Raw genomic sequence first — 461,373 nt, forward strand, 5'->3', positions numbered from 1 at the left:
ACACAATGATCAAAAGCCGTCTCATCCGAGACGGCTTTTTACATTCAGAACAATAAAAAAAGCTGCACAAAATACTTCATGCAGCTGCGCACTACCACACCCCGCGAAACTCTACTTCGGCATGTTCACTTTCTCAAACGTGTGAAGACTGCTGACACCAACCATCCCGAACATCAACTCCCACAACATCTCGTCAAGACCAGGAAGATTTGGCGACACGTTGAAGCCAATCAAAAACGGACGCACCAAGTATTGATAGGCAATCGAGGCCGCAAGAATCCAGCCAATCGCAGGGCGCCAACCCGATACAAACAAACTACCAGATCCAGCCTCAACACGATTTACACTCTGCTGTTGCGTGATCTCTTCAAGCTGACCGCTCAGCTGCAGCTCCATCAGCTTCAGCTTCGCCTCATCGGCCTTGTCCTTGTCGGGGATGATTTTATCCAGCAACCCCCCGATCAACGGAAACAGTGTGCCCCACATGGCTTGCTCCTCATCATAAAAGCGCACGCGCCCGGAACACCAATCGCTCCGGTACTCTTATTTTGTGTAGGCTATACCGCAACAAAGACGATAACTCAATGACAGAATTCGCCTGGAACAGCCGGGAGGCAAAGGAAATAAAGTGCATCAAAATGACCGATACTGGACGTATAAATCTGCACATCACTTCAGAAAAAGCGATGCACGGGATGATGTATATTTATACTAATTTGATATCCTGTTTATGCACTCTGCGCGGTCCCGTGCCTTATCCTCTTCTTTTTTTCCGTAGATGCACTGCTTGTAGTCTTCTATATACTTCTCGAAGATGATCTTTCCTTGCTCAAGAGGTTTGGAAGCCAAGGTTCTTACAAAATTAACAGTCCCGACTTCAAAATGTTGTATATCCATTGGGCTATCCCAATACCCTCCCCAATGAATAAACCCATGCTGGGCAAATAAATCGATAACCTGTTCTGCCATGCCGGGGCGAGCAGCTTTTCCAGGTCTTGCATCCAGACGGTTTATATAGGTTCCTGTTGCCGCAAGAGGCTTGACAATAATCGTGCCATTCTTGCCCGGGTATAGGACAGGATTTTGTAGGGGATTTAGGTCAATTGCTACGCCATAGGCATGCTTTGACCAACTTGTAGAGCCTGCAATTCTTCGACCGTTAAAAGCGGAAGTATTATTGGCTTCCATAGCGTGATCATCATTGCCGTCAAAGTGCTCCATGGGCATTGCCTGAGCGATGGGAAAGCGCATGGCGTATAACTGATCAAATATAGACTGTGTGCTTTCGGCAATAACATCAAGAACAACAAGTATTCCTGTGTGTGTATTTCCTTTGAAATCGATATGCTGGAAGTGGACATTGCGTAACCGGTTACATCCAACGGGAGGTTTTTCACTATCTGGTGTGTCAGAATTTGTATCAGGCATTGTGCCGTGATCTTTCATATTCTGACATTGGGCATCGTCAATAGGAGTAATGCTTGCTGCAGCCATCCTTCCTGATGTCATCAAAAGAGATGCGCAGACAGAAAAAAGCGCCATCCGTATTATAGTATTCATGTATGTGGAACTCCTTTGTTTTGCGCGCGAAATTTTTGTTGAGAAATGTTTCTATATTCCTGCTCGGGAAGGTCATTTACTGCCCCTTTTTTTTCAATGAAACGATGACCGCCTTATTCACGCGTATGTTCCCACGAGAAGCGCAAGAATACTCTGTCACTATAGTGCCTGGATAGCAGACATAAGCCTGATATTTTGTTGGCTTTCATAGGGTAAGTGACGTGCCCTTTTCAGGGCAGCTTCAGCCAGGATGAGTCGTGGCGTGCATATGATTATGTCTTCAGGGTCACACGTACTTTTTCGAGTCTGCTAGCGTATCTGCCTGCTTCGGAACGAGCGCCCGAATTTTGCTGAATTATGCAGACTGTCCCTGTTTTTGCCAAAATGGTTGTGAAGTGTTAGCGTTTTCCGTCGTTCCCCCAAGCAGGAGCAGAACAATGTCATTTCGTCCCCTTGCGGCCGCCGTGATGGTGGCCTCTGCTTTCTTTACGATCTCGGCGGTGGCGTCTCCGCTTCAGCTTGACGTTTATAATCCGGGTGAGAAGAGCATTTTTCCTGTTACATCAACGATTGTTATGGGAAAGCATGAAGCCATTCTGGTTGATGCCCAGTTCCAGCGTAATGACGCACAGGCCCTTGTGCACAAGATCAAGGCCAGTGGTAGAAAGCTGAAGACAATTTATATCAGCCATAATGACCCGGACTATTACTTCGGTCTTGATGTCTTGCATGCAGCATTTCCTGATGCAGACATTGTTGCTACGCCCCAGACGGTGGCTGCCATCAAGGCCAATAAAGACGGGAAGATGGCCTATTGGGGTCCGATCCTGAAGCAGAATGCCCCGAAAGAGGTCATTGTTCCACGTCCGCTGTCGGGCAACACCCTGACCCTGGAAGGCGAAACCATCAAAATTATTGGGCTGGATGGTCCAAGTCCTGACCGCACGGTTTTGTGGATACCGTCCATGCAGACGATTCTGGGTGGGGTTCCGATTGTTGCCAACCTCCATGTCTGGGTTGCTGATACACAGACATTCCAGTCACGCCAAGACTGGTTGAAGATGTTGGAGCATTTTAAGGAAATGCATCCGAAAAAGGTTATTCCGGGTCATTTCCTGCCTGATGCCCATGGCAAGATGCCCTTTGATGTTGGTGCTATAAACTTTACACGCATCTACCTTAGAGCGTTTGAGGTTGAAGCCGCCTTGGCATCAAATTCCGGTGAATTGATTGCGGCCATGCGCAAGCGGTATCCAAAGCTTGCGCATGCAGATTCCCTGGAATTAAGTGCAAAGGTGATCAAGGGCGAAATGAAATGGCCTGCCCATTAAGTCTTTAATACATGCTGTATTCTTCTTTGGAGGGGCGCATTGCCCCTCCATTCTTTATGCCGTTGAAAAGAGTGGAACTTCCATGTGGTCCGTCTAATATCGCGTTCCTTTGACGGGTTGCCATGCGGGAGATCATATGATGCAGGTTGTTGTGCACAGTCGTCGCTCTTTTCTCAAAACGATGTCCTTGTTTTCTGTTGTTGCATTGTCTCCGGTTTATGGAATGGCTGCACAGCACTCATCTTCTGATGCTGTGCAGCGTCTGTCAGATTTGGAAAGAACGTTCGACGGGCGCTTGGGTGTTTTTGCTTTTGACATGGGCAGTGGGGCTTCCCTCGCATGGCGATCCGAAGAGCGTTTCCCGGTTTGCAGCACATTCAAGGCGTTTCTGGCCGCAGCAATTCTGCACCGCAGTACATCGGATGCGGGGCTTCTGGACAGGGTGATATCTTACCCTCTGGAAGAGCTTGTCTTTCATTCACCGGTGGCCCAGCAGCATGTGCATTCCGGGATGAGCGTGCGGGATATGTGCGCCGCAGCCATCCAGTACAGCGACAACACGGCGGCCAATCTTCTGATGCGGATTCTGGGCGGGCCTGATGCCGTTACTGCCTTTATGCGTCAGACAGGGGACATGGGTTTTCGTCTGGATCGCTGGGAGACGGATCTGAATACGGCTATTCCCGGTGATCCTCGTGATACCTCGACACCGGTAGCTATGTCCCGAAGCCTGGATCGCCTTTTGTTTGGTGATGTGTTGTCAGATACGCATCGTGCCGTATTGCAGGACTGGTTGAAAGGCAACACAACGGGAGCATCCCGCATACGGGCCGGTGTTCCTGAAGGTTGGATGGTCGGGGACAAAACAGGTAGTGGGTCTTATGGAACGGCCAATGCGATTGGTGTGCTGTGGCCTCCCGGCAGGAAGCCTGTGATCGTGTCTATCTATACGACCCAGCATTATCGTGGGGCTGTCTGGCGTGATGACATCGTGGCACAAGCTACCCGCATCATTGTGGGCGGGTTGGCATAGCGCAAGACAGGGCGGGTCCGGAGCCTCGAGGCCCCGGACCACCGTTGTTCAGTGTACAGTCGAGGATAGGTTCGCGGGTTGCTCTGTCGCAACTGTGTGGTCATTCAGCATTAGATGACCGTCGCTGATGGTTACAGCCACGGTGTCTCCATCGCGGATTCTGCCTTCGAGCAACAGAGTGGCCAGTGGGTTTTCCAGTTGCTTCTGAATCACGCGCTTCAAGGGACGGGCCCCATAAACAGGATCGTAGCCATGTTCGGCCAACCATGTCATGGCCTCTGCATTGACATGCAAGTCCATCTGACGATCGACCAGACGTTTGCGCAGTCGGTCAATCTGGATGGATACAATACCGGTCATATGACCCCGGCCCAGGCGATGGAACAACAGGACCTCGTCCAGCCGGTTCAGGAACTCCGGACGGAACGCGGCCCGTACCACATCCATGACCTGCGGGCGTACGGCTTCTGAATCCTGACCATCCGGTTGGGCGGCCAGAATATCGGCGCCCAGGTTGGAGGTCAGGATGATCAGCGTATTGCGGAAGTCAACCGTATGGCCTTGTCCGTCGGTCAAGCGTCCGTCATCCAGGACTTGCAGCAGGACGTTGAAAACATCGGGGTGAGCTTTTTCCACCTCGTCGAACAAGATAACCTGATAGGGGCGTCGTCGCACGGCTTCGGACAGTACGCCACCTTCCTCGTATCCAACATAACCCGGCGGTGCACCGATCAAGCGGGATACTGCGTGCTTTTCCATAAATTCGCTCATGTCGATACGAACCATGGCGTTGTCATCATCAAACAGGAAGCTGGCCAGGGCCTTTGTCAGTTCTGTTTTTCCGACCCCGGTTGGCCCCAGGAACAGGAAAGAACCCATCGGGCGGTTCGGATCTCCCAGTCCGGCCCTGGCCCGGCGAATGGCACTGGATACGGCGACCAGTGCTTCGTGTTGTCCGATGACACGCTGTCCCAGCATGGACTCCATGCGCAGCAGCTTTTCGCGTTCACCTTCCAGCATTTTATCGACAGGGATGCCTGTCCAGCGCGATACGACGCCGGCAATATGCTGGGTGGTGACGGTTTCATTGACCATGCTGTTTTTACCGTCTTCGCGGTGCTCCGCTTCCCGTAGCCGGGCTTGCAGGGCAGGAATAACCGCATACTGTAGTTCCCCGGCCCGTTCATAGCGGCTGTCGCGCAAGGCCTGTTCCAGCTCCATCCGGGCTTGGTCCAGTTGTTCTTTCAGGCGTGTTGCCCCGGCCAGTGTGTCTTTTTCAGCTTTCCAGCGTGCGGTCAGCTCCGCTGATTTTTCTTCCAGATCGGCCAGTTCCCGTTCCAGCTTCACCAGACGGTCGCGGGATGCATTGTCTGTTTCCCGCTTCAAGGCTTCCCGCTCTATTTTCAGCTGTACGATACGGCGATCCAGCTCATCCAGATCTTCCGGTTTTGAATCGACTTCCATCCGCAACCGGCTTGCGGCTTCATCCACAAGATCAATAGCCTTGTCGGGAAGGAAACGGTCGGTGATATAACGGTGTGACAACGTGGCGGCAGAGACCAGGGCCGAGTCTGAAATGCGGACACCGTGGTGCAGTTCATATTTCTCGCGGATACCCCGCAAGATCGACACGGTGTCCTCTACGTTTGGTTCATCGACAAAAACAGGCTGGAAACGGCGCGCGAGCGCGGCATCCTTTTCAACGTGCTTGCGGTATTCATCCAGGGTTGTTGCCCCGATACAGTGCAGTTCCCCCCGTGCAAGGGCGGGCTTGATCAGGTTGGCAGCATCCATGGCGCCGTCTGTTTTGCCTGCCCCGACCAGGGTATGCATTTCGTCAATGAACAGGATGATGCCGCCTTCTGCTGCTGTGACCTCGTTCAGTACGGCTTTCAGCCGTTCCTCGAACTCGCCCCGGAACTTGGCCCCGGCAATCAGTGATCCCATATCCAGGGACATCAGGCTTTTTCCAGCCAGGGATTCCGGGATATCCCCGTTGATAATCCGCAGAGCCAGCCCTTCAACAACCGCTGTTTTTCCAACACCGGGTTCGCCAATCAGCACCGGGTTGTTTTTTGTGCGTCGTGATAAAACCTGAATGGCGCGCCGAATTTCCTCATCGCGTCCGATAACAGGATCGAGCTTTCCGTTCCGTGCGGCTTCGGTCAGATCACGGGCATACTTTTTCAGGGCGTCGTATTGCTGTTCTGCCGATGCGGAGTCTGCAACCCGCCCTTTGCGAAGCTCCCGTATGGCCGCCACCAGCTTTTCGCTGGTCAGGCCGGCCTGGGTCAGAATGTCACACACGGTGGTGCCGGTGCGTGCAACCATGGCCAGAAGAAGATATTCTGCGGTGACAAAGCTGTCTCCCGCCTTTTCAGCCAGTTCTTGCGCGGTGACCAAGATGCGTGAGAGATCCTGGGCATAAAACATCTGCGAGGCCCCCTGTACGCGGGGCAGCTTTGCGACAGCATTGTCAACCCCGGCCCGAGTCTTTGCAGCATCGGCACCAGCCTTGTTTATCAGGTTTGAGGCCAGCCCTTCGCGGTCGTCAAGAAGAGCTTTCAGCACATGCTCCGGGACAACCTGCTGGTGATTTTCCCGGAGAGCTATGGTTTGTGCGGCCTGTATGAATCCCTTTGATCGATCGGTAAAGTGTTCAAAATCCATGTCTTTGTCCTCGTGATGAGCGACGGTAACGGTTCAGCCAATATGAATGCTCAGCCGAACAATGATGTGTGCCCCGACGTGCGGCGACACAGGAAAAACATAGGGAGTAAAAACAGTTGTCCGCAAGGGGGATTAGAAGACAACAGCCTATAATTGTGAATAATTGACAATTCGCGCAAATAAAAGGAGAATTGTCATATGAAGGCGACTGTAGCGCACATATGCCGGTATCCGGTCAAGGGATTAAGCGCGGATCCGTTGCGGCGGGTTCTGCTGCGGCCAGGCGAGGGAATACTCGGCGATCGTCGTTATGCCATTGTCCGTGGCGGGACACTGGCTGTTTCCCTGCCGGGCGTACGTCTGACCGAGAATCAGTTTGTAACCTTGGCCAATACACCGCGTCTAGCTCTTCTCACAACGCGTTGGATTGACGGAGCTTCGACGCTGACGATTGAACGTGATGGCCGGCAGGTGGCTTGGGCTGATGTGTCGACCGTTGTTGGTCGCGCCAGAATATCGGACTTTTTCTCTGCCTTTCTTCATGACCCCGGTCAACCGGATGCTGGCCTTATCGATCTGAGTGATGAGCTGTCTGGTTTGGCTGGTGGGACACTGCTGACAGTTGTCTCGGAAAGCAGCCTTATGGATCTGGAGCGTGTAGCCGGCCATTCCCTTGATGCCCGCCGTTTTCGTCCCAATCTGATACTGGCAGGATTGCCGGCTTGGGTTGAGCTATCCATGATTGGACGTGAAATCATTGTGGGGAAAGGGCTGCGCCTGCGTTTCGTTCAGCCTGCGGAATGTCGGCCATCGGCCAACGTAGATCCTGCACAGGGCCTTGTGGATCTAAATTTGGTGCGGTCCCTGCAGCGCGGGTTCGGGCACAGTTATTTCGGCGTTTTGGCCCAGGTTGTGACGGGTGGGGTTCTGGAAGTCGGCAGCAAGGTTTCAGCGCCGGTGTCTTCTGTCACCTGAGGCGGAGGGCTGTATTGCGGTCTGTCTATCCACCGCTCCAGCCGTTGGGCCGGGGATGGCGGCTGTAGAAGTCTTCAATCGCTTTCCATCCTTCTTCTGCCGTTTCGACGAAGCGAAAGATGTCCAGATCTTCGGGTGATATTGTGCCTTCCTCGACCATGGCCTCGAAATTCACCACCCGTCGCCACCAGGCTTCTCCGAAAAGAAGAACAGGAATCTTCTGGATTTTGTGGGTCTGGATCAGGGTCAGTCCCTCGAACAGCTCGTCCATGGTTCCGAATCCACCAGGGAAGCAGGCAAGTGCCTCGGCCCGGATCAGGAAGTGCATTTTGCGGATGGCAAAATAGTGGAAGTTGAAAGAAAGCTTGGGTGTGATGTAGCTGTTCGGTGCCTGTTCGTGCGGCAGGACAATAGATAAGCCAACGCTGTCAGCGCCAATATCATCAGCACCCCGGTTGGCGGCTTCCATGATGCCGGGTCCCCCACCTGTGCATACAACATAGCGGCGACGGCCGGGTTGACTCCCTGCTTCTGACACCAGACGGGCAAACTTACGTGCAATATCGTAGTATCGACTGGTTTCGGCCAAGCGTTTTGCAATGGCCAGATTGCGTTTGGCCGTTGCATCGTCGGGATTGGCTGCGGCTGCCTTTTCAGCCTCCTGCAAGGCGGATTGTGCGACCTTGGGCTCATGGATCCGTGCGCTGCCGAAAACAACCACGGTTGAAACAATGCCTTCTTCCTGAAGCAACACTTCGGGCTTGAGCAGCTCCAGCTGCAGCCGAACGGGGCGCAGGTCGCGCGTGGTCAGGAAGTCCAGGTCCGTAAAAGCCAGGCGATAACTGGGGGAACTGTTTTGCGGCGTACAGTCTCTGGCGATTTCCTCATCGATTGTGCGCCGATCTTCAGCCGAACTGGCAAACGGGGAGTATGGGCGGTCGTGTGAATCAGATGACAAGGAACAATCTCCACAACAAGCATGCAGGAGCGTTTTCGGTTCATCAGATAATTGAACGCTGCAGACTGCAACCGTTTTCGGCGCACTTAGCCACCAAGCCAAGAATAGTGTCGCGCATACCGATCCGATTCACATCCCCGTTGTCAAGGTATGCTGTCTCTGTGGGGTAATCTCGGCGCTGGCAGGTGGCAATGCGGGCGGTGACGGAGCTGGCGTATCTTCGGAAACAAGCTCCGGAGGCAGTTTCTTTGATGCTTTTCCACCCAGCTCGTAGACACGCTGGGCTTGCCGTAGCAGGTTCCCGTGTCCGGATGAAAGTTTGTTCATGGCGGCATCATAGCTTTTGTGGGTTTGGTTCAGACGTGTACCGATCATCTGCATGTCTTCGACAAAGCCGGTGAGCTTGTCGTACATTTTACCGGCCAAGGCTGCGATTTCCTCTGCATTGCTGTTGCGTCGCTCTACTTTCCATACAGCAGCAATGGTACGTAGGGCAATCATCAGGGTTGTTGGTGTTGCAATGGCAATGTTGGCTTCGGCAGCGCAGGCCGTTAGTTCCGGGTCTTCCTGCAGCGCCAGGGCCAGCGCCCCCTCTATAGGAACAAACAAGATGACGTAATCCAGCTGGATGCCGGGCAAGTTCTGATAGGTTTTGCCGGAAAGGTCGCGAATGTGATTGCGCAGGGATGTCACGTGAGCCTTGGCCTGGGTTGTCCGTTCGGCATCGGTTTCCGCATTGATACAGGCTTCAAAAGCGGTCAGGGATACCTTGCTGTCGACAATGACCTTTTGTCCGCCTGGCAGGTAGACAACAACATCTGGCCGCAACCGTTTGCCATCCTCGGTCGTGAATGTTTCCTGACTTTGGTACTCTTCGCCTTCTCTCAAGCCGGATCGTTCCAGGATAGAGGTCAAGACCATTTCCCCCCATGCGCCCTGGGTTTTGCTTTTGCCCTTCAACGCCTGTGTCAGATTATGGGTTTCATTACTCATTCGTGCCCCGGTTTCTGTCAGGGTACGAATTTGCTCGGCCAGTGCTGCGCGGTCCTTGCTGCTTTCAACGTGGGCACTTTGCAGTCCCTGCTGGAATTCTGAAAGCTTCTGGCGCATGGGGGCCAGGATGGCTTCTATCTGTTCCCGGTTCTGGCGGGTAAAGGTGGTGCTGTGCTGGGTTATAACGCCTTCGGCCAGAACCCTGAACTCCTTGCCCATTTGGTCGCGGGCATCCTTGAGCAAGGCCAGTCTTTCGTTGGCCTGCCGACGTTCCTGTTCCAGTGTTTCGGTGGCAACGGCCAGTCTGGACTGCAGGTCGGCACGTTCGCGTTCCAGATGCTCCAGCTTCGTTGTCATCTGTGCGCTCATGCGTTCCGCCACGCCAAGACGGTCCTTCTGTTCCTGGTTAACCGTTTCAAGCCGCCCTGCTGTTTCACGGAGTGAGCCAAGTTCCTGCTCCAGATGTCTTCGCAGGGCATGTTGCTGCCTGAGTTCGTCTTCCAGATCGACAAGGTGCGATATGCGTTCCTGCAGCACGGCACGGGTGCACTCGGACTCATGCCAGGCCACGGACAGGCGTTCGCGTTCGTTTTCGGTGACAGACAGGGTTTCCCGTATCCTGGCGCCGTTGCGCCACAGGATGCCGGCCAGTGCAGCACAGCCAAGGCTCCAGGTAACAAGAAAGACATCCAGTAACAGGGAAGGCATATCCGAAGATTCCAAGAGAGGAGAAGGGCACCGTGCTCGCCTACAGTGGAATATCAGGACAAAGGAATCAAGGTGATAAAGAGAACAAAAAGTGAATAATCAGGAAGTGGGCCATACACACCGGCATGGCCCACCGTGGTATTTCAGGCTGCACGCCCCTTGTTGGCGGCAGACCAGCCCTTGGGATCATCAAGAAAGTTCTGGACCTCCACAGCATCGTTGTGGGTGATGCTGTTGGTCTTCAGGGCTGTTTGCAGTACATCGTGCCATGTACACAGATAATGTAGCTCCAGATCTTCCCGCGACAAGTGGTCCAAGGCCCCGGGGAAAATGCCATAAAAAAAGATAACCAGTGCATGGCGGCACTGTGCACCCGCCTCGCGCAGGGCTTGGGCAAAGTGAATCTTTGATCCACCATCTGTCGCCAGATCTTCCACCAGAAGAACCTGCTGTCCCTCTTTCAGGTCTCCTTCAATCCGGGCCATGCGTCCAAAGCCTTTCGGTTTTTTCCGGATGTACTGCATGGGCAGATTCAGGCGGTCAGCCAGCCAGGCAGCATAAGGAATACCCGCTGTTTCTCCCCCGGCAACGGTGTCCAGCTTGTCGAAGCCGACCCTGTGTTCCACATGCTCTACTGCCAGACTGATGATTTTTTGTCTGGCCCGCGGAAAGGCAATGATCTTGCGGCAGTCAATATAGACCGGGCTTGCCCAGCCTGATGTCAGGGTATAAGGCTCGCGTGGGCGGAAGTGAACGGCCCCGATATCCAGTAAAATCCGGGAAACAGTTGTGGCTGTGGACAGGCTGTCCGGGGTGCGGATGGCATCCATGGCTGTTCCTTGCGCTTGAAGACTGAAAGGCACGGATGTTGTAAAGCTTTTGGTAGTACCGAACAATTCAAAACCTTCTGCTTACGCGATCTGGTCTTTGTTCCGGTACGGGCAGGAATCATCCGTCTATCCGTCTCGGTACCATGGCGGATGTGTCGTGAACCTGAACTTCGTGTCAGGACAGACGTTATATGCAGCAAGAGGCTGGTTACGGAGTATTCTTTTTGTACACTTTGTGTCATATAGTTTCGTAACGTGTGCCGTGTTTCGTGTGATGGTATGTTTGTGCCATTCTTTCAGGGCTGGGCAAAATGAAAGTTCCGCCGCAAAAATCGCGGGGAAGTGCATCGGGGTCATCACGAGGTTCCCATACAGGGGGGCGTGTGTCTTCCGGTCGCGCGGGCAGGGCGCCTTTTGCGGCGGCTCCGTCGTTTCCTCATGAACAGGGGGCAAGGCTGGTGGATCCTGTGGATCCTGTCGTCTGGGTGTTGACCGATGACCGGGCTGGGAATGTCAGCCAGGCAACTGGTGTTGCCGAAGCTCTTGGCTGGCCCTTTGAGGTTCGCCCGATACACTATACAGCCCTTGGTCACATGCCCAATTTGTTGCGTGGGGCATCGTTGCTTGGCATCAGCAATGAAAGCCGTGTTCTATTGGAGACAACGCTGACACCGGATCAGGCGCCTGATCTGGTTATTGCTGCCGGACGTCGTACGGCGCCTGTTGCGCGCTGGATCAAGCGGCGTGCGGGAAAGCCGTGCTTCCTCTGCCAGATTATGTGGCCTAGTGTGCCCGGTATTTCCGACTTTGATCTGGTCGCCGTGCCGACACACGATAATCTTTTTGGCCAGTATGCCAATGTGATGCGGATTACCGGTGCCCCCCACCGGGTGACCGAAGGGCGACTTGCGGTCGAGGGGGCGCGCTGGCGTGATCGCCTGCGGCATTTGCGGGGGCCGGTCGTGGCTCTGATTGTCGGGGGAGCAACCCGCCGCAAGGCCTTTACACCAAAGATGGCGACCGATCTTGGCAAGCATGTTTCATCCATGGTTGCCAGTGCGGGTGGGTCGCTTGTTGTGACTACGTCCCGAAGAACTGGGCGCGATGCGACGGATGCGCTTTTTGCGGCCCTTCCGGCACCCGGTCATTCGTTTCGCTGGGGCAGTCGGGATGAGAATCCCTATTTTGGCTATCTTGCTCTGGCCGATGCCATTGTTGTAACCGGAGATTCGGTCAGCATGGTCTCGGAAGCCTGTGCCAGCCCGGCACCTGTTTTTATTTATGCCCCCACTGGTCTGGTATCGCGCAAGCATGCCCGACTGCACCGGAACCTTTATGCACTTGGTATTGCTGAACCGATGAAAGATACGTTTTCTACTTGGGGCCATCCGCCCCTGAATGCTGCCGTTGATATTGCGCGCATGGTTCGTCTTGCTCTCCTCGGTGAGGAGGGTGACAGTCAGTGACCTTGCCTTTGTTTGACCTGACGGGTCGGGTTGCCCTTGTCACGGGGGCATCCCGTGGTCTGGGCCTTGAGATTGCTGTTGGACTTGCGTCTGTTGGTGCTGTTGTCTGGATGGGGGGACGTGACCGAGAGGCTTTGCAGGTTGCGTGTGACCGTGTCCCGGGAAGTCGGCCGCTTGTGTTTGCGGTTGAAGACAAGGGCGAGCGTGATAGGGCTGTTCAGTCCGTATTCCGGGAAAGCGGCCAGCTTGATATCCTTGTCAATGCCGTCGGGATGCGTGACCGTCGCCCGGTAGAGGCTTTTACCGACCAAGATGTTGAGGCCATGTTGGCAGCAAATCTGATTGCCCCCTTTTCCTTGGCACGTTTGGTCGCTCCGGGGATGGCAGAGCGCGGGTTTGGTCGCATCATCAACGTCACGTCTGTTGCAGCCCATGTTGCCAGACGCGGTGATGCGGTTTACACGGCTTCCAAGGCGGCCTTGACTGGGATGACCCGGGCCCTTGCGATGGAGTGGGGGCATCAGGGCATTACTGTTAACGCTTTGGCACCCGGCTTTTTTGCCACAGAAACGAACCGGGAAATGTCTTCGGATCCGGATGTTGCCGCGTGGCTTGCCGGTCGTACGGCTGTGGGTCGGTGGGGCCGTCCGGATGAAGTAACCGGTGCGGCTGTTTTTCTGTCTTCTCCGTCATCAAGCTACGTGACAGGTCATGTGCTTTTTGTCGACGGAGGTCTTGTTTCCTGTTTTTGAGGGATGAACGGTGCAGTGGACAGTTCTTTCTGCTGCACCTTCCGATCTTCCATGCATACCGCAATAAGGCCCCGCCGTTCTTTTTCGTCGCCCTCGTCTGCGCTGAACGGCGTGAGAGAGCAGGCCATGAGGATGTAGGAACCGTCTACATTGCGAAGCCTGAAGCGTATGGATGAGGGTTCGTGTTTCTCGAAGGCGATCTGAAGCAGTGACCGTGTTGTGCGGCGGTCTTCCGGGTGTATAGCTGCCATCCATTCATCCGGGTTAAGCGGATCCGGGCGCATGCCCGTCAGCACTGTCCAAGCATGGTTGAAGTGTTTCCGCCCTTTCTCATGGCTGCTCCACCATACTGGTACAGGTAGATTTTCCAGAATTTCGCGGAAACGGTGTGCCGTTGCCCGTGCTTTCTCTTCAGAAGAACGGATCCAGGTGATGTCTTGGATGATGCCGGTTCCGTTGACCGGTTTGCCTTGCTCATCAAAGGCAAGGTCCGCCTTGATATGAAGCCACAGTTCCTTGGATCCATTGTGAGACTGATACACAAGATCCAGGGGGGCGCCACGGCCTGCCGCAGAGATAGCCTCGGCCAGAACTTCTGTTTCTGTACCATGAGATCCCACGGCCATTTCCAGGGGGCCTGTGCTCCCCTCCCTGTAGCCAAGAATACGGCAGGCCGTATCGGACCATTTGATTTTGCCGTCCTCCATGGCTGTCCAGCTCCCCAGATCCCCTATCCCTTCTGCCTTGAGAAAGACTTGTATGTTCTGTCCCATCTCTTTGTTCTGCTGTCTCCATGCCAGGGACCGCCTGAGGATAATAATAACCAGAACGGTGAGCATGATCCCAACAGTAGAAAACAGGAAAGACAGGCCGAAGGCCTTCAGGCGCCATGATGCCAGACCGTCGCTTTCAGACATTTCAACCAGAACGGTCAGGTCGAGTACGGATGTCTTGTGGGCTGCTATCATCAATGAGTCTTGGCCCCCGGAGTTTCCCGTGCTTTCCAGAAGAGTTTCAAGCTGGTCTGATGCTGCAAACTGTGCGAGCTGGATAAAGTCAGCCTTGGACGATCCGACAGCATCGGCATCCCGGTCTGGTAGCTGGGCCAGGATCGTCAGGCCGGAGTCAAGAAGAGTCAGTTTGCCGCTGGGATGGTCAGGGCGCAGCGGAGCCAGCAAGGTTGTGAAGGCATGGGTTGGAAGCGTCAGGATAACCATGCCACGAATGGAGCGATCCGGCGTGTGCAGGGCATGTACATACATGGCAACCATGCGGCCCAGTGAACTCCGTACAGGACCAACAAGGACAGCCCGCCTGGAGCGGTCACTGCGCAGTTCATCCATGGCCATTTCACTGTATTCAAACTGTGTGCCGACCATCTGGGGCAAGGAGGCGTGGTGAATAAGGCCCGCCCTGTCGCTGACAACAACGCTGACAAGAGAGGCCTCCCGCTTCATGATCCGTTGCAGAAGAGGGCTGTATTCGGTGCCAGGTGGGGCTGTGCCCGGGGCGGGTGTTCCGTATTCTACCGCAACCGCAGCTCGTTCCAGATGACCCACAAATCGGGTCAGGGCCAGCTCTGCTTCACGGGCACTGTTCTCAAGGCTTTGTCCGGTTACGAAACGGCTTTCCTGACGTGTGTCAGAAAGATAAACCGTCAGGAGCGTTGCCATGGTGACAAGAAAGCTCAGGCCAAGGGTAGCCACATACCCTGTTATGCTGCCAAGCTCCGTGTCTTGTGCTGGCTCCCGGGGGGGCAGCACAAGCTCTTGCATGGAGGCATACAGATCCTCCTGCGCAGGGCTGGTCTTGTCAATCTGACCTTCATCCACCAAGCCGGAGATCTCCTGTTCGTGGGAGCAGTGCAGATTCGCTGCGCATGTCCTGCTGCGAGGATACCGGCGAATCCAGCCTTCTGTCCAGAAGACCAAGGGGATGATGTGCCTGATCCGCCCAATCCTGACTGTAGGGATTTATATGGCCTTGGAGTGCTTGAGTTCGCCTTGTTTCAGATATTGGTCAAAACGTGCTGCGGCAACCCGGACCAGCGGTCTTCCCTCTTCTGTCATGCGCAGCATGTGTCCGTGCCGGATAACCAGGTTGTCTTTCTCCAATTCCTGCATCTCATTCAGTTCAGGGGTGAAATAGTCATGTCCGCGCCCGAAAGATGAGGCTATCTCACCAAGGTCAACCTCCAGATCGCACATCAGTCGTTCAATAACCATACGCCGCATGCGGTCTTCATCGGATATGGCAATGCCGCGACGAATTGGCAGGATGCCACCGGAGATCATGCGTCTCCAGGCGTGTACCTCCCCCTCGTTGGCCACGTATCCTTGGGGCAGGGACCCAATACCCGATGCGCCCATGCCCAGAAGAACGGGGGCGGTATCTGTTGTGTACCCCTGAAAATTCCGGTTCAGCCGCTTCTCGGTCTGGGCAATGGCCATCGTATCGTTGGCAAGGGCAAAATGGTCCAGTCCGATGCTGACGTAGCCGTACTGATGCAGGCGCTCTGTGGCAGCTTCGTACTGCTCCCATCGGTCCCGGAATCCGGGCAGGCAGTCTTCGGGCAACAAGGTCTGGTGCTTGCGCATCCAGGGAACATGGGCATAGCCGAACAGTGAAATACGCTGTGGCCCCAGACTGACAGCCCGGTCCACCGTATCCAGAATGCTGGTAGTGGTCTGGTAAGGCAGGCCATACATCAGGTCCATGTTGATCCGGTCAATGCCGTGCCGGCGCAGCCACTTGAATACCGAGGCAACCAGTTCGAAAGGCTGAATCCGGTTAACGGTTTCCTGTACCTTGTGATTGAAGTCCTGCACACCAACAGATGCCCGGTTTACACCAGCGGCGGCCATGGCTTGGATGTAGGCTTCATCGGCTGTACGGGGATCCAGCTCGACGGCTGTTTCTGCATCAGGGGAAAATGAGAAACAGTTTTTGAGGCGTTGCATCAGCCGCGTGAAGTCGGGTGCCGACAGGATGGTGGGACTCCCCCCCCCAAAGTGGATATGCTTGGCCGTGAAACGTGCCGGAAGGGCATTGGCCACAAGGTCAATTTCTTGCAGCAGGGTTTCCAAGTATTCTGCAATGGGTGTGTACCGTTTGGTGATTTTGGTATGACACCCGCAGAACCAGCACATTTCAGCACAGTAAACAACGTGCAGATACAGGGATACCGGTGTTTCGGGGTCCAGTGTTTCCAGCCATGTCCGGTAGAGATCCGGAGTTACAGCTGCCGAGAAATGCGGGGCCGTTGGATAGCTGGTGTAACGCGGAAGCCGCAGATTGTATTTGTTCAGCAGATCGTGGTTCATCAGCTTTCCTCATCTGTACAACGGCCCCGTTCCTGTCGGGGAAGTCTTGCCGCCTGTTAAAACGTGCTTCCCCCCTTGCCTGCAAGCGCATAGTGTAGCGCCGTTTGTTCCGGAGGTTCCATGCCACGTTTTGCTGCCAATCTTTCTGTTCTTTTTACAGAGCAGCCTTTTCTCGACCGTTTTTCCGCTGCGGCCCAGGCAGGGTTCAAGGGGTGTGAATTCGCGTTTCCCTATCTCTACCCCGCCGAGGAGGTGGCCGACAAGGCCGTTGCTGCGGGGATGAAGATTGTTGCGTTCAATGCCCCCCCGGGTGACTGGTCTGCCGGAGAGCGTGGCCTTGCTGCCGTGCCCGGCCGTCAGGATGACTTCCGGTCGGATCTGGAGCTTTCTGCCCACTATGCCCAGCGCCTTGGATGCTCCTGTGTTCATGTTATGGCCGGCGTTGTTCCGGAAGAAGACTGGGAGGAATCGCTGGATGTCTATATGGCCAATATCGACTATGCGGCCAGTCAGCTGGAAGCCGAGGGGCTGCGGTGTCTGATTGAACCAATCTCCCGGCAGACTGTGCCCGGCTACTTCCTGTCGCGTCCGGATGATGCCGCGGTGGTTCTGGAGCAAACGGGGCATCGTAATCTTTACATGCTGTACGATGTTTACCATGCCCAGATGACGCAGGGAGCCCTGACCGATTTTATTGAGGGCAACATGAGCCGGATTGCGCATATTCAGGTTGCTGGGGTTCCAGGGCGGAATGAGCCGGATATGCTGGGAGAGATCAACTTTCGCTACATGTTCGACCTTCTGGATGGGGCCGGATATGACGGATGGATCGGGTGTGAGTACAAGCCCAGGGGCACAACGCTGGACGGTCTGCGCTGGGCTTCAGATTGGTTGCAGCCCCAGAAAGTGTGAACAGGATAAAAAAAAAGCGGGGCACCGGATGATCCGGGCCCCGTTGAGTTGGGTGCGCAAAAAGTGAGTGCTACAACAATAACAGGAGAGGCACAGGAGGTATAATGCTCGTGCGTCCATGAACTGTATCTGAACGGATTGTGGCAAAAGAGCGGTTTTATGAGGGCGTCATGCCCCTTATATGTCCAGTTCACGGGCAAAACGGGCGTGGGCCTGAATGAACTGGAACCGCAGCTCGGGTTTGCGCCCCATCAGCTGTTCCACCAAGCTGGCTGTTGCCCGGCTGTCTTCCAGCTCTTCCTCGGTTTTCTTGCCGGGCAAGACAACCTGAAGCAAGGTCCGGGTTGCCGGGTTCATCGTGGTTTCCTTCAGCTGGGCGGGGGGCATTTCACCCAGGCCCTTGAACCGGCTGATGTCTACTTTCCCCTTGCCCTTGAAGTGCTTGGCCATGATCTGGTCCCGGTGTGCATCATCCCGCGCATAGATGCTTTTCCCGCCTTGGGTCAGGCGATACAGGGGCGGCATGGCCAGATACAGCCTGCCATCCTCGATCAAGCCCGGCATTTCACGGTAAAAGAATGTCATAAGGAGGCTTGCGATATGGGCCCCGTCCACGTCTGCGTCTGTCATGATGATGACCTTGCCGTAGCGCAGCTTTTCTAGATCATACCGGTTGCCGGGGCCGCAGCCCAAAGCTTCCACCAGGTCCTGCAGTTCTTGGTTGGCGCGCAGTTTCTCGGCGCTGGCCGAGGCGACGTTCAGGATCTTGCCACGCAGCGGCAAAATGGCCTGCGTTTCCCGGTTGCGGGCCTGCTTGGCTGAACCGCCGGCAGAATCCCCTTCGACGATGAAGAGTTCGGTACCTTCTGCGACAGAACGTGAGCAATCGGCAAGTTTGCCGGGCAAGCGTAATTTCTTGGTGGCGGATTTGCGTGACATTTCACGACTTTGCTTCCGCCGCAGGCGTTCTTCCTGACGGTTCAGGACGTGTTCAAGAAGAACATTGGCCGCAGCCGGTGCCCCGGCCAGCCAGTGGTCGAACAGGTCACGGACAGCCTGTTCAACCAGGCGGGTTGCCTCGCTCGACGACAGCTTTTCCTTGGTTTGTCCCTGAAACTGGGGCTCCCGGATAAACACAGACAGCATGACACAGCTTCCGCCCAGCACGTCTTCTGCCGTTAGCGTGGCACCTTTACGGTTCCCGGTCAGGTCAGCATAGGCCTTCAGTCCCTTGGTGACGGCATTGCGCAGCCCCTGTTCGTGTGTGCCGCCTTCGGGGGTTGGAACGGTGTTGACATAGGAAGAAAAGAAGCCTTCCTGATCTTCCGGCCAGCACAGGGCCCACTCCACACTGCCCATATCATCAGCCAGAGAGGCACTGCCGGCATACAGGCCCGATATGGTGGCCCGCCCCCGCAGGGTTGTGGCGAGAAAATCCTCCAGCCCGTTGGGGAAGTGCAGTTCCTCTGATGCCGGGACAGAGTCCGATCCGTCCAGGAGCACCGGATCACAGGACCAGCGAATTTTGACACCCCGGAACAAATAAGCCTTGGAGCGGGCCATTCGGTACAGGGTTGCCGGCCTGAACCGGGCACGGATACCAAAAATATCCGGGTCTGGGCGGAACCGGACCAAGGTACCACGACGGTTTGATACTGTGCCGGCCAGTTCCAGCGGGCCTTGGGGGGTGCCGCGTACATAGCTTTGCCGCCACAGTTTCTTATCCCGGGCAACCTCGACAATCATCAGTTCGGACAGGGCATTGACGACAGAGCTTCCCACCCCGTGCAGCCCGCCCGAGACCTTGTAGGCATCGCCCCCGAATTTTCCACCGGAGTGCAGCGTGGTCAGAATGACTTCCAGCGCCGACTTGTCCCGATACTTCGGATGGGGATCCACGGGGATGCCGCGGCCATTGTCGCGGATTGTCACAAAACCATCGGCTGACAGTTCCAGGTCGATGAAGGTGGCGTGTCCTGCCACGGCTTCGTCCATGGCATTGTCCAGGACCTCTGCCGCCAAGTGATGCATGGCTTTCTCATCGGTACCACCGATATACATGCCCGGGCGTTTGCGTACGGGTTCCAGACCTTCCAGGACTTCAATGTCCTTGGCGGTATATTCCTGTGACTTCGGGGCAAGAAACTGAAACAGGTCTGACATGGCACTCGCGCGGTTTGCTGTGATGTACGGTGGCATACATCTCCGGTACGGGGCTGCACCGGAGATGGCGGGCGGCCGAAGAGCCGTGTCCGCCCAAGGGGACAGGGTTACTATATCCTGTCACAGACGGAAATAGCTGATTGCCTTCAGGAGTTCCGAAAGTCACAATCCGGGTGCTTGCCATTGCGTCAGAGGACAGGCGGACCATGAGAAAAGCCAGCGAAGCAAACCCCCATTCCGATGGCTCCCTGTATCTGCGTACGATCGCCATGCCTGCGGACACGAATCCTGATGGTGACATCTTTGGCGGCTGGCTGATGTCGCAGATGGATCTGGCCGGCGCATCTTATGCCCGTCTGGTTGCCGGAGGGCGTGTTGTTACAATTGCTGTGGATGGGTTTGTCTTCCATAAGCCCATGATGGTGGGTGACGAACTCAACTGTTACTGCTGGGAGATAAAAAGGGGGCGCACCTCGGTTGGGGTGCGGGTGGAGGCATGGGTCCGGCGCCGTTATACGGGAGTTGAGGAAAAGGTCACAGAGGGAACCTTTACGTTTGTTGCCCTGGGTGATGATCGCAAGGCCCGGCCTCTTGATCAAGGATAGGGCGGGTTTGTCGCGTCCGGATACGGTGTGTAAAAAGGATGGAGGGGCTTGTCTGTTTGTGGTGCAGAGGTCGCCACAAACTATGCTACACGGCGGTACAGAAAAGATTGTTCTGGCACAGGGCTCTGGATTCTGTGTAATTCCAGAAGTCAGAGGAGCGTGTCGCTGGTCTTGCCCCGGGGAAGGGGCGGGATACCGCGGAAAGTAGAGCCGTTGGAGAGATTGGTATGAAGACCGTTTACAAGCTGGGAGCAGCCGTCGGGCTTGCCCTTGTTGCCGTCGTCGGGGCGAAAGTGTTCGGTGGGTTGGTCTATTCGGCTGCCGCACCGGATGAAGCACCCCGCGTTGCCGGGGCCATGACGTTCCGCAAGGCCGCAACCCAGTCAGGATCGGCTTCTGCTGAGCTGCGGCCCGGGGATGCGGCTCTGGGCAAGAAGGCGGTGAAAGTGTGCGTGGCCTGCCATACGTTTGATCAGGGAGGGGCCAACAAGGTCGGTCCCAACCTGTTTGGAATTGTCGGGGCCAAAATTGCTCATGCCGAAGGTTTCAAGTATTCGGATGCTGTCGCCGGTCATGGTGGGAAGTGGGATGCCGGGAATCTGGATAAGTGGCTGACAAATCCCAAGGACTTCATACCTGGCAACAAGATGTCCTATGCCGGGGTCAAGAGCGAGCAGCAGCGTCGCGATATTATCGCCTATCTTGAGACCCTGCGCTGATATCCGGGTGCCCCCCGTCGTGTGTGCGGGGGCCTTTGGTTGGTATCTGACACGCTGGATACCGGTATTTCCACATGCAAACAAGGCCCCGCAGGCATGACCTGGGAGCCTTGATGGTGGGCGATGCAAGGATCGAACTTGCGACCCCACCCGTGTGAAGGGTGTGCTCTACCGCTGAGCTAATCGCCCGGTACTTTTCCCTTACATCGCTGCCCTTTAAAAGGGCAGCGCATTCGGGAGGCCGGCTTTATAAGCTGTGTGCCCCCATTCGTCAAGGCTGTATTCCCGAAAGGTGACTTGGCTCAGCAAGATGGCAGGCTGTATCTATAATACAGTGTAACATTCTTTGATTTTGGATAGCGGTATCTGGTATGGCAGGGTGCCTTGTCTCAAGGTGTTGGGCTTTTTCCGGCCTTTGCCGTTGTTCTTTTCCTTCCGGTTTCAGGGGGACCCTGTATGACTGTTACCCAAGACGTCCCTGATTCTGTCGCCATTATCTTGGCCGCAGGCCTCGGCACCCGTATGAAATCAACCCGTCCAAAGGTGTTGCACCCCGTGCTGGGGCGCCCGATGGTTGCTCATGTCGCCGATGCAGCGCGCTGTGCCGGCATTGAACAGTTGGTGGCGGTAATTGGGCCAGAGGGTGGGGCCGTTTCTGATGTGCTTGGCCCCGTCCCGACAGCGATACAAAGGGATCGTCTGGGAACGGCCCATGCTGTTCTGCAGGCGCGTTCCGTAATGTCTGTGACTGGCCATATGCCGGATACGGTTGTTGTGCTTTATGGCGACACGCCGCTTCTGCAGGCTGATACAATCCGTCGCCTTGTCCAGGCCCGTCGGGACAGCCACGCCGGTGTCGCCGTGCTTGGTTTCCAGGCTGCTGATCCCGGTGCTTATGGTCGTTTGGTTATGGGGCCGTCCGGTCTTGAGCGGATTGTGGAAGCCAAAGATGCCGACGAGGCACAGCAACGTCTGCGCCTGTGTAACTCGGGTGTGATGGCGATTGATGGTGCCTGTCTTTGGCGCTGGCTGGAACAGGTGGGAAATGAAAATGCCAAGGGTGAGTACTATCTGACTGATATCGTTGCCCTGGCCCACGCGGATGACCGTGCCTGTGTTGTTGTGGAAGGCCCTGAGGAAGAGTTTCTTGGCGTCAATTCCCGGGTAGAGCTGTCTGCCTGTGAGGCTATTGCCCAAAGGCGCATGCGGCAGCGCATGATGGAATCCGGCGTGACCCTGATTGACCCGGATACCGTTACATTCAGCTGGGATACTCGGTTGGGGCAGGATGTGGTTGTATGGCCCTTTACTATCTTTGGTCCGGGTGTCTCGGTGGCTGACAACGTCGAGATAAAGGGTTTCTGCCACCTTGAGGGATGTCGTGTTGCCGAGGGTGCCGTTCTTGGGCCGTATGCCCGGCTGCGTCCTGGTGCAGACATTGGTGCCGAAGCGCATGTCGGTAACTTTGTGGAAATCAAGAATGCGGTGCTTGCTGATGGTGTCAAGGTCAACCACCTGTCCTACATCGGCGACGCTTCTGTCGGAACCCGGTCGAATATCGGGGCGGGGACCATTACCTGTAATTACGACGGGTACAAGAAGCACCGTACGGACATTGGTGCTGGGGTTCTGATTGGATCCAATACGTCCCTGGTTGCTCCGGTCACGGTTGGTGACGGGGCTGTGACCGGTGCCGGATCGGTGTTAACCCGCGATGTTCCCTCTGGAGCACTGGCCCTGGGGCGGGCCGAGCAGAAGAATGTAGAGCGATGGGGGATCCATTTTCATAAAAGCAAAAAAGAAGAAGCAACACGCGGCTGACAGGAAGCAAGAGCATGTGCGGGATTATTGGTGTCATTGGTGAACAGGATGCAGCTCCCCTTCTGGTGGGAGGACTGAAGCGTCTTGAGTATCGCGGCTATGACAGTGCCGGTATCGCAACGCTGGTTGGCAGCGAAATTGCCCGTTGCCGTGCTGAAGGGAAGCTGGTCAACCTTGAAGCCCGGCTTGCCTTGGCCCCCCTGTCCGGAAGCGTTGGTATCGGGCATACCCGCTGGGCCACGCATGGTGTGCCGGTTGAGCGCAATGCCCACCCGCATTCCGATGGTCGGGTGGCGGTGGTGCATAATGGCATTATCGAGAATTACAGTGCTCTGCGGGCCGAGCTGGAGGCGGCAGGCTGTGTGTTCCGCAGTGATACGGATACAGAAACCATTGTTCATCTGATCAGCTCGTATTGGCAGCCGGGTGCTGACCCTGTTGAGGCAACGCACAAGGCTCTCCTGCGTCTGGAGGGAGCATTTGCCCTGGCTGTTATCTTTGCCGGACAGACGGATCTGATGATAGCGGCCCGGCGTGGCAGCCCGCTTGCCGTTGGGTATGGGCAGGGGGAAATGTTTGTTGGATCGGATGCCCTGGCCCTTGTGCACGTGACCAACCGTCTCAGCTATCTGGAGGAGGGGGACTGGGCCATCCTCAGCCGCAGCGGGGTCGAGATCCGCACTACAGAAGGCTTGAAGGTCGAGCGGCCGGTTCATGTCAGCGCCCTGTCCAGTGCAGCGGTTGGCAAGGGGGGGCACCGCCATTATATGGCCAAGGAGATTTTCGAGCAGCCCCAGGTGATCGGTGACAGTCTGCGGGCCTTGGTCAATCCGTTGACCCGTACGGTTACCTTGCCTGATCTTCCCTTTGATCTGGCTTCGGTCAACCGCATTACGATTGTGGCGTGTGGAACGTCATTTTATGCGGGACTGGTTGCCCGATACTGGCTTGAGCAAATTGCCCGTATTCCGGTTGACATTGACGTTGCCAGCGAGTTTCGGTACCGGAATCCGGTGTTGCAGCCCGCCGGGCTGGCCCTTTTCATTTCGCAGTCCGGTGAAACCGCTGATACCTTGGCAGCCTTGCGGTACTGCAAGGCTCATGGTCAGAAAATTGTGTCCTTGGTCAATGTGACCGAAAGCACAATGGCCCGGGAGAGTGATGCCATCCTGCACACATTGGCCGGGCCTGAGATCGGGGTTGCATCGACCAAGGCCTTTACAACGCAGTTGACGGTTCTTGCCTGCCTTGTTCTGGCGCTGGCCCGCGCCCGTGGCGCTGTAACGGCCGAAAGAGAAATGCAGTTGGCCCATGCCTTGGGTGAGGTGCCGGCGCGTGTGGCGGAAATTCTTAATCATGACGAGCATATTCGCCGTATTGCCGAAGATGTCATGCAAGCCCGTGACGTCTTGTATCTTGGGCGTGGATCCAGCTATCCCATTGCTCTGGAAGGGGCCCTGAAGCTGAAGGAGATCAGTTACATTCACGCCGAGGGGTATGCTGCGGGAGAAATGAAGCACGGCCCGATTGCCCTGATTGATGACAAGGTGCCTGTTGTGGTTATCGCTCCTGGTGATGAGCTGCTGGACAAGACCATATCCAATGTTCAGGAGACAGTTGCACGAGGTGGGCGTGTTATTGTGTTCTCGGATGCCCGTGGTGTTGCCCGTATGCGGGACAGTGCTGTTCATGCTGTCATTCTGCCCGAGGTTGATCCCTTTGTAGCCCCCATCCTGTACGCACTGCCTGTTCAGCTGTTAGCCTATCATGTGGCTGTTCTGAAGGGTACGGATGTTGATCAGCCGCGCAATCTGGCCAAAAGCGTAACGGTGGAATAGTATTCTTTCCGTTAGTGCTGGGGGCTCGGGATTGTTCGCATGGTGGGCGTGGAAAAAAGTGCGCGTGTCGCCTTGAGCAAACGGTGGGCTGGGGCTGGTGTTGAAACGGGAGATGTCGTCCTAGTTCATAGCAGCATTAAACGCACACTTGCAGAATTCAGGCATGCTGGCGTTGCTGTTGATGCAGGTGATATTCTTCAAAGCTTTCTCGATGTCGTTGGGGCAAGGGGGACTCTTCTGCTGCCGTTGTTCAATTTTGATTTTACGTCAGGGGTTCCCTTTGACATCAGGCGCACCCCGTCAAGAATGGGCGCGTTGGCGGAAGCTGGGCGCGTGCATGCCGAAGCTGTCAGGACCGGGCATCCCATTTATTCGTTTGCAGTGATTGGATATCGCTCAAATGAATTCGAGAATATCGATAATGAAAGCGGTTATTCAGAGGAATCGCCTTTTGGTCTTCTGAAGAGGATGGATGGAAAAATAGCTGCCCTTGATCGGGATGACCAAGGTTGCATGACGTTCTATCATCATGTTGAAGAAGTCAAAAAAGTTGATTACCGTCTTTTCAAGACCTTCGCAGCTCCATACACAGATTGGAATGGCGTCACGGAAAGCAAGTCCTACAAGCTGTATGTCCGGGATCTGGAACGCGGTGTGCAAACGCACGTCAATCCTGCCGGTGAATTATTGTGGGAAAAAGGCTTGTACAAGGGCGACAGACCTTTGGTCGGGTCAGGTCTTCGCGTTGTAAGAAGCAAGGCCATGTTTGATCTTGTAGGGCAGATTATTGATCAGGGGAAAGCATTGGGAATGCTATACTCTTTGGAGAAATTACCTTGACAGGTCAGCATATTCATCAGCTTGCACGGCGGCTTTGGGGTATTAATCGCAGCCTCACAGGGGAAGGTGTCAGGGAAACACTGCGAATAATCAAGGGCATTCTTCCGGAGCTCCAGATCCATGAGGTTCCAAGCGGGACGCAGGTTTTTGACTGGACGGTTCCAAAAGAGTGGAGGGTCCGAGAGGCATACATTATCGATCCGAGTGGCAAGAAAATTTGTGACTTCAGGTCAAACAATTTACACCTTGTCGGATACAGTGTCCCAGTAAAGCAGAAGATCAGCCTTGAGGACTTGCAGAAGCACCTCTATTCCCTTCCAGACCAGCCAGCAGCAATACCTTATATTACCTCGTACTACAAAGAACGCTGGGGCTTTTGTTTGCCGCAGATCCTGCGTGACAACCTTATTGATGGTGAGTACGAGGTGTTCATTGACAGCGAGCTTTTCGATGGATCCCTGACATACGGAGAAGTGTTCTTGAGAGGGCGTTCCAGGGAAGAAGTGTTCCTGTCAACGTATGTTTGTCATCCTTCAATGGCAAATAACGAACTCTCTGGTCCAACGGTGACGACGTACATTGCAAAATGGCTGAAAGAGAGGGGGGATAATAGATTCAGCTACCGTATTGTTTTCATACCGGAAACAATAGGATCCATTTGTTATGTCAGCCGGAATCTCGACAGTTTGAAGTCCAGGGTTTTTGCTGGTTTCAATGTGACATGCATTGGAGATGACCGCACCTATTCCTATCTTCCGTCACGCCATGGGGCAACCATCAGCGATCATGTTGCGAAGCATGTCCTGAAGCATATCTGCCCTGAATACAAAGCTTATACATGGGGCGACAGGGGGAGTGACGAGAGGCAGTATTGTGCCCCTGGTGTAGATTTGCCTATGGCCTCGATTATGAGGACAAAATACGCCGAGTATGACGAGTACCATACGTCCTTGGATGATCTGGATCATGTCGTCACCCCCGAGGGACTTGAGGGCGGGTACAATGCCCTTTTGCGGGCTATTGAGGTGATCGAGCGGAATGGTTATCCCAAGGTCAAGGTACTCTGTGAGCCGCAGTTGGGAAAGAGGGGACTCTATCCAACATTGTCAACAAAATCGAGTGGCCTGGAGATTCGATTGATGATGGACCTGATTACCTGGTCCGATGGCACACGATCTCTGCTTGAAATCGCAGAGCTGTGCAGGGTGCCAGTATGGGATCTTTATCCGCTTGTTGACAAGCTGTCCGGTCATGATCTTCTTGATGTTATGGACGGCCCGCTACCCTTGCAGGCTTGAGTCCTTACTCTATCTTCTGATGCATGGATCCAGTCTGCTCCTGTTTCCTCACGCCATGTCATTTTGCCCTTGTCGTCGGGGCATGGGTTGACTTTGCAGGGCAGGCGGGTGATTCCTTGCAAGGTAAGACAGGGAGTATGCGGTGTGGCTGGGTCTGATGGAACTGTTATTCGGGAAGCAACCCTGATCGATGCAGACGCATTGGGCCTTATACACAGGATTGGTTTGCAGGCTGCTGTTCCTTGGGGAATGCCGCCAACGGCCTTGGTTCTGTCGGCCGGTGACCGCGCGGCAGAATGGCGTGAATGGCTGAAGGCCCGCGCAACAACGCGCAATGGTGGCCAGGCTATGGTCGCGGATTCCATGCATGGTCCTGTCGGCTTTATCTGCGTTGCTCCCGGCCATCCCCCCGGTGTGCCCGAGCACTGGTTGATCAGCCATTTCACAGTACTGGGTGCGCATCAGAAGCAGGGTCTCGGGCGTCAGCTGTTGAAGGCGGCCTTGGAAAAGGTGGCGCGTGGGCGTGGTGTGAGGGCGGATCTGTTCGTTCCCTCTGGTGCTCCTTGGGCTGCGGTGGTCGAGCATATGGGGGGACTGCCCGGTGGTGCAGAGCCTTTGGTACGGGCAGGAATGTCATTTATGGCAGAGCGGTACAGCTTCTCTGTGCTCTCTGCGTGAGTCAGGTAGGTTTTAATGCACGGGGACAGTGCGCCAGGCATGCCGGCGCCCGGGTAACAATCAGGAAGGCATGATGGCAGCTTTTGAGTACGATCTTGTAACGCTTGGTGCCGGATCCGGCGGTGTTCGGGCATCCCGTCTTGCCAGTGGGTATGGAGCCCGTGTTGCCGTGATCGAGGAAAGCCGGGTTGGCGGAACCTGTGTCGTTCGTGGCTGTGTTCCCAAGAAACTGTTGATCTATGGGGCAGAGTTTGCCCGTTCCTTTCAGGATGCGTGTGGGTATGGCTGGGCTGTCGGTGATGTCCATCTTGACTGGCCGGCGCTTGTGGCGAGCAAGAACCGAGAGCTGGATCGTCTGGAGGCAGTCTACCGCAATACGCTGAAGTCAAATCATGTCGAGCTGGTAGAGGGGCGTGGCAGGCTTGTTGATCCGCATACGGTTGAGGTCAATGGTCGCCGTATGACGGCACAGAGAATACTGGTCGCTGTTGGTGGGTGGCCTGTCCTGCCGGATATCCCGGGTGTCGAGCATGCCATAACATCCAACGAGGCGCTGGATTTGCCCCGCTTGCCGGACAGCATTGTGATTGTCGGTGGGGGATTCATTGCGGTGGAATTCGCCGGCCTCTTCCGTGCCTTGGGATGCGCGGTGACCTTGGTTATCCGTGCCGACAATATCCTGCGCGGTTTCGATCAGGATATCCGCGAGCACCTGGTTGCTGAACTTGAGCATCAGGGCATTGCGATCTGTCGCAAAAGTCAGGTGCAGTCCATCCGTTGCGAGAAGGATGGTCGCCGGATGGTAACGCTGCAGGATGGCCGGATCCTGGCCTGTGAGCAGGTCATGTACGCAACAGGTCGGGCCCCCAACACGGCGGGTCTTGGGTTGGAAGAAGCTGGGGTTGCGCTGGATCCCCGAACCGGTGCAGTGCAGGTTGATGCTTGGTCCCGGACTAATGTCAGCAGCATCTGGGCCGTGGGTGATGTGACAAACCGTATCAACCTGACCCCGGTTGCAATCCGGGAGGGCGCCTGTTTTGCTGAAACTGAATTCAACAACAACCCGATGACCCCGGATCATGCAAACGTGGCTTCAGCTGTTTTCAGCCAGCCTGCCGTCGGTATGGTTGGTCTGACCGAAGAGCAAGCGCGCGCCCGGGGCCCGGTTGATGTGTATGTGACCCGCTTTCGTCCGATGAAAAATACCCTTTCAGGGCGCGAGGAACGCACGATGATGAAGCTTCTGGTCGATCGGGCAACCCAGGTTGTGATCGGGGCCCATATGGTTGGTCCTGATGCGCCGGAGATCATCCAGGGGCTCGCTATCGCCGTCAAGGCCAGCCTGACCAAGAAGGACTTTGATGCGACGGTTGGTATTCATCCCACAGCAGCAGAAGAATTTGTAACCCTGCGTACACCACGGCCTGACCCAGTATCCGTGTGATTTGTTATAAGTACACGTCTTGATGCAAAGGGAATCCTGTTTCAGTGGTGTATTCTTTGCCCCAATGCGTTGCTCTGCAGACCGTTGCTTCGGGTCCATAAAGGGGGTGGCGAGGTAACGGGCTGACTTTTTTGCCTGCTTTTGGTCTGTTGGCTTGCGTCTGTATGCGGATGGAGCCTATATCTCGGACTCCCTGTTGTTTTTGTCAGAGTCTTTTTCTCTGTCTGCTTTAAGAAGGATGATGGTGTTATGTCTGGAAAATGGACCCCCGAAAGCTGGAGGAGCATTGTGCACTCGGCAGTAGAGGCGGGGTGGCCATTTGAGACATTCCAGATGCCGACCTATCCCGATCCGCAGAAGCTGCAAGCCGTGGAGGATTCCTTGCGGGGCTTGCCGCCTCTGGTTTTTGCCGGGGAGGCCCGTCGCCTGCGCAGTGCCTTGGCCGAGGTCGCTGAAGGGCGCGCCTTTATGCTCCAGGGTGGTGATTGCGCAGAAAGCTTCTCGGAGTTCCGGGCCGATTCGATCCGCGATACCTTCCGTGTTATTCTGCAAATGGCGATTGTCCTGACTTTCGGTGCGTCGTGCCCGGTTGTGAAGGTTGGGCGCATGGCCGGCCAGTTTGCCAAGCCCCGGTCTGCTGCAACGGAAATGCAGGATGGCCAGGAGCTGCCCAGTTACCGGGGTGACATGATCAATGGTCCGGATTTTACGCTGCAGGACCGTACGCCGGACCCGCAGCGTATGATGCAGGTTTACAACCAGTCTGCAGCGACCCTGAACCTGTTGCGTGCCTTTGCAGAAGGTGGTTACGCCGATCTGCACAAGGTTCACCAGTGGACGCTTGGCTTTGTCAATGGCTCTGATCAGGCGGCCCGTTACCAGGAAATGGCAGACCGTATCCAGGAAGCCCTGTGCTTCATGGATGCATGCGGCCTGACGGGGGAGCGCGTACCCCAGTTGCGCAAGACGGACTTCTACACATCACACGAGGCGCTTCTGCTGCCCTACGAGCAGGCCCTGACCCGTGTGGACTCCACAACGGGGGACTGGTACTGCTGTTCCGCCCATCTGCTGTGGATTGGCGAGCGTACCCGCGACCCCGAAGGGCCGCATGTGGAGTTTCTGCGCGGCGTCCAGAATCCGGTGGCTGTCAAGGTTGGTCCGGGGACAACGCCGGATGTGCTCCTGCGGCTGTGTGATATTCTCAATCCCGCTAACGAGGCGGGACGCCTGACCCTGATTACTCGTATGGGGGCAGAGGCTCTGGGGGCGCGTCTGCCTGCCCTGATCCGTGCTGTGCAACGCGAGGGGCGCAAGGTTGTGTGGTCTTGCGATCCGATGCATGCCAATACCCACAAGGCTGCCAATGGCTACAAGACCCGTTGTTTCGACCGCATCCTGGCCGAGGTGCGGACATTCTTCGCCGTTCATCGGGCTGAAGGCAGTCATGCCGGGGCTTTGCACCTGGAACTGACCGGGCGTGATGTGACGGAGTGTATCGGCGGATCCCAGGCTATTACCGAAGCCAGGCTGGGGGATGCCTATCATACCTTTTGTGATCCCCGCCTGAATGCGGCCCAGTCTTTGGACCTTGCCTTCCTGGTTGCCCAGGCCCTGAAGGAGGAGCGACGGGGGCAGCCATTGTCCGGGTTCGCCGTGGGAGCCTGATCGGTCGCATTTTTTCTTCTGCTTTGGTCTGGGGCGCAAAGGATATCATCTTGGAAGGATTGCTGGACAGGTTTCCCCCTTCGCCTGATTCTGTTCGGGCGTGGACCGACGCGTATTTTGCCCGTACCCGAAACATTATTGAGCGGTTTGGTGATATTGATGTCACCTATGCTGTTTTCTTGCGCCGCCCGGTTCTGGCTGCAACGCGCATGGCGCGTGAGTGGTTGGAGGCCGTTGTCCCCAAAGACGGACCGGGTGTGTGTGTTGAGGAACCCTTTGCGGAAGGGGACCGTGTTGGTGCGGGGGAACCGCTTCTTTTTGTGACCGGTCGTTTCTCTGTTCTGGTCGAGCTGGAAACACTGTTGTTACAGAAACTGGGCGCTGCCTGCGTTGCCGCCTGGCAGGCCGAAGCCATGTGCAGCGAGCTGCCTCATGTTGATTTTCTGGCCATGGATGCACGGCATTGTGCCGGAACAGAGATGGCTGCCTTGATGGCCTATGCGGCCTCTGTTGGCTCTTCTGCTGCCCGCAAGAGGGCTGGTGCGCGTGGTTTTACGGGCAATGCCACAGATGCGACAGCGCACTGGTTTGGCCGTAGTGAGGGTATGGGGACCATGCCACATGCCTTGATTGGTTATGCCGGGTCAACGGTGCAGGCCGCCAGGATGTATCATGAAACGTTCCCTGATGATCCTCTAATAGTCCTAGTGGATTACTTCGGGCAGGAAGTGGATGACGCTCTTGAGGTATGCCGTACTTTCCCGGATCTGGCCGTGGCGGGGCGCCTTGCCGTGCGTCTGGATACGCATGGCGGGCGTTTTCTGCAAGGGCTTGATCCTCAATCCAGTTATGCTGTTCTGGATCAACATGCTCCTCAGGCCATTCGGGGGTACCGTACGGATCGGGAACTGAAGCATCTTATTGGAACGGGCGTATCGGCGGCAGCTATATGGCACGTGCGTGATTGCCTGGACAAGGCAGGTTTCCCCGGTGTGCGGATTGTGGCCTCATCGGGTTTTACTCCGGAGAAGTGCCGTGTTATCGGGTATGCTCGGGCGCCGGTGGATGTGATTGGAACGGGCAGTTTCCTACCGGATTCCTGGCAGGAGACCTATGCAACGGCTGATATTATTGCCTATGGAGGGGAACCCAGGGTGAAGGTTGGCCGTGAATTTCTGCTGCGCCGTTCACGTTAACAGTATGCGGCTTGGTAATCGTTCCTTTCATATCTTTTTATCGGCGGACTTGTGTGTTCTGTCGTCTTGCGCGTTGACAGGGGTCTGTCTCCATCCTAGCTTGCCGGACTTCGCTGGTTTTGATATCGCAGAATGATCATGGTGATGGCTGATACCCTGAAGCTGGCGCTGGCGCAGCTCAATCCGACTGTTGGTGCCATCCGGGCCAATGCGGCACTGGTTCGGGATGCCAGAGACAAAGCTGCGGCAGAAGGAGCCAACCTTCTGATAACGGGTGAGCTGGTCCTGTGCGGATACCCGCCCGAGGATTTGGTATATCGCCCGGCCTTCCTGGATATGATAGAGAGTGAGCTTCAGGCTCTTGCCGCTCTCACAGCGGATGGTGGACCCGCCCTTCTGGTCGGCGCTCCTTGGCGGCAGAGCGGTGCACTTTACAACGCGGCCTTGGTTCTGGATGGGGGGGTGATTCAGGATGTTATTCTGAAGCATCACCTGCCGAACTATGGCGTTTTTGACGAGGTACGGGTTTTTTCTGCAGGCCCCCTGCCGCAGCCAGTCACGGTGCGTGGTGTTCGCATGGGGGTGATGGTTTGTGAGGATATGTGGTTCCCGGATGTGTCACGCTCTCTTGCCTGTAATGGGGCAGAACTGCTGGTGGTGCTCAACGGTTCTCCGTGGGAACTGGACAAAATTGCCGAAAGGCAGCAGCACGCCGCGGCCCGCGTGGGCGAAACCGGTTTGGCTTTGGTTTATGTCAACCAGGTAGGTGGTCAGGATGAATTGGTGTTTGATGGATCTTCCTTCGTTCTCGGGTGCGATGCTGCCGTGTGCCATGCCGCGCCGCCGTGGGATGAAGGCGTCACATTTTGCACGTGGTCGCGCCGAGATGCGCGATGGTGGCCGGACGGGGGCGCGTCGTCCTCTGCCGCGTATCCGCGGCGGGAAGAGTACATCTACCGGGCTTTGGTTCTTGGCTTGCGCGACTACGTAAGCAAGAATGGGTTTCCCGGCGTGTTGCTGGGGCTTTCGGGTGGTATTGACAGCGCCCTGTCGGCCGCCATTGCAGTGGATGCGCTGGGCGCCGACCGTGTCTGGTGTGTGATGATGCCGTCGGTCTATACGTCGCGCGACAGTCTGGACGATGCTGCCGAGGTTGCGCGTCTGTTGGGGTGCCGTCTTGATACCATTCCTATTGCTCCGGCTGTTGAGGCGTGGGATCGGATGCTGGCTCCTCTCTTTTCCGGTCATCCGCCTGATATTACCGAAGAGAACTTGCAGTCCCGCACGCGGGGTGTGATCCTGATGGGGCTTTCCAACAAATTTGGCCCGATGGTTCTGTCAACGGGTAACAAATCTGAGATGAGCACCGGGTATGCAACCCTGTACGGTGATATGTGCGGCGGGTATTCTGTCTTGAAGGATATCTACAAGACCACGGTCTTTGCTGTATCGGAATGGCGCAATAGCTGTTGCCCGCAGGGGCTTCTTGGGCCGGCTGGACCTGTGATGCCGCGGCGGGTCATTGACAAGCCCCCCACAGCGGAACTGCGCCACGACCAGAAAGATGAAGACAGTCTGCCCCCATATCCAGTGCTGGATTCTATCCTGGAGAAACTGATTGAGGAGCGCAAAAGCGTTTCAGCTGTTGCGGCAGAAACGGGCTACCCTCATGCCGAGGTTGAAAGGGTATGGGCGCTGTTGAATCGTGCGGAATACAAGCGTCGCCAAGCCCCGCCCGGTGTCAAGATCACCCGTTGTGCATTCGGGCGCGAGCGCCGCTATCCGTTGACCAATGCTTTTGTAAAACTGGCCTGAGGTTATCCGGGCTTTCTGGAAAACATACTGAATGTCTGTTCGTGTTCGCTTTGCTCCTTCCCCCACCGGTGCCCTTCATATGGGCAATATCCGTCTGGCTGTTATTAATTTCTTGCTTGCAGGCGGTGATCCGGGGCGCTTTGTGCTGCGCTATGATGATACAGACCAAGAGCGTTCCAAGCCTGAATTCATCGAAGGCATAGCCCGTGACCTGCGCTGGTTGGGCATTGAATGGAAGCAGGAGTTTTTCCAGTCGCGTCGGCTTGATCTGTATATGCAGGCGCGGGATCGCCTGATTGCTGATGGTCGCCTGTATCCTTGTTACGAGACACCCGAAGAACTGGAATATATGCGCAACCGTCAGCGTGCACGGGGCTTGCCTCCTGTTTATGACCGCTCGGCATTGGCGCTGACATCGGAGCAGAAGGAAACCCTTGAGCAACAGGGACGGCGCCCGCACTGGAGATTCCGGCTCGATCCCGGAGAGATACGCTGGACGGACTTGGTTCGTGGTGAGTGTGTTTATAATGCAGCTCACTTGGCAGATCCGGTTGTGATTCGGGAGGATGGCAGCTTTTTGTATTTGTTGCCGTCGGTTGTTGACGATGTTGCAATGGGCATAACCCATGTTGTGCGGGGTGAGGATCACGTAACCAATACGGCGGTCCAGATCCAGATGTTCCATGCCTTGGGGGGAAAGCTGCCGGCGTTTGCGCATCTTCCCCTGTTGGTTGGAGCGGATGGACACAAGCTGTCCAAGCGCAGCGGAAGTTTGTCTGTGGCGGAGTTGCGTGACAAGGGGGTTGAGCCACTGGCTGTCCATGCCCTTCTGGCGCGCCTTGGCTCTTCAGAGGCGGTGGAGCCGGTTCAGGATGTGCAGGTTCTGATCCAGGGTTTTGATCTCGGGCGTTTTGGGCGTGGTACCCCGCGGCTGGATGAAGCCGATTTGATGCGTCTGACAGAAAAACTGGTCCATGGCATGGGCTGGGATCAGGTTGCCCAACGCCTTCGGTCCCTGGGTTGTGATCTGGCCGACGAGTCCTTTTGGTTGGCTGTTCGTCCTAACGTGCAGACGGTTGCCGATACCCTGCCGTGGTACCGTATTTTGCATGGCCCAATGGTTCCTGTTTGCGAAGATGCAGCTTTCTTGGTTAAAGCTGCTTCCTTGCTTCCGCCAGAGCCATGGGACGAGAAGACCTGGAAGCAGTGGACAGGGGTTGTGTCCGCACAAACCGGGCGGAAGGGCAAGGCATTGTTCATGCCACTGCGCCTGGCTCTGACCGGTTTGGGCCATGGTCCGGAGCTCAAGGTTCTTCTGCCTTTGCTCGGGCGTGGTCGCGTTCTGCAGCGGCTGGGGTGTGCTGCCTAACTCTGGAGGTTCCAGAGCATGCGCAGGCTTGTCACGAAAAGAAACAGGGCAAAGACTTGGCGCAGTCTATGTGGTTTGACCGTATGTGAAACCCGTGCCCCCCATGGGGCAAAGCAGGCACTGAGTGGTGCAAGAACCAGTGCGCCGGGCAGGCTTATGTAGCCCAGCGACCAGGGGGGGTGCCCGGGGGTATCCATTCCGGCCATGGCGAACCCGACCGCGCCGGGAATCCCTATCGCCAGACCAAGGGCGCTGGCCGTTGCAACAGCGCGGTGTATGGGGACAGAGAAAGCTGTCATGGCCGGCACGCTTAATGTTGCTCCGCCAATGCCCATCAATGTGGCAAGCGTGCCGATCAAGGTGCCCAGGCAGAGTTGCCCCAAAGTTCCCGGCATCCGGATGGTGAAAGAGGGTCCTGATGGGCCAAAGGCCATATGGAGGGCGACCAGAAGAGCTGTAACCGAGAACACAGCGGTCAGGACATATCCCTTGACTGATGCTGCGATGATACCTGCCAGAACAGAGCCCGCGACAATGCCGGGTGCCCATGTCTTCAGCAGGTCTGTATCGATGGCATGACGGCGGTAGTGCGACCATGACGATGACAGGGCCGTCGGGACAATGACGGCCAAGGATGTTCCAACGGCCATGTGCATCCGTATACTGTCATCAATGCCCGGGGTTGCCAGCAGGTGGAACAGGGCAGGGACCATGATAATCCCACCGCCAACTCCCAGAAGTCCGGCCAGAAATCCGGCAGCAATGCCGGTTCCGACAAAACCGGCAGCAAGGATGAGAATGCTGAGTGTTGTATCAGTGCTCACCGTATTGGTCCATGCCATGTGCAGGGCCAGCCAGGATGAGCCACATTCATGGGGCTGTCAAAGTGATGGGTTCCCTTCGGGCAAGAGATTATGTCTTGATAACACCAAGGCGGTTCTGCTTTACGAGTTGGGAACCAGCCTGTTGTCATGAGGGGTCCTTGCTTCGTGCCTGTTGGCATTGCCTGCCGTTGTAACGTGTGTGCTTCCCGTAATGCCGGAGCATTCCAGGATACGATGGCCCGTGCGGGTTTCAAAGTCATGGAACATGCGGTCCGGCAGGGGGTCTGTGTCAGACAGGAACAGGCGGATGTTCTGGGTGGACACACGACCCAGCCCGGGTTTCTGCAACAGCTGCTCGTAGGAAGATGGGGTTCCCGTGAAAATGGTGCAGCGGGGCAAGCTGGCCAGAACACTGTCTACGTTGAAGGAGGGAAGCCATATCATGCTTGCTCCTGCAAGCAAGGCGCAATGGCAGCCGATAGACAGGCCATAAGCCTGAAACATGGGTACGGTATGCAGAACGATATCCTGATCTGTGATATGCCACGCCTGTATGAGGTTCTGCGCTACGGACAGCAGATTACCATGGGACAGCAGGGAGCTACTCTGCCGTCCTTTGGTGTCAGGGCTATACAGCACGACTGCTGGATCATCGGGGTGACATTCCACGATCGGGAACTGATCTGATCCTTTGCTGCCATGAATGGCAAAAGTTCCGTTGTGATGTGTCCCCAAAGTCAGCACATGATGAATACCGAAGCGCTGTGCCAAGGCATGACAGTGGTCTTCCCGTTCCGGTTCCACGATCAGGACCTGTGGTCTGGCGTCATGCAGAATATGGTCCAGGGTATGCCCCTCATGATCCGGGTTGATGGGGATAAAGACCACGCCCGCCCTCAGACAGGCCAGATGAAGCAACAGAAGCTCGGGAGATTTCTGTACCCGTACGGCGATGCGGTCACCTTTTTGCAGGCCAAGCCGGTAAAGGCTGTCTGCATAGCGGGCCGACCATTCCGCCGCCATGGTCCAGGTGATGGTCCGGCCACCGGGTGTATCCAGCAGAATACGATTCCCGTTGGCAGGTGATCGCGCGTATATGCTGGCGTAAAAAGAGCCTGTCATGATGCTGCCTTTCCCCATGTGATGTCTGTTCTTTGTGCCCCCCGGCATCACATCCTATTTTACCTGGTTTCCTGGATCTGTCAGGTTTTTGGTATTATCGATTATCTCTGCCTGGTCGTGGTGCCATGTGTGTAGCGGGATTTTCATGCTACGGTGACCAGAAAGGAAATCACGGGGCTGAAGTCCGTATTCATCCGGATTTAGGCTGTGCATGGGGATGGGAGATCGCATGCGTGTTCTGGTTCTTGGCGCCGGTGTGATCGGTGTCACAACAGCGTGGTACTTGTCTCGTGCCGGTCACGAGGTAGAGGTTCTTGACCGCCAGAAGGGGAGCGCCCTGGAGGCCAGTTATGCCAATGCAGGGGAAATATCACCGGGCTATGCCTCTCCGTGGGCGGCACCGGGCATTCCTCTCAAGGCCCTGTCATGGCTGTTCTCACGGCATGCGCCCCTGGTTCTCCACCCCGCTGTTGATCCGGACACTGTTGTTTGGATGGCGCGTGCCTTGGCCAACTGCAATCCTTCCTCTTATGATACCAACAAGGCCCGTATGGTGCGTATCGCTGAATACTCGCGGGATCTTCTGAAGGTGCTGCGGGCAGAAACCGGGATTACGTATGACGAGCGTATGCTTGGAACCTTGCAGATTTTCCGTACGCAGGCTCAATTGGATGAGGCTTCCCGCGATTGTCGTGTTCTTGAACGCCATGGTGTGCGCCATGACATTCTGGATCAGGCCGGTTGTATCGCGGTTGAACCCGGGTTGGCACCCGTTCAGCACAAGATTATTGGTGGTTTGCGCTTGCCGGGAGACGAGACTGGTGACTGTCTGAAGTTTACCCGGTCTCTTGCCACCATGGCATCCGATGCGGGCGTTGTTTTTCGTCATGGTGTGACGGTCAAGGCCTTGCAGGTGGATGCGACGCGGGTTACGGGTGTCCTGACATCTGAAGGCTTGATTATGGCTGATGCCTTTGTGCTGGCTTTGGGGAGTTCATCGCCTCTTGTCGCCCGCGAGATTGGTATTTATCTGCCGATAGCCCCTGTAAAAGGGTATTCCATCACCTTGCCCGTGCTCAACGAGAATGTTGCGCCGCGTTCCACCATTATGGATGAGACATACAAGGTGGCGGTGACCCGTTTGGGGGATCGTATCCGTGCTGCGGGAACGGCAGAACTGGCTGGGTATGATTTGACGCTTTCTCCGCGTCGTGTTCGTACGATCCGGCATGTGGTGCGGGATTTGTTCCCTGATGCCGGCATGGTGGACTATGCAGATGCTTGGTGCGGCCTGCGTCCGATGACACCCGACGGAACCCCTGTTCTGGGTGGGTGCCGGTATGGCAACATGTGGATCAACACCGGACACGGAACCTTGGGCTGGACCATGGCCTGTGGCTCGGCGCGGATTACGGCAGACCTTGTCAGTGGACGTTCTCCGGATATTGACATGGACGGTCTCAGCATTGCCCGTTACGGAGAACCGGACCGTCCGATCTGATCAGGTGGCTGTATCGAGAGCCTTCAAGGCTGCAAGGGCACGGTCGCGCGCATGCCCATGGTTGACAATGGGAGGTGGGTAGGCACTGCGCGCAAACAGGTCATCGGGGTCAACAGGGTGCTGGACAGACCGTGCGTTCCGGGTTCGTAACTCGGGAATCCAGCGGCGCACATACGTACCGGCAGGATCGAATTTTTCACCCTGTAGGACCGGATTGAAAATACGGAAGAACGGAGCCGCATCGGCGCCACAGCCGGCTACCCACTGCCAGTTGCCCGGATTATTGGCAGGGCAGGCATCAACCAGTGTATCCCAGAACCAGTCTTCCCCTTTTTGCCACGGCACCAGCAGATCTTTCACCAGAAAGGAGCCAACGACCATGCGTACGCGGTTGTGCATCCAGCCTGTGTGCCATAGCTCCCGCATGCCGGCATCTACAATGGGGTAGCCGGTCTGGCCACGACACCAGAGCCGGAATGCTTTTGGGTCATCCTGCCAGGGGAATCTGCAGAATTCCGGTCGCAGCGGTTCTGTATGCAGGGACGGGTGCTGGAACAGTATGTGATGATTGAATTCCCGCCATCCGACTTCTGAAAGGAACTTCAGGCCTTTCTCGCCCACAGCTCCCAACGTTGCATCCCATATCCGGCGGACAGAAATTTCCCCGAACCGCAAATGGGCCGACAGGCGCGATGTTGCCGCCCGGTCCGGAAAGTCACGGCCCGTGGCATAGTCATCGATGACACCGTCCAGAAAATGCCCGAGGCGTTGGAAGGCACCGTCTTCTCCCGGTTCCCAGGTGTCCCGCAGCCCCTGTGTCCAGTCCGGTCCTGATGTGGGGAGAAGACCGAAATCCTGCAGGTTTGAACCGCTTGTACGGGAGACGTGTGCAGGCCGTATCTGCGATGGTACGTCCAGCGGTTTGTGTGGTGGATGGAGTGTTGACAGTGTCTTCCAGAATGGTGTGAAGACACGGAATCGTCCCCCGGCCTTGTTACGTACAGCACCGGGATCGGCGATCAAGCCGGAGCGCGTCATGACGCCCTGTATGGAACGGGACTTCAGGGCGTCTTGTACTGCGTTGTCCTGTGCCGTCATCCACGGTGTGTGGCCTTCATTCCAGAAAACAGCGCCGGCATTCAACGCCTTGGCAACAGACAGGATTTCTGTCGCACTTCTGCCCTGACGCAAGATCAGAGTCACGCCATGGCGGGCAAGCTGGTCTGTCAGGCTTTTCAGGCTGTGATGCAGCCACCAGCGTGATGCAGCCCCAAGCGGGCGGCCGTCACTGTCCGGATCCAGAACAAAGACTCCTGCGACAGGGGATCCACTTTCGATGGCGGCAACAAGGGCGGGATGATCATCCAGGCGCAGGTCATAGCGAAACCAGACCAGGGCAGGGGAATGCGTGTTCATGGAGAGATCCATCGTGACGGGAACATGCGGCTGGCAATGATATATAGCTATTATCCGGCTGTTTGTGGCGGGGTCATATTACCGCGAAGCATACGGATTGTATGAGAGAGGCTGGCTTGATCATAAGGTTCGGGGCGGACAACACCCCATACAGGATCGGGCCATGCCGGGTCATCGTGAAAACGGGCAATCACATGCACGTGCAGCTGGGGCACCTGGTTTCCCAAGGCGGCCACATTAATCTTGTCCGCCTTGGTTGCGTCTTCCAGCAGACGTGCTGCCAGCGCCATTTCATGGACCAGGCGAGTACGATCCTCCGGTGACAGATGGTGCAGCTCACGGACATCTTCCCGTTGGGGGACCAAGATCAGCCAAGGGTACGTACGATTATTCATCAGCAGAACCCGGCTCAGGGGCCAGACCGCAATCTCAACGGTATCGGCTTCAAGGCGGGGGTGCAGCCTGAACATTGTGTGCTCTTTCATGGTGCTGTGACGCTTGCAGTCCATGCTGCCCTAATGAGGTTGTTTTGTCACGGGAAAGCCTGCAAAACAATTCTGTATGCCCATGGTCCTGGATGCTGGAATGAGGAACCCCCGCCATTCCTGAAGACCCTGGGGGAGATATGGGTCTCAGGCTTGGCGGGGGTGGGCAGAAGGTTTTACCCCTCTGCCGGTATTTCAGTGCACCGCTGGTCCGGGTGCGTATGTCTCTATCATCCTGACCTGGCTATCCAGTCCGACCAGGGACAGCAGGCCCCTTGGCTGACCGGGTGGGCACAGCAGTGTCAGTGCCCGACCACTGGAAACCAGGCGTTGGTTCAGCGCGATGATCAACCCGATTGCGGCGGCGTCTATGACCGCTACGCTGCTCAGATCAAGGGTTACGTCCTGTTTTGCGTCTTGGCTGATGCCTATAAGCACCGGCAGAACGCTGTCCAGGGTCGAGAGGGTCAGGTCACCTATTACAACAGCAATAATGTCTTGGTGGCTGTTGAGCAGGGTAACGGACATCTCTCTGTACTCCTTCATCGGCTTGCCCATATCAGAGCAAGCCCGATGCCAGGCTTTGGAAGCCTTTTATATCAAGGTATTATTGGTTCTATGTGTACTGAGGCCCCCGCTGCATTCGCAGGTTGCGACGCGCTTCGGGGCCTGTTTTGCGGGATATGGGATCATTCAGGCAAAAAGCCCTATGACGGCGGTGCCGCCAAAAAGAATAAGCCCTGAGAAAACCATAAGAGCGATTAATGACAGAGACCATGCAATCAAAAGGACTATCCCGTCACGCTCAAAAAGCCCGAGCCCCAGCAGGCAGAGGATGATTCCCAAGGGGATATTGGTAAAGGGAACTGGAAGGAGAAGAAGGGCAGATACAATAACCATCATAATGCCTGTCAATCTTTCTCCTGCAGTTGATGAGAGCCACGGCAAACGATAGCGCAGGATTTTTTCAACTTTTCTCATCCTGGGTAGAATGACGGCAAGTGACTTTTTCCATGTCTCCAGATCAATCGATTGACGGCTGAGAACGGCTGGAAGCCATGGTCTTTTCTGCCCGGCTGCCAGTTGTAAACTTATAACCAGCAGGGGGGCCCCGAACACAAGGCCAAAACCCGGTATCGGCATAGGAATAAGGCAGGGAAATGCCAAGGCCAGAACGATGACACCCCATGCCCGGTCATCAAGGACCCGTGTAATATCACCGATACAGATTCGTGAAGAGCCAGCTGGTGGTGAAAGGGCTTCCAGGGCTTGGGAGGCTGGAATGTGGCGGTGGGAGCGCGGTTGATCAAAGGACATGCAGAAACCTGGGTTATCGCAGTTCAGGTACGTTGTAGTGTGCTGCGTGATGGGAGACGGGAGAAAACAGAGCACGTTTTTACGGTATTCTTCAAGCCTGTGCACCTTATGAATACAATCTGTACAGTTTCTGTGGAACAAATCATCTTAACATGCAGAAAATTTGCCTTCATGCATTTTATGAACATATTCTTACTGGTCTGATCAGTGAAATTGTTTCTCAGTAATAATACTGATGTGGAGTATTTAATGTATTTGTGATTGTATTCATGGCTCTGTGCTGTTCCTTTCTCGGGGAGAGGCAGATTGTGCTTCAAAAGTGTTTCTGGTGTGTTTGATGTCTTTGCATCATGGGAGGGGATATGGGCACGGATCATGACACAACTCTGCATGCTGCTGTCAGCGCTGGACGCTCTTTGTCAGATGGTGATGCGGATGGTAACGCTCCCGGTATGTCCTATATTCCTTATCCTGCCGACTCTGTCTGGGAATGGCGCATTCCACACATGCAAGGTGCGGGAAATACAGCCGTCTATGGCGTTCAGGCTGATCGTCTTTCTTTTACCATCGATGGGCATAGCTATCATATTACACGTGGCTCGGGTCCCAAGTTCTGGGACATTAATCGTCTCGCCGAAGATATGGAGACTGCGCTCAGCGGAAGCATGCATGAGGCGGCAAAGATCAAGGTTGCCCCGGATGGCCATTCTCTTCGGTTTATGAATATGGGGAATGTCCGTATTGGCAAAATCCTAGCTCACCGCGATGATACTGGAAATACAACAGAATTTCGTTTTAAGCCTGGTGAATTCAGGGTCATGCTGGGCGATAATCCACCACCTGAAGGGCCTGGCCGTGTCCCGCCACCTGTGCAGCATGCGCATGCATCTTTTCCGGGGCCTGATAGCGGGGCTGTATCCACGATGACATTCAGGTTGCCTCCGTTATCCGATGGCCTCTCCCCAAAAGGCATGCAGTTCAAGATTGGTGGCCATGATGTCAATATTACCTTTGCCGGTGAGCAGGATGTTTTGGGGCTATTCGCCAAGGCCCGTTTCGAGATTGCTGCCGACAGCAATGGTGTCCTTACTATAAAAACAACGACCAAGGCTCCCATGGGGTCCGGAGAGGTCATTCTGGCCAGGCCACCTGTTGCATTACAGATCCGGGACGGTGAACCTGGCGGCCTTGCGCTGGATCCTGTTCCATCTTCGATAACGCTTTCTGAGCTTTGGCCATCAAGTGTATGGAATGGTAGTGGGGAGGAACCTCTCAACCTCCATATTGTTTTACGTAAGGGAGATATACTGAGGGAATCTGTTCACATTGCGGTCAACTGTCGTGAAAGCCTCAGCTCTGACCAGCTGGTTGAGATCCTTAATCAGGCATTTGCGCGGGACCCTCATGAACTTGTTGCCTCACTGGACAGTCATAACAGGCTCGTTATCAGTAGTCCGGAGGGATTTATCTTTGAGCGTGTGACGCTTGTCATACCTGATGGGCGTGGTCAAGGTGATACAATTGGTGCCCAGACTGAATCCGGCGAGCCCGGTATCGTCCCCCCGCAGGATACATCGTATCGTCATTTGAACGAGCCTGCCTTGCAGAGAACCCTGCGTCTTGACCGGCAGTATCACGAGAGCGACGAGGGTTATGATCCTGACGCAACTCCTGATCTGAATCAGGATGCACCGTCCTTGCCCGGCGCATCCCGTATACTGCAGCACGATGGCGCGATGGCATATGCACAGCCATCTCTTGCACGGTTTGACCTTTCAGGTAACAGTATGACGATGTCGGGGGCTGGCAATTCTGCGCTGGACACAAGGCCGGATTTGCTGATCGTGAACCTGCAGTTTCAGATCGGTGATGAGTCCGTTACGGTTCGGGATACGTTTGCGACGCTTAAAGAAATCCAGCAAGCAGTCAACGATGCGATTCGGAGCAGGCCCGGGTTGGAGAATACCCTGGCAAAAATCAGTGATGGTGCCTTGGTTATCGAGAATGCCGCGGCACAACCTTTTACGGCGGCTCATTGGTCTGTAACGCCGGCAATCGTATGGTCACCCGATATTCTGGACCGTGTGGATGGGCGTATGGCTTCAGATGCTGTGCCGTCTACAGCCTTCCTTGATATTGGCGCGTATTCTGGGCATGCCTTGTCACTGCCGTTTGAGTTTATCCACCCTGTTCTCAGTTCACCAGGTGTTCTGCATATTCAGGCACAGTCATGGCGTACGCCAACTGAACTGGCTAATGTGATAACGCAGGCCGGCTCTGTACATGGCATCACGGCATCTTTCCTCGTTGAGAACAATATTGGGAAGATTGTTTTACAAGATCAGCATGGGCGTGATTTCCGGGCTGAGCGGATGACGGTTTCTGTCGAAATGCCTGATGAAAAGCACGCAGGTTTTGCTGGTGTCTGCATGCCTTCTCCTCATGGATATGCTCCGGGCCCTATTACCTCGGATACTTCCAGGGACTGGATTGACCTTGATGCCATGGCATGCAGGACAGAAGAGCTGCCAACAATTGCTTCTGGCCTTGTAAAATCAGAGTTTGTCCAGGATGCCTTCGAGCTTTTACCTGATGGTATGAAAGCAGCCGTAGCCTTTTTTGTACCAGAGTTTGTAGAGCTGCTTTGACATTCCTTATACAGCAGCAGTGTTGATCCTGAGCGGTTTTTCCCCCGCTCAGGATCAAGATACGCGGTTAGACCGATGATGCCGCCCGGGCAACTTGGTCATAGAACCCCGAAAGATCTCTTAATGCCGTTGCAAGATGGTGAAAGCCATTCCCGCTATCATTCTGTCGTTCAGCGGCGTCGCGTAGACACTTGGTTCGAATGGCAAGATAAGATCTACAGACGGCTTCACCTTGTGTTGTTGTTCTGTAAAATCGCTCTTTACCGCGGCGCTCTCCCTCGACCAATCCCGACTTGAGCATCTTCTTCAGGGAGTAGTTGACTGTATGTTGGTCTTCCACATTCAGGACAAAGCAAATGTCTGCCAGTCGTTTTGCCCGTCTGCGGTGATTAACACTGTGAAGAACCAGAATATCAAGTGGGCTGAAGTCTGGGTATCCAACGGCAGCCATGCACCGTGTAATCCAGCGATTGAACGCATTATGGGCAACGATCAAGCTGTATTCATGATCGCTTAACTGCCATTCGTGACACAGGCTCTGTTCGTCATGTCCACAAACAGAGACCGGTATGTTGATATCAAACCGGTGTGTGATGGCTTCATCCGGCCGTGTTTGTTCCCTTGCTTCTCGCACGAGACGTCCTCCTCTCTATACTGATTGTTTTTTATTTTCGTGCATTAGTTACACTTAATAGAGCCATCAATGACGATGTCTGCAAGGTAAAATCATAGGACATCACAAGTTTGCGGCGCGAATGTCGTGTTTGCTGGGCAACCGTGAGATTTTTTCCGGGAATAAGACAGTGGCGTCTTGCTGCAGGGGGAATCAGTTCAGCACTATGACCAACGGCATCTCATTCCGATTCGCAATTCGTGCTGGTTAATTGCAGGTTGGCATATGTGTTTTTTGTCGGTGCTTTATTTGTGATGCTATAGATCTATCACCATCTCACAAGGCCCGGATTTATACCGGGCCTTGTGAGAGTGTCATGTAAGAATGCCTGCTGCCCGGACGACCACGGAAATGGCGGCTTGTTCCGTTCTTTTGATCATGTCAGATGAGGGCATTTCTTGTTCGGTTCGGTTCACGATTGCACCGGCCACCATACCGGCCTTTAGCCCCATAGCAGAGCACATGGTAAAGAGGGTCGCTGATTCCATCTCGTAATTCATAACATGCAGGGCCTGCCATTCCGAGAGTGACCCAGCCCATTGGCGGCGGACATGCCCAGAGTAGGTATCATAGCGCTCTTGCCCTTGGTAAAAGGTATCCGAAGACGCCGTAATGCCAACGTGCAGGTTTACGTTTTCCTCTTTGGCAGCCCGGACCAAGGCTGTTGTACAGTCAAAGTCAGCCACAGCAGGGTAGCTGGCTGGTGCGAAGTGGTGACTTGCCCCATCCAGACGTACGGCACCAGTTGTCACCAGAATATCACCGACAGCAATATGCTTCTGTATGGCTCCTGTTGTGCCCACGCGCAGGAAGGTGCGGATGCCAAGCTGGGCCAGTTCCTCGACCGCGATCGACGTAGACGGGCCGCCAATCCCCGTCGAGCAGACAACAATTGGTACCCCCTCAATCTCGCCCAGCCATGATGTGAATTCGCGGTGACTGGCTAGTGGGCGTGCATTTTCCATACGTTCGGCAATAAGGGGGCTGCGTCCCGGATCTCCCGGCAGAATAGCGACGGTTGCGCCTGCAAGCATGGACCGATTCAGGCCAAGATGAAAAACTTCGGGCTGGGTGCTGACATTGGACATGAGAACGGCACTTCCACTTCAGGATTGTGTTGTTTCAGGATCAAGATAGAACGCACGTGGCAGCAAAGCCGATGCCGTGGTTGTTTCTATATCACCTTTCAGGTTGGTCAAGACAACCTCTAGGGTAGGTGATCCAAGCTCTATAATAACTTGGCGGCAGGCCCCGCAGGGTGCGATCGGGCCATCTGTATCGCCAACAACGGCAAGGCATGTGAATTCACCGGGTTTATATCCCTCCGAGACAGCCTTGAACAAAGCCGTTCGTTCCGCGCAGTTGCACAAGCCGTATGATGCGTTTTCGACATTGCAGCCGTGGAAGATATGGCCGTCACGTGTTTGCAGGGCCGCACCAACCTTGAAACGGGAGTACGGTGCATAGGCTTTCTCGCGGGCCTTTATCGCTTCCTGCCTGAGCTGTTGATGATGGTTCATAAAACAATTCCGGTTCTGACAAGGTGTAACACGATGGTGTGATCAAGGCGAAAGCGCACGCGCCCACGGCATGACGGTTCCATCCGGGAAAGGTGACAGGCTGAACATGTGTGCCAAGCTTTGCCCCACATCGGCAAAGGTCTCGCGGATGCCTTCGTTGCCTGGGGGGATCCGGGGGCCGAACGCAAGAACGGGAACGTGTTCCCGTGTATGGTCGCTACCTTGCCAAGTGGGGTCGCAACCATGGTCTGCAGACACCAGCAACACGTCATTTTTGTCTAGGCAAGCCATCAGTTCGGGCAATCTGTTGTCAAAGTGCTCCAGCCCGGCGGCATAACCAGCCACATCACGGCGGTGCCCCCAAGTTTGATCAAAATCGACAAAGTTGGTCATGATGATGCTGTTCGGCCCGGTATCCTTCATGGCCTGCAGGGTAGCATCCCATAGTGAATCGTGGCCGCTGGCCTTGATGCTGCGGGTAATGCCGACGTGGGCATAGATATCGGGGATCTTCCCGATGCCGACAACGGTTCCACCGGCATCGGACAACTTCTCGAGAACGGTTGGGGCAGGGGGTTTGACAGCAAGGTCGCGCCGGTTTCCTGTTCGCTTGAAGGTATCTGCTGTTGTTCCGATAAAGGGCCGGGCAATCACACGGCATATATTGTAAGGCCTTACTTCCTCGAAGGCGATTTCACATAAATCGTACAGCCGTTGCAGGCCAAAGCTTTCCTCGTGGCAGGCAATCTGGAAAACAGAATCCGAGGATGTATAGAAAATGGGTTTGCCCGTTCGTAGGTGTTCTTCGCCCATCTCGGCGATAATGGTCGTCCCGGAGGCATGGCAGTTGCCAAGCCAGCCCGGCAGATCAAACCTGCGAACAAGGTTCTCCAGCAGCGTGGGTGGGAACGTATTGTCCTTTTTCTCGAAGTAACCCCAGTCAAATCTTATGGGAACACCAGCCAGTTCCCAGTGACCGGATGGGGTGTCCTTGCCGCTGGATATTTCACGGGCGGCAGCCCATGCGCCGATGATATCCGGTTGAGGGTTAAACCCGGCTGGTAGTTCCCCTGTTGCAAGACGTGCGGCCAAGCCAATCCCCAGGCGTTCAAGATTGGGAATCCGCAGTGGTCCTGAGCGTTCCGGGCTATCGGCCCGTCCATCACGACACCATTGGGCTATATGGCCAATGGTGCTGGCTCCTTGGTCTCCGAAACGCTCTGCATCAGGCGTAGCGCCGATGCCAAAGGAGTCCATGATCAAGATAATGGCGCGCATGCCGGTATTCTCCTGCCTCGTCGCCTTAGTACCTATGCCCTGCCGGGGGGGCGCCTTTGTGGCCAAGGGTGGCCAGAATATCTGCCAAAAGCCCGGATGCACCAAAGCGGAATGTTTCGGGGCCTATCCAGTCAGGCCCCATGATCTGTTCTGCCAGATCAAGATAAAGCTTGGCATCGGCAACGGTCCGGATACCACCCGATGCCTTGAATCCTACCTTCCTGCCACAGTCCCGAATGGTTTCAAGCATGATGCGGGCGGCGTCAGGCGTTGCATTGACATCAACCTTCCCGGTCGACGTTTTCAGGAAATCAGCACCGGCTGCGATACTGATTTCTCCGGCCTGGCGGATCAGGGCAGGATCACGCAGCATGCCCGTCTCAAGAATGACCTTGAGCACCTTGGAGCCAGCGGCTTGGCGGCTTTGTGTAACCACAGACAGACCAGCTGCTGCATTTCCATCCAGCAGCGCAGACCAAGGGAAAACGACGTCGATCTCGTCGGCCCCTTGTTCAATGGCAGCTTCAGCCTCCCGTGCTGCTGCTGCGGCATTTTCCCCGCCGTGTGGGAAGTTGGTAACCGTAGCCAGCCTTATGTGCTTCAAATTCTGCTTCACAAGCGCTGCTCTAGCTGCGGGTAGAAGGTGTGGCCAGATGCATAGGGCGGCCGGAGACCCGAAAGGTGTATCGGCCCTTTCAGCCATTGCAGAGACAGTTGCAGTATTATCCGCTGCATCCAGTGATGTCAGATCCATCAGGGACAGGGCCCGTTTGGCTGTCGTGGTCTGTTGCTGCAGGGTACCTGTATCAGTCATGCATCATTGTCCACAAAGTCAGGTGAAGCTGTGAAAGCCCCGCAGGTCTACCCTGTCAGGTAGCCTGCGGGACAGCTGAAATTAGAGCGACAAGAATATACCAGCAATTGTGGCGCTCATAAGGTTGGACAATGTACCGGCTGTTACAACCCGAAGGCCATACTGTGTGACCTCTGAACGGCGTTCGGGTGCCACAGCCGCAAAGCCACCGGCGAGGATCGCAATGGAAGCGAAGTTGGCAAAGCCGCACAGGGCAAAGGAAACAATGGCAATGGTCCTTGGGTCCAGAGCCTGGAGGCCGCTGGCTGCAACCGTTCCGGCATCTTTGAGATAGGCGGACAGCTGGCTGTAGGCCACAAATTCATTGATGATCATTTTCTGGCCGATAAAGTTACCGGCAATCTGTGCATCTTGCCATGGTACGCCAATCATCCATGCCAAGGGAGAGAAGGCCGCCCCCATCAGGAATTCCAGATTCCATTCCGGATGACCGAAAAGGCCGAAAAAACCACCTACGGCACCATTGCACAGGGCAATAAGGGCAATGAAAGCGATCAGCATGGCACCAACATTCAGCGCAATCTGCAAGCCGACCAATACGCCAGAGGCTGCGGCTTCAATAATGTTGGTCGGACGTTTCTCGTCAAAGTGAATTTCGTTGAATTCAACCTGGCTGGGTTCGGTATCCGGATGAATAAGTTTTGCGAACAAAAGCCCACCGGGAATAGCCATGAACGAAGCCGCCAGAAGGTATTCCATCTTGACGCCCATGCCGGCGTATCCCGCCAGTACAGAGCCGGCAACAGCGGCCATGCCGCTCGACATGACCGTAAACAGTTCCGCCCCGTTCATGCGGTTGATGAAGGGTTTGACGACGGCCGGCATTTCGCTTTGGCCAACAAAAATAGTGGTGACAGCCGAGAAGGATTCCAGTCTGGATACGCCAATCACCTTGTGGAACAGGGTGCCCAGTATGATCACAAACCACTTCATCAGCCCAATATAGTAGAGCACTGAAACAAGTGCGGTTACAAAAATGATGGCACTGAGGACGCGGAAGGCAAAGACAAAGCCACTGTCGCCGAATAGCACAAACATTTTGCTGTCAACAAGGCCGCCGAACAGAAAAGCAGCGCCTTCGTGACCATAATCCAGAACATGGTTTACGCCATTTGCTGCAGCAGCCAGGATATCCTTGCCCAATGGCACAAACAGAACCAGTGCCCCGATGGCAATTTGGCAAAGCAAGGCTGCAACAACAACCCTGGGCCTGATCGCACGGCGGTTATTGGAAATGGCCAAGCCGATCAACAGGAGTACGGCCATTCCAAGGAGGCTGCGCCAAATATCCATAAGTGTCACCTAAATCGTTGACTCAATCATTCGCTTTGTGTGCCACAACCTGGAAAGACAGGCGCCATGTTTCCATGGGTCTAGGCGGCGGAATTCTGCCATGTTCAGAATTGGTCACCGTCATGTGTCTAGCCGTCTCCGGCAGGGCACCAGAACCATAGCAATTCATTCTGTGAAAGCGAGACTTTTATGATGCAGGTCTGAAAAAGCTCGATCATGGACATCATCTTGATTAAGAAAGTGTTTTATGAATGCGCTTTGTTTGCATGTTTCTGATTTTTTCTGACCATTTGAGAAAGTTGCCGAGAGCCACAAGCTTTTCCCATAGCCTCTGATTGCAACCAATTAAATGGTTCGCCTTTTGGTAAATTCCTGCGGAAAAAATGTTATCCTCTGAAAAATAAGGCTTGATTGTTTCGGTGCGGACGGCTACAAACCCGCCGTGCCCACGACGTCCCCATCGTCTAGAGGCCTAGGACACCGCCCTTTCACGGCGGCGACCGGGGTTCGAATCCCCGTGGGGACGCCAAGCGCAAAAGCGGGAGAGGCTCCTTTTCAGGTGAAAAGGTGCCTTTTTTATTACTTTTTTTGGCCTGTTCCGTGATCAGAAGTGTTGCCGTGTTTCTTGATCCCGACGGGTGCTTTGTGTTTGCAGGATGGAACAGTCATGACACCCGATGAAGCCAGACAGCGTGTTCTTTATCAGGATCGACTTGTTCTGATTCTTGATAAACCCGCTGGAATGCCGGTTCATGCTGGACCAGGGGGTGGGGATACGGTCGAGGATTATTTCCGCTATTTGTGTTTTGAACACCCGCGCCCACCATCTTTGGCTCATCGCCTGGATCGGGATACATCGGGATGCCTGGTCCTTGGTCGTCATCACAAGGGGCTGCGGCGGATGGGCAAGCTATTTCAGCAAGGGGCTGTTGGTAAGGTCTACTGGGCTGTGACAAAAGGTATTCCAGACGTTGGTACAGGTATTGTAGACCAGCCCTTGAGCAAGCTGACACCTGCTGGCGGATGGAAGATGGTTGTGGATCCAGCCGGAGGGCAGCCTTCTGTGACCGAATATCGGGTTCTTGGGCGTTCCTCGCAGGGGCTGGCGTGGATTGAATGCCGCCCCAGAACAGGGCGTACCCACCAGATTCGGGTGCACATGGCGCACATTGGTGCCCCGTTGTTAGGGGACCGGGTCTATGGTGATGCGGGTCAGCGGGTCCGCATGCATCTTCATGCCCGTTCGGTCCGTATTCCCCTGTATGCTGAAAAGCCACCGATTTTTGTAGAGGCCCCCCCGCCAGAGCATATGCGGGATGCCTTGAAGGCATGTGGGTGGGACGACGTTCCCTAGGCTTGGGAGTCCGCCCAGTCCTCTGGCCAGCTGGGACCAAGTGGAACCTTGCCCAAGGCGCCGGGACGATCCAAGATATAGTGTGGCAGGGCGATGCCCGTCAGGCGTCCGCGCAAGGCTTTCAACAGGGCGCGCCCCTCCTCTATTTCCAGCCGGAAGTGGCTGGTTCCCTTGGCCATGTCAGGGTGGTGAAGGTAGTAGGGTTTGATCCTGTTGCGCAGGCAGGCCCGGAACAGGGCCTCCAATGCGTCCACGTTGTTGTTGACGTCTTTCAGAAGCACAGTCTGTGAAACAAGTGGAATTCCCGCTTTGCTCAGGTTTCCAACAGCACGGCAGACTTCGGGGGCAAATTCATCGGCGTGGTTGACGTGAATGGCAACCCAGACGGTGGCCCGATCCGGGGATGTCAATGCGGTAACAAGGTCTGGTGTAATGCGCTTGGGGTCATGGATGGGCAGGCGCGTATGGAAGCGAACCAGTTCGATATGATCCATGCTGTCCAATGTGCCAAGGATGTAATGCAGGCGCCGGGGTGACAGCAGAAGGGGGTCCCCGCCTGTCAGGATGACCTCGCGTAGTTCCGTGTGGTTTGCAATATAGGACAAGGCGTTCTCAAGCTCTTCATCGTTCAGGCTTTCAGAGCCTGGCCCGACAACCTCGCGGCGGAAACAGAAGCGGCAGTAGGCTGCGCAGACGTGTACTGGTTTGAGAAGAACCCGGTCCGGGTAACGATGTACGATCCCCGCGACAGGGCTCTTCAGGTTGTCGCCGATCGGGTCAGCCAGTTCATCGGGGGTTGTAACCAGTTCCTTGACAGAGGGGCGGAATTGTCGTGCCAAAGGGCTGTCGTCTGGCATATCAGCCAGTTGACGTTCAAGGAAAAGGGTCGTGCGCACGGCATAACGGTGCGCAACATCCTCAAGCTGGTCCTGCGTTTCTGTCATCGGGTTTGTCATCATGATCGGCAGCGGTATACCCGGTATGGCCCGGAAAGCAAGACGTTTGCATAACAGCTTGTCTGTACAACAGGATTTCTTAACCAGATCCATGGACACTGTTCTTCAAAAGCGGTGAACAGGGAGGCAATGCGGTGCATCATAGTGTTATCAAGGTGGATGTCATGCAGCCTATCCCGTATACGAACCAGAATTTTTATGAAATCGTGTGGGCTGCGCGGCTGGAAGTTTTTCGTCAGGCCCTGGAGGGAGGAGCCAAGACGCCGTTTGATGTTATGGCCAATCTCTGTTGTCTGGAGCAGCAGTTCATGCTTGCTGCAGAGTCGCTACCTTCCACGACAGGCGATGGCACCTCGTACCTTAACGGTGTTGTAAGGCTGGTGCCAAATCCTGACAGCAATCAGCAAAGCCCATCCACACCACTATATAGCTTCAATCAGCCCCTCACTGTGGTCGTGCAGCATTGTGATGATAAGGTTAAGTCTATTGTAGAGCTTGGTGCCGGTTATGGTCGCAACCTGATTGAGCTGCGCCATCACTTTCAGCGGCCTGATCTTGCCCTTATCGGTGCCGAGTATACCCAGTCCGGACGGGACGCCATGGAGTTCTTCAATGCCAGTTTTCCGGATTTGACCCCGATTCAAACAGCTTTTACCGATCACCGTCTGGCATCCTTTCCTTTTATTCCCGGTAAGGACAAGGTGCTGGTTTTTAGCTGTCACTCTCTTGAGCAGGTTGAGAAACTACCATTGGATTTCTTTGTCAATCTCGCAGCTTCCGCGGAAGACATCACCGGTGTTCATATCGAACCATTCGGTTTCCAGGCAGTCCCCAGAAGGGCGTGGAATCATTCTCATTATGATCATAATGCTTTTATCCGCTCCAAGGATTATAACCTGAACATGTGGACGTGCCTGGAACATGCTGTGCGTGAACAGGCTATTACGATAACCGGTGTGGCTCTCAATGCATCCTTTGCCCAGCCGGAGAATCCATCGTCTGTCGTTGTCTGGAAAAAGTGTACCGCTTGATCAGGTCTTGCGTTCCAAGGCAACAACTTCAACATCATTCCAGCTTTCAACCCAATGTGGAAGCGGGGGACGCAATCCTGAATCGGCACCAAGCATTGTGGCAATGTGACTGGGGTCTACAACGCCGGTAGCATCGACAAAGCAGGTTTTTACCATGGCAATACAGGCCACAACGCCCTTGCGGGTCACGAACTTCTGCTCGATCCACAGCCAGCGATCATCCCAGCACACAAGCCGTGTTTCAAGCTGGAACGGCTGAAAAGGCCGCAACCCCTTGCGATAGCGCAGCATCTGGGCCCCGACCATTGCCTGCAGCCTGTTTTTCAGGATCAGCTTCCACATGCCACAGCGCACCATCAGGTCGATCCGGCCAAGATCCATGACCGCAGCATAGTGCGCGTTGTTCATGTGGATATTCAGATCAACATCAGACAGCCATACCCGGCCCTTCAGGACCGAAGTATCGGTAAAGCCCAGCCTTGGCCGGAACCAGACGCATAGCATAAGCCACAGGAAACGCAGCCAGAGAGTCATCGTGGGCGGCCTGCCTGAAAAAAAGAGCCCGCCCTCCCCCGGATTACGGAACAGAAGGCGGGCCAGAGGGAGACATCCTAGAAGGCGTCGTCGGGGAAGTCCATCATGCTTGAAGCACCACTCATCAGCCCGGAAAACAGGGCGCCCGTCTGTGGCAGGACCCGCTGCATGAAGAAACGGGCTGTGGCAATCTTGGCCTCGTAGAATGCGGCATCCCCGTTGGTGCCTGTAGCCAGTTTGTCGCGCGCTACATCAACGCTGCGGCACCACAGATAGGCAATTGCCGTCAGGCCGAAAAGACGCAGGAAATCAGACGATGCCGCGCCGGCTTCATCACGGTTGGCCATGGCCTTTTGTGCGATAAAACCTGTGGCTTGTTGCAGGCGCGTGAACGCCTTGGCCAGCGGGGCAACAAATTCTTCCATAGCCTCATCTTCGCCTTTGGCGGCGATGTAGTTGGATACCGGGTGAAAGAAACGCCGCAGGTAACGTCCGGCAAAAGCGGGCATTTTGCGGCCGACCAGATCCAGGGCCTGGATGCCGTTGGTACCTTCGTAAATCTGGGCAATGCGTGCATCGCGGACGTATTGTTCCATGCCCCATTCACGAATATAGCCATGTCCGCCGTAGACCTGAACGCCCAGGTTGGTTGCCTCCGACCCCAGGTCGGTGATCAGGGCTTTGACGATAGGGGTCATCAGGGCCACCAGATCATCCGCTTCCTGGCGCACATCTGGGTCCGGATGTGCGGTTGCCAGATCCAGCGCGTGTGAGACCCAGGCCACCAAGGCGCGCGACCCTTCCATCGTGGCACGCTGGGTCAGCAGCATCTTGCGGACATCAGGGTGAACCAGAATCGGATCGGCCTTGGCATCGGGGTTTTTGGTGCCACTCAGGGCCCGCCCCTGAATCCGATCGCGGGCATAGGCCACCGCTCCTTGGTACGACGCTTCGCCCAGTCCAAGCCCCTGGACACCAACAGCCAGCCGTTCGGTGTTCATCATCGTGAACATGGCGCGCATGCCTTTATGTGGTTCTCCTACCAGCCAACCGGTGGCATCATCAAAGTTCATGACGCAGGTTGACGATGCCTTGATCCCCATCTTGTGTTCAATGGACCCGCACATGACGCCGTTGCGCTGGCCCGGGTTTCCGGCCGGGTCCGGCAGGAATTTCGGTACCACAAACAGGGAAATGCCCCTGGCTCCCTCAGGCGCTCCGGGCAGTTTGGCCAGAACCAGGTGAATAATGTTTTCGCTCAGGTCATGTTCCCCGGCCGAGATAAAAATCTTTGTACCCGTAATGCGATAGCTGCCGTCCGGATTGGGGTCGGCCTTGGTGCGGATCATACCCAGGTCTGTTCCGCAATGCGGCTCGGTCAGGCACATGGTTCCTGACCATTCACCGGAGACCAGTTTCGGCAGGTAGGTGTTCTTTTGTTCTTCCGTGCCGTAGGCCGACAGCGAGACATAGGCGCCATGGGTCAGGCCGGGGTACATGCCAAAGCTGAGGTTTGACGAGCAGATCATCTCTTCCACCAGGCTGTTGACCAGCTTGGGCATGCCCTGGCCCCCATAGTCTGGAGAGCAGGCAATGGCCGCCCATCCAGCCTCGCAGAATGCCCGGTAGGCATCACGGAAGCCCGAGGGTGTTCGTACCACCCCGTTTTCATAGGTGCAGCCTTCCTCGTCACCGGAGCGGTTGAGAGGGTACAGAACCTGCTCGCAGAACTTTGCAGCTTCTTCCAGCACGGCGTCCAGGACATCCGGTGTCATGTCTTCATAGCCGGGCAGGGTATGCAGCGCGCCACCGTCAAAAAGCTCGTGCAGGACAAAGCGCATCTCACGCAGGGGGGCCTTGTAAGGAGCGGCCATGGCGTTCTTCCTTCAGCTTGTCAGTTACGCAGGGGCTTGCCGGTCAGCAGCATGTGCTCGACCCGGTCCAGTGTGCCTTTCTGGCGTACCAGCCGCATGAAAGAGGACCGTTCCAGCGCAAGAATATTGTCTTCTGTCAGGGTTTCGGTGTGATCTGTTTCTCCGCCGGACAGGATGTTTGCCAATTCCAGGGAAACCACTTCGTCGTACGGTGTTGCCTTGCCCATGCGGCGGAACTGGCCCAGCGCCATTTCCATGGCAACCTTCCCGGTTTCACCCGGCAGTTTGAGTTCGATGGGCTCTGCCGGTTTATAACCCTGAACCATGGCCAGGGCTTTTGCCTTGGCATCGGCCAGCAGGCGGTAACGGTTCATGGTAATGCCGTCACTGTCCCGCAGGAAGCCACGTTCCTTGGCATCCATGGCGGACTTGGCCACGGTTGCGGTGGAAATGGTCTCAAAGGCTTTTGCAACCGGCGGCATTGGCCCCTTGGGCAGGGCCGGATGGATACTCAAACGGTGCAGCATTTCCTTGCAGCCACCCCAGCCAGGAATCAGGCCAACCCCGACTTCAACCAGGCCCATATAGGTTTCTGCATGGGCTTGTACGGCATCACAATGCAGAAGGATTTCACACCCACCTCCCAGTGCCATGCCCGACGGCGCTCCGACAACCGGGAACGGGGCACGTTTCAGGGCCATATAGGCTTTCTGACCGTTTTCCACCATCTCTTCGATCATGGGCCAGGCTGCGATATTGGCTGCAAAAATAGCCAGACCAAGATTGGCACCAACTGAGAAATTGGAGCCTTCGTTGTAGACCAGAAGAGCCTTGAAGCCGTTTTTGGGAATGAAGCGAACCGTCTGACTGATCATTTTCAGGATTTCAGGATCCAGGGAATTCATTTTGGATGTGAATTCCAGACAGGCAACGCCGTCACCGATATCCCACAGCGAGGCCGAGCCATTCTTCAGCAGTGGTTTTGCCGTACGCTTGATATCCTCCAGAAGGATGACGCCATCCGGACGGGTCAGTTCTTTCCATGATCCGTCCGGAGACAGGGCCATCCGCCGCCCGTTCTCAATCCGGTAAAAGCTTTTGCCCGCTGCTGTCTCCAGGAAGGCGGGTACAGGCATGCCTTCCTGCTTGAGGATGGCAATCAGCGCATCGGGGCCGATCTGGTCAGCCAGCTGGAACGGGCCGAATTTCCAGTTATAGCCAAGGCGCATGGCTTCATCGATGTCATCAACCGATGCGGTAACGTCCGGTATCAGGGATGCGGCATAGGACAGCGTGCGGGCCATAACGCGCCGTGCATACCGTCCCCCTTTGTCCGGATGGGACAGAAGAACCTGACCGGCCTTCTTTCCGGCTTCTTTTGCGGCATCAAGCGAAGCCAGCTGAGGCTTGACGGAAACCCGGTACTGCCCGGTTTTCAGGTCGATGCCTTCCTTGATCTTTTCCGTACCGGTCCGGTTGATTCGGTAAAAGCCCCCCTTGCCTTTGCGGCCGGTATAGCCATCGGCAATCATGGTTCGGATCATGGCCAGATCGCGGTTGATAACGTGAAAGGCATCGGTTTTGGGCAGCAGGGACAGCATGGACTGAAGGATGTGCGGCATCAGGTCCAGGCCGACCAGATCCATCAACCCGAAAACCCCGGTTTTGGGAATGCCAAATGGGCGTCCGAGAATGGCATCGGCTTCTTCGATACTGATATCGTTGTCCATTGCTTCGACAACGGCAGCCAGTATCCAGAGAATGCCAAGGCGGTTGCCGATAAAGCCCGGTCGGTCCTGGCAGTGAACAATCGATTTGCCCAGTTTCAGGTCGCAGAACGCGGATACGGCATCAATCGCCTCCGCTCTTGTTTGTGGGCCGCGCACCACTTCCAGCAGCCGCATGTACCGTGGCGGATTGAAAAAGTGCGTGATGCAGAAATCACGGGCAAAGGCATCAGAAAGTCCCTTGGTCAGGCTTTCCAGCGGAATGGTTGACGTGTTGGAAGAGACAATGCAGCCCTTCTTGCGTACGCCATCCAGTTTCCGGTACAGGTCCTGCTTGATATCCAGCCGTTCGACAACGGCTTCGATAATCCAGTCACAGTCGGCCAGCCGCGGCAGGTCATCTTCCAGATTGCCGGTCTGGATGTTTCTGGCGCATCCTTTGGTCATGAAGGGTGCCGGGTCTGCCTTCAACATTTTCTGGACAGCAGTTTCGGCGATGACGTTCCGGTTTTCCGCATCGGCTGGAACGATGTCCAGCAACACAACGGGAATACCGGCATTGGCAATATGAGCCGCAATGCCGGCCCCCATGACGCCGGCTCCGATGACCGCTACCTTGTTGATCGGGGTTGCCATCTGGTGTTTCTCCCCGTGGTGTCAGGATATGGCTTCAAGGATGGTGGCAATGCCCTGGCCGCCGCCGATGCACTGTGTTGCCAGGGCGTACTTGCCGCCTTCGCGTTTCAGGACGCTGGCGGCCTTTCCGACAATGCGGGCACCGGTTGCTCCCAAGGGGTGCCCCAAGGCAATGGCCCCGCCATCAAGGTTGATTGATTTCGGGTTTAGTCCCAAATCGCGGATACAGGCGAGGGACTGGCTTGCAAACGCCTCATTCAGTTCGACAACATCGATATCCTTGACGGCCAGTCCCGCGCGGGACAAGGCCTTGCGGGTTGCCTCCACCGGACCGATTCCCATGATTTCCGGTGCACATCCAGAAACCGCAATGCTCTTCAGCCGGGCAACCGGGGTCAGGCCATGCTTCATGGCATAGTCTTCGGAACAGACCAGAACCGCCGCTGCCCCGTCGGTTAGGGGGGAGGACGTGCCCGCTGTTACGGTTCCCTCTGCATTGAACGCCGGTTTCAGGCTGGACAGGGTTTCCAGCGAGGTATCCGCACGGATGCAGCCGTCGCTGTCGATAACGTCGCCCTTTGGCCCGGTTATGCTGACGATCTCATCCTTGAAAAGCCCAGCCTTGCGTGCCTTTTCCGCTTTTGCATGCGAGGTGACGGCAAACTCTTCCTGTTCCTTGCGTGTAATCTGGTATTTCTTGGCAACATTTTCGGCGGTATCCCCCATGCTGGCAAAAACCTGGGGCATTTTGCGGTAAAGCTCCGGGTGGGGCATCGGGTTAAAGCCCATGATCGGAACGCGGGTCATGCTTTCAACCCCGGCACACAGAAAGACTTCCCCGGCGCCCAGCTGTATGGCACCGGCTGCCTGATGGATGGCCTGCATGGATGAACCGCAGAAGCGGTTGACGGTTACAGCGCCGATCCCCTGTGGCAGTTCAGCAAGGAATCCGATAATCCGTGCGATGTTGAAGCCCTGTTCACCTTCGGGAAAGGCATTGCCGACAATCAGATCTTCCAGGTCTTCCGGTTTGACGCCGCTGCGCTTTACCAAAGCCTTGACAACCTGTGCTGCCAAATCTTCCGGGCGTACCTTTGTCAGTCCGCCTTTGCCGGCAAGGTGAAAGGGAGACCGGGCATATCCGGCGATGACAACATGTCTGATACCCATATTTATGTTTCCTCCACGGAGCATGTCTGCTTCTTGGGCTGATACCAGCCTGAAGTCAGGATGTAGCGATGCCTGTCTGCGTGTGTTCCAAGGCCGTCTGTATGATGTGTAATTGAGACCTTGCGAGAAGCTTGAAGCCGTTACAGGGGGGGATGTTCCTGACCGGACTTGGCAGCTTCTTCGGCAACCAGCTCTTTCTTGGACAGTTTGCCAACAGGGGTCTTGGGCAGTTCATCCCGGATTTCTATACTTTTTGGCATTTCTATTTTTGACACCTTGTCACTCAGGAAATCTTTCAATTGTTCCGGCGTGATGTTGCCTGCATTGTCACGCAGCCGTACGAAGCATTTCGGGGCCTGCCCGCGATAAGGATCGCTAACGGCAATGCAAACGGCCTCGGCAACATCCGGGTGCAGGTACAGGGCTTCCTCGATGACACGTGGGTATATGTTATACCCTCCGGCCAGAATTACATCCTTGATCCGGTCCACCAGATAGACGTACCCATCCCGGTCAATGGTTCCGACATCGCCGGTGTGGAGGCGCCCGTCCCGAATGGATCGGGCGGTTTCTTCGGGACGGTTGTAATACCCTTTCATGACCTGTGGCCCGATGACACATACCTCGCCTTTTTCCCCTCGTGGCATCAGGGTGTCATTGCCATCCAGAGAGCGGATTTCGATCCGCGTGCCGGGCATGGGGATCCCTATGGACCCTGGTTTGTTGATCCCGACCATCGGATTGCAGGTGGCGATAGGAGAGCTTTCGGACAGGCCATATCCTTCCACCGCAATACAGCCGGTCAGTTTCTCGAACTGCAGCTTGACCTCAACCGGCAGCGGTGCCCCGCCGGATATGCAGGCCCGCAGGGACGACAGGTCATAGCGCGACAGGTCCGGAGCGTTCAGGATGGCGGTGAACAGGGTGGGTACTGCGACCATCAGGGTTGGCTTGCTCTGGTTGATGGTCTTCAAAAATCCCTTCAGTTCGAACCGGGGGAGCAGAACCAGTTCGGCCCCGATAGCGGTTCCCAGGTTTTGCAGGGCTGTCATGGCCAGAACGTGAAAGAACGGAATCACGCACAGCATCTTTTCCTGCCCCATGCATACGCCCGGAAACCAGCGTATGGCCTGTTGGCAGTTTACCGACAGGTTGGCATGGGTCAGCATGGCTCCCTTCGGGATTCCGGTGGTGCCACCCGTGTACTGCAGGACCGCGACGTCCTCTACCGGGTTGATAGGGATGCGCCGGAAGTCCCCGGCATTGTTGGTCAGATGATCAAACCAGATTGTCTTGTCGTCATGATCAACCGGCGCTACCTCGGCCCGTTTCAAGGCCGCAAACAGGAAACCTTTCAGGGGCGGCAAAATACGGCGCATCGGGCAAACAATAATGCGGTTGAGCGGAGTGTCCTTCTGTTCCAGCACGTGTCGTACCTTGGGGTACAGCTGAATCAGGTCCAGCGTTACCATGATCTGTACGCCGGCATCGCGTACCTGATTGGCAATTTCGCGTTCCACATAAAGCGGATTGAAATTCACCACCGTGCCGCCGGCTTTCAGGATGGCAAAGTATACGATGGTATAATAAGGGCAATTGGGCAGGAACAGGCCCACATTTGTGCCTTGGCCTACGCCCAGATCCTGCAGGCCGCGGGCCGTGCGGTCAACCAGGATTGCGGCATCCCGGTAGGTCCAGGTTCGTCCCATGAAGTGAAGATAGGGACGGTCGCCATAGTTTTGTACGGAACGGTCCAGCGCAGCATACAGGGGCTCCGGGGTAAACGGGCTGTCCCAGTCCACATCCGGCGTATGGTGGCGAACATCGGCCGCAGACAGGGAAGACAGGGCGGCTGTCGTCTGGACGTCAGGTGTCATCGCAGAATCCCTTGGCATCGACGAGGAGCGGTGAAGCAGCGACAGGCGTATGCGTACGGTGCGGTACAATGCCTGTCGCTGAAGAAAGAGAAATCACCCCCGGCCCATGCCGGGACAGGGGTGATCCTTCTGGTCAGAACCGGGCGGTCAGGCCAAGAGTGACAATATCAACCGATGTATCGAATTTGCCCCGCAATACATCAGTGGTGATGCTGCTCTTGCTGATCGGTGCTTTGCCAGTCCAGATATGGGTGTAGGCGCCGGTCAGGTTGATGCTGTCGGTGATGGCATAACCTGCCCCGAGCGAGGCCCAGACCCGGTTGGAATCCGGAATGCGCGGGGTGCGGTAACCATCCGGTACCGGGGCTTCATCAAAGGCAACACCAAAGCTGAGATCCAGCTTGTCGGTAGCTTGATAGTTGGTACCAACAGCAAAGAACCAGGTGTCTTCCCAGTTTTCCGGATTGACCGTATCGGCGCTGCCATTGGCTTTCTTGACGCGGGTTTCGTCAAACAGGGACCAGTTGGTCCATGCCGCCTCCCCCATGACTGCCCATGCCGGTGTAATGTTATAGGTGATCCCAAGGCTGAGCATGTCGGGGGTGGTCAGCTTCACGCTTCCCTTGGTGTTGGCAAAGCGCGAGTCTGCGGCAAGTCCTCCCACACCGGCAAAGCGGACATCACCTTCCAGTGTGTGCTCAATCCGTGACTTGTAGGCTATGCCAAGGCGTGTGTTGGAAAAGGGCTGTATGGTTGCCCCCATTGTGTACCCGACAGCCCAGTCATCACCACTGAGTTCGCTATACCCCTCGCCAGTTACCGTCCCAGAGCTAGCGGCAAAGTTATTTATTGCAGTGGTCAATGTGGCATCGGCTTTCTGGATGTTGATGCCACCACCAACAGACACCCAGTTGCTGATACGATAGGCAACCGTGGGCTGGACGTTGATTGTTTTCAGCTCGCTCTTCAGGGCATGGAAGCGCCCTTGCCACCCGCTCTTGTAGTCTGTTTTCAGGCCATAGGGTGCATTGATCCCCAAGCCGAATTTCAGGTCATTGCTGTGGGAGTACAGTGCGTACAGCGACGGTACCAGTGCCAGCCCCCCGGCATCACCGCCGTCATTGCTGCCCAGTACGGCAGTGCCCGCCAGCGTCGAGCCATTGTTCTTGAACTTGGCGGATGGGATGACAAACGACATGTTGGCCTGCGCGGCATGCCCCGACAGATGGGTCAGCCCGGCTGGATTGAAATAGATTGTGGACAGGTCCCGTGCGCTGGAAGTGGCGCCGGCAAATGAACTACCTTGCCCTGCTGAACCCTGTTCCCGCAGCTGGAAACCTGATGCCGCCGCGTTCCCTGCTGCAAGAGACAGGGCCAGTGCCGGCGCAAGGGACAGGCAAGCACATGATGTACGATAACGTGATTTCAAGGTAACGGACATATAACTTCCCCCCTGGATGCTATACGATCTGTCTGAGACCCCCCCCCCGTGGTGCATGGCCCCGTAACAGCTTCGCCTCTGGCTCACGGTATCTATGCGGGTAGTTCCGTCAAGTGTTTTCGTACTATGCGTGTTTTCTTTGCATGCCGTGCAGGATCATGATGCTTGTGTTTGTGCTGGACAAGATGACGTGCGCAATGGATGTTTGCCGACATGATCGACCCTGAACTTCTTGACCTTTACTCGGCACGCATGAAAGTGCTGGCGGCCTCGGTGACTGATGCTGTTGTTGTGGATGCTGCACATGCGGTTGTGCAACGCCGCAGCCCACTGTGTGGCAGTCAGGTGACGTTTTCTGTTGTGCTTGATTCGGCCGGGCAGCTTTCTGCCCTTGGCTATGATGTCCAAGCCTGTGCCTTGGCCGCGGCAGCATCGGCTATTGTCGTGTTTGCTGCTCCCGGACTTTCTTTACCTGATCTTTGTGCTGTTCGTGATCAGGTCAGAGCCATGCTGCGGGGGCAGGATGTTGTCTTTCCCGGTGGGCGCTGGGCGGATCTTGATATCCTGCGTCCGGCAGAGGTTGTGCCGTCCCGGCATGGGTCGGTGATGTTGCCGTTCGATACTCTTGTTGATGCGTTTTCACAGGCCCTGGACGCACACTCTTCCGACAATCCATAATACTGCCTCTTGCAGGCAAGGTGTGTGTACCCTACACATAGGGTCCGGCCTTTGCTTTCAGACCCTTGCCAACGGAATCCCCACCGATGAGTCGTCTTGTCCTTGTTCTCCGTCATCCTTGTCTGAAAGACCTGTACCAGTTCTGGTTACGTTTGTGCGATGACGAGACACTTCCCATGGCTGATAACCTAGACCCGTCTGCCATGCGTCCTTGGCTTGATGATCTGGCTGTTGTTGATGTTGCACGCAACGAAGACGGGCAGTTGTCCTACAGCTATTGTGGACGTGGTTTGCTGTCTGTCTTCGGGTCTGATCCGACCGGTTGCCCTGTTGATGACGAGGCGACATGCGAGGAGCCGGCTCAGGCACTGTGCGATGATTACGATCAGGTTGTGCACGAGCATATTCCCTTGGCCCGCGTCTGCGGCGGGGTGTCCGAAGACAGCGACCATACTTGGGAACGGCTTGTTCTTCCGCTGTTCAGTGCAGAGGGGCAGGTGGAGAAATTGCTTTTGTCTGTTTATCGTCTTTCCCCGCCCGCCGGAGCCGTGGTTTCCTGAAGCCATTTTCCCCTGACCCATATTTCAGAGCTAGCTGCATGACCATAGACCAGTTTCCTGCTGACCAGGCAACAAGCCGGGAAGATATTGTTATTGTGCGTGACGCCATGACGGCCGCAGAGTTCAATCTTTGGTGCGCGCTTCAGTCCCGGCCCTATCGCCTGGTGCAGAATGTATGGCCCGATGGTGCGCTGGAGTGGGATGTTGAATACAAGCCAGGACGCCCCGAGGCTGCCATTGTCTATGGGACGGGCCAGGAAGAGGAAGCCTTGGCTGTGATTGCTGCCTTTGCCTTTCTGGCTGGCGTAGAGTGTCACGACCCTGTCGCTGATGTGGAGGATATCGCTTCCGTCGATAGTCTGGAGACAGCTGAGCCTGCTTTGCCGTCTGCGGATTGTGAGGCTGTCGACGCTGGTGTGTGTGACATAGAGGATCCGGAAACGGAAGGTGATGCAGAGGAATACAGCATCCCGGATGATCCTGTTTCTGTTGCGTGTGCGCATGAAGTTGACAGCGATGATGGTTATCATGCTCCTGCCTTTGATGTCCTGCAGTCTCCTCCCGTACGCGATGGAGAGGAAGCCGACGAAACTGTTCTGGCCGAGCATGCGCGGACCCTGGAGACGGTTCTGAAGAATTTCAAGGTTCGCGGCGAGATCATGGAGGTCAAGGCCGGGCCAGTAGTAACGCTGTATGAGTTTGAGCCTGTGCCGGGGACCAAGTCCTCGACGGTGATCAATCTGTCTGATGACATCGCCCGTTCGATGAGTGCGGTAACAGCTCGTGTTGCTGTTGTCCCCGGGCGCTCGGCCATAGGGATTGAGTTGCCCAACGAGGAGCGGGAAACTGTCTGGTTGCGCGAGATGCTTGAGTCCCCCGCTTTCGGGGCTCATGGCGGGCGGTTGCCGTTGGCCTTGGGTAAAGATATTGGTGGGGATCCGGTGGTCGTTGATCTGGCCCGGATGCCCCATCTCCTGATTGCCGGGACGACGGGATCCGGTAAATCAGTTGGCATCAATACCATGATTCTGTCGCTGCTGTACCGTTTGTCGCCGGAACGGTGCCGTTTGATCATGGTGGATCCCAAGATGCTGGAACTGTCTGTTTACGACGGTATACCACATCTCTTGACCCCGGTTGTTACCGATCCAAGGAAAGCCGTTGTGGCCTTGAAGTGGGCGGTGCGGGAGATGGAGACGCGCTATCGCAACATGGCTGCCGTCGGGGTGCGGAATATCGAAGGTTACAACGAGAGGGTTCGTGATCTGGCCGCACGGGGGGAGCAGGTCACCCGCAAGGTTCAGGTTGGTTTTGATCGTGAGACAGGTGAGCCGGAATTTGAGGATCAGATTGTTGACCTCTCACAGTTGCCCTATATTGTGATTGTGGTCGACGAAATGGCCGACCTGATGCTGGTTGCCGGAAAGGAAATTGAGGCCACGATCCAGCGCCTTGCACAGATGGCCAGAGCGGCAGGGATCCATCTGATCATGGCTACTCAGCGCCCCAGCGTCGATGTGATCACCGGTACCATCAAGGCCAACTTCCCGACCCGTGTTTCGTTCCAGGTCACCAGCAAAATCGACAGCCGTACCATCTTGGGCGAGCAGGGCGCTGAACAGCTTCTGGGGCAGGGTGATATGCTGTATATGGCAGCAGGTGGACGTATCACCCGTGTGCATGGGCCCTTTGTATCGGATGCCGAGGTGGAGCGTGTCGTGCGCCACATCAAGGACTTCTGTGGTGAGCCTGACTACCTGCACGCCATTACCGAGGAGGGAGATGATCCGGATGGAGATTCCTCTGACGGAGCGGGGTCTGTTTTCGACAACACGGCGTTGGGTGAGGGGGGCTATGACGATCCCTATGACCAAGCGGTTGCGCTGGTAATGCGCGAGCAGAAAGTGTCGGTCAGCTTTATCCAGCGCCACCTGCAAATCGGCTATAACCGTGCTGCCCGCATTGTCGAGAAAATGGAAACAGAGGGGATTGTCAGCGCTGCCAACCATGTCGGGAAGCGTGATATCCTTGTTTCGGCCAGCCGTTATCTGGCTGGCCGTGACGATGGCTCCAGCACGCTGTAGCCAGAGTGTTGGGGGCTTATCCCTGTTGCAGGAACTCCAGCACGTGACCGATAAATGTTCCCGGGGCTTCAGCATGTGGCCAGTGCCCGCACCCGTCCATACGGACCAGGGCATGATACGGGAATAGGGCCTGAATGCGTGCTTCGCCCCTTGAGGTCACATAGCCTGATTGTCCACCGGCAAGAAACAGGGCCGGGTTTCTGTACGGTGTTGTTTCAATTGTCGCGGGGAATGCGCGGATGGCGTCCATGCTGTCATCTAGGGTTCGCAGATTGATCTGCCACTTCAGGTGTCCCCTGCTTTCATCTGTGACCAGGTTTTGGGTCAGGAACTTGCGCAGGGATTCCTCCGGGATGGCATGGGCCAGTTGAGCCTCGACTTCGGCGCGGCGCGTAACGCCGACAAGGTTTACTGCTTCCATGGCCTGAATATAGGTGCGATGTTCGGCGCTGCCGTAATCGACGGGTGCAATATCGATGACCAGAAGACGCTCCACGCGCTCTGGATGGTGAAGGGCCATGGTCATGGCGATCTTCCCCCCCATGGAGTGGCCGAGCACAATGGTTTTGTGCAGCCCCTGCCTGTCCATCCATTCCATGACGGTGTTTGTCATGGATACGTAGTCAACCGGGCTATCAGTCCATGGGCTGCTTCCGTGATTGGGCAGATCAAGGCAAAAGACGTGGTATCCGTGACCGGACAGGGTCCGGGCAATGGATCCCCAGTTGCGGCCAGATCCGAATAAGCCGTGCAGGATAATCAGCGGCGTTCCAGCGTGGCCATGGTCTGTGTGGGCAAGTAACATGGAAAAGCTCCGGGGTCGTTCAGGGTTGGGGGCGGGAAAAGACCCACGTCGTGGTGTCCGAGCGATCCGGAACAAAGCTGTAGCCACCATCATTGAAACGTTTCAGGTCGTCGGCCTGTTCCAAGCGATTGATTATCATATAACGGGCCATCATGCCTCGGGCCCGTTTGGCCATCAGCCCGATGACACGGCTTTTGCCGTTTTTTTCCTCGTGAAAGGTTGGCGTGATGACCCGGGATTTCAGCTCGGCTCCGGCGGCCTTGAAATATTCGGCGGAAGCCAGATTGATGAGAACTGGTTGCGGCTGGGCTTGTACGTCCCGGTCCAAGTGTGGCGCGATGCGGCCTTTCCAGAAGGCATATAAATCCTGCCCCCGTTCGTTGTCCAGACGGGTTCCCATTTCCAGGCGATAGGGTTCAATGGCATCCAGCGGCCGAAGGACCCCATAAAGGCCGGACAGGATACGCAGCCTGTCTTGTGCCCATTCCAGATCAGACTGGCTCATGGTGCTGGCTTGCAGACCAATGTATGTATCACCGGCAAAGGCAAGAACAGCGTGTTTGGCCTGCTCCGTGCTCTCTGTCTGGCCCATATGCTGGAAGCGGGCGTAGTTCAGGTCTGCCAGCCGATCGGAAAGTTTCATAAGCCGGCGCAGATCATCCGGGGTCAGGCGTTGTGCCCGTTTGGCCAGTATGGCTGTATCCTCGGCCAGAACAGGCCGGGTTCGGGGTAAATGGGGTGGAGGAGCTGAGAAGTCCAGATTTTTGGCTGGAGAAAGAACGGCAAGCATAAGCACCAGCATCTGTGGATTGGAAAAGCAACATGTATATTTGACCGTGAAAGACGCCGGGGGCAAGCCCCGGTCATGATCACGGTGCGTGTTCTATCAAGCGGGCCGTATGGCGGGCGATCATCAGTTCTTCGTCGGTAGGAATAGCCCAGACAGCAATAGGACTGTCATCGGTACTGATGCGCAGGGCATGGGTTGTATTCGCCGCAGGGTCCAGCTTGATTCCCATCCACGATACCAAGGCGCAGATCCTCTTGCGGATTTCGGCCGAGCGCTCGCCAATGCCGGCTGTGAAAACCAGGACATCAAGCCCACCAATGGTTATCGCAAGGGCCCCGATTTCCTTGGCGGCCCTGTATACGAACAGATCAATGGCTTCCTGTGCTGCCGGAGAATCACTGTCCAAGAGTATTCTCATGTCATTTGACAGGCCACCGGAAACGCCGAGCAGTCCGGACTCCCGGTACAGCAGTTTCTCCAGTGCCGGTACATCCAGTTTCTCTTGCTGCAAAAGGTGCAGGATAATCCCCGGGTCCAGGGAGCCGGGGCGCGTGCCCATCATCAGCCCATCCACGGCTGTAAAGCCCATGGAGGAATCAATGGCAACCCCGTCTTTCATGGCGCACATGCTGGCACCACTGCCAAGGTGTGCAGCAATAACCCGTCCCTTGGCCCGTGTCGGGTCCAGCTCAGCAAGACGGCCTGCGATGTATTCGTAAGAAAGCCCGTGAAAGCCGTAGCGTTTGATTCCGGCATCCAGATAGCGTCGGGGCAGGCCAACCAGTGATGCTTCCGGGCGTTTATGGCGGTGGAAGGCGGTATCAAAACAGGCAATCTGTGGAAGCGCGGGATACAGCTTTGCCAAGGTTTCAATGGGGGCGAGGTTGTGGGGTTGATGTAGCGGGGCTAAGGGAACAAATACCCGCAGTTGCTCCAGAATAGCGGGCGTTACCCGTACCGGGGCATCATGGAGCATACCCCCGTGTACAACCCTGTGCCCTGCGGCCCGCAGCTGCAGCTGGTTTCCTTCTGTCGCGTGAATCCAGTCGATCAGGCGTTGCAGAATGTCCTGGTGTGTTCCGGAAGGCCATGGCTCGTTGGCAACCGGTTCACCAGAACGGTTTCGGGCAATAAGGCGGGGTGTAATACCGGTTCCTATCCCTTCAACCTGTCCGTGGAGTTTTGGTGCAAGGGAACGGCCAGCCAACGCAAAGACCGTGAACTTGACCGAAGATGAACCCGCGTTGAGAACCAGGATACCTTCTTCAGTCATGACCTAGCCAACCCCCGTCACGAGTTTTTGTTTTCCTGTGCGCCGGGCCTGGGCATAGCGTGCCGCGACCACACAGGACGCCAGACGTGCCTTGGCGCTGTCGGCCCTGCTGGTCAGGATAATGGGGACCCTTGCCCCCAGAACAACGCCGGCGGCTTCAGCCTCAGCCAGATAGCACAGCTGTTTGGCCAGCATGTTGCCGGCCTCCAGATCTGGTACCAGAAGGATATCGGCATTGCCGGCAACCGGGCTGCTGATGTTCTTGATGCGGGCGGCCTCGCTGGAAATAGCGTTGTCAAACGCCAGGGGTCCATCCAGGATTCCGCCACGAATCTGACCACGGTCTGCCATCTTGCACAGCGCGGCAGCTTCGATGGTTGACGTGATTTTTGGGTATACCGTTTCGACAGCCGACAGGATGGCCACCAAAGGCTGCTCCACTCCCATGATGCGCACAAGGTCGATGGCATTCTGGCAGATATCGGCCTTGTCTTGCAGCGACGGATAGATATTGATAGCAGCATCCGTAATAAACAGGGGCTTGGGATAGGCTGGCGTATCAATAATATAAACGTGACTGATCCGTCGTCCGGTGCGTAGGCCCGTATCACCTTTGGCCACTTCGTGCATCAGTTCATCTGTGTGGAGGCTTCCCTTCATCAGCGCTTCGCATTCCCCTGTGCGACACAGGCCGACAGCCGTAGATGCGGATGCATGGGAGTGTTCTGTATCGATGATCCGGCAGCCATCAATATTGATGCCAAACTCCCGTGCAATAGACCGGATCCGTTTTGATGGCCCGACCAGCACAGGGGTGATCACGCCGTGCCTTGCCGCATCCATAGCCCCGGTCAGGGACACCTCGTCACAGGGATGACATACTGCAACCTTGACAGGTTCGGTTGCTTGCGTGGTTTCCAGGAGCCGGCTGAACACATGGCTGCGCCGCCGCACCGTTATTTCAGGAAGTGGGTCTGCCGAAACGGTTACTTTCTCGATCGGGGCTTCTACAGTTGCGTAGCCTTCCACAACCATTTCATGGCGCTGGTTTACGCCTTGGCAATGAAAAACGATGATATGCTCGTCTTCCCTCTTTTCCGTTGCCGTCAGTGTCAAGGTCAGAGTGTCGCCTAATTCCACCGCCCTGAGGAAGCGCAGTGTTTGCTCCCGGTACACAGTTCCAGGGCCGGGAAGTTCATTGCCAAGCAGGGAGGAAAACAGGGAGCCTGCCCACATGCTGTGCCCGCTGACCTTGCCGTTCTTCAGAAGCTTTGCAGCCCATGCATCATCAAGATGTGTGGGGTTATGATCAGAAGACATAATTGCGAAGACTTCAGCATCTTCCCGGGTCAGGGTACGGGTCAGCGACGCTGTGTCACCAATACAAATTTCGCTGAACGTACGGTTTTGCAGCGTGATGCGCATGGAATATTTCCAGTTTTCCCGACGATTCCTGATCGTCTACAATGGAACGGGCAACAGGCAACGTGCAAGCGCGAAATGGTTACAGACTGTCACGAATCCAGGTACCAGAACTTGAGAAGACAAGGTGGGATGGGCACAATACCCGCCTTGGCACAGTGTTCTGGATTATACCCTGCATGATGGATCTTGATGATGCGATCGACTTTCTGCCCGAGCCAGCCGGTACCGGCGTTGCTGCGGATGGATTGATACCGCTTCCGGCAGAAACAGATCCTTCCATGCAGGATGCATGGAAGGTCTTGGTTGTTGATGATGACGTCGAGGTTCATCATATCACACGTATTATTTTCAGCGATTTCAGTTTCCGTAGTCGTCCTGTCCGGATGCTGTCAGCGTACTCGGCCCGTCAGGCTGTCTCTCTCCTCGAGCAGAACCGCGATGTTGCGCTGATGCTTCTTGATGTTGTCATGGAAACCGAGAATTCGGGCCTGGAACTTGTCTCGCATGTTCGTGACATCATGAAGCTGGATGCCATGCGTATTGTGCTGCGGACCGGACAGCCCGGGCAGGCCCCGGAGCGGGATGTCGTGATGCGTTACGACATCAATGACTACAAGTCGAAGACAGAGCTGACGGCCCAGAAATTATTGACCCTGACCATTTCGGCATTGCGTGCCTATGAGGCTATCGAGGCACTGGAAGACAGCCGTCGTGTTCTGGCTGACAGCAATGTGGCGCTGGAGCAGATGGTGGAGGAGAGAACGCGGGCCTTGTCGGCAAGCGAGGCTCATTACCGTGCGGTTCTTGATGCTGTTCCGGAAGGCGTTCTGGTCACGGATGACCAAGGTGCCATTCTTTCAGCAAGTCCTGCTGCCGCAGCTATTTTTCGTTCATCTTCCTTGGTTCACAATGGCCTTTCGCTGAAGGATCTGGTTGCTCCTCCGCATAGTACGGATGTTCTGCGTACCTTCGCCGAGTGCCGTGCCGGTCGTGTTATGCCGCAGCAATGGACAGAAGCCAGTGAGGTGACTGGGCAGCGTCTGGATGGGTCTGTCTTCCCGATGGATCTGTCCATCAGCCGTATGGAGCATCAGGGCATTCTGGAATTCGTTGCAACCGTGCGTGACGTGACCCAGCGCCACCAGTATCAGGAAACCCTGCGTCAGGCCCGCTTGGATGCCGAGCAGGCAGCGCGGGCAAAATCGGATTTTCTGGCTGTCATGAGCCATGAAATCCGGACTCCCCTGAACGGCATTCTTGGTATGGCCCAGATTTTGCGCGACGATCTGGATGACGAACACTTGAAGGAACTGTCCGACCTGATTTTGCGATCCGGTGAATCCCTGCTGAAAGTTCTGAATGACATTCTGGATTTTTCCAAGCTGGAGTCGGGACACTTTGATCTGGAAACAGTACGTTTCGTGCCCCGTGACATGATCCGCGATGTAATGGCGTTGATGGCAGGCGCTGCTGCCGAGAGGGATATCAGTCTGTCATGGGATGCCGAAGGGCCTGTTGATCTTCCGGTCTTTGGCGATCCATCCCGGCTGCGGCAGGTGTTGCTCAATCTTTTGTCAAATGCCCTCAAGTTTACAGAAAAGGGATATGTGTGTCTGCATGCGGAAGCCGCTGTTGTTCCTGCAGAGGGGGAGCATGCTGATGATGATTATGGATCCATGTTGCTGGATCTCCGTGTTGTGGACAGCGGCATTGGCATTCCGGATGAACAGCTCGATCGTTTGTTCGAACACTTCTCGCAAGCAGACAGTTCCATTTCCCGGCGTTTCGGGGGTACGGGTCTGGGGCTGGCCATTTGCCGAAAGATAGTTGGTGCGATGAATGGCCGTATTACTGTGCACAGCCAGGAAGGGCAGGGATCATCCTTTACAGTTCGGGTCATGCTGCCGTGTGCTCCGACAGTGGATAGCAACCTTGATCGCGTAGAGGGGGCAGATGGTCGCTCCCATACCTTGGACTATACGATCCTTGATCACCTTGATCGTGCTCTTGGTTCCGAGCAGGTGGACGTGTTGCTGGGTATTTTCCTGGATGATGTCCGGGCCCTGTGTGGTGGTGCAGACGCCAAGAATGGCACGTTGTCTGTTGCCGATCTTCAGCTGACAGCCCGTCGTATGGGGTGTCAGAAACTGGCAGAACTTCTGGTTGCTGGTGGTTCGGATGGAGCTGTGTTGAGGCAGGCTCTTGATGAAACGCTGGCCGCGTTGGCCCTGCGTGGCAAGCAGCGATCCGATCTTTCTCCGCTCACACATATGTGATCAGTGTGATCCCCTGATTTTGCTAGACTGTTGCGTCCGCGGGGAGTGCGGGTAATTTTGAGCAGGGGTGTTTCATCATGAGAAATATGGCCAGAACCATGACTGTTTCGGCGGCCGCCTTTGTGATGGCGGTTGGTGCTGTTTCGCCGGCTGTTTTTGCGCAGGCTGAAATGGAAAAGTGCTACGGTATTGCTGCGGCTGGGAAGAATGACTGTGCAACAGCTACATCATCGTGTGCCGGAACATCCAAGGTAGACCGCCAGGGTGATGCTTTCATTGCTGTTCCCAAGGGAACCTGCACCAAGATTTCCGGTGGTTCCCTTGAGCCGAAAACGTAACAGCGCGGTTCTGTCCTGTGGGTATGTGGATCCCGGATGCAGGTATGGCTCCTTCTTCCATGGTTGGAATTGGGTTCAGGCCGCAGCATCATGCCGATCTTGTCAGGCTGCATCCGGGTAAAGAATTCCAGCCGGGCTGGTTGGAAATTCACCCCGAAAATTATTTGATGGAGGGTGGAGGGCTGCTGGCTGCGTTGTGTCAAGTTGCAGAACGGTGGCCCCTGTCATTTCATTCTGTAGGATTATCGCCTGGTTCATCCTGTGGCGATGACCGTGCGTTTCTCACGCGTATGCTGGCGCTATATCGCCGCTTCAATCCATGCCTGTTTTCTGTTCATCTGGCGTGGAGCACGCATGATTCCTCCTATTTTAATGATCTTCTTCCCATGCCGCTGACGTACGAAACCCTGGACGTTGTGGTACGTAATGTCGATGTACTCCAACAGGCGCTGGGGCGGCCTATCCTGATTGAAAATCCGTCCAGTTACCTTTGGTTCCGCCACTCTGTTATCCCGGAGCCCGAGTTTCTTGCAGCCCTGGTGCATCGGACGGGGTGTAGATTGCTGCTTGATCTCAATAATGTCGTGGTCAGCTGCCATAACATGGGCTTGGATTACCAGCCGTGGATGCGGTCGTTCCCTCTCGATTTAGTGGAAGAAATTCACGTAGCCGGCCATCATCAGACTATTCTGGATGATGGCCGGACCCTGAAGATCGATGATCACGGGAGCCGTGTGTCATCTTCGGTGTGGGATCTTTTGCGACAGGTTGTTGCGATACGTGGTGTGCTTCCAGTTCTGGTGGAGTGGGACACTAACATTCCCCCCTTGGCCACGCTTTTGGATGAAGCCGCTGTAGTACAGGATATCCTGCTTCAGGAGGACGCCCGTGCCTGTCTTTCCTGATCGCCTGGCCCCGTCCTGGGCGGATTTGCAGTCGTACTTTGCCAAGGTTCTTCTTGGGCAGAACGACACCTTGCATCACCTTGATGAATGGCTGGAAGGGCCGGGGCTGTCTGTTCACCGGAATACGATTCTGTTCGGTCAACTTGATGCCATGGCTGCTGTTTTTCCAGCTGTGCGCCGCTTGGTTGGCGCAGATTGCTTCCAAGGCTTGGTTCGGGCCTTTTTCAGGGCCCATCCCGTTCATGTTCCGTGCCTGGTTGATGCTGGAGAGGGGTTTCCTGCATTCCTGGGCGGGCAGGAAAGTCTGTCTGCCATGCCCTGGCTGGTCGATGTGGCTGCCCTTGAATGGGAATGTCATCGTGTCAGCCGGCATGCGGAAAGCCCGAATCTTGACCCTGCCAGTCTGTCTGGTCTTAATCCTGCGTTTATTGACGATCTTGTCTTTGTCCCTCGTGCGGCTTCGTGCCTGTTCTCATCTTTGTGGCCGGTCAATACCATTCGGCTGGCCAACATGGTGCCGTGCGCAGATCAGGATGTTGCCACTGTTTCCCTTGGCGATGGGCCCGAATTTTTGTTGCTGGTGCGGCCTGGCAGTAAGGTTCTGGTGGAACATATTGGCCAGCCTGGGTCTGTATTCCTGCAGCGGTGCTTTTCCGGTGAGCGTTTCGGACAGGCTGCATCGGGTACCTTGGCATTGCATCCAGACTTTGACCTGCAGGCTTTCCTGATCAGGGCGCTGGGCGGGCAATGGTTCGCCGGAGTCCGGTCTTCGGGAGAGTGAAAGATGGTTGTTTTTGCAGATCACCTTATACGCGCATGGTATGGTGGCTTGGGTCTTGTTGCGCGGTGTCCTGAATGGGTTCCGGTTCTGTGCGCCCGTGTTGGGATAGCTGGAATATTCTGGCGATCCGGAAGGACAAAGGTTGATGGATGGTCTGTGACAGACCAAACTATCTTTTTGTTCCGGGAAGAATACAGATTACCGCTGTTGTCCGCTGAGATGGCGGCTTATATGGCTGCTTGGGCCGAGCATATTTTGCCGGTTCTGCTTGTTCTGGGTCTTGCGACCCGCGTGGGGGCTTTGGGTTTGTTGGGTATGACCTTGATCATCCAAGTTTTTGTCTACCCGAATTTATGGCCTGATCATGCGACATGGGCAGCAGCCCTGTTGCTGATTATCATGCGCGGACCCGGCCCTGTTTCAATTGATCACGGTCTTTCTTGTTATTTTTTCCGGCGTATACATGATGAACCCTGATCAAGGGTATGCGGACCAACTCTTTTCCAGCAAAAGAATTCTCTTTCGTCTTTAATATGTATTTTTGTTACCGTTAGATGATGTTGTAGGCGTATCTGTGTCCGCTTGGCTGTGGGAAAGGCCGTTCCCGTGCGCCAGAACAGGTCTGTGATTGTTATCATGCTTTCTGCCTTGGGCCTTCTTGTCCTGTGGACAATCTGGTTCGAGTGGCAGAGCCATGGCCGTGCGCTGGAATCATCGCGCCGGGAGGCCGTGGCGATGGTTGGGGCGTCTGCGGCGGCTCTTTCGTCTTCCCTGCGGGCGGTCGATGTGGCCCTGATCTCGGCGCTGTCTGTTCTGGAGGCAGGCAGTTTTGACGTTCAGTCACGCTATGCCAGCATTGTATCCCAGTTACGCCGCCATGCCATGTCTACTCCTGCAATTGATGATATCCTGGTCTTTGACCAGAATGGTGATGTTGTTTTTCACAGTGGTTACGACATTCTTCCCCGTCTCAATGTTGCAGACCGGCAGTATTTTCGTTTCTTTGCTGATGGGTTGAACGAAGGCAATGACGTCCTGTTTGTCGGCGACCCCGTAACCGGCCGTATCAGCGGCGAATGGTTTATTGCCATGGCGCGCCGTTTGTCCAGTCCTGACGGGGCGTTTTCCGGGGTAATCCTTGCAACAGTCGGGACGGTCCCTCTTGCATCGCATGTTCGCTATCTTGCCTCACGAACCGGGGCGTCTGTTGTCCTTGTGACAGGAACGGGTGCGGTGGTTGAGGCCGAAGTACCTCCCCAGCGCAACAACTGGACAGGGCGCAAGGTGTATAGCCTCCCTCTGGGCCCATTGCCGGTAGAAGAGTCCCTGCTGGTCGATACTGTTCTTGAGGATGAACAGTGGATGACGGTCATCCGCCGGGTCGAGGATTTGCCGTTGGCCCTGATTTTGTCCCGGCCATGGTCGGTTGCCTTGGCAGAGTGGTACAGCACCCTTGTACGGGAACTGTTTCTTCTTTTCGGAGCATTGGTCGCCCTGTCCCTGCTGTGGTGGCCACTTTCCCGGGCCATTGCAGATCGTAACCGTCTGTTCGAGCTGTCTCCGGATCCGGTGTGCATTCTGGATCCAGAGGGTGCTTTTGTGTCGGTCAATCCTGCGTGGGGATATGTGCTGGGGGTAGAACCGGGCAGTCTGCTCCGCAGGTTGTTATCGGATTTTGTTGTTTCCGATGACCGCAAGGCATTTCATGATGTTGTCGCCCGTTTGATCGAGGGGGCAAGGGTTGAGGAATTTGTTGTTCATGTGACGGGGGCAGGGGGTAGCAAGACGCCCCTGTCCTTTACGGCGGTTAGTGACAGTGCCGGTATTTTCGCGATAGCCCGTAACATCAGCCGCCGCCTTTCGGCTGAAAGTGCCTTGCGGCAAAGCGAGCAAAGGTTCCGGGATGTTGCTGAAGCATCAGGGGAATTTGTTTGGGAAGTTGATGCGGCCGGTTGTATCGTCTTTGTGACGGAGCGCGTGCAGGGTGTTCTTGGTTATCGACCGCCCGATATGAAGGGCTGTCTGTTTGTCTCTTTCATGCGTGGAGAGACCCGGAGGTTTCTTGAGTCCTCCCTGGGTCGTTTGACAGGATTCCGGATGGAAGCGGATGCTTCACGAGCCGATGGAACATCTGTTCGCTTACGTTTGTCCGGACTTCCCATTCTGGCAGAGGATGGCCATCTGAATGGATTCCGGGGAACAGCCCTGGACATTACGGAAAGCTACTTGGCCCGGCAGGCGCTGCAGGACAGTGAGGAGCGGTTTCGTACCATTGTTAATACCGTTGTTGATGGGATTATAACAATCAACGAGCGAGGCATGGTTCTGTCTGTCAACCCTGCGGCAGAAAGAATGTTTGGTTATACGGCGGCCGATATGATGGGCCACGATGTATCCATGCTGATGCCAGAGTCTTATGCAGCTCATCATGGGCAGTATATTGCCGATTATCTGGAGCACGGTGTTCCCAAGGCTATCGGGATGGTGCGCGAGCTGGAGGCTCTGCGAAAGGACGGAGAGCTTTTTCCCATTGAACTGGCGGTCAGTGAAGTCTGGATTGGTGGTGTTCGTCTCTTTATTGGTGTAGTGCGTGATATTTCTGAGCGCAAGCGTGTGGAGAGAATGAAAAGTGAGTTTGTGTCTACAGTCAGTCACGAATTAAGAACGCCCTTGACGTCAATCCGTGGATCACTGGGGCTGGTTGGTGCCGGTGCGGCCGGTGTTCTTCCAGAGAAGGCGAGTGAGCTGATCCATATTGCCCATTCAAACTGTGAGCGTCTTATCCGCTTGGTCAATGACATTCTGGATATCCAGAAGATAGAAGCAGGGCGCATGGTCTTTGACATGCAGATTATTGATTTATCTGATGTTATAAGGCGATCCATTACGGATAACGAGGCTTTTGCCAACCAGTACAAGGTCAAGGTTATTGCGGCGGCTTTACCAGACCATGTCATGGTACATGGGGACAGGGACCGGCTTTTCCAGGTTGTGACAAACCTTCTGTCGAATGCGGTCAAGTTTTCTCCATCTGGCGGCGCTGTCAACGTTGGCGTCCAGTTGTCGGGATCGATGGTGCATCTGACGGTAGAGGATTTTGGGCCCGGTATTCCTGAAAGTTTTCATGACGATATTTTTCAGAAGTTTTCACAGGCCGACTCCACGGATCGCCGCGCCAAGGGGGGGACCGGGCTTGGCTTGTCTATTGCCAAGGCGATCGTCGAGCATCACGGTGGACACATTGGATTTCATTCAGTTGAAGGGCAGGGAACAACATTTTATGTTGATATTCCGGCTGTTGGTGATTCCGGGCGTGCGCAACCGACAGGACATGGCAAGGAGGGTTCATGGTGACCCTGCAGCGGGTGCTTTACGTGGAAGATGACCCTGATATTCAAGCCATTGCCACCTTGGCCCTGGTCGATGTTGGAGGATTGAAGGTAACGGCCTGTTCATCGGGAGACGAGGCGTTGTCGGCTTTTCCCTCGGCAGATCCCCAGATTGTTCTTCTGGACGTTATGATGCCGGGCATGGATGGCCCGGGTACCCTGCAAGCCTTGCGGAAGCTTCCGGGCGGTGATCGTGTTCCTGTTGCTTTCATGACAGCCAAGGTCCAGTCGCACGAAGTGGCCCGCTACATTGATATGGGAGCGGCCGGCGTTATCAGCAAGCCGTTTGACCCCATGACATTGGCTGAGCAAGTCCGGACAATCTGGCAGCGCGCGGAGGGTATATGACCGAAGGCAAGCTGCGTGATTTGATTATACGGTATGTTCACTCCCTCGATGCACGGCGTGTATCGATGCAGGAAGCCGTTGATCATTTTGTGTCGCTTGCCGAGACGGGTAAGGATATCCGTCTTGATCGTTGCTTTGCTGATTTCCGGCGTGATTCCCATCAGTTGGCTGGATCTGCCGGCAGTATGGGGTTTGCGGCGCTCGGGCGTGCGGCCATGGCGCTGGAAGTGATGATCAATGCACTGGTCGAGCGTCAGTCTCCACCTTCTGTACGTGATGTTCGGCAAATGCGCGCTTTGTTCGAGCGCGTTGTTCTGCGTATGGAAGCAACCAATGCGGAAGACAGCACCCTTTTTTCCCTGTCTCATGATGCTACAGAGGATGCACCATCGGGACAGCCCCGTACTATTGCCCTCGTGTCCTCTGCGCTTGGGGAGTTCACTCGGTTAGCCCAGGAGCTCCACCCCTTTGGTCTGGAGCTATCCCTGTGCAGTAATCGGGATTGTTTTATGAAATTGCTACAGGACAATCAGCTACGCGCTGTGTTGTTTGACAGGCATGCCACGGTATCCGGTCTTTCTGCTGATCAGGTTCGTGCCCTGTGTCCACCTTCCGTGTCCTTGGTTATTTTATCAGACAAGATAGATCTGCGGTGCCGTGTTGATGCGTGGCATAACGGTGCGGGTTCTGTCATCGATATCAGCAGCGGCGGCGCCGAGGTTGTTGATGCCATAGAGCATGCCGCCGGCCCCATTGGTTATGCCGTACCGCGTGTTCTTATCGTTGATGATGACGAAGCCATTCTGGCCGTCTGCGAGCACGTGCTGTCCGAGGTTGGTATTTCGTGCGAAACATTGCCGCATGCCGAAAATATTCTGGATGTGATCAGCGTGTTCCGGCCAGACTTGCTGGTCATTGACCGGCATATGCCTGACTTCAGTGGTCTTGAGGTTGCGGCCGCTATACGCCAGCAGCCCGCTTATACAAATTTGCCACTGATTTTCCTGACACGGGATGACAATCTGGAATCACGCATTGATGCCATTCGGGCTGGTGGAGATGGCTATGTCACCAAGCCGGTTGACATGGAGTATCTGATTGCCTTGGTGCGGCAGCGTATTTTGAGATCCCGGCAGTTGCAGGGTATGATCAGTCGTGATGGCTTGACCGGTCTGCTCAATCACGCCGCTTTCTACAAACGCTTGGAGGTCGAGATTGCGCAGGCTCATCGTAGCGGTAATCCACTGTCTGTCATGCTTCTCGATCTTGATTATTTCAAGAAAGTTAATGATACGTGGGGGCATCCGGCTGGTGATGCCGTATTGCAATCCTTGGCCCGTCTTTTGCGCCAGCGGCTACGGTCCGGTGACCTGTGTGGTCGTCTTGGTGGGGAAGAGTTTGCCATTCTACTGACCGGTACCAAGGGGTCCGATGCCTTGCGGGTGGGGGGAGAGCTTCTGGATGCCTTCCGTGATATTACCCATCACAGTGGTTCGGAAACATTCACCCTTACATTCAGTGCCGGTGTGGCGGAACTGACAGCAGGTATTGCTGCAGATCAGCTGCTTGCTTCTGCAGATCGTGCTCTTTATGCGGCCAAGCGTGGTGGCCGTGCACAAGTATACCGTGACGTGGATATCTCCTCTGACTGACATCCTGTCCTTGCTTGTCTGGTGGTATCTGTGCTTCCTTTACGCCTTGGGGTGTGTATGGGTGGGCGAGGCACTGTGTTCTGGTTCGTTGATGTGGGGGAGGGTTCATTTCCGTCGGGTACGTCCTGTCAGTTGCGGGAGCATTTGCTCCGGAGGTACTTGTCTGGCTCCATAGCTGCTCGCGTTCTGGCCAATATAGCTGCCTCCCTGGCGGTTATTGCCCTCTTGTTCGCTGTTCCTGTTGATATGGTTGGCGGGATCCTTTGGGGGGGCAGTGTTCTTGCATGTGGATTGTTTGCTGTTGTTTGGAGAATATTCTGGCGTGCCCGCCTTGCCACTATCTCATCGGCACTCCTGACTTGTGAAGTCGGCCTTTCTGTTCTGGCTGTCTTGCAAGGCCTGGCCTGGGGAAGCGGTATTGTAACGTTCGGGGGTGCTTTGCCCGGACCTGAAGGCTTTTTGTACCTGCTGGTTCTGGTTGCTGTTGCTGCGATTACGGTTCTGAATTACGCGCCGTTGCCTGCGGGTATGTTTGGTTTTGCAAGTGGGGCCTTGTTCTTTCCTGCGGCTGTTCTTGCCGGCGATGATGGGCCTATTTTACCGCTGATCGGGCTTGCCGGTATCGGTTACGGGATTTTTCTCCTTGCCGGTGGGTGGGCACGTTATCGCGAACTTGTCCATCAGTACTGTATCAATGCCAGCCACCGTGATGTGTCAGAGCGGCTTGCCGAGCACGAGGTTCGCCATCGTTCGGTTCTGGAGTATCTGCCCGAGTTGGTGGTGGTTCTGGATGCGGATCTGCGTATTACCTTTCATAGCGCCGCCTCGGGGGATCTTTTTGGCTATCCTCCGGGTACCATGCAAGGGATGGATCTTCTCGCTGTTATTGCTCCGGCAGACCGGAGCCGCCTTCACTGTGCCCTGCACGGTCTTTTCCTGGATCCGGAGCAGACCTTTGCGGAGTTGATCGGCGGGCTTGCCCGTGACGGGCGTTCTGTCCCCCTGTCGCTGCGTGGGCGGGCTATACCGGGTGTTTCGCCGGAGCGTCGGCCACAGGAGCTGGTGATTACCCTTCGTGATGCAACCAGGCGCCTTCATGTTGAGGAGACATTACGACGGGCAAAACATGAGGCCGAAGCAGCGGGGAAAGCGCGGTCAGATTTTCTGGCCATGATCAGTCATGAAATTCGTACCCCGATGAGCGGGATTCTGGGCCTGGTTGATCTTTTGTCGGTCAGTGACCTGACGGAAGCGCAGAGAGAGCATGTGAGTGTCTTGCAGCGTGCCTGTGATCATCTGTTGGATCTTCTGACAAGTGTCCTTGATTTTTCGCGTATCGAAGCCCGTGGTATACGGATTGAGACTGAACCATTTGACCTGCGGCGTGTTGTGGGGGCTGTTACGGACATGTTCCGTGGCGAAGCAAAAGCCAAGGGAATACAAATGCGTGCGGTTGTCGCCCCGGAATTGCCGGCAACATGGGTGGGGGACTCCCGTTGTCTGCGTCAGATTTTGGCCAATCTTGTTGGCAATGCTGTGAAGTTTACACAGGTTGGTCATGTCGAGGTCCGTGTGCGGGGCTCTTCATCCGGAGATCATGGGGTCCTCTGCTTTGATGTTGAGGATACCGGTGTCGGTATTGCACAAGGGGCCTGTGATTCCATCTTTGACCCCTTTGTCCAGGTCAATCGTGAATTGATAGGGAAGTCTGTTGGCTCCGGTCTTGGTTTGGCTATCTCCAGGCGTCTGGTTACCTTGCTTGGTGGCAAGATTTCTGTATCCAGTGCTGTTGGGCAGGGATCGGTTTTCAGTTTTACAATTCCTCTCTCTGTTGGGCCGGAACGTGTCAATCTTGTAAAAGATGTTCTGCCAGTCCGTATGCCGCGGGTTTGGGAGAGGGCGCCCGAGGCTATAAAAGTTCTGGTGGTTGATGACTCCGATCTTAATCGACTGGTGATTTGTGAAATGTTGAGCCGCCTTGGGTTTTGTGTTGTCGAGGCGCAGAACGGTGCAGAAGCCATCGATTGCCTTCAATCCGGGCCAGGGGGGTATCACCTTGTCTTCATGGATATCCAGATGCCCGAGGTTAACGGGATAGAAGCTGTACGGCGTATTCGCTTTGCTGAGCAATGCGCTGGCCGTCAGCCTGTTCCTGTTGTTGCTGTTTCGGCCAGTTCCCGGGATGAGGATCGTGAAGCGGCTCTGGAGGCGGGTTGCTGCGCCTATGTTATCAAACCACTGCGACGCGAACAGTTACTTGAGATTCTTGATCGTTTCCTTTCGGGGAACAACATTACGGCCTGTGTTAATTCATCCATGCGTGGAACTGTCTCGCGTCTTTCTTCCGGTCAGCCGGTTTCTGTTTCTCCATCTCTTGTGACGTTGTTGCCTGGTTTTCTGGAGGCGATGCAGGCCCATATTACAGAGTTACGTCAGATGGTTATTCAGGGCAGAAGCACAGATGTTGTGCGCATTTCACATGCCGCGAAAGGGAATGCCATGCTGTTTGGTTGCCCCCGTCTGGTAGAGGCATTGAGACGTCTGGAGGATCAGGGACGGATCTGGGAGAGCAAGTCGGGAGAAGGTTATGACGAGGTAGAGCAAAGCTTCATGCAGGCCCTTGTCGAGGCTGTCGAGCGTGAAGTGCTGTCTCTGGAGCACGAATCCGGTGACCAGTTGTCTGAGGCTATTGCCTAGACGGGCACCCTCAATCTCCTTGATAAAAGGCGTCCTACCGGCTGGCGTACGTGAAGCCGCCCTCTCCAAAAGCCAGGAAGGAGTCGACGTCCAAGACGATCAGCAATTCTCCTTCCAGCCGCACAACGCCGGCCGAGATGCCACGCCAGCGTGGATCAAGCGTGGATGGATTCTGCTCTACACCACGCGTTGGCAGTGTCAGAACATTCCCCACACTGTCGACCCTGAGGCTATACAGTTCTTGGCCCAGCTCCACCGTGACGCACATGACGTGTCCCTGTGTTTCGGATTCAGCTTGTTTGGGAAGGCCTAGGCGGGTGCGCACATCTATAACGGTTACAATGCGGCCACGCAGGTTGATGGAGCCCGCGACTTCGGGAGGTGCGAGCGGGATGCGGGCAATCTTTTCGGGGACCAGAATGTCCTGGACGCGTTCTACCGGGATCCCAAACAGCTGGCGTTCGACGTAGACAGTTACAAAAACCTGCTCGTCACGACCAGCGGCGGTACGCCCTCCTGTTGAAGGTACGATATGCCCTTGGCTGGGGGTCAAGTCACCCATGTTTTCACACTCTCCAGTGATCCCCTGTTGTGCACGATAATGAACGCAATGAACTGCTTGTGCCAGCTCTTTTCCCAGACTGATGTTGGCCTGTGACGGGATGGACACGAACAGGAAGGACCAAAAGCGAGCAGGCAAAAAAACCTTGGTATGCAAGGTGGAATTTGGCTGTCTCGGCAGTTGTTGTCTGCATCGCTATTTGACTGTGCAGACAAGTTTACACCTTGGTCTCGGTGGGTGGATAGTTTTCTTATGGTTTGTACAATATCGGCATATCAACCCATGGGTTTTATCTCTTTCTCTGCGTGGTACCGCGCATACCGGGAATTTGCTGCAATTGCACGCAAGCAGCACCACGCTACCGTGATGATCCGGGGTGGTAGATCAAGCAAGTGGCCGTGGGTAATTTAGTTACGCATGTCGGGTTGTTTTTGCATGACATCTTCAGCTGCGCTGATAGCTGAATGGATAGAGCTGGCAAGTTCCGGGCTCAGGGCTTCAGCCTCGTGAAGCAAGTATGTCAGACAGGCGTGAATGCCGCGAATGGCAATCACACGACCCGCTGGGGAGCAGGGATCCGGATCCAAGCCTTCTGTGCATGTATCATGGTACGTTCCATAAATATCAAACGGCATGGCAAAGATTACCCGAAGCAGTTACTACCGTTCCCGTATTTTACCTTTTATTGCTCAGTATTCAATTCTATTTATATGTGCAAAAGAGGACATACAATCCAGGCTTTATTCTGGTTTTATAGCGGTATTTTTTCGTTCATTTTCTTTCATTCTTACAGCTTGTGTGGTGTGAGAAGTATTATGGTCTCTGTGATCTCCACACCTTTCAGCTTTCTAATGTATGACAGGGCATTGTCCAGCTCTGACAAGGATTGCGCCTGCATTTCCATAACGATGTCCCAACGTCCATTGGACGTGTAGATGGTTTTTGCTTCGGGGATTTCACGCAGGGCCCGCAGGGTGTTCTCGCTGGTGCGCGCTTGTTCGTGGATCAGCGTAATGGCGCGCACCCCTTCGGTAGGTCCAGTTACCTCAGAGCGGGTTCGCACTGTGAAACCAAGAATTTCCCCGTCTGTTTGAAGGCGATCAAGGCGGTTCTGGACAGTGCCGCGTGACACGCCAAGAATGCCCGCCAAGGATGCAACTGGTAGCCGCGCGTTATCGCGTAGCAGTGCCAGAAGGCGTCGATCCAGATCATCAAGAGCCATAGTCCACCAAGAAACCTATCGTTCAGTTTTGTCCCCATGATGCACGCCCGGCCCATTTGAGCAAGCGCCATGATCTGGTCATACTCGGGTTCATGGCGGGTGAATGGGCCTTGGCTTTCAGGTTTTGACACTGCTATGGTCCGCGCCTGATCAGGCTGGAAAGACGTAATGTGTACATCTGTGAAGACCGTGAACGTGGCTATCATCGGGGCAGGGCCGGCTGGCTTGATTGCCGCACAGAAGATTTCATCTGTTTTTCCGGATGTGCATGTCTTTGATGCCACGCCTTCCCCCGGGCGCAAGTTTTTGTTGGCAGGTCGAGGGGGGCTTAACCTGACGCATTCCGAGCCTGAGGATCTTTTCTTGGGTCGTTATGGTGAGCAAAGGTCTTGGCTGGAACCTATGATCAGGACTTTTGGTCCAGAAGACGTTCAGCGTTGGGCTGCCGATCTCGGGATTGCGACATTTGTGGGTACATCGGGGCGTGTCTTTCCTGTTGACTTCAAGGCGGCCCCTTTAATGCGTTCCTGGCTCAGGCAGCTTCGCAGCCAAGGCGTCGTCATTCACACCCGTTGTCGTTGGGTCGGACGTGCTTCGTCCGGAGACTGGGTGTTTGAAAGTCCGGAAGGGGGCGTATCTGTCCGTGCGCGTGCTGTGTTATTGGCGATGGGCGGTGCCAGTTGGCCGCGGCTTGGGTCTGACGGGGCCTGGGTTGATATTCTGGCCTCTGCAGGTCTTTCCATTGCCCCGCTGCGTCCTGCCAATTGCGGTTTTGAGAGGGCTTGGTCCGATCATTTTATGGCCCGCTGGGAAGGGGAACCTCTCAAGGCTGTAGCGTTGTCTTTTGAAGGCGTTACCCGGAAGGGCGAAATGATTGTCAGCCGCAGCGGGGTAGAGGGTGGCCTTGTCTATGCCTTTGCAGCCGCTTTGCGGAATGCGCTGGAAAGAGATGGCTACGCTGTGCCCTGTCTGGATTTGTTGCCTGACCGGGGCTATGAGCAGGTGGTGCGAAGTCTCTCATCACCCCGCGGTCGTCAGTCCTGGTCAACATTTCTTAAAAAGGCTGTTGGGCTGGGGGGCGTCAAGGCCGCGTTGCTCCGCGAGTGTGTCGATCCTTCTACATTGTCCCGTCCTGATGATCTGGCCCGGTTCCTCAAGGCGTTGCCTGTGTCGCTGTCAGCCCCCCGCCCCATAGCCGAGGCTATCAGTTCGGCGGGGGGTGTGGTGCGGGCAGAACTGGACTCCTCGCTGATGCTGTCATCCTGGCCGGGCGTTTTTTGCGCCGGAGAGATGCTGGACTGGGAAGCACCTACCGGAGGATATTTGCTGACAGCCTGCCTGGCAACAGGTGCTCACGCGGCTTCCGGTCTTGTATCATGGTTGCAGGAGCAGGGTCGCTGTAAGGATTAGTCTTGCAGGACACTGATCCGGGTCATGGCATTTGCGGTGCAGAAGACCTTGACGCCCCCTTGGGTACAGACCTGGGAAAGGCGAGGGGAGTTCACCTCATCTGTGAACAAGGCCGAAACCTGACTTATATGGGCGATCCGTACAGGTGCCGATCGCGATAACTTTGTGCGGTCTGCGACCAGAAACACCTGACGTGCATTCTCAATAATAGCCTGGGCGACACGCACTTCCCGATAGTCGTAATCCAGAAGAGCGCCATCCTCGTCCATGGCCGATGCCCCGATAACAGCGTAGTCAACCTTGAACTTCTTGACGAACTCGGCTGTGGCTTCCCCGACCAGGCCACCGTCAGAGCGGCGAAGCAGGCCACCGGCGACAATGATCTCGCATGATGGGTTCTGGGTCAGTGTATTCGCAACATTCAGGTTATTGGTAATGACAAGCAGATTCCGGTGGCCCAGCAGGGCACGAGCAACAGCTTCTGTCGTTGTGCCAATGTTCATGAACAAGGATGCGTTGTGCGGTATTTCCGATGCACACAGCCGCCCGATTTCGTTCTTTTCGTCGGCAGCGATGACACGGCGTGTTTCGTAGCCGACATTCTCGATCCCAGAAGCCAGCACCGCACCGCCATGGACCCGGGCCAGCATGCCACGTTCACACAGCTCGTTCAGATCCCTGCGGATAGTTTGCGGTGTGACCTGGAAGCGGGACGCAAGGTCATCAACCAGGACCCTTCCGGATTCACGAGCCGCATCCATGATTTCCTGCTGCCGGAAAGACAGGATCATCGTGTGTCCTTTTCATGCAAGATATGAGCAAGGAAGCATAAGGATCATCTTTTCCCGGTCAAGGTGTAAAAGTATGACTAAGATGCCTCATTTCTACTCCTTGTTTTCGGCTTGTTATTTTAAAAGTTAAGAGGGAATTGTCGGTATATAGATCTATGGTAGATGTGCTGATGCAGTTCTGTAAATGTCTTGAACCTCTTTATCTTTATATGAAAATTAATCATCCTTAAGGATATGGGTGTAGAGAATTTGTTCAGTATTTTCTGTTCAACAGGACCGGGAACAACGTAAGGGGTATGCAATGGCAGCGTATAACGCACCCTATGATCTTGCCGTTATTGGTGGCGGCATTAATGGGTGTGGTATTGCGCGGGATGCTGCCGGACGTGGCTTGTCGACGTATTTGTGCGAGCGTGATGACCTCGCGTCAGCAACCTCATCGGCCAGTACCAAATTGATTCATGGTGGCTTGCGTTATCTTGAACATATGCAGTTTCGCCTGGTTCGGGAGTCTCTGGCTGAAAGGGATGTTTTGTTGCGGTCCGCTCCGCACCTTGTTCGCCCCCTGTCCTTTATCCTTCCTTGGGCACCGGGTTTGCGCCCGTACTGGCTCCTGCGTTTTGGTCTTTTCCTGTACGATTTTTTGGGGCAACGGCAGCTTTTGCCTGCATCCCGTGCCCTGGATTTACGAGCTGATCCGTCCGGTGTGCCCCTGTTGCCGGCTTTTCAGAAGGGGTTTGAGTATGCCGACTGTTGGGTGGATGATGCACGGCTGGTAATCCTTAATGCGCGCGATGCGGCCGGGCGCGGTGCTGTTATTGACAGTGGTACACGGTGTATCAGGGCCCGCCGTGATGCAGGAGGGTGGCACCTGACTGTCGTGTCACGTGATTCATCCCGTGAACGTGATGTATGGGCAAAAGTTCTGGTCAATGCATCCGGACCATGGGTGAATGATGTTATGGCCAACGTGATTGATGGTGCATCGTCTCATGCAGGCCCGAGAGAGAAGGTGCGCTTGGTCCGTGGAAGTCACATTGTGGTTCCCAAGCTGTTCAGCCATGAAAAAGCCTACGTCCTTCAGCACACCGATCGCCGTGTTATTTTTGCCCTGCCTTTTGAAGATGATTTTACCCTGATTGGCACAACAGATCTGGATTACAGTGGTGACCCATCGGATGCCTGCTGTTCGGGGGAGGAGACGGCGTATCTATGCGCGGCGGTTTCACGTTATTTTCGCTATTCAGTTTGTCCTTCGGATGTTGTCTGGACATATTCCGGCGTTCGGCCTTTGTATGACGATGGTGCCTCGGCGTCTCATGCCGTGACGCGTGATTATGTCCTGCGTGTTGACAGGTCTCCTGATTTAGCCCCTGTTCTTCACGTCTTTGGTGGCAAGATAACGACGTACCGCAAGCTGGCCGAATCAGCCCTTGAACGTCTGCGTGAGTTCTTTCCCGATCTTGGCCCATCATGGACAGAGGTTTCCTGTCTGCCGGGTGGTGATTTTGATCCCGTTGACTTTGACAGGCACGTTGCAGATCTGTTGAGGGCTTATCCTTTTCTGAACGCGCGTCAGGCGCACCGTCTTTTCAGTGCATATGGTACGTGTGTGAACGATCTTTTGGCTGACGCGTCGTGCTGGTCCGATCTTGGTGAGGCTTTCGGTGCAGGCCTGACCGCCCGGGAGCTGCAGTGGATGATCCAGCATGAATGGGCCCGCAGCGCAGACGATGTGCTGTGGCGACGGTCCCGTTTGGGATTGCACGTGACCCGCAAGGAGGCTGGGGATATGGATGCCTGGATCCGTAGTCAACTCTCCTGAGTTCCCCAAGTAAGACAGCATCAGTTTTTTTTACTGTCGGGTTGGATTACCGAAATCCGGCAAGTCAACCGGCTGGGGAAGGGGTGGTGTCTGATCTGTGGCCTTGGTTTCAGCCTGTTCTTGTCGGGCCTGTAACAGCTCCATCATGTGTGCTGCTCTGGCTCCGGCTTCCCTGGAGTCCTGGCCGGGTCTTCGTGTCGTGTCACGCTGTACTTTGCGTGGTGCCTGTTGCCGTGCTGTATTCTTGTAAGCGCGCGATATATCATCCTCAATCTGTGCAAGGCGCGACGCAATGATGCTCATATGCTCACGTACGGCAGCTTCGTGTTTGCGTATGCTTTCTTCTGTTGTGGCGCGCAGGTCGTGTTCCATGCGATCAACGCGTACCGCGCTGTCCTGTTCCAGCGACCGGCGGATCCTGCTGACATCCTTGACAAGCTCTGTGCGCACCAGGCGCGACTGTTTTCCAAGCTCATCCCGAATATGGCGCAGGTTTTTCTCCATGTCAGAGCGGAGTTCCACCTTTATCTGATAGGCTGATTTGACAAGGGATGACAGATACGAAAGCAGGAAGAACAGGCCGATAACCAAGGCGGCAACGGATACCGTCAGCCCCGTCAGAACGGCATAATCCATGGCTTGGTCCTCCTCCCCCCGGAAGTCCCGGACGCCGTATATGGATCACGGCACGGGCATCCGCTCATTCTACGTCCGCCCGTTTCGCGTGTACATACGGCTGTTTTCGTCTGTTGTCATGGTTGTCTCTGCGGGGGATGTCGGGCTATCATCTGCCAGTGTATGACTTTACAGACGAGGCGTTGCATGTCTGAGACCGAAGCCGCGCCGAGCGGCGCCCCGGCCTCTTCTCCTTCCTCTACCGATGGTGGAGGGCCCCTGACAACAGAAGATCTGGTCCGGTGGATCACAGAGCGAGGCATGACCGAAGTGGAATGCCTTGTTCCCGATCTGGCTGGCGTGCCAAGGGGTAAAATATTACCTGCCCACAAATTTATTGCTGGTCTGAAAGACCGTGGGCTGCGTTTGCCTGAAAGTTTGTTTATTCAGACAATCACGGGGGATTACCCCGAAGAGGATGTGATGGAGGATGTGGATCAGGACATGTATTTGCGTCCTGATCCATCCACAGTTCGAGTCGTTCCATGGTACGACGAGCCAACCTGCCAGGTTATCAACGATTGCTATTACAGGGATGGCAGTGCGGTTGATATTGCGCCCCGCCACGTTCTTCGCCGGGTGTTGCGCCTGTATGAGGAAAAGGGATGGGCCCCTGTCATTGCCCCCGAGCTTGAGTTTTATCTGGTCAAGGTCAACACGGACCCTGACTATCCTCTGGAGCCCCCCATCGGGCGTTCAGGCCGGGCTGAAATCGGGCGTCAGGCTTTCGGGATCGATGCGGTCAACGAATTCGATCCTCTGTTCGAGGACGTGTATGACTATGCAGAAGCCCAAGGGCTTGATGTCGATACGCTCCATCACGAGTCCGGGCCTGCGCAGATGGAGATCAATTTCGAGCATGGAGACCCCCTGGATCTGGCGGACCAGGTTTTCCTGTTCAAGCGTACGGTGCATCAGACAGCGCTGCGTCACAATGTGTACGCGACCTTTATGGCCAAACCCTTGGAGGGACAGCCGGGCAGTGCCATGCACCTGCATCAGTCTGTGGTTGAACGTGACAGCAGGCTCAGCCTGTTTGTTGACCGGGATGGCAGGGAAAGTGATCTCTTCCGTTGGCATATTGGCGGTTTGCAAACCTACCTGCCCCAGGCCATGTTGCTTCTGGCGCCGCACGTCAACAGTTACAGGCGGCTGGTGAAGAACTTCTCGGCCCCGATCAACATGCACTGGGGGCGTGACAACCGGACGGTTGGTTTGCGTGTGCCCAACTCAGAAGCCGGCGACACCCGCATCGAGAACCGCTTGTCCGGAGCAGATGCCAATCCCTATCTTGCAATTGCGGCATCGCTGCTGTGTGGCTATCTGGGCATGGTGGAGCGTCTGGAGCCATCAAACCCGATAACGGGATCAGGCTATACCAAGGCTCATGATCTGCCGAAGCATCTGCCTGATGCCATTGAGAAGTTCCAGAAGGCACAGCGTCTGCACGAGCACCTGGGGGATTTGTTCGGCGCCGCTTTCACGGCGGTGAAGTGGGCGGAGTGGGATGCCTATCAGGATGTCATCAGCTCTTGGGAGCGTGAGTTCCTTCTGCTGAACGTGTGATATGGTGTGAATGGATGTCTGGTTCCCGCGTCTGATCAGGGTGACATGACGCGGGGATATTCCTGTTTCGGGCAGCGGTTCATGATGACGGACAGGCCCGCGGCTTCGGCCGTGGACGCAGCGTGGTCGTTCCGTACGCCGATCTGCATCCATATGATCTTTATATGGCGCTGTTGCGCCAGGCGGATGGCCTCGTCCACAATGCCGGGTACGGCATCGCTTTTCCGGAAAATATCCACCATGTCAAAGTCATGGGGGATATCGCCCAGGGATGCAAAGACCTGCTCCCCCAACAGGGTTTGACCGGCCAGTGATGGATTGACCGGGATGACCCGGTACCCTTTCTTTTGCAGAAAGGACATCACGCCGTAGCTTGGGCGTTCCGGCCTGTCAGAAGCCCCCACCATGGCAATAACGCGCACGGTTTCAAGAATGCTGCGCAGAACGGAATCCGGATAGGCAATCAGGGCGTGGGGATCCTGTGGAAGTCGGTCTGGTGTGTGACGGAAGTGCATGGGGCTTTTGTCCATCGCCATGATCTCCATTGCCGGCTGCTGCGCTTACTCGTGCGTATGTATATGCACCCGCAGCCATCGGGGCAGGTATCGCAGAATTTTGTCCCACAGGTCAGAGCGTGTCGGGTCAAGGCGAATGCCGACAGAGATGATCTCGTCACCTTCCGTTTGCACAACAACAAGCTCTACCGGGCCTGCTGATACCGCATCTCCGACCGATGGAGTGTCAGCCAAGTGCTCCCTCAGCCATTCTGCAATCGTGACGCCTTCGACAGGCCCATCGACGGGTATTTCGTATGCCAAAGAGACGGGGCCCAGTGCGGTCGCTCCGGGGATAACAAAGTCCCCGAGGGCTGTATTACTTTTCTTCCGGCTATTGGACAGGAATTGTCGATCAAGGGTCAGGCTATGTTCCGGTGGTGCCAGGAACAGCACAAAGTCACCGGTTTTCAGGGTATGCAGCATGCGTTCGGGCACGACAAGGCCAGATCGCAGGACAGCCAGAATACGCGTTCGCTGGGGGAGGCTGAGTTCTGAGACAGGCCTACCGGCCATGGGGCAGCTTTCCCCGACGGTGTAACCAACAATATCCCGGTCCAGGTTTGACGGGATATCGACCTCAAGGCGTCCCTCCTGTGCCGGGGCCGGGGGGATCTCAATTTTCAGCAGCCTCGCTGCCAGGCCAATGGTCCACCCCTGCAGGGTCAGGGAGACAAGGACGACCGTAAAGGTAATGTTGAAAATGCGCTGGGCTTCCGGAATTCCGGCCAGAACAGGGATGATGGCGAGATAAATCGGAACCCCGCCCCGCAGGCCAACCCAGGCAATAAAGGCCCTCTCCCGCAGTGCAAAGCGGCTGCCAGCAAGGCACAGGGCCACCGCCACCGGTCGGGCAATGAAAACCATGGTCAGTGCGATAGCCAAGGCCGGTACTAGATCGGGCAGGAGCTGGTGCGGAGTGACCAGAAGCCCCAGTCCAACCAGAAGGACAAGCTGGCTGACCCAGGCAATGCCATCGTGGAAACGGAGAATGACGCTTTGTGCCCGTAGCCGCTGGTTGCCCGCAACGATGCCGGCCAGATAGACGGTCAGGAAACCAGAGCCACCCATAACGTGGCTGATTCCATAAAGTGACAGGGCGCCCGCAATCAGCATGACAGGGTATAGGCCTGGGGCCAGCAGAGTGCGATTGACCAGAAAGGCCAGGGCGGCCCCCCCGCCAATGCCGATTGCCGTGCCCACGCTGAAGGCTTGAAGGAGTGACAGACCTGCGGTGACAAGGGAGTCAGTGGTTGACCCATTGGTCAGGATCATGCCTACCAGCGTAACGGTCAGGAGGACAGCCATGGGATCGTTGGCCCCTGACTCCAGTTCAAGTGTCGAGGACACTCGCTCCCGGACGGCCGATCCTTGTTGGTGTAGCAGGAGAAAGACCGCAGCCGCATCTGTTGAGGCAACGACCGTACCGGTCAGAAGGGCTACAAGAACGCCGCTGTCAAAGGCAATCCAGGCGGTTATGCCGGTTATGATGGCCGTGACCACAACGCCCACCGTTGCCAGTGCGGCGGCCCGCCCCCACGATCGCCGTACAGACCTGAATGATGTCCGCAATCCTCCATCGAACAGGATAATGGCAACGGCAACCGAGGCCGCTGTGTAAATGGCCTCGAAGTTAGAAAAGCGGATGCCCCCGGGGCCATCTTCGCCCGCCAGCATGCCAAATCCCAGAAAGACCAGAAGCAAAGGGGCGCCGATGCGCGTTGACAAGGCGCCAGTAAGAATTGCAACCAGCAGGAGGCTGCCACCAATCAGGATAAGGTGGTGTGCCGTTTCCACGGACGGAATTCCCTTTTCTTTCAGGACGGCAGGCTTTTTCCAGTATAGGGCGCGTACCCCGTTACAGATACTGCTTTCGGGGCGTTGTCATGTTTGGGTGATTGCAATGTGTTGTGCACATAATCCCTGGAATGCCTTGCTTTATGCGGTCCTCGGGAAGGGTATTATAAAACCTCACTATTAGAGCTTTGATATAAAAGGATTAATTTTGGTTGACGTCTTCTTTCTTCGTGGCATACTCCGCGCTCCTGGTTTCACCGGGGTGCTGGCTTGTGGTGCCTGCACCCGGCGATAAATGAAGTGAGAGCCATGAAAACCTATTCCGCTAAGCCGACGGATGTGTCCCGCAAGTGGTATGTGATCGATGCCGAAGGCGTCGTTCTGGGCCGTCTTGCTGCCACCGTCGCCAATATACTGCGGGGCAAGCACAAGCCGATCTATACCCCGCATATCGACACCGGTGACCATGTGGTCATCATCAATGCCGAGAAGGTCGCCCTGACCGGTCGCAAGCTGTCCCAGAAGCGCTTCTATTGGCACACCGGGTATCCGGGTGGCATCAAGGACCGCACCATGGAGCAGATTCTGACAGGTCCTTTCCCGGCCCGTGTTATTGAAAAAGCCGTGGAGCGTATGGTGCCCCGTGGTCCGCTTGGCCGTGCCCAGCTGAAGAAGCTTCGGGTCTATGCCGGCGCCGAGCATCCGCACGAGAGCCAGCAGCCTGAAGTGCTGGACTTGGCTGCCCGTAATCCAAAGAACAAGAGGAGCGCGTAATCCATGTCCCTCGCGGATTTGAAGGGCTCCGTCATGGAGATGCCGAAAGTCGAGCCGAAGCGTGATGCACAGGGTCGTTCCTATGCGACCGGTCGGCGCAAGGATGCTGTTGCCCGTGTGTGGGTGAAGCCCGGTTCCGGCAAGATTGTTGTGAATGGCCGGTCCTTGGAGCAGTACCTTGTGCGTCCTGTTCTGAGAATGCTGGTCAACCGTCCATTTTCGGTTGCCAATGTGTCCGGCCAGTTTGATGTGATGTGCACCGTTAACGGTGGTGGTTTGTCCGGTCAGGCCGGGGCAATTCGTCATGGCATCAGCCGTGCCCTGTCCCTGTTTGATCCGGCGCTGCGTCCTTCCCTGAAGGCTGCCGGGTTCCTGACCCGTGACCCCCGCGTGGTCGAGCGCAAGAAGTACGGCAAGCCCAAGGCCCGTCGTTCGTTCCAGTTCTCGAAGCGCTGATTGCAGCGTTCTTTGTGGCTGTTCACTGGGGGCTGGCATGTGTCAGCCCCTTTTGTGTATCAGGAGGGGTCTTTTTACCCTGTTTCGAGCTGATATGTCCGGAATATGTCTTCGGATCTTTCCCCTTTCTCTTGTTTTTCTGGCCTGTTTCTCCCTATAGCTTTATAAAGTTTATTCCTGCGCTTTTATGAGTGCATAAGTACGGCATTCCGGAACACAAAAACCGTTTGCATTGTCTGTCGTCCGGAGCTACAGAGACATTGTCCGTATTCGCACGTGCCCGTCGTCGCCCGACAGCCATAGTTCCTGATTTTCCGGGGCTTTGGAGGCGACCTAAAGCAACGACGTAACGCGGCTTTTTTGGTCTCCGCCAGCCTTCCACCGTTGGCGTTACTGAAGAGGCACTTTACATCATTGCCAAGCGTGCGGGTTGGTTCTCCCCAATCCGAAAACTGGCCCCACGACCCAACAGTCGGCAACCCCCGGCTGCCTGGTGTGCCAGCCACGAACAGCAAGCACTGCCATTCGCCTGCAGGTGCCGGAGGCCTGCGGGATATCCGGAAAAGCATGGGGGTGCTGTCCGGGTGGTTTTCCGGTTTCGTGAAACCTGACAGCCGAAAGCTCGCTGCCATGACTGAAAGAATTCATCACTTCCTTGAAACACGCCGTCCCGAAGGACCTTGCTTGGTTGTAGACCTTGATGTGGTCCGCGCCAATTACCAGGCATTTGCCACGTGTTTGCCCGATGCGCGTGTTTTCTATGCCATCAAAGCCAATCCGGCTCCGGAGATCCTGTCGCTTCTGGCAGGTCTCGGGTCGTGTTTCGATGCAGCGTCGGTCCCCGAGATCGAAATGGCGCTGGCGGCAGGGGCAACGCCGGATCGTATTTCCTATGGAAACACGATCAAGAAAGAGGCCGATATTGCCCGAGCCTATCAGATGGGCATAACGCTTTTTGCGTTTGATGCCCATGAGGAGCTGGAGAAAATTGCCCGTGTTGCCCCGGGAGCGCGGGTGTTTTGCCGTATTTTGTTTGATTGTGAAGGGGCCGAGTGGCCCTTGTCCCGCAAATTTGGCTGCGAGCCCGAGATGGCTGTTGAGCTTATGGTCTGTGCCCATGCGCTTGGCTTGCGTGCCTACGGGATTTCCTTCCATGTTGGATCGCAGCAGAGTGATGTTGGATCTTATGATCGCGCTTTGGAGCATGTGGCGGAAATTTTCCAGGCCTTGTCGGAAAAAGGCATCGACCTCTCCATGGTCAATATGGGAGGGGGGTTTCCGGCTCGTTACCTGCGCGATATCCCTGACGTTGACAGCTACGCTCGTGCAATCAGCGATGCCCTGCACCGGCATTTCCGGAACCGTATGCCGGAAACAATCATTGAGCCTGGCCGTGGCATGGTCGGCAACGCAGGTATTTTGCAGGCCGAAGTCGTTTTGATCTCAAGAAAGTCGTCCCGCCTGGATGAATTGCGTTGGGTGTATCTGGATATCGGAAAGTTTGGCGGGCTTGCGGAAACAATGGGGGAGGCCATTCGCTATCCCATTCGTACGCCGCGTGATGGCACAGAGCTGGCACCATGTGTCTTGGCGGGTCCTACGTGTGATTCTGCTGATGTGCTTTATGAACATACACCCTATCCTTTGCCTGTTTCCCTGGAAATTGGAGACAAGGTGCTGATCGGCTCGGCCGGTGCTTATACAACGACATATTCGGCCGTTGCTTTCAACGGCTTCCCCCCTCTGAAAGCGTTCTATATCTGAACACGGTGTTATTCTTTGATTCAACTGCCCCGAGCCATAGTCCGGGGCAGTTTTTTTACGTCACTTTTGTGCTTCCTGTGGTCGTAGATATCCATGTATAGATGACTCAATATACCTATGGTAGGTGCATGGGGTGTTGTATTCCAGTATGGGGTTGGCCTCGGGCTGCTTCAGTTTTTTCAGGGGTTGGGCATTCTATGGGGTATGTACCTGGACGGACGGTTTTTAACGGTCCTGTTGTCATTATTGGCTTTGGTGGTATCGGTCAGGGCTTCTTGCCGCTTCTGTTCAGGCACATCGATCTGCCGGGCAAGGACGTTACTGTTGTCAGTGCAGATGACAGGGGGCGCGGTATCGCCGAAGAAATGGGCGTACGCTTTATCCAGCAGGCACTGGATGCCGACAACTTGCGGCAGACCTTGGCGCATCTGTTGCAGGGGCGGAGTGGTTTTATCGTGAACCTGTCGGTGAATGTCAGCTCGGTTGCCCTGGTTTCCTTGGCCCGGGAATGGGGTGCCCTTTATATTGATACCTGTATAGAGCCTTGGGCCGGTGGATATACGGACCCGGCAGTTTCTCCGCCTCAGAGGAGCAATTATGCCCTCCGGGAAGAGGCCATTCTGCTGGCAGGCCAGTATGGGAAAGGGCCGACGGCCCTGCTGGCCCATGGTGCCAATCCCGGATTGGTGAGCCATTTTGTCAAGCGTGCCTTGTTGCACATCGCGCGTGACACCGGCGTTGCCATTACGGCCCCGAAAGAGCGTACGGGGTGGGCCTTGTTGGCGCACAAGCTGGGTGTAAAAGGCATTCATATTGCAGAGCGGGATACCCAGCGATCGGCGCGTCCGAAAGAGCGGATGACGTTTGTCAATACCTGGTCTGTTGATGGCTTTATTGCGGAAGGTCTGCAACCTGCAGAGCTGGGATGGGGAACGCATGAGAAGTCTTTGCCACAGGGTGGGCATTGTCATGACTTTGGCTGCAAGGCCGCCATCTGGCTGGATCGCCCCGGAGCCGCTGTTCGGGTGCGCACGTGGACGCCGTGCGAGGGACCGTTTGTTGGGTTCCTGATTACCCATAATGAATCTATTTCATTGGCGGATTATCTGACGGTCCATAATGGTGACCGTGTTGTGTATCGCCCTACATGTCACTACGCCTATCACCCTTGCGATGCCGCTGTTCTCAGCCTGCATGAGCTTGCAGGAAAAGGCTGGTATGCCCCGCAAACACCGGTACAGATTGTTGATGACATTCAGGATGGGCATGATGAGTTGGGTGTCTTGTTATTCGGACATCAGAAGAATGCCTACTGGTATGGATCCCGGCTTGATATCGCAACGGCGCGTGGTTTGGCCCCTTTCCAGAATGCAACAGGGCTACAAGTTACGGCAGCTGTACTGGCCGGCGTTGTATGGGCTATCGAGAACCCGGATGCCGGTATCCTTGAAGCAGAAGATTTACCGTATGAAGATATATTATCTCTTGCAGAGCCCTATCTTGGTGTTGTGGAGGGGGCATATACGTCATGGACACCTTTGAACGGACGTAGTCGTTTCTTTGATGAATGCCTGGACCGTGATGATCCGTGGCAATTCCGGAATGTTATTGTTTCCTGATCGGGCCGCACCGTGGTGGTGTGGAATCCTCTGTGTGACATCCTTGTTCGCGTCTGCAAGCCTTCATGAGGGGATGCTATGCGGAACGCCTGTATATGGCAGATATTTTTTATGGGATTTGTGGACATAGCCTCTTGAAAAGAGAAGGGGTGACAATGATACTGCGTTATCGTTGATCGTGATCGGCGGCCCGTATTCGTGTTACGGTTCTGGTGCCGCTGGTCATTGAACGATGGGGAGAGAGCATCTGCCGGTGGGGAAAGCAGGCAGGTGTTTGGCAGAAAAAAGTGGGGCCGGGGGGCTTCTATGCACAGAACATGCGTCGGTTTTGTACCGGTATTGTCGTTTATGGCGGTTTATTGTCTTTCAGCCGTTCAAGCTCTGGCTGCTGACGGTGGACAGCCGCAGCCATGGCAGATGGGATACCAAAAGGCCGCAACCCCGGTCATGGAGCACATCACGTCGCTGCATGACTTTATTACCTGGATTATGGCCGGGGTCGTTATTCTGGTTCTTGGTTTACTTGGCTATGTGGCCGTGCGTTTCAACGCAAACCGGAACCCGGTGCCGGCAACGTTCAGCCATAATGTGACGGTAGAGGTTCTGTGGACGCTTGTACCTGTTCTTATTCTGATCAGTATTGCGGTTCCCTCTTTTCGTCTCCTCTATATGATGGACAAGGCACAGGATGCCGAGATGACCCTGAAAGTAACAGGGCATCAGTGGTACTGGTCTTATGAATATCCTGATCACGGCGGCTTGTCTTTTGACAGCTTCATGAAGGATGGGGCGTCGCTTCAGTCGGGCGAGCCACGCCTTCTTGCTGTTGATCGTGAAGCCGTTGTGCCGGTTGGTACAACAATCCGCGTTCTTCTGACTTCGGAAGATGTTCTGCATTCCTGGGCTGTTCCGTCTCTTGGTGTGAAAACGGATACAATGCCCGGGCGTTTGAACGAGACATGGATCCGTATTGAAAAGCCGGGCACCTATTATGGGCAGTGTTCGGAACTGTGCGGTGTTCAGCATGGCTTTATGCCGATTGCTGTCCGTGCTGTTGCAAAAAAAGATTTTGATCGTTGGGTTGCTGCTGAAACAGCCGCGTCAGGGCGTGGTGGAGAGAATGCGGTCGCCTTGAACGCGCATTAGCAACAGTTGTACGCCGAGACAACAAACCCGATACAAGAAACGCAAGGGGAAAAGCGTTATGGAAAGTCATACGGTAGCTACGCATTCCGGGGGGCACGGACATGCGTCCCCGACAGGGTGGAAGCGATGGGTTTATTCGACCAACCACAAGGACATTGGCACCATGTATTTGGTGTTCGCCGTCGTGGCTGGATTGATTGGGTCTGCTATGTCATTGGCCATACGGGCCGAGCTGCATGCCCCGGGTATGCAGGTCTTTGGTGATAATTACCAAAGCTATAATGTATTCCTGACATCTCATGGTCTTATCATGATTTTCTTCATGGTTATGCCTGGTCTGATCGGCGGATTTGGCAACTGGTTTGTGCCGTTGATGATCGGTGCGCCGGATATGGCTTTTCCGCGTATGAACAACATCAGCTTCTGGCTGTTGCCGCCATCCTTCCTTCTGCTGGTTATTGCTGGTCTCAGTGGTCTTGGTCCTGGTACAGGCTGGACTTTGTATCCTCCGCTGTCGACCCTGGGGCATATGGGGGAGCGTGCGGTTGATCTTTCCATTCTGGCTCTGCACATCGCGGGTGTTAGTTCCATCCTTGGGGCTATCAATTTCCTTGTGACAATCATCAACATGCGGGCGCCGGGCATGACCATGCACCGTATGCCCTTGTTTGTGTGGTCTATGCTGGTTACAGCGTTCTTGCTTGTCTTCAGTTTGCCTGTTCTGGCCGGTGCCCTGACCATGCTGCTGACAGACCGGAATTTTGGTACGGCATTCTTTGATCCGGCGGGTGGTGGTGACCCGATGCTTTACCAGCACCTGTTCTGGTTCTTTGGGCACCCTGAAGTCTACATCATGATTCTGCCGGCGTTTGGCATTATCAGCCATATTGTTTCAACATTCTCCAAGAAACCTGTGTTCGGTTATCTGGGAATGGCGTACGCAATGGTTTCTATCGGCCTTGTTGGCTTTCTGGTCTGGGCACATCATATGTACTCAACCGGATTAGCCGTGAATACCCGTGCCTATTTTACGGCTGCTACCATGGCCATTGCTGTTCCCACCGGTATCAAGGTGTTTTCCTGGATTGCCACAATGTGGGGAGGTTCCATTCGCTTTACTGCCTCCATGCTGTATGCCATCGGCTTTATTTTTCTGTTTACGATTGGTGGGGTGACAGGGGTTGTTCTGGCCAATGCCGGCGTCGATATTTCCCTGCATGATACTTACTATGTTGTGGCCCATTTCCATTATGTTTTGTCTCTGGGTGCCTTGTTTGCCATGTTTGCAGCCTTTTACTACTGGATTGGCAAGATGAGCGGGCGCCAGTATCCGGAACGCCTTGGTCAGGTCCAGTTCTGGGTTATGTTCATCGGGGTCAACTTGACCTTCTTCCCTCAGCACTTTCTTGGTATTTCGGGCATGCCGCGGCGTATCCCTGATTACCCGGATGCCTATGCAGGATGGAATATGGTGTCTTCTATAGGATCCTATATTTCTGGCTTGGGCGCGCTTTTGTTCTTGGCGGTTATCTGGCGTACCTTTGCTGCCGGTGCCCGTGCGGAAGCCAACCCATGGGGAGAAGGGGCAACAACCTTGGAGTGGACTCTGTCCAGCCCCCCGCCGGAACATTGCTTTGAAACCCCGCCGCAGATTACTCCGGCTGGCGGTCACTGACCATGCGCGGGGGGGATGCGCGGATACTTGGCTATCCTGCTGCGCGGGATCGCAGGCGGGCCAATATCCGTGCTGCCCTCCTGTTTGCTGGCTTGGCCGTTGTTATGATCGGTGTTGCATTTGCAGCAGTGCCGGCTTATCGGATGATCTGTGCCTTGACTGGACTGGAAGGAACTCCCCGTATTGGTCAAGCCTCTGGCGAGATTGGTGCGCATTTGGTCAAGGTGCGGTTTGACGCCAATATCAACCGCGATATGCCATGGCGGTTTGTTCCCTTGGATCGCGAGGTCACTGTCCGTGTAGGGGAACCCGTTCTGGTACACTACCGTGCGACCAATACATCCGCCGCAGCGGTTTCGGGTACGGCCACGTTCAATGTAACACCAATGAAGGCGGCCCAGTATTTTGTGAAGCAGGAATGCTTCTGTTTTGTGGAGCAGCGGCTGGAGCCAGGTCAATCCATGGACATGCCCGTTCTGTTCAGTATTGACCCCGCCATGGTTTGGGACCAACACGTCAATGATGTTGGAACCATGACCCTGTCCTACACGTTTTTCCGGCTTCCCGAGGGAGAGGGCGATTCTGCAGCATCTTCCCCTGTGGATCAGCCGGATGGAATGCCTGTCCCCACGTCATCAGGAGTCTTGTGATGAGTCATGCCGCGTCAGCCCGCAGCCATCCGTTTCACATCATAGATCCCAGCCCGTGGCCTGCCCTTGGTTCCTTGGGGGCCCTTGTCATGGCATGGGGTGGCGTTGACTATATGCACGGTGAGCCCCCTTTCATACTGCTGTGTGGTTTGGGCCTGGTTCTGTTGACTATGGTTCTGTGGTGGCGGGATGTGATTCGGGAAAGCCGTATTGACAGGGCCCATACCCCACCGGTGGTAAATGGTCTCCAAATGGGCATGGCTTTGTTTATCGGTTCGGAAGTTATGTTCTTTGTGGCGTTCTTCTGGGCCTATTTTCATAATGCCCTGCATTTCAGTCCCGTTATTGGCGGTGTCTGGCCTCCTGCTGGTATTGAAACAGCGCATGCCTTCGGGCTTCCACTGGCGAATACCCTGATTCTGATAACATCTGGTCTGACCCTGATGTGGGGTAAGGGCGGCATTGCCCTGCGGCAGCGGTGGCGCCTTGTGGCGGGTTTGGCTGCCAGTATCGCCCTCGGTCTGGTTTTCCTGGGGCTTCAGGCGTGGGAGTACGGTCTTCTGACATATGGTTTCCGCGAGGGTATTTTTCCTTCCACATTTTATATGGCCACAGGTTTTCACGGTTTTCATGTGTTCATCGGGGTTTGCATGCTGAGCGTCATGCTGGCGCGGGCCTTGCTGGGCCATTTTGATGGGCCCAAGCATCTGGGGTTCCAGTTCGCCGAGTGGTACTGGCACTTTGTTGATGTTGTCTGGATTTTCCTGTTTGTTTTTCTTTATTGGTGGGTCGGGCTCTGATTGCAGGCTCATTCCTGAAAAATATGTATCATGCAGGCCGGGGAAGACACCCGGCCTGTTTCGTGGCAGGGTGCGGCCGTTGCAGGCAACGGAGTTCCTATGCGCGATACCCTGGGTGATCCCCGTCTGGTTTGGCGGGATGACGAGACGCCGGTTTCCGGTGTTTTTGATGATGTTTATTTTTCGGTGGATGGCGGAGATGCTGAAAGCCGTCACGTGTTCCTGGACGGGTGTGATCTTCCCCGATCCTGGCAAGGGCGGGCGCACTATACCATTGCCGAAACCGGGTTTGGTACAGGCCTGAACTTTCTGCTGACATGGAAGGCGTGGCTGGATGACCCTGCCCGCAGCCACTTTCTGGACTATGTTTCTGTCGAAGGTTTTCCCTTGCCCAGGGATGCCTTGTGCCGTGCCTTGTCAGCCTTTCCTGCCCTTGCATCCTTGGCAGAGCAACTGGTTGCTGTTTGGCCCCGGGCTTTCCAGGGTGCCCATGTGTTGACCTTTGCAGAGGGCAGGGTGCGCCTTCACCTGCGGTTCGGGGAGGTTGGTACGGCTTTGGCCAGATTGTCAGCCCGTGTTGATGCCTGGTTTCTGGATGGTTTTGCGCCATCCCGCAATCCAGATATGTGGCGTGTCGAGGTGTTGCAATCTGTTGCATCCTTGTCTGTGCTCGGGGCACGTCTTGCCAGCTTTACGGCTGCGGGGCCGGTACGGCGTACGCTGGAGTCCTTGGGATTCCGTGTCGAGAAACGTCGAGGCTATGGGCGCAAGCGTGAATGTATCGCTGCTGTCTTGCAGCAGTCATTACCGTCTTGTCCGCATCCTTGGTTCAGGCGCCCGGCTCCTTTGCGTGCCGGAGCAAGCATTGCCATTATCGGTGCGGGAATAGGGGGGTGTAGTGCCGCTGCCGCCCTGAAACGCCGTGGCTTTGATCCGGTCCTGGTTGATCGTGCCGGACAGGTGGGGCAGGGTGCCTCGGGAAACCCGTGTGGTTTGCTGAAGCCACGCCTGACCTTGGATCAGGGTATACACGGCCGCTTTTATGGCCTTGCTTTTCTGCATACCCTGCGCGTTATGGCCGAGCTGGAAAAGATGTGTCCGGATCTGGATCTGGTGGTTGGCCGGGGTATTTTATCGGTGGCCCGCAGTGCTGATGAATACGGGAAAATGGCGGCTCTTGCTCCTACCCTGCCGCCGGGGGTCGCTGTTTCGGTTGATTCTGTAGAGGCGCATGCCCTTGCCGGTATCGGTGTGTCTTCGTCGCCCGGTGGCTTGTGGTTTCCCGATGCCTTGTCTATCCGCCCCTTGTCTGTGTGTCAGGCCCTGAGTGCAGATATTCCCTTGGTGCAGGGTGAGGTTACGGCCTTGGACAGAACGGCCTCCGGATGGCATCTGAAAGGAACAGGTGTCGAAGCCGATGCCGTTATACTGGCGGCAGGTCCTTATATTCCGCGTCTTTGTCCGGAGGTTGACCTGCCTGTCCGGGCGAACCGTGGGCATATTGCCTTTATGCCGGAAGTTCCGGGTTTACCCGATGTTGCCTTGTCTTTTGGCGGATATCTGTCCCCGGCTGTATCCAGTACCGGTGATGCGGGCCGTATGCGGGTACTGGGGGCAACCTATGACCGATGGGCTGATATCGGCGATAACAGCTGGGCAATGGAACGGGCTGATGATGCGTGCCGGTCTCTTGATCTACTTGGCAATCATCTGCCGACCGTGGCAGATCGTTTGCAGGGCAGGGAGCCGTGTGGTGGGCGAATTGCGCTGAGGGCGACCATTGCCGACCATATGCCGATGGTTGGGCCCTTGTTCCGGGTAAAGGACTGGCAGGAAGCATACCGTGACCTGCATCATGGCCGCCCCGGGACCTCATACCCCCAAGCTCCCTTGATTGATGGCCTGTATGTTCTGGGTGCCCTTGGATCCCGGGGCTTTCAGACCGCTTTCCTTTTGGCAGAGGTATTGGGGGCCCTGTGTGATGGTTCCCCCTTGCCCCTTGATACCGATTTGTATGAGGCGTTGCACCCCGGTCGTTTTGCAATACGCGCACTTCGCCGCCGACCACGGTGATCAACGCAGTTCATACGTAATGTCCGATCCGCGTGATTTCAGCGCGGTTCGGACCAGTTGCCCCTTGCTGTTGTACCAGAAGGTCCGCTCCAGATCCCCGCTCATGGTGTAGCGGCGGGTATCGAAGCTTTTGCCGTTGATCTCGATGGTTTCGTTGGTCGGTCCCGCAAAGGATACGTTCAGCACTTTGCCATCAAACGGGGACAGCAGGGTCTTGCGGGTCAGGTTATCCAGATTCCACTGATTATGGAGAAGGGTATCCGCCGGGACCTGCTTCTCGGTGCCGTCTGCGGTAACGTTCAGGGCGTTCTTGGCCACTGTAACCGAGACACTGTGATGTGTGCCATCATCATTGGTTTTTGATACCAGGCTTGCCAGCTTCTTTCCTTTCCACGTTTCCGTTGACTCATGCTCATAGCGGAATGCCGTGATAAAGGCGATCTGAACGGCCAGCTCTGTCTTGATCTGGACAGTAGTTGTTTCCCCCTGACGATTGAATGCAATGCTGTGCGTCCCGATGGGATTGCTATCCCTGAGGACAGAGTAGACCCAGGTTTCATTGGCCGGGGACTGGGCCTGTCCTGCAAGCGGAGTCATCCATATAAGGACAGTAAAGACAAAGCCAATAATCTTCAGTACGGAGTATGTAAGTCTGCGATCAAGCATTGCGGATACCCTTCCGGCTCTCTGGTCATGAAGACATCAAGCTGGATACCACGCTTTGTGCGTGTTTCCTTTTACATTCTTCACGACATCGATTCATGGCTGCAACAAAGACAAATTTAAAGAATTTTTGTGGTTGCTGTAAATGCGTTATATGATCTGATCATTTATGATTTTATTCTGTCTTATCTGTTTACTTTTATTTTCCACAGGGGAATGTATGTGGTGAACCAGTTACAGGCAGAGCTGAATTCATTACCTGGTTTCTTGGCCGCTTTCCCTGCAAACTATGAGGAGGCACGGCGTAATTTCTGCTTGGCTGCAGAGGGGGAGCGCTTGCCTGTTGACAGCCATCGTCATGCCTTGACAGGACCCTTTGGTGAATTGTTGGCTTGTGACGTGGTATGGGCTGGTCCGCGTGCGGCAAGACGTGTTCTGGTGTTGATATCGGCGACCCATGGTGTTGACGGGTTTTGCGGATCGGCCATCCAGACAGATTGGTTGGCCGGTGGTGGTCCCGGCCATTTGCCCGACAGTTGTGCCGTGATGTTGATACACGCCATAAATCCATGGGGATTTGCTTGGTTACGGCAGGTGACCGAGGATGGCATAAACCTGAATCGCAACTTTATTGATTTCTCTTCGGCTCTTCCCGATGACACGGCTTACAGTACCGTGGCGGATGATGTGGTGCCGGCATCACTGGATGCAAAAATTCTTGCTCAGGCAGATGATCATCTGAAAGCCTTTATCGAAAGCAAAACGGAAGGTGTCGCAGAGCATCTTCTCGCATCAGGCCAGTACAGCCACCCCGAAGGCTTGTTCTATGGTGGTTCTGGCCCATCCTGGTCGCGCATTGTTCTGGAATCCTTGGTCCGGGATTATGATCTTGCGGGGCGTGCCAGTCTGTGTGTTGTCGACGTCCGCAGCGGTTCCGGTCCCTTTGGCTATGGTGGGTTGTCCTCTGCGTACTCTCCGGAGTCACGGGCGGCTCGTATGGCTCGCTTGTGGTTCGGGGCCAGTGTTTCTGAGATGCTGTCTGTATCTACACCCCATCCTGCCCGCTATGGTCTGTCTGATTATTTCTGGCATCCCGTTGTTGGGGAACGTGGTTGTATGCTTGGTCTGGAATTCGGGACTTGGCCGTGGGCAGAGGTCTTTGCGGCCCTGCGTGCAGATCACGGGCTGTATCGCACCAGCCGGACTCTGTCCTGGCATGATCCGGGAACACGGGTGGTCAAGGCTGCTGTGCGGCGTGCCTTTTATCCGGATACGCCCGATTGGCAGGAGATGGTCATGACGCGTGGTCGTCAAGTGATCCGCCAAGCCTTGGTCGGGCTTTCTGAAATGGGGATCTAGGCTTTTTTCCTTGGTGCTAAGGGTATTGGACTGTATGTCTGTGTTCCTTGGTTCCCCCCTGACATGTCAAGCTTATGAATTATCGCCACGCCTATCACGCCGGAAACTTTGCCGACGTCTTCAAGCACGCTTTTCTGCTGATAGCCTTGGAGCATTTGAAGCAGAAAGAAAAACCGTTCTTTGTTCTGGATACCCATGCAGGGACCGGGCTTTATGATTTGCAGGGTGCGCAGGCCGGCAAGACCGGGGAGTGGACCGAGGGAATAGGGCGTCTTCTGGATGTTGCGGCTGTTCCGGATCCTCTGGTTTCCTATTGTAAGCTTGTGCGCCGTATTGGTGGTGATACCGACCGTTTTTACCCAGGGTCCCCGTATATCGTTCGCGAAACCATGCGGCAGAATGATCGTTTGGCCCTGTGCGAGCTGCACCCTGATGATGTGGCTTTGCTGTCGGCCAATATGGGTCGTGATCCGCGCGTACGGGTTCAGGCTTGCGATGGCTATGCGGCGATCAAGGCGATGTTGCCACCGCCCGAACGCAGGGGGTTGGTGTTGATTGATCCACCGTTCGAGCGTCGTGACGAATTCCAGCTTATGGAGCGTGCCGTGCAGGATGGCCTGAAGCGCTGGGCCAGCGGGACCTATGCTCTTTGGTACCCTGTCAAGGACCCGGACAGTCACAGGGCATTCAGGGCAGCGCTTTCCAGTTTGACAGGAACCAGGGTTTGGTTCGTCGAGCTTTGTGTTTATCCTGATCTTTTCCCGTCCCGTCTGAATGGATGCGGTCTTGTTTTTGTCAATCCGCCCTGGTCTATAATCAAGGCTGCCGATGACATGATGCCGTTTCTGTGTGACGTCCTGAGACAGCAGGAAGGCGCGTTCTGGGAAGCCGGGTGGTGTGCCGGGGATCCCTAGGGTTGCATCCCTCTCTTTCGGGGTTTTATTTTTTGGTGCTGTGCCCTATATCCCTGCACCAGTACATTTGGCCGATACACGTGCAGGACCCAGAAGATGAGCCGCATATTTTCCGAGACCCTTCACCGCGGTTATGCCCAGACAATGGCCATAGACGGTGACATGCTGGCTGATGAAAGGTCGTCTTTCCAGCATATCCAGATTTTTGACACGCCCAGTGTCGGGCGCGTCATGGTGCTGGACGGGAATGTCCAGATTACCGAAAGGGATGAAGCCAGTTATTCCGAGATGCTGACCCATCTGCCAATTCTGGAGACGGGGAGCGTAAAGCGTGTGCTGATCATTGGCGGTGGCGATGGCGCGGTGGCCGAGGAGGCCCTGAAGCACCCTGATCTTCATGTTGACATGTGCGAGATCGATGAGCGTGTTGTTGCCTTGTGCAAGATGCACCTTGCCTCTGTCCATAAGGGGGCCTTTGATCATCCACGCTTTACTCTGCACGTGCGGGACGCCTTTGATTTTATGCGGGAAGGTGAGAACAGGGGGGCTTTTGATCTGATCATTGCCGATCGTCCTGATCCAATTGGTCCTGCCGAGGTGCTGTTCCGGACAGAGTTTTATGAATTGCTGCGGGAATCCTTAACCGACACCGGCGTGGTTGTATTCCAGAATGGTGTTCCCTTCTTCCAGCCCGAAGAACTCTCTGGAACCTTGGCCCAGTTGCGTAAGGTATTTTCGCACTCGGGTTGTTACCTGACCGTAACGCCAACGTATGTCGGCGGCTTTATGGCCCTGACTTGGGGATCACGCGGAACGGCCTTGGGGTCGGCCCCACGGCACGTGGTGGAGGAGAGATTCCGCCACAGTACGATACAGACTGATTATTACAATGCCGATATACATGCGGCCGCTTTCATGCTGCCGGAATGGATCCGTCGCCTGACGCATCGTTGAGTATTTACCAATTTCATATCGTTACTCTGGCTCTGTGTAGAAAATTTTAGCTGTGTGTAACGATTCTTCTTTACGGCGTCTTTCGTGGTCGGCATACAGGGGCCTCGAAAGATTGCCCTAAGCACGGCTGCTCTACCGAACATTGTTCTCCGAGTACGCACGGCGACCGGCTCTTCGATCGAATTTGCGCCATCGGGTTTTGTGCCCGTCCGGTCCGGTTTGGTTGGGAGTAGGTGCCATGAGCCACCTTTATGCTTCCGCACAGGAAGCAGTGGGGACACTTCGTCCACGCGATCCACTTATGTTGATCCGCCCTCGCGTTATTGCGGCCAGGGCGGCCAGCCTTGTCGAGGCTTTTCCCGGTCATGTGATGTATGCTGTAAAGTGTAATCACACGCCGTCTGTGTTGGATGCCCTGTATGCGGGCGGGATTCGTCATTTTGACGTTGCCTCTCTTACGGAACTTCGCACAGTAAGATCCCGTTTCCCCGGAGTTGAATGTCACTACATGCATCCGGTCAAAAGCTATGATGCTGTATGTGAAGCTTATTTTGAGCACGGCGTCCGTATGTTTGCGCTCGATCATGTTGATGAGCTGGAGAAAATTCTGGCTGCGACGGATAATGCTCTGGATATGACGCTGGTTGTCCGTCTTGATATGCCCCATGGGCAGGCCATGATGTGCCTCAGCGGGAAATTTGGTGCCTCGGTTACGGACAGCGTCCTGTTGCTCCAGCGTATCCAGGCCACGGGGAATTGTGCCGGTCTGACTTTCCACGTTGGCTCGCAGTGTGTTGATACGTCTCCTTTTGTTGAGGCGGTTTGGCTGTGTGGGCAGGTTGTTCAGGCTGCGGGCGTTCCTCTCTCCGTGTTGGATATTGGCGGTGGATTTCCCGGGATCTATACAGGAGAAGAGCCTGAATTCGAGGTATTCTGCCATGCCATTGCCCCCGAAGTACAGGCGCTGGATCTTCCTGACGGTTGCCGTTTGTACTGTGAGCCTGGCCGTGCCTTGGTTGCAGATGGGGCATCGGTCATTACCCGCGTGGAATTGCGTCGTGACACCAAGCTTTATCTGAACGAAGGAACGTATGGTTCCCTTGCCGAGTTGAAGTATCTTGGCAATTGTTTCCCGATGCGGCTTCTCAGAAGCACCTGTCGTGATTTCTCGACAGCATCCATGCAGGGGTTTGATCTGTACGGTCCGACCTGTGACAGTGTGGATACCATGCCGGGGCCATTCTGGTTACCGTCAGATGTTCAGGTCGGTGACTGGATCGAGATTGGTCGGCTTGGTGCCTATTCTGCGGCCTTGATGACCCGGTTCAATGGGTGTGCATCGGTAACCCCAGTTCTGGTTGATGATGCCGAGGTTCTGCCTGTCTGTTCGGTGGTTTCGCTGAAGGATTTGCGAAGGCGCGCGGCCTGATGTGTCCTGCTGGGTCAGGCAATGAAGGCTGCAAGCAATTCCTCTGCGGCTTTTGACGGGTCAAGGACTCCCCGGCTGATATCGGCCTCGATACCGGGGAGCCGTCGCCTGACGTCTGGGTGCTCGCGGAACAGGGTATCCAGACGGTCCTGTACCAGAGACCACATCCAGGCATGCTTTTGCTGCTGTCTTCTGGCTTCCAGTGTGCCGCTGCTTTTTTGCAGGGTGTGATACGCCTGTATTGTGTCCCACAGTGTTTCCAAGCCCTGATTACGAAGGGCCGAGATTGGCAATACAGGCGTTTTCCAGCCAGATGGTGTTGTACGCCCCACAATATTCAGGGCACATCGATAATCTTGGCATGTTTGCCGGGCAGCGGGATCATCCTGATTGTCTACTTTATTGACGGCGACAATATCAGCCAGTTCCAAGATGCCTCTCTTGATGCCCTGTAATTCATCGCCGGCATTGGGCAATATCAGCAGCAGGAAGACATCTACCATATCGGCGACGCAGGTTTCCGACTGTCCAGTTCCCACGGTTTCAATCAAGACAACATCATACCCCGCAGCTTCGCAGACGATAACGGATTCCCGCGTTGTGCGGGCAACACCGCCTAGGTGACCGGATGTGGGAGAAGGGCGGATAAAGGACAGGGGATCCGCTGCCAGCTTCTCCATTCTGGTTTTGTCGCCAAGAATAGACCCGCCGGATCGACTGGAGGTTGGATCAATCGCCAGGACGGCGACCTTCAGTCCACGTCCGGTCAAAAGCGTTCCGAATGTTTCTATAAGTGTTGATTTTCCGACGCCCGGTATACCCGATATTCCCATGCGCAGGGCTGTCCCGGAAAAGGGAAGCAGGGCTGATATCAATGCGTCGGTTTCCCTGCGGTGATGCGGGGCGCGACTTTCGATCAGGGTTATGGCGCGTCCCATGATTCCCCTGTCCCCGGATCGTATGCCGGCAATATAGTCATCTGTGGTCAGGTGACCCGATGGGTTCAAGGTACAGCTCCTGTTGTATGGTGAGCTTGGGGCGCCATCTCAGGGTTCCCCGTTGTATCCCCGTTGCGTGTTGAGCGCGTCCAGAACAGTGGATGCGGCCTTGCTGATCTGTGTTCCGGGGGGGAAGATGGCGGCTGCTCCGGCCTTGTACAGGGCGTCAAAGTCTTGTGGCGGTATAACGCCGCCGACAAGGATCAGGATATCGCCGCGGCCGAGCTTTTCCAGTTCATGCTTCAGGGCGGGTACAAGTGTCAGGTGGCCAGCGGCAAGCGATGAGACGCCAATCATGTGGACATCGTTTTCCACGGCTTGCCGGGCGGTTTCTGAAGGCATCTGGAACAAGGGGCCAATATCGACATCAAACCCAAGGTCGGCAAAGGCCGTGGCAATAACCTTCTGACCACGGTCGTGACCATCCTGCCCCATTTTGGCAATCAGAATACGCGGTCGGCGGCCATCAAGGGCTGCAAAGTGTTCGACCTGTTGCCGGACCTGCTCAAAGACTGTGTCCATCCCGCTGATCTCCCGGGAATAGATGCCGGAAACAACGCGTGCGCTGCCTTGGTACCGACCGTACACTTTTTCCAGAGCTGCCGATATCTCGCCCACGGTGGCTTTGGCGCGGACAGCCTGGATTGACAAGGCCAGAAGATTGCCGTTTTTGTCTTCTGCTGCCCTGGTCAGGGCTTGCAGCTTTTGCTCTACTTCAGTGGTATTACGCTCACGCTTCAAGACAGACAGGCGTTCCATCTGACAGGCCCGTACGGCGGCGTTGTCAATTTTCAGAACCTCGGTTGTTTCGTCATCAAGAGGACGGAAGCGGTTGATGCCGATAACGGGCTGTATGCCAGAGTCAATGCGGGCCTGGGTCCGGGCTGCAGCTTCTTCGATACGCATTTTGGGCAGGCCCGTTGCAATGGCTTTTGCCATGCCACCTTCGCGTTCAATTTCCTCTATGTGTTCCTGTGCACGCCGGGCTAGTTCGTGTGTCAGGCGTTCCAGGTAGAAGCTGCCTCCCCATGGGTCGATGGTTCGGGTTATTCCAGTTTCCTGTTGCAGGAACAGCTGAGTGTTGCGTGCAATGCGAGCCGAGTTTTCTGTTGGCAAGGCCAGGGCTTCGTCAAAGGCATTTGTGTGCAGGGATTGTATTTGTCCGTGTGTTGCGGCCAGGGCCTCTATGCACGTGCGCACGATATTATTGCTGACATCACGAGCCGTCAGTGACCAGCCGGACGTCTGACAGTGCGCGCGCAGGATGCGTGACCGGTCCAGACGGGGATTGAACGGTTCCAGCAAGGAAGACCATAGCATGCGCGCCGCCCGCATTTTGGCTATTTCCATGGCAAAGTTCATGCCTGTTGCCCAGAAGAAGGACAGGCGCGGGGCAAATTGATCAATATCCAGCCCTGCTGCCAGCCCTGCGCGGACATATTCGATGCCATTGGCCAGTGTGTAGGCCAGCTCCAGGTCTGCTGTCGCCCCGGCCTCGTGCATATGGTAGCCCGACACAGAGATTGCGTTGAACTTCGGCATATGCTCCGCGGTATAGGCCAAGATATCGGAGACAATCCGCATCGATGGCTCGGGTGGGTAAATATAGGTGTTACGGACCAGGAACTCTTTCAGGATGTCGTTCTGGATAGTTCCGGACAAGTGCCGGGGTTGTACGCCCTGTTCCTCTGCGGCAACGATGTACAGTGCCATAATCGGCAGGACCGCACCATTCATGGTCATGGAGACACTGACCTTGTCCAGCGGGATCCCGGAGAACAGGATGCGCATATCCAGCACACTGTCGATCGCGACGCCGGCCATCCCGACATCCCCGCCCGCGCGTGGGTGATCACTGTCATATCCGCGGTGTGTCGGCAGGTCAAAGGCTACGGAAAGCCCCCTTTGACCTGCAGCCAGATTGCGGCGGTAGAAAGCGTTTGATTCTTCTGCTGTCGAGAATCCTGCGTACTGACGGATTGTCCAAGGTTGCTGGACATACATGGTCAGATAGGGGCCGCGTATAAAAGGTGGCAAGCCTGGAAGGCTGTCGAGGCACGGCAGCCCTTCTGTATCGTGGGCTGTGTACAGAGGTTTTACGGGTATGCCTTCTGCCGTCTTCCATACCGCTTGATCAGGGCAGCAGTCCGCCTCGCGCGCAAAGTGTTTGGCCCATGTTTCGGTATTGCCGCTTTGTGCATGTTCGGGTAGGGACTCGTTGTCATAAAGGGGAAGGGTGCTGAAATCAGGAATGGATGACATGGGGCCATGCTCCCGCGCGTTGGAGGCAGGCCCGCAGGAAGCCCGGAGTGTCGCTTGTCCGGGACAGAACGGTATCTGCACCAGGCCAGTCCATGTGAGTGTCTGTCACGGCGGTGATGTGCCTGATTCCGGTTCGGCGTAGGCGTTCAGACAAGGATGGCCATAGATCTGGGCTTGTACACAGGCATACATCAAGCTTGGGATGTGCGCCAAGACGGCTTGTTATGGCATCAACTGACTCAGGAATCCCGGATTCCACAACATCCAGGCCACCCGATAACAAGACATGTCGGGCAAAGGTCATGGTACCTGAATATCCTTCTGTGCAGGCCAGAAAAATGGAGGGTCTTTGACCGGTGCGGGCTGCGTGCTCAGACGCATCCTGCAGACTTTCAAACTCTTCTGCTACGCGACGGCATGGTAGCGGGGCAAGGCTTGTTGGTTGGTGATCGCCGGCAAGCCACGCTGTCAGCCCCGACAGACGTGCTGTCTCTGCGGCGTGGAAAAATGCATCCAGACTGTTGGCCTGTACCGTTTCCGGTACAGTGCGTAGGCGTGCGGCTGCACCCTTGCGCAGGGCATAATGATTAATGCTTTGCTCGGGCATGGACAGCCTGTCAGGAGAAGGAAACCGGTTGACGCCAGTGATCAGGTCAGCATGACAGCCAACAGCCTTGGTCCGTGATTCCCATGCGGCATCCAGCATCTGTTGCAGAGAGCCATCAAGGAGGCTTGGCAGAATACCCCCGTGTCTTTCCAGCTCCTGGAAGTGCGTCCACGCTGTTTCTGCTACCTGTTGTGTCAGTGTTTCCAGAAACCAGGATCCACCGGCAGGATCAAGAACACGTCCGATGCCGCTTTCATCGCGCAGTATATGCTGGATGTTGCGCGCAATCCGCCGTGCATCACGGGATGGAAATTGGTTTGCAGCGTCAGGGGGCAGTGTTGTGATACTACCGGCCCCCCCCATGACGGCAGCCATCCCGGCAAGGGTTGCGCGCAAGATATTGTTCCACGGATCACGGTGGCACAAAATGCGGCTTGCTGTTATGGCCCGAAGGCGCATGCTTGTTGCCGGCTCGGAAGCACCGCAGGCTGATGCGACACGGGCCCAAGCCATGCGTGCTGCCCTCAGCTTGGCAATGCCTGCAAACAGGTCTGCTCCGGTTGTCAGAACAAAGCAAATACGTGAGCATGCCTCTTCTACGTCAAGCCCGGCAGCCATCATGGCGCGTAAATAAAGAAGTGCCGTAGATAAGGTGCAGGCGATTTCCTGGCAATCGGTTGCACCGGCGTCAGACCAAATGGTCCCATCCGCTGCAGCAACCCCGACATAGGGAAAATGCTGCACGGTTCTGCGCGTGAAGACGCCCAAGTCTTTCAGAGCCTGTTCATGCCCCTGTATCAGAAGACCGGTTCTGGCCAGTGTTCCTACCGGGTCTATATTAAAGGAGCCGCTGCATTCATGTGCAGCCAAACCTCGCTTGCGCCAGACGGCCTGCAGAAAGGCAGCCCCCGCCCATGCACCATTCCCCATTTGCAGGGTGACAGGAACAGCCTCTAGAAGAATACCGGCCAGAGCTGTATCCAGATCGTCTGCAGTGAACATCAAAACCCCGTCACAGGGTGCTGTGTCGTCAGTGGATACGTGCTGCGTGTCTGTTCCGCGCTGGGCGGTAGAATCACATTTCAGCAAGACGGATGTGACGCCATTCTCCAGATCTTCAAGAAGCTCCTGGTTTGTAGCCTGAAGGTCAGGATGCTTGAATTCCTGCTGGATATCCCAGCCATGAACAACAGCCCCGGAGGCAGCCCCTCCGCGTACGAAGGGAGCAAGGCCCGGGGGGGCAATATCGGCAACATCTGTATTGTGCCTGCCATAAAGCGGCTTGACGGTAAAGCCGTCGTGGAGGCGGGAGGAGAGAGCGTTTTCCGCATCTTTTTGAGCCAAGGCACGGGCTACCATCTGATACCACAGTGCGGAATCCAGGGTAACAGGGCCAGACCCAGCGTCTGTTATGGCTTCTGCATCCATGGTTCTTTCCGTCTCTTTCTTGGTGCTGTTTTGCAGGTTCCCGACTCTATATTCATAATACGATACCGTTGCGTCAAAACGATATATTCTGTTAACCCATCGCCTGTTTATCGAATCAAGGTTAGATCCGGATCATATTGATTGTTTGTAAGAAGCAGATTTTGCCATGTGATACAGTCGTCCCGGCTTTGTAGGGCGGATATGAAATCCTTTGATCTTGTTGCCTTGATTCTTTTTTGTTCTCTCTTTTCTGTTTCTGCCCTTGGTCTACCCATTGATAGTCGACCCGTCAGGATTGGTTTTGTTTACCCCGGGCAGGTTGGTATGTTTGGGTGGTCATTCCAGCATGATCAGGGGCGGCGTGCCGTTGAAGAGCATTTTGGTGACCGGGTTATAACATCTTATGTTGAAAGCGTTCCTCCCGGTACAGATGCAGAGCATGCCCTGTCCCTGTTTGCCCATCAGGGATACGATCTGGTCTTTGCCGCATCCTTTGACTTTATGGACCCTACACTTACTGTGGCAGCACGCTTCCCGCATACCCGGTTCGAGAATGCGATGGGGTGCTTCTCGGCACCCAATGTTGCTGTTTACGGTATCCGTTTTCATGAAGGACGGGCCATTTTGGGGACGATTGCCGCTCATGTGACACGTTCAAACGTTATTGGTTATGTTGCAGCATTACCGGTGCCGGAGGTTATACGCGGTATCAATGCGTTCACGCTTGCCCTGCGCAGGATTAATCCTGATGCGGTCGTCAAGGTTATTTTTGTCAACGCATGGTACGACCCTGGCAAGGAGCGTGCCGTGGCCGAACGTCTTGTCGAAATGGGGGCCGATGTTCTGGTTCAGCACACAGACAGTGCCGTTGTCGTGCAACTTGCCGAAGAGCGGGGCATCATGGTGTTCGGGAAGTCCTCTGACATGAGCCGGTTTGGACCCAACAGCCATCTGACTGCCACGGTGGATAATTGGGGTGATTACTATATACATCGCGTTCAGGCCGTTCTGGATGGAACGTGGGAGCCTGGTATTTTTCTTGGTGGCGTTCTGTCTAATATGATCCGGATTGCACCGTTCAGTGCAGCAGTTGGTCCTGCGGCTCGCAGAGATGCATATGCAATACAGGATGGCCTTCAGCGCGGAACATTTTTTCCGTTTTGTGGCCCTGTCCGGAATCAAGCCGGCGCCTTGGTTGTCAAGAAGGGGGAGTGTCTGACAGAAGCCCGCGTCAGGATCATGAACTGGTTTGTTGAGGGGGTGCAAGGCGATCTGGGGCCTTAGATGACTGTTTGGTGGTGCTGGGTCAACAGTGTCGTGTTTGATTCTGGTGAAGGGTGGGGTTGCCGTAGCCTGCTGTGACTGATAAGTCACTTTGCACCACCCATTGTATCCCCCCCCGCTTGCAGGAGAAGAGGTTTTATGCCGCGTCGTACCGCCGTATTGAGGACAGATGCCGCCCGCCCGTCACTCAAACGTGATACCTTGGTAGAAGTCGCCGAGAGACTCTTCGATCGCTATGGTTTTCACGGCACCGGCGTTGACAGGCTGGTTCAGGAGTCCGGGGTTGCAAGAATGACCTTCTACAAACATTTTCCGACCAAGAATGCCTTGGTCCGTGCTGTTTTGGAGCGCCGCGACGAGCGATTCCGCAGCTTTCTGGAGAGACATGTTGTCGAACGTTCTGATCCGGGTCAGCCTGAAGTTCTGGCAATCTTCGATGCCCTGGCGGACTGGCTCGATGATGAAGGAGCGCAGGGGAACCTTTTGTTGCGCGCGGTTGGGGAGTTTTCCGGGCATGACGTCAGTATAGCCGGTGATGCTGTGTTCCGTTGCCGCTGGGCGGGCCCATGGTTTGCAGAACGGTTGGGTGAGCAGGGGGTTGGTCAGGCAGATGCGCGGGGGTGGGATCTTGCCCTTCTTCTGGAGGGGGCGGTGGCCCTTGCGCCGGTTGTTGGGGGGCGGGATGCCGCGGGGCAGGCCAGGCATGCAGCAGCGGCCCTGCTGTTGTCCTGGAGCACAAGTGTGGAGATATAAGGGGTGGAGTACGGATGTATGTCTGCCTGTAAGGAAAGGGTAGCCTCGCATGGTTGACGTACTGGATAAAATACCGGCCGCTGAAGCGTTTGCGCGTGTCTTCGAGGGGTTGCCGCGGCAGGGGCCGGGGCTGGACTGTTTTGCCCAATCATTGGCACTTCGTCTGGGGAAAAGTTTGCCTCACTGTCCCAGAATTGCGGATATGGGATGTGGGAATGGACGTAGTTCTCTTGTCCTGGCCAAGGCATTGGGTGCCCGTGTCGTTGCTGTTGACCTGCACCGTCCTTTCCTCGAAGAGCTGGAACGATCCGCTGCTGTGGCGGGATTATCAGAACATATTGATGTTCAGGCCGTTGATATGGTGGGGTCTGGTCTGGAAGAGCAGTCTCTGGATGTTGTCTGGTCCGAAGGGGCCGCCTATGTGATTGGTCTTGAGAATGCCCTGGATTCCTGGTGGTCGCTGTTGAAGCCCGGTGGTTTTCTGGTGTTGTCAGACTGGATGTGGTTAACCGCCCGTCCACCGCATGATGCCGAACAGTTCTGGAAGGCAGCCTATCCCGATATGCAAACCGTCTCGTCTGCAATGGTTCTGGGAATGGGAGCCGGGTATTCGTTTGTCCATGCCGAGATTCTGCCCGAAGAGGGGTGGTGGCTGGACTATTACGGTCCTTTGGAAAGGCGGGTGGAGGATCTGGAGGCTGACGCCTGTACGGATCAAACCCTGTCTGCTGTTATTGCGGGTGTTCGTGATGAGATTGCAATCCGGCGACGCTTTGCCGAGAGCTATGGATGCGTCTACATGATCCTTCGTCGTCCTGTTACGGGTTCCTGATCATTCCTGTTTTTTATGATGCAATTGCGGTTCGGCATCGAAAGTAAAAAGGTTGCTTGACGCGGGCTGTAAGACGGACTACAAAGCCGTCCTCCAACAATGGCGGGTGTAGCTCAGTTGGTTAGAGCACCTGGTTGTGGTCCAGGGGGTCGCCGGTTCGAGTCCGGTCACTCGCCCCATTGAAAAAGCCTCTTCATGACGAAGAGGCTTTTTTGTTTTACCAGAATAGGTGTTGCTGTATCGGATACAGACGGTGGGCTGATCAGGCCTGTGGTTGCCCACCTGTATTTCCTTCCCCGCTCCCAGAAGGTTGGGGCTCTTCCGTCGTTCCTTGGCTATAGGAGACCTCGAACAGCTCAACAGGATCCTGAACACCCTTGAGCTCCTGCGCCCCGCGAGAGCTGATCATAAGATCAGCGCTATCGGGAATGAGGGCTTTGGTTGACTCTCCCAGCCATATCTGACCGACACCCGCGCAGGCACACACCCTAGCAGCAATTTGCACCGTTGCGCCAAAGTAGTCATTCTCTTCGACAATCGGATCACCACTGTTCATCCCGATGCGTAGATTGAGAGCAAGACGTGGCCATCTCGCAGTGTGTTCAGCCGCTTTTTCCTGGATGTTGATCGCGGCTTGAACAGCATCCAGCGCACCATCAAACGTGGCCATAATGCCGTCACCGGTATGCTTGACCTCTTTGCCCCTGTGCATGAGCAACGCATTGCGCACAATGGTATTGTGTGCACGGATGATGTCCTGCGCTGCCGCATCACCCAGTTCTTGGGTCATGCTTGTTGAATTGGCCATGTCAGTAAACAGGATGGTAACGCCAGAGGTGCTGAGCTGTTGAGTCTGCGGTGTATTCCATTGCTTCATCACACCACCCAGTGCATGCAGGGGGTTTGAGTCACCAGATAAATGGGCACGCATGGCGCTGATTCCTGCGGCAATCATGGTGCGGTACCGCGTTTCCTGTCGGTAGGTATCAAGGCGTTGGATCATCTGCCGGGCTTGTTCCGGTTTAGTTCCTATAATCTCCAGAGCCTGCTTGCTCAGTTCTTCCTGCTCTTTCTTGCTCAGGGACTGGGATTGGGCCAAGTGCTCGCACGCGCCGCATAGGTAAAGATTAAGGCCAAAGCGGTTGTAGGCATCCAGATTGGGGTAAGATGTTTTGATGGACTCAATAATAGAGCCCAGGAACTTCATGGATTCCAAGCGTGCTTTGTCAAAAGTGGGGGAGGGGGACTGTGTTTCTCCCGCTGTATCAGCTTTTGCAGGTGGCCGTTCCGGGGATGCTGTATCTGTTTTCCCGGTCTGTGTAGCCTGCTTGTCCTCTGCTTTCTTCTTTTTCTTTTTCTGGGGGGTCTTTTTGGGGTCGCTTGCCTTCAGGGCTGGCCATTCTGCCTCGTCCTCTGGCAGGAGAGCCTCCAGTATATCGCCCTTGTTCGTGCCGGACCCTTGTATTTTCTCGGGACGTGAGTCGGGTGCCCTGTCAACGCGTTCAGCCAAGGCTTCTGTTGCACTGCGTGATGAGCCGCGTGGAGCGGCTTTGCGGGTGGGTGCAATCTTCTTGTCTCCGCCGCTGTCACCACCAAGAGCATCCAGTGGCACGTAGGTCATAATCAGCGGAACCGCGCCCAGCAGGAAGACGCCAACAAAGACCCCGAACAAAACAATGGATTGTGTACCATGTTCGACGGGAAGACCGCTTTGGGCGATTTGTTTCATGACCAAAGAGGTGATGCCCGTTGCAACGATGGCAATCAGGCCGGATAGAAGCAGCACCATCGACAGGCGAAAAATGAAATCCCCCGTTTTGTTGGCGGGTTTCCCAAATTGTGGGCTGCTGCCCCGTGTACTGGTAGAGGGTGCTGACTGACCACCATGGGAATGACGGACTGGCGCAATGCCGGACTTCATCATGGATCCCGATGTTTCCGGTCTTGGTTTGACGCGGCCGGAATATATGATGTTCTCTTCCGTGGTGTTGTTCTCAGGGTAGTAGACTTCCTTGACAACCCGGACCGGAATATTCCGCAGTCGTTCAACTTCCTTTGCCTCTTCCATGGCGTCTTCGCGGTCACGGCCGGGATAGCGGGCGTGCAAAGTCCAATTGCCTCGTCCGTCCTGCGTGTAAATCTCATAGTTTGTTACAGCGGCCATCTATCGCGTCTACTTGTCTGTTTTGGCAAGATATTGAGGGGGTAGCTAGCTGAATTCTACCTGATCACAAGAGGAGAGCCAAACCGGAACTCCACAAGAACTTGTGCCCAATGAGGAGCAGCTGTCTGCCGAATTACGGCAACATGCCGAATATATGCCTCTTGGGAAAAGGAAAAACGCCCGCAAAAGCGGACGTTTCCCAAGCTACTAATAAAAAAGGCAGTTTGCCTTTTAGCTCTTGAGGCCGAAGCCGGCGAAGCGCTTGTTAAACTTCGCAATCTGCCCGCCGCTGTCAACAAGACGATGTACGCCGGTCCAAGCGGGGTGAGACTTCGGGTCGATGTCAAGACGAAGGGAATCAGCCTTCAGGGTCGAACGTGTCTTGAACTCGGAACCATCCGTCATGATGACGGTGATCTCTTTATATTCAGGATGGATGTCCTTTTTCATGACCCTTGCTCTCCAAAAAACGAGGCGACTATATACCGCCATTGTTCTGGGCATGCAAGCCTATAATCCACAGAATATCTCACCGGCAGATCAATATGTTCTATCTTTGGTCAAGTTTTATTTCTATGCGCCGGTTCCGTGCACGTGCCTGTGGCGTTTGCCCTGCATCCAAGGGTTGATATTCTCCAAAGCCGGCAGCTGCAAGGCGATGGGGATCAATGCCTTGGGATATAAGAAAATTGACCACGGATATGGCCCGGGCTGATGACAATTCCCAGTTCGAGCGGAATTGGGCTGTGTTGATCGGAACACTGTCTGTATGGCCGTCAATACGCAGGATCCAGTTGATTTCCGGTGGGATTGTCCGGGCAATATCGATCAGTGTTGTGGCCAAGCGCTGCAACTTGTCCTGACCGCTATTCTCCAGATCAGCCGATGCCGAGGCAAACAGGACTTCTGACTGGAAGACAAAGCGATCTCCCTCTATCCGAACGTCAGAGCGGTCTCCCAGTACCTCACGCAGGCGACCGAAGAATTCAGAGCGGTATTTTTGCAGCTCTTGAACACGTGTTGCCAGTGCCCTGTTCAATTGGCGGCCGAGATCCGAGATCTGAACCTGCTGCTCGCGATTGATCTTTTCTGTGGCTTCCAAGGCTTCTGACAGTTTGGCCATTTCAGCGTTCAATGTATCAAGCTGCTGTTGCAGCAGAGCTGCCTGTGTTCGGGCCTGTTCCGCCAGACGTGTTTGTTCGGTTAACTGGCCGCTGTTGTTTGCCAGCTGCCTGTCCTTTTCTGCGATTTCCTGCTCCAGCTTTTTATGAAGAGCCTCCAGTGCTTCTATGTCGGCTGTCAGCTGTGCTGTGAGCGAGCTATGCCCCTGGTTGCGATCCTCCAGTTCACGGGCACGGCTTGAAACAGTTCCCAGCTCGGCGGTTAGTGTTGCTATACGGGCCCGCATTTGCGCGCCAGCCTGTTGTTCCAGCTTCAAGGCCTCGGCCAGATTGGAAATCTGGGCTGTCAGGATGTTTACTTCTTCTTCCTTGCCTGACAGGCTGCGTCCCAAGAAGAATTGGGCGAGAACAAAAACCAGCAGGACAAACATCAGGATAATGACAAGATTGCCCAAGGCATCAACAAAGCCGGGCCAGATATCAATGGTGCGCTGGCGGGATCGACGTGTCATCAGCAGGCTGTCCAGTCAAGGGGGCTATGGGCGGGCTTCATCGGTAAGATTGGCAATTGTCCTTGCCAACAATTTGATCTCATTCCTTATTTCCCGCACAGCCTCTTCCCGTCCTCGCGCGCCTTCATCGGCGATACGGCCCAGCGTTATATCAATATTGCGCAGGTAGGTGCGCCCATGGTCATCTTGGTTTCCGGGCGTTTTTTCCATGGTTTCTGCCAGGGACCGTATCAGTCCCTTCATATCCACTTGGCTTTCAGCCATTTTCAGCAGGACCTGTTGTTCAGCCCGCATCTGGTCTGTCAGCGTCAGAAGGCGCTCGACCAGTTCCCGCTGGAAAGTCAGGGCGGATGTCCGGCCTTCCTCGCCCCGGGCAATCGTTCTTTGTAGCTCGTCTATACTCTCGGCGGTCTGTTCAAGCAGGGCCTGGATATAAGCTGGAACCGATTGCTCGCCTTCGCTTCCAATAACGCCGGAGGTCAGGCGGGTTATCTGCGACAGCCATTCTTCCAGATCATTATAAAAAGCATTCTGGGCTTGCCCGGCCTGCAGGTCCATAAACCCCAGAATCAGTGAGCCGGCCAGTCCGAACAGGGATGATGAGAATGCGGTTCCCATGCCTTGCAGGGGTTGTTCCAAGCCTGATTTCAAGGCCGAAAACACAATACTTGTATCGCTCTGGCTTGCGATTTCCAGCGATCCGATTACATCAGAGATTGCGCCGACCGTTTGCAGCAGGCCCCAGAATGTGCCTAGAAGTCCAAGGAAGATGCATAACCCGATAAAGTAGCGGGACAGGTCGCGGGCTTCATCCATGCGCGATGCTATGCCATCAAGCAGAGACCGCATTGCCGGTGCCGAAAGGGTGAAGCGGCCGCGTCCCTTATGTTCGTGGAGCATGGTTGCCATGGGGGAAAGCAGACGCGGTCCCCGTGATACAGCTTCACTGGATACGGCAGTTTCATCGCGCCGGAACCGTTCGATCCACTCCAGTTCTGGTCCCAGCGTTGTGACTTCACGCAGGTTCATGATAATACCCGCGAAAATAACCCCGATAATCAGGCCGTTCAGAACAGGGCTGGCCATAAAGAACGGGAGCACGGCAGGGGTCAGAACAGCCCCAACGCCGGCTACAACAGCAAGAAAGACACTCATGCGGACCAAGAAACGGCGGGGACGGGTCATGCGCATGCCAGGGAGCCTCATATTCAGCAACAGTCCAACACTTGTATGCATGATACCTATGATCCGGCCAGAAGTATATCAACCCTGTCTTCTCTTCCGTCCGGTGCTTGCCCGCCAAGGGCACGGACGCCAATCCGGTTTGACGGAATGCCTTTTTCCAGCAGATACGAGCGTATGGCCAAGGCTCTTGCCAGCGATGCCCGGCGTGCGCGCGATGGGTTGTGCGGGTCTTTTCTGGCATAGGCCATCAGCCGTGCACTGGTTTTCTTTTTTTTCCGCATGTCACGAGCCAACGTATCCAGATGTGCCTTTGCTGCCTCGGGCAGGGTAATCTCATCGGGTTCAAAGGCAAGGGACAAGGCTGCAGGCGCAAAGGCAAGTGGATCCGTTCCCGGTTCTGTAACCTTCACAGACGGTTCTTTGCTGGCTTTAAGAGATACAGGTGATACATCCCGTTTTTCTGTGCGAGCCGGGGGTGTGACCGCCTGTAATGATGCGGGCAGGGATGGTGTTGCCGTGTGGTGACTCTTTTTTGTTGCCGGGACTGTCTCTGCTCCCGCTTTTCTTTCTGCCAAGGGCTGTTCTGGCTGCTTGGGCAGTTTGTTATCATGAACAGGAGGAGGGACGTGAAGCCTGCTCGGCAGGCTGCGGCGTAATTTTCTTGCCGGCTCTGTAGCAAGTGATGATGTATCGTAAATGGTATGCGGTGGGCCAAGGGCATCAAGAGCCTTGAGATCTACAAAAACAGCGGGTCGGGAAGATGCCTCCGTGGCCCCTGCATGAGCTGATAACGACAGCAGCACGGGCAGGCTTGCGGCCAGGGATAGTCTGAGCAAGGGCAGGGGTGAGAAGGTGATTGCACGCTTCACGAGGCAGTCTCCCGGCTGTTGCCAAAGAAGAAACGGCAAGCTGACAGCAGGATTGTCAGGCAGCTTGTCGCTTCTTTCCCAGAGACTATATCACCTGTTCCGTGTGCCGCAATCAGGTTGCAACCTAGGCAGGTTTCGTGAACGTGGCGGAATTACGATTTGTCTGATCCGTTGGAGCCAGGTTCCCTCAGCAGAGCGAGGAGACCATGGTGCAGAGGTTCGTTTGATGCCAGAAGGTTACCCGATGCAACCGGGTCGGCCGTGGTGTCCAGCGAGCTGACGTACCCGCCGGCTTCCCGTATCATCAGAACGCCTGCGGCGACATCCCAGGGAGATAGGTGCGATTCCCAGAATCCATCAAAGCGTCCGGCCGCAACCCATGCGAGATCCAGGGATGCGGATCCCATGCGCCGCACCCCGGCCACCGTATTCATGATCCGCTGTAGTTGCCGCACAAAAACGGGGTGTTCCCCGCGACCCTTGTGGGGAATTCCGGTTCCAATGACCGCTTCATCCGCTTTCCGGCGACCGGAGACGCGCAGGCGTCTGTCGTTGAAAAACGCGCCACTACCTTTTTCGGCGGTGAAGAGTTCATTGGTGATGGGGTTGTAGGTTACGCCTGCCACAATTTCCCCCGCACGCTCCAGGGCAATGGAAACGGCAAAATGCGGGATACCGTGCAGGAAGTTGGTTGTTCCATCCAGTGGGTCGATGATCCAGCGGTGTTCGGTGTCACTACCTTCGACAACGCCGCCTTCTTCCAACAGAAAGCCGAAGCCGGGCCGGGCCTTGGACAGTTCTGCACGCAAAATCTTCTCGGCCTTGAGATCTGCGGCTGATACGAAGTCGCCCACGCCCTTGATCGAGACCTGAAGCTGCTCAAGTTCGCCAAAGTCGCGCACCAGCTTTCGTCCGGCTTTTTCAGCCGCCATAACCATGACATTGAGTACAGGAGAGCGAAGAGCCATTGCCTGAAAGGTTCCCTCAAAAAAGTCAGGCGGGCATGCTGCACAGCAACAAAAACCCGCCACAAAGCCTTGCTGCCCCGGAACGCTGCGTACCGTAACCGGCCCGGGGTTTTCTGGAACTTATCCCTTGTAGCGTTCTACGTAGGAGCATTCCTCGGTGTTGACAACCACCTTGGTGCCCGCCTCGATATGCGGTGGGATCATGATCCGCATTCCATTTTCCAGCATGCCCGGCTTGTAGGATGAAGAGGCTGTCTGTCCCTTGACGACGGGCTCACACTCCACAACGGCCAGGACGACCGAGTTGGGAAGCTTAACGGATACGGGCTTGCCCTCGATCAGGTCAATAACCACATCCATGCCATCCTGCAGAAAACCGCCCTTTTCACCGACCAAGTCGGATTGAAGCGGAAACTGGTCGAATGTTTCCTTGTCCATGAAGTTATAGCCGGATTCATCCTGGAACAGGTATGTACAGTCAATCTGACGGACATCCAGCTTTTCCACGGTATCAGCCGTGCGCCAGCGTGCGTTGGACTTGTTTCCGGTATCAACATCCCGGATTTCCACGGTGATGAAGGCGCCGCCCTTTCCTGGCTGCACAATCTGGGTCTTCAGGACGCTCCAGCTGCGGCCTTCGTGTTCGATGACCATGCCGGGGCGAATCAGGTTGGCGTTAATCTTCATGTGTAAACTTCTGAAAGCTGTTTCAAGGAGAATTGGTCACAGATCGCAGCGGGCTTCCTATCAGATCGTGGCGCCGCTGGCAACAGAGCTGGCATTGTTTCTTCAATTGCTATATCAGGTGCGCTTATGACGCAGGATAAGAACAGATCATCGCCTCCATGCTGGTGGGATGCCGATTCGTTGGCGCGCCGGCTTCCTTTTCTGCGGGCCCGCCAGAATGTTATGGCCAATATCCGCACCTTTTTTGCGGCCCGGGACTTTCTGGAGGTGGAAACGCCGGCCCTGCAGTGTTCGCCGGGTCTGGAACCGCATTTGAAGGCCTTTCGTACGGTTCTTGAGGATCCGGATGGTGGGAAGCGGACATTCTATCTGCATACAAGCCCCGAATTTGCCATGAAAAAGCTTCTGGCAGGGGGCCTTCCGCGTCTGTTCCAGATTGCCCGTGTTTTCCGTAATGGTGAGCGGTCTGATACTCATCATCCAGAATTTACAATGCTAGAATGGTACCGGGCGCAGGCCAGCTACACGGATTTGATGGTTGATGTCGGGGAGCTTTTTACGGCCGTCGGCATCAGTCAACCGGTTTCCCGGCTGACGGTCCAGGACGCTTTCTTCCGTTATGCCGGTATCGATCTGCTGTCGACAGTATCAGATCCGTCAGACCCCGCTCCGCCACCGGATTGTTTGCGCGCAGAAGCATCCCGCATTGGGGTGTATACCGGGGCTGGTGATCGCTGGGATGATGTGTTCTTTCACATCTTTCTGGACCGTATAGAGCCTTCTCTGGGCTGTGATGGCCCCGTCATCCTGTATGATTGGCCGGCATCGATGGCGGCATTGTCGCGGCGTTCAGTCGCGGATCCCAGGGTGTGTGAGCGTTTCGAGGTTTATCTGAACGGGGTAGAGCTGGCCAATGCATTCGGCGAATTAACCGATGCTGCGGAGCAGCGCCGCCGTTTCGAGCATGATATGGAGCTGAAACAGCGATTGTATGGCGTGCGCTACCCGATTGATGAAGCCTTTATGGATGCGGTGTCCTGTTTGCCGGAATGTGCGGGTATTGCCCTGGGGGTAGACCGTCTGGTGATGGCGGTGGCCGGGGCCAGCCGCATCACCGATGTGCTATGGGCCGAGGTTGACTGATCTACCCTTTCAGGGGATCATAGCTTGGTTCAGCTTCCTGATCGCGTCCGCAGGTCCCTCCGGCCAGTCCCATACGCCACTGCATACGGCCAGAAAATCAGCGCCGGCTTCAACCAGTGGACGGGCATTGTCCGGTGTTATGCCCCCAATGGCCACGCAGGGCGGGGTCATGGTTTCTTGCCACCAGCGCAGTAAGGAGACGTCAGCCATGGCTGGTGGTTCTTTGGTCTGCGTCGGATAGAAAGCTCCGAAGGCGATATAATCAGCTCCATCTTCAGCCGCCAGCATGGCCAGGTGACGACTGTCGTGGCAGGTGACGCCGACGATCCGGTCAGAACCCATAATCCGGCGTGCCTCTGTGCATTTGCTGTCATCCTGTCCGACGTGGACACCGTCACACCCGCCCTGGTTAGCCAGATCCGGTCGGTCGTTGAGGATAAAGGCAACATCGTGCTGCTGTGCAACAGGCATGAGCTGCTCGATCGCTCGTAAAACGGTCGCATCATCCGCTGTTTTCATGCGCAGTTGCAGCGCCGCAACATCGCCGGCGCCCAGGGCTGATTTGAGTTGCTCGGCAAAGCGCGGCACATCGTGCAGGTTTGGTGGCGTGACAAGGTAAAGGCGGCATTCGTGTGAAAAGGCGACCATTAGGGTTCCTGCAGGAGGTTGAGGGGCCGGCGCGGGCCGGTGCAAAGTGCCCCCTTGATAGCGTCACGATCTCCCCGGAGCAATGCTTTGCATGCATAATCTACATCTGTACACAGTCCCAGATCCAGGCGTTCTGGATAATCCAGTGTCAATCGCTGCCCCAATTGCCTAGCTACGGCTTCAAGGGTTCCGGTTGCTTTTGCGTGCAGGCTGTGGACGGCTATGACAGGGATTCCGTCGCGCAGGGCTGTAAGTGCCATCCCGGCTGCATCACCACAGTCCAGCACCAATGTCCACCGATCCGGGGGGGTCCCGGTTGTTTCGGTCAGGCAGAGAAGCCAGAGCCACCGGGGGCCTTGCCACCGGACGGCATCGGGTGGACTCCAGAATTCCAGGGGGCTTGTATTTCCAGCGCTGCGATACGCATGCAGGACCGTGCGGATGTGGTCGCGCCCGTGGACGATCATGCGCAAGGGGACGGGGGGTGACAGCGGGGTATCTCCGGACAAGCTGGACACGGTAGCAGGCAAGAATGTTGACCGGTGCCCGGGTGGTGCCTATTCTGTGCCGCCGTATGCACAGCGGCTGTGCAGTGTATTGAAACCCAATGAGGATGTCTATGTCGAGCCGGATTGAACAGGCCCTCGGCCGTCTTGATGATGCGGTGGCCGCCCTTGAGCAGGCCGGCCTGAAGGCTGCCGGAGCGTGCGACAGCAGTGAGGTTGCGCGCCTGAGTGCCGACCTGGAGGCTGTGCGTGCCGATTATGCGGCGTTACAGTTGACCAGCCAGCAGGCATCCGGGCGCATAGACGCCGCGATCAGCCGCTTGCGCGCTGTACTGGAGGTATAGGCCCATGGCCAAGGTTACGCTGACGATCAACAGCCGTCATTACACCGTTGGGTGCGAAGACGGGCAGGAGGCAGAGGTCGATTTGCTTGGCCGTGATATTGATCGTCGTGCCCGGGCACTGGCCAATGAGGCCGGTGCGGTTTCCGACGAGCTGGTTATGGTTCTGGTATCCCTGCTGTTGGCTGATGAAGCCCGCGAAGCCACCAAGGCGCGGGATGCTCTTGTCCGAAGTCTTGAGGAGGCTGTTGAAGCCCGTGACAAGGCGCAGGAGATGTCCGAGCATATCGCGCTGGAGGCGGATCAGGAAATCCGGCGCGTTGCGGATGTCCGTGATCGTCTGGAGGCTGACCGTGACGCCGCTTTGTCGGCGCATAAAGCCTTGGAGGCCAGCTTTTGCGCGATGCAGCAAGAGAGAGACGCCTTGCGTGCACAGCTTGAGGAAGCGCGTCAGGCCTTGGAGTCAGCCCGTCTTCACCTTGAGCAAAGGCGCGATGAGCAGTCTACCCTGCGTTTGAGCGAGGAGAATTTTGTCAGTGCGATCGAGCACATGGCAAAACGTGTGGAAACAGTTGCGCAAACGCTTCTGGCCTCCTAGACTGAGGATGTGCGAAGCTGCCCGGTTCGTCAGGTTGCACTACTCCCGGGGGCTATAATCTTAGAAAGGGACCTGTCCCTGCTGTGGCTGTGGCTGCAGTATCATGGGTCCCACTTTGTGCTCGCGGCCTTAGTGGAGGTTGCGCTTTGCCAACGGCCCAAGGTGGCTTCGCCTCTTGATTGCGTTTTATTCGGGCCCGTGCGTCTGTGCGGGTCCATCTTTATATGTACGATGTTTCTGATCGTGCCTTTCTGGCCTCCAGCGTGGATTATGGGTGCGTGAGCCATTGTTCCGAGGACAAGAGCCTGTTGCGTCGCACTCTGTTACAGCGGCGTGATGATTTTGTGGCGTCCGGAGCAGCCTTGGCTGCTGGATCGGCCCTGACGGGTTTTGTTGCGCGCCTTCTCCTTGAGTACCCTGCCGACCGTATTGTTGCGGCCTATGTCCCCATGAGGGGCGAGCCAGACCCCATTGCCGGTGTTGCTGCTGCGGGTCGGGCCTTGGCGCTGCCGGTTGTGTGTGGTCGTGACCAGCCTCTTGTGTTCCGGCGATGGCAACTTGGTGATCCTCTGGAAGAAGGCATCTGGGGAACCCGTCATCCCCCGTCATCCTGCCCGTTTGTTGTTCCGGACCTGGTTCTGGTTCCGGCTGTCGGGTTTACAGGATCCGGTACGCGTCTTGGGTATGGTGGTGGGTTCTATGACCGGACGCTGCCTGCGCTGCCTGCCCCCGGTTCCCGGGTGCCTGCTTTTGCTGTGGCGTGGGAGTGTCAAAGGGTTGACGTTCTGCCAACTGAGCCACACGACATTCCCCTGGATGGTTGGGTAACAGAGGCAGGCTTTTGCCAGCTCACCACGTCCGGGACAACCAGACAATCATGAACAGAAGAAACGAGAGAGGTTCCAGCGTATGCGGTTGATGTATCTGGGGGATGTTGTCGGGCGGGCCGGGCGCGAAAAGGCTTGTCAGGTCATTCCGGACTTACGCAGGAGCCTCGGGCTGGATTTTGTCGCTGTGTGTGCTGAGAATGCCGCTCACGGCTTTGGTCTGACAGCGAGTATTGCACAGGACTTTTTTGCCAGTGGTGTTGATGCCCTGACCTTGGGCAACCATGCCTGGGACCAGCGGGAGATGATCGCCTATATTGATCGGGAACCCAGGATCCTGCGCCCGATCAATTATCCTGTCGGGACCCCGGGGCGTGGGGCCATGCTTTATACAACGGCGGCGGGGCGAAGGGTTCTGGTTGTCCAGTGCATGGGGCGCCTGTTTATGGATCCGCTGGATGACCCTTTTGCGGCTGTCAATGCAGAGCTGGAGCGGTTCCGTCTGGGTGGCGGTGTTGATGCCGTGATTGTGGACATTCACGCCGAGGCAACCAGTGAAAAGATGGCCCTTGGGCATTTCTGTGACGGACGTGCTTCCCTGGTTGCGGGGACGCATTCTCATATCCCGACCGCCGACGTCCAGATTTTCCCATCTGGTACAGCCTACATTACGGACCTGGGCATGTGTGGGGATTATGACTCTGTCATCGGTATGAAAAAAGACGTAGCCGTATCCCGCTTTGTGCGCAAGATGCCGACAGACAAGCTCTCCCCCGCGACAGGGGACGCAACCGTGTGTGGCGTTGTTGTTCAGACAGATGACCGTACGGGCTTGGCTATGTCTGTGCATCCAATTCGGATCGGTGGCCGACTGCAGTCGGCCATGCCTGTTTTTGACAACGAGACACCCTGAAATCTGCCTCAGAACTGTGTTCTGGCCCTTGTCTTTCAGGGGGTAGTCCTGCCATAGTGCGCCGTTCGTGCCAAGAGGCAGCATGACAGCTGTCCGGGCAGAGCCGGGGTTTTGGCGGGGTCGCCGTACAGACCCCGAGTTTCTGTTTCAGTTCCAGGATATCAAGATACCATGGCCGGTCATTCCAAATTCAAGAACATCATGCATCGCAAGGGTGCGCAGGACGCCAAGCGCGCCAAGCTGTTTACCAAGCTGGCCAAGGAAATTTATGTGGCCGCCAGAACCGGTGGGCCGGAGCCGGAAGGCAACCCGCGCCTTCGCGCTGCGATTATGGATGCCCGCAAGAACTCCCTGCCCAAGGACAACATAGAACGTGCTCTGAAAAAGGCCCAGTCCGGTGCGGACGGGGAGGATTATGAAGAGGTACGCTATGAAGGTATGGGGCCGGGCAATGTTGCTGTTATCGTTGAGGCATTGACAGATAACCGGAACCGTACCGCTTCTGATGTGCGGGCTGTTTTCTCCAAGCATGGCGGGACATTGACCCCGGTACAGTTCAACTTTGAGCGTGTTGGCTACATTGTCTATGTATCGTCCGTGGGGTCGCCGGATGATGTGTTGGAAGCTGCCGTTGAGGCGGGTGCCGATGATGTGGTTTCGTCTGAAGAGGAGCATGAGATCTTTTGTGCCCCTGATAGTTTGGGGGCGGTTCGCGCTGCCCTTGAGCAGGTTCTGGGAGAGCCGGAAGCCGCCCGACTGGATTGGAAAGCCCTCAATACGGTCTCGTTGGATGAAGACGGTGCACGCAGCTTGCTGAAGTTTCTGGATATTCTGGAAGATAATGATGATGTGCAGCGGGTCTTCTCCAACGAAGAGATTCCCGATGCGGTTATGGCATGTCTTGATTGATACCATGTGGTGCCCGGGGGTGGTGTGATGACAATCCGGATATTGGGCCTTGATCCCGGGCTGCGTCACACCGGTTGGGGTGTGATCGAAGTTGCTGGAAACCGCATGCGTGTACTTGCTGATGGTACAGTTCATACCGATGCCTCCCGGTCACTTGCCGAGCGCTTGGCTTGCCTGTTTGAAGGGCTGTCGGACGTTGTCGATCAGTGGACCCCGGATGAGGCTGCTGTGGAAGAGACCTTTGTTAACCGGAATCCTCATTCAACTCTGAAACTGGGGCAAGCGCGCGGGGTGTCCCTTCTGGTTCCGGCGCGTCGGGGTATTCCCGTGGCGGAGTACCAGCCGTCCCAGGTCAAGAAGGCTGTTGTGGGGACAGGCGCTGCCGGAAAGGAACAGGTGCAGATGATGGTGCGGACGCTGTTGCCCGGTTGTACCATCAGTACAGCAGATGCGGCTGATGCGCTGGCTGTTGCTGTGTGTCATGCTCACTTCCGGTCCTCGTCGATGGCACTGGCGGCGCTGGCAGGAGGGAAACGCTGATGATTGCAAAGCTGCGGGGTGTGGTTGACAGCACAGGTGATGACTGGGTTGTTATTGATGTGGGTGGGGTTGGCTATCTTGTCTTTGCTTCCACCCGTACTTTGTCACGTGTTTCAGTGGGGGAAGCCGCGGTCCTGATCGTGGAAACCCATGTCCGGGAAGATCATATCCATCTGTATGGCTTCTCAGCCGAAGCGGAGCGCGCCTTCTTTCGCCTTCTTCTAACGGTCCAGGGGGTTGGAGCCAAGGTTGCCCTGGCGATCCTGTCCGTTGGATCACCTGATGATATCGCGAGGGCAATTGCGGCGGCAGATCGGGGGATGTTAACCCGTGCCACGGGGGTGGGGCCCAAGCTGGCCGGCCGTATTGTTGCAGAACTGAAGGACAAGGTTGTGGCCTTTCCCGTCCATGCTGGGGGGGCTGGTGCGGAGGGCGTGTCCCGGATTGGTCCTGTGTCTGTGGCTCCTGTTGCCGGCGCTTGTGACGTGTCTGGCGATGCGGTATCGGCTCTGGTCAATCTGGGTTATGGCCGTGCCGATGCGTTTGCTGCCGTTGCTGTCAGCGCCCGTGATCTGGGTGAGAACGCGACCGTACAGGGTCTGTTGTCGGCCTCGCTGCGTTATCTGGGCAGGGGGCTTCAGGCATGAAAGGCAATGCGGAGGATCCGCGCCTGATTTCCGGGGCCTTGCAGGAGGGGGATGGAGAGCTTCACATCCGTCCCCAGACCTTGGGTGAGTTTATCGGTCAGCGCTTGGCGTGCGAAAATCTCTCGGTCTTTGTCAAAGCAGCCCGCGCGCGCGGCGATGCCTTGGATCATGTGTTGCTGCATGGCCCGCCAGGGCTGGGTAAGACAACGCTGGCCCAGATTGTATCCCGCGAACTGGGGGTTGGTTTCCGGGCCACGTCTGGTCCGATGATTGCCCGTGCCGGTGATCTTGCAGCCTTGCTGACCAATCTTGAAAAGAATGATGTTCTTTTTATCGATGAAATTCACCGCCTCAATCCGGCCATAGAAGAAGTTCTGTATTCTGCTATGGAGGATTTTCAGCTTGACCTGATTATTGGCGAGGGGCCTTCAGCGCGCAGTGTGCGGATTGATCTTCAGCCGTTTACCCTTGTCGGGGCAACGACCCGTTCCGGTCTTCTGACGACGCCTCTCAGGGATCGTTTCGGGATACCTGTCCGCCTGAACTTTTATGAACCGGAGGAACTGGTGGCGATTGTGCGCCGTGGTGCCGGCATTCTGGGGCTGGATCTGACAGAGGATGGTGCGATGGAGGTTGCATGCCGTTCACGTGGCACCCCGCGTGTGGCCGGACGCCTGCTGCGTCGCGTCCGGGATTTTGCCATGGTGTCGGGGCGGACGCCTGTTGATGCCTTTGTTGCCGATGCTGCTTTGGCCCGTCTGGAGGTTGACAAGAAGGGGCTTGATGCCATGGACCTGCGCTATCTGACCTGTGTTGCCCGTAATTATGGGGGCGGTCCTGTCGGGGTGGAAACCCTTGCTGCAGCGATGTCGGAAGAACGGGATACCCTGGAAGAGGTAATTGAGCCATTTCTTCTGCAGCAAGGCCTGATCCAGCGTACGCCACGGGGTCGTATTCTTTCGGAAGCCGGGTATGCCCACTTGGGCCTGCCTGCCCCTGTGCGGGACTATCAGCAGCTGGATCTTCTGGCCAGTTCATTCCCCGGAGGTGGCGAGGGATGAGTGAGTCTGCTTCCCATGTTCTGCCGGTGCGTGTCTATTATGAAGACACAGATGTCGGTGGTGTTGTCTATTACGCAAATTATTTGAAATTTGCCGAGCGCGCCCGCACGGAGATGATCCGTACGCTGGGTATCGAACAGGAAAAATTGCGGCAGCAGCAGGATATCATGTTTGTTGTTCGGTCGTGCTCGGTTGAGTTCATGCGCTCGGCCCGGTTGGATGACCTGTTGCATGTAGAAACCCGGATACGCCGTATATCCGGCGCACGCGTTGATATGGAGCAGGCTATCCGCCGCGTACCGGATCCGTCCGGATTGACGGATGATGCGCTTCTCGTCACCCTTTCTGTGCGCCTTGCGTGTTTGAACGGATCGGGTCGCCCGGTTCGTTTGCCTGCACGTGTGCATGGAGCCTTTGTTGGCGGCATGGATTCGTCTGTGTCTGCCTTTCCTTAGACACTTTACTTGGTTCGGAACGATCATGGACCCCACTGTCCTGCCTCAAGCCGCTGTGGCCGCTGCCGATCTCTCTCCTCTTGGCCTGTTCTGGCAAGCTGACCTTGTCGTCAAGACGGTCATGCTGGGGCTTGTCCTGGCTTCGATCTGGAGCTGGGCCATCATTTTCGACAAAGCCCTGAAGCTGCGTTATCTCAACGCCAAGGTGGACAAATTCGAGGAAAAGTTCTGGTCAGGTGGATCGCTGGAAGAGCTATACGAGCGCCTTAGCAACCGTCCTGCCGACCCCATGTCCGCTGTTTTCGTTGCGGCGATGAGGGAGTGGCGTCGTTCATCGGGGCGCCCGGGAACCGGGGATACAGGCATTCGTGCTCACTTTGCCCAAAGGGTGGAGCGTGTGATGCACATAACCGTTGCCCGTGAGATGGAAGGGCTGGAGAAGCGGATTGGTTTCCTGGCTTCGACCGGGTCGGTGGCGCCCTTTGTTGGCTTGTTTGGAACGGTGTGGGGTATCATGCACTCATTCCATTCCATCGGTGTCAGCAAGGATACCAGCCTGGCAACCGTTGCACCTGGTATTGCGGAGGCTCTTTTCGCTACAGCGATCGGGCTGGTAGCGGCTATTCCGGCCTTGGTTGCCTATAACAAGATTTCGTCGGATCTTGATCGTTTTGCCCAGCGGCTGGACAATTTTTCCGGTGAATTCGGGGCGATTTTATCCCGTCAGCTTGATGAGCGCGGCTGATAGCAGGAGTACGATCTTATGGGCATGACGGTGCAATCTTCAGGTGCTCGTGGAGGCGGGTTTCGTCGCCGCCGCCGTCCTGTTGCTGAAATCAACATGACGCCAATGATTGATGTGATGCTGGTCCTGCTTGTTATCTTTATGGTGACGGCGCCGTTGTTGACAACCGGTGTCAGCGTTGATCTGCCCCGGGCCAAGGCTCCCCAGATTTCCGAACCGGACAACAAGGCCCTGACCGTTTCTGTCGCAGCAGATGGTCAGGTGTATCTGAACCAGACACCGATTTCCTTGGAGCTGTTGCCGGCTAGGGTTCGGGCTATTGCCGGTGTTAATCCGGATGTACGGATCTATGTTCGTGCCGATGGGCAACTTCAGTATGGCGTTGTGATGCATATTCTGGGCAGTCTGCATGCTGCTGGTTTTTCCAAGGCTGCCCTGGTTACGCAGACGCCCGCTGCCTCTGCGGTTAAACGTTAGTTTGGATGGCGCAGTGTGCACATGAAACGTCGCGGTATGTGCAACGGGTTGGTTGTTTCTGTCACGCTGCATGCTGTGGTGCTGTTGCTGGCTGTGTTTGGCTTTCCTTCCCTGTTCGATGAGCCGGAGCCAATTGAGACGGCCATGATTGTGGATCTCGTCGAGATTGCCGAGCGTACGGCCGCTCCTCCCCCTGTCAAGAAGGTCGAGGAGCCAAAGGAAGAGCCGAAGCCGGAACCAAAGCAAGATGATCAGCCCAAGCCGCAGATGCGTGCCGATGCTGCTGTCCCTCAGCCAAAACAGGCACCGGAGCCAGAGCCGAAGAAAGCAGAGCCAAAACCGGTTGAGCCCCCGAAGCCTGATCCTGAAAAAGTAGAGCCCAAAAAACCGGAACCCAAGAAGCCGGAGCCAAAGAAACCCGAACCAAAAAAACAGGACACACAGAAGGCCAAGCCCAAGGATGATGATCCGTTCAAGGATCTGATGAAGAATGTTGAGAAATTTCGCGAGAAGTCAGAGCCTGCCACACCGGAAAAGAAGTCAACCCCACAGCAACCTTCCAATCAGCCAAGAGTTCTGAATGCCCCTCTTGCCGATCGGGCCACGATGACGGAGCTGGATGCCATAAGGGCGCAGATTGAACGGAACTGGGCTGTTGATACCGGTGCCAGGGGGGTGGAAAGTATGGTGATCCCTCTTAAGGTTCGCATTACACCGGAAGGCATGGTGACCAGTGTCGATGTTCTTGATACACAGCGTTATGGCAGCGATTCATCGTATCGGGCTGTTGCGGAATCAGCGCGTCGGGCTGTGTACCGGTCGCAGCCAATCCGCTATCCTTTGCAGAAGTATGAGACGTTCAAGTCCATGGAGCTTGTCTTCAGCCCTCAGTCCCGGATGTAACCGGAGCAGCGGGTGTGATCTTTCCGGAAGGAACCAAGAAGCGATGATAAAGTGTGGTCGTTCTGTCACTGCGGGCGCTTTGAAGTGTGGTGTTCTTGTCTTTGTGATCGCGCTTGGCCTTGGCATCGGTAATTCGGCACAGGCAGAGGTGCGCATTGACATTACCCGTGGCCGGGTTGAGCCAACGCCTGTTGCCGTTCCTGATTTTGTGGCCTCGGACTCAAACCGTTCGGTTGGTACAGATGTTGCGTCGGTGGTTTCAGCCGACCTGGAGCGTTCGGGGCTTTTCCTGCCGTTGGATCGGTCCGCATTCATTCAGCAGTTTTCAGGTCTGGACGAACCACCGCACTTTGCCGACTGGCGCACGATCAATGCCCAGGTTCTGGTGCAGGGAGCTGTAGAGTCACACGGACCAGGCACGGTTCGGATTGCCTTCCGTCTCTGGGATATCTTCACCGGGCAGCAGGTTCTGGGTAAATCGTTTACAGCGGCCCCGGATAACTGGCGCCGTGTTGCACATATGATTTCTGACGAGATTTACAAGCGTTTGACCGGTGAAGACGGTTATTTTGATACCCGTATTGTCTATGTTGCAGAAAGCGGGCCGGTAACACGCAGGGTCAAACGCCTGGCGATCATGGATCAGGACGGTGCCAATCACCAGTATCTGACTGATGGCTCCTCTATGGTGCTGACTCCGCGCTTTTCGCCGACTGCGCAGGAAATTACCTATATGAGTTTTTATGGCGACAGCCCCAGGGTCTATTTGTACAACATCGACTCTGGCAGGCAGGAGCTTCTGGGTGATTTTCCAGGCATGACATTCGCACCGCGTTTTTCACCTGATGGAAACAAGGTTGTCCTGTCTATGGCGAAAGATGGTAATACCGATATCTTCGAAATGGATTTACGAACCCGGCGCCGTATTCAACTGACGAATGCGTCTGCGATTGATACGTCGCCCTCTTATTCGCCTGATGGTCACCGTATTGTTTTTAACTCGGATCGTGGTGGTACCCAGCAGCTTTACGTGATGGACTCCGATGGAAGTGGTGTTCGCCGCATCAGCTTTGGCGAGGGACGTTATGCCACTCCGGTCTGGTCCCCGCGGGGAGATCTGGTTGCTTTTACAAAGATGAAGGGCGGTGAATTTTACATTGGTGTCATGAAGCCGGATGGAAGTGGTGAACGCATGCTGTCATCAGGTTTCCTGATGGAAAGCCCGACATGGGCGCCAAATGGTCGTGTCCTGATGTATTACAGAAGCGAGAAGAGCGGAAATCCCCAACTTTATTCGATTGATCTCACAGGTTACAACGAGCGGCGTGTTATCACACCTCAGGCTGCGTCAGATCCGGCGTGGTCACCACTTTTGCCGTAATCGTGACATGGCATTGCATCAAACGGACTGTACGGAGTTGAGAAAAACCAGTATAAGGCCGTCTTGGGGTCCGTTTTCGGGCCTGCCTGCTCTGTGCGCAATATCCTCGTGGTCTTGCGTCCCGGAGCTTCCTTAACCCCATTACGTGAGCTGAGGGGAAAAACAATGAAGTTCCGCCTGTTGCCCGTTCTCGCCGCCGTAGCCCTTTTGTCCGCATGCGGTACCGCCTCTGATGAGTCGGCCAGCGGTTCCATGGGCAAAGCCGCTCCTGCTCCCGGTTCGGTTGAAGAGTTCATGACCGTTGTGGGCGATCGTGTCCACTTTGGTTTTGACAAGTACACCCTGACCCCGGAAGCACAGGCTACCCTGCGTAACCAGGCCGCCTGGCTGAAGCGCTACTCCAGCACGACCCTGATGATTGAAGGGCATGCTGATGAGCGCGGTACGCGTGAGTACAACCTTGGTCTGGGTGAGCGTCGTGCGAACTCTGTCAAGAAGTTCCTGATGGCCCAGGGTGTAAGTGCCAGCCGCCTGAAAGTGACTTCCTACGGTAAGGAGCGTCCGGAATGCGGTGATGCAACTGAAGCCTGCTACACCAAAAATCGTCGCGGTGTTTCTGTTCTGCACTGATCAGCTGCATTAGACTCCGCTGCGCTTGTGTGGCGTGCGGTGTCGATACGGCAACACGTGTGTTAGAAAGTACCCGTCAGCTGTTGGCTGCTTGTGCAGCCGGTAGCTGCGGGTGCTTTTTATTTTTCAGGCTATATAGGTTGCCGTTTTTTGTTGGCTTTCTGTAGGCGTGTAGGATGTTATCGTGTGTCTTGGACACGGTGTTCTGGTCTACAGAAATTCGGGAATGTTGTATGACTGACGGGGCTGCTCTTTTCTCTTTATCTGTGCTGTTGCGTTTTTCATGTGCTGGCTGTGCCGCGATGGTGTGTCTTCTGGTGTCTGCTCCGGCTGTGGCCCGTGATGGCTTTGCCTCCTCGGGTATTCGTGTGGCCCAGGCCGATAGCGCCGGCCTTGTTTCCGAACTTCTGGTCAAGGTCGGTGAACTGGAGCGTCTGAACCAAGAATTGACAGGGCGTCTGGAAGAAGTCCAGCACGAGAACCAGCAACTGTCCGAGCGTTTTGATGCTTATGTCAAAGATGCGGAATTTCGTTTCCAGGAACTGGAAAAAAGAGGCGGTGGGGCGTCTCCTGCTTCCGGTTCTTCTTCTGAGCCTGCGTCTGGTGCTCGGGCCTCTGCTCCTTCCGAGCCTATGGATCCCGGCCAGAAATATACACGTGCCTTCAACTTATTGCGCACAAACGATTACCCGGCAGCGCAGGTGGCTTTCCAGGATTTCATCAAAGAAAATCCCGGTCATGATCTGGCGGGGAATGCCCAGTACTGGCTTGGTGAAACGTTCTATGTGCGCGGCAATTACAAGCAGGCGGCTGTCTCTTTCCTGGATGGGTACAAGAAATATCCCAAGAGCACGAAGGCGCCGGATAACTTGCTGAAGCTTGGGTTGACCATGGGCAAGCTGGGTCAGAACAAGGAGGCCTGTGCTGCTTTGGGCAAGCTTAAGGCCGAGTATCCTGCGGCACCGGATGCGATAAAGCGTCGTTTGGGGAGCGAGAAAGAACGTCTGAAATGTTCATTCTGACCCAGTCGGTTGTGTATGTCTGCCTTTGATCCAGACGTGCTCTATGCGGCCTTCAGTGAGGCGATGGAAGGTCTTGGGCCTTTCGGGTGCCCGCCGGTTGTCGCTGTTGCTGTTTCCGGCGGTGCAGACAGCCTTGCTCTTGCCTTGTTGGTCCGGCGATGGGCTGTTGATCGTGGCGGTTGTCTTTATGCTTTGACGGTTGATCACCGCCTGCGTTCTGAATCAGCAGCGGAAGCGTGTCAGGTTGCAGACTGGATGAGCGCCCATGGTATCAAGCACCATATCCTCGTTCCTGACAGCGCCCCTCCACCCGGGGCAGGGCAGGAGTGGGCACGGCGATGTCGTTACACGCTTCTGGACCAGTGGTGCCGGGAACAGGGGATAGTCCATTTGCTGCTTGGTCACCATCGGCGTGACCAGGACGAGACGCGGGTTCTGCGTCGGAATGCCGGCAGTGGACCTCTTGGTCTGGCAGGAATGGCTCCCCTTGTGATCCGTGAGAATGTATGCTTGTTGCGCCCTTTGCTTGATGTTGATCCTGATGCTCTCAGGGCCTTTCTGGTGCACAGCGGCCAGCCCTGGATTGAGGATCCATCCAACAAGAATCTGCGCTATGAGCGCATCAAGATTCGTCAGCGTCTTTTGTCGGGTGATGAGCAGGGCCACCCGGGAACGCGTGCTGCCGAGCGTTTCTGTTTTGAGCGACGTGTTGATGAAGTATTGGCTGCTGCCGTCCGGATTGATGCGTCTGGTTTTGCAATCTGTGATTATCAGGCGCTGCGGGCTGTCTCGCCAGATGAAGCAATGCATGCCTTGCGGCGCGTTCTGATGTGTGTTGGCGGTTTGGAATACCCGCCACGTCAGGAGCGTTTGTCAAGACTGATGGATAAACTGTCTGCGAGGGCAACGTTGGGGGGATGCATTCTTGTTCCTCAGGAATCCGGATTGCTTGTTGCACGGGAAACGCGGGGTCTGCCAGATCGGATTCCTGTGGCTTTGTGGCCAAGTGCCCAACGATGGGACGGTCGCTTTCTGATTGGACATGAGGGAGATGTTCCGGAGCATCTGTCTCTTGCGCCTTTGGGGCGTGAAGGGACCGCCTTTCTTAAGGCATTGGAGGGGTGTATAACGCCTTTGCAGGGGGTTCCCCTGATCGCGTTGGCGACGCTTCCCGCTTTTTGGCTTAACGGGGTACTGGTATCTGTGCCGCAAGTAGGCTATTTCTCAGTAAAAACCGGGGTGGATCGGGCTTTTTCTGTGTTTGCCCGCTTTTCCCCTTGTCATCCGTTGGGATCGTGTAGTTTTCGCCTTGCGAGCGGCCCATCCGGGCCTATGTAGATTAGATATTAAGTGACTGTACGCTGCAGAGTGGAGCCGGTTGGCACCGGCAGCGGGTTTGATGGAAGGGCAGTGCTTTGAATTTCAGCAAGAACTTGCTTCTGTGGGTTATAATAGCCGTCCTTCTGGTGGCGCTGTTCAACCTGTTCCAGACGTCTTCGCCTCGTAATTCAGGAAGTGCCATTGCATTCTCTGACTTCCTTGAGCGAGTTGACAGGAACGAAGTGGTTGCTGTGACCATCCAGGGTGGTCGTGTTTCCGGCTCCTTGCAGAACGGTCAAGCTTTTTCCACCTTTATGCCTGACGGGTCCAATGTGGTGCAGCAGTTGCGTGACCATAATGTCCGTATTGCAGCGCTGCCACGGGAAGACGATGTCCCCACGATTTGGGGAGTCCTGATTTCGTGGTTCCCGATGCTGTTGTTGATTGGCGTGTGGATTTTCTTCATGCGGCAGATGCAGGGCGGATCACGCGGGGCAATGGGGTTTGGAAAGTCCAAGGCGCGTCTTTTGACCGAGAAGGCGGGGCGTGTGACCTTTGATGACGTTGCCGGTATCGACGAAGCCAAGCAGGAACTAGAGGAAGTGGTCGAGTTTCTGCGCGATCCTCAGAAGTTCCAGCGTCTGGGCGGCAAGATTCCCAAGGGTGTCCTTCTGGTTGGGCCCCCAGGGACCGGGAAAACGCTTCTTGCGCGTGCGATTGCTGGTGAGGCTAACGTTCCATTTTTCACGATTTCAGGGTCTGATTTCGTTGAAATGTTTGTTGGTGTCGGTGCCAGCCGTGTCCGTGACATGTTCGAGCAAGGCAAGAAGAATGCGCCCTGTATCATTTTCATCGACGAAATTGATGCGGTGGGCCGTCATCGCGGTGCAGGCCTTGGTGGCGGCAATGACGAACGTGAGCAAACCCTGAACCAGCTTCTGGTTGAGATGGATGGTTTCGAAGCCAACGAGGGCGTTATCCTAATTGCGGCGACCAACCGGCCCGATGTTCTGGATCCTGCTCTTTTGCGTCCGGGCCGCTTTGACCGTCAGGTGGTTGTACCGAACCCGGATGTTTTGGGGCGCGAGAAGATTTTGCGTGTGCATACCCGCAAAAGTCCGCTGGGCCCGGATGTTGACATCAAGGTTATTGCGCGCGGGACGCCGGGTTTTTCCGGTGCTGACTTGTCCAACCTGGTGAACGAGGCTGCCCTGCTTGCTGCCCGCAAGGGAAAGAAGGTTCTGACCCACTCTGATTTTGAGGAGGCAAAAGACAAGGTTCTGATGGGTGCGGAGCGTCGTTCCATGGTCATGACCGAGGATGAGAAGCGGATGACCGCTTATCACGAGGGGGGGCATGCCCTGGTGACTTTGCACTGTCCGGCCTATGACCCCATCCATAAAGCTACGATCATTCCTCGTGGTCGTGCCTTGGGGTTGGTACAAAGTTTGCCGGAGCGGGATCGCTACTCCGTCAGCCGCGAATATCTTGAATCCTTCCTGGCGATTGCCATGGCCGGTCGTATAGCGGAGGAGCTGATTTTTGGTCCCGAGAAGGTTACGACCGGGGCGGCGCAGGATATCAAGATGGCCACAGACCGTGCCCGAAGAATGGTGACGGAGTGGGGGATGTCAGAGAGTCTGGGGCCATTGGCCTATGCCGCGCCAGAGGGGGAAGTGTTTCTGGGGCATACGGTGACAACCCAGAAGAACATTTCTGAACAGACAGCGCGTGAAGTGGACATGGAGGTCCGCACACTGGTTGATCGTGGCTACAAGCGTGCACTGAAGATCCTGACCGAGAACCGTGACCAGCTGGAGCGTATCGCCCAAGCTTTGCTTGAGTATGAGACACTGACCGGTGCTGAACTTCGTGGCCTTCTGGATGGACAGCCTATCGTCCGTGATGATGATGACTCGCTGCCATCTGCTACGGGATCTGGCGTTGCGTCTGGTCCTGTGCGGAAATCCTCTGTGCCTTCCAGCGGGAAACCTGATACAGGCTTGTCAAACCGGCCCGGGCCGGAACCTCAGCCGGAAAGTTGAAAGTTCTGGTTATGGGCAGCTTGTTGCTTGCAGACAAAAGTCCCGCCTTGCCGCGGGCCTTTTGTCTGGTTCCTTCCGCTGTTTCAGGCTCTTTCCCCCTGTATGTTATTCCGTTGGGTATGATTCCGGGTGGGGCGCATGACAGCCCCGCTTGGCTGGTTATCTGGCGTGATGAGACGGGTATTGCCAGCCATACCGTTGTTTCACGCGAAGCCTTGGTTCAATGGGCCTGTCAGGGTGGAGATGAGATTCTGGCCCATACAACGCGGCGTATGCGTTTCTGTGAAGGGAAGGGGCCACCCTCTTTTCTGGAGACAATATTGCCGGGTGGTCCTGTCGTTATGGGGATCATTAATGTAACGCCAGACAGCTTCTCCGATGGTGGAGACTGCCCGGATGTCGATGCTGCCTTTGCACGTGGTATCGCCATGCTGGAAGCAGGTGCCGGTATTCTTGATGTCGGGGGGGAGTCAACGCGGCCTGGAGCTGTACCGGTTTGTCATGACGAGGAAATCCGGCGTGTTGTTCCTGTCATCCGGGCTTTGGCCAACGCTGGTGCGGTTGTGTCTGTTGATACTCGCCATGCGCCGGTCATGGAGGCGGCCGTTGCGGCCGGGGCTTCTATCATCAATGATGTTTCAGCCCTGAGTGGTCCGGGTAGTCTGGATATGGCTGCTCGTTTGGGGAAGCCGGTCATTTTGATGCATATGCAGGGTGAACCGGGGACGATGCAGCAGGCCCCTTCCTATATGTGTTCTGCCCTGGATGTTTTTGATGCGTTGGAAGAACGCATTCAGGCCTGCCGCAGGGTCGGTATTGACCAACGGAATATTTGCGTGGACCCTGGTATAGGCTTTGGCAAGCTGGCATCCCACAATGCAGATATCTTGGGGCATCTTGGCCTGTATCGCGGGTTGGGCTGCCCTGTTGCCCTGGGTGTGTCACGCAAGAGTTTCATAGGTCAGGTTGCGGATGTTGCTGATCCTCTTCAGCGGCTCCCCGGTTCATTGGCTCTTGCGACCCTTGGGTGGGAGCAGGGTATTAATATTGTGCGTGTGCACGATGTGGCTGCAACAGCGCAAGCGCGTAATGTATGGCAAGCTGTGCGCTTTGCCGCACAATAGAGAGACCGAGGCCGTTTATGGGAACAAGAAAGTACTTCGGTACAGACGGTATACGTGGGACAGCCAATGTAGAACCCATGACGGCTGAAACCGCGTTGCGGGTTGGAATGGCTGCCGGGCGTATTTTTACCCGTGGTCCTCATCGGCATGCTGTTGTTATTGGCAAGGATACCCGGTTGTCGGGCTATATGCTGGAACCTGCCCTGACCGCTGGTTTTATCTCTGTCGGGATGGATGTCCTGTTGGTGGGACCAATGCCAACGCCGGCGGTTGCCATGTTAACCCGGTCGCTGCGCGCTGATCTGGGCGTGATGATTTCTGCGTCCCATAACCCTTACCAAGATAATGGTATCAAGCTGTTCGGGCCCGATGGTTATAAACTGTCTGACGAGGTCGAGGCTTCGATCGAGACCCTGATGCAGGAGCTGGATGCACCGGAGCATCAGGCCGTAACCTTGTCCTCGCCAACGGGCCTAGGTCGGGCCAGGCGTTTGGATGATGCGGGTGGCCGGTATATTGAATCCGTCAAGCAGACATTCCCCCGGGGGCTCCGTCTTGACGGGTTGAAGGTTGTTGTGGACTGTGCCAATGGAGCAGCCTATCGCACAGCGCCCTCTGTTCTGTGGGAACTGGGGGCAGAGGTGATTCCCTTGGGCGTTGACCCGAACGGGGTCAATATCAATGATCAATGCGGTTCTCAGCATCCGGATTCCATGCAGGCTGCTGTTATCAGTCACGGGGCTGATATCGGTATTGCTCTTGATGGTGATGCCGATCGCCTGGTTTTGTGCGATGAGCACGGACACTTGGTTGATGGCGACCAGATTCTGGGCCTGATTGCCCGCGCTCTTCGGAACAGGGATGAATTGCCGGGTGACACCGTTGTTGCGACCGTGATGTCTAACCTGGGGCTGGAGGCTTTTCTGCGCTCAGAACGCATCCAGTTGCTTCGGACCGCTGTTGGGGATCGCTATGTGATGGAACAGATGCGTGCCAGCGGTCTTGCGCTTGGCGGTGAGCAGTCTGGTCACATCATTCTGGGAGACCATGCAACAACGGGTGATGGGCTTGTTGCGGCTCTGCAGGTTTTGGCAGAGCTTGTGCAGTCCGGTCGTAGTGCGAGTGAGCTGCTGCGTGTTTTCCACCCGTATCCCCAAGTGTTGCGGAATGTGCGTGTCGCTGGCCGCCGTCAGGCAGATCATGCTTTGGCTTCGGATACGGTAAAAGGCTGTGTTGGTCATTGGGAAAAACGACTGGGCGTGACCGGGCGCGTTCTTTTACGGAAATCCGGTACAGAGCCTTTGATCCGCGTTATGGTGGAGGCAGAGGATGCCGGCTTGGTCGAAGATGTCGCGCTGGATTTATGCCGGGCTATTGAGTCCAGTGCGGATGGAGGCGTGTCATGATGGTCTCTTTATCCCGTGGGCGTGTGTTGATTATTGCCGGCTCTGATTCTGGTGGTGGTGCCGGTATTCAGGCTGATATCAAGACAGTGACATGTCTGGGTGGTTTTGCCGCAACGGCGGTTACGGCCTTGACGGCCCAGAATACAAAGGGTGTGTTTGGTATACACCCTGTTCCAGAATCTTTTGTGCGCGACCAGATTGCAGTGGTCATGGAAGATATTGGGGCTGACTGTATCAAGATCGGGATGTTGGCAACAACCGGCATCATTCGTGCTGTCTCGCAGGCGCTTGATGATTTTGCAGCGGATGTGCCGGTTGTTCTTGACCCGGTCATGTACGCGAAAGGGGGGCATGCCTTGCTTGAACCTGATGCGGTTCAGGCCATGAAAGAGATGCTCATCCCGAAATCATTCTTGATCACGCCCAATCTTCCTGAGGCGGGAGCCTTGGTTGGTCAGGATATTCTTGATGAATCTTCCATGGTTCATGCGATAGATGCCCTCCGTGCACTTGGTTCTTCGGCTGTTCTGTTGAAGGGTGGGCATCTGGATGGTGATCTGTTGGTCGACTTGCTGATTCATGCCGATGGCGTGGATCGCTTTCAGGGCGAGAGAATGTTGACCCGTCACACGCATGGGACAGGGTGTACGCTGGCTTCCGCTGTTGCCACTGGTCTTGCTCAGGGGCTCTCGCCTCTGGCTTCTGTGACGCGTGCCCGTGATTATGTGCGTGTTGCCATTGAAACGGCACCTGGATTTGGGCACGGGCACGGGCCTCTCAATCATAATCATACGCTTCAGGTTCATCGGGCAGCACACTAAGGCCGATGTTTTTCTGAGCGAGGCCTGTGTCCAGGAGCTCAGGGCGTGATCCCTCTGGGGAATATTGTTATTCCACAGAGGGCTTGCATGGTTGGTGAGTCCCCCATTAGTTTCTTTTATTGATATAAACCACCTGCGCTTGAATATTAGAGGCAGGCAAGCTACCCTTCGCGCGCTTTTGCTTCCAGCAACTCGTGTAGGGGGTGGTCAATGACTCGCAGGGTGGAACAAGACAGTTTCCTAGGAAACAGCGCTGTCTTCCGTGTTTCCGAGTGTTTCTTTCCAACAAAGCGCCTTGTTGCCGGTGATAATACGCATGCGCTTCCTTCTGAAGCCCCGACACCCCGTATTGGAAGCTCCGGAGATGACACGATCCGTGCCGAACCTGGACCAGAATTGATTGATGGCCTGGATGGAACAGATCTTGTTGATTATTCAGAGCATGAATCGTCCGAACTGGTTCAGCTTCCCTCAGTTGTCCCCACAACAGAGACAGATGTGCAGATCCCTGATCAAGAAGAGTCTTTGGTCGCTGATCGTTCTGGCAACAGCGAGGCCAACCTTTTTATAGATGCGCCTGCACATGAAGTGATTGATGGGCATGGCGGAGTCGATGTTGTCGATTATTCCAGATCATCTGCGGGGATACGCGTTACGCTTGCCGGAGAAAATGATGCATACGTTTATGCGGATGGGATCTGCCAAGATGTTCTGCGCAATATCGAGGGTGTTGTTGGTACGTCCTTGGCCGATGAATTGCGTGGTGATGACGGTGTCAATGTCTTGATCGGAAATGGTGGTGACGATCTTATTGAAGGTGCAGGCCAGGGTGATTTGCTAATGGGGGGAGGCGGGGCCGATATCTTTGTTTATCGTCACCTCTCTGATTCCAGTCCGCAGTATCAGGATTTTATCGCAGACCTGAACAGCCTGTCGGGAGACCGGATTGACCTTTCGGACTTTGATGGGAACGTGATGCGTGAGGGCTTCCAGCCTCTTGCGTTCTCGGGGGATGTCCCGCGTGTTCATTCTATCTGGTATCAGGATGATATGGATGCGGGGTGGGGAGCAGGAAAAGTTGTTGCAGATGTCAATGGGGATCTGCAACCGGATATTACGATTGGAGTGTGGGAAATGTCAGCCCGGCAAGGAAAAATTAATGTGGTGTTAAGGCATGAAATTCTTGGCACGGATGGTGATGATATGCTTGCGGCAACGCCGGGGCGTGACCTTGTTGATGGTCTCGCCGGGTTTGATGTGCTTGATCTTTCTGAGAGCAAAAAGTCTCTGTACATAGCGCTATCCGGATCACAGGATAGTACAGTTTTTGCAGATGGCCTCTTGGATGATCTTGTTCGTAATATTGAGGGAATCAAGTCAGGCTCCGGGAATGACGTCATAAAGGGGGATTCCCTTAACAATGTCATCGTTGGTGGGGCTGGTGACGATATTCTTTTTGGTGGAGAGGGTCAGGATATCCTGACCGGAGGATCCGGTTCTGATCGTTTCGTTTATAATGCTTCGCTTGATGGTGGGGATACAATCCTTGACTTCAGTATCGCTGAAGGCGATGCCTTGGATTTTGGTCTGACGCTAGCAGCGTCTCTTCTCCATTTTTCTACAGATGGTCCGGAAGCACATGCTGTGTGGTGTGTGCCGGGTAGTCCGGGGAACCCGGCTCTTGTTCTTGCGGATATCAATGGGGACGCTGCCCCTGATTTTACGGTTACGCTCTTGGGGTTGTTCTCTGAAGAAGCGCCCAAGGTTTTGCTCCCGGGGTCTTCTGATGCTACTGCTGCTCTTACTCCACCTGCGCACAAGCCCCATGGGTCTGGTAACGTGAACTCTGTTGAGGAGTCAGAGGTGCCTGTCAGTACCAAGGATCCCGTTACAGAGCCGGCTCCAGTGGAAGACTTTATAACTGGTTCTGCTCCATTAAGTGTTGTTGGAGTGAGTCCTTCCGGGGGGCATATCAGCTCTGATGTGGAGCTCTTTTCCTAATGCTTTTCGGCTGTGTAGAGCATCGCTTGGAGGAGAAGATGCGCTACGCTGCAGTGCAATGATAGTCATGAGAAAATTGCCCTCATGTTAATGCGTGGGGACGATATAATACTATATATCGAATATGGTGATAATTTTATGCTACTATTGATGTGAAATATGAAATGAATAAAGTAGGAGGCCTTGATCATGAAGCCATACGACATGGACCCAAAGCAGTCGATCATCGGGACAGATCAGAATGATCTTTTCATAGGAAACAATGAAAGTAACATTTTTCGTGGAATGGGTGGTCGCGATATCATAGATGGCTCTGGTTGTCAGGATACGGCAGATTATTCTGACAAGGTTGATCCCGTTGTTGTTACCTTGAAACGATCATTGCCCGTGAATGTTTTTGTCGGCGGTGTAACCGAAGATGTTCTCATCAATATTGAAAATGTTATCGGTGGTTCGGGTGATGACAGGCTGGTTGGTGATGATAGCATGAATGTATTCCGGGGAGGGCCGGGGCAAGACTATATTGATGGTGGAGACAGTCTGGACTTTGCCGATTATTCTGACAAAAACCTGCCTGTTCATGTTGCCCTGAGGGGAAAAGATGAGGTTAGGGTCTACGTTGGCGGGAAGCCAGAAGACACGATACGTAATATCGAGCAGATCGTTGGTGGTTCCGGTGATGACCGTTTAATCGGAGACGACGAGGGTAACACTTTCCGTGGGGGTGACGGGCGCGATTACATTGATGGTGGGGCTGGTATGGATGCGGTCGATTTTCTTGACAAGACGACGTCTGTACACCTCACCTTAGCAGAAGATGGTGCAGAAAGCGTAGCCTTTGTTGAGGGCATTCCCGAAGATACGATCAAGAATATAGAAGTTATTATGGGGGGATCCGGCGATGATTGTTTGATCGGGAACAGCACCCCCAATTGGATTGCCGGTGGAGACGGGAATGACACCCTGCAGGGGAATGGTGGTAACGATCTTCTGATTGGCGACAAAGGTGCGGATACATTTGTCTATGTTTCCTTTGAGGATTCGCTGGTAGATACGCCCGACTACATTATTGACTTCAACAGTGCAGAGGGGGACCGCGTTGACCTTTCCGCCATTGATGGAGACCGTTTAACAGATGGGTTCCAATCGTTGCATTTTGGGGGAACGCTTCCTCGTCCCAATGGGGTTTGGTACGAAGAGTGTGGAAATATCAATGAGTTTGGGGGGCTGATTGCAGGGCGCAATATCACGATTCATGTTGATGTTGATGGCGATGCCTTGGCGGATATGATGATAAACCTTTGCGAAGGAGCACCCGAGGGCGCGCCCAATTTTGTATTGTCCGATCCACTTTACCTGTTGTCCTAGTAAGTCCTTGAACCGGAGGCAGGGGGCCGTTGTCCCTGCCTCCTTTCTTTATTAGGTCATAGCAGGAACCGTGTTCGTATTGTGCCGGGAATTGTTTCCAGCGCCGTCCGGATGACGTCCATGTCTCCTTCCCGGGTGTCGACGTCAACAACAACATAGCCAATATTGGATGATGTTTGTAGATATTGGCCTGTAATATTGACTGTGTGTGCCGAGAGAACCTCGTTGATTTTGGCCAGAACCCCCGGGATATTCTTATGTATATGCATAAAGCGTGATCCACCCTGATGCATGGGGAGCTGCACTTCGGGGAAGTTGACAGCGCCTAAAGTTGAACCGTTATCAGAGTACTTGACCAGCTTTTCTGCAACTTCGGTGCCGATGTTGGCCTGTGCTTCCAGGGTGGAACCTCCGATGTGGGGAGTCAGGATAACATTGTGCAGACCGCGAAGGGGACTGATGAATTCTTCCTTTGAGTCAGCAGGTTCCTGTGGAAACACATCAATGGCCGCGCCGGAAAGATGTTTTTTTCTTAGGGCCTTGGCCAAGGCATCAATGTCTACAACCTGACCCCGGGCCGCATTGATCAGTGCTGCGCCGGGCTTCATCAAGGCCAGCTGTTCCGTGCCAATCATGTTTTTGGTTTCGGGGGTTGATGGAACATGCAGGCTGACAAAATCGGATGCGGCCAGCAATTCATCCAGGCTGATGCACGAGCAGGCATTGCCAAGCGCCAGCTTTTCAACAATGTCATAGAACAGGACCCGCAACCCAATGTTCTCAGCTAGGATAGACAGCTGGGTGCCGATATGGCCATAACCGATGATGCCCAAGGTCTTTCCCCTGACTTCACAGGCCCCGTCTGTGCTTTTTAGCCAGCTTCCGCCGTGGGTGTTCCAGTTCTTTTCCGGGATACGCCGTGCCAGCATGATGATTTCCCCCAGAACCAGCTCGGCAACGGAGCGTGTATTGGAGTAGGGCGCGTTGAAGACCGGTATCCCCATGCTCCGCGCTGCATCCAGATTGACCTGATTGGTTCCGATGCAGAAGCACCCGACGGCAATAAGTTTGTTGGCTGCAGCCAGAACATCAGATGTCAGTTTTGTACGTGAGCGAATGCCGACGATGTGGGCATCGGCGATGGCGTGTTGAAGCTCGGCTCCATCTAGGGCGCCCCCATGACATTCCACCGTTGTATAGCCCTGGGCGGTAAGATGGGTGATGGCACTGCTGTGGATATTCTCCAGAAGCACAATTTTTATTTTGTCTTTCGGAAGAGAGAGCTTGCTCACAGATATCCCCTTGAATCTGGATAGGAACAACAGGCGTGGCGCCGGTTCCCTTTTGGATTGCCGAATACGTGGCCAGGGTTTATCACACACGCACGTCTTTGGGCATCCCCGTATTGTGTGTAGAACGGGAATTTATCGGTAATAATCTTCCTTGGGTGATGTTTGTTCTGTTGCAAGAATTCAGGAGCATGTGTGATGCAAAATGGTCGTATTGATGCGTGTCTGGAGAAGCTTGGGCTTGTTCTGCCCCCCGCTGTGGCCCCCGTTGCCAATTATGTGCCGTGGGTTTTTCTTGGGACGCAGGTCGTGATTTCCGGACAGCTTCCCATGCGTGATGGAAACCTGATGACAACCGGTCTTCTGGGGCGCGAGGTCAGTGTGGAAGATGGTGCCGCTGCAGCACGTCAGTGTGCGCTTAATCTGCTGACGCAGTTGAAGGCAGCGTGTGGTGGTAATCTTGACCGGGTTCAGCGTGTGGTTCGCCTGGGTGGTTTTGTTGCGTGCACACCTGACTTTATCGACCATCCCAAGGTGATCAACGGGGCTTCTGATTTGATGGTCCAAGTATTCGGTGACGCGGGACGTCATGCCCGGGCTGCCGTTGGGTGTCCGTCCCTGCCGCTGGGTGCTGCTGTGGAAGTTGACGGGGTCTTTGAAATCGCCCCCTGATATCCCTCAGGGACTGGTCTAGAACCGGGCGACGGGCATTTCGGTGTTGCTGTTGTTCCGTCGCCCGGCTCCATAATGAGCAAAGAACAGATCCCGGAATCCCCCGTGTTCCTCGTCAAGGAGAGGTTCCCGGCGTGGTGCGAGAAAGAACGATTTGACCTGCTCCATCGCCAAGGGGCTGAGTGAGTCGGGCCGCACAAAAGTGGACATGCGGGGTGCCAGGCATTCGGCGACCTGCTGGCATCCGGCCATTTGTGGTGACAGTGGCAGATGGGTGCGTGAGAGAGCTTCCATCGCCTGTATCAGACTTTCTTCAGTCGATGGGGATGCTTTTCCGTAGGTGCTCTGGTCCATTTCGTTGATGTGATGAACAACTTGCTCCAGAAACTCCGTCATTGTTCTGGCTATGCTTCCACAGCTTGCGGCGGAGGTTTTCAGCGGTGAAAAGACCTTGTTGTCCCACCATTGCGTCAGGGCCGTATGGGCGCGGCAGTGCTGACGCACAACGGATGGATCGGCTATGCCCTTCATCAGGGCTCCGGCCATGTCTTCCTCTTCCATCAGGCAGTGAACAAGCCAATAGATGGTGATGGTATCAACGAAGTAGTGCGTCAGTTTTTCGTTTTCATGGCTGGCTGCATGGGCCCCGCGGGTCAGCAGGATCAGGAACATGCCGTGATGGATGTCACAGTACCAGTGCCCTGTTCTTAAATGGTCCGGCAGAAGAGGAGACTGGACCACGGGAGCAAGGTCTGATTCCTGGAAAATGGTTTGGTCCTGTGCGGTAGCCAGCTGCATGACAGTGTTTCCGTAAGAGAATCGCTCGTATATCGTCATGCCGTTGCCCTGCAGCGTCAATCGCGCGGCGGGGCATTGTGACCAAGTCTATATGTACAAAAATTACCTTCAGTTTGTTTCATGGTCGGAAACCAGGAACGGCAGGTTTGCCGTGTCGGCTTTCCCGTATGGATCCCGTACCGTAATGAAAAGGCGATAAGCCCCCGATGGTGGACTTATAAACGTTAATTGCTTTACGCTATTGTGCCGGACATGCACGGGTATCTGTTCCGGAATCGATTCAATATCTCCACCTTTTTTCAGATCCGTTGATTCCTTTCTTACAATCCATTCCGTGGTAAGTGCATGTCCTTCCGGGTCAATGGCATCAACGTGGGCAATGATATCGTCACCGGAATGGTGTTTATCGGCATTGATACGGGCATGGCGTATTTCCGGGGCCTTGTTCACCACGGCCTGTCCCCAGGACTCAAGCAGGGCGTCGGTCATGGGGGTCAGGCTGCCGTCTTTGAGCAGAAGGCTGTGCCATGTTTCGGTTTGTTCCTGTTTAGTTCCCCACACGAAGGCAAATCCACCGACAAGTTGCGGGCTTTCCTTTATGAAAGCCATTGCATCTTTGAAAAATTTGGCTTTCTGGCTCCCTGTCAGCTCCAGCGGAGCGCCCCACGCCTTCTTGGCTGCGTCCCACTGTCCCAAGGGTCCAAATTCGGTAATGGCAACGGGCTTGTGGATGCCTGCTTTTTGCAAGCGATCCGGAAGTCCGTACAGTCCGTCGCCATAGGTGTTGATGCCAATAATGTCGGCATGTTGGCTATGATCAGCCAAGATTTTCAGATGCTCATCCCCCATGTTGGCTACAATCATGATGGTGGGGTGTTCCGGGTCTATGGCCTTGACCATGGCTGCCGTGTTGTTCACAAGCCGCCATGCGGGTCTGGGATCGCTTTGAAGAAGCTCGACCTCATTGCCAATGCCCCATGCCAGAAGGGCTGGGTGGTTGCGGTATTGGGTTACAAAGTCGCGGATCCGGGCGTTTTGCTCTTCCACAGCTTTTGGGTCGTCAAGATTGAATCCCCGGCGTGGATGCTCAAGCCATACCCCCATCACCACTTTCAGCCCCAGTTTGGCGGCTTCATCCAGAACCCACACATCTTCCTCACCATAAAGGCGAATGATTTTCCCGCCATTCTTGGCAAAGGCTTCCAGATTGCTTTTGTTGCCTGAAAACGCAGCACCAAGCCACGGAGTTCCTTCAAGGGATTGAGCGCAATGAGCTTGAGGGGTCATTGCTGACAGTAGAATAGCTGCAGTCAGAAGTACAATTTTAACGCGCTCCATGGTGCATCATGCCCAACTTATATACGTGTAGCCTTGACCCTATAGGTCTTTTTCTTGTGTCGGCAAGGTAAACTTGCTCTTGAAACAGGACCTTTTTAGTCTTATTAAAGAAGGACCGAAAGGGTACTGTATCTATGGCTGATGGTAGGCAAATGTCAGGGGTGTTTGTATGCTTCGCATTAACAAGTTGACCGACTATGCCGTTGTTTTGTTGGTATACATGGTAAAGGCTGGTGGGCGGCACTCTGCTCAACAGGTTGCCGGCGAGACCGGCATTCCCATGCCGACAGTCGCCAAGATTTTAAAGACCCTGACACGGGAAGGGCTGGTTGTCTCGACCCGGGGTGTGTCTGGTGGCTATGGTCTGGGGCGTGGAGCCGAGCAGATCACGGTTGCCGATATCGTGCAGGCTGTCGAGGGCCCTATCGCCCTGACATCATGTGTAGATGAATCGCCGGATGGATGCGGGATCGGGAACCTGTGTCCGATGAACGGCCATTGGAATCGGGTGAATGGCGCTGTATACCGTGCGCTTTCAGACGTGACCCTAGCCGATATGGCATCAGATCCGCTGCCGTTTGTGCCCCGGACCGTGACCGTGGCCTGAGCAGCGCAAAGTTTCAAAGGGAGCAGGACGGAGCATGGCGGCAACAGACAGCACAGCCAGAACCGTAAAGGAACTGGAACATTACCGATACGGTTTTGAAACCGATATCGAAAGCGATCGGGCTCCCAAAGGCTTGAACGAGGATATCGTCCGGTTCATTTCCGCAAAGAAGGGGGAGCCTGAATGGCTTCTGGAATGGCGCCTGAAGGCCTACCGCTTGTGGCTGACAATGGAGGAGCCGGACTGGGCAAACCTGAATTATCCAACCCCGGATTTCCAGGATGCCTATTATTATGCAGCGCCCCGTCAGAAAGCGGGTCCAGCCAGTCTGGATGAAGTGGACCCAGAGCTTCTGAAGACCTACGAAAAGCTTGGCATTCCCCTGAAAGAGCAGGAAGTCTTGGCCGGTGTTGCCGTTGATGCCGTATTTGACTCGGTATCCGTTGCAACAACCTATAAAAAGCGCCTGGAGGACATGGGTGTTATTTTCTGCTCCATTTCCGAGGCAGTCCAACGGTTCCCGGACTTGGTGCGGCAGTACCTTGGATCTGTTGTGCCGGTGGCTGACAACTTCTATGCCTGCCTGAACTCGGCGGTCTTTACGGATGGCTCTTTTGTGTACATCCCAAAAGGGCTGCGGTGCCCGATGGAGCTGTCGACCTATTTCCGTATTAACGAAAAGAATACCGGGCAGTTTGAGCGGACCCTGATTATCGCTGATGAGGGGGCGTACGTTTCCTATCTGGAGGGCTGTACGGCCCCGCAGCGTGACGAGAACCAGCTGCACGCTGCGGTGGTTGAGCTTGTTATCCTGGATGATGCCGAGATCAAGTATTCCACGGTCCAGAACTGGTACCCCGGTGATGCCGAAGGACGGGGCGGGATCTACAATTTTGTGACCAAGCGTGCAGCCTGTCGCGGGCGGAATGCCAAGGTCATGTGGACCCAGGTTGAAACCGGGTCGGCTGTAACGTGGAAGTACCCCTCCTGCATTCTCCAGGGCGATAATTCGTCAGGGGAGTTTTATTCGGTTGCCATCACCAACAATTTTCAGCAGGCGGATACGGGCACAAAGATGATCCATATTGGCCGTAACACGACGTCCAAGATCATTGCCAAGGGTATTGCTGCAGGCAAGTCGGACCAGACTTATCGTGGACTGGTGCGCATTATGCCCGGTGCAGAAGGGGCGCGGAATTTTACGCAGTGCGACAGTCTTCTGATCGGCGATCAGTGCGGTGCGCATACCATTCCCTATATCGAGAACCGCAATCCATCGGCCCGGACCGAACATGAAGCAACGGCAAGCCGTATCTCCGAGGAGCAAATGTTTTACTGTCTGCAGCGCGGGCTTAATCCGGAAGAAGCGGTTGGTTTGATCGTCAATGGGTTCTGCAAGGAAGTTTTGCAGACCCTGCCGATGGAGTTTGCCGTCGAGGCCCAGAAGCTGGTCTCCATTTCGCTTGAAGGCAGTGTTGGTTGAGCCTGCGACAGAAGGAATAACAAGATGTCACTGATTGAAATTCGTAATCTTCATGCCTCTGTTGACGGGCGAGAAATTCTGAAGGGTGTTGATCTGGTCATTGAGCCGGGCACGGTTCATGCCCTGATGGGGCCCAATGGAACCGGCAAGTCCACCCTGTCCAACATTATTGCCGGGCGTGATGGATACGATGTCACGCAAGGCGAGGTGTTGTTCGATGGTCAGAACATTCTGGAACTTTCGGCAGACGAGCGTGCCCGTGCCGGGGTGTTCCTGTCATTCCAGTATCCGGTGGAAATTCCGGGTGTGGCCATGTCAACCTTTCTCAAGGCTGCGCTGAATGCCTGTCGTAAGGCACGCGGGGAGGCCGAGATTGATCCTGTGGCGTTCCTCAAGCTGGTCAAGGGCAAGGCGCACGAACTGGGTGTCAGCGATGACATGCTCAAGCGCCCTGTCAACGTCGGTTTCTCTGGTGGTGAGAAAAAGCGGGCCGAGATCCTGCAAATGTCGGTGCTTGATCCCCGGTTTGCTATTCTGGATGAAACAGATTCCGGATTGGATATCGATGCACTGAAGATCGTGTCCGAAGGGATCAATGCCCTGCGGGGGAACCAGCGTTCCTTCCTGGTGATCACTCACTATCAACGGCTCCTGCGCTATATCGTGCCTGATGTGGTTCATGTCTTTGTCGGCGGGAAAATCGTTCGTACCGGTGGTCCGGAGCTGGCGGAGGATCTGGAGGCAAATGGCTATGCCGGATATCGTGATGTTGCGGCCTGAACGGAAGGTTCTGTCATGATGAAGAATGCCGCACTGCCTTTGTTCGGGTGTGACCATGACGCGGATGTGCCGGGTCAGGCTGCTTGGCTGTCCGACTTGCGTCGTCTTGGTATGGAGGCTTATGAGAAACAGGGGCTTCCCGGGCGCCGGAGTGAGCGGTGGAAGTACACGCAGGTTCGTGACCTGACCCGTCTTGACTGGGCCTTGATACGGGGCGGGGCTGTTGAGGGCGTGGATTCTGTTATCGCGAATCATGCCCTGGCTCTTGAACAAACCTGGACCGTTGTTCTGGTGAATGGCTGCTACGATGAAGCGCTGACCCGCTCTGTCAATCTTTCGTCAGCATGTGAGCGCCCTGATGGGCTTGACCTGCGTCCCCTGGGGCAGGTTATGGTACAGGAACCGGCCACTCTGGAGGGTCTTCTGGGGCATCTTCTGCCCTATCACGAGCATCCCTTTGCGGCGCTAAATACCAGTGTGCTTGCTGATGGCCTGTTCGTCAGGGTGCCGGACAACGTCGTTATTGATGTGCCTGTTCATGTGGTAGCCATTTACACCGGTGAAGGACAGGCACGCAGCGTGCAGCCCCGTCTTGTGCTGGATCTTGGCCGGAATGCCCGCCTTGTTATAGCAGAGAGCCATGTTTCTGCGGATGAACACCCTGTCTTTGCCAACTGGGTTCGTGAAACACGGATGGCCGAAGGCTCTTCTCTGGATCATGTGGTGCTCCAGAATATGAATGGTGCCAGCACATGGTTTATGGCCGGACAGTCTACCTTGGCTGACTCAGCCTCCCTTGACAGCTTCTCTGTTCTGACTGGAGCACGTCTGTCACGCTCCGATTTGTGTGTTGAGCTTGCAGGCCAAGGTGCCAGTGCCTTGGTCAACGGTGTTTATGCTGTGGGGCATGAGCAGCACGTTGATACAACAACTTTCATGGATCACGCGGTGGCCGGCTGTACCTCGAACCAGGTCTGGAAGGGTGTCCTAGACAGCAATGGGCGTGGTGTCTTTCAAGGGCGTGTCCTTGTTCGCCGTGATGCACAGCAGACCGATGGCCAGCAGTTGCACAAGGCCTTGATGTTGTCGCGTGGCGCCGAAGTGGATACCAAGCCGGAACTGATGATTTACGCTGATGATGTGAAATGCAGCCATGGTGCGGCAGCAGGTGCCCTAGACGAAGAAGCGCTTTTTTATCTGCGTGCCCGGGGTATTCCGGACGATGTGGCGCGTTCACTTCTGATCGAGGGCTTCTTGGACGAAGCCGCTGTAATGGTCCGTAATCCCGCACTGCAGGCAGCCGTTCTGAAGCATATTCATGCGTGGTTGGGGGCACGAGGCCAATGACTGTGGCTGTAACCTCAACAAGTGCAATTGTACGGCCTTTTGATGTCGAGGCCGTCAGGGCTGATTTTCCCATTTTGTCCCGTACCGTACACGGCAAGCCCCTTGCCTATCTGGATACGGGGGCTTCTGCCCAGAAGCCTGCCGTGGTTCTCGATGTCATGCGGCGGGCTTATGAGGAAGAGTATGCCAATGTCCATCGTGGCGCCTATTGGCTGTCCGAACGTTCTACGCTGGCTTATGAAGCCGCGCGGCGCAAGGTTCAGGGGTTTCTGAATGCGGCCTCAGAGCGAGAGATTATCCTGACCCGTGGTGCGACAGAAGCGATCAACTTGGTTGCCAACAGCTATGGTCGTGCCTTTCTAAAGTCCGGAGACGAGATTGTTCTGACCGAGCTGGAACACCACTCCAATATTGTACCGTGGCAGATGCTGCGTGATCAGCTGGGGCTGGTTCTCAAGGTAGCCCCTGTTCGTGACGATGGTTCCTTGGATCTTGATGCCTTTTCGGATCTTCTGACCCCTCGTACCCGTTTGGTTGCTGTTGCCCATGTATCCAATGTGCTGGGGACGGTCCTGCCTGTCCGCGACATATGCAGCCGGGCCCATGCGGTTGGTGCCGTTGTGCTGGTCGATGGATGCCAGGGTGTGGTGCATCAGGGTGTCGACGTTCAGGAGCTTGGCTGCGATTTCTACGTCTTCTCTGCGCATAAGCTATACGGGCCGACCGGTGTCGGGGTTTTGTGGGGGCGGGAGACGCTTCTTGACAGAATGCCGCCATGGATGGGCGGGGGAGACATGATTTCCTCGGTGACGTTCGAGAAAAGTGAGTGGGCATCCCTGCCTGCCAAGTTTGAGGCTGGAACACCGCCCATTGTTCAGGCCATTGGTCTTGGTGCCGCGATTGATTATGTCGCAGGAATAGACAGAGGGGCTGTCCTTGATCACGAAACGGATCTTCTGTCCTTTACGATGGAAGCCCTGTCTGATCTGGGGGGGCTGACTGTCCATGGCACCACGGCAGGAAAAGCCGGTCTTGTGGCTTTTTCGACCACATGGGCTCATCCCCATGATCTGGCAACCGTTCTGGATCGGCAGGGCGTATGCGTGCGGGCAGGGCATCACTGTGCCCAGCCCTTGATGGCGCGCCTTGGTGTTTCATCCACAACGCGGGCCAGTTTTGGACTTTACACAAACCGTGCCGATATTGATGCCTTTATCAAGGCATTGCGGTTGGCACGCGATCTTTTTGAATAGGGCGCCTGCCATGACCATGAGACCGCCTATGTATGCGTATGATCCTCCTCCTCCGGCTGAAGATGGAGAGGCCATCGAGATTGGAACACCTCTGGAGCCTGGAACACCGGTTGCCAGCGAGGACGAGGTTATTGCCGCGTTGAGAACGGTTCACGACCCGGAAATCCCCGTGAATATTTACGATCTGGGTTTGATCTATACCCTTGAGATCGGAGATACCGGAGATACACGGATCGTCATGACATTGACGGCCCCCGCCTGTCCTGTTGCCGGGGAGATGCCCGAGGAGGTTGCTCATGCGGTTGCGCGGGTAGAAGGCGTTGGCCGCGTATCGGTGTCGCTGACATGGGATCCTCCCTGGACTCCCGACCGGATGACCGAAGTGGCCCGTGTTGCCCTGGATATGTTCTGAAGCCTGCTTGTGTGGAGAAACAGACGATGTTTGCTGAACCCGGCAAGAAGGTGCTGCAGCTGACAGATGCTGCTGCGCAGAGGGTGCGGGACCTTGTGGCCCGTTCCGAGAAGCCTATGATCGGTCTGCGGGTTGGGATCAAGACCCGTGGCTGCTCCGGCATGTCTTATGTTGTTGAGTATGCGGAAGAGAAGAAGCCTTTCGAAGAAGTGATCGAGGACAAGGGGGTAACCATTCTGGTGGACCCAATGGCCTTGATGTTTGTTCTTGGCGCCACGATGGATTATCGCGTCGACAAATTTTCATCGGGGTTTGTTTTTGACAATCCCAACGAAACAGGCCGTTGCGGTTGTGGTGAAAGTTTCAGTGTTGATAAATCGGTTGCGACCGATTAGTGCATTTGCTGTTTTGTAGGTTTCGTTTGGCCCAGATCTGCCCCGCAGTCTGGGCTTCTGTTTGTGTTTATTCTTTTTCCTGTTTCAATCACGGTATTCACGGCTATATGTTGGCCGCCGGCTGCGGGTCTGCGCCGGCCTTTCCGGTCCGTGTTTTGACTTCACAAGGCTTCCTGTTTCGGGGCATTGTGATTGCCTTGCGGTGCGCCGTTGCTGGTCTGTTTTTGATGTGAGGAAGAGCTGATGAAAATTGCCATACCGAAGGAGCGGCGTGACGGAGAACTCCGGGTGGCGGCTACTCCGGAAACTGTGAAAAAACTGATCGGCCTTGGATACAGGGTTTCTGTTGAAACGGGCGCTGGGCTTCATTCGTCTGTTGTGGATACCCAGTATGCCGAGGCTGGTGCTGAAGTTGGTGCCGATGCGGCCTCCACGCTTTCTGACGCTGATATTGTCTTGAAGGTCTCGCGCCCGATGATGGCTGGTGATGGATTTGATGAGGTTGCTCTTCTGCCAAGGGGGAGCCGCCTGTTTTGTCATCTGAATGCCCTGTCAGAGCCGGCTTTGGTCAAGGCATTGGCCGAGCGTGACGTTGATGCGTTTGCCATGGAACTAATGCCCCGCATCACACGTGCACAATCGATGGATATTCTGTCATCGCAAAATAACCTGGCTGGCTATCGGGCTGTGATTGACGCTGCGGCTGAATATGGCCGTGCTTTCCCGATGATGATGACGGCGGCAGGTACTGTGGCTCCGGCCCGTGTTCTGGTTTTTGGCGCTGGTGTCGCCGGTCTTCAGGCTGTTGCAACGGCAAAACGGCTTGGGGCAATTGTTCATGCTACCGATGTACGTCCAGCCACGCGTGAGCAGGTTGAGTCCTTGGGTGGCAAGTTTGTTGTCGTTGACGAAGCGATGGAAAAAGAAGCGGAGACAACCGGAGGCTACGCCAAGGAAATGCCGCCGGAATATTTTGAGCGTCAGAAGAAAGTTGTCGGCGATTTCCTGCGCAAGGCTGATATTGCGATTACCACGGCCTTGGTTCCTGGACGCAAGGCGCCTGTTCTCATCTCAGCGGATCAGGTGGGAGACATGAAGCCGGGTTCGGTCATTGTCGATCTGGCGGCGGAGCAGGGGGGGAACTGTGCTCTGACAGTGCCAGGTCAGACTGTTCTTCATAACGGGGTCAAGATTGTTGGCAATCGTGACGTTTCCAGTCGGCTGGCGGGTGATAGTTCTGCCCTTTTCTCGCGCAATCTGTTCAACTTCATTCAGTTTCTGACTGATCGCGATGCGAAGAAACTGGAAATCAATCCGGATGAGGCCCTGGTCAAGGGGACATGTGTCACCCGCAACGGTGCTGTGGTGCACCCGCAGATAACCGCTGTTTGACAAAAGGAAGGGAGACAATGGATACCCAATCTATTCAGGAAGCAGCCAAGGTATTGTCCTCTTCGGCTGCTGATTTAGCTGAAAAAGCATCCCTGCTTGCTGCTCAGGCTTCTTCAGCCGCCCATTCGGCTGCGGCAGGGCAGGGCCATGATTTCTGGTACCTGATGATCATTTTTGTTCTGGCCTGTTTTGTTGGATTTTATGTGGTCTGGTCTGTGACGCCAGCCCTGCATTCTCCTTTAATGGGTGTCACCAATGCCATCAGTTCCGTCATTATCGTTGGGGCGTTGATTGCTGCTGGCCCTCTGGATATGTCCGCGTCGGGTGCTCTGGGATTTTTTGCGGTCATGCTGGCTGCAGTCAATATTTTTGGTGGATTCATCGTGACGCAGAGAATGCTTCAGATGTTCCGTAAAAAGGATAAATAGGGAGCGCCACGCATGATGAATGTGACAGGTTTGACCATGATGGCCTATGGGGTGGCGGCTATCTGTTTTATTTTGGCTTTGCGTGGACTCTCCAGCCCGGTCAGTGCCCGGCAGGGAAATCAGCTGGGCATGGCTGGCATGACGATTGCTGTGCTGACAACGCTGATTTCTCCTGCAGTTCATAGTTATGGATTGATTGTTCTAGCTATTGTCATTGGTGGTGCTGTCGGGACAGTGGTTGCCCTGAAAGTCAAGATGACGGCCTTGCCGCAGTTGGTTGCTGCCTTCCATTCCCTGGTTGGCATGGCAGCCGTTCTGGTTGCCACGGCGGCGCTTCTGTCGCCGGAAAGCTATGGGATAGGTACGGTTGGTCGTATCCAGGCAGGATCACTGATCGAGATGAGCCTGGGGGTTGTGATCGGGGCTATAACGTTTTCCGGTTCTGTTATTGCCTTTGGCAAGCTTCAGGGGCTGATTGCCGGGAAGCCCCTACAGTTTCCGATGCAGCACAAGCTGAACGCTTTGCTGGGCGGAGCGCTTGTTTTGCTGATTATTGTGTTTGCCTTGTCTGAAAGCCACAGCATCTTCTTTCTGCTGATGATCATGGCTTTTGTCTTGGGGTTTTTGTTGATCCTGCCCATTGGTGGGGCTGATATGCCTGTCGTTATCTCCATGCTGAACTCCTACTCTGGCTGGGCTGCCTGTGGTATCGGGTTTACCCTTGGCAATGCCTTGCTGATTATTGCCGGGGCCTTGGTGGGGGCTTCCGGGGCCATTCTGTCCTATATCATGTGCAAGGGCATGAACCGCTCTATCTTCAATGTGATCCTGGGCGGTTTTGGCGGTGAGGCTGCGCAAGGCGCCGCTGCTGGTTCCGGCACAGATCGTGCCGTCAAGGCGGGTTCAGCAGATGATGCGGCGTTCATCATGAAAAATGCTTCCAAGGTTATCATCGTTCCGGGCTATGGAATGGCGGTTGCTCAGGCCCAGCATGCCCTGCGTGAAATGGCTGATGCCTTGAAGGCAGAGGGGGTTGAGGTCAAGTATGCCATTCATCCTGTCGCGGGTCGTATGCCGGGGCATATGAATGTGCTGCTGGCCGAAGCCAATGTCCCCTACGATGAGGTGTTTGAGCTGGAGACCATTAACAATGATTTCCAGACAGCCGATGTTGCCTATGTGATTGGTGCCAACGATGTTACCAATCCGGCGGCGCATACGGATCCATCCAGCCCGATCTATGGCATGCCTATTCTGGATGTGGAGAAAGCGCGGACCGTCCTGTTCGTCAAGCGTTCCATGGCTTCGGGTTATGCCGGGGTCGAGAACGATCTCTTCTTCCGCGATAATACGATGATGCTTTTTGGCGATGCCAAAAAAGTAACAGAAGAGGTTGTCAGCGCGCTGAACTAATGTACGTCATGCATGTATGAAAGAAGAAGGCCGGATATGTGGAGTCCGGCCTTCTTCTTTCAGTGTTGTGTAGGCCTTAGATCAATAATACGCCTTGCCTTCCCGGATGAGCGCTCGATCGTGTTCTCGTGGGCAATTGTAATCTTGGCGGTTACTCCCAGAGTGCGCTTTATGCAATGGGCCAGATCAGTTCTGGCCGCTGTTTCCATATCCTTATCATGAAGGCCAGGGCGTAACTCCGTCTTTATTTCCAGATAATCCTTGTGCCCTTTGTGACGTACAACAAGCTGATAAATAGGGGCTAATCGCGGGTCACACAGAATAATGGCCTCGACTTGCGTGGGGAGCACCTTGACCCCCTGTATTGTGAGTATGGTATCGGAGCGGCCAGCCGTGCGTTCCATACGCCTCAAGCCTCGCCCGGTGCCGGGAAGAAGACGGGTCAGATCATGCGTACGATAGCGTATCAGTGGCATGGCTTCCCGGGTCAGTGTGGTCAGTACCAGTTCACCAAAACTCCCGTCGGGCAAGACGGCCCCCGTATCCGGATCGATGATTTCCGGATAAAAATAGTCTTCCCACATGTGTAGGCTGCCCCTGCTGTCCGGGCTTTCTATCGCTACGCCGGGTCCCATGATTTCCGAGAGGCCGTATATGTCAATGGCCTTCAGGTCGAAACGCTCCTCTATTGCGCAGCGCATTTCTTCTGTCCATGGTTCCGCCCCCAAGATGCCCATTTTCATGGAGCTTTTCCGGGGATTAATGCCTTGCCGCTCCATCTCGTCGGCGATAACAAGCATGTAGCTTGGGGTGGCCATAATAATGTCAGGCTTAAGATCTTGTATGAAGTGTATCTGTCGCCGTGTGTTCCCGCCCGAAGCGGGAATAACCGTGCACCCCAGTGCCTCGGCACCATAGTGTGCTCCCAGACCCCCCGTAAACGGCCCGTAACCAAAAGAAACTTGTACACGCATGCCTTGCTGGACCCCTGCTGTTCTGAGGGACCGTGCCATAAGGCGTGTCCATATTTCCAGATCAGTTCGTGTATATCCGGTGATGGTTGGTGTACCGGTTTGCCCTGATGAGGTGTGCAGGCGAAGAATGCGTTCCATGGGTACGGCAAACAGACCACTCGGATAATGGAGGCGTAGATCGTTTTTAGATATGAAAGGAAAATGCGCCAAATCGGGAAGTGTTTGTAGATCATCAGGGTGTATGGCAGCTTCTTTACAGGCTTTCTGGAAAGGGAGAATCCTGTCCCATGCATTATAGAGTGTGTGACGCAGGCGTTGTAGCTGGAGTGCAGATAATTGCTCGGGATCGGCCCATTCCATCGGATCCAGCAGATAAAGCGGCTTTGATGGATGACAGGTTATCATGGTGTGGCGCTTTCTTTAAGCCGTCTGTGGGCATAATGCTTGGCCTTGGTCTCGCTATGACGGCATCACTAACCACAAGCAGGACTTCAGGGCTGCTTGTGGTTAGCGTGTGTCATGCTCCTATTAGGGTATCTGTTCCGTGACAACGCCGCCTATGCATCGCACGTGTCCCCGAAGAAGAGCAATCACAGCACCGTCACTTCGTCGGGAGACGGTTACATCGACCATGCCGTTCCGTTCCTTTGTCCAGATTTCCTGTCCTTCTGCAATCAACTCGTCACCCAGGTGTCCTGGCGCCGTGTAGGTTATTGTGCACGAATGCGTTACAGCGCGGATATTCCTGGAGTGGCAGGCATGGGCAAGGCATGTGTCAGCCAGCGTAAAGCAAAGGCCCCCGTGCAGGATGCCGTGGCCATTGACCATGTCCTGCCGTACGGTCATGCTCAACCGCGCAGATCCCGGGCTTACGGCCTCAACAACAATGCCAAGCATATGGGATGTATGATCCCGGCTATAGAGTGCGGCGCTTACCGCTTCAGCTATATGCTGAGTATCTTCTTCTGAATTCTTGATCATAATGTCAGATGCCAAGCTCCCTCTTTGCAGTAAGGCAAAGGCAAAAGGGTATGCCCGTCCTTCTACTCTCACAGTACAATGAGGGCTCATTATGCTACGGCTGATCTGTTTTTGCAGGTGCTATTTATTCAGTCTTTATTTTCAAATTGGCACCTAAAATACTCAAATATATGTCTTTGTTTGTAGTGCATATATTTGCATGCCATAACATAATATGGAGCGGGTTGTGGCTTGTTCATAGGCATGAAAGGGTTGTCCCTTAGCGTACCCATCTCAGGCGGAAAACTGCAATCAGGACAAAGGGAAGCAAGCAGGTCAGGAACAAAATCCTGATTGGTTCGATCAAGGGTTTTCCCAAGGCGATATCAATTGCAGCAAGTGTAACTGCGAGAAGACCTGGCAGAAAAAGAGCGTTCCAGCTCTTTGTTTCATGACGCAAGACAAGCAGGGATAGAAGAAAGAGGGCAAACCCCAGCATGATACAGTCTGCTTCTGACGAGAATGGCAGGGTCGAGAACAGATACTGGCGTATAGTTTCGGGTGTGGTCATGACAACTGCAGTCGATCGTATGCTATGCGAAAAAGGTGGTGTTTAACGCGGCATGGTGGCTAAAAGCCAGATTGAAGAGAACCTAAAATAGCTAGGCCAAGAACAATGCGATACCAGGCAAACGGGGAGAAGCCATGCCGGCCAATCAGCGCCAGCGCTGCCCTGATAACGAGTAGAGCTGTAACAAAGGCTGCAGCCGTTGCAATCATGAGCAATTCCAGAGAAGCCATTTCAAGAAGGTTCCAGTTTTTGTAAAGGCTATAGGCCGTGGCGCCCATCATGGTTGGAATAGCAAGGAAGAAAGAAAACTCTGCAGCTATGCGGCGTTCAACACCAACCAGCAAAGCACCCATGATTGTTGCCCCGGAACGAGACACGCCGGGCATCATGGCGATGCACTGGAAGACGCCTATGCGTAGTGCGGTACCAGCTTGCATATTTTCAATGGTCGCAAGAGTTGGTGTAATGCCGCGTCGTTCAATGAGCAGTATGGCTATGCCGCCCGCTACAAGCATACAGGCAATAAGTGTCGGGCTGTCCAGTGCCTGTCTGATCAGAGGGTAAGCCATGGCCCCAACCAGCATGGCAGGTAAGAATGCAATCACCAAATTGCGCACGAAGGCCTGTTCCGCAGCGTTTTGTGTCAAGCCTCGGACAGCCCGCCACAGGCGCGCGCGGTATGCAACGCAGACCGCCATGATGGCCCCGATCTGGATGGCGACCTCGAACGTCTTGCCCGGGGGGGCCGGAAAGCCAAGGACATCTACCAGCAAAACCAGATGCCCGGTTGATGAAATGGGCAGAAATTCTGTCAGGCCCTCAACAATACCAAGAAGGGCCGCCAGGACTAGAATGTCCATGGGGTGCATGATCTCCCGAGAGTCAACGAATCGTGCCCCATGATGATATCTGTGTTTTTCGTATGCAAGCATATACGGGCCGAAGATTGAACAAATCAGGCCTTTCTGTTACACCCCACAGACCTGTATCGAATCGGGTACTGGTGTTAATTGTTTGTAATGTATTTATTCCTTTGTATCAGGATTGTATCGCGTGGCGCTGCCCCCCCTTCTTTCCCTTCGAGATGTCCGGCTTGGGTTCGGTGGCCTTCCCCTGTTTGATGGCGTTGACATGGCCGTTGGGCGTGGTGACCGTATCTGCCTGGTCGGGCGGAATGGGTCAGGAAAGTCAACCCTGCTGAAGATTATTGCCGGTCAGGTTGAGCCTGAAAATGGCGATGTTTTTGTGCAGCCCGGAACCCGGTTGTCCTGGTTGCCTCAAGAGCCGGATGTGTCGCGTTTCCGCTCTGTATACGATTATGTCGCAGGTGGCTTTGAGGGCGACCAGGACCATGCCCTGCATCGGGTCACGCCTCTTCTAGATGAGCTTGGTCTGGATCCTGATGCCGACCCGTGCCTGCTCTCCGGTGGGGAGAAGCGTCGGGCCGCCATTGCCCGTCTTCTGGTTTGTGATCCAGACATTATGCTGTTGGATGAGCCCACCAACCATCTGGATCTCCCCACCATTCAATGGCTGGAATCAAAGCTGCGTTCCTGTCGCAGTGGCTTTATTGTTATTTCTCATGATCGCGCTTTTTTGAATAATCTGACAAACGTTACGCTATGGCTTGATCGTGGTGTTGTTCGGCGACTGGACAGAGGTTTTTCTGCGTTTGAGGAATGGGCCGAAACCATTCTGGAACAGGAAACCGTTGAGAGAGCTAAATTTGATAAGTTGATTGCCAAGGAAACGGAGTGGCTGCGCCAGGGCGTTAAAGCCAGAAGAACGCGGAATATGGGGCGTGTACAGCGTCTTTACGATATGCGTCAGGAACGCGCCGGTATGATTGCCCAAGCTGGGCGTGTGGCGATGGGAATTGATAGCGGTGCTCTCTCTGGGAAGTTGGTGATCGAGGCTGTTGATATAGCAAAGACCTTCTCGGGGCGGTGCATCATCAAGCCGCTTTCGGTGCGTGTCTTGCGTGGGGACCGGATTGGTATCATCGGCCCGAACGGGGCCGGAAAGTCGACCCTGTTGAAAATGCTTCTCGGCGAGCTTTCTCCAGACTCCGGTTCTGTCCGGTTAGGAACCGCTTTATCTCCGGTTTTCCTTGATCAGACACGAAGCCTCCTCGACCCGGAAAAGACCGTGTGGGATACGTTGGCGGACACCGGTGGTGATTCTATCAATGTTCGTGGAACCATGCGTCATGTTGTCGGCTATATGCGCGATTTTCTGTTCAGTGAAAGCCAGGCGCGCAGTCCGGTAGGGAGCTTGTCTGGGGGGGAGCGTAACAGGCTGATTCTGGCCAAGACACTGGCGGCTCCGTCCAACTTGCTGGTTCTTGACGAGCCAACAAATGACTTGGATATGGATACACTGGATCTGCTGCAGGATGCGCTGTCATCCTATGACGGAACGCTGTTGTTGGTCAGCCATGACCGTGACTTTCTCGATCGTATTGTAACGTCCAGTCTTGTCTTCGAGGGGGAGGGTGTTATCCGTGAATACCCTGGCGGATACTCTGACTACGAACGCCAGAGAGAACGGGTTGATGATACGGTACCGGTTACACCTACGAAAAAGAATGTAAGCCCCGAGCGTTCAGAGGTACCGCGTATGCTGACAAAGTTGTCATACGCCCAAGCCCGGCTTTTGAAAGAGCTTCCAAAGACTATAGAACAAGCACGGAAAGAGATTGCGGCGCTGGAGGCAAAGCTGTCTTGCCCCAATTTCTATGCTGTCGATCCATCAGCCTTTTCAGAAACGGTCGAGCGTCTTGAGACAAAGAAAGCATTTCTTGAACAAGCCGAGGAACAGTGGCTTGAGCTGGAAATATTGAAGGAAGATCTGGAAAGTAGCGGGCGCAGGGAGGGCTGAGCTGCCGTTCCCTATGGCCTAGGTTCATTCCAGCAAGAGTTTGTCATCATCTAATTCTTCACCACGAACCTTGGCGAACATATCGAGAAGATCATGGATTGTCATGTTGTGTCGTTCATCCCCGGTTATGTCCAGAACAATGCGTCCTTCATGCAGCATAATGGTGCGTGTTCCATAGTCCAGTGCGTGGCGCATGGAGTGTGTAACCATTAGTGCCGTCAGATTATGTTCACGGATGACACGATCCGATAATGCCATGACCATGGAGGCCGTTTTGGGATCCAGGGCTGCTGTATGCTCGTCCAGCAGCAGAATTTTTGATGGACGCAGGGTGGCCATCAACAAGCTGACAGATTGACGCTGTCCACCGGATAGTGATTCCATCGGGGCTGCAAGTCTGTTTTCAAGCCCCAAGCCAAGGCGACTCAGTGCTTCCCGGAAACGATCCCTGAGGTCTTGGTCCAAGGCCTGTCTGAATGTTCCTGAAACACCGCGACCGTTGGCAAGCGCCAAGTTTTCTTCCAGGGTCATGTCACCGCAGGTTCCGGCGACTGGATCTTGGAAGACTCTTGCTACAAGGCTGGCACGTTTATGTGTAGGCCACGTTGTGACATCGTGCTCATCAATGGTTATGTAGCCATGATCGGGAAGGTGGTCTCCGGCCAATGTATTTAGAAAGGTCGATTTCCCGGCGCCATTTGATCCAATGACAGTGACAAACTCTCCTTCAGGGATATCGAGCGATAAGTGATCCAATGCCTTTTTCTGGCTTGGAAGACCGTGATTAAATGTCAGGCACAGGTTGCGGCAGCGTATCATGTTTTGTTCCCCTTACAGCGAAGTGCCTGGATTTGATGACGTTTGCTGCATCTTTCCTCTTCGTGCGGCAGACTCTCTTCTCAGTCGGGGAAGAATTAACGCTAAGCCAACCAATATAGCAGTAATCAGGTTAAGATCTGATGCTGTAAGGCCAATGAAGTCAGCGTGCAAGGCAATTCCGATTGCAATACGGTAGAGTACGGATCCAGCTAGGCAAGCGAGAGCTGACGCAAGAATGATCCGGGATGGAAAAAGATTTTCTCCAATAATAACGGCGGCAAGGCCAATAATAATGGTTCCAAGCCCCATTGTTGAATCGGCAAATCCATTCATTTGGGCAAACAGTGCACCAGCCATTGCCACCAATCCATTGGACATGGCCATGCCCATGTATATCTTGCGAGAGCAGGAAATACCATTTGCCCGCGCCATGCGTTCGTTACTACCGACTGCACGCATTGCAATGCCAATTCGGCTGTTCAGGAAGCGCGCAATGCATATCGCGGCTCCTATGGCTACACTGCCTGCGGCCATAACTTTTATCCAATGCGGAGCCATCCTGAGATTCTCGAGGGGATCAAGGACGGTTGGTTCCATAATTAATGCAATATTTGGGCGTCCCATAATTCTCAAATTGATAGTATATAATGCCGTCATGACCAGAATGCTGGCCAGAAGGTGCAGGATACCGAAGCGAATGTTAAGAAAAGCAGTTGCGCTGCCAGCCAAGGCGCCTGCAGCAATAGCAACAAGGCACGAAAGGTAGGGATCAACTTCCTGAACAATCAAGGCCGCAGAAACAGCAGCCCCTAGCGTGAAGCTTCCATCAACCGTCAGGTCAGGAAAGTTCAGGACCCTGAATGATAAGTAAACGCCGAGTGCAACCAAGCCATATATAAGGCCTATTTCCACAGATCCAAGAAATGATATCAAGGACATATAAGCTGGTATTCCCTACTGTAGCATCAAGAATTAGCTGGACTGATAATTATTTCAGATCTCTTCATTGGAAGTATTATTTTTTCTGTCCATTTCGACGCGAGCCATTTCTTTTCTAGCTGATTGTCACTCTGGATGAGAAATGATAGCTAGTCGCCTAACGTACGATGTGGGCGGCTTGTTTCAGGATATCCTGAGGGATATTGACGCCCATTTGTTCAGCTGCTTTTACATTGACATAAAGCTGCACCAGTCTAGGCATTGCAATCGGAATGTCCGAAACTCTTGCTCCTCTTAGGATTTTATCAACAATATCAGCTGTTTGAAGGCCGATATCGTACTGATCATACCCCAGTGCTGCAACCGATCCACGTTCGACAGAGTGGGTATCGGTGGCAAAAACAGGTATGCGATTGTCAATTCCGACTTTCAGAACACTTTCCAAGGCAGAGACAACAGTATTGTCGAGTGGTATGTAGATTGCATCCACTTTCCCAACCAAAGCCTGTGCGGCTGCTTGTACATCAGACGACCGGTGCGCTGTCGTAGCGATAATCTTGATTCCTGTGACGTTTGCTGCCGCCCTTATTCTTGCAAGAGCATCGACAACATTGGGTTCGCCTGGATTGTGGGGTATGCCGATTGTCTGCACAGAAGGAACAATGGCCTTGACCATCGCCAAGCTTTTCCCAAAATCCGGGATATCAGCAATGCCTGTTACTGTAGCGCTGGGTTTATCAAGGTCTTGGACAAGATTGGCACCCACAGGGTCTGATATGGCCGAGAATACAACAGGAATATGGTTGGAAGAGGCAACAACAGCCTGTGCCGATGGCGTGGTAATAGGGACAATAACATCAGGCCCTGCACCGGCAAGCTTGCGTGCAATTTGGGCTGCAGTAGCCGGGCTTCCCTGTGCACTTTCGAACGTAAATTTCAGTGTGCTGTCATCATAGCCCTTGTTACGAAGCCCATCCCTTAGACCGTCACGTATGGCATTCAAGGCAGGGTGTTCAACAATGGCTGTGCTCGCAACGTATTTGACTTCCGACGCCCACCCGCCGCCGGGCAAACATAAGGCAATGGCAGAGAAGACCATACCAGCTGATAAAATACGTCCCACGTTATTCCCCTGTTGTTTGCTTCATATAAAAAGAAACACATGACACATAATTCGCCTTCAGGTTTTTTTGTGTCAAGAAGTTTCGAGGTCTTGCAGCTTGTTTTCGCTCTCGTCTTCATGGTGCGTTTTGCTTGCTGATATTTCTTTCTCGACAATCTTCCGGAAGCCTTCGGCGCATTGCCGAAGAACCCTGGGTGATGTGTCGCGATCCAGCATGGAAAGAAGGGTCAGTCCCTGTAACTCTATCGCTCTGTTAATTTTTTGATATTCGCGGGCTGCCTGGTATGACTGATGCCCCAGTGCGCTTCCCTCTTCCCGCATGTGGGAAATCAGTCGGTCAACGATAGATTCCGACAGGCGGGTAAAGCGTGCTGTATCAGAACGGCCAAGTGCATCATCCAACTGGGATACAAGGTTGAGAAGATCGCCATGATCTGTTTCCAGGCTCCACCCCTCATGTGGACAGATTTGTTTTTCATCCCTGGAAAACATCGTTTCATCCTGCCCGTGGTGTGTTGGAACCGTCTGTCTCCGTGAGTTCCGGCTTTTCGATTGTATTTGTGGAAGCCTGGGTTTTCTTTTTATTGATCAAGCCACGGAGAGAGGTATAAAGGCCAAAGGCAAGAGCAAGTACTGCCAGACCAATCAGCACCTTCATCTGGTGTTCTCCAAAGAACCGCTCAAGAGCCTTGCTGGAGAAATAGCCAATCGACGTGAAAGCCATGGCCCATATCAACGCGGCAATGAAGTTCAGGCACATGAAGCGAATGCGTGGGACGCCGGCCATGGCAATCACAAACGGACTGACGTTTCTTACGCCGTAGATGAAACGAAAGCTGAGAATAAAAAGGGTTTCATGTTTGCGTACAAGCCGAAAAGCCCATTCTGTCTTGCCGCGCAGGGATGGACGACGGTCCAGGAGTGGCGTGCCGTAATAACGTCCTATCGTATAGTAGAACTGATCTCCGAGGAAGCTACCGCACAAGGCGGTCAGGGCAACCAGCTCCGCGTTCATGATTCCTTGTTGGGCTGCTGCACCGGCAAGAATAACAATGCTCTCACCTTCCAGAAAGGTTACAATAAGAATGGCCAGATACCCCCATTCTCTCAGCAACTCCTCTATCACAACCGGCTTCCCCCTTGCAGGGCGATGCGTCCAGACCTGGTTGTTGCGGGCACGTTCTCATCCTTCCAGAAAATTGATGTGTCCCATCTTGCGACCGGGACGTGGCGACGCCTTTCCATAAAGGTGGAGGCGGGCGAGGGGGTTTTCAAGAATCATAGGCCAGTTGGCCACATCGTGGCCAAGCAGATTCTTCATCGTAACGGCGCAGCGCCTGCGTGTATCTCCCAAGGGGAGACCACATACGGCGCGTAAGGCTTGCTCAAACTGGTCTGTGTAGCTGCCGTCCATAGTCCAGTGTCCGGAGTTATGGGGGCGGGGCGCCATTTCATTGACCAGAATTCTGTCGTCATGGGTTACAAAAAACTCAAGAGCCAGCAAGCCTGTCAGATCCAGTCTTTTTGCGGCCTCACATGCAATGCGCAGGGCTTCGGCGGCAACGATCTTGGACACGGGCGCGGGGACCGAAGACGTATCAAGAATGTGGTTGCGGTGCTTGTTCCAAGCAAGATCCCAAGAAGCAGTTTCCCCATTCCTTCCCCGTGCAATCAGGATGGATGCCTCTCCCCTGAATGCAACAAAGCCTTCAAGAATGGCGCAGTCTGTTTTCAAGGTATCCCAAGCTTTGGCAAGTTCAGCCTGCGTTTCAACCCGGACCTGCCCTTTGCCGTCGTAACCAAGGCGGTTGGTTTTAAGGATAGCCGGGGTTCCCGTGACCTCAACGGCATGGATCAGATCATTTTCAGAAAAGACAGGTGCCCACGGTGCAGTTTGGGCAAAAGCGGAGAAAAATGTCTTCTCCTTTATTCTGTCCTGTGCAGTTTCAAGGACAGGCCGGGCAGGATGGACCCGTGTGCGTTGGGACAGAAAGTCAAGGCAATCAAGGGGTATGTTCTCAAATTCCAGGGTAATGACATCAACCCGGTCCGCAAATGCGGCCAGGTGATCCCGGCTGTCCCACGGAGCAACTGTGGTCATGGCGCTGACCGTCGAAGCCGGGCTGTCATGATCTGGTGTATATATATGGCACGCATACCCCATGCGGGCTGCCGCCAGAGACAGCATACGCCCCAATTGGCCACCTCCAAGAATACCAATGACAGAGCCCGGAGGAACGGGGGGGATGTTATCTCTTTCTCTTGCCGTGGTCGATGGTGTGAGGGGCATGTCAGCTTTCCTGGTTGACCGGATACTCTTGTACAGCAGAGCTTTGACGCTCCCGGAATGTGTCCAGGGCGCTCGCTATGGTCGGATCATTGAGGGCAAGGACAGATGCGGCCAGAAGGGCGGCGTTGATGGCGCCTGCCTTCCCTATAGCCAATGTCCCGACCGGAATACCAGCCGGCATTTGTACAATCGAAAGCAGGCTGTCCATTCCCTTGAGGTTTTTGCTTTCAATGGGGACCCCGAAAACAGGAAGCGGGGTCAATGCAGCGCACATACCAGGAAGATGGGCGGCTCCACCTGCTCCTGCAATAATTACACGCAGGCCACGGTTCCGGGCCGACGTTGCGTAATGATAGAGCCGATCCGGTGTTCGGTGTGCTGATACAATCCGCGTCTCTACGGCAATACCAAGATCCTGCAACAGGTCAGCTGCATGGCGCATGGTTTCCCAGTCGGACTGGCTTCCCATGATAATCCCTGCAACTGGATTCGAGAGAGGAGTACCCTGTGTGCCGTTCATCATGGCCTCTTTGCATCTGTGCGGGGCTTTCAGCCGGGAAGAGGCGGCATTATAGGGAGGTAACAGGAGCTTGCAAGTGAATGCGGCAGGATAAATTCTGTCGGTATTGTCGGGAAAGCGCGTCGGTGCTGAACCAGCGGCTTTTTACTGATAGAATGGGGACATCTTCGGTATGGTGCGGGGGCGTGTATGGCTGGAGTTAAAGGGACGGGATCCGTCGATCCTTCGCATTGGAGGAAAGGGGCAGGCGGTGGTCGTCATTTCCGGCACGGGAAAAATCCCCTTCTGGCCTATGAAGAGGGGGGGGTGCCTCATCCGCCGGTTATAGACCCCGTGGACGTTCTGGGCATTGATCTTGCCCATGTCCATTCTTCTGCCCGTGATGCTCTGGAGCGTGCTGTCGCCGAAATCGCAGTTCTGCGTGGAGACCTCGAGAAAGGGCGCAGGCGTCAGGAGTGGTTGGAGGCAAGGATCTTCCAGGATCCATGGACGGGCATTGATAACATGCGTGCCTTGCACAGGGCTATGGAGCATATCTTGTCATTGCCACCAGAGAGTCATGTAGGTGGGGTTTTTGCGCTTTTCTGGCTTGAGAACCATGACTGGATTCATGAGAACTATGGGCTGGATGGTTTGCACTTGGCGATGGAGGCCATGGCTCAGTCTGTATCCGATCTTGTTCAGGAAACAGATGTGGTGACGACAGTCGGTGGGGCTGGGCTTGGGCTGCTTTCCTTTCCGGCTCGTGAGCCGGAAGCATCACGGGCCATTGCCGCCATTGAAGCAAGACTTGACGGGATGGATGTTCCGCGCGGAGGCAGTCATTTTCCCTTGCGGGTTTGCTCGGGTATGCACCCCGTCTTTCCGGGGGATGAGCCGGAGGCAATCCTGCGGGAGACAGACTCAGGACTGAGGGTGCGTATGGCGCTGCGTGGCACCAAGAAGGCATAAATAAAGTCTGCTCAGGCGATGATGTCGGGTACCAAGGTACTTTCCACCCGGGATATCTCATCCTTGAGAAGAAGCTTCCGTTTCTTCAGGCGAACAATCTGAAGCTGATTGCTCTGGCCATCATCGCCAAGCCGACTTATAATTTCGTCAAGGTCGCGATGCTCAACCCGGAGCTCGGCGAGGCGGGACAGAACCTGTTCCCTCTCTTCATCATCAATCATCGTCGGCAGGACACCATAAAATGCTGGATTGATTTGATACTAGCAGAAAATTTGTGAAAGGGGTATGGCTGCTTTTGTGCAGTATACCAATAGAGTTAAGGGGTAGGTGTATTATGTCTGTCAATCGTGCAATCGGCATTATGACAAGCGGCGGTGATTGTGCCGGCCTCAACGCTGTGGTGCGTGCCGTTGCCTGCGCAGCGCATGAACTGTACGGCTGGAAGGTATACGGCATTCTCGATGGAACTTCGGGTCTGATCACGCGTCCTTTGAGGTATGTCGAGCTTGGCGGCAGCGCCATGGATGCATCCTGCCTGAGGTCTGGTGGTACCTTCCTGGGCACTACCAGTAAAGGAGATCCCCTGCAGTTCCCCATGCCGGATGGCTCGTACCGCGATTTCTCGCCAGAGTTTGCCGAGGGTGCCAAAATGCTCGGCCTGGATGCCGTTGTTGTGGTGGGTGGTGATGGATCCATGCGCATTACGTCCGAGCTCTGTCGTCGTGCCGGACTGGGGATGGTCGGAATACCGAAAACAATCGATAACGATGTGCATGGTACCGACTATGCCGTTGGCTTTGCCACAGCTGTAGATGTAGCTACAGAAGCATTGGACCGGCTGCACTCCACAGCAGCATCCCATCACCGGGCCATGATTCTGGAGGTTATGGGGCGTGACGCCGGCTATATAGCCATGACGGCAGGGATTGCCGGTGGTGCTGACATTATCCTTGTCCCTGAGTTGCCTTATACCCTGGAAGAGGTGTCGCACAAGATCCGTGCTGTTCTGGACACCGGGAGAAGCCACGTCGTCATCGTTGTTGCCGAGGGCGTACGACGTGAAGATGGTCAGAGTGCCATTATAACCTACTCTGGCGGTGAAAAGCGCTATGGCGGTATAGGGCCTTATCTTGCCGACCGGATTGCCGGTATGGTCGGCATTGAAACTCGCCCCATCGTCTTGGGCCATTTGCAGCGTGGCGGTATCCCTTCCGCCCGTGATCGCCTTATTGCTTCTGCTTTCGGCACCGCGGCGGTCGATCTTGTCGCAGAGGGGGCTTGGGGTCGTATGGTGGCTTGGAAGAATGGGACTGTTACATCCGTTCCATTGGAAGATGTAACAACTGGAGCGCGGCTGCTTGCTGCCGATGATGTTCTTGTGTGTACCGCAAAGGCATTGGGAATATACACGGGAGGAGCCGCGCCTCTTCTCAAGGTGTCGTCTGCGGCATCGTAGGGCGTGGTTCCGGTCCTACATCTTTCCCCCAGCGTGGGATCGTTGCTATGTCGAGGTCAAAAAGATCCAGGACACGACCTACACCCTGTTCCACCATATCTTCCAGACTTTGCGGCCTTGTGTAGAAAGCTGGAGATGGGGGCGCAATAATGCCCCCCATCTCGGTTACAGCGGCCATGTTACGGATATGCCCAAGGTGCAGGGGGGTTTCCCGGAGCATCAGAACCAGGCGCCGCCGTTCCTTGAGGGTGACATCCGCTGCTCTTGTCAGCAGGTTGTTTCCGGCGCATGTGGCGATTTCTGCCAGACAACGGGCGGAGCAGGGTGCCACGATCATCCCCATGGTTCGGAAGGAACCTGATGAGACAGCAGCTGCCAGGTCATCAATCCGGTAGTGTACGGTTGCCACATCCTGAATATCCGTGACCTTTAAGCTCGATTCGTATGCCAGTGTAATTTCGGCCGTTCGACTCATGATCAGGTGGGTCTCTATGCCGGCAGTTTTCAACACATGCAGCAGCTTGATGCCATATATGACCCCGGTAGCACCACTGATGCCAACCACCATGCGAGGTTTGTCCGTCATTTTGATCTCCGGGAGTCTATTGAATGGGCTGTTCAAGAGAAAGTGATGAAAACTTTTGGTGTAACAAGGTGTTGTGAATTTCTATGGCCTTTGTGGCCGGGCAGGCGTAAAATCTAGCGTGTTTCTTACCAGCAGGAAAAGGGAGAAGCTACGATGAGTGTCGATGCCCGGGTTGAGTCCCTCCGGATGAAGCATGCTGAACTTGAAGCTGTCCTGCAGGTGGAGAGCCGAAGGCCGGTCCCGGATCCCGAATTTGTCAGCGATATCAAGCGCAGGAAGTTGCGCCTGAAAGATGAGATCGCCCGAATGGCTGCGCACTTACATTAATCCTGTGTTGTGGCTCTGGCTTGCCGTCTTGTGCGAGATGGTAAAGTCTATGGTTCATGGCCCTGCCGGTTTGTCCGGCGGGGCTTTTTGTTATTGTCAAGATATCTTGCCGGGCCTGTGTTCAAGATTGTATTGCCATTGCCTCCTGATCTTGACATGGGCTTGGATGTGTTGTCTCTTGCCCCCCTCTTGCAATGGAGAGGTCTTGAGTCATATGAGCACATCTGTTCGCGCTTCCCACATTCTGTTAATGCACGCAGATGCCCCGGATACGGCCTCAAAAAGATCAAAAGCGGCTGCTCTGGAAGCAGTAACCCGTTTGCGTGACAAGATCCGTAGCGGAGATGTGCAGTTCGCTGAGGCTGCCAGAATTGTTTCAGAGTGCCCTTCGTCAGAAGAGGGTGGTGATCTTGGGGCCTTCTCTCCCGGTATGATGGTTCCGGAATTTGACAAGGCTGTCTTTGCGTTGTCCGTTGGTGACATGTCCGACGTAGTCGAGACAGCTTTTGGATATCATCTGATTTTACGTACGGCTTGATGGACAGAGATGTTCGCCTGCGGACCCGTATACGGGTCCAAGCCTTGCTACGTCAATGTCAATCCCGGGGCGTTTTTGCTGCGGTTGTCGTATCCGGTGATCCGGATGCCGGTGCTGTTCTGGTAAAAGTGAACACGTTGGGAAGCGGGTGCTGGGTTCTGTCACAGGTCCGTCTTCCTGACGGTCGTCCTGCCTGGATGCGCGGTACGGGTGGGCAAGCCGTTACAGAGCAGGAGGCCGATGCCTATATAGCGCGTCAGCGGGGTTATGACGATGACCTGTGGGTTATTGAGGTGGAAGACCGTAACGGATGGCATCCTTTGATTGATGAAGTACTCTTATAATCATGATTCCGGAGTGGATTGACCTCCATCATTTCCGGGGCCTGCCTTCCGTCGATTGACCAAGGCCTCAATTGCGGGCTTGAATTTCTGGTCATCACCCAGAATGTGGCGTATCAGCCAATCAGATAAAAAGTCAGATAGTTTGAGAGCTGAACGGCGATCTGCCTTGCCTTCTAGGGTTGTTTGTAGTTCAGACAGACGCTCGCGCCACTTGTTGTGAGCTTCTATGTGTTCATCCAGCCCTTCATAGCGGGCCATGCGCAGCACTCTTTCTTCAGCAGCAAAATGGTAATCTGTGTAGGCGGCCAGCTCGACCATAATGTCCCGTATTGTTTCTGCCGGGCTCCCTGCTTTCAGAGCTGTATTCAGTTCTTTCAGCATGCTTATGAGGCGCTTGTGGTCTTCATCCAGAGCCTCGGAGCCTACGCTCATTTTTTCAGTCCACTCAAGCACGTCACGGAATTCCATTTATGTTAGAGCCAAGCAAATTTTGCCATGTAAGGTTTTCTTCGTCAGCTGCGAGCAGGAAAGGGGCCGGAAATTGGAATATTTCAGACATATTGGTTTCTGCGGGTTTGGTCCTTGTTCTTTCGGTTGCTCTGCATTGAGTATTATTCCCCTTTGCATGGCGCGTTTTTGCGATTTGGATTCGCTCTCATGTAGTGCTTATCGGGAATTAAAAACCTTATGATGGTACTGATAATTGCAGGATTGTCTAAGTTCGTGTTTCTTTATGTCTTTCTTTCTGTGTTCGGATTTTTTCGACTTTACATGAAACGCTTGGCGTGAGATGTATCCGCGATGCAACATGGCGTGTCCCTCCTTTTTGTGAGGCTGTGTTGTCTTTCTTGGACGTTTCCTCCCTAAACTTGGGCCGTGCTTCGTGTGCGGCCTTTTTTTTCGGGATTATTCTGGCCTTCATTTGCTGCTACAATAAAAGCCTCGGCTGTTGTTCAGGGAATTGACGGCTGCTTGTCATCGGTTATGTGGGAGCAAGGGGTATATGGTCTGGACTGATGAACGGATCGAGGAGCTGAAGGCTCTTTGGGCTGAGGGTCTGACAACGGGGGAGATTGGCAAGCGGTTGGGCGTGTCCAAGAACGCTGTCGTCGGTAAAGCGCACCGGTTGGGTTTGCAAGGGCGACCTTCCCCCATAAAAAGGGAGCAGAAGCCGCGCCAAGATGCTCCTGCTTCCAGAAAAAAAGAGACGGATCCCAAGATTCGCTCGGTTGTTGATCTATCTGTTCATACATGCCGGTGGCCTATTGGTGATCCTCGCGAGCCTGGTTTCCATTTCTGTGGCGCACCATCCCTTCCGAACAAGCCATACTGTGCTGAGCATGCCTCTGTTGCCTATGTTAGCTCGGGTGGGAAGTCATCATCGTCTAGGGATGAGAGTGCCGCCTGATTGTACTTGGTATAAAAATAAAAAAGCCCCCGTATCGGGGGCTTTTTCGTTGGGCAACTTGCTCAGGCGGCCTCTTCCCTAAATTCTTGTTTCTTTTGTTCCACGGTTTCTGGCTGGTGTCGTGTGAAGGCAAGAAACGCTGCCGAAACAAGTGCGAAAGCCGACAGGCCAGCCATTGCCAAGTAAGCCCATCCTTCCAGGAGTTCATAGAGTCGTCCGGCAACAATCATAAGAATCCCGGATCCCAGTCCAACGGCAACGGCCGAGTACACGGTCTGTGCGCGAGCAATCAATCCTGATCGCGTGTTGGCGGTAATATAGTGCATTGCTGCCAAGTGCGCGGCACCAAAGGTAAAGGCATGGAGTACTTGCAGCAGGACAAGAACAGGTAGGGCCGTCGTAACGGCCATCAGTGGCCAGCGAATGACCCCGGCAATGCCCGCAGAGACCATCAGAATGGCAGGGTCCATCCGGCGTACAAAGCGTGCGGATGCAGCAAACAGGACAATCTCGGCCAGTACGCCGACGGCCCACAGCCCACCGATCACACCGCTTTCCACGCCTTGGCTTGTCCAGTGAAGTGTGCCGAAAGCATAGTAAACAGCATGGCTTCCCTGTGCACACGCAGCGAAAACAAGAAAGACAAGGAAGCGGCGGTCTTTCAGAAGGCCACTCCAAGGCTCCCGCTCTGTATTGTTGTCGGTGCTGGGCGAGTCGGGAGAGAACCACGTTGCAGCAAGAGTAATGCCAAGCCCCCCCAGAAATAGCCAGAGGATAATTTCATTATTGGGGGTATAATCCAGTATCTTTCCAACCAGATAGGCCGCAACCATAAAGCTGATTGATCCCCAGAGGCGAACGCGGCCATAGTCGATTTTACCGCGTGTGGCGTGCCCCATGCTGATCGTTTCTGCAACCGGCGTAATCCCAGAAAACAGGGATCCGCCCAATATGCCGATGACCAAAAGTCCCCAGAAGCCATCAAATCCCAGGTAGAAAAGCGAGATAATCAAGGATGCAGCGGCAAGGAACCGCATCATGCCAATACGATTACCGCGTGTATCTATGATCGTACCGATTGTTGGGTTGGTGACAGCCTTGGCCCAGTAAAGGGCGCCGGACAGGATACCGATTTCCCATGGTCCCATACCCCGGCTCTCAAGCCAGACGGGCCAAAAGGGCAGCTGAATGCCATTGACGATAAAAATGGCCCCATACAGGCACGCAAGGCGAATAAATTCAGGAGAGATGCGGGTCATGACCTTGTCTCAGAAGGGCGTGGAGGTGCGCGGATCCTGCCGGGCCTGCTGCAAAATGGCAACAGAAAACACCAAGGGTTATGGCAAGTTTATTGCTGACAAACGCTTCTTCTCATGTGTTCTTTTTCTATAACAAAGCGTTAAAGAAAGGGTCGCAGGGCTCTTTGGGTGTGATCTGCCGGGTGTTTTGCCTGATATTCAGGAACCTGTGCGTGCTCTTCCTCCTTTCTGTCCCGTCCCGCGTACGGGTTTTGAGTTGTGACGCTAAAAGTCTTCTTTTTGTGTAGAACGCCATTGGAAAAAGTACATACCCCTGTCATAAAGTCAGCCAAATGACCTCGTTTACCGTCTTGTCCTCAGGAATTTTCCGCTTATGCGTCTGTCTCGCTATTTTCTTCCTGTCCTCAAGGAAACTCCCGCAGAAGCCCAGATTGTTTCCCATCGTTTGATGTTGCGTGCCGGGTTGGTTCGTCAGCACGCTGCCGGGATATATAACTGGCTTCCTTTGGGGCATCGCGTTTTGCGGAAAGTAGAACAGATTGTCCGCGAGGAGCAGGATCGTGCTGGTGCAGTCGAGATGCTGATGCCAACCATACAGACGGCAGATGTATGGCGGGAATCTGGTCGCTACGACGACTATGGGCGGGAAATGCTGCGCATTGTTGATCGCCATGATCGAGAAATGCTGTATGGTCCAACGCATGAGGAAGTGATCACGGATGTTTTCCGTTCCTTGGTCCGTTCCTACAAGGATTTGCCGAAAACCCTGTATCAAATCCAGTGGAAGTTCCGTGATGAGGTTCGCCCGCGTTTCGGCGTCATGCGCGGCCGTGAATTCCTGATGAAAGATGCCTATTCTTTCGATCTTGATGAAGCATCCGCCCGCCGTGCCTATAACCGTATGTTTGTTGCCTATCTCAAGACATTTGCCCGGCTGGGTGTTCGTGCCATCCCCATGCGGGCTGCTACGGGGCCAATTGGTGGCAATCTCAGTCATGAATTCCTGATTTTGGCCGATACAGGCGAAAGCGGTGTTTTCGTGCACAGGGATCTATTGAATATGCCGATCCCGGATACGGTTGACTTTGATGGTGATCTCCAGCCTTTGGTCGACAGCTGGACAGGTCCCTATGCTGCAACAGATGAAATGCATGACCCGGCGCAGGAAACCGGCTTGGGTGAGAACCTGGTTTCGGCACGTGGCATAGAGGTCGGGCATATCTTCTACTTTGGTACCAAGTATTCCGCCCCCATGGGGTGCCGGGTTGCCGGGCCGGATGGGCAAGATATTGTTCTGCACATGGGGTCCTATGGTATCGGTGTTTCCCGCCTTGTCGGTGCCATCATAGAAGCCAGCCATGATGAAAATGGCATTATCTGGCCAGAGAGTGTCGCGCCGTTCCGTGTCGCCTTGATCAATATCAAGCCCGGTGATCCTTCTGTTGATGCTGTGGCCGATGGTCTATACGCTGACTTGCGGAATGCCGGGATCGATGTGTTGTATGATGATCGGGCCGATGAACGTGCTGGTGCCAAGTTTGCTACGGCTGACCTGATTGGCTTGCCGTGGCATGTGACCGTTGGTCCCAAAGGTATTGCTGCTGGTTATGTCGAGCTGAAATGCCGCCGTACCGGCGAAAAGAGGGATGTGTCCGTAGAGTCTGTGCTGTCACATTTGACGTCTGTCTGAAACGCAGTCGCTGTCTGTTATGGCGCCATGCAGGTGATAGGTTTGCAGTATGATCTTTGATGCCTTCGAGCGAATGGTTGCCCTGCGTTACCTGAGAGCGCGGCGAAAGGAGGGGTTTGTCTCTGTTATCGCCGGCTTTTCTTTGCTGGGTATTGCCCTTGGCGTTGCAACCTTGATTATCGTCATGGCCGTCATGAATGGTTTCCGGCACGAGTTGTTGGGGCGCATTCTTGGTCTGAACGGTCATGTTATTATCACGTCCTCCCACGGAAATCTGGATGCGTACGGTCCGTATGTAGAGCGATTGCGTGCTGTTCCCGGCGTGACTTCAGCCAGCCCGGTTGTAGAGGGGCAGGTTATGGTCAGCGCCAAGGGGGCGAGCAGGGGGGCTATGGTGCGCGGCATGACGCAGGCTGATCTCGGCAAGCGGCCGGTTTTGTCCGGAAGCCTGATTGACGGGAATCTGAATCATTTTGATGAGTCCAGCGTCATCGTGATTGGGTCACGTATGGCGCGCCATTTCGGTGTGGAAGTTGGTGATAGTTTAACCCTTGTTTCTCCCAAGGGTGCTGTTACTGCATTCGGGACAGTGCCGCGTATGCGTGCCTATCGTATTGCAGCGATCTTTGATGTTGGCATGCACGAGTATGACAGCGCCTTCATTTATATGCCAATGGCTGCTGCGCAGGCTTATTTCCAGATGCCGGAGCAGGTCAGTCAGATCGAGATCATGACGGTTGATCCGGATAATCTGGATACGATTATTGATGAGGCCTATCAGATCCTTGGGCGTGGCTACTATGTTGCCGACTGGACCCGCAGCAATGCCAGCCTGTTTAACGCCTTGCAGGTCGAGAGAAACGTAATGTTTCTTATTCTGACCCTTATTATCGTTGTTGCGGCCTTCAACATTATTTCTGGTCTGATCATGCTGGTCAAAGACAAAGGCCGCGATATTGCGATATTGCGAACGATGGGCGCGACGCGTGGCTCAGTCATGAGAATATTTTTTTTGGCGGGGGCCAGTGTTGGCGTGTGCGGTACGGTATCTGGATTGGTTCTTGGTGTTTTATTCTGTGAAAACATAGAATCCATTCGTCAGGGACTGCAATCTTTGACGGGAACAGACCTTTTCTCTGCTGAAGTTTACTTCCTTTCAAAAATGCCGGCAAAGATGGAGTGGTCGGAAGTTATCCGTGTTACGGCCATGGCGATTGCCTTGTCTCTTGGTGCGACGCTCTATCCCAGTTGGCGGGCTGCCCGCCTAGATCCTGTAGAGGCCCTGCGCTATGAGTGAGAATCTGGACAAGCAAAAGCCAGCGCTTGCGCTGTCTGGAGTATCGCGCTGTTTTGTGCAGGGCGGAGAGCGTCTGGACGTGCTGTCCGATATCAATCTTGAGGTTGAGGCGGGTGAGATCGTTGCCTTGGTCGGACCATCAGGCGCAGGAAAGTCGACATTGTTGCAGATCGCCGGTCTTCTGGAGCGCCCCGATCAAGGCGTTGTTTCCATTGGCGGCCAGAATACTGATGGGCTTGATGATGACAGGCGAACGGCGTTAAGGCGTCGGCACTTGGGGTTTGTGTATCAGTATCATCATCTTCTTCCGGAATTTTCAGCTGTCGAGAATATTATTATTCCCCAGATGATAGCCGGCGTATCGCGTCAACAGGCTCGTGTTCGGGCCGTGGATCTGTTGACGTCCATGGGGTTGCAAGCTCGTGCCCAGCATCGACCAGGGCAGTTATCAGGTGGTGAGCAGCAGCGTGTTGCAATTTGCAGGGCGTTGGCTAATGCTCCGGCATTGCTTCTGGCTGACGAGCCAACGGGGAACCTTGATCCGGAAACCGCAGAGAAGGTTTTTTCCCAGCTGTTAACGTTGGTACGTGAAGAGAGGCTTTCAGCCTTGATTGCCACGCATAACATTGAACTGGCCGCGCGTATGGACCGGACTATCACAGTGCACAGCCGGATGCTTTCTTGTTCCTCCACGTGATCCTGGATTGCTAGATTTTAAATAATCTTCTATTTGAGATGGATCGTTGTGTCGGGTTTTATTCCTGTGAGGATCCATATGCGTTGTGTGTCGCCAGTGTCGCTCCTGGTTTTCTGTTTATGGTGTGTCTTTTCCTGTCGGTCTGTGGCTGCTCCTTCAGGTGTTCTGACAGCATCCGGTCCATGTGAGGCCTATTCCAGCAAGAAGACCCTGTCTAATCCTGATAATGTGCGCTTGGTTCCTTCCCGTGAGTATCCTGTCCGTTCTTACGAGCGTGGTGAGGATGCATGGATCCGGGTCCGGGTTGATGGTGCATCGCCCAAAGACCGGTGGGTTCGTGCCAATTGCGGCCAGGTGCGCATAGCGGCTTTTGGGCGGTCTGACTTTCAGCCGTTCTTTGATGAGCAGACTGCTTCCACGGATGATCCTGTTCCCTTGGCACCAGAGCTTGATGCCTTTGACCGTGGGGTTCTGGCCTTGTGTGGCAACTGGGGTTCGCAACCAAGAGCGGAGGACTTTGCGGTTACCCTTCTTTCGGTTTTTCCTGAGGAAGCCAATACCTTGTATACCGCGCTGGATGGTACAATTCTGACCCGCCATGCTGACGTAGCTGGATTTGTCAATGAACTAACAGACGTATGGTTTCGTCAGAATGGGTTCGCTCATGTTTTTTGTGGTGAACCGCGTTCCCGTACGTTGGGTGGTATGCATTTTGAAGGGCGTTATCTTCAGGCTCAAAAAGCGGGATGGGCCGGTCTTGCTGACGGGGTAACGGAGTGTTCCAGGCAAGATATAAAGCCGCCTGTTTATACTGTAGGCGTTTCTTATATTCGCCCTGACGGCTCTGTGGGTCGTGCGTGCCCCAAGGGTTATGGGCTTGGGCAGCGGGCGCGTGATATTCTGAGGGAAGGAACCGTGGCGCTGAAGCAGATTCTCCCCCGTACGCAGAACAGAAAAGACAACATTGCCTGCTTGACAGATGACGGGGGAAAAGCATTCCGTCAGGTGTTTGTTGCACGCGGCCAGTCTGTTGTCACTTTGTATCCTGATGCTTCTCCAGATCCCGGCATGGTATCCTGTTCCCAAGATCCGTGAGGTGGTGAGACTTTAGAGTGTAAGAGAAGCCAAGATCCACCCCGCAACGGTTGCCCCCCATACACCGATCAATCCCGGCATCATGAAACTGTGATTGAGAAGATACTTTCCAATGCGGGTGGTGCCGGTGCGATCCATGTTGATGGCGGCCAAGTCACTGGGGTAAAACGCAAAAAAGAAATAAGCGTAACATGCGGGCATGACTCCAACCAGGACAGGCATGGGCACGCCTAGGGTTATTCCAAAGGGGATCATGATCGCCAGAGTTGCGGCTTGGCTTTTTACAAACATGGAAACGGCGAACAAGGCAAAAGCAAAAGTTAGGGGGGCATACTCCACCATTTGGCGGACTGTGTTGATGAGCAGCTCTTCGTTGTCACTCACAAAAGTGTCACTCATCCACGCAATGCCAAATATGGACACGATGGCAATCATTCCTGCGTTAAAGACGCTGCTTCGGGCGATATCGGTAGCCTTGACGTTACTGTAAAGCATGATCAAGGCCCCGTAGGCTAACATGACAATCTGTACGATGGTTGTCATGGGTACCGCTTTGCCGTTGGCCATGGGAAGCCATTGCGGATTCAGGGCCAGCATGACGATGGTCAGAATTCCGCTGAAGAAGAGAATAACAGATATTTTCGCGGAAGCTGGCAGCGTTTTGTCGAGGGTTGTTATACTGGTTCCGAGGCATTCCCTGAATTCAGGGTCAGTCAGCCGTGCCTGATAATCCATATCCTTATCCAGATCCAAGCCACGATTGAGGCTCCACAGGCAGGCCAATCCAAGGCCAAACAGCCCTGCAGGGACGGTCACGATCAGCAGATCGACAAGTCCTATGGCCCCGGGTGCGTCATGTGTAATCGCAAGAAAAGTGGTTACAGCTGCGGCAACCGGACTGGCGGTAATGCCCATTTGTGATGCAACACTGGATATAGCCATGGGCCGTTCCGGCCTTACCCCGGTTCTCAGAGATACGTCAGCAATAACGGGCAGCAGCGAATAGATGGCATGCCCACTGCCAACGCAGACTGTCAGTGCAAACGAGCAAAAAGGGGCAATAAGCGTGACATGCTTTGGGTGAGCTCTGAGCAGCCGCTCTGCCTGTTGGACCAGCCAGTCCAGTCCACCGGCAGCCTGTAGGGTTGCAGATGCTGTAACAACGGCAAGAATGATCAGCATGACGGTCACAGGTGGTCTGGCCGGAACAGCGCCAAATCCGAAGCACAGAACGGCAACCCCCAAGCCGCCGATCAAGCCCAGGGAAACTCCTCCCCGCCGGATACCGATCAGGATTGCCCCTAGAACCAGAGCAAATTCCATCCAGAAAACAAGCATATATGCCTCGCAAGCCCTATCAGGCATTTTATCATCATGTCGAGAAAGAATGAATGTACGCTAATGCCATCATCCTTTTTCCGCAATTTATTTATGGGAAATTGTGTATGTGGCCTGGGCTCTCTCCATCCTTATCGCCAGGTCTGGCGATTCCTGCTGTGTTCTGGCATCTTGGGCAGACTATGCAGAATGCCTTTGTTCACCTCCGCCTTCACACGCCCTATTCAATGTCCGAAGGGGCGATACCAATCAAGACGCTTGGCAAGATATGTCGCGAACGTGGCATGCCGGCTGTTGCCGTTACTGATACCCGCAACCTGTTCGGTGGGCTGGAGTTTTCGGTAACGTTGGCTGCCGATGGTGTGCAACCGATTGTCGGATGTCAGGTTGCCGTGGAACGCGGTGGGGATACGGAACCCCCGCGGGGTCGGCGGGATATGGTGCCCGACCAATTTGATGATCTTGTTCTGTTGTGTCAGGATGCTGTTGGTTACAGTAATCTTATCGCGCTGATTTCTCATGCCTTCATGGCGGCAGAGAGTGGTGAGGTGCCAAAGATACGCCGCCCGGATCTGGAAGCCCGAAGCGAAGGATTGTTGTGTCTGACGGGCGGGGTTTCCGGGCCGGTTGGCTACCGGATCCTGAATGGTGGGCTACAGCCTGCTGAGGCTGAGTTGCAGTGGCTTGCGTCGGTTTTCCCCGGGCGACTCTATATGGAAATACAGCGCCATGACACTCCGGAAGAAAACAAAACCGAGCCTGTTTTTCTCGATCTTGCTTACAAGCACGGGATTCCTCTTGTCGCCACGAACGATTGTTATTTCCCGGATCGCGAGTTATTCGAGGCTCATGATGTCTTGATTTGTATGTCACAGAAACTGACGGTTTCTGCGACCGATCGGCGGCGGTTGACGCCGGAACATTACCTGAAATCGGCAGCCGAAATGCGTGAGCTGTTTCAGGATCTGCCGGAGGCCACTGACAATACACTGACAATTGCTCGCCGCTGTGCAGTGATGGTGGAGAAGCGCAAGCCAATCTTGCCGCGTTCAGCGCGTGCCGTGGACAGTTCAGAAGAAGATGTGTTGCGCCAGATGGCCCGCGAAGGGTTGGAAAGGCGCCTGCCTGTTCATGTTTATACGCCGGGTATGACAGAGGACGAAAAAGTGAAGGCCGCCGCGCCTTACTATCAAAGGCTTGCGTTCGAGCTGGATGTGATTATCCAGATGGGATTCCCTGGTTACTTTATCATTGTTGCTGATTTCATCCAGTGGGCAAAAGACAACGACGTACCCGTTGGTCCGGGGCGTGGTTCCGGTGCTGGTTCCTTGGTCGCATGGGCGCTGACCATCACAGACCTTGATCCCCTCCGCTTCCAGCTTCTCTTTGAACGTTTCCTGAATCCGGAACGCATTTCAATGCCGGACTTCGATATCGATTTTTGTCAGGAGCGGCGAGGGGCAGTCATTGACTATGTTCAGAAAACATACGGGCGTGACCGTGTTGCGCAGATTATAACTTTTGGAAAGTTGCAGGCTAGGGCTGTGCTGCGGTCTGTTGGTCGTGTTCTGGAAATGCCCCTGGGTTACGTTGACCGTATCTGCAAGCTGGTGCCCAACAACCCTGCCAACCCCGTCAGCTTGCAGGAAGCCATTGTTCAAGAACCGCAGCTGCAGGCCCTGCGTGACAGTGACCCCCAGGTTGCCCAGTTGCTGTCTATTGGTCAGCGCCTAGAGGGACTTTATTCACACGCATCAACCCATGCGGCCGGTGTGGTGATTGGTGATCGTCCTCTCGACCAGTTGGTTCCGATGTATCGCGATCCTGGGTCGGACATGCCGGTAACCCAGTTCAATATGAAGTGGGTTGAATCGGCAGGGCTTGTAAAATTTGACTTCCTTGGCCTGAAAACGCTGACCGTACTGCAGAAGGCTGTTAATCTGTTGCGTGAGAGGGGGATACAGATCGATCTGTCTTCCCTGCCTCTGGATGATACGAAAACCTATGATATGCTTGGCCGTGGAGAGGCCGCAGGCGTGTTCCAGCTGGAATCGCAAGGAATGCGGGACGTCCTGACACGGATGAAACCCGACTGCCTGGAAGATATTATCGCGGTTGTTGCCCTGTATCGGCCGGGTCCGATGGATAATATTCCTTCCTACATCGCCCGCAAGCAGGGTACCGAGCCGATTGACTATATGCACCCAAGCTTGGAGCCGATCCTGAAGGAAACATACGGGATCATGATTTATCAAGAGCAGGTCATGCAGGCAGCCCAGGTTCTGGCCGGCTATTCTCTTGGTAGCGCTGACCTTCTGCGTCGGGCCATGGGGAAAAAGATCAAGGAGGAAATGGACCAGCAGCGCGCCATGTTTGTGCAGGGGTGCGCAGAGCGCGGCATTGCCTCCGGTCAAGCTTCCGGTATTTTTGATACTATCGCCAAGTTTGCTGGCTATGGCTTCAACAAGTCCCATGCTGCAGCCTATGCGTACGTAGCCTATCAGACAGCGTACATGAAAGCCAATTACCCGGTTGAATTCATGGCTGCAATCATGACGTATGATATGCATAATACAGACAAGCTGGCCTCTTTCAGGGGGGAGCTACAGCGTTTGGGTATTCCGCTTCTGCCGCCTGATATCAATGCTTCTGATGTTCAGTTCGGTGTCGAATTTGGCGATCCCAACCCACAGGGGGCCGTACGTTATGCGCTGGCGGCTGTCCGCAACGTGGGCGAGGCTGCGATGCAGGGACTGGTGACGGAACGCAGAAGTCGCGGTGCTTTTCGCTCTGTACAGGACTTTGCCGGGCGTGTGGACAGCCGTGCTATCAACAAGAGGTTGCTTGAGAATTTGGTCAGGGCCGGGGCTTTTGATTGTCTGGAGCCATCCCGTGCACGGCTTTTTGCTGGTATAGAGCTTCTCTTACGGCATGCCCAAGCCGCTGCAGAGGCTCGTGCCTCGTCCCAGGTCAGCCTGTTTGGTCCTGCGGATACGGTTCCACGCTTTGATTTGCCCGCAGGGGAAGAGTGGTCCAGGACAGATATTCTGAATGAAGAGCGGGCCGCCATTGGCTTTTTCCTGTCGGCACACCCCTTGGATGCTTACAAAACAACCCTGGAGCGGCTTGATGCTGTTCCTTCCTCTGACCTTGTAATTTATTTGCGGAATGGAGGGCAAACGCCGGTACGTATGGCTGCTATTGTAGGGGGGCGTAAGGAAAAAACCGGACGTAATGGTTCCCGTTATGCCTTTGTCAGCCTTTCGGATGCGGGTGGCGGGTACGAAGCCATGTTCTTTTCCGAGATTCTGTCATCCAGTAGGGATCTGCTGGACTCTGGCAAGCCGCTTCTCCTGAGTGTGGATGCCCGGTTGGATGGCGATCAGGTCAGGTTGTCTGTCCAGCATGTTGAAAGCTTGGATAATGCCGTTTCCAGGGCAACCAAGAAAATTATGGTTGTTTTTGATGCTCCATCCTGCCTTGGCAAGGTGCGCCAGATTATTGACTCTGATGCCAATGGGCATGGCCGGGTTGTTCTGGTGGCCAGAACACGATCTCAGGAGGTTGAGATGCCTCTTCGCCAAGGCTTTGCCTTGTCCGGCCATACCCTTGGTGCCCTGAAGGATGTTCCCGGGGTCTTGGAGGTGCGGGAAATCTAGGCTTGGACCGCCGGCATGATATCCAGGCTTGCAATTCATGGCCCGGCACGATAAACAACCAGCCTTGTGAAAAACTACACACACGGGTGCACGGGCCCATTGTCCCCCTCCAAGGGGCTTCTGGTCCATCCGGTGCCGTTTATTCGGCCACTTGCCCTGTGGAGGTATCAACCGGAAAAGAGGAAATAATGGCTCTTCCGACATTTACACTGCGTCAGCTGGTCGAGGCTGGCTGTCACTTCGGTCACAACACGCGTCGCTGGAATCCCCGCATGAAGCCCTATCTGTACGGGGTTCGTGATGGCGTGCACATCATTGATCTGCAGCAGACCGTTCCGCTGTTGCAGCGCGCCATGGAAAAGGTGCGTGAAGTCACGTCTTCAGGTGGTCGTGTGCTGTTTGTTGGCACCAAGCGCCAGGCGCAGGATATTGTTGCTGAAACAGCCCGTCGCTGCGGACAGTACTACGTCAATCACCGCTGGCTTGGCGGGATGCTGACCAACTGGAAGACAATATCCAATTCCATCAATCGCCTGCGTGAGCTGGAGGGGATGTTCGAGAGCGGCGCTGTCAACAGCTTTACCAAGCGCGAGCAGCTCAGCCTGACCCGCGAGATGGAAAAGCTTGATCGTGCCTTGGGCGGGATCAAGGATATGGGCGGCCTGCCCAACATTCTCTTTATTGTCGACGTGACAAAGGAAGATCTGGCTGTTGCTGAGGCCCGCAAGCTTGGCATTCCCGTGGTTGCCATCGTTGACTCCAACGCCAGCCCGGAGGGTGTTGATTTCCCCGTTCCAGGTAATGATGATGCCATTCGTGCTATCACCACGTACTGTGATCTGATTGCGGGATCTGTTCTTTCGGGTATCCAGGCAGAGATGACGGCTGCTGGTGTTGATATTGGCGCATCGGAAGCGGCTCCTGTTGAGCCGGTCCTTGTGGCCGAGAATGACAGTGCCCAGGCAGAGGCCTGAGGCGTTCGCGGTTGAAGCGATGCGGCGGCGACAGCAGTTGCCGCCGTTTTCCTGAGTGGCCCACTGCACGTGAGGCTCTTCGAGATAACTGGAGTATCGAGCTTCCCGGCCATTTTGTTCTGTTGCTGGTCGGTCTCGGTGCCCTGAAGAAGAAGGTGTTACCCTAATGGCTGAAATTACTGCTGCACTGGTGAAAGAACTGCGTGAAACATCTGGCGCCGGCATGATGGATTGCAAAAAGGCGCTGTCCGAGACTGGTGGGGATCTTGAGTCTGCGGTTGATTGGCTGAGAAAGAAGGGGCTTGCGGCTGCTGCCAAGAAAGCAGGGCGTGTTGCTGCCGAGGGGCTGGTCGCTGTTGCTGCCACCGGCACACGTGCTGCAGTCGTAGAGCTTAATGCTGAAACAGACTTTGTGGCCCGCAATGATCAGTTCCAGTCCCTTGCGCAGGGCATTGCCCAGGTGGCCCTTGGTGTGGATGGTGATGTTGATGCCTTGAAAGCTGCCGCTTTCCCGGGCTCTGGCCGCACTGTTGTTGATGAAGTGACTGCAGCGATTGCCTCTATTGGTGAAAATATGAACCTGCGACGTTACCAGGCGCTATCGGTGTCTTCTGGTATTGTTGCTTCTTATGTCCATACGGCAGTCAAGCCTGGCCTTGGTAAGATCGGTGTTCTTGTTGCGCTGGAATCCGAAGGTGATGTGGCTCGTCTTGAGGAAGTGGGCAAGCAGATCGCCATGCACGTTGCGGCTGCTAATCCGCAGTACCTTAACAAGGATCTGGTGGATACAGCTGCTTTGGACCGGGAGCGTGATGTGTTGGCCGATCAGGCCCGTGCATCCGGAAAGTCCGAGGACATCATTTCCAAGATGGTTGATGGCAGGTTGCGGAAGTTTTACGAGGAAGTGTGCTTGGTCGAGCAGATTTTTGTCATCGATGGTGAAACAAGAATTTCTGCCGTCGTTGCCAATCTGGCCAAAGAACTCGGGAAGCCTGTGGAGCTGAAAGGCTTTGTGCGGTTTGCCTTGGGTGAGGGAATAGAGAAGCAAGAATCCGACTTTGCTGCCGAGGTTGCTGCAGCTGCGGGGCATGCTTGATCCTTGTTTGGATCTGCACTTCCTGTGTTGATGTGGTAGGCGGCAACGTTGTGCAATCTGGCGAGTGTTGCCCCCTTCCGCTTGCGTCTTGATGTCTTCGTGTCATTCTTTCATCCACTGTGCCTTTTGGAGTTCTGATCATGTTTGTCCTGTCAACCTGTCGCCGCGTTATGCTCAAGCTATCTGGCGAAGGATTGATGGGGGATCGTGAATACGGTATGGACCGTGCTGTTATTGAGGCTATTGCCCGTGATGTGCGGTCTGTTGTGCAGGGCGGTGTGCAGGTTTGCTTGGTGATTGGCGGTGGCAATATATTCCGCGGTGTTTCTGGTGCCGCGCAGGGGATGGACCGTGCCAGTGCCGACTATATGGGAATGCTGGCTACGGTTATGAATGCGCTTGCCGTGCAGAATGCGCTGGAGCAGATGGGTGTTGATACCCGCGTCCAGTCTGCTATTCCTATGTCTGCTGTTTGCGAGCCTTATATTCGGCGCAAGGCTGTGCGTCACATGGAGAAGGGGCGGGTCGTCATTTTTGCAGCAGGTACAGGTAACCCGTTTTTCACAACAGATACAGGCGCTGCCTTGCGTGCTGTTGAGGTTAATTGTGACGCCTTGCTGAAGGCTACCCAAGTTGACGGCGTCTATTCTGCTGATCCAAGAAAAGATTGTAATGCCAAGCGGTATGAAACGCTGAGCTATACAGAGGTTCTGACAAAGGATTTGCGTGTCATGGATGCCTCAGCTATTGCGTTGGCACGTGAAAATCGCTTGCCTGTTGTTGTTTTTAACATGCATGGAAATGGTGCTTTTGCCGCTGTTATGCGTGGTGAGGGGCGCTATACTGTTATTTCCGAGGAGAATTGATCGTGGCTGGTGACTATGCCTCGCTGAAGAAAGATATCCGGCACCGTATGGAGCAGGCCGTCGAGGTGATGAGAAAAGAGTTTGCCGGTTTGCGCACAGGACGTGCGCACATCAGCCTCCTTGATCCTGTGCAGGTTGAGGCTTATGGCCAGAGCATGCCATTGAACCAAGTGGGTACTGTTGGTTCTCCTGAGCCTAGGATGTTGACGGTCAGCGTTTGGGACAAGGGAATGGTCAAGGCAGCTGAGAAGGCTATTCGTGATGCCGGCCTTGGACTCAACCCCATGGCGGATGGCCAGACCATTCGCATTCCGGTCCCTCCCTTGACAGAGGAACGGCGCCAGGAATTGACGAAAGTTGCGGCCAAGTATGCAGAGACAACACGGATTGCCGTGCGTAATGTACGTCGTGACGGGAATGACAACCTGAAGAAAATGGAAAAAGATGGACTGATCTCACAGGATGAGCTTCATACTTATACCGCTGAAATACAGAAGATGACCGATGAGACGATCAAGTCCTTGGATGAGGTTCTTGATCATAAGCAGAAAGAGATCATGCAGGTATAGTGTTGTCGTGTAGCTTCTGTTTTAGCAGGTTTCTAACAAGCTGAAGGGTTTATAGCCTTGCATGTGGCAATCATCATGGATGGTAACGGTCGCTGGGCGCAGAAAAGAGGACTGCCCCGGGTGGCCGGTCACAAGCGTGGCGCCGACGCTGTGAGGGTTGTGGTTGAGGCTGCTCCCTCGCTTGGTATTGATCAGCTGACCTTGTTTGGCTTCTCGTCCGAGAACTGGAAGCGGCCGCAGTCCGAGGTGTCTGCCTTGATGGGGTTGCTTCGTCTTTATCTAAAGTCTGAGATATCACGTCTACATGCTGAGGGTGTGCGCCTGAGGTTTATGGGTGATCGCTTTGGATTGGCAGACGATATTGTTGCCCTGATGGCCGATGCAGAAGAAAGAACAGCTGGCAATAGTTCTCTTGATCTTGTGATCGCAATTAATTATGGCAGTCGGGCTGAGATTGTTTCAGCGGTTCAGAAGTTAGCCGGGATGGTTCGGGATGGATTACTGGATGCAGGCTCAATCTCCGAGGATCTGTTCTCGTCTTCTTTGATGATTCCCGGTTTGCCCGATCCTGATCTTTTGATTCGGACCAGCGGTGAGCAAAGAATCAGTAATTTTCTTCTGTGGCAGTGTGCTTATACAGAGTTTGTTTTTACAGATGTCTTGTGGCCTGACTTCAATAAGGCTGAACTTGCAAAGTGTTTACAGGCTTTTGCGGTGCGGGACCGACGCTTTGGCGCCTTGACGGGCTGACTGTCTTTATCGTGTATGGGGGTATCCGTGTTAGGAGCCAGAGTCTGTTCGGCGTTGTTTCTTGCTCCTGTTGTTCTTTTGGCCGTCTGGTTTGGTGATATTGCCTTTTCATCTGTCGTTGCTCTTGCGTCTGCCTTGATGATTTGGGAGTGGGACAGAATGTGCAGGGGGCGTTTTGGTGGTTGCGGGATGCTTGCTGCCGGAACTACGTTTGTGTCTGCCCTGTTGGCACCTCATTCGCCCTTTATTTCCTTGGGGCTTGTATGGGTTGGAACGCTGGTTGTTGCGGCATTCAGCCGCTCAGGCTGGCTTGCTATGGGTGTGCTTTATATTGGCCTTCCGTGCCTTGCTCTTTCTTGGCTGCGTGGCGAGACTGATGTTTGGACTCTCATGTGGCTTTTATTCGTTGTGTGGGCAACGGATACGGGAGCTTACGTTTGTGGGCGCTCTATCGGTGGCCCCAAGCTTGCCCCACGGATCAGCCCGAACAAGACATGGGCTGGTTTGCTGGGTGGTGCGGTGTGTGCTGCTGTAACGGGTGCTGCGTTTCCATTCATGCTGGGTATGCCGGGCTGGCTGCTTGCGTTGGTTCTTGCAGCACTTCTTGCTGTTGTGGCTCAGGTTGGCGATCTTTTTGAGTCTTCTGTGAAAAGGCGCTTCAGGGTCAAGGACAGCAGTGGGATTATACCGGGGCACGGTGGTATTCTTGATCGTCTTGATGGCCTTGTTGCGGCAGCGCCCGTTGTTGTTTTGGTTGTTCTCGCCTTGGGTGGAGGCTTGGGGTCTTGGTGATGCGATACCCGGTTCACCGTACAGAGCCTGTTGGCCCTCGTCGTGTCTCTATTCTTGGATCGACGGGGTCAGTCGGTACAAGCACTCTTGATCTTCTGTCTGCCAACCCAGAGAGGTGGCATTTTGTTGCCTTGGTTGGTAATCGTAACATTGATCTTTTAGCGCGGCAGGCTCGTGCCTTTCACCCTGAAGTTGTCGTTACTGCGGATCCGGCTCTTTATTCTGACCTGAAGATGGCGGTGGCCGGCACAGGTACGGAGGTTGCTGCAGGATTGGATGCTGTTGTTGATGCTGCGTCCAGGCCGGCTGACTGGATCATGTCGTCTGTTGTGGGGGCTGCTGGTCTTGCTCCGACCTTGGCCGCTGTTCGGCAAGGAACCGTTGTTGCTTTGGCAAACAAGGAATCGCTTGTTTGTGCGGGTCGCCTTGTTATGTCTGAGGTGGCGCGTTGCGGCGCAACTCTTTTGCCTGTCGATTCAGAGCATTCCGCCATTTTCCAGGCTCTTGACCAGTCCGTGGTGGATCAGGTCGAAAAATTGACGCTGACGGCTTCTGGTGGTCCTTTCCGCCAATTCTCTTTGGAGCAGATGTGCGATGTAACTCCGGATGAGGCTGTTTCTCACCCTGTCTGGTCCATGGGGGCGAAGATTTCGGTTGATTCTGCGTCGATGATGAACAAGGGGCTGGAGCTGATTGAAGCTAGTCACCTTTTTGGTGTCAATGAAGACTGCATCGATATTGTTGTTCATCCGCAGTCTGTTATTCATTCCATGGTGTCTTACAAGGATGGATCTATCCTTGCGCAGATGGGTGCGCCGGATATGCGGATTCCGATTGCCTTTGCTCTTGGATGGCCTGGCCGTATGGAGGCCCTGACGGACAGACTGGACTGGCGTACCTTGGGTTCCCTGACATTCGAGCCTCCTGACGAGAGCCGTTTTCCTGCTCTTCGTCTTGCTCGTTTTGTCCTGTGTCAGGGTGGTGGTGCCCCGACTGTTCTTAATGCAGCCAACGAGATTGCGGTTGCCCGTTTTCTTGATGGTTCCTTACGCTTTACCGATATTGCCGCTGTGGTCGAGGAAACGTTGGCCCGTCTTTCGGGCTGCCCGGAGCCAGAACATCTTTCTGATGTTCTGGAAGTTGACCATCAGGCCCGCGCGATTGCGGTACAGATGTGTCAGGCCCGATTATCCGGAGTAGCTTCTGGTTCCGGTTGATGGTGTTATTGCGGTCTTCATAAATTCCTGAAGGATACGGATACGTTGCGTCATGGATGTTCTTTCATTTTTCTCCACCTATCTCGTTCCGTTCCTTCTGACGCTGACCGTCGTGGTTTTTGTCCATGAGCTTGGGCACTTTCTTGTTGCCCGCTGGAATGGCGTGCATGTAGAGGTCTTTTCCATTGGCTTTGGTCCTGAAATCATCGGTTTTGACGATGCGCGCGGAACACGCTGGAAAATATCGCTGATTCCATTAGGGGGCTATGTCCGATTTCTGGGTGATGCCGATGCCTCCAGTGCGGTTGCTGCCGATGTGGCTGTTGAAGATCGTGAGCGTGCTTTTGCATCCAAACGGGTATGGCAAAGGGTAGCCATTGTTTTTGCGGGGCCTGCGGCAAATTTCCTGTTTGCCCTTGTCGTATTCTCTCTGGTTTTCATGTTTGTTGGCAAACCATTTACGCCGGCTGTGGTTGATCGTGTCAGCGAAGGAAGTCCGGCGGCTGCAGCCGGCATTCAGCCCGGAGATGAAATTACAGCTATAGAAGGGCGGGCTGTTCGTCAGTTCGAGGATCTTCGTATGCTGGTGCCTGTTTACGGTGCGGCCCCCATGCGTGTAACGGTTCTGCGCAATGGGCAGGAGCTGGTTCTCCATACGGTCCCAGAATGGCGGGAGATGCCCGATGGATTTGGGAAGACACAGAAAATCCCTGTCCTAGGTGTGTCCTCCTCTGGTTCAGCGTTCCGTATTGAACGTCTGGGGCCGCTTGATTCCGTTGTTGAGGCTGTGAATCGCACATGGTCTGTGAGTGTCAGTACGCTGGCAGCTCTTGGTCAGATTGTTGTCGGCACCAGGGGCGTAGAGGATCTTGGTGGCCCTGTGCGTATCGCTGAGTATTCCGGCAATGCGGCGCAGCTCGGCTTTCTCAGCATGATTATGTTCGTCGCTGTCTTGTCCGTTAATCTGGGCCTGATTAATCTGTTCCCTATCCCTGCCTTGGATGGGGGTCACCTTGTTCTTTACGCGTGGGAGGCTGTTTGTGGTCGCCCCTTGGGCGAGAAAGCCCAAGAGATTGGTTTGAGGATTGGACTTATCCTTCTCTTCGGGCTAATGATCTTCACGACTTGGAATGATATTCTGCGATTGATCGCAGGGTAGCACTCCGGCTAGTTTTGTTCTGTTCTGCTTTTGTCATTCTCCTGTGCGGGGGTTTCCTTGTCTGGTCGTTCTTATCCCGCCCTTGTGGCTCCTGTGCTGACTCTGACAGCCGTCGGGGCACTCGCTTTCGCTTTTTCTCCCGGTTTGGTCCTGTCCGAGGCCCATGCCCGCCCGGCTTCGATTCAGGATTCAGCGTCTGTTGCCCTTTCTGAGATCCGGGTCGAGGGGAACCAGAGAATTGAGGCTGAAACAGTCAAGGCCTACATGACGCTTCGTCCCGGTGACAAACTGGGGCCTGACAGTGTTGATGGGTCTCTGAAGAGTTTGTTTGCAACCGGTCTTTTTGCCGATGTTTCGATCACCCGCAGCGGTTCTGCTCTTCTTGTGAAGGTCGTGGAAAATCCAATCATTAATCGCGTTGTTTTTGAAGGCAACAGACGGATTGATGAGAAGAAGCTTCAGACAGAGTTGCAGCTGCGGCCCCGTCATGTTTATACCAGAACTAAGGTTCAGGAGGATGTGAAGCGCGTTCTGGATGTCTATCGGCACAGTGGGCGTTTTGCTGTTACTGTCGAACCCAAGATCATAGAGCTTGAGCAAAATCGTGTTGACTTGGTCTTTGAGGTCAATGAGGGGCCGTCTACGTATGTGCAGAGGATTAATTTCGTCGGAAACAAGAAGTACTCCGATGATCTTCTGAAAGAGATGATTGCGACCAAGGAAGAGCGTTGGTATCGCTTCCTGTCTTCTTCCGATACGTACGATCCCGATCGTATGAACTATGATCGCGAGTTGCTGCGTCGGTTCTATCTGCGTCAGGGATACTCCGATTTCCGGGTTATTTCTTCAGTTGCGGAGTTAACCCCCGATCGTTCCGGTTTTTTCATGACCTTCACGGTCGATGAAGGTGATCGCTATACATTCGGAGAGCAAAAGATAGAGATTGCACTTCCGGATATGGATGCTGTTGATCTGTCTTCTGTCATCGTCGGGCAGCAGGGCGATTGGTATAATGCGGATTATGTTGAGGAAACTGTTCAGGCATTGACTGATGCTGTCGGTGCCTTGGGATATGCCTTTGTTGATGTACGCCCACGTGTGAAACGTGACCGCAAATCCCGTATTATCGATATTGTTTACGAGATTCAGGAAGGTCCGCGGGTTTACGTTGATCGTATCGATATATCGGGCAACATGCGGACTCTTGACAGCGTTGTGCGTCGTGAGATGCAGCTTGTTGAAGGCGATGCCTTTAATTCAGCGCGTTTGCGGCGTTCCCGCGATAAGATCCGTAATCTTGGCTTTTTCGAAAAAGTTGAAGTAACCAATGTTCCCTCCGAGACGGCGCCGGATCAAACAACCGTCAAGGTTGATGTGCGCGAGCGTTCAACCGGGAGCTTGATGTTTGGCGTTGGATGGTCCAGTAGCGATGGCGCCCTGTTTAATACATCCCTGAGTGAGCGTAACCTGCTCGGCAAGGGGCAGGATGTTCGGCTCTCGTTAACAGCTGCCGAGCGCAAGCAGGAAGTTGAACTTGGTTTTACAGAACCTTACTTCCTTGATCGTCCTTTGGCGGCTGGTTTTGATGTTTTTGCTCGTGAGCGTGACCGGCAGCGGGAGTCATCTTACGACATCAAGGAAATGGGCGTTGGTTTGCGCTTGGGCTTTGATTATGACGAGCATTGGCGCCAAGGCCTTCGCTACACGGTCAGCGAAACCGAGATTACCAAGGTCAAGGCCACGGCTTCGCGTTATTTGCGTGGGGCTCGTCAATCTGGATCTGCCAGCCGTATCAATGAAGGCAAGAGTGTTCTGTCAATGGTCGGGCAGACCCTTTCCTATGACCGTCGCGACAATGTGATAGAGCCGAAGGAAGGCTATATCGTGCGTCTGAGTACGGATGTTGCCGGTGCTGGCGGTAGCGAAAAGTTTGTCAGGGGCGCGCTCGATGCGCAGCAGTATATTTCGATTACCGACGATGCTGTTCTAATGCAGCAGGGCATGATTGGTGCTGTTGAAGGGCTTGGGCAGGACGTTCGTTTTGTAAGAAACTACTACTTGGGCGGTGATAACCTGCGTGGCTTCAAGTACGGCGGCGCAGGCCCCCGGGACAAATTGACGGGTGATTCCTTTGGTGCCAAGTGGATTGCTGCCGGTACGACAGAGCTTCGTTTTCCTCTTGGCCTGCCTGAGGAGTTGGGTATATCTGCCAAGTCGTTCATCGACTATGGTATTTCAGGTGAACCGGACGGTGTGCTTGCATCTGAGGTCAACAAGTCCAGCAAGGCGCGCGTTTCTGCTGGCGTAGGATTGGTCTGGAAGTCTCCGATGGGGCCGGTCAGCATCGATCTTGCCCAAGCGCTTGTAAAAGAGAATTATGATAAGACAGAGTTCTTCCGCTTTAACTTCGGAACGCGTTTCTGATGTATTTGCGGTACGTTATCAGGGTTTATATTTCCTGCTTTGTCTTGTTGCTTCAGATCTCTTTGGCGCATGCAGGACGTGAGGAGTATGCTTTCGGTGTTCTGGATCAGCAAAAGATCATGGCGGAGTCCTCGGCGGCTCGTATGGTTTTTGCGGACCGGGATAGGTACCAAGAGGTCTACCAAGGTGAAACTGCAAAGCAGGAGAAGAAGCTGAGGGCTGAGGATGAGTCTCTCTTGAAACTTCGTGCTACGCTTTCTCCGGAGGAGCTTGCCCGACGTCAACGGGCATTCCAGGGGCGCGTGACGCGTTTCCAGAAGCAGGTTCAGGCCAAGCGCGCTGCCTTGGAGCGTTCCTTTGCCACGGCGATCGCTGAGGTGCAGTCTGCTTTGATAAAAATTGTGCATGGTGTGGCGCAGGAAAAGGGCATGGGCGTTGTCTTTTACCGGTCCCAAGTTTTTCTTTTTGACCCCCGGGTTGATATTACAGATGAAGTTCTGGAGCGTCTGAACAGAGATCTTCCCCATCTTTCCATGTTGGATCCGTCGATGTTAGCGGAGCAAGATGAAACGGGTGGAGTTCTGGAAGGAGAGAGGTAGTTCGTTGGCTGATCCACGTTTCTTCAACAAGGCTGGCCCTTTTCGTCTGGTTGATCTTGCTGCAGCTGCAGATGCAGAGATCTCTGACCAGAGCAAGGAGCTGGTGATACATGACGTTGCCCCTCTGTCAACGGCTGGGGCCGGTCATCTTTCTTTTCTGGATAATCGGGCTTATTTGCCTCAGTTTCGTTCTACTAAGGCGGCGGCTTGCGTTGTGCATCCATTGCACCGTGATGCAGCGCCTCCGGGCGTTGCCCTGTTGTTCAGCAATGATCCGTATCGGGCTTATGCTAGGATAGCCTCGCTTTTTTACCCTGGTTCGCACCTGGGGCCGAGTGTCCACCCGTCAGCGGTCCTTGATTCTTCAGCCAGCCTTGGCGACGGAGTTGTTATTGAGGCCGGCGCTGTTGTTGGCGCTCGTGTTTCTATTGGAGCCGGGACAGTCATCGGGCCCAATGCTGTTATTGGCACTGGGGTTGTTTTGGGCAGGGGATGTGTGGTTGGTGCCAATGCATCCGTTACGCACACGGTTGCGGGGGACAAGGTTATTATCTATCCGGGCTGCCGTATTGGTCAGGATGGTTTTGGCTTTGCGATGGGTGCGGCCGGGCATTTGAAGGTTCCCCAGCTGGGTCGTGTTGTTATTGGGGACGATGTGGAAATTGGTGCGAATGCAACAATTGACCGTGGTTCTGGCCCCGATACGGTTATTGGATCTGGTTGCCGGATTGATAATCTTGTCCAGATTGCCCATAACGTTGAGGTAGGGGCTGGTTCTGTCATCGTTTCCCAGGTTGGGATATCGGGCAGCACAAAGCTTGGAAAAGGTGTTGTTATTGGTGGTCAGGGTGGCATTGCCGGTCATCTGGTGATTGGTGATGGCGCCCAGATTGCGGCGCAGTCTGGCGTGATGCGTGATGTTGATGCGCGCGCGGTGGTAATGGGATATCCCGCCAAGCCGATCAAGGAGTTCTGGCGCGAGGTCGCTGCCTTGGGCAAGCTGATTTCCCGTAGGTCCTCCTAGCGCCATGTTTTTGAGATAGATGGGCAGATTGAGATGACAAATAATTTAGCCAAAGAGATGCCATCGTCGTCCGTTGATTTTGAGCGGATCGATGTGGAACGGATTATGGAGATGATCCCACACCGTTACCCCATGTTGATGGTGGATTGTCTTGAGAATGTATGTCTTGGGCTTTCTGCTGTTGGTGTAAAGAATGTCTCTGTTAACGAGCCATTCTTTCAGGGGCATTTTCCCGGGCGTCCCGTTATGCCCGGTGTGCTGATTGTTGAAGCCATGGCCCAGACATCGGCTGTTCTTGTTGTTGCTACCTTGGGCGAGGCAGCAGAGGGCAAGCTGGTGTATTTCATGAGTGTGGAGAGTGCAAAATTCCGCCGGCCTGTTGTTCCCGGTGATCGTTTGGAGCTGCATGTCTTCAAGGAGCATGCCCGCAAGAACGTGTGGAAGTTCCGGGCAGAGGGACGTGTTGGCAATACTGTTGTTGCTGAGGCAACATATGCGGCCATGATTATGGATAGTTGATGCCACTATGCCCTTTATACACCCCACCGCAATCATTGATCCTGCTGCCCGCCTTGCAGAAGGTGTTTCTGTTGGAGCGTTTTCTGTCATTGGTCCCGGTGTTGAACTGGGGGAGAATGTTACTGTCTTCTCGCATGTTATTATTGATGGCAGAACCCGTATTGGATCCGGTACTCGTATTTTTCCCTTTGCCTCGATAGGGTTGGCTCCCCAGGATCTCAAGTACAAGGGTGAACCGTCCCGGCTTGATATTGGGCGCGACTGCCTCGTTCGTGAACATGTAACCGTAAACATTGGTACAGAAGGTGGGGGAATGCTGACTTCTGTTGGTGATCAGGTCATGTTGGCCGTGGGATGCCACGTGGCGCACGATTGCCGGATTGGTCGTGGTGTTCTGGTTATGAATCACGTTTTGTTGGGTGGACATGTCGAGATCGATGATTTTGCCGTTATTGGCGGGGGCGCTGCCGTTCATCAGTTTGTCCGCATAGGATGCCATGCCATGGTTGGTGGGTTATCAGGTGTGGAAGGTGACATTATTCCCTATGGTACGGTCATGGGGAATCGTGCTCGTTTGGAAGGCCTGAATCTTGTCGGTCTCAAGCGTCGGGGTTTTGGGCGAGCTGATATTCATAGCCTGAGAAGTGCGTTCAAGATATTGTTTCAGGCTGGTGACAGCGCATCAGTCTTGTCTGAACGCATAGAAGATGTCCGGTCCCGTTGGCCTGACTGCGAGCCTGTTCAGGCTGTTGTCCGTTTCTTGGATACAGATTCCACCCGGTCGTTTTGTCGGCCGATGGACAATGGGTGAGCATACTGTGGTTCTGGGGATTGTAGCAGGAAGCGGTGATCTTCCTGCCCAAGCAGCTGATGCGTGCCGTCAGGGTGGCCGTCCTTATTTTGTGCTGGCTCTCAAGGGTTATGCCGAGCCGTCTTGGGTTGGCGCCCATCCCCATGTGTGGGTTCGCTTGGGGGCCGCAGCAGAGGGGTTTTCAGCACTGAAAAAGGCTGGGGTTACAGATGTTGTGATGATTGGCGCAGTTCGGCGTCCGGGGTTTCTCGACTTGTGTCCGGATTGGCGTGCCGCCCGGCTTTTTGCCCGGATTGGTTTGCGGGCACTGGGCGACGACGGTTTGCTTCGGGCTGTGATTGCCGAGTTTGAGGCAGAGGGATTCAGGGTTATCGGCATTGATGATGTGTTGCGTGATGTTGTGATGCCACGCGGGGTTCTTGGTCGTCATTCTCCGGATAACCAAGCCCGGCAGGATATCATAAGGGGGGCTGAGGTAGCGCGGGGTCTTGGTCTTCTTGATGTTGGACAGGGTGTCGTGGTCCAACAAGGCATTGTGTTGGCCGTCGAGGCGGTCGAAGGGACAGATGCAATGCTGTCTCGTTGCCTGGATTTGCGCAGGGACGGGAATGGAGGCGTTCTTGTCAAAATGCGTAAACCCGGCCAAGAGCAGCGTACAGATCTCCCTACAATTGGCCCGGAAACCGTTGGGGCCGCCTTTTCAGCTGGTTTGCGCGGTGTGGCCGTTCAGAGCGGAGCTGGCCTGCTTGTTCATCGTAGTGAAGCTATTGCTGAAGCAGATCGGCTGGGATTATTTGTTGTTGGGGTTGATGAAGCAGGGCGCGTGCTGGCATGACGTCTGATATCCCTCTGTTTTTTATTGTCACCGGCGAGCCTTCGGGGGATGTCTTGGGGGCGCGCCTGATGGCTGCCCTGAAGCGGGCGACGGGGGGACGTATTCGTTTTATGGGGGTTGGTGGTGAAAGTATGGCCGCCGAGGGACTGGAGAGTCTGGTTGATCAGTCTGCGCTGGCTGTTATGGGGCTGGTCGAGGTTATTCCCCGTATTCCACGTGTTCTTGCCATCATTCGCAGTCTTACAGATCGCATTGTGCAGGAATCACCTGTTGCGTTGATCACAGTTGATTCATGGGGGTTTACGGGCCGTTTGCAGCGTTCGGTTGCCAAGGCTTCTCCGTCTGTGCGGCGTATTCATTATGTGGCTCCCATGGTATGGGCGTGGAAAGAAACCCGTGCCAAAACAGTTGCACGCACGGTACAATCACTTTTGTGTCTTCTTCCCAATGAGCCGGCTTGGTTCCGACCCTATGGCTTGGAGTGCTGCCACGTTGGGCATCCTGTCGTTGGAAGCGGAGCGGACAAGGGAGATGGGGCGCTTTTCCGCGCACAGCACAATATAGCTCCGGATAGTCTCGTTCTTTGTGTTCTTCCTGGCAGCCGCCATAGCGAAACGTCGCGTTTATTGCCCGTGTTAAAGGGGGTTGTAACGTCTTTGGTGGCCATGAACCCGGATCTGGTTGTTGTAGTACCAACGGTGGCAACCGTTTCGGCTATGGTTGCAGAAGCTGTAAAGAGTTGGCCGGCAAGAGTTGTGCTTGTACGGGGGGAGCAGGATCGCTATGCCGCATTTGCAGCTTCAACTGCGGCTGTTGCTGCCTCGGGTACGGTGACGCTGGAACTGGCAATGGCCAGCGTTCCGCATTGTATTATCTATCGCGTTGCTCCCCTGACAGCGTGGATCTTTCGGCGCCTGACCCGGCTTCGCTTTGTGAATTTGATCAATATTGTACGTGATCGTGAGATTGTGCCCGAACTTCTGCAGGAGAAGTGTGTATCAGAGCGTATAGCGCCTGTTGTTCAGGCTCTTTTATATGATCCGTCGCAAAGAGAAGCGCAGCGCCTTGAATTTGCCCAATCCTTGCGCTACTTGGCCGGTGGAGATGGTGATCCTGCGGACCGTGCCGCTGCCGCCGTCCTGGAGTTTTCTGGGGTTCGGCAGCCTGTTCCGTAGTTTCTCAAGGGGAGACAGAGTGTGACGTTCCAATTTCTGCATATCATGATCCGTGTCCTGAATCTGGAAGCGTCAGTTGATTTTTATACTCGCCACCTTGGTATGCAGGTGTTGCGTCGTCGTGATTATCCTGAAGGGCGCTTTACGCTGGTGTTTGTGGGCTATGGCGAAGAAGATGACCATACGGTCCTGGAGTTAACTCACAATTGGGATCAGACTGCCCCGTATGAGATTGGGATGGGGTTTGGCCACCTTGCCTTGGGTGTGCACGATATTTATGCAACTTGTGAATCCCTGAGGGCCGAGGGTGTGCGTATCACGCGTGAACCAGGCCCCATGAAGCACGGCAAGACGTTGATCGTATTCATTGAAGATCCTGATGGGTATAAAATAGAGTTGATTCAGAAGGCGTAGCATCAACCGTGTCTATGCTGTTCTGTGTCTACCCAAGAAAGGAGCAGCGTAATTTATCATTCTTTATATGTTTGGATGCTACAATTTGAGCAGGGTCTCAGATCCTTCTCTCTTACAATGACTTGGGGATGAATTTGTTTAAGCTGGAATCGGTTGCGCGCAAGCCTGTCTTGATCACGATTGGGGTAGGTTTGGTCTTGGCGTTGGTTATAGGGTTTGGCCTTTTTCGGGAGGTTGCGATTGCCAGATTTCTGGCAAACCTACCGGAACCAGAGCATGCCGTGGCTGTAACCGTTGCAACCGAAGATCATTGGGAGCAAACCATTCCGGCCATTGGTACCTTGGAGGCAGAGCAGGGTGTTCTGGTTTCCAGTGCGGTTGGCGGGCTTGTGAAGGTTATCAGGGTTTCTTCAGGGGCGTCTGTCAAGGCCGATGATACCTTGGTTGAGCTGGATGCAGACGTTGAGAGAGCGAATCTGCGATCGGCAGAAGCCAAGGTCACGCTACAGCGGCTCACTGTTCAGCGTTTGCGTAGTCTGCGCAAAGTGGATGCGGCCTCTCAAGCCAATCTTGATGAGGCGGAGGCCAATCTCAATTCCGTTACGGCGGATGCTGAGTCCCTGCGGGCCACAATTGAGCGCAAGGTTATACGTGCCCCCTTTGATGGGGATCTCGGGCTTGTGCGTCCAGATCTTGGGCAGTATGTCCAGCCCGGTGATGCCCTGGTAAATCTTCAAAATCTTTCAGCAATGCGTCTGAATGCAGGTGTGGAACAAGATGTTCTGCCCTTGTTGAAGATTGGTCAGGCTGTGCATGCATCGGTTGTTGCTTATCCAGGTCAGGTGTTTGAGGGAACACTCAGTGCCATGGAGCCATCTGTTGATGGAAGTGGTTTGGTTCGCATACAGGCAAGCTTTGCCAATGTTGACCGGAAGCTACGCCCGGGCATGTTTGCAAGAATTGAAATATCCCGTGGTCAGAGCGAGGCAGTGGTTACGCTGCCGGTTACAGCCGTGACGTACTCTCTGTACGGAGAAACAGTCTATAAAGTTGGAGATGATGGAAGCGGGGTTCTTCGCTCTGTTCCAACCGTTGTGCGTATAGGGGAGCGTCGTGACGGCCGGGTCCGTATTCTGGAAGGGATCAAGGCCGGCGACCGTGTTGTTGCCGTCGGTGGATTTAAACTTTCTCGTGGGGCGCGGATCAAGATTGTTGATGATGGCCGCCTGTCCTCTCCGCCCGTTCTGGGCTTGGATTGATTGGAGGCCACCATGCGGTTTACCGATATTTTTCTTCGCAGGCCTGTTTTATCAATCGTCGTCAGTTTCATCATTCTTCTTCTTGGCATTCGTTCCTTGGACAGTATGCAGGTAAGGCAATATCCGGAGCTGTCCAACACGGTTATTGAAGTCACAACAGCATACCCGGGTGCAGATGCACGTCTGATGCAGGGTTTCATTGGTGATCCCATTCAGGCTGCCTTGGCCCGCGTTGATGGTGTTGATTACATCACATCCAGCAGCTCTGCCGGTTCCAGCCTTGTAACAGCGTATATCCGCCTCAACCATGACCCGAATGCAGCGATGACCGAAGCAATGGCCCAGGTCTCGGCCGCACGTTCCGAGCTTCCCTCTGAAGCGGAGGAGCCCGTTGTCAGGAAGAAGGCAGGCTCCGGTGTGTCCAGCCTGTATATGGCGTTTTCCAGCACGGTTTTGAATCGGGCCCAGATTACCGATTATGTCAGCAGGGTTGTAAGGCCGCAGCTGTCTATTATTCCCGGCGTTGCATCGGTTACCTTGCTGGGTGCCCAGAAGATATCGGTCCGGATTTGGTTGAATCCTCAGCTGATGGCGTTGAACCAACTGACGGCCGAGCAAATTTACGATGTTTTGAAGCGCAATAATCTGCAGGTCGCAGCCGGTTCCCTGCGTGGATATACCGATTCCATGACTATCCGCGCCGAAACCAGCGTCAGCGACGTGAATGCTGTCGAGAACCTGGTTATCAAAACAACAGAGAACGGCGTTGTGCGTCTGGCAGACCTTGCTAAGGTCACGATTGGCCCGGAACAGTCAGACGTGACGGTTCTCTCCAATGGTCAAAAAGCGCTGTTTGTATCAATTGATGCCACACCGGACGCCAATCCTTTGACCGTTGTCCGGGATGTCCGTGCGGCCTTGCCGCGTATACGGGAGAATCTTCCAGCCTCTATTCACCTTGATGTGAATTATGATTCAACAATTTTTATACAGGAGTCCATTCGAGAGGTTCTGAAAACCCTGATTGAGGCTGTGATCATTGTTATCTGCGTTATCTTTGTGTTTATGGGATCTCCACGATCAGTTGTCATACCGATTGTAACCATTCCCCTGTCTTTGATCGGCGTTTGTACGCTGATGCTGGCAATGGGCTTTTCCATCAACCTGATGACCCTTCTGGCATTTGTTCTGGCTATTGGGCTGGTTGTGGATGACGCCATTGTTGTGGTGGAGAATGTGCATCGGCACATAGAAGAGGGCAAGTCGCCCTTTCATGCTGCCATTGTCGGTGCTCGTGAGATTGCGGTGCCCGTTATTTCCATGACGATTACGCTGGCAGCGGTTTACGCGCCAATGGCATTTCTGGGGGGGTTGACGGGTGCCCTGTTCAAGGAGTTCGCGTTGACATTGGCAGGATCTGTCCTGGTATCCGGTGTTATTGCACTGACATTGTCGCCAATGATGTGCGCTCATTTGCTGAGGGCCCATGATGGCAGCCGGATTGCTCAGCTGATTGATGCCTGGTTTTCCCGTCTTTCAGAGCGTTATGAGCACTTGCTGTCGGAGTCTATCCGTCATTGGCGTTATGTCTTGATTGTGGCGACGGTTGTTCTTCTCAGCCTTCCCTTTTTGTTTAAGCTGGCAAGTTCGGAGCTTGCCCCGCCTGAGGATCAGGGTATTGCCTTGGTCGAGCTGACAGGCCCTACGGATGCCAACCCGGAGTATATGGATATCTATGCGGAGCAGGTTGGTGGAATTTTTGATTCTGTTCGCGAGAAAGATACCTATTTCTTCATTGTTGGTGCGGAGGCTGTGTCTGATGGTTTTGCCGGCGTTATACTGAAGCCTTGGGGTGAGCGTCAGCGTTCGGAGAAGCAGGTTGTTGACGAGGTTGGCCGGAATCTGAAGCAGGTCGTTGGCTTGAGAGGGTCTGCATTTTCCTTGCCACCCTTGCCCGGGTTTGGGGGAATGCCGGTGCAGTTTGTCATATCAACAACAGCAGACTATGACTCCCTGATGGGTGTGTTGCAGGAATTCGGCGATGCAGCCCGGAAAAGTGGTTATTTCATTTTCCATAAATTTGACCTTCAGTACGATAGACCCGAAGTCAAGGTAACTGTGGATCGTGATCGGGCGGGGCTCTATGGCGTATCCATGCAGGATATCGGCATGGCCTTGGGCGGTGTTTATGGTGGGAATCATGTCAACCGCATCGATATAGAGGGCAAGGCCTATAAAGTTATTCCCAAGTCAGAGCGACAGTTCCGCTTGGATCCTGCTGCGATCGGAACAGTGTATGTGCGCGGTGAATCTGATCAGCTGATCCCGTTATCCAGCCTTGTGCGCACAGAAATTGTGACAGAGCCCAATGTACTCAGGCAGTTCAATCAGTTGAATTCTGCCACTTTCCAGGCCGTGCCCATGCCCGGTGTGGCGATGGGTGATGTTGTCCACTTTCTTCGTGATACAGCCCAGCGCCTGTTACCTGCCGGTTATACCTTTGACTATGCGGGCCCGACACGCCAGTTTGTGACCGAGGGTAGCGCCCTTATGCTGACGTTCGCGTTTGCACTTGTCATTATTTATCTTGTTCTTGCTGCCCAATATGAAAGCTTCAGGGACCCTCTGGTTATCATGGTGACGGTTCCGCTGGCCATGGTCGGGGCTATGGCGCCTTTGGCTATTGGACTGGTATCACTGAATATTTACACCCAGGTTGGTCTGATTACGCTGATCGGCCTCATTACAAAGCACGGTATTCTTATTTGCGAAGTCGCTCGTGAAGAGCAGATCTATGGGGGGAAAGGCCGTACGGAGGCTGTTGCGCATGCTGCATCTTTACGGTTGCGCCCCATTTTGATGACAACAGCGGCCATGGTTGCAGGCGCTTTTCCTCTGACACTGGCTTCCGGTGCCGGGGCAGGAAGTCGCCATTCTATTGGCGTTGTGATTGTTTCTGGTCTCTTGATCGGGACTCTCTTTACGCTTTTTGTTCTTCCTGTCGTCTATAGCTTCTTGGGTGATAATCACCGTGAAAAGCATAAGCACGCTTTCGAGAGAGATCGTTCAGCGGGCCTTGAGCCAGCTATTCCCGGCAATGATTCGTAATCTGTTCGGGTTAATAAAAAAGCCCCCCGAGATGGGGGGCTTGGGGTATTTTATATGAAATAATCTCACTTGAGGCTTTCCAAGTACAAGATCACAGCAGCCCGTTCATCGGCTTTGGGCAGTTTGAAGGTCATCTTAGAGCGAACCTTGGCATCCCCGGTTTTTTGTTCCAGGAATTTGGAAGGATCCGTGAGGTAGGTGTCGAGCTCGGCCTTGTCCCACGCAAAACCTTTTGTTGCCGCATCGGTCAGGCCTGTTGAATAGGCATAGCCCGTAGCTTTGGCCGGCCCCCGGGTTGTTATTCCAAACAGGTTGGGACCAACCTTGTGTGCGCCGCCCTTGTCAAAGCTGTGGCAGGCTGCGCAGCGGCTTTTGGCGATTTTCTCACCAGCGGCGAGATCTTGGGCCATGACTGACCCAGACACAAAAAGAAGACCAGCTACAAGGCTGGTTACGGATACTCGGAATATCATTGCGCTCTCCTTAGCACCCCTGATGTATCCCGCAGCACAGATAAGCCTACACTCTCTCTCCGCGTGTAAACCATTCGCGCAGGATGAGCGCATTGTAGCTGCAAGGCGCTTATAAATCTACCCCACCTTGTTTCTTCCATATATAGGGTCGAGAGGGGTTTACATCTTGCTTTTCAGGTATGGAAAACCCCGCCAGGACAGTGTCCGGGCGGGGTTTTAGGTACTCAAGGAGGCCGTTTGGGACAAACGGATCGACCTTGGGCTTAGAAGCCGTCGCGCTCGAGGCGCTTGCGCTCCAGCTTCCGCGTACGGCGGATTGCCTCAGCCTTCTCGCGGGCCTTCCTCTCGGAACGCTTCTCAAAACTGCGCCGGAGCTTCATTTCACGGAAAACTCCTTCGCGCTGCATCTTTTTCTTCAGAGCCTTGAGAGCCTGATCGACGTTGTTGTCACGAACCAGAACCTGCACTTGACGTCACCTCCTTCCGCAGGAAATCGTGTGTTTCACCCTGTAGGGCAGGGCAAAAGAAACAGGAATACTTGCATGCGGCAAGGTGTTCCTGTGCCGTGTTCTAGCATGCTATTGTGCGCGGGAAAACAAAATAATAGAGCAGAATCCTGCGGTACCCCATTGCGCATCATGATATGGTGTATGTGTTTGGTAAAAAGCCGGGACGTTCAAAGGGTAGGGCATGCCAATACTGAAAATAGCCCGCATGGGTCACCCTGTCTTGCAGACAGCGGCGCGTGCCGTTGAAGACCCAAAGAGCGAAGAGGTCGCGCGGATTGTTGAATCCATGATTGAGACCATGGAGGATGCCGGTGGTGTAGGGCTGGCAGCTCCCCAGGTTCATATTCCCTTGAGAATCATTGTATTTCATGTCCCGGAAAAGCGTTCGGGTAGCGCAGGGGTTCCATTGACCGTGTTGATCAACCCCGAGCTTGAACCGGTCGGCAGCGAACGTGTCGAGGGTGTGGAAGCTTGCTTGTCACTTCCCGGACTTGCTGGAACAGTGCCTCGTTGGAAGAGCGTCCGGTACCGGGGATTTGATCTTTCCGGCAACAGATTGGATGAACTGGCGGAAGGTTTTCATGCCAGGGTTGTTCAGCATGAAATTGACCATCTGGATGGGATTCTTTATCCCATGAGGATGAAAAACATGGCAACCTTTGGCTTTGTGGAAGAGCTCAGGAAAGTGTCTGTGCCTGAGGAATAATAGCGCATCAGTGGTCTTGATCGAGGGGTTGTGATGGCAGGGTATGCTGGTAAAGCCGGGGCAAACCCGCAGGAAGAAAGTGCTGGGGGTGAGAGACGATCCCGGCAGGACAGGCTTGTTCTTGCAGCCTTGGCCCATGTTCCGTTTGATGGATGGAGTGATCTTGCCTTGGAGCGGGCGGCGCGCGATTGCGGTTTGCCGCCTGATGCGCCGGGGTATTTATTTCCGCGTGGCGTTATTGATGCCGTTGATCATTTTGCGTCCCTGGCGGACCGTTTGATGATTGAGGACATGCAGGGGGTACCTGATGAGGAGAAGTCCCGGGTTCAGGACAAACTTCATCGTGCTGTCCGCATGCGTCTTGAGCGATGGAGCAATTTCCGGGAGGCTGTGCGCAGGGGCTTGCTGCTTTATGCCTTGCCTTCCAATGTGCCGCGTGCAGTGGCTGCAACAGCACGTACGGCAGATTCTATCTGGCGTGCTGTAGGCGATTCCTCCCATGATTTCAACTGGTATACCAAGCGTGCTTCCATATCGGGTATTTATACGGCCACACTTCTGTATTGGCTTGATGATCCAAGTGACGGATGTGAGAAAACGTGGGATTTTCTCCACCGCAGTCTTGATGGTATGGGGCGTGCCATAAAGGCGAGGTCATCTTTGCAGAAGCGTTGTGCGGCGATGATGCCTGATCTTCCTGGCATCTTGTCTTCATTTGGATATCAAGCTGCAAGGCGTGGTTCGCGCCGTATGTAGCGGGTGGGTTCTTTTTGTACGGGGAACGGGCATGTCCATTGATGATGTTGAAGAGCGTGTTGGTTCCCTGCTTGGGACAATCGGTACGCTGGGGGCGGTTGTCAAATTTGAGCTGAAGGATGAGGGGGTCTTGCGTATTGACGCGACATCTTCGCCTGCTGTTGTCAGCAGGGAGGATGGTCCAGCTGATACATCCATACGGATTTCATCAGATAACCTGTTGAAACTCATGGATGGAAACATGGATCCTATGGTCGCGTTTGCCATGGGCAAGATCAAGGTAGAGGGATCCAAGGGGCTGGCTATGAAGCTGACCTCTCTTCTGAAGTAAAAATCCTGCGGCTGTTCCATGTGGCCTGTGTCAAGAAGCTCTGGAATATCAGTGGCTTTAGTTGTCCCTGTGGAATTGTGGCGGTTGTCCATGTTCCCGATTTGCCGGGTTCCTGTTATTTTTGCTACCGTTGGTCTTGGGGCTGGACAGGAAAAAACCGTGAATTATCAGGCTGGCATTGGCAGTCTGTCTGCTGAAAGAGATAGAAAATCTATCTCGGGAGGGGCGCGGTGAAGCGGGACCTGCCATCGTTGAATGCGTTGCGGGCCTTTGAAGCGGCTGCTCGTCATTCCAGCTTTGTCGGTGCCGCCGAGGAGCTTGCTGTTACACCTGCCGCGGTCAGTCATCAGATCCGTAGTCTTGAGGATCATTTCGGAGCATCGCTGTTCCAGCGTCATCACAGGGCTGTTGAATTGACGCCGGTTGGACGCCGGCTTTTGCCGGGGCTGACCGATGCATTTGATCGCCTTACGATGGCTGTCAATGATGCGCGCCCACGACCTGACAGCCCTGTAACTGTTTCTGTTGCGTCACCGTTTGCCGCCAAATGGCTTGCGCCGCGGCTGGAGGGGTTTTTCTCCTGTCATCCAGACATCCCTGTTCAGGTTCAGCCCGATATGAAGGGGGAACCTAGCGAAAGTACCAATGCTGATCTTGCTGTGTTCTTGGCAGATCCGGATGGACAGGGTGTTGGCCGCTTGTTTGAGGATCAACTTTTTCCCGTCTGTGCTCCGGTTCTGCGTATGTCCTTGAAGGCCCCGGCCAACCTGTCGATGCAGACGATCCTGCATGACAGCTCTGCCCGTGAGCTTGATGCGGCGGGTTGGAGTTCTTGGTTGCGTGCCGTTGGGATGCATGGTTTTTGCGGGGCAAGGGAGCAATACATGGACCACGGTGCGCTTGTGATGGACGCAGCCCTGCATGGCCTTGGTGTGGCTTTGGCCAGGGGTGCCTTTGTAGCCTCTGAGCTGCGAACGGGTACGCTGGTGCGTCCGTTCGATGTCTCTGTCAGCAGTGGCCGCCCGTGGTGCTTGCTTTCAAACCCGGATACGGCATCTGCCCCGGGGGTTATGGCATTCCGGAACTGGTTGCTGGCAGAAGCGGGAGCCTTTCGATCCGCAAACCCACGTCTTGTGCACTGAAAGATTTATTGTGTCAGATGGCTTCTGACACAACCTTTTCCGTTGATGTTCGTATAATTTCTATGGAACGTTCCCAGACATCCAGCCCTGCCTCACGGCTTGATGTATTTTCGCTCAGATAGCGGCGCCATGTGCGCGCACCGTACATACCATGAAAGAGCCCCAGAACATGCCGGGTCATGTGGTGGAGCGGAACGCCGCGCGCCAAGTGTTTTTTGATGTGAGCGGTGAACTGTTCTAACACCTGTATGCGATCAGGTCTTTGTAAGGCTGTGTCGCCAGTCAAAAGCGAATCTGCCTCTGACAGAATCCATGGCGTTTGGTAGGCGGCACGGCCTATCATACAGCCATCCACAAGGCCCAGATGGGGGCGGCATTCATCGATAGACCCCAGCCCACCGTTCAGCACAATCTGGAGTTCAGGAAACTCTTTCTTGATACGATGTACGACATCATGTCGCAGAGGAGGGATTTCCCGATTTTGTTTCGGCGAAAGGCCATTCAACCACGCTTTTCTGGCATGAATGATAAACGTACGGCATGTTCCGCTGGCAACCGTTTCAATGAAGCGGCACAGTTCGTCATAGCTGTCTGTCTGGTCAATCCCTATACGGTGCTTGACCGTAACGGGCTTGTCCGTTTCCTCTTGCATGGCATTCAGGCAATCCCGAACCAGCAGGGGGGTTGCCATCAGGCAAGCCCCGAAGCGCCCGGATGAAACCCGATCCGAGGGGCAGCCGACATTCAGGTTGATCTCGTCATACCCCCATTGATCGGCAACTTTTGTACACCGAGCCAGATCAGCGGGGTCAGAGCCGCCAAGCTGAAGGGCCAATGGGTGTTCCTGCGGATCAAAGTCCAAGAACCTGTGTTTGTCCCCATGCAAAATGGCCCCTGTCACGACCATTTCCGTGTAAAGGCGTGTGTACTTCGTAATCCCGCGCAAGAAGACCCGGTCGTGACGATCCGTCCAGTCCATCATCGGTGCGACAGACAGCCTGAGATCAGGCCATGTATGCTGTGTGCTCATATTCCGGTTTAAAGCAGAAAAATGACGTTACGACAACCATGCTTGCCAGGGCTTGACGGGCAGGTCTGTTATGTGCAGATTTATGAGAACAAAAAGAGAACAAGGTGTAAGAGATGCGATTTCAGCACTATGCGGCAGACTTTATTGGATTGGCGGCCCTTTTTGCCATGATCTACCTTTGGTCACTCTTTGCCTCTGTTCTTTAATGTCCCATTCTGACGGTCAGTCGCGAATAACGGTATTTAAGTAACGCGTCTTGATAGAGAATTTGACAGATTATTTGTTTGATGTATAATGATACTAGAACATAGCGTGTACAGGGCGTGCCGATTCCCCTGTGCTTCGGCTGCTTCTTCCGCATGTTTTTTGGCTTTTGATTTGCTTCCTCCCGGTGGGGCGGGGGCATTTCGTGCAGAACGTAAGGATCTCTCTGGTATGGTCGCCAAAGTTGGACAAGGGCAACAAGCTCTCCCGGTCTCGTCTTCGTCGAGGCTTGCCGGTGGCTACCCTGTGTCTTCGGCGCAAAGCTTCAGCCAAGTTGCCAGTCTGCAGCAAGGTCGGGGTGTTGGTCCAGAGGATGAGTCCCTTCATTTTGCCGATACGTGGGATGACCTGCAGGGACATCAGCCTGCACAGCAGGAGTCCGATGGGTCCGGGCGCTGGTCCGGTGTTCATTTCGGCGGTGTTCTGACGACGTCTGCGGTATCGGGTTTCCTTGTTTCCTGGCGTTCCCGTAATGATGTACAGATGCAGAAGGTTTCGACCAAAGATGGGGCCTTTTTCTACGATGCAGTTGTGAAGGTTCTGTCATCAGGTGGCGTTCAGCGGCAGGTTGGAGCCAATTACAGCCGCCTTTTCTAGTGCCGAAGACTGGTCCCTTTTCCCCATACCGCAATTCTCGTTGTCATGCATATGATGTGGTACGTCAGTGTACTGGCTTGGCGTTGTCTTTGGGGGTTGGCCTATGTCGGACATCAGCAGTATCGCGGCATCGGGGATGAAAGCGGCCAGTATCAAGGCTGCTGTTGAGGCAACCAATATTGTCAATATCCGCAGTGGCGCGGCAATGCCCGAGCCCGGGAAAAGCTACGATGGTTATGTTGCCCAAGAAGCTGTTTTTACCAGTCAGCCCGGATCTGGTGTTGTTGCTGGTGTGCGCCCGGTGACACCGGCTTTTGTTGCGACCCCTGGTGCTGGCGGGGTTGCGCAGGCGGCTCCCAATGTTGACTTGGCCTCCAGCATTCTTTCTCTGAAGACTGCCGAAACGGCCTATAAGGCAAGTGCGTCGTTGTTGGATTCTGAGAGGGAACAGGACCGTACCCTTCTCGATACGGTTGCGTGATGTTCGTCCTATCAGCTACCGTATTGCACTGTGATATTATTCTTGTTGCGGCACGAGTACCGAATGCGTTGTTTGTGGATGTAACACTCATGATGCCGTGTGTGGAGCGGATGTAACGTTCCCGGGTTGTTCCGTGTTGTAGATGCTGAGTGGTCAAATGGGGTCTTATGTCTTCTTTGTCTCAGAAACCCCCCGCATGTGACAGTGTTTTTGATGTGGCCTTTTGGTTCCTGGATCGGGCCCTGGAGGACGGGGAGTATCTCCAGCCCCAGAAGATGCAGCGTCTCCTGTACCTGTCCCAGGCCTATTACGGCGTGCTCTCCCGTGGGCAGAGGCTGATTCCTTGCCTTTTCTTGGCAACGGTTCTGGGGCCTGTCGAGCCAACAAGCTGGCGTATTTTTGAGGGAGGTCGTCCTTCCCTAGCTCCCCACCCATTACCGGATGATATTCAGCACTTCCTGAACAGTATATGGCGGCGCTTCGGGGCCCATGGTGCCGATTATCTGGCCAGAATGATTATGGCGCAGCCACCCTTTCAGGACGCTGTTGCCATGGGCAAGCGGTGTGAGATCTCACTTGAGTCCATGGTCGTTTATTATGGGCGCAGCGTATCATCAACCAGTCATGACGAAAGGGGAGAGGCGCCTGCCCTGGATCAGGTTGTGCGGCCCAAGGTTTTGCGTTCCCACAAAGGAAAGCCGGTTAGTGTAACCTCTTGGGTCCCCAAGAAGCGTCTGGACCAAGGGCAATGATTGCCGTTACTTCGGTAGGAGGTCCTGGTTGTTGAATTTGTGTTTCCGGTCTGGATCAGGGGGCGCTGCAAAGCGGATGATTTTGCGCTGTTCTGGTCTGGTCTTATTCTTTTTTGTCAGCATCTTGATTGTTGACACATGCCATGCCACGGGTGTTTCAGGAGGTGTTGTTCATTCAGGGGGAGATGCAGAGATGCCCTATGTTCCCTTGTATGTTTCAAGCGGTGATCAAAGGCACCGGTTTGACGTACAGATTGCTGACACCCCAGAACGCCAAGCCATCGGTTTGATGTTTCGTCGTGAACTTGCCCCTTCACGGGGGATGCTGTTTGATTTCTCGCCGGGGCGCGTTGTTCGTATGTGGATGAAAAATACACTCGTTCCCCTGGATATGGTTTTTACTGATCGGGGAGGCCATATCCTCTGGATTGAGGATATGGCCAGGCCGGGCTCCCTTGTTCCCCGTGGCCCTTCGGTGCCTGTTTTTGCTGTTCTTGAACTTGCCGGGGGCACGTGTTCTCGGTTGGGCATCCGTGTTGGCGACAAGCTTTCGCATGATCTCTTCAAAGCTGCCCCTGTGCACCCGGAAGCGTCTGTACGGGAAAATTAGGGACTGTTTCCGCTGTTTGTTCCTAGAACGGGTGTACCCTTTGGTTTTGCAGACTGGTGCAGCGGAATGACGGAGGACCAGGCCGGAAAGTTGCCCTTTGGGGGCTGTCGGGTCGTTTTCTTTTTTTCCGTTGGTTGTCGGCCCAAAGTGTTGAGATAGTTCTTGCACTGTTGGGCGATTCGCCTTAGTTTCCCGGCCTGCCTTGGCAGGTCGGGGCGTAGCTCAGTCTGGTAGAGTGCTTGCTTTGGGAGCAAGATGCCGGGGGTTCGAATCCTCTCGCCCCGACCAACAAGGCCCGTATGGTGCGGAATCTTGGTTCATGGTTTCAGTGTTTGTGAGGTTGTTATGCCGATAAACGCCCGAATCTACAAACCAGCAAAGAATGCAATGCAGTCCGGTTACGGTAACAGCCGGGGCTGGATTCTTGAGTTTGAGTCAGAGGCTCCCGTTGTCCACGATGCCCTTATGGGGTGGAGTGGATCGTCCGATACAAGAAAGCAGATTCGCCTGCGATTCGACGATCGCGACTCTGCCATTGCCTACGCCCGCAAGAATGGCTTTGTTGTGCGGGTGGATGAGCCAAGGGAACGGAATATAAAGCCAAAGTCCTATGCGGATAACTTTGCTTTTGGCAAGGTTGGCTGACTGGGCGTCCTTAGCTCAGCTGGATAGAGCAGCCGCCTTCTAAGCGGCCGGTCGGAGGTTCGAATCCTCCAGGGCGCGCCAAGACAGATAGACACCGCTCCAGAGCATGGGGGGTGTCTATTTTTTATATTCATCGTCATTTAATCAATCCTGGGGCATGTTTGCCGGTTCCTTCGTACCAGGACCGGGCTGAACCCGCATAGTTCTTATGTTCTGCGGGCCTTTTGCCTGTCTGGTGTGCTGTGGAGGGGACGTGCAATGTGAGGGAAGCAGAGGGCCAGCTGAAGAGGAACGGCCACCCGCTGCCAAGCCATGGGGGAGAACTTTTCTGCTCTTTTCGGGGAGTTAAGGCCATGGCCAAGATCGTCACACATGACTCGTTCCGTATTTTGAAGGCTTGTCGCAGCATTGAAGAGGCCAATGTGGGTATTATTAGCCAAGTAGAGCGTATGCATGCTGATGCCTCGCGCGTTAAAAGCCGTCTGGGAGAAGCTGAAAGCGCACTCCGGGATGTTGTGGAGCAATTTCGCAAGGCGCAGGATCGTTTGCGGGATTCCTATCAGAATCACCTGCAGACGATGAAGCTGGTTGATGAAGTGATGGAAGCCAGCCCGGTTTTTGCCGAGCTGCGTAATACAGGGAAATAGTGCAGTTACAGGGCGCGGCCGCCCATTACGGGCGGCCGAGGGGAGTGATGTCTTATGAATTGGTATCCAGAGGGGCCTCTCGGGTCTCTTTTTTATTTCTCGGCATGTAGTTCTACGGCCTATTCCTGATCGCCCTGGAAGCCTTTCAAGCAAAGCAATCGTGGGTTAATGCCTTGATATAGCCATTGTTAGGCATTGATTCTCGTTGTTTGTCATTTCTTGTTGTGCACCGCACAAAATGATGCCAATATCACAGCTATCAGATTGTGGGGTGAAGGCTCCATCTGTCTGGAAGGGAACAGTTATAAATGCTCTGTATCGTCATTGTGCACTGCATGATAGAGATGTTGCCGGGCGTACTTTCGCCTTCCATGTAGGCTTATGACGAGCCAAGAGACTGTTTATGAGGGAGGGTTTGTATGTCTGCTACCCCAACAGCCAGTCATGCATGGAACCTGTTTTCCTTGACCATGGAAAATCGCTTTGGCAGCGCTTGGCGCAGCTTGGTGGAGCCGGACTCTGTTGCGGCCTTGGCTGAGGAGATCGCCGTTGGCTTTGGCGGTATGGTTGCTCCCGTGGATGCAGCCAGTCAGGAGCCGGACCCGCATGATGCTACGTTGTGGCGCTTTCCGGATGGGTCGTGCGTTGCAACGGGTGCTTTTGGCTTGCGTCGGGAGATCCCGCTTCCTCGTCAGGTTGTATGCTGACTTGTCAGGGAGTAGTGTCTGTGGGACGGAAAGGGCATTATTCGAGCTGTTATCCCATTATGCCTATACAGCGGTGCCCTTGTTTCTGAGCAAGTATGCAGTCATGGCTATCACATGCCGCTACCACATGTTGTAACAAGCACCGGTGCGTTTTTGTCCATCGACCTGTCTTTCTGGGTGCGCGCCCATAACGGGGCTATGTCTATTGCGCTCTTGCCAGTTTCTCGCGCGTAGCTTGGTAATTCAGTAGCAGCCACTGTAAGGCGATGAGTGTGGTACCGTTGCTGATTGTGCTGTCAAGCAGCATATTCCGTATTGATGCAACAGGGTGCACAACGACCCGTATATCTTCGCCTTCATTGGCTAATCCGTGTGTGCCCCCCGCCTTCGTTGAATCCACGGCACCGCACCAAAGGCTGACGGTTTCAGTGCAAATGCCCGGCGTTGTGAACCATGTCTGGATATGGAAGAGCCCCTTTGGCTGAAGGCCTGTTTCTTCTGTACATTCACGCAGGCATACGTCTTCCAGCGTCTCTCCTTCCTCAATGACGCCGGCGACAACTTCCAGGAGCCAAGGATTTTTGATGCCGGCAATATGGGGAGGAGCCCGGAATTGCTCTATCAGTACAACCGCGTCAGCCTGTGGATCGTAGAGAAGAACAGCGATGGCATGTTTATGTTCAATGATATCGCGGACCAGAACAGGCCCTATTTTTCCTGAAAACAGCTCGTGACGCAAGTGGTAGCGGTTGACCTTGCTGTATGCGCGTAGAAGAGGCTCTTTCTCCAGTATTTCAACTTTTGACGGATACGACTCTGACATTGGTACTCCATTATTTCAGCTATACTTTTTTGGACGAAGCGGACAGGTGAGATAGAATTTCCCGGGCCAGAGCCGATATTTCACGGGCGGCAAGACTGCGTCGGGCTGTTTCCATCACGCCCTTGCCTTCCATCATGGACGAGGCAAAGGCAACGCGGTTGCCCAAGCGGTTCTTCGATACAACGACCGGAAGGCGGTTCAGGATTTCTGCTATTTTATCAGACAGCTGGCCTTTTGGCGGGACGCGGTTCAGGACCAGGAGAACCGGGGTTTTCTCGCGGGCTGCAATGTCAATGGTAGGCTCAATGGCCCATAGATCCATGGGGCTGGGTTGTACGGGCAGAATAACCAGAGATGCGTTCCGGATTACGATCCGTACCTCGGATTCCGCATGGGGAGGGCTATCTATCAGGACAATATCGTGTGTCTGGCACAGCACCTCCAGCTCGCTGCCCAGGCGCCAGCCAGGTACGGCAAGCAGAGTAAAGTCCCCTGCCGCGTTTGATGCTTCACGTGCACTATGCCACGCTGAAAGGCTCCCCTGAGGATCAATATCCACCAGTGCAACTTTGCGTCCTTTCTGCCGCCACGCGACGGCAAGCTGGGCTGTCAGGGTGGTTTTCCCGGATCCACCCTTCTGTTGTGCGACGGTGATTATCTTGCCGGTCATCTTGGGCTCCCTGTAACACCGTGGGAAAACGGCGCTGCGTGGCGCTGTTCGTTTACCGAGTGCGCACGCAGTCATTGTAGCATGAGGATAATGCACCACAACGACAAGAATAATTGTGGATATGACAGGTCAAGAATGAAAAAGAAGGGAAATTGCATGAAGGCGTAACAATTTCATTCTTTGTTTGTTATAAACTGTATAGCATATTATACATACAGTATATATTGATGTATTTTTGTGATAGAATTTTACAAATTTGTTGCAAGGCCGTTACGTATGTTCTGCCGGTCTGGTTCTTCTGAATCGTGACCCCAGATGCAGTGGGTAACTTCAAAAGAAGTTTGCATCACCTCCCAAGGCCAGCAGTAATGCCTGCATATCCTCTGGAAGTACGACTTCGAAGCGCATGAAGACCCCGGTCGTCGGGTGTTCGAAGCCTAAGGTTCTGGCATGCAGGGCTTGTCGACGAAAGTTGGTAACGGCTGCCCGGGCATTTTCGTCATCTTTTCCTATAGAGCGCGGTGAACCGTAGACAGGATCACCAATCAGGGGGTGGCCAACCGCATTCATATGAACTCTGATCTGGTGCGTTCGCCCTGTAGCCAAACGACACTCCACCAAAGCTGCCCGTTCATTGCACAGACGGGTCAGGGTCCGATAGTGTGTCAGGGCTGGTTTTCCCCCCTGTCGGACGATAGCCATCTTCTGCCGGTTGTGCCCGCTGCGCCCGATATTGCCAGTAATGTCACCTGATGCTGGTGTTGGGACGCCCCATACAATAGCGCGGTATGTACGCTCGATGGTTCGTGAAGAGAACTGCTTGGCCAGATGATGATGGGCTTGGTCATGTTTCGCGACAACGATGAGGCCGGATGTGTCCTTGTCCAAGCGGTGTACAATACCAGGGCGGCGTATACCACCGATTCCGGACAGGCTTTCCCCGCAATGGTGCAGAAGAGCGTTAACCAGCGTACCGTCTGGTACGCCAGCGCCAGGGTGCACAACCATTCCTGCGGCTTTGTTGATTACAACCAGATGGTCATCCTCAAATGCTATGGCCAGGGGAATGTCCTGTGGAACGGGAATGGCAGGTGCAGTCTCTGGCACTGCCACGGTCACGGACTGATCATGTTTGACCCGCAGGGATGGGTCCGTTATGGTCTGGCCGTTTACTTGGATCTGCCCTTTCAGAATCAGTGATTTAATCCGTGAGCGCGACAGGTCCAGATGTGATGCAGCCAGCCAGCGGTCCAGTCGTTCCCCCGCGTCTTCCAGCGATACAAGAAGTGTTGTCGGGCCTGATTCAAGATCTTCGCTGCACGTATCTTCATCTTCATACGAAGAGGGTTCAGGGGAATTGGGATGGCGTGGTGGTTGGGTCACGTTGGGCTCTGCAATGGGTTTGCATAAATTATGATTGGAGATAGCAGTATTATGAGGGCATTGAAAGTCTTGGTCCTGGCAATGGGCCTGTTCATCCTGTTGGGCGTTGCGCTGCTGGCCTACGGGCTGCTTACCGGGGTTGGGAAGCAGGAACAGCACGCTGAAAAAGCTGGCGAGCTGCTACAAATCCCTGTGGCTTCCGGGCCCGGTTTTGGAACAGTCAGTCTGAATGAAGGGCCAGATGCGGTTCTTATGCAGGCCACTCTTGATGGTTCCGTCCTGCTCGTTCGTGTCGGTGGCGGCGGAGCTGATCGCCTGCACGTCATAGATATGTCTTCAGGGCGGCGATTGGGAAAAATTGTTCTGCGTGCAGACCATACAACTGCGCCTGAATAAGATGAAAGAGGAGAAGTCCGGGATTACCGGGCTTCTCCTCTGTATTCAATGATCAGGCAGGCTTACGGTTCTGGAAGCGGCGTTCCATGTTGCTGCGCCCACCAAACCCGCGCTTCTGGCCGAACTCGCGGTCAGGGCCGCGCCGTTCACCGCCAGAGCGATCATCTGCATGGAAGCTGCGTCCTTCACTCTGCCGGAATGATTTGCCGGCGCGGTGTCCGTCCTGTGCCTGCTGCCCTTCACGCGGCGGTCTTCTGCCGCCTTCTCCTTGCGTAGTCTCGTTTCGGCGTGACGAGAAATACTGCCCGTCATCCCGTGTGCGACCAGAGAAGGAGGCATTACGGTCATTGCGATCACGTCCGGGGCGTGTACGCTCACCGCCCGGTTTTCCAGGATGGCGCCCGCCGCCGCCCGGACGGCCACCGCCACCCCCGCGCTTGGGAGGGGCAACGTAGCGTCCGCTGGCATAAAGGCTGGCTATGTCTGTATTGTGGAATGCATGTTCCAGTTCCATCGGAACCTGCATCCGGATAGCTTTTTCGATAGACCGCAGATAAGCAATTTCCTCGTTGTCACAGAAGGAGAGAGCAATGCCGCCTGCGCCTGCACGGGCTGTGCGTCCGATCCGGTGTACATAGCTTTCCGGTTCGTTCGGCAGTTCATAGTTGATGACGTGGGTGATTCCATCAACATCGATCCCGCGGGCTGCAATATCGGTTGCGACCAGCGCACGAACAATACCCTTGCGGAAGCCGTTCAGCGCTTTTTGGCGTGCACCTTGGGATTTGTCCCCATGCAGGGCATCGGCCCTGATGCCCTGTTCGCTCAGATGCTCGACAACCCGGTTGGCGCCGTGCTTGGTCCGCGTAAAGACAATGGCCCGGCTGACTTCATCGCTGTTGAGGAGGTCTGTAAGAAGATCGCGTTTGTCGCCGCGGTGCACGAACAGGACACGCTGTTCTATTCTTTCTGCTGTCGTGGACTGTGGCGCCACTTCAACACGCACGCTCTCGCGCAGGTAATCCGTGGTCAGTTCCTCGACAGCCCGTGGCATTGTGGCCGAGAACAGCAGTGTTTGGCGATTGGGCGGCAGTCCCCGGAACAGGCGCTTGACGTCATGGATAAAGCCCATGTCAAGCATGCGGTCTGCTTCGTCCAGAACAACAATTTCTGTTCCGTTCAGGCGAATTGTCCCCTGATTGACATGGTCAAGAAGGCGGCCGGGAGTTGCCACAAGAACATCAACGCCATTGTTCATGAATCGTACCTGGGGGCCCATGCCAACGCCGCCAAACACCACGGCCCGTTTCAGGCGCATGAAGCGGGAATAGGCTGCTAGGGAGTCCCCGATCTGCACAGCCAATTCGCGCGTTGGGGTCAAGATCAGTGCCCGGGCTGTTCGCGGGGCAGGGCGCATGGGGCTGCAACCCAGGCGATGCAGGATAGGCAGGGTAAAGGCAGCGGTTTTTCCGGTTCCCGTTTGCGCGAGGCCGAGAACATCACGTCCCTCCAGGGCAGGAGGAATGGCTTTCCCCTGAATGGGAGTTGGTATGGAGTAGCCTTCTTCTTCCAGCGCTTTCAGCAGTCGCGGGTCAAGGCCAAGATCAGAAAATGGGGTCATGGTCGACGGAATTCTTTCAAAACAGGCCGCGCCCTGTCCGCATGCTCATGGCAGAAGGGGGAATGGCCACATAAAAAGGCGCCCCTGGGGCACGCAACCAGCGGGAGGAGAGGGAATTCAAGGCATATCGACGGCCGCCGCTCTGAAGCGGTATGCACATCTGCGCGCAATCGCAAAGAATTCCTTGGCAATCACTGCCAAGCCGCCGAGGTGTAGCAGGCTAACAAAGTTTTTGCAATCCTTGATACGGGCCAGGCCATTATTTCCGTGTATTAAGGCCCTTCCAGATCTCGAGGAGGCATCTGGAAGGGCCTTCGAACATCCCTAGGGTGTTTCGTTATTGCCTTATCGCCCTTGATCTGTTTCCCGGATCTTCCAGATCAGGGATCGCCACTGTTCCCGTGCTTTTTCAATGCTTTTTTCCTTGATATGCCCAAACCCCCGTATTCGCTCCGGAACGGAGGCTATTTCCACGGCAAGCTGAAGGGCGTCAGGATGCAAGGAGGTACAGACTTCACAGATATGATGACGGTATTCAGAAATCAGGGATCTTTCTGTCCGACGTTCCTTGGTGTAGCCAAAAGGATCAAGCCAGGACCCGCGCAGCATCTTCAGGCGGGCAAGGATGTTAAAAACAGCAAAAATCCATGGCCCGAATTCGTATTTGCGCGGCTTGCTATCCGGACGCTTCAGCCAAGCTAGGAGCGGAGGGGCCAAGTGAACGGATACTCTGGCACTATCTCCGAATGTCTGACGAATGCGTTTACGGAATGTGTGGTGCGTATAGAGCCTGGCAACCTCATACTCATCTTTGTAGCTCATGAGTTTTGCTAGGTTGCGGGCCGTAGCCAGTGTCAGATCCCTCTTATCTGAAATTTGCGCTTCCTTCTCCTCGACCTGCTTCACAAAATAACGATACTCTTCTGCCCATTGTTTATTTTGCCAGCCGGTCAGGTGTTGGGTTGCGTTGGCTATGACCGTATCCAGGTCATCTGTATCCTGTTGAGGTTCTCTTCCCCGGTTGGCCACGGACTGGACATAGTCTGGGTCAATGGCAGCCAGGCGACCCCACGCCAAGGCGCGGCGGTTGGCATCTATTGCAACGCCATTAAGCGCGATGGCCCGGTCCAGGGCTTCCAGGCTGACGGGGACAAGGCCCTTTTGGACGGCAAAGCCAAGCAGGAAAATATTGGCCATGATGCTGTCGCCCGTCAGGGCTGTCGCTAACTGGCCTGCGTTGAGCCGCTGCACATGCCCGGCCCCGACACAGGCCTCAAGTATGGACAGAAGCCGGTCGCCCTGTACGCTGAAATCCGGATCACGTGTGAAAGATCCGGTTTGGATTTCCAAGGTATTGCAAATAACCTGACTGTACCCGGGACGCAGGGTTCCCAGAGAGTCCGGACTTGTCGCCACAACCATGTCACAGGCTAACAGGACATCGGCTTGCTCCCTGTCTATACGTGCCTGATTCAGGGCATCGGGTATAGAGGCGATACGCACGTGGCTGAGAACGCTACCTCCCTTTTGCGCAAAGCCCATAAAGTCCAGAACGCTGGCTCCCTTGCCTTCAAGGTGGGCTGCCATACACAGCAACGCCCCAATTGTCACAACGCCTGTTCCCCCGACGCCGGTGACCAGAATTTCCCATGGTTTCTCAAGGACAGAGGGGCGGTGTGGTACCGGCAGGTTTGCAAGCCTTGCCGCCAGATCCGGTGCATCGTCCACGCCTCTGGGTTTGCGCAGTTCGGCGCCGCGGATACTGACAAAGCTGGGGCAGAATCCATCCACGCACAGAAAATCCTTGTTACAGGATGATTGGTCAATCTGCCTTTTGCGCCCAGCAGGGGTTTCTACAGGTTGCAGGGACAGGCAATTGGACTGTATGCCGCAGTCGCCACACCCCTCGCAGACAGCTTCGTTAATCATCAGTCGTCTTGGTGGATCGGCCAGAAGACCCCGTTTGCGCTTGCGTCGTTTTTCTGCCGCGCACATCTGATCATAGACCAGTACGCTCACGCCCTGTTGTGTTGCAAGCTCCCGCTGTACCTGATTGATATCGCGGCGATGATGGATGGTGACGCCTGGTGCAAAGTTCAGAGTGCGTGGATATTTATCCGGATCATCTGTGACAACCGCAATGCGCCGTACGCCCTCAGCATGAACCAGTCGCGTGATCTGGTCAACGGTCAGATTGCCATCGTGAGGTTGCCCCCCGGTCATGGCAACAGCATCATTGAACAGAATTTTGTAGGTCAGGGTTGTTCCTGCGGCAACAGCCTGTCTGAGGGCCAAGCTGCCGGAGTGAAAAAAGGTACCATCGCCAATATTCTGGAAGACATGAGTACGCAGGCTGAACGGAGCTTGCCCCACCCAGTTCGCGCCTTCTCCTCCCATCTGGGTGAGGCCGCCGGTGTTCCGGTCCATCCAGCTGGCCATGAAGTGACAACCAATTCCGGCAAAGGCTTTTGCGCCTTCTGGGATCAGTGTCGAGGAGCTGTGTGGGCAGCCAGAACAAAAGTATGGAATTCGACGGATTTCGGACGGTGACTGGCCGGAGCCTGGCGGGGGAACGATTGTGGCAAGCTTGCTGTTCAGCTGTTCAAGAAGATCAGGAATGTGATGGCCAAGTCGTTGAACAAGGATCGGAGCAATCCGCGATGGCCTTAACTCACCCGATGAGGGGAGAAGGTTTTGCCCCGCACCATCGGTTTTTCCTGTGATCAGGGGAGCATCTCTGTGCCCGTACAGGATTGATTTAACCTGCTCTTCGACAAAGCTATGTTTTTCTTCAACAACAAAAATTTCACGCAGTCCATGCCCAAAGCGCCGTATTGATTCCGGCTCCAGAGGCCATGTCAGGCCTGGCCGCAGAATGCGAATGCCGCGCTGTTGAAGATCGTTCATTCCGAGCCCCAGGCGCATCATGGCTTCTTTGAGGTCCGTAAAGGCTTTGCCGGTTGCGATAATGCCAAACACGGCTTGGTCCTGATTACCAAGGTAGCGGTTTAGGGCAGGGTTGGCCCGTGCAAAGGCCAGAACCGCTTCTTTTTTGGCAAACTGTCTTTCTTCCAGGCCGGGGCCTGGCATGTCGGGCCAGCGGTAGTGCAGTCCTCCGGGGGGAGCTATAAAATCATCCGGTCTGTAGACGTGCAGATGGTGTGGATTGATATCGATAGAACAGGCGCTTTCCACAGTCTCGGAAATGGCCTTGAAGCCAACCCAGGTCCCGCTGAAACGGGAGAGGGCCCATCCGTACAGGCCAAATTCCAGATAGTCCGCTATGTTGGCCGGGTGTAGGACCGGCACGTTCCATGAGGCAAATGCCTGCTCGGACTGAAAAGGCATGGATGAGCTGACAGCGCCGTGGTCATCTCCGACCACCAGAAGAACACCACCGTTTGGGGATGAGCCATATGCTGATCCTATCCTTATTGCATCGCCAGACCGGTCAAGGCCGGGGCCCTTGCCATACCACAGGGAAAAGACGCCCTTGACCCGACCTTCACCGCTGCTTTCAACCTGCTGCGTTCCGAGAATGGCGGTGGCTGCCAGTTCTTCGTTGACGGCAGGCTGGAAATGGATGTCTGAGGCCGAAAGAAGATTGCGGGCTTGCCAGAGTGCTTGGTCGTATCCACCCAGTGGGCTACCACGATACCCGGAGATAAAGCCTCCGGTTTGCAGGCCGGCTTGTAGGTCCCGTCTTTTTTGCATCAGGACCAATCGAACCAAGGCCTGGGTTCCGGTCAGCCACACGCGTCCTTCTGTGCGGTTATAGCGATCTTCAAGCGTGTATTCATGGTCAAGTCCGCCAGCGCAGACCTCGAGGCCGGGGTTATAGGTCATTTCATCCCTCATTTTATCGTCCCTGTAACGCCTGGAAATCCGTGCGTCCAAAGCCGAATAGTTTTTAATTGTATGCAGAAATCTATTCTATCTTGGGGCGAATAATCAACCTCTCCCCGTTTAGGCCGAATTTGTATCCGGCTATGTGCTTTTCTCTCTCATCAGAGATATGCCGGGCATAATGGTTCCCGATCTGCCTGCGTATGGGGATTCATGGTCCGACGTCCATCCCGGTTTGCAGGGAGTACTCTGACAGTTTTGTGTTGCTTCTGTTGTGAAACAGGAAAAGCTATTAGGAACAGTGATTTATAGTGTATTGAGTTTTTGGGGATTTAGACTACCATGCAGCCTCGCCTATTCGGTGCAGGGATGTTCGTTGGATCCTCTGGCGTGGGTGGGTGTTGCCTTGTTCAGGAATTCAGAAATATGAAAAAATCCCTGTGCGCTTTTGCCGTGTGTGTTGTTGTTTGTGCCCTTGGCTTTCCGGGCCTTGGTCTTGCCCGTAATACGGATGATTTAAGGGATGGCTCTGTGCCTGCTTCCTCTGTACAGATTGCGGCCTCTGGCAAGGATGGGGCAAAGGGGGCGCAGGTCCAGCGTGTGGCAACAAAAAAGCCACCGTCTCCCGCTGTATCTGGAGAGTGCGCTTGGATTGGCAAGAGAGTCTTGAGTCTTTTGTCCAGGGATGATGTGGACCAAGCCAACCGCTTCATGAATTTTTATCGGTTGTTTGGTTGCAAGGAGAGCCATATTGGGCCATCTTTTCGTTGTGTGATTTCTGATGCATCTGCGGGAGCCCTGAATGCGGAAGATATGGCCGCCCGGGTTGATCGTTGCTGGAACAGCCCTCTTTAGGCTTGATCTTTGCCCGGTCCGGCTATGCCGTACTGTGCTCTTTTAATGCTATTCGGCTTTCAGTGCCCCGGAACCTTCGTGCTGGTTTCGGGGCTTTTTCAGGGTAAGGGACTTTGGTGCGCGTTTTCTTTGCTGTCCTAGTCGCAGCCTTCGTACACTTCCTTGTCTGGCAAGGGGCCAACATTACTGTTGTGCCTCCCGATATTGTTGGTGAGCAGGGATTTGACATGCCGATCAATTCCCTGTCTTTCAGCCCGTTCCATCCGGGGGATGATCCTGTTGAAGGAACATCTGTCAGCATAGACCGCATCAATCAGGATCTGGAACTGCTGTCCCATTATACGCGGAATGTACGCCTGTATTCGTCTCGTCTCGGGTTGGAGAATGTTCCCGAGATCGCACGGAATTATGCCATGTACGCTACAACAGCGGCGTGGTTGTCCGGTGATCTGGTTGAAGACCGGGCCGAGATAGAGCGTGCCATACGGCTCACCACGGGCAACTGGAATGTACGCTCGCTGTATATTGGCAACGAGGCCCTGCTGCGGGCTGAAATTACAATTGATGAGTTGATAGCCTATTTGCGGGAGACGCGAGGCCGTGTCAATGTTCCCGTTTCGACCGGGGAAACATGGGATGTGTGGCTGAAGTATCCGCAGCTTGTCCGTGAGGTTGACTTTATCGCAGCGCATTTGCTTCCATACTGGGAAGGGGTGCCTTGGGATCAGGCTGTCAAGGTTGCGTATGAGAGGCTGGATGCCCTGAGGCAGGCCTATCCTGGCAAGCGCATTATCGTTGCCGAATTTGGCTGGCCTAGCCAAGGCTACAACTTCAAAGCCGCCGATACGGGACGTCATGTTCAGGCTGAAGTTATTCGTGGCTTTATTCGTGAAGCACATCGGCGAGGCGTAGAATACAACATCATCGAAGCTTTTGATCAGCCTTGGAAAGTCAATGAAGGTTCAGTTGGGGCTTATTGGGGGATTTTTGATTCCGCACGGAACCTGAAATTTCCTCTGGAAGGGCGCTTTGAGGTCCGGTATGACCGGGTTGCCGTAATTGCTCTGATCATCGGCGCATGCTTGACAATACTTGGCTTGCGTCGCCAAAGACCAACCCTTTTGCACGCTCTTATTTATGCGCTTGCCGCCAACGGATTTGCGGCTGGTATTGCTTTGGCCGGGGCCTATCCCTTTACGAACTATATGAACTTCGGAACGGGGATCATGTGGTTTATGGGGGTGCTCATGGTTATTCCCCTTGCCATCATGACATTGGCAAAAGTTAATGAGATTAGCGAGGTTTTGCTGGGTTTAAAGCCAAAACGGCTTGTTCGTGCAGGTCAGGTGCATGGCGATAATGCGTTTTGCCCCAAGGTTTCCATTCATGTGCCGGCTTATCGTGAAAATCCTGCTTTGCTGATGCATACTCTGACCACGTGTGCCGACCTTGATTATCCAGACTTTGAGGTTCTGGTAATCATGAACAATACGACTGAATCTACGTATTGGAGACCGGTAGCGGATCATTGTGCATGTTTGAATCGCCAATTTGGCCGTGAAATATTCAAGTTTATTTATTTGCCACGCGTCACTGGATACAAGGCCGGCGCCATGACCATGGCCTATTCCTTTACAGCACCCGACGCTTCTATTATTGCGGTTATTGATGCCGATTATGCGGTTCACCCACATTGGCTGAGAGATCTTTGCCCCTGCTTCAAGGATCCTGGAATTGCCTTGGTACAGGCTCCCCAAGACCATAGAGATGCCAATGAGAGTCTCTTCAAGTCGATGATGAACTGGGAGTATGCTGGTTTTTTTGACATCGGCATGGTACAGCGCAATGAAGACAACGCTATCGTTGCGCATGGAACCATGTTGATGGTGCGGCGTACGGCCTTTGACGAGGTTGGGGGTTGGTCCACAGATACTATTGTTGAAGATACCGAGCTGGGTCTCCGTTTGTTTGAAGCCGGGTACGAAGCGGCATACACAAATCGGCGCTATGGTTGGGGAGTGCTGCCTGACACCTTTGATGCCTTCAAAAAACAGCGCCATCGCTGGGCTTATGGTGCTGTGCAGATCATCAAGAAGCATCGTCGGCATATGATGCCGAACTCCAAGACATTGACACCACAACAGCGGCGGCAGTTCATAGCAGGGTGGATCTTTTGGCTTTCTGATGCGCTTGGCGTCATGGTGGCAATGCTGAATCTGGTCTGGGTTCCCATGATCGTTCTTGTCGGCATGGTTCTTCCCATGATGTCCTTGACAATTCCTATCCTGACCAGTTTTGCAATCAATATCCTCCACTGCTTTCTTCTTTACAGAAAGCGTGTAAGAGCCGCTGTGCCGGAAATTTTTGGAGCAGCGATCGCCGCTATGAGTTTGCAGCTTGTTGTCGGGCGTGCCGTGTATACAGGTCTGGTCAAGGACAACCTGCCTTTTATTCGTACGGAAAAGGGGCGGAACAGCGATCGGGGACCTGCGCGGAGCCAGGCCCGGTTTCGTGACAGCCCGGTTTTTGGTGAAAGCATTCTTGGGTGCTCTCTGCTTGTTGCGGCATCTGTTCTTTTTATCATGAATCCGCTTGATATTATGGAGCAGGATGTTTTTGCCGCAACCGTTGCTGTTCAGGCCATTCCGTTCTTGTCGGCCATTATTATGCGGTGGATTGAAAAAAAGAGTGCGGGTGCCCAAATTCCGCCTGTGGTAGATGCTCAGAAACCTCCTGTTATTGCCATGAATGATGAACGAGAAGAGATGACGGTATAGTCAGTGTTTTTCTGTGTAATCATTGTGTAATCTACTTGAGCATGTAAGCTTGATGTCGCTATCATGGGAGTGGCCCGTTATGTGGCAGGTGGATCAGGGATGACTTTCCCAACTTGGTCAGTTGTATGTCTTCTTGTCTGTTTGGTCGTGGCGGTGCCATTTGCAGCCGCTAAGCCGCCTGTCAACTGTGAGACGACAGAGTTGGAGGCAGAACTTGTTTCGTGCGCCAAGGATGAGCTCAAGCGAACAGAATCTGCCTTGGAGGGGATGATGCGGCGCGTTATGCGCACCGTGCCGGCTTCAATTCATGATGCCTTGCAGAATGCCCAGTCAGCTTGGAACCGATACCGCGAGGCTGAGTGCGCTTGGAATGCGCTGGATCCTGAAACCGGGAAAGCTGACGATTTGATGCGTCTGACGTGCTTGAATGACTTGGCTCTAACCCGGATTGACGAGCTGGATGCCTCTCTCGGTGGCAATTAGGCTTCTTGCTCCGTCATGAGAATTGTTTCTGCATCAGGTATTCTATGTACTGATCCTCTCCGCCGGAGGAAGAGAAGGGGAGAGTGGCGAATGTTGTATACCCATGCTTTGTGTAGAGGTGTAGTCCATCCTGAAAATCAGCCGTTGACAACCTGGATCTTGATATTCCCATAGACTGGGCTTTTTTCTCGATACCAGACAACAGGCGCGACCCTATGCCCTGCCTGCGCCATGCAGGGGCAACCCAGAGCAAGTGGACGTGCAGCCAGCTAAATTGTATATACCCATGGATGCCGCCGATCATTTCCCCGTTCAGAGACTTTGCTGTCACCAAAAGGTGATGTGCATCATATGGGCCAATACAGGCTTGATTGAATGACCTCAGGTTTGCACGCAGCTGTTCGATGTTTCTGTCTTCAGGCTCATTATCGACAGTGATCGTGACAGATCTGCCGTGTTGGTGTTCCATAGGTTCTGTGCCTTGCCGAATATCAAAGGGGGTGTGCATTCTTAGGCTTTTTGTCCAGCGATGCGCGGTTGGCATGTTCTGGATAGATAAAGCCCGCGGTTTGGTAGACTGTAGAGCCCAAGGTTCTTGATGGCGAGTGCCAGACTCTTGTCTGGCTCCAGTCATTACCGGGTGAAATGTCAACGACGGCAACCTGCTTCTCGATGCGGCCGCTGCGGCTCCAGTTGGCATGATCAACAAGGATCTTCCGTGTTCCTTCAACAGAGCGCACAACGGCAACGTGTCCGCGCCGCATGATGGGACTTCTTTTAAAGACCAAAACGGATCCGACGGTAGGCTTCTTGCCCCGCTGATAGACACCAACTGCGGCATCCCACCATCGCCACGCATCGCCCTGTAAATGAATGTCGGATATTGATCGCGCGTAGGGTACGCAGCTCCAAGCGGCAAGGGCCTGCTGCGCAGGGTACAGAAGCGCAAGCAGGGCCAAGGCAAGGATGGATCTCTGAAGAAGACGCGCGCTCATACCTCTTTCCATGATTGTCAGTCGTCCAGCAAGGCAGACCGTTTATCTGGATAGAGCACATTCATGTGCTTTTCAAGTATTGGAATGCATTCTGACAAAAGCGAAGGCCCCGATAAACGGGGCCTTGCCTGTGCACAAACAAGTCATGCTTTTTACGGAATGACAATCTCTGCCCGACGGTTTTGCGGCTCACGGACACCATCGGCCGTGGGCACCAAGGGATTGGACTCACCCTTTGCCACGACGGAAATTTCCGAAGACTTGAGCCCCTGACGAACCAGATAATGCTTCACAGCTTCCGCGCGACGCTTGGACAGTTTCATATTATAGTCCGCACTGCCGGAAAGATCCGTATGACCTGTTACGGATACGCGTGCCATGTGACCTTTCTTGATGGCGGCAGCGGCCTGATTGAGGATAGCCATCGCTTCTTTTGTCAGCTCTGACTTGTTGAAGTCAAAGAAAACAATGTAGTTCTTGTGCATGGCAGCGGGGTCGGTCGCTGTTGGTGCCGGCGGCATGGCAGATGCCTTGCCAAAGCTGTAATTCAGGCCAACAAGCACTGCGTGATTGTTGTACTCGGCATCCAGTGTTGCGCCTGCAGGAGTCTTGACTTCGTAGTCCATGGTGCCGAAGTAGCGATACTGTGCGTTGATGGCCCAGTTATGGCTAACGTCGTAGGCTGCGCCCCCGAAGGCCTGGTAGGCAAACTGCCAGCCATCGCCCTTGTAGCGGTCGGTGCCTCCGGAGCGAACCATGCTGGTATCAATCTTGGCTGCCCCGATCCCGACCCCGACGAAGGGATGGAACTTGCCTTCCGGCACAAAGTCAACAACGCCGTTGATCATGGTGCTATAGGCGCTGGTATGGCCGCTACCATTGGTGTGAAGCACATCCTTGACGCTGTTGCGCCGCCACCCCAGCTCGCCTTCCAACTTGAAGTGGCCGAAGGAGTACCCTACATGCCCAAGAATGGCAGGGCCCCACTTATAGCTTGTTTCCAGGTTGGTGCTGCTCTTTTCAACGTCAGCTTTCTGGTTGAAGCCCATTCCGGCATCAGCACCGACATACCATTGTGCCTGCGAAGCAGAAGGTAAAGCTGCGGCGATGCCAGCTGCTACAAGCGCATGAATAACGCGCATCCCATGGTCCTCCCAAAATGCCAAGGCAGAAAATAGAGCACTATGATAGTGTTTAGTGCGTTCTATGCAAGCACTTCACCGATAATGGCATTGTATTTATTGTGAGTGTTGCGATCAGGTCACAGCTTGTGTCATCTCTATGTCTGAATCTCCTTTTAATAATGTGTGTACTTTTGTATTTTCTTTGTCTTGCTTTCCTGTTGATGGTATGTGATGAACGGCTCTACCACTATTCGCCTATTGTATATATCGAGATAAGCTTGTGTCCATTCTTCGTCTTGGTGTGAATATTGATCACGTTGCCACGGTGCGTAATGCGCGCGGTGGCATGCATCCGGACCCTGTAGCGGCAGCGCATGCTGTTGCCCGTGTAGGTGCTGATGGTATTACGGCCCATTTGCGGGAGGACCGGCGTCATATTCGTGACGACGATATTTTTCGCCTGAAGGAGCAAATCGCCCTTCCTCTCAACCTTGAAATGGCAGCCGTGTCTGAAATGGTTGATATAGCGCTGCGCTGTCAACCTGCTGCATGCTGTCTTGTGCCGGAGCGGCGTGAGGAAAGAACAACGGAGGGTGGGCTTGATGTTGTGGCCCTGTTTGATGCCTTGCGCCCCCGTGTTGCGGAACTTTTAGCGGCGGGTATCCGGGTGTCCTTGTTTGTTGCGCCTGATGTTGAACAGATACAAGCTGCCCGGAGTGTCGGTGCACGTGTCGTTGAGCTACATACGGGCCGCTATTGTGAGGCGAATGGTGAAGAGCGAGAGCATGAATTGCAGCTTATAAAAAAGGCGGCGCTTTGCGCAGATGCCTTGGGGCTTGAGTGTCATGCCGGTCATGGCCTGAGTTACGAGACGGTTGGTCCGATCGCCGCTATTCCTACGGTGTCCGAGCTGAATATTGGTCATTTCTTGATCGGTGAAGCCATTTTCACCGGACTTGAAGCGGCTGTAAAGCGTATGCGGAACTGTATGGAGACAGCGCGCAGGGCCTCGCCATGATTATCGGTATTGGTCATGATATGGTGGATATTCGCAGGATAGAAAGGGCCGTCCTGCGTTATGGCTCCCGTTTTCTGGACCGTATTTTCACCCCCGCCGAGCAAGCGCTCGCGGCGCAGCGCAGTGCGGATCCGGCTGTTTATGCGGGTACCTTGGCAAAGCGTTTCGCGGCAAAAGAGGCTCTTGCAAAGGCTTTGGGTACAGGGGTTGGGCGATGTGGGGTTTTATTCCGCTCCCTGGAAGTCACCGTTTCGGAGCAAGGTGCGCCCGGTATGGTGCTTCATGATAGGGCTGCATGTTATCTTCAGAATATTACGCCTGAAAACAGGGTGGTTCGCGTTCATCTGAGCATGACAGACGAGTATCCCTATGCATCGGCTTTTGTGTTGCTTGAAGCCGCCGTGGCAGGGCCAAGTTTCCTCCTTTAATATCTTGGCTTGACAGGGTAACCCTTGGCCGGTTTCACTCCTCGGCCAGAGCCAGCCTGTCTGCTCTGCGCCTTTGTCCTTTCATCCAAAAGGAAGTCATAGTCTGATGCCGCACAGAAAAGCTGGGGGGACGGGAGAGACTGTCAGAACAGTGGCCGCCGCTGTCTTTGTTGCTCTCCTTGTAAGAACGGTTGCTTTCGAGCCCTTCAATATCCCCTCAGGATCCATGATTCCCAATCTTCTGGTCGGGGATTATCTTTTTGTTTCAAAGTATTCGTATGGATACAGTCGTTTTTCGATGCCGTTGTCGCCCCCTTTCTTTTCCGGGCGCATGTTGTTCTCAGAGCCGAAGCGTGGTGATATTGCTGTATTCAAGTACCCTCGTGATGTCTCTGTTGATTATATTAAGCGTATCATTGGGTTACCCGGTGACCGCATTCAGGTGCGTGGGGGGCGTCTTTATATAAACGGTACGATGATGATGCGTGAGAGGGTGGAGGACTACGTTTATATTGATACAGAGGGTCATATCATGCGATCAGCACGATATATCGAGACCTTGCCTAACGGCACGCATTATCCGATACTGGAGGCCGGTGACGCGGCTAGGTATGATGATACCCCGGAATATGTTGTGCCCGAAGGGCATTACTTCATGATGGGTGACAACCGTGACCGTTCAGCGGATAGCCGTACTGTAGATGTAGGTTTCGTTCCTTCCGAGAATCTGGTTGGACGGGCTGAGATTCTCTTCTTTTCCACGAATGGGACTGCTCGTTTCTGGGAATTCTGGAAGTGGCCCGTGGCGACCCGCTGGGGGCGCCTTTTCCGTGATCTCAGGGCATCATCATCTGGTGATGACGTGTCGTAATAGTTACAGGAATCTGCTTTGTGTAGTCTGTTTATCGGTTTGGCCGCAGTGCTGGATCATACGTTTCGCGATGAGAGTTTGCTTGAACTTGCGATGACCCACCGCAGCCGGGGTCTTTCCCGGGGCCATAATGCTGGAACCAATGAACGCTTGGAGTTTCTTGGAGACCGCGTTCTTGGATTGGTTGTTGCAGATATGTTGTACCATCGTTTTCCTGCTGAAAACGAGGGAGCCTTGGCGCGCCGCCATGCGGCCTTGGTCCGTCGGGAAGCCTTGGCCGATGTTGCGTCGGGGCTCAATCTTGGGGACTTTCTGATCCTTGCCAAGGGTGATGAGGATTTGGGAGGAAGAACTAATCCTGCCCTTCTTGCAGATGCCTGTGAGGCCGTTATCGGTGCGATCTATCTGGACGGCGGGCTGGATGCGGCTTCTGGTTTTATCCGGCGTTTCTGGATACCGCTGATGGACAAGGTGACGGAACCGCCTAAGGATCCCAAGACAGGCCTTCAGGAATGGGCGCAGAAGAGGGGGCTTCCTCTTCCGGTTTATGAAACCGTTGCCGCTGATGGACCGGATCATAATCCCTCATTTACAATTCGGGTCATGGTGCAAGGTGTGCCGCCTGCAGTGGCATCCGGCCCATCCAAGCGGATGGCCGCGCAAATGGCGGCCCGTATTCTTCTGGAGAAATTAGGTTAATGATAGTTTCTGAGCCGACCCGCTGTGCTTTTGTGGCCGTTCTCGGGGCGCCCAATGCAGGCAAGTCAACATTGGTCAATGCGTTTGTTGGTACCAAGGTCAGCATTGTATCCCCAAAGGTCCAGACAACGCGCACCCGCGTTCGCGGGGTTGCCATGTCGGGAAATGCCCAGATTGTATTCATTGATACACCGGGTATTTTTCGTACAGCCAAGCGTCGATTGGAGCGTGCCATGGTTGCGGCTGCATGGGGAGGCGCGGCTGATGCAGATCGCTTGATGCTGACTATTGATGCCTCACGGGGTATTGACGATGATACCCGCGTAATCATCGATACGTTGAAGTCTGCATCAAGCACGGGTGTTATCTTGGTTCTCAACAAGATCGATCTTGTTGAGCGTTCAAAGCTTCTGGCATTAACCGAAAGCCTGTTCAACGAGGGGATTTTTGAGCGCGTTTTCATGATCTCGGCGAAATCAGGCGATGGTATTGCCGATCTTCTGGCCTGTTTGGTGGAATCTGCCCCCGAGGGGCCATGGATGTTTCCCGAAGATGAAGTGTCGGACGTGCCGCAGCGCCTTCTGGCTGCTGAATTGACGCGGGAGAAGGTATTCCTGAATTTGCACGAGGAGCTGCCCTACAGCATTACGGTGGAGACGGAACGCTGGGATGAGCGCCCGGATGGATCTGTGCGTATAGATCAGACGATTTATGTGATGCGTGACAGCCAGCGCATGATTGTCCTTGGTAAGGGGGGAAGCAAGATCCGTTCGATTGGTGCCAGTGCCCGCAAGGAGCTGGAGTCACTCCTGGAGCGTCGGATTCATCTTTTCCTGCACGTGACTGTGCGCGAACAGTGGGCCGAAGATCCGTCGCGTTATAATGCCTGGGGGCTGGACTATAACGTCTAGGGCGCGTAGCAGGGGATATTGACATGGCTGTGGCGTGGCAGGATACCGGGGTCGTTCTGTCTATCCATCCCGTTGGTGAGGGGCGTGTTCGTCTTTCTGTCCTGACAGCTACGCGTGGGCGGTGGAATGGTCTGGTCATATCATCTCGCCTGGTCCGGAAAGGGGGGGCGGGGGTTCTCCAGGCAGGTAATATCGTGCAGCTCTCCTGGAAAGCGCGTCTGGGGGAGCAGCTGGGAATGTTCGATGTCGAGCTTCTTGAAAGCATAGCCCCGCATTTCTTTGATCAGCCAATAGCCTTGGATGCTCTGGCTTCGGCCTGTACTGTTCTGGATACAGTCTTGCCTGAAAGACATCCGTATCCTGATATCTGGGCAGCGCTGTTGGCTCTTCTGGCTGCCCTGCGGGAATGCGGACGCGTGGATGTTTACGTGCGGTGGGAAGTCAAGGTTCTGGCCGGCTTGGGGTATGGACTGGATTTGTCCTGTTGTGCTGCGACGGGTTCTACCAGCAATCTGATTTATGTTTCTCCCAAAACAGGTCGTGCTGTCAGTGCGTTGGCCGGGGAGCCTTATCGTGATCGCCTTCTGGCCTTGCCGTCGTTTCTGGTTGATCCGGATGAAGATGCCGATCTATCAGCCCTGCTTCAGGGATTAAACCTGACAGGATATTTCTTGGAGAAGCATCTTCTTGTTCCCCCCCGCGATAGCCTGCCGCCTGTTCGCCAGCGCCTTGCACAGCGTTTCTTGTCCCGGCCTTGACCTGCAGGGGGTATGGCAAGGTATAGTGCGACCTTTGCTGGCCTGCTGTCTGTAGCTGCTTTTCCTTCGGGGTTTTTTGCATGAGCGCGTCAAAATCTGCCGAGATCATACGTCACCAACCATTGGCCGAAGCGCTTTCAGAGCGCTATCTCGCTTATGCCCTTTCGACCATTGTGTCCCGTTCACTTCCCGATGTGCGGGATGGATTGAAGCCGGTCCATCGCCGTTTGTTGTACGCCATGCGGCTTCTTAAACTGGACCCTGCCGGCGGGTTCAAGAAGTGTGCCCGCGTGGTCGGGGATGTAATCGGTAAATATCACCCCCATGGTGATGGGGCCGTTTATGATGCCTTGGTGCGTCTGGCTCAGGATTTTGCTGCCCGGTATCCATTGGTGGAGGGGCAGGGCAACTTTGGCAATATTGACGGCGACGGCGCTGCGGCCATGCGTTACACCGAATCTCGTCTGACAGAGGTGGCAACGGCCCTGATGGATGGGCTGGACGAGGATGCTGTTGATTTCCGCGAGACCTATGATGGGGAGGAGTCAGAGCCGGTGGTTATGCCGGCAGCCTTCCCCAATGTCTTGGCCAATGGGTCTTCTGGCATTGCCGTGGGTATGGCAACCAATATTCCCCCTCATAATATAGGGGAGTTGTGTGATGCTCTTCTGGTGCTAATCAAGAAGCCAGATGTTTCGGTGGATGGATTGCTGACCTGTATCAAGGGGCCAGATTTCCCAACTGGTGGCGTTCTGGTAGACAGCCCGGATTCCGTGCGCGAGGCTTATGCAACCGGGCGCGGAACATTCCGCTTGCGGGCCCGCTGGGAGATAGAGAAACTCTCGCACGGCTTGTTCCAGATTATCGTCACCGAGATTCCTTATCAGGTCCAGAAATCAAGGGTGATCGAGAAGATAGCGGAACTTCTGAATGCAAAGAAGCTGCCCCTTCTGGCTGATATCCGCGATGAGTCTGCCGAGGATGTTCGCGTTGTTCTGGAGCCTCGTAACCGGACTGTTGACCCGGAACTGTTGATGGAACACTTGTTCCGCCAGACGGATCTGGAAATACGGTTCAGCCTTAACATGAATGTTCTGTCTGCGGATGGAACGCCCCGGGTGATGCCCTTGAAGGATGTCCTTGAGGCTTTTCTGGAACACCGGATCGAAGTGCTGGAGCGGAGGTCGCGCTACCGCTTGGGGAAGATCGACCACAGGCTGGAGATCTTGGCAGGTTATCTGATTGCCTATCTCAACCTGGATGAGGTCATCCGTATTATTCGTGAGGAAGATGACGCAAAGGCAGCTTTGATGAAGGCTTTCGGGCTGTCTGATATGCAGGCTGAGGCCATTCTGAATATGCGTTTGCGGTCCTTGCGGCGGCTTGAGGAAGTTGAAATCCGCAGCGAGTATGACCGTCTGTCTTCAGAAAAGGCCGGATTGGAATCATTGCTGGCTGAGCCTTCCCTGCGGTGGGCTGAAATTTCACAGCAGCTGACAGAGACGAAAAAGAGATTTGGTCAGAAGACACGCCTTGGAACCAGAAAGACAGAGATTGCGGGGCCGCCGTCTGCTGTGGTTGTTCCGATTGAGGCGGTCATTGAGAGGGAGCCTGTTACACTTCTGTTGTCGGAGAAAGGTTGGATCCGTGCCCTGAAGGGCCATGCGGAAGATGTAACGGAGACCCGGTTCAAGGAGGGTGATCAGCTCTGGATTGCCCTGCATGCCTACACAACAGACAAAATTCTGATCTTTGCCACCACGGGGCGGTTTTATACCTTGGCAGCCGATCGGATACCACGGGGACGTGGTTTCGGCGAACCGTTGCGGTTGATGGTTGATCTGCCCAATGATGCAGAAGTCGCTGCTCTTATGGTGCACGAGGCGGGGAGAGAGCTTCTTCTGGCTTCATCCGGTGGGCGTGGTTTCCGTGTTGCGGAAGATGATGTTGTTGCCCAGACCCGTGCCGGGAAGCAGGTTCTTGTCCCGGGAGAAGGCGAAATAGCTGCATTCTGCATGCCAGTTAATGGCGATACGGTTGCAATCGTCGGGCAGAACAGGAAGCTGTTGGTGTTTTCGATCGAGGAGATTCCCCTGATGGCAAAGGGACGGGGGGTTATTCTTCAGAAATACAAGGATGGTGGAACCTCGGACGTCAAGGTTTTCAGGGCCGAGGATGGTTTGACATTCCGTTCCGGGGAGCGTATTCGCACCGAGATGAACTTGGTGCCGTGGCGTGGAGCGCGTGCGGGGCAGGGCAAGCTGCCTCCGACTGGATTTCCCCGTAGCAATCGTTTCTAGGGCGAGAAGGGCTGGAGAACGGGCGGACGCGGTGCCCCCGTTTTCTCATCCAGAAGGTGCCATCCGTTCCCCGTAAAAACTTCGAGCGGGGTGAACCGTTTCTTGTAGCTCATTTTCGGGCTTTCTGCGATCCAGTAGCCCAGATAGACATAGGGCAGTTCAAGGGTTCGGGCCGTCTCGATCATCCACAGGATGATGAAGGTACCAAGTCCCCTCCGGCTCCTAGAGGTGTCGAAGAAGCTGTAAACCCCGGAAACGCCATCGTCCATCTTGTCCATCAGGCAGACCGCTGTCAGTTTCCCTTGGTGATCACGGAACTCAACCAGGTGCGTTTCGATCGGGCTGTCTTCGACCATGGCTCTGTAGTCGTAGAAGCTCATCAAGGCCATGTCGCTGCCGCTGTGACGGCACGCTTGATAGGCGCTGAAAAGCCGGTATTGTTCGGCTGTCGCTCTTGGTGGCACCATCCGCCCATAAAGATCGGCGTTGCTGTTCCAGGTGCGACGAAAGCTGCGGTTTCTTGCAAAATCACGGACCACTACCCGCACCGGCGTGCAGGCTGTGCAGCTGGGGCATGCGGGTGCATAAGCAATGGAGTGGCTACGGCGAAAGCCGGATCGTGACAGCGTATCATGTAAAGCCCCGGCATCCGGGCCAGCAAGCTCGGTCACAATCTTCCGCTCCATCCGTCCTTCCATATAGGGGCACGGCATGGGGGCGGTTGTGAAAAAGAAGTGCGGTCGCCGTACCGGAGAATTTTCCATCGTTCATTACCGATGCTGTCCTGCCACCACTATGATGGTGAAGCGTGTTCCCTGTAAACACAGCCTTCCGGACCAGGAGTCCCCTCAGAAAAGAGGTATCTCCTTGTTTCATCGGGTATCGAGGATGCTGGGCAGGGGGCCGCTGCCCGGTGAACCCGGATTGCCGCTGTCGGCTGGGATGGCAGAGTCGTCCCGGAGGAGAACAATGCTGATCCGCCGGTTGCGCGGGCTATCCGGATTGGATGGTTCAAGGGGATCATTGGGGCCAACGCCTGCGATCCGGGCAAACCGGTCATCTGGTACGCCACCCTGTAACAGGACACGCCGTGCTGCCAAGGCCCTGTCGGCCGAAAGCTCCCAGCTTCCATAGCCAGACGGGTCCGTGAAGCCCCCCGAGTCGGCATGGCCGGAGACCGCAATCTTCTGTGGCATCAGTTTGACAACGCGGCTGACCAGCAGGAGAAGTTTCTGGGTATGTTCATACAAGGCGCTGGATCCGGCCGGGAACATGGGAAGCCTGTCCTGATCAATCAGCTGGATGCGCAAGCCTTCAGGAGTGTTGTCAATGATCAGGCTGTCTTGCAGAGCCTTCATTTGTGGTAACGCATTCAGGGCTTGCCTGATTTCGCGTGAGATGGTGTCTAGCTGTAGTTGCTCGCGTTGTCTGCGGGCATCTTCTTCCTTGCTTTGTTGCTGTTTCTGCTCTGCGGAGCTGTCCTGATCTTTCTCAGAACGCCCTTCCTGTGGATCGGTAAAATCCTGTCCGCCAGAGCCGACTGTAGAAGGGGGAAGGTTGATATTGGTCGCAGGTGGAGCTGAATTGGACTGGGATGCCCCTTCACCAACGACCAAGCCGCCGAGCATGCCGCCCGCTCCGCTTGGGCTTTGCGAAACAGCCGTGGGTGCAAAGTAGTTTGAAATCCCTTGTAGCTGTTCTTCGGTTACAGAATTAAGGAGCCACAGAAGAAGAAAGAAGGCCATCATTGCGGTCACAAAGTCGGCGTAAGCCACTTTCCAAGCACCACCATGGGCCGCGTGACCACCCTTCTTGATCCGCTTGATGATTATTGCATTTTTGCCTTCTTCCTCGGCCATTTATCCCGCGCTGCCTTTCATTCCGGACCGGATTTCCCTGGTTTTACATCAGTCGTGCGAAAGGTTGGTGACCGTTTCTTCCAGTTCCTGGAACGTTGGACGTACATGAGGGGGGACAATTTTCCGGGCAAATTCGATGGAAACCTGTGGAGCATAGCCCTGCATATGTGCGAGAAGGCCAGCCTTGATACAGTTCAGATATTCTGTTTCTGAGTTGAAGGCGGATTCCATGGCTCGTGAATAAGGTGCAAAAAATCCGTATGACAACAAAACCCCGGAAAATGTACCAACCAAGGCTGCGCCAATCAGGTGTCCTAAAACTTCCGGCGGTTCTGTGATGGATCCCATTGTGGTGATAACCCCGAGAACAGCGGCCACGATCCCTAGGGCAGGCATCCCATCTGCCATATCAGCAACGGCCTTTACAGCCAAGTGATGTTCGTGGTGATGACCCTCAATTTCTTCGGTAATGATGGTTTCCACCTCATGCGCGTTATTTGTGCCAAGTGTCAGGAGGCGAAGATAATCACAGAGAAAAACCAGTGTATGGTGATCAGCCGAGAAATTTGGGAATTTCTGGAACAATGGGCTTTCTTCCGGCCGTTCAACGTGGCTTTCAAGCGCTAGGTCACCCTTGGTCTTGGCAAGGCGGAACACCGAGTAAAGCATGCTCAGAACTTCAAGGTAGCTTTCTTTGTGATGTCTTGGCCCCTTCAGCATCGGTCCGAGGCCGTGTACGACTCCCTTCAGGACTGCCTTGGGTGTGCCAATAAGAAGGGCACCGAAGGCAGCGCCAAATATGATAAGGAACTCAAGTGGTTGCCACAGAATCCCGAGGTCACCGCCGTGCAGGCCATAACCGCTCAGGACGCAAACCGTGACAACTATTGAACCGACGATTACGAGCATGTGCCCTCTGTCCCATGCGGATTCCGTGCGGCCGCTTCCTGACCAAAGGAACCAGACCCTCTGGTTTTAGCCAACCGGGACAGAAACTGCAACACAGGTCGGGAATTTGCTGCCCCTGTTGGCAATTCTGTCATGATTGTGCCACGTCCGGTCATGTCATGCGGGAAAATCCTTGTTTGTAGGTTATACAATTTCGTAGTACTGGGGCACACTGGTGTGTACCGCCTGAAACAGGCCAGACAGGTGAGGGTTTATGCTGCTTGATGATCATAACTTTCGTAAGACTCTTGGGTGCTTCCCAACCGGTGTGACAGTCATGACCACCTCGGGGAAAGATGGTGCTGCCACAGGCGTCACGATCAGCGCCTTTAGTTCGCTTTCGTTGTCGCCTCCTCTTGTATTATTCTGCTTGGACAAAAAGACATCCTGCCTCGATGCGTTCCTGGATGGTCACTTTGGCGTGAACATTCTCGCACAGGATCAGAAAGCTGTTTCGGTTGCCTTTGCGCGCCGCAGTGGTGACAAGTGGCAGGGTATTGCGCAGCGCCGTGGTGTAACGGGCATACCTCTCCTTGAAGGCTGTGTGGCGTGCCTGGAGTGTAAGGTTGTTCAGGTTGTTGATGGTGGGGACCACAAGGTTATAATTGGTCAGGTCGAACACCTTGAAAGCGATGATGCAAAGCTCCCCCTTCTCTATTTCCGTGGTGATTACAGCCGGATAGGGGATGCCGTCTAGTACACACGCTTTTCCAGCCCATAACCGATGGGATCAATGTCTGGTGTTCGTCCGGATACAAGATCTGCCATCAGGCGTCCTGATCCAGCTGACATGGTCCATCCCAGCGTGCCGTGGCCCGTATTGAGAAAGAGGCCACGGTAGGGCGTCTTGCATATGTATGGCACGGAGTCCGGCGTTTTTGGGCGTAGGCCGCACCAGATTTCGCTGGCTGCGTAGTTTCCTGCATCTGGAAACAAGGATATCGCGTGTTTGCGAATGACATCAGCCCGCTTTTGGTCCAGCTTGGTATCCCATCCGGTCATTTGGGCCGTTCCTGCCGCGCGCAACCGATTCCCCAAGCGTGAGAAAACCATTTTGTTTTCATCATCGGTTACGGAAACAGCGGGTGCACCCGGGGCGTTATCAGCCAAGGGAACCGTGATGGAATAACCCTTGGCTGGGTATACAGGCAGATGAATTCCTAAGGAGGTGAGTAGCCTTGGGCTATAACTGCCAAGGGCAATCACGACGGTATCGGCCTTGTAGGTTCCCATGTTTGTCGAAACCCCGCCAATGGCTGTTCCGTCATACAAGAGGTGATCAATCTGAACCCCAGTATGGAAGGTTACACCGTTTTGTTGCGCTTTTTTGGCCAAGGCTTCCGTGAAGGCGCGGGCGTCGCCGCTTTCATCATCCGGGCTGTAGATTCCGCCGACCAGTTCATGGGCCTTGGCGGTCAGGGCAGGCTCAATGTCTGTCAGTTCATTTCTATTGACAACACGCTGTGGCAAACCTGCCGATGTCATGATGTCCGCAGAGCGGCACTGGAAATCATATTCATGTTGATTGCGAAAAATATGCAATATCCCTTTGGAAAGGCAAGAGTATTCAAGCGAAAGGCTTTCGCGCATTTGCTTGAGAGTTTCTCGACTGTAAAGGGCAAGATGCACGGTTCTAAGTGTATTTATTTCAACGGCTTGTCTGGGACAATTGGCAAGAAATCGCAGGATCCATCGCCACAAGGCGGGATCATAGCGTAGCAAGGGCATGACAAGCGGAGCATCCTTGTTTCCCAGCCAGCCAACCGCCTTGCGCAGGGTATGGAATGAAGCCCACGGCGTTGCATGGCTGACTGAAACCTGTCCGCCGTTGGCAAAGCTGGTTTCCCGCGCAACGGCTGGCTGTCGGTCCAGTACATGAACTTCGTGCCCATCCTGTGAAAGCCACCAGGCTGTACAGGTTCCAACCACGCCGGCACCCAGAACGAGGATCTTCACGGAAAACTCTCCTGTAGCCGTGACCCTTCTCCCGGCTTTATAGAAAGGTAGTGGGCGGAAGAAAAGGGGGGATCGGACATGGATGAAGCAGAGGAGGGCTCTGTGGTGTCGTTTTCCCTTTCTTCCAGCCATTTGGAAGCAGCCCTGCTGAATCCAATGGAGATGAGAGAGGCTGATCGTTTGGCCGTGGAAGCCGGAGTTTCATCCTTGTATCTGATGGAAGCGGCTGGTTTTTTGGTTGCCCGCGAGGTTGTTCGCCTGTGTGGCCGGAAAAAGCGAATTGTGGTGCTGTGTGGTCCTGGCAACAATGGCGGCGACGGCTTTGTTGTGGCTCGCATGCTGGCGCAGCGTGGTTGGCCTGTCCGTGTGGCCTTGTCCTGTAAGCTCGATGCCCTGAAGGGTGATGCCGTGATTAACGCACAGCGCTGGAAAGGCCCTGTTGAGCAACTATCCCCGCGTAGCGTGGACAGGGCTGCCATGGTTGTGGATGCCTTGTTCGGGGCAGGTCTGGATCGTCCCCTGGATGGGGATTCCGCGGCTGTTGTCGCCAAAATCAACAAGGATTCGATTCCCTGCCTAGCGGTAGATATTCCGTCCGGTCTCAATGGGTATGATGGCTCTCTTCAGGGTCCCGCGCCTGTTTGCGTGGCAACCATTACATTCTTCCGCCCCAAGCCGGGGCATGTGCTGTATCCAGGAAGAGATTATATCGGTCGTTTGACGGTTGCTGATATTGGTATACCAGCTTCGGTACTGGAGCGTATTTCGCCCCGAACCTTTGTCAATGATCCCCGTCTGTGGTCTTTGCCTGTCCCGAACTGGAGAGACCACAAATATTCCCGTGGTCACGTGATTGTTTTTTCCGGTGTGCACATGAGCGGGGCCGCCCGTTTGGCCGCCATGGCTGCCCGTCGGGCAGGGGCGGGCCTTGTCACAGTTGTGGCCCCACGGGATACTGCTTCCCTGTGTGCCCTTGATCCAGGGCTTATCGTCGTTCCTCAGGATGATAAAGGTGGATTTCTGACCTTACCACAGAATATTCGTGCCAATGCGGTTGTTATTGGGCCCGGATTGGGTCTTGTCCCATTGTTGCCAGAGATGATCAGAGACAGTGTATCCCGGCGACTGGCCATTGTTCTCGATGCGGATGCCATCAATACTTTCGCGGGACGATTCGATGAGCTGCGCGCAATCGTGCGTACGGCTGCTGCGCCCATTGTCATGACGCCTCATGAAGGTGAATTCGGGCGTTTATTTCCAGAAATGGGGACTTTACCCCGTCTGGTGAAAGCGCGTCAGGCTGCCAGAGATTTGGGAGTCTTTATGGTGCTGAAGGGAGCCGACACCATTATTGCAGCCCCGGACGGTATGGCTGCGGTCACAACGCATGCGGTTCCATGGTTGGCGACGGCTGGAAGTGGTGATGTTCTTGCCGGTATTATCGCAGCCAACCTTGCCGGTGGTATGGACGGATTTTCCGCCGCATGCGCCGGGGTATGGCTGCATGCCGAGGCAGGGCGTCATCTTGGAAAGGGAATGGTAGCAGAGGATATTTCTTTGGCCTTTCCGCATATTCTTGCACAATTGACGTGACCCGATGTACCCGGGGTCTGCCCCGGAGGAGATGAATAATGGCGCGGCATCAGGTTCCTGGTTTGCTGGATCGTTTGGGTACCCTGTGGCGGGAATTTGTTGCTCCCCAAGGAGGGGGAGCGCTGGCTCATCTCGATCCGGATCTACCGGATGAGCAGCTCTTACACCTGCGCGAGCAGATGCAGGCGTGTCTGGATGCGCGTGGTGGGGATGTTTCAGCCCGTACCCGTGCTGCGGCCTTGGGGCATGTGTATCTTGGCTTGAGTGAGTTGGGGCGGCGACGTTTTCTCACCCTTATGGCAACAGAGTTCAGCCCTGATCGTCATGTCGTTGACAGAGCTATTGCAGAACTTGAAGCTGCCGATGATGCTGAACGTGAGCAGGCTGCCTTTTATGTCTATCAGGCGCTGCAGCCCCCGAGGATAAATTTATTAAAGCAATTCAATATATTGCCTGATGGTGTGAAGTTTCTTGTTGATATGAGGGCTGAGCTGCTCAAGTTCCGCTCCGGGCATCCCGAGCTTGACGGTCTCGAGCGTGACCTGATGGAAATTCTGACAGGCTGGTTCGATATAGGTTTTCTGGAATTGCGCCGCATTACATGGGACTCCAGCCCAGCGGCAGTCCTTGAGAAAATTATTTCCTATGAAGCGGTTCATGAAATCAGAAGCTGGAATGATTTGAAGAATCGTCTGGACTCCGACCGTAGATTGTACGGTTTTTTTCATCCTAGGATGCCAGATGAACCCCTGATTTTTGTTCAGGTCGCACTTCTCAATGGGATAGCAGATAATGTTCATGATCTGCTTGATGTTAATGCTCCGGTGGGTGACCCGGCCTTGGCTGATACGGCGGTCTTCTATTCTATTTCCAACGCCCAGAAAGGGCTTTCCGGTATCAGTTTCGGGAATTTTCTGATCAAGAAGGTTGTATCAACTCTGTCGGCCGAGTTTCCTTCCCTCAAGGCTTTTGCCACGCTTTCGCCTCTTCCCGGTTTTCGAATCTGGTTGGAGCAGCAGGTGGAGAAAGACGGCGATGACCTTCTTCTTCCTGCTGAAATCAAGGCTGTTACGGCCTTGGTTCGACGCAAGGGGAATGGAGCCCGCCCTCCTGCACTGGGCTTGTTCGGCCGTCTTCTGTCTGCTGAGCTGTGGCAAAGCGACAAGGACACAGCTGATGTTATGCGTCCCATTCTTTTGCGTCTTGCCACGATTTATTTGGTTTCTGCCCGCCGTTTTCCCGAGAAGGGGAATGTTCCTGTAGCCATTGATCCTGTGGCGCATTTCCATCTGAGCAATGGTGCCCGTATTGAACGCTTGAACTGGATGGGGGACCGCTCCGAGCGGGGTATCAGGCAGTCTGCCGGTCTTATGGTCAACTACCTTTACCGGTTACAGGATATCGAGAAAAATCACGAGGGCTATAGCTCCCGGGGGACTGCAGCCCTGTCTTCAGCTCTTAAAGGGTGGTTGAAGGGGTAGGGCTGTTTGCCCCCTGAATCGGCTGTTCATGCATTCTTTTGTTGCCATTTGTATCTTGAATTGTCTATGTGTGTGGCTTCGTGCAGCCGATCTTGGTCGGCAGCCAGTGTTCTGCGTGGTTCAGGCAGTGGCAAAAACTGCTTTTTGGCCATAAAGTTGCGCTTGGCTGTAGATCAAGGTGTGGCAGCGCTGGCGGGCGTGGCGAAATTGGTATACGCGCCGGATTTAGGTTCCGGTGGCCTTGTGTCGTGGGGGTTCAAGTCCCTCCGCCCGCACCATAATTATCCGAGAGGATTGTCGCTGTGCCTGTATATCCGGGCCAGGACAGGACCCCGGTAAAACAGGGTTTTCGGTTTGTCATAAGGGGAAGCAGGGCCAAGATTGTCGCGGTCCGTTCGGTACCCAAGAACTTCGGGATATTCCATGCAGGTTACTCAAACGAATGCTGACGGTCTGAAGCATGCTTTCAAGATTGTCGTTCCGGCCGGAGACATCGGCAACAAGGTTGAAAGCCGCCTCAAAGAGGTTGCAACCCGGGTTTCTATCGCCGGCTTTCGTCCGGGGAAAGTGCCGATGTCCATTGTTCGTAAGCGCTATGCAGCCTCTATTATGGGCGAAGTTCTGGAAGATGCCGTCCAGGGCGGTGTGCGTTCGACCTTGGAGCAAAAGAAGCTGACCCCGGCAGCGCAGCCCAAGATTGAGGTTGTGTCCTTCGATGAGGGCAAGGATCTTGAGTTCACCATGGAGTTCGAGGCTCTCCCTGAAATCGGTGAGACAGACTTTGCGGTCGTTCAGCTGGTCAAGCCTGTTGTTGAATTCGACGATTCCGAAGTTGAGGAAGCCTTGGTCCGTATTGCGCAAAGCCGCAAGGTGAGTGAGGTTGTCGAGGAAGCGCGTAAGGCTGAAACCGGCAATATCCTTGAAATTGACTTCGTCGGACGTATTGATGGCGAAGAGTTCCCCGGCGGCAAGGGTGAGTCTTATGACCTGGAGTTGGGATCGGGATCTTTCATCCCCGGCTTTGAAGAGCAGCTTGTCGGTGCCAAGCCCGGTGACAGCGTTACGGTGACCGTAACCTTCCCTGAATCCTATCATGCCAAGGACCTTGCCGGTAAAGAGGCTGCGTTTGATGTTAACGTGAAGGCTCTAAAGCAGGCCAAGGTGCCCGAGCTTGACGATACGTTTGCGAAGTCTGCCGGGTTTGATGACATGGTCGCCTTGCGTAATGCTGTGCGTGAGCAGATCCGGTCGGATTACGACAATTTGGCGCGCGGACGCATGAAGCGTGAGCTTCTGGACAAGCTGTCCGAGATGGTCAGCTTTCCAGTCCCTCAGGGCATGATCAATGCTGAATTTTCAGGGATCTGGCCCGAAATTGAGGCTGCGATGAAGAACGATGCCCTAGAAGAAGAAGATAAGGGCAAGTCTGAAGATGATCTGCGGGCCGAATATACCGCGATAGCCGAGCGTCGCGTCCGTTTGGGGCTTTTGCTGGCTGATACTGGGCGTCGTAACGAGGTTCAGGTTACCCAGGAAGATCTTAACCATGCCGTGATGCGTGAGGCCATGCGCTATCCCGGTCAGGAACGTGCTGTTTTCCAGTACTTCCAGAGCAATAAGCAGGCACTGGATCAGCTGAGGGCTCCCATTTATGAGGACAAGGTCGTTGACCTTATTCTTGGCAAGGTTACATGCACAGATCAGAAAATGTCACCCGCTGAGCTGATGGAGACCGGAGAAGATTCTCCGGCCCCAAAGAAAGTGGCAAAAAAGAAGGCATCCAAGAAGTCCGGCGCTGCTGCTGAGTAAGTAGATCTGGGTTTATTACCAAGAGAAGGCGCCCTGTCTGGACCGGGCGCCTTTTTAATTGGTTGTCTGCTGCCCTCTGCCGTATAACAGGACTTTTCATTGTCCAGTCAGTAGCCTACAGTAACCACCGGCAGGTGTTTCCGTGTAATGAGGAAGAATAGCATGATGCGCGAGCGGGATCCTTTTGACGTTTATATGAACACGCTGGTGCCGATGGTTGTCGAGCAGACCAACCGTGGAGAGCGCAGCTACGATATTTATTCCCGCTTGCTGAAAGAGCGCATTATCTTTCTGACCGGGCCGGTCAACGATGTTGTATCCAGTTTGGTTTGTGCGCAGCTTTTGTTTCTTGAGTCTGAGAATCCCTCCAAGGATATTGCTTTTTATATCAACTCACCTGGTGGTGTGGTGACGTCGGGTCTGGCCATGTACGACACCATGCAGTACATCCGTTGTGATGTGGCCACGCTGTGTATCGGTCAGGCCGCTTCTATGGGGTCGCTGTTATTGACGGCAGGTGCAAAGGGCAAGCGGTTCTCGCTGCCAAATTCAAGGATCATGATACACCAGCCATCGGGCGGATTTCAGGGGCAGGCCACAGATATAGAAATTCATGCTAGGGAAATCCTGAGTCTTCGCTCTCGCCTGAATAGCATGTACGCAAAGCATACCGGCAAGCCAATTGAGGAAATTGAGCAGGCGATGGAGCGTGACAAGTTTATGCCGGCGGAGGAAGCTAAGGAGTTTGGGCTGATTGATGAGGTTGTGCAGGAACGCCCAAAATCTGTTGATACAGGATCGAAACCTGGTGACTGAGGCGTTTGTTGCAGATCGGTTTTGAGTTTCCCCGGTTGTTCCGGTATGCATATTATATCGGAACAACCGGGGTTCCTTGTCTGTTTCTCGGGTGAGGGGTTTCGTCATTCCCAAGCTGTTGGTTTTTCGGGTAGCAGGCATTTTGAGATTGTGCGTGCCTTGCTGTAACGGCTAACATAAGAGCTTGGAGCAAGGGCCTGTTGGCCGAGTATAGTCTTCGCGGTGAGATCAGGGTCGCTTCCCGATCCGGCGCTTCTTGCCGCATGGAGTGGAGATACAATGAGCAAGTCCCCGGGCGGCGATTCAAAAAATACCTTGTACTGCTCGTTCTGCGGGAAAAGCCAGCACGAAGTACGCAAGCTTATTGCCGGTCCAACCGTTTTCATTTGTGATGAGTGTATTGAGCTTTGCATGGATATTATCCGTGAGGAGCACAAAACTCATATGGTGAAGACCCGTGACGGCGTTCCTTCACCACGTGACATCATGAAGGTTCTGGATGATTATGTCATAGGGCAATCGCACGCAAAGCGCGTCTTGTCTGTTGCTGTGCATAATCACTACAAGAGGCTGTCGGTTATTGGAAAAGGCAATGATATTGAAATTGCCAAGTCCAATATTTTGCTGATTGGACCGACCGGTTGTGGAAAGACCCTTCTGGCGCAGACGTTGGCTCGTATTCTTGACGTTCCCTTTACTATGGCCGATGCCACAACGCTGACAGAAGCCGGGTATGTTGGGGAGGATGTGGAGAATATTATCCTCAAGCTGTTGCAAGCAGCTGACTATAATGTCGAGCGCGCGCAGAGGGGCATTGTTTACATTGATGAAATCGACAAGATCAGTCGCAAGTCTGATAATCCATCAATAACCCGTGATGTTTCCGGTGAAGGTGTTCAGCAGGCCCTGCTGAAGATTATGGAAGGCACCGTTGCATCAGTACCTCCTCAGGGTGGTCGCAAGCACCCCCAGCAAGAATTTTTGCAGGTTGATACAACAAACATACTCTTTATCTGCGGCGGTGCTTTTGCTGGTCTGGATCGTATTATCAGCCAGAGAGGCAAGGGAACATCGATTGGTTTCGGTGCTGATGTCCGCGATCCCGAGCAGAGAAAAACCGGCGAGCTTTTGCGTGAGATTGAGCCAGAAGATTTGCTGAAGTACGGCCTTATACCCGAGTTTGTCGGGCGTTTGCCGGTGATTGCCACGCTGGATGATCTGGATGAGGCTGCCTTGATCCAGATTCTGACAGAGCCAAAGAACGCGCTGGTCAAGCAGTACCAGAAGCTCTTTGAGATGGAAAATGCCCATCTGACATTCCAGGAAGATGCTCTTTCTACGATTGCGCAGAAGGCAATTGCTCGGAAGACCGGTGCGCGTGGTTTGCGTTCGATCATGGAAGGCATTCTGCTTGATACGATGTTTGATCTTCCTGGGAATGAAGGTATTGAGGAGGTCGTGGTCAACAAAGAAGCTGCTGAGTTGAGAGCCAAACCCTTGGTCATTTATTCCGAGAGGCCTCGTTCCGAAGAATTAGGCAGCGCCTGAGGATTCGTCCCTTCTTTGCAGTCCTACTTTTCTGGCCGGGGAGTATGATGCTCCCCGGCTTTTTTTGTGTCCGGACGGGCACTTGATGCCAATCGGCAGGGGTACTTGATTACAATTTTTTGGGTGGGGTTAGTCTCTTCTGCTCTGATGCAGCTATCGTATTGTTATTATAGGAATGTTTTTATCAGATAATAAGTTCGTTTCGCCGTAACAATACGATATAAAATTCCGGCGGTTCTAGGTAATCGGTCGTGATATATATTCTACACAAATGATTAACCATTAAATGGTTTAAATCTCATTGTGCGTTGCAAAACAGGGGGTTGGTTGTGGATTCGTGCTTGCAACTCCGTGATCTTTGGATACCTTTGCCGGAAATAAACAGAGGTTCCCGGCAGCCGGTGCAGAGACACGGCTCGTCGCGCTTTTTGTCGGGACCGCGTCTCGTTTGCCCCCAAATCCGGAGGGATCATGGCATCCACATCTCGCCGTAAACTGCGCTCCGATGCGCCAGACCATACTCAGTTGAAGACCTACTATCGCGACATGCTTTTGATACGCCGCTTTGAAGAGAAGGCCGGCCAGTTGTATGGCATGGGTTTGATCGGCGGCTTCTGTCATCTTTACATCGGCCAGGAGGCTGTTGTTGTTGGCATGCAGGCCGCAGCGATTGAAGGAGTTGATACGGTTGTAACCAGTTATCGTGATCATGGTCATATGTTGGCGTGTGGCATGGATGCGCGCGGAGTAATGGCAGAGCTGACTGGCCGTGAAGGGGGATATTCCCGGGGCAAGGGCGGTTCAATGCACATGTTCTCCGAAGAAAAGGGGTTCTACGGTGGTCACGGTATCGTTGGTGCCCAGATCCCCATCGGGACAGGTCTCGCCTTTGCTCACCAGTACAAGGGCGACAATGGTGTGAACTTTGCCTACATGGGCGATGGGGCTGTCAACCAAGGTCAGGTATATGAAAGCTTCAATATGGCCGCTTTGTGGAAGCTGCCTGTAGTCTATGTCATTGAGAACAACAAGTATGGTATGGGCACGAGCGTCGAACGTGCCTCTGCCTCGACCGAGTTGTTTCAGCGTGGTTATGCCTATGGCATACCGGGTGAGGCTGTTGATGGCATGGATGTTCTTGAGGTACGTGATGCCGCCCTGCGTGCCGCAGGTCATGCACGTTCGGGCAAGGGACCTTATATCCTTGAAGCCAAGACGTATCGTTACCGTGGTCACTCCATGTCGGATCCGGGGAAATACCGTAGTAAAGACGAAGTGACCAAAATGCGTACCGAGCGTGACCCTATCGACTTGCTCAAGGTTCAGCTTCTTGAAATGGGTGCCATTGATGAGGCGGGCTTGAAAGAACTTGACCGGGAGGTCAAGCAGATCGTTACCGAGGCGGCGGAGTTCTCGCAAAGCAGCCCCGAGCCGGATCCTTCGGAGTTGTATACCGATATTCTGGTTGGTGCCTGAGCGAGCGGAGGAAGTTCTATTATGTCGATTACCGTTCTGATGCCCGCCCTGTCACCGACAATGACAGAGGGAAAGCTGGCAAAGTGGCTCAAGAAGGAAGGGGATGTTGTTGCGTCTGGCGATGTGATTGCCGAGATCGAAACGGACAAGGCAACCATGGAATTTGAGTCTGCTGATGAAGGAATTCTGGGCAAGATTCTTATTCCCGAGGGAACGGAAGGTGTTGCGGTGAACACGCCGATCGCCCTTTTGCTTGAAGAGGGCGAAAGCGCCGATACGGTTCAGGTAAGCCAGGCACCACAGGTTACAGCCCGTGTGGCAGAGGCCCCCTCACCGTCTCAGGTCGTATCTGCACCTCGTCCTGTTCAGGTAGCTGGTTCGTCCAGTGATGGTGAGGGTTTTGAGCCGGCTGTGCCGACAACCACGGCTTATTCTCAGCCAATGGCAAGCGAGAAGACTTCCGGACGTTTTATCCGTCAGACGGTCCGTGAAGCTCTACGCGATGCTATGGCCGAAGAAATGCGTCGTGATGACAATGTATTCCTGATGGGTGAGGAAGTTGCCCAGTATCAGGGTGCATACAAGGTATCCCAGGGGCTTCTGGATGAATTTGGTCCCCGCCGGGTTATTGATACCCCTATTACGGAGATGGGCTTTGCCGGGCTTGCAACGGGTGCAGCTTTCAAGGGCTTGCGTCCAATTGTCGAGTTCATGACGTTCAACTTTTCCATGCAGGCGATTGACCACATCATCAATTCTGCGGCGAAGACCTTGTACATGGCCGGCGGTCAGCTTGGGTGCCCCATTGTGTTTCGTGGTCCTAACGGTGCTGCGGCCCGCGTTGGTGCCCAGCACTCCCAATGCTATGCGTCTTGGTATGCCCATGTACCGGGATTGAAGGTGGTAGCGCCATGGTCTGCTGCTGATGCAAAGGGTCTTCTCAAGGCTGCCATTCGTGACCCTAACCCCGTTGTGTTCCTGGAGAATGAGATTCTTTACGGGCAGTCTTTTGATGTTCCCGATGATCCGGATTTCGTCATTCCGATCGGGAAGGCCAAGGTTGAGCGGGTTGGTACAGACGTCACGCTGACAGCCTATTCCAAAATGGTTGGTGTCGCGCTGGAAGCTGCCGACGTTCTTGCCGCGCAGGGAATTTCGGCGGAAGTGATCAATTTGAGGTCTATCCGTCCTCTTGATGTTGCTACGATCCTGGAATCGGTCAAGAAAACCAATCGGATTGTATCTGTCGAAGAGGGCTGGCCCGTCGCTGGTATAGGGTCGGAAATTTCGGCTGTTGTGACTGAGCTGGCGTTTGATTGGCTGGATGCTCCCGTTCGCCGTGTAACTGGTGCCGATGTGCCGATGCCATATGCGGCAAATCTGGAGAAGCTGGCGTTGCCGGACATTGCCCAGATTGTCGATATGGCCAAGTCTGTTTGCTACAAGTCCTGATTCGGTGAGGGGAATATTGTTATGGCTCAAAAGATTCTGATGCCGGCCCTGTCTCCGACCATGACGGAAGGCACGCTGGCCAAGTGGCTGAAAAAAGAAGGTGATGCAATTTCAGCCGGTGATGTTATTGCTGAAATTGAAACAGACAAAGCGACGATGGAATTTGAGGCTGTCGACGAAGGTATTCTGGCGCGTGTCTTGATTCCTGCGGGCACGCAGGGCGTTGCGGTGAATGAGCCAATCGCTCTTTTGCTGGAAGAAGGTGACGATCATGCCGCTCTTGATGCACTGATGACGGCTTCTTCGCCCAAGGTTGAAGCAAAGGTCACTGCTCCTGCTGCTGCGTCATCTTTAGTTCCAGTGTTTCGGTCGGCTTCTGCGTCTGGTGGGGCTACGCGTGTATTCGCAAGCCCCTTGGCGCGCCGTTTGGCAAAAGATGCCGGTTTGGACCTTTCCGTACTTAAGGGAAGTGGTCCACGTGGTCGCATTGTGCGCCATGATATTCAGGAAGCTTTGGCATCCGGCGTGACAGCACGCATGGCTTCTGCTTCTTCTGCTTCTTCTGCTCCTGTAGCCCCCAAAGTATCTTCGCCTCCGCAGTTGCAGCCCATGCCATGGCAGCCTTATAAGGCTGAACCCAATACCGGTGTTCGCAAGACTATCGCCAGACGTCTTTCGGAAGCCAAGCAGACAGTTCCTCATTTTTACCTGACCGTTGATGTGGAGCTGGATGCCCTGATGGCTCTGCGCAAGCAGCTTAACAGTGTTCCTGACGCTGGGCACAAGCTGTCTGTCAATGACTTTGTCATCAAGGCATGTGCACTGGCTCTCAAGAAAGTGCCTGCTGCCAATGCCATGTGGACTGATGAAGCCATTCTGAGGTTCGATGAGATTGATATCTCCGTCGCGGTGGCGACAGATGGCGGTCTTATTACACCGGTTATCCGCAATGCAGACCGTAAGGGATTGGCAACAATCTCTACGGAGATGAAGGCTCTTGCGAAGAAGGCAAGGGATGGCAAGCTGCGCCCTGAAGAATTCCAGGGTGGCGGATTCAGCATTTCCAATTTGGGGATGTATGGCATCAAGTCATTCTCTGCCATTATCAACCCGCCACAAAGCTGCATCTTGGCTGTTGGCGCGGGTGAAGAACGCGTTGTTGTTCGTGACGGGGCTGTTGCCGTGCGAACGATGATGACCGTGACCCTGTCTGTTGATCACCGGTCTGTTGATGGAGCGGTTGGGGCCCAGTTCCTCGCGGCTTTGAAGCCGCTGCTGGAAGACCCTGTCCAGCTTATGCTGTGATTGCCCTGATCTGACCGAAACGGAGAAATGTAATGTCCGATACGTCCTTTGACGTTGTGGTTGTCGGGGGTGGTCCCGGCGGTTATGTGGCGGCCATCAGGGCTGCCCAGCTGGGCTTGAAAACAGCTGTTGTCGAGCGTGAACATCTAGGTGGTATTTGTCTGAACTGGGGCTGTATCCCTACCAAAGCGCTTTTGCGGTCTGCTGATGTTTATCGTACTTTCCAGCACGCTAAGGAATATGGCCTTGCGGTGCAAGGGGCCACGTTTGACCTGCAGGCAATTGTGAAGCGATCGAGAGGGGTTGCCTCCCAGCTTTCCTCTGGCGTTAAACATTTGCTCAAGAAAAACAAGGTCCAAGTTTTTGATGGTTTTGGCCGTCTTGCTGGAAAAGGCAAGGTTTCCGTTGAAAGCAACGGCAAGGTTATCGCAAGCTTGTCCGCTCCTCATATTATCCTGGCAACAGGAGCCAGAGCGCGTACGTTGCCGGGCATCGAGCCTGATGGCAAGATTGTGTGGACCTACAAGAATGCCTTGGTCCCTGATACAATGCCCAAGTCTCTTCTGGTGGTTGGGTCTGGTGCTATCGGCATTGAATTTGCTAGTTTCTTCAATGCTTTTGGTGCCGATGTTACTGTTGTCGAGGTGATGGACCGAATCGTTCCGGCTGAAGACGCTGAAATATCAGGGCTTCTCCAGAAGTCCCTTGAGAAACAGGGCATGAAGATCATGACCAAGGCTTCAGTAAAGGGCATCAAGACTTCGGCAACGAATGCGGTTGTGACTGTCGAGAAAGATGGTAAGAGCCAAAATCTTGTGGTGGACCGCGTGATTCTTGCCGTCGGTATTCAGGCCAATATCGAAAATATTGGGCTGGAAGGGACGGCTGTGAAGGTTGAGCGTGGTATCGTCCAAGTTGATGAATGGTGCCGGACAGGTGAGGCTGGCGTCTATGCGATTGGCGATATCACTCCCGGGCCGTGGCTTGCGCACAAGGCCAGCCATGAAGGCATCGTGTGTGTCGAGAAGATTGCCGGCGTGAAAGATGTACATCCCATCAATCGCTCCACGATACCTGGGTGCACCTATTGCCATCCTCAGGTCGCCTCTGTCGGTCTTACCGAAGCCAAGGCAAAAGAAGCCGGTCACGCGGTCAAGATTGGTCGGTTCCCGTTTGTTGGTAACGGCAAAGCGATCGCCATGGGAGAGCCGGAAGGGCTTGTCAAAACAGTATTTGACGCCAAAACGGGTGAGTTGTTGGGTGCTCACATGATCGGGGCCGAGGTGACAGAGATGATCCAAGGCTTTGGTATTGCCAAAACGCTGGAAACGACAGAAGCAGACTTGATGCATACTGTATTCCCGCATCCGACTCTTTCCGAGATGATGCATGAATCTGTTCTGGATGCATGGGGTCGGGCTATTCACTTCTGATAGCTTGATGCTGTATTCACGGTAATCCGTGAACAAACGAGGATCGCATGAGCACAATGGAATCTTTTCACGACAAGGAAGTAGCTCCTTTGCGTAAGCCGGACTGGATTCGTGTCAAAGCTCCAACGTCACAGGAGTTTGAAGAAACCCGTGCGCTTATGCGATCCAAGTCTCTGGTTACTGTGTGTGAGGAAGCAGCGTGCCCCAATATAGGGGAGTGCTGGAAAAAGAAGCACGCGACCATGATGATCATGGGTGAAATCTGCACGCGTGCATGCCGCTTCTGTAATGTAAAAACGGGCAAGCCAAACCGGCTTGATCCCAACGAGCCGCAGAATGTTGCGGACGCTGTTGCAAGCATGGGCCTGAACCATGTTGTGATTACCTCGGTTGACCGTGATGACCTGGAAGACGGTGGTGCGGCCCATTTTGCCAAGGTTATTCGTGCTATTCGTGATGCGGCACCATTTTCCACAATTGAGGTATTAACACCCGACTTTCGTCACAAGCAGGGTGCTTTGGAGGTCGTTGTTGAGGCTAGGCCGGATGTTTTCAACCACAACCTTGAAACGGTTCCACGGTTGTATAATGCCATAAGGCCCGGTGCACGTTACTTTGGGTCTTTGCAGCTTCTGGCTCGCGTCAAGGAGCTTGATCCGTCTATTTTCACAAAATCAGGCATTATGGTTGGTCTTGGTGAGGATCGGCAGGAAGTTCTGAACCTCATGGATGATCTGCGTGCTGCTGATGTTGATTTTATGACCATTGGACAGTATCTTCAGCCAACGCCTCGCCATGCGAAGGTGGAACGCTTTGTTCCTCCCGACGAGTTTGAGGATTACGCCCGTATGGGACGTGCAAAAGGCTTTTTGCTGGTTGCTTCTTCTCCGCTCACGCGCTCTTCATATCATGCAGATCGTGACTTTTATGCCCTGCGGCGTGCCAGGGATGAGCAACTCCGTGCAGCCGCGCCGTTGCCTTGTTCTGCGAAAGACAGTGGCTGAGACATGCCGACGCATGCTGAAAAGAGAAAGCTGCCGTATACAAAAGAGCAGCTCTTTGCCTTGGTCGCGGATGTCGAGCGGTACCCCGAGTTCTTGCCTTGGTGCCTTGCTGCCAGAATTAACAGGCGGGAAGGAGATGTATTCTGGGCGGACTTGGTTATTGGCTTCAAGATGGTAAAGGAGCGGTTCACATCCAGAGTTGAGCTAACATCACCAGATCGTGTGGATGTTTCCTACTCGGAGGGGCCCTTCAAGCATATGAACACGCATTGGATTTTTATCGAAGATCCAGATGATCATGGAACTTGGATCGATTTTTATGTCGATTTCGAGTTTCGCTCTCCCCTCCTGCAAAAGATCATAGGTTTTCTTTTTGGTGAGGCTGTTGCAAAGATGGTTTCCGCGTTTGAAGCACGTGCTGAAGTTCTTTATGGGTTAGAAGATTCTCAGCGATAGATTTTCTATCTCATTGCGGTAACATGATTTTTATCCGTTTTCTTTGTGCTTTCTTACCTTGCAATAGATTTATTCATTTTGTCATTGATGAAATGCATTTCAATAAAATATGATCTATTGACTTATAGTTGTTCTTATAAGCCCGAGTGCGCGAAGAACTGTTTCTTCCCTGACCTCGTGGCGTGTTCCCTTGATGATGTCTGCGCTATGCGCTATGCCCCCCAAGCTTGTTGTAACAGCGATGTGGACCAGCCCGACAGGTTTATCCGGGCTTCCGCCGCCAGGGCCGGCGATACCCGTTACGGCAACGGCCAGATCTGCTGATGAAGCCCGGAGTGCGCCTCGTGCCATTGCCAAGGCAACCTCTTCGCTGACGGCTCCCTTGATCCTGATCAATGAAGGAGGCACTCCCAGCATTGTTTCCTTTGCTACGTTGGCATAGGCCACAAAGCCCGCCTCAAGAATATCAGAGCTTCCCGGAATGGCGGTGAGGCACGCTGCAATCAGTCCGCCTGTGCAGGATTCAGCGGTAACCAATCGGACATCTTTATCACGACACATGCCCAGTGTACGTTCTGCCTCGGCTATCATTTGATCTGAGAACATGCATTATACCCTTTTCACTTTATGATGATCTCGTAGTTCAGGCAGAGCAGTGCGACAATGATGGCGTATAGAGACGCTGCAATGTCATCCAGCATGACACCCAAGCCCCCTTTGAGATGCCTGTCGATGTAAGAAACAGGGAAGGGTTTCACAATATCCGCGATTCTAAAAAGGATAAAAGCCAGAAGCCAATTAATTGGGGTTGCCGGTACAGCGCACAGGACAAGCCATTGCCCTACAACCTCGTCAACAACAACCTCTTTTGGATCATGTTGCGACGTTGCACGCATATAAACATTGCTATAGTACCAGCCAGCAAGAAAAAGACCTGATGCAGCGCCAAACAGTAACCAGCGACCAATCTCTGGTCCCCATGGCCACATCAGGATTACGGCAAATGGGAGTGCGGCCATGGAACCCACTGTTCCCGGCATGACAGGCGACAAGCCGCTACCAAACCACGTAGCAACTATCAAGACAAGGCAGCAGGGTTTGCGCGTCTGGTGCTGTTCTTCGGTTGTGGGCTCTTGTTTCATGGAGAGAGGCAGGTCCATATTTTTGCCGTATCAGGTAAAGACAGAGATAATGTAACTGTTTTTCTTGCGTTATGGCGGCAACCAAATGTAGCTTTCATTATGCGGGAAAGGTTCTTTTCGTGGTGGTTATGAGGTGAAGGTACCATCTGCTGAATTTTTTCTACAGTATACGTAGAGTTTTTATACCAGACCCATCTTGCTCAGGAAGGCCATGTCGCTCTACGATCCAAGAAAGTACAAGCAGACAAAGCTGTTGCGTGCGGTGGAGCGCGTGTTTCCCGAGCGCCGCCTTGTCTTATGCCAGGAAGGGCGCTCGTTGCGCTCGTTTCGGTTGACGACAGCATGTCAGGCAGCCTCTGTCTTTCTGTCTGTTGCTGCTCTAGGGTGGTCTGTTTATGCGACGTGGGGTGTGCGCGTCTATAGCGATGAGCTGGAACAGCGTTACCAGGAGATACAGTATTCCAAGGCCGCCCATCATGCCTTGCTCGACGAGATTGCTGATCAGAGGCGGCAGCTTATGGATGTTGCCGCTGGTCTTGACCGGAGCCACGGCCGTGCTGTTCAGCTTGCGGGCGAAACTACCAAGTCAGCAGGCAAGAAGGGACGGGAGCTTGATGATATCCGTCGGGAATATGACTTGCTGCGTGAAACGTTGGGTGCCGTAGAACAGAGTCTGGCCTCCTTGCCCGATCATGTGCCCTCTTCCGTTTTCTCGCTTGAGGATGTGGAGATTCAGCTCCGCCAGACAGAACGTGAACGTGACCTTGCCCTGTCGGAGCGTGAAGTTCTCCGTGGTCGGGTTGATGATCTTGAATATCGTATGGCCGAAATGGCTGAAAACCAGGTTGCTTTACTTCGCCGGTTCTCAGGTATCGCAGGGGATCGTGCCGAAGAGCTGCATGAGGCTATGGCGGGTACAGGTATTGATATCAACAAGCTGATGTCATTGCCCCGTAACAACAGTGGGCAGGGCGGCCCATTTGTGCCATTCGATCCGGCTGATACAGATACTCAGGAGCTGAAGAATTCTCTGGTCTCGTTGAACACGCATGTCGAGCGCTGGAATGCGTATCAGGGCCTTGTGGATACTTTGCCCTTGGGATTCCCGGTCAAAGTCAAGTGGAGCCTGAGCAGTCCATTCGGTGTTCGCTCGGATCCGATCAATGGTGTCAAGGCTGTGCACCAAGGGCTCGATATTCGTGCTCCCTGGAGGTCTTCGGTTTATGCAACGGGCCAAGGCACGGTTGCGTTTGCCGGTTGGCGCGGGCGCTATGGTCGCATGGTCGAGGTCGAGCATGGTAATGGCTTGAAAACACGTTACGGCCATTTGTCAAAGATCGTTGTGAAGAAGGGCGACCGGGTTGACCGGTCTATTGTCGTTGGGTTGTTGGGGAACAGCGGTCGCTCAACTGGTGCGCATTTGCACTATGAAGTTCTTGTCAACGATGTTCCGCGCAATCCCCAGAAGTTTATTAGGGCGGGTGCACATGTTTTCAAAGGATAGCAAGACTCGCGGCGATCACCGTTCGAAAGGTTCCGCTTCGGTACCTTCCATTGTTGCTGGCGATCTGTCTGTAACGGGCAATTTTGTCGGGACGGGCGAGATGCAAATTGACGGGGCTGTTGAAGGTGATATCGACTGCCAAACATTGACAATTGGGGTCAGCGGAACTGTATCGGGCCATGTCAGGGCGGAAACGGTGCGTCTGCATGGCCAGCTGATGGGGCAAATCCATGCCCGGAATGTTTTTCTGGCTTCAACCTCGCGCATGGTTGGTGATGTAACCCATGAAAGCTTGGCTATAGAGCCCGGGGCATTCTTGGAGGGGCATTGTCGCCGTATGTCGTCGGACTGTGGTGGGGCTCTTGATGCTCCTGACAAGTCCCGCGGTGCCGGCTTGCGCCTTACGGACAGCAGTCGCAGTGCTACGGTCAGCAAGGAAGAGGATGTTCTGGATACAGTTGTTGGTGCCTGATTTTTAACGGGCTTTGGCGATTTGCCTAGCTGCCTCAAGGGCGTAGTAGGTCATGATGGCATCGGCTCCGGCTCTTTTGAAGCACAGCAAGCTTTCCATCATCGCACGGTCACGGTCCAGCCAACCGTTCTGGGCTGCAGCTTGTATCATGGCATACTCCCCACTGACCTGGTAAGCCCAAGTCGGCATCTTGAAAGAGGTTCTTACCTTGGACAGAATATCAAGATAAGGCATCCCCGGTTTTATAATGATGGCGTCGGCCCCTTCCTGAATGTCCAAGGCAACTTCCCGCATGGCTTCGTCGCTGTTGGAAGGGTCCATCTGATAACTTCTCTTGTTTCCACCTTTGAGAGACTGAGCAGAACCTATTGCATCCCTGAAAGGGCCATAGAACGCAGAAGCATATTTGGCTGCATAGGCGATGATTTGTACATTGCTGAATCCGGCAGAGTCCAAGGCATCGCGCACAGCGCCCACCCGGCCATCCATCATGTCGGAAGGGGCGACAGCGTCAGCCCCTGATTTAGCCTGTTGCAAGGCTTGTTGTACCAAGACAGCAACAGTTTCATCATTGATAACATGCCCATTATGGACCAAGCCATCGTGTCCTGTATCTGTATAGGGATCCAAAGCGACATCGCATATAATTCCCAGTTCAGGGCATGCAGCCTTCAGTGTCCGGATGGTGCGGTTGACCAAGTTATCGGGATTATGGGCTTCAGTTGCTGCACTGTTTTTCATCGATGCTTCAATGCATGGGAAAAGCGCAATTGCTGGAACACCAAGAGAGTATGCCTCGTGTGATGCATCAACCAAGCAGTCAGTGCTATAGCGAAAGACGCCGGGCATCGATGAAACGGGTTCCTTCCTGTTCTTGCCTTCAACAATAAAAACGGGCCATATCAGGTCATTGACTGTTACGATCTTCTCAGCCATCAGGCGCCGGGACCATTCGTGTTGACGGTTGCGGCGCATGCGCAGGCGAGGGAAGGATCCAGGCAAGGAGGCAACAGTCATGGATGGGGAAGACCTTTGATGATGCAGAGTGATCGCCGCAATAATGGCCTATGACAGGCATGTTCGCCAATATCAGAATAAAGGTGAGTGAGCGTTTTATCTACTGTGTTTCTCGAGTGCCCACCTGTGAGTGAATGAGTGTGGTACAGAAGCATTGGGGGGTAGGCAGCATGTGCTTCTGAAGTGCTTTGTTACGGTGTAATGCATGCCTTCTAGGAATCAGACTATGTCGTGCTTTATGGCTTCAAGGGGGTTGTAATGGTGTGTATCTCCGAGATTCATGCAGTCTCTGACGAGGTTGTATTTTCTGCCCGGAATGGTTTGGGTCTGGTTTTATTGAACAGACCAGAGGCGTTGAATGCCCTGTCTCTGGGGCAGATTATTCTTCTTACGCAACAGCTCCAGGTCTGGATGCATGATGATACAATCAAGGCTGTCTTGATTGAGGGGGCAGGGGATCGTGCTTTTTGTGCCGGTGGTGATATTCGTGCCATGGCTGATGCTGGTCGACGTGGCGATTCTGTAGCACTGCAGCAGTTCTTTTCTTCTGAATATCGCCTGAACCGTTTGATAAAGATTTATCCAAAACCGTTTTTGGCTTTTATGGATGGCATCACCATGGGGGGTGGCGTTGGCTTGTCTGTACATGGAACGCGTCGCATTGCGACCGAGCGTACTGTCTTTGCCATGCCCGAGACTGGAATCGGCCTTTTTCCCGATGTCGGAGGAACTTTCTTCCTGCCGCGTATGCCGGGTCAGACCGGTCTGTATCTGGCTTTGACAGGTGCCAGGATGACAGCTGCTGATACGGTATTTACCGGTGCCGCTACGCATTTCATGCCCAGCAATCGTCGGGATAATTTTCTTGATGCGTTGGCCTGTGCTCTTGAAGGCTGTGATGTAGCACGCGCCCTTGACGCAGTGGATGGCGTTCTGGGGCAGTTTTCTGAGGATGCGGGGCCGGTGCCATTGCAAGCCTTGCAAGAAGAAATACGGCGGTGTTTTTCCGGGGCCTCTGTGGCGATGATCCTTAAGGATCTGGCGGCAGAGGGAACGCGGTGGGCGTGTCAGCAGCGTGAAGAGTTGCTCCGGAAATCTCCGCTGTCGCTTCTTGTTACGTTTAACCAGATGCAGCGTGGCGCAGAGCTTGGTTTTGATGCGGCAATGGCCTTGGAATATAGGTTGGCGCCAAGAATGGCGTTGGGGCATGATTTCCTTGAAGGTGTGCGGGCAGCTCTGATTGACAAGGACAGGAACCCGGTATGGGTGCCAGAAAACATCGATAGTATTTCTCCTGCTGAGGTCGAGGCTTATTTCAGGCCCGCAGAGGAGGGGGAGCTTGTGTTTTGTTGAGAGTGCTGAGAAGAAAGATCTTGACGCGGTTGAGGAACAAGACTTACAAAGTGCGCCTTCCTGAGCCTGCGTCCCCATCGTCTAGAGGCCTAGGACACCGCCCTTTCACGGCGGCGACCGGGGTTCGAATCCCCGTGGGGACGCCACGCATAAGAACGCTGACAAGCGTCTGGCTTTGTGTAGAGCTATGCGCCTAGTGTTGCGATCCACCTAATGCAAATAATGTATTGCCCCCACACTATGCATATGCGTCTTGGGTATGCATAGTCGTGTAGAGCTTGTTGCGGGGAAGGTATGCATGGTTGCGCCATCATCAGATGAGGTCCTGTTTGAAATAAGAGTTCTTGGGAATTCAGCACAAGTTTCTGCGATACATGTGCCCACAAATACGGAAGTAAAGGTTATTTGTCCGGCTGCCTTGCCGACGACCCTTATGCAAAAGGCAGCCCTGCGCCGGCTGCTTTGGGTCCTGAATCGCTCAAAGAAACCGTGAATGTATTGTCTCTGCCTCTTTTGAATGGCACAGGTAAACAAACGTGTATATAAGATTACCATCCGTTCTTCATTATTGCGGCAGTTCTGTAAATGACGCCAAAATCTGTGGCTATTGCCAATGATCATGCAGCGCTTGATCTCAAGAAAGCCTTGGTTGGACACTTGGTTTCGGCGGGCTGTGCTCTTCTCGATCTTGGAACGAACAGCCCTGATTCTGTAGACTACCCTGATTACGCTGGGAAAATGGCGGAATCCTTGGCGGCAGGTGCTGCTGATGTTGGAATTTTGCTGTGTGGGTCCGGTATTGGTATTTCCATGGCGGCCAATCGTTATCGTCACGTTCGCGCTGCGCTTGTGCATGATGCCCTTGGCGCACGGTTGGCGCGCCAGCACAACGATGCCAATGTCATTGTGCTGGGGGGGCGCACAACCGGCGTGGAGACGGCAATTGATTGTTTGAGTGTATTTATGAGTACCGCATTTGAGGGCGGGCGCCATTGTGCTCGTATTGAGAAAATAAGCTGACGCCTGCTGTTCCATCAGTTTTTTGGCCCGGGTGCATAATGCCCTGTTAAGAGGATGCTTGTTGATGACCTACGCTGTTTCTCCCGCCTACTTTACGCAGGATATCTCTGCTGCCGATCCTGAGGTAATGGCTTCATTATCCGCAGAGTTGCGTCGCCAGCAGGATCAGATAGAGCTGATTGCGTCAGAGAATATTGTCTCCAGGGCTGTGCTGCAGGCCGCAGGATCGGTGCTGACGAACAAGTATGCGGAAGGCTATCCAGGGAAACGGTACTACGGTGGCTGTGAGTGCGTGGATGTTGCAGAATCCTTGGCAATAGAACGGGCCAAGAAGCTTTTTGGCGTTGAGTTTGTCAACGTCCAACCACATTCCGGAGCCCAGGCAAACGGGGCTGTGTTCCAAGCCCTTCTTCAGCCTGGCGATACCATATTGGGTATGAGCTTGGCTGCTGGCGGCCATCTTACTCATGGTGCTCCTCCGGCCCAGTCCGGCAAGTGGTTCAATGCCATCCAGTATGGTGTGCGGCACGAGGATTCTGGCGTTGACTATGACCAAGTAGACCGTTTGGCAACGGAACATAAACCAAAGCTGATTATTGCAGGTGGTTCTGCGATTCCCCGTCATATTGACTTTGCCCGTTTTCGGGCTATTGCCGACAAGGTTGGGGCTCTGCTTCTGGTGGATATGGCTCACTTCGCAGGGTTGGTAGCTGGCGGTGTTCACCCCAGTCCTGTACCATTTGCTGATATTGTCACGACCACGACGCACAAGACCTTGCGAGGCCCGCGTGGTGGTATGATCATGACCAACAATCCGGAGTTGGCAAAAAAGATCAATACGGCCGTGTTCCCCGGTCTTCAGGGTGGGCCGTTGATGCATATTATCGCAGCTAAGGCTGTTGCGTTTGGAGAGGCGTTGCGTCCCGAGTTTCGTGATTATGCGGCCCAGATTGTTGCCAATGCCCGTGCCCTTGCTGATGAACTGGTCAAAGGCGGTCTGGATATTGTAACTGGTGGCACCGATACGCATTTGATGCTTGTGGACCTGCGTCCCAAGAGTTTGACGGGTAATATCACGGAAGCTTCTCTGGAGCGCGCCGGCATTACCTGTAATAAGAACGGCATTCCATTTGATCCGGAGAAGCCGACGGTAACATCCGGTATTCGGTTGGGTACGCCGGCTGGAACGACACGCGGTTTTGGTGAGCAGGAATTCCGGACTGTTGGTCGTCTGATTATTCGGGTCCTGGATGGATTGTCTGCCAACCGAGAGGACAATGGCGCGGTCGAAGTGGCTGTACGGGCCGAAGTGGGTGCATTATGCCACCAGTTCCCCATCTATCCTCATGGGGATAAAATGTTGTAAGCTCCGGCGAGAATGTGAAGTACCGCAGGGGATTACTATGCGCTGTCCGTTTTGTGGCAATGATGATACGCAGGTTAAAGATTCGCGACCGACAGAGGATAATTCAGCCATTCGTCGTCGTCGTTTCTGTTTGGCATGCTCGTCCCGGTTTACGACCTTCGAGAGAGTGCAGCTGCGTGATTTGATTGTTATCAAGAATAACGGACAGCGTGTTTCCTTTGACCGGGACAAGCTGTCCCGGTCTATCCACATTGCCTGTCGTAAACGCCGTGTTGACGAAGAGCGTTTGGAGCGTGTCGTCAATGGCATTCAGCGGCGACTTGAAAGTTCAGGCGATACGGAGATTCCTTCGGCCACCATTGGTGAAATGGTTATGGAAGCCCTTCAGGCTTTGGATCCTGTCGCCTATGTGCGTTACGCTTCTGTTTACAAGGATTTCCGCGAAGCTCGTGATTTTGAGGAGTTCGTTGAAACCCTTGGTGGTGCCGAGCCAACAGCGGAACGCTGATTATGGATGCAGGCAAGGTATACAGGGGTTTCTCTGACGCTGATCATGACTTTATGGGGCTTGCTCTTGGCTTGGCAAGGAGGGGGTTAGGTAATACGTGGCCCAATCCTTCTGTTGGCTGTGTCCTTGTTTCTCCTCAGGGTGTTGTTGTGGGGCGGGGGTGGACGAAACCCGGCGGCAGGCCTCATGCTGAAACCGTTGCCCTTTTGCAGGCAGGAAACCAGGCACGTGGCTCCACAGCTTACGTGACCTTGGAGCCTTGTAGTCACTTTGGACAGACTGCTCCTTGTGCCACGGCTCTGATTGAAGCCGGAATTGCCCGGTGTGTTGTGGCATCGTCTGATCCGGATCCGCGTGTGAGCGGTCGCGGCCTCGATATGCTTCGCAAGGGGGGGGTAGAGGTGTCGACTGGCCTTCTCTCTGATGCCGCGATTGATCTGCACCAAGGGTTCTTCTCCCGCATAAAGCGTGATCGCCCACTTTTTACGTTGAAGCTGGCAACTAGTATGGATGGGAAAATAGCGATAGCTTCGGGCGAAAGCCGCTGGATCACGGGAGAGCCGGCAAGGCATCTTGTCCATTGTATGCGGGCAGAGCATGATGCGGTCTTGGTTGGTTCAGGTACAGTTTTGGCTGATGATCCGGATTTGCGCTGCCGTCTTCCTGGTTTTGACCGGCGTCCGGTTGTGCGCATTGTGCTTGATGGGCGCTTGCGGTTGCCCGATCACGCGCAGCTTCTATCTTCATCGCGGGAAGCGCCGGTTCTGATTATAACATCGTCATCTTCTGACTCGGCGCGTGTTGCCTCCCTCCGGCATCGTGGGGCTGAGGTTCTTTGTCTGGATCATCTTGATCCTTGCCATATTGCCAAGGAGCTGGGATCACGTGGTTTTACACGTGTTTTTCTGGAAGGTGGGGGGGCTGTAGCCGCTTCATTTCTGAAAGCTGGTCTGATTGACCGTGTTGTCTGGTTTCATGCCCCGATAGTTATTGGTGCCGATGGCATTGACGGTGTTGGTGCATTGGCGTTATCCCGTCTTTCAGAGATAAATAGATTTCTATACAAATATTCTTATGCCTGTGGCAGTGATACAGTTACGGCCTTGGAGGCTGAGAATGCTTCCGTGGGCCGGGGTGTTGGCAAGGAGTTAATCTGAATGTTCACCGGCATTGTCACAGACTTGGGTGCCGTCAAGCATATTGAAAGGAAACAAGGAACCCGGTTCTTTTTTTCGACATCCTATCCGACGGGGGATATTCCTTTCGGTGCATCTATTGCCTGTAATGGCTGTTGCCTGACTCTTGTTGACAAGGGCGACGGGTGGTTTGCCGCTGATGTGTCTCCCGAAACGCTGGCCGTTACAACTTTGGGTGAATGGATTCCGGGGACGTCGATCAATCTGGAGAGGGCCATGCGTATGGGGGATGAATTCGGGGGGCATATTGTTTCGGGTCATGTTGATGGCGTTGCAACGGTGACCAACCTGATCCCCGACCATGATGCGGTCCGGATAGTTTTTCAGGTTGAACCGCACCTGTCTCGCTTTGTTGCGGTCAAGGGATCCGTGACTGTGGATGGGGTTTCCTTGACCGTCAATGCTGTGTCTGAAGCATCCTTCGAGGTTTCGGTCATTCCCCACACCAGAAAGGTGACAACGCTGGGAGGGGCGGGTATTGGTACCAGGCATAATTTTGAAATTGATCTTCTTGCGCGTTATGTTGACAGATTGACGGGTTCTGGCTTGACCTGACCGCACTGTTTCCTAGATCCGGAGCTTTGTCTGTGTCTTCTGATTTTTTTGAGTGTTTATCTCCCGCCCAGGAGATTATCGAAGAAGCCCGTAATGGGCGTATGTTTATCTTGGTTGACGATGAAGATCGTGAGAACGAGGGTGATCTGGTTATTCCGGCGCAGTTTGCAACACCGGAAGCTGTGAACTTCATGGCAACGCATGGTCGTGGCCTTATTTGCCTGGCCCTGACGGCTGACCGTTGTAATGCATTGCAGTTGCCGATGATGGACAGTCACAATCAATCGCGTTTGGGAACAGCTTTTACTGTATCAATTGAAGCGCGCGAAGGTGTTACGACCGGTATCTCGGCATCGGACCGGGCTCGGACAATTGCGGTAGCCATTGATCCAGGGAAGACCAAGAATGATCTTGCGACCCCCGGGCATGTTTTTCCTTTGATGGCCCGTGATGGCGGGGTTCTTGTTCGCGCCGGGCATACCGAGGCTGCGGTTGATATTGCCCGTTTGGCTGGACTGACCCCTGCGGGGGTTATCTGCGAGATCATGAACCATGATGGCAGTATGGCCCGGATGCCGGATCTGGTGGCATTTTCCCAGAGGCACGGGCTGAAGATTTCGACCATTGCTGATCTTATTGCTTGGCGCCGTCGTACAGAAAAGCTGGTGGAGAAGGTCCTTGAAAGCTCGTTTACCTCGAAGTGGGGAGGGGACTGGACCATGTCTGTCTACACAAATACTTCGAACTACGCTGAACATATTGCGCTTGCAAAAGGCGATCTGTCCCTTCCAGAACCGGTGCTTGTCCGGATGCATGCCCTGCATGTTCTGGATGACGTGTTGGGTGATGTCCATTGCGGCAAGGCAGGGCAGTTGCAGGCTGCAATGGATATGATTGGCCGTTACGATCGTGGCGTTGTGGTGCTGTTGCGCGAGCCAAACCGTTCGACATTGACCGATCATCTAAGGGAGAGAATAAAGGGGGGTGATGATCGTGGAAGGCTTGTCGATTATGGTGTCGGGGCGCAGATCCTTCTGGACCTGGGTGTGAAGGATATGATCCTGTTGTCAAACTCGGAAAAAAATATCATTGGACTGGATGGGTACGGCCTTCGCGTCAGCGGTTGGCGGTCAATCGATGAAGGTATGAGGGACTGAAGCCATGGTTTCTGCAGCGCCGCGCGTTCTGATTGTTGAGGCACGTTTTTATGATGATATTACAGATCATCTGGTGAAGGGAGCTATTCAGAAACTGACCGAGCATGGCGTAGGATATAAGCGGATTATTGTCCCCGGTATCCTTGAAGTTCCTGCTGTCATTCGTTTTGCAATCCGTGCTATGGAGCTGCGTGCCATAGAGGAACGCTATGCAGGGTACGTTGTCCTTGGATGCGCTATCCGTGGTGAGACCGACCACTATGAGCATATTTGCAGAGAGGCAATGCGTGGTGTCCAGCGCCTGATTCTTGAATACTCCTTGGCTTCTGGAAGCGGTATCCTGACATGTCACACCCGGGAGCAGGCAGTGGAGCGTGCCCGGTCTGACCGGAAAAATATAGGCGGTCAGGCGGCAGCAGCGTGCTTGGCCATGATGCAGATAAAAAAGGAAATAGGGCTCTGAGAGCTCGTACCAAACATGACAAAGCACAAGAATTCCGATACCGTTCTTCGTCGTAGTGCAGCCCGTCTGGCAGCTATTCAGGCAACTTATCAGATTATTCTGACATCGGCTCCTGTGGATGCCGTCATTAATGACTTCATGACCGGTGCAATTGGCGGTGAAGTGATTGAAGAGGATCTGGATCTGGAAACCGAGGATGTTGTGCCCTTGATAGAGCTGAATGCGGAGATTTTCGCGGTTCTAGTTCGTGGGGTTCACGCATCGGCTGCTCGCCTTGATGCCATTATTGATGGTTCTTTGGGATCCAGCTGGGATCCTGCCCGTTTGCAGCCGCTTCTTCGTGCTGTATTGCGCTGCGGTGTTTATGAGCTTTCTGAACGCCCGGATATGCCTGCGCGGGCCTGTATCTCGGAGTATGTTGATATTGCACGCTCATTCTTTGATGGATCTGAGCCCGGGATGGTCAATGCCATGATGGACAAGTTGGCTCGCCAGCTGCGCCCCGAGGAGATGAACGCCGTGCATAAACCCCGTTCTGATGGCAATAATGACGGCACGGTCTGAATTCCAGATTATTGCGGATCTGTTTGCGCCTTTAGCCCGTTCTTGTCCGGGAGCCTATGGCCTTCTGGATGATGCTGCCGTTGTTGGTGTACCAGCCGGGCAAGAGTTAGTGGTCACGGTAGACGCCTTGGTATCCGGAGTTCATTTCTTGCCTGATGACCCTCCGGAGTCCATTGCCCGCAAGGTGCTTCGGGTGAATTTATCTGATTTGGCGGCCATGGGTGCGGATCCCTGTGGCTTCCTGCTTACCTGTGCCTTTCCCGTGGGTACATCTGATTCCTGGCTGGTGGCTTTTGCCCGTGGTCTGGCAGATGATGTAGCCTTTTTTGGCATCCCCTTACTGGGAGGGGATACTGTTGCTACGCCGGGACCGGCTAGTTTCACTGTTACTGCCATGGGTACGGTTGCTTCCGGGACAGCATTGCGGCGTGGGTCTGCCATGCTTGGAGATCTGATTGTGGTTACAGGCACCATTGGGGACGGTGCACTTGGCTTGATGGCAGCTCAGGGGGGGATGGGGTTATCCTGTGATCAGGCAGGGAAAGGTTTTCTTGTCGATCGGTATCGTATACCCCGTCCAAGACTTTCTGTGCCGGCTGCTCTGTCCGGCGGTATACGGGCGGCCATGGATATATCGGACGGCCTTGTTCAGGATCTTGGCCATATGTGCCATCTTTCTGGCTTGCGGGCTGATATTGCGTTGGCCGATGTCCCTCTTTCTGGGCCAGTACACTGTTGTGTGACGAGCGATCCATCGCTCTATAAGGCTGTTATGGCCGGTGGTGATGATTATGAGCTTCTTATGGCTATTGACCCTTCCTTTGATCTTCCATCCGAGGTGGATGGCGTTCCCCTCAGTGTTATTGGTCGTTTTATAGAAGGGAATGGTTGTCATGTAACGGGGATTTCCGGGGGGACATGGCAGCCTAAAAAAACTGGTTTCAAGCACTTCTGATGGTATCGTCAGGCATCTCGGCAATATGAAAATGGGGACAGGGTCGATGCTCCGCCTCATGCTGTTGGTGGTTGCTCTGGTCGTTATCATTGCTCTTGGAGCTGTCGGCTTGGTCCGATTCGGCGTTATTCCCGATTTTACCGGGATGATCACTCCGATGGAGGCGCGTGTCGAGGAGCCAGAGACTCCGGCACCTATGGTGCAGCCTCAGGTTGATCCTGTTTTTGTTGACCTTCCGCCCTTTGTTGTGCCGGTTGTGCGTGATCGTGAGGTTCAGAAGAACTTTACCATTACCCTGCGTCTGGATGTCGAGCCAGGACAGCAAGAGGTTGTAAATCGGCATATGTCCAAGTTACAGGCTGCGTATTTGCAGATGCTTTATGTTGTTGTTCCTGAGCAAATTCATGCGCGTGTTACCTTGGATGTTCGTGCTCTCAAGCAGCGTCTTCAGGGAATAACGGACCGTATTGCCGGGCCTGGTGCTGTGCGCGAGGTGATGGTTATCTCCGTTTTTGATCGCTGATTCCATACTTCTGCCCTTGGGGTGTTGGGTATGGAATAGAGGGTCTTGTTCTTTCTTTTTACTTCTCCTTGGGCGGCAACCAATTGTTGCGGTCTGGACACGCTTCTGTCACGCTCACCCGTCGTCTTCGGACTGGAGGGTAAATGATGACAGCCTCTTATGTCTTTATCTTTGCCTGTGGATCTCTTGCCATATTGTACGGCGTTCTTGTTACGCGCTCTGTTCTTGCCACAGGGGTGGGGACGGAAGATATGAGGCGTATTGCAGATGCTGTTCAAGAAGGTGCATCGGCTTATCTTCGACGTCAGTATACAACCATTGCTGTTGTTGGTGCAGTAATATGCTTGTTCTTGGGTTGGCGCCTTGGGTTAGCTGTCGCCGCCGGTTTTGTGATTGGTGCGGTTCTGTCCGGTATTGCCGGCTTCATTGGTATGAATGTTTCTGTCAGGGCCAATGTTCGTACAGCCGAAGCCGCGCGCAGTGGGGGTGTGAAAGCCGCCCTGTCAGTGGCCTTCCGTTCGGGGGCGGTGACCGGATTCTTGGTTGTCGGGCTTGGGCTTATAGGAGTTGCCGGTTATTACTTCTTCCTGAATACGATGGATATTCCCCGGCGGAATGTGCTGGAAGCCTTGGTTGCGCTTAGCTTTGGCGCTTCTTTGATTTCCATCTTCGCCCGGCTTGGAGGTGGCATTTTCACCAAGGGAGCTGATGTTGGTGCTGATCTGGTTGGAAAGGTCGAGGCTGGCATTCCCGAAGATGACCCCCGCAATCCGGCTGTGATTGCCGATAATGTCGGCGACAATGTCGGGGACTGTGCCGGTATGGCGGCAGACCTCTTTGAAACTTACGTTGTAACGATGGTCGCAACCATGCTCCTTGGGGCTATCTTCTTTCCCGAAAGCTTGGCACCACTCATGATGCTCTATCCGCTGCTGATTGGTGCTGTGTGCATTATAGGGTCAGTTCTTGCAACCTATCTGGTGCGACTGGGGGCGGACGGTAATATCATGAATGCCCTTTACAAGGGCTTCATCGGTTCCGCTGTTTTCTCGGGTATATTGATTGTCGCCATTACTTTCTGGCTTTTCGATGAGGCTACTTTTGGCCAAGGGGTTGGGCTTGCAGGGGTCGCACCCGGGCCTCTCGTGATCTGTGCCCTGACGGGTCTGGCGGTAACAGGTCTTATCGTTTGGGTCACAGAGTACTATACGGGAACCAATCACCGTCCGGTCCATTCTGTCGCCGATGCGTCTGTTACGGGGCATGGTACCAATGTCATCCAAGGGCTGGCTGTTTCCATGGAAGCAACGGCCTTGCCTGTCTTATGCATTTGCGTTGGTATTATCGTTTCCTATATCGCAGCCGGGTTGTACGGTATTGCTATTGCAGCAACAACGATGTTGGCTTTGGCGGGTATGGTGGTTGCCCTGGATGCTTATGGCCCGGTAACAGACAACGCAGGTGGTATTGCTGAAATGGCGAACCTTGCGCCGGATGTACGCAAGGTCACAGATGCCCTGGATGCCGTTGGAAACACAACGAAAGCCGTTACAAAAGGCTATGCCATTGGCTCTGCTGGTCTGGCGGCCTTGGTACTTTTTGCCGCGTATACTGAGGATCTCCAGTATTACTTCCCTGATATGGAGATTGCCTTTGTGCTGCACGACCCTTATGTGGTGGTGGGGCTTTTTATTGGTGGTCTCCTGCCGTACCTGTTTGCAGCTCTTGGCATGCAGGCTGTGGGGCGCGCTGCTGGGGCTGTTGTGGTCGAGGTGCGACGCCAGTTTCGCGAGATGCCCGGTATTATGGCGGGTACTACAAAGCCAGAGTATGGAACATGCGTTGACATGTTAACCAAAGCGGCTATTCGCGAAATGATCTTTCCTTCTCTGCTGCCGGTTCTGGCACCGATTCTTCTTACCGCCCTGGTTTGGGCTATAGGTGGGCCTGTGCCAGCATTTACAGCTTTGGGAGCCATGTTGCTGGGAACGATTGTCACGGGGCTGTTTGTGGCAATATCTATGACGTCGGGTGGTGGCGCATGGGATAATGCAAAGAAGTTTATCGAAGAGGGGCATCATGGAGGGAAGGGCTCCGATGCTCACAAGGCCGCTGTTACTGGCGATACTGTCGGTGATCCATACAAGGATACGGCTGGCCCGGCGATAAACCCCATGATCAAGATCACCAATATTGTTGCGATACTGCTGCTTGCGATTGTTGCAGGATAAATAGCATTCTTAAAAAGAAAGGTGGGAGACTATGAGAAGTCTGCCACCTTTCTCTCATATCAGGAGTATCTGTCTGTTATTGACCTGGTATATTTGATTTACCGTCAAATGTACTTGTAGAATCTTTGTTAAACTTCCCGATGTTACCAAGAAGTTGCTCAAAAATGTTTAATTTATTCCCTGCAGTCGGTGTTTCGCGGGCGACCAAGGTCACATCGGCACCATCCTTCAGGCCATTGCGCTGAATGCTCTGGATTGTCTCTGAACGATCGAAACGTATGGCGATAACCGAGCGCTCCAGCTCCTCGTTCGGATAAAAAGCAAACTGCTCCTGCTTGGAGCCAATATAGTACCACGTTTCCTCTCCATCGAAGAGTGAGGTGGTCGAAGGAGAGCCCAGCGCAGCAGCAACATCAGCCTTTGAACTCCGCCCTTCCTGTATATGCTCCATCTGGGTAGCTGTTGGCAGCGCGCCGTGAGCCTTGATATCCGGAGAGCAGGCAGAGAGTAACGTGACGGCAGGCAGTACAAGCGCCAAGGCCGTGACTGTGCTGCGACGCAATAACGCAGAGAGTGATGAATGATCGATCCTTGGCATTGGCATATCCGTCAGGTATGGGTATCCGTTCATTGGTCGGCTGCACACTGGCTGCGCCAAGTCCCAATACATAGACCGAAACCTGGATCAGGTCCAGCCTACCCGTTGCTGACGCTGGGTGCTTTATATTTCAGGCATTGTCCACTTCGGACGGCCACGTTACACCAGATGTATCTGCGTTGATCCGGCTTTTAAAAGAGAGCGTAACCATGTTTTCAGCTTTTCTGTCCCAGCGGCGTCGGCGCCGTGCTGCCGAAGACCTGTACGTCTCCGCTGTGTCCCGGGCGCGTGCCCCGTTCTTTTTCGAATGTTGCGGTGTCCCTGATACTGTGGATGGCCGCTTTGATATGATAGCGCTTTATGTTTTTTTGTTGATTCATCGGGTCAGAGCTGAGAAAACCCAAGAATCGTCTGCCTTTGCCCAAGAAATATTTGATGCCATGTTTCGCGATATGGACCGTAATTTACGCGAAATGGGCGTTGGAGATCTGAGCGTTGGCAAACATATCAAAGGGATGGCAAAGGCTTATTATGGTCGTGTTGCGGCTTATGAGCCCCCTGTTGAGTCTGGCGATATCCAGGCACTTGAGGCAGCCTTGTTGCGAAATCTGTACCGCTCGGCTCCAGCGCCAGGCCCCGCAGCAGAACAGGTCAGGAGCATGGCTGTCTGTGTCCTGCAGATCGTTGAGCATATGACCAAGCAGTCTTTTCAGGATGTTGTGGGCAACCGGCTGGCGTGGTGGACGCCATCTACCGATGAACGAGCAAGGATTGATGCCTGATGGCAAGTGTACCAGATCTTACTGTGGAACCTGAGTTCTCACGACCAGTCAATGTTGAACGCCTGCCTGCCGGGGGGCGCTGGTTTGTGCTGTCTGCCTCGGCAGAGGAACGTCAGGCCTTGGCCGCCCGGTTTGGATTGGTCGCGCTTTCATCGTTTGAGGCGAGGGTCCATCTCAAGGCCGTTGCCTCTGGCGATATTATACGGGCTGAAGGTGAGTTTTCGGCAGAAATTACACAGGTTTGTGGCGTCTCCCTGCAGGATTTTGTAACTTCTTTTACCGAGCGCTTCAGTCTTTCTTATACCTTCTCTCCGGATGGGGCAGACTCTGCCGAAGTAGCTTTTGATCCCGAGGGCGAAGATCCACCCGAACCAATTGTTAATGGGATGATCGATCTGGGGGATATTGCGGCTGAGCATCTAGGATTGTCAATCAACCCGTTTGCCCGCTTCGAGGGTGCATCTCTGGCTGTTCCGCCCGGGGTCAGCGTGAATGAGCCCGAGAGAGAAAGCCCTTTCTCAGCCCTTGGTAAACTCCGCAAGGATTAAGGATGCGTATGATGCTTGCGGTTTTTGTGCTTTTTGTATATTAAGGCTGGCTTCCATGCAGGCCCGAACAGGATTGAAAGTAGCGAAAAATGGCCGTTCCCAAGAAAAAAACCTCCAAGTCCCGTCGCAACATGCGTCGTTCCCACGATTCTGTCTCTGCGGGTGCCCATAATGAGTGCTCTAACTGCGGCGAGATGAGGCGTCCTCATCATGTCTGTGGAAGCTGTGGTCATTATGACGGCCGCGAGGTTGTTGCTTCCGAAGCGGCTTGAGCCGGTTGTCTGTGGGCTGTGAAACCAGGGTTTGAGGTGATGTCTTGAGCAGTCGGCTCATTCTCGCGCTTGATGCTATGGGGGGCGACCAAGCCCCCCATATGGTTCTCGAGGGTATTAAGGTAGCGCGCCTGCGTTACCCTTATGTTCATTTTCTGGTTTTTGGCGATTCCGCAAAAATCGACCCCCTTCTTTCTGATGATATTCGTCCTTTTTGCTCTGTCCGCCACACGCCCGATGCTGTTGCCAGTGGGGACAAACCGTCTCTTGCTGTCCGGCAGGGTCGTAATTCAAGCATGTGGTTGGCCATAAAGGCTGTAAAAGACGGTGAAGCCGCTGGCGTTGTCTCGGCCGGTAATACCGGTGCTCTGATGGCAATGGCCAAGCTCAGTTTGCGGACATTGCCTGGCATTGATCGTCCAGCAATAGCAACCTTGATCCCCACGTGTCGCGGCGAGAGCGTTATGCTGGATCTTGGTGCCAATGCAGAGTGCTGTGCCCGTAATTTGGTCCAGTTTGCTGTGATGGGCAGCGTTTTTGCTCGTACCTTGCTTCATGCCAAGCAGCCTTCGGTCGGTCTTCTCAATATTGGTTCCGAAGATCAGAAGGGGACCGAAAGTCTCCGTGAAGCTGCTACTGTTTTGCGGGGTTTTCCCGGTGATTTTATGGCGTTTAAAGGTTTTGTGGAGGGGGATGATATTGGTGCGGGCACCGTCGATGTCGTCGTAACCGATGGGTTCACCGGCAACGTTGCCCTGAAGACTGCAGAAGGCACGGCCAAGCTGTATGGATCTTTCCTGAAAGAAGCTTTCCGATCCAGTATGCTGTCGCGCTTGGGCTATTTTCTCGCGCGTGGTGCCCTTGCGCATGTTCGGAAGAAAACGGATCCTCGGCGGTATAACGGGGCTTTGTTCCTCGGCTTAAATGGTATTTGCGTCAAAAGCCACGGGGGTACAGATCGTATTGGTTTTGCTAACGCGATTGGCGTAGCGGTTGATCTTGTGTCAGATAACTTGAATGACAAGATCAAGCTAGGTTGTCAGGATGTTCAATCTGATATTGCGGCTGTAAACCCGGGTGCAGTTGATAAAGGCATCGATGCTACGTTTGTTGCTACGCCGGACAGCAGTTCCGGGAAGACTATGGAAACGTGATGGTTTGGCGATCTGTTGTGTGTGGTACGGGATCATTCCTTCCCGAGCGTGTTATGACCAACGCCGAGGTGGCGTCTATCGTTGATACATCTGACGAGTGGATTGTCGAGAGAACCGGCATTCGGCAGCGTCATATCGCGGCCGATGGTCAGTTGACATCGGATCTTGCCTTTGCTGCCGCAGAAAGAGCACTTGATGCTGCTGGCGTTCATTGTTCTGATGTTGATCTTGTTATTCTGGCAACGGCGACTCCGGACAAGACGTTTCCCTCAACGGCAACGCGTGTTCAGGCCCGGTTGGGGTGCGTCGGTGGCCCGGCATTTGATATCCAGGCCGTGTGTTCAGGCTTTGTTTATGCCCTTGCTGTTGCGGATAACTTTATAAAAGCGGGCCAGGTTAAAACGGCGCTTGTTATTGGTGCGGAAACGTTTTCCCGTATTCTGGACTGGTCTGATCGTGGTACCTGTGTCTTGTTTGGTGATGGGGCAGGTGCCGTTGTCCTGAAAGCTGAGCAAGGGCAGGGTGATTGCGAAGATCGTGGCATCCTCACTACCCACCTGCATGCAGATGGAACGCATCATGACCTTTTGTATGTAGATGGTGGTCCGTCTTCTACAAAAACAGTGGGATCCCTACGGATGGCGGGGCGAGATGTTTTTCGTCACGCCGTCAATAATTTGTCGTCTGTTGTACAGGAAGCTTTGGACTCTGTTCAGCTTGGCATCGATGCTATTGACTGGCTTGTGCCGCACCAGGCCAATCAGCGGATCTTGGACTCAACAGCCCGTAAGCTTGGTGTTTCTGCCGAGAAAGTCGTTGTAACGGTTGATCAGCATGCCAATACGTCGGCAGCGTCTATTCCCTTGGCCTTGGATGTGGCTGTGCGTGATGGCCGTATTCGTCCGGGTCATCTTGTTTTAATGGAGGCTATGGGGGGCGGTTTTACGTGGGGTTCTGCTCTGGTCAGGATGTGAAGCCCTGTGGTTGACAATGTGTACGAGATGTCTCTTGTTCTGGACATCTTCAAGTCTTTGATATTGACGCTGTTACTTGGTGCATATACCGTCATGTGCGGTATTGGTTTAGCGAGGTCTCCATGTCGGAACGCACCATTACACGGGCCCATCTCAGTGAGTCTGTCTATCAAGAGGTGGGACTTTCCCGTAACGAGTCTGCAGACTTGCTGGAAATGGTCCTTGCCGAAATTTCCCAAGCTCTTGCCAAGGGAGAGATTGTCAAGATTTCTTCATTCGGCACCTTTTCTGTGCGGCAGAAGGGGCAGAGAATTGGCCGGAATCCCAAGACGGGGCAGGAAGTTCCTATCCTCCCGCGCAGGGTTCTGACTTTCCGGCCTTCACAGTTGCTGAAGGACCAGATTAATGATGGTTTGGCCAAGAAAGCAGGAAAAGCTCGCTAATACGGGCTCCCTGTTTCTTCCTTTTTCCGTTTTGGCGCCAGAAAGAGTTTGTGGCGCCCTGCTTTCTTTGTGCATTATCTGTATAGTTATGTAGGGTACACTAGTGTTTCAGCCTGTGGCGTCTGTGTCGGTGCAGGCGAGTTCAGGATGTAAAAACAGTGCAGTCTAGAAAAGAAAAACAGCCCGTAAAATCCGAGAATGCGTTCCGTACTATTGGTGAAGTATCGGAAGATCTTGGTGTTCCCCAGCATGTTCTGCGTTTCTGGGAAACACAGTTTTCCCAGATCAAACCTTTGAAGCGTGGTGGTGGACGGCGTTACTATCGTCCTGAAGATATCGCCTTGCTGATGGATATTCGCTCATGCCTTTATGACCAAGGCTATACAATTCGCGGCGTGCAAAGATTGCTCTGTACGAAACAGAATGCTCTTGAATGCCTTGTGCCGACTACATCAGAACAGGATAGTGACGTATCTCTCCCTCAGGGGTTGACCGGTGAGCAAAGGCGGGAGCTTGAGTCTGTGCTTGCTGAGTTGGAGGATGTTCGCGCTTTTCTTGGTATGCCTGAATTTGCCTGATCATGGTGGTCCGCGCGTGCCATGGGGGTGGCTGTGCTGGTATTATTGACTGATTTTGGGGTGAGTGGACCTTATATTGGTCAGGTCAAGGCTGTTCTGGCTCAGAGGGCGCCGTCTATTCCTGTCATTGATCTGTTTCATGATCTTCCTGCTTTTGAACCAGTTTTTGCAGCAGCCTTGATACCATCTTACTGCCGTTCTCCTTTTCCGAGGGGGACAGTTTTTATGTGTATTGTCGATCCGGGTGTTGGCACCAGTCGCCAAGCATTGATTGTATACTCAAGTGGTTTCTGGTACGTGGGGCCGGATAATGGGTTGCTTAGCCGGATTATCGACGATGATCCGCAAGCACAGATCTGGAGTCTTGATTGGTTTCCTGAATCGGCAAGTGCGACGTTTCACGCCCGGGATATTTTTGCTCCCGCGGCGGCGGCGTTGGCCTGCGGATATACCCCCGGTCCCACATGTAGAGCACCGCTTGTCGCCACTATTGTTGGTTCTGATGACATAATTCGGTGTTCTGCAGGCATCAGGCAAGCCGTATGGCAGAAGGTGGTTTATATTGACCATTATGGTAATGCCATGACAGGTATGCGTGGTGGGGAGATAGATAATCAAGATGCTTTAGAGGTTGGCGGATATCTGTTGCGCAAACAGCGCACGTTCGGGATGGGGGAAAGCGGGGTGCCGTTCTGGTATATCAATTCTAACGGGTTGGTGGAGCTTGCTGTACGCAACGGATCTATAGCCTCGGCTTTTGGGATCGTGCCCGGAATGCCTGTTTTTGTCAGGTCAGGTCTGTCATGAGCTTGCGTGTTAAATTCTGGGGCGTTCGGGGTAGCATTCCGTGCTCTTCCCCCTCTCATGTGATCTATGGCGGGAACACCAGCTGTGTAGAAATCACGGCCAACGATCAACACCTGATTCTTGACGCGGGAACAGGTATGCGTGGTCTGGGCAATGATATGCTCCGCAGGGGTATTTCGCAGTCCAACATGCTGTTGTCTCATACGCACTGGGACCATATCAGCGGTTTTCCATTTTTTGCACCTCTGTTTCGTGCCGATTTCTCCATGCGCATTTATGCAGGCCATTTGCACGATTACGGGGGGATTAAACAGGTTCTTTCGACCCAAATGGCAAGCCCCTTGTTTCCAGTCCCCCTTTCGGCTCTCAAGGCTCGTCTCGAGTTTGTAGATTATGACGCAGGTAATCCACTGGCATTCTCCGATAGTGTTCTGGTGCGTACTGCACCTTTGAATCACCCAGATGGTGCCGTAGGATACCGTGTAGAAGCGGATGGCCTGTCGATTTGTTATGTGACGGATACGGAGCATAAGCCGGGTGAGCCTGACACCGCAATTTTATCCCTGATTGAAGGGGCAGACCTCGTTATCTATGATTCAACCTACACAGATGAAGAGTTTCCTGCCAAGGTCGGTTGGGGCCATTCCACATGGGAAGAAGGTGTGCGTCTGTGCCAGAAGGCAGGGGCTAGAAATATGGCGCTTTTCCATCATGACCCTGACCACGATGACCTGATCATGTCCCAGATTGAGGAGCGGGCCAAACGGCTCTGGAGTGGGACCTTGGTTGCGCGCGACACAATGGAACTTATTTTATCCTGATTATCAGGACATCACCGTGGATAGACTCGGACCACAACACGCCGGTTTATGGCTTGGTTCTGGGGAAGCACATCGCCGTAAGGCCCCCGGTTTGCAACCTTTGGCGCCGTATCAGCCATTCCCACTGTTTTCATACGTGCCCGGGGAATCCCGGCTTCCTCGAAATACCGTACTACAGTGCCGGCACGGGCACCGGACAGTTCCCAGTTTGATGGGTACTGAGGTGTTTCAGGTGGGCTGTCATCGGTATGCCCCTGAACTTCAATCTGAAAGCTTTTAAATTGTTCTGCGCCAATTGTTGCAGCGATTTTGGCTAATATTTCCCGTGCAGACTCATCCAGCTCAGCACTGTCCGGGGCAAAGAACGACCCGGATCCCATTTCCATGACAATGCCCTGACTGTCTGTCGAAATGGCAACAACATCCTGCATTTTCAGGGATGTGACAGATTTTTGCACTTGCTGCTTCAGGTCCTCGGTCGGGGTTTTTATCTCCCGTTTTCCAACCCCCTTGGCCATCCCGGCGCTGACTTGCTCGAAGGCAACAGCATCGATTTTCGAGATGGCAGCCAGCAGTATAAAGAAAGCCAGTAACAAGGTCGCCATATCGGCAAAAGTCGCAATCCAGCTTTCATCATCTGCGGGTGGTGAGGGGCGGGAAAATTGATTGTTGCCATTGCCCATCATGATGGTCGTCTTCCTTCTGGCGTGCTGGCTCAGGCGTTGGAGCGTGACCGATCTATGCTGAAGTGTGCTGCTGGATCCAGGAAGGCATTCATCTTGTCCTGAATGTAGCGAGGGCTTTTGCGTTCTGCCAGAAGGGCAAGCCCTTCTGCAAGAAGGTAGTTCCGGAAGCGTATGATTTCTTCACGCTGTTGCACCTTGGAAGCCGCAGGCAACAAGATCATACGTGCAAACATGACGCCGTATAGCGTTGTGACCAAGGCAACGGCCATACCCGGACCAATGGAGGATGGATCACCCCCCATGGAGTCCAGCATGATGATCAATCCGACCAAGGTTCCAATCATGCCGAAGGCGGGGGCAATACCGCCCATGTTGCGCAGGATATCAGCCTGTACCGTATTTCTCTGGAACGTACTTTCAACTGTAGCCGCAAGAATCTCGCGGAGTTCTGGCCCTGTATAACCAGCAACCACAAGATCAATGCCAAAGCCCAGGAAGCGGTCGGATTTTCGCACCTTCCCGGAATCTGATTCCAGTCCGGCCAATCCGTTCTTCTGGATGATATAGCCCCAGCGGATAATCCGTCCAACTTCGTGGGTCAAGATGCCTTGCCCCACCTTGTTTGTGAATAAAATGGATTGCAGGCTTAGCATTGCCTGTATGACATAGCGTGGCTCATATGACACAAAGGTCGCGGAGAATGTGCCACCCACCACCATGATCAGGCTGGGAACATCGATAAAAAGCATGAAGTTGTCAGTGCTGAGCAGTATAGCACCGACAAACAATCCAAACCCCAGAATGGCACCGAAAACCGTTGCGAATGACATGGTTTGCCCCGCCTGCCCAACCGGCAAAACAGCAATACCCGACGTGATGCCAAGGTACCGCTTACACACGATGACTGGAAAATGCCATTTTCTGCAAGGGTTGCTGTGGTTCTGTTTCTGTTGGTCGGTCAGACCATTTTGGAACTGCTTTGCTTACGACACGTTTGGAGTAATGAAAATGTCGAGAAATTCTGTATCCGGTGCTGTGCGCACGATCCTGGTTGGGCATCCCGTCGTATCCAGCAAGCCATAATGCTGTAGATGGTTGAAGACTTTCAGGAAGTGTTGGCGATTGTGAAGAGAGGCACCACCCTCCAGCCAATTCTGTTCCAGGAACGCTAGGATCGCCGGGTGTCCCAGTTCAACTTCCCACAGGATGCCAAGTAACGAGGCCATGGCTTCTTCCATTTCCCGTTGTATGCCATGAACGCTCATCCATTGGTTTGCCTGAGTCTTGAGTCCTGTTTCAGGTCCTGCACCAAGGCCAAAGTCAGGAATGTGGCGGCGTTCAGGGGCGCAAACCTGCCAGTGGGCAACATCGTGAATAATAACAGATGGTTCCATGTTTCCGCTCAGGACCCGTCCGTCCCATGTAAAGCCGTCTTCAGGCGGTTGTGATGAGACAGACATTCCAAAGGACTGGGCAAGCTCAATGGCTTCCTGACGTTGTTCGGGGCACTGTGAAAGTGTGATGTCGTCCCCGGAATCCACATACGCCAAGGTAAAGGCAATACGCTCAACAGCAGCCTGCGCTGCGCCGGTACCTTCCAGAGAAGTCGAAAATACACCCAAGGCAGTGGGTATTTCGGACATGACAAGGGGGGAGAGTATCATTCCTGATCCAGGGCGGGTGCATACATCTTTTTGTGCCGTATCCTGTTTTCTGTCATATGGCAAGAGCCGTAAACTGTTCGGGGATGCATTGTATCGCTTTGCCGCCCTTGGTAGATAGAGTGCTCTTGTCTGGATTTTCAGGGTTTGTGGGAGTTTTTATCATATGACTGGCATCGACACCGTGACCGCCGTTGCTGAGTTCAGGACGGTCCGTGATTTCATCCGCCATGCTGTCAGCCAGTTCAATGCTGCAGACCTCAGCTATGGCCACGGAACCACTTCAGCGTGGGACGAGGCTGTTTTCATGGTTCTGGAGGCCCTGCGGCTGCCTGTTGACCAGCTTGAGCCTTATCTTGATGCCAGGCTGGCCACGCCTGAAAGAACTCGCCTTGCCGGTTTGATCGAGACCCGGGTAAAGACCAGGAAGCCAGCTTCCTATCTTCTCAATCGCGCTTATATTCAGGGTTTTCCCTTTTATGTTGATGAACGTGTGATTGTTCCGCGCTCCTACATTGGCGAAATCCTGTTTTCGGGTATTTTTTCCGGGGAAGGGTTGGCCTTGGTTGATGATCCGACTGAACCGGCCCATGTTCTTGATCTGTGTACCGGCTCGGGCTGCTTAGCAATTCTTGCAGCCCATGTTTTTCCCGAAGCAGACATTGATGCGGTGGATTTGTCTCCTGAGGCCTTGTCGGTCGCCCGGCGCAATGTAAAAGACTATGCTTTTGAGGATCGTATCCGTTTGTTCGAGGGCGATCTCTTCTCTCCCTTAAAAGGGCGAAGATACGACGTAATACTGACGAACCCGCCGTATGTTGATGCTTCGTCCATGGAGGTTCTGCCGCCGGAGTTTCGGCACGAACCCTCTATGGCTTTGGCCTCTGGTGAGGATGGGCTCGACCTTGTTCGCAGAATTTTGCGTGAGAGCCCGCACTATTTGACCGAAAAAGGCGGTATCCTGTGCGAATTCGGTACCGGGCGAGAGATTCTTGAGGCGGAGTATCCTGATCTTGACTTCTTGTGGATCGAGACCGAAAGCAGTTTCGGGGAGGTCTTCTGGTTGACCCGTCAGCAATTACTGGCCGGGGGGCACGGATAGGCACCGGCATTCAACAAGGCTCGCGCGCGGCTATACTTTGTTGTAGCCTGCCGTAACCGCTGTCTTACGCTGCCTGTCCGGGAAGGAAAGCATCCATGAGCAAAAGGCGCCTGCTTTTTGTGATCTGTGGTTCCATCGGCGGTCTTCTGCTTGTGCACTCTGCTCCTGCCTTGGCATTCAGGACGCCAATGGGGCGCCCGTATATCGTTGATCTTTCCCTCTTTTCACTTGTTGTGCCCGGACTTTGCCTTGGTCTTGGCCTTGCCTTGTGGCTGGCTGGACCATCCGGGCGCTACGGTCGCTCTCATTATGCAGGCGGCCTTGCGGTTCTTGCCGCGATGCAGGGAATTAATCTCGCTGACATCAGCCTGTTCTTCCCTCACCTGCTTATTCATCTGGAGACCATGGATCGGCTTACCTTGGCTTTATTGCCCATGGCGCCGGCATTTTTTCTTCTTCTCGTGCGCGATCAGGTGGTCAGCCGTGTTTTGTATCGTGTCGTTCCTTTTGTTCTTACCCTTGTGTCAGCAATCTTTTTGTCCGCTTTTTTCCTGCCCTATAACCACCTTTTGATTTTGCACACCATTGTCAGTGTTTTCTGCCTTGCCGGCTTTGCTATCGGCATTCTGGAGGTCGGTCTGGGTCGGGGAGGGGAGAGGCTTCGTCCGGCCCTGGTTATCCTGTGTGGTGCCAGCGTTATTCTTTCCCTCGTCAATGATTTGGTTTCCGGATGGAGCGGCGGCCGTGATACCTCGCTTCTGGCTTTGTCGCTGGGGGGAAGTGCTCTGGTGTGTGGTGCTCTTTCGGCCCGTGATATGAGACGAAGCCGCCGTAGCCGGAAACTGGAGCTGCGACACCTTCTTGACCTACGTGCCATTCTTGAACAGCGTATCAAGGATACATCCTCCAGAATCAATAGCTTACATATTCGTATTGACAATTTTCTTAAACATATACCGGAAGCGGTTTTGACCTTGGACTCTGAAGCCAGGATTCTTCGCTATGAGGGGGGTGCCGAGGCTCTTTTCGGCTGGAGTGCGCCAGAAGTTGTGGGGCGTTCAGCCATTTCTCTTCTTTCGGGAGAGTGGGCAGAGCGCTTCCTGCATGCCCTGAGACATCTGGAGCATGACGAAGAGGTTGAGTGGGGTGGTACGCGCCGTTTCGAGATCCATCTGCGTAATCGTGATGGGCGTGTGGTGCCGGCAAACTGTTCTATCTCGGTCGTACACGAGGAGGGGGCTAGGCTCTTTCAGGTGTTATTGCGCAGCACAGAAGCAGAGAAAAAAGCGCAAATGGATCTTTCCGCACAAAAGGCCCTTGTCTCCGAGCTACAGGACCGGTTGCGGCATATGGAGGAGTGCACGGCAACGGGATGGTATGAAACATCCTCGGCTACCGGGAAAACCCGTTGGTCAGCGGGACTGGAGACAATCTGGGGATTCCGGGATGGTGCAAAGCCTGCAGGGCTGAGGGATTTTGTCTTTAGAGTTACCGAAGAAGATCGCCCGCAACTCATTCATTCTCTTGATGATCCATCATGGGATGAAACCCGCCATACAGTACGCGTTCAGATTGATGATGTCAGAGTGGCCACAATCGAACTCTCACTGGTTCGTGAACGCGCCGCAGACGGTACCATTGTCCGTGAGACCGGTATAGCTCGCCGGTTATACGAGCAAAGTATTGCACCCTTGTCTTTTATGACGACAGGGAAGCCTACAGAACGGGAAACCTATGTCATGGGCAGTATGGATGTATCAGCTGGTCCGGATACAATGGCTCCCCAACCGGGGCGAGGGGAGCCTCTTGATATTCTTCTTGTAGAAGATGTCGAGGTAAATCAGAGGGTTGCAGTTATGTTCCTGGAACGTGAAGGCCACCGCGTGTCGGTTGCCTCTACAGGTAAGAATGGCGTTGATGCTGTATCACAGGGATGTTTTGACCTTGTGCTCATGGACATTCGCCTTCCTGATATTGATGGCGTTGAGGCTGTGCGTCGCATTCGTGCCCTTGATGATCCCGTGCGGGCGCAAATTCCTGTCCTCGCATTGACGGCAAACGTCTTTGAGGATGATGTGAAGCGGTATAGGGCTGCGGGTATGAATGGTGTTGTGGCCAAGCCTATACGCATAGAATCATTCCGGCAGGCGTTACGCTCCATACAGTCATCGGGTTCCGCAGATGATACAGCTTCTGCCGGGGGAGCTTTTGCATCTACTGCTTCGCCTTCTCTGGATGAAGGATTCATTGCAGACAGGCTGTCTGCCTTGGGTACGGAAAGCTTCAAGGCTATTTTGGGGCTGGGGCGACGGAGTATGGACAATGCGGTGTCCGAGCTTTCTGTTGCTTTGGGATTATCCGATCCAGATTTGCTTGCGCGTTCAGGGCACAAGCTTGCCGGTGCCGCCAGCAACTTCGGTTTTTCCAGGCTTATGAAACTGGGGCGGGATATAGAGGATCTTGCCTTGGGTGGTGATGTTGCGCAGGCGCGCGCAATGGCTGCGGAAGGAGAGGCTCTGTGGGTTGAAGCCAGCAGAGCCCTAGATCTTTGGTTGAGTGCGCGCAATCTTCTGGATCATCGCCAGGAGTTGTCAACGTTCCTTTAGATCTTTTAATCCGTGTTGCCGGGATTGAGTTCTGCACTGAAGCAGGTATGATCACGGCCATGTCAATAATACCTCTCTATGGACTTCCAGCTCTTTTTACCCTTGTCCCTGCCGCTCTTCTGGTTTTCCGGCATGGGGGAGGGCGCGATTCTGCATTCTGGGGAGCTTTGGGGCTTGCTGTGCTTGGGTCAGGGGCTCAAACTATTGAATTTTATCAGTATGGTCTTGGTGAGGGATTCTCTTTCTCCCTTTGGGTGACAATTACGTCAACCTTGGTCTTGTTTGTCGTTGGGGCCTTGGTCTTGCAGCAAGGGTGGCGCTTGCTGTTTCTTCTGGCTCCCTACCTTCTATTGCTGGGTGGGGCGGCAACCTTGTTCCACCTTCTGTTCGGGGAGAAGCATGTTTCCTTTCCTGTTGTGTCTGCGACGGATAGCGAAGGAATATGGTTTTTTCTGCATGTGGTTGTTGGCATTCTATCTTATGCTCTTCTTACATTTGCGGCGGTTGCGGCTCTGTCGGCCTTTTTGCAGGAGCGTGCACTAAAGCATAAGTCACCAAACAGGTTGACCCGGAAGCTGCCTTCCGTCGCCGAGAGCGAGGCGCTGTCCTTGGCCATGCTGCTTCAGGGTGGGCTTGTTCTTGGCGTTGGCTTATGTTCAGGTCTTGCTGTAAATTGGCTTGAACACAGGATGCTGCTTGATTTTAATCACAAGAGCATCTTGAGTATCCTGACATTTGTAACGGTTATGATCCTGATTGTGGCCCGTTTTGTCAGTGGCACGAGGGGGCGGGTTGCTGCGCGTCTTGTGTTGTTGGCGTGGCTCTTTTTGACTTTGGCTTGGCCCGGAGTCAAGTTTGTGTCCCAAGCTTTGCTCTGACCTTGGGCGGGTCTTGTCGGTGCATTACAGGACAATATGGGAAAAGCCTGAGTTCATGAACAATACCTTCGATCCTTTGCGGATTGGCCGCCTTGATGCGGTGTCGCCGGTTCTTCTTGCTCCCATGTCAGGGGTCACAGATCAGCCTTTCAGGCGTCTGGCCAAACGGTACGGGGCTGGCCTTGTTTTTTCGGAAATGATCGCCAGCGCCCAGATGATCCGTGCCCATCGGGATACCTTGCGTATGAGCACGGCCTGTCAGGATGAACACCCTATGGCTGTTCAACTTGCAGGAAATGAGCCTGTTATTATGGCAGAGGCCGCCAAGATGAACGAAGACAGGGGGGCTGCCCTGATTGACATCAACATGGGGTGCCCGGTGAAGAAGGTTGTCAAAGGGCACGCGGGATCTGCCCTGATGCGTGATGAGGCCTTGGCTGGGGCTATCATGGAGGCTGTTGTCCGCGCAGTTGCCGTGCCGGTGTCGGTTAAAATGCGCCTTGGCTGGGATTCCGGGGCACAAAATGTTGTTCGCATGGCGCAGATAGCGCGTGAAAGCGGTATTTCGATGATCACGGTGCATGGACGAACCCGTTGTCAGATGTACACGGGAAAGGCTGATTGGTCTGCCGTTCGTGCTGTGGTTGAGGCAGTGGATCTGCCTGTCGTGGTAAATGGTGACATCATTGACTTGGACACTGCACAGGCCGCTTTGGCCCAATCGGGCGCGGCAGCCATTATGGTTGGGCGAGGAGCGCAGGGCAGGCCTTGGCTGCCAGGGGAGCTGGCTCGTGCCTTACAGGGCGGGTGTCCGGTTGCTTCCCCTTCTCTTTCCGAGCGTCGGGATCTTTTGCTTGAGCACTATAGCGATATTATTGCCCATTATGGTCTGGATGTTGGCTTGCGTGTTGCCCGCAAGCACGTCGCGTGGGGGGTGGCAGGCATTCCCGGTGCTTCTGCCTTCCGGGAGTCTTTCAATGCTTTGACAGAGGCTCGGGAAGCTTTTCTGTCCATATCGCTCTTTTTTGAGCAGGTTATTGACAAAGCGCCATTGGCAGCTTGATATCCGAGCCTTGCCCGTATCCGGAAGGTGTAGAAAGTTTATTCCCTTGGTCTCTTGATATGAGAGGATAGTATCTCGGTGGTTTCACGTGCTTGCTCTGTAGATGGCTTGTCTTCGTCCGACGCTGCAAGCGGTATACCCAATAGGGATTCTTCTGAAGAAATCGCTTCGGTCTTGCCTTCCTGCCATGGGGCGGAAGAGCGTGCTGCTGTTCAGGTTGAAGGACTGGCCGAAGCCGTACAGCGGAGTTTGGCAGCCTACTTTGCCATGCATAAGGATGGGTTGCCCCCGGCCGGTTTATACAACCGCTTGCTCTCTGAGTTCGAGCGTCCCTTGTTGACGCTTGCTCTGGATGTCACAGGTGGTAACCAAATCCGGGCTGCTGCCTTGCTGGGGTTGAATCGTAATACACTGCGCAAGAAAATCAGGGCGTTGTCCATCAGTCCAGTCAGGGGATCTGTATGAAACAGCCCGCACAAGATGGTTCCGTCATGCGTTTTTATGCATGGTTGCGCCAAGGGGGTGTGGCCAGAAGGCTTGCCGTCCTTCTTGGGGCGGCCGCCATGGTCTTTGGTGCGGCAACATGGGCTGTTCTTGCCGGATTCTGGGAACCGGTTCCAGATGGGGGGCACGCCTTATCCGTCTTGTTGAATCTCGATCTTATTCTTCTTTTGGTGCTGTCAGCGCTGGTTATTCGCAGCATTGTTGCGCTATGGCTTGCGCGTCGAACCGGAGGAGCAGGATCAAGGCTTCATCTGCGCTTGGTTGGTCTTTTTGGTGCCGTAGCGATTACCCCTACAATTCTGGTTGCTGTCTTTTCAGCCTTGTTTTTTAATCTTGGGGTCCAGTTCTGGTTTGGGGAACGGGTTCAGACGGTCCTGTCCGAGAGTCAGGCTGTTGCGCAGGCCTATCTGGACGAGCACCGCCAAGCCATAGCTGGTCAGGCGTTGGTTGTGGCTGGTGATATCCAGCGTAACTGGGAAAGGCTTCTGCAAAATCCCGATGATCAGTCGCGCTATCTGCAGACCCAGGTTTATGTGCGTGGATTGACCGAAGCCGTCCTGTTTGAGCGCAGTGGTAAAGTTGGTGCGCGGGCAGGGTATACGTTTTCCCTTCAGTTTGAGGATGTACCCCTCTGGGCGCTCGAGAAAGCAGATCAGGGTGAAGTTGCGGTCCTGACAGGCGAGAATGAAGACAGGGTTCGTGCCTTGGTGCGTCTTGATACCCTGCCCGAGATGTTTTTGTACGTTGGTCGCTTTGTTGATACTGATGTCATTCGGCATATCGACAATACAGACAATGCCGTACAGCAGTACCAACGAATGCAGTCTGGTCGGGCTGAGCTTGAGTTGCGTTTTTCCTTGGTTTTCATTGTGGTATCGCTTTTGCTGTTGTTGGCAGCTGTCTGGGTTGGCCTGAACTTGGCCAACCGGTGGGCGATGCCGATCGTGGAGCTGATTAATGCCAGCGAGCGTGTATCTGTTGGTGATATGGCCGTACGTGTTTCAGAAGTTGATGCTTCTGATGAAGTTGCTGCTTTGTCCCGTGCCTTTAACAGGATGACCGCGCGTATTACAGCCCAGCAAAAAGAACTTTTAGAAGCCAATAGAACCCTGGATGAGCGGAAACGGTTTACCGAGACCGTTCTGGAGGGGGTTTCAGCAGGCGTTATATCAACGTCTCCCGATGGCTTCGTGACACTGGTCAATCGTTCGGCACAGACTCTTCTTGATCTCCCGGCTGTTTCTTCATTGGAAGGCCAGCATATCTCTATTGTGATTCCTGAGTTTTCTCCTCTTATGCCCGAGAAGGAGACTCTGTGCGAGGGGCAGTCAGCCCAGCGTGAAATGGTTCTGAGCCGTGGGGGGAAGGATTTGACCTTCTTGGTCAGGGTTAGCGCCGAGTATGTTGATTCTAGGGTTATTGGTAATGTCATTACATTTGATGACATTACCCTTTTGCAAGCGGCGCAGCGGACTGCGGCCTGGGCGGATATTGCCCGTCGTATAGCGCATGAAATCAAAAATCCCCTGACACCTATACAGCTCTCTGCAGAGCGCCTGAAGCGGCGTTATCTTAAACAGATAGAAGAGGGACGGGATGTTTTTGTGCAGTGCACAGATACCATTATCCGCCATGTGGGCGATATAGGACAGATGGTTGATGAATTCTCGGCCTTTGCCCGGATGCCTCAGCCTGTGATGAATAATGAAAATCTCTGCGAAATCATAAGGCAGTATAGCTTTCTTCAAAAAACGGCTTATCCTGGCATTCGTTTTGTGCTGGATATTCCGGAAGAAGAGGTTGTCGTTTTGTGTGACACGCGTCAGGTTGGGCAGGCATTGACAAACATTATAAAGAATGCGGTTGAAGCTATTGAATCACGGGATAATCCAACGGATCCCGGCTGTATAACCGTCTCTCTTCGGGAACAGGGTGGTGTCATCAGGGTATTGGTTTCAGACAATGGTCGTGGGTTGCCCAAGGCCAATCGGGAGCGTTTGGTCGAGCCCTATGTCACAACACGATCCAAAGGCACGGGTCTTGGTTTGGCTATTGTCAAAAAAATTCTGGAAGACCACGGTGGTGATCTGTTACTTGAAGACGCTTCTGACGGAGGAGCGCAGATTTCGATGCTGTTTACATTTCAATCTGCTGTAGTACAGGATGGTGTTTCTGCTTGATCCGGAGCACATTTCACATTTTCAGGCACAAGGCAGCACGTTGGTCTCATGGCACGTGATATCCTGATCGTTGATGATGAAGCTGATATTCGGACAGTTCTGTCAGGAATTCTGGAGGATGAGGGGTATGTGACCCGCGGGGCCGGCAGCACCGAGGAAGCTCTGATGTCTGTTGCTGATAAGGCTCCGGGGTTGGTTATCCTTGATATATGGCTGGAAGGCTCCGGGATGGATGGTCTCCAGCTTCTTGATATTCTGCGCCGTGATTATCCTTTGGTTCCCGTTGTTATGATTTCAGGCCACGGGACAATAGAAACAGCTGTTTCTGCCATTCGTAACGGTGCCTATGACTTTATTGAGAAGCCATTCAAGACAGACCGGCTTTTGCTGGTTGTCGAGCGGGCCTTTGAGGCCGCCCGCCTGCGGATGGAGAATCAGCAACTGAAGAGTGCCGTTTCTGTTCCATCTGATTTGCATGGCACGTCAATGGCTATTACGCATGTTCGACAGGCGATTGCCCGCGTGGCTCCATCGGGGTCAAGGGTTCTGATCGTTGGACAGGCTGGATCCGGCAAGGAAGTGGTGGCCCGGCTGATACATGCTCATTCCCGCCGTGCAGATGCTCCATTTGTTTGCGTCAACTGCGCTACCATGCACCCGGACCGCATGGAGATAGAGCTTTTCGGGACCGAAAGAGGCTATGAGGGAGAGCAGGCATCCAGAAAGATTGGCGTGTTCGAGCAGGCAGATGGTGGCACACTGCTCTTGGATGAAATCGGTGACATGCCATTGGAAACCCAGGGAAAGATTGTCCGTGTTTTGCAAGAGCAGACGTTCGAGCGTGTGGGGGGGTCCAAGAAGGTAGCGGTCGACGTTCGGGTTATTGCCACGACCACCCGCGACTTGCGTCTGTCTATTGCGCAGGGCGAATTCCGCGAAGATCTGTATTATCGTCTGAGTGTTGTGCCAATACACGTTCCAGCCCTGCAGGACAGGCGGGAGGACATTCCGGTTCTGTCGCGTGTTATCATGGAGCAGGCTGCTCGTAGTACCGGCGCTCTGCCCCGGTGCATCGGCGATGATGCCATGGCTGTGCTGCAATCCTATGATTGGCCCGGTAATGTCAGGCAGCTGCGCAATGTGATTGATTGGCTGTTGATCATGGCTCCCGGGGATAACGAGGACGTGATTCGCGCTGATATGTTGCCGGCTGAAATAAGCCTGATTGTGCCGGAGGTCTTGTTACGGCTTGAAGGATCGGCTGAAATCATGTCGTTGCCTCTGCGTGACGCCCGTGAGATGTTCGAGCGTGAGTACCTGTTGGCCCAAGTTACCCGTTTTAATGGCAATATCTCGCGAACGGCCGAATTCATTGGCATGGAACGTTCTGCTCTTCATCGGAAGTTGAAGAATCTCGGGGTGTCCAGCGAGGAGAAGGTAAGGGCACTGTAATCCTTACCTGTTGGCTTGTTCAGGACGGCGGAGACTGTTGACCATGAAGGTTATTATTTGTGGCGCTGGCCAAGTTGGTCACAACATTGCGCATTATCTTGCTGCCGAGAAGGACAACGATATTACCGTTGTTGACCAACGGCCGGAATTGATCCGTAAGATACAGGACACGCTGGATGTAAAGGCCGTGGTTGGTCACGCCTCTTATCCCGAGATCCTCGAACAGGCTGGTGCCCGTGATGCCAGTTTGCTAATAGCGGTGACGGCAGTTGACGAAGTGAACATGGTTGCCTGCCAGGTTGCGCATTCCCTGTTTTCTGTTCCGACAAAGATTGCCCGCGTACGGAGCCAGTCCTATCTGGATCCCATGTGGGGTAATTTGTTTAATCACAATGATTTGCCTATCGATGTGATTATCAGCCCAGAGATTGAGGTCGCCCGTGCGATTGCCCGTCGACTGCAGGTTCCGGGAACGACAGATATTATTCCGCTTGTTGACAACAAGGTTCAGCTTCTGGGGGTGCGTTGTACGCCGGATACTCCGGTTCTGCATACGCCCTTGCGTCAGCTTTCGGCCCTGTTCCCGGATTTGCATCTGGTTATCGTTGGTATCGTCCGCAATGATCGCCCGATTGTACCTTCTGCAGAAGATCAAATGCTTGAAGGAGATATTGTCTATTTTGTCGTGGCGACCGAGCATGTTGGCCGCGCTTTGGCCGCCTTTGGCCAGGAGGCACCGCAGGCCCGCCGCATTCTGATACTGGGTGGCGGGAATATTGCCCTGTTTCTGGCCCAGCAGATTGAGCAGGATCACCCTGATATATCCTTGCGTATGGTTGAGTTGCACAAGGACAGGGCAGAATACATTGCCAGAACCCTGAGCCGGGCAACAGTCATCAATGGCGATGTTCTGGATCCCGAAATTCTAAAAGAAGCTGGTGTCAGCCGCGTTGAAACCGTTATTGCGCTGACCAACGACGATGAAACAAATATTCTTTCGGCTATGCTTGCCAAGCGCTATGGCGCGGAGAGAACCATCGCCCTGCTCAATAAAACGACATACGGTGGTTTGGCTGGGCCTTTGGGCGTTGATGTTGTTGTCAATCCGCGTGGCATTACAGTTTCAAGCATTCTGCTTCATGTCCGTCGGGGGCGGATTCATGCCGTCCATTCCCTTCAGGAAGGGTTTGGAGAGGTTATTGAAGCTGTTGCCGTCGATACATCTCCCTTGGTGGGCAAATCCTTGCGTGATTTCAAGCTGCCTCCGGGGGTTATGCTCGGGGCTGTCGTGCGAGGGGAACAGGTTATCATGCCCCGTGGCAATACCGTTGTTCAGGGTGGTGACAGGGTGGTTCTGTTTGCTGTTGCGGATGCCGTCAAGAAGGTTGAGAAGATGTTCTCTGTTCGCTTGGAATATTTCTGAGTATTAGCAGCTCTGTACCATGAGATGAAGGTCATGATGGATCCTTTACCTGTGTCCCCGCCGCGGGCTGTGCTCTTTGACTGGGATAACACATTGGTTGATACATGGCCGTGCATCCTGAGGGCCATGAATATGACCTTGGTCCATATGGGGTACGATGCTTGGACTCGTGAAGAGGGGATAGCGCGCATTTCCCGTTCGTTGCGCGATAGTTTCCCCGGTCTTTTTGGAGAGCGATGGAAGGAAGCTCAAGATATCTTTTATGAATCTTTCCGGTCATGCCATCTGGATATGCTGACGCCTCTTCCCCACGCAGAAGCTCTGGTGCGACATATATGCGGCATGGGGGTATGGGTTGGTATTGTTAGTAACAAGACAGGGGATTTGTTGCGGATTGAGGTAGAGCATTTGGGATGGGGTGGCTTGTTCCATCGTGTGGCCGGAGCTGGTGATGCAAAGGCCGACAAGCCTCATGTCGAACACATTTTGCACGCTCTGCAGGGATCGGGTCTGAAGCCCGGACAGGATGTCTGGTTTGTTGGTGATCATGCAGTTGATATGCAATGTGCTACGGAAGCAGGCTGTACGCCCCTTCTTCTTCACCACCAAGGCCCTTTGGCCGACAATCTTTTGTTGTGGGTACCGCGGGGCATTTATGGTAGCTGCGGGGAATTTCTTGATGCTTTGCGTACTCTTGCTGTTCCCAGCAACGAAAATAGATGATAACGAAGGAGACCCGACCGAAGGACGGTCCCCCCTGATCAAGGGGCAACAAAAAGTGGAAAGGTCATGACTGTCATGCCCAGCGAAAAATCCCAGAATATACAGGATGTTTTCCTGAACCATATCCGCAAGGCAAAAGTTCCGGTTACTGTTTACCTTGTTAACGGAGTGAAGTTGCAAGGTATTGTAAGCTGCTTTGATAATTTCTGCCTTCTGCTCCGTCGGGATGGCCATACCCAGCTGATATACAAGCATGCTGTTTCCACCGTGATGCCGGGGGGGCCGGTGCAGCTTTTCGAACCCAAGCCTGAAGATGAACAAGAGTGAGCCATCCTTGCGCTTCATCCGTTATGGATTCTGATCGTTCTTCTGTTTCCGGGCGTAGTAAATCGGCGGTTTTGTGTCCGTTTTTGAAAAAGACGGCGAGTGGCGTCCGCGCTCCAGAGGCTCGACTTGCTGAGGCTGTTGGCCTCGCCAAGGCTATTGATCTGGATATTGTTCTGTCCGAGGTCGCCTTGGTCAGTGCCATCAGGCCAGCCACCTATGTAGGGGGGGGGCTGGTCGAGCGTCTTGCCTCGGTCCTCGCTGATTTGGGTGTGGATATAGTCGTTGTTGATGCGCGTCTATCCCCTGTCCAGCAGCGAAATCTTGAGAAGGCGTGGGGAACCAAGGTCATCGACCGAACCGGGCTTATTCTGGAGATCTTCGGTGCCCGTGCACGAACTCGTGAAGGTCAGCTACAGGTTGAGCTGGCCCATCTTGAGTACCAGAAATCGCGCCTTGTCCGGTCTTGGACGCACTTGGAGCGACAAAGGGGTGGCTTTGGTTTTATGGGGGGCCCGGGGGAAAGTCAGATAGAGATTGACCGTCGTCTGATCGGCGATCGTATTGTCCGCCTGAAGAAAGATCTTGAGTCTGTCAAGAGGACCCGGGCTCTTCACCGGAAGGCGCGCAAGAGGACACCTTTTCCCATTGTCGCCCTTGTCGGGTATACAAATGCGGGAAAATCCACGCTTTTTAACCAGATGACCCGCGCTGCCGTTATGGCGGAAGACCAGCTTTTTGCGACGTTGGATCCAACCATGCGGGCCTTGCAGTTGCCATCCGGGCGGACAGTGATTCTATCAGATACGGTTGGTTTTGTTTCTGATCTCCCGCATGAGTTGGTCGCTGCGTTCCATGCCACGCTGGAAGAGGTTCTTGAGGCTGACCTGATCCTGCATGTCCGGGACTGTGCGCATCCAGACAGTGAATCCCAGAAACTGGATGTTGAGAAGGTTTTACGTGATGAACTGGGTCTGGATCCTGCTGTTGAGGGCAGGGTTGTCGAGGTTCTCAACAAGGCGGATCTTCTTCTGGACTCTTCCATCGACCCGGATGCCGGGGCACTTCTTTTGTCAGCCTTGTCCGGGGATGGTGTGGGCAATGTGTTGCACCGTATTGACGATTGTCTGGCCTTGGCACGTGTGGCTGTAGAGCTGGTTGTTCCGCCTTCTGATGGAAAAATGCTGGCGTGGATCTATCGGAGGGGAGAGGTTCTGAGCCGGGAAGATCATGAAGAGGGAGTGCATCTGATCGTACGGCTTGATCCCGCTGATGCCGGACGTTTGGCGACCAAGACAACAAGTCTTCCCGATTGACATGGGCGCCCGGGCAGGTCCCATTGTGCTGGTTACTCCTTGATCTATGGGGTATACCTATGAAATGGACGATGCTTTTCTTGCCCTCGTATCAGATATTATCCGGGACACTGCGAAGACAGAAATCCTGCCCCGGTTCCGTGCATTGTCCGCAAACCAAGTACAGAGCAAGACATCTGCAAATGATCTGGTAACAGAAGCTGATATTCTGGCTGAGCAGAGGCTTTCCGTTTTGCTGACGGAAATTATGCCTGAATCTATGGTCGTTGGTGAGGAAGGTTGTCATGCCGACCCCGATTTGATACGGGCTATTGGAACGGCACCGCTTGTGTGGGTTGTTGATCCGCTGGATGGTACCGCCAATTTTGTCAGTGGAAATCCTGTTTTTGCAACGGTTGTTGCCTTGGTCCGTGATGGTGTAACCATGGCGGGGTGGCTGCATGACCCTGTTAACGATGTTACCCTGTGTGGATACCGTGGCAATGGGGTGATCCGCAATGGCGTCAGGGTTCGGTTGGAGCCGCATGATCGTCCGCTGTCAGAACGTACAGGATCACCGGGGGCCAATACGCCCAAGTCTCTTCAGGGGCGCTTTGCCCATAACATTCGTCATGGAAGTGCGGCCCATGATTATATGGCGTTGATCTCCGGACGTATAGAGTTTGCCGCTTTCCGCAGGCTTGCCCCGTGGGATCATGCAGCGGGGGTTCTGCTGTATGAAGAAGCCGGTGGTATTAGCGGTTTTATGGATGGTAGCCCGTACAGCCCAAGCATCCACGAAGGGTTCCTGATAGCAGCCCAGAGCCGTATGCTCTGGAACGAAATTGCTGAAGCTTTTCGCTCTGCGGTGCCGTAGGGATCTTATGAAAAGAAGTTACCCTTCCGCCATGTATCAAGATCGGCCAATGCGCGTTGTGCATATAGGGGCTTGCGTTCGCGTCCCTTGATTTTTTTGCCTCTCGCATCGCGATCATCGGTCAGCTCCGGGAAAAGGCCGAAGTTGATATTCATGGGCTGGTAGGTGTCTGAAACAGCGCCCCCGGTGATATGGGCAAGCATGGCCCCCATCGCGGTTGTGATGGGGGGGGAGTCAAGGTTTTTGCCCAAGACATCCGCAGCGGTAAAAAGCCCTGCCATCAGCCCGACAGCTGCGCTCTCGACATAGCCTTCACAGCCTGTAATTTGTCCGGCAAACCGGATGTCCGGTCTATTTTTCAGGCGCAGTCTATGGTCCAGAAGGCGAGGGCTATTCAAGAATGTATTGCGATGAATACCGCCCAGCCGTGCGAATTCTGCATTTTCAAGGCCGGGTATCATTCTGAACACGCGGCTCTGTTCTCCATACTTCAGCTTCGTCTGGAAACCAACGATGTTGTAGATTGTACCCAAGGCGTTATCTTGCCTCAGCTGCACAACAGCATAGGGCTTCTGCCCGGGTGTGTGGGGGTTGGTCAGACCAACTGGTTTCATGGGGCCGTAAAGAAGCGTTTGTCGTCCGCGTTCAGCCATGACCTCAATGGGCAGGCAGCCTTCAAAATACGGTGTGTCTTTTTCCCAGTCCTTGAATTCCGTTTTCTCGGCTGTCAATAGTGCATCCAGAAATGCTTCGTATTCTTCCCGTGTCATAGGACAGTTTATATAATCTGTTCCGGTGCCCTTGTCATAGCGTGACTGGAACCATGCCTTTGACAGATCAATAGAATCCTTGTGCACAATTGGAGCAATGGCATCAAAGAAGGACAAGGATTCCTCACCCGTAGCGGTGCGAATTTCTTCTGCCAAGGGTGATGATGTCAGGGGGCCTGTTGCAATAATTGTTTGGCCCCACGTTTCCGGAGGAAGTGTACGCAGTTCAGTGCGCTCGACACGTATATCCGGATGAGTTTGCACACGTTTGGTAATGAATGTGGAGAAGGCTTCCCTGTCGACAGCCAAGGCACCACCCGCTGGTACTTTTGTGTGATCTGCTGCTTCCATGATCAGGGATGAACAGCGCCGCATTTCTTCGTGCAAAAGACCTACGGCATTATACAGGGCATCATCAGAGCGAAAAGAGTTCGAGCAGACCAGCTCGGCGAGGTGATCTGTTTGATGAGCGTTGGTTGTGGTTTGTGGACGCATTTCATGGATAACAACTGAAACACCGGCCTTGGCCAACTGCCAGGCTGCTTCGCATCCAGCTAGTCCACCGCCGATAATATGAACGTGCCGGGCTGTGTTGTCATGTGTAGCCATGGAAATAGCGTCCTCTTTCCTGCACTGCATCCAGAGGATGCTCTCCTATCCCGGCGGTACAAAAACCTCAAGCAGCAATTCTCTATGGATGCACGCAGGGTGGATTTTTTTCTGTCATGTGCAGTGTATAGATCTATGCGTGTTTTTCCCATCTATCTATTTGATAGATAGAGATAATTATGTATTTCGACGTTCTTGATCTCGTTAATCGAGGTGAATATGATCTGGGTTCTTCGCCTTCAGCATATGGCTGGCGGGCGGAGAGGCCACCGGGCTGCAACCCGGTGCCCAGAGGGTCTTGCACACCCCCCGGCAAATCAAACTGGCCAGGATTGACCTGCCGCCGCCCGGTCCATGCGCATGGACAGGAGACGGCATAACATGGGGTGTTTTTCTATGTGCGAAAAAAGCCGGGGTTGTGATGGAATGTCTGTTTCAGATGCAGGGTTTGATCAGAATGATTATTTCGGAACGCCGATCTGGCGTGGCTCTATCCTCTGGAAGTACGGAATACTTCGTCTGCTGCCAACGCCTGATGATTATCCCGAATGGAACGCCGGGGGCGTGGATGATCCCAAGGGCAGCAGTGCCTGATAGGCACCAATAACGACGGCTATGACAGATGTATGAGGTGAATCAGGAGCCGGCCAGGGAATGGGCGGTAATATTGGGTCTGGTGATGGTACCGTCAGCACGCGCGAGCCATCTTTCTGGACCTTGAGGCGCCGTGCTGTCAATTCGTACCGATCGGGAGACGGCATGAAGCGTCGTACAATCACCCACATACCATCTGTTACAGAGACAGGGACATCTGCAACAGGAACGCATATGAGAACGCTGCCTGCTTGGAAGATATCGTATATGCCCCCCGAAGCAACCTGTAACCCGTATGCAGTTGACCAAGGGTTCCCGGGGGGCAGGGGGCAGATCCGGCGTTTTTCTGGGGGCCATTCGGGAAATTTCACCCACTTTCCCGGACAGACTTCCCCTCGAACAAGGATCTGTGAGGGTGTTGCGCCAGCTTTATGAGTGTTTTTTCCCTCATCGCATTCTAGGGTTTTGCCGTGAAGGAGCCAATCTGACGAAACGCCAAGAAATTCAGCCAGTTTGGCTAGGTTATCAGTGCGCGGTGATTTCGTGCGTCCCGACCTGATATCCCTCAAGAAGTCAGGCTTCAGTCCTGCGGCGAGGCACAAGGCCCGCTGTGACTTTATTCCTCGTTGAGAGGCCAGGAGCATCGCCCTGGCCACGATGCTTTTACTGGTCATGGCATTGGCCTGATTCTAACGAACCGGAGCGTGAAATATCCCTTATGGAGCCGTGCCTGTCATCACGGAAGTTTCCGTTTGACTTTTGAGGTATTTTTCCCTCATATTTATTATTATGATGAAAACGTGTTCAAGGGGAAGGGAAGTGGCTGGAGTCATGTTCCTCAAGACCGGATTAAAGCCAGAGTGGCTTTGGGCGGATTCCCTGAATATGTGCCATCATTTCAGGTATGGCCTATATACGGAGTGCAAGGACCTGCGCACTTTCCGCAAAAAGCTGGAGGAGGTGTTTTCGTCCTTTTCTCCGGACATCGTGTTGTATACGAATCCGTTCCAGAGTTATGGTGTATCGTCCGAGGGACTTGGTCAGGCTCTTGTTATAAAACAACTTTCTTCTATATATTATTATGTGTCTCAGGAGATTGACCTGTCTTCGGAGGGCTGTATCCTCAGTTCTTGTTTCATGAACGATGCGATATTGAATCCACGGTGTGATTGTGTCTGTGACCATCGTCTGTCAGGTATGAAATTTCCCCGTTGTGCTGCGGATTGCATTTGCAATGGGGTTATGCAGCAGTATATTCGCCGCCCGGAATGTTATCCGATGCCCGCTTTTCAGGAGAATTGCTGATGTTGATTTCCCCCGCCCATGCCCAGGCTGTTGATGCTGCGGCCGGAGGCATGCAGTCTGGTCTTCTGCAGCTTTTGCCATTGGCACTTATTTTTGTTGTTTTTTACTTTTTGCTGATTCGTCCCCAGCAGAAACGCATGAAGGCTCATCGCGAAATGCTGGCCAATGTGCGCCGCGGTGATGTCGTCGTGACGTCGGGCGGGATTATTGGTACCGTGACAAAGGTTATGGATGCCGAGCTTCAGGTTGAGATTGCAGAAGGCGTGAAGGTCAAGGTTGCCCGCGAAATGCTGGCTTCTGTCAACGCAAAGACTGAGCCGTCGAAGCCTGCAAAAGAAAAGGAAGACACCAAGGAAAGTGTCTAGTTTGGTCGCATGCTGATGGAGAGCACAATGGACATTACGCCGGTCATTCCCGCAGGCAGGCAGATTATCTCTGCCTATGGCGACGGTAACTTTCGTATTGCCGGTATTGTCTGGAGCTCTCCTGTCCTTGTGTTTCCGACTTTTTCCTGCTCGTGGGATGTTTCATCACCGGAAAGTTTGTCCGCAGGGTCCTTCCGGCCCGTGCAGGAGTATAAACCCGGTATTGAGATTGTATTGATTGGGGGAGGGCGGACCTCCCCCTTCCTTCCAACTTCTCTGCGTCAAGTGCTAGGCGAGATGTTTGCGTCCTGTGATGTTATGGATACCGGGGCCGCTTGCCGTACTTTTAATGTGCTGCTGGCCGAGGACCGCCGTGTCGCGGCGGCCCTTTTCCCTGTCTGAGAAACAGCACTACCCCGCTGGCAATAATGCGGTTGCAATAGCCTGTGCGGCTATGCCCTCTTTTCGTCCTGTAAATCCGAGGCGTTCTGTCGTCGTCGCTTTGATGCTGACCCGGGACTCCGGAATATCCATAATTCGTGCGAGGGACAGGATCATGTCCTGACGATAGGGACCAAGTTTTGGCTCTTCGCAGATTATGGTGATGTCGACATGGGTGATGCGGCCAGTCTGCTGGCGGATCAGGTTACAGGCGTGTTCCAGAAAGATTCGTGATGGTGCGTCTTTCCAGCGTGCCTTTCCGGGGGGGAAATGAACGCCGATATCGCCGGCTCCGATGCAGCCATACAGGGCATCGGTCAGGGCGTGCATGGCAACATCGGCATCAGAATGACCGGACAGCTTTCTGGAAAAGGGAATGCTGACGCCACAGAGGGTCAGGGTATTTCCTGTTGTGAAGGCATGAACATCAAAGCCAATACCCGTTCGTGTTTCCATGCTGACGCGAGGTGACGGACTGCTTTTGTCCAAATCATCTGACCAAGTAATTTTATAGTTTTCAGCTGATCCGGCAACCATTCGTACCGGTCCTTTGCCCAAGTGCTCCAGAAGGGCAGCATCATCTGTCAGTGACAGGCCGGCGCACTGTCTATGCGCATCAAGGATTGTCATGAAATGAAATCCTTGGGGTGTTTGTGCGCGCCACAATCCTTTCCGGCTGATAGAGTGGAGGACGACACAATCACTATTAACGCTTTTGAGCGTGTCTGCGACCTCCGTCCCCGGTATTGCGGCGGGAGCGAACTGTAGGGCTTGCAGAACAGCGTCAATCACATTCCGTCCTGCAAAGGGGCGGGCTGCATCGTGGATCAGGACAAAATCAGGAGTGTGTTTGCAGAGGGCCTCCAAACCGTTCCGGACACTGTCTTGTCGCTCTTGCCCACCAAAAACGGGCGTGCACAGGGGAAGATCGCCAACAGCTTTTTGGTACAGGGCTTCATCATCGGGGTGGATAACAACCTGTATGCCCGCAATATCCGGATGATTCAGAAAGGAACATACAGATTGCCGAATAACGGGTTGGCCATTGACCATGGCATATTGCTTGGGAACAGAGCCGCCAAAGCGGTTGCTGCGCCCTGCGGCAACAATGATGGCATAGACTTTCGGGGAAGCAGGCACAGAAGGAAACACCATGAACAGAAGGCTCCGGCACGGGATATCAGGGGGACGTTATAAAAGAGTTCAATGCGTTTCCAGAAGATCCAGTTCAACCTCGGCAATGTCAACATCAACATTGCGTACCCGCCGGAAACCAAGTTGTTCAACAAAGGTCAGCATCCTTTTGTTTTCTATAAGGATCTGCCCGGTCATTTTCCGTACTTCCGTACTGCGGCAGTAGCGGATCATTTTATTCATCAAGGCGTTCCCCAAGCCGGTTCCCTTCAGGTCGGAGCGCACAACAATCGAGAACTCAGCCTCTTCATGGTCCGGGTCATTGACAACCCGGACCACGCCCAGTGTCTCGCTTTGACCCTCTGCATCGTATCCTACGGCGATGAAAGCCATCTCTCGGTCGTAGTCGATCTGGGTCATCCGGGCCATCTGGCTGCGTGGCAACTCCTGGATCACGCCAAAAAAGCGGAAGCGGATATCTTCCGGATCGAGCCTTGATACAAAAATGTGATGATTTGGCTCATCCTCCGGACGAATGGGACGCAGGATGACATCCTGCCCGGTGCGCATGGTATAAACCTCTTCCAGCTCCTTGGGGTATGGTCTGATCGCCAGGCGGTCGACGAGGGATCCGCCTCTCCATGGAGCGATCTCTACCTTGGCATCTAGGGCAATAACACCTTGGTGGTTGCAGAACAGGGGGTTTATATCAAGCCACTGTATCTCCGGAAGATCTATAGCCATCTGGGCGACCTGCACCAACGCCAGGTACAGGGCTTCCATGTCGGCTGGTTCTTGATGCCGGAACCCTTGCAGAAGGCGGGACACCCTGGTTCTTTCCACCAGATCCCGTGCCAGTGTCATGTTCAAGGGTGGCAGGGCAATGGCATGATCATTGATAATTTCCGTTGCCGTTCCACCATGGCCAAAAAGAATGACCGGGCCAAAGACCGGATCAACATGTAAGCCAATGATAATTTCGTGCGCATTTTCCCTTTTTTCCATCCGCTGAACAGTGAAACCGCGTATTTCAGCATCGGGAAAATTATCCTTGATACGGGCCAGCATACGCCGGGCGGCTGTTTCTGTGTCATCAGCTCCGAAGAGACCAAGCCGAACACCACCCTTGTCGCTCTTGTGGTGAATGTCCGGTGACAGGATTTTCAGGGCTAGGGGGCCGGCCATTTCCTCCGCGATACTACGGACTTCCTCGGGCGAATGGGCAACCCGTGTTTCGACAACAGGAATGCCATATGCCGATAACAGGGCTTTCGCTTCCGGTTCGGAGAGGGTGCTGTGCCCGGCTTCCAAGGCTTCAGAGATAATCCGACGTGCCATTTTTGTGTTGGCCGTGAATTCTGTTGGCAGGCTTGCCGGAGTTTCCATGAGCAAGTCCTGGACCTGCCTGTATTTGATCATATGCAAAAAAGCCCTGACGGCTTGGTGCGGGGTCTGGAAATTGGGTATTCCGGATTGATGGAACAGGGCTCTTGCCTTCTCCACGCGATCGTCCCCAACCCAGCAGGCCATGACGCTTGTGCGCTTGTTCTGGCGGGCTGTGGCAACAATCTTTTCTGCGACTTCCAGGGGGTCACTTTGACAGGTGGGGGCGTGCATCACAAGGATACCATCCACCTCACGGGCTTGAGCCAAGGCACCAAGTGCCGCAGCGTACCTGGCTCCGTCTGAGTCGCCGTGGATTTGCACCGGATTGCCATGCGACCACGTGGCATTCAATGCCTTTGACAGGCTTTCCAGGGTTTCGTCCGATAGCTCTGCCAGCGTCCCACCTTCATCCAGAAGATCATCGACTGCAAGGATTCCTATGCCCCCGCCATTTGTCAGAATGGCAAGGCGTGGTCCCTTCGGGCGGTTGATAATGGCAAGCGTTTCGGTTGCTGAAAAAAGTTCCTCGATGTCGTAAACCCTCAACATGCCCGCGCGCCGTATGGCCGCTTCATATACGTCATCATTGCCGGCCAAGGCACCGGTATGGCTGACCGTGGCGCTTTGTACCGCAGGATGCCGCCCGGCTTTTATGACCAGAACAGGTTTGTTGCGCGCGGCCGATCGGGCGGCTGACATGAAGTTGCGGCGTTCGGGAATGCTTTCCATATACAAAAGGATGGCGCGTGTGTCGGGATCACCACCCAGGTAATCCAAGATATCGCCAAACCCCGTGTTCATCATGCCGCCAAGCGAAATAAAGTGTGAGAAGCCAATGCCGCGTGGCCAGGCCCAGTCCAGAACGGCTGTGCACAGGGCACCGGATTGCGAGACAAAAGCAATCTTTCCCGGATGTGCGGCTTGAGGGGCCATGCTGGCATTCAGGCCAAGGGCAGGGACCTGAAGCCCAAGGCTGTTGGGTCCAAGAAGACGGATGTCGTAGCGAAGGGCTATATTCAGCAGCTGTCCGGTCAGTGCCGGGTTGTCGGAGACACGCCCCAGTCCGGATGTAACTGATATGGCGGCCTTGGTTCCACGTTGCCCAAGGCTTTCAAGTGCGGCAACGGATTCCTCCGGCGGGACAGCCAAAATGGCAAGATCCGGTACAATAGGAATGGATGTAATATCAGGATAGGCCAGTACGCCCTGGACCGACGTGTACTTTGGATTGACCGGTAGTACGGGTCCCCTGAAAGCCCCATGCAGAAGATTCCGCATGACAACGGTTCCGACGCTGCCCTGTGCATGGGATGCACCAATAACCGCCAGTGAACTTGGACGCAGTAATTTTTCAAGATGGCGTACGCCCATGGTTTCCGACCTTCGGGAAGAGCAGGCCAACGAGGACAAAAAATTGCACCGGCAAGGATACACCACATGGCGCACTTCTGCACACAACACAAAGACCTGTGTGTCTGAAGATCAGGTGCCATGTTTCAGAGGGGGTGTTTTAGAAAGATGGCTCCGGCGGTAGGATTCGAACCTACGACAACCCGATTAACAGTCGGGGGCTCTACCGCTGAGCTACGCCGGAACATAAAAACGTTGGAGGCCGGGACCGGAATCGAACCGGTATACAAGGATTTGCAGTCCTCTGCATCACCACTCTGCCACCCGGCCTCGCGACTCGCTGCAAACTCGTGCCAAAAGCAGAACTGCAACCGAGGAAGCGGTTTATATCGATGGCCCATCATCCGGTCAACAGAGAAAATAGCCCCGAAGCGCCAATTATTTCCGGGATCGGACCAATCCGATGTGTCCATTGTCAAGACTACGACAGAAGGCTATAAACATGGAGTGTTGTGTCTGCACACAACCTGTCCACATTGAAGCATCACGTTTGCAAGGGGTTGCCGCATGGATTACGCCATTGCCCGCCACAATATGGTCGAAGGCCAGATTCGTCCCAACGGGGTGACCGATCCGGCTGTTATCGAGGCAATGGCCGCGGTCCCCCGCGAGGCTTTCGCCCCGCGCCATCTTCGTTCTGTTGCCTATGCTGATGATGATCTGGAAATAGGGAACGGTCGTATTCTGATGGAACCCATGGTTCTGGCCCGCCTGTTGCAGGCAGCCGAGATTGATCCGTCCGATGTGGCCCTTGAGATTGGCACCGGCAGCGGTTATGCGACCGCTGTTCTGTCGCGTATGGTATCGACAGTGGTTTCCGTTGAATCTGACCTTGAGCTGGTCAAGGGAGCAAGCACGACCTTGACCTCGCTGGGTGTCGATAACGCCGCTATTGTATCCGCCCCCTTGGTCAGCGGGTACCCAGCCCAGGCACCCTATAACGTGATACTGGTGAATGGGGCCGTTGAGTTTATCCCGGATGCCCTGCTGGAACAGATTGCCCCGGGTGGTCGTCTGGTTGCTGTTCTTGACAAGGGTGGGCAGGGAACCGCTGTGCTGTATACGCGTTCAGGAAATGCTGTTGGCCACCGGCGTCTTTTTGATGCAAATATCCCGTTGCTCCCGGGGTTTCGTGCGCCGCGACGTTTCCAGTTCTAGTTTCTGTTGCTGATTTGGTAGCGTAGCCAACAGTCGTGGGTTGCGTTACGCTTCCAACACTCTATAGTCTTACCCGCTTTATGTATTTTTGCGTGTCTGGTCTAATGACAGGCACGGTGGTTTTGTTGCTCCCGTATTTGTCGGGACGTTGCGGGTGGACACGACGGATGAAAAAAACGCTTTCAGTTTTTGCTGCTGCCGCACTCTTTCCGGGTCTTGTTTTTCCCGTTTGTACGCAGGCGATGTCGCTGGAAGATGCCTTGTCTGCTGCGTATGCCGGTAATCCGGAGCTGCAGGCCGATCGGGCGCGTGTTCGTGCTGTCGATGAAAAGGTGCCGCAGGCTTTGTCAGGATGGAGGCCTCGTGTCCAGCTTTCTGGAACGTCTGGTTACGCGCGTGACCATTCCAATACCCGTCAAAGCCGCGATGGATACCAAAGCTCGAATCCACGCACGGTTGGTGTAAAACTTGAACAGGAGATTTTTTCCGGCTTCAGGACTATCAACAACACAAAAGCGGCTGAGAATACCGTGAAGGCGGCCAGGGCCCAACTGGCTGTCACAGAACAGACCGTTCTGCAATCTGTTGCCGAAGCTTATCTGAACGTTGTGCGGGACCAGGCGGTTGTTGATCTGAACCAAAATAATGAACAGGTTCTGGCCCGGCAGCTTGAGGCAACGCAAGACCGCTTCAGGGTTGGCGAATTGACACGTACTGATGTCAGTCAATCCGAAGCGCGCTTGGCCAAGGCAACGGCGGATCGCATTAATGCTGAAGCCCAGCTGAAAGCAAGCCGTGCCAATTTTGAACGGTTGGTTGGTCTTCCTGCAGACGACATGCGGTATCCGTCCGAACCTCCACACTTGCCTGTTTCGCTCGATGAAGCGGTGCAAGCATCACAGGCCATGCATCCCAATGTTCTGGCTGCGGAGTTTTCTGCGGAGGCGGCCCAGAATACGGTTGATGCCACAGGTGGTGAGTTGATGCCTGCGGTGAAGCTCCAGGCCGATCAGACCAAAACCTATGACCAGTCACTGGATGGTGCCCGGACCAAAGGGTACCGCGTTATGGCTGTTGTCGATGTTCCCCTGTACGAGGCAGGTGCAACTTGGTCCCGTTTGAGGGAAGCCAAGCAGAAAGCTGGGCAGGCACGGCTCCAGGTTGACGATGCAAGAAACAAGTCGCGTGAGCTTGCTGTTCGGGCTTGGGAAAGTCTTGTTGCCTCGAGGGCGCAGATTGAATCAATCCAGGCTCAGATAGAGGCTGCTACTGTTGCACTGGAAGGTGTGCAGAGGGAGGCTCAGGTTGGATCAAGAACGGTTCTTGATGTTCTGGATGCCGAGCAGGAGTTGCTGAACGCAAGGGTCAGTCTTGTTATGGCCCAGCGGAATGAACGGGTTGCGGCGCATTCCCTGCTGTCTGCTGTGGGGCGTCTGGATGCTAAAACTCTTGGTCTGGATGTTGGTATTTATGACCCTGTCGAGCATTATAACGATGTGGAAGGGGCATGGTTCGGGTCCTGACAAGGGTATGATGCCCCTATTTTGGCTGACAGGACCAATCTTGGAATACCGCAGCCGAACCGGGGCTGTCCTGCCTAGAATGGCAGAAAAAGGCGTTCTTGGCCTGATTTCCTGTTTTTGCTCCAAGGGTTGCCTTGTCGCCTGCGTCGTGGCAGCATTTTTTTTGCCGCAATCGGATAGAAACAGCGATATCCTGTTGTTTGCAAAATCTTAGGCGGCAATGATATATCGGTTCCCCGGACGGTGGGCGTACGGGCAGAAAAGCGCGTTAGGGGCTTGGAGATCGTCATGGACGGCAAAGGTCAGGAACCATCGATGGAGGATATCCTCGCCTCCATCAGGAAAATCCTGTCGGAGGACGAAGAGGCAGAGACGCAGCAGCCGCCCCAGCAGGCTCCGGTTCAACCTTCCGAGCCGGCATCTGCTCCGGAGGCTGATGGTGACGATGTTCTTGAGTTGACTCCTGCCATGGTTGAGGATGATGAGGAGCCCTTGGTCTTGGGGGCAGCGCCCGAGCCGCCCCCTGCGCCACCGTCGCAGGAATCTTGGGCTGTCGAGGAAGATGAAGGTGAACTGGAACCAGCGCCCGTGAAAGTTTCTCCCACTCCGACAATGACAGCTGATGATGGCAGTGCCTTGCTGTCTCCACCTGCCGCGGCTCAATCGGCTGCGGCTTTTTCCGAGCTTGCGACCATTGCCCGGGTCAGGGCTATTGGCATGGGCCACAGTGACGTCACGCTGGAGGGGATGGTGCGTGACATGCTGAAGCCCATGTTGGCAAGTTGGTTGGATCAGCATTTGCCGGATATGGTCGAGCGTCTTGTACGCAAGGAAATTGAAAAGCTGGTTTCCGGGACCGAAAAGCAATAAAAAGCGATTTGATCGAAGGGATGTGCGCGTCAGCCCCCGTAAGAGGGTTGGCGCGTCCCCGTTTTGGGGGCATCCGGGTGTTACTACGTGAAGTGGAACAATAGAGATATGCTCGACAAAACCTATAATCCGGCTGGTGTTGAGGAGAAACTTTACAAGCAGTGGGAAGAGGGCGGAGTATTTCGCGCACATGTCGGGTCGGGCCAGGTGCCCTATACCATCATGATGCCCCCCCCCAATGTGACAGGAAGCCTGCATATCGGGCATGCCCTGACCTTTACCCTGCAAGATATTCTGACCCGTTACCATCGGATGACCGGGCGCGATGTTCTCTGGCAACCGGGAACCGACCATGCTGGCATTGCTACACAGATGGTTGTCGAGCGTAATCTGGAGAAGGATGGTATCTCCCGGCACGATCTGGGGCGGCAGGGATTTCTGGAAAAAGTCTGGGAATGGAAGGAACAGTCTGGCGGTACAATTGTACGGCAGCTGCGCCGCCTTGGTGCTTCGCCTGACTGGAGTCGTGAGCGATTTACCATGGATGCCGGCCTTTCAGAGGCGGTACGCACCATTTTCGTCAAGCTGCACAAGGATGGCTTGATCTACCGTGCCAAGCGCTTGGTCAACTGGGACCCGAAGCTGCATACAGCCATCTCGGATCTTGAGGTGGAGCAGCGCGAGATCAAGGGGAAAATGTGGTACCTGCGCTATCCTGTTGATGGCATGGATGGTACGTTCATCACGGTCGCCACCACCAGGCCGGAGACAATGCTCGGCGATACCGGTGTGGCGGTTCACCCCGACGACACGCGTTACGCTCATCTGATAGGCAAGCAGATATGTCTGCCGGTAACCGGGCGCCTTATCCCCATTATTGCCGATGAGCATGCTGACCCGGAAAAGGGAACCGGCGCGGTCAAGATAACGCCGGCTCACGACTTTAACGACTTTGACGTCGGCAAGCGGTCTTCCTTGAACCTCGTCAATGTTTTTGACCGGGATGCCCGTATCCTGGCGGAGCCAACACCGCTTTTGTGCTTTGTCAACGGACAGGCGCAGGCGGTTCTGAATTCAGATGGCTCGCCTGTTCTGGTTACTTTGCCTGCCGCATTCCATGGGCTGGATCGTTTTGTGGCGCGCGATAAAATTCTTGAGATCCTTGAGGCGCAAGGACTCTTGGAGCGGATCGAGGAAAACCCGATGACGGTCCCGTATGGTGACCGATCCGGCGTTGTGATTGAGCCATGGTTGACGGACCAGTGGTTTGTTGATGCACCCAAGCTGGCCAAGGGCCCCATTGAGGCTGTGGAAACGGGGCGCACTGTTTTTGCCCCCCGCCAGTGGGAAAACACGTTCTTTGAGTGGATGCGCAATATTCAGCCATGGTGCGTGTCTAGGCAGCTATGGTGGGGCCACCAGATCCCGGCTTGGTTTGGTCCAGACGGTACGCCCTTTGTTGAAATGAGTGAAGAAGAAGCGCGTTCAGCTGCGGAAAGTCATTACGGTCATCCTGTTGAGCTGGTCCGCGATCCTGATGTTCTTGATACGTGGTTCAGCTCGGCCCTGTGGCCGTTTTCCACGCTGGGATGGCCTGAAAAGACCTCTGACCTGGCTCGGTATTATCCCGGTGATGTGTTGGTCACAGGGTTTGACATCATCTTCTTCTGGGTTGCCCGGATGATGATGTTTGGCATGTACATCATGGATGATGTGCCTTTCCGTGACGTTTACATTCATGCCCTTGTGCGTGATGAAAAAGGGCAGAAGATGTCCAAGTCCAAGGGGAACGTTATGGACCCTCTGGATCTGATTGACCGGTATGGAACAGATGCCCTGCGTTTTACTTTGGCTGCCATGGCGGCTCAGGGGCGCGATATCAAGATGAGCGAACAGCGCATAGCGGGGTATCGCAACTTTGCAACCAAGCTGTGGAACGCCGCACGTTTCTGTCAAATGAACGCATGCCATGGTGTTGAAGGCTTTGATCCATCCGCCGTCAAGCATACGTTGGCACGCTGGATTGTCGGCAAGTTGGCCGAAACGTCGGAAAAGGTTTCTGTGGCCTTGTCTGCCTATCGTTTCAATGATGCGGCCAATGCGGCTTACCAGTTCACGTGGGGTACGTTCTGTGACTGGTATCTGGAGTTTGCCAAGCCCATTTTTAATGGCAATGATCCGTCTATCCAAGCGGAAATTCGTGCAGTTACAGCGTGGGTTCTTGATCAGATTTTGATCATTCTTCATCCCTTTATGCCCTTCATTACAGAAACTCTGTGGGCTGAAACAGCCGAGAGATCAGGCATGCTGGCCTTGGCCCAGTGGTCCGGTCTGAGTGGCCTGGGCCAGCAGGATGCCCGTGAGGAAATGGACTGGGTTGTGGACTGCATTTCTGCCATACGTTCTGTGCGCTCTGAAATGAACGTGCCTCCCTCTGCCAAGTTGCCAATCCTCGTCAAGGATGCCTCTCTTGCCACGCAAGAACGCCTGAAGACGCATCAGGCCTTGATCAAGGCCTTGGCTCGTCTTGAAGATGTGAAACTGGTGGACCGGGATGACATCTCCGGAGCAGCGCGGGTCGTTATTGGCGAGATAACGGTTATTATTCCGCTAGAGGGTATCATTGACCTTTCTGCAGAGAAGGCCCGCCTGACCAAGGAGCTTGACAAGCTGGACCTTGAAATCAAGAAGTTGGCAGGTCGGCTGGACAATCAGGACTTTGTTGCCAAGGCTCCGGTAGAGGTTGTTGACGAGCAAAAAGCTCGTATCAAGGATCTACAAACCACTAAGGCAAAAATGCAGGAGGCTCTGGGCTGTTTGCTGGCCTGAGATGTCCGGACAAAGAGCCCTGTCTGTTTTCTTGGTGGGGCTCTTCTTTTAACGAATGTTAGGTGTTGCCATCACTGGGCGCTGCGCGAGGCTGCCAGTTTATAGAAGAAACGCGTATTCTTATCGTGGCAAAGTATGGGATAACGCCGCTTCTCTTTTTGCAGAGCCTTATAAATCAATGCGTTAGATAGCGAAAATGGCGGAAGGGGTGGGATTCGAACCCACGGTGCGTTTCCGCACGCCGGTTTTCAAGACCGGTGCCTTAAACCGCTCGGCCACCCTTCCTGCTCAATACGCCAAAAAGAATCGACGTAATTTTCATCTCTGTTGCCATTTCAGCGTCCATAACCAGACGCTTCAGCAAGCAGGGCCCTGTACCTATCCGACCTGATCCATTTCGTCCAGACCCTTTTTGTTTTACAGACCGCTTCTTTGCCATATTGCTCGTCCTACATGCTCCATGAGACAACAACTGTCCACGCTGGGCTTTCATAGATGTGTTTCTGTGTCAGGTGGTCGTTGGAGACAGGCATGGCCAATCCTCTTTCATCCCGTTGTGCGGTTCTTGTTACCGCGTTTGCCTTGGTCCTTGTTGGCTGTGCGGCCAGTCAGAAACAGGAAGGGGGTGCAGAGGGTGCGCCGTCGGTGCTGTCTTTTTCTACGCAGGAGAAAGAGGATTTCTCACGGTGGCTTGACTCTTTTGTGACAGAGGCCAGGGCCGGAGGTCTGACCACACGCTCCTTGGCTTCCCTGCGAAATGTGCAGCCTAACGCCACTGTTCTGGATCTTGATCGTCGGCAGCCCGAATTTGTGCGAACACTGCGGTCCTACGTCGGAATCGCTGTTGACAAGAAGCGTGTTATGGAAGGCCAGGCGCTTTTGAAAAAACACGCACGCATTTTGGCTCACATTGAACAAGCGTATGGTGTTCAGCCCAGATTTATTGTCGCGTTCTGGGGAATGGAAACCTATTACGGGCAGAATTTCGGAGGGTTCTTTGTTCCCGAGGCACTGGCGACCTTGGCTTGGGACCAGCGGAGGCCAGATTTTTTCCGAGCCCAGCTGCTGCAGGCGCTATCCATTCTGGAAGAGGGCCACATAGAGCCAAAGCAGATGTATGGATCGTGGGCCGGCGCCATGGGGCATTTCCAGTTCATGCCCTCTACATTCCGTGCACATGCTGTTGATCATGATCGTGATGGACGTATTGATATCTGGAGAAGTCTGCCGGATGCTTTTGCCTCTGCTGCTCGCTACCTTGCTGCGACTGGATGGAAGAGGGGGCAAACGTGGGGCCGTCAGGTTACTCTCCCGAAGTCATTTGATTTCAATCTTGCCGATCTTTCTGTCAGCAAATCGTTGCATGAGTGGTCACGTCTGGGGGTAACCCAAGTTGGTGGTCAGCCTTTGCCAAAAGGGTCTGATGCCATGCAGGGCAGTGTGATTGTACCGGAAGGAGCCAATGGCCCAGCGTTTTTGGTATACGATAATTTACGCAGTATAATGGACTGGAATCGTTCTGTTCTTTATGCGCTGGCTGTTGGTCATCTTGCAGACCGGTTGATCGGTGCCCAGCCTTTTTTGCTGGCTAAGGTATCATCTCCTCCTCTGTCACGCGCTGATATAGCGGATATGCAGAGCTTGCTGAACAAGTCCGGTTACGATGCAGGAGCGCCGGATGGAGTGCCTGGATACAAGACACGCAACGCGGTCAGGGCGTTCCAGAACAAGGCCGGGCTGGTGCCCGATGCCTATCCCGGTCGGCCTGTGCTTGATGCCTTGCGTGCTGCTAACGTAGCAGGGCATGCTCCGCGCGATCCATAAGGCTTGTGTTGCGCCTTTGTTGTAATCCCTTTACCCTGCCCCTTGGTCTTGAGCATTGTTATTATAGTGGGAAGAGCTGCGGCGATCCTTGGAGGAAAGCCGTTAGGCACCCCCTTTGGGAACGGATCCGTAGCGGCATGCGCTTCTTTCTTGTCCGGATATTTTTTCTTCTGATGGGGGCAAGCCTTGTTACGGGGTGTGCTGAAACGCGTCTTGCAACAGACTTTGGCAAGGGGCAGCGTGTCGGAGCCTGGAAAATCGGTAAGCCGTACCAGATTAACGGGCAGTGGTACTATCCAGCGGAAGACTGGAACTACCGTCAGGAGGGTGTTGCCTCGTGGTATGGGGGGGAGTTCGGTGGGCGTGAAACGGCTAATGGGGAAGTTTTTGATCCCAATGCCCTGACAGCGGCACACAAGACGCTGCCTCTCCCCACCTTGGTAAGGGTAACCAATCTGGAAAATGGTCGGGCCCTTGTCGTGCGTATCAATGACCGTGGGCCGTTTGTGGGAGATCGGCTGATCGACATGTCACGCCGGGGCGCACAGCTTCTTGGTTTCAAAGAGGCAGGTATGGCCCGGGTACGGGTTGAAATCCTGGAGAAAGAAAGCCGTATCCTGAAAGCCAAGGCCATTGCAGGTGGCGGTGATTCCATGCCAGAGGTGGCAGCCGTGCCCCGGCCCCATGTGGTCAAGGCGGAACTTCTTGATTCTCCTGCCGATACGGGCCATCAGCTGCAGCGTGATGTTCCGCCTCCGGTAAAGCCACGTGGAATGGTTCCTGTGCAGGACGCAAGGAAAAAACCGGTTCCTGCGGAGAAGCCAGCGAGGGTGGCTGCAACCGGCAAAACGTGGGTGCAGGTGGGAGCTTTTTCAAGCCGCAGCAGTGCGGAATCCCTGCGCAAGCGTTTGGGCTCTGTTCATGGTGGTGAAATCAGCCCAGTGACGTCCAAAGGACGCACGATGTTCAGGGTCCGTCTTGGGCCTTTTGCAAGTCAGGGTGATGCCCGAAAAGTTCTTCCCCGCCTGAAGAAGCTTGGTGTTGACAAACCGCGTCTGTTAACAGAGTAGAGACAGTATTGTGATCCGGCCAGGCATTAACCTTGATGCGGCCGTATTACCTGCTTATTTCGTTTCCTTGTCCTGAATGCAGAATATCTGGGAAAAGCCATGTGCGTTGCGCGTAATATGAAAGCAGGGAATCCATTGTTGTCCGCCTCCAGACTGGCCTTCTGCCTTGCGCTTCTTGCAGGTTTTGCCGCTGTAGCACCCTCGGCTTTCGCCTTTCCTGTGGATACAAGGGCACGCGAGGCCTATCTTGTTGACTATGAAACCGGGACGGTTTTGTACGACAAGAATGGCGATGTTCCGATGCCTCCCTCGTCAATGAGCAAGCTTATGACGACGGCCATGGTTTTTGAGCGGCTGAAGGAAGGGTCACTCTCCTTTGATGATGTCTTCCGGGTTTCCCAGACCGCTTGGCGCAAGGGTGGGGCGGCGTCCGGTGGATCGACAATGTTCCTGGCCCCCAATTCCGAGGTAAGGGTAGAGGATCTGCTAAGGGGCGTTATTATTCAGTCTGGCAACGATGCCTGCATAGCACTTGCCGAGAACCTGATGGGGACCGAAGAAGCCTTTGCCAGTGCCATGAACAAAAAGGCAAAGGACATTGGTCTTACGGGCAGTTATTTCATGAACTCGACAGGCTTGCCAGATGAGGGGCATGTGATGACGCCTCGTGATTTGGCTGTCTTGGCCAAGTACCTTATCGGACATTTTCCTGAATATTATTCCATGTATGCGGAGAAGGAATTTACGCATAACAAGATCAGGCAGCAGAATCGCAATCCTCTTCTGTATACCATGACGGGTGCGGATGGCCTGAAAACAGGCCATACATCTGCTGCGGGATATGGTCTGACTGCTTCTGCACAGCGGGGAGACCGTCGTTTGATCTTGGTTGTCAATGGCTTGAAAAGCATGCAGGAGCGGGCTGATGAGGCCAATCGCCTGATGGATTGGGGCTTTGCCAACTTTGAAAACAGAACTTTGTTTGTTGCCGGAGATGCCGTTTCATCGGCCGATGTCTGGTTGGGTGAGCAAGAGGTTGTGCCCTTGGCTGTTGCCCAAGATGTCCGCCTGACACTTCCTCGCCGTGCGTCAAGAAACCTAGAGATGAAAGCTGTTTTCACCGGGCCGGTTCCGGCACCGATCCAGAAGGGGCAGCCTGTTGGAACATTGCTTATCAGCGGCACGGATATGGCGCAGGCAATCGAGATTCCACTCGTCGCAGCCGTTGATGTACCAAAGCTGGGGCTCTTTGGTCGTATAGGGGCTGCAATCAATCATATGTTGTTTGGTTCCGCCCATAAAGATGATGGAGAAACGGTGCTGACTGTTTCGGCCAGAAGCTGAGCGGGCAATGACAGCTGCACGGTTTATTACATTTGAGGGCGGAGAAGGATCCGGGAAGTCGACCCAGATTCGTCTTCTTGCCGACTTTCTGCGCCAGAAGGGGATTGGTGTTGCCATGACCCGGGAACCCGGCGGAGCGCCCGGGGCCGAGGAGATAAGAGCTCTTCTGGTTTGCGGGGAAGTCAGCCGCTGGGATCCTGTGTCTGAAACGCTTTTGCTGTATGCGGCACGCCGGAACCATGTTCTGCAAACCATACGCCCGGCCTTGATGGCTGGGCAGTGGGTCTTGTGCGATCGTTTCAATGATTCAACGCTTGCCTATCAGGGAGTGGGTCATGGTCTGGATCCTGCGTTTCTTGACACCCTGTTTCAAGTGTCTGTCGAGGGCACGCGGCCTGATCTGACCTTTCTGCTGGATATCGATCCCTGCGTCGGTCTGAACAGAGCCGAACGTCGTGGTGATGCGGATAACCGCTTTGAGTCCATGGATCTGTCTTTTCATGTGCGATTACGCGAAGGATTTCTATCCCTTGCGGCCAAGGATCAGAAGCGGTTCCGCGTTATTGATGCAACACGTCCTGTTGATCAGGTGCATCAGGATATTACCAAGGCCCTTGTTGGAGCTTTTACGCTATGACGGCGTTGCCTCCGCGTCAGCATACAGCCTTTGTGGGACACCGCGATGCCGAGCAGGCCTTTCTACAGGCTTGGAACCAAGGGCGTGTGCACCATGCCTGGCTTTTTTCGGGAATGCGTGGCATTGGCAAGGCAACACTTGCCATGCGGATTGCCCGATTTGTGCTTTCTGATCGTGTATTAGTCGGGGCAACCACCCTTGCTGTTTCAGAGGACGATCCGGTTTGCTCCCGCATCGCCCAGGACACGCACGGTGATTTTCGTGTTCTGGAGCGGACGTGGGACGAAAAGCGCAAGCGTTTGAAGGGCGATATCCCTGTCGATGACATACGGGCCCTTAGCGAGTGGTTATCAATGACATCATCACGCGGGGGGTGGCGTGTTGTACTTGTCGACACAGCCGATGACATGAACAGAAACAGCGCCAATGCGCTGCTGAAAATTCTGGAGGAACCTCCGCAGCGGACCCTGTTCCTGATGCTGTCGCATTGCCCGGGGCGTTTGCTGCCGACGCTGCGCAGCCGCTGTCAGCATGTTCCTATGCGCCCGCTTTCTGAAGCGCAGTGTCAGGATTTGATGGAGCGTTATGCGGCCTCATCTCTGGATGTTGAGGCCCGTCGCATTCTTGTGCAGCTGGGCGAGGGCAGTATTGGCCAAGCCCTGGATCTCGCCAGCCAAGGGGGGGTAGAACATTATCAGGCCTTGATGGGGATCCTGCGCGGCGTACTGGAAGGCTCCCCGAATCTACCGGCGTTGTATACTTTTGCTGATACGATCAGCCGAACAGAGGATGTCTTTCGCCTCGCAACTGATTTGATACTGTGGTGGTTGGGACGCGCGATCCGCTATGCCGGGCGTAAGATGGAATGCCCGGGGATTGTTCAGGATGATGCCTCTCTTGCAAGGATAGTTCTTGCGGCAGCTCCCCTTGATCAACTGATCGAAGTATGGGAAAAGATCAGGGCTTTGTTCGAGCGAGCCGAGGCTGTGCATCTTGATAGAAAACAAGTTTTTATCAGTGCCGTTCTGTCTCTTCAGGCGCTGGTCCGTTCCGTCCCGCAAACAGCTGGTTCTGTTCGCTGACGACCTATTTTCAGGAGATACCCGTGATGACCGGGTCAAGGTCTTATTACATTACAACCCCGATTTATTATGTGAATGACCGTCCGCATATTGGTCATGCCTATACCACCTTGGCATGCGATGTACTGGCCCGCTTCAAGCGGCTGGACGGGTATCGGGTGATGTTTCTGACCGGAACCGATGAACACGGGCAAAAAGTTGAGAAATCGGCTCATGCAAAAGGGATAGATCCTCAGGCCTTTACAGATGAGGTTTCCCGCAATTTCAGGGATCTTGCATCGGTCATGAAATACAGCCATGACGACTTTATCCGCACGACCGAGCCGCGTCACAAGGCTGCTTGCGCTGCGTTGTGGAAGCAGCTTGTCGACAGAGGCGATATTTACGCTGGAAAATATGCAGGCTGGTATGCCGTGCGGGACGAAGCATTTTATGCAGAAAGTGAGTTGCAAACGGCGCCCGACGGCACGCGTATTGCTCCAACAGGTGCTCCTGTGGAGTGGGTGGAAGAGCCAAGCTACTTTTTCCGTCTCTCGGCTTGGCAAGACAAGCTGCTGCGGTTTTATGACGAGCATCCAGACTTTATTGCGCCGGAAAGCCGCCGCAACGAGGTGATCAGTTTCGTTCAAGGCGGGTTGCAGGATTTGTCGGTATCCCGCACCACGTTCCGGTGGGGTGTTCCCGTGCCGGGTGACAGCGAGCACATAATGTACGTCTGGCTGGATGCCCTGACCAATTATTTGACGGCAACGGGCTATCCGGATACGGGGCACGAACGATACAAGGCGTTCTGGCCCGCAGATCTGCATATGGTTGGCAAGGATATTCTGCGCTTTCACGCTGTTTACTGGCCAGCCTTCCTGATGGCAGCCGATCTGCCCCTGCCAAAGAGGATCTTTGCTCATGGCTGGTGGACGAATGAAGGGCAAAAGATTTCCAAGTCTCTGGGCAATGTCATTGATCCCTACGAACTGGTTGGAACGTTCGGTCTTGATCAGACCCGCTACTTTTTGCTGAGGGAAGTTCCTTTCGGCAATGACGGTGTTTTCTCGCGTCAGGCCTTTGTCCGGCGGATGAATACTGAACTGGCCAATGACCTTGGGAACTTGGTCCAGAGGACCCTGTCCATGATTGCCAAGAACTGTGGCGGCAAGGTCCCGGAGGTTGGTGTTCTGGAAGACAGCGACCGCCACATGCTGGATTCCGCTTATGGCCTGCTGGATGTCTTGAGGGAGCAGCTGGATCGTCAGGCGTTCCATGAGGCTTTGGAGAGTATTTGGGTTATTGTACGGGCCGCCAACGCCTATGTTGATCACCAGGCACCGTGGTCCTTGCGCAAGACGGATCCCAAGCGGATGGAAACCGTTCTCTGGGTGTTGGCAGAATCAATTCGTCAGGTTGCCTTGCTGATGCAGGCGTTTGTTCCGGATGGAGCCGGGCGGATTCTGGATCAGTTGGGTCTGGGGCAGGAGCAGCGTGGCTTTGACACATTTGGTCCCCGGTTTGCCCTTGTTACAGGATCGGAATTGCCTGCGCCGCAGGGTATCTTCCCCCGCTATGCCGAGGAAGAGGTTGTGCGTTCGTGATGCTTGTTGACAGTCACTGCCATCTTGATTTCCCGGACTTTTCGGACACCTTGCCCGACGTTGTTTCGCGTGCCCGTTCTGCTGGCGTCTCAACCCTGTTGACGATTTGCACGCATCTTTCACGCTTTGACGGTGTGCGGGCTGTTGCAGAGCGTTTTGATTCTGTGTGGTGCAGTGTGGGCATTCACCCGCATGAGGCCGGCCATGAATGCCTTAAGGATGCAGAGACGTTGTTGCGTCTTGCCGATCATCCCAAGGTCGTGGCTTTCGGGGAAACCGGGCTTGACTATCATTACGAGCATAGCCCGCGCGACGACCAGAAAAAGGCCTTTCGTTTACATATGAAGGCAGCGCGGCAATCAGGGCTGCCTGTTATTATTCATACCCGTGATGCTGAAGAGGATACTGCAACGCTTTTGCGTCATGAAATGGATGCCGGTCCATTCCCGGGTGTTCTGCATTGCTTCAGTTCATCCTATGAATTGGGAAAGATAGCGGTTGATCTGGGGCTCTATATTTCCCTGTCGGGTATTATTACGTTCCGCAAGGCTGACGCATTGAGAGAAGCTGTTCGTGCTCTGCCGCTGGAGCGTATGCTGGTTGAAACGGATTCGCCGTATCTTGCACCGGTTCCCATGCGTGGTCAGTGCAATGAGCCATCCTTTACGGTTCTGACGGCACGCAAACTGGCCGAGATCAAGGGGGTTTCAGAAGATGAGGTTGCCCGGATCACAACAGAAAATTTTTTCCGTCTTTTTTCAAAGGTAAAGCGTCCGGAATCTGTTTGATATAAAGGGGTAGGCTGTGAAAGTAACGGTTCTGGGATGCGGTGTTTCAAGTGGTGTTCCTTCCTTGGAATCCGGGTGGGGAGCTTGTGATCCCGCTAATCCCCGTAACCGTCGCTCACGGGCCTCTATCTTGATCGAAGAGAAGGGGTACCGCCTTCTGGTCGATACATCACCGGATTTGCGCTGTCAGTTACTGGATGCCGGTATTACTCGCTTGGATGGGGTGCTCTATACTCATGCCCATGCGGACCATACGCATGGTATTGATGACCTGAGGGGTATTAACAGAAATATTGATGGGCCGCTTCCCACATGGGCGGATGATGCGACCTTTACGCATATCCAGTCTTGTTTTTCTTATGCCTTTGAAGGTATTCCGCCGGGGCAACCTATTTTTCGTCCTTGGTTGCAGCGTCATCCCTTTCAGGACCAATTTATGGCTGGCCCGCTTTTGGTTCGCAGCTTTGTGCAGGATCATGGCTATAGCCTGAGCCAAGGCATACGGATTGGATCCTTTGCCTACTCTACTGATGTTGTACGTCTCTCTGATCAAGCATTTTCCATCCTTGAAGGCGTTGATACTTGGATCATCGGTGTTTTTTCGGATCATGAGCATCCAACGCATGCCCATGTTGATCTTGCCCTAAGCTGGATTGAACGTGTCCGTCCCCGGCGCGCTGTGTTTACGCATATGGGCAACAGACTGGACTATGATGTGCTCAAGAGTTCATTGCCAGCAGGTGTGGAGCCCGCGTGGGATGGTATGGTTCTGGATATCCCGGACAGTGAAAAAGCGCCACCTTTTGGGTAAGGCGGCGCCTGTTTCATAAGTCAGCAGGCTCACTGCGCGGCGTTTTTCAACACGAACGAGCAAGGTTGGCGTTGACGAATTCCCAGTTGACCAAGTGGTTCAGGAACGTATCAACAAAGTCAGGGCGCCGGTTCTGGAAGTCGAGGTAGTAGGCATGCTCCCAGACATCCACCGTCAGCAGTGCATTCTGGCCGTGCACCATCGGTGTTTCTGCATTTGGTGTCTTGACGATCTTCAGGGTGCCATTGTCCATAACCAGCCAAGCCCAGCCCGAACCAAACTGACCGATAGCCGCTGCCTTGAAGTCTTCACGGAACTTTTCGTAGGATCCGAATGCGGCGGTAATCTTCTCTGCAATGATGCCAATGGGTGCACCGCCCCCGTTGGGCTTCATACAGTGCCAGAAGAATGTGTGATTCCAGACCTGGGCGGCATTGTTGAAAACAGGCGTATTCCCCGTCTTCCAGGATTCCAAGACAATATCTTCCAGAGCTTTGCCCGACAGGGGTGAGTCTTTCAGAAGATTGTTCAGGTTTACAACATAGGCGTTGTGGTGCTTGCCGTAGTGAAAGTCAAACGTCTGGGCCGACATGTGTGGTTCCAGCGCGGTCTTGTCATAGGGCAGGGGCGGAAGTTCAAAGGTCATAATGGTCCTCTCGAACATGGTGGTGCGAAATGTATCCGGTGCAGGGAAAACCTTCCCTGCGCAAAACATAAGAAGGCCGTGAAAAAAAGAAAAGCCCCCAGCGAGAAGGGAATGTGTTTGATGCGGCATACACTAACGCGAAAGCGCCGCTTGTGCCGCTGCTATACCTGACACCGCTGCGCCTTCCAAGGTACAGGGGAGTCCGGTTGCCGTCCAGTCTCCGGCAAGCCACACGTTATTCCAACAGGTTTGTGTTGGCGGTCGCAGGCGATCCGTTTCCTGCGTCAGCATCAGGGTTGCAGCGCGCTCCTTGATGAGGCGGGCAGGGGGAACATGCCCTGCCAAACCCAGAACAACTTTGACCTCCTCCCACAGCAGGGACAGGAGGCGCTCTGCGCTAATCGAGAGCAACATCCGGGATGCGCCAATATTTGCACTGACAAGGGGCCCCTTGGTTTGTATCCAGTCGCATACCCCTCCGATAACGCCGACCAACTGATGATCCCGATGCTCGCGGATACGGAAATGGGCCGTAATGATCGGGCTCATGGGAAGTTCCGGAATGTTTAGCATCAGCTTGTGTGCTATACGAGCTGATACTGCAAGAATAATTTTGTCGGACGGTTGAACCGCCAGCGTGCGACCCCTTACCTGGAATCCCGTCATTCCGGAACCAGATAGAAATACCTGCTGAACCGGGCTTTCAAGGCAAAACCGGCCACCTTGTGCTTCAATCGCGTGTATCAAGGGAAGGATCAGGTCACGGGTATAACCTGTTCGGGGCACCAGCGGTTCCATGGCCTGCGCACCGCGGAAGAATGTTTTACGGAGAACATCCCTGAGAGGGTTCCAGGATACGATGGGAACCGGCGTATTCGTGACAGCAAGCGCCAGAGGCTGCACAAGATGCGTGTAGATATGGTGTCCAATATGGTGTTCCATCTGCTCTGGATTAAGACTGCGGTTCAGCAGCTGTAAAAGCTTTATATGGTCGAGAAAGGAAGCTCCGGCAACGCGACGGTCTGGACGGCATAACCACCAAGGAACCCGCCCGCGATTGGGTTGAAGGCGCCATGCTCTATTGGAAGCGAGGTCAAAGAAATCAAAGCGGGCAGGATACTGAATCCATTGGTCTTGGGCGTTACACTGTGTGATCAGTGTTCGCACGGCTTGATTCGCGGACAGAACAAGGTGCGTCCCACAGTCAATATCTTGTCCCAGGGCAGGATCGTTAAAAGACCGGCAACGCCCACCAAGTTGTGAGGTAGCCTCGTATATAATGGGTCGTGCATTATTTCTGCATACTTCCAGTGCCGCAGACAGGCCGGCCAGTCCTCCCCCTATGATATGGACTGTCGGCCATTCTTTCATCGGAAGCACCCGGCCAGAATTCCCTTGATCCGGGCAAAACGGGAAGGATGTACCCGCCCTGTTATCTGACAGAACAAGCCCCAGTATGTTGCCAGCATCAGAAGGGCAGGCCACATCCGTATACGACTGGTCCAGGACAGTTTCTCAAGGGCTTCTCCCGCACGGTCAAATTGCTGTTCTGTGGCGTGGGCGAAAGCCTGCCTGGAAAAAGCGACGGGATCCGGCTGTTCACGTGCTGCATCCAGAAGGCTGGAGGGAAGATAAAAACGCCCCCGGCGGGTATCTTCATTCAGATCTCGCAGAATATTTGTATATTGCAAGGCTCTTCCGGCCTGATCTGCAAAGCTTTGAACCAGAGGGGTATTGCCCATGCCAAGGATGAAAAGAATAACCCGTCCGACAGCACCGGCAACGCACTGGCAATAGTGGTCCAAGCTGGCCTGATCCGGAGGAGGATAGAACGCTGGATCAAGGTCCATGCAGCATCCTGCCAAGACAGCTTGCAGTTCATGTCGGGGTAGATCGCCACGGAGCAATGATTCTGCAAGTGGAATGGCAAGAACAGGATCAGGGCATGGGAAATTGCCAGGATTACACAGAAAGTGCCCCCAGTCATCAAGCTCTGCTTGTCTGTATGCCCGTGGCTGATCGCTGTCAGCGCAGTCATCAACAGCCCTGCAGAACAGATAAAATATTGTCATAAGATCCCGTTTCCGGGACGGAAGAAGCCTGATGACAAACCGGAAGCTGCTGCCAGTTTGTAACAACCTTTCTTGCAGAACTTTGCGGGCTGATCTGTTGGGAAAGAAAGCCAGCAGGCATGCAGACAGCACGGTAAACAGGCTAAGCTTTCCTTGGTTCATTTTCAGGCGCGGAGATATCTTTTGCAACCTGCGGAGCAGGATTTCTGCCATGCCCAAGGCTACAGAAGCTTGGTATCGCAGACGTCTGTTACGGATTGACGCGGGAAGAAAAGACGCAATCTCGAGCAGGCTTTCCACCTGTTGCAGGCAGCGTTTCAGAACACTTTGCATGCGCGAAGACTCAAGCAAGCTGGACAGATCAGATGGATCCAGTCCAGCCTCACGCAACCATGTTGCGGGCATGTAGACACGTTGCAGGGCTAAAATGTCGTGGCGTATATCCTGCACATGATTCAAAATTTGATGTGCACAGCACAGGGCATCGGCCGGGCGTCTGTCAGGGTGCGATTCTTTGTGTATATCCAGTAGAAAATGACCAACAGGAACTGCCGAGTATGTGCAGTACCGGACCAGATCATCGAAGGTTTCAATATGGGTTCCCCTTGCATCCTGCAGAAAAGCCTTCATCATCGTCCGGGCATGAGCCTGGTCTTGCGGAGCTTTGACTTCCTTTGGCAGGTTGTCCTCTAGGGCCATAAGCTTGGTTATCTTGTCTTCTGTCGACAGGACAGGGTTATCAGCGATATCGTCAGCCTTCCGTACATAGTTATAAAAGGTCAGCACGCGCCGACGTAAAGAGGAGTCAAGAAAACGTGCGACCGGAAAATTCTCGTCCGATGGTGTTTTTGCGGCAGATGTTACCATCCGTATCACAGGGAACGGTTCCTTTTTGCAGTCTTTCCTTTTATATACCCGGCTGCTGGTGACATATCAGCTCTTCTTTATGGATGTCATCCCCACATGGATATTCATCAGCCGTTTTCCCAAGTGGTCAATGATGTGAAGCGTCATGATCCTGTCCGTTTCCTGACAACCCTTTTTGTACCGGACAGGGTTCGCCCAGCTCTGTGGGCTTTGTATGCCTTTAATGCCGAGCTGGGACGTATACGTGATGTTGTTACGGAACAGGTTCTTGGGCAGATTCGTTTTCAATGGTGGCGTGACACACTGGAGAATCTGGAGGCCGGTGTTGTTGCGAAGTCCCCTATTGTGCAAGACCTAGCAACCTTGGTCCAGACGTATTATGTTCCCGTTTCTTTGCTATGCCATATGGTGGATGCCCGATCTGCAGAAGTAGAGAGCCTTCCTTTCGAAACGGAGCACGCCTTGGAACAGTATTGTGATGGCTATGGTGGTGCTCTGGCAGAAGCCGTATGCAGAATTGGTGGCGTTCATGACGAGGTTGTTGTCAGTGCTGCCCGTCAGGTTGGGCAGGCCGCCGTTGTTGCCCGAACCTTGCTCGGGGTTCCGGCTTCTCTTGTTGCGGGGCATTGCCCCGTTCCCTCCGGCGTTCTGGATGCTTTGAGTCTTGATCCGGAACAGCTTGGTGATCCCGATGCTGTAGTAAAGCTTGCCCCATGGAGCTTGGATCTTTGTCGGATGGGGCGAGGCATGCTTGGTGCGGCCCGGCACACTGTTTCACGCCCACCGCGCGATATATTGGCGGTTTTCTTGGAGGCCATGGCTGCGGAGCGAACATTCTCTGTGCTGGAGAGAAATGGCGGTAATCTGACCGATCCAGACCTGCATCGTCCGGATAATCGGGCGCTGGGGATGACGTGGCGCGTTCTACGAGGCCGGTGGTAACCCCTGTTGCCGGCATGGGCCCGGCTGGGATGTGCGAACATGCTCGGGATTGCGGCGCCACCGGTCAAGAATGGCATCCGCTTCCTTGGCAGACAGACGAGAAAAGAAATCCAGGGCCGACGAGAAAAGCCTGGAAGGTTGGCAGTGTCCAAAAGGAACGATGCCATTGAGGCGCGAATACAGCTCCTTGAAAAGGGGCATGGAAACACCGTGGGAGCGACACAGGACAGCCAGTCCCTCACCATCAGCTCCGTACAGGACCCGCGAAACAGCAAAGGCAGGCAGGCGTGACAGGCGTGCAACCTCGGCTTCGGCCTGCGGCATCTTGCCATTGCGGACGGCGCTGACCATTGCCTCAACACCACTTGACAGGAATGCCTCGATGGTATGTGTCTCTGATGCTTCTGTCTCCTTGCGTACGTCCCGCACGGCTTGCTTCAGGGCATCCTTGACGTCCGGGGGGAGTTCGTCACCATAGGTTTCTGCCAAGGCAGACCGTACGGCATCATCAGCCCAGTGCACCATGACTGCGATCAAGCGGGCAGGCAGGATATGTCGGGATACAAGCGGCAGACGCAGCGCGGCCAGATGTTCGGCTCGCTCCAGAAGCTTCAGTGCTCCGTTCTCCGAGAAACGAGCCCCGGGATTCCGGACTAGGGCCAGACAGATTGTGTCATCGTCAAACGTCAGCAGAACGTCGCTGATCCGGACCGATACTTCGGGGCGCTGACATATGGCCAGACGATGGGCGTTGCTTTGGTTGGTGATGATGTCTTCAAGATCCTCATCGTCCAGAACAGGGCTGGACAAAAGCACGGGGTGCGCAATTTCAATTGCATCGCTCGCCATAAGTGTTGCCAGATTGCCGGGAACATCGGCCCGCCCGGCAATCGTTCCGGCAAGGCGACGACGGACGGCCAGTTCTATCCTGGGGTATAAGCGCCCCAAGATTTCATAGGCCATCGCAATTTCCGAAGGGCTGAGGGCATCATCCCCTTCCGTACAGAGAGAGGAGACCGCATCTGCAAGCTCGCCCCGATCTATGGGAACGCCGGGTTCGGCAAACCGGATCAGTCGTGTCCAGCGTGATTGATTCACGGCATCCCCCACCATACAGAGGTCTATGCCGTGAATAATAGCATATCTGCACAGTCAGGTCATGGCAGAAGGCAAGATGTGTACAATTATAACTCGTGATTGCCGAATCCGAACGCGCACATGACGGGCGTGTGATCTGATGCCTTCTCGCAGCCCCTGGGGGCACGGTCAATTTCAACGGAAAGCAAGGCGTCTGTGGCCTGTGGGGATAGTAGAAAGTGGTCAATACGCAGGCCATGGTCCTTGGGCCATGCACCGGCCTGATAATCCCAGAATGTGTAGCGATGAGGTTCACGGCTCATCACCCTGAACGCATCCCTGTAGCCAAGGTGAAGCAAACTTCTGAAGCGTGCCCGGCTTTCCGGTCGGCACAGCGCATCCTCTGCCCATTTTTCAGGTGCATAGACATCATCATCTGTGGGGCAGATGTTATAATCACCGCCCAGCACAACCGGAAAGCCAATCCCAAGAAGGGTCTTGGCCCGTTTATACAGGCGATCCATCCACTCCAGCTTGTACGTGTATTTGTCTCCGGGGGCAGGGTTCCCATTGGGGAGATACAGGCTGGCAACGCGGACTTTCCCGTTTATGTCAGCCTCAATGTAGCGTGCCTGCTGGTCTGCATCATCCCCGGGCAGGCCGCTACAAACGTGGGAGACAGGTAGGCGGGAGAGAATGGCCACGCCATTATAGGCTTTCTGTCCCCATACAAGGGATGTGTAGCCAAGCTCGGTAAATACGTGCTCCGGAAAGTCTTCTGTCTGGCATTTGATTTCCTGCAGAAGAACGACGTCAGGCACCCGCTCTGTCAGCCAAGCCGTGATGTTATCAAGGCGAGCCCTGACAGAATTGACATTCCAGGTAGCAATTTTCACAGGTAACGTCCTTTTCCTTGAAGTATCCGGGCTGGCCCCGCAGAGCGCCCGGGTATAGCACGGTCTTTCTCGGCTATCAGAGGGAAAAGGAGGTGCCGCAGCCGCAGGTAGATGCTGCGTTCGGATTATTTACCACAAAGGCTGAGGCCATCAGTGTTTCAGTGAAATCAATACGGGACCCCTTGAGGATATCAAGCGACGCCTCGTCAACAACCAGCACGACACCATCTTGGTCCAGAACCAAGTCATCACTGCCTGTTTCAGCATCCAGATCAAAGCCGTACTGGAAACCTGAACACCCACCGCCGGAAACGGACACGCGAAGCATCAGCCCGGGTTTGCCTTCTGCTTTGACAAGCGCACGAACACGCGCCACAGCGGCCTGTGACAGCGAAAGATCGGCTGGGTCCAGCGCACGCGAACTCATGATGTACCGTCCTTGCTTACATGCGTTATCGGATCTTTTTAATGTATGCTGAAGAATATATGCTTCGCAAGGGGTGTTCCCGGTTGCCTTGCCTTTTGCGGCACGTTACTGTTCGCCCCATGACTTTGTCCCAACCAGTTGATCTTGCACCTTATGCCTCGGACCCGTTGCGTTCCCGCGGTCGCCTGTACGATGAAGGCGAGCAGGCGGTTGAGCGCGATGCCTTTCAGCGTGACCGTGACCGGATTATTCACTGTGGGGCTTTTCGCCGTTTGCAGTATAAAACCCAAGTCTTTGTCTACCATGAGGGGGAAAACTACCGGACCCGCCTGACTCATAGCCTTGAGGTTGCTCAAATCGCCCGATCAATCGCCCGATCGCTGAGCTTGAACGAAGATTTGGCAGAGGCGCTGGCTTTGGCCCATGATCTTGGGCATACGCCATTCGGCCATGCCGGTGAGGATGCCCTGAAAGCCTGTATGGAGCCTTGGGACGGTTTTGATCATAATGCCCAGTCCCTCAGAATCCTGACAAAGCTGGAGCGGCGTTATCCCTGCTGGGACGGGTTGAATCTGACTTGGGAGACTTTGGAGGGGCTCGTCAAGCATAATGGTCCTCTTGTTGGTCCGAAAGCGGACAGAAGAAATGAGGGGCGGGAGTTACCTGCCGCAATTCTTGAATATGCTGCCCTTCACGATCTCGAGCTTGATTCTTTTGCCGGCCCCGAGGCCCAGGTTGCGGCCTTGTCTGATGATATTGCCTATAACGCCCATGATATTGATGATGGACTGCGGGCTGGTCTCTTTACGCCGCAGGATTTGCAGGATGTACCTTTGATTGGCCCCATTCTGGCAGTAACATCAAACCAGCATCCGGATCTGGAGCCTGTGCGCCTGATTTATGAGTCCGGCCGTCGGTTGATTACCTCCATGGTTCTGGATCTTCTGCAAGAGAGCCGCCAACGCTTGGCCGAAGCAAAACCGAAAGCGGTTCAGGATATCCGCCTGGCCGACGGGCCCCTGATTTCATTTTCTGCTGAGATGCAGGCCCATGACAGTGCTCTGAAAGGGTTTCTTTTTCCTAATATGTATCGTCATTTTCGCGTCAACCGCATGACGTCAAAAGCGCGCCAGGTGGTGCACGATTTATTCGATGTTCTTGTACATGAACCGGGGCTTCTGCCCCCGGACTGGCAGTATGGGTGCGATGGAGCCAGCACCCCCCGCACGGCACGGCGTGTTGCTGACTATATTGCCGGAATGACTGACCGATTTGCTCTGGACGAGCATAGCCGCCTTCTTGATCCTACGGTGAAACCATGAATGTGTTCAGTGTTTTCAGGGACCGCATTGTCTCTGTTCTTGATAAGTTGACTGCAGAGGGTACGCTTCCTGGCGGTGTGTCGTTTAATGCTGTAACAGCCGAGCCTCCACGCGATCCATCGCACGGTGATGTATCCACCAATGCAGCAATGGTTTTGGCTAAGGCAGCCGGCATGAAGCCTCTGGATTTGGCCGCTGTCATTGCTGAAAGGCTCTCTGCTGTCGAAGCGGTGGGGCATGTATCGATTGCCGGTCCCGGCTTCATTAATATCCGTATTGAACCAACGCTGTGGCACGATGTTCTGCGGTGTGCCCTGCGAGAAGGGACTGCTTTTGGTGACTCCCGGATTGGGGGTGCTCATGCTGTTAACGTTGAGTATGTCTCGGCCAATCCAACCGGTCCCATGCATGTTGGGCATGCCCGTGGCGCTTGCGTTGGTGATGCCTTGGCCAATCTGTTGAAGAAGGCCGGCTACAATGTTGCCAAGGAATATTATGTCAATGATGCCGGTGCCCAGATTGATATCCTGGCAACTGCGTTGTACTGGCGCTACCTGGTTGCTTGCGGTGCTGTTGATCAGGCAGAGTTTGACCAGCGTCTTGCGGCCAAGGAAATACAGTATGGGGGCGGGTATCTGATAGAAACAGCGCAGGCCCTCAAGGGACGGGATGGAACACGGTGGGTTGGTGTTCCCGAGACAGAGTGGCGGCCTGTCTTGCGGGATTTTGGCATCGAATCCATGATGCATATGATCCGTGATGATTTGGCTGCGCTTGGTGTTCATCCCGATGTCTTTTCTTCCGAGAAGGCCATTGTCGAAGCTCGGCGTGTAGAGGCTGCGGAGAAGGATCTGGCAAATCGCGATCTTGTTTACGTTGGCGTACTGGAGCCTCCGAAGGGGAAAACCCCAGATGACTGGGAACCCCGCCCGCAGACCCTCTTCCGTTCGACAACCTATGGCGATGATGTCGACAGGCCGCTGAAAAAGAGCGATGGGTCATGGACTTATTTTGCTGGTGACATTGCCTATCACTATGACAAATATCAGCGTGGTTTCCTGAAAATGATCGACGTTTTCGGGGCAGACCACGGCGGGTATGTCAAGAGAATGCAGGCCGCAGTGCACGCCATGTCGGACGGGAAGGCATCTCTTGATGTCAAGATTTGTCAGTTGGTCAAGCTGATGGACAAAGGGGAGCCTGTCAAAATGTCAAAGCGGGCAGGGACCTTTGTAACCCTGCGCGATCTGATAGAGCGTGTTGGAAAAGATGTCGTGCGCTTTATCATGCTGTCACGCAAGAACGATGTGCCGCTGGATTTTGACTATGCCAAGGTAACGGAACAGTCACGTGACAATCCGGTTTTCTATGTGCAGTATGCGCATGCACGCGCCTGCTCTGTCAGGCGCCACTTTGCAACAGTCTTTTCCGGTGTTGACTTGTCTGCTACGGCACTGGCTGACGCGGACCTGTCACAGCTTTCCGACCCTGATGAAATGGCTGTTGTTCGCTTGATCGGCGGTTGGCCGCGCGTGGTGGAAAGCGCGGCCGAGGCTGGAGAGCCGCATCGTATCACCTATTTCCTGGGCGATGTTGCTGCAGGATTTCATGCATTGTGGAACAAGGGACGTGAACACACGCATCTCAGATTTCTTGATCCGGATAATCAGTCCCTGTCTGTGGCGCGCCTTGCCCTTGTGCAAGGTGTAATGACAGTGTTAGCGTCTGGTTTGGCTGTTATTGGTGTTGAACCGGCAGAGGAGATGTAGCTATGGCCGATCCCAGAGGCTATGGCCCCAGAGGCGGAGACCGCAATGTTGGTCCGCACCGTGCCGCAGGAGGGGGAGGGCATTCTTCAGGAGACGATATTGCTCTTGATGAGATGTTCGCCCGTACATTCGAGCGAGATAGTACGCCATCTTCTGGTCACGGCCCATCGGCAGAGGATTTTGATCTTGCGCCTCCGGTTGATGCGGCGCGTGTTGCCGCAGCAGCCAAGCTGGCAGCAGGGCGTGTTGCGGGTCAGCGTAGTGAGCCTCATGACTATTTCTCGGTTGTGCCGGATCGTATTGCTGGTACGGGGCTTACGAAGGATGCTGATGATTCAAGGCGTGGCCGTGGACTGCTGCTTGCTGCTTTTCTTATCGGTATTGCGATTGTCGGATCTGCTGGGGTGTATATGGCGCGGAGCAATACATCAGGAACCGATGGCCGGATAACAGCGCCTACCATCTTGGCGGAAACAAATCCCTATAAGGTTCGTCCTGCTGACCCGGGGGGGTTGCAGGTTCCAAACCAGGACAAGCTTGTCTATGATCGTCTTTCTTCTGGTACGGTGCGCTCGTCTGGTGTGGAGAAGCTGTTGCCGGAACCCGTTGAGCCTGTGTCTCCGTCTCAGATGGAGCGCATGCCTTCGATCCTTGGCGGTGCCAATAACAGCCCGCCTGCTCCTGCAACAACACCTGATATCTCACCCCCGTCAGCGATTAAGTCGAACGCTACAAATACAAAGCAGTTGATACCCCTTCCGGATGTGCCGGCAGGAAAAATTGTTGCTGATGTGCCTGTGCCGGTTCCGCCTGTACAACAACAAGCGCCTGTGGTTGAAACACCATCAGTTACTGCGAACGCGTCTGTTATGGGCGAGAGGGCTCCTGTAGAGAAGAAACTCGTGGCCCCGTCAAACGAGCGTACACTTACGGACAAATCAGCGCCTGTCCGCCCGGGAATAACCGGGGGATCTTACGCTGTGCAGCTGGCTGCCTTACGGGATGAAGCGTCCGTTCGTAAAACGTGGGAAAATCTGAAAGCAAAGCATCCCCAGCAGCTGGCTTCGTTATCCATGTCCATAGAGCGGGCTGATCTGGGACAGAAGGGTATTTATTACCGTTTGCGTGCAACGGGACTATCGAGCGAAGCTGATGCGCGCCGACTGTGTGCAGAGTTGTCAAAGCACAAGGTGGGTTGTCTCTTTGTAGGAAAGTAATATGCTATGGGTGTTTCAGAGACATGCCGTGCCGTTATATTCGGCTGTTCAGGGTTAATTCTAACCCCTGAGGAGGAAGACTTCTTTTCCTCTGTCAATCCTGTCGGTTTTATTCTGTTTGCCCGCAATATTGAGGATCCAGGCCAAGTACGCGCATTGACAGATGCTCTCCGCCGCTGTGTTGGTCGTCCTGATGCTCCTGTTTTGATTGATCAGGAGGGGGGGAGAGTGCAGCGTATGGGGCCGCCACACTGGCCTGCTTATCCGGCCATGCGGACATTTGGTGATGCATGGCAATCTGATCCTGACGGGGCAAAAAGGATGTTGCAGGACTCAATTGCACGCATGTCACGCGATCTTGTTAATGTTGGTATCAACGTAAACTGCGCCCCTGTTCTGGATATACCCCAGCCTGATGCGTCAGATGTGATTGGTTTGCGTGCCTTCAGCACAGAACGCGATGTTGTAGCTCACCTTGCTTCGGTTGCCGTCGACGCTTTTCTCAGGAACGGAATTGTGCCCGTCGTCAAACATATTCTTGGTCACGGCCGTGCCAGGGTTGATTCCCATTTTGATCTCCCGATTGTTGATTCGGATCTCAAAGCCCTTGAGTCTTTTGATTTTGTTCCTTTCCAAGCTGTGGCAAATGCTCCAGTTGGGATGGTAGCGCATATTGTTTATACTGCCATTGACCCCCAGAACCCGGCTACTCTCTCCGAAGAATCTTTTGCGACCATAAGGGAGCGCATTGGATTTAAAGGCGTTCTTCTGTCGGATGATATTTCGATGAAGGCCCTGAGTGGTTCGTATGAGGATCGGGCCCATAACTCTTTGAACGCAGGGTGTGATACCATTCTACACTGTAATGGTGATATGGAAGAGATGCGTGCTGTCGTTAAGGGAACGTTTTTGCTACGTCCCGAGAGCTTATTACGTTGGCAGGCGGCACTTTCTACCCCGATCATGTCCAGCGTTACGCCTGTTGTCACTGAAATATAGAAGAATATATGCTCTCCTTGATTGCCGATATTCTCCACGCGGCATCAGTATGGGTTATTCCCGTTCTGTCCGCTGTTGTTTTTCATGAACTTGCCCATGGTTTGATGGCCGATGCCCTTGGTGACCGCACGGCCCGTTTGGCAGGGCGGCTGACCCTGAACCCTGTCAAACACATTGATCCTGTTGGAACAGTTATTCTGCCCGGGCTTTTGCTTGCTTTCTCATCTCCATTCCTGTTTGGCTGGGCGCGTCCTGTACCTGTTAATGCCGGTAATTTTCCTCGCCCACGACAAGGTATGGCCTTGGTTGCTCTTGCCGGACCTGCCATGAATGTGGCCTTGGCTTTTGTATCGTTTATGTTGCTGTGGTTGATTGATGATTCAGGGTGGTGGCCTTCGATGCTCTGGAACTCTTGCTACTTCAATATTGTGCTTGCTGTTTTCAACATGATTCCCCTCCTGCCTCTTGATGGGGGCAGGGTCGTTGCCGGTATTCTTCCCGAAGCCTTGGCAATACGATTCATGAAGATGGAACGAATTGGCTTTGGCGTCCTGATTGGACTCCTGATCATTCTTCCTCTTATTGGTCAGAAGATTGGTGTGGATTTGAACTTTCTTTCGTCTCTTGTCACGCGTGTCGTTCGTGCCGTTGTCGAGATCTTTTTTATGATGGCCGGCTGACAAGAAAGTGGTTGGGATCTGTCTCTTTCTGGGCGGGTATAGTCATGGGTTCGGCAACAGATCCTTCTGAGGCAATATCAAGCATGCGAGCCAGAATTTCTGATTCCTGCGCCCCGGCAATGGCGTAGTCATGATTGAATATGAAACAGGGAACCCCGGTAATATTCATTCGATGTGTTGCGGCATTTTCTGCCATGACGGTGGCAAGTGAAGTCTCATCCTGCAAGCTGTGTAGCACGTCATCTGATGCCAAACCAAACTGTGTAGCCAGCTCGTAAAGGATGTCATTATTTCCTATATCAAGGCCTTTTTCGAAATAGGCCGAAAAAATCACTTCAAGAAAGTCACTGGCAACTCCGTGTGTTCCTGCCAGCAGCATAAGTTGATGAGATGCTGTGGAGTTGGGGGCTGTTTCAATAGAAGAGAAATTGAAATGGATACCTTCTCTTGCGCCGGCCTCAACCTGTCCAGCCAAGATCCTGTTTGCGCGGGCCAAGCTCCCAAACTTGCGTTCCAGGTAAGCAGAACGCGGCATGCCTGTTTTTGCGATCTCTGGATTGAGAATAAAGGGACGCCACCGTACCCTGATGTCGGTTGCGGTATGCTTAGACAACGCTTTCGAGAGACGACGGCTTCCGATGTAACACCATGGACATACCGTATCAAAAATAATCTCGACAATCATATTGGGGTCCCCATAGGCACCGGATCAGCTCATAGATCTTTCGTCAAAGACGGGGCGGGCGCGTTCCATTAATGATTGTACAGTATCGCCGCTCTGGACTTCAGATGCCCCGACAAAAGGGGATACCGAGACAGGGCGAAACACGTCTTCAACGGCAAATTCTGTGTTACCGATAACACCAGCTATACGTTGCATGACGACATCGGCTTCATCCAACGGCGTATCAGCCAATATGACCGCGAAATTAACGGGTGTCAGGCGGGCAACCATATCTTCTGCCCTGACAAGAAGGGTAAGCCACTGCCCAATTTGTCGTAGCAAATCATGCTCGGCTTTTTCACCAAAATCATGCCGCATGGCATCCAAACCAGCAAAAGCAAATGTAACAAGGGAAAAACGGTGGCTGCGATTGCGCAGACTGGATGCTGCAGCCTCTTTGATTCTTGATTCCAAGGACTGTATCAGGAAGTTACGGCTGTAGACTTCCGGCATGTTGTTATCTGCATCACTGCCTGTCGTCAGAGTTTCTCCTAGACTGCGCCGTAATGCCCATCGCATTCTTTGCCGACGAATTAAGACATGCAACGAGAAGCGTAAGTCCTGGATAATAGGGACACCATCAATAACCCGGCTGGCACCCATGGAAAGAGGTGTTTGCGGATCAACAGGATGGGGCGTGCGGTTTATAAAAAGAACAGGCAGATTGAACAGTCTTACGTTTCTTCGCATTTGAAGACATAGATCAAGCCAAGGCTGCACCGTGTCTGATGGCGCCATCACCATTGCATCAAGGAAGCGATCTTCAAGGATACGGCTCGCTGTTGCAAGGTCTTTGGCAACAAGGAGTTCCGCATCTGGAAAGGCCGACAGGATTTTCTCACGCGTATCATCTGCCCCGGTCAAAAGGATGGAGGGCGCAGACACAGAAATATCCTCTGGCGCAAACAGCGAGGCATTGACGGCACGTTTGCCAATATGCCCAAGAACATGGATCCGATGCAGCAATTCCGCCCGCATGGTCGAGACACGTATCATAGGCCGAATATGCGACAGAATGAGCTCAGGGCTTGTTGGCCAATGAACAGCGTCGTCTATACCCGATTTCAGGAGTACATCAACCTGCTCTGCGACGGGAGCTGATGTCAGATAGAAAATGGAAAGATGGACAAAAGAAGGGTCAGCGCGCACAGTCCGGACAATCTGCTCCGGATTCCCGCTGCAAAATGCAGAATCAAGAACCAGAACATCAGGCTGGAACTTCTTCAAAACCCCGATAAGATCGGCCGGGGCCACCACGTGCTGGCAGTCGTAGCTGTCAGCCATGAGATGTCTCTCAAGGGACGCCGCATCTTGTGGGTCACGGACAGCAACTACTGCTGTGGCCAGATGGATCATCTCCCATTGCCCCTGTCACACATCATGCTGCCCAATCTGGCTAGCTTTCCCCCTCCACAGTAAGAGCCTTATTTTTATTGAACAAGCAGACAGTGCATCTCGTGTCCGTTCAGACCCGCGAGAATACCACCACTAATTCAACGTGCATGCTGCGATGGAACTGATTAACAGGGGTTATTTTCTCAATGACAAACCCAGCATCAGTCAGCCTGCGTGCATCTCTGGCACATGTGAAGGGGTTGCAGGATACCATGACAATCTTTTTCGGCCCTTTCTTTGGGGCACATTGCGCTATCTGTAGAACCTGCGCGGCCCCTCCGGCGCGAGGGGGATCGAGAACAACAGCCTCATAGTGTTCCAGTTCGCTTGGCAGAAGGGGATTGCGGAACAAATCCCTGACAAACGCCTTAACCATACCTGTTGCTGCCAAGCAGCTCACGGATTGCTGATCCGAGTCGATAGCTGTAACAGGGCGGTGGAGGTTGGCTGCAAGGGGAAGGGCAAATGTTCCCAAGCCACAAAAAAGATCCAATATGGGGCCGCCTGGCGCATTTAACTCTTTCAGCACTAGACCAACTAATAATTCTTGCCCCTCACGGCTTGGCTGCAGGAATGCGCCCGGTGGCAAGCAAACGGGGTGTTCTCCCATATAGACAATGGGTTCACGTTGCACGGCTATGGGTTCGATAATGGCTCCGATTCTCAGGGACAAACGCGCCCAGTCATGTTTATGGACCAAGGCGGCAAGAACTTCCAAGACTTGAAGGTCAGGCCTTCCAACCCAGTCCAGCACAACATCAATGCCGGAATCGCTGTCACAGATAGAAACAGCGCCTTTGCCAGACGGGAGCAAATCTTTTATGGCTTCACGTAATATAGCCGAGGCATCAGATATTGCCTTGGTCAACAGCATGCAGGCGTGTGTCGTAACAATGTGGTGGGTTCTGCGAGCATTATACCCCATCACAAAGTGCGACTTTGATTTCTTCCAAGATAACGTTGTTTTACGCCGTGTTCCGCATGGAACAGATGCAACAGGATCTACCACGCTTTTGGTGATGCCGGATTTAGCCAGTGCTTCAGCAACCAGATCCCGTTTCCAGGCTAGCTCGGCAGTTTCCGAGGCGTGCTGCAAGCAACATCCACCACACGAAGACGCAACAGGGCAGGGAGGTTGAATGCGCTCCGGAGAAGGATCCAAGATACGGTGAACATATCCTCGTTCACCTTCGACTCGAGCCAGCACTCTTTCGCCTGGTAAGGCACCGTCAATGAAGATGTTTTTGCCATTATGGTGTGCAACACCGTCTCCATGCCGTCCAAGGTGCTTAACAAGAAACTCCGGTAAGAACTCCGAGGAAACGGGTGACTGTTTTCTGATTGCAGGCATTGTAAATGTCTATACAAAAGAGAGAGGGAAAGGTGCACGTCCAATTGTCGCATAATGAAAATTATGAATAATTTATTAGCATATGAAACATTATGCGACAATTAGGCCCACTGCTTCTTACGGCTTCTTGGTTGGCGCCATGAACTGAATTTGCATGGATGGTGCTGGTTGATTGGGTCCGTTTACACTCCAGTCATATACGCTCCAGTCACGAAAGCTCCCATCATCAAAGCCATGCGATATTTGCTGCGCATTATGTTTAATGACGGCAGAATTTGTAATAACACGAATTTTCCCGCTTGGCCTTAAGCCTAAAGCTTCCAGCTGTTCTTTTGCCCCTGGCTTTGCTGTTGGAGCCGATGCGACATACAAAATACCACTGGTACGAACTTCAAGGCGAACAATGTCTGCACCTCTCCTTGGGAAGCTGACTTGGGATGTGCCGCTCAGGCGTCCTGTCTTTTCATAAGCGACCCTGAACCGCCCCAGTCCTACAGAAGTTATTTCCGAGAACCCGGTATCACGGCCCAGATCTTCTTTAATGGCAAGCTCTTTGGCCGCTATATCTTCTGGTTTCAACTTTGCCTCTTTCATCTCCTTGAATAGAGGCGCCCATATGAGAAGACCACGATAGATTATTCCGTAATCACCATTCTTCCCGACACGAATTTCCATAAGGAAGTCATCTGGGACATAACAGCTTGACACAAGAGGAAAAGCAAGAAAGGCCGCCCACACAGGCGGACGGACAAAACGCAACATTGCACTGAAGAAAGATCTAGTCATTGCAAGGTGTCTACTTTTCCTGACTTTTTACCTGCGCCCAGAATGATTCCATCACCTCAAGCTCTGAATTCTCCGGCGTCTTCCCTGCACCACGAAGCAAAGACTCCATCTGGCGGAATCGCCTGTCAAATTTTGCATTAGCCTGACGCAAGGCTGTTTCTGGATCAATATCGACCTTACGGGCCAAATTAATAACAGAAAAGAGTAAATCGCCTATTTCATCAGACAAACGACGATGAATCATGGGAGATGCATCAAGCTCATCCCTCACCTCTCCAATTTCTTCTATAACCTTATCAAGCACATCATTAATATCAGCCCAGTCAAAACCCACCCGCGCAGCCCTGCCCTGCAATTTGAGAGCTCTGGTAACAGCAGGAAGCGCCCGAGAAATACCGTCTAGTGCACTGTCTTCCACCTTATCAGCTTGCACGCGCTTGCGCTCTTTTGCTTTTATATCTTCCCATACGCCCATCTGCTCAGCTGCTGAAGAAACCCGACTATCCGACGAGAAAACATGAGGATGGCGTCGCAGCATCTTATTAGCACACCCTGCGGCAATATCATCGAAACAGAAAGCCTTATTTTCTGTGGCAATTTGGCTGTAAAACACAACCTGAAGAAGAAGGTCTCCAAGCTCATCCCGCAGAGATGCGGTATCTTTACGCTCTACCGCATCAACAACTTCATAGGCCTCTTCCAGAGTATAGCGAGTCAGAGACTCCCAGCTCTGCTCTAGGTCCCATGGACACCCCTGCTCCGGATCTCTCAGGCGTTGCATGATTGCAAGAAGCCTGTCAATCGGTGCAAGATCATCCTTTACAGGGCCTTGGGAAGCAGTTTCTGACATTAAAGACTCCAAATACGGCAAGGCCAAGTGTGTGATATCAGAAACAAACATCCCATGCCACCTGTCGAAGAGTTCACTTCCTTATAACAGAAGCGTATAACAAGGCACGGGATCTGCACTTTTAGCAAAAGACGGAAAGCTATGTCCGAAAAAAGATTTTATGTCATCGGGGGAGAATATTCCGATAGCGCATTCTCAACAATCGCTGCAGGCAAGAGCTTGGAAAAATATGGGCCATACACCGAGGTTGATGCTCATGCTTTCTGGCGCGACATAACGGGGCGTACGGTTGACAATGCGATGGTGCGCTATGTGGTGGAGGAAAATCACTCACAGCTAGATGATAAGAGCTACTATGTTGTTGGGGGGGAATATGCTGATACAACGTTTGCAACGATAGCGTCAGGGCATTCCCTCGAAGTATACGGTCCTTTTACACAGCAGCAAGCACAAGACTTTTGGCGAACAATTACAAGCCAGACCATCGACAGCTGCTTGCACAGGTACGATATTTCTCACGAGGACCCTCGCCGTTAGATCTGCATGGAGTTATTTCTTTCAAAAAAATCCAGCGCTCTTTTTATAAGGCGCTGGATTTTTTTGGTGTGCCCGGAAGGATTCGAACCTTCGGCCATTCGATTAAAAGTCGAATGCTCTACCGACTGAGCTACGGGCACCTAAGGTATTGTTTTTTCACCGCCACAAGTGACGAGGCCCGCAACATATTCGTATGCCTCTGTGTGGTCAACACCTAAAATGAAGAAATTGGGTATTTTTTGCAGAAAATCGATTTTAATCAACGTCAGCAGCCAGTTTCATCGTCACAATGCGGTCAGGGTAGGCAACCTTTCCGTTTAAGGCTTGGTCTCCCTTCTTGATTTGGTCAACATACTCCATGCCCTCAACAACCCGCCCCCAGATCGTGTACTTCCTGTCCAAGAATGAAGACGTATCGAAACAAATGAAGAACTGGCTGTCAGCTGAATTCGGGCTTGCTGCACGAGCCATGGAGACGGTTCCTCTTATATGAGGCTCCTTGGAAAATTCAGCCTTTATGTTCTGCCCGGAACCGCCTGTTCCCGTTCCTGTAGGGTCGCCACCTTGAGCCATGAAACCGTCAATAACCCGGTGAAAAGGTGTGCCATCATAATAACCCTGCCGCACCAACTCCTTGATTCTTGCAACATGATTCGGGGCCAGATCAGGGCGCATCTTGATGACAACCCGCCCGTAGTCTAGATCCATATACAGGGTATTTTCCGGATCCATGGCCGTTTCGCGGGCTTCTACCGTATTGACAGTCATAAGAAACATTACTCCAGCAAGAAAAAGTACAAATGAGCGGATCAGCACAGGGTTCCTCCAAGTCAGCGGGGTTACCATGGACGCTCACCCTCGGCAAAACGTTCTTTCAGGGCTTTGCGTACAACAGGGGGTACAAAACTGTCGATCTTGCCTTCCAAGAAGCTGATCTCTTTCACAAACCGGGAAGAGATAAACTGACTTCCCTCTGAAGCCATCAAAAAGATGGTCTCGACGCGTGAATCCAAGCGAGCATTCATGCCCGCCATCTGGAACTCATATTCGAAATCCGAAACAGCCCGGAGTCCACGAACAATAACGGATGCCCCCTGCTGTAAAGCAAAGTTCATGAGAAGACCATTAAAAGGCCTGATCTCTATGATAGTCCCCTCAAGCTTCAGGGCGTCCACAGCTTCCCTAGTCAGCTCGACACGCTGTTCCAGCGTAAAAAGGGGCCCTTTTCCAACATTCTGGGCCACGCCCACAATCAATCGGTCCAGAACCTTGGCAGCTCGGCTGATAATGTCCAAGTGCCCATTGGTGACAGGATCGAATGTTCCGGGATAAACGCCGGTTCTGCACTTTTCCATCAGGGTTCATGCCTCATCTGGAAGAGACGCTATGCCATCCATTTCCTGATCTTGTGCGCCATCACCGTTTCCTTCCCCGACATCCGGCAGCCGCGCAACAGAAACCACTTTTTCTTCTGCAGCTGTACGGAAGAGCGTAACACCTTGCGTTTTACGCCCGGCGATTCGCACATCGTGGACAGGCATGCGGATCAGCTGTCCTCCATCGGAGATAAGCATGATCTGATCATCAGTGCCAATTGGAAACGAAGCAACGACAGCCCCGTTACGCTCTTTCATCTCAATATTGGCAAACCCCTGCCCGCCTCGCCCGGTTACGCGATATTCATATGCAGACGTTCTCTTTCCAAACCCATTCTCGGTAATGGTCAATATGAACTCTTCGGCATCCTGCAACCTCTGGAAATTGTCCGGAGTCATGGCCGTGTCATCACCCTCGGATACGACACACTCTTCCTCGTCACCTTCCCCGGATGACCGTCGGATCTGAGCGGCCAGCCTCAAATATGCATCACGCTCGGCTGTTTCAAAGTCAACATGCTGCAAAACTGTCATCGACATGACTTCGTCTTGTGTGGAAAGGCGTATACCACGCACCCCTGTCGAGGTCCGGCCACTGAACACGCGAACATCGCCGACATGGAAGCGAATGCATTTGCCAAGGCGGGTGGACAGAAGAATATCCTGCTGTTCTGTACACGGGACAACTGAAACTAGGCGTTCCCCACCCTCTTCCAGCTTCATGGCTATCTTGCCGTTGGACTTGACATTGGTGAAGTCAGACAAGCTGTTACGGCGTACGTTCCCGGTTGATGTCGCAAATATAACGGTCAGATCAGACCATTGGTTCTCATCTTCGGGAAGAGGCATAACCGTAGCAATACGCTCCCCTTCCTGTATGGGCAACAAATTGACCAACGCCTTGCCCTTGCTTTGTGGACTACCCTCAGGAAGGCGATAAACTTTCATCTTGTACGCCATGCCCGAGGTCGAGAAGAACAGGACCGGCGTATGGGTATTGGCCACAAACAGATTGGTCACAAAATCTTCTTCTTTGGTTGCCATCCCGGAACGCCCTTTCCCACCACGACGCTGTGCACGGTAGGTCGAAAGCGGTACACGCTTGATATAGCCTGTATTGGTAATGGTGACGACCATGTCCTCTTTCTGGATCAGGTCTTCGATATCATGTTCAAACTCAGATTCTTCGATAACTGTTCGGCGAGGCGTAGCGTAAGCCGCACGAATATCCACCAGTTCTTCCCGGATAATGGCGTACAGCCTCTCGCGGCTACCCAGAATGGACAAATACTCTTCAATCTGGCCGCCTATTTCCCGTAGCTCTCCATGGATCTTGTCACGCTCCAACCCCGTCAGGCGATGCAGTCTAAGGTCCAGAATGGATTTGGCCTGAACCTCGGAAAGCCGATACCGGCCATTCACAACAACATGCTCAGGATCAGCGATCAATTCAATAAGGGGAGCAACATCCGCGGCATCCCAGTCGCGTGACATCAGCTCCTGTTTCGCAACATGCGGGTCAGAGGCCGCCCGAATCAGCTTGATCACAGGATCAAGGTTGGCAACAGCTATTCCAAGCCCAACCAACACATGCGCCCTGTCCCGCGCCTTTCCAAGCTCGAACATTGTGCGACGACGCACAACTTCTTCCCGGAACCGGACGAAGGCAGTCAGAATATCACGGATACCCATCAGTTCAGGACGACCACCGTTGATAGCCAACATGTTGGCACCAAACGATGTCTGAAGGGGTGTAAACCGATAAAGCTGGTTCAGGACAATTTCGGCAACAGCATCGCGCTTGACTTCGATGACAACACGAACCCCTTGGTGGTCGGACTCATCACGCAGGTCCGATATGCCCTCGATCTTCTTGTCACGGACCAGTTCGGCCATTTTCTCGATCATCGAAGCCTTGTTGACCTGATAGGGGATCTCGGTCACAACGATGGCTTCACGACCATTTCGTATTTCTTCTATCGCACATTTCGCCCGCATGACGATCGAGCCCCGCCCGGTCATATAGGCGGAGCGGATGCCTGAACGACCAAGAATACTTCCGCCAGTCGGAAAATCCGGGCCAGGCACGATGTCCAAGATAGCATCGTCCGGGAGGTTGGGCGTATCGATCAGAGCAATGCAGGCATCCAAGATTTCCCCAAGATTATGAGGGGGAATATTGGTTGCCATACCAACAGCGATGCCCCCGGCTCCGTTGACTAACAGATTGGGGAATCGGGCAGGAAGAACGGAAGGCTCCGATGTGCTTTCGTCGTAGTTGGGATGAAAATCGACCGTTTCCTTGTCAATATCATCCAGCAGGGAGTGCGCGGAACGGGCCATGCGCGCCTCGGTATAGCGCATGGCCGCCGGGGGATCCCCGTCCATCGATCCAAAGTTTCCCTGACCATCGACCAAGGGAAGGCGCATGGAAAAGTCTTGGGCCATGCGCACCATGGCATCATAGATGGCGCTATCACCGTGCGGGTGATATTTACCCATGACATCCCCGACGATGCGGGCTGACTTCTTGTAAGGGCGATTGTAATCGTATCCGCCTTCTTTCATGGCGAAGAGAATGCGGCGGTGCACCGGCTTCAAGCCGTCCCGAACATCTGGCAGGGCACGGGATACAATCACGCTCATTGCATAATCGAGGTACGAGCGTTTCATCTCGTCTTCGATAGTTACAGGCGCAATGTCACGATCAAACGGTGTCGGGATGGCGTTTTCGGTCAAGGCACAAACTCGATAGACAGCGAACGGGTAAAGATTCCGGGCCTACAGTGGCCAAAATTTACCGTTCCGCAGATTGGGACAATGAACTGAAACTACAGGAAGGGAACTGTAGCACAGGGTGCTCCCGACCGACAACCGGGGCCCACACAAAAGGCACCGGCGGATATCATCAACCAGCCAGGAAGGGGTGCCAAAGTATCAGAATGGAATTTCATCATCCAGATCATTGCGGGGAGCAGTATCCCAACTACTACCGCCAGGTCGGCTGCTTGGCTCAGGGCTTCCACCAAATCTCGGTGATGACCCATATCCCGGCGTGCTGTCCGCTCCCGCAAAGCCCGCTGTTTCCATGACCGGCATATCACCACCCTGTCCACCACCGGAACGGCTGTCAAGCAGCGTAAGTTCACCCCTGTAGGCCTGCAGGACAATCTCTGTGGAATAGCGCTCCTGACCATTCTGGTCTGTCCACTTGCGGGTTTGCAGCTGCCCCTCCAAGTATACCTTGGACCCTTTCCGCAGATAACGTTCTGCAATTTCACCCAGATTCGGGTTAAAAATCACAACGCGGTGCCATTCTGTTTTTTCCCGTCGCTCTCCGGTCTGGCGATCTTTCCAGCTTTCGGACGTTGCAACGGTCATGTTGATGATCTTCTGGCCGTTTTGTGTGCTGCGGACCTCGGGGTCACGACCAAGATTGCCGACTAGAATCACTTTGTTGACACTGCCTGCCATGGCAAGGGTACTCCTGTTTGTAACGTGGCCGAACTCTACCCCCCCCTGACCGGAAGGAAAAGACTGCTTTTACCCAAAGTCAGCCGGATGTTCGCTTTTTGTTTTTGACAGCCGTACAAAATATGCGAAACAAAGAATGTACTTTTGTCCCGAAACATCCCCCGGTTGACTATCAGGTTCTTGATACCATGCATGAAATACGCATCCGCGGAGCCCGTGAACATAATCTGAAGAATCTTGATGTAACCCTGCCTCGCGACAAGCTTGTTGTTATCACCGGTCTGTCCGGATCGGGGAAATCATCGTTGGCTTTTGACACGATTTATGCCGAAGGACAGCGGCGCTACGTGGAATCCCTGTCTGCCTACGCCCGGCAGTTCCTTGAATTGATGCAAAAACCGGATGTCGATTCCATTGAAGGTTTGTCGCCTGCCATCTCTATCGAACAGAAGACGACTTCGCGCAATCCACGTTCAACAGTAGGGACCGTAACCGAGATCTATGATTATATGCGCCTTTTATGGGCGCGCATCGGCGTTCCTTGGTCACCGGCAACGGGGCTGCCAATTGAATCCCAGACCGTCAGCCAAATGGTTGACCGTATTCTTGTGATGCCCCAAGGAAAGAAGATCCTCCTTCTGGCGCCAATTGTACGAGGGCGCAAGGGCGAGTACAAAAAAGAGATTCTGGAGCTCCAGAAGAAAGGGTACCAACGGGTAAAAATTGATGGATCCGTGTACCTGATTGATGAATCCCCTTCCCTGAACAAGAAAACCAAGCATGACATCGATGTTGTTGTTGACCGGCTGGTTATTCGTGAAGGGATAGAGACACGCCTTGCGGACTCGCTGGAGCAGGCCCTTCAGTTATCAGACGGTCTTGTATGGGTTGAAGATGCGGAAAGCGGCGAGAGAGTGACATTCTCCGCAAAATTTGCCTGCCCGGTTTCCGGCTTTACAATTGATGAAATTGAGCCAAGGCTTTTTTCTTTCAATAATCCGTTTGGTGCCTGCCCGGCGTGTGATGGCCTGGGAATCAAGCTTTACTTTGATCCCGAGCTGATTATTCCTGATCCCCTTCTGTCCTTGGCAGAGGGAGCCATTGTTCCTTGGTCGGCAGGTGGAGAACCATCACCTTACTATGCCCAGGCACTTGAAAGTGTTGCTGCCCACTGTGGCACAGATATGAAAATACCGTGGAAAAGAATTCCTGAAACAGCACGGGCTGTTCTTTTGTATGGATCTGGTCGTACATCTGTCGCCATGACCTATCATGACGGACGGCGGCGCTATAGCGTGGAGCGTCCGTTCGAGGGCATTATACCAAGCATAGAACGGCGGTGGAGAGAAACAGAGAGCCAGCAGGTTCGCGATGACCTGTCCCGCTATCAGGCGTCGTCTCCTTGCGAAACATGTGGTGGACGCCGCCTCAAGCCTGAAGCCTTGGCTGTACGGGTCCATGGGTCTGATATTGCAGCCATCAGCGATCTTTCTATTGCTGAATCGCTTGCTTGGTTCTCTAGCCTTGATCAGCACTTGACGACAAAGGATCGGGAGATTGCTGCGCGTATCCTGAAGGAAATTGTCGAGCGCCTCACCTTTCTGGGGAATGTCGGGCTTGGGTATTTAACATTGTCCAGAATGTCGGGAACCCTGTCCGGTGGCGAGAGCCAGCGTATTCGACTGGCTTCCCAGATTGGTTCAGGCTTGACCGGTGTGTTGTACGTTCTGGATGAGCCATCAATTGGTCTTCACCAGAGAGATAACGACCGCCTTCTTGAAACCCTGCGCAGACTGAGGGATCTGGGAAATACTGTCCTGGTTGTGGAACATGACGAAGACGCTATACGAACAGCTGACTACTTGGTTGATATGGGTCCTGGAGCAGGTGTAAACGGAGGAATGATTGTTGCAGCCGGTACACCTGATGAGGTGATGAAGCACCCGGACAGTTTGACAGGGCACTATCTTTCCGGGACCAGATCCATCACGATCCCGGATACAAGGCGCCCCGGCAATGGGAACGCCCTGACAATCATAGGGGCCAGAACCCATAACCTTCAGAACATTGACGTAACAATCCCACTAGGGACATTTACGTGCGTCACCGGTGTTTCCGGAGGAGGCAAGTCGTCTCTTGTCATTGAAACGCTTTACAAGGCACTGGCCCGTTCTCTTCACGGATCGCGGGAGATGCCCGGCTCTCATGATCGCATCGACGGGATAATCCATATTGACAAGATTGTTGATATAGATCAATCCCCAATTGGAAGAACACCCCGGTCCAATCCTGCTACATATACCGGTGCCTTTACGCCTATTCGCGATTGGTTCGCCAATCTTCCCGAAGCGAAAGCTCGTGGTTACAAGCCTGGCCGTTTCAGCTTCAACGTCAAGGGAGGACGATGCGAGGCATGCCAAGGAGACGGGTTGATCAAGATAGAGATGCATTTTCTGCCCGATGTCTATGTCACGTGTGATGTGTGCAAAGGAAAGAGATACAACCGTGAGACACTGGAAGTAACCTATAAGAACAAGTCAATAGCAGATATTCTTGAGATGACTGTTGAAGAAGCTGTTGACTTTTTCCAAGCCGTTCCATCTATCCGCGACAAGATGAAACTTCTGTCCCGGGTTGGACTGGGGTATATCCATATCGGACAACAGGCCACTACCCTGTCGGGTGGTGAAGCCCAACGGGTCAAGCTATCAAAGGAGCTTTCCCGTCGCGCGACCGGACGAACGTTGTATATCTTGGATGAACCAACAACAGGTCTACATTTTGAGGATGTAAGAAAGCTTCTTCATGTTCTGCAAGAACTAGTGCACCAAGGTAATACAGTTGTTGTAATCGAACATAATCTCGAAGTCATCAAAACTGCGGACTGGATTATAGATATGGGTCCAGAGGGTGGTTCAGGAGGAGGCCATGTCGTTGCAGCAGGAACGCCAGAAACGGTAGCAAAAACAAGTAAAAGCTATACAGGCCAATATCTTGCTCCGTATCTCATCAAAGGTAGGGTGAAGTCATAAGCCCCCTGTTTATCGGACTGCAACCATTTTTGGGAGGTAGACTTGGGGGTCGAGCGCTTGAGACCCCTTCCGGATTTCGAAATGAAGCTGCGGATGTTTTACATTGCCTGTAGACCCGATACGGGCAATGGTCTGCCCCCGCCGCACAATATCACCACGACGTACCAGAATATTGGAACTATGAGCGTAGGCTGTCATCCAACCTCCCTCGTGTTTTACAAGAATAAGATTGCCAAAGCCCTTGATACCATTTCCGGCATAAGCAACCGTCCCTTTGTCTGCTGCACGAACAGGCGTACCCGCTGGTGCTGCAATGTTGATGCCATCATTCCTGAATCCCTTGCCCGCAGGTCCAAAATTCCCAACTATCTTGCCTTGAACAGGCCACACAAAAGCTTGCCTGCCATGGGAAGATGCTCTTGTGTCTGGTGACGTACTTTTCTCTGTAGAGGCAGCGCGTATACCGGCTTGTTTTCTAGGCTGAGGCGAACGATTAGGCGTATGTGCTGCTACTTTCTCTACCTGAACCGGTAAGGACGTCCGGGATTTCACATCAGGTGGAAGAACAAGAACCTGTCCCGTGCGAATAATATATGGTGGGAAGAGATTATTTTTCTGAGCCACATCATCTACGCCAAGGCGATAGCGGCTTGCAATTACGCCCAAGGTTTCTCCGGGAGCAACTGTATACCACCGAGAGGCTGGTACATGCAGCTTTTGTCCCGCGATAAGGACATAAGGTGGTTTAAGATCATTTTCAGCAATAAGAACACGAACGGGAATCTTGTGGCGTCGAGAAAGTGCATACAAGGTATCGCCACGCAAGACAATAAGCGTCTTGTCTGCATTTGTACGACCAAGGCGGCCTGTTGTCTCTTTACTTGAAGATGATACCCAAGGCGCCTTGAAACGCTCGGCACCACCGCAACCTGTCATCACAGGAAGCAGCAGAAGCAAGACAACGTAAAATAATTGCAATGAACAGGGGCGTCTCATAAAAGGAACAATACGCCTACTCATGCTCCCGCGACAATCCAAAGAAATGCCTTCCGGCACTATCAAGCCTGAACGCGGCCGGGATTACCAATTCCCTGAAGCATGGGGACGAAACGAACAGGAAACAGGATTTCTCCGTTCAAGCACCCCGTAACATGGTCTTTCGTGTAACGCCAGAGCTGCTGGATACCAAACTCCGGGCCAACAGGAATGACAAGAACCCCCGATGGAGCAAGCTGTTCAGTCAAGGCACCGGGGACTTCGGAGGCCGCAGCTGTCACAATGATCCGATCGAAAGGAGCTTGTTCGGGCCATCCGCGCCAACCATCTCCTATACGGGGTGTTACGTTTGACAACCCAAGAGATACGAACCGCTTTTCAGCCGCCAGATAAAGATCCCTGTGCCGCTCCAAGCTATAAACACGCCGACACAGGCGGGCAAGAACAGCAGCTTGATACCCGGAGCCTGTCCCGATTTCCAAGACCTTATGCCCTTCTTTTGTATCAAGAGCCTGGGTCATTGCCGCAACCACAAGGGGCTGACTAATGGTTTGCCCACAGCCGATAGGGAGTGCGCGGTCTTCCCACGCTTCAGTCTCCAGCGTACTATCGACAAAAAGATTACGCGGTACCAGTTCGATAGCCTTCAGCAGGCGGGTATCTGTAATACCGGCCTGCCGAAGGTCCATGATCAAACGGGCAGTACGCGCATCCCTCATGAGAGAACCTGCGCACACAGTTCTTCAAGCGTATGATAATCCGTAAAATCAACGCATAGCGGTGATACCGTTATGGCGCCACGACTGATGGCTTCCACATCTGTTCCGGGTACGGGCTGATCGACGGGTCTTTGGGCGCCTATCCAGACATAGGGCCTTCCTCGTGGATCAAGGCGTTCGACCAGATCATCTCCCAGCTTGTGTATTCCTTGTCGTACGGCTTCAACACCCGTTACCCCGGAAGGAGAAGCATCAGGGAAGTTCACGTTCATCAGGACATTCTTCGGCCATCCCTTTGTCATCAAACGTCCAATGATTCCGGGACCGAACGCTTCTGCTGTTGCCCAATGAATATTCCCTTGGTCCTTGAAGACCTGTGACAAAGCTATGGAGGGAATACCAAGAAGCGTTCCTTCCATGGCAGCGGCGACAGTTCCTGAATATGTTACATCCTCGCCCAGATTGGCTCCCCGGTTTACGCCAGACAGAACCAAGTCGGGCATCCTGTCTTTCATTAAATGGTTAACAGCAAGCAGCACACAATCTGTCGGCGTGCCATTTACAGTCCATACATTGGTCGATACAGACTGGATACGCAGTGGATGGTGCAATGTTAGACTATGGGCTGAGCCGCTTTGTTCCTGATCAGGAACAACGACCCAGACATCATCGGACAAAGAGCGTGCAATGCGGATCAGAACCTGAAGGCCAGGCCCATGAATACCGTCATCGTTTGAAACAAGAATGCGTTTCCCGCAAAGATCAAAAACAGAATCATGCATGAGTGGAAATAACCTCCAGGCCGCCCATATAAGGACGCAAGGCTTCCGGGACGATAACACTCCCGTCTACCTGTTGATAGTTTTCAAGAACGGCAACCAGTGTGCGTCCAACAGCCAACCCCGACCCATTCAGGGTGTGCAGAAACTCCGTCCCCTTGTCTCCGGATGGCTTATAACGGGCTTTCATACGCCGTGCCTGAAAATCCCCTACATTTGAGCACGAAGAAATTTCGCGGTAACGGCCCTGTCCTGGCAGCCAGACCTCAAGATCATACGTCTTGCGGGCGGCCGCCCCCATGTCCCCGGCACAGAGCAGAACAACCCGGTACGGCAAGCCAAGGCGCTGAAGAATTTTCTCTGCACATACAGTCATGCGTTCCAGTTCATCGGCGGAATCCTCGGGCCGGGTAATAGACACCATTTCAACCTTTTCGAACTGGTGCTGGCGGATCATCCCCCGCGTGTCCTTGCCGGCTGCACCGGCTTCGGAACGGAAGCACAGTGTGTGCGCCGTCATTCTCCGTGGCAGCGAAGCCGGATCGACAATCTGATCAGCAACCATGTTGGTCAAGGTGACTTCAGCCGTCGGAATAAGCCAGTGCCCTTGTTCTGTACGAAACAGGTCTTCGGCAAACTTTGGAAGCTGACCTGTTCCATACAGGGCATTATCCAGAACCATGACGGGCGTATTCAGTTCGGTATAGCCGTGGTCAGCGGTATGCGTATCCAGCATGAACTGGGCCAGTGCACGGGACAAACGCGACAAGGCGCCCTTCAGGACGACGAAACGAGCGCCAGACAATCTGGCTGCAGACTCGAAATCCATCAACCCGAGGGACGTTCCCAAGGCATCATGTTCCAGAGGTGTGAAGTCCATACTACGAGGCATACCCCAGCGACGCACCTCGACATTATCATTTTCGTCACGCCCATCGGGCACATCTGGATCCGGCATATTGGGCAGGCTGTACAGAAGATCATCAAGGGCGGCCTGCAAGGATTGATGCTCAGCTTCCATATCCGCCATGCGTTTCTTGATATCAGCGACCTCATCGCTGAGAACGGCCGCATCGCTACCAGCCTTGCGGATGATCCCTATTTCCCGGGACACTTCATTCCGACGCGCCTGCAAAGCCTGTAACGATGTCATGAGGGAACGCAGCTGCCTGTCTGCCTCCAGAATATCAGAAGACAAGGCACCCTTGCCACGGCGGAGCAACCCTCGGTCAAGATCATCGGGATTTTCGCGGATCCATTTCAGGTCAAGCATACAGCACACCTCAAGGCATGGTTTTCAATATCGAATAATTGGCAGAGATACAGGAATTACACTACTTCAGCCATTAAAATCGGTCTCGTCAGGTCCCTTCCCGGTTGGCATAGGATCAGAATGATCAGGGTCACCTTCATCATCATTCACACTATGTCTTTCAACCAAGCGTGCTGACCAGATCGAACATTCGTAAAGCAGCAGCAAGGGCAAGGCTAAGCCAATCTGACTGATTACATCGGGTGGAGTAACAATACCGGCAACAGCAAAAACAGCCACAATGGCATAACGTCTTTTTGCAACCAGCGCTGATGACGAGACCATCCCAGCCCTTGCCAGAAGCGTAAGAACAACGGGAAGCTGGAAGCAGAAGCCAAATGCCAAGATCAGCTTCATGACCAGATCCAAGTACTCTCCAATTTTGGCCTCAAGCTGCACCGGCAGCACGGTTTGCTCAACACTGGTCTGGAAACCAAGCAGAAAGCGCCAGGCAACGGGCATAACAAAATAGTAAACAAGAGCCGCCCCACCTGCAAAAAGCAGGGGCGAGGCAATCAGACTTGGCAGAAACGCCCGTTTTTCACGGCGATAAAGCCCCGGAGCCACAAAGCGCCAAAGCTGAAAGGCGGTGAAGGGAAACGAGAGAACGACAGCACCAAACATTGCGACTTTTATGTAGGTAAAAAACGCTTCTGTCAGAGCCGTATAGATCATGCGTTGCGAGCCACCCAGTTCAGCCATAACGGCGGCCAACGGGCGAATCAAGAAGCCGTATATGCTGTCTGCAATGCTGTAACATGCGGCAAAAGACAGGATAAAAACTGCACCACACAGTAAAATGCGGCGCCGCAATTCAATCAGATGCCCTAACAGGGGCATACGAAATTCATCTGGTGAAGGGGAAGAGTACATTGTGTGCCCTGCCTATCTTATATCTCTGCTTCACCAGAAGGGGGGCTTTTCTTTCCGGGCAATGTACTATTTTTTTCCTCTTCCGGATCAAGAATCTGCCGACGCATCTGCCTTGCCTTCTCCTGCATGTCAGTAATTTCGGCATTGTATATCATGTCGTCTACATGGCGACGAAACTCACGGCTGACCGCCCGGAATTTTTGTACAAGACGAGCAAAAGCATGCATGGCACCAGGTATTTCCCTTGGCCCAAGAACAAGTGCTGCAACAACCCCGACAAGAAAAATCTCTGACCAGGCCAGATCAAACATAAGTATTTATCCACTACATGCCCGTAGAATGGTTCTTCTCTCGATTGACATGTCCGGCCTGTGAAGCTGACTCCCCTTCAGTCTTCTGGATCTGCCTTGAATCTGAACTTGTCACATCCTGTGTATCGGCCGAGGGAACGGACTTTCCTTCTTCCAGTCCCTTCTTGAAGGCATTGATTCCCTTGGCGAAGTCACCCATCAAACGTGAAATCTTACCCGAACCACCAAACAAAACGACAACAATGGCCAGCACAACCAGCCAGTGCCAGATACTAAAAGTACCCATAACTACCACTCTCCAGGAGACATGTGCCCACCATCGGGCAATACAACATGGCGGATCATCGCAGAAAGCCTGCGGTACCGCAATGAAACATCCCCGATTTGGCTATGATCAGACGGAGGGAAACACAAACGTCTGGGATCTATCAAGGGATATGGACAGCACTTCCCCTGCCGGTGGCAGAAAAGATCCCGGTGCACGCACATGGGCCACTACACGTTCAGCGCAAGCTGCTGGCCCTGCCTTTATGTAAACCAAACTGGTCCTACCAAGCATGCGGCTATCTATTACAGTGGCAACAAAGGCGGGGTAGTCGCCATCGGCAACCGACATAAGCCGGATAGCTTCCGGACGGATTAGTACCTCGACAGAGGAGCCCTCCTCTGTCCCGTACGGGGCATCAACCAAACCGAACGGAGTTTCAACAGAACCTCGTAGAACATGGCCTTTTACCAGATTGAAGTTGCAGAAGAATCGGGCGACAAAGGCAGAGGATGGGTGATTGTAAAGCTCTGCCGGGGTTCCGGACTGTATAATCCGCCCCTTGTCCATCAGGGCGAGTACATCAGCCATAAACATAGCCTCTTCCGGATCATGAGTGACCATTAGGGCCGAAATACCGCGATCTTTCAGAATCGTCAGTGTTTCGGCACGGATTTGGTCACGTAGGTAGCGGTCTAGGCCAGAGAATGGCTCATCCAACAATAAAAGGGCGGGATTGGGCGCAAGAGCACGGGCAAGGGCAACGCGCTGTTGCTGCCCGCCTGATAAGGTATGAGGCCAGGAACTGGCATAAGACGCCATGCCCACGTGCTCCAAGGCTTCATGAGCGCGCCGCGCTTTGTCGGGTTCAGAGATGTGGCGAAGTCCAAAAGTAACGTTATCGAGAACCTTGAGGTGAGGGAACAAGGCATAGTCTTGGAACAAAAACCCAACACCCCTCTTTTCCGGTGGAATCATGCGCCCCTCGCGGGACAGCATGGCGTGCCCATTAATCCAGACCTCTCCACTCGATGGTTTCTCGAGGCCAGCAGCAATGCGCAGGGTCGTTGTTTTGCCACAACCGCTTGCGCCGAGCAGGCACATAATCTCACCCGCGCCAATGCTCAAGGACAAACCGTCAAGCACCAAGCTATCCTCAAAGGCATGGCAAACATCAGCCATAGCCAAACGCGCGTTATCCTTTGACGGAGATTGACGGAAACGAACGGGACGTACAGGTTCGATACGCATTACGACCTTGGTCTAAAGTCTACCTCGCCGGCATTTCCGATGCTTCGGGGCTGTACCGGGATAAACAAGGAGTGGCGCACTTTTAGTGACAGCACAACCAGTAGAAGCGGCCATATGGCGGCTCCATGGATCGGGCACGCAGGAAAGCAGCCTCCAAGCGACGCTGCTGGCGGACAGTGCGACGCCTGACCAAATCGAAGGGCACTGTAAACACAAGGGCAAAAATCAGAAACTCAATCACGCGACCCCACTGCAACAAAGCGCTACCAGACACATCCGAAACAATGACGTTAACGGATCGTATTCATTATAGGACCGCAATGGAGCAAAGAAAAGACGGAATTACGTGAAAGGCTACACGCTTTGTAGAGTGCCTCAGCACGCGTATTTTATTTTCCTGAGATTTGGCGCGCGATGATTCTGCGCTCTCTTATTTTTGGCTTCATGGTCGGAGCGGCGGGATTCGAACCCACGACCCCTTGACCCCCAGTCAAGTGCGCTACCAGGCTGCGCTACGCTCCGAAACCAAATACCCATACAGAAACCGCCTCTGTGTGGGAGGCGGAATATATCGGCCCTTTACCGTAAACGCAATCACAGAATGATGCGCGCAGTCATTTTTTCAGATCATTCCGCATTTAACGAACTGGCTTAGGTGATGATGCTCCACGATGCAGCTGTTCATTATACCGACATGCTTCACGAAGAGCCTCCTTGCCACCATAACTCAACGGGTTTCCATTCAGAAGAATGGTTTGATTCTTTATAGTTATCGTTCCGATATAACCTTTTGACTCAGCAAGCGGAGTGAGCGAAAAATGACGCACAAGGCTTGCTTCCAGCTCGATAGCAATATGCTTCCCCGTCAGACTAGGATTCAGGGCTTGCGCTTCATTGCCATCGGCCGGAATAACGGGTTGCCCATGCACATCAACGCCTGCGATATAATCGGCACTGCCCCCAGAAGACAAATCAGCCTGTAAACGACAAGCTGCGGGGTCAACATCCAGTGTCCAGAATCGACGCACTTCCTCTGCCGACACGGATAAAGGCAGGCATGCGAACACAAGCAAGCAACCGCCATATAAAACCGCACGCCACATTACACCCGATCCTTTCACCATCTTATGGCTATGCAAACTAGCTAAAATAGTAGCAGGAAAGGCTGTTTTTATCCCGGAAAAATGCATACTTTTCTTTATAGCCATGCGTTTTGCACGTGACAACTCTGCCGCAAGCGCATATCTTTCTGCGTGCAAGGGACGTCCTGTTTCGCGGGGCAGCCCAAGTTTAGGGAGAAACACCGGAAAATTCCGGGGTGCTCGTTGCGCAAGTAGCATGTTTGCGGCGGGTATAGCAAAATAAAGACCAAGGCAAAAAATGTGTGCCTTGGTCTGTTTTGTTTTGGCCTATAAGCAGGCCGTAGCTTCTTCGGCAACCTTAGCCAAGTTTTCCATGAGCTGATAAAGACCGGCCATGCGATCCTCTGGCATCGGCCAGTGGCGCATGTAAACAATTTTGTGATCAGGCCTGACCTTGACCAAGGCAATGTTCTGGCTGATGAAGCGCACCAAACCCTCAGGGTTGGGGAACGTGTTGCCACGTAGGGCTAGCACAGCGCCCTTTGGACCTGCATCAACTTTCTCAATATGAGCACGCAGGCAAAGTTGTCGGATGCCAACGACAGACAGGAGATTACGTGCTTCAGGTGGCAGGGGACCGAAGCGGTCCACCAGCTCTGACATCAGATTTTCAATCTCGTCCGGTGTCTGCAATTCAGCAATACGACGATACAACCCAAGGCGCACTGACAAATCCTTGACATACTCCTCTGGAAGCAGGACGGGGATCCCAAGACTAATTTGCGGAGACCACCCGGTATCGCGACTTTCTTCTCCAGAGCTTCCTCCCCCTTTTCTGGCCGCTGCCACGGCGTCTTGCAAAAGGGTCTGGTAGAGTTCGATCCCGACTTCCTTGATATGTCCTGATTGCTCGTCACCCAGCAGGTTACCGGCACCCCGGATATCCATGTCATGTGAGGCTAGGGAGAAACCAGCACCCAAGGTATCCAAGGTCTGCATGACGGTCAGCCTCTTCTCGGCTGCTGGTGCCAGAATGCGCCCGGGGGGCAGGGTCAGATAAGCATAACCTCGCTGCTTTCCACGCCCCACGCGACCACGCAGCTGATACAGCTGTGAAAGCCCGAACATATCAGCCCGATGAATAATAATGGTATTGACCCGGGGCATATCGAGGCCGCTCTCGATAATGTTGGTGGCAACAAGGATGTCATAGTCGCCGTCTGCAAAAGACTTCATGACCTCTTCCAGACGACTGGCGGGCATCTGCCCATGGGCAACAATAGTTCGTACTTCGGGAACAAGAACCTTTAATTGCTCAACAGCCCTGTCAATATCAGCCAAGCGGGGACAGACAAAGAAGCTCTGCCCTCCCCTATAGCGTTCACGCAAGATTGCCTCGCGGATCACGACGCCATCAAACGGCATGACAAAAGTACGGACTGTCAGTCGATCGACCGGTGGCGTGGCAATCAGCGACAGCTCACGGACGCCGGTCAGCGCCAGCTGTAATGTGCGGGGAATAGGGGTTGCAGACAAAGTCAAAACGTGCACATCCGCCTTGAGTTGCTTGAGCTGCTCCTTGTGGGCAACGCCAAAATGCTGCTCCTCATCGACGATAAGGAGGCCCAGGCGCTGGAACTTGACAGACTTGGAAACAACAGCATGCGTGCCGATTACGATATCAAGAGTGCCCTTCTCCAGCTCTTCCCGTACACGGGCTGCATCCTTTGCTGAAACAAGACGCGATAGCTGGGCAATGCGCACGGGCATGTCACGGAAACGCTCTATAAAATTCTGGTAATGCTGGCGTGCCAGAAGTGTTGTTGGCACAACAACAGCAACCTGCGTACCGCTCATGGCCGCAACAAACGCTGCCCGAAGCGCAACCTCGGTTTTGCCAAACCCAACATCACCACACACCAGACGATCCATCGGCCGTCCCTTGGCCATATCATCCAGAGTATCGGCTATGGCCTTCAGCTGATCGTCCGTTTCTGCGTATGGGAACCGGGCACAGAATTCGTCAAAAAGACCATCCGGCACCGTCAGAACATCCGCGTCGCGCAGCTGACGCTGGGCTGCAACCTGTATCAGCTGGTCCGCCATGTCACGGATACGCTGTTTCAGCTGCGCCTTGCGGGACTGCCAAGCCGGACTTCCAAGCCGATCAAGGGAAACACCTCCCTGCTCTGATCCGTAGCGGGTTAGTACATCAATATTCTCAACCGGTACAAAAAGCTTGTCACCACCATCATAAACCAAGCAAAGGCAATCGTGGGCAGCACCGCCAATATCCAGATTCTCAAGCCCTACGTAACGTCCAATGCCGTGCTCGGCATGGACAACCAGATCCCCTTCCGCCAGGGCCGAGGCATCCCGTATAAAGGCATCGGCTTTCCCCTGTCGCTTGCGGGTCGAAGGACGCGCCAGACGATCACCCAGAATATCCTGCTCGGCTACCAAGACAAAACCGGGGCCAGAAAAACCGTGATCAAGCCCCAAAACAACAACCTGAACAGAGGAAGCAGCCTGTTTACAAGTTGTCGCCCAGTCATCAGGACATGAAAGATTCTGGACACCGTGATCGCGTAAAACACCTGACAGACGGTCTCGTGATCCATGGGACAGGGCAGCTATAACAACGCGATTCCCTTTCCCTTGCTCCAAGCCAATATGTGCCCGTACAGCGTCATAGACATTTTCACCATGGCGGGCACGAACATCGGCAAAATCACGCCCTGGCCGGCCGCCAGCATCCACACAGTCACTCCCGACGTCTGGTGCGGCAAAGGGTGAAAACAGCAACGACGGCACTGTTTTCAGCAATCGCGGAAACTCATCTGGTTCCATGAACAGCCATTCTGGCCGTATCGGGTGATAAACTGTTCCATTGCCATTATCTGACAGGTTGTTCAGACTGATGCGTGCGTCAAAATATTCCCGGATCAGCGCAATCCTTGCTTCCCACGCCTGCTCAAACTGGTGATCACAGGTCACAAGAGCTTGGGGGAGATAGGCAAAAAGAGTATCCAGCCCATCGTGGAACAGAGGCATCCAATGCTCTATTCCCTGCATGGTTCTGCCGGCTGAAACAGCCTCGTACAACAGGTCATCCTTGCCTGGCGCTCCGAACAATTCCCGGTACCGGGTCCGGAATCGGGCAATGCTATCTTCAGTCAGGATGACTTCGGACATGGGCTTGAGGAGAACCTCATCCAGATTACCCGTGCTGCGCTGCGTCAGGGGATCAAAGGTCCTGATGGTATCTACATCGTCCCCGAACAGATCAAGACGCAGTGGTTCCCCTGTACCGGGGGGGTAAAGATCAATAATGCCGCCTCGTACAGCATATTCCCCGGGTTCCATGACCTGTCCGGAGCGGGTGTAACCATTGCGCACCAGATACCCCATCAGGGCATCGACATTCAGCCGTTTCCCGGTCAGGATACGGAAGACTGCGCCATTAAAAACACGCTTGCCCGGCACCCGCTGGGTGACGGCAGCAACGGTTGTAATAACCAGACGCGGTTTGCCCGGATGTGGCCCGGCCAGGCGGGTCAAGGTGTCCGTACGTTGTGCAGCAAGGTCTGCGCTGGGTGAAACGCGGTCATATGGCACGCAATCCCAAGCCGGGAAGACCAGAACATCAAGATCGGGGGCGAAAAAACGAACCTCGGCGGCAAGGGTTGCCAACCTCACATCATCGCGGCAAATGTGCAGGACATCGCTGTATGCGTTGCCGCGTGCAAGGTTTGACAGAAAAAGGGCATCGTATCCCTCGGGCAGACCGTGGACTGTTGACTGATGACCGGTACCAAGGGTTTCTATCCGTTGAAGGGCAAAGGAGAAATCAGTCACTGTCTACACGAATCCGTCATAGGGTTTGAAGGCAGCCAGCATATGGAAAACATCATGATCATGCTGTTCAGGGACCGGCTTGCGACCGATCACCCAGTCCATGATGTCCATATCCAGCTCATCCAACAGGCTTTCAAGCCGATCGAGCTGGGGCACATCCAGCTCACTGATGCGGGCCGCAACAAAGCCGCCAATCATCAGATCAGCCTCTTTCATGCCTCGGTGGGAAGCCCTGTAAAGGATTTTCCTGCGACGCTCATCCATGATAGGTGCACCTTCCCCGCGTTTTATGAGAAAAGAACAGGGGCTCTGGTATAGATCCTTTCCCCTGTTGCGCAAAGACATTCTGCGGACAGAACAAGAACATTTTCTGCTACACGGAGAATAACGGTCCCCTATGCGCCCGTCGATCCTCAATCCCCTGTTCTGCCCATTGGATTCCCTGCCCGGCCTGGGAAAGCGGCTGGCCCCGCTTTATGATCGGCTAACTGGCGGTGGCGGGCATCTTGTTGACGCCCTGTGGCATTTCCCGACCGGTATCATTGACCGCCGGGCATCACCAACGATCATGCAGGCAACCAACGGCAGTATTGCGACTCTTGACATCATTGTTGAGAATCACATTCCACCGGCAAGGGGAAGCCGTGCCCCCTGGCGCATACGCTGTCGGGACCAGAGTGGTTATATATCCATCACCTGGTTTCATCCTCGCAAGGAATGGCTGGAGAAATCCTTCCCCGTCGGGCAGCGCGTTGTCGTATCGGGGAAAGTGGATGTATTTCATGATGAGCGCCAGATGGCCCACCCGGATCATGTGGTGCCTCCGTCACAGGCAGACCGCATCCGCATTGTAGAGCCGGTGTATCCCCTCTCTGCCGGAATTGTGAACAAGACAGCCACCAAAGCTGCCCGAACCGCTCTGGAGCGTACCCCCGAACTGCCGGAGTGGATCAATCCTCACTTGCTCAGCCAGAAGGGATGGCCGCGCTGGAAGGATGCGCTGGGCACTGTCCATCACCCACTAACAGAGGACGACCTGTCGGCCATCGGACCGGCGCGACAGAGGCTTGCTTATGATGAGCTTCTGGCAAACCAGCTGGCTCTGTTGCTTGTACGCCGCGCCAATCGCAAGCGGACCGGGCGTATCCTGCATGGAAACGGAAGCTTGCGCCGGGCTGTTGCTGCTGCCCTGCCCTTTTCACTGACCCAGGCCCAGCAATGCGCTTTGGATGAAATATATGCCGACATGCAGGCACCCGATCGTATGTTGAGATTGCTTCAAGGCGATGTCGGAAGCGGAAAGACGGTTGTCGGCCTTATGGCGATGCTGAATGCCGTGGAGTGTGGCACTCAGGCTGCCCTGATGGCCCCGACCGAAATTCTGGCGCGCCAGCATCTTGAGACCCTGGCTCCCTTGGCCAAGGCCTGTGGCATACGGGTTGCCCTCCTGACCGGGCGCGACAAGGGAAAACCGCGTGAAGCTCTGCTGCAGGATCTCAAGGATGGTGCCATTGATATCATCATTGGCACCCACGCCTTGTTCCAGGATGATGTTGTGTTCCGCGATCTTGGTCTTGCCGTGATTGATGAACAGCATCGCTTTGGCGTGCAACAGCGCCTGATGTTGACAGAAAAAGGAAAAGCCGCTGATGTGCTTGTGATGACGGCCACTCCTATTCCACGTACATTAACCCTGACCCTTTACGGCGACATGGATGTCTCCCGACTGGAAGGGAAACCACCGGGGCGGAAGCCCGTCGACACACGTATTATAGGACGAAACCGTCTGGATGAGGTGATTGCCGGACTTGAGCGTGTGCTGAATACGGGCGCCAAGGCTTATTGGGTGTGTCCGCTGGTGGAAGAATCCGAAACCTCGGATCTGTCTGCAGCAGAAGAACGCTATGCACAGCTGCAAGAGCATTTCGGGCACAGGGTTGCTTTAGTGCATGGGCGCATGAAGGGCCCGGACAAGGATGCTGTCATGGAGGGATTTGCCTCTGATCGCCACGATATTCTGGTTGCAACCACGGTGATCGAGGTCGGTGTCAATGTTCCCACCGCCACACTGATGATTATCGAGCAAGCAGAACGCTTTGGTCTGGCACAGTTGCATCAGCTCCGGGGACGGATCGGGCGGGGGGACAGGGCATCGGTCTGCCTGTTGTTGTATGGCCATCCCTTGTCGGAAACAGCACGCCTACGCCTTGAAACCATGCGTTCCACCGAAGACGGATTTGTTATTGCCGAAGAAGACCTCCGCTTGCGGGGCGGTGGAGAAATCCTGGGTCTTCGCCAAAGCGGGATGCCTGAATTTCGTACCGCGGACCTTGCTGTACACGGTGAGCTTCTGGCCACAGCGCGTGACGAGGCCCGTTATATCATGGAAATGGACCCAGAGCTGGCAACGCCACGTGGTGAAGCCCTGCGTATCTTGTTGTATCTTTTTGAAAGAGATGCCGCCGTAAGGACATTGCAGTCTGGATAACTGTAGCAGGAGGGAGAGATCGTCACCATGAATGATGATGATCCAACCACAATAGAAGTCCTCGTATGCCTGAACCGCCGTTACGGAGAGATGCAGAAAAGCTGTTCAGCCAGTGGTGCGGAGCTTGTCCTCTCTGCCCTGAAAGATGCCATTGAGAATGACCCTCTTCTTGCTGATCGCGTAGAGGTAAGCGGTGCACCCTGTATGGGGCGCTGTGTCTACGGACCCAATGTTCGCATTGTCGGCCATAATATGTGGAGCGAAGTTTCTCCCGGTGATCTGGGAGAAATTATGGCCGCGTTGCGGACTCTTGGCGGGCATCAGTCGTAAGAAAATCCATGTTCCATGGCTTTTCTCCATGGAGGGTTCGCAGCAAGAATGCGAGTATAAACGGGACATTGCGCGTGGTGTGCGCCGGGGAGCCAACCCGTTGACATCAGAAACTCCTTGACGATTTCGGGCCCGGTAAAGCGGAATGTTCGCCGAAAGACCCGAACCCAGTCCTTATGAACCAAGGGGTGGTGAGCATCTATCCAGTTGGCAAGACTACCATAGTCGGCTTTTAAACGCATCAGAATGCGAGCATTCTCAAGTATAGCCTCTACTTTCCGTCTGTTGCGTATAATGCCGGGATTTTGAAGAAGCAATGGCACAGCTTCGTCATTCCAGCTGGCCAAGATGTGCGGATCAAAACCGGCAAATGCTTCCTTCAGGGATGTGCGACGCTTGAGGATCAACTCCCATGACAAGCCAGCCTGAAAGATCTCCAGAGACAGCCGCTCCAACAACGTTTGATCATCCCGCAAGGGGAAGCCATATTCGCTCTCGTGATAAGCGTGATGCACCGGATGCCCCGGAGCCAGATCGCAGTACCAGCTCACCGTGTCCTGTTCTCCGTCGGGATCAGGCCTGTTCAAGCTCGATCAAGGTTCCGAACGCATCCTTGGGATGGAGAAATAAAACCGGCTTCCCGTGAGCGCCTGTTTTTGGTTCTCCACTTCCGAGAATACGCATCCCCTGTGCTTTCAGGTGCCTGCTTACCGCCAACAGATCCCGGACCTCATAACACATATGGTGCATGCCGCCTTCAGGATGGTCGGTCAGAAAGCTTCTGATTGGGCTGTCATCCCCCAAAGGGTGCAAAAGCTCAACCCTAGTATTGGGAAGTTCGACAAAAACAACGCTCACCCCGTGGTCAGGCAAATGAAGCGACGCAGTAACAGAGGCACCCATTGTATCCTGATAAAAGCGGGAGGCTTTTTCAAGATCCGGCACGACAAGAGCAATATGATTAAGGCGCCCGATCATGCCGTCTCTCCTCCCCCCGCTACACAGACCCTAGAGCCTGACGAGATGCACGTCAGTCAAAGGTTTCCGCCCTTGATCTTGATTCATGACACGACGCACAGCCCGCCGGACCGCTTCGCGGACCGTATCATCATTTCTGCGATCACGCGGATCGAGGTCACCAACAGCATCCGTTACCGCATCGGCAAGGCCGACACCCTGTGGCTCGTCATCGTCATCGGGGGTAAACAGGCCATGCGTTGTGACAAGCGGTGGTGCCATGACCTGCCCCTTGTGATCAAGGACCAAAGTAATGACAGCGGCCCCGTTGACCATCATTTTCTTGCGGTCCCGCAACACCGGGCTATCCATGGGAACGATGCGATCCCCCTCCAGGGTAAGACGCCCCACAGGTACCGAAGCAAAAACATGAGGATTATCTGATGATGTCAGATCAAGAACCTGTCCATTATCGAGGACAACAGCCTTCCGGGCCCCGTGATCGAGGGCAAAATCCGCATGAACCTGCAGGTGGCGACGCTCTCCATGCACGGGTACAACAACCGTTGGCCGAAGCAGACGGTACAGTTCACCGACCTCATCCTGGGACGGGTGGCCGGACACATGAATAAAAGCTTCCCGATCTGTCAGAACATCAACCCCGGAGCGCACAAGGCGGTTCTGCAGACGGAAAATAGCTTTCTCGTTGCCGGGAATAACCCGCGATGAGAACAGAACCACATCACCCCGTCCCAATGTAACGTGAGGATGATGCCCCCAAGCAATACGTGCCATAGCGGCACGGGATTCACCTTGAGATCCTGTACAGAGATACAAGACCTGACGTGCCGGCAAATCCGCTGCATCATCAGCCTCAAGAAGCGGGCCTATATCGCCGATATAGCCTGTGGAACGGGCTGTATCGACCATGCGCCACAGGGATCGCCCCACTAGGCAAACCTGCCTTCCGTTGGCACGAGCTGCCTTCACGATACTTTCAACGCGGGCAATGTTGGAGGCAAAGCAGCACACGGCCACGCGCCCGTCAAAACGTCCCAGCATATCAAAAAGACTGCGACGAACATCCCCTTCCGAGCCAGAACGACCCTTGTTCAGAATATTGGTGCTGTCGCTGATGCAGGCTGTAATACCCTCATCACCAATGGCCCGAAGCCGGTCATAGTCAACCGTGCCGCCAACCATGGGCTCGGGGTCCAGCTTCCAGTCCCCGGTATGATAGATGTTGCCATGCGCTGTACGAATGACAAGACCATTTGGTTCAGGAATGGAATGGGTAAACGACACAAACTCCACATTGAAGGGGCCAATGTCCACCCGCCCGCCAAGGGGGACGACGTGAACAGGTACTTCGCCATCCAGACCCTCTTCCTTCAGTTTATGCCTGAGAAATTCCGCAGCAAACGGCGTTGCATAAACCGGGCACCGCAAATCGGGCCATAAATAGGCAACCGCACCTATGTGATCTTCGTGGGCATGGGTGATCACGATACCGGCAAGATCAGCTGCATTCTCTTCCAGAAAGGAATGATCCGGCATGACAACATCGACACCGGGTATCTGATCATCGCCAAAAGTAACACCCATGTCTACGACCAGCCACCGCCCTTGGCAGCCGTAGACATTGAGATTCATACCGATTTCACCGGTTCCCCCCAAAGGAACGAAGACAAGCCGATCTTTCGGGGCTTTGGTAAGACGGGGCAGCGTTGCAGTATCAACAGCAGTCATGCGCGTTTCAATTTTTCTTCCGTAATGTTGCGTCGATAAATCTCGACAAGCCCTCGCAGGGTTAGATCACTGTCAAGATGATGAATAACATCGGTCGCTTCTACAAACAGGGGAGCAAGCCCACCAGTCGCAACGACCGTCATTGGTTCGCCAAATTCCTTGGATATCCTGCTGACCAAGCCTTCGATCAAGCCCACGTAGCCCCAGTATACCCCTGACTTCATGGCGGGAACAGTCGCCTTGCCAATAACGGACAAGGGGCGGCCAACAGCCACTCGCGGGAGCTGGGCGGCCGCCATGTGCAACGCTTCCAGAGACAGATTAATACCCGGGCAGATACAGCCGCCGTGATAATCCCCCTGGCGGTCGACAACATCAAAGGTGGTTGCCGTTCCAAAGTCAATCACAACAAGGGAACCCTTGTATCTGGTATGTGCCGCTACGGCATTGACCAAACGGTCCGCCCCCACTTCCTCCGGTCGATCAAGCAAGATTTGCAGATCAAGCCGGACCCCGGGTTCGCCTATAACCAGAGGTTCCGTATGAAAATACGCACGACACAGTGTCTTCAGCGCAAAGACGTTGGCCGGAACAACCGAGGCCATGACAGCGGCAGAAATATCTTGGGGCTTTAACCCCTTCAGTTGCATAAGCTGGGTCAACCAGACCCCGTACTCATCGGCTGTACAGTCCGAGCGGGTAGAAGAGCGCCATTCCCCCATGGCTTTCTCGCCGTCATAAACAGCAAAAACAATGTTGGTATTGCCGGAGTCGATAACCAGAAGCATTCCGCATAGATCCCAAATTCAAAGAATTCTGTGCCAGATATCAACCAAAGAAAACATCAGCAGCAAAAATGCGATGCTGTCCCGCCTCATTATGCAGCACAAGGGCACCGTCTGCATCGAGATCAGAAAAAATACCGCAAACTGATAAGCCATCCGGAAGATTTGCTACCACACTACCACCCAAGCCACAGGCCTTGGCTTTCCATGCCCGACGGATGGGAGCAAACCCCTCCTCTCTCCATTGCTGAAGTCTGATGTACAGGGCATGGCAGAAAAAAGAAGCAACATCAAGAGCAGAAACAGAGACGCCTCGTTCGGCAAGACTCGTGACAAGGTAGTTTGTAGGAATGACCTGCGGTCGATGCAACACGTTCACCCCAACCCCCACAATGATCCATGGCGTATCTGTTTCCAGCAGGATACCCGACACCTTTGCCCCGGAAACAAGCACATCGTTTGGCCATTTCAGGGTCACATCCAGTGCCGGGGACATGCGGGAAAAAGCATCTGAAAGAGCCAATGCCGCAATAAAGGATAATGATGCGCTATCAGCCACCCCTCGTGCAGATTGCTGTAAGCGGACAGACAGAAACAGGTTTCCCTCCGGGCTTTCCCATGAACGGCCACGCCGACCACGCCCGGCAGTCTGGGAACCGGCAACGATGACAAATCCCTCGCCTGGATCACTGTTACGTCGGCGCTTTATTTCTTCGTTTGTACTATCCGTTTCACGCAGGAAAACGAGGCGCCACCCTTTAGGTAGCGCCTCGTCCCTGTGTTCAAGGAACATGTCCGGCACGTAAATCAACAGAAGATTATCCCGGGAATAGTGCCTTGGCAGCTAGATCAGCCTGGGCAATCAGCGGTGCAGGCCAAGCCAGGAAAAAGGTTGTGACAAAAGCTGTTCCAGAAAGAATCAACGTATTTGATGATGGCACCGGATCAAACGTCTCCGACGGCTCATCAAAGTACATCACCTTGATAACCCGTATGTAGTAGAAGGCCGCAACAACACTGGACAGCGCCAGAATAATGGCCAAAGCCAACTGACCCCCGTCCAAGGCTGCGATAAAGAGCCCCAGCTTGGCAACAAAGCCAGCAAAAAACGGAATGCCTGCCATAGAGAATAAAAAGATTGCCAAGGCCGCTGCCAAACCCGGTGATGCTTTGTGCAGCCCCGACAGATCGCTTATTTTTTCCAGCGCCTGCCCACCGGAACGCATGGAGAGAATAACCGCAAAACTGCCAACACTCATAAAGACATACAGAGCCATATACAGCAGAGCCGCACTGACACCAACCTCGGTCCCTGTTACCAAGCCTACGAGCACATAGCCCATATGGCCAATCGAAGAGTAAGCCATCAGCCTCTTTATATTGGTCTGGGCTACAGCACCAAACGCACCAACAATCATCGAGCCCGCGGATACAAGCCACAATACTTGTTGCCACGCACCTACCAAGTCAGCAAACGGCCCGACAAGAAGACGGATAAACAAGGCAATCGCAGCAACCTTTGGGGCCGCCGCGAAAAAGGCCGTTACAGGAGTTGGTGCCCCTTCGTATACATCGGGCGTCCACATGTGGAAAGGAACGGCAGAGACCTTGAATGCCATACCACACAGCATAAAAACCAAGCCAACAATCGCCCCTGTCGGGGCATGCTCCCCCAAGACCTTTGCCAAGGCATCGAAAGACGTTGTTCCGGAGAAGCCATAAACCATCGACATCCCGTATAACAGCATACCCGAAGCCACAGAGCCCAAAACAAAATACTTCAAGCCAGCCTCGGTTGACTTGACTGTATCCCTCCGCAAGGCGGCAAGAACATAGGATGCAAGGCTCATCAGCTCCAGCCCTAGGTACAGGGACATCAGGTTATTAGCCGAGATCATCATCAGCATGCCAAGCGTGGCAAACAGCATGACAACCGGAACCTCAAATTTCTCCATCTGCTCACGTGCCATCCATGACAACGTCAGGATCAGCGTCAAGGCCGCAGCAAACAATGTCACAAGCTTTGCGTAGCGTGAAAAACCATCAGAGACAAACATGCCATTAAAGGTGCTCATCATTCTGGGTTCACCGGCAAAAACAACCGCCATAGTGACCAAGAGAGCCAGAACAGCCATCCAGCCTACAGCAGCTGTCGCATCCCCCCGGCGGAATACACCAACCATCAGCAGGGCAAGGCCGGAACAAGCCAGGATCAGTTCAGGGGCGGCGACCCCCAGGTTTGCGATCACAGTCATGGTGTCAGTTACCTCTCCAGTCGCCGGCCTCAGCGAAGTGCCACAGCAGTGCCCGAACCGGCATCTGCCAAGGCAGCATGATAATTTTCAACAAGGTTGATCACAGAAGCGTGCATGGGCTCCAGGAATGAAGACGGATAAATGCCCATCCACAGCACAACAAGGATCAAGGGAACAAAAATCGCCACTTCACGCGGGTTCATGTCAAGCATGGCCTTCACGTCATCCTTGTCGAGCTTCCCAAAGCAAATCCTGCGGTACAGAAGCAAGGCATATGTAGCCCCCAAGATCAACCCTGTCGCAGTAAACAGCCCAACCCAGCTGCTGGTCTGGAAAACACCCAGAAGAATCATGAACTCCCCGACAAAACCGGATGTACCCGGCAGGCCGACAGACGCCATGGTAAAGAACATGAAAACCAGCGCATATTTGGGCATGACATCAGACACGCCACCATACCGGGCCATCTCACGCGTATGGAGACGGTCATAGACAACGCCAACGCACAGGAAGAGAGCCCCGGAAACAACTCCGTGCGAAAGCATCTGGATGATCGCGCCCTCAATCGCCTGCTGATTCAGCGCAAAGGTACCAACGGTCACAAAACCCATATGCGCTACAGAAGAATAGGCGATCAGCTTCTTCATATCCTCCTGCACCAACGCCACCAATGATGTGTAAATAATGGCTGCAACAGACAGCGTAAACATCAATGGTGCAAAGTACTGCGTCGCCTCTGGCAGCATTGGAATAGAGAAGCGCAGAAAACCGTACCCGCCCATTTTCAGCAAGACACCGGCAAGAATCACAGAACCTGCCGTCGGGGCCTCAACGTGTGCATCAGGAAGCCATGTGTGGAATGGCCACATCGGCACCTTGACGGCAAAGGAGGCAAACATCGCAAGCCACAGCCAAAGCTGCATATCCCGCGCAAAACGCGTTTCCATAAGAGTCGGGATATCGGCTGTTCCGGCAACCAGAAGCATGGCAACAATTGCCACCAGCATCAGGACAGAACCAGCTAAGGTGTACAGAAAAAACTTGAAAGCAGCATAAACCCGACGCGGACCACCCCAAACACCAATCATGATGTACATGGGGATCAGGACAGCTTCGAAGAAGATGTAGAACAGGACGTAGTCAAGAGCACAGAACATACCAACCATCAAGGTTTCCAGAACCAGAAAGGCCAACATGTACTCTCTGACCCTCTTCTCTACAGCTTCCCAAGCCGACAAGATGCAAAGAGGTGTCAGGAACGTCGACAGCAAAACAAAGAATAGAGAAATGCCGTCCAGCCCCATGTGGTAGCTTATGCCCCATACGGGTAGCCATTCCACCTTCTCGACAAACTGGAATTCTGCTGTGGCAGGATTGAACCCTTCCCACAGACCAAGGGATATCAGAAAGGTTGCAACAGAAGTCAACAAGGCCACATTACGCGCGTTACGCGCAACGGCTTTTTCGCTGCCGCGCACGAACAAGACAAACGCAGCGCCGACCAGCGGAAGAAACGTGACGATTGAAAGAAGAGGAAGGTCGGTCATTGGCGCTTATCCTGCATGTCTGATGATATACCAGGTTACAAACACCGCTACGCCAAGAATCATGGCAAAGGCGTAATGGTACAAATAACCGGACTGCATCCGTGAAAACCGGGCCGCTATACTGCGTGTTGCAGCAGCAAGCCCATCAGGACCAACACCGTCGATCAAGGCTCCGTCGCCACCTTTCCAGAACCCGCGGCCCAGAACAAAGGCGGGACGCACAAAGATGCGGTCAAAAAGCTCGTCAAAGTACCACTTGTTCAAAAGGAAGAGATACAGGGGACGCAGAGCTTTGGCGATGACACCGGGTACCTTGGGAGCAAACATGTATAGGATGTAGGCCAGTACGATACCACCAACGCTCATATACAGGGGCATCAGCTTGACCCAGGAAGGAACGTGGTGGGCTGCACCGACAGTATCATGCCCTTCCAGGACCAGAATGGCATTCCCCCAGAAGCTGGAACGCGCATCCCCGACAAAAAGATCATAGCCAATCCAGCCAGAGAACACGGCCCCGACAGCAAGAACCAGAAGGGGAATCACCATAATCGCCGGGCTTTCATGAACATGGCTCATGACATAGTCATCAGCGCGCGGCTTGCCGTGGAACGTCAGAATGAGCAAACGCCAAGAATAAAAAGCGGTCATTCCCGCAGCAGCAATCCCCATCCAGAAGGCATAGGTACCAACGGCACTGTGAGCCGCAAAAGCCGTTTCCAGTATCATGTCCTTGGAATAGAAGCCGGCAAAGAACGGAATCCCGGCTAAGGCAAGAGAGCCAATCCACATCATCGTGTACGTGACAGGGATATGTTTCCATATTCCCCCCATCTTGCGGATGTCCTGTTCGTCAGACATCGCATGGATAACAGACCCAGCCCCCAAGAACAGAAGTGCCTTGAAAAAAGCGTGCGTCATCAGGTGAAAAATAGCGGCCTGATACGCGGAAACACCAATAGCAAAGAACATATATCCCAGCTGGGAACACGTTGAATAGGCAATAACCCGTTTGATATCGTTCTGAACACACCCGACAGTTGCTGCAAAGAACGCAGTTGTTGCGCCCACTACAGCAATGATAGCCAGAGCATCAGGAGCTAGTTCGAACAGGGGTGACATGCGGCTGACCATAAAGACACCCGCCGTCACCATCGTTGCCGCATGGATCAGGGCCGAAACCGGGGTTGGACCTTCCATGGCATCCGGAAGCCACGTATGCAGACCCAGTTGGGCCGACTTGCCCATGGCACCGATAAACAACAGAAAGCCAATGATGGTCAGGGCGTGCCATTCCGTTCCAAAGAAACGGACCATGCTGTGCGCATGATCTGGTGCTGCAGCAAAGATTGTGTTGAATTCCACTGACCCAAACAGGAAGTAGACGCCAAAAATACCAAGGGCAAAGCCAAAGTCACCGACACGGTTGACGATAAAGGCCTTCATGGCTGCTGCACAGGCCGACTGTTTCTCGTACCAGAAACCGATCAGAAGATAGGACGCCAGACCAACGCCTTCCCAGCCGAAAAACAGCTGAACAAGGTTATCAGCCGTAACCAGCATCAACATCATGAAAGTAAACAGCGATAGATAAGCCATAAACCGGGGAATCGACTTATCATGGTGCATATATCCGCATGAATAGACATGCACCATCGACGAAACACCATTGACGACAATCAGCATAACCGCCGTCAAGGTATCGAAACGCAGAGCCCACGACACCTGAAAGTCGCCCGATGAAATCCATTTCAGGAGTTCAACCGTGACAGGCTGTTGTCCCATGGCAACTTCAAAGAAAATAGCAACCGACAGCGCTGCTGATAAAAGAACAGCGGATGTGGTGACCACCTGGGCACCGGTATCTTTCAACCAGTGGCGGAAGAACCCTGCGATTACGGCTGCCAGCAGAGGCAGAAATATGGCTGCGACGTACATCTGCTTTCTCAGCCCTTCATCTGGTTGATGTCTTCAACAGCGATTGAACCCCGGTTACGGAAGAACACAACCAGGATTGCAAGACCAATAGCAGCTTCAGCAGCAGCAACTGTCAAAATGAACAAGGTAAACACCTGACCGACCAGATCCCCCAGGAAGGAGGAAAAAGCCACCATGTTGACATTGACGGCCAAAAGCATCAGCTCGATCGACATCATAATAATCACGACATTCTTGCGGTTCAGGAAAATCCCGACCACACCCAGCACGAAGAGTATCGCGCCGACTGTCAGATAATGCGACAGACCAATCTGTAGCATCAGATCCCTCCCCTAGTCGGAACTTTCTTCAGCTCTACCGTACGCCCACGATCAAGCTGGCGGGTAATGTTCTGCTTTCTCACACCCGGACGCACACGATGCGTCAACATGATGGAGCCAATCATGGCCACAAGAAGCACAAGACCAGCGGCTTGGAACAGATAGATGTAATCTGTGTAGATCAGGTTACCCAAGGCCGCAGTGTTATGAATCTCCGAGAGAGGCGGAATAGGAGCTTCGCGCACCGACTGAACATCCGGCGACAAGACCCAGCCACCCGTTACTGCGACAATCTCCGCCAAAAGAATGGCACCAATTGCAACGCCGACCGGCATGTATTCAGCCATTCCCTCGCGCAGACGCAGTGTATTGAGATCCAGCATCATCACGACAAACAGGAACAGCACCGCAACTGCACCGACGTAAACAACAACCAGCAACATAGCCAAGAACTCGGCACCGAGGAGGATAAACAAACCCGCGGCATTGAAGAACGTCAGTATCAACCAAAGTACGGAATGAACCGGACTACGGGCCGTGATTACCATAGCGGCGCTGAAAATAGCCACCACGGTAAAAAGATAAAATGCCAAGCCCTGCAGGATCATCGGTCCCCCTTCCCGAATACGCCGGGTACATAAATCAGACAGTGCATTTTCCAAACCTTGAGAAGGCATCCCACATAAAGCGGGTCTTCTGAATCAGCGATACGGGGCATCAAGTTCAATCCGCTTTGCCAGTTCTTTTTCCCAACGGTCACCATTGGCAAGCAACTTGTCCTTGTTATAGAGCAGCTCTTCGCGTGTTTCCGTGGCAAATTCGAAGTTCGGCCCCTCGACGATGGCATCAACCGGACACGCTTCCTGGCAGAACCCACAGTAGATGCACTTGGTCATGTCAATGTCATAGCGCGTGGTACGACGGCTTCCATCATCCCGCGGCTCAGCCTCAATCGTAATAGCTTGGGCAGGGCAGATAGCCTCACACAGCTTACAGGCAATACAGCGTTCCTCGCCGTTTGGGTAACGGCGCAAGGCATGTTCACCACGGAAACGCGGGCTTAGCGGCCCTTTTTCCATCGGATAATTAATAGTGACCTTGGGCTTGAAGAAATACTTCAAGGTTAGTCCCATACCCTGCAGAATCTCCGTCAGCAGGAAAGACCGGACAGTACGGTCAATAAAAGCCATTGTCCCTCTCCTACTCAGGCCAGCGGCGACCAGCCGGTCATTTTCAACACTGCAGCCGTCAGAACCAGCCAGATCAGCGAGAAGGGAAGAAAGACCTTCCACCCCAAGCGCATAAGCTGGTCATAGCGATACCGCGGAAACGCCGCACGCGCCCAGATAAATACATAAAGAAGCAACACTACTTTGATAAAGAACCAGATTGGCCCAGGTATCCAAGTGAAGATCGGTAGATCAGCCGGTGGCAACCATCCTCCCAGGAACAAAGTTACCGTCATCCCGCTCATCAGGATCATGTTGGCATACTCGCCCAGGAAAAACAGGGCAAACGTCATGGCCGAGTATTCGACGTTATAACCGGACACAAGCTCTGCCTCGGCCTCGGGCAAATCGAAAGGATGACGGTTTGTTTCAGCCAGTGTCGATATGAAGAAAACAACGGCCATAGGCAGATGGAGGACAATGAACCAGACACTGTTCTTCTGTGCCATCACAATATCTGTCAGGTTGAGTGAACCAACCGTCAGAAGAACAGAGATCATGATCAAGCCCATTGCCACTTCATAGGACACCATCTGCGCTGCCGAGCGCATTGCCCCAAGAAAGGCATAGCGAGAATTGGACGCCCAACCCGCCATGATAATGCCGTACACACCCAGCGAGGAAATTGCGAAAAGGTACAAAATCCCAACATTGAGATTGGCGAGAACCCACCCGTCGTTGACAGGAATAACCGCCCAAGCCACAACAGCCAGAAAGAATGTAACCATCGGTGCCATAATAAAGACAGCACGGCTAGCGCCAGTTGGAATGATGGTTTCTTTCAGGAAAAGCTTTACGCCATCGGCTATCGGCTGCAGCAAACCAAAGGGACCAACCACGTTTGGGCCACGACGCATCTGCATCGCCCCGATCACCTTGCGTTCAAGCAGGGTCAAATAGGCCACGGCAAGCAGCAGCGGCACAATAATAGCCAGACACTGGGCGACAATTATAACGCCAGGCCAGACGTATCCTTGCCAGAGTTCATCCATGGGTCCCGGTCTTCCGCTGTTGGTTGCCGTTTACGTACACCTCCGTACATTCAGCCATTGTGGCCGATGCACGGCTGACAGGATCTGTCATGTAATAATTCCTGATCGGGCTTGCAAAGGGAGCAGCCTCAACCGGTCCACTTTGGCCCAAAGGACTCCACGCTGCAGACGGGGGAGCCGCGTCATCGTCAAATACAGGGCTGACGGCTGTCATCCGGTCACGAACTTGGGCAAGCGTATCTTGCGGAAGTTTACGCCCGATGACCTCAGACAACGCTCTGATAACAGTCCAGTCTTCCCGCGCCTGACCGGGAGGAAAAACAGCCCGGGCCGTACGTTGCACAACACCCTCTGTATTCAGGTACGTCGCACTTTTTTCCGTATAGGCGGCTCCGGGCAGAATGACATCGGCACGCATGGCACCGGCATCACCATGGCTGCCTTGGTAAACGACAAAAGCTTTGCCAAGGCGTGTCATTGGCAGTTCATCTGCCCCCAAGAGATACACAAACTCGATCTCTCCCTTCTCGGCACCAGACAAGATGCCTTCCAGGTCACGCCCGTTCGGTCCGGGAACAAAACCTAGCTCCAATCCACCAACGCGTGCGGCCGCAGTGTGCAGAACATTGAAGCCATTCCAGTCAGCACGAACCATGCCCGTGCTTTCGACCAGCTTTGAGACCAAGGAAAGTACAGCTTTACTGTCCTTCCGGGTCAGTGCCCCCATCCCGAGGATCAGCATTGGCTTTTTGGCCGCCTTAAGGACACCCATAAAATCATGGCGTCCGTCAAGAAGGGCTTGCAGGGTCTCTGGCCCCGTACCCAGATGCTGACAGCGATACGTTAAGTCAACCTGCGGCCCAACAGCCGCGATCTTGACCTGCCCCGTCACATAACGTTTGCGAATGCGAGCGTTAAGAACAGGCGCTTCCCACCGCGGATTGGTTCCAACCAGAAGGATCGCGTCCGCTTCATCAATGCCGGAAATCCCGGAGTTAAACTGCCACGAAAGGCGATTGTCGGGATCAAGAGCAGCGCCGTCCTGACGACATTCCAGACTGCGGCTTCCCAGAGCCGACATCAGATCCTTGAGCATGATCATGGCCTCGGCATCGGCCATATCACCCGCAATGGCGGCCATGCGGTTTCCGCTCATACCCCGAATCCTAGAGGCTATGGCAGAGAATGCCTCTTGCCACGTTGCGGGGACCAGTTTTCCGTCTCTGCGAACATAGGGCGTATCAAGACGCTGGCGGCGCAAACCGTCGATGGCATGACGGCTTTTGTCACCGAGCCATTCTTCGTTAACTGCCTCATTCAGACGAGGGAGAACCCGCAACACCTCATTGCCACGCGCATCAATACGAATATTGGCACCAATCGCATCAAACACGTCGATGCTTTCCGTTTTCTTGAGTTCCCAAGGACGGGCATTGAACGCATAAGGTTTGGATGTCAGCGCGCCAACAGGGCACAGATCAACCAGATTGCCGGATAGCTCGGAACCGATGGCTTTTTCCACATAGGTACCGATCTCCATATGTTCCCCGCGATTAACCCCACCAAGGTCAGGAACACCGGCAACTTCCTGCGCAAAACGCACACACCGGGTGCACTGTATGCAGCGGGTCATTTCTGTGGCCACCAAGGGCCCCATATACTTGTCCTTGACCGCCCGCTTGCCTTCCCGGTAACGGGAACGATCATAGCCAAAGGCAACAGCCTGATCTTGCAGATCACATTCCCCACCCTGGTCACAGATCGGGCAATCCAGCGGATGGTTGATCAGCAGGAACTCCATCACACCCTTGCGTGCCTTCACGGCCATCGGGCTGTTGGTCTTCACCACCATGCCATCGGCAACAGGCATTGCACAGGATGCTGCGGGCTTTGGTGGACCTGGCTGCACTTCAACCAGGCACATACGGCAGTTTCCGGCAATGGACAGGCGCTCGTGGTAGCAAAAACGGGGAATCTCGATTCCGATTTGCTCAGCTGCCTGCAAAATTGTTGTACCTGCTGGTACTTCAACTTCGATGCCGTCAATCGTCAGCTTGGGCATAACCCTCTGCACTCCCTATTCAGCAGCGACGGCCCGACGACCGAGGCGAGCCTCAATCTCCGGCCGGAAATGACGGATCAACCCCTGGATTGGCCATGCTGCCGCATCCCCAAGGGCACAGATGGTATGACCCTCAATCTGCTTGGAAACATCAAACAGCACGTCAATTTCCCCAACATCGGCATTACCTTTGGCGATACGCTCCATGACACGCCACATCCACCCGGATCCCTCGCGGCACGGCGTACACTGCCCGCAGCTCTCATGCATATAGAACTTTGCAAGGCGGGTAATAGCGCGAATGATGTCTGTAGACTTGTCCATCACAATAACAGCAGCAGTACCAAGCCCCGACTGAACGGCACGCAGGCTGTCAAAGTCCATCAACACATCGTCACAGATATGCTTTGGCAGAACCGGAACCGAGGAGCCGCCGGGAATCACAGCCAGCAGGTTGTCCCAACCGCCGCGGACACCACCACAATGCTTCTCTAACAGCTCCTTGAGCGGGATGCCCATCTCTTCTTCGACGTTACACGGCTTGTTGACGTGTCCGGAAATACAGAACAGCTTGGTCCCTGTATTGTTTGGACGCCCCAACCCCGCGAACCATTCCCCGCCACGGCGCAGGATAGTCGGCGCAACCGCAATAGATTCCACATTGTTGACCGTCGTCGGACATCCGAACACGCCAACGCCAGCCGGAAACGGAGGCTTCAGGCGTGGTTGACCTTTTTTCCCCTCAAGGGAGTTTATAAGGGCCGTTTCTTCACCACAGACGTACGCACCCATTCCACGGTGGATATAAAGGTCAAAATCCCACCCGGAGCCACAGGCATTCTTGCCGATAAGCCCGGCAGCATAAGCTTCGTCTATAGCCTTCTGGAGAGCCTCGGCCTCACGATAAAACTCCCCACGGATGTAGATATAGGCAGCGTGGGCTCGCATTGCAAAAGATGCTATCAAACATCCTTCAACAAGCTTGTGAGGATCATGACGCATAATGTCACGGTCCTTACAGGTTCCAGGCTCACCTTCGTCAGCATTGACGACCAGATAGTGCGGTCGTTCACCAACTTCTTTTGGCATGAACGACCACTTGACCCCGGTGGGGAAACCGGCACCACCACGACCACGCAGGCCGGATTGCTTCATCTGCTCGATGATCCAGTCACGGCCTTTCTCAAGAATAGTCTTGGTATTGTCCCAATCACCACGGGCACGGGCACCGGCAAGGAACGGATCCTTGAACCCGTAAAGGTTGGTGAAGATACGATCACTGTCTTTCAACATATCAGGCACCTCCCTTCAGCGTGGTCGGCCCACCTTCGGGGCAGGAGGTCTGACGGCCGGTTTGCGAACCAACCTTGACCGACTTTCCATCCTTCAGGGACTGAAACAGGGATTTAGCGTTTTCATAAGTCAGATCTTCGAAGTAGTCATCGCCAATCTGGGCAACCGGCGCATTGACGCATGCACCGGCACACTCAACCTCTTCCAGGGTTGCCTCGGCACAGGACTGACCAAACGCAATGCCAAATACCTCTTCTGCCGCACGCTTCACATCATCGGAACCGCGCAGCCAGCACGAAATGTTTGTGCAAAGCTGAACATGATGTTTCCCGACAGGGCGCAACCGATACATGGTGTAAAAGGTCGCAACCTCATACACTTTGATGGGCGGTATCTCCAACAGGCCGGCGATGTAGTCCATGGCTGCACGTGAGAGCCAGCCGTCCTGCCGCTGTGCCAGATCCAGAAGAGGCATAACAGCACTGCGCTGGCGTCCAGCTGGATATTTGGCAATAAACGCCTTGGCCTTGGCCATCATGTCTGGCGTGAAGGCAAACGTATCCGGCTGGGGTACGTTGGGATCTGGATAGTGCGAACTCATCGGTCAATCTCGCCGAAAACAACGTCAATGGAACCAATAATGGCAGGAATGTCAGCCAGCATGTGGCCTTTTGACATCATGTCCATCGCCTGAAGATGCACATATCCGGGAGAACGGATCTTGCATTTATAAGGGCGGTTTGTGCCGTCGGACACAAGGTAGACCCCAAACTCACCCTTCGGGGCTTCGGTTGCAGCATAGGTTTCACCCTCCGGAACACGAAAGCCCTCGGTGAACAGCTTGAAATGATGGATCAAGGCCTCCATCGATGCCTTCATCTCACCACGGCGTGGGGGTGTCGCTTTCCTGTCATCCGTTTTGACCGGACCCCGTACTTTTTCCAGCCGGTCCAGGCATTGGTGTACGATGCGCAATGACTGGTGCATTTCTTCAACGCGAACCAAATACCGATCATAGCAGTCGCCTGTCTGGCCAATCGGAATATCGAAGTCCATATCCTCGTAGGAATCATAAGGCTGCGCCTTACGCAGATCCCAAGCGATCCCCGATGCACGCAAGTTAGGGCCGGTAAAGGCCCAGTCCAAGGCCTGCTCAGGCGTGACCACCGCAATATCAACCGTTCTTTGCTTGAAGATGCGGTTGTTGGTAATCATCGTTTCCATATCACGAACGTAGGCAGGAAACTCGTGTGCCCACTGCCGGATACGGCCGGGAAGATCCGCCGGCATATCCTGTGAAACGCCGCCCGGCCGGAAATAAGCCATGTGCATGCGTGCGCCACAAACAGCTTCACAATATTCAAAGAGCTTTTCCCGCTCTTCAAAAGCCCAGAGCATTGGCGTCATTGCTCCAACGTCCATGGCATAGGAAGGTACATTCAGCAGATGGTTGGCAATACGCACGAGCTCAGCAAAAAGCGTGCGGATAAGTTTTGCACGCTCCGGCACCTCAATGCCCAGCAGCTTCTCGACGGCCAAGACGTAGGAATGCTCCATATTGATCGGGGAGCAATAATCAAGACGATCAAAATAGGGCAAGGCCTGTACGTAGGTCTTGTGTTCGATCAGCTTCTCTGTACCGCGGTGCAGAAGGCCGATGTGAGGGTCTGCACGGTCTACAATCTCACCATCAAGCTCCAGAACCAAGCGAAGCACACCGTGGGCTGCCGGGTGCTGCGGACCAAAGTTGATGTTCAGGTTTTTGATCTGCTGTTCTGCCATATTACTTTTCCCCGGCTTTTGGCGGTTCAACGCCGGCTTTTTCATCACCGGGCAGCCAGCGACTGGTCATGTTTTCCCACGGGCTCAGGAAGTCAAAAGTACGGAAATCCTGCGCCAGCTTGACAGGTTCATAAATCACGCGTTTCTGGTCTTCGTCATAGCGCATCTCGACATATCCCGTGAGAGGGAAGTCCTTGCGCAGGGGATGCCCCTGAAAACCATAGTCAGTCAGAATACGCCGCAGGTCTGGATGTTCCGCAAAAAAGATTCCGTACATGTCCCAGACTTCGCGCTCAAACCAGTTTGCAGCCGAGAACACTGACGTGATGGACGGCACAGGCGTCTCTCCGTCAACCATACACTTGACCCGAACCCGCTGGTTATGCGTCATGGACAGCAGACAGTATACGATCTCGAACCGGTTCTCTCTTTCAGGATAGTCGACAGCGGTCAGTTCAACCATTTGCGTAAACTTGCACGTCGCATCATCACGCAGGGCCGTCATTACCCTGATGACACTGGTAGGATTGATGGTTACCACCAGCTCCTGCTTTACAACAGCAACAGAGACGACATCATCGGGCAACATGGCCGCGATGTGCGCTCCCAGATCTTTCAGGGCTTGTACCTGGTCTTCGGTCAGCTTCATCGTCTTGTTCCGACTGTCTTTCACGTATCAGCGGTGAAGGCCGCCCGTACGGCGGATTTTCTTCTGCAACTGCATAATCCCGTATACCAGTGCCTCGGCTGTTGGCGGGCAACCGGGAACGTAGATATCAACAGGCACAATCCGGTCACATCCACGCACAACAGAATAGGAGTAATGGTAATACCCGCCACCGTTGGCACAGGATCCCATAGAAATAACCCAGCGTGGCTCGGCCATCTGGTCATACACCTTGCGCAAGGCAGGCGCCATTTTGTTGGTTAATGTGCCAGCAACAATCATAACGTCGGACTGGCGTGGACTGGGTCGCGGCACCACGCCCAAACGGTCCAGGTCATAACGGGGCATGTAGGCGTGAATCATCTCCACAGCACAGCATGCAAGTCCGAACGTCATTGGCCACAGGGAGCCAGTACGCGCCCAGTTGACAAGACTGTCCACGGAGGACAGCAGGAAACCACGCTCCTGCAAAGCATCATTGACCGTCTGGACAAAGGACTCGCCCTGCCCGGAAGGCGTAACCGGAACACCGGCGCCGGATTGTCCGCTCACTCCCATTCGAGAGCCCCTTTCTTCCATTCATAAATAAAGCCGATGGTCAGAACGCCCAGGAAAATCATCATCGACCAGAATCCCAGCAAACCAATGTCTCCGAAGCTGACAGCCCACGGAAACAGGAAGGCAACTTCCAAGTCAAAAATGATGAAAAGGATAGCGACCAAGTAGTAGCGAACGTCAAACCGGGCCCGTGCATCGTCAAATGCCTCAAAACCACACTCGTAGGCCGAATCCTTCTCAGGATCAGGTCGCTGGGGAGCAACAATACGGGACGCCAGGATGGCAATCCCTGAAATAGCGACTGCGATTCCGAGGAAAATCAGAATCGGCAGGTATTCGCGGAGCAGATCCTCCATGAGTGGCCCCAACCTCCTGCTACAGCGGACAGTGTGGCATCAGGATAAAGACACTGGAAGATACAACGGATTCCACACAGACCAAACAGCCTGCATCAAACGAAACCGGAGGCAGAACCATAGATTCCGCCCGAAGTATCCACACGCCTCCTGTACAACACACAACCACCCGCGTGCTTCTCTCCAAAATGCCGCACGGGCCCAGCTTGCGCTGGAACGTCGCCATATTAACCCAGACACCCGACCTGATCCAACGGACAGGTCATTGATCTGTTACAAACTTCCCCCCAGACACATAAGGAATGCTTTGCGGTGAAGCTTGATGAAAAACCCGGCAAAAACGGGCCCATACGGAAACGGCGTGATGTAATCCGGGTGATTGTCACAAGTCAAGAAAACATGCGTATTGACAGTCGCGTTTTCATCTCGTCACAAGGAGAGTGCCGTGAAGCGTTACGCATCACACTCCGACCATATGTCTGCTCGAAACCACAACACCCGCCAAACCTCACCGGGCTGACATGCCCCGTAAAAATTAAAGGGGGCACGACAATGACATCCCTGACTGTTGGCAAGAAGGTTCCCCATAAAGCAGCACAATTATTTGCCTTGGTTGCAGATGTTGCCCGTTACCCTGAATTTGTGCCTTTCTGGCAGGCGGTTCGTGTAAAAAGCGCTACGGATAAACACTACAAGGCTGAACAGATACTGAGAGCCGGTCCTTTGCGCTATAGTTTCCACACAGACACATTTCTGGACTACCCGTCATCAATCTCTGTACGAAGTCAGGACGCACCATTTCGCTTCATGTTTCTCGACTGGACCTTTGCGCCGGCGCCACACGAAAACTGCCTGGTAACGCTGCACGTGGATTTTGACTTCCGCTCCGGAACCCTGAACACACTCTCTGGCCTTTTTTCCGAGTCATCAATCCAGCGTATTGTTGATGCCTTCGAGAAAAGAGCGGATGCGCTCTATGCAAAGACCGGGGCGAAGACCCATGCCTGATGGAAATAGTGGCCCCGTACGCATCGCGTCAGAAGCGGATGAGTCGCTGGTACCAAACTATCTCAGGGAAACCTATACATGGGCCTATCTTTCACCGCTTGGCACGCGTTTCTTTGATCACCAGGCGATCGTCAACACGATCTTGTGGGGCAATGCATCGCGTCTGTGCAAATGGGCCTGCCAAGAAATACAGCCTGGTAGCCACGTCCTGCAACCGGCGGCCGTTTACGGAAATTTCTCGCGTATGCTAGCCAATGCTGTTGGCCCAGCCGGTGTACTGGATATATGTGACATTGCGCCCATTCAAGTCAGGCTTACGGCGCGTAAAATGCGAGATATTACCCATGCACATGTTTATCAGTACGATGCCCGCCAGCCTTCCAAAAAGCGCTATGACTCGATAGTATGCTTTTTTCTTTTGCATGAGATTCCGGAGCAGGACAGACCTTGCATTGTAGGAAACCTTCTCGAAAGCCTTGCACCGTCAGGGCGTTGCATTTTTATAGATTACCATCGCCCTGCCCGATGGCATCCCCTGCGCCCCGTTCTGTCGGCCATTTTCCATTACCTGGAACCCTATGCCAGCAGCATGGTCGCACATGAAATTTCACATATATGCGCAGGAATGGAAGGCTGGTTGTGGAAAAAGGAAACATGTTTTGGCGGACTTTATCAGAAGACAATAGCGCAGCGTTGCCAGCTCAGCTCGCAAAACACAACGAAAGAGAGTTCATTTCTTGTTACCGGAAACCAAATATCCAAATGAAAAGATGATGCCGCCCATGATAACAGAACACGAACTGATTGGCCGTATTGATGAGCTGGAAATTCACGTAGCGCATCTTGAAAGAACACAACAAGAGTTGAGTGATGTTATGGCCCGCCAATGGGACACTGTCACGTCCCTTACCAAAACGGTAACTGCACTGCGGAACATGCTGGATGCCCTGGAGCCATCTCATGAATCCCACAAGCCCCCACATTATTGAGGAACAATGAACATGTGATTGTAACTGTGGAAGCATCAGTCCGGTTGGCTTTCAATCCGGAAATGGTGGGCGGTGAGAGTCTCGAACTCCCGACATTCGCCGTGTAAAGACGACGCTCTACCAACTGAGCTAACCGCCCCACCTATTCGATGCGGAGGAGTAAATAGCCCACCGTCTTCTTGTTTGCAAGAAAAGATTTCAGTCTTCCGGGGGAAAAACAAAGGCATTCTGCCGTTATTATCGTTTTCTCTCGATTGACCTGTGGTATCTATCGCCCTGCCCTTTTGGCTATATATTTCAGGAGCGACTTCGTGAAGACCTGTCTGGACCTGATTGGCAACACCCCCCTGATTGAACTGATGTCTTTTGATACAAAAGGATCACGTCTTTTTGCCAAGCTGGAGAACCATAATCCCGGTGGATCCATCAAGGATCGTATCGGCCTGAGCATGGTTCGATCCTTTGAAAAAACAGGGGCTCTTAAACCTGGCGGCACTTTGGTGGAAGCTACGGCCGGAAATACCGGACTTGGGCTGGCCTTGGTGGCAGCAACCCGTGGATACCGGTTGATCCTGGTCATTCCCGACAAAATGAGCAAAGAAAAGGTACAGCACCTGAAAGCCATGGGTGCAGAAATTGTTATGACGCGCTCTGACGTAGAAAAGGGACACCCGGATTATTACCAGGAAAAGGCTGAACGCCTTGCTGCCAGCATCCCAGGCGCTGTCTATGTGAACCAGTTTGCCAACCCGGCCAATCCGGCGGCTCACGAGGAAACAACCGGCCCTGAAATCTGGGAACAGATGGAGCATGACGTTGATGCTGTTGTGTGTGGTGTTGGCTCGGGCGGTACCCTGACCGGACTGTCACGTTTTTTCAAACGAGTCAGCCCCAAGACGCGTATTGTACTGGCTGACCCGCGCGGCAGCATTCTGGCTGAATACATCCGGAGCGGCAAGATCGGACAGGCCGGAAGCTGGCTGGTCGAAGGGATAGGCGAAGATTTCCTCCCTCCTATTGCCGACCTCTCAAACGTTTCACATGCCTATACGATCGGTGACCGGGAAGCCTTTGAAACCGCACGTTCCCTGCTTCGGCACGAAGGGGTGCTGGGGGGATCCTCCTGCGGCGTCCTTCTGGCTGCCGCATTACGTTACATTCAGGAGCAGGACAAGCCGCAGCGCGTGGTCACCTTCGTGTGTGACAGCGGCAACAAGTACCTGTCAAAAATGTTCAATGACCAATGGATGGATGAGCACGGCTTCCTGGACCGCTTGAAACACGGTGACCTGCGTGACTTGGTCAGTCGCAGTCACCAACGTGGAGAAACCATCACCGTCGGCCCGGATGACACGTTGAAAACAGCCTGTAACCGGATGAAGCAAGCCGACGTGTCCCAGCTGCCCGTCCTGTCAGGCGACAAGCTTGTTGGCGTACTGGATGAGTCCGATATCCTTCTCGCAGCCCTGGACGATCCGGATACCTTGGCCGATACTGTATCCTCGGCGATGACAAAAAATCCGGAAACCGTTCTGCCATCTGCCACTCTCAGGGATCTGGTGCGCCTGTTCAACCATAACCGGGCTGCGTTGATCGTCGGGTCTGATGGGACCTTCCACGGCCTGATTACCCGCATAGACCTGATTACTCACCTGCGCAATCGGCTTGATACCTGATCTGCTGAGGAGCTTTTCCCGATGTCCTCTAATCATTCCCGTGGCTTTTCCACACGTGCCGTGCACGCTGGACAGACCCCCGATCCCTCGACCGGGGCCGTTATGACTCCGATTTATGCTACGTCCACTTATGCCCAAAGCAGCCCTGGGCAACACAGAGGGTGGGAATATTCAAGATCCGGCAACCCGACACGGCGTGCCTTTGAAGATTGCCTTGCCAGCCTGGAATCCGGTGCCCGTGGCTTTGCCTTTGCATCCGGCCTGGCTGCCGAGGCAGCCATTCTTGACCTTCTTGACCCCGGTGCACACATTATTGCCGTTGATGACCTGTATGGAGGAACATACCGCCTGTTCGAACGTGTTCGCAAACGTACGCAGCATATCGGAGTTTCGTATGTTCCTGCCGATAACATCGATGCCCTGCAGGATGCTATCCAAACTGATACCAGAATGATCTGGGTTGAAACCCCGACCAATCCCCTGCTGAAGATTGCTGATCTAGCTGCCATTGGAACCCTTGGGCGCAAGCACGGTATCCTGACCGTTGCCGACAACACGTTTGCTTCACCAGCCCTGCAGCGCCCGCTGGAACTGGGTTTTGATCTGGTTGTTCACTCTGTAACCAAGTACCTGAACGGGCATTCCGACATGGTTGGGGGAGCTGTTGTAACATCGTCTGACGCCCCGGAGCTTTCGGAACGGCTTGAGTTTCTGCAAAATGCATCGGGCGCTATTTTATCCCCCTTCGACAGTTTCTTGGCCCTCAGGGGCTTGAAGACACTTCCTTTGCGGATGGAGCGTCACTGCCGTAGCGCCATGACCTTGGCTACGTTCCTGTCAGGACACAAGCTTGTTGACCATGTCTGGTACCCGGGCCTTTCCGGGCATGCCGGACACAGCATTGCACAGCGGCAAATGACAGGTGGGTTCGGGGGCATGATCTCCATCCGTCTGAATACAGATCTGGTTGGAACCAAGCGTTTTCTCGAAGGTTTGGAGGTCTTTACCCTGGCTGAGTCTCTCGGTGGTGTTGAAAGCTTGGTCAATCATCCGGCTTTGATGACCCATGCCAGCTTGGGGGAAGAGCGCAGACAAGCCCTTGGAATTACAGACAGCGTTGTCAGGCTTTCCGTCGGGGTAGAAGACCCCGATGATCTGATCGCAGACCTGGAACGGGCCTTGACTGCCATCAATCCGGCCTGAAACAAAGAAGGCTGCATCTGACTTCCGGATGCGGCCTTTTCTCTTACCCCTTGTCGCGCATCAGCCTTTGCTTCTGGCGGTTCCAGTCCCTTTCCTTGACCGTCTCCCGCTTGTCTCCCTTCTTCTTGCCGCTACCCAAGCCAAGCTGAAGTTTGGCAATGCCACGATCATTGAAGTACAAGGACATCGGCACCAAAGACATGCCCTGCCGTGCCAAAGCGGCAAGAAGACGCCGCGCCTCCTTGCGATGCAAAAGAAGCTTACGGGGACGCCTTGTTTCATGCGAGAAGGGGGACTTGGACTGATATTCGGGGATATAGGCGTTGTAAAGCCAGACATCAATCCCATCGCCCATACGCCCTGCATAGGCCTCGGTAATATTACAATGCCCGTGCCGCAAGGACTTTACCTCGGTCCCGGTCAGGACAATCCCGGCTTCGAAGGTATCACTGATCGCATAATCAAAACGGGCACGACGGTTCTGAGCAACAGGCCCCTTGCTGATGAGGCCATTCCCGGAAGGCTTTGACATATCAGGCAACAGCCTCCAGAAGACCGGCATCCGTCATAGCGGCACGCACACATTCCCGGGCATTCTGACTGGCTGGAACCAAGGGAAGGCGGACACGGTCCGAACAATGCCCCAACAGGCTGGCAGCATACTTGACCGGGGCTGGATTGGTTTCACAAAACAGAGCATTGTGTAACGGTACGAGACGATCGCGCAAGGAACTTACCTTTTCCATGTTTCCCTCTTGCCACGCACGGTGCAAATCAGCACATAGGCGAGGGGCAATATTTGAAGTTACAGATATACAGCCATGCCCACCTTGGGCCAGAAAGGCAACTGATGTATGATCATCCCCGGAGAACTGGCAAAAATTGGCGCCAAGAGCAAGACGCAGCTGCGCAGGACGCGACAGGTCAGCCGTAGCATCCTTGATACCGGCTATCCTCGGCAACTCGGCAAGACGCTTCATCGTGTCCAGTGACATGTCAACAACACTGCGCCCGGGGATATTATAAATGAATACAGGCAGACCACAGGAATCGTGTATTGCCTTGTAGTGTTGGTACAGTCCTTCCTGTGTGGGCTTGTTATAGTAGGGCGTTACAACCATAACGGCGTTGGCACCAACCTGTTCTGCGTACCGTGAGCGATCTATGGATTCAGCGGTACAATTGGTGCCCGAGCCAGCCATGACGACAGCACGGCCAGAAGCAGCTTCCACACACAATCTAAGAAGCCCTTTATATTCATCTGGGCTGAGTACCGGCGTCTCCCCCGTTGTTCCTGCCGGAACAACGCCATTGGTACCTTTGTCGATTTGCCAAACGACAAAGTCTTGGAAGGCCCGCTCATCAACAGACCCATCCGCAGAAAATGGCGTAATCAGGGCTGTAAAAGACCCGCTGTACATGGTTGGCTCCGTCAGGCATGGTTTGTTCGGGCACATCAAAGGCCCCAAGCCAAGGCAAGACAATAACGATCCATCAATCCAGGGGCAAGCATTCCCGAACCATGAATTCTGCAAAAACAAGAAACACACAGCATGTTGCTGTCATGCAAATTCCATATGCCACAGTGCGTCCTATCTGCTATACAGCCAAAAGTGTAAAGTTGTTCCGGAAAGCAGGGCATACCCTGCAAACTTGGGGGCAGGCCGAGCGTTGCTGATCTTGCGGAATATACGGAACTCCGTCGCGGTCCTAGCTTTTGTTGCCGGGCTGCAGGTATCAACTTCGTCAGTCTTGGCATCTATTCATTTCAGTGGGTTGAACGCTGGGGATCAGGTTCTGTATACACGGGCCTTGTCGGATGCGGATTCTGACCGATGGGATGATGCCCTACGCAATGGACAGCTTGCCGACAACCCGGTGCTTGTGAACTATCTCAGGTGGCGCTGGCTCACTGATAACGACAGCACCCCAAGCTTTTCCGATGTCCGCGACTTCATCGCAAAATACCCAGACTGGCCCATGATGTCGGTCCTGCAGCGCAAGGCTGAGGAACGAATGACAGGCGATGAGGCCCCCGAAGATCTTCTGAAATGGTTCCGGGCTTGGCCACCACGGACAGGGCGTGGCCGTATGTTTATGGCCGAAGCACTTCTGGCCACAGGCAGGAAGGGCGAAGCCGAGGAGTTGATCCGTGACACATGGATCAGTTACGGCTTGGCACGAAGCGACGAAACCCGTCTGCTCGCCCGGTTCGGGAAGTGGCTTAGAAGTCAGGACCACAGAAAACGCCTTGATGAGCGCCTGTGGGCCGGGGATCTTGGCGATGCCCGTTTCCTTCTGAAGGAGCAACGGGTCGATGCCGATACCCGCACAGTTGCCTTGGCCCGCATCGCGCTGCAGGAACGCTCTGGCGCCGCAGATAGGCTTGTGCGTAACGTTCCCCGCAGCCGCGCCGACGACCCGGGCTTTGTCTTTGACCGAATGGTGTTCCGACGCCAGAAAAACCTGGAAGAGTCCGCTGCCGAACTTCTTGCTCATCCTTCTGCCGACAAGGGAAAACCGGATCTGTGGGCAAAAGAGAGACTGGTCCTGGCCAGAGCGATGCTCGACAAGGGAAATTATCGCAGGGCCTATGACATGGCTCGTAGGCATGCCATTCAAGGCGGAGCCGTCTACGCAGATCTGGAATGGCTGGCCGGGTGGATCGCCCTACGCTTTCTCGATCGCCCCAAAATGGCCCTGCCCCATTTTCGCAATGTTGCATCGGCCGTCAGCTTTCCCATCAGCGTTGCCCGGGCCCACTACTGGATCGGGAGAACACTGGAAACGCTTGGTGACAGCACAGAAGCAAGGAAGGCTTATCTCCGTGCTGCAGACGAACCGACAACGTTCTACGGCCAGCTGGCAGCCGAGCGTACAGGCACCATACCGTCACTGCCTCCCGCGCCACGGGCTTCCGGCGATGAGAAGGAAACCGCCAGCGCACGGTCGCTGACCCTTACAGCCTTGGCCTTGGCCTCATTGGGACGGCAGCAGGAGATGATGCCTTTCCTTATTCGCCTGATCGAAGATGCCAAAACACCGGGAGAGAGGGCCATTGCCCTGAATATCGCACGCGAAGCCGGAACAGAAGCCGGTGTTGCGATCGCGCGCCGTGCAGCACAAAAAGGGCATCATGACCTGGATACGGCATACCCCCTGCCGAATTTTGCGATACCTGATGGTCCGGAAAAGGCATTGATTCTTGCTGTTATTCGCCAGGAAAGTAACTTTGGTACCGACGCAATCAGCGCAGCCGGCGCCCGCGGTTTGATGCAGTTAATGCCCGCCACAGCCAAGGCTGTGGCCAAGCAGCGCGGTGTGTCCATGAAAAATAGCGAGGCGCTGAACCGGCATCCGGATCTGAACGTCTCATTGGGCTCACATTACCTCTCGACGCTTCTGAAGCGCTTTGATGGGTCCTATGCCATGGCCATTGCAGCCTATAACGCAGGGCCAGGACGCCCTGCCCGCTGGGCCCGGGAATATGGAGACCCCCGTACCCGAGAAATTGATACGCTTGACTGGATCGAACGTATTCCGTTCCCGGAAACGCGCAACTATGTGCAAAGGGTTATGGAAGCTGTGGCTGTTTATCGCTATCGTCTGGGATACACTCAGAATGCCTTCCGGATCGGCCGTGATTTGGGAAGCTGATAAACATCATAATTCAAAGTATTGAGGAAATCCAGCTCCTTAAAAGGTCTATCTGATCTTCTTTCATAAGAGATGGCGCATGGCCACATTCTTTGACTTCAATCACGGCAGTACCGGGGCGCATGCTCATACGGTGCGCTGTTTCACGGGATAAAAGACCGGACCGTTCCCCTCGCAGAACCAGGACTGGAATTGTCAGGCTTTCCCATACGGGCCATAGCCCAACATCCTGACCAGCTGTCGCCCGCAACGAAAGCCCGATAGCTGGGTCGTAATGAAAACGAAACCCCCCACTCTCTGGATCTGACTTTAGAGAATATCGCACAAAGTGATCTTGGCGGGATTCCGGAATTGGCCCAAAATCTGCATACCTGTCAAGTACTAGTGACTTTGCAGCAGAATAATCGGGAAATAAGGGGGTATCCCCTACATAATTACGGATGCTCTCTAATGACGCATCATCAATGAATGGCCCCACATCATTCATAACAAGGTATTGAACAGGTGATCCGGGAAGGGCCGCCATAAGCATACCGATAAGCCCACCCATAGATGTTCCTATCCATAGAGTAGGAGGAGAGCCAAAGCGGGATATCAACGTTGTCATATCAGACAGATAACCCGGGTAGGCATAACCAGCAGGATCTACCAGCCAATCGGATTGACCTCGGCCCAGAATATCCGGACAAACGACATGATAATGGGATGCCAACGCATGAGCCAGAAAATCGAAATCTCTCCCGGAGCGCGTCAATCCATGTGCACAGACAACAAGTGGATGCTCTGACCGTCCCCACTCGACCCAAGCCATACGTCGAAAGCCCTCCGGCCGCAGGCACAAGGTACTTCCTGACTGCGGCTCAGGCATCTGGGACATCTCCTGAACAGAGAGTGGCGCTTCTATACGACAGGGAAACCGGACGCAACTGGACTAGCGGCTTGCTGTACGGGCTTCCTGCCCGGAAACCTTGCATTGTGGAAGACCGTCATCTTGGGCTGGCATGGAAGATACAGCAAAACGCTTCAGGCTCTCGGCTGTTTCCAAGGCATTGACGGCATCAAGAACCTTGGCCGCATCCTGACAATACGAAACAACTCCCTGACTGCGGACAGATGCATCGTTGGCCAGGCGAGTCATAAAGCGGTCGAAATGATAGGTAGAGTTCTTCCCGTAAGACCGTTTGAAGTAACCACGCAAATCATGGGCGTTACTCGATAACGCGCTGCTATGGGCTTGGACATAACGGCCATAACTATCGCGAAGGCCAGCCCCACTGTTTCCACACTTCAGGGCCGCAACCATCAGCTCAATATGAAGTTGACGGACGCGAATCGCCTCATCATCGGCTTTATAAAGGCAAGACGATGCAAAAACGCCCTCTGACAACAGAGAAAGAGCAAAGAAGCCGGCCGAGAAAAAAGAAACTCTCACGCGTTCACCATAAATAGGACTTTACAATTAAAAGGCATCATATTGCCTTACCCATCACAAGCACAATTACTTTCTTGCCCTCTCGACCGAGCTGACAGATGGAGTTGCCCTGAGAGCTGCTATTATATTAATAAGATGCTTCACGTCACGAACATCAATATCAACAATCATATCAAAGAACTCGGCCGTACGGCCCGTTATCTTGAGGTTTGTTATATTTCCCATATTCTTGGCTATTATGGTTGATAGAACGCCAAGACTCCCCGTTTCATTAGAGACAACAAGATTAACACGTCCAATATAATTCTGCCCTGTTCCCTCCTGATCCCAAGCTAGGTCAAGCCACCGCTCAGGCTGGTCTGAAAAAGGCCCCAACTGTTCGCAATCAATAGTATGGATTGTAACACCCTTTCCAGTTGTTACAATGCCAACAATACGATCACCGGGGAGAGGGTGGCAGCATTTTGCATAATGGAGCGCCATTCCCGGAATCAATCCCTTGATAGCAACAGCATGCCTCCTGCTACCATTCTTCTCTCGATGGCGACCATCCAGATGCCGGGGCCGTGGCAGTGTCTCTTCTACAGGCTTGGCCATGCGAAGACCGGGGTAGACGGCCAGCACCACCTCCCGCCCGGTATGAATCCCCTCCCCTACATGAGCACAGAGATCATCGACTGTATCAACCTTGAATTTCTTCAGAACGACAGACAGCGCCTTGTCTGTCATCTCGTACCCTTCATCACGAAAGGCTTGGGACAGAATTTTGCGCCCAAGCTCCGTATGCTGGCCTTTCTGCTGATTGCGGATATAGCGCCGAATCCGGGCCCGGGCCTTACCAGAAGCAACAAAACGCTCCCATTCAGGATTGGGCGTTTGCTTGGGACTGGTGATAACCTCGACCTGATCACCATTGGACAAAATGGAACGCAGGGGAACGATCCGGCCATTCACTTTAGCCCCGACACAGGTATCACCAACGTGGGTATGCACCGCATAAGCAAAATCAACCGGCGTTGCGCCTCCCGGCAGAGCGATAAGATCTCCCTTCGGGGTGAAGCAGAAAACCTGATCCTGAAACATCTCCAGCTTGGTATGTTCCAGAAATTCCTCTGGGTTGGTTGCGTGATCCAAGATTTCCAGCAACTCACGCACCCAGCGATACTGCCGTCCATCTGTCAGCGGCCCGGCGGCAGGAACAGCCTCCTGCTTGTAATTCCAGTGCGCCGCAACACCCATCTCTGCGATATCATGCATGGCATGCGTTCGGATCTGGATCTCAATCCGGTGGCGCTGCGGCCCGATAATACCGGTATGGAGAGACTGATAGCCATTAGGCTTAGGCGTTGAAATATAGTCCTTGAAACGCCCCGGAACCATCGGATAGGCCGCATGCAGCAACCCAAGAGTCCTGTAACAGTCTTCTACCGAAGGAACAAGAACCCGGAAGGCCATAATATCTGATAGCTGCTCGAACGCGACATCCTTACGCTGCATCTTGCGCCAGATGGAACAGGGCGTTTTCTCCCTGCCTGATAATGTTGCCTGCACACCCCCATGAGCCAACGTATCACGAAGCTCACCAATCACGCGGGAAACCAGATCTCCGCCCTGCTCTTCAAGGTAACGCAAGCGTGCCACGATCGAGGCATGCGCATCGGGATGCAGCTCTGCAAAAGCGCTTTCTTCAAGCTCAACCTTGAATTCCTGCATGCCTATACGCTCGGCCAAGGGAGCGTATATTTCCATGGTTTCCAGAGCAATACGACGGCGCTTTTCCGGCTTCTTGATGTAGTGTAGCGTGCGCATATTGTGCACGCGGTCCGCAAGCTTTACGAGCAAAACACGAATATCTTCGCTCATGGCAAGAAGGAGTTTACGGAAATTCTCTGCCTGCTTCGTCTGGTCCGACTGAAGCTCTATGCGGGCCAGCTTGGTCACGCCATCAACAAGACGCGCCACATCCCCGCCAAAAAGGCGTGTAACCTCATCAAGGGTTACATCGGTATCCTCGATCGTATCATGGAGAAGAGCCGTGATGATAGTTGCAGTATCAAGGCGATAGCGGGTAAGAATACCAGCGACTTCAACAGGATGAGAGAAATACGGGTCCCCGCTTGCCCGCAACTGTGATCCGTGCCTTTGGACCGCGAAAACATAGGCACGATTGAGGGCATCCTCGTCCGCTGTCGGATCATAGGCCTTGACGCGCTCAACAAGCTCATACTGCCGCATCATTTACCGGGCACCTGTTTTTTCTTCTAGATCAGACCAATAGCATGTCCAACACAAGGGGCCGGTCAATACATGCCAAGGGCAGAACAAGAAAGGGCTGCATACCCACAGCTATGGTATTACAGCCCTTTCAGCAACACAAATACTAACCCGGGATTGATATCAAAATACGATCATAAACCCTCTTCATCAAAGTCACTGTCCTGCATGACGAAGGCACCTTCTCCTTCGGTCTCTGCACTATCCTGGACGGTCAGCGTATCGTCTGTATCATCCAAGATAATCATGGAACCGATTTCCCCGACCGCTTCAACAGAGAGGCTGCCAAAGTCGTCATCTTCAGGCTCATCAACCTCGACGTGACGCTGCAGCCCCTGAATAAGGGCGCTCTGCAAGCTATTCACATCAACCTTGTCTTCTGCGATTTCCCGAAGAGAAACAACGGGGTTTTTATCATTGTCACGCTCGACAAGCACAGGAGCCCCGGACGATATCTGCCGTGATCTTTGGGCAGATACAAGAATCAGATCGAAGCGATTGGGTACCTTGACAACACAATCCTCAACGGTAACTCGGGCCATCGGGCTCTCCCGCAAACAGAACAAGGGACAAAATGGAGGACAGATAAGTCTGCCTGTATAGACGAGTGTTCATCCTCTGACAAGAACCATCATTACTGCGCCGCAAGGCAACGAATTTCCTGTGAAGGATCCAAGGCAGCCATCATATCGGGGATATCTGCCCCTGAAAGCGGGTGAATCCAGTTCGGAGCGATTTCCTGCAAGGGAAACAAGACAAAAGCCCTCTCATGCAGTCGTGGGTGCGGTAACAGCAACCCCTCTCCGCCTTTTTCACCAACGGCGTGAGCATGATAGGCTAAAAGGTCAAGATCTATGACCCTGGATGCATTGGGTTCAGAACGAACCCTGCCCATCACACTCTCAATACGATGCAAGAGGTCCAGAAGATCAGGGGGTGGCAGGTCTGTGTCGACCTGTACAACGGCATTGACGTACCATGGCTGTTCGGATCGTGGCACAGGAGCACTCTCCCACAGTGACGAACGCTCTATAACAGGCACACCATGCTGCTCAAGCAATGTAACAGCTGCATCGAATGCTTGAGCAGGGGAACCCCAAGGCCCTGCAAGATTGGCCCCAAAAGCAACAAAAACAGACACTAGAAACGCTCCCTGTCCTCGATATCCATAACGATACTGGTGATGAATACTGCAAAATTGTTGATTCTGCCTGCAGCCCCGTTGACCTACCTTAACACTGGGCTATAACCTTCACAGAAGTTAACGACAGTACGTATTGCCACCGTTCCGGCATCACAAGGCCTGACCGAAACATACTGAAGGAATAAAAGACATGATTTTTTACCCTGCCGAACGTATTGCCCTGTTTATTGATGGATCCAGTCTGTATGCGGCAGCCCGGGCACTGGGCTTTGATATAGATTACCGCAAACTTCTGGACCTGTTTGCGACCAAGGGACGCCTTATCCGGGCCTTCTACTACACCGTACTGATTGAAGACCAAGATTACTACGCGGCTAAATCACCAGCTTCGCCAGTTCCACAGACCAAATCCCCCTATTCATCTATCAAGCCCCTTGTCGATTGGCTCGACTATAACGGCTACACAATGGTTACAAAGCCTGCGACAAAGGAATATATAGACGCATCCGGCCGACGCAAGGCACGGGGAAGCATGGATATCGAAATGGCCGTTGACGTCATGGAAATGTCCGAGCATCTGGACCACGTTGTCCTGTTCTCCGGCGATGGCGATCTACGCAGACTTGTCGAATCTGTCCAGAAACGTGGACTGCGTGTGACGGTTGTTTCAACGGTCAAGTCCGCATCGCCAATTGCCTCCGACGATCTCCGTAGACAAGCCGACAACTTCCTCGAACTTCTGGACCTTGAACCACTGATTTCCCGCAGCGGTATTGTTCGCCAGGATGAACGCCAGCATTACCAAGCTCATGGCACAGCACAACAGGATGCATCTGTTACGCAAGATGAAAATGCTGCTTCCTGATCACAACTGCTCTCTGTGCCCACGTCTGAGCCATTATATTGCTGAGGCACGGGCAACAAACCCGGGCTGGTTCAATGGGCCCGTGCACCCTTTTGGCGACAGGAATGCACGGCTGCTTATCGTTGGCCTCGCTCCAGGTCTGCGTGGTGCCAACCGCACAGGACGGCCTTTTACCGGTGATTTCGCTGGTGAGGTCCTGTATCCAACCTTGGTAAAATATGGCTTGGCACAAGGTGTCTTCCGGGCGGACCCATCTGATGGACTGGAACTATCCGGGGCCCGCGTGACCAATGCAGTCAAGTGCGTTCCTCCTGAGAATAAACCAACGCCTGAAGAACAGCGACAGTGCCGTCACTTTCTTGCTGCTGATATCGCCGCTATGCCTGACTTGCGGGCCATTCTTGCATTGGGCCGCATCGCACACGATTCTATCTTGACTGTCCTGAATGAGAAAAAGTCCCAGTGGCCGTTCACCCATGGACGCATACACCATATTCCAGGCAAGTCCATTGTCGTGGATACCTATCATACCTCACGCTACAACGTGAATACAGGGCGTCTGACACTTGATATGTTTGAGCGCGTCATTGCATCGCTCTTGCCAATACTAGACGCATAAATAAATGCCGGGGCTTTTATCTAAAATCCCCGGCATTTTTACGCAATTTCTTGTTATTGGACAGCTTCTTTCAGGCCCTTGCCGGCACGGAATTTTGGCTGCTTGGATGCCGGAATCTTGATGACATCCCCTGTACGTGGGTTGCGCCCTTCTGTCGCCGCACGCCGGGATATGGAGAACGTACCAAACCCCACAAGCCGCACCTCATCACCTTTTTTCAGGGATGAAGTGATTGTGGAGAATATCCCATCAATAGCACGCCCCGCATCATTCTTGCTCAACCCGCTTGTCTCGGCAACGGCAGCAATCAATTCACTTTTATTCACGTGAAGCTCCCTTCTGTCATGACAAAAACAGAACTGGCAGAATCTGCGGAAGAACCGGACCTGCACAATGGAAATCAGATCATCAGCGCTGCATTCCGTCAACGTCATACTGATAGAGGAAGAGTATATTTCTCTCATTCACCCTCTTACCTAACTTGTGGATTGATATATTTCTAATAAAGAATCCATGCATCAATAGCATTCAACAACAAAACGGGGTCCAGAAAGGACCCCGTCATGCGCATGTTTGAGACTGGTGGAAACACTCAGTGAGGTCGAATATCCGTCACATCATCGTCACGGGAACGTGCCATATCTGCAGCTTTGTTTTCTTCGTCCTCCGACCATTCGATCGGAATGGGACGCTCAACCAAGGCATGGTCCAAGACTTCATCAACTGTCGAAACAGGAATGATTCGTAGTCCCTTCCTGACATTGTCAGGGATTTCAGCCAAGTCCTTCTCATTCTCCTGCGGAATCAGAACAGTCTTGATACCGCCGCGCAAAGCGGCCAGCAATTTTTCTTTTAGCCCGCCAATTGCCAAAACGCGTCCTCGCAGAGTTACTTCGCCGGTCATCGCCACATCAGCCCGAATCTTGATGCCAGTTAACGTCGACACGATGGCTGTCGACATGGCAACCCCGGCAGAAGGCCCGTCTTTGGGTGTCGCCCCTTCAGGAACATGGACGTGGATATCCTTACGATCAAAAATGGTCGGTTTCAGACCAAACGTCGTTGCCCGTGAGCGGACATAGGATCGGGCGGCTTCTATAGACTCTTTCATGACGTCGCCCAGCTGACCTGTAACGGTAAACTTGCCTTTTCCGGGAACAGTAACCGCCTCAATGCACAAGAGATCGCCACCAACCTCTGTCCAAGCCAAACCCGTTACAACACCGACCAAGTCCTCCAGCTCCGCCTCGCCATAGCGATACTTACGGACCCCGGCGTATTTCTCAAGGTTCTTTGGGCTAACCGCGACTTTTTTCAGGCCACGCAACAGAATTTCCTTGGTTGCTTTGCGGGTCAAGGTTGCCAGCTCTCTTTCCAGGTTACGAACGCCGGCTTCACGTGTGTAATAGCGAACCAAGTCACGAAGGGCCTGATCCGTAATAGACCATTCATCTTTCTTCAGGCCATGGGCTTCCATTTGCTTGGGTATCAAATGGCGCCGGCAGATCTCCACTTTCTCATCCTCAGTATACCCGGACAGCCGTATAATCTCCATCCGGTCGAGCAAAGGCTGCGGCATCCTGAGCGTATTGGCTGTGCACACAAACATCACGTCGGAAAGATCGTAATCCACCTCCAAGTAATGATCCTGGAACGTCGTATTCTGCTCGGGATCCAACACTTCCAGCAAAGCAGACGACGGATCACCGCGCCAATCCTGCCCCAACTTGTCAACCTCATCCAGGAGGAACAGGGGGTTGGATGTCTTGGCCTTCTTCATGCCCTGAATAACCTTGCCCGGCATCGACCCTATGTAGGTACGACGATGTCCCCGTATTTCGGATTCATCACGCACGCCACCAAGCGAGACACGGACAAAGCTACGATTTGTCGACTTTGCGATGGACTGACCAAGAGACGTCTTGCCGACACCCGGCGGTCCCACCAAGCACAGGATAGGCCCCTTTAGTTTGCGCGTACGCTGCTGAACAGCAAGATACTCCAGGATGCGTTCCTTGACCTTCTCAAGACCATAGTGATCCGTGTCAAGGACCTTGCCTGCCGCCTTGACGTCATTGCGCACTTTAGAGGGTTTTTTCCAAGGAATAGACAGCATCCAGTCAAGATAATTGCGAACAACCGTTGCCTCAGCCGACATGGGACTCATTGACTTCAGCTTACGCAACTCGCCCTGAGCTTTTTCCTTGGATTCCTTGGAAAGCTTAGTTTTATTTATGCGCTCCTCAAGCTCGGCAATTTCATCTTTTCCATCCTCACCTTCGCCAAGCTCTTTCTGAATCGCCTTCATGCGCTCATTCAAATAGTACTCGCGCTGAGTCTTCTCCATCTGCCGCTTGACACGGTTACTGATACGCTTTTCAACCTGTAAAACGCCAATCTCGGACTCCATATGCCCCAGAATGCGCTCCAGGCGTTCTGTAATGGTCTGGAGCTCAAGCAGTTCCTGCTTCTCAGAAATTTTCAGCGAAAGGTGAGAGGCTACGGTATCTGCCAGCTTGGCAGAATCTTCGATCTGATTGATCGAGACAAGAACTTCAGGCGGTATTTTCTTGTTGAGCTTTATGTACTGCTCGAAACGGCTGGTTACGGAACGGGCAAGAGCCTCAAGCTCCTGACTGTCGCCCTCTTCCTCTTCCAGCAGAACGACCCCTGCTTCATAAAACTCTTCACGCGGGCCATAAGCAGTAATACGGGCACGTTGCCCACCTTCCACCAGAACTTTGACCGTCCCGTCAGGCAGTTTCAGCAGCTGCAAAACCGTCGAAAGTGTCCCAACGTCATAGATATCCTGCGGAGACGGATCGTCCTGTGATGCATTTTTCTGGGCAACAAGCAGGATCTGCTTGTCATCCGTCATAACATCCTCAAGCGCACGGACACTCTTCTCACGACCCACAAACAGCGGGACAATCATGTGCGGGAAGACGACAATGTCCCGCAAGGGCAGGACAGGGAAAGTTTGCAATGAGCCCGTCTCCACAATGAACCTCTTCTTTCCGACAACCGGCCCTCCCAGAGGCACCAAGTCGCTTTTGTGACTTCAAAATCAAGGCAAGAACCGCGAAAAACGGCCCTGAGCACCAAGTGTAGATGGGATATAAGCAGAAACCAAGCTGCCAGCCACTGTTATTGCGTTAAAAATCGATTCTGACGGCAAAAATATGCTTCCAGGAACGTAGATAAGGCAGCAGAAGAGCAGCACACTCACTGTAAAAGGTGCTGCTCGGAAGGCAACAAGGACCTATCTTCGGTGGAAAATTGCGGGAGAAGAATAACCTGCTCACCCAGGCGCCCCATATTAAACATAACACGTGCCCGCTCTTCCAGAAGATCCGGATCTATTCCTTCTGGCCGGAGTAAGGAAACCCGATTTTCAAGATCAGCCCGTTTTGCCTGCAAGGCTTGAAGGGCAGATTCTGCGCGCACTATTTCCTGACGAATTTGCCACCACGAGAACAGGCCGCGGTCACCTTGGATGGCATGAAATGCAAAATAAAAAACCGCAGCCATGCCCAGAAGGGGAGCAATAGCCTTGTTCAGCCTTCGACGTATTTCTTCAACCATGGACATGGTTTACAATAAACACCGCATCTCATGTGGGTCAATATAGCACAGCAGGTGATAATACTCTATACCACCTGCTGTGCACTGAAAACTAACCCCGCAGAATACTGCGCCCGGCGTAAACAGCAGAACCGCCCAACAGCTCCTCAATGCGAATAAGCTGATTGTACTTGGCAATACGATCCGACCGGCTCAACGAACCCGTCTTGATCTGCCCGCAATTGGTCGCCACAGCAATATCAGCAATGGTGCTGTCTTCTGTTTCACCAGAACGGTGGGAAAGAACAGACGTATACCCTGCCCTATGCGCAACCTCTACAGCCTGTAAAGTTTCGGAGAGCGTGCCGATCTGGTTGACCTTAACAAGAATAGAGTTGGCAACACCTTCGCCCAGACCGCGGGAAAGGCGCTCGGCGTTGGTCACAAAAAGATCATCACCAACAAGCTGTACCTTCTTACCCAGTGCATCGGTAAGAAGTTTCCAGCCGGCCCAGTCATCCTCAGCCAATCCATCCTCAATGGAAAAGATCGGATAGCGACCAGAAAGATCCTCATAATAGCGGACCATCTGCCCCGCATCGAGCACCTTGCCTTCGCCTTCCATACGGTAACGCCCATCACGGAAAAACTCCGTCGAGGCTGCATCAAGCGCCAGAACGATGTCGTCCCCCGGTCTGTAACCGGCCTTCTCGACAGCCTTTGTGATGAAACCAAGCGCTTCATCCGCTGACTTCAGATCGGGGGCAAAGCCGCCCTCGTCACCCACATTGGTGTTATGGCCTGCGTCGCTCAACTGCTTCTTCAGCGCATGAAAAACTTCTGCCCCCATACGTACCGCATCCGCCATGCTGTCGGCAGAAACCGGCATAATCATGAATTCCTGGATATCAATTGGATTATCGGCATGTTGACCGCCATTGATGATATTCATCATCGGAACCGGAAGAGTCCGGGCGAACACCCCGCCAACATACCGATAAAAAGGCAGACTGACCTCATCAGCTGCAGCCTTGGCAACAGCCAAGGAAACACCAAGAACAGCATTGGCACCCAGACGAGCCTTATTCGGTGTGCCATCGAGGTCAATCATAGCTTGGTCAATATCAATCTGCTCTTCAGCATCCATACCGGCCAAAGCTGGAAAAATTTCATCATTGACCGCATCAACAGCTTTCAGAACACCCTTACCCAAATAACGGGCCTTGTCCCCGTCACGCAGCTCAACAGCCTCATGGGCACCCGTTGACGCTCCGGAAGGAACAGCAGCACGTCCAAAAGCACCACTTTCCAGGACAACATCAACCTCAACGGTCGGATTTCCACGTGAATCAAGAATCTCACGTGCGTGCACGTCGACAATAGCGGTCATGACAGAACAAACTCCTCAGGAAAGGTGTACCGGATGCTGTTTAGCCAAGCGATCAAATGCGGAAAGCTCGCGCAAAAGGGCCGACATCTGGTGAAGGGGGATCATATTCGGGCCGTCAGAAGGCGCCCTGTCCGGATCTTCATGCGTCTCGATGAACACACCGGCCAAACCCAAAGACAGGGCAGCACGGGCAAGAACAGGAGCAAACTCACGCTGCCCACCAGAAGAAGAACCGCGTCCACCTGGCTGCTGCACGGCATGCGTTGCATCAATAATAACCGGGCACCCCGTATCACGGGCCATAATGGGCAAACCACGCATATCCACAACCAAGGTATTGTAGCCAAAAGATGCGCCACGCTCAGTCAGAAGGACAGAGGAATTCCCGGCATCATCCAGTTTGGAGACAACGTTTTTCATGTCCCAAGGCGCCAGAAACTGCCCCTTCTTGACATTGACCACACGTCCTGTACCAGCTGCCGCTACCAACAGGTCTGTCTGTCGGCACAAGAAGGCCGGAATCTGTAACACATCAACGACAGGGGCCACCTCCGCGCACTGCCACGGCTCGTGTACGTCTGTAAGAACAGGGATGGAGAAAAGCCTGCGAATGTCGTCAAAAACAGGAAGCGCCGCCTCCAGTCCCGCTCCCCTCTTCCCACTTGAAGATGTCCTGTTGGCTTTATCAAAAGACGTCTTGTAAATCAGCGGGATACCAGCCTCGGTACAGATCTCGACGAGACGACCCGCTGTATCCAGCGCATGATCGCGGCTCTCCATCTGACACGGCCCTGCAATGAGAACCATCGGCAGGTCATTGCCAAGAACAAGACTACCGACAGAAACGCGACGCGGCGGAGTAACTGAGTTTGACATCAAAACCGTCCTGACAGGGTTAAGCTACACAATCCATCAAACCAAACGGGACTTTGTAACCGCAGCCTGAATAAAGGATGTAAATAGTGGGTGTGGGTCAAAAGGCTTGGATTTCAACTCCGGGTGAAACTGCACACCAATGAACCACGGATGATCTGGATACTCAACAATTTCCGGCAACAAGCCATCCGGAGAAAGCCCAGAGAAACGCAGACCCGCTGCTTCAAGCTGCTCACGGTAATGCACATTCACCTCATAACGGTGCCGATGGCGCTCAGAAATACGCTCATGCCCATATATGGACCGTACCTTGCTACCCTCTGCCAAAAGACACTCATAGCTCCCCAAGCGCATGGTTCCTCCCATGTCATTGGTAGAGGATCTTTTGACAAGCTCTGTGCCACGCAACCATTCTGTCATCAACCCAACCAAGGGCTCACTGGTCGGGCCAAACTCCGAGGACGAGGCATCAGGCAGATCGGCCAGATGGCGTGCGCATTCGATAACGGCCATCTGCATACCAAAACAAATGCCGAAATAAGGAATCTTATGCTCTCTCGCAAAGCGGGCAGCACGGATCTTGCCCTCAGCCCCACGTTCTCCAAAGCCACCGGGCACCATGATGCCATCAACGGACTCAAGAAAACGCGCAGCATCCTCTCGTTCGAAAATCTCGGAATCAAACCACTCAAGCTGAACCTTGACATTATTGGCAATACCGCCATGAACCAAAGCCTCGGAAAGAGACTTGTAGCTATCAAGAAGGCTTGTGTATTTGCCAACAATACCAATCGTCACAACACCTTCGGGCTTTGTAACCCGCCCGACAATTGTGTGCCAACGCCCCAGATCCGGAGAGACATCACAGGGAAGGCTAAAGTGACGGCAGACCTGCGTATCCAGACCCTGTGCGTGATAGTCTATCGGCACCTGGTAAATCGTGGGAGCATCAAGGGCCGCAATTACATTCTTTTCGTTGACATTGCAGAACAGCGCAATCTTCCGACGTTCGCTTTCCGGTATAGGCCTATCGGAACGGCACATCAGAATATCAGGCTGGATCCCGACCGACAAAAGCTCCTTGACGGAATGCTGTGTGGGCTTGGTCTTCAGCTCACCAGCTGTCGGAATATAGGGCAAAAGGGTGACATGAATCACCATCGCCCGTTCGCGACCCAGCTCGTTACCCAGCTGGCGAATGGCTTCAAGAAACGGCAGGCTTTCTATATCACCAACCGTACCCCCAATTTCGCACAGGCAAAAGTCTTCATCAGTCAGATCAGACAGGATGAACGTTTTAATCTGGTCCGTAACATGGGGAATAACCTGAACAGTTCCCCCCAGATAATCGCCCCGACGCTCTTTCTCTAGCACGGTACGATAGATACGGCCCGCAGTTACGTTGTCGGAACGACGCGATGCGACGCCTGTAAAGCGCTCATAATGACCAAGGTCAAGATCAGTCTCCGCGCCGTCATCCGTGACATAAACCTCGCCGTGCTGGGTCGGACTCATGGTGCCGGGATCAACGTTAAGATAGGGGTCAAGCTTGCGAAGCCGTACCTTGTATCCCCTTGCCTGAAGACTGGCCCCCAGCGCAGCAGAGGCAAGCCCCTTGCCAAGGGAAGAAACTACACCGCCTGTAATGAAAATAAAACGGGTCATGGTCCGCTAACTCTTGCCTTCAAAATAAAAACGACGCAGAAGCCCAGATCGACAGGCACCGGAACAAAGTCCGGTACTGCATACAGTCAACACGCAGAGCCGCCTACTGACCAGAACAGGGCCTCAAGGGAATAATGCCCGAAAATCCCGGCACAAAACGGGGCGCCTGCCACACTGTGACTTTACTCAGGAAGGGGGACCGAAGGCTCACCCGAAGCCTGACCAGACGGCGCAGAAGCAGGTTGCCCCGGAGCATCCAGAATGGAATCAGCCCGGTTCCCACCCGCCAGAACAGCCAGAATCATGCTGGTTGAAAAGAATGCAACAGCCAAAAGAGCTGTCGCACGGGTCAGAATGTTACCCGCCGCACGCCCCGAGACAAAGCCCGCATTCCCGCCGATGCCAAGAGCACCTCCCTCGGAACGCTGAAGCAAGATGACGCCTACAAGAGCCATGGCAATCAGAAGATGAATAACAAGGACAACCGTAATCATGAGATAGTGCAACCTGTCAAAGGGCTGGTCTGCGACATCCGTATCCAACCCACATGGGTATCTGGGATTTCAACGCACGGCCTGAATCATCAAACGGGCATTTTTAATGCCCTTGACGCCAGGATGCCAGAACAAATTACCATTTTTTATATTCATCTGACCGCAGCAGTCACAATGGCCCAAAAATCATCCAGGATCAGACTGGCTCCACCGACAAGGGCACCATCAACATCCCCCAAACCCAGGATCTCCGCCGCATTGGAAGGCTTCACAGAACCACCATAGAGGATGCGTGTGGCGCCAGAATCATCCCCAGTTGCCTTTACAAGAAGACGCCGTATCTCCCCATGCACATTCGCAATCTCTTCCGTAGACGGCACCTGACCGGATCCGATGGCCCATACCGGCTCATACGCTATGATCGTATTGGCATATGTTGCGCCGGCCGGAAGCGACTCCTGCACCTGTCGCCCGACAACAGCAAGAGTTTCCCCCCTGTCCCTTTCCGAGCTGTTCTCGCCAACGCATATAATCGCAACCAAGCCAGCAGCTTGGGCTGCCTGAGCCTTGTCTTTGACCTGCGCACTGCTTTCTGCATGCCCCGCACGCCGCTCGGAGTGCCCCAGCAGAACATGGGAAGCACCAACATCACGCAGCATCCAAGCCGACAGATCACCGGTAAAGGCACCCTTCTCGGCACGGTGGCAATCCTGCCCCCCTATGGCTACAAGCGTATCATCAAGGGCACGCGCCATGTAGTCCAGCAGGGTTGACGGGGGGAAAAGCGCAATGTCAACCGCAACATTGCCTATGGCATGACAACGGGATGCAAGGCCCTCCGCCATAAGCTCCGCATCAGCACGCAGACCGTTCATTTTCCAGTTTCCGGCAATCAAAAGGCGCTTCTGACCCATAGGCTCGGCTCCTTACCTTCTTGAGATACACCCGCTTGATTCCGCACACAACGGAGCAAACAAAAGCTGCCCTTGTCTAACACGTTGGAAGCGCCTTTCCAATGAACGAACACGCCAGAAAATGGGTTTGAAAAGAAAATTTCCATACTCAACATCACGATCGATCCAGGATGCCGGTTGCCCGTACGCCATGGTATGCTTATCATATGCTCCCCGATGTCACTCTGGACTGAACCAGGAAAAAACATGCTTGATGCGCTGCGCAAATCTACCGGCTCTCTGGTGGCGAAAATTCTTTTTGCTGTTCTAATTCTCAGCTTTGGCATCTGGGGGATCGGGGATGTTGTCAATTCCAGAGCCAATAACAAGCCTGCCCTCACGGTAGGTGATATCGAAATCAGCGGCCTTATGCTCAAGGACCAACTGGCGCGCCAGATGGACAGGCTCCGTCAGATCTTTGGCCCGGGCTTTGACGCTGATGCAGCCCGGCAGATTGGCCTGATAGAAAGCACTGTCTCGTCGCTTTCAGCCTCCGCCGCACAAGAAATGCTGGCACGTGATCTTGGTATTGTCGTTTCTGACACTGCCCTGAGGGAAGTAACCATACAGCAGCCGGCTTTCCAAAATGCTGAGGGTGCATTTGACCGTGTACGCTTCAACCAAGTTCTGGCTGCCAATAACCTGACAGAACAAGGCTGGCTTGACATGGCCCGCAAGGACTTGGTTCGCGCCCGCCTTGAGGATGCCTTGACCAGCGGCATTGTGACACCACTCAAAATGGCAGAGGCATTATACCGCATTCGCGAGGAACGCCGCGACGCCTATGTCCTGCAAATCAGTGCAGCTGCACAGGACGTGGCAGTTCGACCGGATGACAGCGCTCTGCACGCCTTCTACGAAGAGAATAAAGGTGTGTTTGCAGTGCCTGAGACACGGGATCTTTCTGTTCTCATCATGAATTCAACCATGCTTGAAAGCAGAATAACGGTTAGTGACGAGGATATTGCCAAATATTATAGTACAAACCAGGACCTCTTTACGACCCCAGAGAGCAGACCGGTTACGCAGGTCATTGTCGAAACCGAAGATGCCGCCAAACATATCCTGTCGCAGGTAGAGGCCGGTTCAAGCCTTGCCGATGCCGCGATCAACACCGGATCAGGAAAGCCTTTGGATATGGGGCTCATCACCAAAAATAGCCTGCCCGAGGATATTGCAGCCGCCGTCTGGTCCTTGCCCGGGAATGGGGTGTCCCAACCAGTTCAGTCAGCTGTGGGGTGGCATGTCTTTTCTGCTGGGCCCCGTGTTCCAGCACAGACAAAACAAGTTGAATCTGTATCAGAAGATATCAAAGCCCAGCTGAAGCGTGAAAAAGCTGCCGAGGGATTCTATGATGTCGCACAGCGCATTGAGGATAGCCTTGCCTCCGGTAAAGGCCACAAGGAGATTGCAGACACGTTCGGCATCAAGCTTATAGAAGCTGTTTCAATTGCGGCTGATGGGTCGAGCCTATTGCCAGCCGATCTTGAAGAAGATGTTCTCAAAGAAGCATTTGCGTTGGGTCAGGGCGAGGAAAGCCGCCTGATTCACGTGGATGGCGGCGCTTTTGTTGTGAAGGTCAACGCCGTTCATGCGCAGACAATCCAGCCATTCCAGGAGGTACGGGAAAAAGTTGATGCCTTGTGGAAGAAAAATGCACAAAAGACTGCTGCCGCTGCTATGGCAGAACAACTCGCAGCCGAACTGACATCCGGGAAAGCGCCGCACGACATTATTAACAAGGCACGCGGTATAACGGCCAGCAAGATATCGGAAATTGGACGGGACGGACGGCAAGTCAACAAGACAGACAACCCCATGCCTCCACAGATTGTGCAGACCCTCTTTACCCTGCCGACCGGAACAGCAGCCGTGATAAAAGATGATCAAAACGCCTACGTCCTGCGCGTAGACATGATCAGACCCCCAGATCCAAGCAAAGATGGCCATGGCGTAGCGACCGTGCAGAACAATGTACATTCTGCCTTGGTCAACGATGTAACCAGAATCATTACTGATACTCTCATTGACCGTTACGGCATGCATGTCAATCAAGACGTTATAAACAACCTGTTGCCATAAATCACACAGCATGCTTTAACCGCTGGCGCGTACGGGGCTTCTAGAACAAGGCCCCGTACAGTTCCCTTACAAGGAGTCTTGCGCGCCATGCAAACCAATGTGTCATTCCAGACGTTTGAGTCCTCTTGGAAGGCTGGAAAAGCACAGGTTCTCTGGCGCAGCATATCCGCCGACATGGACAGCCCCCTGTCCGTCTTTATCAAGCTGAAGCAGTCAGATCCCCTCGCCTTTATCATGGAGTCCGTCGAAGGTGGAGCTATCAGGGGGCGTTATACCTTCATGGGCCTCAACCCTGATCTTGTCTGGCGCAGCCTGTCCGGAAGTGCCGAAGTTAACCGCACAGCCAATCTTGCTCCCAACTGCTTTACGCATGACGGAGAGGCAATGGAATCACTGCGTCGCCTTATCGAAGAAAGCCACATTGATCTTCCGGACCACCTGCCCCCAATGTCAGCCGGTTTGGCTGGCTATATGGGGTATGACATGGTCCGGCTGGCTGAAAAGCTTCCCAATCCGAACCCCGATACCATTGGCATACCGGATAGCCTTTTTATCAGGCCAACGATCATGGCTGTTCTGGATAATGCGCGTGATGTCCTGACAATCATAACGCCTGTCAGGCCAAATAGTGCGATGTCTGCGGAACACGTGTTTGAAGCAGCCATGGGCCGTATCAATGAGGCCATTGCACGTTTGCAAAAACCAGCTACGGAAGCCACCGCAGTCTGGAAAGAAGGTCTGCAGGCCAATAACAAACCCCTTGCTCCAACCTCTAACACAACGCGGGAACAATTCAGGGGCATGGTGGAACGGGCAAAGGAATATATTGCAAATGGCGATGTCTTTCAGGTTGTTCTGTCGCAACGCTTCCGTATCCCGCTCAAAACATCACCTCTGTCTTTTTACAGAGCTCTGCGCCGCACGAACCCCTCCCCGTTCCTGTTCTTTTTTGACCAAGGTGAATTCTCACTGGTTGGCTCCAGCCCGGAGATACTCGTCCGCCTCCATGACAAGACTGTAACGGTTCGTCCTTTGGCTGGGACACGAAAACGCGGCGCAACGCCAGAAGAAGACAAGCAGCTGGAAGAGGACCTTCTTTCGGATACGAAGGAAATATCAGAACATCTGATGCTTCTGGATCTTGGGCGGAACGATGTTGGGCGTGTTGCACGCCCGGGGACCGTTCGCGTAACCCAGAAAATGTCTGTCGAACGCTATTCGCATGTTATGCATATCGTTTCCAATGTCGAAGGACAGATTGCAGACAACCATGATGCCATTGCCGCACTCATGGCCGGTTTCCCAGCCGGAACAGTATCGGGAGCCCCGAAAGTCAGGGCCATGGAAATTATTGATGAACTGGAAAGCGAGAAACGCAGCTTCTATGCCGGTGCTTTTTGCTATATCTCGGCAAATGGGCAGCTTGATACCTGTATTACACTGCGGACTGGACTGATCAAGGACGGTGAATTGATTATACAGGCTGGTGCCGGCATTGTCGCTGATAGCAACCCTGACAGCGAATATGAGGAGTGCATCAACAAGGCGATGGCGCTTGTGCGCTCTGCACAGACAGCAGGAGAATCTCTGTCCAGAGCAGAAGAGCAAGCCTACATCTGACACGCTCTTTCCATATGGAATACCTAGTCTGCCTGAATATCGAATCCTGCTTGCTCTACAGCTTTTTGCACAGCGGAAAGCTGTAGAGCCTCTTCGGCCTCAAAAGTTACCTCTTGGCGCGACAGATCAACGCGAGCCGAGGTCACACCGGGAATGCTCATAACGGCTTTTTCTACAGTACGGACACAGCCAGTGCACGTCATACCGGAAATCTTTATTGTAACCTCAGCCATTACCTGCTCTCTTCGGTTTGATTAGATCGGCCGCCGGGGTTCCGTAACGCATGTCAATCAGTGTCGACACAGGAACCAAGGCAATACCCTTGCTGGAAAGAGTTGGCAACCAGCGACGCAAGGCCCCTATGGTAGCATCGCGCGGGTGACCGATGGCTATGGCGTATCCACGCCTCTTGGCTAAATCCTCTGTCAGTGCCAATTGTTTCTCGACATAACCCGGCCTGTTCTCATGATCGAGAAAAATATCGCGATCAATGGTACGCACACCTTCCTCCTCTGCAATGCGACCACCGACACTTTGCCCACTGGTGCGGGAATCAAGAAAGAATAGCCTTCGCTGCTTCAAGGCCGTCATCACAACCTTAAGACCGGCCTCATTTTCTGTGAACTTACTTCCCTGATGATTATTGATACCAACATAGTCTTCCATACGGTCCAACATGTTGTGTACCCGGCTTGCAATCTCTTCTTTACCCATGCGAACAAGCAATGCATCGGGACCAGGAGATACCTTTCCCTTCGGCTCCATCGGCATATGCATCATCAACTCGTGCCCGGCAGCAGCAGCAGAACGCGCCTGATGCTTCAGGTCATGCGCAAACGTAAGAAAAGATGTCGTTAACGGTCCCGGCAAATCAATAACACGCCGACTTCGAACTTGGTCAACACCCATATCGTCAATGACAATAGCAACAAAGACAGTGGAGTGTGGTAATGCAGGGTAAGAAGAGCCAGGAGGCAAAGATGCGGTTTTTACTTCAGGCTTCCGTGTTTGTGGTAACGCAGCCTTCTCCTTGACAGAATGAGGCACAGGCAACAACGGGACAACCGCACTGTCTGCTGCAGACGTATTTGGCGATGGCTTTGGCGACGCTTCACGTGGGGCAGAACGCCACTGATCTGAGTACGCTTCTGGTTCCGCCAAAGGTGAAACGCCTTGCAAAGGGGCATCAGCTCGTTCTGCAAACAACGGATCCCGGCCATGGGTTATGTTATCTGCCATAACCCCGATGGGATCACTGCCTTGAGCAGCTAAAAATACAGGCGAAGCAGAACGGTAAATATGCCCGATCACCAAGCCAATAACGACAGCCAGAACCAGTATAACAGCAACCATGCCACCAAATATCGCAGGACGCCGAGAGATTTTGTCAAGAGAACGGAAGAAAGATAAATGCCCGCTCAAGCTGCCTGCCCCTTTCCGGGCACCACGCCTCTCCTTTCGCCCTCGTACGGTTTTTCTGGAAGACGAAACCTTGGAACGCGTTGGTCCGGTACGCGAAAGGCGCTGCTTTGGCAAGGTCCTGATCCTGTTTTGTCTTTACTCTATTATGAAGGGGGGCAGTATACGTGCCAAGGATTCAAGGTGCCACCCCTGTTCTATCCCGGTATGTCATCCGCGGGATAAATCGGGAGGATTCCAGCGCAACAGCGCCAGCGAGCCCAAGACAACGCTGACACTGGAAAAAGCCATGGCTGCCCCGGCAATCACCGGGTCAAGAAGACCCGCAGCAGCCATTGGAACAGCCAAGATGTTATATACAAAAGCCCAAAAAAGATTTTGGCGTATTCTGCCCAGAATTGCTTCAGCAATCGCAAAAGCGTATGGCAACAGGGCAATATCACCGCGCATCAAGACAACAGACGATGATTCCATGGCAACATCAACACCCGAGCCCATTGCAATCGCAACATCAGCCATCGCAAGCGCAGGAGCATCATTGAGACCATCGCCAATCATGCCAACGCCATACCCTGCCGTTTTGAGAGATGTGATAACGTCCGCTTTCTGTTGGGGTAGCGTCTCGGCATAGACGTTGGAAACTCCAACAGCCATGGCAACAGAGCGGGCAGAGCGCATGCTGTCGCCTGTCAACATCACAACATCCAAACCACGGGACTTCAGCCACTGAACAACCCCCGGCGCTTCAGGACGAATACGATCTGCCAAAGCGAAGACAGCTGCTACCGGACCATCATCCGGGGCCAGCCATACCAAGGTCTGCCCCTTATCTCTCCGAAGATCGGCCCACTCCTGCCATGGCTCGCATTCCTTGCCTTCCTGCTGCATACAGACCGATGATCCCAGAATCCAACCGCGCCCGCCAATTTTTCCGCGTATACCCAAGCCGGGCATTTCAATCCAGTCTGTAACAGTTGCGATCTCACACCCTTCCTCCTGTGCCTTTTCCACAAAAGCACGGGCAAGGGGATGAAGGCTCCCCTGCTGAAGGCTGGCAGCAACAGTCAGCATGCCGTCAGGATCATCAGCAAGACGATCAACCACCGCCGGCCGACCTTCCGTCAAGGTTCCTGTCTTGTCCATAACAACGGTAGAGAGCGTGCTTATCTTCTCGAGCGCCGCCGCATCACGCAGAAGAACACCATGGCGGGCAGCAACAGATGTGCCGACGACAAGTGCCGTTGGCGTCGCAAGGCCCAGTGCACAAGGACAGGCAACCACCAGCACCGAAATTGCCGCGATCATTCCCACCTCGAGATTCCCGGCAATCACCCACCACCCCGTAATGGCCATCAAGGCAAGGGCCATAATGCAAGGGACGAAAATCGCTGAAATCCTATCCACCAAAGCTTGCACAGGTGGCTTTGAAGCCTGGGCTGTCTCGACAAGATGAATGATGCGGTTCAGCACAGACTCTGTCCCAACGGCCTGTGCGCGAATTCTCAGAACACCATTGATATTCAGGGAGCCCCCGACAACCGTATCACCAACGCGTTTTGATACCGGCATACTCTCACCGGACAGAAGGGATTCATCCACATCGCCCGCTCCCTCCTCAAGACATCCATCAACCGGTATTCTCTCGCCCGGACGAACGCAAACCACCATTCCCGGAATCACCTGTGCGGCGGGCAACATGTAAAGCCCCTTGTCCGGTATATGGACGCACACCTCATCAGGACGCAGCTTCATCAGGGACTGCAGTGCTGCACCGGATGCGTCACGTGCCCTTCCCTCCAGCCACTTACCAAGAAGCACCAAGGTAATAACCACCGCAGATCCCTCGAAGTACAAGTCCTGGTGATGTCCCCCGGCGCCCCATATGACCCTTTGGACAGACAGACCCCACGCAGCAGATGTTCCAAGGGCCACAAGGCAATCCATTGTGGCATACCCCTTCTTCAGGGCAGACCAAGCCCCACGATAAAAACGGGCTCCTCCGGCTATCTGCACAACGGTCGCCAATACCGCCTGTATCAATACAGGAACACGCCATGAAGAAGACAGCAGGTGCAAAACCATATCAGCGACAAGGGGAAGAGAAAGCAGTCCAACACCAACAAGAAGAACAAGCTCACGGCGCTGTCGCTGTTTTTTGTCATGCTCATAGGCCCGAAATCCCGCCGCCGTTTCGGGCAGGTCTCCGGGAATAAAGCCGGCATCACGAACCGCTTGGCGCAGCGCCTCCTGCCCACCGGCAAATGAGGAACTAATCCAGATATCGGCCCGCTCCAGAGGGAACGAGACACTTGCATGCTCCACACCCTCCAGCCTAGACAAGACTTTCTCAAGACGTGACGCGCAGGCAACACAGGTCATCCCCTGTATGGAAAGACCGATATGACCGGCAAACGATGCAACCTGGGTGCGACGAGAATCCATAGACATCTCTCCGGGCACGATGTACCAAGAACGAGCGACGTGCAGCAGGCATGTCAGAAGCTATCCCTTCGTAATAACAGGCAGGGATACGGGTCAACAGAAATGAAATGCACAACCACATTGTGTGCTTGTATCTTGATTAGCATAGCGTAACAAAAAAATGCCCACAGACGTGCAGTCCCAATCTCCGGAACAGACAGTCATGCCATTGGTTTTAATCGATAATTACGACAGCTTCACCTGGAATCTCTGGCATTATCTGGCAGAGCTGGGGGTGGAAGCAAAAGTTGTGCGTAACGATGCTGTAACAGCCAAGGATGTCATGGCGTGGCGACCAAGGGGGATTGTTCTGTCACCCGGACCATGTGACCCTGACAAGGCCGGCATTTGCCTGGAGCTGATTGAAAAGGCTGCCGGACAGGTTCCGGTCATGGGGGTATGCCTAGGGCATCAGGCCATAGGCCAAGTTTTTGGAGGGCGTGTTGTCCGCGCACCGGAGCCAATGCATGGCAAGATTTCCCCTGTCCATCATACCGGGCAAGGGCTTTTTTCAGGCCTGCCCAATCCCTTCCGGGCTACGCGCTACCACTCTCTTTTGGTCGCTCGCGATTCTCTGCCGGACTGCCTTGAAATCACGGCACAAACTGAAGACGGTTTGATTATGGGCCTGTCGCACCGCACCATGCCAATCCATGGCGTTCAGTTCCATCCGGAAAGCATCGCCAGCGAACATGGCCATGATATGTTTCGTAATTTTCTGAATATAGCTGGTTATACTTGCAATGAAAGGGCCGCCTGAACCATGAGCGGAGGACTGGGAAAATTTCTGCCGCGCTTGGCTGATGGCGAGGTTCTATCTTCAGAAGAGGCCGCCGAGGCTTTTGATGTCATCATGTCAGGACGAGCTACCCCTGCCCAAATCGGTGCCTTCCTGATGGCCATGCGCCTGAGAGGTGAGACCGTTGATGAAATAACAGCAGCGGCCAGGACAATGCGCTCTCATGCTGTGCGGATACAGGCTCCGCCCGGCGCCATCGACATTGTCGGAACCGGTGGTGATGGCAGCGGAACCTACAATATATCTACCGCTGCGGCCCTTGTTGTCGCTGCGGTAGGGGTTCCTGTTGCCAAGCACGGCAATCGCGCTGCATCGTCGCGCTCAGGATCTGCGGATGTTCTGTGCGCACTTGGCCTGAATCTGGACGCCGATTTCACAGTTGTCGAAAAGGCCATGCACACGATTGGAATTGGTTTCATGATGGCTCCTCGCCACCATTCGGCCATGCAGCATGTTGCCCCCGCACGCCGGGAAATTGGTGTCAGGACGATTTTCAATCTCCTTGGGCCGCTGACCAATCCTGCCAGTGCTGATTATCAGCTGATGGGTGTATTTGATCGCAAATGGCTTGAACCGGTTGCCCACTGTTTGGGAAAGCTGGGGCTCAGGCGGGCAACAGTCGTATGCGGTCACGACGGCCTGGACGAAGTAACAACGACAGGCCCAACCTATGCTGCCGAACTCAGGGATGGTGATGTACGGTGCTTTGAGATTGTTCCGGAGGATGCTGGCCTGCCGCGGGCAACTTTGGCTGAACTGAAAGGCGGATCCCCCGAACACAACGCGGAAATGATCCGCAAAATACTGGGAGGTGAGCCGGGTCCATTCCGTAATATTGTGGTTCTGAATGCAGCAGCAGCGCTTGTGACAGCCGAAAGGGTCAATACCTTGCGCGAGGGAGCTGAACTGGCTTGTCGCGCAATCGACAACGGCAAGGCATCCAGCATACTGGCTTCATTGGTGCGCCTTTATGGATCGCATCACTCTGTCAGCGTGCGTGAGGTCAATGTATGAGTGACGTGCTCGAACGCATCTGCGCACAAACCCGTTTGGATCTGGAGCAAAGGAAGAAGAAATTTTCCCTGCGTGACCTGGAAGACAAGGCTACAGCAGCAGACCCGGCCCGTGGCTTTGCCAAAGCCTTGGACCAACATGTGGAGCAAGGACGCTATGGTCTGATTTGTGAAATCAAGAAAGCATCACCGTCCGGTGGATTGATACGCCCCGACTTTGATCCATCTGCACTGGCCAAAGCCTATGAAAAAGGTGGGGCATCATGTCTCTCTGTTCTGACAGATGTTCCCTTCTTCCAAGGATCGGATGCCTATCTGGTTGCGGCCCGCGCCGCTTGCTCCCTCCCTGTCCTGCGCAAAGACTTTATGCTTGATCCATGGCAGATCGTTGAATCCCGTGCCTTGGGAGCGGACTGTGTATTGCTGATTGTGGCAGCACTGGATAAAGCCTTGATGGCAGATATGGAGGCACTGGCCCTGTCGCTGGGAATGGATGCCCTGATTGAAGTCCATAATGAATCTGAGATGGAATGCGCTTTGCTTCATACGCGATCAGGATTGATCGGTGTCAACAACCGTAACCTGCGAACCCTCGAAACCAATCTGGAAACAACCGAGGCATTGGCCGCCATGGTTGGTAAAGACCGCGCCCTTGTTTCAGAGAGTGGACTGAAACAAAAAGCAGATCTCGACAGAATGGCAAAGTCAGAAGCAAAACGGTTCCTTGTCGGTGAAAGCTTGATGCGCCAGAACGATGTTGAGGCTGCTACACTGAGGCTTGCTGTCGCATGATATCGTAAAACCTCTTCTCACATCCAGCCTGTTGGCGTTGACCTGGAGAAAGAACTAAAGTAGAACATATCATCGTTCTTCTGATATCTTGGCTGGCGCCTGCAGCGCTGGGTGGGGTGGGGTCCATGCTTACAAAAAAACAGCACCAGCTTCTCTGCTTTATTGATCTCAAGCTACGCGAGAATGGGGTATCTCCATCTTTTGACGAAATGAAGGATGCCTTGGGACTACAGTCAAAGTCTGGCATTCATCGCTTGATTACGGGATTGGAAGAGCGAGGCTTTATCAGGCGCCTACCTCACCGTGCCAGAGCACTTGAAGTCATACGCATGCCCGAGAAATCATCTGTGCAAGCAGGAATAAAAGGACGCCCTGACGAAACAGTGCGGACAATCAGTCATGTTCGCAGCAACTTCGGGAAACCCCTCTCAGGAATTCCCATTCCTGGTAACAGCGAGGCTGTACAACTCCCCCTCTATGGCAAGATTGCTGCCGGAACACCAATCGAAGCACTATGTGATCAAACAAGCCTAGTGGAAGTTCCTGCCTCCATTCTGTCGGGAGGAGATCACTATGCCCTTACCGTGGAGGGCGATTCCATGATAGAGGCCGGCATTCTTGATGGTGATACCGTGATCATACGGCGCTGCGAGAAAGCCGAAAACGGCACTATCGTTGTTGCGTTGGTTGATAACGAAGAAGCCACCCTCAAACGTCTGCGCCACAAGGGTAATGCAATCGCACTTGAGCCCGCCAACCGTACGTATGAGACACGTATATTTGGCCCGGATCGGGTTACGGTACAGGGACAGCTGGTTGGACTCCTGAGAAGCTACTAGATGAAAAACAGGGCATCAGAAGACATCCACCATTGGCACAGAAGCTTCCGTTTCGTCTTCCTTAGCTTGTAACGCCGGGCGTTGCGAATGGCTCCATAGCCTTTGCCCCTGATCATCGACGACCGTACGAACCTGTATGCCCGTATTATCAAAATAGAAAACATGAGTCCCTGCCCGCTCAAGAGTCCAGCCATCGATAAAGCGATTTGCGTTGCATCTGCTTCGCAAGGGAGAGTTTGATGAAACCTTCAGGGGCGTTATAATAACGTCCACTTGGCTACAGTCTTCAAGGATCGCTTCTTCACGATAGGCAAGTGCAAGACGATACCCACCATGCCGATACAAGCAACCATACGGGTCACAGCGCCAAGGCCTTTCACCCGTACTCCAGCGATCCCAACTTTCCGAACTTTGTCCCCACCTCTCCAGCCATGTGGAACGGGTAAAACGACCGGAACGTCCAGGTAAAAGGATCAACCCTTCCCCGTCACTCACGGCGATTACCCTCGCGTCTCCGCTGACAACAAGTTGTGGAATATCCCGCCATACCCAAGGCGACATGAGCGAAACCAGCAAAACAGGCACCCCCCACCAACGCCATGCACCTTGCCAAACGCAAAGCCAGAAACCTGACAGAGTTGCTAAAACCAAGGCAGTCAATGTCATAGGTGGGATATGAAGGCTGGCATGCGGGAGAGCTGAGATAAGAATAGCAAGCTCCCGGACAAGATCCACGCCCCACGCCAAGGGCATCAAGGCCAATGCTTCCATATCAAACGGCATCAGAACCAGGGCCAGAGCCAACCAAGGCATGATCCAGACAGCTGTCACAGGCACAGCAACCAGATTGGCCAGAAGGCCATAAAGAGGAAGACGGTGAAAATGATAAATGGCGTATGGAGCCGTTGCAACAGTTGCCAAAAGAGTGGAAGAAACAATACCAAACACATACACTGCGCCTGATCGCCAGGCCGCCGACACTGGACCACCCGACCGGGCACGCCAGTTTGTAAGGCGTGGTTGCAAAATCATATACCCCGATATCAAAGCCAGAACAGCGGCAAATGACATCTGGAAAGTGGGCCCGAGAATACTGTCAGGCCTGAAGAGCACAATCAGCAGGGCTGCAACGGCAAGAACGCGGAAGGAAAGAGCCTTACGGTCCAAGACGATGGCACACAACACAACCCCGCTCATGATCCAGGAACGTACAGCCGGAATGCCACTGCCAGAAATCAAGAGGTAAACAGTTGTTGCCAAGAGAGCCAAAACTGCAGCCAATTTCTTGATATCCCACCGCAACGCCACGGCGGGTACCATAGCCAGCCCCCCACGCACGACAACAAAGATAATTCCGGCATAAATTCCTATATTCAGACCAGAAATAGCCAAAAGGTGTGACAGTCCGGCATCGCGATAGGCATCAATTGTAGCAGGAGAAATAGCCTGCCGCTCTCCGGTCACCAAAGCTGCAGCAACAGCCCCCCCATCTCCCGGAATCCCTGCCCTCAGTCGCTGGCCAATGTGTTGGCGCATTACCTCGGTAAAGGCCCAGACAGAATCAGACGGATCCTCACCAATAAACTCTGGAGTACTGACACCGTAACCAACAGCTCCGATCTTCTCGAACCAAGCTATACGCTGAAAGTCATAGCTACCCGGTGCAGACGGCGGCGATGGCGGCAAGAGACCCGCCCGTAGACGTATTCTCTGGCCTGGTAATGCGTGAAAGTCCCTGCGCATGACCAAACGCACACGATTCGGTGTATCTTCAGGTTTAAATCCCATAATAACAATATGTTCAAGAAGAATACGGGATCCGACCGGTAATGGCTCGATCCTGACAACAACCCCCTCAAGAATGACAGGAGGAACCTCCCGCATCAGGACCGGGGCGGATACACTCACCGCAGACTGCTGTGCACACATAAAACCAGCCAGAAAAGCCAAGCTGGCAATAGCGCACCCCATCCAGAAACCACGCCGCACATAAACAGACCATGCCAAGACACACGCACTGACAAAAGCAATAAATACCAACGCACTGATAAGGTATATGGATGGTTCTATATGTAAAGAGAAGTAAACCCCTGCCCCACTGGCAAGAAAGACAGCCCCCCACGGCAAGCCCCAATCCTGCTCCGCCACCATTTTCCAACGAATTTGATCAAAAACATGTGATATGCGAAGGAAAAGACGAAGGAACACCGTGGCTGACAGCCACGTCCGGGCGTACATGTTTACGATCTCCCTGCTGCAAGTGCGCAAAGAATATGCTACGAAGGGCTGCTGCTTGCAAATAGCCTCTGAGGCAGGGCAGTATAGGATCCTTTTTTTGGCATTGGCCCCAAACCTAGGCTTTGTCTATGAATGTTGTTACACGATTTGCACCGTCGCCTACGGGCTTTCTTCATATTGGCGGTGCCAGAACAGCCTTGTTCAACTGGCTGTACGCCAGACATAACGGCGGAAAATTTCTTGTCCGGATTGAAGACACTGATCGGGCCCGCTCAACCCAGGATGCCGTTGACGCCATCTTTGACGGTTTGAGCTGGCTGGGGCTGAACTGGGATGAGGAGCCTGTCTTCCAGTTTTCCAAAGCCCAAAGGCATGCTGAAGTTGCCCACATGCTCGTGGAGCAGGGTAAGGCGTATTACTGCTACTGCTCTCCGGAAGAGCTTTCAGCCATGCGAGACGAGCAAAAAGCCGCCGGGCTGCCTATGCGTTACGATGGTCGCTGGCGTAACCGCCCCGCAACAGATGCGCCAGCCGGCATCAAACCCGTTGTCCGCCTGAAGGCACCCCAGAACGGTGAGACGGTTTTATCCGATCTGGTTCAGGGGGAAGTGCGTGTTGCCAATGCACAACTGGATGATATGGTCCTGCTGCGCGCAGACGGCACACCAACCTACATGCTGTCTGTTGTTGTCGATGACCACGATATGGGCATAACCCATGTCATCCGTGGTGATGACCATCTGACAAACACATTCCGACAGATCCAGCTTTATCATGCATGCGGCTGGGACTTGCCGGTCTTTTCCCATATTCCCCTGATCCATGGACCGGATGGTGCAAAACTGTCCAAACGTCATGGCGCATTGGGTGCAGAGGCCTACCGTGACATGGGCTTTTTACCCGAAGCCATGCGCAACTACCTGCTGCGTCTTGGCTGGGGCCGTGGCGATGAAGAAATTATTTCCACACAACAGGCCATTGAATGGTTTGATATTGCCGATGTAGGCCGGGCACCATCCCGCTTTGACATGGCCAAGCTGACCAACCTCAATGGCATTTACCTCCGTCAGGCTGATGATGCCCGCCTGTGCGACCTGATTATTCCGCTCCTTGAGAAAGAGATACGCCAATCTCTGGACAACAAAGCTAAGGACCTTCTGCTCCGGGCCATGGACAGCCTGAAACAAAGGGCAAAAACGATCAACGAGCTGGCACAATCCGCCCTGTTCTATGTGCAGCCCCGGCCGCTGGCGCTTGAGGAAAAAGCAGCGCGGCAACTGGATGACAACAGTGCCCGACAGGTTCTGGAGGATTTGGTCGTTCGCCTTGACGGTGCAGAGCCTTTCTCGAGAGAGGCCTTGGAAGAGCTTGCGCGTGTTTATTCAGAAGAGAAACTGTTGAAACTGGGAAAGGTCGCCCAACCGTTACGGGCTGCACTCTCTGGCTCAACCGTATCGCCACCCATCTTTGAGGTTATGGAGCTTTTAGGAAAACAAGAAAGCCTGGCTCGCCTGCGCGATGCGCTCGACCGTGCTATTGCGTGATGTTTACTGCTGCCCGTAGGTTGCTCTTCAAGAAAGAGACCTTGTACCAACGCATTTCCAGAGGGGTTTACCAACATGTCGAAAACCAAGAAGACAGTCACGGTCACAGACAACCGGAACGGAAAGTCCTGGGAATACCCCGTCATGGACGGCAGCATTGGCCCCAGCGTCGTGGATATCCGCAAGTTTTATGCCGATACAGGCATGTTCACATATGATCCTGGCTTTACCTCAACGGGATCCTGCGCATCAGGGATCACCTATATTGATGGCGATGAAGGCATTCTGCGTCATCGCGGATATGGCATAGAGGACTTGGCCCAGCACTGCACGTTCCTGGAAGTTGCCTATCTGCTTCTAAGAGGTGAGCTGCCCAACCCAAAAGAACTGAAAGAGTTCGAGGGCACGATCACCTATCACACCATGATCCATGAGCAGGTAACACGCTTCTACCAAGGCTTCCGCCGGGATGCCCATCCGATGGCCATCATATGCGGGGTCGTTGGCGCACTGTCTGCTTTCTACCATGATTCACTTGATATCAGCGATCCACACCATCGCATGATATCCCAGCACCGCATGATTGCCAAAATGCCAACCATAGCGGCATGGGCTTATAAGTACTCCATAGGGCAGCCGTTCATCTATCCCAAGAATGAGCTGAGCTATGCCGAGAATTTCCTGCGGATGATGTTTGCCACTCCGTGCGAGGAGTACAAGATCAGTCCAACCTTGGCAAAAGCCATGGATCGCATCTTGATCCTACATGCTGACCACGAACAAAACGCTTCCACATCAACCGTACGCCTGACAGGATCATCCGGCGCAAATCCGTTTGCTTGCGTTGCAGCAGGTATTGCCTCCCTGTGGGGACCAGCACATGGCGGTGCTAATGAAGCCGTTCTCAAGATGCTGGCCGAAATCGGTACAGTGAAACGGATTCCGGAATGCATCAAACGCGCCAAGAGCAAGGATGATCCGTTCCGCTTGATGGGCTTCGGGCATCGTGTTTACAAAAACTACGATCCCCGCGCCAAGATCATGGCACAGACATGCAAGGAAGTGCTGGACGAGCTGGGCATGAAAAATGAGCCTCTTCTCCAGATTGCGATGGAGCTGGAACGCATTGCCCTGGAAGATGACTACTTTGTCCAGAAAAAGCTCTATCCCAACGTAGACTTCTATTCCGGAATTATCTTCAGGGCTATGGGCATACCGGTAAGCATGTTCACATGTATCTTTGCACTGGCCCGGACAACCGGGTGGATATCGCAGTGGAATGAAATGATTGGCGATCCAGACCAGAAGATTGGCCGCCCACGCCAACTGTTCACAGGGCACGCCCAACGCAAGTTTGTACCCCTGAAGAAACGGTGATCTCTCAGGAGGAAGTGACCGTGACATGCGGTCGCTTCCTCTTCTTCTGGATCAGATCGAAAAAGGCTATGATTGCAAGGATCGTATGTTCATCGAGAGGTCGTGATGCTGAAGTCCCTGTATGGCGCGGCTGTCTCCTTGGCTGTCATCCTTAATGCCGGTGGGGTACAAGCCCAGACCTTCGTCTTCAATACGGAAGAATGGTATCCCTATAGCTATAGCAGCCGCGGAACATTCGTAGGAACTGCAACTGAGATTGTCAGGCTTATGGCCGAGAATGCGGGCATCGCATACACAATTGCCGTTCATCCACGGGCCCGATCCTATAGCATGACGACGAGCAAAAACTTTAACTGCTCATTCCCCGTGCCCCTGTCTGATGAATACAGCAAGAGGCTGAAGTGGATTGCACCGATAGAAATGAATCGGTGGGTTGTTTACAAGAAAAAAGACAGCACATTGGCCCTACAAAACTTGGGGGACCTGAAGGGAAAAACCATCGGTGGCTATGTAGGGGGTAGTGTCAGCGCTTATGTCAAAAGCCTTGGGCTAAAGGTTAATTATGAAACTGTTGATGACGCGAACCCAAGAAAACTTGAGGAAGGAAGCATCGACGTCTGGGCAACAACAGAATTCTCTGCCCTGACCTTGGCCCGAAAAGCAGGCGTTGAAATCGAAGAAGCTTTTGAGATTGAGAAAAATATCATGGGTATTGCATGCAACAATAATATTGATGACCTGACAATAGACAGGCTGCAACAATCCCTCAACGCACTCAACAACTCCGGAGAGGCCGACGCAATCCGTCGGTCAAAATTCTAGGATACGCCGGAAGCCATACCAAGGTCTCCGGCGTATCCCTTTCCAGCTACCCCTTTGTTTTGAGAAAACGGACGTCAGGGTGGTCTTCTGCCGTACGATCCAGATGCCACGCGTTACGAGCAAGGAAAACAGGCTGGTCCTCATGATCATCAGCTATTGAAGCCTGGTTGGCATCAATCATTTTTTTCAGGGCTACAGGATCTGCGCTCTCAACCCAGCGGGCTGTAAACAAAGACGTTGGTTCAAAAATAACCGGCACCTCATATTCTGTACGAATACGATCCGCCATCACTTCAAACTGCAAGGCCCCGACCACACCAACAATCCAGTCCGCACCGAAGCGGGGCTTGAAGACACGAGCGGCTCCCTCTTCAGCCAGCTGCAGCAAGGCCTTGCCCAAGTGTTTCGCACGCAAGGGATCGCGTGGACGAACTTTTTGCAAAAGCTCTGGAGCAAAGCGGGGAATACCGGTGAAATGCAGCTCTTCACCTTCTGTCAGGGCATCACCGATAGCCAAATTGCCGTGATTGGGAACGCCAATGATATCGCCGGGGAACGCTTCTTCAGCCAATCCACGATCCTGCGCCAGAAACATGACCGGATTGTGCATGGTCATGATCTTGCCGGAACGCACGTGCTTGAGCTTCATCCCTCTCTTGAAGTGACCGGACGCCAGCCTGACAAAGGCTATGCGATCCCGGTGCCTTGGGTCCATATTGGCCTGCACCTTGAAGACAACTCCCGTGACATGCGACTCTATCGGCATGACAGAGCGCTCAACACAAGGCTGGGGCCGAGGGGGAGGAGCTTGACCCGCCAAGCCGTCCAGAATCTCCCGGACACCAAAATTATTGACCGCCGATCCGAAAAAGACGGGAGTCATATGCCCTTCACGATACGCCTGGATATCAAATGGCTTGCAAAGAGCACGAGCCATTTCAACATCATGCCGCAAAGCCTCCACAGCCAAGGCAGGCAATTGCCGATCCAGCTCGGGGTCATCCAGACCGGTACAGGGCGCCCCAAGCCCGGGCATTCCTCCCTTTGAACGCTCCATCAGAATCAACTGATCCTTCCAGAGGTCATAACACCCCAGAAAGGCCTTTCCCATTCCGATCGGCCATGAGGCAGGCGTTACATCCAGTGCCAAACTCTGCTCTATTTCATCAAGCAGGTGGAAAGGATCTTGCCCTTCCCTATCCAACTTATTGATGAACGTCATAATCGGGACATCACGCAGACGGCAAACCTCGAACAACTTGCGGGTTTGCTCTTCTATCCCCTTTGCGGCATCGATCACCATGACAGCGCTGTCAACGGCTGTCAGGACGCGGTACGTATCCTCGGAAAAGTCCTCGTGACCCGGCGTATCCAGAAGATTGAATGTACAGTCTGCGTAGTCAAAGGTCATGACTGAAGACGCCACCGAGATGCCCCTTTCCCGTTCGACCTTCATCCAGTCAGAATGGGCACGTCTCTGCTCTCCCCTTGCCTTGACAGCACCGGCCATCTGAATCGCACCCCCAAACAGGAGCAGCTTTTCAGTCAGTGTTGTTTTTCCGGCATCAGGGTGCGAAATAATAGCAAACGTGCGCCGCCGGGATACGGCATGAGAAAGATTGGACATGGAATACGATCGCCTGGGCAACAGAGCAGAAGCGGGAAGCGGTAGACCTAACCGATGCAGGCAATCCATGCAAGAGCCATGGATGCAAGGCCGATCTGCAGGCGTTCTCTCACACATAAAAGAACAGCTACAGGATTATAGTGCCCACGCGACACAATCTGGAATACTTTTCCGCCTTGTTGGCATTATATCACTCGCACTTGCCGTTTCTGCCTGCAGCAGTGATACAAACAGCCACATTATTCCCCGGGAACGTGGCTCTGCCTGCCTTGTTTCTTTATCCTATCATGCATCAGCGTTTGATACTGCGGCAAAGAAACCCGGCATGAAAACAGGCTGCTCCGTCGAAACACCCGTTTCCCTGTCCGGGACTCAGGTTTCCCTGTCCAGACCCGCGCTGATGGACTGTACGTTAGCTTTGCGCTTTTCAGCCTTTGAGGCTGCTTCCATCCAACCCTTGGCAAGAGAGATCTTTCATCAGGAGGTGAAGGTCTACCACCACTATGGAGCCTATGCCTGCCGGGGTCGCAGCTCAAACCGCAAACGGCTGTCTGAGCACAGCTATGGCAAGGCACTGGACATCGGCGTTTTTGAACTCAGCAATGGCACCCGGATCTCTGTTGCCAAGGATTGGAAAGGTGCCGGCAAGAAAACAGAGTTTCTCAGAAAACTGTCACAATCAGCCTGTAAATGGTTCAGTGTGGTGCTTACCCCAAACTCTGACAGGGACCACCACGACCACCTTCACCTTGATATCGGACCATGGAAAAAATGCGGCATATGACCCGGACCCGCTTCTTGAGCATAAGCACCCTGATCTGGCTTCTTGCCGGAACCTCGCTGGCTGCTTCAAGCAATACCGATGCATACGTGGAAGGTGATATCACCGATAAAGCGGAACCGTCCTTGGTCATGATGGCAGAGGAAATTAGAAAGAGGCTGCGAACAGGTTATGTACTGATTGATATCAAAACGGGTGCCGTCCTAGATGCAGAACAAGCGCGGGAAACCTTCATACCAGCCTCCGTAGCCAAGATCCCTTCTCTCATCGCCCTGACAAGCCTGACTGATGTAACAAAAAGACCCAAGACCCGTATTATTGCAACGGGTCCTGTGAATAAGGGCGTTGTACGTGGGAACTTGGTCCTTGTCGGCAGCGGAGATCCGATGTTTGACACACCTGCTGCGGAAAGAATCGTTAGTGATTTGAAAAAGAAAGGGATTAAAAGTATAAGTGGTAGCTTCCTCTTTTATGATGGCGCCCTTCCTCATCATCATGCCATCAATGCCAAGCAGCCTGCCGATGCGCCCTACAATCCTGGGATTTCAGGATTATCCATCAATTTCAATCGCTATCGGGTGGCCTGGAGAAATGGTCAGGCAGAAGGAACAGAGATTCCTCTCCGCCCCCTTCCCGTCAGCTCACAACTGCTTGAATCAGCCGATACGGACAGAAGCCGCGAATGGCTGCCAGTCAATAATCCCGGTCCCTTTGCCGCCGCTATCTTTCGTGCTGTGGCTGAAAAGAACGGCATCAAAATGTCGGCGCCCGAGCGCATTGATTCCATCCCGGATGGGACAGAATTAGCGTCCTATCTAGGAGATAGCCTGCAGACAGCAATCAGCCGCGCTTTTCACTACTCCAATAATGTGGCCTTTGAAATGATGTCACTTTCCGTAACCGGTGAAAGTAATTTAGAGAAATCTGCAAGCGTGCTGCTGTCAAAGGTCAAGGATGTCATGCCTCACGTCTCATGGACAAACGCAGAACTTCCCAATGCGTCCGGCCTGTCGTCCGATGCCCGCATGTCGCCGGGACAATGCGCTGCAATGGTTCGTTACATGGCAACAACACGCGTTAACGGCAAGCTGCTGTCAACTTTGCTTCCCGGCCTGAAACTGATCCCCTTCGGGAAGCCCGATGAATTGCCGGAAAGCTCATCACCCCTGCACGCAAAAACTGGAACCATTTACTATGGCCGTGCCTTGGCGGGAACAATCCGGGCTGACAGTGGAAGGCTGCTTGCTTGGTGCATCATGAGCGATGATCAAAAGGAAAGATCTTTGTACGACAACATGTCAGTTACAGAGCAACGAACAGAGCCGGTCCGGAATAATGCGCAAGCTTGGCTGATGGCCGCCAAACGGACAGAGGCAGAGCTTGTCCTGACGTGGAAGTCAAAGTACTAGACCACATCTTTCCTGCGCCGTGTGCTTGATATGGACAGGCTGAGGATAATCACAGGCACGATACCGGTAAGAACGATGGCTAGAGAAGCCAACGCGGCCTGTTCCAGCATTTCTTCACTGGCAAACTGGTAAACGTGCGTTGCCAAGGTTTCAAAATTGAAAGGACGAAGGAGCAAGGTTGCCGGCAGCTCCTTCATACAATCAACAAATACTAGAAGAACCGCTGTCAAAAGGCTGCCCCTTAGCATAGGGACATGCACAGACCAAAGAACACGGCGTGGTGAATAACCAAGCGTTCGAGCCGCCATTCCCAGAGAAGGACGGATACGACCAAAGCCTGCCTGCACCGTGCCAAGAGAAAGCGCCAGAAATCGGATCACATATGCCACAACAAGACCAATAAAAGATCCAGACAGGATCTGCTCCATCGAAATGCCGAATATTCCGGAAACCCACTCCTGCAAGGCTGTATTGAAATAACCAACCGGCACCAGAATGCCCACGCCCAGAACCGCCCCCGGAATGGCATACCCCAAAGATGCTGCCTGCACGAAGAAAGAAGCCAGCTTCCGTCCCCGACGGATAGTGCCTGCGTATCCCATGAACAAGGCAAGGAGAGCTGCCACAGCCGCAGCAACAGACGACACCAGCAAGCTGTTAAAGGCATAATCAACAAATTGAGGAGTCCAGCTTTCCTCAAAGCGCTTGACCGCAAAAAAAAGAAGCTGAAGGGCTGGTATAATAAAACCAAGAACAACAGGCAGCACACATATCAAGAGCGCCATCCACCGCCGTATACCCGGTAAAGAGAACCAAACCAAGGACATACGGCGGGTTGACAGATCATGATAACGACGACCACGCCGACCATGTCTCTCCAGGACGATCAAGGACACCACAAAGAATAGAAGAACGAGGGAAACCTGAGCACCACCACCCAGATTACCCATAAGAAGCCAGACATTAAAAATTCCTGCCGTTAATGTTCTAACCGCAAAGAAATCAACGGTTCCAAAATCGTTCAGTGTCTCCATAAGGGCCAAAGCCAATCCAATAACCAGAGAAGGACGCGCCATCGGCAAGGCTATGCGAAAGAAACTTTGCCATGGGGTGCATCCCAAGGTCCGGGATGCTTCCATCACCGCAACTGACTGATCAAGAAAAGCAGAACGTGCCAGAAGATAAACATAGGGATAGAGAACCAATGTCATCATCAAGATAGCCCCACCCAAGGAGCGAACATCCGGGAAATAGTAATCCCGAGCAGACTGCCAACCAAACAGAGCCCGAAGAACTATCTGCACAGGCCCTGCATATTCCAGAAGATCGGTATAGACATAAGCAAGAACAAAAGCCGGAACAGCCAATGGCAAGAGCAACGCCCACTCAAGAACGGCACGGCCAGGAAAGCGACACATTGTAACCAGCCATGCTGTTGATGTACCAATCAGAAACGTCCCGACTCCAACACCAATCATCAGAAAAAGCGTATTACGAATATAACCGAACAAAACAGTATCAAAAAGATGTGGCCATATGTTCTCGACCGGGAAAAAGGCAAGATACATAACGGATACAAGGGGCAATAAGACAACGCAGGCCACGGCAAAGCTGCCAATAAGCCAATAGTTTGGAACAAAAAAGGCCCGAATGGACGCAGCCCACCCGGCTCTTTGGGTCGTGTCAGGCACAACAGTATACGCGCGCATCATGCCCCGGCGTTGAAGTCAACTTCATTAATCAGCTTCAAGGCATCGGTACGATAACCTGCAACTTCAGCCAAACGGATTATATCAGCCTTGAAATCACCCCACGCACGAACTGTTGCAGACCATTCAACACCAGGCTTAACGGGATACTCGTTGTTAATCTCGGCGTACATTTTTTGCGCCTCGCCTGATGACAGGAATTCCATCAACTGAATGGCATTCTCGCGGTTCGGGGCGGATTTGGTCAGGACCATACCCGACACATTCACGTGCGTCCCATTCCCTTTCTGGTCCGGAAAAACAATCCGCACGGCCTCTGCCCAAGCCCGTTGTTCAGGGTCCTTCATCATAGCAGCCATGTAATAGGTATTACCTATGGCAATATCACAAACGCCCTCTTTTACAGCCTTGACCTGGGAGCGATCATTACCTTGAGGCTTGCGCGCAAGATTGGCCTTCAGGCCATTCAACCAATTGCGTGTTGCATCAACACCCTTATGAGCAATCATGGCTGCCGTAAGGGCAACATGATAGTCACTGTCGCCGGGACGCGTGCAAATACGCCCTTTCCACTTGGGATCGGCCAGTTCGGCATAAGAAGAAATTTCGCCAGGCTGAACACGGTCCTTGGAAACATACAAAACCCTTGCACGGGATGTCAGTGCCCACCAAGCTCCATCAGGAGCGTGATACTGTTCCGGGATGTTATCTTTCAGCGTATCCGTCAGAATGGGTTGCGCCACACCGGCCACGACTAGGTCGTTCAACCGCCCGATATCAACGGTCAATACCAGATCAGCCGGACTTCCCGGCCCTTCCGCCTTCAAGCGCTCTTCAATACTTTTCTTGTCAAAGACTGTATTGACCCGAATGCCGGTCTTGTCAGTAAATGCCTTGAGCATGGGCTCGATCAGGAAAGGCTGACGGGCCGAATAGACATTCACTTCCCCAGCCAGGGACGAACAGGAAAACAGAAGAATCGCTGCAAACGAAACAGCAGCAGGCAAAGAGCGGGCAGTGAACATTACGGTGCTCCCGTCCATAAAAGATAAGCACAGCTGCCCTGAAAAAATACCGGCGCACCTCACGCGGAATGATACGCTCAGCCATCAAGGCAATGAAAATAGTTCGCAGTGTCATCTAACAGATATGGCGTTGAATGGCAAGCCAGAAGAACAAAAAGCCGCGTTACCGGCTATTCCGGATCTTGGCGAATGCGTTCTGGCGTGGCATGGTGCATGCTTTGATACAGCAATGCATATGATTGATTGCCCCATGATCTCGAAGACACTGCATCTCTTTAATTCCCTCGGACGTGAACTGCGCGAATTCACGCCAATTGACCCTGATCATGTGCGCGTCTACTCCTGCGGGCCAACTGTTTACAACTATGCTCATATTGGCAACCTCAGGGCTTATGTCTTTGTTGATGTCCTGCGCCGCACCTTGGCTTGGAAAGGCTATGACGTAACCCATGTCATCAATATTACCGATGTCGGCCACCTGACATCCGATGCCGATGAAGGCGATGACAAGATGGAGGCCGCCGCAACCCGGGACCAGAAGTCTGTATGGGACATTGCGGCACACTATACCCTTGCCTTCAAAAACGATTTGCAACGCCTTAATATCCTGCCCCCGTCCCTGTGGTCAAAAGCGACAGACCATATCCAGGAAATGATAGCTTTCGCCAAGGTTCTGGAACGTAATGGCACAACATACATGCTGGAAGACGGCCTGTATTTTGATTCATCAAAAGTTCCGGACTACGGGCGTTTGGGATTGCTCAATCTAGAGGGACAGGAAGCCGGCAAACGTGTTGCTTATGGTGGTAAAAAGAACCTTTCAGACTTCGCTGTCTGGAGAAAAAGCCCCACCAACGCAAAACGATTGATGGAATGGCAGTCTCCGTGGGGAACAGGCGCGCCCGGGTGGCATCTGGAATGCTCCGTCATGGCAGCAAAGTATCTGGGAAAGACATTTGATATTCATACGGGCGGCATTGACCATCGCAGCGTTCATCACTGCAATGAAATTGCCCAGAACCAAGGCTACAGCCGGTGTAGTCACCCAGGCGCCAACTGGTGGATGCACAATGAATTCCTTGTTCTACGCGCCGAAAGCGGGGACGAGAAGATGTCAAAGTCAAGTGGCAACTTCCTGACACTTCAGAGCCTTGTTGACCGTGGCATTCATCCGCTTGTTTACAGACTATTTTTGCTGGGTGCGGCATATCGCTCGAGTATCGAGTTTTCGTGGGAAGCTCTTGCCGGAAGCCGTGCACACCTGCGCCGGATATTACTACGGATAGCACGGATCAAAGAAAACGCGGATAATGAAACCCTGCAACTGGCCAAGGCTGTTACGCATGATGCATACTTCCAGAGCGGGGGACCGTTTACGTTCCTGATCGAACGACTAACGAATGAGGCTAAAGAAGAGGAACGTAGCTATATCCTTGCTGTGGACCAAGCACTCTCCAATGACCTCCACACCCCGGAAGTTCTGGTTATACTGGGAAAAATCCTAGACGATCCAGCCCTGACCCCACAGGCAGTCATTCGCTTGGTTGCGCTGGTTGATCTTGTTCTTGGAACAAAGCTTCTGGATACTGACCCGGATGCGCTCTCCGTACGCCCACTGTCCGCATCCATAGGCGAAGAGGCAATTACACAAAAGATCGCCGAACGTACCGAAGCTCGTGCACTAAGAGATTTTTCGCGTGCAGACCAAATAAGAGGGGAACTTTTGGCTGCCGGCGTTGAGATTAAGGACACCACAGAAAGAACCGATTGGGAGTGGAGGATTACGCCTTACGAATCATGAGGCGAAAAACTTTTGCGTAGGCTTTACGTTCACCCAGTCTGTGAATGCTGAACCCGGCATTGGCTTGGCAAACAGGTAGCCTTGGCCGATCTCACAATCAATATCTCGCAGAAAGTTGGCGTGAAACTCACTTTCAATCCCCTCGGCAACTGCCTTGAGGCCAAGGCCGTGCGCCATCTTGACGATCGTGCGCGTCATGGCCTGATCATCCGTATTCTGGTCCAGATAACGCACAAAAGATTGGTCTACCTTCAAGGTAGTCAATGGAAGCTGGCGTAAGTAGGACAAGGAAGAATACCCCGTACCAAAATCATCTAGGGCAATGGAAATTCCAAGCTCACGGATAGCATCAAGAACATTCTTGGCTTGCTCCAGATCATGCAGAAGAGCGGACTCTGTGATTTCAACTTCCAAACCGACAGGATCAAGCCCCGTTTCACCCAGAAAGCGTTCAACAAGCCCCGGAAGATCAATGCCAGAAAACTGACGGCCGGAAACGTTAACTGCAACGACGATATCATAACCCTTCTTACGCCAAGCCGTGCAGTCAATCATAGCTTGCTTCAGAACCCACTCCCCTACCGGAACAATTGCGCCTGTTTCTTCCGCAACAGGGATAAACTGCCCCGGAGATACAAACCCCATTTCGGGATGAATCCAGCGGACCAATGCCTCCATCCCGATGGCAACACCATCACTGAGGCGAAGCTTTGGCTGATAGTAGAGTTGCAACTGATTACGCTCGACAGCTCTTCTCAGCTCACGTTCGATACCATGGCGTTTTGCTGCCTCTTCTTCCAAGGCAACGCTGAACGGATAGTGATCAACACCATGTCGACGACCTGTAATCATTGCAAGCCCTGCACGTTGGACCAAACGGTCAGCCTCAACACCATCGTCAGGGTAAGCACACGTGCCGATGCGGGCATCCAGAACAACCTCTACCCCATCGTAGACAAGGGGTTGAGAGAAGTATTCCAGAACCTTGCGAACACAAATATCAATATCACCCCCAGGAACATACACAAAGAAATCAGAACCACCCCAGTACCCCATCAGTGAATCTTTTGGCATGCGATCGCGCAGTTCCTCTGCGCAGGACCGTAACACCATTTCACCAACGGCAGGCCCCATGACGTCGCTGACATTCCCCAGACGTTCAATAGCAACCAGCATGACAAGGCCTTTGCCCTTGCCCTCCATCCGGGCAACATCACGCCGTATGGATGCACGATTCGGAAGACCGGTAATCAAATCATGGCTGGCCATATGAGCCAGCTCCTGTGTTCTCTCGCTTACGACTTCTTCCAGAAGAGAGGCATGTTCGCGACGCTCATTATAAACCAGCTTGGTTTCAAGCGTATTCCGAATGCGATGCAGCACCTCGGCCTGATCAAATGGCTTGGACAAAAAGTCCTTTGCCCCCCCAGATAATGCCTTAATCCGGGTTTCCTCGTCAGTTTGCGCTGTTAAAACAATAATGGGGAGGTACTCTTTTATTTCGCTGGTAATTCGCGCCATGACCTGGTGCCCATCCATGAAGGGCATGCGAATATCAAGGAGAACCAGATCCGGTGGTGCTTTTAGAATAGCATCAAGAGCAACAACAGGGTCTGTAAATCCCTCAACAGCCTCGTATCCATCTGCCTCCAGCATTGCCTGAAGCAGAAGGACGTTCGCCGGCGTATCGTCAACAACGACGATCCGTGCAGACCGGAGCACCTGGTCACTAGCCTTCATGCACAGAACCCCCCTAGAAGGGACAAGACGCTACCGGCAGAACTGACTGGTGACAGTCAGATAACAACACCCCCCCAGATATGCAGCAAGCCCGAGCGCTATTGTGCTATGCGCTGTCTCCCACTGTCCATAAAAGCCCTGTCAGAGCTTACTCCTGTTTCTTGGCGGCAAAAATCTGAGCATCAACAACCGAAAGCGCCGTCATATTCAACAGACCGCGTACCGTAACCGACGGTGTTACGATATGCGCAGGATGCCCAAGCCCCAACAAGACTGGTCCCAAAGGCAACCCATCCCCCAACACCTTGATCATATTAAAGGAAATATTGGCTGCATCAACAGAAGGTGCAATCAGCAGGTTTGCCTGCCCGTTCAGACGACTACCCGGGAATATGCGTTCACGTATGTTTTCGGACAGAGCAGAATCCGCGTGCATTTCCCCCTCTATCTCCAGATCAGGGGCTGCTTGGTTAACAAGCTCCAATGCCTTGCGCATTTTCAGGGCTGAAGGGCTGTTGGAAGTCCCGAAATTCGAATGTGACAACAAGGCCACTTTCGGCTCTATACCAAAACGGCGAACCTCATCCGCAGCCATCAGGGTGATGGCGCAAAGCTCCTCGGCTGTCGGATCATGGTTAACGTTGGTATCCGCAATGAAGAAAGTACCTTTTTCCAGAATAACCGCATTCATGGATGCGCAGACAGCAACGCCTTCACGCAACCCCAAAACATCGCGCAAATTGGTCAAATGCTCCACATAACGCCCTGCTGTCCCGCATATCATCGCATCAGCCTCGTTACGCCGCACCATCATGGCTGCAAAAATAGTGGAATTTGAACGAACCAACATACGGGCATGTTCAGGGGAAACACCTTTCCGACGCATCAATCTCCAATATGCATCTGAAAAGTTATGGTAGCGTGGATCCCTGATGATTTCGATAATCTCGATATCCTTGTCCGGGCGCATCCGCAAACCCAGATTGGCGATCTGATCCAGAATGGCTGAACGACGACCGATCAACAAAGGGCGGGCAACACGTTCATCCAGAGCGGCTTGGGCTGCACGCAGAACACGGTCATCCTCACCTTCTGCATAGACAACACGGCGACATTCCTGCCGGGCCCGATCCATAACCGGGCGCATTGTCTGGCCGGAACGGAAAACGTACTGCCCAAGATCCTGCCGATAACGCTCCAGATCAGCAATGGGGCGCGTTGCAATGCCTGTTTCCATAGCTGCACGTGCAACTGCCGGGGCGATAACCTGTATCAGGCGGGGATCAAACGGCTTTGGAAGAATGTATTCAGCCCCGAAACCCAGCTTCTCCCCAACATAGGCGCTGGCCACTACATCATGCGTTTCAGAGCGTGCCAGTTCTGCAATGGCTTCCACACAGGCAATTTGCATGGGCATGTTGACATCTGTTGCCCCAACATCCAGCGCTCCTCTGAAAATAAAAGGGAAGCACAAAACATTATTGACCTGGTTGGGATAATCTGAACGTCCTGTAGCGATAATGGCATCATCCCTCACCGCTTTTACCTCATCGGGCATGATCTCGGGTGTGGGATTGGCCAGCGCCATGACAATCGGCCGGGGCGCCATTCCTGCAACCATATCTTTGGCAAGGACGCCGGGACCGGAAAGCCCAAGGAATACATCAGCGCCTTCCATCGCCTGACCTAACGTGGTTGAACGTGGCAAATCAGACCGGGCATAGACCGATTTGTGAGGATTCATATCCTCTACACGATCTTCGTACACCAGACCAAATTTGTCGAACAGCGTAACATTCTCACGCTTTAACCCCATGCCAACCAAAAGATTGAGACAGGCCAGACCAGCAGCACCGCCGCCAGTTGATACCAGCTTTATGTCTTCAATCTTCTTCCCGACCAAGTGCAACCCATTGTGAACGGCAGCACCAACCACAATCGCCGTACCATGCTGATCGTCATGAAAAACGGGAATCCCCATCATGCCGCGCAACCGGGTCTCAACCTCAAAGCATTCAGGGGCCTTGATATCTTCCAGATTAACAGCACCAAAGGTCGGTTCCAATGCGGCAATAATGCGCACCATATCGTCGGCTGTCTCAGCGTTGATCTCTATGTCAAACGCATCGATACCCGCAAATTTCTTGAAAAGGGCTGCCTTGCCCTCCATCACCGGCTTGGCAGCCAAGGGGCCGATTGCCCCTAAGCCCAAAACAGCGGTGCCATTGGTCACGACAGCAACCATATTGCCCCGTGATGTCACATCATAGGCAGCAGCAGGATTATCCACGATTGCCCGACACGCCGCAGCAACCCCCGGCGAATAGGCCAAGGCCAAATCACGCTGGGTTGCCATTGGCTTGGTCGCAACAACGGCAATCTTTCCTGGTCGCGGCGAGCGGTGATAGTAAAGGGCGAGATCGTCAAGATTTTCATTCGGAGTTTTCATCACAGCCCGAACCAGATGTTTGCGAGTCAGAACTGCCTGACTGTAAAGGCTGTTTGTGCGCCTGACCAGCGTCATTCCGATGTGCGCGACACATTGTCAAGAAACGGCAAATATTGTGCGGAATTCAAGCCCGGGTAGATCTTAATGTACACATATGAATATCAGTTATGAAAATTCCATAATCACCTGATCAACCGAGACAGAACCACCTGCCGCGACATGAATCTTTTTGACGGTTGCATCCTGTTCGGCACGCAGGACATTTTCCATCTTCATCGCTTCGACAACAGCCAGTCTTTCCCCGGCCTTTATGGTCTGCCCCTCGGACACATCAATGCTGATCAGAAATCCTGGCATTGGCGATAGCAGAAATCTGGAAAGATCAGGCTTCGTACGAGAGGGCATCATGCGATTCAGCGCAGCAACATGCGGATCAAGAACGATAATATCGGCACAGAAGCCATCAAGATGCATCTGAAAAGAGGTACCTTTACGTTCCACCTGCGCCACAACACTTTTTCCATTCACCGTGCCATGCCATATGGGATCACCAACCTGCCATCCCGATACAACATGATGAGCATGCCCCCCACAAAAAACGGACCACGCATTCAACCCTTCGACACACGACTGACGCTCAAGCTTGACCTCCAGATCAAATAAACCAGAAAAGCGAACAACAACACTGTCGCTTATCGCTTTTTTGGACAGGTTTTCATGTTGGCCGGGGAACAGAAATACCCTTTCTGTGTACAAACGTTGAACAACGGCTATGATACAAGCCATCGTAACCCTGTAGGCAGGAGATGGAGCCGTTGACACGATCTCCCGCCCGTGCACATCTAGAAAACCTGTGGTACAGGCACCATCCCTGAACGTCTTGTGACGTACAATAGAGCACAAAAACGGGATGTTGCTGGTAATGCCCCGAATGTAGAACCCCCCGAGCGCAGCCTGCATACCACGAAGAGCGGCGTCCCTGTCCTGCCCCCACGTCACCAGCTTGGCAATCAAGGGGTCATAGTGGACAGAAATCTCCCCCCCTTCACAAACACCACTGTCAACCCTGATCCCGTTTTCCGGTTCCGGTTCTCGATAACGAACCAGACGGCCACAGGAAGGAACGAAGCCACGCCCGGAATCTTCTGCATAGATACGACTTTCCATCGCCCATCCCTTCAGGACAATTTCATCCTGGGACAGGGTCAGACGTTCCCCGGCTGCAATTCGAATCATCCACTCAACCAAGTCAAGACCGGTTACATATTCTGTGATCGGGTGCTCAACCTGAAGACGGGTATTCATCTCAAGAAAATAGAATTGCCGTTGTTCATCAACAATAAACTCAACCGTTCCTGCAGAGCGGTAGTCAACAGACCGGGCCAACGCTACAGCCTGATTAACCATGGCCTGCCGCAGGGGACCGTCCAGAAAAGGAGAGGGTGCCTCCTCTATCACCTTCTGGTGACGTCTCTGGATGGAGCATTCCCGTTCATAGACATGCAAACAGGTTTCACCATCGCTGAGAATCTGGATCTCTATGTGCCGTGGATTGCTGATATACTTTTCAAGCAGCAGACGATCATCACCAAAAGCAGAGCGGGCTTCAGAAGCGGCACGACGGAAGCCCTCCCGGATATCCGCTTCGGTATGTGCGATACGTATGCCCTTGCCGCCCCCACCGGCAGAGGCCTTGAGCATGACGGGCAGCCCAATATCCCTTGCAATGCCAACCGCACGATCCTCTGTTGACACCGCTCCGTCATAACCAGGTATGACAGAAAGTCCTGCTTTTCTGGCCAGCTCCCGGGACCGAATCTTGTCTCCCATCAAACGGATGGCCTCAACCGGTGGACCAATAAAGACTATACCTTCTTTTTGCAGAGCCTCAGGAAAAACACTGTTCTCCGAAAGAAAGCCATAGCCGGGATGAACGGCATCCGCTCCGACATCACGACAAGCTTGGACGATACGATCAATCAGCAGATAGCTCTGCCGCGCCGGGGCAGGACCAATGCATACCGCCTCGTCAGCCATATCGACATGAAGCGCACCTGCGTCAGCTTCGGAATAAACAGCGACGGTCGCAATGCCCATTCTACGGGCAGTGCGGATAATGCGGCAGGCAATTTCACCACGGTTTGCAATCAGAATTTTTCTGAACATGCTCGCCTCCCCTATTCGTCGCATGTCCATTTCAAAGCGGAATATTGCCGTGTTTGCGCCATGGATTTTCTATTTTCTTTCCGCGCAGCATAGACAATGATCGACACAAACGCTTCCGTGTTGCATGTGGCATGATGATATCGTCAATGAAACCACGAGCGCTGGCAACGAAAGGGTTGGCAAATGTGCGGCGATACTCGTCTGTGCGAGCCTGTATTTTTTCATCATCATCACGCTCATGACGAAAAATAATTTCAACGGCACCCTTGGGTCCCATCACTGCAATTTCGGCTGTCGGCCAAGCATAATTGACATCGCCACGCAGATGCTTGGATGCCATGACATCATATGCCCCTCCATATGCTTTGCGTGTAATGACCGTTACCTTGGGAACCGTTGCCTCGGCATAAGCGTACAACAGCTTGGCTCCGTGCCTGATAATTCCCCCATGCTCCTGGGTTGTGCCAGGCAAGAAACCTGGCACATCAACGAATGTAACCAAAGGAATATGAAAGGAATCACAGAAACGGACAAAGCGTGCAGCCTTGCAGGCACTGTCAATGTCGAGGCAACCGGCCAAGACAAGAGGTTGATTGGCAATCAATCCAATTGTTTGTCCGTCCAGGCGGGCAAATCCTGTCATGATGTTGCGGGCATGATCGGGGGCAATCTCATAAAAGTCACCCTCGTCCACCACTTTGGTAATCAACTCCCGCATATCATAGGCCGCATGTGGATTCGCCGGCACAAGCGTATCAAGCGAAGGTTCAACCCTGTCCACAGAGTCCGGCGTTGGACATTCCGGCGCCCTGACACGGTTGCTTGATGGCAGAAAATCAATCAAACGCCGCACTTCGAGCAACGCCTCAACATCGGTTTCAAACGCCAGGTCTGCAACCCCTGACCGCCCCGTATGGATCGCAGTTCCCCCAAGTTCTTCGGCAGTCACGGTCTCATGTGTAACGGTTTTGACAACATCCGGACCTGTTACAAACATGTACGATGTTCCCCGGACCATTGCGATAAAGTCAGTCATTGCAGGCGAGTAGACAGCCCCACCGGCACAGGGTCCCATGATAACGGAAATCTGCGGAATAACACCTGAGGCCAAGACGTTGCGCTGGAACACATCCGCGTATCCGGCAAGGCTGTTCACTCCTTCCTGAATACGTGCCCCACCCGAGTCATTCAGCCCGATAACCGGCGCACCAACACGCATTGCCTGGTCCATGATCTTGCAAATTTTCTCGGCATGAGTTTCCGACAGGGAACCACCAAAGACCGTAAAATCCTGACTGAACACAAAGACAACACGGCCATTGATCGTCCCGTATCCGGTTACAACACCATCACCGGGAACAGGATCTACCTCGGTCATGCCAAAGTTGGCACACCGATGTTCCTTGAACATATCCCATTCTTCAAAAGAACCTGCATCAAGAAGAACCGCAAGCCGCTCCCGCGCTGTTAGCTTGCCTTTCTTGTGCTGATTATCAACACGTTCCTGCCCCCCCCCCATACAGGCAGCAGACCGCTTGTCTTCAAGTTGCCTCAAAATATCCTGCATGGGCGTACCTCGCTTCCCGGAAAACAGAACTGGCAATGGCACTCAATAATAACGGCAACCTTTCCAACGGGGATAACACTGCTGCCTATTTTTAAGGCAGACTGTAGAAACCAAGTTATTTCAAAATGGAAAAGGATAAATAAACAGAGTTATGCACAGATTACGTGGACAGGTCACTGGGCCGTCCAGCCCCCATCAACTGACAAGGTCGCTCCTGTGATGTTGTGGGCAGCATCCGAACACAAGAAAGCAGCCAAAGCCCCGATATCTTCCGGTGCAGAAAACCTCATGGATGGCTGCTTCTCCCCGACAAGAGAACGAACACCATCGTCCAGCGTCCCACCAATGGCTTCGGCACGGGCCTCAATTTGCGGCTCGACCAACGGCGTACGCACCCACCCCGGACAAATAGCATTGCAGGTAATGTGGCCCTCGGCATTTTCTAGGGCCACAACCTTGGTCAATCCGACCAGACCATGCTTGGACGCTACATAGGCCGCCTTGTTGACAGAAGCCACCAGACCGTGCGCCGATGCAATATTGATGATACGACCCCACCCGTTTTTCTTCATGCCCGGCAAGGCCGTCCGGATGATATGAAAGGCAGACGAAAGATTGACGGAGAGAATTTGCTCCCACTTCTCGACGGGAAATGCTTCAACAGCCGAGACAAACTGGATGCCTGCGTTGTTGACCACAATATCGACACTTCCAAAAGCCTTGATCGCCTCATCAACCAGAAGCGAGCACTCGCTTGGCTTGGACAGGTCAGCCGGACAAAGACGCACATCCACCTTGTAGCGCCCCTCCAGCTCACCTCTTGTTCTTTCCAAGGCAGCAGCGTCACCAAGACCGTTGAGCATAACACGCACACCCTGAGCTGCCAGGGTTGAAGCTATTCCAAGCCCTATGCCGCTGGTTGATCCCGTCACCACCGCCGATTTACCCTTGAGCATAACCCCCTCCCCCTTTTCTTGTTCAGGCGGACTCTTGTCAGGTCCCCCCGGACCTGAACAAGGTCTCGGCAGCCTGCCTGGCTGAAACCTTGTTTCCGATAACCCCACGCACACGCACAACCTCTGCCTCAAGGGTTGTGATATAATCCTGCAACTGCTCTATACTCATGGCATCCAGATCAGGAAAACAGATCAGGGCCGCTTGTGAAAGAGGATCATCCATGTCCATCACGGTTACTCCCCCGTATCGCACATGGACAAGAAAGTATCAGACCCTGACAGCACCGCAAACCTTCCACTTTCATCAGGACTCTCTTTTCTCATGTCACAGCCCGATCTCATGCGCTGCATAGAAATTTCCGCTCCCGGTGGCCCTGATGTTCTGCGCTTGGCAACGCGCGCCATCCCAACCCCCAACGCAGGGCAGGTCTTGGTGAAAGTTGATTATGCAGGGGTCAATCGTCCGGACGTCCTGCAACGGGAGGGAAAATATCCACCTCCGCCGGATGCATCAGATCTCCCCGGACTGGAAGTATCCGGCACAGTTGTTGCGACCGGAGCGGATGTATCTTGGCCCCTGCCCGGTACAAGCGTAGCCGCACTGGTGGCAGGGGGTGGATATGCCGAATATGCCGTGGCAGACAGCGCCCTGTGCCTTCCTGTAACGGGCACACTACAAGCAGAAGAAGCCGCAGCACTGCCAGAGGCTTTGTTCACGGTGTTCCATAATGTCCTTGAACGCGGACAGCTTAAGCCCAGAGAAGTCTTTCTGGTCCATGGAGGCGCCTCGGGTATCGGAACAACAGCGATACAGGTTACTCGCTCTATTGGGGCAATCGTGTATGCAACAGCAGGGTCAGAAGACAAATGCGCTACATGCCTCCGGCTGGGAGCAGACCTTGCAATCAACTGGCGCAACGAGGATTACGCCGCAGTCATCAAGAAAGCAGGACGCGGCGTGGACGTCATCCTGGACATGGCCGGGGGCGAACGGATCCAGAGAGATATCCGCCTTATGAATCCGGACGGAAGGCATATCAACATTGCCTTTCTGGAGGGATCAAGGGTTGAGCTGGACCTTATGCCCGTCATGCTGAAAAGGCTGACCCTGAGCGGCTCTACCCTGCGTTCACAGTCAGCCACAGCAAAAGCCAGGATGGCAGAGGCGATTCGACAACAGCTGTGGCCCCGGGTCCTGAAGGGCGACATCCGTCCCCTGCTGCACAGCACATTTCCGTTGGAACAAGCGGCAGATGCCCACCGCCTCATGGAAAGACGCACCCATAAGGGGAAAATAGTGTTATCAAACAATTCAAAATAATACAGTCTTGGCAAATATCCCCAAACACTCCATATTTCCCCCTAATTCGTCCTGCAGTGGGGCACACCCCTTGTCCGGGGCTGCAATTTCCCGTAAACAAGCACGACGCTTACCGTTCAAAGACACATCCGAAAGGGACAACACAATGGCGCTGCCTCTCATGCCGAAGGCAACGGCCGTCTGGCTGGTAGAAAATACATGCCTCTCGTTCGAGCAAATTGCCGCCTTCTGTGGAATGCACGAACTGGAAGTCCAGGCCATTGCCGACGGTGAGGTAGCTGGCGGGATCGTCGGTCTTGACCCCATCGCCAATGGTCAGTTGACACGGGCCGAAATTGCCCGCTGTGAGAAAGACGATGCCCTGCGCCTGCAACTCTCGGCATCTGATATTCCGCGACCTCAGGCCCGCTCCAAGGGAGCACGTTATACGCCTGTGTCAAAGCGGCATGACCGCCCGGATGCCATTGCCTGGATCCTGAAGCATCACCCTGAACTGTCTGATGCCCAGATCTGCAAGCTGATCGGCACTACAAAGCCGACTATTGAGTCAGTCAGAAGCAAAACACACTGGAATGCCACGGCCATCAAGCCACGTAACCCGGTTATTCTTGGCATGTGCTCCGAAGCGGATCTGGAAAAAGAAATTGCCTTGGCTCCGCGTCGTGCCGGTGGCACCGTTCCGCAAGTTGACTACGGAAACGAGCCGGAAGAAAAAGTCGAGCACCACACCCGTAAGGAACAGGAAGAAGAAATTCCTGCATTCCTCCGCAGCAAGCCAAAAGCGGATACGCGGGATGAGGATATCGAACTCTAGTTTTTCCTACACAGTTTTCTTGGTAAAAAGGCCGCTGCATACAGCGGCCTTTCTTGTAATCAATCCATGGCCTGAAGATCGTCAATAAAGCCCTCGATCACAGACAATCCCTTTGCCCAGAATCCGGGATCAGACGCATCAAGGCCAAAGGGTTCCAGCAATTCCCGATGACGCAAGGTTCCCCCTGCAGACAACATGTTCAGGTATTTGTCCTGAAAACCGGACATGCCCTGTTCGTAAACACGATACAGACTGTTCACCAGACAATCACCAAACGCATAGGCGTAGACGTAGAATGGCGTATGGACAAAGTGTGGAATGTAAGCCCAGTAATGCTGGTATTCCGCATCAAAGCGGAAAGCTGGCCCCAAGCTCTCGGCCTGGGTCTGCATCCAGATCTCGCCAAGCCTGTCTGTCGACACCTCTCCCGTTGAACGGCGCTCGCTGTGCACTCTTCTCTCGAATTCGTGGAAAGCTATCTGACGCACAACGGTATTCAACATGTCTTCCACTTTGGCAATCAGCAGAAAACGGCGACGCCTTGTATCAGTCTCGGCATCCAGCATGGCGCGGAATGTCAGCATTTCCCCGAAAACAGAAGCAGTCTCGGCCAAGGTCAATGGTGTATCAGACATAAAGCATCCTTGACGGCCAGCCAAAATCTGATGGCAACCATGTCCCAGCTCATGGGCCAAAGTCATGACGTCACGCCCTCTTCCCATAAAATTGAGAAGAAGATAAGGGTGCACACTTGGAACTGTTGGGTGAGCAAAGGCACCAGATGCCTTGCCAGGACGTGCAGGAACATCAATCCATGCATTATCAAAGAAACGCTGTCCGACAGCGGCCAGTTCGGGAGAAAAACGCCCATAGGCAGCAAGAACAAAGTCCGCTGCTTCCTTCCAGCTCCAGGTCCGGCTGCTGTCCCCTGGTACCGGCGCATTACGATCCCAGTAATCCAGAACATCAATACCGAACCACTTGGCTTTCATCGCATAATACCGATGTGACAAGCGCGGAAAAGCGTCCCGCACAGCAGAAACCAAAGCATCGACAACAGGCTCTTCAACCTGATTGGCAAGATTACGGGCAGCCATAGGGCTTTTGTAACCACGCCAGCGGTCATCAATTTCCTTGTCTTTGGCCAAGGTATTTGTAATCAGCCCGAACAGACGAATATTATCGCCCAGAACCTGACCGATACTTTTAGCGGCACTCTTCCGACGCTGTGGATCGGTTTCCCCCAGCAGATGGGTAGCTTCGGTGATGGTCAGGTCCTTGCCATCAACAGGAAACCGCAGCGACGCCATGGTTTCATCAAACAGACGAACCCATGCCCCAGCGCCTGTAATCCCCTTCTCGCTCGACAGCTTCTCCAGTTCATCGGAAAGCTGGTGATTCTTGCTCAGGCGAACATCCCGGATCCAAGGAGCATACCGTGCAACCACCGAATCTTCCGCCAACCGTGCAGCCAGCGCGGCATCATCCATGCGATTGATTTCCAGAACAAAGAAAAGTGTTCTGGTCTGAACCTCGGTCGCCTTCTCATTGATATCCTGTACAAACCGTCCTGTTTCAGGGTCGGTCACATGACCGGCATGCAAAAGTTGAGCATATGACAAAATACGGTACAGGCGCTCACACAAGGTTTCATATTCAACAATGGCGGCACCGAACTGTACTGCACTGAGCGCGCTGACTTTCCCTTGATAGCTGGCCTCAAATTTTTTGGATTGCGTGTCAACCTGACCAAGGTCCGCTGCCAATTCAGCGGAATCACGCCCCGGGTACAAATCTGACAGATCCCATTCCGGTACCCCGCTATGGGCTGCAGAACCCGTTCCCTCGCTGTCACGGTTGATGATTGGCAACATCCCATTATCTCCTTATGATCCCCGTTGATCCACGGGGCAGAACAAAAAAATGACGACAGCCCCTACACACCGTAAGCCCGTTGTGGTGCTGCCGCCCAGTTTATGGCACCCAGTGTGCCGAGACTCGAGGATTTCCACAAGACCGGACAACAAGACCGGACAACAAGACCGGACAACAAGACCGGCCCATCAGGAGAAGGCATTTGAGGGGACGTGCCGTCAATTATGAAACCACAACCAGTCTGGTTTCCATGTTCTTCGAACAGGCCGCATTCTTTGGTCCTGCACCCTTTCTATGGAGGGTGGTCAAAGGATCTTACTGCCCGATAAGCTGGGAAGATGCCGCCATAACAGTGCGGTCCTTGGCCCATGGGCTGACTGAAATGGGAATCAAAACCGGTGACCGTGTTGTCCTGGTCTCGGAAAACCGCCCGGAATGGTGCCTTGGCGATCTGGCCATCATGGCCGCCGGTGCCATTTCTGTTCCAGCCTACACAACAAATACACCGAATGATCACAGGCATGTGTTGACCGATTCAGGCGCCCGCGCCGTTATTGTTTCCAGCGGTCGACTGATGCGACCTCTGTTACACGCAGCAGCCCACATCGCACACCCGCCGCATGTTATCCTGATCAACGCGGGGGACCTGAAGCAAAATCCGGGGGTTTCGCTGTTCTTTTGGGACGACCTGATTGCAAAGGGAGCCAAGAAACAGCATCTCCCCTTGCCTACCCTGCCGCAACGTACAGATACAGCCTGTATCATTTATACATCCGGGACCGGTGGGGCACCCAAGGGGGTTATGCTGTCCCATGCCTCTATTCTTGCCAATTGCCGGGGTGCCCATGATGTTCTGGTCAAGCTGGGATTGGGGCAAGAACGCTTTCTGTCCTTCCTGCCACTCAGCCATGCCTATGAGCACAGCGCGGGTCAATTTTTTCCGGTTTCGATCGGGGCGCAAATCTATTACGCAGAAAGCATCGATGCGCTTGGTCGCAACATGGCTGCAGCCAAGCCAACCCTTATGGCCGCCGTACCACGCATTTATGAAGTCATGCGGACAAAAATGCTGCGATCGGCGGAAAAAAGTTCCGGACTCAAGACTTGGCTGTTTCACAAGACCCTTAGCCTGGGCACAAAACGTTATTGCCATAAAACACAAATTGGCCCCTTGGAACTCCTGATAAATGTCGCCTGTACACTTCTTGTACGACGGAAAATTGCAGCAGGCTTCGGCGGACACCTGAAGGCCTTTGTATCAGGCGGTGCTCCTCTTAACCCTGACGTCGGATACTTTTTCACAGCCTTGGGGATCCGCATTCTTCAAGGATATGGGCAAACTGAGGCAGGCCCCCTGATTTCGGTCAATACGCCGGATAATCCAAAAATGGAAAGCGTTGGCCCTGCCCTGAATGGCGTTGAAGCAAAGATCGCAGAAGACGGGGAGATTTGCGTCAGGGGCGAAATGGTCATGCAGGGGTACTGGAACAACCCGGAAGCAACAGCTGCAGTTATTGACCCCGATGGATGGCTTCACACAGGTGACATCGGGCATATCGACCCGGAAGGGCACATCTTCATCACAGACAGAAAAAAGGATATTATTGTCAATTCCGGCGGTGACAACATATCTCCGCAAAGGATAGAAGGCTTCCTGACATTGGAGCCTGAAATTGCACAGGCCATGGTTTACGGGGACAAGCGCCCGCATCTGGTTGCCCTTGTCGTTCCAAGTGAAGAACTGATCAGTGCTGTTGCAGCAGAAAAGGGCGTGCCACCCGATCTGACTATACTGGCCAAGGAACCGGAAATACTGCGACGTATCAGTGCCGCCCTTGAAAGGGTTAACAAGGAACTCTCCACCATAGAGACCGTGCGCCGCTTTGTCATTGCCCCCGAAGCCTTCACCATCGACAATGCCATGCTGACGCCCACTCTGAAAATAAGACGCCACGTTATCCTTGAGCGATGGAGAGCGACTCTGGATCAGCTCTATCGGTCGTAATATATGATTCTTGCCCGCCTTCAGTACTTGGGCGCAGGCAAAACAATCTTTGTTCTTCTGTGGACCAGAAGAAAACATAAAGATGCGCCGAATACGTTGGCCTCATCAAATCAGAGCCCATAACAGGTCAGCATAACAGTCCTATTGTATTTTCTCCTGCTCCCCCTATCCTTTTTCCGGGGACCATATACCGCAAGATCAAAACGACTGCGGAAAGAGAACGGCCTGAAAAAAGAAAAGCTGTTCCAGGGAGGAAAACATGGGGATTGATCATCGCATCACTCTTGAAGACAAGTATGCTGCATCATCCGGAAGAATCTATCTGTCGGGGATTCAGGCCTTGGCCCGCATACCCATGACACGGCGCATTCTGGACATCGGGAATGGCCTTGATACAGCCGGCTTTATATCGGGGTATCGGGGATCACCGGTTGGCACTCTTGATACAACGCTGCTCGCAGCTCAGAAGCACCTTGAGAAACACCACATTGTATTCCAGCCGGGGCTTAACGAAGATCTTGCGGCAACAGCCGTGTGGGGAAGCCAGCAAGGATCAATGTTCCCTAGACAACGGTATGATGGTGTCTGCGGATACTGGTATGGCAAAGGCCCAGGCGTTGACCGATCCGGTGACGTCTTCCGTCACGCAAACATGGCAGGAACAAGTCGGCATGGCGGGGTTGTTCTGTTCTCCGGTGATGATCATGCAGCCAAATCATCCACTGTACCCAGCCAGACCGACTACACCTATATGGATCTGCAAATACCGGTTCTATACCCGTCCAATGTTCAGGATATCTTGGACTATGGAGTTATGGCGATTCAGATGAGTCGCTATTCCGGATGTTGGGTTGCCCTGAAATGCATCAGCGAGGTTCTGGATAGCTCATCAACGGTTGAGGCTGATCTTGGGCGCTATACTTTCTCAGATCCTGAACAGGGAAACATGCCCGAAGACGGTCTTCATATCCGCGTACCAGACTCACCGCTGGAACAGGAGTACCGCCTCATAAACTACAAGATTCCGGCAGCCGTCGCCTTTGCCCGCTACAATCGGATCAATTTTGTTTCCTTTGACACCCCTGCTGCACGTATTGGCATTATTGCTGCGGGAAAGAGCTGGCTGGATACCCTGCAAGCTCTTGATGATATGGGCATCAAGGAAAATGAAGCCCATAGCCTTGGACTAAGGCTTTTCAAGGTTGGCATGCCGTGGCCTCTGGAACCAGATGGCATCCTCTCTTTTGCAAGGGGGCTGGAGCATCTTGTTGTTATTGAGGAAAAGAGGCCCGTTATCGAAACACAGGTCAAGGAGCTGCTGTACAATCAGCTTCGGCATAACGCCCCCAGAATAACCGGCAAACACAGCCCCACCGGAGAGCCCGCTTTTCAAGCCACAGGAGAACTGGGACCAGATCAGATTGCCCTTGTCCTCGGCCCCATTCTTTCCAGCATAAACCCTCTTGCCTCTATCAGGGAACGCTTGCTCTTTCTTGAACACGCCAAACACAATGAACCCATCGCGGTTAAAAGAATTCCTCACTTCTGTGCCGGCTGCCCACACAACACGTCAACAAAGGTACCCGAAGGATCGCGGGCAATCGGTGGCATCGGCTGCCATTACATGGTGACGTGGATGGATCGGTCAACCAGCACATTTACCCAGATGGGGGGAGAAGGCGTTCCCTGGGTCGGACAAGCCCCATTCACCGAAGAAAAACATGTGTTTGCCAACTTGGGGGATGGTACCTATCTTCATTCCGGACTTCTGGCCATACGCCAAGCAATCGCAGCTAACGTCAATATAACCTACCGTATCCTGTTCAATGATGCCGTTGCCATGACGGGTGGACAACGCTTCGATGGCCCACTGACAGTTCCGTCCCTGGTTGCACAGGTTGCAGCTGAAGGTGTCAAACGCATTGCCATCGTTTCCGATGCACCCGAAGTATTCCGAAAGGTTATGCCATCCCTACCGCCGCACACAACACTTCACCACCGCGACACACTGGATGAACTACAACGCCAGCTGCGCCAATCACCAGGCGTCAGCGTCCTGATTTATGAACAAACATGTGCCGCCGAGAAACGCCGTCGTCGTAAAAGAGGCAAAATGCCGGACCCTGACAAACGGGTCTTTATTCATGATCTTGTCTGTGAGGGATGCGGAGACTGTGGCTCACAGTCCAACTGCGTTGCCATTGAACCCTTGGAAACAGAGTTTGGGCGCAAAAGAAAAATCGATCAGTCTTCCTGTAACAAAGACTTCTCGTGCATCAAGGGCTTTTGCCCCTCGTTCATTACAGTCACAGGTGGAAAGCTACGGAAACGCGAAGGACATGCATATCTCTCAAACCTTGAATGTCCTCCCGAACCCATGATTCCCGCTATTGAGCCTGGCTCCTATAACATTGTTATAACAGGAATTGGTGGAACAGGGGTCATTACCATATCAGCGTTACTTGGCATGGCCGCCCACCTGGAAGGCAAAATAGCCTCGGTTCTTGATCAGGTTGGACTCGCCCAAAAGAATGGAGCGGTTATCAGCCACCTGCGCATCGCTCAATCGACAGACCATATACACGCTGCCCGTATTTCACAGGGCAAGGCACATCTTGTGCTGGGGTGCGATGGTCTGACAGCAGCGGGGCATGATGCGATTCTCAGGATGGGTTTCGGGCACACCTCGGCTGTTATCAACACACAGGAAACCATGACAGCAGAGTTTACGCGTAACCCCGATGCTGTTTTCCCCGGAACAGATATTATTCAAACGATTGAAAGCACTGTCGGCAAAGAGCATACCTCTTTTGTCAATGCATCAGAGCTGGCCACAACCTTGATGGGAGACAGCCTAGCAACCAACCTGTTCCTGATTGGCTACGCTTGGCAGAAAGGCCTTATTCCCCTCTCCCGGGAATCGATCATGAGGGCCATAGAACTTAATGGTGTCAGGCCAGAGTTCAATCGCATGGCATTCATGTGGGGGCGTCACACCGCCGTAGCGCCAGAACAGATTGCCGGCATAGCCTTCCCAGATAAGGCACCAGCACACCATAACCTTTCAGAAACACTGGATAATATTATATCCAGGCGTTCTTTATTTCTGGAAAGCTGGCAGGATCGTCGTTGGGCCAATCGTTATGAAACCAGCATCAAAGAATTGCGCAGTGCTGAAGAAAAACTGAGAATAAACAGTACGGCCCTGACTGCCGCAGCCGCACGCTCTTTGTTCAAGCTAATGTCTTACAAAGACGAATATGAAGTTGCCCGCCTGTATACCGACAGCAGCTTCATGTCTAAACTGAAGTCCCAATTTGAAGGGAAACTGAAGCTGACATTCTATCTTGCACCTCCCCTTCTTGCACACCGCAATCGTGAAACTGGACATCTTGAAAAATCAGCCTTTGGAAGCTGGGTTTTGCCCGTCATGAAAGTTCTGGCCCGGATACGAACAATCAGGGGAAGCTATATAGACCCCTTTGGCTATACCGCTGAAAGGAAGATGCAACGACAACTGATCACCGATTTCCAAACCTTGCTTTCAGAAATAGCTTCCAACCTGAGCGCCGAAAACTTGGATACCGCTGTCAAGTTGGCTTCACTACCGCTTACCATGCGGGGATACGGCCACATACTGGAAGATAATGTACGCAAGGCACGCCGGCAGCAGGAACACCTTCTGTCCGAGTTCCGGGCGAAGCGACACGCCATGGAAGCCGCTTAAAAAAGTCTCTCTTCCCTGAAGAAAGCTATAGGAGCCTTTCTTCAGGGAAGGATACGTTCCCTTATATACTTTGCTCAGACCCCGACAGCCATACGGTAGAGTGTCAGCAACTGCTCTTCTTCTTCCAGCTCATGGGGCTGCTTTTTACGCAAGCTGATAACCTTTCGTATGATCTTCACATCGTATCCCATTGATTTTGCCTCTCCATAAATGTCCTTTATGTCAGAGGCAATGTTGGTTTTTTCTTCTTCCAGCCGCTCAATACGCTCAATAATTGAACGCAGCTGCTCAGCTGCAGAATTGTCCATACTTTCCATATGCAGATGTACCTCGAATTTGCACGGGCAACAGAGGCAGGAAAAGCCCCTGGCCCCGGACTTGGCCACGGGTTTCACAGTTCCTCTGTCTTACTCCGAACCCTCCGGGTTTGGTCAAGAGAAAGGACGCCCGTGCAGCCATTAATAATGATAAATCCTGTGCACATCAGGGTGACCGACCAACGGATCCAGAACCTCAGCAAGGCGACAGGCCCATACATGCGCCTTGTCCTTGGTATCAATTTCATCCTGCCGGACTTCGATGCCCGCATGGGGTAAACCAGCAGAAGCTGCATGGCGATCAACGGTAAAGGCAATATCACGCCCGCTGTAAGGTTGATTATCCCCAATGCAAAATCCGTCACCGCATGCACGCAGCCCCTCCATCAGTGGAACCGCAAGCCGGGGATCACGATTCCACAAAAGCCCCACCTGCCAAGGACGGGGGGGATGCTCGATCGACAGCAGCTGCGGTGTAAAGGAGTGCATGGAAAGCAAGGCCGGTGGTACCGTAGGACAACGACGCCACATATGAGCCAGCGTGTCAGCCACAGCCTGGTGATAGGGATTGAATATATCCGTTGTACGGACTTCCTGCCCTGCCTCGGATAAACCGCAGTTTCCGGGAATAACGGTCCCGTCAGAGGACACAGGAATTGAATCCGGGTCTCCGGGCAGCCTGTTACAGTCAATGACCAAGCGCGAATAACCACACAAGACAGCAGGCGCATGCAACAAAAGAGATAGGGACATGGTCAGATCAGCAGACCCAATATCCCAGGCGATATGTCTTTGTTGATCGGCGGTAGACAATCCAAGACCACCAAGACAGCGTGGAATGCGGTTGCTGGCGTGATCTGCCACAAGCAACACAGGGGCTTGCCCACCCGGATTAAAAATCTCGAAAGGAGCGGGCTCATCTGCATCAAGCAGCGAGGCAGTATCAAGAAACGTAACCATATCCAGTGTACCAAGGCATAAATTTATAGAAACAACCTAAAGAAAAACGCTTTAGCATCATCACACTCTCCGGCAGAAAATCACAGGTCGCTTTTGCGTCTGTGTCCTGCTAAAAACATGACCTCATAAAAGAATTCAGATGATCACCCGGGACTTCATCAATCCTGCATCACCCTATGAAAAGAACAGTAATTCCATGAGACGCGAACGCCACGCCAAAATCATTGCCACCCTCGGCCCTTCGTCCTCAACGGCCGAACAAATTGAAATGTTGGCACGCACAGGTGCCGATGTTTTCCGGCTGAATTTCAGCCATGGATCACATGAGGACCACCGGGCCCGTTATAATATGATCCGGGCTGCTGAAGAGAAAACCGGACGGCCGATCTCCATTATCATGGACCTGCAAGGCCCGAAACTACGGGTCGGAACCTTTGCCCAAGGGAAGGTTACTCTTGAGAATGGCCAAGATTTTTGTCTGGACATGGATAAAACTCCTGGCGACAAGACCCGTGTCTGCCTGCCACACCCGGAAATTTTCGCCGTACTGAAGGTCGGCACCGAGCTCCTGATGGATGATGGCAAGATCAGGGTACGGGTTACAGCGCGCGGCGAGAATCACGCTATGACAACGGTTGTTGTCGGCGGCACTCTCTCCAACAACAAAGGCCTGAATGTTCCCGGTGAAGTCCTCCCCATTTCTGCCTTGACCGAGAAAGACAGGAAAGACCTCATGTTCGGCCTTTCTCTTGGTGTGGACTGGGTCGCCCTGTCGTTTGTGCAGCGGGCAGAGGATGTTGCTGAAGCACGCGCCCTTACAGGCAATCAGGTTGGTATTATTTCCAAACTTGAGAAGCCACAGGCCATCACAGCCCTGCACGATATCGTAAACTTGTCGGATGCCGTTATGGTTGCCCGCGGCGATCTAGGTGTCGAGTGTCCACCGGAAGTGGTTCCCATCCTGCAGAAGAAAATTCTGTCTGTCTGCCGCCAACAGGGAAAGCCCGTTGTTGTGGCAACCCAGATGCTGGAAAGTATGATCAGCGCCCCCACACCAACCCGGGCTGAAGCATCCGATGTGGCAACAGCTGTCTATGATGGGGCTGATGCTGTCATGCTTTCCGCAGAAACAGCAGCCGGGCAATATCCCGTAGAAGCTGTTTCAATCATGAGCAAAATCATAGCCAGCGTTGAACATGATGAAACATATCGCCAAATTATCAACTCCCATCCCTTGAAACCTGAAAATACCGCTGCTGATGCTATCTGCGCAGCGGCGAGCCAAGTCGCCGCGACGGTTGAAGCTAAAGCAATTGTTACATTTACCTCATCTGGCTCTACAGCCTTCCGGCAAGCCCGGCAACGGCCCCCCGTACCCATTCTGGGCTTGACGCCTGATGTCCGGGTTGCCCGACAACTGGCTCTGGTTTGGGGCATTCACGCCGTGACAGCTGAAGGCGTTCGTGATTTCGGGGACATGGTGCAAAAGGCAACCCGGCTTGCTGAACGGGACCAATTGGCACAAGCTGGAGACAAGGCCGTCATCATTGCAGGTGTCCCGTTCGGTACCCCCGGCAGCACAAATGTCCTGCGCATAGCAGAGATTGGCGACAATCTGTAAGCTCCAAGCCGCGCAGTAAACAGGGTAGCCCTAAACAGGAAAGGGCTACCCTGTTTTGGAGTGGAATAGACACAGACAATAAAAAAGCCACGCTTTTGCGTGGCCCTTCTACGGATACTGATTGCAAAACCTCACCAAGAGATCAAACAAAGCAGGAACCTATCAAAACATAACGCTGCACAAGATATCAGCCCTGACGCACTTTCATGCGCGGATTCTTCTTGTTTATAATGTACACGCGGCCCTTGCGACGAACTACACGGCAGTTCTTGTCACGAGTCTTGGCCGACTTAAGCGAATTCCGGACGCGCATAGCTCCAACACCCTCAAACACTTTCTGGTCTGGAAAGAGCGCGCACACTATATCCTTGCCCCACAGCTGTCAAGCTTCACTTATCTTGGTACATCAGAAATCAAACCAACTTCCCGGATCTGTCACCAGCCACACAAGGGAGACTGTCAGGTAACAGGCCCTAACAGACGAGAGCGCAATCCAATATAAAACAAAAAACAACAGAAAACTACACACATCTCCAAGATCTCTTGGATCAAATATTGCATCATAAGAAGTAAAATATAAAAAAATTATCCCAAGACAGAATTGAATGGGTGGCATGAAAAAAGCAAAAACCACGCTATAGCTTGGCAACAAGGGGATACAATGGCCCAATGCTTTATGAGTTTATCACCCCACATCATTAAGATAGAAGATGATATAAGAATACTACCTCAAATCTATCCTTTTTGGCTACAGGATCCGCTATGCAACGTAAACTGACTTTGACGTTGGCAACGTCGATGATGATGTTTCCCCAGGTGGTGGAAACCATTTACAGCCCGGCGCTGACGCACATTGCGGATGGGCTCCGGGTGAGCGCCGAAATGGCGGCGCAAACGCTCTCTTGTTACTTTCTCGCCTTCGCTCTGGGGGTGGTGGTGTGGGGACGCAAACCACGATCTGTGACCGTTTCGACAGTTATGAGCTGGCGCGGGTGCTCTCGGTGATGGGGATCGCCATGGCGATCAGCCCGGCGATCGGCGTACTAAGCGGCGCCCTGCTGACCCACTATTGGGGATATCAAGGGGTATTCGGTGGCCTGGCGCTGCTGGCGGCCTTGCTGTTGGGTTATGCCGATTGGCAGCTGCCGGAAACGCGCCCGCAGCAGGTTGCCCGAAGTTCGTTTTTCGGCACCCTGGGAAAAATGACAAAGGATGCCGACATTTGGTACAGCGCGCTCCTGGTGGCGCTGTTCAATATCTGCATGTTCAATTATTACCAGTTGGCGCCGTTCCGCTTTGCGGCGCTGGAACTGCCTGCGCAGTGGTTCGGCTATACCGGTCTGGTGCTGGCGGCCGGGGTCGGTATCGGCGCCGCGATCAACACGTTCTTGATCGGTAGACGCTGGCCGCTTACCGCGCTGTTGACGCTGGCGTGTACGCTGTCGCTGATCGGCGGCGTGTTGGCGTTGCTGCTGGAAGCAGACGATGTGGTTTGTGCTGCCGATGATACTTGTAGTAATGGCGTACGGTATCTCAATACCCAATATTCTGGCACGCGCACTGCGCCACTATAAGGACTGCACGGGCACCGCCGGCGCCATCCTTGGCCTGATGTACTATCTGATGCTGGGCGGTGGCCTAGTTCTGGCCGGACTGTCGCAGCAACTGGGCTTGGTACTGACGCTGGGCGGCCCGTGGGCGCTGCTGCTGGCGTGGCGCGTGGTGTGTAACGAGCACCGACTGGCGATGCCGAAAAGCGAACACGCCTGAACAGAGCATCAGACGCCAGCTGGATGCATTAAAGGCATTAACAATGCCCCGTTTCTCCTCCTACCGGATCAAACTGTCCACCAGAGTACGGAAAACTGGGCTATCTGCTGTACCAACCCATTCAAAAAGAAGCATTTCCGTTGTAACAATCTGACAACCCAGCGCTTGCATACGCGCCATAGCAACCTGCTCTTCGTCAGCATGACGCGATGAGCAGGCATCAGAAACCACAAACACACGATAATCCGCAGCCACAAGATCCAGAACGGTCTGGAGAACGGAAACATGGGCCTCTACGCCACCAATAATAACGGATCGCACGGCCTTCCCTGTCAACCGGGTTGCCATAGAATGCTCATCTTGGTCAGTCATACAGGACAGGGTACGTCGGACAACAGAACGATGACCCGAAAGAAGATTGCGCAAATCAGGCATGACAGGCCCAAAGATATCGGGACACAACTCGGTAACAACGGCAGGAATCCCGAACATGGATGCCCCCCTCAGCAATCGGGCACAATTAAAGATAACCTTGCGAGGATTATCAACAACGGGGCACCGACCTTCCTGGACATCAATCACAAACAAGATAGAATCCTGTACCCGCGCCCTCACTACACTACCCTCCCCACTTGGCATTCGCACATATTTAAGGTAGCGCAATGTAGCATTAGCAATCAAAGATAAACATGTTATGACAAGTGACTGCGGCAATGATTGACAGAGCCGGAGGACTATCTATTATCGCCCCCCAAACTCCATGATGATGGAACCGGGCAGCGGCTTGTCCATGCCACCGCCTCTCCATCGCCAACTGTACAGGCCGCGCTGCGACTTCCATGAACTTTGCCGATCTGGGCCTGAGCCCTGAAACACTCCAAGCCGTTACCGAAGTAGGATACTCAACGCCTACCCCCATCCAGGAACAGGCCATCCCTTGGGTTCTTATGGGCCGCGATGTCATGGGCATTGCCCAAACCGGAACCGGCAAAACGGCAAGCTTTACCTTGCCCATGATCGATATTCTTGCCAACGGACGCGCCAAGGCGCGCATGCCCCGGTCCCTTATTCTTGCCCCTACACGAGAGTTGGCAAATCAAGTGGCCGAGAACTTCACCCTATACGGGAAGCATCACAACCTTTCAATGGCGCTGCTTATTGGGGGAGAAAGCTTTACCGAGCAGGAAAAGCTTCTTGACCGGGGCGTCGATGTTCTTGTGGCAACACCTGGCCGGCTCATAGACCTCTTTGAAAGAGGTCGGATCATCCTGCGCGATGTAAAAATTCTGGTTATCGATGAAGCAGACCGCATGCTGGATATGGGCTTCATCCCCGATGTTGAACGCATTGTTTCCCTTTTACCTCCCCTGCGGCAAACCCTGTTCTTTTCGGCAACCATGGATGAGCAAATTCGCAGACTGACAAATGTGTTCCTGAACAATCCCAAGGAGGTCAAGGTCGCGCGCCAGGCTACTGCGGCTGAAACCGTGCTGCAAAAGATGCTTATTGTTCAATCCGGCGCAAAACGGGAAACTCTGCGGCGCATTCTTCAGATGGAAGACGTCCGGAATGCCTTCATCTTTTGTAACCGCAAGCGCGATGTCTCCATTTTGCATCGCTCGCTCAAGAAACACGGCTTTGACTGCGCACAACTGCATGGGGACATGGCCCAATCCGAACGGACTGCAACACTGGCAGCCTTCAAGGCAGGAGAAATCCGGCTGATGGTCTGCTCCGACGTAGCGGCCAGGGGCATTGACATTGCTGATGTGTCCCACGTTTTCAATTTTGATGTCCCTCTCCACGCTGAAGACTACGTGCACCGCATTGGCCGCACAGGTCGCGCCGGACGCGATGGTGTTGCTTGGACCATAGCAACGGAAGAGGATGCTAAGCTGGTTGCCTCTATTGAAAAGCTGACAGGCAAGGAAATACCCCGCATTGCCATTGAAGGAGCAGATCCCGCCGTTCCGTTACCCGAAGTACGGAATGAAAGCAATCCGCGCAGACAGCAAGAAGACATGAGGTCAGACAGCACCCGTGGAGAGCGACGCCCACGTGACAACAGACGACATGAGGGGCGTGGACGTGACAAGACGCACCCTGCCTATGAAGTTGCAGAAATGACTTTTTCTGATAATGCGGTTGCCTTCGGCGGAATAACGCCTGCCTTCCTCCTTGCCCCACTGACACGTACGGAGGAAAATGCCCTGCGCGTGGCATCAGGCCTCACTCCTTTACCCGCTCCTTTCCCTCCTGAAGAGAAAGAGGAAAAACCGGACAGGAACGTAGATCCGAATGCAGACATGACAGAACTGGCAGAAGACCAGAGGCCGTTCGCTGCACACACGGAAGATACAATCGCCCCTGAGGCGAAACACCCTATCAGCACACGCCGTACACGCAAGCGCCCCTCCAGAAAGCGGAACGCATCAGCGTCTGCCGAGCCGGAAAACACGGGGTCGGATTCTGCAGACGAAAATTCCGAGGCCAGTGAAACCCCCAAGAAGGACTCTGCGCCGCGTCGAAAAACGCGCCGCAGTTCCAGTCCAGCCTCTGACGAAGCAAACCAAGCACAGGACAGCGCTACAATAGACGAAGGCGATGGGGCGACATCAAAAACCCCCAGGAAGTCAACACGCCGCCGATCCCCCTCTGCTGCTGGGGCCCAGGAAAAAACCGAAGAGACCGCGCCCACCAAGAAGCTTGCAAAACGGCGCACCCCTGCCAGAATTGCAAAGAAAGCAAAAGAAAAACTGGAATAACAAAGCTACACATAGTCAACAGGGATGTACCCAATGTCTCTTTCCGGGCCAGAATACCGTCACCCCGCCAACTCCACTGTCCGGCAGGCGATCATTTTGTTGCATGGCTATGGTGCTGACGGCCATGATCTTGTCGGACTTGCCCCACAGATGGCAGAAGCCTTGCCAGGGACCGCTTTCTACTCTCCACATGCCCCTGAACCCTGCGAAATGTCTCCTTCAGGTCGGCAATGGTTCAGCCTTGCTTCTTATGATCCAGAGATGATGCGGCGGGCACCGGAAACCATGTCCCCTATCCACGCTCGTCTGCTGCAAGGCGCACGTACAGCAGCACCCTCCCTACAAAGCTTTATTGATAGCATTACTGAGAAAGAGCAGATTCCATTAGAGCGCATTGCCTTGGTTGGATTTTCCCAAGGAGCGATGATGGCTATGCATGTGGCACTGCGACAAAGCACGTCCTTGGCTGCTGTCGTTGGTTTCTCGGGGGCCTTGGTTGGGACGGAAATCCTTCACGATGAAGTCACTTCGCGCCCCCCCATGCTTCTCGTTCATGGCGATGCTGATCCCGTGGTCCCCTACCCGGCAATGGCATTGGCTGAACGGGCCCTGAGGGAGAACTGCGTTGATGTGAATACCGTTACATGCCAAGGATTGCCTCACGGTATTGACAAGCATGGACTGTCCCATGCTATCCGCTTTCTGAAGCAAAGCTTTGCTCTTGGAGATCATAAAGCGGATCATCTGCATGACCTAGAAACACGTGAGTCCTGAAAAAATTTCAGGGCCTTCCTTTAACATATTGACCTCTAGTTCATATTTCGATAGAAAGCACCGTGTTCAGCGTCATGCGCCATGTGAATTCAAGGAGCGGTGGGTGAGTGGCTGAAACCAGCAGTTTGCTAAACTGTCGCACGGGGTAACTCGTGCCGAGGGTTCGAATCCCTCCCGCTCCGCCATATTAGCCCTCTAACGCCTTGATTTATAAGGCTCTGAAAAAAGAGAAGCGGCGCTGTCCCACACTTTGTCCCACACTTTGCCGCGATAAGAATCGGCGCACCATCTTTGGGCCTGCTTTTGTGGAGGCACTCCGCCGCCCTCTTTTGCCCTGGCCTGTTCCCTCCCGACCGTCTCCCACCGCGGCGAGTACAGCGACAATGAGTTCTTCGCGCATCCGCCGCAAGGCCCGGAGATCCATCAGAGCGAAGAGCCCATACACCAGGGCATTGATGATGGCGGCACCCATTGCCAGCCCGGTTGCAATCTGTGACCAGAGCGGGCGCTGCAGATAGACGCTCACGCCGCCCGTAACCACATCCTTGACCAGCAGGCCCATCATCAGCCAGAGCGCAATGACCAGAACCCACGGCACCGTCGGCACCTTCGGTGGTATGTTTATACTTATCCGCATACCGTTCCGGGGGAGGCATGAAGGATCTTGTCCCCGCGCTGGGCTCATTTTGCAGCCCTCGCCTGCACGCGCTTGGTCTTGAGGGCGCGAACAGCCTGGATGGTTTCAAGCGGGTCATAATCGCCGGGCTTTTCAAGTGTGGCACGGCATGGCGGAATGTGGCGCAGCGGCGGTTGCCCGGTCTGTTGTTTGTTGATCACCAGCCAAGCGTAAGCGGTTGCCGTCGAAGTGTCCGGCGCAACCAGCCCTTCTTCCATCGGAAGCCGCTCGACGAACGGAGCGACCGTGATATGCCCGCGCCACGGCTTCCAGATGCTGTGCCAACGCTCGATGCCTTCCAGAAGTTGAAGGCGCCCCAGCATGGCTATGCCACACCGGGCTTGTGACAGGCCTATGCGGATAAAATCACCGACGTGCCGAAAGGGCGGGTTTGTGATGACCCAGTCAGCCGCGGCAAAGGGAGGTGGCGTCTGGTGCGGGCTTTCGAGCGCCAGGAAATCGAAAGGGGTCCCGAAGCCTCTGGGTACAATGTCGCTGGCCTCGACACAGGCCGCGTATTCCGCCAGGGCGCGGGCCATATGACCGCCGCCACAGGCTGGCTCCCAAACACTCTGGCCGCGCAGGTCCAGAATATGTTCGCAGAGCGCCCGCGTACCCCACGGGGGTGTAGGAAAATATTCGTGGCGGTCCAGACCCGTCCCGGAAAATCGTTGTGCCATGACCGCCTGGGCCACGGGCTTTGTTCGTGTCGCGTTCATGCGCTGACGCTCCCCCATTGCGCGGCCATGGCTTCGGCGATCCCGGGATAAGTCCGGCTGCGAAGCTTCCAGCGCTCGGGCGATGGCGGCATGTGATGGATGCGTGCTTGCCGTCCTTCAACAACGTGGGTGGGCTGCAACAGCGGCAAGCCTTTCAGCCACAGACACGTAGCCTTGGTTTCCCCGTGACCGAATTGCCATGGCTGGATGATCTGATCCGGCTTCCGCCAGAGCCTTGACAGAACCGAGATCGGATTCTCTATGGCGATGCGCGGAATAGCACTGCGGGCCAGATGCATGACGAAGGATACGGCGGCTTGTTGCCGCCCGTCCTGACGCTTGGCCTCGAAATGCCGTGCGCCGGACACAGCCAGGTCCGTACACGGCGGATGGAAAACCGCCAGGTCCCACGGGTAGTCCAGAACGTCACTGACGTCCCCTTGGTAGTGCGGTCCGGGCGCTTCCGTCTCAAGCAGGTCACAAGATAAAGCCTCATGACCCGCCGCCCGGAATGCGTCGCGCACGGTGCCGGAAAATTCACACCCGATGAGCACGCGCATCAGTCCGCCCCTGCGCTGGCAAGCCGTTCCAGGGGAGCTATTGCCAGCGCCATCCGATAGAGCGCGAGAAGTTGTTCTTCTTCCTCAAGCTCATGCGTGCTCTTTCGCCGCAGGCTGATAAGCTTACGAATGATCTTTGCATCGAAACCTGTTGATTTTGCTTCGCTGTAGACTTCTGCGATGTCGGCGCAAAGGCCGCTTTTCTCGTCTTCGAGCTGCTCAATACGCTCGACGAAAGACCGCAGCCGATCAGCGGCGGATGTATCCATTGCTTCCATGGCGCATCTCCCCTTACTTTCCGCACCGGCAGGACAGGTAACCTGTGTATCGCTCAAGGAAGGAGATGAGGTTGAGCAGGGTGCTCCCCGCACCGCGTCGGCAGGTTGATCCCCCACCACCAAGGCACTTGATGAATGCAAGCAGTCCGTTCATGAGCTTTCCCCTAGAATGGTATGTTGTCGTCTGAAATGCCCGGCAACGCAGACGGTTCGGAGGCGGCGTACGTCTCTCCGCTTTCCTGTGCCGGGCGGTCGAGCAGG

General features: G+C 53.9%; 421 protein-coding genes, 14 tRNA genes, 1 other RNA gene and 2 pseudogenes (1 of these 438 only partly in view). 249 read left to right on the forward strand and 189 right to left on the reverse strand.

All coding sequences use genetic code 11. The features are described 5' to 3' along the window. Positions 1-111 precede the first annotated feature (111 nt). Both HEQ60_RS00005 and HEQ60_RS00010 read right to left on the reverse strand, forming a co-directional pair. The gene (locus HEQ60_RS00005) at positions 112-486 is read right to left on the reverse strand and encodes a holin family protein (RefSeq protein ID WP_168068309.1); all 375 of its coding nucleotides are present in this window, start codon (positions 484-486) and stop codon (positions 112-114) included. A 225-nt stretch (positions 487-711) separates the two neighbouring features. Beyond that, positions 712-1,560, reverse strand: a complete 849-nt coding sequence (locus tag HEQ60_RS00010; protein ID WP_168068311.1) for a M15 family metallopeptidase — start codon at positions 1,558-1,560, stop codon at positions 712-714. A gap of 437 nt (positions 1,561-1,997) precedes the next feature. On the opposite strand from HEQ60_RS00010, the gene HEQ60_RS00015 reads away from it, so the two are divergent. Further along, on the forward strand, positions 1,998-2,891 hold the full coding sequence (locus HEQ60_RS00015; protein ID WP_168068313.1) for an MBL fold metallo-hydrolase: 894 nt from the start codon (positions 1,998-2,000) through the stop codon (positions 2,889-2,891). 181 nt (positions 2,892-3,072) lie between these two features. Beyond that, positions 3,073-3,924 (forward strand): class A beta-lactamase, encoded by an 852-nt coding sequence (gene bla, locus HEQ60_RS00020; RefSeq protein WP_209315356.1) that lies wholly within the window; start codon positions 3,073-3,075, stop codon positions 3,922-3,924. 48 nt (positions 3,925-3,972) lie between these two features. On the opposite strand, the gene clpB is transcribed toward bla, so the two are convergent. Further along, positions 3,973-6,594 (reverse strand): ATP-dependent chaperone ClpB, encoded by a 2,622-nt coding sequence (gene clpB / locus HEQ60_RS00025; RefSeq protein WP_168068315.1) that lies wholly within the window; start codon positions 6,592-6,594, stop codon positions 3,973-3,975. 198 nt (positions 6,595-6,792) lie between these two features. Between clpB and HEQ60_RS00030 the strand changes: the two genes are divergently transcribed. After that, entirely contained in the window at positions 6,793-7,569 is a 777-nt protein-coding gene (locus HEQ60_RS00030) for an MOSC domain-containing protein (RefSeq protein WP_168068317.1), read from the forward strand. 25 nt (positions 7,570-7,594) lie between these two features. On the opposite strand, the gene HEQ60_RS00035 is transcribed toward HEQ60_RS00030, so the two are convergent. The 3 genes from HEQ60_RS00035 to HEQ60_RS00045 all read right to left on the reverse strand — a co-directional run bounded on the left by HEQ60_RS00035 (position 7,595) and on the right by HEQ60_RS00045 (position 11,058). Continuing rightward, positions 7,595-8,461, reverse strand: coding sequence for an LOG family protein (locus HEQ60_RS00035; RefSeq protein ID WP_322099272.1), 867 nt, complete (start codon positions 8,459-8,461; stop codon positions 7,595-7,597). Positions 8,462-8,656: 195 nt separating this feature from the next. Further along, positions 8,657-10,228: a DNA recombination protein RmuC gene (rmuC, locus tag HEQ60_RS00040; RefSeq protein WP_168068322.1), complete on the reverse strand. Its 1,572-nt coding sequence runs from the start codon at positions 10,226-10,228 to the stop codon at positions 8,657-8,659. A 143-nt stretch (positions 10,229-10,371) separates the two neighbouring features. Next, a complete protein-coding gene (locus tag HEQ60_RS00045; RefSeq protein WP_168068324.1) occupies positions 10,372-11,058 on the reverse strand; it encodes an orotate phosphoribosyltransferase in 687 nt (228 codons plus the stop codon). Positions 11,059-11,441: 383 nt separating this feature from the next. On the opposite strand from HEQ60_RS00045, the gene HEQ60_RS00050 reads away from it, so the two are divergent. Continuing rightward, complete coding sequence (locus tag HEQ60_RS00050) at positions 11,442-12,524, forward strand: mitochondrial fission ELM1 family protein (protein ID WP_322099261.1); 1,083 nt, start codon at positions 11,442-11,444, stop codon at positions 12,522-12,524. Next, positions 12,521-13,276 carry an SDR family oxidoreductase gene (locus HEQ60_RS00055; protein WP_168068328.1) on the forward strand — a complete coding sequence of 252 codons (756 nt, stop codon included), beginning with the start codon at positions 12,521-12,523 and terminating at the stop codon, positions 13,274-13,276. The genes HEQ60_RS00050 and HEQ60_RS00055 overlap by 4 nt, the downstream gene beginning before the upstream one ends. Here HEQ60_RS00055 and HEQ60_RS00060 read toward each other — a convergent pair. Next, positions 13,234-15,108, reverse strand: a complete 1,875-nt coding sequence (locus HEQ60_RS00060) for a PAS domain S-box protein (protein ID WP_322099273.1) — start codon at positions 15,106-15,108, stop codon at positions 13,234-13,236. The genes HEQ60_RS00055 and HEQ60_RS00060 overlap by 43 nt on opposite strands. A gap of 141 nt (positions 15,109-15,249) precedes the next feature. After that, positions 15,250-16,599 carry an oxygen-independent coproporphyrinogen III oxidase gene (hemN, locus tag HEQ60_RS00065; protein ID WP_168068332.1) on the reverse strand — a complete coding sequence of 450 codons (1,350 nt, stop codon included), beginning with the start codon at positions 16,597-16,599 and terminating at the stop codon, positions 15,250-15,252. Positions 16,600-16,719: 120 nt separating this feature from the next. Here hemN and otnI point away from each other — a divergent pair, with 120 nt between their 5' ends. Beyond that, positions 16,720-17,511: a 2-oxo-tetronate isomerase gene (gene otnI / locus HEQ60_RS00070; RefSeq protein ID WP_168068334.1), complete on the forward strand. Its 792-nt coding sequence runs from the start codon at positions 16,720-16,722 to the stop codon at positions 17,509-17,511. 177 nt (positions 17,512-17,688) lie between these two features. Here otnI and parE read toward each other — a convergent pair whose 3' ends face one another. Beyond that, positions 17,689-19,674 (reverse strand): DNA topoisomerase IV subunit B, encoded by a 1,986-nt coding sequence (parE, locus tag HEQ60_RS00075; protein ID WP_168069041.1) that lies wholly within the window; start codon positions 19,672-19,674, stop codon positions 17,689-17,691. 206 nt (positions 19,675-19,880) lie between these two features. Here parE and HEQ60_RS00080 point away from each other — a divergent pair, with 206 nt between their 5' ends. Then, the gene (locus HEQ60_RS00080; RefSeq protein WP_066136744.1) at positions 19,881-20,279 is read left to right on the forward strand and encodes an acyl-CoA thioesterase; all 399 of its coding nucleotides are present in this window, start codon (positions 19,881-19,883) and stop codon (positions 20,277-20,279) included. Between the two features lie 227 nt (positions 20,280-20,506). Beyond that, positions 20,507-20,998: a c-type cytochrome gene (locus tag HEQ60_RS00085; RefSeq protein WP_168068336.1), complete on the forward strand. Its 492-nt coding sequence runs from the start codon at positions 20,507-20,509 to the stop codon at positions 20,996-20,998. 114 nt (positions 20,999-21,112) lie between these two features. Here HEQ60_RS00085 and HEQ60_RS00090 read toward each other — a convergent pair. Further along, positions 21,113-21,187: transfer RNA gene (locus tag HEQ60_RS00090), tRNA-Val, on the reverse strand. Between the two features lie 267 nt (positions 21,188-21,454). Here HEQ60_RS00090 and glmU point away from each other — a divergent pair. The 10 genes from glmU to gltX (HEQ60_RS00140) all read left to right on the forward strand — a co-directional run bounded on the left by glmU (position 21,455) and on the right by gltX (HEQ60_RS00140) (position 34,965). After that, positions 21,455-22,819 carry a bifunctional UDP-N-acetylglucosamine diphosphorylase/glucosamine-1-phosphate N-acetyltransferase GlmU gene (gene glmU / locus HEQ60_RS00095; RefSeq protein WP_168068338.1) on the forward strand — a complete coding sequence of 455 codons (1,365 nt, stop codon included), beginning with the start codon at positions 21,455-21,457 and terminating at the stop codon, positions 22,817-22,819. A 14-nt stretch (positions 22,820-22,833) separates the two neighbouring features. Then, on the forward strand, positions 22,834-24,657 hold the full coding sequence (glmS, locus tag HEQ60_RS00100; protein ID WP_168068340.1) for a glutamine--fructose-6-phosphate transaminase (isomerizing): 1,824 nt from the start codon (positions 22,834-22,836) through the stop codon (positions 24,655-24,657). A gap of 39 nt (positions 24,658-24,696) precedes the next feature. Beyond that, positions 24,697-25,497: an AAC(3) family N-acetyltransferase gene (locus HEQ60_RS00105; RefSeq protein WP_168068342.1), complete on the forward strand. Its 801-nt coding sequence runs from the start codon at positions 24,697-24,699 to the stop codon at positions 25,495-25,497. Next, positions 25,494-26,795, forward strand: coding sequence for a DUF4910 domain-containing protein (locus HEQ60_RS00110; protein WP_168068344.1), 1,302 nt, complete (start codon positions 25,494-25,496; stop codon positions 26,793-26,795). The genes HEQ60_RS00105 and HEQ60_RS00110 overlap by 4 nt, the downstream gene beginning before the upstream one ends. A gap of 144 nt (positions 26,796-26,939) precedes the next feature. After that, the gene (locus tag HEQ60_RS10540; RefSeq protein ID WP_168068346.1) at positions 26,940-27,473 is read left to right on the forward strand and encodes a GNAT family N-acetyltransferase; all 534 of its coding nucleotides are present in this window, start codon (positions 26,940-26,942) and stop codon (positions 27,471-27,473) included. 73 nt (positions 27,474-27,546) lie between these two features. Further along, positions 27,547-28,917, forward strand: coding sequence for a glutathione-disulfide reductase (gor, locus tag HEQ60_RS00120; protein ID WP_168069043.1), 1,371 nt, complete (start codon positions 27,547-27,549; stop codon positions 28,915-28,917). A 249-nt stretch (positions 28,918-29,166) separates the two neighbouring features. Next, positions 29,167-30,585 carry a class II 3-deoxy-7-phosphoheptulonate synthase gene (locus HEQ60_RS00125; protein WP_066135117.1) on the forward strand — a complete coding sequence of 473 codons (1,419 nt, stop codon included), beginning with the start codon at positions 29,167-29,169 and terminating at the stop codon, positions 30,583-30,585. Positions 30,586-30,635: 50 nt separating this feature from the next. After that, positions 30,636-31,781 carry a nicotinate phosphoribosyltransferase gene (locus HEQ60_RS00130; RefSeq protein WP_245176897.1) on the forward strand — a complete coding sequence of 382 codons (1,146 nt, stop codon included), beginning with the start codon at positions 30,636-30,638 and terminating at the stop codon, positions 31,779-31,781. A 144-nt stretch (positions 31,782-31,925) separates the two neighbouring features. Next, a complete protein-coding gene (locus HEQ60_RS00135; RefSeq protein WP_168068348.1) occupies positions 31,926-33,596 on the forward strand; it encodes an NAD+ synthase in 1,671 nt (556 codons plus the stop codon). A gap of 31 nt (positions 33,597-33,627) precedes the next feature. Continuing rightward, positions 33,628-34,965, forward strand: a complete 1,338-nt coding sequence (gene gltX, locus HEQ60_RS00140; RefSeq protein WP_168068350.1) for a glutamate--tRNA ligase — start codon at positions 33,628-33,630, stop codon at positions 34,963-34,965. On the opposite strand, the gene HEQ60_RS00145 is transcribed toward gltX (HEQ60_RS00140), so the two are convergent. Both HEQ60_RS00145 and HEQ60_RS00150 read right to left on the reverse strand, forming a co-directional pair. Then, positions 34,962-35,789, reverse strand: a complete 828-nt coding sequence (locus HEQ60_RS00145) for a sulfite exporter TauE/SafE family protein (protein ID WP_322099262.1) — start codon at positions 35,787-35,789, stop codon at positions 34,962-34,964. The two genes, gltX (HEQ60_RS00140) and HEQ60_RS00145, sit on opposite strands and share 4 nt — an antisense overlap. A 120-nt stretch (positions 35,790-35,909) precedes the next feature. Next, positions 35,910-36,911, reverse strand: a complete 1,002-nt coding sequence (locus HEQ60_RS00150) for an AMP-binding protein (RefSeq protein ID WP_168068354.1) — start codon at positions 36,909-36,911, stop codon at positions 35,910-35,912. Positions 36,912-37,140: 229 nt separating this feature from the next. On the opposite strand from HEQ60_RS00150, the gene HEQ60_RS00155 reads away from it, so the two are divergent. Beyond that, positions 37,141-38,412, forward strand: coding sequence for a D-amino acid dehydrogenase (locus HEQ60_RS00155; RefSeq protein WP_168068356.1), 1,272 nt, complete (start codon positions 37,141-37,143; stop codon positions 38,410-38,412). Here HEQ60_RS00155 and HEQ60_RS00160 read toward each other — a convergent pair whose 3' ends face one another. From HEQ60_RS00160 to HEQ60_RS00175, 4 genes are all read right to left on the reverse strand, one after another. Continuing rightward, the gene (locus HEQ60_RS00160) at positions 38,413-39,828 is read right to left on the reverse strand and encodes a cryptochrome/photolyase family protein (protein ID WP_209315336.1); all 1,416 of its coding nucleotides are present in this window, start codon (positions 39,826-39,828) and stop codon (positions 38,413-38,415) included. Positions 39,829-39,878: 50 nt separating this feature from the next. After that, positions 39,879-40,298: an HIT domain-containing protein gene (locus tag HEQ60_RS00165; protein WP_168068360.1), complete on the reverse strand. Its 420-nt coding sequence runs from the start codon at positions 40,296-40,298 to the stop codon at positions 39,879-39,881. Positions 40,299-40,508: 210 nt separating this feature from the next. Beyond that, the gene (locus HEQ60_RS00170) at positions 40,509-40,841 is read right to left on the reverse strand and encodes a lipid asymmetry maintenance protein MlaB (protein WP_168068362.1); all 333 of its coding nucleotides are present in this window, start codon (positions 40,839-40,841) and stop codon (positions 40,509-40,511) included. A 165-nt stretch (positions 40,842-41,006) separates the two neighbouring features. Further along, on the reverse strand, positions 41,007-41,630 hold the full coding sequence (locus HEQ60_RS00175; RefSeq protein WP_168068364.1) for an exopolysaccharide biosynthesis protein: 624 nt from the start codon (positions 41,628-41,630) through the stop codon (positions 41,007-41,009). Between the two features lie 362 nt (positions 41,631-41,992). On the opposite strand from HEQ60_RS00175, the gene HEQ60_RS00180 reads away from it, so the two are divergent. Further along, complete coding sequence (locus HEQ60_RS00180) at positions 41,993-44,278, forward strand: hypothetical protein (RefSeq protein ID WP_168068366.1); 2,286 nt, start codon at positions 41,993-41,995, stop codon at positions 44,276-44,278. Positions 44,279-44,345: 67 nt separating this feature from the next. Here the strand turns inward: HEQ60_RS00180 and HEQ60_RS00185 are convergent, their stop codons facing one another. The 6 genes and pseudogenes from HEQ60_RS00185 to HEQ60_RS00210 all read right to left on the reverse strand — a co-directional run bounded on the left by HEQ60_RS00185 (position 44,346) and on the right by HEQ60_RS00210 (position 49,889). Next, on the reverse strand, positions 44,346-44,912 hold the full coding sequence (locus HEQ60_RS00185) for a winged helix DNA-binding protein (RefSeq protein ID WP_322099263.1): 567 nt from the start codon (positions 44,910-44,912) through the stop codon (positions 44,346-44,348). A 353-nt stretch (positions 44,913-45,265) separates the two neighbouring features. Further along, the gene (gene udp / locus HEQ60_RS00190) at positions 45,266-46,039 is read right to left on the reverse strand and encodes a uridine phosphorylase (RefSeq protein WP_168068368.1); all 774 of its coding nucleotides are present in this window, start codon (positions 46,037-46,039) and stop codon (positions 45,266-45,268) included. 18 nt (positions 46,040-46,057) lie between these two features. Further along, a pseudogene (locus tag HEQ60_RS00195) lies at positions 46,058-46,486 on the reverse strand (cytidine deaminase); the annotation flags it as partial. 27 nt (positions 46,487-46,513) lie between these two features. After that, positions 46,514-47,749, reverse strand: coding sequence for a phosphopentomutase (locus HEQ60_RS00200; protein ID WP_168068372.1), 1,236 nt, complete (start codon positions 47,747-47,749; stop codon positions 46,514-46,516). 25 nt (positions 47,750-47,774) lie between these two features. Then, positions 47,775-48,563, reverse strand: coding sequence for a deoxyribose-phosphate aldolase (gene deoC / locus HEQ60_RS00205; protein ID WP_168068374.1), 789 nt, complete (start codon positions 48,561-48,563; stop codon positions 47,775-47,777). An 81-nt stretch (positions 48,564-48,644) separates the two neighbouring features. Next, positions 48,645-49,889 (reverse strand): NupC/NupG family nucleoside CNT transporter, encoded by a 1,245-nt coding sequence (locus HEQ60_RS00210; RefSeq protein ID WP_245183668.1) that lies wholly within the window; start codon positions 49,887-49,889, stop codon positions 48,645-48,647. Positions 49,890-50,369: 480 nt separating this feature from the next. On the opposite strand from HEQ60_RS00210, the gene HEQ60_RS00215 reads away from it, so the two are divergent. Both HEQ60_RS00215 and HEQ60_RS00220 read left to right on the forward strand, forming a co-directional pair. Then, positions 50,370-50,445: transfer RNA gene (locus HEQ60_RS00215), tRNA-Glu, on the forward strand. A gap of 138 nt (positions 50,446-50,583) precedes the next feature. Further along, on the forward strand, positions 50,584-51,270 hold the full coding sequence (locus HEQ60_RS00220) for an RluA family pseudouridine synthase (protein ID WP_168068378.1): 687 nt from the start codon (positions 50,584-50,586) through the stop codon (positions 51,268-51,270). Here HEQ60_RS00220 and HEQ60_RS00225 read toward each other — a convergent pair. Next, positions 51,267-52,319: a lysine-2,3-aminomutase-like protein gene (locus HEQ60_RS00225; protein ID WP_245183669.1), complete on the reverse strand. Its 1,053-nt coding sequence runs from the start codon at positions 52,317-52,319 to the stop codon at positions 51,267-51,269. The genes HEQ60_RS00220 and HEQ60_RS00225 overlap by 4 nt on opposite strands. Before the next feature lie 41 nt (positions 52,320-52,360). On the opposite strand from HEQ60_RS00225, the gene HEQ60_RS00230 reads away from it, so the two are divergent. Then, positions 52,361-53,257: a hypothetical protein gene (locus tag HEQ60_RS00230; protein WP_168068380.1), complete on the forward strand. Its 897-nt coding sequence runs from the start codon at positions 52,361-52,363 to the stop codon at positions 53,255-53,257. On the opposite strand, the gene HEQ60_RS00235 is transcribed toward HEQ60_RS00230, so the two are convergent. The 6 genes from HEQ60_RS00235 to HEQ60_RS00260 form a co-directional block, all read right to left on the reverse strand. Next, positions 53,258-53,791, reverse strand: coding sequence for a thioesterase family protein (locus tag HEQ60_RS00235; RefSeq protein ID WP_168068382.1), 534 nt, complete (start codon positions 53,789-53,791; stop codon positions 53,258-53,260). A 77-nt stretch (positions 53,792-53,868) separates the two neighbouring features. Further along, positions 53,869-55,665, reverse strand: coding sequence for an acyl-CoA dehydrogenase C-terminal domain-containing protein (locus HEQ60_RS00240; protein ID WP_168068384.1), 1,797 nt, complete (start codon positions 55,663-55,665; stop codon positions 53,869-53,871). Positions 55,666-55,685: 20 nt separating this feature from the next. Beyond that, a complete protein-coding gene (locus HEQ60_RS00245) occupies positions 55,686-58,028 on the reverse strand; it encodes a 3-hydroxyacyl-CoA dehydrogenase/enoyl-CoA hydratase family protein (RefSeq protein WP_168068386.1) in 2,343 nt (780 codons plus the stop codon). Positions 58,029-58,049: 21 nt separating this feature from the next. After that, positions 58,050-59,192, reverse strand: coding sequence for a thiolase family protein (locus HEQ60_RS00250; RefSeq protein ID WP_168069049.1), 1,143 nt, complete (start codon positions 59,190-59,192; stop codon positions 58,050-58,052). Between the two features lie 146 nt (positions 59,193-59,338). Further along, the gene (locus HEQ60_RS00255) at positions 59,339-61,075 is read right to left on the reverse strand and encodes a long-chain-fatty-acid--CoA ligase (RefSeq protein WP_245183670.1); all 1,737 of its coding nucleotides are present in this window, start codon (positions 61,073-61,075) and stop codon (positions 59,339-59,341) included. Positions 61,076-61,208: 133 nt separating this feature from the next. Then, positions 61,209-62,516: an OmpP1/FadL family transporter gene (locus HEQ60_RS00260; RefSeq protein WP_168068388.1), complete on the reverse strand. Its 1,308-nt coding sequence runs from the start codon at positions 62,514-62,516 to the stop codon at positions 61,209-61,211. Positions 62,517-62,729: 213 nt separating this feature from the next. Here HEQ60_RS00260 and HEQ60_RS00265 point away from each other — a divergent pair, with 213 nt between their 5' ends. From HEQ60_RS00265 to HEQ60_RS00275, 3 genes are all read left to right on the forward strand, one after another. Continuing rightward, positions 62,730-63,194 carry an iron-sulfur cluster assembly scaffold protein gene (locus tag HEQ60_RS00265; RefSeq protein WP_168068390.1) on the forward strand — a complete coding sequence of 155 codons (465 nt, stop codon included), beginning with the start codon at positions 62,730-62,732 and terminating at the stop codon, positions 63,192-63,194. 86 nt (positions 63,195-63,280) lie between these two features. After that, positions 63,281-63,754 carry a PAS domain-containing protein gene (locus HEQ60_RS00270; protein WP_168068392.1) on the forward strand — a complete coding sequence of 158 codons (474 nt, stop codon included), beginning with the start codon at positions 63,281-63,283 and terminating at the stop codon, positions 63,752-63,754. A gap of 107 nt (positions 63,755-63,861) precedes the next feature. Continuing rightward, a complete protein-coding gene (locus tag HEQ60_RS00275) occupies positions 63,862-65,838 on the forward strand; it encodes a DNA translocase FtsK (protein WP_416046622.1) in 1,977 nt (658 codons plus the stop codon). 16 nt (positions 65,839-65,854) lie between these two features. On the opposite strand, the gene HEQ60_RS00280 is transcribed toward HEQ60_RS00275, so the two are convergent. The 4 genes from HEQ60_RS00280 to HEQ60_RS00295 form a co-directional block, all read right to left on the reverse strand. Continuing rightward, a complete protein-coding gene (locus HEQ60_RS00280; protein WP_168068396.1) occupies positions 65,855-66,643 on the reverse strand; it encodes an alpha/beta fold hydrolase in 789 nt (262 codons plus the stop codon). Positions 66,644-66,662: 19 nt separating this feature from the next. Continuing rightward, entirely contained in the window at positions 66,663-67,433 is a 771-nt protein-coding gene (yaaA, locus tag HEQ60_RS00285; RefSeq protein ID WP_168068398.1) for a peroxide stress protein YaaA, read from the reverse strand. Between the two features lie 79 nt (positions 67,434-67,512). Then, positions 67,513-68,706: an acetate/propionate family kinase gene (locus HEQ60_RS00290; protein WP_168068400.1), complete on the reverse strand. Its 1,194-nt coding sequence runs from the start codon at positions 68,704-68,706 to the stop codon at positions 67,513-67,515. Between the two features lie 3 nt (positions 68,707-68,709). Further along, positions 68,710-70,131 (reverse strand): bifunctional enoyl-CoA hydratase/phosphate acetyltransferase, encoded by a 1,422-nt coding sequence (locus tag HEQ60_RS00295; protein ID WP_168068402.1) that lies wholly within the window; start codon positions 70,129-70,131, stop codon positions 68,710-68,712. A gap of 176 nt (positions 70,132-70,307) precedes the next feature. Between HEQ60_RS00295 and HEQ60_RS00300 the strand changes: the two genes are divergently transcribed. The 9 genes from HEQ60_RS00300 (at position 70,308) to HEQ60_RS00340 (ending at position 82,517) form a co-directional block, all read left to right on the forward strand. After that, a complete protein-coding gene (locus HEQ60_RS00300) occupies positions 70,308-72,407 on the forward strand; it encodes an ATP-binding protein (protein WP_168068404.1) in 2,100 nt (699 codons plus the stop codon). A gap of 77 nt (positions 72,408-72,484) precedes the next feature. Continuing rightward, the gene (locus HEQ60_RS00305; RefSeq protein ID WP_209315338.1) at positions 72,485-72,745 is read left to right on the forward strand and encodes a DUF2282 domain-containing protein; all 261 of its coding nucleotides are present in this window, start codon (positions 72,485-72,487) and stop codon (positions 72,743-72,745) included. Positions 72,746-72,789: 44 nt separating this feature from the next. Further along, positions 72,790-73,650, forward strand: a complete 861-nt coding sequence (locus HEQ60_RS00310) for a DUF692 domain-containing protein (protein WP_209315339.1) — start codon at positions 72,790-72,792, stop codon at positions 73,648-73,650. Further along, entirely contained in the window at positions 73,634-74,431 is a 798-nt protein-coding gene (locus tag HEQ60_RS00315) for a putative DNA-binding domain-containing protein (protein WP_168068406.1), read from the forward strand. The genes HEQ60_RS00310 and HEQ60_RS00315 overlap by 17 nt, the downstream gene beginning before the upstream one ends. A 3-nt stretch (positions 74,432-74,434) precedes the next feature. After that, positions 74,435-74,908, forward strand: a complete 474-nt coding sequence (locus tag HEQ60_RS00320) for a DoxX family protein (RefSeq protein ID WP_168068408.1) — start codon at positions 74,435-74,437, stop codon at positions 74,906-74,908. Between the two features lie 147 nt (positions 74,909-75,055). Next, the gene (locus HEQ60_RS00325; RefSeq protein WP_168068410.1) at positions 75,056-77,785 is read left to right on the forward strand and encodes a PAS domain S-box protein; all 2,730 of its coding nucleotides are present in this window, start codon (positions 75,056-75,058) and stop codon (positions 77,783-77,785) included. Further along, entirely contained in the window at positions 77,779-78,168 is a 390-nt protein-coding gene (locus HEQ60_RS00330) for a response regulator (protein ID WP_168068412.1), read from the forward strand. The genes HEQ60_RS00325 and HEQ60_RS00330 overlap by 7 nt, the downstream gene beginning before the upstream one ends. Further along, entirely contained in the window at positions 78,165-79,820 is a 1,656-nt protein-coding gene (locus tag HEQ60_RS00335) for a diguanylate cyclase domain-containing protein (protein WP_168068422.1), read from the forward strand. Before HEQ60_RS00330 ends, HEQ60_RS00335 begins: the two co-directional genes overlap by 4 nt. Before the next feature lie 30 nt (positions 79,821-79,850). Next, positions 79,851-82,517 carry an ATP-binding protein gene (locus HEQ60_RS00340; protein ID WP_209315340.1) on the forward strand — a complete coding sequence of 889 codons (2,667 nt, stop codon included), beginning with the start codon at positions 79,851-79,853 and terminating at the stop codon, positions 82,515-82,517. A 34-nt stretch (positions 82,518-82,551) separates the two neighbouring features. Here HEQ60_RS00340 and HEQ60_RS00345 read toward each other — a convergent pair whose 3' ends face one another. From HEQ60_RS00345 to HEQ60_RS00355, 3 genes are all read right to left on the reverse strand, one after another. Further along, positions 82,552-83,079: a chemotaxis protein CheW gene (locus tag HEQ60_RS00345; RefSeq protein WP_066136762.1), complete on the reverse strand. Its 528-nt coding sequence runs from the start codon at positions 83,077-83,079 to the stop codon at positions 82,552-82,554. Positions 83,080-83,486: 407 nt separating this feature from the next. Beyond that, a complete protein-coding gene (locus HEQ60_RS00350; protein WP_168068426.1) occupies positions 83,487-83,714 on the reverse strand; it encodes a hypothetical protein in 228 nt (75 codons plus the stop codon). Positions 83,715-83,866: 152 nt separating this feature from the next. Beyond that, a complete protein-coding gene (locus HEQ60_RS00355; protein WP_066135189.1) occupies positions 83,867-84,301 on the reverse strand; it encodes an Lrp/AsnC family transcriptional regulator in 435 nt (144 codons plus the stop codon). A 168-nt stretch (positions 84,302-84,469) separates the two neighbouring features. Here HEQ60_RS00355 and HEQ60_RS00360 point away from each other — a divergent pair, with 168 nt between their 5' ends. Next, a complete protein-coding gene (locus HEQ60_RS00360; protein WP_168068428.1) occupies positions 84,470-85,711 on the forward strand; it encodes a TIGR03862 family flavoprotein in 1,242 nt (413 codons plus the stop codon). On the opposite strand, the gene HEQ60_RS00365 is transcribed toward HEQ60_RS00360, so the two are convergent. Then, positions 85,708-86,502 carry a DeoR/GlpR family DNA-binding transcription regulator gene (locus tag HEQ60_RS00365; protein ID WP_168068430.1) on the reverse strand — a complete coding sequence of 265 codons (795 nt, stop codon included), beginning with the start codon at positions 86,500-86,502 and terminating at the stop codon, positions 85,708-85,710. The genes HEQ60_RS00360 and HEQ60_RS00365 overlap by 4 nt on opposite strands. Positions 86,503-86,803: 301 nt before the next feature. Between HEQ60_RS00365 and glpD the strand changes: the two genes are divergently transcribed. Further along, positions 86,804-88,327 carry a glycerol-3-phosphate dehydrogenase gene (gene glpD, locus HEQ60_RS00370; protein ID WP_168068432.1) on the forward strand — a complete coding sequence of 508 codons (1,524 nt, stop codon included), beginning with the start codon at positions 86,804-86,806 and terminating at the stop codon, positions 88,325-88,327. Positions 88,328-88,357: 30 nt separating this feature from the next. Here glpD and HEQ60_RS00375 read toward each other — a convergent pair whose 3' ends face one another. Further along, entirely contained in the window at positions 88,358-88,963 is a 606-nt protein-coding gene (locus tag HEQ60_RS00375) for a hypothetical protein (protein WP_168068434.1), read from the reverse strand. A gap of 300 nt (positions 88,964-89,263) precedes the next feature. On the opposite strand from HEQ60_RS00375, the gene HEQ60_RS00380 reads away from it, so the two are divergent. Then, positions 89,264-90,568: a glutamine synthetase family protein gene (locus HEQ60_RS00380; RefSeq protein ID WP_066136764.1), complete on the forward strand. Its 1,305-nt coding sequence runs from the start codon at positions 89,264-89,266 to the stop codon at positions 90,566-90,568. 35 nt (positions 90,569-90,603) lie between these two features. Here the strand turns inward: HEQ60_RS00380 and HEQ60_RS00385 are convergent, their stop codons facing one another. Together HEQ60_RS00385 and HEQ60_RS00390 are read right to left on the reverse strand one after the other, a co-directional pair. After that, positions 90,604-91,098 (reverse strand): CoA-binding protein, encoded by a 495-nt coding sequence (locus HEQ60_RS00385; RefSeq protein WP_245183671.1) that lies wholly within the window; start codon positions 91,096-91,098, stop codon positions 90,604-90,606. Positions 91,099-91,128: 30 nt separating this feature from the next. Further along, a complete protein-coding gene (locus HEQ60_RS00390) occupies positions 91,129-92,919 on the reverse strand; it encodes a potassium/proton antiporter (protein WP_168068438.1) in 1,791 nt (596 codons plus the stop codon). A 309-nt stretch (positions 92,920-93,228) separates the two neighbouring features. Here HEQ60_RS00390 and rplM point away from each other — a divergent pair, with 309 nt between their 5' ends. The 9 genes from rplM (at position 93,229) to mnmC (ending at position 103,876) form a co-directional block, all read left to right on the forward strand. Beyond that, complete coding sequence (rplM, locus tag HEQ60_RS00395; protein ID WP_168018617.1) at positions 93,229-93,693, forward strand: 50S ribosomal protein L13; 465 nt, start codon at positions 93,229-93,231, stop codon at positions 93,691-93,693. Between the two features lie 3 nt (positions 93,694-93,696). After that, positions 93,697-94,149 (forward strand): 30S ribosomal protein S9, encoded by a 453-nt coding sequence (gene rpsI / locus HEQ60_RS00400; protein ID WP_168068440.1) that lies wholly within the window; start codon positions 93,697-93,699, stop codon positions 94,147-94,149. A gap of 630 nt (positions 94,150-94,779) precedes the next feature. Further along, positions 94,780-95,913 carry a type III PLP-dependent enzyme gene (locus HEQ60_RS00405; RefSeq protein ID WP_168068442.1) on the forward strand — a complete coding sequence of 378 codons (1,134 nt, stop codon included), beginning with the start codon at positions 94,780-94,782 and terminating at the stop codon, positions 95,911-95,913. Between the two features lie 197 nt (positions 95,914-96,110). Continuing rightward, on the forward strand, positions 96,111-97,532 hold the full coding sequence (locus HEQ60_RS00410; RefSeq protein WP_168068444.1) for a homospermidine synthase: 1,422 nt from the start codon (positions 96,111-96,113) through the stop codon (positions 97,530-97,532). A gap of 306 nt (positions 97,533-97,838) precedes the next feature. Further along, positions 97,839-98,678, forward strand: a complete 840-nt coding sequence (gene coxB / locus HEQ60_RS00415) for a cytochrome c oxidase subunit II (protein WP_168068446.1) — start codon at positions 97,839-97,841, stop codon at positions 98,676-98,678. 58 nt (positions 98,679-98,736) lie between these two features. Then, positions 98,737-100,353, forward strand: coding sequence for a cytochrome c oxidase subunit I (gene ctaD, locus HEQ60_RS00420; protein WP_168068448.1), 1,617 nt, complete (start codon positions 98,737-98,739; stop codon positions 100,351-100,353). A 2-nt stretch (positions 100,354-100,355) separates the two neighbouring features. Next, on the forward strand, positions 100,356-101,003 hold the full coding sequence (locus HEQ60_RS00425; protein ID WP_168068450.1) for a cytochrome c oxidase assembly protein: 648 nt from the start codon (positions 100,356-100,358) through the stop codon (positions 101,001-101,003). After that, complete coding sequence (locus tag HEQ60_RS00430) at positions 101,003-101,803, forward strand: cytochrome c oxidase subunit 3 (RefSeq protein WP_168068452.1); 801 nt, start codon at positions 101,003-101,005, stop codon at positions 101,801-101,803. The genes HEQ60_RS00425 and HEQ60_RS00430 overlap by 1 nt, the downstream gene beginning before the upstream one ends. Positions 101,804-101,902: 99 nt before the next feature. After that, positions 101,903-103,876 (forward strand): bifunctional tRNA (5-methylaminomethyl-2-thiouridine)(34)-methyltransferase MnmD/FAD-dependent 5-carboxymethylaminomethyl-2-thiouridine(34) oxidoreductase MnmC, encoded by a 1,974-nt coding sequence (mnmC, locus tag HEQ60_RS00435; protein WP_168068454.1) that lies wholly within the window; start codon positions 101,903-101,905, stop codon positions 103,874-103,876. Here the strand turns inward: mnmC and HEQ60_RS00440 are convergent, their stop codons facing one another. Continuing rightward, a complete protein-coding gene (locus HEQ60_RS00440; protein ID WP_168068456.1) occupies positions 103,877-104,542 on the reverse strand; it encodes a DUF6134 family protein in 666 nt (221 codons plus the stop codon). Between the two features lie 213 nt (positions 104,543-104,755). On the opposite strand from HEQ60_RS00440, the gene HEQ60_RS00445 reads away from it, so the two are divergent. The 4 genes from HEQ60_RS00445 to HEQ60_RS00460 all read left to right on the forward strand — a co-directional run bounded on the left by HEQ60_RS00445 (position 104,756) and on the right by HEQ60_RS00460 (position 109,195). Then, positions 104,756-105,898, forward strand: a complete 1,143-nt coding sequence (locus HEQ60_RS00445; RefSeq protein ID WP_168069059.1) for a DUF2817 domain-containing protein — start codon at positions 104,756-104,758, stop codon at positions 105,896-105,898. Between the two features lie 74 nt (positions 105,899-105,972). Further along, entirely contained in the window at positions 105,973-106,812 is an 840-nt protein-coding gene (locus HEQ60_RS00450; RefSeq protein ID WP_168068457.1) for a 23S rRNA (adenine(2030)-N(6))-methyltransferase RlmJ, read from the forward strand. Between the two features lie 96 nt (positions 106,813-106,908). Next, a complete protein-coding gene (speE, locus tag HEQ60_RS00455) occupies positions 106,909-107,766 on the forward strand; it encodes a polyamine aminopropyltransferase (protein ID WP_168068458.1) in 858 nt (285 codons plus the stop codon). Positions 107,767-108,004: 238 nt separating this feature from the next. Beyond that, positions 108,005-109,195 carry a type III PLP-dependent enzyme gene (locus HEQ60_RS00460; RefSeq protein ID WP_245183672.1) on the forward strand — a complete coding sequence of 397 codons (1,191 nt, stop codon included), beginning with the start codon at positions 108,005-108,007 and terminating at the stop codon, positions 109,193-109,195. A gap of 14 nt (positions 109,196-109,209) precedes the next feature. Here HEQ60_RS00460 and meaB read toward each other — a convergent pair whose 3' ends face one another. Genes meaB through HEQ60_RS00475 form a run of 3 tightly spaced genes read right to left on the reverse strand, consistent with a single transcriptional unit; the run spans position 109,210 to position 114,490 of the window. Continuing rightward, positions 109,210-110,202 (reverse strand): methylmalonyl Co-A mutase-associated GTPase MeaB, encoded by a 993-nt coding sequence (meaB, locus tag HEQ60_RS00465; RefSeq protein ID WP_209315341.1) that lies wholly within the window; start codon positions 110,200-110,202, stop codon positions 109,210-109,212. A 39-nt stretch (positions 110,203-110,241) separates the two neighbouring features. After that, complete coding sequence (gene scpA, locus HEQ60_RS00470; protein WP_168068459.1) at positions 110,242-112,455, reverse strand: methylmalonyl-CoA mutase; 2,214 nt, start codon at positions 112,453-112,455, stop codon at positions 110,242-110,244. Then, positions 112,439-114,490 carry an acyl-CoA mutase large subunit family protein gene (locus HEQ60_RS00475; protein ID WP_168068460.1) on the reverse strand — a complete coding sequence of 684 codons (2,052 nt, stop codon included), beginning with the start codon at positions 114,488-114,490 and terminating at the stop codon, positions 112,439-112,441. Before HEQ60_RS00475 ends, scpA begins: the two co-directional genes overlap by 17 nt. Positions 114,491-114,691: 201 nt before the next feature. Between HEQ60_RS00475 and HEQ60_RS00480 the strand changes: the two genes are divergently transcribed. The 4 genes from HEQ60_RS00480 to HEQ60_RS00495 all read left to right on the forward strand — a co-directional run bounded on the left by HEQ60_RS00480 (position 114,692) and on the right by HEQ60_RS00495 (position 117,538). Continuing rightward, positions 114,692-115,774: a BMP family ABC transporter substrate-binding protein gene (locus tag HEQ60_RS00480; RefSeq protein ID WP_168068461.1), complete on the forward strand. Its 1,083-nt coding sequence runs from the start codon at positions 114,692-114,694 to the stop codon at positions 115,772-115,774. 138 nt (positions 115,775-115,912) lie between these two features. Beyond that, positions 115,913-116,527 (forward strand): TetR/AcrR family transcriptional regulator, encoded by a 615-nt coding sequence (locus tag HEQ60_RS00485; RefSeq protein WP_168068462.1) that lies wholly within the window; start codon positions 115,913-115,915, stop codon positions 116,525-116,527. 49 nt (positions 116,528-116,576) lie between these two features. Next, entirely contained in the window at positions 116,577-117,359 is a 783-nt protein-coding gene (locus HEQ60_RS00490) for a class I SAM-dependent methyltransferase (RefSeq protein WP_168068463.1), read from the forward strand. A 102-nt stretch (positions 117,360-117,461) separates the two neighbouring features. Further along, positions 117,462-117,538 (forward strand) — tRNA-His (locus tag HEQ60_RS00495). 83 nt (positions 117,539-117,621) lie between these two features. Here the strand turns inward: HEQ60_RS00495 and HEQ60_RS00500 are convergent. The 7 genes from HEQ60_RS00500 to efp all read right to left on the reverse strand — a co-directional run bounded on the left by HEQ60_RS00500 (position 117,622) and on the right by efp (position 124,865). Then, on the reverse strand, positions 117,622-119,523 hold the full coding sequence (locus tag HEQ60_RS00500) for an adenylate/guanylate cyclase domain-containing protein (RefSeq protein ID WP_168068465.1): 1,902 nt from the start codon (positions 119,521-119,523) through the stop codon (positions 117,622-117,624). Positions 119,524-119,754: 231 nt separating this feature from the next. After that, a complete protein-coding gene (gene rpmE / locus HEQ60_RS00505) occupies positions 119,755-119,973 on the reverse strand; it encodes a 50S ribosomal protein L31 (protein WP_066135237.1) in 219 nt (72 codons plus the stop codon). 100 nt (positions 119,974-120,073) lie between these two features. Next, on the reverse strand, positions 120,074-121,156 hold the full coding sequence (locus HEQ60_RS00510; RefSeq protein WP_168068467.1) for a peptidoglycan -binding protein: 1,083 nt from the start codon (positions 121,154-121,156) through the stop codon (positions 120,074-120,076). A gap of 24 nt (positions 121,157-121,180) precedes the next feature. Further along, positions 121,181-122,392, reverse strand: coding sequence for a flagellar motor protein MotA (locus tag HEQ60_RS00515; RefSeq protein WP_245183673.1), 1,212 nt, complete (start codon positions 122,390-122,392; stop codon positions 121,181-121,183). 5 nt (positions 122,393-122,397) lie between these two features. Further along, positions 122,398-123,210 (reverse strand): OmpA family protein, encoded by an 813-nt coding sequence (locus tag HEQ60_RS10830; protein ID WP_168068469.1) that lies wholly within the window; start codon positions 123,208-123,210, stop codon positions 122,398-122,400. A 152-nt stretch (positions 123,211-123,362) separates the two neighbouring features. Next, entirely contained in the window at positions 123,363-124,178 is an 816-nt protein-coding gene (locus HEQ60_RS00525; protein WP_168068471.1) for an inositol monophosphatase family protein, read from the reverse strand. Positions 124,179-124,298: 120 nt separating this feature from the next. After that, positions 124,299-124,865: an elongation factor P gene (efp, locus tag HEQ60_RS00530; RefSeq protein ID WP_066135243.1), complete on the reverse strand. Its 567-nt coding sequence runs from the start codon at positions 124,863-124,865 to the stop codon at positions 124,299-124,301. Between the two features lie 126 nt (positions 124,866-124,991). On the opposite strand from efp, the gene epmA reads away from it, so the two are divergent. Then, the gene (epmA, locus tag HEQ60_RS00535; RefSeq protein WP_168068473.1) at positions 124,992-126,008 is read left to right on the forward strand and encodes an EF-P lysine aminoacylase EpmA; all 1,017 of its coding nucleotides are present in this window, start codon (positions 124,992-124,994) and stop codon (positions 126,006-126,008) included. A gap of 9 nt (positions 126,009-126,017) precedes the next feature. On the opposite strand, the gene thiE is transcribed toward epmA, so the two are convergent. Beyond that, complete coding sequence (gene thiE / locus HEQ60_RS00540) at positions 126,018-126,656, reverse strand: thiamine phosphate synthase (RefSeq protein WP_168068475.1); 639 nt, start codon at positions 126,654-126,656, stop codon at positions 126,018-126,020. Beyond that, the gene (locus HEQ60_RS00545) at positions 126,656-127,186 is read right to left on the reverse strand and encodes a hypothetical protein (protein ID WP_168068477.1); all 531 of its coding nucleotides are present in this window, start codon (positions 127,184-127,186) and stop codon (positions 126,656-126,658) included. The genes thiE and HEQ60_RS00545 overlap by 1 nt, the downstream gene beginning before the upstream one ends. Before the next feature lie 89 nt (positions 127,187-127,275). On the opposite strand from HEQ60_RS00545, the gene HEQ60_RS00550 reads away from it, so the two are divergent. From HEQ60_RS00550 to HEQ60_RS00660, 23 genes are all read left to right on the forward strand, one after another. Continuing rightward, positions 127,276-127,506 (forward strand): hypothetical protein, encoded by a 231-nt coding sequence (locus HEQ60_RS00550; RefSeq protein WP_066135249.1) that lies wholly within the window; start codon positions 127,276-127,278, stop codon positions 127,504-127,506. A 4-nt stretch (positions 127,507-127,510) separates the two neighbouring features. After that, entirely contained in the window at positions 127,511-128,101 is a 591-nt protein-coding gene (gene zapA / locus HEQ60_RS00555; RefSeq protein ID WP_168068479.1) for a cell division protein ZapA, read from the forward strand. Between the two features lie 11 nt (positions 128,102-128,112). Beyond that, positions 128,113-128,274, forward strand: a non-coding RNA gene (gene ssrS, locus HEQ60_RS00560) — 6S RNA. A 51-nt stretch (positions 128,275-128,325) separates the two neighbouring features. Continuing rightward, a complete protein-coding gene (locus HEQ60_RS00565; protein ID WP_168068481.1) occupies positions 128,326-128,982 on the forward strand; it encodes a 5-formyltetrahydrofolate cyclo-ligase in 657 nt (218 codons plus the stop codon). 28 nt (positions 128,983-129,010) lie between these two features. Further along, positions 129,011-129,841 carry a YmdB family metallophosphoesterase gene (locus tag HEQ60_RS00570; protein WP_168068483.1) on the forward strand — a complete coding sequence of 277 codons (831 nt, stop codon included), beginning with the start codon at positions 129,011-129,013 and terminating at the stop codon, positions 129,839-129,841. Between the two features lie 171 nt (positions 129,842-130,012). Further along, positions 130,013-130,750, forward strand: coding sequence for a YebC/PmpR family DNA-binding transcriptional regulator (locus HEQ60_RS00575; RefSeq protein ID WP_168068485.1), 738 nt, complete (start codon positions 130,013-130,015; stop codon positions 130,748-130,750). Between the two features lie 33 nt (positions 130,751-130,783). Continuing rightward, positions 130,784-131,290, forward strand: coding sequence for a crossover junction endodeoxyribonuclease RuvC (gene ruvC / locus HEQ60_RS00580; protein ID WP_168069067.1), 507 nt, complete (start codon positions 130,784-130,786; stop codon positions 131,288-131,290). Further along, positions 131,290-131,937: a Holliday junction branch migration protein RuvA gene (gene ruvA / locus HEQ60_RS00585; RefSeq protein WP_168068487.1), complete on the forward strand. Its 648-nt coding sequence runs from the start codon at positions 131,290-131,292 to the stop codon at positions 131,935-131,937. Before ruvC ends, ruvA begins: the two co-directional genes overlap by 1 nt. After that, a complete protein-coding gene (gene ruvB / locus HEQ60_RS00590; RefSeq protein ID WP_168068489.1) occupies positions 131,934-132,998 on the forward strand; it encodes a Holliday junction branch migration DNA helicase RuvB in 1,065 nt (354 codons plus the stop codon). The genes ruvA and ruvB overlap by 4 nt, the downstream gene beginning before the upstream one ends. Continuing rightward, complete coding sequence (gene ybgC, locus HEQ60_RS00595) at positions 132,995-133,453, forward strand: tol-pal system-associated acyl-CoA thioesterase (RefSeq protein ID WP_168068491.1); 459 nt, start codon at positions 132,995-132,997, stop codon at positions 133,451-133,453. The genes ruvB and ybgC overlap by 4 nt, the downstream gene beginning before the upstream one ends. A gap of 25 nt (positions 133,454-133,478) precedes the next feature. Then, positions 133,479-134,198, forward strand: coding sequence for a protein TolQ (tolQ, locus tag HEQ60_RS00600; RefSeq protein WP_168068493.1), 720 nt, complete (start codon positions 133,479-133,481; stop codon positions 134,196-134,198). A gap of 24 nt (positions 134,199-134,222) precedes the next feature. Then, positions 134,223-134,675, forward strand: coding sequence for an ExbD/TolR family protein (locus tag HEQ60_RS00605; protein ID WP_245183706.1), 453 nt, complete (start codon positions 134,223-134,225; stop codon positions 134,673-134,675). 21 nt (positions 134,676-134,696) lie between these two features. Further along, positions 134,697-135,578, forward strand: coding sequence for a TonB C-terminal domain-containing protein (locus tag HEQ60_RS00610; protein ID WP_168068495.1), 882 nt, complete (start codon positions 134,697-134,699; stop codon positions 135,576-135,578). 43 nt (positions 135,579-135,621) lie between these two features. Then, entirely contained in the window at positions 135,622-136,959 is a 1,338-nt protein-coding gene (gene tolB, locus HEQ60_RS00615; RefSeq protein ID WP_168068497.1) for a Tol-Pal system beta propeller repeat protein TolB, read from the forward strand. A 165-nt stretch (positions 136,960-137,124) separates the two neighbouring features. Further along, positions 137,125-137,589 (forward strand): peptidoglycan-associated lipoprotein Pal, encoded by a 465-nt coding sequence (gene pal, locus HEQ60_RS00620; RefSeq protein WP_168068499.1) that lies wholly within the window; start codon positions 137,125-137,127, stop codon positions 137,587-137,589. 233 nt (positions 137,590-137,822) lie between these two features. Continuing rightward, a complete protein-coding gene (gene ybgF / locus HEQ60_RS00625; RefSeq protein WP_245183674.1) occupies positions 137,823-138,611 on the forward strand; it encodes a tol-pal system protein YbgF in 789 nt (262 codons plus the stop codon). Positions 138,612-138,626: 15 nt separating this feature from the next. Then, the gene (tilS, locus tag HEQ60_RS00630) at positions 138,627-139,949 is read left to right on the forward strand and encodes a tRNA lysidine(34) synthetase TilS (RefSeq protein WP_168068501.1); all 1,323 of its coding nucleotides are present in this window, start codon (positions 138,627-138,629) and stop codon (positions 139,947-139,949) included. Between the two features lie 77 nt (positions 139,950-140,026). Continuing rightward, positions 140,027-141,976: an ATP-dependent zinc metalloprotease FtsH gene (gene ftsH, locus HEQ60_RS00635; protein ID WP_168068503.1), complete on the forward strand. Its 1,950-nt coding sequence runs from the start codon at positions 140,027-140,029 to the stop codon at positions 141,974-141,976. Further along, positions 141,973-143,100: a dihydropteroate synthase gene (folP, locus tag HEQ60_RS00640; RefSeq protein WP_245183675.1), complete on the forward strand. Its 1,128-nt coding sequence runs from the start codon at positions 141,973-141,975 to the stop codon at positions 143,098-143,100. The genes ftsH and folP overlap by 4 nt, the downstream gene beginning before the upstream one ends. Before the next feature lie 17 nt (positions 143,101-143,117). Then, positions 143,118-144,506, forward strand: a complete 1,389-nt coding sequence (glmM, locus tag HEQ60_RS00645; protein ID WP_168068505.1) for a phosphoglucosamine mutase — start codon at positions 143,118-143,120, stop codon at positions 144,504-144,506. Then, a complete protein-coding gene (gene thiD, locus HEQ60_RS00650) occupies positions 144,506-145,327 on the forward strand; it encodes a bifunctional hydroxymethylpyrimidine kinase/phosphomethylpyrimidine kinase (protein WP_168069075.1) in 822 nt (273 codons plus the stop codon). The genes glmM and thiD overlap by 1 nt, the downstream gene beginning before the upstream one ends. A 210-nt stretch (positions 145,328-145,537) precedes the next feature. After that, positions 145,538-147,328, forward strand: coding sequence for a M10 family metallopeptidase C-terminal domain-containing protein (locus HEQ60_RS00655; protein WP_168068507.1), 1,791 nt, complete (start codon positions 145,538-145,540; stop codon positions 147,326-147,328). 189 nt (positions 147,329-147,517) lie between these two features. After that, a complete protein-coding gene (locus HEQ60_RS00660; protein WP_168068509.1) occupies positions 147,518-148,696 on the forward strand; it encodes a calcium-binding protein in 1,179 nt (392 codons plus the stop codon). A 56-nt stretch (positions 148,697-148,752) separates the two neighbouring features. Here the strand turns inward: HEQ60_RS00660 and serA are convergent, their stop codons facing one another. After that, complete coding sequence (gene serA / locus HEQ60_RS00665) at positions 148,753-149,988, reverse strand: phosphoglycerate dehydrogenase (protein WP_168068511.1); 1,236 nt, start codon at positions 149,986-149,988, stop codon at positions 148,753-148,755. Between the two features lie 195 nt (positions 149,989-150,183). On the opposite strand from serA, the gene HEQ60_RS00670 reads away from it, so the two are divergent. Next, positions 150,184-150,657 carry a RidA family protein gene (locus HEQ60_RS00670; protein WP_168069079.1) on the forward strand — a complete coding sequence of 158 codons (474 nt, stop codon included), beginning with the start codon at positions 150,184-150,186 and terminating at the stop codon, positions 150,655-150,657. A gap of 18 nt (positions 150,658-150,675) precedes the next feature. Here the strand turns inward: HEQ60_RS00670 and HEQ60_RS00675 are convergent, their stop codons facing one another. Both HEQ60_RS00675 and HEQ60_RS00680 read right to left on the reverse strand, forming a co-directional pair. After that, the gene (locus HEQ60_RS00675) at positions 150,676-151,455 is read right to left on the reverse strand and encodes a hypothetical protein (protein WP_168068513.1); all 780 of its coding nucleotides are present in this window, start codon (positions 151,453-151,455) and stop codon (positions 150,676-150,678) included. 108 nt (positions 151,456-151,563) lie between these two features. Then, a complete protein-coding gene (locus HEQ60_RS00680) occupies positions 151,564-152,793 on the reverse strand; it encodes a glycoside hydrolase family 2 TIM barrel-domain containing protein (protein ID WP_168068515.1) in 1,230 nt (409 codons plus the stop codon). A gap of 169 nt (positions 152,794-152,962) precedes the next feature. On the opposite strand from HEQ60_RS00680, the gene HEQ60_RS00685 reads away from it, so the two are divergent. The 10 genes from HEQ60_RS00685 (at position 152,963) to HEQ60_RS00730 (ending at position 162,303) form a co-directional block, all read left to right on the forward strand. Further along, the gene (locus HEQ60_RS00685) at positions 152,963-153,400 is read left to right on the forward strand and encodes an SUF system Fe-S cluster assembly regulator (RefSeq protein WP_066135294.1); all 438 of its coding nucleotides are present in this window, start codon (positions 152,963-152,965) and stop codon (positions 153,398-153,400) included. A gap of 34 nt (positions 153,401-153,434) precedes the next feature. Continuing rightward, positions 153,435-154,883 carry a Fe-S cluster assembly protein SufB gene (sufB, locus tag HEQ60_RS00690; protein ID WP_168068517.1) on the forward strand — a complete coding sequence of 483 codons (1,449 nt, stop codon included), beginning with the start codon at positions 153,435-153,437 and terminating at the stop codon, positions 154,881-154,883. A gap of 24 nt (positions 154,884-154,907) precedes the next feature. Next, positions 154,908-155,663: a Fe-S cluster assembly ATPase SufC gene (sufC, locus tag HEQ60_RS00695; protein ID WP_168068519.1), complete on the forward strand. Its 756-nt coding sequence runs from the start codon at positions 154,908-154,910 to the stop codon at positions 155,661-155,663. A gap of 15 nt (positions 155,664-155,678) precedes the next feature. Next, positions 155,679-157,010 (forward strand): Fe-S cluster assembly protein SufD, encoded by a 1,332-nt coding sequence (sufD, locus tag HEQ60_RS00700; RefSeq protein ID WP_168068521.1) that lies wholly within the window; start codon positions 155,679-155,681, stop codon positions 157,008-157,010. After that, positions 157,007-158,263: an aminotransferase class V-fold PLP-dependent enzyme gene (locus HEQ60_RS00705; RefSeq protein WP_168068523.1), complete on the forward strand. Its 1,257-nt coding sequence runs from the start codon at positions 157,007-157,009 to the stop codon at positions 158,261-158,263. Before sufD ends, HEQ60_RS00705 begins: the two co-directional genes overlap by 4 nt. A gap of 28 nt (positions 158,264-158,291) precedes the next feature. Next, positions 158,292-158,675 (forward strand): SUF system Fe-S cluster assembly protein, encoded by a 384-nt coding sequence (locus tag HEQ60_RS00710; RefSeq protein WP_168018708.1) that lies wholly within the window; start codon positions 158,292-158,294, stop codon positions 158,673-158,675. Between the two features lie 26 nt (positions 158,676-158,701). Continuing rightward, on the forward strand, positions 158,702-159,070 hold the full coding sequence (locus HEQ60_RS00715; RefSeq protein ID WP_066135302.1) for a HesB/IscA family protein: 369 nt from the start codon (positions 158,702-158,704) through the stop codon (positions 159,068-159,070). 243 nt (positions 159,071-159,313) lie between these two features. After that, complete coding sequence (locus HEQ60_RS00720) at positions 159,314-160,462, forward strand: Re/Si-specific NAD(P)(+) transhydrogenase subunit alpha (protein ID WP_168068525.1); 1,149 nt, start codon at positions 159,314-159,316, stop codon at positions 160,460-160,462. Between the two features lie 17 nt (positions 160,463-160,479). Next, the gene (locus tag HEQ60_RS00725) at positions 160,480-160,890 is read left to right on the forward strand and encodes an NAD(P) transhydrogenase subunit alpha (RefSeq protein WP_168068527.1); all 411 of its coding nucleotides are present in this window, start codon (positions 160,480-160,482) and stop codon (positions 160,888-160,890) included. A gap of 15 nt (positions 160,891-160,905) precedes the next feature. Beyond that, positions 160,906-162,303 carry an NAD(P)(+) transhydrogenase (Re/Si-specific) subunit beta gene (locus HEQ60_RS00730; RefSeq protein WP_168069082.1) on the forward strand — a complete coding sequence of 466 codons (1,398 nt, stop codon included), beginning with the start codon at positions 160,906-160,908 and terminating at the stop codon, positions 162,301-162,303. 59 nt (positions 162,304-162,362) lie between these two features. On the opposite strand, the gene HEQ60_RS00735 is transcribed toward HEQ60_RS00730, so the two are convergent. From HEQ60_RS00735 to HEQ60_RS00750, 4 genes are all read right to left on the reverse strand, one after another. Then, positions 162,363-163,682, reverse strand: coding sequence for a phenylacetate--CoA ligase family protein (locus tag HEQ60_RS00735; RefSeq protein ID WP_168068529.1), 1,320 nt, complete (start codon positions 163,680-163,682; stop codon positions 162,363-162,365). A gap of 123 nt (positions 163,683-163,805) precedes the next feature. Next, positions 163,806-164,273: a hydroxyphenylacetyl-CoA thioesterase PaaI gene (gene paaI / locus HEQ60_RS00740; RefSeq protein WP_245183677.1), complete on the reverse strand. Its 468-nt coding sequence runs from the start codon at positions 164,271-164,273 to the stop codon at positions 163,806-163,808. A gap of 244 nt (positions 164,274-164,517) precedes the next feature. Further along, positions 164,518-164,808: a hypothetical protein gene (locus HEQ60_RS00745; protein WP_168068531.1), complete on the reverse strand. Its 291-nt coding sequence runs from the start codon at positions 164,806-164,808 to the stop codon at positions 164,518-164,520. Positions 164,809-164,867: 59 nt separating this feature from the next. Next, the gene (locus HEQ60_RS00750; protein ID WP_168068533.1) at positions 164,868-165,668 is read right to left on the reverse strand and encodes an undecaprenyl-diphosphate phosphatase; all 801 of its coding nucleotides are present in this window, start codon (positions 165,666-165,668) and stop codon (positions 164,868-164,870) included. Between the two features lie 193 nt (positions 165,669-165,861). Here HEQ60_RS00750 and HEQ60_RS00755 point away from each other — a divergent pair, with 193 nt between their 5' ends. Then, positions 165,862-167,688 carry an ATP-binding cassette domain-containing protein gene (locus HEQ60_RS00755; protein WP_322099265.1) on the forward strand — a complete coding sequence of 609 codons (1,827 nt, stop codon included), beginning with the start codon at positions 165,862-165,864 and terminating at the stop codon, positions 167,686-167,688. A gap of 24 nt (positions 167,689-167,712) precedes the next feature. Here the strand turns inward: HEQ60_RS00755 and HEQ60_RS00760 are convergent, their stop codons facing one another. From HEQ60_RS00760 to purE, 7 genes are all read right to left on the reverse strand, one after another. Continuing rightward, positions 167,713-168,507 carry an ABC transporter ATP-binding protein gene (locus HEQ60_RS00760; RefSeq protein ID WP_168068535.1) on the reverse strand — a complete coding sequence of 265 codons (795 nt, stop codon included), beginning with the start codon at positions 168,505-168,507 and terminating at the stop codon, positions 167,713-167,715. A gap of 12 nt (positions 168,508-168,519) precedes the next feature. Beyond that, complete coding sequence (locus HEQ60_RS00765) at positions 168,520-169,446, reverse strand: ABC transporter permease (protein ID WP_168068537.1); 927 nt, start codon at positions 169,444-169,446, stop codon at positions 168,520-168,522. A gap of 157 nt (positions 169,447-169,603) precedes the next feature. Continuing rightward, positions 169,604-170,569, reverse strand: coding sequence for an ABC transporter substrate-binding protein (locus tag HEQ60_RS00770; RefSeq protein WP_168068539.1), 966 nt, complete (start codon positions 170,567-170,569; stop codon positions 169,604-169,606). 72 nt (positions 170,570-170,641) lie between these two features. Continuing rightward, positions 170,642-171,061: a hypothetical protein gene (locus HEQ60_RS00775; protein WP_168068541.1), complete on the reverse strand. Its 420-nt coding sequence runs from the start codon at positions 171,059-171,061 to the stop codon at positions 170,642-170,644. A 4-nt stretch (positions 171,062-171,065) separates the two neighbouring features. Next, positions 171,066-171,695 (reverse strand): DedA family protein, encoded by a 630-nt coding sequence (locus tag HEQ60_RS00780; protein ID WP_322099266.1) that lies wholly within the window; start codon positions 171,693-171,695, stop codon positions 171,066-171,068. A 57-nt stretch (positions 171,696-171,752) separates the two neighbouring features. Beyond that, positions 171,753-172,859, reverse strand: coding sequence for a 5-(carboxyamino)imidazole ribonucleotide synthase (locus HEQ60_RS00785; protein WP_168068543.1), 1,107 nt, complete (start codon positions 172,857-172,859; stop codon positions 171,753-171,755). A gap of 1 nt (position 172,860) precedes the next feature. Next, positions 172,861-173,382: a 5-(carboxyamino)imidazole ribonucleotide mutase gene (gene purE, locus HEQ60_RS00790; RefSeq protein WP_168068545.1), complete on the reverse strand. Its 522-nt coding sequence runs from the start codon at positions 173,380-173,382 to the stop codon at positions 172,861-172,863. 186 nt (positions 173,383-173,568) lie between these two features. Here purE and HEQ60_RS00795 point away from each other — a divergent pair, with 186 nt between their 5' ends. After that, on the forward strand, positions 173,569-174,330 hold the full coding sequence (locus tag HEQ60_RS00795) for a diguanylate cyclase domain-containing protein (RefSeq protein WP_168068548.1): 762 nt from the start codon (positions 173,569-173,571) through the stop codon (positions 174,328-174,330). Between the two features lie 11 nt (positions 174,331-174,341). Here the strand turns inward: HEQ60_RS00795 and HEQ60_RS00800 are convergent, their stop codons facing one another. Beyond that, positions 174,342-174,551 (reverse strand): YdcH family protein, encoded by a 210-nt coding sequence (locus tag HEQ60_RS00800; RefSeq protein WP_082811928.1) that lies wholly within the window; start codon positions 174,549-174,551, stop codon positions 174,342-174,344. Positions 174,552-174,664: 113 nt separating this feature from the next. On the opposite strand from HEQ60_RS00800, the gene HEQ60_RS00805 reads away from it, so the two are divergent. Then, positions 174,665-175,786 carry an ATP-dependent 6-phosphofructokinase gene (locus HEQ60_RS00805; protein ID WP_168068550.1) on the forward strand — a complete coding sequence of 374 codons (1,122 nt, stop codon included), beginning with the start codon at positions 174,665-174,667 and terminating at the stop codon, positions 175,784-175,786. Here HEQ60_RS00805 and HEQ60_RS00810 read toward each other — a convergent pair. After that, positions 175,761-176,372, reverse strand: coding sequence for a UbiX family flavin prenyltransferase (locus HEQ60_RS00810; RefSeq protein WP_168068553.1), 612 nt, complete (start codon positions 176,370-176,372; stop codon positions 175,761-175,763). The genes HEQ60_RS00805 and HEQ60_RS00810 overlap by 26 nt on opposite strands. 153 nt (positions 176,373-176,525) lie before the next feature. Between HEQ60_RS00810 and HEQ60_RS00815 the strand changes: the two genes are divergently transcribed. The 3 genes from HEQ60_RS00815 to HEQ60_RS00825 all read left to right on the forward strand — a co-directional run bounded on the left by HEQ60_RS00815 (position 176,526) and on the right by HEQ60_RS00825 (position 177,581). Then, on the forward strand, positions 176,526-176,699 hold the full coding sequence (locus tag HEQ60_RS00815; protein WP_082811929.1) for a YdcH family protein: 174 nt from the start codon (positions 176,526-176,528) through the stop codon (positions 176,697-176,699). Positions 176,700-176,913: 214 nt separating this feature from the next. Beyond that, complete coding sequence (locus tag HEQ60_RS00820) at positions 176,914-177,237, forward strand: peptidylprolyl isomerase (RefSeq protein WP_168068555.1); 324 nt, start codon at positions 176,914-176,916, stop codon at positions 177,235-177,237. Beyond that, positions 177,237-177,581 carry a DUF1491 family protein gene (locus HEQ60_RS00825; RefSeq protein WP_168068556.1) on the forward strand — a complete coding sequence of 115 codons (345 nt, stop codon included), beginning with the start codon at positions 177,237-177,239 and terminating at the stop codon, positions 177,579-177,581. The genes HEQ60_RS00820 and HEQ60_RS00825 overlap by 1 nt, the downstream gene beginning before the upstream one ends. On the opposite strand, the gene HEQ60_RS00830 is transcribed toward HEQ60_RS00825, so the two are convergent. Beyond that, positions 177,582-178,034: a bacteriohemerythrin gene (locus HEQ60_RS00830; RefSeq protein WP_168068557.1), complete on the reverse strand. Its 453-nt coding sequence runs from the start codon at positions 178,032-178,034 to the stop codon at positions 177,582-177,584. It abuts the gene before it with no gap. Between the two features lie 550 nt (positions 178,035-178,584). Between HEQ60_RS00830 and HEQ60_RS00835 the strand changes: the two genes are divergently transcribed. Then, complete coding sequence (locus HEQ60_RS00835) at positions 178,585-178,989, forward strand: GcrA family cell cycle regulator (RefSeq protein WP_168022424.1); 405 nt, start codon at positions 178,585-178,587, stop codon at positions 178,987-178,989. A 62-nt stretch (positions 178,990-179,051) separates the two neighbouring features. Here the strand turns inward: HEQ60_RS00835 and HEQ60_RS00840 are convergent, their stop codons facing one another. Beyond that, positions 179,052-180,248 (reverse strand): 3-phenylpropionate MFS transporter, encoded by a 1,197-nt coding sequence (locus HEQ60_RS00840; RefSeq protein WP_168068558.1) that lies wholly within the window; start codon positions 180,246-180,248, stop codon positions 179,052-179,054. Between the two features lie 373 nt (positions 180,249-180,621). Here HEQ60_RS00840 and proS point away from each other — a divergent pair, with 373 nt between their 5' ends. The 4 genes from proS to HEQ60_RS10765 all read left to right on the forward strand — a co-directional run bounded on the left by proS (position 180,622) and on the right by HEQ60_RS10765 (position 185,027). Further along, a complete protein-coding gene (proS, locus tag HEQ60_RS00845; protein ID WP_168068559.1) occupies positions 180,622-181,938 on the forward strand; it encodes a proline--tRNA ligase in 1,317 nt (438 codons plus the stop codon). A gap of 49 nt (positions 181,939-181,987) precedes the next feature. Next, entirely contained in the window at positions 181,988-183,235 is a 1,248-nt protein-coding gene (locus tag HEQ60_RS00850) for a lipoprotein-releasing ABC transporter permease subunit (protein WP_168068560.1), read from the forward strand. Further along, entirely contained in the window at positions 183,228-183,932 is a 705-nt protein-coding gene (locus HEQ60_RS00855) for an ABC transporter ATP-binding protein (protein WP_168068561.1), read from the forward strand. Before HEQ60_RS00850 ends, HEQ60_RS00855 begins: the two co-directional genes overlap by 8 nt. 144 nt (positions 183,933-184,076) lie before the next feature. Next, positions 184,077-185,027, forward strand: a complete 951-nt coding sequence (locus tag HEQ60_RS10765; RefSeq protein WP_168068562.1) for an EndoU domain-containing protein — start codon at positions 184,077-184,079, stop codon at positions 185,025-185,027. Between the two features lie 12 nt (positions 185,028-185,039). Here the strand turns inward: HEQ60_RS10765 and HEQ60_RS00865 are convergent, their stop codons facing one another. Then, positions 185,040-186,392 (reverse strand): anaerobic C4-dicarboxylate transporter, encoded by a 1,353-nt coding sequence (locus HEQ60_RS00865; protein ID WP_209315344.1) that lies wholly within the window; start codon positions 186,390-186,392, stop codon positions 185,040-185,042. Between the two features lie 155 nt (positions 186,393-186,547). Between HEQ60_RS00865 and dnaE the strand changes: the two genes are divergently transcribed. The 19 genes from dnaE (at position 186,548) to HEQ60_RS00960 (ending at position 209,615) form a co-directional block, all read left to right on the forward strand. Then, a complete protein-coding gene (dnaE, locus tag HEQ60_RS00870; RefSeq protein WP_168069093.1) occupies positions 186,548-190,024 on the forward strand; it encodes a DNA polymerase III subunit alpha in 3,477 nt (1,158 codons plus the stop codon). 188 nt (positions 190,025-190,212) lie between these two features. Beyond that, on the forward strand, positions 190,213-190,998 hold the full coding sequence (rpsB, locus tag HEQ60_RS00875; protein WP_168068564.1) for a 30S ribosomal protein S2: 786 nt from the start codon (positions 190,213-190,215) through the stop codon (positions 190,996-190,998). Between the two features lie 166 nt (positions 190,999-191,164). Next, a complete protein-coding gene (tsf, locus tag HEQ60_RS00880) occupies positions 191,165-192,094 on the forward strand; it encodes a translation elongation factor Ts (protein WP_168068566.1) in 930 nt (309 codons plus the stop codon). A gap of 140 nt (positions 192,095-192,234) precedes the next feature. Then, complete coding sequence (pyrH, locus tag HEQ60_RS00885) at positions 192,235-192,960, forward strand: UMP kinase (RefSeq protein WP_168018760.1); 726 nt, start codon at positions 192,235-192,237, stop codon at positions 192,958-192,960. Positions 192,961-193,007: 47 nt separating this feature from the next. Then, positions 193,008-193,529 carry a ribosome recycling factor gene (frr, locus tag HEQ60_RS00890; protein ID WP_066136797.1) on the forward strand — a complete coding sequence of 174 codons (522 nt, stop codon included), beginning with the start codon at positions 193,008-193,010 and terminating at the stop codon, positions 193,527-193,529. 57 nt (positions 193,530-193,586) lie between these two features. Next, entirely contained in the window at positions 193,587-194,279 is a 693-nt protein-coding gene (locus HEQ60_RS00895; RefSeq protein ID WP_280842029.1) for an isoprenyl transferase, read from the forward strand. Positions 194,280-194,306: 27 nt separating this feature from the next. Next, positions 194,307-195,071 carry a phosphatidate cytidylyltransferase gene (locus HEQ60_RS00900; RefSeq protein ID WP_168068568.1) on the forward strand — a complete coding sequence of 255 codons (765 nt, stop codon included), beginning with the start codon at positions 194,307-194,309 and terminating at the stop codon, positions 195,069-195,071. Continuing rightward, positions 195,071-196,288, forward strand: coding sequence for a 1-deoxy-D-xylulose-5-phosphate reductoisomerase (locus HEQ60_RS00905; RefSeq protein WP_168068570.1), 1,218 nt, complete (start codon positions 195,071-195,073; stop codon positions 196,286-196,288). Before HEQ60_RS00900 ends, HEQ60_RS00905 begins: the two co-directional genes overlap by 1 nt. 52 nt (positions 196,289-196,340) lie before the next feature. After that, on the forward strand, positions 196,341-197,447 hold the full coding sequence (gene rseP, locus HEQ60_RS00910; RefSeq protein ID WP_168068572.1) for an RIP metalloprotease RseP: 1,107 nt from the start codon (positions 196,341-196,343) through the stop codon (positions 197,445-197,447). Positions 197,448-197,504: 57 nt separating this feature from the next. Next, positions 197,505-199,871 carry an outer membrane protein assembly factor BamA gene (gene bamA / locus HEQ60_RS00915; RefSeq protein ID WP_245183678.1) on the forward strand — a complete coding sequence of 789 codons (2,367 nt, stop codon included), beginning with the start codon at positions 197,505-197,507 and terminating at the stop codon, positions 199,869-199,871. Beyond that, a complete protein-coding gene (locus tag HEQ60_RS00920; protein WP_168068574.1) occupies positions 199,871-200,470 on the forward strand; it encodes an OmpH family outer membrane protein in 600 nt (199 codons plus the stop codon). The genes bamA and HEQ60_RS00920 overlap by 1 nt, the downstream gene beginning before the upstream one ends. Positions 200,471-200,474: 4 nt before the next feature. Beyond that, entirely contained in the window at positions 200,475-201,494 is a 1,020-nt protein-coding gene (lpxD, locus tag HEQ60_RS00925) for a UDP-3-O-(3-hydroxymyristoyl)glucosamine N-acyltransferase (RefSeq protein ID WP_168069100.1), read from the forward strand. A 33-nt stretch (positions 201,495-201,527) separates the two neighbouring features. Then, on the forward strand, positions 201,528-202,013 hold the full coding sequence (fabZ, locus tag HEQ60_RS00930; protein ID WP_245176908.1) for a 3-hydroxyacyl-ACP dehydratase FabZ: 486 nt from the start codon (positions 201,528-201,530) through the stop codon (positions 202,011-202,013). Between the two features lie 7 nt (positions 202,014-202,020). Further along, entirely contained in the window at positions 202,021-202,824 is an 804-nt protein-coding gene (lpxA, locus tag HEQ60_RS00935; RefSeq protein WP_168068576.1) for an acyl-ACP--UDP-N-acetylglucosamine O-acyltransferase, read from the forward strand. Continuing rightward, a complete protein-coding gene (locus HEQ60_RS00940; protein ID WP_168068578.1) occupies positions 202,817-203,659 on the forward strand; it encodes an LpxI family protein in 843 nt (280 codons plus the stop codon). The genes lpxA and HEQ60_RS00940 overlap by 8 nt, the downstream gene beginning before the upstream one ends. After that, the gene (gene lpxB, locus HEQ60_RS00945; protein WP_168068580.1) at positions 203,656-204,834 is read left to right on the forward strand and encodes a lipid-A-disaccharide synthase; all 1,179 of its coding nucleotides are present in this window, start codon (positions 203,656-203,658) and stop codon (positions 204,832-204,834) included. Before HEQ60_RS00940 ends, lpxB begins: the two co-directional genes overlap by 4 nt. Positions 204,835-204,879: 45 nt before the next feature. Beyond that, the gene (gloA, locus tag HEQ60_RS00950; RefSeq protein ID WP_209315363.1) at positions 204,880-205,248 is read left to right on the forward strand and encodes a lactoylglutathione lyase; all 369 of its coding nucleotides are present in this window, start codon (positions 204,880-204,882) and stop codon (positions 205,246-205,248) included. A 128-nt stretch (positions 205,249-205,376) separates the two neighbouring features. Next, a complete protein-coding gene (locus HEQ60_RS00955; protein ID WP_168068584.1) occupies positions 205,377-206,507 on the forward strand; it encodes an efflux RND transporter periplasmic adaptor subunit in 1,131 nt (376 codons plus the stop codon). Positions 206,508-206,519: 12 nt separating this feature from the next. Further along, positions 206,520-209,615 carry an efflux RND transporter permease subunit gene (locus HEQ60_RS00960; RefSeq protein WP_168068585.1) on the forward strand — a complete coding sequence of 1,032 codons (3,096 nt, stop codon included), beginning with the start codon at positions 206,520-206,522 and terminating at the stop codon, positions 209,613-209,615. A 65-nt stretch (positions 209,616-209,680) separates the two neighbouring features. Here HEQ60_RS00960 and HEQ60_RS00965 read toward each other — a convergent pair whose 3' ends face one another. Both HEQ60_RS00965 and rpsU read right to left on the reverse strand, forming a co-directional pair. Beyond that, positions 209,681-210,088: a c-type cytochrome gene (locus HEQ60_RS00965; RefSeq protein ID WP_168068586.1), complete on the reverse strand. Its 408-nt coding sequence runs from the start codon at positions 210,086-210,088 to the stop codon at positions 209,681-209,683. Positions 210,089-210,351: 263 nt separating this feature from the next. Then, positions 210,352-210,555, reverse strand: coding sequence for a 30S ribosomal protein S21 (rpsU, locus tag HEQ60_RS00970; RefSeq protein WP_066135377.1), 204 nt, complete (start codon positions 210,553-210,555; stop codon positions 210,352-210,354). Positions 210,556-210,778: 223 nt separating this feature from the next. Between rpsU and def the strand changes: the two genes are divergently transcribed. The 4 genes from def to HEQ60_RS00990 all read left to right on the forward strand — a co-directional run bounded on the left by def (position 210,779) and on the right by HEQ60_RS00990 (position 213,532). Continuing rightward, positions 210,779-211,303, forward strand: coding sequence for a peptide deformylase (gene def / locus HEQ60_RS00975; RefSeq protein WP_168068587.1), 525 nt, complete (start codon positions 210,779-210,781; stop codon positions 211,301-211,303). 33 nt (positions 211,304-211,336) lie between these two features. Next, the gene (locus tag HEQ60_RS00980) at positions 211,337-212,059 is read left to right on the forward strand and encodes a COQ9 family protein (protein WP_168068588.1); all 723 of its coding nucleotides are present in this window, start codon (positions 211,337-211,339) and stop codon (positions 212,057-212,059) included. Positions 212,060-212,090: 31 nt separating this feature from the next. Continuing rightward, positions 212,091-212,390, forward strand: a complete 300-nt coding sequence (locus HEQ60_RS00985; RefSeq protein ID WP_168018777.1) for an SCP2 sterol-binding domain-containing protein — start codon at positions 212,091-212,093, stop codon at positions 212,388-212,390. Between the two features lie 230 nt (positions 212,391-212,620). After that, on the forward strand, positions 212,621-213,532 hold the full coding sequence (locus HEQ60_RS00990) for a LysR family transcriptional regulator (protein ID WP_168068589.1): 912 nt from the start codon (positions 212,621-212,623) through the stop codon (positions 213,530-213,532). A gap of 13 nt (positions 213,533-213,545) precedes the next feature. On the opposite strand, the gene dusA is transcribed toward HEQ60_RS00990, so the two are convergent. Next, entirely contained in the window at positions 213,546-214,562 is a 1,017-nt protein-coding gene (dusA, locus tag HEQ60_RS00995) for a tRNA dihydrouridine(20/20a) synthase DusA (RefSeq protein WP_168068590.1), read from the reverse strand. Positions 214,563-214,997: 435 nt separating this feature from the next. Here dusA and HEQ60_RS01000 point away from each other — a divergent pair, with 435 nt between their 5' ends. The 9 genes from HEQ60_RS01000 (at position 214,998) to HEQ60_RS01040 (ending at position 219,265) form a co-directional block, all read left to right on the forward strand. Continuing rightward, positions 214,998-215,423, forward strand: coding sequence for a hypothetical protein (locus HEQ60_RS01000; protein ID WP_168068591.1), 426 nt, complete (start codon positions 214,998-215,000; stop codon positions 215,421-215,423). Positions 215,424-215,526: 103 nt separating this feature from the next. Next, a complete protein-coding gene (locus HEQ60_RS01005) occupies positions 215,527-215,904 on the forward strand; it encodes a hypothetical protein (RefSeq protein ID WP_168068593.1) in 378 nt (125 codons plus the stop codon). A gap of 167 nt (positions 215,905-216,071) precedes the next feature. After that, a complete protein-coding gene (locus HEQ60_RS01010; protein WP_168068597.1) occupies positions 216,072-216,656 on the forward strand; it encodes a Panacea domain-containing protein in 585 nt (194 codons plus the stop codon). Positions 216,657-216,732: 76 nt separating this feature from the next. After that, positions 216,733-217,266 (forward strand): DUF192 domain-containing protein, encoded by a 534-nt coding sequence (locus HEQ60_RS01015; RefSeq protein ID WP_245183679.1) that lies wholly within the window; start codon positions 216,733-216,735, stop codon positions 217,264-217,266. Between the two features lie 211 nt (positions 217,267-217,477). Then, positions 217,478-217,554 (forward strand) — tRNA-Pro (locus tag HEQ60_RS01020). A gap of 57 nt (positions 217,555-217,611) precedes the next feature. Beyond that, a complete protein-coding gene (locus HEQ60_RS01025) occupies positions 217,612-217,911 on the forward strand; it encodes an ETC complex I subunit (RefSeq protein WP_168068601.1) in 300 nt (99 codons plus the stop codon). A gap of 4 nt (positions 217,912-217,915) precedes the next feature. Next, positions 217,916-217,992, forward strand: a tRNA-Arg gene (locus tag HEQ60_RS01030). A gap of 272 nt (positions 217,993-218,264) precedes the next feature. Further along, positions 218,265-218,558: a hypothetical protein gene (locus HEQ60_RS01035; protein WP_168068605.1), complete on the forward strand. Its 294-nt coding sequence runs from the start codon at positions 218,265-218,267 to the stop codon at positions 218,556-218,558. 419 nt (positions 218,559-218,977) lie between these two features. Further along, positions 218,978-219,265 (forward strand): hypothetical protein, encoded by a 288-nt coding sequence (locus HEQ60_RS01040; protein WP_168068608.1) that lies wholly within the window; start codon positions 218,978-218,980, stop codon positions 219,263-219,265. 202 nt (positions 219,266-219,467) lie between these two features. Here the strand turns inward: HEQ60_RS01040 and HEQ60_RS01045 are convergent, their stop codons facing one another. From HEQ60_RS01045 to HEQ60_RS01055, 3 genes are all read right to left on the reverse strand, one after another. Continuing rightward, positions 219,468-220,088: an NUDIX domain-containing protein gene (locus HEQ60_RS01045; RefSeq protein WP_168068611.1), complete on the reverse strand. Its 621-nt coding sequence runs from the start codon at positions 220,086-220,088 to the stop codon at positions 219,468-219,470. A gap of 19 nt (positions 220,089-220,107) precedes the next feature. After that, positions 220,108-220,758 carry a ParA family partition ATPase gene (gene parA / locus HEQ60_RS01050; protein ID WP_168068615.1) on the reverse strand — a complete coding sequence of 217 codons (651 nt, stop codon included), beginning with the start codon at positions 220,756-220,758 and terminating at the stop codon, positions 220,108-220,110. 330 nt (positions 220,759-221,088) lie between these two features. After that, complete coding sequence (locus tag HEQ60_RS01055; protein WP_168068617.1) at positions 221,089-222,141, reverse strand: RluA family pseudouridine synthase; 1,053 nt, start codon at positions 222,139-222,141, stop codon at positions 221,089-221,091. Positions 222,142-222,192: 51 nt separating this feature from the next. Between HEQ60_RS01055 and HEQ60_RS01060 the strand changes: the two genes are divergently transcribed. Then, complete coding sequence (locus HEQ60_RS01060) at positions 222,193-222,537, forward strand: hypothetical protein (RefSeq protein ID WP_168068620.1); 345 nt, start codon at positions 222,193-222,195, stop codon at positions 222,535-222,537. A 52-nt stretch (positions 222,538-222,589) separates the two neighbouring features. Here HEQ60_RS01060 and HEQ60_RS01065 read toward each other — a convergent pair whose 3' ends face one another. Together HEQ60_RS01065 and HEQ60_RS01070 are read right to left on the reverse strand one after the other, a co-directional pair. Continuing rightward, on the reverse strand, positions 222,590-224,158 hold the full coding sequence (locus HEQ60_RS01065) for a DEAD/DEAH box helicase (RefSeq protein ID WP_168068622.1): 1,569 nt from the start codon (positions 224,156-224,158) through the stop codon (positions 222,590-222,592). Positions 224,159-224,503: 345 nt separating this feature from the next. Next, entirely contained in the window at positions 224,504-228,016 is a 3,513-nt protein-coding gene (locus tag HEQ60_RS01070) for an indolepyruvate ferredoxin oxidoreductase family protein (protein ID WP_245183681.1), read from the reverse strand. A 414-nt stretch (positions 228,017-228,430) separates the two neighbouring features. Between HEQ60_RS01070 and HEQ60_RS01075 the strand changes: the two genes are divergently transcribed. The 3 genes from HEQ60_RS01075 (at position 228,431) to HEQ60_RS01085 (ending at position 232,119) form a co-directional block, all read left to right on the forward strand. Then, positions 228,431-228,859: a hypothetical protein gene (locus tag HEQ60_RS01075; protein WP_168068625.1), complete on the forward strand. Its 429-nt coding sequence runs from the start codon at positions 228,431-228,433 to the stop codon at positions 228,857-228,859. 116 nt (positions 228,860-228,975) lie between these two features. Beyond that, positions 228,976-231,636 (forward strand): glycosyltransferase family 2 protein, encoded by a 2,661-nt coding sequence (locus tag HEQ60_RS10835; RefSeq protein ID WP_168068627.1) that lies wholly within the window; start codon positions 228,976-228,978, stop codon positions 231,634-231,636. A 99-nt stretch (positions 231,637-231,735) separates the two neighbouring features. Continuing rightward, positions 231,736-232,119 (forward strand): lysozyme inhibitor LprI family protein, encoded by a 384-nt coding sequence (locus tag HEQ60_RS01085; protein WP_168068629.1) that lies wholly within the window; start codon positions 231,736-231,738, stop codon positions 232,117-232,119. Between the two features lie 13 nt (positions 232,120-232,132). Here HEQ60_RS01085 and HEQ60_RS01090 read toward each other — a convergent pair whose 3' ends face one another. From HEQ60_RS01090 to HEQ60_RS01100, 3 genes are all read right to left on the reverse strand, one after another. Continuing rightward, complete coding sequence (locus HEQ60_RS01090) at positions 232,133-232,588, reverse strand: GNAT family N-acetyltransferase (protein WP_168068632.1); 456 nt, start codon at positions 232,586-232,588, stop codon at positions 232,133-232,135. Positions 232,589-232,610: 22 nt separating this feature from the next. Further along, complete coding sequence (locus tag HEQ60_RS01095) at positions 232,611-233,114, reverse strand: CHAP domain-containing protein (protein ID WP_168068635.1); 504 nt, start codon at positions 233,112-233,114, stop codon at positions 232,611-232,613. A gap of 152 nt (positions 233,115-233,266) precedes the next feature. Next, positions 233,267-234,256 carry an OmpA family protein gene (locus HEQ60_RS01100; RefSeq protein WP_168068638.1) on the reverse strand — a complete coding sequence of 330 codons (990 nt, stop codon included), beginning with the start codon at positions 234,254-234,256 and terminating at the stop codon, positions 233,267-233,269. Between the two features lie 262 nt (positions 234,257-234,518). Here HEQ60_RS01100 and HEQ60_RS01105 point away from each other — a divergent pair, with 262 nt between their 5' ends. The 7 genes from HEQ60_RS01105 to parC all read left to right on the forward strand — a co-directional run bounded on the left by HEQ60_RS01105 (position 234,519) and on the right by parC (position 241,223). Then, positions 234,519-235,256 (forward strand): pyridoxine 5'-phosphate synthase, encoded by a 738-nt coding sequence (locus HEQ60_RS01105; protein WP_168068641.1) that lies wholly within the window; start codon positions 234,519-234,521, stop codon positions 235,254-235,256. Continuing rightward, complete coding sequence (gene acpS / locus HEQ60_RS01110; protein WP_168068643.1) at positions 235,253-235,684, forward strand: holo-ACP synthase; 432 nt, start codon at positions 235,253-235,255, stop codon at positions 235,682-235,684. Before HEQ60_RS01105 ends, acpS begins: the two co-directional genes overlap by 4 nt. 106 nt (positions 235,685-235,790) lie before the next feature. After that, positions 235,791-236,555: a signal peptidase I gene (gene lepB, locus HEQ60_RS01115; RefSeq protein WP_168068645.1), complete on the forward strand. Its 765-nt coding sequence runs from the start codon at positions 235,791-235,793 to the stop codon at positions 236,553-236,555. A gap of 18 nt (positions 236,556-236,573) precedes the next feature. Next, positions 236,574-237,254, forward strand: a complete 681-nt coding sequence (gene rnc, locus HEQ60_RS01120; protein WP_245183682.1) for a ribonuclease III — start codon at positions 236,574-236,576, stop codon at positions 237,252-237,254. Beyond that, complete coding sequence (gene era / locus HEQ60_RS01125; protein WP_168068647.1) at positions 237,254-238,165, forward strand: GTPase Era; 912 nt, start codon at positions 237,254-237,256, stop codon at positions 238,163-238,165. The genes rnc and era overlap by 1 nt, the downstream gene beginning before the upstream one ends. Positions 238,166-238,188: 23 nt before the next feature. Beyond that, a complete protein-coding gene (recO, locus tag HEQ60_RS01130; protein ID WP_168068650.1) occupies positions 238,189-238,923 on the forward strand; it encodes a DNA repair protein RecO in 735 nt (244 codons plus the stop codon). An 80-nt stretch (positions 238,924-239,003) separates the two neighbouring features. After that, positions 239,004-241,223, forward strand: a complete 2,220-nt coding sequence (gene parC / locus HEQ60_RS01135) for a DNA topoisomerase IV subunit A (protein WP_168068652.1) — start codon at positions 239,004-239,006, stop codon at positions 241,221-241,223. Here the strand turns inward: parC and HEQ60_RS01140 are convergent. The 3 genes from HEQ60_RS01140 to motA form a co-directional block, all read right to left on the reverse strand. Beyond that, a complete protein-coding gene (locus HEQ60_RS01140) occupies positions 241,220-241,987 on the reverse strand; it encodes an arginyltransferase (protein ID WP_168068655.1) in 768 nt (255 codons plus the stop codon). The two genes, parC and HEQ60_RS01140, sit on opposite strands and share 4 nt — an antisense overlap. A gap of 108 nt (positions 241,988-242,095) precedes the next feature. Further along, the gene (locus HEQ60_RS01145) at positions 242,096-243,082 is read right to left on the reverse strand and encodes a flagellar motor protein MotB (protein ID WP_168018815.1); all 987 of its coding nucleotides are present in this window, start codon (positions 243,080-243,082) and stop codon (positions 242,096-242,098) included. A 48-nt stretch (positions 243,083-243,130) separates the two neighbouring features. Next, a complete protein-coding gene (gene motA / locus HEQ60_RS01150) occupies positions 243,131-243,991 on the reverse strand; it encodes a flagellar motor stator protein MotA (protein WP_168068657.1) in 861 nt (286 codons plus the stop codon). Positions 243,992-244,244: 253 nt separating this feature from the next. On the opposite strand from motA, the gene HEQ60_RS01155 reads away from it, so the two are divergent. Further along, on the forward strand, positions 244,245-244,727 hold the full coding sequence (locus HEQ60_RS01155) for a flavin reductase family protein (RefSeq protein WP_168068659.1): 483 nt from the start codon (positions 244,245-244,247) through the stop codon (positions 244,725-244,727). On the opposite strand, the gene HEQ60_RS01160 is transcribed toward HEQ60_RS01155, so the two are convergent. Continuing rightward, the gene (locus tag HEQ60_RS01160; RefSeq protein WP_168068661.1) at positions 244,724-246,118 is read right to left on the reverse strand and encodes a D-amino acid dehydrogenase; all 1,395 of its coding nucleotides are present in this window, start codon (positions 246,116-246,118) and stop codon (positions 244,724-244,726) included. The two genes, HEQ60_RS01155 and HEQ60_RS01160, sit on opposite strands and share 4 nt — an antisense overlap. Here HEQ60_RS01160 and HEQ60_RS01165 point away from each other — a divergent pair. The 12 genes from HEQ60_RS01165 (at position 246,065) to HEQ60_RS01220 (ending at position 260,359) form a co-directional block, all read left to right on the forward strand. Beyond that, on the forward strand, positions 246,065-247,579 hold the full coding sequence (locus HEQ60_RS01165) for an NAD(P)H-hydrate dehydratase (protein ID WP_168068664.1): 1,515 nt from the start codon (positions 246,065-246,067) through the stop codon (positions 247,577-247,579). The two genes, HEQ60_RS01160 and HEQ60_RS01165, sit on opposite strands and share 54 nt — an antisense overlap. Before the next feature lie 38 nt (positions 247,580-247,617). Continuing rightward, on the forward strand, positions 247,618-249,060 hold the full coding sequence (locus tag HEQ60_RS01170) for a malonyl-CoA decarboxylase (protein ID WP_168068666.1): 1,443 nt from the start codon (positions 247,618-247,620) through the stop codon (positions 249,058-249,060). 192 nt (positions 249,061-249,252) lie between these two features. Then, positions 249,253-249,338 (forward strand) — tRNA-Leu (locus HEQ60_RS01175). Positions 249,339-249,483: 145 nt separating this feature from the next. Beyond that, entirely contained in the window at positions 249,484-250,869 is a 1,386-nt protein-coding gene (gene tig, locus HEQ60_RS01180; protein WP_168068669.1) for a trigger factor, read from the forward strand. 165 nt (positions 250,870-251,034) lie between these two features. Then, the gene (gene clpP / locus HEQ60_RS01185; RefSeq protein WP_168022506.1) at positions 251,035-251,685 is read left to right on the forward strand and encodes an ATP-dependent Clp endopeptidase proteolytic subunit ClpP; all 651 of its coding nucleotides are present in this window, start codon (positions 251,035-251,037) and stop codon (positions 251,683-251,685) included. 279 nt (positions 251,686-251,964) lie between these two features. After that, positions 251,965-253,233, forward strand: coding sequence for an ATP-dependent Clp protease ATP-binding subunit ClpX (gene clpX, locus HEQ60_RS01190; protein WP_168068671.1), 1,269 nt, complete (start codon positions 251,965-251,967; stop codon positions 253,231-253,233). A 471-nt stretch (positions 253,234-253,704) separates the two neighbouring features. Next, positions 253,705-254,709, forward strand: coding sequence for a pyruvate dehydrogenase (acetyl-transferring) E1 component subunit alpha (gene pdhA / locus HEQ60_RS01195; RefSeq protein WP_168068673.1), 1,005 nt, complete (start codon positions 253,705-253,707; stop codon positions 254,707-254,709). A gap of 21 nt (positions 254,710-254,730) precedes the next feature. Next, positions 254,731-256,161, forward strand: coding sequence for a pyruvate dehydrogenase complex E1 component subunit beta (locus HEQ60_RS01200; RefSeq protein ID WP_168068675.1), 1,431 nt, complete (start codon positions 254,731-254,733; stop codon positions 256,159-256,161). A 21-nt stretch (positions 256,162-256,182) separates the two neighbouring features. Continuing rightward, positions 256,183-257,466 (forward strand): pyruvate dehydrogenase complex dihydrolipoamide acetyltransferase, encoded by a 1,284-nt coding sequence (locus HEQ60_RS01205; protein ID WP_168068677.1) that lies wholly within the window; start codon positions 256,183-256,185, stop codon positions 257,464-257,466. A gap of 32 nt (positions 257,467-257,498) precedes the next feature. After that, positions 257,499-258,899, forward strand: coding sequence for a dihydrolipoyl dehydrogenase (gene lpdA, locus HEQ60_RS01210; RefSeq protein ID WP_168068679.1), 1,401 nt, complete (start codon positions 257,499-257,501; stop codon positions 258,897-258,899). Between the two features lie 56 nt (positions 258,900-258,955). After that, entirely contained in the window at positions 258,956-259,903 is a 948-nt protein-coding gene (gene lipA, locus HEQ60_RS01215; RefSeq protein ID WP_245183683.1) for a lipoyl synthase, read from the forward strand. A 3-nt stretch (positions 259,904-259,906) separates the two neighbouring features. Further along, complete coding sequence (locus HEQ60_RS01220; RefSeq protein WP_168068683.1) at positions 259,907-260,359, forward strand: type II toxin-antitoxin system RatA family toxin; 453 nt, start codon at positions 259,907-259,909, stop codon at positions 260,357-260,359. Positions 260,360-260,473: 114 nt separating this feature from the next. Here HEQ60_RS01220 and HEQ60_RS01225 read toward each other — a convergent pair whose 3' ends face one another. Both HEQ60_RS01225 and HEQ60_RS01230 read right to left on the reverse strand, forming a co-directional pair. Beyond that, positions 260,474-260,965: a CinA family protein gene (locus tag HEQ60_RS01225; protein ID WP_168068685.1), complete on the reverse strand. Its 492-nt coding sequence runs from the start codon at positions 260,963-260,965 to the stop codon at positions 260,474-260,476. Between the two features lie 14 nt (positions 260,966-260,979). Continuing rightward, positions 260,980-261,501 carry a phosphatidylglycerophosphatase A gene (locus tag HEQ60_RS01230; protein ID WP_168068687.1) on the reverse strand — a complete coding sequence of 174 codons (522 nt, stop codon included), beginning with the start codon at positions 261,499-261,501 and terminating at the stop codon, positions 260,980-260,982. 211 nt (positions 261,502-261,712) lie between these two features. Here HEQ60_RS01230 and HEQ60_RS10560 point away from each other — a divergent pair, with 211 nt between their 5' ends. Both HEQ60_RS10560 and HEQ60_RS01240 read left to right on the forward strand, forming a co-directional pair. Beyond that, positions 261,713-263,005: a peptidoglycan DD-metalloendopeptidase family protein gene (locus HEQ60_RS10560; protein WP_168068689.1), complete on the forward strand. Its 1,293-nt coding sequence runs from the start codon at positions 261,713-261,715 to the stop codon at positions 263,003-263,005. Then, positions 262,989-263,477 (forward strand): bactofilin family protein, encoded by a 489-nt coding sequence (locus tag HEQ60_RS01240; protein ID WP_168068691.1) that lies wholly within the window; start codon positions 262,989-262,991, stop codon positions 263,475-263,477. The genes HEQ60_RS10560 and HEQ60_RS01240 overlap by 17 nt, the downstream gene beginning before the upstream one ends. 3 nt (positions 263,478-263,480) lie before the next feature. Here HEQ60_RS01240 and hemB read toward each other — a convergent pair whose 3' ends face one another. Next, positions 263,481-264,494, reverse strand: a complete 1,014-nt coding sequence (gene hemB, locus HEQ60_RS01245) for a porphobilinogen synthase (protein WP_245183684.1) — start codon at positions 264,492-264,494, stop codon at positions 263,481-263,483. Between the two features lie 258 nt (positions 264,495-264,752). On the opposite strand from hemB, the gene HEQ60_RS01250 reads away from it, so the two are divergent. From HEQ60_RS01250 to HEQ60_RS01310, 14 genes are all read left to right on the forward strand, one after another. Beyond that, positions 264,753-265,847, forward strand: a complete 1,095-nt coding sequence (locus HEQ60_RS01250; RefSeq protein WP_168068693.1) for an enoyl-CoA hydratase/isomerase family protein — start codon at positions 264,753-264,755, stop codon at positions 265,845-265,847. A gap of 70 nt (positions 265,848-265,917) precedes the next feature. Beyond that, positions 265,918-265,993: transfer RNA gene (locus HEQ60_RS01255), tRNA-Glu, on the forward strand. A gap of 152 nt (positions 265,994-266,145) precedes the next feature. Further along, entirely contained in the window at positions 266,146-266,340 is a 195-nt protein-coding gene (locus HEQ60_RS10915) for a DUF6898 family protein (protein ID WP_416046623.1), read from the forward strand. 92 nt (positions 266,341-266,432) lie between these two features. Beyond that, entirely contained in the window at positions 266,433-266,867 is a 435-nt protein-coding gene (gene rpiB, locus HEQ60_RS01260; protein ID WP_168018843.1) for a ribose 5-phosphate isomerase B, read from the forward strand. Positions 266,868-266,931: 64 nt separating this feature from the next. Then, on the forward strand, positions 266,932-268,233 hold the full coding sequence (glyA, locus tag HEQ60_RS01265; protein ID WP_168068695.1) for a serine hydroxymethyltransferase: 1,302 nt from the start codon (positions 266,932-266,934) through the stop codon (positions 268,231-268,233). 37 nt (positions 268,234-268,270) lie between these two features. Continuing rightward, on the forward strand, positions 268,271-268,741 hold the full coding sequence (nrdR, locus tag HEQ60_RS01270; RefSeq protein WP_168068697.1) for a transcriptional regulator NrdR: 471 nt from the start codon (positions 268,271-268,273) through the stop codon (positions 268,739-268,741). Between the two features lie 2 nt (positions 268,742-268,743). Continuing rightward, positions 268,744-269,898 (forward strand): bifunctional diaminohydroxyphosphoribosylaminopyrimidine deaminase/5-amino-6-(5-phosphoribosylamino)uracil reductase RibD, encoded by a 1,155-nt coding sequence (gene ribD / locus HEQ60_RS01275; protein ID WP_168068699.1) that lies wholly within the window; start codon positions 268,744-268,746, stop codon positions 269,896-269,898. Next, the gene (locus HEQ60_RS01280; protein WP_168068701.1) at positions 269,899-270,492 is read left to right on the forward strand and encodes a riboflavin synthase; all 594 of its coding nucleotides are present in this window, start codon (positions 269,899-269,901) and stop codon (positions 270,490-270,492) included. 32 nt (positions 270,493-270,524) lie between these two features. Continuing rightward, entirely contained in the window at positions 270,525-271,649 is a 1,125-nt protein-coding gene (ribB, locus tag HEQ60_RS01285; protein ID WP_168068703.1) for a 3,4-dihydroxy-2-butanone-4-phosphate synthase, read from the forward strand. A 4-nt stretch (positions 271,650-271,653) separates the two neighbouring features. Next, on the forward strand, positions 271,654-272,112 hold the full coding sequence (gene ribH / locus HEQ60_RS01290; RefSeq protein WP_168068705.1) for a 6,7-dimethyl-8-ribityllumazine synthase: 459 nt from the start codon (positions 271,654-271,656) through the stop codon (positions 272,110-272,112). Positions 272,113-272,127: 15 nt separating this feature from the next. Further along, complete coding sequence (gene nusB / locus HEQ60_RS01295) at positions 272,128-272,676, forward strand: transcription antitermination factor NusB (protein ID WP_168068707.1); 549 nt, start codon at positions 272,128-272,130, stop codon at positions 272,674-272,676. Continuing rightward, positions 272,660-273,631 (forward strand): thiamine-phosphate kinase, encoded by a 972-nt coding sequence (gene thiL, locus HEQ60_RS01300; protein WP_168068709.1) that lies wholly within the window; start codon positions 272,660-272,662, stop codon positions 273,629-273,631. The genes nusB and thiL overlap by 17 nt, the downstream gene beginning before the upstream one ends. Positions 273,632-273,677: 46 nt before the next feature. Then, positions 273,678-274,154: a hypothetical protein gene (locus HEQ60_RS01305; RefSeq protein ID WP_168068711.1), complete on the forward strand. Its 477-nt coding sequence runs from the start codon at positions 273,678-273,680 to the stop codon at positions 274,152-274,154. Between the two features lie 146 nt (positions 274,155-274,300). Next, complete coding sequence (locus tag HEQ60_RS01310; protein WP_168069112.1) at positions 274,301-276,385, forward strand: sodium-translocating pyrophosphatase; 2,085 nt, start codon at positions 274,301-274,303, stop codon at positions 276,383-276,385. Positions 276,386-276,461: 76 nt separating this feature from the next. Here the strand turns inward: HEQ60_RS01310 and HEQ60_RS01315 are convergent, their stop codons facing one another. Beyond that, positions 276,462-276,983 (reverse strand): outer membrane protein assembly factor BamE, encoded by a 522-nt coding sequence (locus HEQ60_RS01315; protein WP_168068713.1) that lies wholly within the window; start codon positions 276,981-276,983, stop codon positions 276,462-276,464. Between the two features lie 209 nt (positions 276,984-277,192). Between HEQ60_RS01315 and HEQ60_RS01320 the strand changes: the two genes are divergently transcribed. From HEQ60_RS01320 to HEQ60_RS01360, 9 genes are all read left to right on the forward strand, one after another. Further along, the gene (locus HEQ60_RS01320) at positions 277,193-277,765 is read left to right on the forward strand and encodes a ubiquinol-cytochrome C chaperone family protein (protein WP_168068715.1); all 573 of its coding nucleotides are present in this window, start codon (positions 277,193-277,195) and stop codon (positions 277,763-277,765) included. Continuing rightward, complete coding sequence (locus tag HEQ60_RS01325) at positions 277,765-278,313, forward strand: YceD family protein (RefSeq protein ID WP_168068717.1); 549 nt, start codon at positions 277,765-277,767, stop codon at positions 278,311-278,313. Before HEQ60_RS01320 ends, HEQ60_RS01325 begins: the two co-directional genes overlap by 1 nt. Positions 278,314-278,402: 89 nt before the next feature. After that, positions 278,403-278,585: a 50S ribosomal protein L32 gene (gene rpmF / locus HEQ60_RS01330; RefSeq protein WP_082811943.1), complete on the forward strand. Its 183-nt coding sequence runs from the start codon at positions 278,403-278,405 to the stop codon at positions 278,583-278,585. Between the two features lie 44 nt (positions 278,586-278,629). Beyond that, positions 278,630-279,739 (forward strand): phosphate acyltransferase PlsX, encoded by a 1,110-nt coding sequence (plsX, locus tag HEQ60_RS01335; protein ID WP_168068719.1) that lies wholly within the window; start codon positions 278,630-278,632, stop codon positions 279,737-279,739. After that, positions 279,739-280,713 carry a beta-ketoacyl-ACP synthase III gene (locus tag HEQ60_RS01340; protein WP_168068721.1) on the forward strand — a complete coding sequence of 325 codons (975 nt, stop codon included), beginning with the start codon at positions 279,739-279,741 and terminating at the stop codon, positions 280,711-280,713. Before plsX ends, HEQ60_RS01340 begins: the two co-directional genes overlap by 1 nt. 122 nt (positions 280,714-280,835) lie before the next feature. Then, positions 280,836-281,156, forward strand: coding sequence for an integration host factor subunit alpha (locus HEQ60_RS01345; protein ID WP_066135498.1), 321 nt, complete (start codon positions 280,836-280,838; stop codon positions 281,154-281,156). Positions 281,157-281,314: 158 nt separating this feature from the next. Beyond that, positions 281,315-281,734 carry a MerR family transcriptional regulator gene (locus HEQ60_RS01350; RefSeq protein ID WP_168068723.1) on the forward strand — a complete coding sequence of 140 codons (420 nt, stop codon included), beginning with the start codon at positions 281,315-281,317 and terminating at the stop codon, positions 281,732-281,734. Between the two features lie 21 nt (positions 281,735-281,755). Then, on the forward strand, positions 281,756-282,541 hold the full coding sequence (locus HEQ60_RS01355; protein WP_168068725.1) for an S-adenosyl-l-methionine hydroxide adenosyltransferase family protein: 786 nt from the start codon (positions 281,756-281,758) through the stop codon (positions 282,539-282,541). After that, on the forward strand, positions 282,538-283,362 hold the full coding sequence (locus HEQ60_RS01360) for an MBL fold metallo-hydrolase (RefSeq protein WP_168068727.1): 825 nt from the start codon (positions 282,538-282,540) through the stop codon (positions 283,360-283,362). The genes HEQ60_RS01355 and HEQ60_RS01360 overlap by 4 nt, the downstream gene beginning before the upstream one ends. A gap of 11 nt (positions 283,363-283,373) precedes the next feature. Here HEQ60_RS01360 and HEQ60_RS01365 read toward each other — a convergent pair whose 3' ends face one another. The 3 genes from HEQ60_RS01365 to HEQ60_RS01375 form a co-directional block, all read right to left on the reverse strand. After that, entirely contained in the window at positions 283,374-284,048 is a 675-nt protein-coding gene (locus HEQ60_RS01365) for a flagellar motor protein MotB (RefSeq protein WP_066135507.1), read from the reverse strand. A gap of 29 nt (positions 284,049-284,077) precedes the next feature. After that, positions 284,078-284,878, reverse strand: coding sequence for a motility protein A (locus tag HEQ60_RS01370; RefSeq protein WP_168068729.1), 801 nt, complete (start codon positions 284,876-284,878; stop codon positions 284,078-284,080). Between the two features lie 153 nt (positions 284,879-285,031). Further along, positions 285,032-285,712 (reverse strand): hypothetical protein, encoded by a 681-nt coding sequence (locus HEQ60_RS01375; RefSeq protein WP_168068731.1) that lies wholly within the window; start codon positions 285,710-285,712, stop codon positions 285,032-285,034. A gap of 163 nt (positions 285,713-285,875) precedes the next feature. Here HEQ60_RS01375 and prmB point away from each other — a divergent pair, with 163 nt between their 5' ends. The 12 genes from prmB (at position 285,876) to HEQ60_RS01435 (ending at position 300,136) form a co-directional block, all read left to right on the forward strand. Further along, positions 285,876-286,811 (forward strand): 50S ribosomal protein L3 N(5)-glutamine methyltransferase, encoded by a 936-nt coding sequence (gene prmB / locus HEQ60_RS01380; protein WP_209315347.1) that lies wholly within the window; start codon positions 285,876-285,878, stop codon positions 286,809-286,811. 95 nt (positions 286,812-286,906) lie between these two features. Further along, a complete protein-coding gene (locus HEQ60_RS01385) occupies positions 286,907-289,417 on the forward strand; it encodes a response regulator (protein WP_168068733.1) in 2,511 nt (836 codons plus the stop codon). Positions 289,418-289,476: 59 nt separating this feature from the next. Beyond that, positions 289,477-290,295 carry an inner membrane protein YpjD gene (locus HEQ60_RS01390; protein ID WP_168068735.1) on the forward strand — a complete coding sequence of 273 codons (819 nt, stop codon included), beginning with the start codon at positions 289,477-289,479 and terminating at the stop codon, positions 290,293-290,295. A 55-nt stretch (positions 290,296-290,350) separates the two neighbouring features. Further along, complete coding sequence (dusB, locus tag HEQ60_RS01395) at positions 290,351-291,358, forward strand: tRNA dihydrouridine synthase DusB (protein WP_168068737.1); 1,008 nt, start codon at positions 290,351-290,353, stop codon at positions 291,356-291,358. Between the two features lie 78 nt (positions 291,359-291,436). Then, positions 291,437-291,823, forward strand: coding sequence for a helix-turn-helix domain-containing protein (locus tag HEQ60_RS01400; RefSeq protein ID WP_416046621.1), 387 nt, complete (start codon positions 291,437-291,439; stop codon positions 291,821-291,823). Next, positions 291,820-294,042: a sensor histidine kinase NtrY-like gene (locus HEQ60_RS01405; protein WP_168068739.1), complete on the forward strand. Its 2,223-nt coding sequence runs from the start codon at positions 291,820-291,822 to the stop codon at positions 294,040-294,042. Before HEQ60_RS01400 ends, HEQ60_RS01405 begins: the two co-directional genes overlap by 4 nt. A 48-nt stretch (positions 294,043-294,090) precedes the next feature. Beyond that, the gene (locus HEQ60_RS01410) at positions 294,091-295,494 is read left to right on the forward strand and encodes a sigma-54-dependent transcriptional regulator (protein WP_168068741.1); all 1,404 of its coding nucleotides are present in this window, start codon (positions 294,091-294,093) and stop codon (positions 295,492-295,494) included. A gap of 43 nt (positions 295,495-295,537) precedes the next feature. Continuing rightward, positions 295,538-296,917 carry a Trk system potassium transporter TrkA gene (gene trkA / locus HEQ60_RS01415; RefSeq protein WP_168022392.1) on the forward strand — a complete coding sequence of 460 codons (1,380 nt, stop codon included), beginning with the start codon at positions 295,538-295,540 and terminating at the stop codon, positions 296,915-296,917. 33 nt (positions 296,918-296,950) lie between these two features. Beyond that, the gene (locus HEQ60_RS01420) at positions 296,951-297,640 is read left to right on the forward strand and encodes an HAD family hydrolase (RefSeq protein WP_168068743.1); all 690 of its coding nucleotides are present in this window, start codon (positions 296,951-296,953) and stop codon (positions 297,638-297,640) included. 75 nt (positions 297,641-297,715) lie between these two features. Next, positions 297,716-297,967: an RNA chaperone Hfq gene (gene hfq, locus HEQ60_RS01425; protein ID WP_168019239.1), complete on the forward strand. Its 252-nt coding sequence runs from the start codon at positions 297,716-297,718 to the stop codon at positions 297,965-297,967. A 23-nt stretch (positions 297,968-297,990) separates the two neighbouring features. Next, entirely contained in the window at positions 297,991-299,280 is a 1,290-nt protein-coding gene (gene hflX / locus HEQ60_RS01430) for a GTPase HflX (protein ID WP_168069118.1), read from the forward strand. Between the two features lie 64 nt (positions 299,281-299,344). Further along, a complete protein-coding gene (locus HEQ60_RS01435) occupies positions 299,345-300,136 on the forward strand; it encodes an inositol monophosphatase family protein (protein WP_168068745.1) in 792 nt (263 codons plus the stop codon). Between the two features lie 5 nt (positions 300,137-300,141). On the opposite strand, the gene trmFO is transcribed toward HEQ60_RS01435, so the two are convergent. Further along, positions 300,142-301,515 carry a methylenetetrahydrofolate--tRNA-(uracil(54)-C(5))-methyltransferase (FADH(2)-oxidizing) TrmFO gene (gene trmFO / locus HEQ60_RS01440; RefSeq protein ID WP_168068747.1) on the reverse strand — a complete coding sequence of 458 codons (1,374 nt, stop codon included), beginning with the start codon at positions 301,513-301,515 and terminating at the stop codon, positions 300,142-300,144. A gap of 426 nt (positions 301,516-301,941) precedes the next feature. Between trmFO and HEQ60_RS01445 the strand changes: the two genes are divergently transcribed. Next, entirely contained in the window at positions 301,942-302,109 is a 168-nt protein-coding gene (locus tag HEQ60_RS01445) for a hypothetical protein (protein ID WP_168068304.1), read from the forward strand. On the opposite strand, the gene HEQ60_RS10920 is transcribed toward HEQ60_RS01445, so the two are convergent. After that, positions 302,055-302,783, reverse strand: coding sequence for a helix-turn-helix domain-containing protein (locus HEQ60_RS10920; protein WP_168068749.1), 729 nt, complete (start codon positions 302,781-302,783; stop codon positions 302,055-302,057). The genes HEQ60_RS01445 and HEQ60_RS10920 overlap by 55 nt on opposite strands. A gap of 630 nt (positions 302,784-303,413) precedes the next feature. Between HEQ60_RS10920 and yajC the strand changes: the two genes are divergently transcribed. After that, positions 303,414-303,779 carry a preprotein translocase subunit YajC gene (gene yajC, locus HEQ60_RS01455; RefSeq protein WP_066135534.1) on the forward strand — a complete coding sequence of 122 codons (366 nt, stop codon included), beginning with the start codon at positions 303,414-303,416 and terminating at the stop codon, positions 303,777-303,779. Between the two features lie 27 nt (positions 303,780-303,806). Continuing rightward, entirely contained in the window at positions 303,807-304,181 is a 375-nt protein-coding gene (locus tag HEQ60_RS01460) for an Mth938-like domain-containing protein (RefSeq protein ID WP_245183686.1), read from the forward strand. 9 nt (positions 304,182-304,190) lie between these two features. On the opposite strand, the gene HEQ60_RS01465 is transcribed toward HEQ60_RS01460, so the two are convergent. From HEQ60_RS01465 to HEQ60_RS01480, 4 genes are all read right to left on the reverse strand, one after another. Further along, on the reverse strand, positions 304,191-305,375 hold the full coding sequence (locus HEQ60_RS01465) for a bifunctional 2-C-methyl-D-erythritol 4-phosphate cytidylyltransferase/2-C-methyl-D-erythritol 2,4-cyclodiphosphate synthase (protein WP_168068753.1): 1,185 nt from the start codon (positions 305,373-305,375) through the stop codon (positions 304,191-304,193). Between the two features lie 48 nt (positions 305,376-305,423). Further along, on the reverse strand, positions 305,424-308,111 hold the full coding sequence (locus HEQ60_RS01470) for a bifunctional acetate--CoA ligase family protein/GNAT family N-acetyltransferase (protein ID WP_168068755.1): 2,688 nt from the start codon (positions 308,109-308,111) through the stop codon (positions 305,424-305,426). A gap of 148 nt (positions 308,112-308,259) precedes the next feature. Further along, positions 308,260-308,334 (reverse strand) — tRNA-Asn (locus HEQ60_RS01475). 12 nt (positions 308,335-308,346) lie between these two features. Next, positions 308,347-308,420: transfer RNA gene (locus HEQ60_RS01480), tRNA-Cys, on the reverse strand. A gap of 237 nt (positions 308,421-308,657) precedes the next feature. Between HEQ60_RS01480 and HEQ60_RS01485 the strand changes: the two genes are divergently transcribed. From HEQ60_RS01485 to HEQ60_RS01500, 4 genes are all read left to right on the forward strand, one after another. After that, on the forward strand, positions 308,658-309,308 hold the full coding sequence (locus HEQ60_RS01485) for a protein-L-isoaspartate O-methyltransferase family protein (RefSeq protein ID WP_168018880.1): 651 nt from the start codon (positions 308,658-308,660) through the stop codon (positions 309,306-309,308). Between the two features lie 167 nt (positions 309,309-309,475). Next, positions 309,476-310,831, forward strand: coding sequence for a TolC family outer membrane protein (locus HEQ60_RS01490; RefSeq protein WP_168068757.1), 1,356 nt, complete (start codon positions 309,476-309,478; stop codon positions 310,829-310,831). A 288-nt stretch (positions 310,832-311,119) separates the two neighbouring features. After that, positions 311,120-311,701: a DUF2497 domain-containing protein gene (locus HEQ60_RS01495; protein WP_168068759.1), complete on the forward strand. Its 582-nt coding sequence runs from the start codon at positions 311,120-311,122 to the stop codon at positions 311,699-311,701. A gap of 108 nt (positions 311,702-311,809) precedes the next feature. Next, positions 311,810-314,530 carry a valine--tRNA ligase gene (locus HEQ60_RS01500; protein WP_168068761.1) on the forward strand — a complete coding sequence of 907 codons (2,721 nt, stop codon included), beginning with the start codon at positions 311,810-311,812 and terminating at the stop codon, positions 314,528-314,530. 197 nt (positions 314,531-314,727) lie between these two features. On the opposite strand, the gene HEQ60_RS01505 is transcribed toward HEQ60_RS01500, so the two are convergent. Continuing rightward, positions 314,728-314,815 (reverse strand) — tRNA-Ser (locus tag HEQ60_RS01505). Between the two features lie 246 nt (positions 314,816-315,061). Between HEQ60_RS01505 and HEQ60_RS01510 the strand changes: the two genes are divergently transcribed. The 8 genes from HEQ60_RS01510 (at position 315,062) to HEQ60_RS01545 (ending at position 323,672) form a co-directional block, all read left to right on the forward strand. Next, positions 315,062-316,354, forward strand: coding sequence for a lytic murein transglycosylase (locus HEQ60_RS01510; RefSeq protein ID WP_168068763.1), 1,293 nt, complete (start codon positions 315,062-315,064; stop codon positions 316,352-316,354). Between the two features lie 137 nt (positions 316,355-316,491). Continuing rightward, a complete protein-coding gene (locus tag HEQ60_RS01515; protein ID WP_168068765.1) occupies positions 316,492-317,424 on the forward strand; it encodes a septal ring lytic transglycosylase RlpA family protein in 933 nt (310 codons plus the stop codon). A 138-nt stretch (positions 317,425-317,562) separates the two neighbouring features. Continuing rightward, complete coding sequence (locus HEQ60_RS01520) at positions 317,563-318,768, forward strand: D-alanyl-D-alanine carboxypeptidase family protein (RefSeq protein ID WP_245183687.1); 1,206 nt, start codon at positions 317,563-317,565, stop codon at positions 318,766-318,768. Positions 318,769-318,775: 7 nt separating this feature from the next. After that, complete coding sequence (gene tmk / locus HEQ60_RS01525; RefSeq protein ID WP_168068767.1) at positions 318,776-319,405, forward strand: dTMP kinase; 630 nt, start codon at positions 318,776-318,778, stop codon at positions 319,403-319,405. Beyond that, the gene (locus HEQ60_RS01530) at positions 319,402-320,487 is read left to right on the forward strand and encodes a DNA polymerase III subunit delta' (RefSeq protein ID WP_168068769.1); all 1,086 of its coding nucleotides are present in this window, start codon (positions 319,402-319,404) and stop codon (positions 320,485-320,487) included. Before tmk ends, HEQ60_RS01530 begins: the two co-directional genes overlap by 4 nt. Before the next feature lie 26 nt (positions 320,488-320,513). Next, a complete protein-coding gene (gene metG / locus HEQ60_RS01535) occupies positions 320,514-322,073 on the forward strand; it encodes a methionine--tRNA ligase (protein WP_209315348.1) in 1,560 nt (519 codons plus the stop codon). Further along, complete coding sequence (locus HEQ60_RS01540; RefSeq protein ID WP_168069125.1) at positions 322,073-322,861, forward strand: TatD family hydrolase; 789 nt, start codon at positions 322,073-322,075, stop codon at positions 322,859-322,861. Before metG ends, HEQ60_RS01540 begins: the two co-directional genes overlap by 1 nt. Before the next feature lie 16 nt (positions 322,862-322,877). After that, positions 322,878-323,672, forward strand: coding sequence for an MBL fold metallo-hydrolase (locus HEQ60_RS01545; RefSeq protein ID WP_168068771.1), 795 nt, complete (start codon positions 322,878-322,880; stop codon positions 323,670-323,672). A 46-nt stretch (positions 323,673-323,718) separates the two neighbouring features. On the opposite strand, the gene HEQ60_RS01550 is transcribed toward HEQ60_RS01545, so the two are convergent. The 3 genes from HEQ60_RS01550 to HEQ60_RS01560 all read right to left on the reverse strand — a co-directional run bounded on the left by HEQ60_RS01550 (position 323,719) and on the right by HEQ60_RS01560 (position 327,257). Beyond that, positions 323,719-324,318: a superoxide dismutase gene (locus tag HEQ60_RS01550; protein WP_168068773.1), complete on the reverse strand. Its 600-nt coding sequence runs from the start codon at positions 324,316-324,318 to the stop codon at positions 323,719-323,721. A 132-nt stretch (positions 324,319-324,450) separates the two neighbouring features. Beyond that, the gene (gene hpnE, locus HEQ60_RS01555) at positions 324,451-325,689 is read right to left on the reverse strand and encodes a hydroxysqualene dehydroxylase HpnE (RefSeq protein WP_168068774.1); all 1,239 of its coding nucleotides are present in this window, start codon (positions 325,687-325,689) and stop codon (positions 324,451-324,453) included. After that, complete coding sequence (locus tag HEQ60_RS01560; RefSeq protein WP_245183717.1) at positions 325,686-327,257, reverse strand: squalene/phytoene synthase family protein; 1,572 nt, start codon at positions 327,255-327,257, stop codon at positions 325,686-325,688. The genes hpnE and HEQ60_RS01560 overlap by 4 nt, the downstream gene beginning before the upstream one ends. Before the next feature lie 96 nt (positions 327,258-327,353). Between HEQ60_RS01560 and HEQ60_RS01565 the strand changes: the two genes are divergently transcribed. Continuing rightward, positions 327,354-328,199 (forward strand): phytoene/squalene synthase family protein, encoded by an 846-nt coding sequence (locus HEQ60_RS01565; protein WP_168068778.1) that lies wholly within the window; start codon positions 327,354-327,356, stop codon positions 328,197-328,199. Here the strand turns inward: HEQ60_RS01565 and HEQ60_RS01570 are convergent. The 3 genes from HEQ60_RS01570 to erpA form a co-directional block, all read right to left on the reverse strand. Further along, positions 328,182-329,297 carry a DUF2336 domain-containing protein gene (locus HEQ60_RS01570; RefSeq protein ID WP_168068780.1) on the reverse strand — a complete coding sequence of 372 codons (1,116 nt, stop codon included), beginning with the start codon at positions 329,295-329,297 and terminating at the stop codon, positions 328,182-328,184. The genes HEQ60_RS01565 and HEQ60_RS01570 overlap by 18 nt on opposite strands. Positions 329,298-329,383: 86 nt before the next feature. Beyond that, positions 329,384-330,172: an exodeoxyribonuclease III gene (locus HEQ60_RS01575; RefSeq protein ID WP_168068782.1), complete on the reverse strand. Its 789-nt coding sequence runs from the start codon at positions 330,170-330,172 to the stop codon at positions 329,384-329,386. 76 nt (positions 330,173-330,248) lie between these two features. After that, entirely contained in the window at positions 330,249-330,599 is a 351-nt protein-coding gene (gene erpA / locus HEQ60_RS01580) for an iron-sulfur cluster insertion protein ErpA (protein ID WP_168068784.1), read from the reverse strand. 119 nt (positions 330,600-330,718) lie between these two features. On the opposite strand from erpA, the gene HEQ60_RS01585 reads away from it, so the two are divergent. Genes HEQ60_RS01585 through HEQ60_RS01605 form a run of 5 tightly spaced genes read left to right on the forward strand, consistent with a single transcriptional unit; the run spans position 330,719 to position 336,586 of the window. After that, complete coding sequence (locus tag HEQ60_RS01585; RefSeq protein ID WP_168068786.1) at positions 330,719-331,921, forward strand: deoxyguanosinetriphosphate triphosphohydrolase; 1,203 nt, start codon at positions 330,719-330,721, stop codon at positions 331,919-331,921. Beyond that, a complete protein-coding gene (gene argS, locus HEQ60_RS01590) occupies positions 331,918-333,690 on the forward strand; it encodes an arginine--tRNA ligase (RefSeq protein ID WP_168068788.1) in 1,773 nt (590 codons plus the stop codon). Before HEQ60_RS01585 ends, argS begins: the two co-directional genes overlap by 4 nt. 2 nt (positions 333,691-333,692) lie before the next feature. Then, positions 333,693-334,907 carry an SPOR domain-containing protein gene (locus HEQ60_RS01595; protein WP_168068790.1) on the forward strand — a complete coding sequence of 405 codons (1,215 nt, stop codon included), beginning with the start codon at positions 333,693-333,695 and terminating at the stop codon, positions 334,905-334,907. 6 nt (positions 334,908-334,913) lie between these two features. Next, complete coding sequence (gene nagZ / locus HEQ60_RS01600; protein ID WP_168068792.1) at positions 334,914-335,906, forward strand: beta-N-acetylhexosaminidase; 993 nt, start codon at positions 334,914-334,916, stop codon at positions 335,904-335,906. A gap of 8 nt (positions 335,907-335,914) precedes the next feature. After that, positions 335,915-336,586 (forward strand): site-2 protease family protein, encoded by a 672-nt coding sequence (locus HEQ60_RS01605; protein ID WP_209315349.1) that lies wholly within the window; start codon positions 335,915-335,917, stop codon positions 336,584-336,586. Here the strand turns inward: HEQ60_RS01605 and HEQ60_RS01610 are convergent. The 6 genes and pseudogenes from HEQ60_RS01610 to mazG all read right to left on the reverse strand — a co-directional run bounded on the left by HEQ60_RS01610 (position 336,570) and on the right by mazG (position 341,692). Further along, entirely contained in the window at positions 336,570-337,271 is a 702-nt protein-coding gene (locus HEQ60_RS01610) for a DsbA family oxidoreductase (protein ID WP_168068794.1), read from the reverse strand. The two genes, HEQ60_RS01605 and HEQ60_RS01610, sit on opposite strands and share 17 nt — an antisense overlap. Positions 337,272-337,295: 24 nt before the next feature. Next, positions 337,296-338,666 carry a diguanylate cyclase domain-containing protein gene (locus HEQ60_RS01615; RefSeq protein ID WP_168068796.1) on the reverse strand — a complete coding sequence of 457 codons (1,371 nt, stop codon included), beginning with the start codon at positions 338,664-338,666 and terminating at the stop codon, positions 337,296-337,298. Positions 338,667-338,775: 109 nt separating this feature from the next. Then, on the reverse strand, positions 338,776-339,867 hold the full coding sequence (locus HEQ60_RS01620; protein ID WP_168068798.1) for a class I SAM-dependent RNA methyltransferase: 1,092 nt from the start codon (positions 339,865-339,867) through the stop codon (positions 338,776-338,778). Between the two features lie 39 nt (positions 339,868-339,906). After that, a pseudogene (locus HEQ60_RS10925) lies at positions 339,907-340,056 on the reverse strand (TRAM domain-containing protein); the annotation flags it as partial. 117 nt (positions 340,057-340,173) lie between these two features. Further along, the gene (locus HEQ60_RS01625; RefSeq protein ID WP_168068800.1) at positions 340,174-340,731 is read right to left on the reverse strand and encodes a hypothetical protein; all 558 of its coding nucleotides are present in this window, start codon (positions 340,729-340,731) and stop codon (positions 340,174-340,176) included. A 121-nt stretch (positions 340,732-340,852) separates the two neighbouring features. Continuing rightward, the gene (gene mazG / locus HEQ60_RS01630) at positions 340,853-341,692 is read right to left on the reverse strand and encodes a nucleoside triphosphate pyrophosphohydrolase (RefSeq protein WP_168068802.1); all 840 of its coding nucleotides are present in this window, start codon (positions 341,690-341,692) and stop codon (positions 340,853-340,855) included. Between the two features lie 141 nt (positions 341,693-341,833). Between mazG and HEQ60_RS01635 the strand changes: the two genes are divergently transcribed. Continuing rightward, positions 341,834-342,229 (forward strand): DUF4170 domain-containing protein, encoded by a 396-nt coding sequence (locus HEQ60_RS01635; protein WP_168068804.1) that lies wholly within the window; start codon positions 341,834-341,836, stop codon positions 342,227-342,229. Between the two features lie 64 nt (positions 342,230-342,293). Here HEQ60_RS01635 and HEQ60_RS01640 read toward each other — a convergent pair. From HEQ60_RS01640 to ssb (HEQ60_RS01660), 5 genes are all read right to left on the reverse strand, one after another. Beyond that, positions 342,294-342,369, reverse strand: a tRNA-Lys gene (locus HEQ60_RS01640). A gap of 115 nt (positions 342,370-342,484) precedes the next feature. Then, the gene (locus tag HEQ60_RS01645; protein WP_245183688.1) at positions 342,485-342,997 is read right to left on the reverse strand and encodes a peptidylprolyl isomerase; all 513 of its coding nucleotides are present in this window, start codon (positions 342,995-342,997) and stop codon (positions 342,485-342,487) included. Between the two features lie 71 nt (positions 342,998-343,068). After that, positions 343,069-343,584 carry a pantetheine-phosphate adenylyltransferase gene (coaD, locus tag HEQ60_RS01650; protein WP_066135610.1) on the reverse strand — a complete coding sequence of 172 codons (516 nt, stop codon included), beginning with the start codon at positions 343,582-343,584 and terminating at the stop codon, positions 343,069-343,071. 6 nt (positions 343,585-343,590) lie between these two features. After that, the gene (gene gyrA, locus HEQ60_RS01655) at positions 343,591-346,278 is read right to left on the reverse strand and encodes a DNA gyrase subunit A (protein WP_245183719.1); all 2,688 of its coding nucleotides are present in this window, start codon (positions 346,276-346,278) and stop codon (positions 343,591-343,593) included. 264 nt (positions 346,279-346,542) lie between these two features. Further along, positions 346,543-347,079, reverse strand: a complete 537-nt coding sequence (gene ssb / locus HEQ60_RS01660; protein ID WP_168068808.1) for a single-stranded DNA-binding protein — start codon at positions 347,077-347,079, stop codon at positions 346,543-346,545. A gap of 188 nt (positions 347,080-347,267) precedes the next feature. On the opposite strand from ssb (HEQ60_RS01660), the gene uvrA reads away from it, so the two are divergent. After that, the gene (uvrA, locus tag HEQ60_RS01665) at positions 347,268-350,111 is read left to right on the forward strand and encodes an excinuclease ABC subunit UvrA (protein WP_168068811.1); all 2,844 of its coding nucleotides are present in this window, start codon (positions 347,268-347,270) and stop codon (positions 350,109-350,111) included. 9 nt (positions 350,112-350,120) lie between these two features. On the opposite strand, the gene HEQ60_RS01670 is transcribed toward uvrA, so the two are convergent. The 13 genes from HEQ60_RS01670 to HEQ60_RS01730 form a co-directional block, all read right to left on the reverse strand. After that, entirely contained in the window at positions 350,121-351,131 is a 1,011-nt protein-coding gene (locus tag HEQ60_RS01670) for a M23 family metallopeptidase (protein ID WP_168068814.1), read from the reverse strand. A gap of 38 nt (positions 351,132-351,169) precedes the next feature. Continuing rightward, positions 351,170-351,826 (reverse strand): protein-L-isoaspartate(D-aspartate) O-methyltransferase, encoded by a 657-nt coding sequence (locus HEQ60_RS01675; protein WP_168068817.1) that lies wholly within the window; start codon positions 351,824-351,826, stop codon positions 351,170-351,172. Further along, positions 351,823-352,608, reverse strand: coding sequence for a 5'/3'-nucleotidase SurE (gene surE, locus HEQ60_RS01680; RefSeq protein WP_168068820.1), 786 nt, complete (start codon positions 352,606-352,608; stop codon positions 351,823-351,825). Before surE ends, HEQ60_RS01675 begins: the two co-directional genes overlap by 4 nt. Then, the gene (gene serS, locus HEQ60_RS01685) at positions 352,601-353,878 is read right to left on the reverse strand and encodes a serine--tRNA ligase (protein WP_168068822.1); all 1,278 of its coding nucleotides are present in this window, start codon (positions 353,876-353,878) and stop codon (positions 352,601-352,603) included. Before serS ends, surE begins: the two co-directional genes overlap by 8 nt. Before the next feature lie 66 nt (positions 353,879-353,944). Beyond that, positions 353,945-354,790 (reverse strand): twin-arginine translocase subunit TatC, encoded by an 846-nt coding sequence (tatC, locus tag HEQ60_RS01690; RefSeq protein ID WP_168068825.1) that lies wholly within the window; start codon positions 354,788-354,790, stop codon positions 353,945-353,947. Positions 354,791-354,807: 17 nt separating this feature from the next. Continuing rightward, entirely contained in the window at positions 354,808-355,101 is a 294-nt protein-coding gene (gene tatB / locus HEQ60_RS01695) for a Sec-independent protein translocase protein TatB (protein ID WP_168068827.1), read from the reverse strand. A gap of 13 nt (positions 355,102-355,114) precedes the next feature. Next, complete coding sequence (locus HEQ60_RS01700) at positions 355,115-355,387, reverse strand: twin-arginine translocase TatA/TatE family subunit (protein ID WP_168068829.1); 273 nt, start codon at positions 355,385-355,387, stop codon at positions 355,115-355,117. 108 nt (positions 355,388-355,495) lie between these two features. Then, entirely contained in the window at positions 355,496-356,617 is a 1,122-nt protein-coding gene (locus tag HEQ60_RS01705; RefSeq protein WP_245183689.1) for an ABC transporter ATP-binding protein, read from the reverse strand. An 82-nt stretch (positions 356,618-356,699) separates the two neighbouring features. After that, complete coding sequence (locus HEQ60_RS01710; RefSeq protein WP_168068831.1) at positions 356,700-356,858, reverse strand: hypothetical protein; 159 nt, start codon at positions 356,856-356,858, stop codon at positions 356,700-356,702. A gap of 204 nt (positions 356,859-357,062) precedes the next feature. After that, positions 357,063-357,139: transfer RNA gene (locus HEQ60_RS01715), tRNA-Pro, on the reverse strand. Positions 357,140-357,255: 116 nt separating this feature from the next. Continuing rightward, complete coding sequence (locus HEQ60_RS01720; protein WP_168068833.1) at positions 357,256-357,876, reverse strand: hypothetical protein; 621 nt, start codon at positions 357,874-357,876, stop codon at positions 357,256-357,258. A 150-nt stretch (positions 357,877-358,026) separates the two neighbouring features. Beyond that, positions 358,027-361,557 (reverse strand): transcription-repair coupling factor, encoded by a 3,531-nt coding sequence (gene mfd / locus HEQ60_RS01725; RefSeq protein WP_322099267.1) that lies wholly within the window; start codon positions 361,555-361,557, stop codon positions 358,027-358,029. A gap of 3 nt (positions 361,558-361,560) precedes the next feature. After that, positions 361,561-361,821 (reverse strand): succinate dehydrogenase assembly factor 2, encoded by a 261-nt coding sequence (locus HEQ60_RS01730; RefSeq protein WP_168068835.1) that lies wholly within the window; start codon positions 361,819-361,821, stop codon positions 361,561-361,563. A gap of 133 nt (positions 361,822-361,954) precedes the next feature. Between HEQ60_RS01730 and recG the strand changes: the two genes are divergently transcribed. After that, positions 361,955-364,045: an ATP-dependent DNA helicase RecG gene (gene recG, locus HEQ60_RS01735; RefSeq protein ID WP_168068837.1), complete on the forward strand. Its 2,091-nt coding sequence runs from the start codon at positions 361,955-361,957 to the stop codon at positions 364,043-364,045. A gap of 27 nt (positions 364,046-364,072) precedes the next feature. Continuing rightward, entirely contained in the window at positions 364,073-364,375 is a 303-nt protein-coding gene (locus HEQ60_RS01740) for a (2Fe-2S) ferredoxin domain-containing protein (RefSeq protein ID WP_168068839.1), read from the forward strand. On the opposite strand, the gene HEQ60_RS01745 is transcribed toward HEQ60_RS01740, so the two are convergent. The 19 genes from HEQ60_RS01745 to HEQ60_RS01835 form a co-directional block, all read right to left on the reverse strand. After that, complete coding sequence (locus HEQ60_RS01745; RefSeq protein WP_168068841.1) at positions 364,366-364,926, reverse strand: DNA-3-methyladenine glycosylase I; 561 nt, start codon at positions 364,924-364,926, stop codon at positions 364,366-364,368. The genes HEQ60_RS01740 and HEQ60_RS01745 overlap by 10 nt on opposite strands. A 22-nt stretch (positions 364,927-364,948) precedes the next feature. Continuing rightward, positions 364,949-365,353: a methylmalonyl-CoA epimerase gene (gene mce, locus HEQ60_RS01750; RefSeq protein ID WP_168068851.1), complete on the reverse strand. Its 405-nt coding sequence runs from the start codon at positions 365,351-365,353 to the stop codon at positions 364,949-364,951. Between the two features lie 30 nt (positions 365,354-365,383). Next, positions 365,384-367,081 carry a ribonuclease J gene (locus tag HEQ60_RS01755; protein ID WP_168068853.1) on the reverse strand — a complete coding sequence of 566 codons (1,698 nt, stop codon included), beginning with the start codon at positions 367,079-367,081 and terminating at the stop codon, positions 365,384-365,386. Then, a complete protein-coding gene (locus HEQ60_RS01760) occupies positions 367,078-367,869 on the reverse strand; it encodes a type III pantothenate kinase (protein ID WP_168068855.1) in 792 nt (263 codons plus the stop codon). Before HEQ60_RS01760 ends, HEQ60_RS01755 begins: the two co-directional genes overlap by 4 nt. A gap of 40 nt (positions 367,870-367,909) precedes the next feature. Further along, positions 367,910-368,668 (reverse strand): biotin--[acetyl-CoA-carboxylase] ligase, encoded by a 759-nt coding sequence (locus HEQ60_RS01765; protein ID WP_322099274.1) that lies wholly within the window; start codon positions 368,666-368,668, stop codon positions 367,910-367,912. Between the two features lie 16 nt (positions 368,669-368,684). Continuing rightward, on the reverse strand, positions 368,685-370,121 hold the full coding sequence (gene nuoN, locus HEQ60_RS01770) for an NADH-quinone oxidoreductase subunit NuoN (RefSeq protein ID WP_168068859.1): 1,437 nt from the start codon (positions 370,119-370,121) through the stop codon (positions 368,685-368,687). Between the two features lie 29 nt (positions 370,122-370,150). After that, the gene (locus HEQ60_RS01775; RefSeq protein WP_168068861.1) at positions 370,151-371,668 is read right to left on the reverse strand and encodes an NADH-quinone oxidoreductase subunit M; all 1,518 of its coding nucleotides are present in this window, start codon (positions 371,666-371,668) and stop codon (positions 370,151-370,153) included. A gap of 6 nt (positions 371,669-371,674) precedes the next feature. After that, the gene (nuoL, locus tag HEQ60_RS01780; RefSeq protein ID WP_168068863.1) at positions 371,675-373,606 is read right to left on the reverse strand and encodes an NADH-quinone oxidoreductase subunit L; all 1,932 of its coding nucleotides are present in this window, start codon (positions 373,604-373,606) and stop codon (positions 371,675-371,677) included. An 8-nt stretch (positions 373,607-373,614) separates the two neighbouring features. Next, positions 373,615-373,926 (reverse strand): NADH-quinone oxidoreductase subunit NuoK, encoded by a 312-nt coding sequence (nuoK, locus tag HEQ60_RS01785; RefSeq protein WP_066135676.1) that lies wholly within the window; start codon positions 373,924-373,926, stop codon positions 373,615-373,617. After that, positions 373,926-374,534 (reverse strand): NADH-quinone oxidoreductase subunit J, encoded by a 609-nt coding sequence (locus tag HEQ60_RS01790; protein WP_168068865.1) that lies wholly within the window; start codon positions 374,532-374,534, stop codon positions 373,926-373,928. The genes nuoK and HEQ60_RS01790 overlap by 1 nt, the downstream gene beginning before the upstream one ends. Before the next feature lie 93 nt (positions 374,535-374,627). Further along, positions 374,628-375,116, reverse strand: a complete 489-nt coding sequence (nuoI, locus tag HEQ60_RS01795) for an NADH-quinone oxidoreductase subunit NuoI (protein ID WP_066135681.1) — start codon at positions 375,114-375,116, stop codon at positions 374,628-374,630. A gap of 14 nt (positions 375,117-375,130) precedes the next feature. Then, positions 375,131-376,147 (reverse strand): NADH-quinone oxidoreductase subunit NuoH, encoded by a 1,017-nt coding sequence (nuoH, locus tag HEQ60_RS01800; RefSeq protein ID WP_168068867.1) that lies wholly within the window; start codon positions 376,145-376,147, stop codon positions 375,131-375,133. Continuing rightward, positions 376,140-378,209: an NADH-quinone oxidoreductase subunit NuoG gene (gene nuoG, locus HEQ60_RS01805; protein WP_168068869.1), complete on the reverse strand. Its 2,070-nt coding sequence runs from the start codon at positions 378,207-378,209 to the stop codon at positions 376,140-376,142. The genes nuoH and nuoG overlap by 8 nt, the downstream gene beginning before the upstream one ends. Before the next feature lie 15 nt (positions 378,210-378,224). After that, entirely contained in the window at positions 378,225-379,502 is a 1,278-nt protein-coding gene (nuoF, locus tag HEQ60_RS01810; RefSeq protein WP_168068871.1) for an NADH-quinone oxidoreductase subunit NuoF, read from the reverse strand. 1 nt (position 379,503) lies between these two features. Next, positions 379,504-380,103, reverse strand: a complete 600-nt coding sequence (gene nuoE / locus HEQ60_RS01815; RefSeq protein ID WP_168068873.1) for an NADH-quinone oxidoreductase subunit NuoE — start codon at positions 380,101-380,103, stop codon at positions 379,504-379,506. Continuing rightward, positions 380,100-381,284: an NADH-quinone oxidoreductase subunit D gene (locus HEQ60_RS01820; protein ID WP_066135696.1), complete on the reverse strand. Its 1,185-nt coding sequence runs from the start codon at positions 381,282-381,284 to the stop codon at positions 380,100-380,102. Before HEQ60_RS01820 ends, nuoE begins: the two co-directional genes overlap by 4 nt. A gap of 1 nt (position 381,285) precedes the next feature. Further along, a complete protein-coding gene (locus HEQ60_RS01825) occupies positions 381,286-381,933 on the reverse strand; it encodes an NADH-quinone oxidoreductase subunit C (RefSeq protein WP_168068875.1) in 648 nt (215 codons plus the stop codon). A gap of 27 nt (positions 381,934-381,960) precedes the next feature. Continuing rightward, positions 381,961-382,530, reverse strand: a complete 570-nt coding sequence (locus HEQ60_RS01830; RefSeq protein WP_168068877.1) for a NuoB/complex I 20 kDa subunit family protein — start codon at positions 382,528-382,530, stop codon at positions 381,961-381,963. Then, the gene (locus HEQ60_RS01835; RefSeq protein WP_066135705.1) at positions 382,500-382,865 is read right to left on the reverse strand and encodes an NADH-quinone oxidoreductase subunit A; all 366 of its coding nucleotides are present in this window, start codon (positions 382,863-382,865) and stop codon (positions 382,500-382,502) included. Before HEQ60_RS01835 ends, HEQ60_RS01830 begins: the two co-directional genes overlap by 31 nt. A gap of 552 nt (positions 382,866-383,417) precedes the next feature. On the opposite strand from HEQ60_RS01835, the gene HEQ60_RS01840 reads away from it, so the two are divergent. Genes HEQ60_RS01840 through HEQ60_RS01850 form a run of 3 tightly spaced genes read left to right on the forward strand, consistent with a single transcriptional unit; the run spans position 383,418 to position 384,862 of the window. Beyond that, on the forward strand, positions 383,418-383,873 hold the full coding sequence (locus HEQ60_RS01840) for a type II toxin-antitoxin system RatA family toxin (protein ID WP_168068879.1): 456 nt from the start codon (positions 383,418-383,420) through the stop codon (positions 383,871-383,873). Continuing rightward, the gene (gene rquA / locus HEQ60_RS01845) at positions 383,866-384,639 is read left to right on the forward strand and encodes a rhodoquinone biosynthesis methyltransferase RquA (RefSeq protein WP_168068881.1); all 774 of its coding nucleotides are present in this window, start codon (positions 383,866-383,868) and stop codon (positions 384,637-384,639) included. Before HEQ60_RS01840 ends, rquA begins: the two co-directional genes overlap by 8 nt. 16 nt (positions 384,640-384,655) lie before the next feature. Continuing rightward, positions 384,656-384,862 carry a SlyX family protein gene (locus HEQ60_RS01850; RefSeq protein ID WP_168068883.1) on the forward strand — a complete coding sequence of 69 codons (207 nt, stop codon included), beginning with the start codon at positions 384,656-384,658 and terminating at the stop codon, positions 384,860-384,862. Between the two features lie 63 nt (positions 384,863-384,925). Here HEQ60_RS01850 and HEQ60_RS01855 read toward each other — a convergent pair. Beyond that, positions 384,926-385,001 (reverse strand) — tRNA-Val (locus tag HEQ60_RS01855). Positions 385,002-385,173: 172 nt separating this feature from the next. Between HEQ60_RS01855 and HEQ60_RS01860 the strand changes: the two genes are divergently transcribed. Next, positions 385,174-386,538 carry a cystathionine beta-synthase gene (locus tag HEQ60_RS01860; protein WP_322099268.1) on the forward strand — a complete coding sequence of 455 codons (1,365 nt, stop codon included), beginning with the start codon at positions 385,174-385,176 and terminating at the stop codon, positions 386,536-386,538. A 21-nt stretch (positions 386,539-386,559) separates the two neighbouring features. Then, positions 386,560-387,741, forward strand: coding sequence for a trans-sulfuration enzyme family protein (locus HEQ60_RS01865; RefSeq protein ID WP_168068885.1), 1,182 nt, complete (start codon positions 386,560-386,562; stop codon positions 387,739-387,741). Positions 387,742-387,784: 43 nt separating this feature from the next. On the opposite strand, the gene smpB is transcribed toward HEQ60_RS01865, so the two are convergent. Next, positions 387,785-388,273 (reverse strand): SsrA-binding protein SmpB, encoded by a 489-nt coding sequence (gene smpB / locus HEQ60_RS01870; protein ID WP_168018946.1) that lies wholly within the window; start codon positions 388,271-388,273, stop codon positions 387,785-387,787. A 1-nt stretch (position 388,274) separates the two neighbouring features. Continuing rightward, positions 388,275-389,162 (reverse strand): 4-hydroxy-tetrahydrodipicolinate synthase, encoded by an 888-nt coding sequence (gene dapA / locus HEQ60_RS01875; protein ID WP_168068887.1) that lies wholly within the window; start codon positions 389,160-389,162, stop codon positions 388,275-388,277. Between the two features lie 232 nt (positions 389,163-389,394). On the opposite strand from dapA, the gene HEQ60_RS01880 reads away from it, so the two are divergent. Next, complete coding sequence (locus HEQ60_RS01880) at positions 389,395-391,398, forward strand: lytic transglycosylase domain-containing protein (RefSeq protein WP_209315351.1); 2,004 nt, start codon at positions 389,395-389,397, stop codon at positions 391,396-391,398. Between the two features lie 13 nt (positions 391,399-391,411). Here HEQ60_RS01880 and HEQ60_RS01885 read toward each other — a convergent pair whose 3' ends face one another. The 5 genes from HEQ60_RS01885 to folK form a co-directional block, all read right to left on the reverse strand. Further along, positions 391,412-392,266, reverse strand: a complete 855-nt coding sequence (locus tag HEQ60_RS01885; protein WP_245183691.1) for an alpha/beta fold hydrolase — start codon at positions 392,264-392,266, stop codon at positions 391,412-391,414. 63 nt (positions 392,267-392,329) lie between these two features. After that, positions 392,330-392,830: a hypothetical protein gene (locus HEQ60_RS01890; protein WP_168068893.1), complete on the reverse strand. Its 501-nt coding sequence runs from the start codon at positions 392,828-392,830 to the stop codon at positions 392,330-392,332. 66 nt (positions 392,831-392,896) lie between these two features. Then, a complete protein-coding gene (locus HEQ60_RS01895; RefSeq protein ID WP_168068895.1) occupies positions 392,897-395,068 on the reverse strand; it encodes a RelA/SpoT family protein in 2,172 nt (723 codons plus the stop codon). A gap of 170 nt (positions 395,069-395,238) precedes the next feature. Next, positions 395,239-395,646, reverse strand: a complete 408-nt coding sequence (gene rpoZ / locus HEQ60_RS01900) for a DNA-directed RNA polymerase subunit omega (RefSeq protein WP_168068897.1) — start codon at positions 395,644-395,646, stop codon at positions 395,239-395,241. A 92-nt stretch (positions 395,647-395,738) separates the two neighbouring features. After that, entirely contained in the window at positions 395,739-396,245 is a 507-nt protein-coding gene (gene folK / locus HEQ60_RS01905; protein ID WP_168068899.1) for a 2-amino-4-hydroxy-6-hydroxymethyldihydropteridine diphosphokinase, read from the reverse strand. 193 nt (positions 396,246-396,438) lie between these two features. On the opposite strand from folK, the gene HEQ60_RS01910 reads away from it, so the two are divergent. Both HEQ60_RS01910 and HEQ60_RS01915 read left to right on the forward strand, forming a co-directional pair. Further along, a complete protein-coding gene (locus tag HEQ60_RS01910; protein WP_168068901.1) occupies positions 396,439-397,113 on the forward strand; it encodes an NYN domain-containing protein in 675 nt (224 codons plus the stop codon). After that, on the forward strand, positions 397,100-397,732 hold the full coding sequence (locus tag HEQ60_RS01915) for a uracil-DNA glycosylase (RefSeq protein ID WP_322099269.1): 633 nt from the start codon (positions 397,100-397,102) through the stop codon (positions 397,730-397,732). Before HEQ60_RS01910 ends, HEQ60_RS01915 begins: the two co-directional genes overlap by 14 nt. 53 nt (positions 397,733-397,785) lie before the next feature. On the opposite strand, the gene HEQ60_RS01920 is transcribed toward HEQ60_RS01915, so the two are convergent. The 8 genes from HEQ60_RS01920 to tpiA all read right to left on the reverse strand — a co-directional run bounded on the left by HEQ60_RS01920 (position 397,786) and on the right by tpiA (position 406,635). Then, on the reverse strand, positions 397,786-398,058 hold the full coding sequence (locus HEQ60_RS01920; protein WP_066136840.1) for an HU family DNA-binding protein: 273 nt from the start codon (positions 398,056-398,058) through the stop codon (positions 397,786-397,788). 266 nt (positions 398,059-398,324) lie between these two features. Continuing rightward, on the reverse strand, positions 398,325-400,667 hold the full coding sequence (gene lon, locus HEQ60_RS01925) for an endopeptidase La (RefSeq protein WP_245183720.1): 2,343 nt from the start codon (positions 400,665-400,667) through the stop codon (positions 398,325-398,327). A 290-nt stretch (positions 400,668-400,957) separates the two neighbouring features. Beyond that, a complete protein-coding gene (locus HEQ60_RS01930) occupies positions 400,958-401,323 on the reverse strand; it encodes an FtsB family cell division protein (protein ID WP_245183692.1) in 366 nt (121 codons plus the stop codon). Between the two features lie 85 nt (positions 401,324-401,408). Continuing rightward, positions 401,409-402,686 carry a phosphopyruvate hydratase gene (gene eno / locus HEQ60_RS01935; RefSeq protein ID WP_168068905.1) on the reverse strand — a complete coding sequence of 426 codons (1,278 nt, stop codon included), beginning with the start codon at positions 402,684-402,686 and terminating at the stop codon, positions 401,409-401,411. Positions 402,687-402,701: 15 nt separating this feature from the next. Next, on the reverse strand, positions 402,702-403,562 hold the full coding sequence (gene kdsA, locus HEQ60_RS01940) for a 3-deoxy-8-phosphooctulonate synthase (RefSeq protein WP_168068907.1): 861 nt from the start codon (positions 403,560-403,562) through the stop codon (positions 402,702-402,704). A 36-nt stretch (positions 403,563-403,598) separates the two neighbouring features. After that, a complete protein-coding gene (locus HEQ60_RS01945) occupies positions 403,599-405,227 on the reverse strand; it encodes a CTP synthase (RefSeq protein ID WP_168068909.1) in 1,629 nt (542 codons plus the stop codon). A 182-nt stretch (positions 405,228-405,409) separates the two neighbouring features. Next, positions 405,410-405,721 (reverse strand): preprotein translocase subunit SecG, encoded by a 312-nt coding sequence (gene secG, locus HEQ60_RS01950; protein ID WP_168068911.1) that lies wholly within the window; start codon positions 405,719-405,721, stop codon positions 405,410-405,412. Positions 405,722-405,873: 152 nt separating this feature from the next. After that, a complete protein-coding gene (tpiA, locus tag HEQ60_RS01955) occupies positions 405,874-406,635 on the reverse strand; it encodes a triose-phosphate isomerase (protein ID WP_168068913.1) in 762 nt (253 codons plus the stop codon). A 246-nt stretch (positions 406,636-406,881) separates the two neighbouring features. Between tpiA and HEQ60_RS01960 the strand changes: the two genes are divergently transcribed. Then, the gene (locus HEQ60_RS01960) at positions 406,882-408,756 is read left to right on the forward strand and encodes a peptidyl-prolyl cis-trans isomerase (RefSeq protein WP_168068915.1); all 1,875 of its coding nucleotides are present in this window, start codon (positions 406,882-406,884) and stop codon (positions 408,754-408,756) included. An 87-nt stretch (positions 408,757-408,843) separates the two neighbouring features. Further along, positions 408,844-410,376, forward strand: a complete 1,533-nt coding sequence (trpE, locus tag HEQ60_RS01965; RefSeq protein WP_168068917.1) for an anthranilate synthase component I — start codon at positions 408,844-408,846, stop codon at positions 410,374-410,376. A 23-nt stretch (positions 410,377-410,399) separates the two neighbouring features. Here trpE and HEQ60_RS01970 read toward each other — a convergent pair whose 3' ends face one another. The 3 genes from HEQ60_RS01970 to HEQ60_RS01980 all read right to left on the reverse strand — a co-directional run bounded on the left by HEQ60_RS01970 (position 410,400) and on the right by HEQ60_RS01980 (position 414,237). Continuing rightward, positions 410,400-410,609, reverse strand: coding sequence for a heavy-metal-associated domain-containing protein (locus tag HEQ60_RS01970; protein ID WP_168068919.1), 210 nt, complete (start codon positions 410,607-410,609; stop codon positions 410,400-410,402). Then, the gene (locus HEQ60_RS01975) at positions 410,602-411,798 is read right to left on the reverse strand and encodes a divergent polysaccharide deacetylase family protein (protein WP_168068921.1); all 1,197 of its coding nucleotides are present in this window, start codon (positions 411,796-411,798) and stop codon (positions 410,602-410,604) included. Before HEQ60_RS01975 ends, HEQ60_RS01970 begins: the two co-directional genes overlap by 8 nt. Positions 411,799-412,005: 207 nt before the next feature. Continuing rightward, on the reverse strand, positions 412,006-414,237 hold the full coding sequence (locus HEQ60_RS01980) for a heavy metal translocating P-type ATPase (RefSeq protein ID WP_168068923.1): 2,232 nt from the start codon (positions 414,235-414,237) through the stop codon (positions 412,006-412,008). A gap of 202 nt (positions 414,238-414,439) precedes the next feature. Here HEQ60_RS01980 and HEQ60_RS01985 point away from each other — a divergent pair, with 202 nt between their 5' ends. From HEQ60_RS01985 to lexA, 4 genes are all read left to right on the forward strand, one after another. Next, positions 414,440-415,036, forward strand: a complete 597-nt coding sequence (locus HEQ60_RS01985; RefSeq protein ID WP_168068925.1) for an anthranilate synthase component II — start codon at positions 414,440-414,442, stop codon at positions 415,034-415,036. A gap of 3 nt (positions 415,037-415,039) precedes the next feature. Further along, positions 415,040-416,089 (forward strand): anthranilate phosphoribosyltransferase, encoded by a 1,050-nt coding sequence (gene trpD / locus HEQ60_RS01990; RefSeq protein ID WP_168068927.1) that lies wholly within the window; start codon positions 415,040-415,042, stop codon positions 416,087-416,089. Further along, the gene (gene trpC / locus HEQ60_RS01995; protein ID WP_168068929.1) at positions 416,086-416,880 is read left to right on the forward strand and encodes an indole-3-glycerol phosphate synthase TrpC; all 795 of its coding nucleotides are present in this window, start codon (positions 416,086-416,088) and stop codon (positions 416,878-416,880) included. The genes trpD and trpC overlap by 4 nt, the downstream gene beginning before the upstream one ends. Before the next feature lie 125 nt (positions 416,881-417,005). Beyond that, a complete protein-coding gene (lexA, locus tag HEQ60_RS02000; protein WP_168068931.1) occupies positions 417,006-417,719 on the forward strand; it encodes a transcriptional repressor LexA in 714 nt (237 codons plus the stop codon). 15 nt (positions 417,720-417,734) lie between these two features. On the opposite strand, the gene HEQ60_RS02005 is transcribed toward lexA, so the two are convergent. Continuing rightward, complete coding sequence (locus HEQ60_RS02005; protein WP_168068933.1) at positions 417,735-419,957, reverse strand: ComEC/Rec2 family competence protein; 2,223 nt, start codon at positions 419,955-419,957, stop codon at positions 417,735-417,737. A gap of 128 nt (positions 419,958-420,085) precedes the next feature. Between HEQ60_RS02005 and gltX (HEQ60_RS02010) the strand changes: the two genes are divergently transcribed. The 3 genes from gltX (HEQ60_RS02010) (at position 420,086) to HEQ60_RS02020 (ending at position 423,700) form a co-directional block, all read left to right on the forward strand. After that, a complete protein-coding gene (gene gltX, locus HEQ60_RS02010) occupies positions 420,086-421,501 on the forward strand; it encodes a glutamate--tRNA ligase (RefSeq protein WP_168068935.1) in 1,416 nt (471 codons plus the stop codon). 75 nt (positions 421,502-421,576) lie between these two features. After that, positions 421,577-422,878, forward strand: a complete 1,302-nt coding sequence (gltA, locus tag HEQ60_RS02015) for a citrate synthase (RefSeq protein WP_168068937.1) — start codon at positions 421,577-421,579, stop codon at positions 422,876-422,878. Between the two features lie 105 nt (positions 422,879-422,983). Next, complete coding sequence (locus tag HEQ60_RS02020; RefSeq protein WP_168068939.1) at positions 422,984-423,700, forward strand: substrate-binding periplasmic protein; 717 nt, start codon at positions 422,984-422,986, stop codon at positions 423,698-423,700. 46 nt (positions 423,701-423,746) lie between these two features. Here HEQ60_RS02020 and HEQ60_RS02025 read toward each other — a convergent pair whose 3' ends face one another. Beyond that, entirely contained in the window at positions 423,747-425,327 is a 1,581-nt protein-coding gene (locus HEQ60_RS02025; RefSeq protein WP_168068941.1) for a peptide chain release factor 3, read from the reverse strand. An 82-nt stretch (positions 425,328-425,409) separates the two neighbouring features. Here HEQ60_RS02025 and HEQ60_RS02030 point away from each other — a divergent pair, with 82 nt between their 5' ends. Together HEQ60_RS02030 and HEQ60_RS02035 are read left to right on the forward strand one after the other, a co-directional pair. Beyond that, on the forward strand, positions 425,410-426,111 hold the full coding sequence (locus HEQ60_RS02030; RefSeq protein ID WP_209315353.1) for an extensin family protein: 702 nt from the start codon (positions 425,410-425,412) through the stop codon (positions 426,109-426,111). A 14-nt stretch (positions 426,112-426,125) separates the two neighbouring features. Next, positions 426,126-427,517, forward strand: a complete 1,392-nt coding sequence (locus tag HEQ60_RS02035) for a D-alanyl-D-alanine carboxypeptidase (protein ID WP_168068943.1) — start codon at positions 426,126-426,128, stop codon at positions 427,515-427,517. Here HEQ60_RS02035 and HEQ60_RS02040 read toward each other — a convergent pair. Then, on the reverse strand, positions 427,514-429,229 hold the full coding sequence (locus HEQ60_RS02040) for an ABC transporter permease (protein ID WP_168068945.1): 1,716 nt from the start codon (positions 429,227-429,229) through the stop codon (positions 427,514-427,516). The two genes, HEQ60_RS02035 and HEQ60_RS02040, sit on opposite strands and share 4 nt — an antisense overlap. Then, complete coding sequence (locus tag HEQ60_RS02045; RefSeq protein WP_168068947.1) at positions 429,226-430,251, reverse strand: Fe(3+) ABC transporter substrate-binding protein; 1,026 nt, start codon at positions 430,249-430,251, stop codon at positions 429,226-429,228. The genes HEQ60_RS02040 and HEQ60_RS02045 overlap by 4 nt, the downstream gene beginning before the upstream one ends. Positions 430,252-430,381: 130 nt before the next feature. Between HEQ60_RS02045 and cysS the strand changes: the two genes are divergently transcribed. Beyond that, on the forward strand, positions 430,382-432,052 hold the full coding sequence (gene cysS, locus HEQ60_RS02050; RefSeq protein ID WP_245183693.1) for a cysteine--tRNA ligase: 1,671 nt from the start codon (positions 430,382-430,384) through the stop codon (positions 432,050-432,052). Here the strand turns inward: cysS and HEQ60_RS02055 are convergent. The 6 genes from HEQ60_RS02055 to HEQ60_RS02080 all read right to left on the reverse strand — a co-directional run bounded on the left by HEQ60_RS02055 (position 432,047) and on the right by HEQ60_RS02080 (position 441,159). Continuing rightward, entirely contained in the window at positions 432,047-433,792 is a 1,746-nt protein-coding gene (locus HEQ60_RS02055; RefSeq protein WP_168068949.1) for a putative bifunctional diguanylate cyclase/phosphodiesterase, read from the reverse strand. The genes cysS and HEQ60_RS02055 overlap by 6 nt on opposite strands. A 148-nt stretch (positions 433,793-433,940) precedes the next feature. Beyond that, complete coding sequence (locus HEQ60_RS02060) at positions 433,941-436,241, reverse strand: NADP-dependent malic enzyme (RefSeq protein WP_168068951.1); 2,301 nt, start codon at positions 436,239-436,241, stop codon at positions 433,941-433,943. 165 nt (positions 436,242-436,406) lie between these two features. After that, positions 436,407-438,407 (reverse strand): acetyl/propionyl/methylcrotonyl-CoA carboxylase subunit alpha, encoded by a 2,001-nt coding sequence (locus tag HEQ60_RS02065; RefSeq protein ID WP_168068953.1) that lies wholly within the window; start codon positions 438,405-438,407, stop codon positions 436,407-436,409. Between the two features lie 31 nt (positions 438,408-438,438). Further along, positions 438,439-439,974, reverse strand: a complete 1,536-nt coding sequence (locus HEQ60_RS02070) for an acyl-CoA carboxylase subunit beta (protein WP_168068955.1) — start codon at positions 439,972-439,974, stop codon at positions 438,439-438,441. A 173-nt stretch (positions 439,975-440,147) separates the two neighbouring features. Then, the gene (locus HEQ60_RS02075) at positions 440,148-440,930 is read right to left on the reverse strand and encodes a 3-hydroxybutyrate dehydrogenase (protein WP_168068957.1); all 783 of its coding nucleotides are present in this window, start codon (positions 440,928-440,930) and stop codon (positions 440,148-440,150) included. A gap of 37 nt (positions 440,931-440,967) precedes the next feature. Beyond that, entirely contained in the window at positions 440,968-441,159 is a 192-nt protein-coding gene (locus tag HEQ60_RS02080) for a DUF1192 domain-containing protein (protein WP_168069156.1), read from the reverse strand. A 93-nt stretch (positions 441,160-441,252) separates the two neighbouring features. Here HEQ60_RS02080 and HEQ60_RS02085 point away from each other — a divergent pair, with 93 nt between their 5' ends. Together HEQ60_RS02085 and HEQ60_RS02090 are read left to right on the forward strand one after the other, a co-directional pair. Then, complete coding sequence (locus HEQ60_RS02085) at positions 441,253-442,251, forward strand: NAD(P)H-quinone oxidoreductase (protein WP_168068959.1); 999 nt, start codon at positions 441,253-441,255, stop codon at positions 442,249-442,251. A 145-nt stretch (positions 442,252-442,396) separates the two neighbouring features. Further along, entirely contained in the window at positions 442,397-443,065 is a 669-nt protein-coding gene (locus HEQ60_RS02090; RefSeq protein WP_168019009.1) for a DUF1013 domain-containing protein, read from the forward strand. Between the two features lie 59 nt (positions 443,066-443,124). Here HEQ60_RS02090 and HEQ60_RS02095 read toward each other — a convergent pair whose 3' ends face one another. Continuing rightward, positions 443,125-444,939 (reverse strand): M3 family oligoendopeptidase, encoded by a 1,815-nt coding sequence (locus HEQ60_RS02095; protein WP_168068961.1) that lies wholly within the window; start codon positions 444,937-444,939, stop codon positions 443,125-443,127. Between the two features lie 203 nt (positions 444,940-445,142). Here HEQ60_RS02095 and HEQ60_RS02105 point away from each other — a divergent pair, with 203 nt between their 5' ends. Together HEQ60_RS02105 and HEQ60_RS02110 are read left to right on the forward strand one after the other, a co-directional pair. Then, positions 445,143-446,945: a long-chain fatty acid--CoA ligase gene (locus HEQ60_RS02105; RefSeq protein ID WP_322099270.1), complete on the forward strand. Its 1,803-nt coding sequence runs from the start codon at positions 445,143-445,145 to the stop codon at positions 446,943-446,945. Between the two features lie 259 nt (positions 446,946-447,204). Then, positions 447,205-450,672, forward strand: coding sequence for an indolepyruvate ferredoxin oxidoreductase family protein (locus HEQ60_RS02110; protein WP_168068963.1), 3,468 nt, complete (start codon positions 447,205-447,207; stop codon positions 450,670-450,672). Positions 450,673-450,746: 74 nt separating this feature from the next. On the opposite strand, the gene HEQ60_RS02115 is transcribed toward HEQ60_RS02110, so the two are convergent. Together HEQ60_RS02115 and HEQ60_RS02120 are read right to left on the reverse strand one after the other, a co-directional pair. Next, the gene (locus HEQ60_RS02115) at positions 450,747-450,989 is read right to left on the reverse strand and encodes a DUF2312 domain-containing protein (protein ID WP_168068965.1); all 243 of its coding nucleotides are present in this window, start codon (positions 450,987-450,989) and stop codon (positions 450,747-450,749) included. Positions 450,990-451,130: 141 nt separating this feature from the next. Next, a complete protein-coding gene (locus HEQ60_RS02120; RefSeq protein ID WP_168068967.1) occupies positions 451,131-451,949 on the reverse strand; it encodes an N-formylglutamate amidohydrolase in 819 nt (272 codons plus the stop codon). 196 nt (positions 451,950-452,145) lie between these two features. On the opposite strand from HEQ60_RS02120, the gene pyk reads away from it, so the two are divergent. Then, positions 452,146-453,570 (forward strand): pyruvate kinase, encoded by a 1,425-nt coding sequence (gene pyk, locus HEQ60_RS02125; RefSeq protein ID WP_168068969.1) that lies wholly within the window; start codon positions 452,146-452,148, stop codon positions 453,568-453,570. Positions 453,571-453,757: 187 nt separating this feature from the next. On the opposite strand, the gene ykgO is transcribed toward pyk, so the two are convergent. Beyond that, entirely contained in the window at positions 453,758-453,883 is a 126-nt protein-coding gene (gene ykgO / locus HEQ60_RS02130) for a type B 50S ribosomal protein L36 (protein ID WP_081628433.1), read from the reverse strand. 589 nt (positions 453,884-454,472) lie between these two features. Here ykgO and HEQ60_RS10440 point away from each other — a divergent pair. Then, the gene (locus HEQ60_RS10440) at positions 454,473-455,144 is read left to right on the forward strand and encodes an MFS transporter (protein ID WP_245183694.1); all 672 of its coding nucleotides are present in this window, start codon (positions 454,473-454,475) and stop codon (positions 455,142-455,144) included. After that, complete coding sequence (locus tag HEQ60_RS10445) at positions 455,074-455,340, forward strand: hypothetical protein (RefSeq protein ID WP_209315355.1); 267 nt, start codon at positions 455,074-455,076, stop codon at positions 455,338-455,340. Before HEQ60_RS10440 ends, HEQ60_RS10445 begins: the two co-directional genes overlap by 71 nt. 60 nt (positions 455,341-455,400) lie before the next feature. Here the strand turns inward: HEQ60_RS10445 and HEQ60_RS02140 are convergent, their stop codons facing one another. Beyond that, the gene (locus tag HEQ60_RS02140) at positions 455,401-455,955 is read right to left on the reverse strand and encodes an isochorismatase family protein (RefSeq protein ID WP_168068971.1); all 555 of its coding nucleotides are present in this window, start codon (positions 455,953-455,955) and stop codon (positions 455,401-455,403) included. A gap of 224 nt (positions 455,956-456,179) precedes the next feature. On the opposite strand from HEQ60_RS02140, the gene HEQ60_RS10930 reads away from it, so the two are divergent. From HEQ60_RS10930 to HEQ60_RS02155, 3 genes are all read left to right on the forward strand, one after another. Further along, positions 456,180-458,105: a DEAD/DEAH box helicase gene (locus HEQ60_RS10930; RefSeq protein ID WP_168068973.1), complete on the forward strand. Its 1,926-nt coding sequence runs from the start codon at positions 456,180-456,182 to the stop codon at positions 458,103-458,105. A 33-nt stretch (positions 458,106-458,138) separates the two neighbouring features. Further along, entirely contained in the window at positions 458,139-458,879 is a 741-nt protein-coding gene (locus HEQ60_RS02150; protein ID WP_168068975.1) for an alpha/beta hydrolase, read from the forward strand. 93 nt (positions 458,880-458,972) lie between these two features. Further along, a tRNA-Ser gene (locus HEQ60_RS02155) sits at positions 458,973-459,064 on the forward strand. Positions 459,065-459,087: 23 nt separating this feature from the next. Here HEQ60_RS02155 and HEQ60_RS02160 read toward each other — a convergent pair. The 5 genes from HEQ60_RS02160 to ssb (HEQ60_RS02180) all read right to left on the reverse strand — a co-directional run. Next, entirely contained in the window at positions 459,088-459,477 is a 390-nt protein-coding gene (locus tag HEQ60_RS02160; RefSeq protein WP_168068977.1) for a hypothetical protein, read from the reverse strand. 83 nt (positions 459,478-459,560) lie between these two features. Further along, a complete protein-coding gene (locus tag HEQ60_RS02165) occupies positions 459,561-460,274 on the reverse strand; it encodes an SAM-dependent DNA methyltransferase (protein ID WP_168068979.1) in 714 nt (237 codons plus the stop codon). After that, on the reverse strand, positions 460,271-460,834 hold the full coding sequence (locus tag HEQ60_RS02170; protein WP_168068981.1) for a DNA cytosine methyltransferase: 564 nt from the start codon (positions 460,832-460,834) through the stop codon (positions 460,271-460,273). Before HEQ60_RS02170 ends, HEQ60_RS02165 begins: the two co-directional genes overlap by 4 nt. Then, positions 460,834-461,112 (reverse strand): DUF2312 domain-containing protein, encoded by a 279-nt coding sequence (locus tag HEQ60_RS02175; protein ID WP_168068983.1) that lies wholly within the window; start codon positions 461,110-461,112, stop codon positions 460,834-460,836. The genes HEQ60_RS02170 and HEQ60_RS02175 overlap by 1 nt, the downstream gene beginning before the upstream one ends. 164 nt (positions 461,113-461,276) lie before the next feature. Further along, positions 461,277-461,373 carry the final stretch of a single-stranded DNA-binding protein gene (ssb, locus tag HEQ60_RS02180; RefSeq protein WP_168068985.1) on the reverse strand. The gene runs 332 nt beyond the window's last position, so 97 of the gene's 429 nt are visible here — the last part of the coding sequence; its start codon lies off the right edge, out of view; it ends in the stop codon at positions 461,277-461,279.

The organism is Haematospirillum sp. H1815 (assembly GCF_012102705.1).
Lineage (GTDB): Bacteria > Pseudomonadota > Alphaproteobacteria > Rhodospirillales > Rhodospirillaceae > Haematospirillum.

Coding starts and splice junctions, on each gene's coding strand:
- HEQ60_RS00005 (WP_168068309.1), bottom strand. CDS start 486: ATGTGGGGCACACTGTTTCCGTTGATCGGGGGGTTGCTGGATAAAATC.
- HEQ60_RS00010 (WP_168068311.1), bottom strand. CDS start 1,560: ATGAATACTATAATACGGATGGCGCTTTTTTCTGTCTGCGCATCTCTT.
- HEQ60_RS00015 (WP_168068313.1), top strand. CDS start 1,998: ATGTCATTTCGTCCCCTTGCGGCCGCCGTGATGGTGGCCTCTGCTTTC.
- bla (WP_209315356.1), top strand. CDS start 3,073: ATGTCCTTGTTTTCTGTTGTTGCATTGTCTCCGGTTTATGGAATGGCT.
- clpB (WP_168068315.1), bottom strand. CDS start 6,594: ATGGATTTTGAACACTTTACCGATCGATCAAAGGGATTCATACAGGCC.
- HEQ60_RS00030 (WP_168068317.1), top strand. CDS start 6,793: ATGAAGGCGACTGTAGCGCACATATGCCGGTATCCGGTCAAGGGATTA.
- rmuC (WP_168068322.1), bottom strand. CDS start 10,228: ATGCCTTCCCTGTTACTGGATGTCTTTCTTGTTACCTGGAGCCTTGGC.
- HEQ60_RS00045 (WP_168068324.1), bottom strand. CDS start 11,058: ATGGATGCCATCCGCACCCCGGACAGCCTGTCCACAGCCACAACTGTT.
- hemN (WP_168068332.1), bottom strand. CDS start 16,599: ATGAACCACGATCTGCTGAACAAATACAATCTGCGGCTTCCGCGTTAC.
- otnI (WP_168068334.1), top strand. CDS start 16,720: ATGCCACGTTTTGCTGCCAATCTTTCTGTTCTTTTTACAGAGCAGCCT.
- parE (WP_168069041.1), bottom strand. CDS start 19,674: ATGTCAGACCTGTTTCAGTTTCTTGCCCCGAAGTCACAGGAATATACC.
- HEQ60_RS00080 (WP_066136744.1), top strand. CDS start 19,881: ATGAGAAAAGCCAGCGAAGCAAACCCCCATTCCGATGGCTCCCTGTAT.
- HEQ60_RS00085 (WP_168068336.1), top strand. CDS start 20,507: ATGAAGACCGTTTACAAGCTGGGAGCAGCCGTCGGGCTTGCCCTTGTT.
- glmU (WP_168068338.1), top strand. CDS start 21,455: ATGACTGTTACCCAAGACGTCCCTGATTCTGTCGCCATTATCTTGGCC.
- glmS (WP_168068340.1), top strand. CDS start 22,834: ATGTGCGGGATTATTGGTGTCATTGGTGAACAGGATGCAGCTCCCCTT.
- HEQ60_RS00105 (WP_168068342.1), top strand. CDS start 24,697: ATGGTGGGCGTGGAAAAAAGTGCGCGTGTCGCCTTGAGCAAACGGTGG.
- gor (WP_168069043.1), top strand. CDS start 27,547: ATGGCAGCTTTTGAGTACGATCTTGTAACGCTTGGTGCCGGATCCGGC.
- HEQ60_RS00125 (WP_066135117.1), top strand. CDS start 29,167: ATGTCTGGAAAATGGACCCCCGAAAGCTGGAGGAGCATTGTGCACTCG.
- HEQ60_RS00135 (WP_168068348.1), top strand. CDS start 31,926: ATGGCTGATACCCTGAAGCTGGCGCTGGCGCAGCTCAATCCGACTGTT.
- gltX (WP_168068350.1), top strand. CDS start 33,628: ATGTCTGTTCGTGTTCGCTTTGCTCCTTCCCCCACCGGTGCCCTTCAT.
- HEQ60_RS00150 (WP_168068354.1), bottom strand. CDS start 36,911: ATGACAGGCTCTTTTTACGCCAGCATATACGCGCGATCACCTGCCAAC.
- HEQ60_RS00155 (WP_168068356.1), top strand. CDS start 37,141: ATGCGTGTTCTGGTTCTTGGCGCCGGTGTGATCGGTGTCACAACAGCG.
- HEQ60_RS00160 (WP_209315336.1), bottom strand. CDS start 39,828: ATGAACACGCATTCCCCTGCCCTGGTCTGGTTTCGCTATGACCTGCGC.
- HEQ60_RS00165 (WP_168068360.1), bottom strand. CDS start 40,298: ATGTTCAGGCTGCACCCCCGCCTTGAAGCCGATACCGTTGAGATTGCG.
- HEQ60_RS00170 (WP_168068362.1), bottom strand. CDS start 40,841: ATGTCCGTTACCCTGCTCAACAGCCACCAAGACATTATTGCTGTTGTA.
- HEQ60_RS00175 (WP_168068364.1), bottom strand. CDS start 41,630: ATGTCCTTTGATCAACCGCGCTCCCACCGCCACATTCCAGCCTCCCAA.
- HEQ60_RS00180 (WP_168068366.1), top strand. CDS start 41,993: ATGGGCACGGATCATGACACAACTCTGCATGCTGCTGTCAGCGCTGGA.
- udp (WP_168068368.1), bottom strand. CDS start 46,039: ATGTCCAATGTCAGCACCCAGCCCGAAGTTTTTCATCTTGGCCTGAAT.
- HEQ60_RS00200 (WP_168068372.1), bottom strand. CDS start 47,749: ATGCGCGCCATTATCTTGATCATGGACTCCTTTGGCATCGGCGCTACG.
- deoC (WP_168068374.1), bottom strand. CDS start 48,563: ATGACTGATACAGGTACCCTGCAGCAACAGACCACGACAGCCAAACGG.
- HEQ60_RS00210 (WP_245183668.1), bottom strand. CDS start 49,889: ATGGCCGTACTCCTGTTGATCGGCTTGGCCATTTCCAATAACCGCCGT.
- HEQ60_RS00220 (WP_168068378.1), top strand. CDS start 50,584: ATGACACCCGATGAAGCCAGACAGCGTGTTCTTTATCAGGATCGACTT.
- HEQ60_RS00225 (WP_245183669.1), bottom strand. CDS start 52,319: ATGGATCTGGTTAAGAAATCCTGTTGTACAGACAAGCTGTTATGCAAA.
- HEQ60_RS00235 (WP_168068382.1), bottom strand. CDS start 53,791: ATGACTCTCTGGCTGCGTTTCCTGTGGCTTATGCTATGCGTCTGGTTC.
- HEQ60_RS00240 (WP_168068384.1), bottom strand. CDS start 55,665: ATGGCCGCTCCTTACAAGGCCCCCCTGCGTGAGATGCGCTTTGTCCTG.
- HEQ60_RS00245 (WP_168068386.1), bottom strand. CDS start 58,028: ATGGCAACCCCGATCAACAAGGTAGCGGTCATCGGAGCCGGCGTCATG.
- HEQ60_RS00255 (WP_245183670.1), bottom strand. CDS start 61,075: ATGACACCTGACGTCCAGACGACAGCCGCCCTGTCTTCCCTGTCTGCG.
- HEQ60_RS00260 (WP_168068388.1), bottom strand. CDS start 62,516: ATGTCCGTTACCTTGAAATCACGTTATCGTACATCATGTGCTTGCCTG.
- HEQ60_RS00265 (WP_168068390.1), top strand. CDS start 62,730: ATGATCGACCCTGAACTTCTTGACCTTTACTCGGCACGCATGAAAGTG.
- HEQ60_RS00270 (WP_168068392.1), top strand. CDS start 63,281: ATGAGTCGTCTTGTCCTTGTTCTCCGTCATCCTTGTCTGAAAGACCTG.
- HEQ60_RS00275 (WP_416046622.1), top strand. CDS start 63,862: ATGACGGCCGCAGAGTTCAATCTTTGGTGCGCGCTTCAGTCCCGGCCC.
- HEQ60_RS00280 (WP_168068396.1), bottom strand. CDS start 66,643: ATGTTACTTGCCCACACAGACCATGGCCACGCTGGAACGCCGCTGATT.
- yaaA (WP_168068398.1), bottom strand. CDS start 67,433: ATGCTTGCCGTTCTTTCTCCAGCCAAAAATCTGGACTTCTCAGCTCCT.
- HEQ60_RS00290 (WP_168068400.1), bottom strand. CDS start 68,706: ATGACTGAAGAAGGTATCCTGGTTCTCAACGCGGGTTCATCTTCGGTC.
- HEQ60_RS00295 (WP_168068402.1), bottom strand. CDS start 70,131: ATGCGCATCACGCTGCAAAACCGTACGTTCAGCGAAATTTGTATTGGT.
- HEQ60_RS00300 (WP_168068404.1), top strand. CDS start 70,308: ATGATGGATCTTGATGATGCGATCGACTTTCTGCCCGAGCCAGCCGGT.
- HEQ60_RS00305 (WP_209315338.1), top strand. CDS start 72,485: ATGAGAAATATGGCCAGAACCATGACTGTTTCGGCGGCCGCCTTTGTG.
- HEQ60_RS00310 (WP_209315339.1), top strand. CDS start 72,790: ATGGCTCCTTCTTCCATGGTTGGAATTGGGTTCAGGCCGCAGCATCAT.
- HEQ60_RS00320 (WP_168068408.1), top strand. CDS start 74,435: ATGGTTGTTTTTGCAGATCACCTTATACGCGCATGGTATGGTGGCTTG.
- HEQ60_RS00330 (WP_168068412.1), top strand. CDS start 77,779: ATGGTGACCCTGCAGCGGGTGCTTTACGTGGAAGATGACCCTGATATT.
- HEQ60_RS00335 (WP_168068422.1), top strand. CDS start 78,165: ATGACCGAAGGCAAGCTGCGTGATTTGATTATACGGTATGTTCACTCC.
- HEQ60_RS00345 (WP_066136762.1), bottom strand. CDS start 83,079: ATGGGTGACTTGACCCCCAGCCAAGGGCATATCGTACCTTCAACAGGA.
- HEQ60_RS00350 (WP_168068426.1), bottom strand. CDS start 83,714: ATGCCGTTTGATATTTATGGAACGTACCATGATACATGCACAGAAGGC.
- HEQ60_RS00355 (WP_066135189.1), bottom strand. CDS start 84,301: ATGGCTCTTGATGATCTGGATCGACGCCTTCTGGCACTGCTACGCGAT.
- HEQ60_RS00360 (WP_168068428.1), top strand. CDS start 84,470: ATGTGTACATCTGTGAAGACCGTGAACGTGGCTATCATCGGGGCAGGG.
- HEQ60_RS00365 (WP_168068430.1), bottom strand. CDS start 86,502: ATGATCCTGTCTTTCCGGCAGCAGGAAATCATGGATGCGGCTCGTGAA.
- glpD (WP_168068432.1), top strand. CDS start 86,804: ATGGCAGCGTATAACGCACCCTATGATCTTGCCGTTATTGGTGGCGGC.
- HEQ60_RS00375 (WP_168068434.1), bottom strand. CDS start 88,963: ATGGATTATGCCGTTCTGACGGGGCTGACGGTATCCGTTGCCGCCTTG.
- HEQ60_RS00380 (WP_066136764.1), top strand. CDS start 89,264: ATGACCGAAGTGGAATGCCTTGTTCCCGATCTGGCTGGCGTGCCAAGG.
- HEQ60_RS00385 (WP_245183671.1), bottom strand. CDS start 91,098: ATGGACAAAAGCCCCATGCACTTCCGTCACACACCAGACCGACTTCCA.
- rplM (WP_168018617.1), top strand. CDS start 93,229: ATGAAAACCTATTCCGCTAAGCCGACGGATGTGTCCCGCAAGTGGTAT.
- rpsI (WP_168068440.1), top strand. CDS start 93,697: ATGTCCCTCGCGGATTTGAAGGGCTCCGTCATGGAGATGCCGAAAGTC.
- HEQ60_RS00405 (WP_168068442.1), top strand. CDS start 94,780: ATGACTGAAAGAATTCATCACTTCCTTGAAACACGCCGTCCCGAAGGA.
- HEQ60_RS00410 (WP_168068444.1), top strand. CDS start 96,111: ATGGGGTATGTACCTGGACGGACGGTTTTTAACGGTCCTGTTGTCATT.
- coxB (WP_168068446.1), top strand. CDS start 97,839: ATGCACAGAACATGCGTCGGTTTTGTACCGGTATTGTCGTTTATGGCG.
- ctaD (WP_168068448.1), top strand. CDS start 98,737: ATGGAAAGTCATACGGTAGCTACGCATTCCGGGGGGCACGGACATGCG.
- HEQ60_RS00425 (WP_168068450.1), top strand. CDS start 100,356: ATGCGCGGGGGGGATGCGCGGATACTTGGCTATCCTGCTGCGCGGGAT.
- HEQ60_RS00430 (WP_168068452.1), top strand. CDS start 101,003: ATGAGTCATGCCGCGTCAGCCCGCAGCCATCCGTTTCACATCATAGAT.
- mnmC (WP_168068454.1), top strand. CDS start 101,903: ATGCGCGATACCCTGGGTGATCCCCGTCTGGTTTGGCGGGATGACGAG.
- HEQ60_RS00440 (WP_168068456.1), bottom strand. CDS start 104,542: ATGCTTGATCGCAGACTTACATACTCCGTACTGAAGATTATTGGCTTT.
- HEQ60_RS00445 (WP_168069059.1), top strand. CDS start 104,756: ATGTATGTGGTGAACCAGTTACAGGCAGAGCTGAATTCATTACCTGGT.
- HEQ60_RS00450 (WP_168068457.1), top strand. CDS start 105,973: ATGAATTATCGCCACGCCTATCACGCCGGAAACTTTGCCGACGTCTTC.
- speE (WP_168068458.1), top strand. CDS start 106,909: ATGAGCCGCATATTTTCCGAGACCCTTCACCGCGGTTATGCCCAGACA.
- HEQ60_RS00460 (WP_245183672.1), top strand. CDS start 108,005: ATGAGCCACCTTTATGCTTCCGCACAGGAAGCAGTGGGGACACTTCGT.
- scpA (WP_168068459.1), bottom strand. CDS start 112,455: ATGTCATCCATTCCTGATTTCAGCACCCTTCCCCTTTATGACAACGAG.
- HEQ60_RS00475 (WP_168068460.1), bottom strand. CDS start 114,490: ATGGATGCAGAAGCCATAACAGACGCTGGGTCTGGCCCTGTTACCCTG.
- HEQ60_RS00480 (WP_168068461.1), top strand. CDS start 114,692: ATGAAATCCTTTGATCTTGTTGCCTTGATTCTTTTTTGTTCTCTCTTT.
- HEQ60_RS00485 (WP_168068462.1), top strand. CDS start 115,913: ATGCCGCGTCGTACCGCCGTATTGAGGACAGATGCCGCCCGCCCGTCA.
- HEQ60_RS00490 (WP_168068463.1), top strand. CDS start 116,577: ATGGTTGACGTACTGGATAAAATACCGGCCGCTGAAGCGTTTGCGCGT.
- HEQ60_RS00500 (WP_168068465.1), bottom strand. CDS start 119,523: ATGGCCGCTGTAACAAACTATGAGATTTACACGCAGGACGGACGAGGC.
- rpmE (WP_066135237.1), bottom strand. CDS start 119,973: ATGAAAAAGGACATCCATCCTGAATATAAAGAGATCACCGTCATCATG.
- HEQ60_RS00510 (WP_168068467.1), bottom strand. CDS start 121,156: ATGACACGTCGATCCCGCCAGCGCACCATTGATATCTGGCCCGGCTTT.
- HEQ60_RS00515 (WP_245183673.1), bottom strand. CDS start 122,392: ATGCATACAAGTGTTGGACTGTTGCTGAATATGAGGCTCCCTGGCATG.
- HEQ60_RS00525 (WP_168068471.1), bottom strand. CDS start 124,178: ATGGCTCTTCGCTCTCCTGTACTCAATGTCATGGTTATGGCGGCTGAA.
- efp (WP_066135243.1), bottom strand. CDS start 124,865: ATGAAGATTAACGCCAACCTGATTCGCCCCGGCATGGTCATCGAACAC.
- epmA (WP_168068473.1), top strand. CDS start 124,992: ATGACGCAGGATAAGAACAGATCATCGCCTCCATGCTGGTGGGATGCC.
- thiE (WP_168068475.1), bottom strand. CDS start 126,656: ATGGTCGCCTTTTCACACGAATGCCGCCTTTACCTTGTCACGCCACCA.
- HEQ60_RS00550 (WP_066135249.1), top strand. CDS start 127,276: ATGTCGAGCCGGATTGAACAGGCCCTCGGCCGTCTTGATGATGCGGTG.
- zapA (WP_168068479.1), top strand. CDS start 127,511: ATGGCCAAGGTTACGCTGACGATCAACAGCCGTCATTACACCGTTGGG.
- HEQ60_RS00565 (WP_168068481.1), top strand. CDS start 128,326: ATGTACGATGTTTCTGATCGTGCCTTTCTGGCCTCCAGCGTGGATTAT.
- HEQ60_RS00570 (WP_168068483.1), top strand. CDS start 129,011: ATGCGGTTGATGTATCTGGGGGATGTTGTCGGGCGGGCCGGGCGCGAA.
- HEQ60_RS00575 (WP_168068485.1), top strand. CDS start 130,013: ATGGCCGGTCATTCCAAATTCAAGAACATCATGCATCGCAAGGGTGCG.
- ruvA (WP_168068487.1), top strand. CDS start 131,290: ATGATTGCAAAGCTGCGGGGTGTGGTTGACAGCACAGGTGATGACTGG.
- ruvB (WP_168068489.1), top strand. CDS start 131,934: ATGAAAGGCAATGCGGAGGATCCGCGCCTGATTTCCGGGGCCTTGCAG.
- ybgC (WP_168068491.1), top strand. CDS start 132,995: ATGAGTGAGTCTGCTTCCCATGTTCTGCCGGTGCGTGTCTATTATGAA.
- tolQ (WP_168068493.1), top strand. CDS start 133,479: ATGGACCCCACTGTCCTGCCTCAAGCCGCTGTGGCCGCTGCCGATCTC.
- HEQ60_RS00605 (WP_245183706.1), top strand. CDS start 134,223: ATGACGGTGCAATCTTCAGGTGCTCGTGGAGGCGGGTTTCGTCGCCGC.
- HEQ60_RS00610 (WP_168068495.1), top strand. CDS start 134,697: ATGAAACGTCGCGGTATGTGCAACGGGTTGGTTGTTTCTGTCACGCTG.
- tolB (WP_168068497.1), top strand. CDS start 135,622: ATGATAAAGTGTGGTCGTTCTGTCACTGCGGGCGCTTTGAAGTGTGGT.
- pal (WP_168068499.1), top strand. CDS start 137,125: ATGAAGTTCCGCCTGTTGCCCGTTCTCGCCGCCGTAGCCCTTTTGTCC.
- ybgF (WP_245183674.1), top strand. CDS start 137,823: ATGACTGACGGGGCTGCTCTTTTCTCTTTATCTGTGCTGTTGCGTTTT.
- tilS (WP_168068501.1), top strand. CDS start 138,627: ATGTCTGCCTTTGATCCAGACGTGCTCTATGCGGCCTTCAGTGAGGCG.
- glmM (WP_168068505.1), top strand. CDS start 143,118: ATGGGAACAAGAAAGTACTTCGGTACAGACGGTATACGTGGGACAGCC.
- thiD (WP_168069075.1), top strand. CDS start 144,506: ATGGTCTCTTTATCCCGTGGGCGTGTGTTGATTATTGCCGGCTCTGAT.
- HEQ60_RS00655 (WP_168068507.1), top strand. CDS start 145,538: ATGACTCGCAGGGTGGAACAAGACAGTTTCCTAGGAAACAGCGCTGTC.
- HEQ60_RS00660 (WP_168068509.1), top strand. CDS start 147,518: ATGAAGCCATACGACATGGACCCAAAGCAGTCGATCATCGGGACAGAT.
- HEQ60_RS00670 (WP_168069079.1), top strand. CDS start 150,184: ATGCAAAATGGTCGTATTGATGCGTGTCTGGAGAAGCTTGGGCTTGTT.
- HEQ60_RS00675 (WP_168068513.1), bottom strand. CDS start 151,455: ATGCAGCTGGCTACCGCACAGGACCAAACCATTTTCCAGGAATCAGAC.
- HEQ60_RS00680 (WP_168068515.1), bottom strand. CDS start 152,793: ATGGAGCGCGTTAAAATTGTACTTCTGACTGCAGCTATTCTACTGTCA.
- HEQ60_RS00685 (WP_066135294.1), top strand. CDS start 152,963: ATGCTTCGCATTAACAAGTTGACCGACTATGCCGTTGTTTTGTTGGTA.
- sufB (WP_168068517.1), top strand. CDS start 153,435: ATGGCGGCAACAGACAGCACAGCCAGAACCGTAAAGGAACTGGAACAT.
- sufC (WP_168068519.1), top strand. CDS start 154,908: ATGTCACTGATTGAAATTCGTAATCTTCATGCCTCTGTTGACGGGCGA.
- sufD (WP_168068521.1), top strand. CDS start 155,679: ATGATGAAGAATGCCGCACTGCCTTTGTTCGGGTGTGACCATGACGCG.
- HEQ60_RS00705 (WP_168068523.1), top strand. CDS start 157,007: ATGACTGTGGCTGTAACCTCAACAAGTGCAATTGTACGGCCTTTTGAT.
- HEQ60_RS00710 (WP_168018708.1), top strand. CDS start 158,292: ATGTATGCGTATGATCCTCCTCCTCCGGCTGAAGATGGAGAGGCCATC.
- HEQ60_RS00715 (WP_066135302.1), top strand. CDS start 158,702: ATGTTTGCTGAACCCGGCAAGAAGGTGCTGCAGCTGACAGATGCTGCT.
- HEQ60_RS00720 (WP_168068525.1), top strand. CDS start 159,314: ATGAAAATTGCCATACCGAAGGAGCGGCGTGACGGAGAACTCCGGGTG.
- HEQ60_RS00725 (WP_168068527.1), top strand. CDS start 160,480: ATGGATACCCAATCTATTCAGGAAGCAGCCAAGGTATTGTCCTCTTCG.
- HEQ60_RS00730 (WP_168069082.1), top strand. CDS start 160,906: ATGAATGTGACAGGTTTGACCATGATGGCCTATGGGGTGGCGGCTATC.
- HEQ60_RS00735 (WP_168068529.1), bottom strand. CDS start 163,682: ATGATAACCTGTCATCCATCAAAGCCGCTTTATCTGCTGGATCCGATG.
- HEQ60_RS00745 (WP_168068531.1), bottom strand. CDS start 164,808: ATGACCACACCCGAAACTATACGCCAGTATCTGTTCTCGACCCTGCCA.
- HEQ60_RS00750 (WP_168068533.1), bottom strand. CDS start 165,668: ATGGACATTCTAGTCCTGGCGGCCCTTCTTGGTATTGTTGAGGGCCTG.
- HEQ60_RS00760 (WP_168068535.1), bottom strand. CDS start 168,507: ATGATACGCTGCCGCAACCTGTGCCTGACATTTAATCACGGTCTTCCA.
- HEQ60_RS00765 (WP_168068537.1), bottom strand. CDS start 169,446: ATGTCCTTGATATCATTTCTTGGATCTGTGGAAATAGGCCTTATATAT.
- HEQ60_RS00775 (WP_168068541.1), bottom strand. CDS start 171,061: ATGTTTTCCAGGGATGAAAAACAAATCTGTCCACATGAGGGGTGGAGC.
- HEQ60_RS00785 (WP_168068543.1), bottom strand. CDS start 172,859: ATGCCCCTCACACCATCGACCACGGCAAGAGAAAGAGATAACATCCCC.
- purE (WP_168068545.1), bottom strand. CDS start 173,382: ATGATGAACGGCACACAGGGTACTCCTCTCTCGAATCCAGTTGCAGGG.
- HEQ60_RS00795 (WP_168068548.1), top strand. CDS start 173,569: ATGGCTGGAGTTAAAGGGACGGGATCCGTCGATCCTTCGCATTGGAGG.
- HEQ60_RS00800 (WP_082811928.1), bottom strand. CDS start 174,551: ATGATTGATGATGAAGAGAGGGAACAGGTTCTGTCCCGCCTCGCCGAG.
- HEQ60_RS00805 (WP_168068550.1), top strand. CDS start 174,665: ATGTCTGTCAATCGTGCAATCGGCATTATGACAAGCGGCGGTGATTGT.
- HEQ60_RS00810 (WP_168068553.1), bottom strand. CDS start 176,372: ATGACGGACAAACCTCGCATGGTGGTTGGCATCAGTGGTGCTACCGGG.
- HEQ60_RS00815 (WP_082811929.1), top strand. CDS start 176,526: ATGAGTGTCGATGCCCGGGTTGAGTCCCTCCGGATGAAGCATGCTGAA.
- HEQ60_RS00820 (WP_168068555.1), top strand. CDS start 176,914: ATGAGCACATCTGTTCGCGCTTCCCACATTCTGTTAATGCACGCAGAT.
- HEQ60_RS00825 (WP_168068556.1), top strand. CDS start 177,237: ATGGACAGAGATGTTCGCCTGCGGACCCGTATACGGGTCCAAGCCTTG.
- HEQ60_RS00835 (WP_168022424.1), top strand. CDS start 178,585: ATGGTCTGGACTGATGAACGGATCGAGGAGCTGAAGGCTCTTTGGGCT.
- HEQ60_RS00840 (WP_168068558.1), bottom strand. CDS start 180,248: ATGACCCGCATCTCTCCTGAATTTATTCGCCTTGCGTGCCTGTATGGG.
- proS (WP_168068559.1), top strand. CDS start 180,622: ATGCGTCTGTCTCGCTATTTTCTTCCTGTCCTCAAGGAAACTCCCGCA.
- HEQ60_RS00850 (WP_168068560.1), top strand. CDS start 181,988: ATGATCTTTGATGCCTTCGAGCGAATGGTTGCCCTGCGTTACCTGAGA.
- HEQ60_RS00855 (WP_168068561.1), top strand. CDS start 183,228: ATGAGTGAGAATCTGGACAAGCAAAAGCCAGCGCTTGCGCTGTCTGGA.
- HEQ60_RS00865 (WP_209315344.1), bottom strand. CDS start 186,392: ATGCCTGATAGGGCTTGCGAGGCATATATGCTTGTTTTCTGGATGGAA.
- dnaE (WP_168069093.1), top strand. CDS start 186,548: ATGCAGAATGCCTTTGTTCACCTCCGCCTTCACACGCCCTATTCAATG.
- rpsB (WP_168068564.1), top strand. CDS start 190,213: ATGGCTCTTCCGACATTTACACTGCGTCAGCTGGTCGAGGCTGGCTGT.
- tsf (WP_168068566.1), top strand. CDS start 191,165: ATGGCTGAAATTACTGCTGCACTGGTGAAAGAACTGCGTGAAACATCT.
- pyrH (WP_168018760.1), top strand. CDS start 192,235: ATGTTTGTCCTGTCAACCTGTCGCCGCGTTATGCTCAAGCTATCTGGC.
- frr (WP_066136797.1), top strand. CDS start 193,008: ATGGAGCAGGCCGTCGAGGTGATGAGAAAAGAGTTTGCCGGTTTGCGC.
- HEQ60_RS00905 (WP_168068570.1), top strand. CDS start 195,071: ATGCGATACCCGGTTCACCGTACAGAGCCTGTTGGCCCTCGTCGTGTC.
- rseP (WP_168068572.1), top strand. CDS start 196,341: ATGGATGTTCTTTCATTTTTCTCCACCTATCTCGTTCCGTTCCTTCTG.
- HEQ60_RS00920 (WP_168068574.1), top strand. CDS start 199,871: ATGTATTTGCGGTACGTTATCAGGGTTTATATTTCCTGCTTTGTCTTG.
- fabZ (WP_245176908.1), top strand. CDS start 201,528: ATGACAAATAATTTAGCCAAAGAGATGCCATCGTCGTCCGTTGATTTT.
- lpxA (WP_168068576.1), top strand. CDS start 202,021: ATGCCCTTTATACACCCCACCGCAATCATTGATCCTGCTGCCCGCCTT.
- HEQ60_RS00940 (WP_168068578.1), top strand. CDS start 202,817: ATGGGTGAGCATACTGTGGTTCTGGGGATTGTAGCAGGAAGCGGTGAT.
- lpxB (WP_168068580.1), top strand. CDS start 203,656: ATGACGTCTGATATCCCTCTGTTTTTTATTGTCACCGGCGAGCCTTCG.
- gloA (WP_209315363.1), top strand. CDS start 204,880: ATGATCCGTGTCCTGAATCTGGAAGCGTCAGTTGATTTTTATACTCGC.
- HEQ60_RS00955 (WP_168068584.1), top strand. CDS start 205,377: ATGAATTTGTTTAAGCTGGAATCGGTTGCGCGCAAGCCTGTCTTGATC.
- HEQ60_RS00960 (WP_168068585.1), top strand. CDS start 206,520: ATGCGGTTTACCGATATTTTTCTTCGCAGGCCTGTTTTATCAATCGTC.
- HEQ60_RS00965 (WP_168068586.1), bottom strand. CDS start 210,088: ATGATATTCCGAGTATCCGTAACCAGCCTTGTAGCTGGTCTTCTTTTT.
- def (WP_168068587.1), top strand. CDS start 210,779: ATGCCAATACTGAAAATAGCCCGCATGGGTCACCCTGTCTTGCAGACA.
- HEQ60_RS00980 (WP_168068588.1), top strand. CDS start 211,337: ATGGCAGGGTATGCTGGTAAAGCCGGGGCAAACCCGCAGGAAGAAAGT.
- HEQ60_RS00985 (WP_168018777.1), top strand. CDS start 212,091: ATGTCCATTGATGATGTTGAAGAGCGTGTTGGTTCCCTGCTTGGGACA.
- dusA (WP_168068590.1), bottom strand. CDS start 214,562: ATGAGCACACAGCATACATGGCCTGATCTCAGGCTGTCTGTCGCACCG.
- HEQ60_RS01000 (WP_168068591.1), top strand. CDS start 214,998: ATGGTCGCCAAAGTTGGACAAGGGCAACAAGCTCTCCCGGTCTCGTCT.
- HEQ60_RS01005 (WP_168068593.1), top strand. CDS start 215,527: ATGTCGGACATCAGCAGTATCGCGGCATCGGGGATGAAAGCGGCCAGT.
- HEQ60_RS01010 (WP_168068597.1), top strand. CDS start 216,072: ATGTCTTCTTTGTCTCAGAAACCCCCCGCATGTGACAGTGTTTTTGAT.
- HEQ60_RS01015 (WP_245183679.1), top strand. CDS start 216,733: ATGATTTTGCGCTGTTCTGGTCTGGTCTTATTCTTTTTTGTCAGCATC.
- HEQ60_RS01025 (WP_168068601.1), top strand. CDS start 217,612: ATGCCGATAAACGCCCGAATCTACAAACCAGCAAAGAATGCAATGCAG.
- HEQ60_RS01035 (WP_168068605.1), top strand. CDS start 218,265: ATGGCCAAGATCGTCACACATGACTCGTTCCGTATTTTGAAGGCTTGT.
- HEQ60_RS01040 (WP_168068608.1), top strand. CDS start 218,978: ATGTCTGCTACCCCAACAGCCAGTCATGCATGGAACCTGTTTTCCTTG.
- HEQ60_RS01045 (WP_168068611.1), bottom strand. CDS start 220,088: ATGTCAGAGTCGTATCCGTCAAAAGTTGAAATACTGGAGAAAGAGCCT.
- parA (WP_168068615.1), bottom strand. CDS start 220,758: ATGACCGGCAAGATAATCACCGTCGCACAACAGAAGGGTGGATCCGGG.
- HEQ60_RS01060 (WP_168068620.1), top strand. CDS start 222,193: ATGAGGGCATTGAAAGTCTTGGTCCTGGCAATGGGCCTGTTCATCCTG.
- HEQ60_RS01065 (WP_168068622.1), bottom strand. CDS start 224,158: ATGACCCCATTTTCTGATCTTGGCCTTGACCCGCGACTGCTGAAAGCG.
- HEQ60_RS01070 (WP_245183681.1), bottom strand. CDS start 228,016: ATGAGGGATGAAATGACCTATAACCCCGGCCTCGAGGTCTGCGCTGGC.
- HEQ60_RS01075 (WP_168068625.1), top strand. CDS start 228,431: ATGAAAAAATCCCTGTGCGCTTTTGCCGTGTGTGTTGTTGTTTGTGCC.
- HEQ60_RS01085 (WP_168068629.1), top strand. CDS start 231,736: ATGACTTTCCCAACTTGGTCAGTTGTATGTCTTCTTGTCTGTTTGGTC.
- HEQ60_RS01090 (WP_168068632.1), bottom strand. CDS start 232,588: ATGGAACACCAACACGGCAGATCTGTCACGATCACTGTCGATAATGAG.
- HEQ60_RS01095 (WP_168068635.1), bottom strand. CDS start 233,114: ATGAGCGCGCGTCTTCTTCAGAGATCCATCCTTGCCTTGGCCCTGCTT.
- HEQ60_RS01100 (WP_168068638.1), bottom strand. CDS start 234,256: ATGCGCGTTATTCATGCGCTTGTAGCAGCTGGCATCGCCGCAGCTTTA.
- acpS (WP_168068643.1), top strand. CDS start 235,253: ATGATTATCGGTATTGGTCATGATATGGTGGATATTCGCAGGATAGAA.
- lepB (WP_168068645.1), top strand. CDS start 235,791: ATGCCGCACAGAAAAGCTGGGGGGACGGGAGAGACTGTCAGAACAGTG.
- era (WP_168068647.1), top strand. CDS start 237,254: ATGATAGTTTCTGAGCCGACCCGCTGTGCTTTTGTGGCCGTTCTCGGG.
- recO (WP_168068650.1), top strand. CDS start 238,189: ATGGCTGTGGCGTGGCAGGATACCGGGGTCGTTCTGTCTATCCATCCC.
- parC (WP_168068652.1), top strand. CDS start 239,004: ATGAGCGCGTCAAAATCTGCCGAGATCATACGTCACCAACCATTGGCC.
- HEQ60_RS01140 (WP_168068655.1), bottom strand. CDS start 241,987: ATGGAAAATTCTCCGGTACGGCGACCGCACTTCTTTTTCACAACCGCC.
- HEQ60_RS01145 (WP_168018815.1), bottom strand. CDS start 243,082: ATGGCCGAGGAAGAAGGCAAAAATGCAATAATCATCAAGCGGATCAAG.
- motA (WP_168068657.1), bottom strand. CDS start 243,991: ATGCTCGTAATCGTCGGTTCAATAGTTGTCACGGTTTGCGTCCTGAGC.
- HEQ60_RS01155 (WP_168068659.1), top strand. CDS start 244,245: ATGCTGCTTGATGATCATAACTTTCGTAAGACTCTTGGGTGCTTCCCA.
- HEQ60_RS01165 (WP_168068664.1), top strand. CDS start 246,065: ATGGATGAAGCAGAGGAGGGCTCTGTGGTGTCGTTTTCCCTTTCTTCC.
- HEQ60_RS01160 (WP_168068661.1), bottom strand. CDS start 246,118: ATGGCTGGAAGAAAGGGAAAACGACACCACAGAGCCCTCCTCTGCTTC.
- HEQ60_RS01170 (WP_168068666.1), top strand. CDS start 247,618: ATGGCGCGGCATCAGGTTCCTGGTTTGCTGGATCGTTTGGGTACCCTG.
- tig (WP_168068669.1), top strand. CDS start 249,484: ATGCAGGTTACTCAAACGAATGCTGACGGTCTGAAGCATGCTTTCAAG.
- clpP (WP_168022506.1), top strand. CDS start 251,035: ATGCGCGAGCGGGATCCTTTTGACGTTTATATGAACACGCTGGTGCCG.
- clpX (WP_168068671.1), top strand. CDS start 251,965: ATGAGCAAGTCCCCGGGCGGCGATTCAAAAAATACCTTGTACTGCTCG.
- pdhA (WP_168068673.1), top strand. CDS start 253,705: ATGGCATCCACATCTCGCCGTAAACTGCGCTCCGATGCGCCAGACCAT.
- HEQ60_RS01200 (WP_168068675.1), top strand. CDS start 254,731: ATGTCGATTACCGTTCTGATGCCCGCCCTGTCACCGACAATGACAGAG.
- HEQ60_RS01205 (WP_168068677.1), top strand. CDS start 256,183: ATGGCTCAAAAGATTCTGATGCCGGCCCTGTCTCCGACCATGACGGAA.
- lpdA (WP_168068679.1), top strand. CDS start 257,499: ATGTCCGATACGTCCTTTGACGTTGTGGTTGTCGGGGGTGGTCCCGGC.
- lipA (WP_245183683.1), top strand. CDS start 258,956: ATGGAATCTTTTCACGACAAGGAAGTAGCTCCTTTGCGTAAGCCGGAC.
- HEQ60_RS01220 (WP_168068683.1), top strand. CDS start 259,907: ATGCCGACGCATGCTGAAAAGAGAAAGCTGCCGTATACAAAAGAGCAG.
- HEQ60_RS01225 (WP_168068685.1), bottom strand. CDS start 260,965: ATGTTCTCAGATCAAATGATAGCCGAGGCAGAACGTACACTGGGCATG.
- HEQ60_RS01230 (WP_168068687.1), bottom strand. CDS start 261,501: ATGAAACAAGAGCCCACAACCGAAGAACAGCACCAGACGCGCAAACCC.
- HEQ60_RS10560 (WP_168068689.1), top strand. CDS start 261,713: ATGTCGCTCTACGATCCAAGAAAGTACAAGCAGACAAAGCTGTTGCGT.
- HEQ60_RS01240 (WP_168068691.1), top strand. CDS start 262,989: ATGTTTTCAAAGGATAGCAAGACTCGCGGCGATCACCGTTCGAAAGGT.
- hemB (WP_245183684.1), bottom strand. CDS start 264,494: ATGACTGTTGCCTCCTTGCCTGGATCCTTCCCTCGCCTGCGCATGCGC.
- HEQ60_RS01250 (WP_168068693.1), top strand. CDS start 264,753: ATGGTGTGTATCTCCGAGATTCATGCAGTCTCTGACGAGGTTGTATTT.
- HEQ60_RS10915 (WP_416046623.1), top strand. CDS start 266,146: ATGGTTGCGCCATCATCAGATGAGGTCCTGTTTGAAATAAGAGTTCTT.
- rpiB (WP_168018843.1), top strand. CDS start 266,433: ATGACGCCAAAATCTGTGGCTATTGCCAATGATCATGCAGCGCTTGAT.
- glyA (WP_168068695.1), top strand. CDS start 266,932: ATGACCTACGCTGTTTCTCCCGCCTACTTTACGCAGGATATCTCTGCT.
- nrdR (WP_168068697.1), top strand. CDS start 268,271: ATGCGCTGTCCGTTTTGTGGCAATGATGATACGCAGGTTAAAGATTCG.
- ribD (WP_168068699.1), top strand. CDS start 268,744: ATGGATGCAGGCAAGGTATACAGGGGTTTCTCTGACGCTGATCATGAC.
- HEQ60_RS01280 (WP_168068701.1), top strand. CDS start 269,899: ATGTTCACCGGCATTGTCACAGACTTGGGTGCCGTCAAGCATATTGAA.
- ribH (WP_168068705.1), top strand. CDS start 271,654: ATGGTTTCTGCAGCGCCGCGCGTTCTGATTGTTGAGGCACGTTTTTAT.
- nusB (WP_168068707.1), top strand. CDS start 272,128: ATGACAAAGCACAAGAATTCCGATACCGTTCTTCGTCGTAGTGCAGCC.
- thiL (WP_168068709.1), top strand. CDS start 272,660: ATGACGGCACGGTCTGAATTCCAGATTATTGCGGATCTGTTTGCGCCT.
- HEQ60_RS01305 (WP_168068711.1), top strand. CDS start 273,678: ATGCTCCGCCTCATGCTGTTGGTGGTTGCTCTGGTCGTTATCATTGCT.
- HEQ60_RS01310 (WP_168069112.1), top strand. CDS start 274,301: ATGACAGCCTCTTATGTCTTTATCTTTGCCTGTGGATCTCTTGCCATA.
- HEQ60_RS01315 (WP_168068713.1), bottom strand. CDS start 276,983: ATGCCAAGGATCGATCATTCATCACTCTCTGCGTTATTGCGTCGCAGC.
- HEQ60_RS01320 (WP_168068715.1), top strand. CDS start 277,193: ATGTTTTCAGCTTTTCTGTCCCAGCGGCGTCGGCGCCGTGCTGCCGAA.
- HEQ60_RS01325 (WP_168068717.1), top strand. CDS start 277,765: ATGGCAAGTGTACCAGATCTTACTGTGGAACCTGAGTTCTCACGACCA.
- rpmF (WP_082811943.1), top strand. CDS start 278,403: ATGGCCGTTCCCAAGAAAAAAACCTCCAAGTCCCGTCGCAACATGCGT.
- HEQ60_RS01340 (WP_168068721.1), top strand. CDS start 279,739: ATGGTTTGGCGATCTGTTGTGTGTGGTACGGGATCATTCCTTCCCGAG.
- HEQ60_RS01345 (WP_066135498.1), top strand. CDS start 280,836: ATGTCGGAACGCACCATTACACGGGCCCATCTCAGTGAGTCTGTCTAT.
- HEQ60_RS01355 (WP_168068725.1), top strand. CDS start 281,756: ATGGGGGTGGCTGTGCTGGTATTATTGACTGATTTTGGGGTGAGTGGA.
- HEQ60_RS01360 (WP_168068727.1), top strand. CDS start 282,538: ATGAGCTTGCGTGTTAAATTCTGGGGCGTTCGGGGTAGCATTCCGTGC.
- HEQ60_RS01365 (WP_066135507.1), bottom strand. CDS start 284,048: ATGATGGGCAATGGCAACAATCAATTTTCCCGCCCCTCACCACCCGCA.
- HEQ60_RS01370 (WP_168068729.1), bottom strand. CDS start 284,878: ATGTCATTCGCAACGGTTTTCGGTGCCATTCTGGGGTTTGGATTGTTT.
- HEQ60_RS01375 (WP_168068731.1), bottom strand. CDS start 285,712: ATGATACTCTCCCCCCTTGTCATGTCCGAAATACCCACTGCCTTGGGT.
- prmB (WP_209315347.1), top strand. CDS start 285,876: ATGACTGGCATCGACACCGTGACCGCCGTTGCTGAGTTCAGGACGGTC.
- HEQ60_RS01385 (WP_168068733.1), top strand. CDS start 286,907: ATGAGCAAAAGGCGCCTGCTTTTTGTGATCTGTGGTTCCATCGGCGGT.
- HEQ60_RS01390 (WP_168068735.1), top strand. CDS start 289,477: ATGTCAATAATACCTCTCTATGGACTTCCAGCTCTTTTTACCCTTGTC.
- dusB (WP_168068737.1), top strand. CDS start 290,351: ATGAACAATACCTTCGATCCTTTGCGGATTGGCCGCCTTGATGCGGTG.
- HEQ60_RS01405 (WP_168068739.1), top strand. CDS start 291,820: ATGAAACAGCCCGCACAAGATGGTTCCGTCATGCGTTTTTATGCATGG.
- HEQ60_RS01410 (WP_168068741.1), top strand. CDS start 294,091: ATGGCACGTGATATCCTGATCGTTGATGATGAAGCTGATATTCGGACA.
- trkA (WP_168022392.1), top strand. CDS start 295,538: ATGAAGGTTATTATTTGTGGCGCTGGCCAAGTTGGTCACAACATTGCG.
- HEQ60_RS01420 (WP_168068743.1), top strand. CDS start 296,951: ATGATGGATCCTTTACCTGTGTCCCCGCCGCGGGCTGTGCTCTTTGAC.
- hfq (WP_168019239.1), top strand. CDS start 297,716: ATGCCCAGCGAAAAATCCCAGAATATACAGGATGTTTTCCTGAACCAT.
- hflX (WP_168069118.1), top strand. CDS start 297,991: ATGGATTCTGATCGTTCTTCTGTTTCCGGGCGTAGTAAATCGGCGGTT.
- HEQ60_RS01435 (WP_168068745.1), top strand. CDS start 299,345: ATGGACGATGCTTTTCTTGCCCTCGTATCAGATATTATCCGGGACACT.
- trmFO (WP_168068747.1), bottom strand. CDS start 301,515: ATGGCTACACATGACAACACAGCCCGGCACGTTCATATTATCGGCGGT.
- HEQ60_RS01445 (WP_168068304.1), top strand. CDS start 301,942: ATGTCTGTTTCAGATGCAGGGTTTGATCAGAATGATTATTTCGGAACG.
- HEQ60_RS10920 (WP_168068749.1), bottom strand. CDS start 302,783: ATGACCAGTAAAAGCATCGTGGCCAGGGCGATGCTCCTGGCCTCTCAA.
- yajC (WP_066135534.1), top strand. CDS start 303,414: ATGTTGATTTCCCCCGCCCATGCCCAGGCTGTTGATGCTGCGGCCGGA.
- HEQ60_RS01460 (WP_245183686.1), top strand. CDS start 303,807: ATGGACATTACGCCGGTCATTCCCGCAGGCAGGCAGATTATCTCTGCC.
- HEQ60_RS01465 (WP_168068753.1), bottom strand. CDS start 305,375: ATGGTGTTTCCTTCTGTGCCTGCTTCCCCGAAAGTCTATGCCATCATT.
- HEQ60_RS01470 (WP_168068755.1), bottom strand. CDS start 308,111: ATGGGCGTACGCCATCTTGAAAAATTACTGCGTCCAAGTTCACTGGCG.
- HEQ60_RS01485 (WP_168018880.1), top strand. CDS start 308,658: ATGGATTACGCCATTGCCCGCCACAATATGGTCGAAGGCCAGATTCGT.
- HEQ60_RS01490 (WP_168068757.1), top strand. CDS start 309,476: ATGAAAAAAACGCTTTCAGTTTTTGCTGCTGCCGCACTCTTTCCGGGT.
- HEQ60_RS01495 (WP_168068759.1), top strand. CDS start 311,120: ATGGACGGCAAAGGTCAGGAACCATCGATGGAGGATATCCTCGCCTCC.
- HEQ60_RS01500 (WP_168068761.1), top strand. CDS start 311,810: ATGCTCGACAAAACCTATAATCCGGCTGGTGTTGAGGAGAAACTTTAC.
- HEQ60_RS01510 (WP_168068763.1), top strand. CDS start 315,062: ATGGCCAATCCTCTTTCATCCCGTTGTGCGGTTCTTGTTACCGCGTTT.
- HEQ60_RS01515 (WP_168068765.1), top strand. CDS start 316,492: ATGCGCTTCTTTCTTGTCCGGATATTTTTTCTTCTGATGGGGGCAAGC.
- tmk (WP_168068767.1), top strand. CDS start 318,776: ATGACAGCTGCACGGTTTATTACATTTGAGGGCGGAGAAGGATCCGGG.
- HEQ60_RS01530 (WP_168068769.1), top strand. CDS start 319,402: ATGACGGCGTTGCCTCCGCGTCAGCATACAGCCTTTGTGGGACACCGC.
- metG (WP_209315348.1), top strand. CDS start 320,514: ATGACCGGGTCAAGGTCTTATTACATTACAACCCCGATTTATTATGTG.
- HEQ60_RS01540 (WP_168069125.1), top strand. CDS start 322,073: ATGCTTGTTGACAGTCACTGCCATCTTGATTTCCCGGACTTTTCGGAC.
- HEQ60_RS01550 (WP_168068773.1), bottom strand. CDS start 324,318: ATGACCTTTGAACTTCCGCCCCTGCCCTATGACAAGACCGCGCTGGAA.
- hpnE (WP_168068774.1), bottom strand. CDS start 325,689: ATGAAAGAATGGCCGACAGTCCATATCATAGGGGGAGGACTGGCCGGC.
- HEQ60_RS01560 (WP_245183717.1), bottom strand. CDS start 327,257: ATGGTAACATCTGCCGCAAAAACACCATCGGACGAGAATTTTCCGGTC.
- HEQ60_RS01565 (WP_168068778.1), top strand. CDS start 327,354: ATGGATATTCATCAGCCGTTTTCCCAAGTGGTCAATGATGTGAAGCGT.
- erpA (WP_168068784.1), bottom strand. CDS start 330,599: ATGAGTTCGCGTGCGCTGGACCCAGCCGATCTTTCGCTGTCACAGGCC.
- HEQ60_RS01585 (WP_168068786.1), top strand. CDS start 330,719: ATGACTTTGTCCCAACCAGTTGATCTTGCACCTTATGCCTCGGACCCG.
- argS (WP_168068788.1), top strand. CDS start 331,918: ATGAATGTGTTCAGTGTTTTCAGGGACCGCATTGTCTCTGTTCTTGAT.
- HEQ60_RS01595 (WP_168068790.1), top strand. CDS start 333,693: ATGGCCGATCCCAGAGGCTATGGCCCCAGAGGCGGAGACCGCAATGTT.
- nagZ (WP_168068792.1), top strand. CDS start 334,914: ATGGGTGTTTCAGAGACATGCCGTGCCGTTATATTCGGCTGTTCAGGG.
- HEQ60_RS01605 (WP_209315349.1), top strand. CDS start 335,915: ATGCTCTCCTTGATTGCCGATATTCTCCACGCGGCATCAGTATGGGTT.
- HEQ60_RS01610 (WP_168068794.1), bottom strand. CDS start 337,271: ATGATTGTCGAGATTATTTTTGATACGGTATGTCCATGGTGTTACATC.
- HEQ60_RS01615 (WP_168068796.1), bottom strand. CDS start 338,666: ATGATCCATCTGGCCACAGCAGTAGTTGCTGTCCGTGACCCACAAGAT.
- HEQ60_RS01625 (WP_168068800.1), bottom strand. CDS start 340,731: ATGGAAATTCGTGTCGGGAAGAATGGTGATTACGGAATAATCTATCGT.
- mazG (WP_168068802.1), bottom strand. CDS start 341,692: ATGTCAGAAACTGCTTCCCAAGGCCCTGTAAAGGATGATCTTGCACCG.
- HEQ60_RS01635 (WP_168068804.1), top strand. CDS start 341,834: ATGTCCGAAAAAAGATTTTATGTCATCGGGGGAGAATATTCCGATAGC.
- HEQ60_RS01645 (WP_245183688.1), bottom strand. CDS start 342,997: ATGACTGTCAATACGGTAGAAGCCCGCGAAACGGCCATGGATCCGGAA.
- coaD (WP_066135610.1), bottom strand. CDS start 343,584: ATGGAAAAGTGCAGAACCGGCGTTTATCCCGGAACATTCGATCCTGTC.
- gyrA (WP_245183719.1), bottom strand. CDS start 346,278: ATGAAACGCTCGTACCTCGATTATGCAATGAGCGTGATTGTATCCCGT.
- ssb (WP_168068808.1), bottom strand. CDS start 347,079: ATGGCAGGCAGTGTCAACAAAGTGATTCTAGTCGGCAATCTTGGTCGT.
- uvrA (WP_168068811.1), top strand. CDS start 347,268: ATGCATGAAATACGCATCCGCGGAGCCCGTGAACATAATCTGAAGAAT.
- HEQ60_RS01670 (WP_168068814.1), bottom strand. CDS start 351,131: ATGAGTAGGCGTATTGTTCCTTTTATGAGACGCCCCTGTTCATTGCAA.
- HEQ60_RS01675 (WP_168068817.1), bottom strand. CDS start 351,826: ATGAGGGATGCGCGTACTGCCCGTTTGATCATGGACCTTCGGCAGGCC.
- surE (WP_168068820.1), bottom strand. CDS start 352,608: ATGCATGATTCTGTTTTTGATCTTTGCGGGAAACGCATTCTTGTTTCA.
- serS (WP_168068822.1), bottom strand. CDS start 353,878: ATGCTTGACCTGAAATGGATCCGCGAAAATCCCGATGATCTTGACCGA.
- tatC (WP_168068825.1), bottom strand. CDS start 354,790: ATGTACTCTTCCCCTTCACCAGATGAATTTCGTATGCCCCTGTTAGGG.
- tatB (WP_168068827.1), bottom strand. CDS start 355,101: ATGTTTGATCTGGCCTGGTCAGAGATTTTTCTTGTCGGGGTTGTTGCA.
- HEQ60_RS01700 (WP_168068829.1), bottom strand. CDS start 355,387: ATGGGTACTTTTAGTATCTGGCACTGGCTGGTTGTGCTGGCCATTGTT.
- HEQ60_RS01705 (WP_245183689.1), bottom strand. CDS start 356,617: ATGCGTATCGAACCTGTACGTCCCGTTCGTTTCCGTCAATCTCCGTCA.
- HEQ60_RS01730 (WP_168068835.1), bottom strand. CDS start 361,821: ATGGATGAGCGTCGCAGGAAAATCCTTTACAGGGCTTCCCACCGAGGC.
- recG (WP_168068837.1), top strand. CDS start 361,955: ATGCGCCCGTCGATCCTCAATCCCCTGTTCTGCCCATTGGATTCCCTG.
- HEQ60_RS01740 (WP_168068839.1), top strand. CDS start 364,073: ATGAATGATGATGATCCAACCACAATAGAAGTCCTCGTATGCCTGAAC.
- mce (WP_168068851.1), bottom strand. CDS start 365,353: ATGATCGGGCGCCTTAATCATATTGCTCTTGTCGTGCCGGATCTTGAA.
- HEQ60_RS01755 (WP_168068853.1), bottom strand. CDS start 367,081: ATGACTGCTGTTGATACTGCAACGCTGCCCCGTCTTACCAAAGCCCCG.
- HEQ60_RS01760 (WP_168068855.1), bottom strand. CDS start 367,869: ATGCTTCTGGTTATCGACTCCGGCAATACCAACATTGTTTTTGCTGTT.
- nuoN (WP_168068859.1), bottom strand. CDS start 370,121: ATGACTGTGATCGCAAACCTGGGGGTCGCCGCCCCTGAACTGATCCTG.
- HEQ60_RS01775 (WP_168068861.1), bottom strand. CDS start 371,668: ATGACCGACCTTCCTCTTCTTTCAATCGTCACGTTTCTTCCGCTGGTC.
- nuoL (WP_168068863.1), bottom strand. CDS start 373,606: ATGTACGTCGCAGCCATATTTCTGCCTCTGCTGGCAGCCGTAATCGCA.
- nuoK (WP_066135676.1), bottom strand. CDS start 373,926: ATGCTACAGATTGGTCTGTCGCATTATCTGACAGTCGGCGCGATACTC.
- HEQ60_RS01790 (WP_168068865.1), bottom strand. CDS start 374,534: ATGATCCTGCAGGGCTTGGCATTTTATCTTTTTACCGTGGTGGCTATT.
- nuoI (WP_066135681.1), bottom strand. CDS start 375,116: ATGGCTTTTATTGACCGTACTGTCCGGTCTTTCCTGCTGACGGAGATT.
- nuoH (WP_168068867.1), bottom strand. CDS start 376,147: ATGGATGAACTCTGGCAAGGATACGTCTGGCCTGGCGTTATAATTGTC.
- nuoG (WP_168068869.1), bottom strand. CDS start 378,209: ATGCCCAAGCTGACGATTGACGGCATCGAAGTTGAAGTACCAGCAGGT.
- nuoF (WP_168068871.1), bottom strand. CDS start 379,502: ATGTTGAAAGACAGTGATCGTATCTTCACCAACCTTTACGGGTTCAAG.
- nuoE (WP_168068873.1), bottom strand. CDS start 380,103: ATGAGTTCGCACTATCCAGATCCCAACGTACCCCAGCCGGATACGTTT.
- HEQ60_RS01820 (WP_066135696.1), bottom strand. CDS start 381,284: ATGGCAGAACAGCAGATCAAAAACCTGAACATCAACTTTGGTCCGCAG.
- HEQ60_RS01825 (WP_168068875.1), bottom strand. CDS start 381,933: ATGAAGCTGACCGAAGACCAGGTACAAGCCCTGAAAGATCTGGGAGCG.
- HEQ60_RS01830 (WP_168068877.1), bottom strand. CDS start 382,530: ATGGAAGAAAGGGGCTCTCGAATGGGAGTGAGCGGACAATCCGGCGCC.
- HEQ60_RS01835 (WP_066135705.1), bottom strand. CDS start 382,865: ATGGAGGATCTGCTCCGCGAATACCTGCCGATTCTGATTTTCCTCGGA.
- HEQ60_RS01840 (WP_168068879.1), top strand. CDS start 383,418: ATGACATCCCTGACTGTTGGCAAGAAGGTTCCCCATAAAGCAGCACAA.
- rquA (WP_168068881.1), top strand. CDS start 383,866: ATGCCTGATGGAAATAGTGGCCCCGTACGCATCGCGTCAGAAGCGGAT.
- HEQ60_RS01850 (WP_168068883.1), top strand. CDS start 384,656: ATGATAACAGAACACGAACTGATTGGCCGTATTGATGAGCTGGAAATT.
- HEQ60_RS01865 (WP_168068885.1), top strand. CDS start 386,560: ATGTCCTCTAATCATTCCCGTGGCTTTTCCACACGTGCCGTGCACGCT.
- smpB (WP_168018946.1), bottom strand. CDS start 388,273: ATGTCAAAGCCTTCCGGGAATGGCCTCATCAGCAAGGGGCCTGTTGCT.
- dapA (WP_168068887.1), bottom strand. CDS start 389,162: ATGTACAGCGGGTCTTTTACAGCCCTGATTACGCCATTTTCTGCGGAT.
- HEQ60_RS01885 (WP_245183691.1), bottom strand. CDS start 392,266: ATGCCTGAGCCGCAGTCAGGAAGTACCTTGTGCCTGCGGCCGGAGGGC.
- HEQ60_RS01895 (WP_168068895.1), bottom strand. CDS start 395,068: ATGATGCGGCAGTATGAGCTTGTTGAGCGCGTCAAGGCCTATGATCCG.
- rpoZ (WP_168068897.1), bottom strand. CDS start 395,646: ATGGCCCGAGTTACCGTTGAGGATTGTGTTGTCAAGGTACCCAATCGC.
- HEQ60_RS01910 (WP_168068901.1), top strand. CDS start 396,439: ATGATTTTTTACCCTGCCGAACGTATTGCCCTGTTTATTGATGGATCC.
- HEQ60_RS01915 (WP_322099269.1), top strand. CDS start 397,100: ATGCTGCTTCCTGATCACAACTGCTCTCTGTGCCCACGTCTGAGCCAT.
- lon (WP_245183720.1), bottom strand. CDS start 400,667: ATGATTGTCCCGCTGTTTGTGGGTCGTGAGAAGAGTGTCCGTGCGCTT.
- HEQ60_RS01930 (WP_245183692.1), bottom strand. CDS start 401,323: ATGTCCATGGTTGAAGAAATACGTCGAAGGCTGAACAAGGCTATTGCT.
- eno (WP_168068905.1), bottom strand. CDS start 402,686: ATGACCGCTATTGTCGACGTGCACGCACGTGAGATTCTTGATTCACGT.
- kdsA (WP_168068907.1), bottom strand. CDS start 403,562: ATGTCAAACTCAGTTACTCCGCCGCGTCGCGTTTCTGTCGGTAGTCTT.
- HEQ60_RS01945 (WP_168068909.1), bottom strand. CDS start 405,227: ATGACCCGTTTTATTTTCATTACAGGCGGTGTAGTTTCTTCCCTTGGC.
- secG (WP_168068911.1), bottom strand. CDS start 405,721: ATGATTACGGTTGTCCTTGTTATTCATCTTCTGATTGCCATGGCTCTT.
- tpiA (WP_168068913.1), bottom strand. CDS start 406,635: ATGGGTCAGAAGCGCCTTTTGATTGCCGGAAACTGGAAAATGAACGGT.
- HEQ60_RS01960 (WP_168068915.1), top strand. CDS start 406,882: ATGCTTGATGCGCTGCGCAAATCTACCGGCTCTCTGGTGGCGAAAATT.
- trpE (WP_168068917.1), top strand. CDS start 408,844: ATGCAAACCAATGTGTCATTCCAGACGTTTGAGTCCTCTTGGAAGGCT.
- HEQ60_RS01970 (WP_168068919.1), bottom strand. CDS start 410,609: ATGGCTGAGGTTACAATAAAGATTTCCGGTATGACGTGCACTGGCTGT.
- HEQ60_RS01980 (WP_168068923.1), bottom strand. CDS start 414,237: ATGGATTCTCGTCGCACCCAGGTTGCATCGTTTGCCGGTCATATCGGT.
- HEQ60_RS01985 (WP_168068925.1), top strand. CDS start 414,440: ATGCCATTGGTTTTAATCGATAATTACGACAGCTTCACCTGGAATCTC.
- trpD (WP_168068927.1), top strand. CDS start 415,040: ATGAGCGGAGGACTGGGAAAATTTCTGCCGCGCTTGGCTGATGGCGAG.
- trpC (WP_168068929.1), top strand. CDS start 416,086: ATGAGTGACGTGCTCGAACGCATCTGCGCACAAACCCGTTTGGATCTG.
- lexA (WP_168068931.1), top strand. CDS start 417,006: ATGCTTACAAAAAAACAGCACCAGCTTCTCTGCTTTATTGATCTCAAG.
- HEQ60_RS02005 (WP_168068933.1), bottom strand. CDS start 419,957: ATGTACGCCCGGACGTGGCTGTCAGCCACGGTGTTCCTTCGTCTTTTC.
- gltX (WP_168068935.1), top strand. CDS start 420,086: ATGAATGTTGTTACACGATTTGCACCGTCGCCTACGGGCTTTCTTCAT.
- gltA (WP_168068937.1), top strand. CDS start 421,577: ATGTCGAAAACCAAGAAGACAGTCACGGTCACAGACAACCGGAACGGA.
- HEQ60_RS02020 (WP_168068939.1), top strand. CDS start 422,984: ATGCTGAAGTCCCTGTATGGCGCGGCTGTCTCCTTGGCTGTCATCCTT.
- HEQ60_RS02025 (WP_168068941.1), bottom strand. CDS start 425,327: ATGTCCAATCTTTCTCATGCCGTATCCCGGCGGCGCACGTTTGCTATT.
- HEQ60_RS02030 (WP_209315353.1), top strand. CDS start 425,410: ATGCAAGGCCGATCTGCAGGCGTTCTCTCACACATAAAAGAACAGCTA.
- HEQ60_RS02040 (WP_168068945.1), bottom strand. CDS start 429,229: ATGATGCGCGCGTATACTGTTGTGCCTGACACGACCCAAAGAGCCGGG.
- HEQ60_RS02045 (WP_168068947.1), bottom strand. CDS start 430,251: ATGTTCACTGCCCGCTCTTTGCCTGCTGCTGTTTCGTTTGCAGCGATT.
- HEQ60_RS02055 (WP_168068949.1), bottom strand. CDS start 433,792: ATGAAGGCTAGTGACCAGGTGCTCCGGTCTGCACGGATCGTCGTTGTT.
- HEQ60_RS02060 (WP_168068951.1), bottom strand. CDS start 436,241: ATGAAAACTCCGAATGAAAATCTTGACGATCTCGCCCTTTACTATCAC.
- HEQ60_RS02065 (WP_168068953.1), bottom strand. CDS start 438,407: ATGTTCAGAAAAATTCTGATTGCAAACCGTGGTGAAATTGCCTGCCGC.
- HEQ60_RS02070 (WP_168068955.1), bottom strand. CDS start 439,974: ATGCAGGATATTTTGAGGCAACTTGAAGACAAGCGGTCTGCTGCCTGT.
- HEQ60_RS02075 (WP_168068957.1), bottom strand. CDS start 440,930: ATGCTCAAGGGTAAATCGGCGGTGGTGACGGGATCAACCAGCGGCATA.
- HEQ60_RS02080 (WP_168069156.1), bottom strand. CDS start 441,159: ATGGACATGGATGATCCTCTTTCACAAGCGGCCCTGATCTGTTTTCCT.
- HEQ60_RS02085 (WP_168068959.1), top strand. CDS start 441,253: ATGTCACAGCCCGATCTCATGCGCTGCATAGAAATTTCCGCTCCCGGT.
- HEQ60_RS02090 (WP_168019009.1), top strand. CDS start 442,397: ATGGCGCTGCCTCTCATGCCGAAGGCAACGGCCGTCTGGCTGGTAGAA.
- HEQ60_RS02095 (WP_168068961.1), bottom strand. CDS start 444,939: ATGTTGCCAATCATCAACCGTGACAGCGAGGGAACGGGTTCTGCAGCC.
- HEQ60_RS02110 (WP_168068963.1), top strand. CDS start 447,205: ATGGGGATTGATCATCGCATCACTCTTGAAGACAAGTATGCTGCATCA.
- HEQ60_RS02115 (WP_168068965.1), bottom strand. CDS start 450,989: ATGGAAAGTATGGACAATTCTGCAGCTGAGCAGCTGCGTTCAATTATT.
- HEQ60_RS02120 (WP_168068967.1), bottom strand. CDS start 451,949: ATGGTTACGTTTCTTGATACTGCCTCGCTGCTTGATGCAGATGAGCCC.
- pyk (WP_168068969.1), top strand. CDS start 452,146: ATGAGACGCGAACGCCACGCCAAAATCATTGCCACCCTCGGCCCTTCG.
- ykgO (WP_081628433.1), bottom strand. CDS start 453,883: ATGCGCGTCCGGAATTCGCTTAAGTCGGCCAAGACTCGTGACAAGAAC.
- HEQ60_RS10445 (WP_209315355.1), top strand. CDS start 455,074: ATGATACTTGTAGTAATGGCGTACGGTATCTCAATACCCAATATTCTG.
- HEQ60_RS10930 (WP_168068973.1), top strand. CDS start 456,180: ATGAACTTTGCCGATCTGGGCCTGAGCCCTGAAACACTCCAAGCCGTT.
- HEQ60_RS02150 (WP_168068975.1), top strand. CDS start 458,139: ATGTCTCTTTCCGGGCCAGAATACCGTCACCCCGCCAACTCCACTGTC.
- HEQ60_RS02165 (WP_168068979.1), bottom strand. CDS start 460,274: ATGAACGCGACACGAACAAAGCCCGTGGCCCAGGCGGTCATGGCACAA.
- HEQ60_RS02170 (WP_168068981.1), bottom strand. CDS start 460,834: ATGCGCGTGCTCATCGGGTGTGAATTTTCCGGCACCGTGCGCGACGCA.
- HEQ60_RS02175 (WP_168068983.1), bottom strand. CDS start 461,112: ATGGAAGCAATGGATACATCCGCCGCTGATCGGCTGCGGTCTTTCGTC.